The 453,764-nt window shown below is 67.6% G+C and carries 429 protein-coding genes, 9 tRNA genes, 1 pseudogene and 1 other annotated feature (2 of these 440 cut by a window edge); of the genes and pseudogenes, 222 read left to right on the forward strand and 217 right to left on the reverse strand.

Going from position 1 to position 453,764, the window contains the following annotated elements; translation table 11 throughout:
• A protein-coding gene (locus ACU5AX_RS01595) for a valine--tRNA ligase (RefSeq protein ID WP_446689395.1) crosses the window boundary here: on the forward strand, positions 1-1,540 show its 3' portion. Its footprint begins 1,130 nt before the window's first position; only the last 1,540 of its 2,670 coding nucleotides appear in the window; its start codon lies beyond the left edge, outside the window; its stop codon occupies positions 1,538-1,540.
• A gap of 4 nt (positions 1,541-1,544) precedes the next feature.
• Positions 1,545-2,981 carry an MATE family efflux transporter gene (locus ACU5AX_RS01600; RefSeq protein ID WP_446689396.1) on the forward strand — a complete coding sequence of 479 codons (1,437 nt, stop codon included), beginning with the start codon at positions 1,545-1,547 and terminating at the stop codon, positions 2,979-2,981.
• A 13-nt stretch (positions 2,982-2,994) separates the two neighbouring features.
• On the opposite strand, the gene ACU5AX_RS01605 is transcribed toward ACU5AX_RS01600, so the two are convergent.
• A complete protein-coding gene (locus ACU5AX_RS01605; RefSeq protein WP_446690438.1) occupies positions 2,995-3,879 on the reverse strand; it encodes a diacylglycerol/lipid kinase family protein in 885 nt (294 codons plus the stop codon).
• A 70-nt stretch (positions 3,880-3,949) separates the two neighbouring features.
• Between ACU5AX_RS01605 and hemB the strand changes: the two genes are divergently transcribed.
• Both hemB and ACU5AX_RS01615 read left to right on the forward strand, forming a co-directional pair.
• Positions 3,950-4,942, forward strand: coding sequence for a porphobilinogen synthase (hemB, locus tag ACU5AX_RS01610; RefSeq protein WP_446689397.1), 993 nt, complete (start codon positions 3,950-3,952; stop codon positions 4,940-4,942).
• A 42-nt stretch (positions 4,943-4,984) separates the two neighbouring features.
• Entirely contained in the window at positions 4,985-7,183 is a 2,199-nt protein-coding gene (locus ACU5AX_RS01615) for a spermidine synthase (RefSeq protein WP_446690439.1), read from the forward strand.
• On the opposite strand, the gene ACU5AX_RS01620 is transcribed toward ACU5AX_RS01615, so the two are convergent.
• Positions 7,180-7,677, reverse strand: a complete 498-nt coding sequence (locus ACU5AX_RS01620; RefSeq protein WP_446689398.1) for a hypothetical protein — start codon at positions 7,675-7,677, stop codon at positions 7,180-7,182. The genes ACU5AX_RS01615 and ACU5AX_RS01620 overlap by 4 nt on opposite strands.
• An 84-nt stretch (positions 7,678-7,761) precedes the next feature.
• On the opposite strand from ACU5AX_RS01620, the gene ACU5AX_RS01625 reads away from it, so the two are divergent.
• Positions 7,762-7,838, forward strand: a tRNA-Arg gene (locus ACU5AX_RS01625).
• Between the two features lie 134 nt (positions 7,839-7,972).
• Positions 7,973-8,941 carry a bile acid:sodium symporter family protein gene (locus ACU5AX_RS01630; protein WP_446689399.1) on the forward strand — a complete coding sequence of 323 codons (969 nt, stop codon included), beginning with the start codon at positions 7,973-7,975 and terminating at the stop codon, positions 8,939-8,941.
• On the opposite strand, the gene ACU5AX_RS01635 is transcribed toward ACU5AX_RS01630, so the two are convergent.
• The 10 genes from ACU5AX_RS01635 to ACU5AX_RS01680 all read right to left on the reverse strand — a co-directional run bounded on the left by ACU5AX_RS01635 (position 8,931) and on the right by ACU5AX_RS01680 (position 18,803).
• Positions 8,931-9,680 carry a 3'(2'),5'-bisphosphate nucleotidase CysQ gene (locus tag ACU5AX_RS01635; protein ID WP_446689400.1) on the reverse strand — a complete coding sequence of 250 codons (750 nt, stop codon included), beginning with the start codon at positions 9,678-9,680 and terminating at the stop codon, positions 8,931-8,933. The genes ACU5AX_RS01630 and ACU5AX_RS01635 overlap by 11 nt on opposite strands.
• Positions 9,662-11,575, reverse strand: coding sequence for a sulfate adenylyltransferase subunit CysN (cysN, locus tag ACU5AX_RS01640; protein ID WP_446689401.1), 1,914 nt, complete (start codon positions 11,573-11,575; stop codon positions 9,662-9,664). The genes ACU5AX_RS01635 and cysN overlap by 19 nt, the downstream gene beginning before the upstream one ends.
• Positions 11,575-12,474, reverse strand: a complete 900-nt coding sequence (gene cysD, locus ACU5AX_RS01645) for a sulfate adenylyltransferase subunit CysD (protein WP_446689402.1) — start codon at positions 12,472-12,474, stop codon at positions 11,575-11,577. Before cysD ends, cysN begins: the two co-directional genes overlap by 1 nt.
• Before the next feature lie 70 nt (positions 12,475-12,544).
• Positions 12,545-12,763 carry a hypothetical protein gene (locus ACU5AX_RS01650; RefSeq protein WP_198353026.1) on the reverse strand — a complete coding sequence of 73 codons (219 nt, stop codon included), beginning with the start codon at positions 12,761-12,763 and terminating at the stop codon, positions 12,545-12,547.
• Between the two features lie 53 nt (positions 12,764-12,816).
• Complete coding sequence (locus ACU5AX_RS01655; RefSeq protein ID WP_446690440.1) at positions 12,817-14,079, reverse strand: N-succinylarginine dihydrolase; 1,263 nt, start codon at positions 14,077-14,079, stop codon at positions 12,817-12,819.
• Between the two features lie 5 nt (positions 14,080-14,084).
• Positions 14,085-15,101, reverse strand: coding sequence for an arginine N-succinyltransferase (astA, locus tag ACU5AX_RS01660; protein ID WP_198353025.1), 1,017 nt, complete (start codon positions 15,099-15,101; stop codon positions 14,085-14,087).
• Positions 15,098-16,306: a hydrolase gene (locus ACU5AX_RS01665; protein ID WP_446689403.1), complete on the reverse strand. Its 1,209-nt coding sequence runs from the start codon at positions 16,304-16,306 to the stop codon at positions 15,098-15,100. Before ACU5AX_RS01665 ends, astA begins: the two co-directional genes overlap by 4 nt.
• A 63-nt stretch (positions 16,307-16,369) precedes the next feature.
• A complete protein-coding gene (locus tag ACU5AX_RS01670) occupies positions 16,370-17,287 on the reverse strand; it encodes a DUF481 domain-containing protein (RefSeq protein ID WP_446689404.1) in 918 nt (305 codons plus the stop codon).
• 38 nt (positions 17,288-17,325) lie between these two features.
• Positions 17,326-17,817, reverse strand: a complete 492-nt coding sequence (locus ACU5AX_RS01675; RefSeq protein ID WP_446689405.1) for an RNA pyrophosphohydrolase — start codon at positions 17,815-17,817, stop codon at positions 17,326-17,328.
• Positions 17,814-18,803 (reverse strand): alpha/beta hydrolase, encoded by a 990-nt coding sequence (locus tag ACU5AX_RS01680; protein ID WP_446689406.1) that lies wholly within the window; start codon positions 18,801-18,803, stop codon positions 17,814-17,816. Before ACU5AX_RS01680 ends, ACU5AX_RS01675 begins: the two co-directional genes overlap by 4 nt.
• Before the next feature lie 46 nt (positions 18,804-18,849).
• Between ACU5AX_RS01680 and ACU5AX_RS01685 the strand changes: the two genes are divergently transcribed.
• Positions 18,850-19,746, forward strand: a complete 897-nt coding sequence (locus tag ACU5AX_RS01685) for a histone deacetylase family protein (RefSeq protein ID WP_446689407.1) — start codon at positions 18,850-18,852, stop codon at positions 19,744-19,746.
• Between the two features lie 29 nt (positions 19,747-19,775).
• Positions 19,776-20,969 carry a class I SAM-dependent methyltransferase gene (locus ACU5AX_RS01690; RefSeq protein WP_446689408.1) on the forward strand — a complete coding sequence of 398 codons (1,194 nt, stop codon included), beginning with the start codon at positions 19,776-19,778 and terminating at the stop codon, positions 20,967-20,969.
• A 6-nt stretch (positions 20,970-20,975) separates the two neighbouring features.
• Here the strand turns inward: ACU5AX_RS01690 and ACU5AX_RS01695 are convergent, their stop codons facing one another.
• Positions 20,976-21,683, reverse strand: a complete 708-nt coding sequence (locus tag ACU5AX_RS01695; RefSeq protein ID WP_446689409.1) for an SDR family NAD(P)-dependent oxidoreductase — start codon at positions 21,681-21,683, stop codon at positions 20,976-20,978.
• A gap of 5 nt (positions 21,684-21,688) precedes the next feature.
• Positions 21,689-23,146 carry an amidophosphoribosyltransferase gene (gene purF / locus ACU5AX_RS01700; protein ID WP_446689410.1) on the reverse strand — a complete coding sequence of 486 codons (1,458 nt, stop codon included), beginning with the start codon at positions 23,144-23,146 and terminating at the stop codon, positions 21,689-21,691.
• A gap of 122 nt (positions 23,147-23,268) precedes the next feature.
• Between purF and ACU5AX_RS01705 the strand changes: the two genes are divergently transcribed.
• The 5 genes from ACU5AX_RS01705 (at position 23,269) to ACU5AX_RS01725 (ending at position 26,805) form a co-directional block, all read left to right on the forward strand.
• Entirely contained in the window at positions 23,269-23,520 is a 252-nt protein-coding gene (locus tag ACU5AX_RS01705) for a DUF7218 family protein (protein WP_446689411.1), read from the forward strand.
• Between the two features lie 165 nt (positions 23,521-23,685).
• Entirely contained in the window at positions 23,686-24,045 is a 360-nt protein-coding gene (gene hisI, locus ACU5AX_RS01710) for a phosphoribosyl-AMP cyclohydrolase (RefSeq protein WP_446689412.1), read from the forward strand.
• Complete coding sequence (locus ACU5AX_RS01715; RefSeq protein WP_446689413.1) at positions 24,042-24,536, forward strand: hypothetical protein; 495 nt, start codon at positions 24,042-24,044, stop codon at positions 24,534-24,536. The genes hisI and ACU5AX_RS01715 overlap by 4 nt, the downstream gene beginning before the upstream one ends.
• Before the next feature lie 32 nt (positions 24,537-24,568).
• On the forward strand, positions 24,569-24,988 hold the full coding sequence (locus ACU5AX_RS01720) for a MerR family transcriptional regulator (RefSeq protein ID WP_198353014.1): 420 nt from the start codon (positions 24,569-24,571) through the stop codon (positions 24,986-24,988).
• Between the two features lie 14 nt (positions 24,989-25,002).
• The gene (locus tag ACU5AX_RS01725; RefSeq protein ID WP_446689414.1) at positions 25,003-26,805 is read left to right on the forward strand and encodes an acyl-CoA dehydrogenase C-terminal domain-containing protein; all 1,803 of its coding nucleotides are present in this window, start codon (positions 25,003-25,005) and stop codon (positions 26,803-26,805) included.
• Positions 26,806-26,848: 43 nt separating this feature from the next.
• Here the strand turns inward: ACU5AX_RS01725 and ACU5AX_RS01730 are convergent, their stop codons facing one another.
• The 3 genes from ACU5AX_RS01730 to ACU5AX_RS01740 all read right to left on the reverse strand — a co-directional run bounded on the left by ACU5AX_RS01730 (position 26,849) and on the right by ACU5AX_RS01740 (position 30,434).
• Positions 26,849-28,111, reverse strand: coding sequence for a cell wall hydrolase (locus tag ACU5AX_RS01730; protein WP_446690441.1), 1,263 nt, complete (start codon positions 28,109-28,111; stop codon positions 26,849-26,851).
• 125 nt (positions 28,112-28,236) lie between these two features.
• Positions 28,237-29,157: a cysteine synthase A gene (gene cysK / locus ACU5AX_RS01735; protein WP_446689415.1), complete on the reverse strand. Its 921-nt coding sequence runs from the start codon at positions 29,155-29,157 to the stop codon at positions 28,237-28,239.
• A complete protein-coding gene (locus tag ACU5AX_RS01740) occupies positions 29,154-30,434 on the reverse strand; it encodes an MFS transporter (protein ID WP_446689416.1) in 1,281 nt (426 codons plus the stop codon). The genes cysK and ACU5AX_RS01740 overlap by 4 nt, the downstream gene beginning before the upstream one ends.
• A gap of 209 nt (positions 30,435-30,643) precedes the next feature.
• Here ACU5AX_RS01740 and pdhA point away from each other — a divergent pair, with 209 nt between their 5' ends.
• Complete coding sequence (pdhA, locus tag ACU5AX_RS01745) at positions 30,644-31,690, forward strand: pyruvate dehydrogenase (acetyl-transferring) E1 component subunit alpha (protein WP_446689417.1); 1,047 nt, start codon at positions 30,644-30,646, stop codon at positions 31,688-31,690.
• 1 nt (position 31,691) lies between these two features.
• Positions 31,692-33,128, forward strand: a complete 1,437-nt coding sequence (locus ACU5AX_RS01750) for a pyruvate dehydrogenase complex E1 component subunit beta (protein WP_446689418.1) — start codon at positions 31,692-31,694, stop codon at positions 33,126-33,128.
• A gap of 109 nt (positions 33,129-33,237) precedes the next feature.
• On the opposite strand, the gene ACU5AX_RS01755 is transcribed toward ACU5AX_RS01750, so the two are convergent.
• A complete protein-coding gene (locus tag ACU5AX_RS01755) occupies positions 33,238-33,705 on the reverse strand; it encodes an Lrp/AsnC family transcriptional regulator (RefSeq protein ID WP_198353008.1) in 468 nt (155 codons plus the stop codon).
• A gap of 184 nt (positions 33,706-33,889) precedes the next feature.
• On the opposite strand from ACU5AX_RS01755, the gene ACU5AX_RS01760 reads away from it, so the two are divergent.
• The 3 genes from ACU5AX_RS01760 to ACU5AX_RS01770 all read left to right on the forward strand — a co-directional run bounded on the left by ACU5AX_RS01760 (position 33,890) and on the right by ACU5AX_RS01770 (position 37,011).
• The gene (locus tag ACU5AX_RS01760; protein WP_446689419.1) at positions 33,890-35,644 is read left to right on the forward strand and encodes a sensor histidine kinase; all 1,755 of its coding nucleotides are present in this window, start codon (positions 33,890-33,892) and stop codon (positions 35,642-35,644) included.
• Positions 35,645-35,655: 11 nt separating this feature from the next.
• Positions 35,656-36,648, forward strand: a complete 993-nt coding sequence (locus tag ACU5AX_RS01765) for a polysaccharide deacetylase family protein (protein WP_446689420.1) — start codon at positions 35,656-35,658, stop codon at positions 36,646-36,648.
• Between the two features lie 126 nt (positions 36,649-36,774).
• Positions 36,775-37,011: a hypothetical protein gene (locus ACU5AX_RS01770; protein ID WP_198353007.1), complete on the forward strand. Its 237-nt coding sequence runs from the start codon at positions 36,775-36,777 to the stop codon at positions 37,009-37,011.
• Positions 37,012-37,116: 105 nt separating this feature from the next.
• Here the strand turns inward: ACU5AX_RS01770 and ACU5AX_RS01775 are convergent, their stop codons facing one another.
• The gene (locus tag ACU5AX_RS01775) at positions 37,117-38,133 is read right to left on the reverse strand and encodes an LLM class flavin-dependent oxidoreductase (protein ID WP_446689421.1); all 1,017 of its coding nucleotides are present in this window, start codon (positions 38,131-38,133) and stop codon (positions 37,117-37,119) included.
• Between the two features lie 27 nt (positions 38,134-38,160).
• Between ACU5AX_RS01775 and ACU5AX_RS01780 the strand changes: the two genes are divergently transcribed.
• Positions 38,161-38,367, forward strand: a complete 207-nt coding sequence (locus ACU5AX_RS01780) for a hypothetical protein (protein ID WP_446689422.1) — start codon at positions 38,161-38,163, stop codon at positions 38,365-38,367.
• Positions 38,368-38,647: 280 nt separating this feature from the next.
• Here the strand turns inward: ACU5AX_RS01780 and ACU5AX_RS01785 are convergent, their stop codons facing one another.
• Positions 38,648-39,319, reverse strand: coding sequence for an RBBP9/YdeN family alpha/beta hydrolase (locus tag ACU5AX_RS01785; RefSeq protein WP_446689423.1), 672 nt, complete (start codon positions 39,317-39,319; stop codon positions 38,648-38,650).
• 180 nt (positions 39,320-39,499) lie between these two features.
• On the opposite strand from ACU5AX_RS01785, the gene ACU5AX_RS01790 reads away from it, so the two are divergent.
• From ACU5AX_RS01790 to ACU5AX_RS01815, 6 genes are all read left to right on the forward strand, one after another.
• A complete protein-coding gene (locus ACU5AX_RS01790) occupies positions 39,500-40,252 on the forward strand; it encodes a TlyA family RNA methyltransferase (protein WP_446689424.1) in 753 nt (250 codons plus the stop codon).
• Positions 40,253-40,446: 194 nt separating this feature from the next.
• The gene (locus tag ACU5AX_RS01795; protein WP_446690442.1) at positions 40,447-40,965 is read left to right on the forward strand and encodes a TspO/MBR family protein; all 519 of its coding nucleotides are present in this window, start codon (positions 40,447-40,449) and stop codon (positions 40,963-40,965) included.
• A 32-nt stretch (positions 40,966-40,997) separates the two neighbouring features.
• The gene (locus ACU5AX_RS01800) at positions 40,998-41,273 is read left to right on the forward strand and encodes an accessory factor UbiK family protein (protein ID WP_446689425.1); all 276 of its coding nucleotides are present in this window, start codon (positions 40,998-41,000) and stop codon (positions 41,271-41,273) included.
• Positions 41,274-41,371: 98 nt separating this feature from the next.
• Complete coding sequence (locus ACU5AX_RS01805; protein ID WP_443024703.1) at positions 41,372-41,881, forward strand: type III secretion system chaperone family protein; 510 nt, start codon at positions 41,372-41,374, stop codon at positions 41,879-41,881.
• A complete protein-coding gene (locus tag ACU5AX_RS01810; RefSeq protein ID WP_446689426.1) occupies positions 41,878-42,693 on the forward strand; it encodes a pyrroline-5-carboxylate reductase family protein in 816 nt (271 codons plus the stop codon). Before ACU5AX_RS01805 ends, ACU5AX_RS01810 begins: the two co-directional genes overlap by 4 nt.
• Before the next feature lie 91 nt (positions 42,694-42,784).
• Positions 42,785-45,082 (forward strand): TonB-dependent receptor, encoded by a 2,298-nt coding sequence (locus tag ACU5AX_RS01815; protein WP_446689427.1) that lies wholly within the window; start codon positions 42,785-42,787, stop codon positions 45,080-45,082.
• Positions 45,083-45,107: 25 nt separating this feature from the next.
• On the opposite strand, the gene ACU5AX_RS01820 is transcribed toward ACU5AX_RS01815, so the two are convergent.
• The gene (locus ACU5AX_RS01820) at positions 45,108-45,599 is read right to left on the reverse strand and encodes a MarR family transcriptional regulator (protein ID WP_198352999.1); all 492 of its coding nucleotides are present in this window, start codon (positions 45,597-45,599) and stop codon (positions 45,108-45,110) included.
• A gap of 54 nt (positions 45,600-45,653) precedes the next feature.
• Here ACU5AX_RS01820 and ACU5AX_RS01825 point away from each other — a divergent pair, with 54 nt between their 5' ends.
• Together ACU5AX_RS01825 and ACU5AX_RS01830 are read left to right on the forward strand one after the other, a co-directional pair.
• Positions 45,654-46,754 carry a branched-chain amino acid aminotransferase gene (locus ACU5AX_RS01825; protein ID WP_446689428.1) on the forward strand — a complete coding sequence of 367 codons (1,101 nt, stop codon included), beginning with the start codon at positions 45,654-45,656 and terminating at the stop codon, positions 46,752-46,754.
• A 76-nt stretch (positions 46,755-46,830) separates the two neighbouring features.
• Positions 46,831-46,905: transfer RNA gene (locus ACU5AX_RS01830), tRNA-Gln, on the forward strand.
• A gap of 181 nt (positions 46,906-47,086) precedes the next feature.
• Here ACU5AX_RS01830 and ACU5AX_RS01835 read toward each other — a convergent pair.
• Positions 47,087-48,151, reverse strand: coding sequence for a serine hydrolase (locus ACU5AX_RS01835; RefSeq protein ID WP_446689429.1), 1,065 nt, complete (start codon positions 48,149-48,151; stop codon positions 47,087-47,089).
• Between the two features lie 101 nt (positions 48,152-48,252).
• Here ACU5AX_RS01835 and ACU5AX_RS01840 point away from each other — a divergent pair, with 101 nt between their 5' ends.
• Positions 48,253-50,520, forward strand: coding sequence for a TonB-dependent receptor (locus ACU5AX_RS01840; protein WP_446689430.1), 2,268 nt, complete (start codon positions 48,253-48,255; stop codon positions 50,518-50,520).
• A gap of 64 nt (positions 50,521-50,584) precedes the next feature.
• Positions 50,585-52,171: an AMP-binding protein gene (locus ACU5AX_RS01845; RefSeq protein WP_446689431.1), complete on the forward strand. Its 1,587-nt coding sequence runs from the start codon at positions 50,585-50,587 to the stop codon at positions 52,169-52,171.
• Positions 52,172-52,179: 8 nt separating this feature from the next.
• On the opposite strand, the gene ACU5AX_RS01850 is transcribed toward ACU5AX_RS01845, so the two are convergent.
• Both ACU5AX_RS01850 and ACU5AX_RS01855 read right to left on the reverse strand, forming a co-directional pair.
• Positions 52,180-53,805, reverse strand: coding sequence for a carboxylesterase/lipase family protein (locus tag ACU5AX_RS01850; RefSeq protein WP_446689432.1), 1,626 nt, complete (start codon positions 53,803-53,805; stop codon positions 52,180-52,182).
• Complete coding sequence (locus tag ACU5AX_RS01855; protein WP_446689433.1) at positions 53,802-55,109, reverse strand: spinster family MFS transporter; 1,308 nt, start codon at positions 55,107-55,109, stop codon at positions 53,802-53,804. The genes ACU5AX_RS01850 and ACU5AX_RS01855 overlap by 4 nt, the downstream gene beginning before the upstream one ends.
• 144 nt (positions 55,110-55,253) lie before the next feature.
• Here ACU5AX_RS01855 and ACU5AX_RS01860 point away from each other — a divergent pair, with 144 nt between their 5' ends.
• Together ACU5AX_RS01860 and ACU5AX_RS01865 are read left to right on the forward strand one after the other, a co-directional pair.
• Positions 55,254-55,937, forward strand: a complete 684-nt coding sequence (locus ACU5AX_RS01860) for a TetR/AcrR family transcriptional regulator (RefSeq protein ID WP_446689434.1) — start codon at positions 55,254-55,256, stop codon at positions 55,935-55,937.
• A 64-nt stretch (positions 55,938-56,001) separates the two neighbouring features.
• Positions 56,002-56,898 carry an SDR family NAD(P)-dependent oxidoreductase gene (locus ACU5AX_RS01865; protein WP_446690443.1) on the forward strand — a complete coding sequence of 299 codons (897 nt, stop codon included), beginning with the start codon at positions 56,002-56,004 and terminating at the stop codon, positions 56,896-56,898.
• Between the two features lie 50 nt (positions 56,899-56,948).
• On the opposite strand, the gene ACU5AX_RS01870 is transcribed toward ACU5AX_RS01865, so the two are convergent.
• From ACU5AX_RS01870 to ACU5AX_RS01880, 3 genes are all read right to left on the reverse strand, one after another.
• The gene (locus ACU5AX_RS01870; protein WP_198352995.1) at positions 56,949-57,203 is read right to left on the reverse strand and encodes a hypothetical protein; all 255 of its coding nucleotides are present in this window, start codon (positions 57,201-57,203) and stop codon (positions 56,949-56,951) included.
• 162 nt (positions 57,204-57,365) lie between these two features.
• The gene (locus ACU5AX_RS01875; RefSeq protein ID WP_446689435.1) at positions 57,366-57,503 is read right to left on the reverse strand and encodes a hypothetical protein; all 138 of its coding nucleotides are present in this window, start codon (positions 57,501-57,503) and stop codon (positions 57,366-57,368) included.
• A gap of 211 nt (positions 57,504-57,714) precedes the next feature.
• Positions 57,715-57,954: a hypothetical protein gene (locus tag ACU5AX_RS01880; protein ID WP_446689436.1), complete on the reverse strand. Its 240-nt coding sequence runs from the start codon at positions 57,952-57,954 to the stop codon at positions 57,715-57,717.
• 180 nt (positions 57,955-58,134) lie between these two features.
• Positions 58,135-58,190 (forward strand) — a sequence feature (sul1 is cis-regulatory element that is thought to sense ions involved in sulfur or methionine metabolism; They are found in Alphaproteobacteria).
• Positions 58,191-58,251: 61 nt separating this feature from the next.
• On the opposite strand from ACU5AX_RS01880, the gene ACU5AX_RS01885 reads away from it, so the two are divergent.
• Complete coding sequence (locus ACU5AX_RS01885; protein ID WP_446689437.1) at positions 58,252-59,730, forward strand: SulP family inorganic anion transporter; 1,479 nt, start codon at positions 58,252-58,254, stop codon at positions 59,728-59,730.
• A gap of 65 nt (positions 59,731-59,795) precedes the next feature.
• On the opposite strand, the gene ACU5AX_RS01890 is transcribed toward ACU5AX_RS01885, so the two are convergent.
• Entirely contained in the window at positions 59,796-60,632 is an 837-nt protein-coding gene (locus ACU5AX_RS01890; RefSeq protein ID WP_446689438.1) for a helix-turn-helix transcriptional regulator, read from the reverse strand.
• A gap of 96 nt (positions 60,633-60,728) precedes the next feature.
• Between ACU5AX_RS01890 and ACU5AX_RS01895 the strand changes: the two genes are divergently transcribed.
• From ACU5AX_RS01895 to ACU5AX_RS01910, 4 genes are all read left to right on the forward strand, one after another.
• The gene (locus ACU5AX_RS01895; RefSeq protein WP_446689439.1) at positions 60,729-61,631 is read left to right on the forward strand and encodes an SDR family oxidoreductase; all 903 of its coding nucleotides are present in this window, start codon (positions 60,729-60,731) and stop codon (positions 61,629-61,631) included.
• 166 nt (positions 61,632-61,797) lie between these two features.
• Positions 61,798-62,481 (forward strand): hypothetical protein, encoded by a 684-nt coding sequence (locus ACU5AX_RS01900; protein WP_446689440.1) that lies wholly within the window; start codon positions 61,798-61,800, stop codon positions 62,479-62,481.
• A gap of 138 nt (positions 62,482-62,619) precedes the next feature.
• Positions 62,620-62,916, forward strand: coding sequence for a hypothetical protein (locus tag ACU5AX_RS01905; RefSeq protein ID WP_232473835.1), 297 nt, complete (start codon positions 62,620-62,622; stop codon positions 62,914-62,916).
• Between the two features lie 84 nt (positions 62,917-63,000).
• Positions 63,001-63,681: a hypothetical protein gene (locus ACU5AX_RS01910; protein WP_446689441.1), complete on the forward strand. Its 681-nt coding sequence runs from the start codon at positions 63,001-63,003 to the stop codon at positions 63,679-63,681.
• Between the two features lie 226 nt (positions 63,682-63,907).
• Here ACU5AX_RS01910 and ACU5AX_RS01915 read toward each other — a convergent pair.
• From ACU5AX_RS01915 to ACU5AX_RS01930, 4 genes are all read right to left on the reverse strand, one after another.
• Positions 63,908-63,984: transfer RNA gene (locus ACU5AX_RS01915), tRNA-Pro, on the reverse strand.
• Between the two features lie 47 nt (positions 63,985-64,031).
• Positions 64,032-64,107: transfer RNA gene (locus ACU5AX_RS01920), tRNA-Ile, on the reverse strand.
• A gap of 129 nt (positions 64,108-64,236) precedes the next feature.
• On the reverse strand, positions 64,237-64,500 hold the full coding sequence (locus ACU5AX_RS01925) for a hypothetical protein (protein WP_198352986.1): 264 nt from the start codon (positions 64,498-64,500) through the stop codon (positions 64,237-64,239).
• Between the two features lie 180 nt (positions 64,501-64,680).
• A complete protein-coding gene (locus tag ACU5AX_RS01930) occupies positions 64,681-66,087 on the reverse strand; it encodes a M28 family peptidase (protein ID WP_446689442.1) in 1,407 nt (468 codons plus the stop codon).
• Between the two features lie 143 nt (positions 66,088-66,230).
• Between ACU5AX_RS01930 and ettA the strand changes: the two genes are divergently transcribed.
• Positions 66,231-67,910: an energy-dependent translational throttle protein EttA gene (gene ettA / locus ACU5AX_RS01935; RefSeq protein WP_446689443.1), complete on the forward strand. Its 1,680-nt coding sequence runs from the start codon at positions 66,231-66,233 to the stop codon at positions 67,908-67,910.
• On the forward strand, positions 67,910-68,365 hold the full coding sequence (locus ACU5AX_RS01940; RefSeq protein ID WP_446689444.1) for a ribose-phosphate pyrophosphokinase: 456 nt from the start codon (positions 67,910-67,912) through the stop codon (positions 68,363-68,365). The genes ettA and ACU5AX_RS01940 overlap by 1 nt, the downstream gene beginning before the upstream one ends.
• A 7-nt stretch (positions 68,366-68,372) precedes the next feature.
• Here ACU5AX_RS01940 and ACU5AX_RS01945 read toward each other — a convergent pair whose 3' ends face one another.
• The 4 genes from ACU5AX_RS01945 to ACU5AX_RS01960 form a co-directional block, all read right to left on the reverse strand.
• A complete protein-coding gene (locus tag ACU5AX_RS01945; RefSeq protein ID WP_198352983.1) occupies positions 68,373-69,146 on the reverse strand; it encodes an NYN domain-containing protein in 774 nt (257 codons plus the stop codon).
• Positions 69,147-69,259: 113 nt separating this feature from the next.
• Positions 69,260-72,133: a TonB-dependent receptor plug domain-containing protein gene (locus ACU5AX_RS01950; RefSeq protein WP_446689445.1), complete on the reverse strand. Its 2,874-nt coding sequence runs from the start codon at positions 72,131-72,133 to the stop codon at positions 69,260-69,262.
• A gap of 370 nt (positions 72,134-72,503) precedes the next feature.
• Positions 72,504-72,989: a transcription elongation factor GreB gene (gene greB, locus ACU5AX_RS01955; protein ID WP_446689446.1), complete on the reverse strand. Its 486-nt coding sequence runs from the start codon at positions 72,987-72,989 to the stop codon at positions 72,504-72,506.
• Positions 72,990-72,995: 6 nt separating this feature from the next.
• Positions 72,996-75,005 carry a lytic transglycosylase domain-containing protein gene (locus ACU5AX_RS01960; RefSeq protein WP_446689447.1) on the reverse strand — a complete coding sequence of 670 codons (2,010 nt, stop codon included), beginning with the start codon at positions 75,003-75,005 and terminating at the stop codon, positions 72,996-72,998.
• A gap of 145 nt (positions 75,006-75,150) precedes the next feature.
• On the opposite strand from ACU5AX_RS01960, the gene dapA reads away from it, so the two are divergent.
• The 13 genes from dapA (at position 75,151) to ACU5AX_RS02025 (ending at position 90,831) form a co-directional block, all read left to right on the forward strand.
• A complete protein-coding gene (gene dapA / locus ACU5AX_RS01965; RefSeq protein WP_446689448.1) occupies positions 75,151-76,035 on the forward strand; it encodes a 4-hydroxy-tetrahydrodipicolinate synthase in 885 nt (294 codons plus the stop codon).
• 49 nt (positions 76,036-76,084) lie between these two features.
• The gene (gene smpB / locus ACU5AX_RS01970; RefSeq protein WP_198352978.1) at positions 76,085-76,567 is read left to right on the forward strand and encodes an SsrA-binding protein SmpB; all 483 of its coding nucleotides are present in this window, start codon (positions 76,085-76,087) and stop codon (positions 76,565-76,567) included.
• A complete protein-coding gene (locus ACU5AX_RS01975; protein WP_446689449.1) occupies positions 76,567-77,142 on the forward strand; it encodes a DUF2062 domain-containing protein in 576 nt (191 codons plus the stop codon). Before smpB ends, ACU5AX_RS01975 begins: the two co-directional genes overlap by 1 nt.
• A 60-nt stretch (positions 77,143-77,202) precedes the next feature.
• A complete protein-coding gene (locus ACU5AX_RS01980) occupies positions 77,203-79,269 on the forward strand; it encodes a M13 family metallopeptidase (RefSeq protein ID WP_446689450.1) in 2,067 nt (688 codons plus the stop codon).
• A gap of 163 nt (positions 79,270-79,432) precedes the next feature.
• Positions 79,433-81,454, forward strand: coding sequence for a M13 family metallopeptidase (locus ACU5AX_RS01985; RefSeq protein WP_446689451.1), 2,022 nt, complete (start codon positions 79,433-79,435; stop codon positions 81,452-81,454).
• A gap of 92 nt (positions 81,455-81,546) precedes the next feature.
• Positions 81,547-83,928: a hybrid sensor histidine kinase/response regulator gene (locus ACU5AX_RS01990; RefSeq protein WP_446689452.1), complete on the forward strand. Its 2,382-nt coding sequence runs from the start codon at positions 81,547-81,549 to the stop codon at positions 83,926-83,928.
• Positions 83,929-83,986: 58 nt separating this feature from the next.
• Positions 83,987-84,337, forward strand: coding sequence for a response regulator (locus ACU5AX_RS01995; protein WP_198352973.1), 351 nt, complete (start codon positions 83,987-83,989; stop codon positions 84,335-84,337).
• An 82-nt stretch (positions 84,338-84,419) separates the two neighbouring features.
• Positions 84,420-85,187 (forward strand): SDR family oxidoreductase, encoded by a 768-nt coding sequence (locus ACU5AX_RS02000; RefSeq protein WP_446689453.1) that lies wholly within the window; start codon positions 84,420-84,422, stop codon positions 85,185-85,187.
• A 7-nt stretch (positions 85,188-85,194) separates the two neighbouring features.
• Positions 85,195-86,109 (forward strand): glycoside hydrolase family protein, encoded by a 915-nt coding sequence (locus ACU5AX_RS02005; RefSeq protein WP_446689454.1) that lies wholly within the window; start codon positions 85,195-85,197, stop codon positions 86,107-86,109.
• Positions 86,110-86,152: 43 nt separating this feature from the next.
• Positions 86,153-87,871 carry a dihydroxy-acid dehydratase gene (gene ilvD / locus ACU5AX_RS02010; protein WP_446689455.1) on the forward strand — a complete coding sequence of 573 codons (1,719 nt, stop codon included), beginning with the start codon at positions 86,153-86,155 and terminating at the stop codon, positions 87,869-87,871.
• Positions 87,858-88,259 carry a hypothetical protein gene (locus tag ACU5AX_RS02015; RefSeq protein ID WP_446689456.1) on the forward strand — a complete coding sequence of 134 codons (402 nt, stop codon included), beginning with the start codon at positions 87,858-87,860 and terminating at the stop codon, positions 88,257-88,259. The genes ilvD and ACU5AX_RS02015 overlap by 14 nt, the downstream gene beginning before the upstream one ends.
• A complete protein-coding gene (locus tag ACU5AX_RS02020) occupies positions 88,256-89,647 on the forward strand; it encodes an NAD(P)H-hydrate dehydratase (RefSeq protein WP_446689457.1) in 1,392 nt (463 codons plus the stop codon). The genes ACU5AX_RS02015 and ACU5AX_RS02020 overlap by 4 nt, the downstream gene beginning before the upstream one ends.
• Positions 89,644-90,831: a class I SAM-dependent RNA methyltransferase gene (locus ACU5AX_RS02025; RefSeq protein WP_446689458.1), complete on the forward strand. Its 1,188-nt coding sequence runs from the start codon at positions 89,644-89,646 to the stop codon at positions 90,829-90,831. Before ACU5AX_RS02020 ends, ACU5AX_RS02025 begins: the two co-directional genes overlap by 4 nt.
• Here ACU5AX_RS02025 and truA read toward each other — a convergent pair whose 3' ends face one another.
• Positions 90,832-91,575, reverse strand: a complete 744-nt coding sequence (gene truA, locus ACU5AX_RS02030) for a tRNA pseudouridine(38-40) synthase TruA (protein ID WP_446689459.1) — start codon at positions 91,573-91,575, stop codon at positions 90,832-90,834.
• Positions 91,572-92,483, reverse strand: a complete 912-nt coding sequence (fmt, locus tag ACU5AX_RS02035) for a methionyl-tRNA formyltransferase (RefSeq protein ID WP_446689460.1) — start codon at positions 92,481-92,483, stop codon at positions 91,572-91,574. The genes truA and fmt overlap by 4 nt, the downstream gene beginning before the upstream one ends.
• Before the next feature lie 53 nt (positions 92,484-92,536).
• On the opposite strand from fmt, the gene recR reads away from it, so the two are divergent.
• From recR to ACU5AX_RS02070, 7 genes are all read left to right on the forward strand, one after another.
• Positions 92,537-93,133, forward strand: a complete 597-nt coding sequence (gene recR / locus ACU5AX_RS02040; RefSeq protein ID WP_198352964.1) for a recombination mediator RecR — start codon at positions 92,537-92,539, stop codon at positions 93,131-93,133.
• 46 nt (positions 93,134-93,179) lie between these two features.
• On the forward strand, positions 93,180-93,704 hold the full coding sequence (gene def / locus ACU5AX_RS02045) for a peptide deformylase (RefSeq protein ID WP_446689461.1): 525 nt from the start codon (positions 93,180-93,182) through the stop codon (positions 93,702-93,704).
• A gap of 78 nt (positions 93,705-93,782) precedes the next feature.
• A complete protein-coding gene (locus ACU5AX_RS02050; RefSeq protein WP_446689462.1) occupies positions 93,783-94,127 on the forward strand; it encodes a hypothetical protein in 345 nt (114 codons plus the stop codon).
• Between the two features lie 20 nt (positions 94,128-94,147).
• Positions 94,148-94,897: a M48 family metallopeptidase gene (locus ACU5AX_RS02055; protein WP_446689463.1), complete on the forward strand. Its 750-nt coding sequence runs from the start codon at positions 94,148-94,150 to the stop codon at positions 94,895-94,897.
• A complete protein-coding gene (locus ACU5AX_RS02060) occupies positions 94,898-95,656 on the forward strand; it encodes a hypothetical protein (RefSeq protein WP_446689464.1) in 759 nt (252 codons plus the stop codon). It abuts the gene before it with no gap.
• 167 nt (positions 95,657-95,823) lie between these two features.
• On the forward strand, positions 95,824-97,266 hold the full coding sequence (locus ACU5AX_RS02065; protein ID WP_446689465.1) for a DNA recombination protein RmuC: 1,443 nt from the start codon (positions 95,824-95,826) through the stop codon (positions 97,264-97,266).
• 293 nt (positions 97,267-97,559) lie between these two features.
• Positions 97,560-97,775, forward strand: coding sequence for a hypothetical protein (locus tag ACU5AX_RS02070; RefSeq protein ID WP_446689466.1), 216 nt, complete (start codon positions 97,560-97,562; stop codon positions 97,773-97,775).
• Between the two features lie 3 nt (positions 97,776-97,778).
• Here ACU5AX_RS02070 and ACU5AX_RS02075 read toward each other — a convergent pair whose 3' ends face one another.
• Genes ACU5AX_RS02075 through ACU5AX_RS02105 form a run of 7 tightly spaced genes read right to left on the reverse strand, consistent with a single transcriptional unit; the run spans position 97,779 to position 102,933 of the window.
• Positions 97,779-98,579, reverse strand: coding sequence for a TrmH family RNA methyltransferase (locus tag ACU5AX_RS02075; RefSeq protein WP_446689467.1), 801 nt, complete (start codon positions 98,577-98,579; stop codon positions 97,779-97,781).
• Positions 98,580-98,616: 37 nt separating this feature from the next.
• Positions 98,617-98,889 (reverse strand): HPr family phosphocarrier protein, encoded by a 273-nt coding sequence (locus tag ACU5AX_RS02080; protein WP_198352958.1) that lies wholly within the window; start codon positions 98,887-98,889, stop codon positions 98,617-98,619.
• Positions 98,886-99,293 (reverse strand): PTS sugar transporter subunit IIA, encoded by a 408-nt coding sequence (locus ACU5AX_RS02085; RefSeq protein ID WP_198353416.1) that lies wholly within the window; start codon positions 99,291-99,293, stop codon positions 98,886-98,888. Before ACU5AX_RS02085 ends, ACU5AX_RS02080 begins: the two co-directional genes overlap by 4 nt.
• Positions 99,294-99,307: 14 nt before the next feature.
• Positions 99,308-100,222, reverse strand: coding sequence for an RNase adapter RapZ (gene rapZ, locus ACU5AX_RS02090; protein WP_446689468.1), 915 nt, complete (start codon positions 100,220-100,222; stop codon positions 99,308-99,310).
• Between the two features lie 10 nt (positions 100,223-100,232).
• Positions 100,233-100,667 (reverse strand): HPr kinase/phosphorylase, encoded by a 435-nt coding sequence (locus ACU5AX_RS02095; protein WP_446689469.1) that lies wholly within the window; start codon positions 100,665-100,667, stop codon positions 100,233-100,235.
• Positions 100,668-100,685: 18 nt separating this feature from the next.
• The gene (locus ACU5AX_RS02100; RefSeq protein WP_446689470.1) at positions 100,686-102,257 is read right to left on the reverse strand and encodes a sensor histidine kinase; all 1,572 of its coding nucleotides are present in this window, start codon (positions 102,255-102,257) and stop codon (positions 100,686-100,688) included.
• The gene (locus ACU5AX_RS02105; protein ID WP_198353415.1) at positions 102,226-102,933 is read right to left on the reverse strand and encodes a response regulator transcription factor; all 708 of its coding nucleotides are present in this window, start codon (positions 102,931-102,933) and stop codon (positions 102,226-102,228) included. The genes ACU5AX_RS02100 and ACU5AX_RS02105 overlap by 32 nt, the downstream gene beginning before the upstream one ends.
• 201 nt (positions 102,934-103,134) lie before the next feature.
• On the opposite strand from ACU5AX_RS02105, the gene ACU5AX_RS02110 reads away from it, so the two are divergent.
• Complete coding sequence (locus ACU5AX_RS02110) at positions 103,135-104,742, forward strand: phosphoenolpyruvate carboxykinase (RefSeq protein WP_446689471.1); 1,608 nt, start codon at positions 103,135-103,137, stop codon at positions 104,740-104,742.
• Between the two features lie 45 nt (positions 104,743-104,787).
• Here the strand turns inward: ACU5AX_RS02110 and ACU5AX_RS02115 are convergent, their stop codons facing one another.
• Genes ACU5AX_RS02115 through ACU5AX_RS02125 form a run of 3 tightly spaced genes read right to left on the reverse strand, consistent with a single transcriptional unit; the run spans position 104,788 to position 106,684 of the window.
• Positions 104,788-105,207 carry an acyl-CoA thioesterase gene (locus tag ACU5AX_RS02115; RefSeq protein WP_198352953.1) on the reverse strand — a complete coding sequence of 140 codons (420 nt, stop codon included), beginning with the start codon at positions 105,205-105,207 and terminating at the stop codon, positions 104,788-104,790.
• A gap of 59 nt (positions 105,208-105,266) precedes the next feature.
• Positions 105,267-105,719 carry an NfeD family protein gene (locus tag ACU5AX_RS02120; protein WP_446689472.1) on the reverse strand — a complete coding sequence of 151 codons (453 nt, stop codon included), beginning with the start codon at positions 105,717-105,719 and terminating at the stop codon, positions 105,267-105,269.
• Positions 105,716-106,684 carry an SPFH domain-containing protein gene (locus tag ACU5AX_RS02125; protein WP_446689473.1) on the reverse strand — a complete coding sequence of 323 codons (969 nt, stop codon included), beginning with the start codon at positions 106,682-106,684 and terminating at the stop codon, positions 105,716-105,718. Before ACU5AX_RS02125 ends, ACU5AX_RS02120 begins: the two co-directional genes overlap by 4 nt.
• Positions 106,685-106,769: 85 nt before the next feature.
• Here ACU5AX_RS02125 and ACU5AX_RS02130 point away from each other — a divergent pair, with 85 nt between their 5' ends.
• The 4 genes from ACU5AX_RS02130 to ACU5AX_RS02145 all read left to right on the forward strand — a co-directional run bounded on the left by ACU5AX_RS02130 (position 106,770) and on the right by ACU5AX_RS02145 (position 110,757).
• Positions 106,770-107,522: an ATP-grasp domain-containing protein gene (locus tag ACU5AX_RS02130; RefSeq protein ID WP_446689474.1), complete on the forward strand. Its 753-nt coding sequence runs from the start codon at positions 106,770-106,772 to the stop codon at positions 107,520-107,522.
• A gap of 62 nt (positions 107,523-107,584) precedes the next feature.
• Complete coding sequence (gene guaB / locus ACU5AX_RS02135) at positions 107,585-109,042, forward strand: IMP dehydrogenase (RefSeq protein WP_198352949.1); 1,458 nt, start codon at positions 107,585-107,587, stop codon at positions 109,040-109,042.
• A gap of 10 nt (positions 109,043-109,052) precedes the next feature.
• Complete coding sequence (locus tag ACU5AX_RS02140) at positions 109,053-110,225, forward strand: RsmB/NOP family class I SAM-dependent RNA methyltransferase (protein WP_446689475.1); 1,173 nt, start codon at positions 109,053-109,055, stop codon at positions 110,223-110,225.
• A gap of 31 nt (positions 110,226-110,256) precedes the next feature.
• Positions 110,257-110,757 (forward strand): tetratricopeptide repeat protein, encoded by a 501-nt coding sequence (locus ACU5AX_RS02145; protein ID WP_446689476.1) that lies wholly within the window; start codon positions 110,257-110,259, stop codon positions 110,755-110,757.
• A 29-nt stretch (positions 110,758-110,786) separates the two neighbouring features.
• Here ACU5AX_RS02145 and rsmA read toward each other — a convergent pair whose 3' ends face one another.
• The 4 genes from rsmA to ACU5AX_RS02165 form a co-directional block, all read right to left on the reverse strand.
• Complete coding sequence (rsmA, locus tag ACU5AX_RS02150; RefSeq protein WP_446690444.1) at positions 110,787-111,611, reverse strand: 16S rRNA (adenine(1518)-N(6)/adenine(1519)-N(6))-dimethyltransferase RsmA; 825 nt, start codon at positions 111,609-111,611, stop codon at positions 110,787-110,789.
• A 2-nt stretch (positions 111,612-111,613) separates the two neighbouring features.
• Positions 111,614-112,627: a 4-hydroxythreonine-4-phosphate dehydrogenase PdxA gene (gene pdxA, locus ACU5AX_RS02155; RefSeq protein WP_446689477.1), complete on the reverse strand. Its 1,014-nt coding sequence runs from the start codon at positions 112,625-112,627 to the stop codon at positions 111,614-111,616.
• A gap of 1 nt (position 112,628) precedes the next feature.
• A complete protein-coding gene (locus ACU5AX_RS02160; RefSeq protein ID WP_446690445.1) occupies positions 112,629-113,951 on the reverse strand; it encodes a peptidylprolyl isomerase in 1,323 nt (440 codons plus the stop codon).
• Positions 113,952-114,087: 136 nt separating this feature from the next.
• Positions 114,088-116,358: an LPS-assembly protein LptD gene (locus tag ACU5AX_RS02165; protein ID WP_446689478.1), complete on the reverse strand. Its 2,271-nt coding sequence runs from the start codon at positions 116,356-116,358 to the stop codon at positions 114,088-114,090.
• 160 nt (positions 116,359-116,518) lie between these two features.
• On the opposite strand from ACU5AX_RS02165, the gene ACU5AX_RS02170 reads away from it, so the two are divergent.
• From ACU5AX_RS02170 to ACU5AX_RS02185, 4 genes are all read left to right on the forward strand, one after another.
• Positions 116,519-117,979, forward strand: coding sequence for a leucyl aminopeptidase (locus tag ACU5AX_RS02170; protein ID WP_446689479.1), 1,461 nt, complete (start codon positions 116,519-116,521; stop codon positions 117,977-117,979).
• On the forward strand, positions 117,979-118,419 hold the full coding sequence (locus ACU5AX_RS02175) for a DNA polymerase III subunit chi (protein WP_446689480.1): 441 nt from the start codon (positions 117,979-117,981) through the stop codon (positions 118,417-118,419). The genes ACU5AX_RS02170 and ACU5AX_RS02175 overlap by 1 nt, the downstream gene beginning before the upstream one ends.
• Positions 118,420-118,502: 83 nt before the next feature.
• Positions 118,503-118,925 (forward strand): nucleoside-diphosphate kinase, encoded by a 423-nt coding sequence (ndk, locus tag ACU5AX_RS02180; protein ID WP_115381414.1) that lies wholly within the window; start codon positions 118,503-118,505, stop codon positions 118,923-118,925.
• Positions 118,925-119,446 (forward strand): GNAT family N-acetyltransferase, encoded by a 522-nt coding sequence (locus ACU5AX_RS02185; RefSeq protein ID WP_198352942.1) that lies wholly within the window; start codon positions 118,925-118,927, stop codon positions 119,444-119,446. Before ndk ends, ACU5AX_RS02185 begins: the two co-directional genes overlap by 1 nt.
• Here the strand turns inward: ACU5AX_RS02185 and ACU5AX_RS02190 are convergent.
• Genes ACU5AX_RS02190 through ACU5AX_RS02205 form a run of 4 tightly spaced genes read right to left on the reverse strand, consistent with a single transcriptional unit; the run spans position 119,443 to position 122,546 of the window.
• Positions 119,443-120,138 carry a hypothetical protein gene (locus tag ACU5AX_RS02190; RefSeq protein WP_446689481.1) on the reverse strand — a complete coding sequence of 232 codons (696 nt, stop codon included), beginning with the start codon at positions 120,136-120,138 and terminating at the stop codon, positions 119,443-119,445. The genes ACU5AX_RS02185 and ACU5AX_RS02190 overlap by 4 nt on opposite strands.
• Positions 120,139-120,184: 46 nt before the next feature.
• Positions 120,185-121,042 (reverse strand): S-formylglutathione hydrolase, encoded by an 858-nt coding sequence (fghA, locus tag ACU5AX_RS02195; protein WP_446690446.1) that lies wholly within the window; start codon positions 121,040-121,042, stop codon positions 120,185-120,187.
• Between the two features lie 2 nt (positions 121,043-121,044).
• Entirely contained in the window at positions 121,045-121,428 is a 384-nt protein-coding gene (locus tag ACU5AX_RS02200) for a VOC family protein (protein ID WP_446689482.1), read from the reverse strand.
• 11 nt (positions 121,429-121,439) lie between these two features.
• Entirely contained in the window at positions 121,440-122,546 is a 1,107-nt protein-coding gene (locus ACU5AX_RS02205) for an S-(hydroxymethyl)glutathione dehydrogenase/class III alcohol dehydrogenase (protein ID WP_446689483.1), read from the reverse strand.
• Positions 122,547-122,717: 171 nt separating this feature from the next.
• Between ACU5AX_RS02205 and ACU5AX_RS02210 the strand changes: the two genes are divergently transcribed.
• From ACU5AX_RS02210 to ACU5AX_RS02230, 5 genes are read left to right on the forward strand one after another with little or no spacing between them, the layout of a single operon-like run.
• Positions 122,718-123,845 carry an isovaleryl-CoA dehydrogenase gene (locus ACU5AX_RS02210; protein ID WP_446690447.1) on the forward strand — a complete coding sequence of 376 codons (1,128 nt, stop codon included), beginning with the start codon at positions 122,718-122,720 and terminating at the stop codon, positions 123,843-123,845.
• A gap of 10 nt (positions 123,846-123,855) precedes the next feature.
• The gene (locus ACU5AX_RS02215) at positions 123,856-125,445 is read left to right on the forward strand and encodes a carboxyl transferase domain-containing protein (protein ID WP_446689484.1); all 1,590 of its coding nucleotides are present in this window, start codon (positions 123,856-123,858) and stop codon (positions 125,443-125,445) included.
• A gap of 5 nt (positions 125,446-125,450) precedes the next feature.
• Positions 125,451-125,924, forward strand: coding sequence for a nuclear transport factor 2 family protein (locus tag ACU5AX_RS02220; protein ID WP_446689485.1), 474 nt, complete (start codon positions 125,451-125,453; stop codon positions 125,922-125,924).
• Positions 125,921-127,780: an acetyl/propionyl/methylcrotonyl-CoA carboxylase subunit alpha gene (locus ACU5AX_RS02225; RefSeq protein ID WP_446689486.1), complete on the forward strand. Its 1,860-nt coding sequence runs from the start codon at positions 125,921-125,923 to the stop codon at positions 127,778-127,780. The genes ACU5AX_RS02220 and ACU5AX_RS02225 overlap by 4 nt, the downstream gene beginning before the upstream one ends.
• Positions 127,780-128,229 carry a MaoC family dehydratase gene (locus ACU5AX_RS02230; protein ID WP_446689487.1) on the forward strand — a complete coding sequence of 150 codons (450 nt, stop codon included), beginning with the start codon at positions 127,780-127,782 and terminating at the stop codon, positions 128,227-128,229. Before ACU5AX_RS02225 ends, ACU5AX_RS02230 begins: the two co-directional genes overlap by 1 nt.
• On the opposite strand, the gene ACU5AX_RS02235 is transcribed toward ACU5AX_RS02230, so the two are convergent.
• From ACU5AX_RS02235 to purM, 4 genes are read right to left on the reverse strand one after another with little or no spacing between them, the layout of a single operon-like run.
• On the reverse strand, positions 128,230-128,808 hold the full coding sequence (locus tag ACU5AX_RS02235; protein ID WP_446689488.1) for a hypothetical protein: 579 nt from the start codon (positions 128,806-128,808) through the stop codon (positions 128,230-128,232).
• Positions 128,805-129,164 (reverse strand): MmcQ/YjbR family DNA-binding protein, encoded by a 360-nt coding sequence (locus ACU5AX_RS02240; protein ID WP_446689489.1) that lies wholly within the window; start codon positions 129,162-129,164, stop codon positions 128,805-128,807. Before ACU5AX_RS02240 ends, ACU5AX_RS02235 begins: the two co-directional genes overlap by 4 nt.
• Positions 129,161-129,706 carry a phosphoribosylglycinamide formyltransferase gene (gene purN, locus ACU5AX_RS02245; protein ID WP_446689490.1) on the reverse strand — a complete coding sequence of 182 codons (546 nt, stop codon included), beginning with the start codon at positions 129,704-129,706 and terminating at the stop codon, positions 129,161-129,163. Before purN ends, ACU5AX_RS02240 begins: the two co-directional genes overlap by 4 nt.
• 6 nt (positions 129,707-129,712) lie before the next feature.
• Positions 129,713-130,822 (reverse strand): phosphoribosylformylglycinamidine cyclo-ligase, encoded by a 1,110-nt coding sequence (purM, locus tag ACU5AX_RS02250; protein ID WP_446689491.1) that lies wholly within the window; start codon positions 130,820-130,822, stop codon positions 129,713-129,715.
• 62 nt (positions 130,823-130,884) lie between these two features.
• Between purM and ACU5AX_RS02255 the strand changes: the two genes are divergently transcribed.
• The 4 genes from ACU5AX_RS02255 to ACU5AX_RS02270 all read left to right on the forward strand — a co-directional run bounded on the left by ACU5AX_RS02255 (position 130,885) and on the right by ACU5AX_RS02270 (position 136,499).
• Positions 130,885-132,138 carry a heavy-metal-associated domain-containing protein gene (locus tag ACU5AX_RS02255; RefSeq protein WP_446689492.1) on the forward strand — a complete coding sequence of 418 codons (1,254 nt, stop codon included), beginning with the start codon at positions 130,885-130,887 and terminating at the stop codon, positions 132,136-132,138.
• A complete protein-coding gene (locus ACU5AX_RS02260) occupies positions 132,135-132,770 on the forward strand; it encodes an HdaA/DnaA family protein (RefSeq protein ID WP_446689493.1) in 636 nt (211 codons plus the stop codon). Before ACU5AX_RS02255 ends, ACU5AX_RS02260 begins: the two co-directional genes overlap by 4 nt.
• Positions 132,767-134,935: an RNA degradosome polyphosphate kinase gene (locus ACU5AX_RS02265; protein WP_198352928.1), complete on the forward strand. Its 2,169-nt coding sequence runs from the start codon at positions 132,767-132,769 to the stop codon at positions 134,933-134,935. Before ACU5AX_RS02260 ends, ACU5AX_RS02265 begins: the two co-directional genes overlap by 4 nt.
• A 97-nt stretch (positions 134,936-135,032) precedes the next feature.
• Positions 135,033-136,499, forward strand: coding sequence for a Ppx/GppA phosphatase family protein (locus ACU5AX_RS02270; RefSeq protein ID WP_446689494.1), 1,467 nt, complete (start codon positions 135,033-135,035; stop codon positions 136,497-136,499).
• Positions 136,500-136,524: 25 nt separating this feature from the next.
• Here the strand turns inward: ACU5AX_RS02270 and ACU5AX_RS02275 are convergent, their stop codons facing one another.
• Together ACU5AX_RS02275 and rnd are read right to left on the reverse strand one after the other, a co-directional pair.
• Positions 136,525-136,815 (reverse strand): I78 family peptidase inhibitor, encoded by a 291-nt coding sequence (locus ACU5AX_RS02275; protein WP_198352926.1) that lies wholly within the window; start codon positions 136,813-136,815, stop codon positions 136,525-136,527.
• Entirely contained in the window at positions 136,812-137,987 is a 1,176-nt protein-coding gene (gene rnd, locus ACU5AX_RS02280) for a ribonuclease D (RefSeq protein WP_198352925.1), read from the reverse strand. Before rnd ends, ACU5AX_RS02275 begins: the two co-directional genes overlap by 4 nt.
• A 122-nt stretch (positions 137,988-138,109) precedes the next feature.
• On the opposite strand from rnd, the gene aspS reads away from it, so the two are divergent.
• A complete protein-coding gene (aspS, locus tag ACU5AX_RS02285) occupies positions 138,110-139,930 on the forward strand; it encodes an aspartate--tRNA ligase (protein ID WP_446689495.1) in 1,821 nt (606 codons plus the stop codon).
• A gap of 57 nt (positions 139,931-139,987) precedes the next feature.
• On the opposite strand, the gene ACU5AX_RS02290 is transcribed toward aspS, so the two are convergent.
• Complete coding sequence (locus ACU5AX_RS02290; RefSeq protein WP_446689496.1) at positions 139,988-140,824, reverse strand: TIGR00266 family protein; 837 nt, start codon at positions 140,822-140,824, stop codon at positions 139,988-139,990.
• Between the two features lie 138 nt (positions 140,825-140,962).
• Here ACU5AX_RS02290 and ACU5AX_RS02295 point away from each other — a divergent pair, with 138 nt between their 5' ends.
• Both ACU5AX_RS02295 and ACU5AX_RS02300 read left to right on the forward strand, forming a co-directional pair.
• Positions 140,963-142,375 carry an APC family permease gene (locus ACU5AX_RS02295; RefSeq protein WP_446689497.1) on the forward strand — a complete coding sequence of 471 codons (1,413 nt, stop codon included), beginning with the start codon at positions 140,963-140,965 and terminating at the stop codon, positions 142,373-142,375.
• Complete coding sequence (locus ACU5AX_RS02300) at positions 142,353-143,123, forward strand: polyphosphate kinase 2 family protein (protein WP_446689498.1); 771 nt, start codon at positions 142,353-142,355, stop codon at positions 143,121-143,123. The genes ACU5AX_RS02295 and ACU5AX_RS02300 overlap by 23 nt, the downstream gene beginning before the upstream one ends.
• 68 nt (positions 143,124-143,191) lie before the next feature.
• On the opposite strand, the gene ACU5AX_RS02305 is transcribed toward ACU5AX_RS02300, so the two are convergent.
• Positions 143,192-143,821 carry a carbonic anhydrase gene (locus ACU5AX_RS02305; RefSeq protein ID WP_446689499.1) on the reverse strand — a complete coding sequence of 210 codons (630 nt, stop codon included), beginning with the start codon at positions 143,819-143,821 and terminating at the stop codon, positions 143,192-143,194.
• A gap of 119 nt (positions 143,822-143,940) precedes the next feature.
• Between ACU5AX_RS02305 and lipA the strand changes: the two genes are divergently transcribed.
• Both lipA and ACU5AX_RS02315 read left to right on the forward strand, forming a co-directional pair.
• Entirely contained in the window at positions 143,941-144,882 is a 942-nt protein-coding gene (gene lipA, locus ACU5AX_RS02310) for a lipoyl synthase (protein ID WP_446689500.1), read from the forward strand.
• Positions 144,869-145,327 carry a type II toxin-antitoxin system RatA family toxin gene (locus tag ACU5AX_RS02315; RefSeq protein WP_446689501.1) on the forward strand — a complete coding sequence of 153 codons (459 nt, stop codon included), beginning with the start codon at positions 144,869-144,871 and terminating at the stop codon, positions 145,325-145,327. Before lipA ends, ACU5AX_RS02315 begins: the two co-directional genes overlap by 14 nt.
• Here the strand turns inward: ACU5AX_RS02315 and ACU5AX_RS02320 are convergent.
• The 3 genes from ACU5AX_RS02320 to ACU5AX_RS02330 are packed head-to-tail and all read right to left on the reverse strand — an operon-like array spanning position 145,288 to position 147,442.
• Positions 145,288-145,791 carry a CinA family protein gene (locus tag ACU5AX_RS02320; protein ID WP_198352918.1) on the reverse strand — a complete coding sequence of 168 codons (504 nt, stop codon included), beginning with the start codon at positions 145,789-145,791 and terminating at the stop codon, positions 145,288-145,290. The genes ACU5AX_RS02315 and ACU5AX_RS02320 overlap by 40 nt on opposite strands.
• Entirely contained in the window at positions 145,788-146,309 is a 522-nt protein-coding gene (locus tag ACU5AX_RS02325; protein WP_446689502.1) for a hypothetical protein, read from the reverse strand. The genes ACU5AX_RS02320 and ACU5AX_RS02325 overlap by 4 nt, the downstream gene beginning before the upstream one ends.
• A complete protein-coding gene (locus tag ACU5AX_RS02330) occupies positions 146,306-147,442 on the reverse strand; it encodes a bifunctional 2-C-methyl-D-erythritol 4-phosphate cytidylyltransferase/2-C-methyl-D-erythritol 2,4-cyclodiphosphate synthase (RefSeq protein ID WP_446689503.1) in 1,137 nt (378 codons plus the stop codon). The genes ACU5AX_RS02325 and ACU5AX_RS02330 overlap by 4 nt, the downstream gene beginning before the upstream one ends.
• A gap of 68 nt (positions 147,443-147,510) precedes the next feature.
• On the opposite strand from ACU5AX_RS02330, the gene dusB reads away from it, so the two are divergent.
• From dusB to hflX, 7 genes are all read left to right on the forward strand, one after another.
• Positions 147,511-148,536, forward strand: a complete 1,026-nt coding sequence (gene dusB / locus ACU5AX_RS02335; protein WP_446689504.1) for a tRNA dihydrouridine synthase DusB — start codon at positions 147,511-147,513, stop codon at positions 148,534-148,536.
• Positions 148,537-148,542: 6 nt separating this feature from the next.
• Positions 148,543-149,583, forward strand: coding sequence for a two-component system sensor histidine kinase NtrB (locus ACU5AX_RS02340; RefSeq protein WP_198352914.1), 1,041 nt, complete (start codon positions 148,543-148,545; stop codon positions 149,581-149,583).
• Entirely contained in the window at positions 149,580-151,007 is a 1,428-nt protein-coding gene (gene ntrC, locus ACU5AX_RS02345; RefSeq protein WP_446689505.1) for a nitrogen regulation protein NR(I), read from the forward strand. The genes ACU5AX_RS02340 and ntrC overlap by 4 nt, the downstream gene beginning before the upstream one ends.
• Before the next feature lie 184 nt (positions 151,008-151,191).
• Positions 151,192-153,420 carry a sensor histidine kinase gene (locus tag ACU5AX_RS02350; protein ID WP_446689506.1) on the forward strand — a complete coding sequence of 743 codons (2,229 nt, stop codon included), beginning with the start codon at positions 151,192-151,194 and terminating at the stop codon, positions 153,418-153,420.
• A gap of 3 nt (positions 153,421-153,423) precedes the next feature.
• A complete protein-coding gene (gene ntrX, locus ACU5AX_RS02355; RefSeq protein WP_446689507.1) occupies positions 153,424-154,794 on the forward strand; it encodes a nitrogen assimilation response regulator NtrX in 1,371 nt (456 codons plus the stop codon).
• A gap of 125 nt (positions 154,795-154,919) precedes the next feature.
• Positions 154,920-155,405, forward strand: coding sequence for an RNA chaperone Hfq (gene hfq, locus ACU5AX_RS02360; protein WP_198352910.1), 486 nt, complete (start codon positions 154,920-154,922; stop codon positions 155,403-155,405).
• A gap of 4 nt (positions 155,406-155,409) precedes the next feature.
• Positions 155,410-156,699, forward strand: a complete 1,290-nt coding sequence (gene hflX, locus ACU5AX_RS02365) for a GTPase HflX (protein ID WP_446689508.1) — start codon at positions 155,410-155,412, stop codon at positions 156,697-156,699.
• On the opposite strand, the gene mazG is transcribed toward hflX, so the two are convergent.
• From mazG to ACU5AX_RS02405, 8 genes are all read right to left on the reverse strand, one after another.
• Positions 156,685-157,443 carry a nucleoside triphosphate pyrophosphohydrolase gene (gene mazG / locus ACU5AX_RS02370; RefSeq protein ID WP_446689509.1) on the reverse strand — a complete coding sequence of 253 codons (759 nt, stop codon included), beginning with the start codon at positions 157,441-157,443 and terminating at the stop codon, positions 156,685-156,687. The two genes, hflX and mazG, sit on opposite strands and share 15 nt — an antisense overlap.
• 57 nt (positions 157,444-157,500) lie before the next feature.
• Complete coding sequence (locus tag ACU5AX_RS02375; RefSeq protein ID WP_446689510.1) at positions 157,501-158,118, reverse strand: retropepsin-like aspartic protease family protein; 618 nt, start codon at positions 158,116-158,118, stop codon at positions 157,501-157,503.
• Complete coding sequence (locus ACU5AX_RS02380) at positions 158,115-158,879, reverse strand: MBL fold metallo-hydrolase (RefSeq protein ID WP_446689511.1); 765 nt, start codon at positions 158,877-158,879, stop codon at positions 158,115-158,117. Before ACU5AX_RS02380 ends, ACU5AX_RS02375 begins: the two co-directional genes overlap by 4 nt.
• The gene (locus tag ACU5AX_RS02385; protein ID WP_446689512.1) at positions 158,876-159,664 is read right to left on the reverse strand and encodes a TatD family hydrolase; all 789 of its coding nucleotides are present in this window, start codon (positions 159,662-159,664) and stop codon (positions 158,876-158,878) included. Before ACU5AX_RS02385 ends, ACU5AX_RS02380 begins: the two co-directional genes overlap by 4 nt.
• Entirely contained in the window at positions 159,664-161,220 is a 1,557-nt protein-coding gene (metG, locus tag ACU5AX_RS02390) for a methionine--tRNA ligase (RefSeq protein ID WP_446689513.1), read from the reverse strand. The genes ACU5AX_RS02385 and metG overlap by 1 nt, the downstream gene beginning before the upstream one ends.
• Before the next feature lie 264 nt (positions 161,221-161,484).
• Positions 161,485-162,468, reverse strand: a complete 984-nt coding sequence (locus ACU5AX_RS02395) for a DNA polymerase III delta subunit-related protein (RefSeq protein WP_446689514.1) — start codon at positions 162,466-162,468, stop codon at positions 161,485-161,487.
• A 5-nt stretch (positions 162,469-162,473) separates the two neighbouring features.
• Entirely contained in the window at positions 162,474-163,640 is a 1,167-nt protein-coding gene (locus ACU5AX_RS02400; RefSeq protein ID WP_198352902.1) for a D-alanyl-D-alanine carboxypeptidase family protein, read from the reverse strand.
• 64 nt (positions 163,641-163,704) lie between these two features.
• Positions 163,705-164,751 carry a lytic murein transglycosylase gene (locus ACU5AX_RS02405; protein WP_446689515.1) on the reverse strand — a complete coding sequence of 349 codons (1,047 nt, stop codon included), beginning with the start codon at positions 164,749-164,751 and terminating at the stop codon, positions 163,705-163,707.
• 106 nt (positions 164,752-164,857) lie between these two features.
• Here ACU5AX_RS02405 and ACU5AX_RS02410 point away from each other — a divergent pair.
• A tRNA-Ser gene (locus tag ACU5AX_RS02410) sits at positions 164,858-164,947 on the forward strand.
• 72 nt (positions 164,948-165,019) lie between these two features.
• Here ACU5AX_RS02410 and ACU5AX_RS02415 read toward each other — a convergent pair.
• From ACU5AX_RS02415 to rpsB, 14 genes are all read right to left on the reverse strand, one after another.
• The gene (locus ACU5AX_RS02415) at positions 165,020-165,331 is read right to left on the reverse strand and encodes a PilZ domain-containing protein (protein ID WP_446689516.1); all 312 of its coding nucleotides are present in this window, start codon (positions 165,329-165,331) and stop codon (positions 165,020-165,022) included.
• A gap of 52 nt (positions 165,332-165,383) precedes the next feature.
• Positions 165,384-165,617 (reverse strand): 50S ribosomal protein L31, encoded by a 234-nt coding sequence (gene rpmE, locus ACU5AX_RS02420; protein ID WP_198352898.1) that lies wholly within the window; start codon positions 165,615-165,617, stop codon positions 165,384-165,386.
• Between the two features lie 103 nt (positions 165,618-165,720).
• Entirely contained in the window at positions 165,721-166,173 is a 453-nt protein-coding gene (fabZ, locus tag ACU5AX_RS02425) for a 3-hydroxyacyl-ACP dehydratase FabZ (RefSeq protein WP_446690448.1), read from the reverse strand.
• A 47-nt stretch (positions 166,174-166,220) separates the two neighbouring features.
• Complete coding sequence (locus tag ACU5AX_RS02430; RefSeq protein WP_446689517.1) at positions 166,221-166,943, reverse strand: OmpH family outer membrane protein; 723 nt, start codon at positions 166,941-166,943, stop codon at positions 166,221-166,223.
• Entirely contained in the window at positions 166,943-169,678 is a 2,736-nt protein-coding gene (gene bamA / locus ACU5AX_RS02435; RefSeq protein WP_446689518.1) for an outer membrane protein assembly factor BamA, read from the reverse strand. The genes ACU5AX_RS02430 and bamA overlap by 1 nt, the downstream gene beginning before the upstream one ends.
• A gap of 69 nt (positions 169,679-169,747) precedes the next feature.
• Positions 169,748-170,881 carry an RIP metalloprotease RseP gene (rseP, locus tag ACU5AX_RS02440; RefSeq protein ID WP_446689519.1) on the reverse strand — a complete coding sequence of 378 codons (1,134 nt, stop codon included), beginning with the start codon at positions 170,879-170,881 and terminating at the stop codon, positions 169,748-169,750.
• Positions 170,878-172,053 (reverse strand): 1-deoxy-D-xylulose-5-phosphate reductoisomerase, encoded by a 1,176-nt coding sequence (locus tag ACU5AX_RS02445; protein ID WP_446689520.1) that lies wholly within the window; start codon positions 172,051-172,053, stop codon positions 170,878-170,880. The genes rseP and ACU5AX_RS02445 overlap by 4 nt, the downstream gene beginning before the upstream one ends.
• Positions 172,050-172,856 (reverse strand): phosphatidate cytidylyltransferase, encoded by an 807-nt coding sequence (locus ACU5AX_RS02450; protein WP_446689521.1) that lies wholly within the window; start codon positions 172,854-172,856, stop codon positions 172,050-172,052. The genes ACU5AX_RS02445 and ACU5AX_RS02450 overlap by 4 nt, the downstream gene beginning before the upstream one ends.
• Positions 172,853-173,590, reverse strand: coding sequence for an isoprenyl transferase (locus tag ACU5AX_RS02455; RefSeq protein WP_446689522.1), 738 nt, complete (start codon positions 173,588-173,590; stop codon positions 172,853-172,855). The genes ACU5AX_RS02450 and ACU5AX_RS02455 overlap by 4 nt, the downstream gene beginning before the upstream one ends.
• 73 nt (positions 173,591-173,663) lie before the next feature.
• A complete protein-coding gene (gene frr / locus ACU5AX_RS02460; RefSeq protein ID WP_446689523.1) occupies positions 173,664-174,221 on the reverse strand; it encodes a ribosome recycling factor in 558 nt (185 codons plus the stop codon).
• Positions 174,222-174,224: 3 nt separating this feature from the next.
• Positions 174,225-174,956: a UMP kinase gene (gene pyrH / locus ACU5AX_RS02465; RefSeq protein WP_198352890.1), complete on the reverse strand. Its 732-nt coding sequence runs from the start codon at positions 174,954-174,956 to the stop codon at positions 174,225-174,227.
• Between the two features lie 195 nt (positions 174,957-175,151).
• A complete protein-coding gene (locus ACU5AX_RS02470) occupies positions 175,152-177,488 on the reverse strand; it encodes a TonB-dependent receptor (RefSeq protein WP_446690449.1) in 2,337 nt (778 codons plus the stop codon).
• A gap of 228 nt (positions 177,489-177,716) precedes the next feature.
• Positions 177,717-178,652 carry a translation elongation factor Ts gene (gene tsf / locus ACU5AX_RS02475; RefSeq protein WP_446689524.1) on the reverse strand — a complete coding sequence of 312 codons (936 nt, stop codon included), beginning with the start codon at positions 178,650-178,652 and terminating at the stop codon, positions 177,717-177,719.
• 93 nt (positions 178,653-178,745) lie between these two features.
• Positions 178,746-179,570, reverse strand: a complete 825-nt coding sequence (gene rpsB, locus ACU5AX_RS02480; RefSeq protein ID WP_198352888.1) for a 30S ribosomal protein S2 — start codon at positions 179,568-179,570, stop codon at positions 178,746-178,748.
• A 327-nt stretch (positions 179,571-179,897) separates the two neighbouring features.
• Here rpsB and ACU5AX_RS02485 point away from each other — a divergent pair, with 327 nt between their 5' ends.
• Positions 179,898-180,125 carry a hypothetical protein gene (locus ACU5AX_RS02485; protein ID WP_446689525.1) on the forward strand — a complete coding sequence of 76 codons (228 nt, stop codon included), beginning with the start codon at positions 179,898-179,900 and terminating at the stop codon, positions 180,123-180,125.
• Here ACU5AX_RS02485 and ACU5AX_RS02490 read toward each other — a convergent pair.
• Entirely contained in the window at positions 180,064-180,894 is an 831-nt protein-coding gene (locus ACU5AX_RS02490; protein WP_446689526.1) for a CDP-alcohol phosphatidyltransferase family protein, read from the reverse strand. The two genes, ACU5AX_RS02485 and ACU5AX_RS02490, sit on opposite strands and share 62 nt — an antisense overlap.
• 41 nt (positions 180,895-180,935) lie before the next feature.
• Entirely contained in the window at positions 180,936-181,667 is a 732-nt protein-coding gene (locus ACU5AX_RS02495) for a phosphatidylserine decarboxylase (RefSeq protein WP_446689527.1), read from the reverse strand.
• Between the two features lie 150 nt (positions 181,668-181,817).
• Between ACU5AX_RS02495 and ACU5AX_RS02500 the strand changes: the two genes are divergently transcribed.
• On the forward strand, positions 181,818-183,038 hold the full coding sequence (locus ACU5AX_RS02500) for an NADP-dependent isocitrate dehydrogenase (RefSeq protein ID WP_198352885.1): 1,221 nt from the start codon (positions 181,818-181,820) through the stop codon (positions 183,036-183,038).
• A gap of 61 nt (positions 183,039-183,099) precedes the next feature.
• On the opposite strand, the gene ACU5AX_RS02505 is transcribed toward ACU5AX_RS02500, so the two are convergent.
• Entirely contained in the window at positions 183,100-183,606 is a 507-nt protein-coding gene (locus ACU5AX_RS02505; protein WP_446689528.1) for a hypothetical protein, read from the reverse strand.
• Positions 183,607-183,773: 167 nt separating this feature from the next.
• Here ACU5AX_RS02505 and ACU5AX_RS02510 point away from each other — a divergent pair, with 167 nt between their 5' ends.
• Positions 183,774-185,552: a cation:proton antiporter domain-containing protein gene (locus ACU5AX_RS02510; RefSeq protein ID WP_446689529.1), complete on the forward strand. Its 1,779-nt coding sequence runs from the start codon at positions 183,774-183,776 to the stop codon at positions 185,550-185,552.
• On the opposite strand, the gene ACU5AX_RS02515 is transcribed toward ACU5AX_RS02510, so the two are convergent.
• Entirely contained in the window at positions 185,543-185,977 is a 435-nt protein-coding gene (locus tag ACU5AX_RS02515; RefSeq protein ID WP_446689530.1) for a DUF488 domain-containing protein, read from the reverse strand. The two genes, ACU5AX_RS02510 and ACU5AX_RS02515, sit on opposite strands and share 10 nt — an antisense overlap.
• Before the next feature lie 74 nt (positions 185,978-186,051).
• On the opposite strand from ACU5AX_RS02515, the gene trmFO reads away from it, so the two are divergent.
• Positions 186,052-187,437: a methylenetetrahydrofolate--tRNA-(uracil(54)-C(5))-methyltransferase (FADH(2)-oxidizing) TrmFO gene (trmFO, locus tag ACU5AX_RS02520; RefSeq protein ID WP_446689531.1), complete on the forward strand. Its 1,386-nt coding sequence runs from the start codon at positions 186,052-186,054 to the stop codon at positions 187,435-187,437.
• On the opposite strand, the gene ACU5AX_RS02525 is transcribed toward trmFO, so the two are convergent.
• The 3 genes from ACU5AX_RS02525 to ACU5AX_RS02535 all read right to left on the reverse strand — a co-directional run bounded on the left by ACU5AX_RS02525 (position 187,355) and on the right by ACU5AX_RS02535 (position 190,051).
• Positions 187,355-187,786: an EF-hand domain-containing protein gene (locus tag ACU5AX_RS02525; RefSeq protein ID WP_446689532.1), complete on the reverse strand. Its 432-nt coding sequence runs from the start codon at positions 187,784-187,786 to the stop codon at positions 187,355-187,357. The two genes, trmFO and ACU5AX_RS02525, sit on opposite strands and share 83 nt — an antisense overlap.
• A 107-nt stretch (positions 187,787-187,893) precedes the next feature.
• The gene (locus ACU5AX_RS02530) at positions 187,894-188,547 is read right to left on the reverse strand and encodes a squalene/phytoene synthase family protein (protein ID WP_446689533.1); all 654 of its coding nucleotides are present in this window, start codon (positions 188,545-188,547) and stop codon (positions 187,894-187,896) included.
• A gap of 187 nt (positions 188,548-188,734) precedes the next feature.
• Positions 188,735-190,051: a hypothetical protein gene (locus ACU5AX_RS02535; protein ID WP_198352878.1), complete on the reverse strand. Its 1,317-nt coding sequence runs from the start codon at positions 190,049-190,051 to the stop codon at positions 188,735-188,737.
• Positions 190,052-190,221: 170 nt separating this feature from the next.
• Here ACU5AX_RS02535 and yaaA point away from each other — a divergent pair, with 170 nt between their 5' ends.
• The 6 genes from yaaA (at position 190,222) to ACU5AX_RS02565 (ending at position 196,063) form a co-directional block, all read left to right on the forward strand.
• Entirely contained in the window at positions 190,222-190,962 is a 741-nt protein-coding gene (gene yaaA, locus ACU5AX_RS02540) for a peroxide stress protein YaaA (protein WP_446689534.1), read from the forward strand.
• On the forward strand, positions 190,959-191,654 hold the full coding sequence (locus tag ACU5AX_RS02545; protein ID WP_446689535.1) for an SDR family NAD(P)-dependent oxidoreductase: 696 nt from the start codon (positions 190,959-190,961) through the stop codon (positions 191,652-191,654). The genes yaaA and ACU5AX_RS02545 overlap by 4 nt, the downstream gene beginning before the upstream one ends.
• A gap of 124 nt (positions 191,655-191,778) precedes the next feature.
• Positions 191,779-192,078 carry a hypothetical protein gene (locus tag ACU5AX_RS02550; RefSeq protein WP_446689536.1) on the forward strand — a complete coding sequence of 100 codons (300 nt, stop codon included), beginning with the start codon at positions 191,779-191,781 and terminating at the stop codon, positions 192,076-192,078.
• Between the two features lie 167 nt (positions 192,079-192,245).
• Positions 192,246-195,056, forward strand: a complete 2,811-nt coding sequence (gene gyrA, locus ACU5AX_RS02555) for a DNA gyrase subunit A (RefSeq protein WP_446689537.1) — start codon at positions 192,246-192,248, stop codon at positions 195,054-195,056.
• Positions 195,053-195,406: a DUF952 domain-containing protein gene (locus ACU5AX_RS02560; RefSeq protein ID WP_446689538.1), complete on the forward strand. Its 354-nt coding sequence runs from the start codon at positions 195,053-195,055 to the stop codon at positions 195,404-195,406. The genes gyrA and ACU5AX_RS02560 overlap by 4 nt, the downstream gene beginning before the upstream one ends.
• Before the next feature lie 102 nt (positions 195,407-195,508).
• A complete protein-coding gene (locus ACU5AX_RS02565; protein ID WP_446689539.1) occupies positions 195,509-196,063 on the forward strand; it encodes a hypothetical protein in 555 nt (184 codons plus the stop codon).
• 106 nt (positions 196,064-196,169) lie between these two features.
• Here ACU5AX_RS02565 and alaS read toward each other — a convergent pair whose 3' ends face one another.
• Complete coding sequence (gene alaS / locus ACU5AX_RS02570; RefSeq protein WP_446689540.1) at positions 196,170-198,815, reverse strand: alanine--tRNA ligase; 2,646 nt, start codon at positions 198,813-198,815, stop codon at positions 196,170-196,172.
• 50 nt (positions 198,816-198,865) lie between these two features.
• Positions 198,866-200,122 carry a M24 family metallopeptidase gene (locus tag ACU5AX_RS02575; protein WP_446689541.1) on the reverse strand — a complete coding sequence of 419 codons (1,257 nt, stop codon included), beginning with the start codon at positions 200,120-200,122 and terminating at the stop codon, positions 198,866-198,868.
• 75 nt (positions 200,123-200,197) lie between these two features.
• On the opposite strand from ACU5AX_RS02575, the gene ACU5AX_RS02580 reads away from it, so the two are divergent.
• Entirely contained in the window at positions 200,198-201,520 is a 1,323-nt protein-coding gene (locus ACU5AX_RS02580) for a dicarboxylate/amino acid:cation symporter (protein WP_446689542.1), read from the forward strand.
• On the opposite strand, the gene ACU5AX_RS02585 is transcribed toward ACU5AX_RS02580, so the two are convergent.
• The 6 genes from ACU5AX_RS02585 to ACU5AX_RS02610 form a co-directional block, all read right to left on the reverse strand.
• Positions 201,511-202,146: a glutathione S-transferase family protein gene (locus ACU5AX_RS02585; protein ID WP_446689543.1), complete on the reverse strand. Its 636-nt coding sequence runs from the start codon at positions 202,144-202,146 to the stop codon at positions 201,511-201,513. The genes ACU5AX_RS02580 and ACU5AX_RS02585 overlap by 10 nt on opposite strands.
• Positions 202,147-202,151: 5 nt before the next feature.
• Positions 202,152-202,973 carry a class I SAM-dependent methyltransferase gene (locus tag ACU5AX_RS02590; RefSeq protein ID WP_446689544.1) on the reverse strand — a complete coding sequence of 274 codons (822 nt, stop codon included), beginning with the start codon at positions 202,971-202,973 and terminating at the stop codon, positions 202,152-202,154.
• 423 nt (positions 202,974-203,396) lie between these two features.
• Positions 203,397-204,470 (reverse strand): recombinase RecA, encoded by a 1,074-nt coding sequence (gene recA / locus ACU5AX_RS02595; RefSeq protein WP_198352867.1) that lies wholly within the window; start codon positions 204,468-204,470, stop codon positions 203,397-203,399.
• Between the two features lie 144 nt (positions 204,471-204,614).
• Positions 204,615-205,439 carry a 4-(cytidine 5'-diphospho)-2-C-methyl-D-erythritol kinase gene (locus ACU5AX_RS02600; RefSeq protein ID WP_446689545.1) on the reverse strand — a complete coding sequence of 275 codons (825 nt, stop codon included), beginning with the start codon at positions 205,437-205,439 and terminating at the stop codon, positions 204,615-204,617.
• Positions 205,436-207,019 carry a tetratricopeptide repeat protein gene (locus tag ACU5AX_RS02605; RefSeq protein WP_446689546.1) on the reverse strand — a complete coding sequence of 528 codons (1,584 nt, stop codon included), beginning with the start codon at positions 207,017-207,019 and terminating at the stop codon, positions 205,436-205,438. Before ACU5AX_RS02605 ends, ACU5AX_RS02600 begins: the two co-directional genes overlap by 4 nt.
• A gap of 10 nt (positions 207,020-207,029) precedes the next feature.
• Complete coding sequence (locus ACU5AX_RS02610; RefSeq protein WP_446690450.1) at positions 207,030-208,685, reverse strand: electron transfer flavoprotein-ubiquinone oxidoreductase; 1,656 nt, start codon at positions 208,683-208,685, stop codon at positions 207,030-207,032.
• Positions 208,686-208,824: 139 nt separating this feature from the next.
• Between ACU5AX_RS02610 and ACU5AX_RS02615 the strand changes: the two genes are divergently transcribed.
• On the forward strand, positions 208,825-209,580 hold the full coding sequence (locus tag ACU5AX_RS02615) for a uracil-DNA glycosylase (protein WP_446689547.1): 756 nt from the start codon (positions 208,825-208,827) through the stop codon (positions 209,578-209,580).
• 20 nt (positions 209,581-209,600) lie between these two features.
• Positions 209,601-211,412 carry a lytic transglycosylase domain-containing protein gene (locus ACU5AX_RS02620; protein ID WP_446690451.1) on the forward strand — a complete coding sequence of 604 codons (1,812 nt, stop codon included), beginning with the start codon at positions 209,601-209,603 and terminating at the stop codon, positions 211,410-211,412.
• Positions 211,413-211,472: 60 nt separating this feature from the next.
• Here ACU5AX_RS02620 and ACU5AX_RS02625 read toward each other — a convergent pair whose 3' ends face one another.
• Positions 211,473-212,333, reverse strand: coding sequence for a protein-L-isoaspartate(D-aspartate) O-methyltransferase (locus tag ACU5AX_RS02625; protein WP_446689548.1), 861 nt, complete (start codon positions 212,331-212,333; stop codon positions 211,473-211,475).
• A gap of 278 nt (positions 212,334-212,611) precedes the next feature.
• On the opposite strand from ACU5AX_RS02625, the gene ACU5AX_RS02630 reads away from it, so the two are divergent.
• Complete coding sequence (locus ACU5AX_RS02630) at positions 212,612-214,213, forward strand: long-chain fatty acid--CoA ligase (protein ID WP_446689549.1); 1,602 nt, start codon at positions 212,612-212,614, stop codon at positions 214,211-214,213.
• Positions 214,214-214,256: 43 nt separating this feature from the next.
• Here ACU5AX_RS02630 and ACU5AX_RS02635 read toward each other — a convergent pair whose 3' ends face one another.
• The 4 genes from ACU5AX_RS02635 to ACU5AX_RS02650 all read right to left on the reverse strand — a co-directional run bounded on the left by ACU5AX_RS02635 (position 214,257) and on the right by ACU5AX_RS02650 (position 217,584).
• Positions 214,257-214,403, reverse strand: a complete 147-nt coding sequence (locus ACU5AX_RS02635; RefSeq protein ID WP_446689550.1) for a hypothetical protein — start codon at positions 214,401-214,403, stop codon at positions 214,257-214,259.
• A 73-nt stretch (positions 214,404-214,476) separates the two neighbouring features.
• On the reverse strand, positions 214,477-214,998 hold the full coding sequence (locus ACU5AX_RS02640) for a ferritin-like domain-containing protein (RefSeq protein ID WP_446689551.1): 522 nt from the start codon (positions 214,996-214,998) through the stop codon (positions 214,477-214,479).
• An 82-nt stretch (positions 214,999-215,080) separates the two neighbouring features.
• On the reverse strand, positions 215,081-216,472 hold the full coding sequence (locus ACU5AX_RS02645) for an ArnT family glycosyltransferase (RefSeq protein ID WP_446689552.1): 1,392 nt from the start codon (positions 216,470-216,472) through the stop codon (positions 215,081-215,083).
• A gap of 35 nt (positions 216,473-216,507) precedes the next feature.
• Complete coding sequence (locus tag ACU5AX_RS02650; protein WP_446689553.1) at positions 216,508-217,584, reverse strand: PA0069 family radical SAM protein; 1,077 nt, start codon at positions 217,582-217,584, stop codon at positions 216,508-216,510.
• Positions 217,585-217,639: 55 nt separating this feature from the next.
• Between ACU5AX_RS02650 and ACU5AX_RS02655 the strand changes: the two genes are divergently transcribed.
• Complete coding sequence (locus ACU5AX_RS02655) at positions 217,640-217,975, forward strand: VOC family protein (protein ID WP_446689554.1); 336 nt, start codon at positions 217,640-217,642, stop codon at positions 217,973-217,975.
• Positions 217,976-217,981: 6 nt separating this feature from the next.
• Here ACU5AX_RS02655 and moaB read toward each other — a convergent pair whose 3' ends face one another.
• Positions 217,982-218,509 (reverse strand): molybdenum cofactor biosynthesis protein B, encoded by a 528-nt coding sequence (moaB, locus tag ACU5AX_RS02660; RefSeq protein ID WP_198352857.1) that lies wholly within the window; start codon positions 218,507-218,509, stop codon positions 217,982-217,984.
• Positions 218,510-218,513: 4 nt separating this feature from the next.
• The gene (gene dnaE / locus ACU5AX_RS02665) at positions 218,514-222,116 is read right to left on the reverse strand and encodes a DNA polymerase III subunit alpha (RefSeq protein ID WP_446689555.1); all 3,603 of its coding nucleotides are present in this window, start codon (positions 222,114-222,116) and stop codon (positions 218,514-218,516) included.
• A gap of 94 nt (positions 222,117-222,210) precedes the next feature.
• Between dnaE and ACU5AX_RS02670 the strand changes: the two genes are divergently transcribed.
• A complete protein-coding gene (locus ACU5AX_RS02670; protein ID WP_446689556.1) occupies positions 222,211-222,792 on the forward strand; it encodes an HdeD family acid-resistance protein in 582 nt (193 codons plus the stop codon).
• A gap of 4 nt (positions 222,793-222,796) precedes the next feature.
• Here ACU5AX_RS02670 and ACU5AX_RS02675 read toward each other — a convergent pair whose 3' ends face one another.
• From ACU5AX_RS02675 to ACU5AX_RS02695, 5 genes are all read right to left on the reverse strand, one after another.
• Positions 222,797-223,276, reverse strand: coding sequence for a glutathione peroxidase (locus ACU5AX_RS02675; protein ID WP_446689557.1), 480 nt, complete (start codon positions 223,274-223,276; stop codon positions 222,797-222,799).
• Entirely contained in the window at positions 223,273-223,869 is a 597-nt protein-coding gene (locus tag ACU5AX_RS02680; protein ID WP_446689558.1) for a GNAT family N-acetyltransferase, read from the reverse strand. The genes ACU5AX_RS02675 and ACU5AX_RS02680 overlap by 4 nt, the downstream gene beginning before the upstream one ends.
• Positions 223,866-224,540, reverse strand: a complete 675-nt coding sequence (locus tag ACU5AX_RS02685) for an ABC transporter ATP-binding protein (RefSeq protein WP_198352852.1) — start codon at positions 224,538-224,540, stop codon at positions 223,866-223,868. Before ACU5AX_RS02685 ends, ACU5AX_RS02680 begins: the two co-directional genes overlap by 4 nt.
• Complete coding sequence (locus ACU5AX_RS02690) at positions 224,533-225,777, reverse strand: lipoprotein-releasing ABC transporter permease subunit (protein WP_198352851.1); 1,245 nt, start codon at positions 225,775-225,777, stop codon at positions 224,533-224,535. Before ACU5AX_RS02690 ends, ACU5AX_RS02685 begins: the two co-directional genes overlap by 8 nt.
• Positions 225,778-226,274: 497 nt before the next feature.
• Positions 226,275-228,740, reverse strand: a complete 2,466-nt coding sequence (locus ACU5AX_RS02695; RefSeq protein ID WP_446689559.1) for a TonB-dependent receptor — start codon at positions 228,738-228,740, stop codon at positions 226,275-226,277.
• Between the two features lie 231 nt (positions 228,741-228,971).
• On the opposite strand from ACU5AX_RS02695, the gene ACU5AX_RS02700 reads away from it, so the two are divergent.
• Positions 228,972-229,442 carry an Hsp20 family protein gene (locus tag ACU5AX_RS02700; protein WP_446689560.1) on the forward strand — a complete coding sequence of 157 codons (471 nt, stop codon included), beginning with the start codon at positions 228,972-228,974 and terminating at the stop codon, positions 229,440-229,442.
• 91 nt (positions 229,443-229,533) lie between these two features.
• On the opposite strand, the gene ACU5AX_RS02705 is transcribed toward ACU5AX_RS02700, so the two are convergent.
• The 3 genes from ACU5AX_RS02705 to secG all read right to left on the reverse strand — a co-directional run bounded on the left by ACU5AX_RS02705 (position 229,534) and on the right by secG (position 232,156).
• On the reverse strand, positions 229,534-229,977 hold the full coding sequence (locus ACU5AX_RS02705) for a hypothetical protein (protein WP_446689561.1): 444 nt from the start codon (positions 229,975-229,977) through the stop codon (positions 229,534-229,536).
• A gap of 71 nt (positions 229,978-230,048) precedes the next feature.
• Positions 230,049-231,683, reverse strand: a complete 1,635-nt coding sequence (gene pyrG, locus ACU5AX_RS02710; RefSeq protein WP_198352847.1) for a CTP synthase — start codon at positions 231,681-231,683, stop codon at positions 230,049-230,051.
• A gap of 89 nt (positions 231,684-231,772) precedes the next feature.
• On the reverse strand, positions 231,773-232,156 hold the full coding sequence (gene secG, locus ACU5AX_RS02715; protein WP_198352846.1) for a preprotein translocase subunit SecG: 384 nt from the start codon (positions 232,154-232,156) through the stop codon (positions 231,773-231,775).
• 315 nt (positions 232,157-232,471) lie between these two features.
• On the opposite strand from secG, the gene ACU5AX_RS02720 reads away from it, so the two are divergent.
• The 8 genes from ACU5AX_RS02720 (at position 232,472) to eda (ending at position 239,875) form a co-directional block, all read left to right on the forward strand.
• A complete protein-coding gene (locus ACU5AX_RS02720) occupies positions 232,472-232,807 on the forward strand; it encodes a MarR family transcriptional regulator (protein WP_446689562.1) in 336 nt (111 codons plus the stop codon).
• Between the two features lie 28 nt (positions 232,808-232,835).
• Entirely contained in the window at positions 232,836-233,114 is a 279-nt protein-coding gene (locus ACU5AX_RS02725; RefSeq protein ID WP_446689563.1) for an SH3 domain-containing protein, read from the forward strand.
• Complete coding sequence (gene argC / locus ACU5AX_RS02730) at positions 233,111-234,049, forward strand: N-acetyl-gamma-glutamyl-phosphate reductase (RefSeq protein WP_446689564.1); 939 nt, start codon at positions 233,111-233,113, stop codon at positions 234,047-234,049. Before ACU5AX_RS02725 ends, argC begins: the two co-directional genes overlap by 4 nt.
• A 4-nt stretch (positions 234,050-234,053) precedes the next feature.
• Positions 234,054-235,517, forward strand: a complete 1,464-nt coding sequence (gene zwf, locus ACU5AX_RS02735) for a glucose-6-phosphate dehydrogenase (RefSeq protein ID WP_446689565.1) — start codon at positions 234,054-234,056, stop codon at positions 235,515-235,517.
• Positions 235,518-235,644: 127 nt separating this feature from the next.
• Positions 235,645-236,349 (forward strand): 6-phosphogluconolactonase, encoded by a 705-nt coding sequence (gene pgl, locus ACU5AX_RS02740; RefSeq protein ID WP_198352842.1) that lies wholly within the window; start codon positions 235,645-235,647, stop codon positions 236,347-236,349.
• A 37-nt stretch (positions 236,350-236,386) separates the two neighbouring features.
• Positions 236,387-238,198 carry a phosphogluconate dehydratase gene (gene edd, locus ACU5AX_RS02745; protein ID WP_446689566.1) on the forward strand — a complete coding sequence of 604 codons (1,812 nt, stop codon included), beginning with the start codon at positions 236,387-236,389 and terminating at the stop codon, positions 238,196-238,198.
• A 90-nt stretch (positions 238,199-238,288) separates the two neighbouring features.
• Positions 238,289-239,260, forward strand: coding sequence for a glucokinase (gene glk, locus ACU5AX_RS02750; protein WP_446689567.1), 972 nt, complete (start codon positions 238,289-238,291; stop codon positions 239,258-239,260).
• Between the two features lie 9 nt (positions 239,261-239,269).
• Positions 239,270-239,875 carry a bifunctional 4-hydroxy-2-oxoglutarate aldolase/2-dehydro-3-deoxy-phosphogluconate aldolase gene (gene eda, locus ACU5AX_RS02755; protein WP_446689568.1) on the forward strand — a complete coding sequence of 202 codons (606 nt, stop codon included), beginning with the start codon at positions 239,270-239,272 and terminating at the stop codon, positions 239,873-239,875.
• A gap of 50 nt (positions 239,876-239,925) precedes the next feature.
• Here the strand turns inward: eda and ACU5AX_RS02760 are convergent, their stop codons facing one another.
• From ACU5AX_RS02760 to fabD, 7 genes are all read right to left on the reverse strand, one after another.
• Positions 239,926-240,417 (reverse strand): GNAT family N-acetyltransferase, encoded by a 492-nt coding sequence (locus tag ACU5AX_RS02760; protein WP_446690452.1) that lies wholly within the window; start codon positions 240,415-240,417, stop codon positions 239,926-239,928.
• A gap of 60 nt (positions 240,418-240,477) precedes the next feature.
• Entirely contained in the window at positions 240,478-241,446 is a 969-nt protein-coding gene (gene mltG, locus ACU5AX_RS02765; RefSeq protein WP_446689569.1) for an endolytic transglycosylase MltG, read from the reverse strand.
• 22 nt (positions 241,447-241,468) lie between these two features.
• Positions 241,469-242,725 (reverse strand): beta-ketoacyl-ACP synthase II, encoded by a 1,257-nt coding sequence (gene fabF, locus ACU5AX_RS02770; RefSeq protein ID WP_446689570.1) that lies wholly within the window; start codon positions 242,723-242,725, stop codon positions 241,469-241,471.
• Positions 242,726-242,894: 169 nt separating this feature from the next.
• A complete protein-coding gene (locus ACU5AX_RS02775) occupies positions 242,895-243,131 on the reverse strand; it encodes an acyl carrier protein (protein WP_019515010.1) in 237 nt (78 codons plus the stop codon).
• Between the two features lie 122 nt (positions 243,132-243,253).
• A complete protein-coding gene (fabG, locus tag ACU5AX_RS02780; protein WP_198352835.1) occupies positions 243,254-243,994 on the reverse strand; it encodes a 3-oxoacyl-[acyl-carrier-protein] reductase in 741 nt (246 codons plus the stop codon).
• On the reverse strand, positions 243,995-244,426 hold the full coding sequence (locus ACU5AX_RS02785) for a GxxExxY protein (protein WP_198352834.1): 432 nt from the start codon (positions 244,424-244,426) through the stop codon (positions 243,995-243,997).
• 34 nt (positions 244,427-244,460) lie between these two features.
• The gene (gene fabD / locus ACU5AX_RS02790; RefSeq protein ID WP_446689571.1) at positions 244,461-245,420 is read right to left on the reverse strand and encodes an ACP S-malonyltransferase; all 960 of its coding nucleotides are present in this window, start codon (positions 245,418-245,420) and stop codon (positions 244,461-244,463) included.
• A 196-nt stretch (positions 245,421-245,616) separates the two neighbouring features.
• Between fabD and ACU5AX_RS02795 the strand changes: the two genes are divergently transcribed.
• From ACU5AX_RS02795 to rplI, 4 genes are all read left to right on the forward strand, one after another.
• Positions 245,617-245,949 (forward strand): RcnB family protein, encoded by a 333-nt coding sequence (locus tag ACU5AX_RS02795; protein WP_446689572.1) that lies wholly within the window; start codon positions 245,617-245,619, stop codon positions 245,947-245,949.
• A gap of 151 nt (positions 245,950-246,100) precedes the next feature.
• On the forward strand, positions 246,101-246,523 hold the full coding sequence (rpsF, locus tag ACU5AX_RS02800) for a 30S ribosomal protein S6 (RefSeq protein ID WP_446689573.1): 423 nt from the start codon (positions 246,101-246,103) through the stop codon (positions 246,521-246,523).
• Positions 246,523-246,747 (forward strand): 30S ribosomal protein S18, encoded by a 225-nt coding sequence (gene rpsR / locus ACU5AX_RS02805; RefSeq protein WP_007403456.1) that lies wholly within the window; start codon positions 246,523-246,525, stop codon positions 246,745-246,747. Before rpsF ends, rpsR begins: the two co-directional genes overlap by 1 nt.
• An 11-nt stretch (positions 246,748-246,758) precedes the next feature.
• Complete coding sequence (gene rplI / locus ACU5AX_RS02810; protein ID WP_446689574.1) at positions 246,759-247,349, forward strand: 50S ribosomal protein L9; 591 nt, start codon at positions 246,759-246,761, stop codon at positions 247,347-247,349.
• A 396-nt stretch (positions 247,350-247,745) separates the two neighbouring features.
• Here rplI and ACU5AX_RS02815 read toward each other — a convergent pair whose 3' ends face one another.
• From ACU5AX_RS02815 to ACU5AX_RS02825, 3 genes are read right to left on the reverse strand one after another with little or no spacing between them, the layout of a single operon-like run.
• A complete protein-coding gene (locus ACU5AX_RS02815) occupies positions 247,746-249,290 on the reverse strand; it encodes an efflux transporter outer membrane subunit (RefSeq protein WP_446689575.1) in 1,545 nt (514 codons plus the stop codon).
• The gene (locus ACU5AX_RS02820) at positions 249,290-250,849 is read right to left on the reverse strand and encodes an MDR family MFS transporter (RefSeq protein WP_446689576.1); all 1,560 of its coding nucleotides are present in this window, start codon (positions 250,847-250,849) and stop codon (positions 249,290-249,292) included. Before ACU5AX_RS02820 ends, ACU5AX_RS02815 begins: the two co-directional genes overlap by 1 nt.
• A gap of 2 nt (positions 250,850-250,851) precedes the next feature.
• Positions 250,852-252,030, reverse strand: coding sequence for an HlyD family secretion protein (locus tag ACU5AX_RS02825; RefSeq protein WP_446689577.1), 1,179 nt, complete (start codon positions 252,028-252,030; stop codon positions 250,852-250,854).
• 235 nt (positions 252,031-252,265) lie between these two features.
• On the opposite strand from ACU5AX_RS02825, the gene ACU5AX_RS02830 reads away from it, so the two are divergent.
• Positions 252,266-252,808: a TetR/AcrR family transcriptional regulator gene (locus ACU5AX_RS02830; protein ID WP_446689578.1), complete on the forward strand. Its 543-nt coding sequence runs from the start codon at positions 252,266-252,268 to the stop codon at positions 252,806-252,808.
• Positions 252,809-252,910: 102 nt separating this feature from the next.
• On the opposite strand, the gene ACU5AX_RS02835 is transcribed toward ACU5AX_RS02830, so the two are convergent.
• On the reverse strand, positions 252,911-254,698 hold the full coding sequence (locus tag ACU5AX_RS02835; protein WP_446689579.1) for a two-component system sensor histidine kinase NtrB: 1,788 nt from the start codon (positions 254,696-254,698) through the stop codon (positions 252,911-252,913).
• Positions 254,699-254,774: 76 nt separating this feature from the next.
• Positions 254,775-256,598, reverse strand: coding sequence for a DNA mismatch repair endonuclease MutL (mutL, locus tag ACU5AX_RS02840; protein WP_446689580.1), 1,824 nt, complete (start codon positions 256,596-256,598; stop codon positions 254,775-254,777).
• Between the two features lie 134 nt (positions 256,599-256,732).
• On the opposite strand from mutL, the gene ACU5AX_RS02845 reads away from it, so the two are divergent.
• The 11 genes from ACU5AX_RS02845 (at position 256,733) to ACU5AX_RS02895 (ending at position 267,503) form a co-directional block, all read left to right on the forward strand.
• On the forward strand, positions 256,733-257,773 hold the full coding sequence (locus ACU5AX_RS02845; protein WP_198352824.1) for a rod shape-determining protein: 1,041 nt from the start codon (positions 256,733-256,735) through the stop codon (positions 257,771-257,773).
• 22 nt (positions 257,774-257,795) lie between these two features.
• A complete protein-coding gene (locus tag ACU5AX_RS02850; protein ID WP_446689581.1) occupies positions 257,796-258,710 on the forward strand; it encodes a rod shape-determining protein MreC in 915 nt (304 codons plus the stop codon).
• Positions 258,707-259,225: a rod shape-determining protein MreD gene (gene mreD, locus ACU5AX_RS02855; protein WP_446689582.1), complete on the forward strand. Its 519-nt coding sequence runs from the start codon at positions 258,707-258,709 to the stop codon at positions 259,223-259,225. Before ACU5AX_RS02850 ends, mreD begins: the two co-directional genes overlap by 4 nt.
• A 29-nt stretch (positions 259,226-259,254) precedes the next feature.
• Positions 259,255-261,306 (forward strand): penicillin-binding protein 2, encoded by a 2,052-nt coding sequence (gene mrdA / locus ACU5AX_RS02860; RefSeq protein WP_446690453.1) that lies wholly within the window; start codon positions 259,255-259,257, stop codon positions 261,304-261,306.
• A complete protein-coding gene (rodA, locus tag ACU5AX_RS02865; RefSeq protein WP_446689583.1) occupies positions 261,303-262,415 on the forward strand; it encodes a rod shape-determining protein RodA in 1,113 nt (370 codons plus the stop codon). The genes mrdA and rodA overlap by 4 nt, the downstream gene beginning before the upstream one ends.
• Positions 262,416-262,509: 94 nt before the next feature.
• Positions 262,510-262,585: transfer RNA gene (locus ACU5AX_RS02870), tRNA-Lys, on the forward strand.
• A gap of 102 nt (positions 262,586-262,687) precedes the next feature.
• Positions 262,688-263,050 carry a DUF6481 family protein gene (locus ACU5AX_RS02875; RefSeq protein WP_446689584.1) on the forward strand — a complete coding sequence of 121 codons (363 nt, stop codon included), beginning with the start codon at positions 262,688-262,690 and terminating at the stop codon, positions 263,048-263,050.
• Positions 263,047-263,760: a spermidine synthase gene (locus ACU5AX_RS02880; RefSeq protein ID WP_446689585.1), complete on the forward strand. Its 714-nt coding sequence runs from the start codon at positions 263,047-263,049 to the stop codon at positions 263,758-263,760. The genes ACU5AX_RS02875 and ACU5AX_RS02880 overlap by 4 nt, the downstream gene beginning before the upstream one ends.
• A 17-nt stretch (positions 263,761-263,777) precedes the next feature.
• Positions 263,778-263,853 (forward strand) — tRNA-Thr (locus tag ACU5AX_RS02885).
• Between the two features lie 168 nt (positions 263,854-264,021).
• Positions 264,022-265,281, forward strand: coding sequence for a DUF6538 domain-containing protein (locus ACU5AX_RS02890; protein WP_446689586.1), 1,260 nt, complete (start codon positions 264,022-264,024; stop codon positions 265,279-265,281).
• Positions 265,282-265,724: 443 nt separating this feature from the next.
• On the forward strand, positions 265,725-267,503 hold the full coding sequence (locus ACU5AX_RS02895; protein ID WP_446689587.1) for a hypothetical protein: 1,779 nt from the start codon (positions 265,725-265,727) through the stop codon (positions 267,501-267,503).
• Between the two features lie 568 nt (positions 267,504-268,071).
• Here the strand turns inward: ACU5AX_RS02895 and ACU5AX_RS02900 are convergent.
• The gene (locus ACU5AX_RS02900) at positions 268,072-269,034 is read right to left on the reverse strand and encodes a hypothetical protein (RefSeq protein WP_446689588.1); all 963 of its coding nucleotides are present in this window, start codon (positions 269,032-269,034) and stop codon (positions 268,072-268,074) included.
• 363 nt (positions 269,035-269,397) lie between these two features.
• Here ACU5AX_RS02900 and ACU5AX_RS02905 point away from each other — a divergent pair, with 363 nt between their 5' ends.
• From ACU5AX_RS02905 to ACU5AX_RS02915, 3 genes are all read left to right on the forward strand, one after another.
• Complete coding sequence (locus ACU5AX_RS02905) at positions 269,398-269,658, forward strand: hypothetical protein (protein WP_446689589.1); 261 nt, start codon at positions 269,398-269,400, stop codon at positions 269,656-269,658.
• Between the two features lie 295 nt (positions 269,659-269,953).
• Complete coding sequence (locus tag ACU5AX_RS02910) at positions 269,954-270,184, forward strand: hypothetical protein (RefSeq protein WP_446689590.1); 231 nt, start codon at positions 269,954-269,956, stop codon at positions 270,182-270,184.
• Between the two features lie 380 nt (positions 270,185-270,564).
• Positions 270,565-271,083, forward strand: a complete 519-nt coding sequence (locus ACU5AX_RS02915) for a hypothetical protein (RefSeq protein ID WP_446689591.1) — start codon at positions 270,565-270,567, stop codon at positions 271,081-271,083.
• Between the two features lie 202 nt (positions 271,084-271,285).
• On the opposite strand, the gene ACU5AX_RS02920 is transcribed toward ACU5AX_RS02915, so the two are convergent.
• The 3 genes from ACU5AX_RS02920 to ACU5AX_RS02930 all read right to left on the reverse strand — a co-directional run bounded on the left by ACU5AX_RS02920 (position 271,286) and on the right by ACU5AX_RS02930 (position 273,166).
• Positions 271,286-271,681: a thermonuclease family protein gene (locus tag ACU5AX_RS02920; protein WP_446689592.1), complete on the reverse strand. Its 396-nt coding sequence runs from the start codon at positions 271,679-271,681 to the stop codon at positions 271,286-271,288.
• A 155-nt stretch (positions 271,682-271,836) separates the two neighbouring features.
• On the reverse strand, positions 271,837-272,415 hold the full coding sequence (locus ACU5AX_RS02925) for a recombinase family protein (RefSeq protein ID WP_446689593.1): 579 nt from the start codon (positions 272,413-272,415) through the stop codon (positions 271,837-271,839).
• Between the two features lie 133 nt (positions 272,416-272,548).
• Positions 272,549-273,166 carry a hypothetical protein gene (locus ACU5AX_RS02930; RefSeq protein WP_446689594.1) on the reverse strand — a complete coding sequence of 206 codons (618 nt, stop codon included), beginning with the start codon at positions 273,164-273,166 and terminating at the stop codon, positions 272,549-272,551.
• Positions 273,167-273,980: 814 nt separating this feature from the next.
• Here ACU5AX_RS02930 and ACU5AX_RS02935 point away from each other — a divergent pair.
• The 15 genes from ACU5AX_RS02935 to ACU5AX_RS03005 all read left to right on the forward strand — a co-directional run bounded on the left by ACU5AX_RS02935 (position 273,981) and on the right by ACU5AX_RS03005 (position 286,825).
• Positions 273,981-275,069, forward strand: coding sequence for a hypothetical protein (locus ACU5AX_RS02935; protein ID WP_446689595.1), 1,089 nt, complete (start codon positions 273,981-273,983; stop codon positions 275,067-275,069).
• Positions 275,062-275,643 (forward strand): hypothetical protein, encoded by a 582-nt coding sequence (locus ACU5AX_RS02940; RefSeq protein WP_446689596.1) that lies wholly within the window; start codon positions 275,062-275,064, stop codon positions 275,641-275,643. The genes ACU5AX_RS02935 and ACU5AX_RS02940 overlap by 8 nt, the downstream gene beginning before the upstream one ends.
• 514 nt (positions 275,644-276,157) lie before the next feature.
• A complete protein-coding gene (locus tag ACU5AX_RS02945) occupies positions 276,158-276,493 on the forward strand; it encodes a VanZ family protein (protein WP_446689597.1) in 336 nt (111 codons plus the stop codon).
• Between the two features lie 43 nt (positions 276,494-276,536).
• Positions 276,537-277,247: an endonuclease/exonuclease/phosphatase family protein gene (locus ACU5AX_RS02950; RefSeq protein ID WP_446689598.1), complete on the forward strand. Its 711-nt coding sequence runs from the start codon at positions 276,537-276,539 to the stop codon at positions 277,245-277,247.
• A 25-nt stretch (positions 277,248-277,272) separates the two neighbouring features.
• Positions 277,273-279,558: a patatin-like protein gene (locus ACU5AX_RS02955; protein ID WP_446689599.1), complete on the forward strand. Its 2,286-nt coding sequence runs from the start codon at positions 277,273-277,275 to the stop codon at positions 279,556-279,558.
• Between the two features lie 89 nt (positions 279,559-279,647).
• The gene (locus ACU5AX_RS02960) at positions 279,648-279,992 is read left to right on the forward strand and encodes a lipopolysaccharide assembly protein LapA domain-containing protein (RefSeq protein WP_446689600.1); all 345 of its coding nucleotides are present in this window, start codon (positions 279,648-279,650) and stop codon (positions 279,990-279,992) included.
• Positions 279,989-280,660 (forward strand): orotidine-5'-phosphate decarboxylase, encoded by a 672-nt coding sequence (pyrF, locus tag ACU5AX_RS02965; RefSeq protein ID WP_446689601.1) that lies wholly within the window; start codon positions 279,989-279,991, stop codon positions 280,658-280,660. Before ACU5AX_RS02960 ends, pyrF begins: the two co-directional genes overlap by 4 nt.
• Complete coding sequence (locus ACU5AX_RS02970) at positions 280,657-281,076, forward strand: GFA family protein (protein WP_446689602.1); 420 nt, start codon at positions 280,657-280,659, stop codon at positions 281,074-281,076. Before pyrF ends, ACU5AX_RS02970 begins: the two co-directional genes overlap by 4 nt.
• 2 nt (positions 281,077-281,078) lie before the next feature.
• Entirely contained in the window at positions 281,079-281,438 is a 360-nt protein-coding gene (locus tag ACU5AX_RS02975; protein WP_446689603.1) for a VOC family protein, read from the forward strand.
• 31 nt (positions 281,439-281,469) lie between these two features.
• On the forward strand, positions 281,470-282,105 hold the full coding sequence (locus ACU5AX_RS02980) for a phosphoribosylanthranilate isomerase (RefSeq protein WP_446689604.1): 636 nt from the start codon (positions 281,470-281,472) through the stop codon (positions 282,103-282,105).
• On the forward strand, positions 282,102-283,334 hold the full coding sequence (gene trpB / locus ACU5AX_RS02985) for a tryptophan synthase subunit beta (RefSeq protein WP_446689605.1): 1,233 nt from the start codon (positions 282,102-282,104) through the stop codon (positions 283,332-283,334). Before ACU5AX_RS02980 ends, trpB begins: the two co-directional genes overlap by 4 nt.
• Positions 283,331-284,134 carry a tryptophan synthase subunit alpha gene (trpA, locus tag ACU5AX_RS02990; protein WP_446689606.1) on the forward strand — a complete coding sequence of 268 codons (804 nt, stop codon included), beginning with the start codon at positions 283,331-283,333 and terminating at the stop codon, positions 284,132-284,134. Before trpB ends, trpA begins: the two co-directional genes overlap by 4 nt.
• Positions 284,131-284,988 (forward strand): acetyl-CoA carboxylase, carboxyltransferase subunit beta, encoded by an 858-nt coding sequence (gene accD / locus ACU5AX_RS02995; protein WP_446689607.1) that lies wholly within the window; start codon positions 284,131-284,133, stop codon positions 284,986-284,988. Before trpA ends, accD begins: the two co-directional genes overlap by 4 nt.
• Positions 284,989-285,020: 32 nt before the next feature.
• Positions 285,021-286,328 carry a bifunctional folylpolyglutamate synthase/dihydrofolate synthase gene (locus ACU5AX_RS03000; protein ID WP_446689608.1) on the forward strand — a complete coding sequence of 436 codons (1,308 nt, stop codon included), beginning with the start codon at positions 285,021-285,023 and terminating at the stop codon, positions 286,326-286,328.
• A 68-nt stretch (positions 286,329-286,396) separates the two neighbouring features.
• Positions 286,397-286,825, forward strand: a complete 429-nt coding sequence (locus ACU5AX_RS03005) for a DUF6628 family protein (protein WP_198352807.1) — start codon at positions 286,397-286,399, stop codon at positions 286,823-286,825.
• On the opposite strand, the gene ACU5AX_RS03010 is transcribed toward ACU5AX_RS03005, so the two are convergent.
• Together ACU5AX_RS03010 and ACU5AX_RS03015 are read right to left on the reverse strand one after the other, a co-directional pair.
• Positions 286,822-288,156: an AmpG family muropeptide MFS transporter gene (locus ACU5AX_RS03010; protein WP_446689609.1), complete on the reverse strand. Its 1,335-nt coding sequence runs from the start codon at positions 288,154-288,156 to the stop codon at positions 286,822-286,824. The two genes, ACU5AX_RS03005 and ACU5AX_RS03010, sit on opposite strands and share 4 nt — an antisense overlap.
• A 78-nt stretch (positions 288,157-288,234) precedes the next feature.
• Positions 288,235-288,669, reverse strand: coding sequence for a response regulator (locus tag ACU5AX_RS03015; protein ID WP_446689610.1), 435 nt, complete (start codon positions 288,667-288,669; stop codon positions 288,235-288,237).
• A gap of 113 nt (positions 288,670-288,782) precedes the next feature.
• Here ACU5AX_RS03015 and ACU5AX_RS03020 point away from each other — a divergent pair, with 113 nt between their 5' ends.
• Both ACU5AX_RS03020 and rsmD read left to right on the forward strand, forming a co-directional pair.
• Positions 288,783-290,057 carry a pseudouridine synthase gene (locus tag ACU5AX_RS03020; RefSeq protein ID WP_446689611.1) on the forward strand — a complete coding sequence of 425 codons (1,275 nt, stop codon included), beginning with the start codon at positions 288,783-288,785 and terminating at the stop codon, positions 290,055-290,057.
• A complete protein-coding gene (gene rsmD, locus ACU5AX_RS03025; RefSeq protein ID WP_198352803.1) occupies positions 290,054-290,593 on the forward strand; it encodes a 16S rRNA (guanine(966)-N(2))-methyltransferase RsmD in 540 nt (179 codons plus the stop codon). Before ACU5AX_RS03020 ends, rsmD begins: the two co-directional genes overlap by 4 nt.
• Here the strand turns inward: rsmD and ACU5AX_RS03030 are convergent.
• Complete coding sequence (locus ACU5AX_RS03030; protein ID WP_446689612.1) at positions 290,568-291,860, reverse strand: MFS transporter; 1,293 nt, start codon at positions 291,858-291,860, stop codon at positions 290,568-290,570. The two genes, rsmD and ACU5AX_RS03030, sit on opposite strands and share 26 nt — an antisense overlap.
• A gap of 526 nt (positions 291,861-292,386) precedes the next feature.
• A complete protein-coding gene (locus tag ACU5AX_RS03035) occupies positions 292,387-292,734 on the reverse strand; it encodes a UrcA family protein (protein WP_446689613.1) in 348 nt (115 codons plus the stop codon).
• Positions 292,735-292,945: 211 nt separating this feature from the next.
• Here ACU5AX_RS03035 and ACU5AX_RS03040 point away from each other — a divergent pair, with 211 nt between their 5' ends.
• The 3 genes from ACU5AX_RS03040 (at position 292,946) to ACU5AX_RS03050 (ending at position 296,932) form a co-directional block, all read left to right on the forward strand.
• A complete protein-coding gene (locus tag ACU5AX_RS03040; protein WP_446689614.1) occupies positions 292,946-295,225 on the forward strand; it encodes an ATP-dependent helicase in 2,280 nt (759 codons plus the stop codon).
• A 346-nt stretch (positions 295,226-295,571) separates the two neighbouring features.
• The gene (locus ACU5AX_RS03045; RefSeq protein ID WP_446689615.1) at positions 295,572-296,207 is read left to right on the forward strand and encodes a PEPxxWA-CTERM sorting domain-containing protein; all 636 of its coding nucleotides are present in this window, start codon (positions 295,572-295,574) and stop codon (positions 296,205-296,207) included.
• A gap of 161 nt (positions 296,208-296,368) precedes the next feature.
• The gene (locus ACU5AX_RS03050) at positions 296,369-296,932 is read left to right on the forward strand and encodes a glycine zipper 2TM domain-containing protein (RefSeq protein WP_446689616.1); all 564 of its coding nucleotides are present in this window, start codon (positions 296,369-296,371) and stop codon (positions 296,930-296,932) included.
• A gap of 27 nt (positions 296,933-296,959) precedes the next feature.
• On the opposite strand, the gene ACU5AX_RS03055 is transcribed toward ACU5AX_RS03050, so the two are convergent.
• The gene (locus ACU5AX_RS03055; RefSeq protein ID WP_446689617.1) at positions 296,960-297,301 is read right to left on the reverse strand and encodes a hypothetical protein; all 342 of its coding nucleotides are present in this window, start codon (positions 297,299-297,301) and stop codon (positions 296,960-296,962) included.
• 92 nt (positions 297,302-297,393) lie between these two features.
• On the opposite strand from ACU5AX_RS03055, the gene ACU5AX_RS03060 reads away from it, so the two are divergent.
• A complete protein-coding gene (locus ACU5AX_RS03060; protein ID WP_446689618.1) occupies positions 297,394-297,891 on the forward strand; it encodes a DUF5872 domain-containing protein in 498 nt (165 codons plus the stop codon).
• Between the two features lie 92 nt (positions 297,892-297,983).
• Here ACU5AX_RS03060 and ACU5AX_RS03065 read toward each other — a convergent pair whose 3' ends face one another.
• On the reverse strand, positions 297,984-300,107 hold the full coding sequence (locus ACU5AX_RS03065) for a prolyl oligopeptidase family serine peptidase (protein WP_446689619.1): 2,124 nt from the start codon (positions 300,105-300,107) through the stop codon (positions 297,984-297,986).
• A gap of 28 nt (positions 300,108-300,135) precedes the next feature.
• Here ACU5AX_RS03065 and ACU5AX_RS03070 point away from each other — a divergent pair, with 28 nt between their 5' ends.
• On the forward strand, positions 300,136-301,572 hold the full coding sequence (locus ACU5AX_RS03070) for an MFS transporter (protein ID WP_446689620.1): 1,437 nt from the start codon (positions 300,136-300,138) through the stop codon (positions 301,570-301,572).
• Here the strand turns inward: ACU5AX_RS03070 and ACU5AX_RS03075 are convergent.
• From ACU5AX_RS03075 to ACU5AX_RS03085, 3 genes are all read right to left on the reverse strand, one after another.
• Entirely contained in the window at positions 301,569-302,576 is a 1,008-nt protein-coding gene (locus tag ACU5AX_RS03075) for a TonB-dependent siderophore receptor (RefSeq protein WP_446690454.1), read from the reverse strand. The two genes, ACU5AX_RS03070 and ACU5AX_RS03075, sit on opposite strands and share 4 nt — an antisense overlap.
• Before the next feature lie 24 nt (positions 302,577-302,600).
• Entirely contained in the window at positions 302,601-303,662 is a 1,062-nt protein-coding gene (locus ACU5AX_RS03080) for a TonB-dependent receptor plug domain-containing protein (protein WP_446689621.1), read from the reverse strand.
• A 450-nt stretch (positions 303,663-304,112) separates the two neighbouring features.
• Positions 304,113-305,837 carry a DUF885 domain-containing protein gene (locus ACU5AX_RS03085; RefSeq protein ID WP_446690455.1) on the reverse strand — a complete coding sequence of 575 codons (1,725 nt, stop codon included), beginning with the start codon at positions 305,835-305,837 and terminating at the stop codon, positions 304,113-304,115.
• A 167-nt stretch (positions 305,838-306,004) separates the two neighbouring features.
• Here ACU5AX_RS03085 and ACU5AX_RS03090 point away from each other — a divergent pair, with 167 nt between their 5' ends.
• Both ACU5AX_RS03090 and acs read left to right on the forward strand, forming a co-directional pair.
• Entirely contained in the window at positions 306,005-306,832 is an 828-nt protein-coding gene (locus ACU5AX_RS03090) for an alpha/beta fold hydrolase (RefSeq protein WP_446689622.1), read from the forward strand.
• 117 nt (positions 306,833-306,949) lie between these two features.
• Positions 306,950-308,884 (forward strand): acetate--CoA ligase, encoded by a 1,935-nt coding sequence (gene acs, locus ACU5AX_RS03095; RefSeq protein ID WP_446689623.1) that lies wholly within the window; start codon positions 306,950-306,952, stop codon positions 308,882-308,884.
• Positions 308,885-309,150: 266 nt separating this feature from the next.
• Here the strand turns inward: acs and uvsE are convergent, their stop codons facing one another.
• Positions 309,151-310,290: a UV DNA damage repair endonuclease UvsE gene (gene uvsE, locus ACU5AX_RS03100; RefSeq protein WP_446689624.1), complete on the reverse strand. Its 1,140-nt coding sequence runs from the start codon at positions 310,288-310,290 to the stop codon at positions 309,151-309,153.
• Positions 310,291-310,396: 106 nt separating this feature from the next.
• Between uvsE and ACU5AX_RS03105 the strand changes: the two genes are divergently transcribed.
• Both ACU5AX_RS03105 and ACU5AX_RS03110 read left to right on the forward strand, forming a co-directional pair.
• On the forward strand, positions 310,397-312,439 hold the full coding sequence (locus ACU5AX_RS03105) for a carbon starvation CstA family protein (RefSeq protein WP_446689625.1): 2,043 nt from the start codon (positions 310,397-310,399) through the stop codon (positions 312,437-312,439).
• Positions 312,436-312,618, forward strand: coding sequence for a YbdD/YjiX family protein (locus tag ACU5AX_RS03110; RefSeq protein ID WP_446689626.1), 183 nt, complete (start codon positions 312,436-312,438; stop codon positions 312,616-312,618). The genes ACU5AX_RS03105 and ACU5AX_RS03110 overlap by 4 nt, the downstream gene beginning before the upstream one ends.
• Positions 312,619-312,833: 215 nt before the next feature.
• On the opposite strand, the gene ACU5AX_RS03115 is transcribed toward ACU5AX_RS03110, so the two are convergent.
• Together ACU5AX_RS03115 and ACU5AX_RS03120 are read right to left on the reverse strand one after the other, a co-directional pair.
• Positions 312,834-313,247, reverse strand: a complete 414-nt coding sequence (locus ACU5AX_RS03115; RefSeq protein WP_443024696.1) for a MerR family transcriptional regulator — start codon at positions 313,245-313,247, stop codon at positions 312,834-312,836.
• 14 nt (positions 313,248-313,261) lie between these two features.
• Positions 313,262-314,956: a long-chain-fatty-acid--CoA ligase gene (locus ACU5AX_RS03120; protein WP_446689627.1), complete on the reverse strand. Its 1,695-nt coding sequence runs from the start codon at positions 314,954-314,956 to the stop codon at positions 313,262-313,264.
• A gap of 135 nt (positions 314,957-315,091) precedes the next feature.
• Between ACU5AX_RS03120 and ACU5AX_RS03125 the strand changes: the two genes are divergently transcribed.
• From ACU5AX_RS03125 to ACU5AX_RS03150, 6 genes are all read left to right on the forward strand, one after another.
• On the forward strand, positions 315,092-316,228 hold the full coding sequence (locus tag ACU5AX_RS03125) for a thiolase family protein (protein WP_446689628.1): 1,137 nt from the start codon (positions 315,092-315,094) through the stop codon (positions 316,226-316,228).
• Position 316,229: 1 nt separating this feature from the next.
• Positions 316,230-318,548 carry a 3-hydroxyacyl-CoA dehydrogenase/enoyl-CoA hydratase family protein gene (locus ACU5AX_RS03130; RefSeq protein WP_446689629.1) on the forward strand — a complete coding sequence of 773 codons (2,319 nt, stop codon included), beginning with the start codon at positions 316,230-316,232 and terminating at the stop codon, positions 318,546-318,548.
• Positions 318,549-318,676: 128 nt separating this feature from the next.
• Positions 318,677-320,473 carry an acyl-CoA dehydrogenase C-terminal domain-containing protein gene (locus ACU5AX_RS03135; RefSeq protein ID WP_446689630.1) on the forward strand — a complete coding sequence of 599 codons (1,797 nt, stop codon included), beginning with the start codon at positions 318,677-318,679 and terminating at the stop codon, positions 320,471-320,473.
• Between the two features lie 200 nt (positions 320,474-320,673).
• Positions 320,674-321,090 carry a DUF2147 domain-containing protein gene (locus ACU5AX_RS03140; protein ID WP_446689631.1) on the forward strand — a complete coding sequence of 139 codons (417 nt, stop codon included), beginning with the start codon at positions 320,674-320,676 and terminating at the stop codon, positions 321,088-321,090.
• A 35-nt stretch (positions 321,091-321,125) separates the two neighbouring features.
• Positions 321,126-322,445, forward strand: a complete 1,320-nt coding sequence (locus tag ACU5AX_RS03145; protein WP_446689632.1) for an OmpP1/FadL family transporter — start codon at positions 321,126-321,128, stop codon at positions 322,443-322,445.
• A gap of 336 nt (positions 322,446-322,781) precedes the next feature.
• On the forward strand, positions 322,782-324,323 hold the full coding sequence (locus tag ACU5AX_RS03150) for an MDR family MFS transporter (RefSeq protein ID WP_446690456.1): 1,542 nt from the start codon (positions 322,782-322,784) through the stop codon (positions 324,321-324,323).
• On the opposite strand, the gene ACU5AX_RS03155 is transcribed toward ACU5AX_RS03150, so the two are convergent.
• Positions 324,235-325,176: a LysR family transcriptional regulator gene (locus ACU5AX_RS03155; protein ID WP_446689633.1), complete on the reverse strand. Its 942-nt coding sequence runs from the start codon at positions 325,174-325,176 to the stop codon at positions 324,235-324,237. The two genes, ACU5AX_RS03150 and ACU5AX_RS03155, sit on opposite strands and share 89 nt — an antisense overlap.
• Before the next feature lie 104 nt (positions 325,177-325,280).
• Here ACU5AX_RS03155 and ACU5AX_RS03160 point away from each other — a divergent pair, with 104 nt between their 5' ends.
• From ACU5AX_RS03160 to ACU5AX_RS03175, 4 genes are all read left to right on the forward strand, one after another.
• Positions 325,281-327,377: a malate synthase G gene (locus ACU5AX_RS03160; RefSeq protein WP_446690457.1), complete on the forward strand. Its 2,097-nt coding sequence runs from the start codon at positions 325,281-325,283 to the stop codon at positions 327,375-327,377.
• Between the two features lie 30 nt (positions 327,378-327,407).
• Complete coding sequence (locus ACU5AX_RS03165) at positions 327,408-329,801, forward strand: DUF3772 domain-containing protein (protein WP_446689634.1); 2,394 nt, start codon at positions 327,408-327,410, stop codon at positions 329,799-329,801.
• A gap of 113 nt (positions 329,802-329,914) precedes the next feature.
• Positions 329,915-332,524 (forward strand): TonB-dependent receptor, encoded by a 2,610-nt coding sequence (locus tag ACU5AX_RS03170; protein ID WP_446689635.1) that lies wholly within the window; start codon positions 329,915-329,917, stop codon positions 332,522-332,524.
• 13 nt (positions 332,525-332,537) lie between these two features.
• Positions 332,538-333,758, forward strand: a complete 1,221-nt coding sequence (locus tag ACU5AX_RS03175; RefSeq protein ID WP_446689636.1) for a histidine-type phosphatase — start codon at positions 332,538-332,540, stop codon at positions 333,756-333,758.
• Between the two features lie 29 nt (positions 333,759-333,787).
• Here the strand turns inward: ACU5AX_RS03175 and ACU5AX_RS03180 are convergent, their stop codons facing one another.
• Both ACU5AX_RS03180 and ACU5AX_RS03185 read right to left on the reverse strand, forming a co-directional pair.
• Positions 333,788-334,315 (reverse strand): DUF2141 domain-containing protein, encoded by a 528-nt coding sequence (locus tag ACU5AX_RS03180; protein ID WP_198352777.1) that lies wholly within the window; start codon positions 334,313-334,315, stop codon positions 333,788-333,790.
• A 68-nt stretch (positions 334,316-334,383) separates the two neighbouring features.
• Complete coding sequence (locus ACU5AX_RS03185) at positions 334,384-335,871, reverse strand: ArnT family glycosyltransferase (RefSeq protein ID WP_446689637.1); 1,488 nt, start codon at positions 335,869-335,871, stop codon at positions 334,384-334,386.
• A gap of 211 nt (positions 335,872-336,082) precedes the next feature.
• Here ACU5AX_RS03185 and ACU5AX_RS03190 point away from each other — a divergent pair, with 211 nt between their 5' ends.
• The 8 genes from ACU5AX_RS03190 to ACU5AX_RS03225 all read left to right on the forward strand — a co-directional run bounded on the left by ACU5AX_RS03190 (position 336,083) and on the right by ACU5AX_RS03225 (position 345,910).
• The gene (locus ACU5AX_RS03190) at positions 336,083-336,955 is read left to right on the forward strand and encodes a glycosyltransferase family 2 protein (RefSeq protein WP_198352776.1); all 873 of its coding nucleotides are present in this window, start codon (positions 336,083-336,085) and stop codon (positions 336,953-336,955) included.
• Positions 336,930-337,733 carry a ChbG/HpnK family deacetylase gene (locus tag ACU5AX_RS03195; protein WP_446689638.1) on the forward strand — a complete coding sequence of 268 codons (804 nt, stop codon included), beginning with the start codon at positions 336,930-336,932 and terminating at the stop codon, positions 337,731-337,733. Before ACU5AX_RS03190 ends, ACU5AX_RS03195 begins: the two co-directional genes overlap by 26 nt.
• 39 nt (positions 337,734-337,772) lie before the next feature.
• On the forward strand, positions 337,773-338,330 hold the full coding sequence (locus tag ACU5AX_RS03200; RefSeq protein WP_446689639.1) for an RNA polymerase sigma factor: 558 nt from the start codon (positions 337,773-337,775) through the stop codon (positions 338,328-338,330).
• Positions 338,320-339,279: a FecR family protein gene (locus ACU5AX_RS03205; protein ID WP_446689640.1), complete on the forward strand. Its 960-nt coding sequence runs from the start codon at positions 338,320-338,322 to the stop codon at positions 339,277-339,279. Before ACU5AX_RS03200 ends, ACU5AX_RS03205 begins: the two co-directional genes overlap by 11 nt.
• A complete protein-coding gene (locus ACU5AX_RS03210; RefSeq protein WP_446689641.1) occupies positions 339,230-341,668 on the forward strand; it encodes a TonB-dependent receptor in 2,439 nt (812 codons plus the stop codon). The genes ACU5AX_RS03205 and ACU5AX_RS03210 overlap by 50 nt, the downstream gene beginning before the upstream one ends.
• 46 nt (positions 341,669-341,714) lie before the next feature.
• A complete protein-coding gene (gene rimO, locus ACU5AX_RS03215; RefSeq protein ID WP_446689642.1) occupies positions 341,715-343,043 on the forward strand; it encodes a 30S ribosomal protein S12 methylthiotransferase RimO in 1,329 nt (442 codons plus the stop codon).
• Positions 343,044-343,109: 66 nt separating this feature from the next.
• Positions 343,110-344,507, forward strand: coding sequence for a serine hydrolase domain-containing protein (locus ACU5AX_RS03220; protein WP_446689643.1), 1,398 nt, complete (start codon positions 343,110-343,112; stop codon positions 344,505-344,507).
• Positions 344,504-345,910: a leucyl aminopeptidase family protein gene (locus tag ACU5AX_RS03225; protein WP_446689644.1), complete on the forward strand. Its 1,407-nt coding sequence runs from the start codon at positions 344,504-344,506 to the stop codon at positions 345,908-345,910. Before ACU5AX_RS03220 ends, ACU5AX_RS03225 begins: the two co-directional genes overlap by 4 nt.
• Here the strand turns inward: ACU5AX_RS03225 and ACU5AX_RS03230 are convergent.
• Both ACU5AX_RS03230 and tpiA read right to left on the reverse strand, forming a co-directional pair.
• The gene (locus ACU5AX_RS03230) at positions 345,894-346,643 is read right to left on the reverse strand and encodes an energy transducer TonB (RefSeq protein WP_446689645.1); all 750 of its coding nucleotides are present in this window, start codon (positions 346,641-346,643) and stop codon (positions 345,894-345,896) included. The genes ACU5AX_RS03225 and ACU5AX_RS03230 overlap by 17 nt on opposite strands.
• Positions 346,644-346,692: 49 nt before the next feature.
• A complete protein-coding gene (tpiA, locus tag ACU5AX_RS03235) occupies positions 346,693-347,436 on the reverse strand; it encodes a triose-phosphate isomerase (RefSeq protein WP_443024714.1) in 744 nt (247 codons plus the stop codon).
• Between the two features lie 131 nt (positions 347,437-347,567).
• On the opposite strand from tpiA, the gene ACU5AX_RS03240 reads away from it, so the two are divergent.
• On the forward strand, positions 347,568-349,520 hold the full coding sequence (locus ACU5AX_RS03240) for a peptidylprolyl isomerase (RefSeq protein WP_446689646.1): 1,953 nt from the start codon (positions 347,568-347,570) through the stop codon (positions 349,518-349,520).
• A 1-nt stretch (position 349,521) separates the two neighbouring features.
• Positions 349,522-351,033 (forward strand): anthranilate synthase component I, encoded by a 1,512-nt coding sequence (trpE, locus tag ACU5AX_RS03245; RefSeq protein WP_446689647.1) that lies wholly within the window; start codon positions 349,522-349,524, stop codon positions 351,031-351,033.
• A gap of 31 nt (positions 351,034-351,064) precedes the next feature.
• Here the strand turns inward: trpE and ACU5AX_RS03250 are convergent, their stop codons facing one another.
• Entirely contained in the window at positions 351,065-351,493 is a 429-nt protein-coding gene (locus ACU5AX_RS03250; protein WP_446689648.1) for a hypothetical protein, read from the reverse strand.
• 145 nt (positions 351,494-351,638) lie between these two features.
• Here ACU5AX_RS03250 and ACU5AX_RS03255 point away from each other — a divergent pair, with 145 nt between their 5' ends.
• The 6 genes from ACU5AX_RS03255 to lexA are packed head-to-tail and all read left to right on the forward strand — an operon-like array spanning position 351,639 to position 356,381.
• A complete protein-coding gene (locus ACU5AX_RS03255; RefSeq protein ID WP_198353392.1) occupies positions 351,639-352,223 on the forward strand; it encodes an anthranilate synthase component II in 585 nt (194 codons plus the stop codon).
• Positions 352,220-353,215 (forward strand): anthranilate phosphoribosyltransferase, encoded by a 996-nt coding sequence (trpD, locus tag ACU5AX_RS03260; RefSeq protein WP_446689649.1) that lies wholly within the window; start codon positions 352,220-352,222, stop codon positions 353,213-353,215. Before ACU5AX_RS03255 ends, trpD begins: the two co-directional genes overlap by 4 nt.
• Positions 353,212-353,991, forward strand: coding sequence for an indole-3-glycerol phosphate synthase TrpC (gene trpC / locus ACU5AX_RS03265; protein ID WP_446689650.1), 780 nt, complete (start codon positions 353,212-353,214; stop codon positions 353,989-353,991). The genes trpD and trpC overlap by 4 nt, the downstream gene beginning before the upstream one ends.
• On the forward strand, positions 353,988-354,458 hold the full coding sequence (gene moaC / locus ACU5AX_RS03270) for a cyclic pyranopterin monophosphate synthase MoaC (protein ID WP_446689651.1): 471 nt from the start codon (positions 353,988-353,990) through the stop codon (positions 354,456-354,458). Before trpC ends, moaC begins: the two co-directional genes overlap by 4 nt.
• The gene (locus ACU5AX_RS03275; protein ID WP_446689652.1) at positions 354,455-355,633 is read left to right on the forward strand and encodes a molybdopterin molybdotransferase MoeA; all 1,179 of its coding nucleotides are present in this window, start codon (positions 354,455-354,457) and stop codon (positions 355,631-355,633) included. Before moaC ends, ACU5AX_RS03275 begins: the two co-directional genes overlap by 4 nt.
• Positions 355,634-355,691: 58 nt before the next feature.
• Positions 355,692-356,381 carry a transcriptional repressor LexA gene (gene lexA, locus ACU5AX_RS03280; protein ID WP_446689653.1) on the forward strand — a complete coding sequence of 230 codons (690 nt, stop codon included), beginning with the start codon at positions 355,692-355,694 and terminating at the stop codon, positions 356,379-356,381.
• Between the two features lie 284 nt (positions 356,382-356,665).
• On the opposite strand, the gene ACU5AX_RS03285 is transcribed toward lexA, so the two are convergent.
• Positions 356,666-358,933 carry a ComEC/Rec2 family competence protein gene (locus ACU5AX_RS03285; RefSeq protein ID WP_446689654.1) on the reverse strand — a complete coding sequence of 756 codons (2,268 nt, stop codon included), beginning with the start codon at positions 358,931-358,933 and terminating at the stop codon, positions 356,666-356,668.
• A 25-nt stretch (positions 358,934-358,958) separates the two neighbouring features.
• Between ACU5AX_RS03285 and gltX the strand changes: the two genes are divergently transcribed.
• Genes gltX through ACU5AX_RS03300 form a run of 3 tightly spaced genes read left to right on the forward strand, consistent with a single transcriptional unit; the run spans position 358,959 to position 361,899 of the window.
• The gene (gene gltX, locus ACU5AX_RS03290) at positions 358,959-360,392 is read left to right on the forward strand and encodes a glutamate--tRNA ligase (protein WP_446689655.1); all 1,434 of its coding nucleotides are present in this window, start codon (positions 358,959-358,961) and stop codon (positions 360,390-360,392) included.
• Positions 360,393-360,409: 17 nt separating this feature from the next.
• Complete coding sequence (locus ACU5AX_RS03295) at positions 360,410-361,693, forward strand: citrate synthase (RefSeq protein WP_446689656.1); 1,284 nt, start codon at positions 360,410-360,412, stop codon at positions 361,691-361,693.
• Positions 361,693-361,899 carry a hypothetical protein gene (locus tag ACU5AX_RS03300; protein ID WP_198352758.1) on the forward strand — a complete coding sequence of 69 codons (207 nt, stop codon included), beginning with the start codon at positions 361,693-361,695 and terminating at the stop codon, positions 361,897-361,899. The genes ACU5AX_RS03295 and ACU5AX_RS03300 overlap by 1 nt, the downstream gene beginning before the upstream one ends.
• Before the next feature lie 7 nt (positions 361,900-361,906).
• On the opposite strand, the gene ACU5AX_RS03305 is transcribed toward ACU5AX_RS03300, so the two are convergent.
• The 4 genes from ACU5AX_RS03305 to ACU5AX_RS03320 form a co-directional block, all read right to left on the reverse strand.
• Entirely contained in the window at positions 361,907-363,250 is a 1,344-nt protein-coding gene (locus tag ACU5AX_RS03305) for a sensor histidine kinase (protein ID WP_446689657.1), read from the reverse strand.
• A complete protein-coding gene (locus tag ACU5AX_RS03310; RefSeq protein ID WP_446689658.1) occupies positions 363,247-364,317 on the reverse strand; it encodes a hypothetical protein in 1,071 nt (356 codons plus the stop codon). The genes ACU5AX_RS03305 and ACU5AX_RS03310 overlap by 4 nt, the downstream gene beginning before the upstream one ends.
• A gap of 37 nt (positions 364,318-364,354) precedes the next feature.
• A complete protein-coding gene (locus tag ACU5AX_RS03315; protein ID WP_446689659.1) occupies positions 364,355-365,536 on the reverse strand; it encodes a glycosyltransferase family protein in 1,182 nt (393 codons plus the stop codon).
• Between the two features lie 63 nt (positions 365,537-365,599).
• Positions 365,600-365,890: an Hpt domain-containing protein gene (locus tag ACU5AX_RS03320; protein WP_198352755.1), complete on the reverse strand. Its 291-nt coding sequence runs from the start codon at positions 365,888-365,890 to the stop codon at positions 365,600-365,602.
• 100 nt (positions 365,891-365,990) lie between these two features.
• Here ACU5AX_RS03320 and ACU5AX_RS03325 point away from each other — a divergent pair, with 100 nt between their 5' ends.
• Positions 365,991-368,270 (forward strand): coiled-coil domain-containing protein, encoded by a 2,280-nt coding sequence (locus ACU5AX_RS03325; protein ID WP_446689660.1) that lies wholly within the window; start codon positions 365,991-365,993, stop codon positions 368,268-368,270.
• A gap of 51 nt (positions 368,271-368,321) precedes the next feature.
• Here ACU5AX_RS03325 and ACU5AX_RS03330 read toward each other — a convergent pair whose 3' ends face one another.
• The 32 genes from ACU5AX_RS03330 to gap all read right to left on the reverse strand — a co-directional run bounded on the left by ACU5AX_RS03330 (position 368,322) and on the right by gap (position 395,804).
• Positions 368,322-368,477: a hypothetical protein gene (locus tag ACU5AX_RS03330; protein ID WP_198353466.1), complete on the reverse strand. Its 156-nt coding sequence runs from the start codon at positions 368,475-368,477 to the stop codon at positions 368,322-368,324.
• Between the two features lie 94 nt (positions 368,478-368,571).
• Positions 368,572-368,859, reverse strand: a complete 288-nt coding sequence (locus ACU5AX_RS03335; protein WP_198352753.1) for a DUF1467 family protein — start codon at positions 368,857-368,859, stop codon at positions 368,572-368,574.
• A gap of 13 nt (positions 368,860-368,872) precedes the next feature.
• Entirely contained in the window at positions 368,873-370,513 is a 1,641-nt protein-coding gene (locus ACU5AX_RS03340; protein WP_446689661.1) for a ribonuclease J, read from the reverse strand.
• 55 nt (positions 370,514-370,568) lie between these two features.
• Positions 370,569-371,351, reverse strand: a complete 783-nt coding sequence (locus ACU5AX_RS03345) for a type III pantothenate kinase (RefSeq protein ID WP_446689662.1) — start codon at positions 371,349-371,351, stop codon at positions 370,569-370,571.
• Between the two features lie 47 nt (positions 371,352-371,398).
• Complete coding sequence (locus ACU5AX_RS03350) at positions 371,399-372,100, reverse strand: biotin--[acetyl-CoA-carboxylase] ligase (RefSeq protein ID WP_446690458.1); 702 nt, start codon at positions 372,098-372,100, stop codon at positions 371,399-371,401.
• Positions 372,097-373,542 (reverse strand): NADH-quinone oxidoreductase subunit NuoN, encoded by a 1,446-nt coding sequence (nuoN, locus tag ACU5AX_RS03355; RefSeq protein WP_446689663.1) that lies wholly within the window; start codon positions 373,540-373,542, stop codon positions 372,097-372,099. The genes ACU5AX_RS03350 and nuoN overlap by 4 nt, the downstream gene beginning before the upstream one ends.
• Positions 373,542-375,071, reverse strand: a complete 1,530-nt coding sequence (locus ACU5AX_RS03360) for an NADH-quinone oxidoreductase subunit M (RefSeq protein WP_446689664.1) — start codon at positions 375,069-375,071, stop codon at positions 373,542-373,544. Before ACU5AX_RS03360 ends, nuoN begins: the two co-directional genes overlap by 1 nt.
• A complete protein-coding gene (nuoL, locus tag ACU5AX_RS03365) occupies positions 375,068-377,251 on the reverse strand; it encodes an NADH-quinone oxidoreductase subunit L (RefSeq protein WP_446689665.1) in 2,184 nt (727 codons plus the stop codon). The genes ACU5AX_RS03360 and nuoL overlap by 4 nt, the downstream gene beginning before the upstream one ends.
• A gap of 7 nt (positions 377,252-377,258) precedes the next feature.
• Positions 377,259-377,567, reverse strand: coding sequence for an NADH-quinone oxidoreductase subunit NuoK (gene nuoK / locus ACU5AX_RS03370; protein ID WP_115380523.1), 309 nt, complete (start codon positions 377,565-377,567; stop codon positions 377,259-377,261).
• Positions 377,564-378,175: an NADH-quinone oxidoreductase subunit J gene (locus tag ACU5AX_RS03375; protein WP_198352747.1), complete on the reverse strand. Its 612-nt coding sequence runs from the start codon at positions 378,173-378,175 to the stop codon at positions 377,564-377,566. The genes nuoK and ACU5AX_RS03375 overlap by 4 nt, the downstream gene beginning before the upstream one ends.
• A 45-nt stretch (positions 378,176-378,220) precedes the next feature.
• Positions 378,221-378,706: an NADH-quinone oxidoreductase subunit NuoI gene (nuoI, locus tag ACU5AX_RS03380; protein WP_198352746.1), complete on the reverse strand. Its 486-nt coding sequence runs from the start codon at positions 378,704-378,706 to the stop codon at positions 378,221-378,223.
• A complete protein-coding gene (locus ACU5AX_RS03385) occupies positions 378,703-378,834 on the reverse strand; it encodes a hypothetical protein (protein WP_269769644.1) in 132 nt (43 codons plus the stop codon). Before ACU5AX_RS03385 ends, nuoI begins: the two co-directional genes overlap by 4 nt.
• On the reverse strand, positions 378,831-379,880 hold the full coding sequence (gene nuoH, locus ACU5AX_RS03390) for an NADH-quinone oxidoreductase subunit NuoH (protein WP_446689666.1): 1,050 nt from the start codon (positions 379,878-379,880) through the stop codon (positions 378,831-378,833). The genes ACU5AX_RS03385 and nuoH overlap by 4 nt, the downstream gene beginning before the upstream one ends.
• A 16-nt stretch (positions 379,881-379,896) precedes the next feature.
• Positions 379,897-380,040 carry a hypothetical protein gene (locus ACU5AX_RS03395; protein ID WP_446689667.1) on the reverse strand — a complete coding sequence of 48 codons (144 nt, stop codon included), beginning with the start codon at positions 380,038-380,040 and terminating at the stop codon, positions 379,897-379,899.
• 6 nt (positions 380,041-380,046) lie between these two features.
• Complete coding sequence (gene nuoG / locus ACU5AX_RS03400; protein WP_446689668.1) at positions 380,047-382,062, reverse strand: NADH-quinone oxidoreductase subunit NuoG; 2,016 nt, start codon at positions 382,060-382,062, stop codon at positions 380,047-380,049.
• Positions 382,062-382,289: a hypothetical protein gene (locus tag ACU5AX_RS03405; protein ID WP_446689669.1), complete on the reverse strand. Its 228-nt coding sequence runs from the start codon at positions 382,287-382,289 to the stop codon at positions 382,062-382,064. Before ACU5AX_RS03405 ends, nuoG begins: the two co-directional genes overlap by 1 nt.
• Positions 382,286-383,590, reverse strand: coding sequence for an NADH-quinone oxidoreductase subunit NuoF (gene nuoF / locus ACU5AX_RS03410; RefSeq protein ID WP_198353387.1), 1,305 nt, complete (start codon positions 383,588-383,590; stop codon positions 382,286-382,288). The genes ACU5AX_RS03405 and nuoF overlap by 4 nt, the downstream gene beginning before the upstream one ends.
• Positions 383,590-383,844, reverse strand: a complete 255-nt coding sequence (locus ACU5AX_RS03415; protein ID WP_446689670.1) for a hypothetical protein — start codon at positions 383,842-383,844, stop codon at positions 383,590-383,592. Before ACU5AX_RS03415 ends, nuoF begins: the two co-directional genes overlap by 1 nt.
• Entirely contained in the window at positions 383,841-384,509 is a 669-nt protein-coding gene (locus tag ACU5AX_RS03420; protein ID WP_446689671.1) for a complex I 24 kDa subunit family protein, read from the reverse strand. Before ACU5AX_RS03420 ends, ACU5AX_RS03415 begins: the two co-directional genes overlap by 4 nt.
• Positions 384,509-385,720 (reverse strand): NADH-quinone oxidoreductase subunit D, encoded by a 1,212-nt coding sequence (locus ACU5AX_RS03425; protein WP_198353386.1) that lies wholly within the window; start codon positions 385,718-385,720, stop codon positions 384,509-384,511. The genes ACU5AX_RS03420 and ACU5AX_RS03425 overlap by 1 nt, the downstream gene beginning before the upstream one ends.
• A 20-nt stretch (positions 385,721-385,740) precedes the next feature.
• Positions 385,741-386,595: an NADH-quinone oxidoreductase subunit C gene (locus ACU5AX_RS03430; RefSeq protein ID WP_446689672.1), complete on the reverse strand. Its 855-nt coding sequence runs from the start codon at positions 386,593-386,595 to the stop codon at positions 385,741-385,743.
• Positions 386,592-387,152: a NuoB/complex I 20 kDa subunit family protein gene (locus ACU5AX_RS03435; protein WP_198352737.1), complete on the reverse strand. Its 561-nt coding sequence runs from the start codon at positions 387,150-387,152 to the stop codon at positions 386,592-386,594. The genes ACU5AX_RS03430 and ACU5AX_RS03435 overlap by 4 nt, the downstream gene beginning before the upstream one ends.
• Positions 387,149-387,523 carry an NADH-quinone oxidoreductase subunit A gene (gene ndhC / locus ACU5AX_RS03440; protein ID WP_198352736.1) on the reverse strand — a complete coding sequence of 125 codons (375 nt, stop codon included), beginning with the start codon at positions 387,521-387,523 and terminating at the stop codon, positions 387,149-387,151. The genes ACU5AX_RS03435 and ndhC overlap by 4 nt, the downstream gene beginning before the upstream one ends.
• A 274-nt stretch (positions 387,524-387,797) precedes the next feature.
• Complete coding sequence (locus ACU5AX_RS03445; protein WP_446690459.1) at positions 387,798-388,610, reverse strand: inositol monophosphatase family protein; 813 nt, start codon at positions 388,608-388,610, stop codon at positions 387,798-387,800.
• A 267-nt stretch (positions 388,611-388,877) separates the two neighbouring features.
• Positions 388,878-389,441, reverse strand: coding sequence for an elongation factor P (gene efp, locus ACU5AX_RS03450; RefSeq protein WP_198352735.1), 564 nt, complete (start codon positions 389,439-389,441; stop codon positions 388,878-388,880).
• A 72-nt stretch (positions 389,442-389,513) separates the two neighbouring features.
• Positions 389,514-390,122 carry a M23 family metallopeptidase gene (locus ACU5AX_RS03455; RefSeq protein ID WP_446689673.1) on the reverse strand — a complete coding sequence of 203 codons (609 nt, stop codon included), beginning with the start codon at positions 390,120-390,122 and terminating at the stop codon, positions 389,514-389,516.
• A 4-nt stretch (positions 390,123-390,126) separates the two neighbouring features.
• On the reverse strand, positions 390,127-391,152 hold the full coding sequence (locus ACU5AX_RS03460) for a L,D-transpeptidase family protein (protein ID WP_446689674.1): 1,026 nt from the start codon (positions 391,150-391,152) through the stop codon (positions 390,127-390,129).
• 34 nt (positions 391,153-391,186) lie between these two features.
• On the reverse strand, positions 391,187-391,900 hold the full coding sequence (thiE, locus tag ACU5AX_RS03465) for a thiamine phosphate synthase (protein ID WP_446689675.1): 714 nt from the start codon (positions 391,898-391,900) through the stop codon (positions 391,187-391,189).
• Between the two features lie 134 nt (positions 391,901-392,034).
• The gene (locus ACU5AX_RS03470; RefSeq protein WP_446690460.1) at positions 392,035-392,940 is read right to left on the reverse strand and encodes a fructose bisphosphate aldolase; all 906 of its coding nucleotides are present in this window, start codon (positions 392,938-392,940) and stop codon (positions 392,035-392,037) included.
• A 71-nt stretch (positions 392,941-393,011) separates the two neighbouring features.
• Positions 393,012-394,205: a phosphoglycerate kinase gene (locus ACU5AX_RS03475; RefSeq protein ID WP_446689676.1), complete on the reverse strand. Its 1,194-nt coding sequence runs from the start codon at positions 394,203-394,205 to the stop codon at positions 393,012-393,014.
• A 3-nt stretch (positions 394,206-394,208) separates the two neighbouring features.
• On the reverse strand, positions 394,209-394,694 hold the full coding sequence (locus ACU5AX_RS03480) for an MOSC domain-containing protein (protein WP_446689677.1): 486 nt from the start codon (positions 394,692-394,694) through the stop codon (positions 394,209-394,211).
• Positions 394,695-394,793: 99 nt separating this feature from the next.
• Positions 394,794-395,804 carry a type I glyceraldehyde-3-phosphate dehydrogenase gene (gap, locus tag ACU5AX_RS03485; RefSeq protein WP_446689678.1) on the reverse strand — a complete coding sequence of 337 codons (1,011 nt, stop codon included), beginning with the start codon at positions 395,802-395,804 and terminating at the stop codon, positions 394,794-394,796.
• Positions 395,805-396,037: 233 nt separating this feature from the next.
• On the opposite strand from gap, the gene ACU5AX_RS03490 reads away from it, so the two are divergent.
• From ACU5AX_RS03490 to ACU5AX_RS03505, 4 genes are all read left to right on the forward strand, one after another.
• Positions 396,038-396,220 (forward strand): hypothetical protein, encoded by a 183-nt coding sequence (locus ACU5AX_RS03490; RefSeq protein WP_198352728.1) that lies wholly within the window; start codon positions 396,038-396,040, stop codon positions 396,218-396,220.
• Complete coding sequence (locus ACU5AX_RS03495) at positions 396,220-396,528, forward strand: cell division protein ZapA (protein ID WP_198352727.1); 309 nt, start codon at positions 396,220-396,222, stop codon at positions 396,526-396,528. Before ACU5AX_RS03490 ends, ACU5AX_RS03495 begins: the two co-directional genes overlap by 1 nt.
• Positions 396,529-396,714: 186 nt before the next feature.
• Complete coding sequence (locus tag ACU5AX_RS03500; protein ID WP_446689680.1) at positions 396,715-397,251, forward strand: 5-formyltetrahydrofolate cyclo-ligase; 537 nt, start codon at positions 396,715-396,717, stop codon at positions 397,249-397,251.
• Positions 397,248-397,454: a DUF2842 domain-containing protein gene (locus tag ACU5AX_RS03505; RefSeq protein ID WP_198352725.1), complete on the forward strand. Its 207-nt coding sequence runs from the start codon at positions 397,248-397,250 to the stop codon at positions 397,452-397,454. Before ACU5AX_RS03500 ends, ACU5AX_RS03505 begins: the two co-directional genes overlap by 4 nt.
• Before the next feature lie 242 nt (positions 397,455-397,696).
• On the opposite strand, the gene ACU5AX_RS03510 is transcribed toward ACU5AX_RS03505, so the two are convergent.
• From ACU5AX_RS03510 to ACU5AX_RS03520, 3 genes are all read right to left on the reverse strand, one after another.
• Positions 397,697-397,773 (reverse strand) — tRNA-Asp (locus ACU5AX_RS03510).
• Positions 397,774-397,837: 64 nt separating this feature from the next.
• Positions 397,838-397,914, reverse strand: a tRNA-Asp gene (locus tag ACU5AX_RS03515).
• Between the two features lie 53 nt (positions 397,915-397,967).
• Positions 397,968-399,188 (reverse strand): AI-2E family transporter, encoded by a 1,221-nt coding sequence (locus ACU5AX_RS03520; RefSeq protein ID WP_198352724.1) that lies wholly within the window; start codon positions 399,186-399,188, stop codon positions 397,968-397,970.
• Positions 399,189-399,391: 203 nt separating this feature from the next.
• Here ACU5AX_RS03520 and ACU5AX_RS03525 point away from each other — a divergent pair, with 203 nt between their 5' ends.
• From ACU5AX_RS03525 to ACU5AX_RS03545, 5 genes are all read left to right on the forward strand, one after another.
• Complete coding sequence (locus ACU5AX_RS03525) at positions 399,392-400,597, forward strand: serine hydrolase domain-containing protein (RefSeq protein ID WP_446689681.1); 1,206 nt, start codon at positions 399,392-399,394, stop codon at positions 400,595-400,597.
• 23 nt (positions 400,598-400,620) lie between these two features.
• Positions 400,621-402,633: a 3-hydroxyacyl-CoA dehydrogenase NAD-binding domain-containing protein gene (locus ACU5AX_RS03530; RefSeq protein WP_446689682.1), complete on the forward strand. Its 2,013-nt coding sequence runs from the start codon at positions 400,621-400,623 to the stop codon at positions 402,631-402,633.
• Between the two features lie 37 nt (positions 402,634-402,670).
• Positions 402,671-403,861 (forward strand): acyl-CoA dehydrogenase family protein, encoded by a 1,191-nt coding sequence (locus ACU5AX_RS03535; protein ID WP_446690461.1) that lies wholly within the window; start codon positions 402,671-402,673, stop codon positions 403,859-403,861.
• A 126-nt stretch (positions 403,862-403,987) separates the two neighbouring features.
• Positions 403,988-405,115, forward strand: a complete 1,128-nt coding sequence (locus tag ACU5AX_RS03540) for an acyl-CoA dehydrogenase family protein (RefSeq protein WP_446689683.1) — start codon at positions 403,988-403,990, stop codon at positions 405,113-405,115.
• The gene (locus tag ACU5AX_RS03545; protein WP_446689684.1) at positions 405,115-406,014 is read left to right on the forward strand and encodes an acyl-CoA thioesterase; all 900 of its coding nucleotides are present in this window, start codon (positions 405,115-405,117) and stop codon (positions 406,012-406,014) included. Before ACU5AX_RS03540 ends, ACU5AX_RS03545 begins: the two co-directional genes overlap by 1 nt.
• Before the next feature lie 6 nt (positions 406,015-406,020).
• Here the strand turns inward: ACU5AX_RS03545 and ACU5AX_RS03550 are convergent, their stop codons facing one another.
• The 6 genes from ACU5AX_RS03550 to ACU5AX_RS03575 all read right to left on the reverse strand — a co-directional run bounded on the left by ACU5AX_RS03550 (position 406,021) and on the right by ACU5AX_RS03575 (position 412,499).
• Complete coding sequence (locus ACU5AX_RS03550) at positions 406,021-407,148, reverse strand: TonB family protein (RefSeq protein ID WP_446689685.1); 1,128 nt, start codon at positions 407,146-407,148, stop codon at positions 406,021-406,023.
• A 36-nt stretch (positions 407,149-407,184) separates the two neighbouring features.
• Positions 407,185-407,985 (reverse strand): SDR family NAD(P)-dependent oxidoreductase, encoded by an 801-nt coding sequence (locus tag ACU5AX_RS03555; protein WP_446689686.1) that lies wholly within the window; start codon positions 407,983-407,985, stop codon positions 407,185-407,187.
• Positions 407,985-408,746 carry an SDR family oxidoreductase gene (locus ACU5AX_RS03560; RefSeq protein WP_446689687.1) on the reverse strand — a complete coding sequence of 254 codons (762 nt, stop codon included), beginning with the start codon at positions 408,744-408,746 and terminating at the stop codon, positions 407,985-407,987. The genes ACU5AX_RS03555 and ACU5AX_RS03560 overlap by 1 nt, the downstream gene beginning before the upstream one ends.
• A gap of 80 nt (positions 408,747-408,826) precedes the next feature.
• Entirely contained in the window at positions 408,827-409,879 is a 1,053-nt protein-coding gene (locus tag ACU5AX_RS03565) for a phosphotransferase family protein (protein WP_446689688.1), read from the reverse strand.
• A gap of 133 nt (positions 409,880-410,012) precedes the next feature.
• Positions 410,013-411,107, reverse strand: coding sequence for a Zn-dependent alcohol dehydrogenase (locus tag ACU5AX_RS03570; RefSeq protein WP_446689689.1), 1,095 nt, complete (start codon positions 411,105-411,107; stop codon positions 410,013-410,015).
• A 129-nt stretch (positions 411,108-411,236) separates the two neighbouring features.
• Positions 411,237-412,499 (reverse strand): acyl-CoA dehydrogenase family protein, encoded by a 1,263-nt coding sequence (locus ACU5AX_RS03575; RefSeq protein ID WP_446689690.1) that lies wholly within the window; start codon positions 412,497-412,499, stop codon positions 411,237-411,239.
• A 156-nt stretch (positions 412,500-412,655) separates the two neighbouring features.
• On the opposite strand from ACU5AX_RS03575, the gene ACU5AX_RS03580 reads away from it, so the two are divergent.
• The 9 genes from ACU5AX_RS03580 (at position 412,656) to ACU5AX_RS03620 (ending at position 421,372) form a co-directional block, all read left to right on the forward strand.
• Positions 412,656-413,921 (forward strand): TetR/AcrR family transcriptional regulator, encoded by a 1,266-nt coding sequence (locus ACU5AX_RS03580; RefSeq protein WP_446689691.1) that lies wholly within the window; start codon positions 412,656-412,658, stop codon positions 413,919-413,921.
• A gap of 143 nt (positions 413,922-414,064) precedes the next feature.
• Positions 414,065-414,586, forward strand: a complete 522-nt coding sequence (locus ACU5AX_RS03585) for a MarR family winged helix-turn-helix transcriptional regulator (RefSeq protein ID WP_198352713.1) — start codon at positions 414,065-414,067, stop codon at positions 414,584-414,586.
• Between the two features lie 82 nt (positions 414,587-414,668).
• Positions 414,669-415,895 (forward strand): MFS transporter, encoded by a 1,227-nt coding sequence (locus ACU5AX_RS03590; protein ID WP_446689692.1) that lies wholly within the window; start codon positions 414,669-414,671, stop codon positions 415,893-415,895.
• Positions 415,892-416,581: a glutathione S-transferase N-terminal domain-containing protein gene (locus ACU5AX_RS03595; RefSeq protein ID WP_446689693.1), complete on the forward strand. Its 690-nt coding sequence runs from the start codon at positions 415,892-415,894 to the stop codon at positions 416,579-416,581. The genes ACU5AX_RS03590 and ACU5AX_RS03595 overlap by 4 nt, the downstream gene beginning before the upstream one ends.
• Before the next feature lie 60 nt (positions 416,582-416,641).
• A complete protein-coding gene (locus tag ACU5AX_RS03600) occupies positions 416,642-417,412 on the forward strand; it encodes a thioesterase family protein (RefSeq protein WP_446689694.1) in 771 nt (256 codons plus the stop codon).
• A 117-nt stretch (positions 417,413-417,529) separates the two neighbouring features.
• Positions 417,530-418,051, forward strand: coding sequence for an EF-hand domain-containing protein (locus ACU5AX_RS03605; protein ID WP_446689695.1), 522 nt, complete (start codon positions 417,530-417,532; stop codon positions 418,049-418,051).
• 94 nt (positions 418,052-418,145) lie between these two features.
• A complete protein-coding gene (locus ACU5AX_RS03610; RefSeq protein ID WP_198353382.1) occupies positions 418,146-418,865 on the forward strand; it encodes a response regulator in 720 nt (239 codons plus the stop codon).
• Positions 418,862-420,235: a sensor histidine kinase gene (locus tag ACU5AX_RS03615; RefSeq protein ID WP_446689696.1), complete on the forward strand. Its 1,374-nt coding sequence runs from the start codon at positions 418,862-418,864 to the stop codon at positions 420,233-420,235. Before ACU5AX_RS03610 ends, ACU5AX_RS03615 begins: the two co-directional genes overlap by 4 nt.
• An 87-nt stretch (positions 420,236-420,322) precedes the next feature.
• Positions 420,323-421,372 carry a spore coat protein U domain-containing protein gene (locus ACU5AX_RS03620; RefSeq protein WP_446689697.1) on the forward strand — a complete coding sequence of 350 codons (1,050 nt, stop codon included), beginning with the start codon at positions 420,323-420,325 and terminating at the stop codon, positions 421,370-421,372.
• Between the two features lie 3 nt (positions 421,373-421,375).
• On the opposite strand, the gene ACU5AX_RS03625 is transcribed toward ACU5AX_RS03620, so the two are convergent.
• The 10 genes and pseudogenes from ACU5AX_RS03625 to ACU5AX_RS03670 all read right to left on the reverse strand — a co-directional run bounded on the left by ACU5AX_RS03625 (position 421,376) and on the right by ACU5AX_RS03670 (position 433,700).
• Positions 421,376-422,656, reverse strand: coding sequence for an MFS transporter (locus ACU5AX_RS03625; protein ID WP_446689698.1), 1,281 nt, complete (start codon positions 422,654-422,656; stop codon positions 421,376-421,378).
• A 47-nt stretch (positions 422,657-422,703) separates the two neighbouring features.
• Positions 422,704-424,998: a GH92 family glycosyl hydrolase gene (locus ACU5AX_RS03630; protein ID WP_446689699.1), complete on the reverse strand. Its 2,295-nt coding sequence runs from the start codon at positions 424,996-424,998 to the stop codon at positions 422,704-422,706.
• A 104-nt stretch (positions 424,999-425,102) separates the two neighbouring features.
• The gene (locus ACU5AX_RS03635) at positions 425,103-425,867 is read right to left on the reverse strand and encodes a Crp/Fnr family transcriptional regulator (RefSeq protein ID WP_198352706.1); all 765 of its coding nucleotides are present in this window, start codon (positions 425,865-425,867) and stop codon (positions 425,103-425,105) included.
• Positions 425,868-425,906: 39 nt separating this feature from the next.
• The gene (locus ACU5AX_RS03640) at positions 425,907-426,908 is read right to left on the reverse strand and encodes a UDP-glucuronic acid decarboxylase family protein (protein WP_446690462.1); all 1,002 of its coding nucleotides are present in this window, start codon (positions 426,906-426,908) and stop codon (positions 425,907-425,909) included.
• Between the two features lie 45 nt (positions 426,909-426,953).
• A pseudogene (locus ACU5AX_RS03645) lies at positions 426,954-427,964 on the reverse strand (CgeB family protein); the annotation flags it as partial.
• On the reverse strand, positions 427,961-429,043 hold the full coding sequence (locus ACU5AX_RS03650; RefSeq protein ID WP_446689700.1) for a CgeB family protein: 1,083 nt from the start codon (positions 429,041-429,043) through the stop codon (positions 427,961-427,963). The pseudogene ACU5AX_RS03645 and the gene ACU5AX_RS03650, both read right to left, overlap by 4 nt.
• Positions 429,040-430,149 (reverse strand): CgeB family protein, encoded by a 1,110-nt coding sequence (locus tag ACU5AX_RS03655; protein WP_446689701.1) that lies wholly within the window; start codon positions 430,147-430,149, stop codon positions 429,040-429,042. The genes ACU5AX_RS03650 and ACU5AX_RS03655 overlap by 4 nt, the downstream gene beginning before the upstream one ends.
• Complete coding sequence (locus tag ACU5AX_RS03660; protein ID WP_446689702.1) at positions 430,146-431,249, reverse strand: glycosyltransferase family 4 protein; 1,104 nt, start codon at positions 431,247-431,249, stop codon at positions 430,146-430,148. Before ACU5AX_RS03660 ends, ACU5AX_RS03655 begins: the two co-directional genes overlap by 4 nt.
• Positions 431,246-432,316 (reverse strand): SDR family NAD(P)-dependent oxidoreductase, encoded by a 1,071-nt coding sequence (locus tag ACU5AX_RS03665; RefSeq protein WP_446689703.1) that lies wholly within the window; start codon positions 432,314-432,316, stop codon positions 431,246-431,248. Before ACU5AX_RS03665 ends, ACU5AX_RS03660 begins: the two co-directional genes overlap by 4 nt.
• A gap of 268 nt (positions 432,317-432,584) precedes the next feature.
• Complete coding sequence (locus ACU5AX_RS03670; RefSeq protein ID WP_446689704.1) at positions 432,585-433,700, reverse strand: NAD-dependent epimerase/dehydratase family protein; 1,116 nt, start codon at positions 433,698-433,700, stop codon at positions 432,585-432,587.
• 202 nt (positions 433,701-433,902) lie between these two features.
• Here ACU5AX_RS03670 and ACU5AX_RS03675 point away from each other — a divergent pair, with 202 nt between their 5' ends.
• The 3 genes from ACU5AX_RS03675 to ACU5AX_RS03685 are packed head-to-tail and all read left to right on the forward strand — an operon-like array spanning position 433,903 to position 436,216.
• Complete coding sequence (locus ACU5AX_RS03675; protein WP_446689705.1) at positions 433,903-434,508, forward strand: histidine phosphatase family protein; 606 nt, start codon at positions 433,903-433,905, stop codon at positions 434,506-434,508.
• Positions 434,505-435,290, forward strand: coding sequence for a TIGR04290 family methyltransferase (locus ACU5AX_RS03680; protein ID WP_446689706.1), 786 nt, complete (start codon positions 434,505-434,507; stop codon positions 435,288-435,290). The genes ACU5AX_RS03675 and ACU5AX_RS03680 overlap by 4 nt, the downstream gene beginning before the upstream one ends.
• Positions 435,287-436,216, forward strand: a complete 930-nt coding sequence (locus ACU5AX_RS03685; RefSeq protein ID WP_446689707.1) for a glycoside hydrolase 5 family protein — start codon at positions 435,287-435,289, stop codon at positions 436,214-436,216. Before ACU5AX_RS03680 ends, ACU5AX_RS03685 begins: the two co-directional genes overlap by 4 nt.
• On the opposite strand, the gene ACU5AX_RS03690 is transcribed toward ACU5AX_RS03685, so the two are convergent.
• Positions 436,165-436,692 (reverse strand): DUF1003 domain-containing protein, encoded by a 528-nt coding sequence (locus ACU5AX_RS03690; protein ID WP_446689708.1) that lies wholly within the window; start codon positions 436,690-436,692, stop codon positions 436,165-436,167. The genes ACU5AX_RS03685 and ACU5AX_RS03690 overlap by 52 nt on opposite strands.
• Positions 436,693-436,787: 95 nt before the next feature.
• On the opposite strand from ACU5AX_RS03690, the gene ACU5AX_RS03695 reads away from it, so the two are divergent.
• Genes ACU5AX_RS03695 through ACU5AX_RS03705 form a run of 3 tightly spaced genes read left to right on the forward strand, consistent with a single transcriptional unit; the run spans position 436,788 to position 440,183 of the window.
• A complete protein-coding gene (locus ACU5AX_RS03695; RefSeq protein WP_446689709.1) occupies positions 436,788-437,705 on the forward strand; it encodes an MDR/zinc-dependent alcohol dehydrogenase-like family protein in 918 nt (305 codons plus the stop codon).
• A gap of 41 nt (positions 437,706-437,746) precedes the next feature.
• A complete protein-coding gene (locus ACU5AX_RS03700; protein ID WP_446689710.1) occupies positions 437,747-438,724 on the forward strand; it encodes a Gfo/Idh/MocA family protein in 978 nt (325 codons plus the stop codon).
• A gap of 16 nt (positions 438,725-438,740) precedes the next feature.
• Positions 438,741-440,183 carry a phospholipase D-like domain-containing protein gene (locus ACU5AX_RS03705; protein WP_446690463.1) on the forward strand — a complete coding sequence of 481 codons (1,443 nt, stop codon included), beginning with the start codon at positions 438,741-438,743 and terminating at the stop codon, positions 440,181-440,183.
• A 53-nt stretch (positions 440,184-440,236) separates the two neighbouring features.
• Here ACU5AX_RS03705 and ACU5AX_RS03710 read toward each other — a convergent pair whose 3' ends face one another.
• Both ACU5AX_RS03710 and eno read right to left on the reverse strand, forming a co-directional pair.
• On the reverse strand, positions 440,237-440,554 hold the full coding sequence (locus ACU5AX_RS03710) for an FtsB family cell division protein (protein WP_198352695.1): 318 nt from the start codon (positions 440,552-440,554) through the stop codon (positions 440,237-440,239).
• A 184-nt stretch (positions 440,555-440,738) separates the two neighbouring features.
• Positions 440,739-442,016 carry a phosphopyruvate hydratase gene (eno, locus tag ACU5AX_RS03715; protein ID WP_198352694.1) on the reverse strand — a complete coding sequence of 426 codons (1,278 nt, stop codon included), beginning with the start codon at positions 442,014-442,016 and terminating at the stop codon, positions 440,739-440,741.
• A gap of 139 nt (positions 442,017-442,155) precedes the next feature.
• Here eno and ACU5AX_RS03720 point away from each other — a divergent pair, with 139 nt between their 5' ends.
• The 5 genes from ACU5AX_RS03720 to ACU5AX_RS03740 all read left to right on the forward strand — a co-directional run bounded on the left by ACU5AX_RS03720 (position 442,156) and on the right by ACU5AX_RS03740 (position 444,045).
• Entirely contained in the window at positions 442,156-442,662 is a 507-nt protein-coding gene (locus tag ACU5AX_RS03720; protein WP_446689711.1) for a hypothetical protein, read from the forward strand.
• 29 nt (positions 442,663-442,691) lie between these two features.
• Entirely contained in the window at positions 442,692-443,018 is a 327-nt protein-coding gene (locus ACU5AX_RS03725; RefSeq protein ID WP_198352692.1) for a phage holin family protein, read from the forward strand.
• Positions 443,015-443,308: a DUF3618 domain-containing protein gene (locus tag ACU5AX_RS03730; RefSeq protein WP_446689712.1), complete on the forward strand. Its 294-nt coding sequence runs from the start codon at positions 443,015-443,017 to the stop codon at positions 443,306-443,308. The genes ACU5AX_RS03725 and ACU5AX_RS03730 overlap by 4 nt, the downstream gene beginning before the upstream one ends.
• Positions 443,309-443,339: 31 nt before the next feature.
• Positions 443,340-443,714, forward strand: coding sequence for a hypothetical protein (locus ACU5AX_RS03735; RefSeq protein WP_198352690.1), 375 nt, complete (start codon positions 443,340-443,342; stop codon positions 443,712-443,714).
• A gap of 103 nt (positions 443,715-443,817) precedes the next feature.
• A complete protein-coding gene (locus ACU5AX_RS03740; protein WP_198352689.1) occupies positions 443,818-444,045 on the forward strand; it encodes a DUF4170 domain-containing protein in 228 nt (75 codons plus the stop codon).
• 3 nt (positions 444,046-444,048) lie between these two features.
• On the opposite strand, the gene ACU5AX_RS03745 is transcribed toward ACU5AX_RS03740, so the two are convergent.
• The 5 genes from ACU5AX_RS03745 to carA all read right to left on the reverse strand — a co-directional run bounded on the left by ACU5AX_RS03745 (position 444,049) and on the right by carA (position 450,180).
• Positions 444,049-444,828, reverse strand: coding sequence for an APH(3') family aminoglycoside O-phosphotransferase (locus tag ACU5AX_RS03745; RefSeq protein WP_446689713.1), 780 nt, complete (start codon positions 444,826-444,828; stop codon positions 444,049-444,051).
• A gap of 19 nt (positions 444,829-444,847) precedes the next feature.
• Positions 444,848-445,324, reverse strand: coding sequence for a transcription elongation factor GreA (greA, locus tag ACU5AX_RS03750; protein WP_198352687.1), 477 nt, complete (start codon positions 445,322-445,324; stop codon positions 444,848-444,850).
• A gap of 82 nt (positions 445,325-445,406) precedes the next feature.
• Positions 445,407-448,730 (reverse strand): carbamoyl-phosphate synthase large subunit, encoded by a 3,324-nt coding sequence (carB, locus tag ACU5AX_RS03755; protein WP_446689714.1) that lies wholly within the window; start codon positions 448,728-448,730, stop codon positions 445,407-445,409.
• The gene (locus tag ACU5AX_RS03760) at positions 448,730-448,999 is read right to left on the reverse strand and encodes a hypothetical protein (protein ID WP_446689715.1); all 270 of its coding nucleotides are present in this window, start codon (positions 448,997-448,999) and stop codon (positions 448,730-448,732) included. Before ACU5AX_RS03760 ends, carB begins: the two co-directional genes overlap by 1 nt.
• Complete coding sequence (carA, locus tag ACU5AX_RS03765; RefSeq protein ID WP_446689716.1) at positions 448,996-450,180, reverse strand: glutamine-hydrolyzing carbamoyl-phosphate synthase small subunit; 1,185 nt, start codon at positions 450,178-450,180, stop codon at positions 448,996-448,998. The genes ACU5AX_RS03760 and carA overlap by 4 nt, the downstream gene beginning before the upstream one ends.
• Positions 450,181-450,326: 146 nt before the next feature.
• Here carA and ACU5AX_RS03770 point away from each other — a divergent pair, with 146 nt between their 5' ends.
• The 4 genes from ACU5AX_RS03770 to rpoD all read left to right on the forward strand — a co-directional run.
• Entirely contained in the window at positions 450,327-450,779 is a 453-nt protein-coding gene (locus ACU5AX_RS03770; RefSeq protein ID WP_446689717.1) for a GatB/YqeY domain-containing protein, read from the forward strand.
• A 201-nt stretch (positions 450,780-450,980) separates the two neighbouring features.
• Positions 450,981-451,238 (forward strand): endonuclease domain-containing protein, encoded by a 258-nt coding sequence (locus ACU5AX_RS03775; RefSeq protein WP_446689718.1) that lies wholly within the window; start codon positions 450,981-450,983, stop codon positions 451,236-451,238.
• Positions 451,239-451,437: 199 nt separating this feature from the next.
• On the forward strand, positions 451,438-453,318 hold the full coding sequence (gene dnaG, locus ACU5AX_RS03780; protein WP_446689719.1) for a DNA primase: 1,881 nt from the start codon (positions 451,438-451,440) through the stop codon (positions 453,316-453,318).
• Positions 453,318-453,764 carry the 5' end (the start) of an RNA polymerase sigma factor RpoD gene (gene rpoD / locus ACU5AX_RS03785; protein ID WP_198352680.1) on the forward strand. The gene runs 1,584 nt beyond the window's last position, so only the first 447 of its 2,031 coding nucleotides appear in the window; the start codon lies at positions 453,318-453,320; its stop codon lies beyond the right edge, outside the window. Before dnaG ends, rpoD begins: the two co-directional genes overlap by 1 nt.

Consider the following 453,764-nt stretch of genomic DNA (forward strand, 5'->3'; position numbering starts at 1 on the left):
GTATGTCGACGCCAAGACGCTGGCGCAGCCGGCGATCGAGGCGGTGCGGAGCGAGGCGATCAAGATCGTTCCCAAGACATGGGAGAAGACGTTCTTCAACTGGATGGAGAACATCCAGCCGTGGTGCGTGTCGCGGCAATTGTGGTGGGGGCATCAGATCCCTGCCTGGTTCGCCGACGATGGGCGGGTCTTCGTCGCGGAAACCGAGGCCGAGGCGCAGGGGCAAGCCGGCGCGGGTGTCGTGCTGACCCGTGATCCGGATGTGCTCGACACCTGGTTCTCGTCCGCGCTGTGGCCGTTCGCCACGCTGGGCTGGCCCGATGGCGATGACCGCACGCTGGGCGGCCGTTATCCCAATGACGTGCTCGTTTCCGGGTTCGACATCCTGTTCTTCTGGGATGCGCGGATGATGATGCAGGGGCTGCACTTCATGGGCGAGGTGCCGTTCAAGACGCTGTACCTGCATGGCCTCGTGCGCGCCGCAGATGGCGCCAAGATGTCGAAGTCGAAGGGCAATACCGTCGATCCGCTCGGGTTGATCGACCGGTACGGTGCCGACGCGCTGCGTTTCTTCATGGCGGCGATGGAAAGCCAGGGCCGCGACATCAAGATGGATGAGAAGCGGGTCGAAGGCTATCGCAACTTCGCGACCAAGCTGTGGAATGCGGCGCGCTTCGCGCAGGCGAACGGCATCGGCGGATCGACGACGATGGAGGCGCCGTCCGCGACGCTGGCGGTCAATCAGTGGATTGTCGCGGAGACGATCCGCACGGTGCAGGCGGTCGACCTCGCGCTCGCCGACTATCGCTTCGACGGCGCCGCCAACGCCATCTATCAATTCGTGTGGAGCCGCTTCTGCGATTGGTATCTCGAGCTGATCAAAGGGGCGATCGACGACGAGACCCGCGCGGTCGCCGGCTGGGTGTTGGACCAGATCCTGGTGATGCTCCATCCGTTCATGCCGTTCATCACCGAGGAATTGTGGCATGCGATGGCACCGGAGGGGACCCCGCGCGACCACGATCTGATCGTCGCGCGCTGGCCGATGGCGGACGCGCGCAGCCTCGATCCCGCCGCGGAGGCGGAGGTCGACTGGCTGATCCGTCTGGTCGGCGAGATTCGCGCCGCGCGGACCGAGCTCAACGTCCCGCCGGGCGCTCGACTGCCGCTTCATGTCCGCGGCGCCGGGGAGGGGACGGCGGCCCGGCTCGCGCGCCAGACGCCCGTGATCGCCCGTCTCGCGCGGGTCGATCTCTCCGCCGACGACGCGCCTTCGGGCGGAGCGGCACAGGTCGTCGTCGACGAGGCGACCTTCGTCTTGCCGCTGGACGGGGTAATCGATCTCGACGCCGAGCGCACGCGCCTGACCAAGGCGATCGCCGCGGCGGAGAAGGAGCGCGACGGGCTCGCCGGCCGGCTGAACAATCCGAGCTTCGTCGAGCGGGCCAAGCCGGAGGCGGTCGACAAGGCGCGCGTCGACCATGCTGACAAGAGTGCGGAGGCGGAGCGTTTGTCCGCCGCGCTGGCGCGGCTGGGCTGAGCGCGTGGCCGGGCGCCCGCCACGCGATCTGACCAGCGGGCCGATCGGGCGCACGCTGCTGCTCTTCGCCCTGCCGACGCTCGGCTCCAGCATCCTGCAGTCGGTCAACGGATCGATCAACGCGATTTGGATCGGCCAGTTGCTGGGTGAGCGGGCGCTGGCGGCGACCACCAATGCCAATCTGGTGCTGTTCCTGCTGGTGGCCGCGGTCTTCGGCTTCGGCATGGCGGCGACGATCCTGATCGGCCAAAACATGGGCCGGCGCGACATTGACGCGGTACGCCGCGTGTTCGGTGCGGCGCTGGGCCTGTTCGGCGTCGCCTCGCTCGCCGTGGTGGCGATCGGCATCGCTGCGGCGCCGGCGATCCTCCATGCGCTGGCGACCCCGGCGGAGGTCTTCCCGCTGGCGCGCGACTATCTGCAGATCATCTTCCTGTCGATGCCGATGGGGTTTTTGGCGACTTTGATCAGCATGGCGCTGCGCGGCACCGGTGATTCGGTGACGCCGCTGCGCTTCATGGCGCTGGGTTCGGTGATCGACGTCACGCTCAACCCCGTGCTCATCCGCGGGCTGGGGCCGATCCCGGCGCTTGGCATCGCCGGATCGGCGACCGCCACGGTGATCGGCAATGCGGTGGCGCTGATAGCCCTGCTCGCTTTCGTCTATCGCCGCGACCTGCCGATCCGACTGCGCGGTGCGGAGTGGCGCTATCTGCGCCCGACGGGCGCGGAACTGCGACCGATCGTCGCCAAGGGGATACCAATGGGCCTGCAGATGTTCGTCGCGACCGGATCGGCGCTGGCGATGATCGGTCTGGTCAACCGTCAGGGAACCACCACCACCGCGGCCTATGGCGCGGCGACGCAGCTATGGACATATATCCAGATGCCGGCGATGTCGATCGGGGCGGCGGTGAGCGCGATGGTTGCGCAGAATATCGGTGCCGGTCGCTGGGATCGCGTCGATCGCATCACCCGTTCGGGATTGCTGATGAACCTTGCCCTCACCGGCGGGCTGGTGGCGGTTGTCGCCGTACTCGACCGGCACGTGCTCTGGCTGTTCCTGGGTGACGTGCCGGCGGCGATCGGCATCGCCGGCAAGATCAACCTGATCGTCAGCTGGAGCTTCATCCTGTTCGGCGTCACCATGGTGCTGTCGGCGACGGTACGTGCCAATGGTGCGGTCGTCGCGCCGCTGGTCATCCTGGCGATCGCGCTATTCCCGGTGCGGATCGGCACCGCCTATGCGCTGCTGCCCGGCTGGGGGGCGGACGGCCTGTGGTGGAGTTTCCCGGCGGGGTCGATCGCCTCGATGGTGATGACGATCGCTTATTATCGTGCGGGCACGTGGCGGCGCGGCCGTCTGGTCAGCCGCGACGAGGCGCATGAGCAGACGCTGTCGCAGGGCGATCCGGCCGGCAAGCAGATGCCGGTCGGCTAGACCGCGGCCGCGCTTAGCTTTCCGCCGGCACCATCACCTCGATCACGCCCGCCGCGATCCGGGCGGTGACCGGCGTGTGGGCGAGTACCTCGCCGTCGATCGAGATCGGCAAGGGCGGCTCGGTCGCGACGCGCAGGCTCTTGCCGCGAAAGGTGACGGTGTCGTGGTGGCGCGCCGACGAGCCGACGAAACTCGCCGCCCAATTGCGCACCAAACGGCGCTTGTAGTGGCCGACGACCGCCTGGACGACGATCTCGCCCGAGTCGACCGCCGCATCGTCGACCAGCCAGGTGCCGCCATGATAGGGCCCATTCGACATCCGCACCTCGGTAACGCGCATCCGTTTCTCGCCCGAACCGTCGTCGACGATCAACGTGAACGGCTTGAAGCGCGCGAACTGATAGGCGGCCCAACCAAGATAGCCGACCCGTCCCAACACCTTCTTGAGGTTGTGCGGCACCGTCTCGGCGATCTGCGGGCTGATCCCCATCGCCGCGCAATTGGCGAAATAGTCGTTGTCGATCATGCCGAGATCGATCCGCTTGCGCCGGCCGGTGCGGATCGCCTCCACCGCTCCCGGCACGTCGAGCGGCAGACCCAACGTGCGCGCGAAACTGTTGGCGGTGCCGAGCGGCAACACGCCGAGCACGACGTCCTTGCCGACGAGCAGATCGACCAGCCCGCTGATCGTGCCGTCGCCGCCACCCAGGATGACGAGCTGCGGCTTCTTGGCCAAGGCCCGCGCGACCGTCGCCTCCAGATCGTCCGGATCCTCGACGGCATGGGCATCGACCGGGAAGGGCAGGCCGTCCATCGCCGCGCAGGCGCGGCGGAACAGCCTCTGTCCCTTGCGCGACTTGGCGTTGACGATCAGCGCGGCCGAGGTGAAGTCGGTCATGACACATCCAGTGGTTACGGTCGCGCAACGCTTGGCAAGCCGGTCGCGATCCATCATGGCAAGGAACGTCATGACCGCTGCCTATCCTGCGCTCCGCCTGCGTCGCACCCGCGCCTCCGCCTGGAGCCGCCGCCTCCACGCCGAACACGTCCTCACCCCGGCCGACCTGATCTGGCCGCTGTTCGTGACGGAGGGGCAGGGGGTCGAGCAACCGATCGACAGCCTGCCGGGTGTGTCGCGCTGGTCGGTTGACGGCATCGTCGCACGGGCACGCGAGGCGCGTGACCTCGGCATCCCCTGCGTCGCGTTATTCCCCTACACCGATGCCGCGCTGAAGACCGACGACGGGCGCGAGGCGCTCAATCCCGACAATCTCATGTGTCGCGCGACCCGCGCGATCAAGGATGCGGTGCCGGAGGTCGGCGTGCTGACCGACGTCGCGCTCGATCCCTATACGACCCATGGCCATGACGGGCTGGTCGACGCGGCCGGCTATGTCCGCAACGACGACACGGCCGCCATCCTCATCGAGCAGGCGCTCAATCAGGCACGCGCCGGCGCCGACATCGTCGCGCCGTCCGACATGATGGACGGCCGCATCGGCATGATCCGCACGGCGTTGGAAGGCGAGGGTGCCCACAACGTCCAGATCATGAGCTATGCCGCGAAATACGCCAGCGGCTTCTATGGCCCGTTCCGCGACGCGGTCGGCAGCCGCGGCCTGCTGAAGGGCGACAAGAAGACCTATCAGATGGATCACGCCAACGCCGAGGAGGCGCTGCGCGAGGTGGCGCTCGACCTGGCGGAGGGGGCCGACAGCGTCATGGTCAAGCCCGGCCTGCCCTATCTCGACATCATCGTCCGGGTGAAGCAGCGGTTCGAGGTGCCGGTCTTCGCCTATCAGGTGTCGGGCGAATATGCGATGCTGGAGGCCTCGGTCGCGGCCGGGGCGGGCGATCGCGACGCGCTGGTGCTGGAAACGCTGCTGGCCTTCAAGCGCGCAGGCTGTGCGGGCGTGCTGACCTATCATGCGGCGCATGCGGCGCGGCTGTTGCATGGCTGATCGACGCTGCGGTCCGGCGCAGCCGTGACCGAGATCAGGCCGATGGGGCGTGGCGGGCGGATGCTATTCGTCGCGACGATCCTGACCGGATCGTTCCTGCTGTTCCTGGTCCAGCCGCTTGTCGCGCGCATCGCATTGCCCCGGCTCGGCGGGGCGCCGGCGGTGTGGAATTCGGCGATGCTGGTCTATCAGACGCTGCTGCTGTGCGGCTATGCCTATGCCCATGCCCTGGCGAGGGTGCGGCCGTGGCTGCAGGCGGCGGTGCATCTTGCCGTCCTTGCGATCGGCGCGCTGTTCCTGCCGATCGGCCTGATCGCCGCCGGCCTGCCGGCCGGGGCCAGCCCGGCATGGTGGGTGCCGTGGTTGCTCGTCGTGTCGATCGGGCCCTTGTTCTTCGCCGTGTCGGCGCAGGCGCCGTTGATCCAACGCTGGTTCGGCCTCGCCAGCGGTGGCGACCCCTATGGCCTTTACGCCGCCTCCAATCTGGGTAGCTTCGCCGGGCTCGTCGCCTATCCGCTGCTGGTCGAGCCGTTGTTCGCGCTCCGGCTGCAGCGCTGGGGGTGGAGCTTCGGCTACCTGCTGCTGATCGCCCTGGTGCTGCTCTGCGCCTCGCGGCTGCCGCGCGCGGGCAGCGGCGAGCGCGCGCGGCCGACCAGCGCGCCCGCGAAACCTTGGCGGGTCGTGCACTGGATCGCGCTGGCGGCGGTGCCGTCCGGTCTCATGCTGGCGACGTCGACCTATGTCACCACCGACATCGTCGCCATGCCGCTGCTCTGGGTGTTGCCGCTCGGCCTGTACCTGCTGAGCTTCACGATCGCCTTTGCCGCACGGCGCGACACGGCCGACTTCCTGACCCGCGTCGCGCCGATCACCATCCTGCTGTTCGGCGGAGTGATCATCGGCGGCTTCAACACGCAGCCGTTCGCCAATCTCGGCGTCGCGCTGCTGCTGCTGTTCATGGCGGCGATGGCTTTGCATACCCAGCTCTACCGCCTGCGCCCGGCACCCGACCGGCTGACCGGCTTCTACCTGGCGATGGCGGTGGGCGGTGCCCTCGGCGGCGCATTCGCCGGCCTGGTGGCGCCGGCGGTGTTCGACTGGACGTATGAATATCCGCTGCTGATCCTCGCCGCCGGCGTACTGGTGCCGCAGGTCTATCTGACCGGCTGGCTGCGCGATCTCTGGTGGTCCGATGCCTCGCGGCGGATCGCCTGGATCATCGTCGCCGCAACCTGCGCCTTGCTCATCGCGGCGGCGGTGTTCGATCCATCCGGTCGCTTCGGCGAACGGCATCAAGGCCTTGCCTTCGTCTTCGTCGCGGTGATCGGCCTGGCGACGATCGGCCGGCGCCGCGCCTATGCGACGGTGCTGGTCAGCGCCCTGGTGCTGTTCGGGGGCTGGCGCGCCATCGAATTGTCGCTGGACCGCGGCGCGCGGACGCGGAGCTATTTCGGCGTCTACACGATCCGTGACGGGGACGGGCGCCGGGAGCTCGACCATGGCACCACCGTCCACGGCATCCAGCTGACCGGCAGTGCCGCCCGCGAGCGAATGCCGACGACCTATTATGTCGCCGGATCGGGCGTCGGGCAGGCGTTACAGGCCGTGCCGGCGCTCTACGGCGAATCGGCCCGCGTCGGCATCGTCGGGCTGGGGACGGGCACGCTCGCCTGTTACGCCCGACGCGGCCAGCGCTGGACCTTCTTCGAGATCGATCCGACGGTCGTGCGCATCGCCCGTGATTCGGGACGGTTCACCTATCTGCGACGCTGCACGCCCGACGCCACGATCACGCTCGGCGACGCGCGCGTCAGCCTGTCGCGATCGCCCGCTGACAGCCTTGACCTGCTCGCGCTCGATGCCTTTTCCTCGGACGCCATACCAATGCATTTGATGACCCGGGAGGCGTTCGCCACCTATGCCCGGGTATTGAGCGAGCGCGGGCTCCTCCTCGTCCACATCTCGAACCGCTTCCTCGACCTCGAGCCGGTCGTGGCCGCGGCGGCGCGGGCGGGTGGCTGGCATGCGGCGGAATATTATTTCCAGCCTTCGTCGCTCGATCCAGATGCCTCGCCCAGTCAATGGATCGCCTTGTCGCGCGATCGCGCTGCGCTGGACGCCGTAACCGGCGGCGACCCGGACTGGCGCGCGATCGTCGGACGGCCTGGCGTACCGGCCTGGACCGACGATTATTCGACGATCCTGCCGCTGCTGCGCCTGACGCCGGGACGTGCCGGCTAGGCCTTCGCCAAGCCGTCCTGCAGCCGGTCGATCGTTTTGCCTTGGCGATCAGCCTCCTCGGTGATGGCGTCGTGGAGCGCCTCCAGCGCCGGATAGGGAGGCTGCAGCTGAGCGGCGCGATCGCCGGCCCGCGTCTCGACGTCGGTCAGCAGCGCGCCGGTTTGCGCCCGCCAATCGTCGAGCTGAGCCAGCGCGGTCTGCGCCTCCAGCCAGGCGTCGCTGCCCGCTGCGGCTCCCTGCGCGCGGCTGGCGGCGGCCTCCGCGGTCCGGGCGTCGCCCGCGAAACCGTCGGCGAGCTTCGTCAGCTGGGCGCGCAGCGTGGCGATCTGGACGTCCAGCGCCGGGTCGGGCACCAGCTTGGGGGCGGTCCGCACCGGTTCGGCGAAGCCGACCCGCTCCACCGCACGCGGCGCCAGCGAGGGATAGACACGCGAATCATGTGTGCAGCCAGCCAAAGTGACGGGGACGAGAGCGAGCAGTGCGAGGGTTTTCATGGCCGCTGTAACTATGGGGCGAAGAAAAAGTGCGCAACGCACTTGCGCGCTCCGAAACGTCTGCTATCAGCGCGCCTCCGGTTGGCGCCCGTAGCTCAGCTGGATAGAGCATCAGACTACGAATCTGAGGGTCGGACGTTCGAATCGTTCCGGGCGCGCCAAAATCCCCCGCCAGGTCTATCGACCTGGTGGGGGTTTTGCATTCCGGCAGATGTGACATGCCGGCTGTCCGATCTGCAGCTCCTCTGAAGTAACATGCATTCGCCTAACGGGCGCAAGCGGCTAGACAGGCGCCATGTTGCGTCGCTTGCTGTCGTTCGTCGAACCGTTCATCCTGTTGCTGCTGGCCACCGTGCTGCTGGCCTCGCTATTGCCGCCGCGCGGCGCGATGGCGGGGATCGTCGCGACGGCGGCGGACGTTGGCATCGTGCTGCTGTTCTTCCTGCATGGCGCCAAATTATCGCGCGAGGCGATCTGGCAGGGCGCACGCAATTGGCGGCTGCACCTCACCGTGCTGCTGGTCACCTTCGCGCTCTTTCCGCTGCTTGGTCTCGCCTTGCGTCATGCGCCGGGGATTGATCCGACCGTCGGCATCGGCCTGCTCTTCCTGACCCTGCTGCCCTCGACGGTACAGTCGTCGATCGCCTTCACCGCCATCGCGCGCGGCAATGTCGCCGCCGCGGTGTGCAGCGCGTCTTTCTCCAATCTGATCGGTATTGTGGTGACGCCGGCACTTGTCGCCCTGCTGATCGGCGGAATCGGCGGACAGGGCAGCGGACTGTCGCTGTCCGCCGTCGGATCGATCGTGTTTCAGCTGCTCGTGCCGTTCGTCGCAGGACATCTGCTGCGGCCGTGGATCGGCGGTCTGGTGACGCGCTGGAAGGGGCTGCTCGGTATCGTCGACCGCGGTTCAATCCTGCTCGTCGTCTATTGCGCCTTTGGCGCGGCGGTCGTCGAGGGGCTGTGGCACAAGGTGTCGCCCGGCGACCTCGTGCTGATCGGCGGCCTGTGCATCCTGCTGCTGGCGGTCGTATTGAGCCTGACCTGGTTCGTCGGACGCCTGCTCGGCTTCAGTCGCGAAGATGCCATCGTGCTGCTCTTCTGCGGATCGAAGAAGAGCCTGGCGTCGGGCGTGCCGATGGCCGGCGTGCTGTTCGCCCCGGCGGAGGTGGGCGTCATCCTCCTGCCGGTCATGCTGTTCCACCAGATCCAGCTGATCGCCTGCGCGGTGATCGCGCGACGTTATGCCAAGGCTAGCGAATAGCCGCGACCGCAGCGAGCACCTGCTCGGCCAATTCGGGCCGGCAGATCAGCAGATCCGGCAGCAGGGGGTCCGCGCAATTATAGACCAGCGGGCTGCCGTCGATCCGCGATGCGTGCAGGCCGGCCGCCAGCGCCACCGCGGCCGGGGCGCAATTGTCCCACTCATATTGACCGCCGTCATGCAGGTAGATGTCGGCCCGCCCGTCGACCACCGCCATCGCCTTGACCCCGGCCGAGCCCATGCCGCGATGCGTCGCTTCCAGGGCCGCGCCGACCTGGTGGACAAGGCTGGAGGCGCGGGTGCGGCTGACCACCATGCGCGGCGGGGCACCGCAGGCGCTGGCCGCCTGCCGCGCCTGCGCCGTCGTATAGACCCGCCGCTGCGTCGGCACTGCGACGGCCCCGACAGCGGGACGGCCGTCGATGGCCAGGCCGACGTGCACCGCCCAATCGTCCAGCCCATCCGCATAGTCGCGCGTGCCGTCGAGCGGATCGACGATCCAGACCCGCCGTGCCGCGCAACGCGCCCCGTCGTCGAGTGATTCCTCGGACAGGATGAAGTCGTCCGGACGGGCGCGGCGCAGCCGGTCGAGGATCAGCCGATTCGCCTCGGCGTCGCCCGCGTCACCCAGCGCCTTGCCCGGCGCCCCGCCGCGCGCGCGGATGGCGAGCAACAAGTCGCCCGCTTCCTCCGCTACCGCCGCGGCGAGTTCGACATCGGTCACAGTTCGAAACTCCATATGCCCAGCACATGCTCGACGATCCGCTCGGCGGCAGCTTCGGCGCTTTCGTGGCGCGTGTCGATGCGGATATCGGGGCGCTCCGGAGGCTCGTAAGCGCTGGAGATGCCAGTGAAATGCGCGATCTGCCCGGCGCGCGCCTTGGCGTAGAGGCCCTTGACGTCGCGCGCCTCCGCGTCCTCCAGCGGCGTGTCGACGAAGATTTCGACGAACTCGCCGGCCGGTAGCAGCCCGCGGACCAGTTCGCGTTCGGCGCGGAACGGCGAGATGAAGGCGGTGAGCACGATCAGCCCCGCGTCGCACATCAGCTTTGCGACCTCGCCGACGCGGCGGATATTCTCGATCCGGTCGGCGTCGCTGAAGCCGAGGTCGCGATTGAGGCCGTGGCGGACGTTGTCGCCATCGAGCAGGAAGCTGTGTCGGCCGAGCGCGTGCAGCTTCTTTTCGACCAGATTGGCGATCGTCGACTTGCCAGAGCCGGACAGGCCGGTGAACCACAGCAGCCGGGGCGATTGGCCCTTCTGGCGGGCATGCGCCTCGCGACCGATCTCGATCGACTGCCAATGCACGTTCTGCGCGCGGCGCAGCGCATGAGAGATCATCCCGGCCGCTACCGTCGCATGGCTTTCCCGGTCGATCAGGATGAACCCGCCGAAGATCGGGCTTTCCGCATAAGGCGCGAAGGCGATGGCCGCGTCGGTATAGACCTCCGCGACGCCGATGTCGTTGAGGGTCAGCGTCTTGGCGGACAATTTCGCCTGGGTGTTGACGTCCACGACATGGTCGGGCGGCTGCACGGTGGCGCCGACGGTGCGGGTGCCGATCTTCAGCCAATAGCCGCGCCCCGGTACCAGCGGCGTGTCCGCCATCCAGACCAGCGTCGCCTGGAATTGGTTGGCGACCTGAGGCGCTTCAGCCGCTGCGGCAATGACGTCGCCGCGCGAGCAATCGACCTCGTCGCCGAGCACCAGCGTAACCGCTTCGCCTGCCGCGGCCGTGTCGCGATCGCCGTCGAAGGTGACGATCCGGGCGATGCTGGTCGTCCGGCCTGACGGCACGATCCGCACCGGGTCGCCGACCGCCACCCGCCCTTGCGCGACGGTGCCGGCGAAGCCGCGGAAGTCGAGGTCCGGCCGGTTGACCCATTGTACGGGCAGGCGGAACGGTCCCGCCGCAGCGCGATCGGTTTCGACCGGTACGGCTTCGAGATGCGGGAGCAGCGCAGGGCCACGATACCAGGGCATGGCGTTCGAGCGCGTCGTGACGTTGGCGCCGGTCAGGCCCGACAACGGAATCGCGGTGAAATCGGCGATGCCGATGTCCTGGGCGAAGGCGGCATAATCCGCGACGATCGCGTCGAAGCGCGCCTGATCGTGCCCGACCAGGTCCATCTTGTTCACCGCCAGCACGATGTTCCGGATGCCGATCAGATGCGCCAGGAAGCTGTGCCGACGCGTCTGGGTAAGCACGCCCTTGCGCGCATCGACCAGGATCACCGCCAGATCGGCGGTCGACGCGCCGGTGATCATGTTGCGGGTATATTGTTCGTGGCCGGGTGTGTCGGCGACGATGAACTTGCGCGTCTCGGTGGCGAAGAAGCGATAGGCGACGTCGATCGTGATGCCCTGCTCGCGCTCGGCGGCGAGGCCATCGACGAGCAGCGCGAAGTCGATGTTCTGCCCCTGCGTCCCAACGCGGCGGCTGTCCGCTTCCAGCGCGGCGAGCTGGTCCTCGAAAATCGTCTTCGAATCGTAGAGCAGCCGGCCGATCAGCGTCGACTTGCCGTCGTCGACCGAGCCGCAGGTGATGAAGCGCAGCATCGTCTTGGCGGCGTGGCGGTCGAGATAGGCGTGAATATCCGCGGCGATCAGCGCGTCGGGGGTATAAGCGGTCATCAGAAATAGCCCTCGCGCTTCTTCTTCTCCATGCTCGCCGCCTGGTCGTGGTCGATCGCCCGGCCCTGGCGTTCGGACGTGGTGGTCAGCAGCATCTCCTGGATGATCGCGGGCAAGGTCGCCGCCTCGCTCTCGACGGCGCCGGTCAGCGGATAGCAGCCGAGCGTCCGGAACCGGATCGACCGCTCGACCGGTTGTTCGCCGGGACGCAAGCGGAACCGATCGTCGTCGACCATCAGGATCAGCCCGTCGCGTTCGACGGTGGGTCGCGGCGCGGCCAGATAGAGCGGCACGATCTCGATGCCCTCACGCAGGATATATTGCCAGATGTCGAGCTCGGTCCAGTTGGACAGGGGAAAGACGCGGATGCTCTCGCCGCGGTGGATGCGCGCATTGTAGAGGTTCCACAACTCGGGCCGCTGCGCCTTGGGATCCCAGCCTTGGCTGACGGAGCGGAACGAGAAGATGCGCTCCTTGGCCCGGCTCTTCTCCTCGTCGCGGCGCGCGCCGCCGAAGGCGACGTCGAACCCGCCGGCTTTCAGCGCCTGCTTCAACCCCTCCGTCTTCCACAGATCGGTATGGCGGCTGCCATGATCGAAGGGGTTGATGCCGGCGGCGAGCGCTTCGGGATTGCGGTGGACGATCAATCGCATGCCGGCGGCTGCGGCGGCCTTGTCGCGAAGGTCGTACATCGCGCGGAACTTCCATGTCGTGTCGACATGGAGCAGCGGAAAGGGCGGCGTTGCCGGGTAGAAGGCCTTGCGCGCCAAATGCAGCATCACGGCCGAATCCTTGCCGACCGAATAGAGCATCACCGGGGCCTCGGCCTCGGCGACGACTTCCCGCAGGATATGGATGCTTTCGGCTTCCAGCCGGTCCAGATGCGTCACGCCACTCATCCGTGCCCAGATAAGCGGATGTCGCTGCAATGCGACAAACTTGTCCTGTTGGCGGCGAAAGCCGCACGCGTCATTCGTGCTGCCGTCGCTCCGCCACGTCGATCAGGATGCCACCGACCATGAACACGGAGATCGGGCAGACCGCGAACAGCAGCCATCCACCATAGCCGGGGTAGAGCTCGAGATAGTGCACTCCGCGTTCGACGGCGCCGAGCGCGAGAGCGTAGATGACGAGGAACGCCTCGAACTTGGTCTTGATGACGAACAGGCGACGGATACGGCTCCACATAACCGAATGTTAAGCACGAACGATGCCAACCGCGGAAAACCGGGCTTTGCGGGTTACCCGATTTGGTTACCTGTCAGGTAACCCGACAGGCCGAGAGCCGCCAGCAGCGCGTCGTGCGCGGTTTCGATCGCCGCGACCAGGGTCGGATCGCCGAGCATCCTGGGGTCGATCGTCTCCGGCCACCAGCGCTGCACCACCGCAGCAATTCGATCGAGCCGGGCTGGATCGACGAGAAAACGCGGATCGATCGTCGCCGGGTCGGCGACGACGCGCAGCCGCAGGCAGGCCGGGCCGCCGCCGTTCGCCATCGACTGTTTGACGTCCACCACCTCGACCCGGCGGATCGGTCCGTTGCCGCCGCGATGCCGTTCGAGCCAGCGCCACACCGCCGCATTGCCGCGCGCTTCCGCCGGCACGATCAGCGTCGGCCCATCCGCGGTGGTGACCAGTTGCGCGTTGAACAGATAGGAGGCGATCGCATCGGCCAGGCTGACTTCGGCCGTCGGCACTTCGACGATCTCCACCTCCGGCATCAGCCGGCGCAGTTCGGCATAGACGCCGTCGCGGTCCGCGAACGCCTGTTCGTGCGCCAGCAGGACGCGCTCGTTGGCGACCGCGACCACGTCGTTGTGGAAGGCGCCGGCTGCGATCGCCGCGGGGGATTGCTCGACGAACAGGGTCCGCGCGGGATCGAGCCCGTGCCGCCGTGCCACCGTCGCGCTTGCCTCGGGATGCTGGCGCGCGGGGAAGGGGCCTCCGGGCAACGTATAAACGAACACCTCGATTCCGGGCGCGCCATGCTCCGGACACAGCCGCATGTGATTGGCCGCGCCTTCATCGCCGAACGGCGCCGGCACCGGGCCGTGCACGGCGAAGGCGGGATCGGCAAAGGCGAGGCGAAGCTGCGCCAGCGTCTCCGGCCATTCGTGGCTGCGATGCGCCATGGTCATCAGATTGGCGACGCTAAGGTGGCAGCGACCGTCTGCGCAATCCATGGCGGGCGACACCGTCGCCGCATTCGCCGCCCACATTGCCGAGGCGGACATCGCCTGCGCCTGGAGCAAAGGTGACGCCGTGTCGTAGCTGGTCGCCAGCCGGGCGAGCCAGTCGCGATCCGGTCGCCGGTGCGGCAGCAGAATGCCCTGCGTCAGACCCAGCGCCAGATTGGCGCGCATCTTCGCCAGTCCCTCCAGCGCCGCCGCGCGGGGATGCGACAGCTGGCCGGCGTTGCTGGTCGCGGCGAGATTGCCCGCCGACAGGCCGGCGTAATTGTGGCTCGGCCCGACGATGCCATCGAAGTTGATCTCGGTCACCATGTCGATCACCAGCGCGGAACGTGGAGGACGAGGTCGTCTTCGCCGACGCCGAGCAGATCGGCGCAGTCGGCGGAGAGCACGATCCGCTCGCCCACTTCGCGGACGCAGCCGAAGGCGCAGCGGAAGTCGTCGAGCCGGCCGACTGCGACGAGCGATTCGATACCGCCTTCGCCGTCGATCGCGACGATCCGGCTCGCCCGTGCCTCGGCGATCGACCGGACGCGATCGGTGCGGGCGGTCATCGTCGGACCACCGTCGAAGATGTCGACGTAGTTCTCGAAATGGAACCCCTCGTTTTCCAGCATGCGCATCGCCGCCCGGCCGCTCGGATGCGGCAGGCCGATGGCGCCCCGCGCCGCCTCCGACAGCATCGCGGTGTAGATCGGATGCTTGGGCATCAGGTCGGCAATGAACTGGTGGCCGTTGACGGCATTGAATTGGTCGGCATCCTGGAAGTTCATGCCGAAGAAGCGGCCGGCCAGCCCGTCCCAGAAGGGCGATCCACCCGCCTCGTCGATGACGCCGCGCAGCTCGGCGAGGATGCGATCGGCGAACCGCTCGCGATGCGCCCGGATGAACAGATAGCGGCTGCGGGCGAGCAGCAGACCCAGGCCGCCGGCCCGCTCGCCGGGATGGAGGAACAGGCCGCCGACCTCGCACGATCCTTCCAGATCGGTGGTCAGCGTCAGCATCTCGGCCCGGAACGTGCGGCCGAGCTCGCGGCTGTGCTGAGTCAGCGTGCCGATGCGATAGCTGTAGAAGGGATGCTGTTGGCCGACCTGGGTGAAGATCTGGCTGGTGCCGCGCACCTCGCCGGTGGCGGCATTCTCCAGGATCAGCACGAACAATTCGTCGGACAGCGGCCCGCCATCGCTGGCGAACGCCTCTTCGCTGCGCTCGAGCTTGGCGCGCAGCGCCTTGCGGTCGGGCGGCAGGTTGGTGAAACCACCACCGGTCAGCTTCGCCATTTCATAGAGGTGCGACAGGTCACGCCCCGTGCCGGCGCGGATACGGAAGGTCATACATCATCCCCTGTCACGAGCCGCCCGATCGTCAGCACGGACAGCGCCGCCCGTTCGACCAGGCTGTCGACGATCAGAAATTCGTCTGGCGAATGGATCGCGCCGCCCCGCACGCCCATCGTGTCGACGACCGGCACGCCCCCAGCGGCGATGGTATTGCCGTCGCAGACGCCGCCCGTCGCCCGCCACCCGACGGTCAGCCCGAGGTCGCGTCCTGCCGCCGCGACCTGCGAGAAGAGCGTCTCGCTGGCCCCGGTCATCGGCTTGGGCGGCCGGTTGAAGCTGCCGTGGCGGGCGATGTGGACATCGTGCGCCGTGCGCACTGCCTCGATCGCCGCCGCGATCGCGGCATCGGCCCGCGCGATCGCCGCCGCATCGCGCGGCCGGAAATTGACCCGCAATACCGCCAGGTCAGGCACGACATTATTTGGTCCGCCGCCGTCAATCCTGGCCGGATTGACGCTCAGGCCGTCGCCCGTCGCTGCGGCGAGCCGTAGCGCGAGGTCCGCTGCCGCGACCAGCGCATTGCGGCCGTCCTCGGGGTTGCGACCGGCGTGGGCGCTGCGGCCGCGCACCACGATCGAGAAATTCCCGGTGCCGCCGCGCGCGCCCGCCAAGGTGCCGTCGGGCAAGGCGGGCTCGTAGGTCAGCCCTGCCAGCTTGCCGCGCGCGGCGGCGACCAGTAGCCCGGCCGAGGCGAGCGAGCCCGTCTCTTCGTCCGAATTGATCACCACCTCATAGCCCGATCGTGCGGCGAACGGCGTCGTCTCCACCGTCTGGAGCGCGGTGAGCATCACCGCCAGCCCGCCCTTCATGTCCGCGACGCCCGGCCCGTTGACGGTACCGTCGGCGCGCTCGGTCACCTGTTGAAAGGGGTGATCCGTCGCATAGACGGTGTCCATGTGGCCGGTGAACAGCAATTGCGCCGGCGCCTCCGGGCGGACGCGCAGGTGGAGATGACGACCATGCGCGATTGTCTCGACCTGCCCGGCGGCGGTGATCGCCTCGACCGGCGCGGGCTCGACCAACCGGCATTCGCCGGGCAATGCGCCGAATGCATCGGCAAGCACGTCCGCCATGCGGGCGAGCCCGTCGAGATTGCGCGTGCCGCTGTTGATCGCCGCCCAGCGTTGCGTCTGCGCGAGCATCGTCGCGCCATCCAGACCGTCGATGAGTGCACGTGCCGCGCTGGTTCTGCTCTCCATCGGCGGCTTGCTAGCCGACCCGGCGGCAGAAGGGAAATCGCGGTGTCCTTGCGAGCCTTCCGCTCAGAAGCTGTAGACCAGCGACGCGCGACTGGTGGTGTCGGTCGACACCGAGCCGACCGGCGGCTGGCTTTCGTACTGCACGTTGTAGGACAGGGCGGCCGACAGCGGGCCGATCAGTTTGGCGTTGAGCGCGGTGGTGCCGCTGACCGTCGAATTGAACCGTTCGACATAGGCGGCGGCATTCTGCGTCACCGACAGGCCGGGCAGCAACCGCCAGCTGAACGCCATCGTGCCGCGCGCGGCGAGACTGCTTTCGAGCAGGTCGTTGGTGAAATTGGTCCGCCGGAATGCCGGGCCCAATTCGACGTCGAGGCGGACGCGCGGCGTCTTCACCGCGCTGTAGCCGATGCCCGACGAAGCCGAATAGCGGTCGAAATAACCGAGGAAGCGATCGCTCTCATACTGGGCGGCACCGTAGACGTAGACACGGTCGTCGATCTTGTAGTTCGGTTCGTAGCTCGCGAGGTAATGTTCGCGGGTCGGAATGCCGGCATTCTCCTGATAGTCCGCCTGGACGTGGAATTTGTGCCGCCACTGCAGGCCTTCGCGCGTCAGGTCGAGGACCGCGCTGCCGCCCTTCGAATCGGTGTTGCCGGTGGTGATATAGCCGCCCAGCTCCGCGCGACCGGTCCATAGATCGAAGATGTTGGCCTGGCGGATCGTCGCGTTGCGCGCCGCGGCGCGTTCGTTGCGCCACTTCTGCGCGATCGCCAGCACCTGGTCGGCGCTCGCCGGATCGGCCAGCCGCGCATATTTGACGACGACCGACACGTCGCCATCGCTGCCGCTCTCGATTGCCGCGTCGAGCATCGCCTTGATCGGCCCTGGGATCGGCACCGCATTCTGATCGGCCGCCGGCGTGCCCTCGGCGTTGGCGAGGAGCAACGGAAGCAGGAACAGAGACATCGCACGGCGCATGATCGCGGGCTCTAGGCGACGCGATCCGGCAGGCAACGTTACCATCTTTCGCTTGCGGTGAGGTGAGGCCGGAATGCGGCGAGCACCGCCTCATAGAGCGCCGTCTTGAAGGGCACGATCATCGCCGGCAGATCCTGCGGATCGGCCCAGCGCCAGGCGCGGAATTCCTGGTGCTCGGTCGCGATGTCGATATCGCTGTCCTGGCCCAGGAAGCGGAACAGGAACCAGCGCTGCCGCTGCCCGCGCCATTGACCCTTCCACACCTTGCCGACGAGATCGTCGGGCAAGTCGTAGAACAGTTCGTCGGGCGCCTCGGCGATCAGCTGCACCTTATCCGGCGCGACGCCCGTCTCTTCGCCCAGTTCGCGGATCGCGGCGGTCAGCGCGTCCTCGCCGGCGTCGATCCCGCCTTGCGGCATCTGCCAGGCCTCCAGCGTCGAATCGATCCGCTGGCCGACGAAGACCCGCCCTTCGGCGTTGATCAGCATCACGCCAGCGCAGGGGCGATAGGGTAGATCGGCCTTGCTCATGCCGCCGCTCCGGCGGCCTGGCGTTGTACCCGCGCGGCTTCCGCCTCGACGATCGCCGGCTTCAGCGTTGCCAGATAGGCGGCGACGTCGCCTTGGCTCGACGGGATCGCCTTGCGCAGCGTCGCGAAGCCATGGATCGTCCCCACCGCCTCGCGGAAGACGACGGGCACGCCGGCCTGCGCCAATGCCGCGGCATAGGCGCGACCTTGGTCGCGGATCGGATCGAGGCTTGCGGTGACGATCACCGCCGGCGGCAGCCCGGCGACGTTGCCGAGCAGCGGCGATCCCCGTGGATGGGCGATATCCGCCTGATAGGCGTCGACGAACCACAGCATCGTGTCGCGGGTGAGCAGATAACCGTCGGCGAATTCCTCGAACGACGGATAGAGGCGCGACGTGTCGGCCGCGGGATAGATCGGTGCCTGCAGGATCACCGGCACCGTCGCGGGTCGATCGCGCAGATCCATCGCGGCAACGATCGTCAGCGTGCCTCCTGCGCTGTCGCCGGCAAGTACCAGTGCGGTGACACTGCGCCCAAGCGCAGCCGGGCTGCCGGCGACCCAGCGCGCCGCGGCCTCGCAATCGTCCGGCGCCGCGGGCCAGCGGTGTTCGGGCGCGAGTCGATAGTCCACCGAGATCACCGGCAGGTCGAGCACCCGCGCGATCTCCGCGCACAGGCTGGCGTGCGTATCGATGTTGCCGATGACGAAGCCGCCGCCGTGGAAGAACACCACCGCCGGCCCCGGCGCGCGGCTTTCGCGCGCGTCGAACAAGCGCGCGGGGATCGTGCCCGCGGGCCCCGGTATCGCGAGATCGCGCATCGTCGCCAGCTCGCCGACGGCCAAGTCGGCGACGTCCTTCATCGCGACGAACACCTGTCGCGCCGCCTCGGGGGTCATCTGGTGCGTGCGCGGGCCGGGAACGGAGGCGAGATAATCGAGAAAGGCGCGAACGTCGGGGCGGACGAACGGGGCGGGGTCGGTCATGCACGGGTCCCTTGGGCAGCCTGCGGTGGCGCCCTACCTAGGTGGCGTGATCGCCGTCGTCCATCATCCCGCCTATGTCGCGCCCGCCCCGGCGCGATCGACCTACCGCTGGAACAAGAACGGCCTGATCCGCGACCTGTTGCTGGACCAGGGACGGCGGATCGACTGGCACACGCCCGATCCGATGCCGACGCGCTGGCTGGAGGCGGTCCACGACCCGGATTATGTCGCGGAGGTGCTGGAGGCGCGGGTCCCGCCGCTCAAGACGCGGCGCATCGGCTTTCCGGTGACCCCCGAGGTGGCGGCACGCGCGCAGGCGGTTCCGGGCGGCACCTGGCTGGCGGCGCACCTGGCGCTGCGCCACGGCTTCGCAGCCAATACCGCCGGCGGCAGCCATCATGCGCTCGCCGGCACTGGGGCAGGCTATTGCGTGTTCAACGATCTGGCGGTGGCGGCGGTCCGGCTGGTCGAGGAGGGGACGGTCGACCGGCTCGCCGTCGTCGATTGCGATGTCCACCAGGGCGACGGCACGGCCGCCTTGCTGGCGGGCCATCCCGGCATCGTCACCTATTCGATCCACGCCGAAAAGAACTTCCCCGCCCGCAAGGCGCGATCGACGCGCGACGTGGCGCTCGCCGACGGGCTCGGGGACGAGGCCTATCTGACGACGCTGGAAGAGACGCTGACGCCCTTCCTCGCCGAGCACCGGCCGCAGCTGGTCCTCTATCAGGCGGGGGTCGATCCCTTCGCCGATGATCGGCTCGGCCGATTGTCGCTTAGCCTCGACGGCCTTGCCCGGCGGGAGCGGCTGGTCGCGCGGCTGTCGCAGGCGGCGGGGGCGCCGCTCGCGAGCACGGTCGGCGGCGGCTATGGCGACGATGCGCTGGCGATCGCCCGCCGCCACGTCGATGCCATCCTGACCCTGGGCGCCGCCTTCGCCTGACCGTCTTTCGCCCGACCCGATCCTCGGGCATGAGCGCGCGGATGACCGGCCTCCTGTCCCGCACGATCGCGCCTCCGTTCCACCGCCTGCTCGACCGGATCGACGCCGGGCTGGCGAGCGGCGGGATCGAGGCGCGCCTGCCCGATGGGACGCACCGGCTGCTCGGCGGCCGCGCCCCCGGTCCGGTGCCGATCGTCACCATCGTCCGCTGGCGTGCGCTGCTGCGGCTGGCGACGGAAGGGTCGGTCGGCTGGTATCGCGCCTGGGAGGCGGGCGAATGGTCGAGCCCCGACCCGGTGCCGCTGTTCGACCTGTTCATGCGCAACCGCACCTCGCTCGGCGGAACGGCGCGGGCCGGCGGCATTCCCAAGGCGGCGCTGCGCCATTGGCACCGCCTGCGTCGCAACGACCGCGGCGGGGCGCGGCGCAACATCGCCGACCATTACGATCTCGGCAACGACTTCTACCGGGAATGGCTCGATGCCAGCCTGACCTATTCGAGCGCGATCTACGACCGTGGCGACACGCTGGAAACGGCGCAGCAGCGCAAGCTCGACGCGATCCTCGCCCGCACCGCGACCCGTCCCGGCGAGACGATCCTGGAGATCGGCTGCGGCTGGGGTTCGTTCGCCGCCACCGCCGCGGCCGCGGGCCGCAAAGTCCATGGCCTGACCCTGTCGACCGAACAGAAGGCGGCGGTCGATGCGCGCGGGCTGCCCGGCGTCTCGGTGTCGCTGACCGACTATCGCGACGTCACCGGCAGCTATGACGCGGTCGCGAGCATCGAGATGGTCGAGGCGGTCGGCCAGGCCTATTGGCCCGCCTATGTCGACACGCTGGCCCGGGTGCTGAAGCCCGGTGGTCGCGTCGCGCTCCAGTACATCAGCATCGCCGACGACATCTTCGAACGCTATGCGAACGGCGTCGATTTCATCCAGCGCTATATCTTTCCGGGCGGCATGCTGCTGTCCGAAAGCCGCTTTCGCGCCCTATGCGAGGCGCGAGGCTTCGCCTGGACCGATCGTCACGGCTTCGGGCTCGACTATGCCCAGACGCTGCGCCACTGGCGCGAGCGTTTCGACAATGCCGACAAGGCCGGGCGCCTGCCGGCACGGCTCGACGCGCGCTTCCGCGACCTCTGGCGCTATTATCTGATGTATTGCGAGGGCGGCTTCCGCGGCGGCGGGATCGACGTCGCGCAGGTCACGCTGATCAAGGCCTAGGACCGGTCAGCCGACCCGTTCGACGTGGCCCGGATCGAAGCCGTCGATCGCCAGCGCCACGATCCGCGCCGCCACCACCTCGGGCGGCTTGACCGCCTGCGGGTCCTCGCCCGGATAGGCGCGGGCGCGCATCTTGGTCCGCGTCGCGCCGGGATCGACGATTGCGGTGCGGATGCGGCTGATCTCCGCGGTCTCGTCGCCATAGGCGCCGAGCAATGTCTCGAACGCCGCCTTGGACGCGCCATAGGCGCCCCAATAGGCGCGGGGCGTGCGGCCGACGCTCGACGTCAGGCCGATCACCCGCGCCCCCGCCGACCTGCGCAGCATCGGATCGAACGCCGCCAGCATCGCCGCCTGGGCGCTGACGTTGAGCGTCAGCACCTGCGCGAACTCCTTGGCGTCGATCGCCGGCACCGCCGACAGGCTGCCGAGCATCGCCGCATTGAGCACCAGCACGTCGAGCGCCTGCCAGCGCTCGCCGATCGCGGTCGCCAGCCGGGCGATCGCGTCGCTCTGCGTCAGGTCGAGCGGCGCGATCGTCGCCGAGCCGCCGGCCTGGAAGATCGTCTCCTCGACGGCTTCCAGATCCTTGGCGGTACGCGCGGTCAGCACGACATGCGCGCCCGCTTCCGCCAGCGCGATCGCGGTCGCGGCGCCGATCCCCCGGCTCGCGCCGGTCACCAGCGCGAGCTTGCCGTCCAATGCTTTCGTCATCGCGCTCAGTTCACCCGCTCGGCGAGCATCGCGAATTGGTCGACGGGACCGGTGTCGTCATGATCGGTGAGCGTCGTCGGATAGTCGCCCGTGAAGCAGGCGTCGCAATATTTCGGGCGGATGTCGGCACGCTGCGCCTCGCCCAGCGCCTTGTACAGCCCGTCGATCGACACGAAGGCCAGGCTGTCGGCGTGGATGAAATCGGTCATGCCACCGACGTCGAGCTTCGCCGCGAGCAGCTTCGCCCGCTCCGGCGTGTCGACGCCGTAGAAGCAGCTATGGCGCGTCGGCGGGCTGGCGATCCGCATGTGGATCTCCGCTGCGCCGGCATCGCGCATCATCTGCACGATCTTCAGGCTGGTCGTCCCGCGCACGATCGAATCGTCGATCAGGACGATGCGCTTGCCCTCGATCAGCGCGCGATTGGCATTGTGCTTCAGCTTGACGCCGAGATGGCGGACCTTGTCGCCGGGCTGGATGAAGGTGCGGCCGACGTAATGCGAGCGGATGATGCCGAGCTCGAACGGAATGCCCGATTGCTGCGCATAGCCGATCGCCGCCGGCACGCCCGAATCGGGCACCGGGATCACCAGGTCCGCCTCCACCGGGGCCTCGATCGCCAGCTGCGCACCGATCTCCTTGCGCACCGAATAGACCGACTGGTCGCCCGCGATCGAATCGGGGCGGCTGAAATAGACCCATTCGAAGATGCAGGGCCGCGGCGCCATCGGCGCGAACGGCTTGATCGAACGGATCTCGCTGCCCTGCACGATGACGAGTTCACCGGGTTCGACCTGCCGTTCGAAGGTCGCGCCGCAGACGTCGAGCGCCACCGTCTCCGACGCGAAGATGATCGCATCGTCCAATCGCCCCATCACCAGCGGCCGGATGCCGAGCGGATCACGGCAGGCGATCATCCCCTCGGGCGTCGTCACGATCAGCGAATAGGCGCCCTCGATCTGCTTCAGCGCGTCGATGAAGCGGTCGAGCAATGTACGATAGCTCGAGGTCGCGACCAGATGGATGATCGTCTCGGTATCGCTGGTCGATTGGAAGATCGAGCCACGGCGGACCAGCTCGCGACGCAGTTTCATCGCGTTGGAGATGTTGCCATTATGTGCGACCGCGAAGCCGCCGGTCGATAGATCGGCGTAGAGCGGCTGGACGTTGCGCAGCGCGGTCTCGCCCGTCGTCGAGTAGCGGACATGGCCGACCGCGATACTGCCCGGCAGCGCGCGGATCACGTCGTCGCGATCGAAATTGCCCGCCACATGCCCCATCGCACGATGCGTGTGGAACAGCGTGCCGTCGAAGCTGGTGATCCCCGCGGCCTCCTGGCCACGGTGCTGCAGCGCGTGCAGCCCGAGCGCGGCAAGCGCGGCGGCGCTGTCGCTGCCGGAAACACCGAAGATGCCGCATTCTTCACGCAGCTTGTCGTCGTCGAAGGGATGAGTGGTCAGCATGGCCCGGCCCGATGTCGTGCGAGCGGCCATATAGGCAGCCGAAACGCATTTGTCGCGTGTTTGTCACGCTTTTCGGACCGATCGTGGACGACTGGCGTTGAGCGGGCGCAAGGAGACCCGCGATGGCCAAGGATCACGGCAGCCAGATCAAGGACGATTCGCTCTACGAGGACCTGCGCAAACAGGGGAATTCTAAGGAGAAAGCCGCCCGCATCGCCAATGCTAAGGCGAACGGCTCGCTCGACCACCGATCGACGCACCTCGAAGACCGCAGCAAGGCCGATCTGATGAAGGAGGCGCGGGAGATCGGCATCGAGGGGCGATCGAAGATGGACAAGGCGGCGCTGGTCAAGGCGATCCGCGGGCATCGTTAGGAGCCTCTGCCACGTCCGTCCTGCCGGACGTGTTCCGGCATCCACGGTTCCGCGCACCTTATGGGTCGGGGCACGCGAAGCCGTGGCCCCGGGAACAGGTCCGGGGGGACGGTTGTAATGAGTCAGCCGCGTGACGCCGCACTCTGCACACGCTAATCCCGCGGCATGCCCGATCCGCGCGAAACCGAGCTTGTCCTCGATCCGAGATATGATGCCGCCGGCCTCGTCACCGCCGTGGTGGTCGACCGTGCCGGTGCCCCGCTGATGGTTGCCCATATGAATGCCGACGCGCTCGCGGCGACGCAGGCGAGCGGGGAGGCGACCTTCTGGTCGCGCAGCCGCGGCCGGCTGTGGCGAAAGGGCGAGACCTCGGGCAATGTCCTCCGCGTCGTCGAGATGCGCATCGATTGCGATCAGGACGCCATCTGGATCATCGCCGATCCGGCCGGTCCCGCCTGCCATACCGGCGCCGCCAGTTGCTTCTACCGGCGGATCGACGGCGATCGGCTAGTTCCCGTCGCATGAGGCGTCCGGCGCTCCTCGCCCTGTCGCTCCTCGTCGGCTGTCACCAGCGGGAGGCACCAACTGGTGGCGATACGGCCGGCGCGCGGCTGGAACGGGCGGCGACCGCCGCCGGTATCGTCGCCGATCCGGCTCGGATCAGTCTGGTCGGCGCCTGGGCGCGCGATACCGATCGGCTGTGCGTCGTCGGCGCTAATTCGGGCAGCCTGCGCGTCGGCGTCCTGGTCGACTATGGCGAAGGCCAGGGATGCGCCGCGTCGGGTATCGCCCGCCAGCGCGGCGAAACGCTGAGCGTTGGCTTTGGGGGCTGCCGCTTCGACGCCCGCTCCGACGGGGAGCGGATCGTCTTCCCCGCGACGCTGCCATCGGCCTGCGATTCGCTGTGCACCGGCCGCGCCAGCCTGTCGGCCCTGTCGGTCGACCGGATCAGCGCCGCCGCCTCCGAAGCCGCACAACTGCGTGCGACCAACGGACGGGCGCTCTGCGGCCGTTGACGTTGACGTAAAGGGAAGTTATTTGCCGTGGCATGGACTTGACGCCTGCCTATGCGCCGATCGCGCCGCGGGACGACCGCGACAGCTATACGATCTCCGATCTGTCGGACGAGTTCGGCGTCACCGCCCGCGCGCTGCGCTTTTATGAGGACGAGGGGCTGATCGCCCCCGAACGGCGCGGCACGCAACGCATCTATTCGCATCGCGATCGGGCGCGGCTCGCCTGGATCCTGCGCGGCAAACGCGTCGGCTTCAGCCTCGGCGAGATCCGCGAGATGATCGACCTGTACGACGTCGGCGACAATCGCCGCGCCCAGCGTCAGGCGACGATCGACCGCTGCCGCGGCCGCATCGCGCTGCTCGAACGGCAGAAGCAGGACATTGATGCCGCCATTGCCGAACTGACCGAATTCGTGACCGTCGTAGAAGCGGTCCACGCCCAGGACGCCTGAGAGGAAGCCCCGAAATGCCCCAGTACACGCCCCCCGTCCGCGACACCCGGTTCGTGCTCGAACACGTCGTCGGGCTGCAGAATTACGCCAATCTGCCCGGCTTTGATGCGGCCACGCCCGATGTCGTCGATGCGGTACTTGAAGAAGGTGGACGTTTCGTCGCCGAGGTGCTGTTCCCGCTCAACCAATCGGGTGACCAGGAAGGCTGCACGCGTCACGACGACGGCAGCGTCACCACGCCCGCCGGCTTCAAGGACGCCTACAAGCAATATGTCGAGAGCGGCTGGGCGACGCTCGGGAACATGCCCGAATATGGCGGGCAGGGGATGCCGCACGTCGTCTCGACGGCGTTCCAGGAATATATGATCTCGTCGAACATGGCCTTCGCCATGTATCCCGGCCTGACCCATGGTGCGATCGCTGCACTGCTCGCGCAGGGCTCCGACGAGCAGAAGGCGATGTACGTCCCCAAGATGGTGTCGGGCGAATGGGGCGGCACGATGAACCTGACGGAGCCGCAGTGCGGCACCGATCTCGGCCTGATCCGCACCAAGGCGGAGCCGCAGGCGGACGGCAGCTATGCGATCACCGGCACCAAGATCTTCATCTCGGCCGGCGAGCATGACCTGACCGACAACATCATTCATCTCGTGCTCGCCAAGACGCCGGGCGCGCCCGACAGTTCGAAGGGCATCAGCCTGTTCGTCGTGCCCAAGGTGCTGGTCAACGACGACGGCGCGCTCGGCGAGCGCAACGCGGTCACCTGCGGCTCGATCGAGCACAAGATGGGCATCCACGCCAATTCGACCTGCGTGATGAATTATGACGGCGCCAAGGGCTGGCTGGTCGGCGAGGAGATGAAGGGCCTCGCCGCGATGTTCATCATGATGAACGCCGCACGCCTCGGCGTCGGCCTGCAGGGTCTCGGCGTCGCGGAAGTCGCCTACCAGAATGCGGTGCAATATGCCGGCGACCGCCGCCAGGGCCGCGCGCTGACCGGCCCCAAGGAGCCGAACGAAAAGGCCGACACGCTGTTCGTCCACCCGGACGTGCGCCGCATGCTGATGGAGGCGAAGGCGTGGACGGAGGGGCTGCGCGCGCTCTGCCTGTGGGGCGCGCTCCAGGTCGACCTCGAACATCATGCCGCGACCGAGGAGGACCGCCAGCTGGCGGCCGACCTCGTCGGTCTGCTCACCCCGGTCATCAAGGGTGTCGGCACCGACAAGGCCTATGAGGTCGCGACCAACGCGCAGCAGGTCTATGGCGGCCACGGCTACATCCAGGAATGGGGGATGGAGCAATATGTCCGCGATGCCCGTATCGCGATGATCTACGAAGGCACTAACGGTGTCCAGGCGATGGACCTGGTCGGCCGCAAGCTCGCCCAGAAGGGCGGCCGCGCGGTGCAGGCCTTCTTCAAGATCGTCGGCGAGGAAGCGGCGGCGGCCAAGGGTGACGAGGCCACGGCGGTGATCGCCGAGGCGCTCGAGAAGGCGCTCGGCCAGCTGCAGGCGGCGACCATGTGGTTCATGGCCAATGGCATGAAGAACCCGGAGAATGTCGGTGCCGGCGCGGTGTCCTACATGCACCTGACCGGTATCGTCGCGGTCGGCCTGATGTGGCTGCGCATGGCCAGGGCGGCGGCGGCGGTGCAGGCGGCGGGCGAGGGCGACGCTTCGTTTCTCGACGCCAAGCTCGTCACCGCCCGCTTCTTCGCCGAGCGGATCATGCCCGATGCGGGTGCGCTGCGCCGCAAGATCGAAGGCGGTGCGGAGACGATCATGGCGCTGCCGCCGGAGATGTTCCGCGCGGCGTGACGGCGCGTCCTCCCCCGCACGGGCGTGCGGGGGAGGCGTGGCGTTACGGCGTACCGGCGGGCTTGGCGGGCGTGGCGGCGGCCGGCTCGCCCTTGCGACGCACGCCGCCCAGCTCCGTCGGTCCACGCGGATCCGTAGTGGGTTTCGGCGTTGCGACCGGCGTCGCGGTCGGCACGGCGGCGGGCGCGAGCAACACTTGCCGCTTCATGCACTGCGTCCGGTCGGGGCGCGGCAATTGCTCGCAATTCCAAAGGCTTTTTTCGACCCCGGCCGGGCGGTCGCGCAGATAGCTGAACGTCATCGCCGCCACCTGCTCCGATGAGAGCGGCAGGCTGGTCGGTACCTTCGCCGCGTCGAGCCAGGCGGAATATTTGCAGGTCGGCCGATCGCCACAGGTCTTGGCCGCGATCGCCGGAAAATCCTCCGCGAGCGTGGCGCGCGGCAACGCGACGAGAAAACTGTCCGCGGCCCCGCTCACCGGTGCCGGCGCCTCGCCGCTGCCGCCGGCGGTCGCCGCCTCGGCCAATGCCGCCTGCGCCTGCGCCAGGGCGGCGCCGGTCTTATGGGCATCGGACAGGGGCGCGAGCTGGTTTATCACCGGCTCACCGGCCCCCAGCCGCCGGTTGAAGGCGGGCGGCGTGCCCCACCAGCCGCTCCAGCGGAAGAACAAATGGCTGTGCACCGCGACGATCTTGTCGAGACTGGCCTGCCAATAGGGCACCACCCAGTCGGTATGGTAATGGGTGGCATAGCCGACCGGCCGATAGACCGCGCCCGACAGCGCCATCCGGGCGACCGCGCGGGCGCGCCGCCACGCCGCATCGCCGGGCGACCAGCGGGTCAGCGCACCGTCGCAGGCGAAGGTGAACTGACAGCCGGTGCGTCGCTCCTGTCCCTCGAACACGACACCGCAGACCGTCTTGGGAAAGGCCGGGTGGCGCAGGCGGTTGAGCACGACCTGGGCGACGGCGCGCTCGCCGACCGCATCGTCGCCCGCCTCGTAGAGGACGCCGGCGGCCAGACAGTCGGTCGCCCGGGCGAGATCGTCGCCGCTGCCGGCATAGCGGAACGGCCGCGCCGCCGGATTGGGCGCGGTGGAAAAGGGCACCGCGGCGTTGAAGGCGCGGGCCTCGTCCTGCGACAGATCGACCAGCCGCACCGGCTCGACCGGCGGCAGTTCGGCCGGCGGCACGACGCGGCGGGGCGGCAGCGCGATCCGCCGCACCGGCGTCGCCGGGATCGCCGGGGGATGCGTCACGACCCAGCCGGGCACGGCCAGCGCCACCGCCGCCGTCGCCGCGAGGATGATGGGGATCGTCGCGCCGCGCGACGGCCGCGCCGGTCGCCGGGCGCGACCGGCATCGGTCGGCTCTGCCAGGTCGCCGGGACGGTCTGCGCCGGCAGCAGCCCCCGGCTTGCGTAAGGATGCGCTCACTGTTCGGGCAGGAAGTCCGGCACGGAGAGGTAGCGCTCACCGGTATCGTAGTTGAAGCCGAGCACGCGCGCGCCGTCGGGCAGGTCGGGCAGCTTCTGCAGGATCGCCGCCAGCGTCGCGCCGGACGAGATGCCGACCAGCAGCCCCTCCTCGCGCGCCGAACGCCGCGCCATGTCCTTGGCGACCGCGGCATCGACCTCGATGACGCCGTCCAGCACCTCGGTATGCAGGTTCTTGGGGATGAAGCCCGCGCCGATTCCCTGGATCGGGTGCGGCCCCGGCTGGCCGCCGGCGATCACCGGAGAGGCGGCCGGCTCGACCGCAAACACCTTCATTTCCGGCCAATGCTGCTTCAACACCTGCGCGACGCCGGTGATATGGCCGCCGGTGCCGACCCCGGTGATCAGCACGTCGATCGGCGAATCGCGGAAGTCGTTGAGGATCTCCTGGGCCGTGGTGCGCACGTGCACGTCGACGTTGGCGGGATTCTCGAACTGCTGCGGCATCCAGGCGCCGGGCGTCTGCTCGACGATCTCGAGCGCCCGCTCGATGGCGCCCTTCATGCCCTTCTCGCGCGGGGTCAGGTCGAAGCTCGCGCCATAGGCCAGCATCAGCCGGCGCCGCTCCAGCGACATCGATTCGGGCATCACCAGCGTCAGCTTGTAGCCCTTCACCGCCGCGACCATCGCCAGGCCGACGCCGGTGTTGCCGCTGGTCGGTTCGACGATGGTGCCGCCCGGCTTCAGATCGCCCGACGCTTCCGCCGCCTCGATCATCGCCAGCGCGATGCGGTCCTTGATCGAGCCGCCGGGGTTCGACCGTTCGGACTTGATCCACACTTCGCTGTTCGGGAACAGGCGCTGGATCCGCACATGCGGCGTGTTGCCGATCGTTTCCAGGATCGTGTTGGCCTTCATGGCTTGGCTTCTCCGTGTTGGGGTTCGACCTGTAACATGTCGGGCGGATCGAAGGTCCGCGCCTGCCGTAGCTCGGGGAAAAGACGCGACCAGAGGAGCGTGACGACGATGGCCGCGCAGCCGCCGAACACCACCGCGCCGACCGGTCCGAGCAGCGACGCCATCAACCCGCTCTCCGCCTCACCGAGCTCGTTGGATGCCGAAATGGTGAGCTGCGACACCGCACTGACCCGGCCGCGCATGGCGTCCGGCGTATGCAGCTGGATCAGCGACTGGCGGACGTAGACCGATACCATGTCGGCGCCGCCCGCGACGATCAGCGCGACGAGGCTGAGCGGGAACCAGGTCGACAGGCCGAAGGTCAGCACCGCCAGCGCGAACACGATCACTGCGATCAGCATCTTGACCCCGACGTTCGACTTCATCGGCCGGAACGAGAACCAGATCGCGGTGCTCGCCGCCCCGATGCCCATGCCGGCGGCCAGCACGCCCAGCCCCTGCGATCCGACATGCAGGATATCGCGCGCATAGATCGGCAACAGCGCGGTCGCCCCGGCGAGCAGCACGACGAACAGGTCGAGCGTGATCGTCGCCAGCACCAGCCGGTTGTTGCGGACGTATTGGAAACCGTCGAGGATGCGGTGGATCGGCCGCCGATCCTTCTGCGCCGGCGGTTGCGGCACCTTGCCGATCAGGAAGATGGTGGTCAGCGCCAGCACGAACAGACCGGTGATGCTGGCATAGGCGACATCGGGGTGGATGGCGTAGAGCAGCCCGCCGACGCTGGGCCCGGCGATCGACCCGACCTGCCAGGCGATCGACGAGATGGCGATCGCGGTCGGCAGGCTTTCGCGCGGGACGAGATTGGGGGCAAGCGCCGAATAGGCCGGCCCGGTGAAGGCGCGCGCCACCCCGATCAGCACCGCGGCGGCGAACAGCGCCGGCAGGGTCAGCGAACCCGCCCAGGTCAGCACCCCCAGCATCGCCGCGACGGCAACGATCAAGGCGGTGGTCGCACGCACGATCCAGCGGCGATCGACGCTATCGGCGACCAGGCCGGTGACCGGCGTCAGCAGGAACAGCGGCACGAACTGCGCCGCGCCGATCATGCCGAGCAGGAACGCCGCCTGGCGGATGTCCATCGTCTGCCGGGCTAGGCCGTAGACCTGCCAGCCGATGACGATCGCCAGCGCGGTCTGCGCGATCGTGCCGGACAGGCGCGACAGCCAATAGGCGCGGAAGTTGGCGATGCGGAACGGGTGGGTGGGCTTGTCCATCTGCGATGCGGTTTGGCGCGGGCGAACGCAAAGGGCAACAAACTTGCGCTTTGCCGTCCCGCAGGTCCGGGTCGCCGAGCGACCGGGATCATGCCTCGCCGTCCCTCGGAAACGCTACGTCACAGCCATCTTGAGCCAGGGAATTGATGTTCCCGCAGAAGCCGGACTATAGGCGCTTCCACATTCCCCCAGGACCGTTGAGGTAATCCGTGGCCAAATCGCCTGCCGCTCGTCCCGCCGAACCGCCGCTCACCAACCGTGAGCGACCGGCCGAACCCAAGCCGTTCGAGGCGAACAAGGACCAGCTGCTCGACTTCTACAAGCAGATGCTGCTGATCCGCCGTTTCGAGGAAAAGGCGGGCCAGCTCTATGGCCTCGGCTTCATCGGCGGCTTCTGCCACCTCTACATCGGCCAGGAAGCGGTCGCCGTCGGCCTGCAGTCGGCGCTGAATGGCGACACCGACTCCGTGATCACCGGCTATCGCGACCATGGCCACATGCTCGCCTACGGCATCGATCCCAAGGTGATCATGGCCGAGCTGACCGGTCGTGCCGCCGGCATCAGCCGCGGCAAGGGCGGGTCGATGCACATGTTCTCGACCGAGCATAAGTTCTATGGCGGCCACGGCATCGTCGGCGCACAGGTCAGCCTCGGCACCGGCCTCGCCTTCAAGCACAAGTACAGCGGCGACGGCGGCGTCTGTCTCGCCTATTTCGGCGACGGCGCGGCCAACCAGGGCCAGGTCTACGAGAGCTTCAACATGGCGGAGCTCTGGAAGCTCCCGATCATCTTCGTGATCGAGAACAACCAATATGCCATGGGCACCAGCGTCAACCGCGCCTCGTCGGAAGACCAGCTCTACCGTCGCGGCGAGAGCTTCCGCATCCCCGGCATCCAGGTCGACGGCATGGACGTGCTCGCCTGCCGCGGCGCGGCCGAGGAGGCGCTCGCCTGGGTTCGTGCGGGCAAGGGCCCGGTCATCCTCGAGATGAAGACCTATCGCTACCGCGGCCATTCCATGTCCGACCCCGCCAAATATCGCAGCCGCGAGGAGGTGCAGGCGGTGCGCGACAAGTCCGACCCGATCGAGCACGTCAAGAAGCTGCTCCAAGGGCACGGCGTCGGCGAGGCCGACCTCAAGTCCATCGAACAGGAGATCCGCAAGGTCGTGAACGAAGCCGCCGATTTCGCCGAAAGCACCCCCGAGCCCGATGCGGGCGAGCTGTATACCGACGTGCTGGTGGAGAGCTACTGAGATGGCGATCGAGATCAAGATGCCCGCGCTGTCGCCGACCATGGAGGAAGGCACGCTGGCCAAGTGGCTCGTCAAGGAAGGCGACACGGTCAAGTCCGGCGACATCATGGCCGAGATCGAGACCGACAAGGCGACGATGGAGTTCGAGGCGGTCGACGAAGGCACGATCGGCAAGCTCGTCGTCGCGGAAGGCACCGACAATGTGAAGGTCGGCACGGTCATCGCGACCCTGCTCGCCGACGGCGAGAGCGCCGACGATGCCGCCGCCGCGCCCGCCGCCACCAAGGACGACGCGCCGCAGGGCGATGCCAAGGCCGACGAGACCAAGAAGCCCGACACGGTCGAGGATTCGGCCCATCCGGCGCAGGAAAAGGTCGAGACCGGCGCGCGCCAGCTGTTCGAAGCCGCCAAGCACGACGGCCGTCAGGATCCGTCGATCCCCGAAGGCACCGAGATGGTGAAGCTCACCGTCCGCGAGGCGCTGCGCGACGCCATGGCCGAGGAAATGCGCGCCGACGACCGCGTCTTCGTGATGGGTGAGGAAGTCGCGCAATATCAGGGTGCCTATAAGGTCACCCAGGGGCTGCTCGACGAGTTCGGCGACCGTCGCGTCATCGACACTCCGATCACCGAATATGGTTTCGCCGGCGTCGGCACGGGCGCGGCGATGGGCGGCCTGCGTCCGATCGTCGAGTTCATGACGTTCAACTTCGCCATGCAGGCGATCGACCACATCATCAACTCGGCGGCCAAGACCAACTACATGTCGGGCGGGCAGATGCGCTGCCCGATCGTGTTCCGCGGCCCGAACGGCGCGGCGAGCCGCGTCGGTGCGCAGCACTCGCAGAACTATGGTCCGTGGTATGCGAGCGTCCCCGGCCTGATCGTCATCGCGCCCTATGACGCGGCGGACGCCAAGGGCCTGCTCAAGGCGGCGATCCGGTCCGAAGACCCGGTCGTCTTCCTCGAGAACGAGCTGATGTACGGCCGTTCGTTCGAGGTGCCGAAGCTCGACGACTATGTCCTGCCGATCGGCAAGGCGCGGATCATGAAGCCGGGCAAGGACGTGACGCTGGTCAGCTATTCGATCGGCGTCGGCATCGCGCTGGAAGCCGCCGAGACGCTGGCGGGCGAGGGCGTGGATGCGGAGGTCATCGACCTGCGCACGCTGCGTCCGCTCGACAAGCAGACGGTGCTGAAGAGCCTGGCCAAGACCAACCGCCTCGTCGTCGTCGAGGAAGGCTGGCCGACCTGCTCGATCGCGTCGGAAGTGGCGGCGTTCGTGATGGAGGAAGGGTTCGACGACCTCGACGCGCCGGTGCTGCGCGTCACCGACGAGGACGTGCCGCTGCCTTACGCCGCCAATCTCGAGAAGCAGGCGCTGATCAACGCCGCCAAGGTCGTCGAGACGGTCAAGAAGGTGGTCTACAAGAAGTAAGGGGAGGGGGCTTCGGCCCCCCCCTCCAGCGCTGCTGCGCACGCAGGCGCCCAGGGTCAGGCGCGCTGTCGATCGCGGCTCCGGGTCGCTGCGTCCGCAGGAACCGGGTTCAGTCCGCGGAGACGGGAATTCCCGACACCGCCTTCGCGGTCCGGATCGTCAGCGACGTCTTCACGCTTGCGACATTCGGTGCCGGAGTCAGATGCGTGGTCAGGATTTCCTGGAAGCTCTTCAGATCGGCGGCGACGATCTTGAGAATGAAGTCGATCTCGCCGTTGAGCATATGGCATTCGCGAATCTCGGGAATGCCCGCGACATGCGCTTCGAACGCGGCGAGGTCATGCTCCGCCTGACTGCGCAGCGACACCATCGCGAACACGGTGATCGGGAAGCCCAGGCTGGCCGGGTCGAGATCGGCGTGATAGCCGCGGATGACGCCCGCTTCTTCCAATGCGCGAACCCGGCGCAGGCAGGGAGGGGCGGTCAGACCGACGCGCTCGGCGAGTTCGACATTGGTCATCCGGCCATCTGCTTGTAGATGGGCAAGGATCTGCCGATCGATCCGATCGAAGGACATTGCGCGCAACTCTCCCACAACTCGCCGAACGACGACGACGGCTCCCCTTAGACATAAGAAAATTGCGGTGCAACGCAATTGTCCCACATTGCGACGGGCGGCAAATCGCTGCTTGCGCGGTGATTCCGCTTCGCTAGGACAGGACGAATGACGCGTCCCGACGGACGGGGCGCAGGAGCCGTGCGTGCGTTTCGATGACAGCCTCAAGACCGTGCTCTCCGCCGATATGGAGAGTGGGTTCGGCGCGCGTTCGGCGTGGCGGCAGCTCGTCGACCTGATCGGTCGCGGCCGCGCCGCGCCCGATGAGGCCGCCCTGACGCGTCTGCGCGCCCTTCGCGACATTGTCCCGGTCGAGATCCGCGCCGCCAGCGGCCGGGCACTGGCCTTCGCGACGCCGCCGGCGCCGCTGGTCGCCTTGTTTGCCGAGGACGGCCTTGCCGTCGCCGCGCCGGTGCTGCGCACCGCACGGCTCGACGCGAGCGCGTGGCTGGATCTGTTGCCGAGGCTCAATCCGGAAGGGCGCGCGCTGCTTCGTCACCGTCGCGATCTGCCGCGCGAGGTGATCGATGGGCTCGCCGCCTATGAGGCGGTGGATTTCGTCCTCCCCGCCGCAGAAACGACGGCCACCGCGACGGAAAGCCAGCCAGCGGCAGAGGCTGAGCCCCTGCCCGACACAGTGCAGCCTCTGGCTGATTCGTCCGAACAGGACGTGCGTCCGGCACCGTCCGTCATCGATCTGGACGCGTTTCGTGACGCAGTGCCGGCACGCTCGCCGGCCCCGGCCCCGGCGCCGGCGACGGAGCCGTCCGCCCCCGATCTCAGCCCGGCCCCGCACGGCGGCTTCCGCATCGCCGATGTCGTCGCGCGCATCGATGCCTTTCAGCGCCAGCGCGACGAGGCGCCGATCGCCGAACCGGCCGCGGAGTTGGATGCTTTCCGGTTCGAGACCGACGCGCAGGGGCTGGTCGTCGCCATCGATGGCGGGGCGCGCGGGGCGCTGATCGGCGTATCGCTGGCGGTCGCGATGCGACAGGGGTCGGTGACGGTCGATACCGCGATCGTCGATGCCTTCCTGCGCCGACGGCGGTTCTCGGGCGCGCGGCTGGATATCGCCGGCCGGTCGGAGCTCGCCGGCGGGTGGCAGGTCGCTGGCCTGCCCCTGTTCGACAAGGCCGGCCGGTTTACCGGCTACCTCTGCACCACGCAGCGGCCGGCAGGCGGCGATCTGAACGAGGACGCCGAGCGCCGGCGTGGTTCGGAACTCCTCCGGCAGCTCGTCCATGAACTCCGCACGCCGACCAATGCGATCGCGGGCTTTGCCGAGCTGATCGAATCGCAATTGCTGGGTCCCGTTTCCGACGCCTATCGCGGCCATGCGTTGACCATCCAGGCGCAGGCCGCCCGGCTGATCGGCGCGATCGAAGATCTCGATACCGCCGCACGGATCGAGGGCGAGGCGTTGGAACTACACCCCGAACCGGTCCCGATCGAACCCCTGCTCGCGCGTGTCGCGCGCGACCTCACCGCATTTGCCGACGCTCACAACACCGCCTTCGACCTCCACCCGATGGGCGAACACGCCGCCTTGGCAGACAGCCGGGCCGTCGAGCGGCTGCTGTCGCGCATGTTGGCCGCCCTTGCCGGCGCCGCAGCCCCGGGTGAGCGGATCGACATCGCCGAAGCGCCGGCTGACGACGGCGAGGTCGCGATCTGCTTCGCGCGTCCGGCGGCACTCTCTGCAATCACTGACGACGATTCGCTGCTCAGCCTTGGTGACCACGACGGTGGAAGCGACGGGCCTTTGCTCGGCGCCTCCTTCGGGCTGCGGCTCGCCCGCGATCTCGCACGCGAACTTGGCGGCGGCCTGTCGGTCGGCAAGCATTTGCTCACCTTGCGCCTCCCCGCCGCCGTTCCTGCCCTCGTCGGCGCGCCGGCCTGATCGTCACGCCGGTGCCGCCTTTCCGTCCGTCGCCGCCCTCACCGGACGCGATCGTCGACTGGCCCGCCGATTTCGGCCGGCGCTACACGGTCTTCGTCGATGTCGAGGAGGAGTTTGACTGGACCGCACCGCTCAGTCGCGACCATCGCGCCGTCACGGCAATCGGCGCTCTTCCCGAGGCTTGCCGGCGCTTTCGCGACTGCGGCATCGGCCTGGCCTTCATGGTCGACTATCCGGTAACGGAGGACCCCGCTGCTTGCGACATCCTTTGTAAGGTGCTCGAAGAACCGCGAAACACGCTCGGCGCTCAACTTCACGCCTGGGTCAATCCGCCCTACTTTCCCGCATCGCCAGGTGACAGCTATGCGGGCAACCTGCCTATTGCGAACGAGGCGGCGAAGCTCGACGCGTTGACCGGGCGGCTTGAGCAGGCCTTCGGACGTCGGCCGCTCGTCTATCGTGCCGGACGTTATGGTCTCGGTCCCGCAACGATCGAATTGCTGGCGGAGCGGGGCTATCGCATCGACAGTTCGATGCGTGCGCGGTACGACTATACCGCCGACCTCGGGCCGGACTTCTCGCAAATCGGCAATGCCGCGTTCCGGACGGGAAGTTTGCTCGAACTGCCGCTCACCACGGTGTTCACGGGCGCATGGCGCCGGCACGGCGGATCCTTATTTCCCCTGACGGGTCGCCTACCTCCGGTACGCGGCGTGGTGGCGCGCGCGGGCCTTCTGCAACGGGTCGCACTGACCCCGGAGGATATGCCGATCGAAGCTGCACTAGAGGCGGTCGAGGTGGCAGCGGAGCGTGACGACTTGCGCCTGCTCACTTTCTCCTTCCATTCGCCGTCGCTGTGCCCCGGCCATACCCCCTATGTTCGCAATTCGACGGATCTGGCGGTTTTCTGGCGCTGGTGGAGCCGGATGTTCGAGCAACTGGACCGGTTCGGCTATGCTCCGGCGTCGCTCGACGAAATCCTCCACGCCACGGACAACATCTAGAAATATCTTCAATTTCTATCTTGAGTCGTCAGGCGAAAGCTTCATTCGACAGTATAGTGCAAAGAATCATTTTGCGATGCGGCAATAATCTGGCATGGGAAAGCCTCACCAGTGAAGGGGAGTTTTATGGTTTCGAAGGCTTTGATGGCGGTCGCGGTGGCCGCTCTCGCAGTGGCTCCGGCTGCCGCCGCTCCGGCGAACCCGGCCGCGAGCCTGTCGGTCGCCAAGTCGGTCCGCACCGGTTCGGCCTCGGCAAAGAAGAACGAACTGGCAGGCGGCGGCCTGATCGTGGCCGTGATCGCCGCTGCGGCGGTTGTTGCGGGCATCGTGATCATCGCTGACGACAACAGCAGCAGCAACTGAGATCGCCGCGGCGTAGCGGGGTTCCCAAGACGCACCGCGACGCCATCGTTGATCGCGCAAGGGGGGCTACGGCCCCCCTTGTTGTACCTGCAATCGGTGCTCGGTTCACCGCCAGCCCAGTGCCGGTGCGACGTGGCGCAGGATGCTTTCAATCACATGGGTGTTGTACGCCACGCCCAATTGATTGGGGACGGTGAGCAGTAGCGTGTCCGCTTCCGCGATCGCCTCGTCGGCACGGAGCTGCTCGATCAGCGTGTCGGGTTCCGCTGCATAGGACCGGCCGAACACGGCCCGCATCGAGTCGATCACGCCGATCTGATCGCCGCCCTGCTCGCGGCCGAAGTAGGCACGATCGCGGTCATCGACGATCGCGAAGATCGAGCGCGAGACGGAAACGCGCGGCGTTCGCGCATGACCGGCGGCGGCCCAGGCCTCACGATAGGCGCGGATCTGCTTGGCCTGCTGGACGTGGAACGGTTCGCCCGTCTCGTCGGCCTTCAGGGTCGAGCTTTGCAGGTTCATGCCCTGCTGTGCCGCCCAGATCGCCGTAGCGTTCGACGCCGATCCCCACCAGATCCGCTCCTTCAGTCCGGGTGCGTGCGGCTCCAGCCGCAACAGCCCCGGCGGATTGGGAAACATCGGGCGCGGATTGGGCCGTGCGAAGCCCTTGCCGGCAAGCAGCTGCAAGAACACTTCGGCATGGCGCCGACCCATATCGGCGTCGCTCTCACCATCCGCCGGCGCATAGCCGAAGTAGCGCCAGCCTTCGATCACTTGTTCGGGCGAGCCCCGGCTGATCCCCAGCTGCAGCCGTCCGTTGCTGATCAGGTCGGCCGCGCCCGCATCCTCCGCCATGTAGAAGGGGTTTTCGTAGCGCATGTCGATCACGCCGGTGCCGATCTCGATCTGCTGTGTCTTGGCGCCGACCGCGGCGAGCAGCGGGAAGGGCGAGGCGAGTTGCTGGGCGAAATGATGGACGCGGAAATAGGCACCATCGGCCCCGAGCTCCTCGGCCGCCACGGCCAGGTCGATCGACTGCAGCAGGACGTCCTGCGCGGAGCGGGTCGCCGAATGCGGGGTATCGGACCAGTGGCCGAACGACAGAAAGCCAATCTTCTTCATCTTCTCGCATAGCTCCATGCGAAGCGCGTGCCATCGCTCGCGTTGGTTGAGGAGCGATGTAGGCTTGCAGCTACGAGAAAGCAGTGGCGCGGTGGTAAACCCAGCGTTTCGCTGGGCGGTCGTCTGTCTGGGGAGGTGGGCAGCGACCGGGATGCGCTGCTTGGCATCGACGGCAAGGTGACTGCAAACCTCAATCAGTCAATGCTTTACTTGGTTAATGCAGTGATTTTCTAGACAGGGGAGGCATCCCCGAATTCATTTCGGAGTGATAAAGAGAAGATTGGCGCGAAGGTAGTGCTTTGCTGCTTTTCCTTGTCAGGGACGCCATTGATGCCGCCACCCCGGCCTCGGCGGGGTGGCGGGGCGAACTTCCATGTCGCACGACCCGTGAAACGAGCACGGCGTTCAATGCCCGCAGTGGGAAAAGCTCAGCCGCACGCATCCCGCCGAACCACGAGGACGCGGACTTGCCGCAGGGCGCCATCCTGTCGGACCGGGGGGCTTTCTGCGACGATCAACGCCCGAGATAATGCGCGTGTGCCGCGTCGGTGGCGTTGATCGCCAGGATCGAGCGCGCGTCGCCCGGTGAGCGGACATGGCCGCGGCCGTCGCTGCTCGCGGCGATGACGCGACCGAGCAATTCCTGCCCCTCCTGCCACCAACCGAGGCCGCTGGCGGCATTCAGATGCCCCTGGGAACCCGCATCGATGAAATGGCTGCCCCAATTGGCGGCAAGGCTGTGCGCGCGATCGATCGTGATCCACGGATCGTCGCGGGAGGCGACGAGGATCGAGGGAAAGGGCAAGGGCGTCCGGGGCGAGGGGGCGAAGCCCTTCAGCGCGTCCGGCGCGTCGGAACGATCGACATCCGCCGGCGCGACCAGCAATGCCCCGGCGACCGGCCAGCCATAAGGCTGGGGGCTCAGTTCCGCCCACCACGCCACCGCCAGGCAGCCGAGGCTGTGCGCGGCGAGGATCACCGGCGCCTCTGCGGCGCGGATCGCCTGGTCGAGCTTGGTCACCCAGGCGTTGCGATGCGGCGTGTTCCACATGCCGAGTTCGACACGCACCGTGTCCGGCCGCGCCTCTTCCCACAGGCTTTGCCAGTGCGAGGGGCCGGAGCCACCCAGGCCAGGCACGGTCAGGATCGTCGGACCGGCCGATTCGAACATCGCGAAACCCGTCATCTTGCATCTCCCTCAAGGAAGGGCGTGACGAACGCATACCGTGCAGGAGCGGCTTCGTTCGGCACGCCCCCCAAGACCGAAAGCTATACCCACTATTCCGATGGGCAATAGCGACTGCGCCGAAGCGATGGCGGCATGCGGCGGGTGGATCGGCGACGATGATGCCGCTATGCGCACGGCATGGCGAAGACCCGCGTGGACCAGATGCTCGTCGATCGCGGCCTCGCCGAATCGCGGTCGCGCGCCCAGGCGCTGATCATGGCCGGGCTGGTGTTCGCCGGCACGCGCAAGGTCGACAAGCCCGGTCAGACGCTGCCGGAGGATGCGGCAATCGAACTGCGTGGTCGCGATCACCCCTGGGTGTCGCGCGGCGGCATCAAGCTCGCCCATGGCCTCGACCATTTCGGCTGGGAGGTCGCCGGCGCGGTGGCGATCGACGTCGGCTCGTCGACCGGCGGCTTCACCGACGTGCTGCTGAGCCGCGGCGCGGCGCGCGTCTATGCGATCGACAGCGGCACCAATCAGCTCGCCTGGAAGCTGCGGCAGGACCCGCGCGTCATCGTCCACGAGCAGACCAGCGCCCGCATTCTGACCGCCGATCACATCCCGGAGCCGGTCGATCTGATCGTCTGCGACGCCAGCTTCATCGGCCTCGCAAAGGTGCTGGAACGCCCAATGCTGTTGGCCGCGACGGAGGCGCGGTTGCTGGCGCTGATCAAGCCGCAGTTCGAGGCGGGGCGTGACGAGGTCGGCAAGGGCGGGGTGGTGCGCGATCCGGCGGTGCATGCCCGAGTCTGCGACGCCGTCGTGGCATGGCTGACCGAGGCGGGCTGGACGGTGGCCGGCGTTACCCCCAGTCCGATCACCGGACCGGAGGGCAATGTGGAATTTCTGGTCGCGGCATCCCGTTTCGGACCGCAATCGGAACGATAATCGAACCGGACGCTTTACGAAGGCTGCGGGGCCGGGCAGAGCGCGATCTGTGCCATTCGGCATCGTGCGGTCGGGGTCCGTCGGCACCAACCAATCGACTGTGCCGTCCGGCACAAATCCAATCGGCTGTGCCGTCCGGCACAGGGGACAAGGAGTATCGGGTGAGCGTCGTCGCTTCCAAGGGTCAGTTGCGCATGTCGTTTCTGCGCTGGGCGGCGGTGAGCGTGCCGCTGATCCTGCTGCTCGGCTTCGCCTCGGGCCGGTCGGTGCCCGCCGGGGCTGAGAATGCCTGGTACGAAGCGCTGCGCAAGCCGGAGGTGACACCGCCCGGCTGGGTCTTTCCCGTTGCCTGGACGACGCTCTACGTGCTGCTCGGCGTCTCGCTGGCAATGATCCTCCATGCGCGCGGCGCGCGCGGGCGCGGCGTCGCGATCGGGCTGTTCGCGGCGCAGTTCCTGCTCAACCTCGCCTGGACGCCGCTGTTCTTCGGCATGCACCGGGTACACGCCGCGCTGATCGTCATCGTCGGGATGCTGATCCTGGGCGTTGCGACGACAATTGCCTTTTCCCGGATCCGGGTGGTCGCGGCGTGGCTGCTGGTGCCGTATCTGGTCTGGATCAGCTTTGCCGGCGTGCTGACCTGGCGGATCGGGCAGCTCAACCCGGACGCGGAAACCCTTGTGCCTGCGGCGCATACGTCCCAGATGCTCTGACGACACGACGACCCGTACCGGAAAGACCCAGCATGCAGACCGAAAACCGCCTGTTCGATGATTTCGTCAAGTTCGTGAACGGCGCCGCCGGCACGCTGGCGGGGGTCGGCCGCGAGGCGGAATCGAGCGCCCGCTCGCGCGCCCGCGAATGGATCGGCGGGCTGGACTTCGTCAGCCGCGACGAATTCGACGCCGTCAAGGCGATGGCGGTGGCGGCACGCGACGAGGCCGACGCGCTGCGCGCCCGGCTGGATGCGCTCGAGGCCAAGCAGGGGGGCGCATCGGCCGATCCGCTGCCGACCGCCTGACTTTTCCACAGCTTTATCCCCGACCTTGTCCGCACCCCCGCCGGGGTGGGTTGCCGCGGCCATTTTGCCGCGGCAGCGTGACCGTGCGATAAGGACGCATGGCCATGCTCGATCACCCCGACCACGACCAGGATGCCGCCGCCCCCATCGACATGCTGGAGGCCTATTATGCCGCGCATGGCTGGGACAATGAACGGCACGACGACGAGATCGTCGCGACGGTCAAGGGAAGCTGGACGACCTACGAGCTGCGCGCGCTCTGGCGCGAGGACGACAGCGTGCTGCAGTTCCTCGCCTTTCCCGACATCAAGGTCACCGACGATCGCCGCGGCGCGGTCTATGAGGCGATCGGCCTGGTCAACGAGCAATTGTGGATTGGCCATTTCGAATTGTGGTCGTCGTCGGGCGTGCTGCTCTACCGCCACGCGGCGATGATCGACGGCGAAGATGCGGGCACCATGTCGCTGGGCGCGACCGAACTGCTGGTCGAATCGGCGATCGAGGAGTGCGAGCGCTTCTACCCCGTGTTCCAATTCGTGCTGTGGGGCGGCAAGACGCCGAAGGAAGCGCTGGCCGCCGCGCTGATCGAGACGCAGGGCGAGGCATGAGCGGGCTGCCGCAAGGTCGGATGTTGCTCGTCGGTGCGGGCAATATGGGCGGCGCGATGTTGCGCGGCTGGATCGCGGCCGGGCTGGACCCGGCACAGGTCACCGTTGTCAGCCCGAGCGGCCGGCCGATGCCCGACGGCGTCCAGGTCGTGCCGGCGGTCCCCGCTGCCGGGGAAGGTGCGCCGTTCGACCTGATCATGCTCGGCTTCAAGCCGCAGCAGATCGGCGGGTTTCGCGGCGGTCCGCTGACGGCGCACCGTCCCCGCATCCTCGTCTCGATTCTCGCCGGGGTAGAAGAGGCGACGCTGGCCGCGGTGTGCCCGGCGGCCAACGTCGTCCGTGCGATGCCCAATCTGCCCGTGGCGATCCGGCAAGGCGTGGTTGCGCTGTACAGTTCCGCCGCCGACCCGGCGGCGCGATCCGATGTGCAGGCGCTGATGGCGACGCTCGGCCATGCCGAATGGATCGACGACGAAGCGCGATTTGATGACGTCACTGCGCTCGCCGGCTGCGGTCCCGGCTTCGTGTTCCGCTTCGCCGATGCGATGACGCAGGCGGGCACCGCGCTCGGCCTGCCGCAGGATCAGGCGGCCCGGCTGACGATCGCGACGCTGGCCGGCTCGGCGGCCATGGCGGCGGCCTCGTCCGACACGCCGCACGTCCTGGCCGACCGGGTCGCCAGCCCCGGCGGCTCGACCCGCGAAGGGCTCAACGTCCTCGATCGTCCCGATGGGCTGGTCGGCCTGCTGATCGAGACGTTGGCGGCCTCGGCGAAGCGCAATCGCGAGATGGCGGCGGCGGCACGAGACTAGATTATCGTCCCGTCCCAATAGCTCAGCGGTTTGATATTGAATCGCAATAGCGGCAATATTAGGCCCTCCCTTCGAACCAAGGGGGGACGCGATGACACCTATCTTTCGCCTGCTGCTCGCCAGCGCTGCCGTGACCATTGCCCCGCCGATGCCGGCCGTGGGACAGGAGCAGGCACCGTCGCCGCAGGAAGCCGCATCGTCGGACGATATCGTCGTCATCGGCGAGAAGTCGAACCGCCGTGTACAAGACACGCCGACCAGCGTGGCGATCACCACCCCCGATCGGATCCGGCAGGAGAATCTCCTGCAGATCCAGGATATCTACGACCGTACCGCCAATGTGGGGCAGACCTGGGGCGCGTCCGGCTTTTCGATCCGCGGGATCAGCAATCGCGGCATCGGCGCCGGGGGCGCGGCCGACACGACGACCGTCTATGTCGACGGCGCGCCGATCCCGGCGCAGGCGCTGTTCGGCGGGCCGACTGACCTGTGGGACACGGCCCAGGTCGAAATCCTGCGCGGGCCACAGTCGACCATCCAGGGGCTCAACGCGCTGGCGGGGGCGATCATCCTGACGACGCGCGACGCCTCAACCACCCAGACCAGCGCCGACGCGCGCGTCCTGTGGACCGATCATACGGCACGGACGCTGTCGGCGGCCGCCGGCGGACCGCTGATCCGCGATGAACTGGGCCTGCGCCTGTCGGCGGAGCGGCGTGCCGATCGCGGCATCGTCCGCAACCTGACCATCGACGATTTTGCCGACGCGCTGCGCTCGCTCGCCCTGCGCGCCAAGCTGCACTGGACCCCCGCCGCGCTGCCGGGGCTGGACGTCCAGGCGACGGCGAACCGGGTGCGGCGGGACGGCGGCTATATGTTCCAATATGTCGACGTCGACCAGCCGAACTATTTCGCCGATCGCCACGTCCGCGGCAATCAACCGGATCGCGGCTATGTCAGCAGCGACATCGTCGGGCTGACGATCAGCTATCCAATTGGCACCGGGCTGCACCTCAGCAGCACCACCTCGTTCAACCGGACCACGGCGATCATCGTCGCCGACGGTGACGGTACGCCGACCGACCGCCTGGTGTTCATGAACGACAACAGCTTCCGGACCTGGACGGAGGAATTGCGGCTCAACATTGACGGGCCGCGGCTGAGCGGGGTGCTCGGCGCCTGGGCCTATAGCCGCGCCGGCGGCCTCGTCGCCGACAGCCGCGTGGCGGTGCCGACGCCGGTCGGCACGATCGCCGGCCTGCTGCGGGCCGGAGGGTTTCCGATTACCACGGCCAGCCAGCTCGCCACGGCTTATGCCCGCGCGTTGCCGTGGATCCCGCTTCATTACACCGCGGACCAGCCCGAACGGGTGCGCAATGCGGCACTGTTTGGCGACCTGCGATTGCACCTGACCGATCGCCTGTCGCTGCTCGCCGGTCTGCGCTACGACCACGAAGACAATCGCTACGGGGCGCAGACCGATACCGCCTTCACCGGGCAGTTGCCCGATCCGTCGGCCTTCGCCGCGCCCGGCACGCCAGTCTATGTGGCGGTGGGCGCGATCAACCGCGGCGTGCTGGCGATCGTCGCCGATGCGGCGGCCGCCCCGGCAAGCCGGGCGCGCCGCTTCGACGCCTTCCTGCCGAAGGTCGGCGTCAGCATGGCGTGGTCGCCCGATCTCTCGACCGCCTTCACCGTCCAGCGCGCCTATCGGTCGGGAGGTTCGTCACAGAATCCGGCGCGGGCCACGCTCGTGCCCTATGAACCGGAATATAGCTGGAATTATGAAGCGTCCTTGCGCTCCCGCTGGTGGGGAGGGCGGCTGTCGCTCAACGCCAACGCTTTCTACGTCGATTGGCGCCAGCAGCAGGTGGTCGCCTATTTCGGGCGCAATGCCTATGACTATAATACGGTCAATGCGGCCGCGTCACACCTCTATGGCGGCGAGCTGGAGGTGCGGGCTCGGATCGACCGCCACCTTGACGCCTATGGGACCGCGGGCACGGTACATACCCGCTACGATTCCTTCACCCTGCCGACGGGCTCGACCAGCCAGGTCGAATTGGCGGGGAGCCAATTCCCCTATGCGGCGCCCCTGACGCTGGCCGGCGGGATCGATGGCCATGCCGGTCGCTGGCGCGCCAATGTCAACGGTAATTACCGCAGGCCGGTGTTCACCGACATCGGCACCGACCAGGGCCGATCACGCGTGCCGGGCCGGATCGTGGTCAACGCCCGGATCGGCTATGATACAGGGCGATGGACGGCCTTCACCTTCGCGCAGAATCTGCTCGATGCGCGCTATGTTCAATATCAAGCCTATGGCGTGCAGCGCGCGCTGCTCGGCGACCCACAGACCTTCGGCGCCGGATGGGAGCTGCATCTCTAGCGTCGGCCGGCAGCCCGGCCGGCGGTCAGTTGCGCAAGGCCTCGATATGGGCGCGCTCGGCGTCGGGGATCATGCCCTCGAGCACCGCCCAATAGCCCGACACGGCATCCTGGCCGGCCGATTGGTAGGCCGCGGACATGCGCGTGCGCACCGCCTCGAACAGCTCCGCCTCCATCCGCACGCCTTCCGCGGTCAATCGCAGCAGCCGCTGGCGCCGGTCGCGCTCGCCGGGGCGAGCCTCGACCAGCTTGCGGTCGTTGAGCTCGTTGAGTACGCGGCCAAGCGATTGTTTGGTGATCGCCAGCAGCGCCAGCAACTCGCTGACCGTCAGGTCGGGCTTGCGGGCGATGAAGTAGAGCGCACGGTGATGGGCCCGGCCCAGACCTTGCGCGGCGAGGCCCTGATCGACGGAGCGGGTAAGGTGACTGTGACCGAAATAGAGCAGTTCCATCCCGCGTCGGAGTTCGGACTCGCGGAGGAATTGGGCGGGGGCGGAGGAGAGAGCTGTGGCAGCCATGTTGACCGGTTTAGCCACCGCTCCTACCCGACTGCAACCCCGAAAGCCTGAAGGATGATGATGACAGCCGATCTTCCCGCCTTTCGTTTCGATCCCAGCCAGACCCCGGTCGCGGCCAATGAGCGGGCGGCGCGGCTCGTCGATCCCGGCTTCGGCCGCGTCTTCACCGACCATATGGCGCTGATCCGCTATACCGAGGGCAAAGGCTGGCACGACGCGCAGATCACCGCCCGCGCTCCGCTGACCGTCGACCCGTCGACCGCGGTTCTCCATTATGCCCAGGAGATTTTCGAGGGGCTGAAGGCCTATCGCCTCGACGACGGCGACATCGCGCTGTTCCGCGCCGATGCCAATGCCCGGCGCTTCCGCGATTCGGCGCGGCGGCTGGCGATGCCCGAACTGCCCGACGCGCTGTTTCTGGAAAGCTGCCGCCGGCTGGTCGCCACCGAGCGCGACTGGATCCCGTCGATCGACGGCGGCGCGCTCTACCTCCGGCCGTTCATGATCGCCAGCGAGGCGTTCCTCGGCGTCAAACCATCGGCCGAATATATCTACATGGTGATCGCCTCCTCGGTCGGTGCCTATTGGAAGGGCGGCGCCCGTGCGGTCTCCATCTGGGTCAGCCAGGAGTATAGCCGCGCCGCCCCCGGCGGCACCGGTGCCGCGAAATGCGGCGGCAATTATGCCGCCAGCCTCGCCGCCCAGTCCGAGGCGATCCGCCAGGGCTGCGACCAAGTCGTCTTCCTCGACGCAGTCGAGCGCCGCTGGATCGAGGAATTGGGCGGCATGAACATCTTCTTCGTGTTCGACGACGGCAGCCTGGTCACCCCGCCGCTGACCGGCACGATCCTGCCCGGCATCACGCGCGATTCGATCATCCGCATCGCCCGTGATCAGGGCATCACCGTGCGCGAGGAGCTGTACAGCCTCGACCAATGGCGCACCGATGCGGCGAGCGGCCGGCTGACCGAGGCCTTCGCTTGCGGTACCGCGGCGGTGGTGACGCCGATCGGCACCGTGGCGAGCCCGGAAGGGCGCTTCACAATCGGCTCGGGTGGCACCGGCCAGCTCACCCAGCGCGTGCTGGATTCGCTGACCGCGATCCAGCGCGGCCGGATCGCCGAACCGCACGGCTGGTTGCAGCGCCTCGACTGAGGCGCGGCGCGCGAAAAACGGTGGTCGGCGGGGCTTCCCAACGCCGCCGCGGCGGCTATAAGGCCGCCCTTCTTGCTGGGGCGTCGCCAAGCGGTAAGGCAACGGTTTTTGGTACCGTCATACGCAGGTTCGAATCCTGCCGCCCCAGCCAGTCTCCGAACACCATCATAGTCCGCGATGTGTGGGACCTGTTGCGGCGCTCGCGGCACGAACGTCAGCGCTGGCGCGACCATGCTGCACCCAAGTTCTTTCGGGGGAGACCGGCTCGCATCTGCGCAGGGTCCGGATCGAGGCCAAACTTGGACCGTATCGCGATCAGCTCGGCCCTTGCGCTATTTGAGGTGCATGAACAGCGTCAGGGCGTTGCGCTCGGCATCGGCGAAGCGGTCGTAGATCGCCCGCGCCACCTGGGCGATGCCGAGTTGGCGATCGCGGCCGCCCCTGGCAAAGACCGCCACGGCAAGCCGGCGACCGTCGGGCATGGTGATGAAGCCGACGTCGTTGGTGATGCCGTCGAGCGTGCCGGTCTTGTCCTCAACCCGCGTGCCTGCGGGCAGCAGCGCCCGGATCCGGCGTGTACCGGTCGCGCATCGGCCCATCAAATTGAACAGCAAGGCGCGGCTGTCGGCGGTGAGCAGCGATCCGTTGTTCAGTTTGTACAGCAGGGACACCATGGCGTTGGGCGTGGCCACGTCCTTGCTGTCTAGCAGGTGGCCGCGCTCGCGCAGCAACTGCGCGATACTGCGGTCGACGCGAATGCCGGCGATGCCATTGGCAGACAGCCATTGCTGGACCGCCGCCGGGCCACCCACCGTGGCGAGGAGCAGGTCGGCGGCGCGATTGTCGCTGTGGATGATCATCGCTTCGAGCAGCGTGGATGCAGACCGTCCGGCGACCATGTCGGTCAGGCGGCGGCGGCCATGATCGACATCGGCGAGGTAGACGCCGGCGATCGCGAGCTTGACCGTGCTCGCCATCGGATAGGCGATGTCGCCGTTGAGGGAGACGGCCGAGCCGTCGCGCAGGTCGAGCGCCGCGATGCCGTAATCGCTGGGATGGCCCGATACCAGGGACGCCAATGCGCGTTCGAGTCCGATCAGTTCGGGGGAACTCGCCATCGCGGGGGCCGGGGCCAGTGTCGCGGCGGCCAGGCAGCACAGAAGCAGGCGGGGGCGGAAGGGCAGGCGCATCGGTTGCTCTTGTGGGTGGTTCTTCGAGAACTGGCTACAAGAAAGATCATAGCGCAGGACACCGGCCTCTCCCACGCACCTGATCGCGAAAAATCGACGAGCTGAGCGCCGTATCGACAGCCCGTGGCGGCAGATCGGCGGCGACTGACGATCTTCTGACGAGCGAGCGGCCGCCTGAACCTTTCCCTCCGAAGTCCGGCCGCACAATTATACTCACTCACATGTGAATGAGATTGACAGCCTCGTCGCAAGGATGCCAACATTGCCGTCACGCGCCGAAGAGCGCGGCCCTTAGAGAGGAAGTTTCGATGCGCTCGTTGCTGCTGACAGTTTCGGTGATCGCGATGGCGATGCCGGCCGCCTCCTTCGCCCAGACCGCGCGCGACCATGCGTCGGAGACGACGGGGGAGGGATCGCAATCGTCGCAGAATCCCACCGACGCCGCCTCGCCGCAGGTCGCGCCGGGCGCGGTGGATACCAGCGACATCGTCGTCACGGCCGAACGCCGTTCGACCAGCCTGCAACGCACCGCTGTCGCCGCCTCGGTACTGACCGGCGAGGATCTGGTCAGGAAGAGCGTCAACACGGTCGAGCAATTGCAATTCTCGACGCCGTCGCTGACCGTCAACACCTCCGGTCAGGCGAACAGCTTCAACATCCGCGGCATCGGCAAATCGGAAATCTCGAGCTCGGTCGGCGTCGGCGTCGTCACCTATCGCGACGGCGTGCCGGTCTTCCCCGGCTATTTCCAGGGCGAGCCCTATTATGACATCCAGTCAGTCGAGGTGCTGCGCGGACCGCAGGGAACGTTCGCCGGCGGCAATGCGACCGGCGGTGCGGTGTTCATCACCGAGACCAACCCGACGTTCGATTCAGTCAAGGGCTTTGCCACGGCGCAGATCGGCAATTACAACCAGGTCAAGGCGCAGGGCGCGATCAACCTGCCGCTGAGCGACACGCTCGCCATCCGGCTGGCGACGAACCTGGAAAAGCGCGACAGCTTCTTCACCATCACCGGTCCCTGGACCGGCAATCCCGGCAACCTCAATTCGGTAAGCGGCCGGGCGAGCCTGCTGTGGCAGCCGGACAGCCATCTCAAGCTGCTGGTCAAGGGCGACTACAACCGCATCAACGTCGGCGGCTATCCGAACAGCCCGGCCTATTTCGGCACCGCCAATGCGCCGACGCTCAACACCAGCGATCCCTTCACGATCAGCAGCAACGCCTATCTGTCCGGCCAGGACGAATTCGGCCGCATCTCCGCCAACCTCAGCTACACGTTCGACAGCGGCCTGATGATCCGATCGATCAGCGCCTTCCAAAAGGGCACGCTGCAGGAGACGATCGACGCCGACGGCACCGCGGCCCGTAACGACACGTTCCAGGATTTCGCCAACGAGCACGTCTGGTCGCAAGAGGTCAACATCATCTCGCCGGACACCGGCCGCTTCACCTGGCTGGTCGGCGGCTTCTGGCAGTATGACAAATACGAATTCCCCGTCGGCAACGGCTATGTCTCCTTGTCGCCGACCGGGGTGGTCCGATCCCTGCGGATCGAGGGGACCAATCCGCACACCGCGCTCGCCGCCTTTGCGCAGGTCGGCTACAAGCTTACCGATGCCCTCCAGGTCACGCTCGGCGGGCGCTGGTCGCGCACCACCTCGCGCAACGACGTCAATTATCCGATCGAACTGTTCCTGGGCGCGCTGCCGACGTTCAAGACGACGTTGGTCCAGCATGACTTTGCCGCCAACAGCAACGTCGACGGCAAATTGTCGCTGAACTGGACGATCAACCCGGATCATTTCCTCTACGCCTTTGTCGCGACCGGCACCAAGGCAGGCGGGCTCAACGGTGCCAATCTATTCGGCACGACGCCGCGCGGCTTCGTGCCCGAAAAGGTCACCGACTATGAACTGGGTTGGAAGGGGACGCTGCTCAACGGTCATCTTCGCACGCAGCTGGGTGGCTATTACAACGTCTATCGCAAGTTCCAGGTGCTGATCGTCGATCCGGCCACGCCCAATTTCACCTCGATCTTCAACGTGCCGAACGTCACCAAGCTCTATGGCGTGGAGGCGTCGGCGCAGGGATCATTCGGCAATGTCCTGATGGATGTCTCGACATCGATCTCCAATTCGGAGCTGGGGCAGTTCTTTGCGCGAGATCCGCGCAAGGGCACGACCGGAGTCTGCGATCCGATCAACGGCCCCGCCAATGCCGCGGGCTGCATCAATCTCGGCGGCCGGCGCCAACCCTATGCGCCGCAATTCACGCTGAGCGCCGGTGCGCAATATGCCATCCCCGTCGCCGAAGGCCTGACGCTGACCCCTCGGGTCGATTATGCGCATATCTCGGCCGTCTGGGGCACGCTGTTCCAGGCAGCCGAGCTCGGCGATTATCTGAAAGCCCGCAACATCGTGAATGCGCAGGCGACGCTCGACAACGGCACCTGGTCGATCGCGGCGTTCAGCACCAATCTGACCGACCAGCATTATATCGGCTCGCTCAACGGCATCCGCCGGCTGGCGGCGCCGCCGCGGCAATATGGGCTGCGCGTCAGCACCAAATTCTAAAATCACCGGACGGGCGCGTCCGCGCGTCCCGCCCGTTCCGAGCATCCTTCCCGAAAGTCTCGTCATGCTCCCCGGATCGATGCAACCTTATGCACTGACCCTCGACAAGTTCATCGACCACGCCGCCAAATGGCATGGCGACACCGAGATCGTGACCGGCGGCCAGGGCGACAGCCAGCGCATCGGATATGCCGCATTGCGCGATCGCGCCAATCGGCTGTCGGGTGCGCTGATCGCGCTGGGCCTGGCGCGCGGCGATCATCTGGCGACGCTCGCCTGGAACAGCCAGGCCCATATCGAAATCTGGTATGGCGCGATGGGGATGGGCGTGGTCTGCCACACGCTCAACCCGCGTCTGGCGCCGGCGCATCTGGCCGCGATGATCGACCAGGCGCAGGACCGGGTGCTGGCGGTCAGCCCCGGTCTTGCCCCGCTGGTCGAGGATCTGCTCGCACGATGCCCGTCCATCGCGCACGTAATCCTGCTCGACGAAGGCGGGGCGCCGGCGGATCGGCCGGTGACGACGCGCGCGCGCATCTGGGATTGCGACGAGCTGCTTGCGCAGCACGGCGCGGCGGCCGCTTGGGGCGGGTTCGACGAGCACGCGCCCGCCGGCCTGTGCTTCACCTCCGGCACCACGGGTCGGCCCAAGGGCGTGACCTACACGCATCGATCCAACTATCTGCATACGCTGCACATGCTGTCGGCCGACGTGATCGGCGTGACGGCGCGCGACGCGGTGCTGGTCGCGGTGCCGATGTTCCATGCCAACGGCTGGGGCTTCGCCTTCGCCGGGCCCGCCGCCGGCGCGAAGCTGGTCCTGCCGGGCCGCCATCAGGACGGCGCCAGCCTGGCGCGGCTGATCGACGAGGAGGGCATCACGGTGGCGGCGGGGGTCGCGACCGTGTGGCTGGGGCTGGTCGATCACCTGGAGCAGACGGGCGGTACGACCCCATCGCTACAGCGCATCCTGCTCGGCGGATCGCCGGTGCCGCAAGCGCTGATGGACCGGCTCGAACAGCGGCTCGGCTGCGTCGTGCAGACCAGCTGGGGCATGACCGAATTGTCCCCGGTCGGCACCGTCACGCCCGCTAACGTGCCGTGCCGGGTCTCGGCCAAGTCGGGGCGCCCGCCGATGGGGGTCGATCTGCGCCTGACCGACGAGGCGGGACGGCCGCTGACCGAGCAGCGCGACGGCGAAGGACGGTTGTGGGTGCGCGGGGCGAGTGCGGTCGAACGCTATTTCGACCATATCGAGCCGGCGACCGATGCCGACGGCTGGTTCGACACCGGCGACCTCGCGCGGATCGACGCCGACGGCAATCTCAGCATCACCGGACGCGCCAAAGATTTGATCAAGTCGGGCGGCGAATGGATCAACCCCGGCGAGATCGAGGCGATCGTCGGTGCGCTACCCGATGTCGCATTGGTCGCCGTGGTCGGGCGGGCCCATCCCAAATGGGGCGAGCGCCCGGTGCTGGTGGTCGAACCGCGCCAGGGGGCGACGCTGTCGGACGACGCGCTGATCGACGCGTTGCGCGGGCGTATCGCGAGCTGGTGGCTGCCCGATGCGATCATCCGCGTTGCGGCCATGCCGCTCGCGCTGACGGGCAAGATCGACAAGATGCGGCTGCGCGCGGAGCATGGCTGACGCGCCGGTCAGTCGCAGCCCTTGACCGGCGGCAGCGGCGACAGCGGCGCGTAAAGGCCGACGTTCCAGTTCCACGGTACCGTTGCGGCGGCGCGGCGGCGGCAGACGACCTGCTCGTTGAGCGCGAACATGCCGGGCATCAGGTCGCGCGACGGCGTCGGCGTGGCGGCGAAATGCATATAGGCGCGTGTTCGGTCATAGGCGGGCCAGGCCGCGGCACGCGACGCGGTCGGATGGCCGTCTCGGACGAAGGACGCCCAATAATCGGTCATCGCCGAGGACAGCGACCGTTCCGCCTCGGTGTCGGGCACCCGCGGCCAGCGCGGCGGCGTTCGGTCGAACGTGCCGAAGACATAGGGCAGTTCGCTAGCGTGGAAGGCGTGCAGGCCGGCATCGTCCGCAGCGGGATAGCTGTGGTCGAACAGATAGAGATAGGCGCTTTGTCCCCGCGCCGACTGTGTCCTCGCCACCCGTTCCGCCGTCCAGCCGTACAGCGCGTCCCGCGTCGTGGCGAGGATGCTCTCCGGATAGGTCGTCGCCGGATAGAGGCGCAGGAACGGCGCGGCAAGATCGCCGTAGCGGGCGCGGATGTCGCGCTCGTAGCTCGCCGCGCCTTGCGGGGCTTTCGGCGCCAGCATGCGCAATGAACGGATTTCGCCCTGGTTGAAGCCGATCAACACGGGGACCGCAGCCTGCCGGCCGGCATCGAACGCCGCCACCATCTGCTCCGGCAGCAGCGTGCCGTCGACCACGCCGAAGGGGGCGAAGCCCAGCTTCGGTGCGCTGTCGGTCAGCGTCTGGGCATCCATCGCGCGCAGGGCGGTGATGTCGGCGGCGTGCAGGGCCGCGCCAAGCGCCGACCCCGCCGCTTCGGCCGCCGGCATGCCGAACGCAGGGGTCTTCAGCGCCGGCATGGAGATCATATAGGCGCTTTCGGCGATCGCCCTGGCGAACAAGCCATGCGCCGACGGCGCGCTCATCAGGTAGAGGACGCTGAGCCCGCCTGCCGACTCACCCGCAATCGTGACCTTGCGCGGGTCGCCCCCGAACGCCGCGATATTGCCTTGGACCCATTGCAGCGCTGCGATCTGGTCGAGCAGGCCGTAATTGCCCGATACCCGACCGGGCGTTTCCGCGCTCAATCCCGGATGGGCCAGCCAGCCGAGCACGCCGAGCCGATAGTTGATCGACACGACGACGATGCCGCGCGCGGCGAGGGCCGCGCCGTCGTACATCGGCTCTCGGCTCGATCCGCCGGCCAGGGCACCGCCGTGGATCCACACCATCACGGGCGCCCGCTTCGCTTTCGCCGGCATCCAGACGTTCAAGGTCAGGCAATCCTCGCTGACCGGCATGGCCGGCTCGGCATAGATGGTGGTGTTCTGCCCCTGGGTCTGCATGCAGGCGGCGCCGAATTGCGTGGCGCCGCGTGTGCCCGACCAGCGCGGCAGCGGTTGCGGCGCGCGCCAGCGCAAGGGACCGACCGGCGGCTTCGCATAGGGAATGCCCTTGAACACGGCGAGCGTGCCGTCGGCGACGCCCCGTACGGTGCCCGCGGGCGCGGCGATGCTTGGCGCGGTCTGCGCGGCGGCCGGCGCGGCGGCGAAGGCGGCGGCAAGCAGAACATTTTTCATGCGGCAAACTCCCGACGGCGCAGCGTGCGCGCCAGCGCCAGAAACAGCGCGATGGCGACGATGTAGAAGGGGGCGAGGGTGTAGAGCGACAGCTGCAGCGGATTGTCCGCGCCGGCCGCGGCGAACCGGTCGCTGGCTGCCCCCACCCAGGTGGGCCCGAGCCCGAGCCCGATGAAGTTCATCACCAGCAGCAAGAGCGCGCCGGCCAGCACGCGCTGGTTGGGCGCGGCTTCCTCCTGCACCAAAGTGACGGAGCAGGAGAGATAGAAATAGTTGAAGAACATCACGATGGTGAGCAGCGCCAAGGCGAGCGGCCAGCCCGGCGCCCAGACGAAGGCCACGTAGAATGGCAGGGCGATGGCCAGCGATGTCGCCGGGGCGATGGCGAAGACCCGGCGCGAGCGTTTCGAGAAACGGTCGATGATCCGGCCCGAGGCGATCATGCCGCCACCCATGCCGACGACGATCGCGACGGCATACCAGATGGCGATCTCCGACAGGGTCATACCCTTTTCGCGGATCAGGAAGAGCACCGCAAAATTGCCGAGGCCGTAGGTGACGAATTGCGTCGCACCGCTCCCGAGGGCGGCAAGCATCATCACCGGGCTGCGGAAGAAGGTGGCGAGCGTCTGCCAGAACGGCGCCTTGGCCTGGGCAGGGGCGGCGACCGGATCGGATGCGCCGCGCATCGGCTCCGGGACGATCCAGGGCAGCGCGAGGGCGGCGACGAGGCCGGCGAGACCGATCGCCACGAAGGCGTCGCGCCAGTCATAGGCGGCGGCGATCGAGGCGCCGAGCGCGATGCCGAGCGCCGCGCCGATCGGCGGGCCGAGATTGTAGATGCCGAAGGCGACCCCGCGCCGCCCCGGGGCGAAGGTGTCGGTGATCAAGGCGTAGGATGGCGGCACGCCGCCCGCCTCGCCGAAGCCGACCACCATCCGCGCCGCCACCAGCTGTGGGTAGGTGCGCGCCATGCCGCAGGCGATCGTCGCCGCGCTCCAGATCGCGCAGGCGCAGGTCAGGACACCGACCCGGCTGGTCCGGTCGGCCAGCCAGCTCACCGGAATGGCGATGAAGCAATAGAACATCGCGAAGTACAGGCCGCCGATCAGCCCCAGCTGGCCATCGCTGATGTGCAGGCTGTCCTGGATCGGCTTGGCAAGGATGCCGAGCAACTGCCGGTCGAGGAAGTTGAGCACGTAGACGAAGGTGAGCATCGCGAGCACGATCGCCGGACGACGTCGCGGCGCCGCTCCCGATGGTGCATGCGGCCGTCCCGTCGCCACGCTGCCTGCGAGTGCCATGTTCCTCTCCCGCCATGTCGCGTGGATTATGCCGGCAGGATGGGGCAGGGTCTTCGGAGTGTCAATGGACACTCACTCGCGTGAGAGTAAATTGTCGGTTGAAGCCTGCTTGACGCCGTCGGGTGAACGCCGGAGGGAAGGGGCGTGAGCCAGACCGAAAAACCCGCCCGCCGCTCTCGCAAGGCTGAACAGCGCGCCGAGACGATGGAGCAGATCTACGACGCGGCGGAGGAGCTGTTCTCGAAACACGGCCTCCACGGCGTCACGTTGAAGGACGTCGCCAAGCAGGTCGGTGTCCACCACACGCTCCTCAACTATTATTTCACCGACAAGAAGGCGCTGTTCGACGCCGTCTTTACGCGTCGCGCGGCGGTCACGGCGGACCGGCGGATGCAGGCGCTCGACGCCTATGCCGAAGCCAGCAACGGTCGACCGACCGTGGAGGGCGCGCTGCGGGCGTTCCTCGACACCGACCTCGACCTGTACATCGACGGCGGCGAAGGGTGGAAGAATTACGCCAAGCTCGGCGCGCAGGTTGCCAACACGCCCGAATGGGGGGCGGAGCTGATGGACGAGCATTTCGACCCCGTCGTGCTGCGGCTCATCGCCTTGCTCAAGCAGGCGATGCCCGACTGTCCGGAGGACCGGATCTTCTGGGGCTATCATTTCGTCACTGGCGCGCTGATGCTGACGCTCGCACGGACCGGTCGCATCGACAAATTGTCCGGCGGCTTGTGCCAGTCCGACGACTTCGCCGCGGTCAAGGAAGTGATGGCGACGTTCATGGCCGCCGGCTTCCAGGCGATCTGTTCGGGGCAATCGCGCTAGCGGCTTGCACTTGCCATCATGTTCGCTATCACCCGAGTGAACGTAATAATGGAGGAGCAGGATGATGGCACTAAACGGGCGGGTCGCGATCGTGACCGGAGCGGGCGGCGGCTTGGGGCGCGCCCATGCGCTCTACCTGGCCAGCAAGGGCGCGCAGCTGGTCGTCAACGACCTGTCCGAACAGGCGGCTGCCGCGGTGGTGGACGAGATCCGGGCGGGCGGCGGCACGGCGATCGCCGCGATCGGGTCGGTCACCGACGAGCAGGCGGTTGCCGCCATGGTCGACACGGCTCTCGCGCAATGGGGATCGGTCGACATTCTGATCAACAACGCCGGCATCCTGCGCGACAAGAGCTTCGTCAAGATGACGATGGCCGACTTCCAGACAGTGGTCGACGTTCACCTGATGGGGGCCGCGATCTGTACCAAGGCGGTGTGGGAATCGATGCGGAGCCGCCGCTACGGGCGGATCGTGATGACCACCTCCTCCTCAGGACTCTACGGCAATTTCGGCCAGGCGAACTACGGCGCCGCCAAGATGGCGCTGGTCGGTCTGATGCAGACGCTGAGCATCGAAGGCGAGAAACACGACATTCGCGTCAATTGCCTCGCTCCGACGGCCGCGACGCAGATGACCGAGGGGGTGCTCGATGGGGAAAGCCTGCGCATGCTGGCGCCCGACCGCGTATCGCCGGGACTGTTGCGGCTCGTCGGGGACAATGCACCGACGCGCACGATCCTGTGTGCCGGCGCCGGCCATTTTGCAGTGGCTGAGGTGACGCTGACGCAGGGTGCCTATGTTGGGCATGACGCCGATGCGGACGTTCAGGTGGTCCGGCACTGGCCGACGATCACCGAACGCGCTGGCGCCTTCGTTCCGCCCTATGGCTTCTTCCAGGCCGAGCGGGAAGTCGCCGCTGCCCAGCGCGATGCTGGGGCGGATGCGAGACTATCGGCCTGAGCGCCCGGCACGGCCGTCGGACTTCGGCCCGCAGGTCCGCGGCCGCTGCCTCAATGCTCGGTCAGTGCGACGACCTCGAAATCGAAGCGCTGCCAGCCGTATCTGCGGGCGGCCTGCTCGGTCAGCGCCCGTTTGCCTGCAGCCTCCTTCGCCGACACGGCATGGCCCCAGAACACCTCAGTCTTGCCGTTCTGAAGATAGGCGACGATCCGCCAATAATGGGTGAAGGGCGCGGCGGTCGGACCGATCGTCTTCACATAGCCGTCCGCCATCGTCGCGGTCAGATAGCGCTTCTTCCTCGCCATGGTCGCGCCATAGCGCGGCCCGGTCGGACGTGGGAGGGGTGACGGCAGGGTTTATTGCCCGGGCGTGCCAGGGGCGTGATCGAGAGAGAACGTCATGATTCCCTCCATGCGCGAGGTTTATGCCGCGTCACTTATGATGTCGCAGTGGGAGCGGCGCCTTGATTAGCGGCGCGCGCCCATGCCTCGGGCGGGGGCGAGGGCCAGCGCCCGGCCATCGCGTTGCGGGCCCATCCGCAGTTCGAACCCGATGACGAGGAGGTTCGCGGCGATGAAGGCGGACATGGTGAGGTAGAAGGCCATTGTTCGTCTCTCTGCGATGCCGATACTGCGGCGGTGACGATCAAGCGATGGCTTTGCAAAGGTTTACGCCGCGTGAGCGTAGCCGTTAGAAGCGCCAATCCTGCGATGGGCGGTGTCGTGCGTGCGGTGATCGGCGTTGTTCTGACCCGCCTATCATCAGCTGGCTGGGAACTGCCGCCCGCCGATGCCTAGCGGCGGGCGGCGATAATGCTTAGCGGCAGACGCGGATGCGACGATGATGGCGATAGAAGATGCGGCAGCGGTCGTGACGTCCGTAAGCGTAATGACGCCCACGGGGCCCGCGATGGCGATCGAAGCGGTCGGGACCGCGATCATCGCGGTGGTGGAACCGGTCGGGGCCCGGTTCATGGCGTTGCGCCTCCGCCGTGCCGGTGAAACCGAGGCTGGCGGCAAACATGCCCGCGGCTACGAAGAGCGTCTTGAGTGTCATGGATCCTCCTTTTGCGCCGCCCATTCGGCGCGCGAGGGACATACGCGAGGGAAACGGCAACGTTCCTGACCGAAGGCCGCGTCGCGATGGATCTGGCCCGAGCCGCGATCCGCCGAAGCCGCGACCGCGTCGCGTCACGGCTTGCGCCGGAGGCATTGCGGCGCTAGCGGACGGCAACCGCCTGGACCCGGTGAAACCCCGGGTGGCTATTCCGGCCGCCGATCCGCCGGACAACGCATCTGCATCCGATCGTCGAACGCCATAGCGCACACGGATGCCGTGATTGCGGACCCTGTCATGACCTTATCAATCTCGCACTATCGCGCCGAATGGTTTGCCGATCCCCGCGCCGCCCGGCGTGACGTCCTCGCCGGCATGGTCGGGACGTTCGCCCTGATCCCGGAAGTGATCGCCTTCTCCGTCGTCGCGGGCATCGATCCGGAGGTCGGCCTGTTCGCCTCCTTCGTGATCGGCATCGTCATCGCCGTCTTCGGTGGCCGGCCGGCGATGATCTCCGGTGCGGCCGGATCCGTCGCGCTGGTCGCCGCCGCGCTCGTCCATGCGCATGGCTTGCCCTATCTTCTGGCGGCCACGCTCCTCGCCGGGCTGTTCCAGATCGTCTTCGGCCTGTTGAAGCTCGACGTGCTGATGCGGTTCGTCTCGCGCTCGGTGCGCACCGGCTTCGTCAATGCATTGGCGATCCTGATCTTTTCCGCGCAGGTGCCGCAGATGCTGGGCGTGAGCTGGCACAGCTATGCGATGATCGGGCTCGGACTGGCGATCATCTATCTGCTTCCCAAGCTGACCGCGGCGATACCGTCGCCGCTGGTCTGCGTCGTGGTGCTGACCGTCGTCAGCATGCTGGTCCCCATGCCGTTGCGGCTGGTCGGTGATCTCGGCCGGCTGCCGAGCGCGCTGCCGTCGCTGCACCTATCGCAGATCCCATTCGATCTCGCGACGCTGCGGATCGTCGCGCCCTATGCGCTGGCGATGGCCGCGGTGGGATTGCTGGAGTCGATGATGACGGCACGTGTCGTCGACGATCTCACGGAAACCACCAGTTCGAAGGCGCGGGAATGTACCGGGCTGGGGCTCGCCAATGTCGCGGCGGGCCTGTTCGGCGGCATCGCCGGTTGCGGGATGATCGGCCAGACCGTCGGCAACGTCCGCTATGGCGGCCGGGGCCGGCTGTCGACATTGGTCGCCGGCGTGTTCCTGCTCATCGTGATGGTGCCGCTTCGCCCCTGGATCGCGCAGGTGCCGGTGGCGGCGCTGGTGGCGATCATGATCATGGTGTCGATCAGCACCTTTTCCTGGAATTCGCTGCGCGATCTCGCCCGCCATCCCAAGGTGTCGGGTGTGGTCATGCTTGCGACGGTCGCAGTGACGGTGGGGACGCACGATCTGTCGGCCGGGGTCGCGGTCGGCGTGCTGCTCAGCGGCGTGTTCTTCGCCTTCAAGGTGACCCGGATGATGCGGGTCACGATCGATTATGATGCGGCAAGCGTTACGCGGATCTACACCGTGTCGGGCCAGATCTTCTTCGCCAGCGCAGAGATTTTCGCCGACCATTTCGACCTGCGCGACTCGGCGCAGCGCGTCCGCATCGACCTGACCGACGCGCACCTGTGGGATATCACCGCCGTCGGCGCGCTCGAGGAGGTCGCATCGACGATGCGGCGCCACGGCATATCGGTCGAGATCGTCGGCTTGAACGCGGCGAGCGCCATACTGGTCGATCGCCACGCGCCTTTAATGCGTGAGAGGCCGGCGTGACCGGGCGGGCGGCGTCGCCCGTCACGTCCGATCCAATCGCGCGTGCCGAGGCTCGCCCGCGACGCTCATGACCCTTGGCGCCCGTCCAGCAACAGGCGCAGCCGCTCGGCATCCGCCGGCGTCGCGGGATTGTAGACGATCATGCCCAGTTCCGGTCGGCCCTCGACGGTGAAGGTGGAAAACTCCATCGCCAGCGGGCCGGTGGGATGGTGCAGGCGCTTGATACCCTCGTTATGCGCGACGACGTCGTTGTCGCGCCACAGCCGGTCGAAATCGGGACTGAGCGCGCTGAGCTCGGCGACCAGCGCGGCGGCGGCGGCGCTGCCGGCGGCGCCGGCGCGGGTCATGTCGGCGCGAAAGGCGGCGACGACGAAGCGGGCGATGCTGTCCCAATCGGCGTTGCGGGCGCGGAGCTGGGTGCTGCCGAACATCAGGCGGAGGATGTTGCGCCCGTCAGGCGGCAGTTTGGCATAGTCGGTGAGCAGCAGCGTCGCCGCGCGGTTCCACCCGACCACGTCCCACATCGCCGTCTTGATGATCGCAGGGCTGAGCGGCATGCTGTCGAGCACCCGTTGCAACCGCGGCGAGACGCCGTCGACCGGCTGGTATCGCGCCTCAGGCGGGCGGCCGAGACCGAGCATATAGAGATGCTCGCGCTCCGGCTCGGTCAGCATCAGCCCCTTGGCGATGCGGTCGAGCACATCGGCCGACGGTGCGCCGCCGCGGCCCTGTTCGAGCCAGGTATACCAGGTGGCGCTGATATTCGCGCGGCTTGCCACCTCCTCGCGGCGCAGGCCGGGCGTCCGGCGACGCCCGCTCGCGAAGCCGAACGCGGCGGGATCAAGACGGGTGCGACGATCGCGCAGATAGCTACCAAGCGGATTGGACGGTTCGCTGGCCATGATGATCCTGTTGGCTCTTATACTAGGATAAAGTCACTACTTTAACAGGTTTCAGACCGCTGCGACATGGTCTCTCGTCATTGAGGAGACTGATCCATGCGCGTGTTCCTGACCGGGGCGACCGGCTTCATCGGCTCGCACGTCATCCCCGAACTGCTCGCCTCCGGTCATAGGGTGCTCGGCCTGACCCGTTCGGACGCCGGCGCGCGTCAGCTCGAAGCGGCAGGGGTGGAGGTGCATCGCGGCAACCTTGATGAGCCCGCGACCCTCGCCAGCGGCGCGGCAGTGGCCGATGCGGTGATCCATTGTGCGTTCGACCACAATTTCGCGACCTTCGTCGACAATACCCGCAAGGACGAGCACAACATCGCCGCGATGGGCGAGGCCTTGGCCGGAACCCATAAGCCATTGCTGATCACGTCGGGGGTCGGGATCGGCACGCCATTGCGCGGCGGGCTGGCCAGCGAGGACGTGCTCAACCCCCGCCACCCCAATCCCCGTATCGCCACCGAACTCGCCGGCGCGGCGCTGACCGCGCGGCGCATCGACGTGCGCACGATCCGCCTGCCGCAGGTGCATGACACCACGAGGGCCGGCCTGATTACCCCGCTGATCGCCGAGGCCAAGCGTGCCGGCGCGATCGCCTATGTCGGCGCGGGAACATCGCGCTGGGCGGCGGCGCACGTCAGCGACGTCGCCAGGCTCTATCGTCTCGCGCTCGAACGGGGCGAGCCGGGCGCACGCTATCACGCCTCCGCCGAAGACGGCGTTGCCGCGCGCGCGATCGCCGAGGCGATCGGACAGGGGAGCGGGCTGCCGGTCCGTTCGATCTCCCCCGACGAGGTCGAGCGATATTTCGGTTGGATGGCCCCCTTCGCGGCGCTCGACATGATCGCGTCGAACGACTGGACGCGCGCGCGGTTGGGTTGGGAGCCGACCGGCCCCGACCTGCTCACCGATCTAGCGGCGATGGACTATGACGCCATAGCGCCGGCCTGACCGCGGCTGGTGGAGGGCGGGGCCCGCCGCCGGCGACTCCGCCCTCCATGCGCCGATCCGCAGGCCGCGGTCTGCTGACCGGCATACGGCGGATAAGGGGTTCGGGGGATCGCCTATCGATCTCGGCAACTGTATCGCCGCTGGCGATGTTCGCTGAGGAGATGAGATGATGGCCTTGCCGTGCCGGTCCGCTACACCTGCCGTTGGTCGGCCCCGGTCCTGGTGCGGGATCGCATCGCCGATCCGCCTTCGCGCCATCCTCGGCCAGGCGGCCTTGATCCTGTTGGCGGTGAAAGCCGGCCCCGCGCTCGCCGTATTGACGTCGCCGGACGCCTATGCGGTCCGAACTCTTGGCGACTGGACCCTGGCCCCGAGCAGCGATGCGCCCGGGTGCTTCATGACCCGCGACTACGCCGGCGCTGGCGGCACCACCTTGCTGTTCGGGCTGGACGCCGATGGGCAGAACCACCTGTCGGTGCTGAACGACAATTGGTCGATCAAACCCAAGGAGCGGCTGACGCTGGACTTTCGCCTGTCGAACGGCCGTTACCTCAAGCAGACCGCCATCGGCATGACGTCGGACCGGAAGCGGGGGTTCGTCACGCGCCTTCCGACCAAGTTTACGGCCGACCTGGCGACCTCCAAATTCCTGAACATCGACCGTGGCGACGTGCCGGTCGCCAGGCTCGCGCTCGACGGCAGCGCGCCGGCGATCGCGGAACTGAAGCGCTGCATCGCCGCCGTCTCGGCCCCGCCGGCTGCCGCAACGGCAAGCGGCAACGACGACCAGACGGTGCCGAAAGACCCGTTCTCGCGTGGGAGCAACAAGCGGTCTTATAAGTCACGCTAGCCGGATCGCAGTCAGGTGCCATTCACCTGTCGGCACCAAAACCCCCGCACCGAGCGCGCCCCCGGGGGAACCGAGGGCCGCTCTTTGGAATTGTTCCGTTTGATCAACAATGTGGGAGGACGCGTTATGTCGCCAGCAATGAAGAAACTGTCGCCGGTGGTCGGGATCATGATCGGTGCGGCGACCTTGGGTGGCTGCGCAACGAAATCCTACGTGCGCGAGCAGATCGCCCCCGTCAGTGCGCGAGTCGACACGCTCGAATCCCGCCTGCAGCAAACCGATGGCACCGCCCGCCAGGCGCTGGCGGAGGCGCAGGCCGCGTCCGCGCAGATCCAGGGCAACGGCCAGCGGCTGGAGCAGCTGAACGGCCGCGTCGATACGATCGACCAGCGGCTGCAGGCGCAGGAGCGCCGGCCGAAGCGCGCTCGCAACTAAGCCGACCCGCCGACCCTGTTCGGCTAAAACCTGCCAGCGTCGCCGCCATGCGACGCTGGCCTTTCGTGTAGAGCGCCCTTGCCGATGATCTCACTTCTTCTGGCGCTCGCCGGCTCGACGGCGATGGGCCCCGAGCGGAAACGCCCGGTCCCGCCGCCACCGGTCGAGCAAGCAGCGCCTTCGGTGATGCCCGCAGCGCTGGAGCTCTCCTCGGCCGCGATCCGGGTGGCGGACTGGGTGTCGGTTTCCGGCGACAACCGCGGTCTTCCATACGTGATCATCGACAAGACGAATGCGTCGATGGTGCTCTACGACGGCGCCGGCATGGAATTGGGCCGGGCGCCGGTGCTGATCGGCATCGCCGTCGGCGACGATGCGACGCCCGGCGTCGGCAGCAAGGACCTGTCGGAAATCGGCCCCGCGGAAAAGACGACGCCGGCGGGACGGTTTCTCGCGAAATTCGGCCCGGCCGCGGGACGCCAGCGGGTGCTGTGGGTGGATTATGCCACGTCGGTCGCGCTCCATCCGATCCCGACGCCAGGCAAGAAGAGCGAACATCGTCGCGAGCGCATGCTCTCGCCGACGCCGGACGACAACCGGATCACCTTCGGCTGCATCAACGTGCCGATCGCTTTCTACACGAAGAGCGTGAAGCCGTTGTTCGGGCGCAAGGGCGGCTATGTCTACATCCTGCCGGACACCAAGCCGCTGGAGACGGTCTTCCCGCGATTGATCGTCCAGGCGGCGATCAGCGGCACGAACTGACAGCCTTGCCGCAGGATCGCTGTCAGGAAGATCACGCGTCGTCCGAGCGACACCCAACGCTAGACCGGTTTTCCGGAACCGACCGGCAGCCCAATGCACCGATAGCGCCCGCCCAGCGCCGTCGCTAGCCATGCTGGCGTTCAGGAGGCTGCGGCTGCTCCCGTCCATACCGCCGGGCATCCGCTCCGCACGGCGAGGGCTTCGTCATGCGAATGACGCGATGGGATGGTCGGGGAGACAGGATTCGAACCTGCGACATCCTGCTCCCAAAGCAGGCGCGCTACCAGACTGCGCCACTCCCCGACGAGCGGCTTGCCGACTAGGCGCTCATTGCGCCCGGTGCAAGCATTTGGTGGGCCCGGCAGGACTCGAACCCGCAACCTAGCCGTTATGAGCGGCCAGCTCTAACCATTGAGCTACAGGCCCCACCATGGTTCCCCGCCTAGCGCAGCGCTGGGCAAAGAAAAAGGGCGCTTCCCTGCTGGAGGAAGGCGCCCTTGATCAAAGAAGGTGCAACGATGCACCGGCGCGCCGGGCGGACCCGACGCAGGCCGATTACATGTTGTCGGCCTTCGCGTCGGCCGCGTCGCGGACGTTGTCGGCAGCGGCGTTCATGTTGTCGGCCGCATTCTCGAGCACTGCCGAAGCCGTGGCGTTCGAGGTGTTGTCCGCGAGGGCGTCCATGTTGTCCGCCTGCATCTCCATGTTGTCGGCCAGCATGTCCGCGTTGTTCTCAACGGCGGCGGCTTCCGGCGACTTCGAGCACGCAGCGACGGACATCAGGCCGGCGGCAGCGAGAACGAAAGCGATCTTCTTCATTCGATAGCTCCCAAGCAATATACAGGTTCGCGGCCGGCCCGATTGCCGACGCGAGACGGCCCAAATACCGCACGACTCCCCGCGGTCAATCACCAAATTCATGTGACAGCAACCAATGCGGCCGATTTGAGGCAAGTCGTTACGCCGACGATGGTCCGTCACGGGTGCGCGATCAGTGGTTTAGCGGCGCGGCGTGACGCTGCCAATCTCCTCCGGCGCATTGGCGACGACCGCCAGCATCGTCGTCCACGCCGCGACGTTCTGCCGCAGCTGTTCGCGGTCGATCCGGTCCAGCACGTCGTCGGGCGTATGGTGCGTGTCGAAATAGCGGGTGCCGTCCTGGTTGAGGTCGATCGCCGCGACGCCGAGCGCCAGCGTCGGGCCGACGTCCGTGCCGTCGCCGCCGACGCCCGCGCCGCGGCTGATGCCGAGCGGCGCCAGCGCAGTCTGCAATCGGTCGGCGATCGGCTTGGCGCTGTCGGGCAGGTTGACCTCGAACCGCCAGACGCGGTCGGCGCCGAAGTCGCTTTCGCCGGCGGTGGCATGACGCTCGCTGCCATGTTTGCTGGCGTAATCCTTGCCGCCATAGCCGCCCGGCTCCTCCGCCCCGAACCACACGACGCGGATGGTGCGGCGCGGGCGTGGGCCGTCGAGCAGGCGCTTGGCGGCTGCGGTGGTGATCGCAACGCCGCTGGCATCGTCGATCGCACCGGTGCCAAGGTCCCAGCTGTCGAGGTGGCCGCCGATCAGCACCACGCCGGCCTTGGGATCGGTGCCCGGCACCTCGGCGATGACGTTGCCGGACGTGCCGGTGCCCGCGAAGCGCGGCGTCAGCACCAGCTTCAGCGTGATCGGCTTGCCGCGCTCCGCCATCCGCTCCAGCAGCTCGGCGTCGGGGACGGACAGGGCGGCCGCCGGGATCGGCGTTACGCCCTCGGGCCAGTTGGTCCCGCCGGTGTGCGGATTGCGATGGTGATCGGTGCCGACCGAGCGGATCACCGTCGCGATCGCCCCCTTGCTGGCCGCCAGCGCCGGACCGACGAAGCGGGCAGGGCCATAGGCGCCATAGCTCGACCCATCCTGCGTCGGCTCCATCGCGTTGCCGATATAGGCGATCTTGCCGGCCAGGCTGCCCGCCGGCGCGTTGGCGAGTTCGCCATAACTGCGGAACACCACGACCGGCGCGGTGATCCCGGCGGGTGGGGTCGCACCCGAATTGCCAAGCGCGACCAGCTTCAGCGTCTGCGGAAAGGGAGCGACCACTTCCGCCCGCTCCTCGCCGCGCAGCCATACCGGCATCTGATATTCCTCGACCCGCACGTTCTTGAAGCCGAGCGCCTTCAGCCGGATCACCGCCCAGTTGCGAGCGCGCGCCTCCGCCTCGGTGGCGGCGAGCCGCTGGCCCACCTCGGTGGTCAGCCCCTCGACGATGTCCCAGGCAACTTCGTCCTTGAGCGCGGCGTCGCGCAGCGCCGCCACCCTGGGATCGACCTTGGCGGGAACCGGTGGCGCCGCCCGCTGCGCGAGCGCCGCGGCGGGCAGGGCGGTGGCGGCGGCGAGCGCCAGGACGAGGGCGGCACGGCTCATGATGGTCCCCTGTGTTTCCAATTGGCTGCGGGGTGTGACGCGATGCGTGGCGGAGCACAAGCGCGGCATTTGCGTGACGCCCCGCCGCTCGCTACATGCGCTGGCAAAATCCCCCAGTCTTCTCGATCAGGAGCCGTCGGCACATGGCCGTCCAGTATACCTACGTCATGAAGGGTCTGACCAAGACCTTCCCGGGCGCCAACAAGCCCGTGCTCAACAACATCCACCTGCAGTTCCTGCCGTCCGCCAAGATTGCGATCATCGGTCCGAACGGTTCGGGCAAGTCGACGCTGATGAAGATCATGGGCGGCATCGATCAGGATTTCCAAGGCGAAGCCTGGGCCGCGGAGGGGGTGCGCGTCGGCTATCTGCCGCAGGAGCCGCAGCTCGATCCGGACAAGACGGTGATCGAGAACGTCCGGCTCGGCGCCGGCCCGATCGTCGAGAAGATCGACCGCTTCAACGCCATTTCGGCGGAGATGGGGGATCCCAAGGACGACACCAATTTTGACGCGCTGATGACCGAGATGGGCGATCTGCAGGCGGAGATCGATGCCGCCGACGGCTGGAGCCTCGATTCGCAGCTCGAACAGGCGATGGAAGCGCTGCGCTGCCCGCCGTCCGACTCGCCGGTCACCAACCTGTCCGGCGGTGAGCGTCGCCGCGTCGCGCTGTGCCGGCTGCTGCTGGAAAAGCCGGACATCCTGCTGCTCGACGAGCCGACCAACCACCTCGACGCCGAAAGCGTCGCCTGGCTGGAGAATTTCCTCAAGGAATATACCGGCAACGTCATCCTCGTCACCCACGACCGCTACTTCCTCGACAATGTCGTCAACTGGGTGCTCGAGCTCGATCGCGGCCGTTATTACACCTACGAAAGCAACTATTCGGGCTATCTTGAGAAGAAGGCGAAGCGCCTCGAGCAGGAAGAGCGCGAGGAGCAGGGCCGCCAGAAGGCGATCGCCGACGAACTCGCCTGGATGCGCCAGACTCCCAAGGCCCGCCAGACCAAGTCCAAGGCGCGTATCCGCGCGTTCGACGAGCTGATGGCGGCGCAGGAGAATCGTGCGGTCGGCAAGGCGCAGATCCTGATCCAGATCCCCGAGCGGCTCGGCGGCAAGGTGATCGAGGCCAAGGGCCTGACCAAGGCCTATGGCGACAAATTGCTGTTCGAGAATCTCGACTTCAGCCTACCACCGGGCGGCATCGTCGGCGTCATCGGCCCCAACGGCGCCGGCAAGTCGACCTTGTTCAAGCTGATCACCGGCCAGGACCAGCCTGATTCCGGCACGATCGAAGTCGGCTCGACCGTCCGCCTCGGCTATGTCGACCAGAGTCGTGACCATCTCGATCCGAACAAGAACGTCTGGGAAGAGATTTCCGACGGGCTCGACATCTTCCGCTTCGGCAAGCAGGAACTGGGCACGCGCGCCTATGTCGGCGCGTTCAACTTCAAGGGCCAGGACCAGCAGAAGAAGGTCGGCCAGCTGTCGGGCGGTGAGCGCAACCGCGTCCACATGGCCAAGATGCTGAAGGAGGGCGGCAACGTCCTGCTGCTCGACGAACCGACCAACGACCTCGACGTCGAGACGCTGCGCGCGCTCGAAGAGGCGCTGGAGACGTTCGCGGGCTGCGCCGTCGTCATCAGCCACGATCGCTTCTTCCTCGACCGCCTCTGCACCCACATCCTTGCCTTCGAGGGCGACAGCCATGTCGAATGGTTCGAGGGCAATTACGAGAGCTACGAAGAGGACAAGCGGCGCCGCATGGGCGATGCCGCCGACCGTCCGACGCGCCTCGCCTACAAGAAGCTGACCCGCTGATGGGGACGGGCCGGCCGCACGGGGATGACCTGGGCGGCTGGCTCGCTGCCAATGGGTTCGAACCCGCGCAGGGGCCGGGAACGATCGCCGACACGGCGCTGGTCCGGTCGCTGCTCGTCGCCGCCGCGCGCGACGGCCGGGCGTTGAGCTACAGCGAGTTGCTCCGGGCGCTGGGGCATCGCTTCACGCGACCGAAGATGCGGGCTCTGTGCAAGACGCTCGACGCGATCGACGCCGATGGCGCCACGCGCGGCGAGCCGGGGTTGGCGGTGCTGGTGGTGCGGGAGAGCGACGGGCTGCCGGGGCAGGGCTGGTGGATCGGAACGTCGGACCGCGGCTATACGGGTGCCTGGGAAGGGGCCGAGGCCGCCGCCCATATCGCGGCGCTGCAGAGTGCCGTATTCCGCTTCTGGGCGGCAGAGCACCCCGAACGCCATCGAGCGCCCGCCCGATAGCCTCCGCCTAGCGCACGCGCTTGACGAACATCCGTCCGTCCTCACGTCGCTCGGTCTGGAAATTCGGCACCGCCTGGATCAGGTCAGCCAACCGGCGATATCCGTAGTTGCGCACGTCGAAGCTGGAGCGATTGCCCGCCAGCTGGCCCATCGCCGACAGGCTGACATAGCCCTTCTCGTCGCGCTTCACCGACCCATAGACGTCGATCAGCAACGCGACCAGTTCCGGGTCGATCGGCTTCGGCTTGGCCGGCGGGGTGGCAGTGTTGGTCCCGATGGCCGCAGGCAGCGATTCGCCGATCGGCACGTCGACGTTGACCGGCTTGGCGGGCTGTACCGGGGTCATCAGCGCGTCGACGTCGATGAAGCGGGTGCAGGCCTGTTTGAACGCCTCTGGCGTCTTGGCACTGCCGAAGCCGTAGACCGGAATGCCGTCCTGGCGGATGCGCATCGCCAGCGGCATGAAGTCGCTGTCCGACGACATGATGCCGAAGCCCTGGATACGTCCGCGGAACAGCAGGTCCATGGCGTCGATCGTCATCTTCATGTCGGTGGCGTTCTTGCCCTTGGTCAGGTCGAATTGCTGCTGCGGCTCGATGCCATGCTTGACCGTCATGTCGCGCCAGCCCTTGAGCCCCGGCTTGGTCCAATTGCCGTAGACGCGCCGGACATTCACCGTGCCCAATTCGGCCAGCACGGTCAGTACCGGGTCGATGGCATGCCAGCTGGCGTTGTCGGCGTCGATCAGCAGGGCGATGTTGCGGGTGGGCGCGTCGGTCATCCGCGAGTGGTCGCGGGCGATCGCGGATCGGTCAACGAAAATCCACGTGGGCAAAAAGATGGGTGCGAGTGGCAGGGCCACCCGCACCCGAGCGAGGGACGCGAGAGACGGGCTTACAGGTGGATGTTCGCACCGAAGCGGAACGTCCGCCCGATCGCGCCGGCCTGCGTATAGGTGGGGTTGTAATTGACCGCGGCATAGTTGCCGGCGTTGAGCGGCGCCTTGGCATCGGTCAGGTTGATGACGTTCATGTAGAAGGTGAAGCGATCGTTGACCTTGACGCTGCCGGTCAGGTCGACGTCGATGAAGCGCCGGACATGGCAGTTGAAGTTCGGGTCGCTGCCCTGATACGTGCTGCTGTTGGCGCACGAGAAGTCGCCGAACTGGTCATAGCCGACCGCCTTGTAGCCCGAGACGTAATAGGCGGTCGCGGTGAGCGCATAGGCACCCGCCTCGATGCTGTTCTGCCAATTGCCGCGCCATTGCGGCGTGCCCGCGCCCGACGAGGTCACATAGGGCGACTGCGTCCCGACGAAGTCCGCATAGGGCTGGTCGGCGCTCGACTTGAACAGATAGTGGAGGATGTAGGTCGCTTCGGCCCGGCTGGTGAAGCGGATGTCGTCGCGCGGCTTCAGCGTGACTAGTGCGGAGGCGTCGATACCCGAGGTCTTCAGTGCCGCGGCATTGGCGAAGGGCGAATTGACGAAGAGCGCGCGCAGCGGGCCGTTCGGATAGGCCGGGTCGATCGAGTCCGGCGTCACCGAATAGCCGGCAGGCATCGTTCCGTTGCCGTAGAAGGCGGCGAGCGCTTGGTTCGACAGCGGCCCGCCGGTGATCACGTCGGTCTTCTTGATGTTGTAATAATCGACCGTGAAGCTCAGCCAGCGCTTCGGCTGCAACACGATGCCGCCGGTGAAGCTGGTCGACAGTTCGGGCTTGATGTTCGGATCGCCGACCGTCGCGAAGCCGATCGAATAGCTCTGGTTGTACGAGCTGCCGCCGGTGCAGCCGGTGCCGCTTGCCGGAACCGTCGCGCCATGCTGCAGCTGGATCGAGCAGGGTGCCTTCGCCGACGTGAAGCCGATCACCGAACCGCTCAGTTCGGCGAAGCTCGGGGCGCGGAAGCCCTTGGAGAAGGTGCCGCGGATCGCGAGCTGCTTGAACGGAGTGAACTTGGCGCCGATCTTCGGCGAGAATTTGTTGTAGCCCTCCTCATAATGATCGAAGCGGCCCGAACCGTTGATCTCGAGGCTGGTCAGCACCGGCGCATTGACCTCGAAATAGCCGGATTCGACCGTACGGTGACCCGTCGCCGAATATTGGTTGAGACCGATCGTCGCCAGGCTCGGATTCTGGTTGGGATCGTTCTGCGCCTCGTAGCGGAACGAACCGCCGACGCCGAGCTGCAGCGGACCGCCGGGCAGCTGGAACAGATCCTTGGTGATCACGCCCTGGATCATGTCGAGGTCGCTGGTCGCCTGGGTCCGCACCGCGGGCGCCAGGGCGCTGCGCACCGCCGCACTGTTCTGCGTCGGATCGACGAAATTGTAGCTGCCGGTGTTGATCGCGTTGGTCAGCGCGTTGAGGTTGAGATAGCCGTTCTGGGTGATGTCGAGCCACGAATGCGCGACCGTGCCCGACACCGAATAGGTCCAGCCGTCGCCGAACGCGCCGTCGATGCCGGCCGCGCCGCGGATGACGTGGTTCTTGTAATCCGACGAACCGACGATGTCGCCGAACAGATAGCGGATCGCCGCGACCTGGCCGCTGGCTGCGAAGGGATTGTTCGGATTGAGCTGGCCGTTGCTCAGCAGCACCGGCAGGACGATGTTCTGCGTATTGGTCGGGTTCACCGACCGGATGTTGGGCGGACCGCTGGGCGCGAACACCTCGTTTTGGAAATAGGAGGCCATCAGATAGGCCTGCGTCCGGTCGTTGACCTGAACGGTAGCGTGGCCGGTGACGCCGAAGCGGGTCTGCTCGGGCTGGATCAACCCGTAATCGGCGACGGTGTTCTGCGTGCAGCCGTTGCCCGCCGCGCCGCTGACCGGCGAGGTGGTGCCGGTGCAGCCATTGGGGTTGAGCACCTGCCACGGGCCGCTGACCGCGCCGGATCCCGACAGCAGATTGCCCGGCGTCTGCTGCGTCGAGGGTGCGACGATCGCGCTGGTCGTCGACCCCGGCACGACCGATCCGGCCTGGTTGTTGTCGCCGCCGATGCTGGAAAGATCGGCGGTGTTGAGCGGGAAGCCGCGGTTGCGCGCGTAGATCGCACCGTCATGCTGATATTCGCCGCTGACGTAGAAGTTGAAGCCCTTGTCCGACAGCTTGCCGGTGCCGAGCGTCAGCGTCGCGCGCTGCTCGCCACCGTCGCCGCGCTGGCTGACCCCCGCCTCGGCGGTGCCGTAGACGCCGGTGATCTCCTTCTTCATGATGATGTTGACGACGCCGCCAATCGCGTCCGCGCCATAGCTGGACGAGGCGCCGTCCTTCAGCACCTCGACCCGGTCGACGATCGCATCGGGAATGGTGTTGAGGTCGACGAACGAGCGCTGGCCGTCGTCCGCCAGCGGATAATTGGCGGTGCGCATGCCGTCGATCAGCGTCAGCGTGGAATTGACGGTCAGGCCGCGCAGCGACACGCCCGAGGAGCCAGCGCCGAAGCCGGCCGAGAAGGCGGTCGGGATCGAGCCGCTGCTGTCCGCCGAGATCGAGCGGATCGCGTCGGAGACGGTGGTGATGCCGGCCTTGGCGAGGCTGTCCGCGGTCAGCACGGTGACCGGCGACGGCGTCTCGCTGTCGGTACGGCGGAACAGCGTGCCGGTGACGACGATGTCGGGGCCGGTCGCAGCCGCCGGTGCGGTTGATTGGGCCGCGGGGTCGGTCTGGGCGGGAGCGGTGTCGGCACTCGCCGGGGCGGTCTGTGCCAGCGCCGGCGAGACGATGACCAGGCTGCCGATCAGCGCGGCGGGAGCGATCGCGGTCATCGCGGCTCCCCGAAGCAGCACGGCGCGAGATGGGGCGACACGGAACATTCTCTTACTCCTCCACACCATGGTGTCCGCCGTATCCCCGTCGCAGTGTCGCGATGCGGTGGCGGGCACCCTATGGATGTCGTGGTGGGAGCGGGCGGGCGGCCTGTAAACGGCCCGTGGGAGGCCGCTGGATGGATCGCGGAGGCCTGTGATGACTAGGTCACGGTATATGACGTATGTGTCACCCTACACATTCGGCAACATTGCGAAATAACAGTGATAAGGCACTGATTTTGTTGTCGGAAATACACTTCTTCGGACCCTGTAAGGGACCCGTCAGCATGTTTGTGTCACCTATATGTCATTCCCGCAAAACGTCGGTTCAGCGGCCCGGCGGATAGGCGATCGTGACGATCTCATACTCCTTCTCGCCGGCCGGCAGACTCACCCGGCGCAGATCGCCGACCGCCGCGCCGCGCAGCGCCCGCGCGAGGGGGGCGTTCCAGCCGATCCGCCCGGCGCCCGCCTCCGCCTCGTCGTCGCCGACCAGGGTCAGCACCCGCTCCTGATCGTCCTCGTCGGCGATCGTCACCGTCGCCCCGAACCACGCGCGGCTGCGATCCTGCTGCTGGGCGGGATCGACGACCTTGGCCGCCTTCATCCGCTTGGACAGCCAGCCGAGCCGTCGGTCGATCTCGCGCAGCCGCTTGCGGCCATAGATATAGTCGCCATTCTCCGACCGGTCGCCGTTGCCCGCGGCCCAGGCGATCGTCTCGACCAGCGCCGGCCGCTCGGTCGCGAACAAGTGCTCATATTCGGCACGCAGCGCGGCATAGCCGGCCGGCGTGATGTAATTGGGACGGTCCATCGCCGCTCAGCCCGGCCGGTTCTTGCCGAGATACCAGCTGAGGTTGGCGGGGCCGCGGCTCTTCGCCCGCGCCGGGTTGATCAGATCGTAGACGACGGCATTCTCGAGTACGCGCTGCACGTAGTTGCGTGTCTCCATATAGGGGATCGCCTCGATCCAATCGACCATGTCGACCGTGCCGGTGCGCGGATCGCCATTGGCGCGCAGCCACTTGTTCACGTTGCCACCGCCGGCGTTATAGGCGGCGATCGCCAGCGGATAGCTGCCGTACAGGTCGAAGATGCGCTGGAAATAGCTCGACCCCAGCATCATCGACAGGTTCGGATCCTCGGTCAGCGCCGAGGCGGTGTAGGTCAGCCCCATCTTGCCCGACTGCTCGCGCGCCGTCGCCGGCATCAGTTGCATCAGGCCGCGCGCGCCGGCATGGCTGACCGCGGTGCGATCGAACTGGCTTTCCTGCCGCGCGATCGCATGGATGATCGTCCACTTGTCCTCATAGCCGGCCGGCACCGCCACCGTCGGGAAGCCGGCGGCGGAATAGTCGGTCAGCCCGTTCTGCATCGCGCTGCGCCCGACCATCACGCCGAGATCGGGCCGGTTGATCTGTCGCGACAGTTCGGCGGCGAGCAGATGGTCGGTCTCGCTCTCGGCATCGGCGGCGATCTGGCGGACGAAAGCGGTCTGGTCCTGCCAGTCGCCGACCTGCCCGAGGAAGCGCACCGCGCGCACCGTCTCGCGCCCCGCGAAGGCCTGGCGCACGGCCGGGGCGATCAGCGGTGCGCCGATCGCCGGCGGCGCGACCAGCGGCCGCCCGGTCCGCTCCAGCGCCAGCTGGCCGTAGAATTGGTCCCGATACGAGGTCGCCTGCGCATAATAGCCGCTCGCCTGCGCGCTCAGGCCGGCCGCCTCCGCCGCGCGACCGGCCCAGTAGAAGCCCTTGGCACGGGTCTGCGGCGCCATGCTGCCGCGGCCATAGCGTTCGAACATCACCATCGCATCGGCCGGCCGGCCGAGCCGCTTCAGCGCGGTCTGCCCGGCGAGCCAGACCAGGCTGGTATAGTCGTCGCGCTCGCCATAGGGCTTCTTCGACACGTCGGTGCCGGCCGGATAGGCGTCGTCGACCTGGCGCGCGATGTCATAGGCGAGCTGATACTGGCCGTCGTTCGCCGCCTCGCGCGCGACGGTGAGCAGCACCTCATACCATTTCTCGACATTGCCCGGCCGCGCGTTCAGCGTCCGTGGCCGCGCCAGATAGCTGCGCACCGTCGGCGCCGCACCGCTGTTGCGCAGCCAGGTGGCGCGGTCGGCGATGAAGCCCGGATCGTTGCCGTAGAGATCGGCGGCGGTCATCGCGACCGTCGCCGCATCCGCCGCATTGGTGCGCAGCGACAGGCGCGCCGCGAACACCGGCCGCATCGTCGCACTGGTCCAGGCGAGCTGCCGCTGCGCGACGCCGGTCGCATTCTGCCACAACAAGGCGTCCATGCGCGCGTCGTGATCGTCCGCGGTCAGCGCATTGGCGAAATAGCTCTGCACGAACGTCTCGTCCGCCGCTGCCAGCGTACCGCGACGCCAGGCCGCCCGTGCCGCCGCCTGCGCTTCGCCGACGCGGCCAAGCGCCTGCAGCGCGCGTGCCTGCGCCACGAAGCCGGTCGCGGACTGGGGCGGGAAGCGGTTGAAATAGGCGACCACGCTGGTCGGCGATCCGCTTGCCGCCTGGCGCTCCGCCGCCCGCCGGTTCGCCGCCTCGCCCGGCCAGCCGGGATGGGCCATGACGAAGCCGGCATAGCTGTCGAACGGCAGCGAGTCCGTCTGCTGCAGCGCCTTCCACTGCGCGATCGTCGCGGCGATCGCCCCGTCCTGCGGCGTCTGGGGCGCCTGCGGCGACATGTTCGCCATCTGCGTCCGATAGCGATCGAGCTGATCGGTTTGCGACGGTGCGTCCTGCTGGGGCACGGCAGCGACGCCGGCGATGGCGGTGAGAAGGAGTCCGAGCGGAAGGCTGGGTGAATGCATGGCTATAAGATAGAGGATCGCGGCCAACCTGTCCTGAACAAAGGCCGACTTTTCGCCGATTCCGTTGGGCGATCCGCCGATTCACCCGATCGGTCGCCGCCGTCGCCCGCTTGACTCGCGCCCGGCGCAGTCGCACGGCGCCGGCATGTTTTCCGGATCCATTCCCGCGCTGGTCACGCCCTTCTCTGCCGAGGGCCGGTTCGACGAGGACGCCTATCGCGCGCTGATCGACTGGCAGATCGCGGAGGGCTCGTCCGCCTTGGTGCCGTGCGGCACGACGGGCGAGGCGGCGACGCTGACCGCCGACGAGCATTTCGCCATCGTCCGCATCTGCGTCGAGCAGGCGGCGGGCCGGGTGCCGGTGATCGCCGGGGCGGGCTCCAACGACACCGCGGTCGCCGCCGCCAATCTGCAGCGCGCACGCGACGCCGGGGCGGATGCGGCGCTGATGGTGCCGCCCTATTACAACCGGCCGAGCCAGGAGGGCATCTTCCGGCATTTCGCGCAGCTCGCCAAGGACGCGCCGCTGCCGATCGTCCTGTACAACGTGCCGGCGCGAACCGTCACCGACATCCAGCCGGCGACGCTCGCCCGCATCGTCAACACCTTCCCCGACGTCTTCGTCGCAGTGAAGGACGCGAGCGGCGCGATCGCCCGCGTCTCGCAGCACCGCGCCGCTTGCCCGGACACGTTCGTCCAGCTGTCGGGCAATGACGACATGGCGCTCGCCTTCAACGCCATGGGGGGCAGGGGCTGTATCTCGGTCAGCGCCAATGTCGCGCCCCGGCTGTGCGCCGAGTTCCAGGCGGCCTGCCAGGCCGGCGACTATGCCGCGGCACTCGCCCTGCAGGACCGGCTCTACCCGCTGCACGACGCGCTGTTCACCGACGCGTCGCCGGGCCCGGTCAAATATGCGATGACCCGCGTGCGACCCGGCTTCCCGGACGGCCTGCGCCTGCCGATGACATGGCCGTCCGATGCGTCGCGCGCGGCGGTCGATGCGGCGCTGGCGCACGCCGGCCTCGTTTGAACCGAAGGGCGCTTCCCCTCCGCGCGATTGAACCCTACATCGCATCGCAATGTCGCGTCCCAAGCCCGCCACCTTCGACAAGAAGAAGATCGTCGCCGAGAACCGCAAGGCCCGGTTCGAATATAGCATCGACACCGTCTACGAGGCGGGCATCGCGCTGACCGGCACCGAGGTGAAGTCGCTGCGCTTCGGCGAGGGGTCGATCGCCGAGAGCTATGCCGAGGTGCGCGACGGGCAGGTGTGGCTGGTCAATTCCAACGTGCCCGAATTCAGCCACGGCAACCGCTTCAACCATGAGGCGAAGCGGCCGCGCAAACTGCTGCTGCACGAGCGCGAGATCAACAAGCTGCACGGCGCCGTCGCGCGTGAGGGCATGACGCTGGTCCCGCTGTCGGTCTATTTCAACGGCCGCGGCCGCGCCAAGGTCGAGCTGGCGCTCGCCAAGGGCCGCAAGACGCACGACAAGCGCGAGGCGATCAAGGAACGCGACTGGAAGCGAGACGCGGCGCGCATCATGCGCGACCGCGGCTGATGCCCGCGGCCGGGGCGTCGGTCTGGCAGCGTCTGGCCGCCTGGGGCCACCGCAATCTCCCCACCCGCGAATCGATGGAATCGAGTTGGCTGCTGCGCCCGGTCGCGCATCGCGTCCTCGATCCCGGCCTGTGGCGCTTCACCCGCCGATCGGTGCCGCGCGGGGTCGCGCTCGGCGTCATCGCCGGCTTCCTGTTCCCGGTCGCGCAGATCGCCGTCGCGGCGCTGTTCGCCCTGCCGTTCCGGGCCAATGTGCCGGTGGCGGCGCTGACCACCTTCATCACCAACCCGTTCACGACGCCGTTCCTGTGGTATGTCGCCTATCGGATCGGCGCCTGGCTGCTGCGCAGCGAGGCGGCGACCATCGCCCAGCCGGTGACGGAGGCGGCGACCGGCTGGCTGCATTGGTTGACCAGCACCTTCCACTGGCTGTGGGCGCAGGGGCCGGCATTCGGCCTGGGCCTGCTCACCCTGACGGCGCTCTGCGCCCTGGCCGGCTACGCCGCCTCGGCGCTCGGCTGGCGGCTGTGGATTGCGCGTAAGTGGCGGCATCGACACGCAAAATCTGGCGATTGACGAGGCGTCTTAACCAGTTACAACACGCAGTATCCGATGTTACTTTCTCAAGGACCAACGATGCGCAAAACGGTTCTCGCCGCCTGTCTGCTTGCCTCCGCCGCCACCGGTGCCGTCTACGCCCAGACCGCCACGACCGGCGCGACCGCGACCGCGCCGGGCAAGCCGCAGCTCGGCGACTTCGGCGTCGACCTGAGCGCGATGGACAAGGCCGTGTTGCCGGGCAACGACTTCTATAATTACATCAACGGCGCCTGGATGAAGCGCACCGAAATCCCCGCCGACCGCGCCAGCTGGGGCGGCTTCGCGATCCTCGCCGACCTGTCGGAGAAGCGGACGCGTCAGGTGATCGAGGACGCCGCCGCGGCCCCGTCGAGCAACGGTGCGATGAGCATCAACGACAAGATCGGCGTCACCTACGCGACCTTCATGGATCAGGCCGCGATCGAAAAGGCGGGCGCAGCACCGCTGCAGCCGCGCCTCGCCAAGATCGCCGCGATCAACTCGCAGGCGGATCTCGCCAAGGCGTTCGCCGAGGCGACGATGCACGGCATCGACGTGCCGGTTGGCGCGGGTATCGAGCAGGACCTCAAGGACAATACCGTCTATGCAGTCTACATGAGCCAGGGCGGGCTGGGCCTGCCCGACAAGGACTATTACCTCAAGGACGATCCCAAGTTCGCCGAGGCGCGGACCAAGTACGTCACCTATATCGCCGACATGATGCGCCTCGCCGGCCAGCCCGACCCGCAGGGCTCGGCGCAGCGGATCTACGACCTCGAGAAGCAGATCGCCCAGGTCCATTGGGATCGCGCCGAACTGCGCCAGGTCGAAAAGGGCTACAATCCGATGCAGGTGGCGCAGCTCGCCACCGCCATGCCGGGCTTCGACTGGCAGGGCATGCTCGCCGCGCAGGGGCTGGGCAGCCAGACCCGCGTCATCGTCGGCCAGCCGTCGGCGCTGACCGGCACCGCCAAGATCATCGTCGCGACGCCGCTGCCGGTGTGGAAGGAATATCTGGCGTTCCACACCATCTCCAACGCCGCGCCGCTGCTGTCGTCGCCCTTCGTCAACACCCAGTTCGCCTTCTACGGCACCACGCTGAACGGCACGCCGCAGCTCAAGGACCGCTGGAAGCGCGGCGTCGCGCTGGTCAACGGCAGCCTCGGCGAGGCGGTCGGCCAGGTCTATGTCCAGAAGTATTTCCCGCCCGAGTCGAAGGCCAAAGCGGATGAGCTGGTCCGCAACCTGATCGCGGCGATGGACATTCGTCTGTCGAAGCTGGAATGGATGGCACCCGAGACCAAGGTCAAGGCGCGGGCGAAGCTCGCCGCCTTCACGCCGAAGATCGGTTATCCGAACAAGTGGCGCGACTATTCGACGCTGCAGGTCGTCAAGGGTGACGTGCTGGGCAATGCCGATCGCGTCGCCGAATTCGAATATCGGCGCCAGCTCAACAAGATCGGCAAGCCGGTCGACCGCAGCGAATGGTTCATGACGCCGCAGACGGTCAACGCCTATGCCAATCCGCTGATGAACGAGGTCGTGTTCCCGGCCGCGATCCTGCAGCCGCCGTTCTTCGACCCGAACGCCGATCCGGCGGTCAACTATGGCGCGATCGGCGCGGTGATCGGTCACGAGCTGAGCCACCATTTCGATGACCAGGGCCGCAAGTTCGACCCGAAGGGCAATTTCTCCGACTGGTGGACGCCGCAGGACGTCACCCGCTTCAATGCGCTGACCGACAAGGTCGTCGCGCAATATGGCGCCTACGAGCCGATCCCCGGCAGCCATGTCAACGGCAAGCTGACGCTCGGCGAGAACATGGCCGATCTCGCCGGCATCAACGTCGCCTATGACGCCTATCAGCTGTCGCTGAAGGGCAAGAAGGCACCGGTGATCGATGGCTACACCGGCGACCAGCGCTTCTTCATGGGCTTCGGCCAGGTCTGGCAGACCAAGGCGCGCGAGGCGTCGATCAAGAACCAGCTGACCACCGATCCGCATACCCCGGGCCAGTGGCGCGCCTATGTCGTGCGCAACCTCGATCCCTGGTACGGGGCGTTCAGCGTCAAGCCGGGTCAGACCTATTATCTGGCGCCGCAGGACCGTATCCACATCTGGTAAGCGGCGAGGGGGGCGCGCGGGAACCGCCGCCCCTCCGCCATCGGGCGGGCGGTGGCCACGCATCGCGCCGCAACACGGGCGCGCCACATCGGGCACATGCGTGACGGCGTCACGTCGAGCCGGGCCCGCCGATCCCGTAAACAGGACATTTGGGAGGATGAGAATGAGAACGTTGCTGATTGCCGGCCTGCTTGGCGCCACCGCCGTCGCCGGCGTCGTCCATGCACAGAATGCGGCCTCCACCGCCGCCACCGGCGCGCCGCAGATCGGCCGCTTCGGCTTCGACGAACAGGGCATGGACAAGTCGGTCGCCCCCGGTGACGATTTCTATGCCTTCGCCAACGGCACCTGGGCCAAGACCACCGCGATCCCGGCGGACAAGGCGAGCTTCGGCGCGTTCGACACGCTCGCCGACCTGTCGCGCGACCGCACCCGCGGCATTCTCGAGGCGGCGGCGAAGCAGAAGGGGTCGAAGATCGGCACCGCTTATGCGACCTATCTCGACACCCAGACGATCGATGCCAAGGGACTCGCGCCGGTCAAGCCGTGGCTCGACAAGATCAAGGCGTCCACCAAGGCCAATTACGCGTCACTGATCGCGGAGGCCGATCGCAACGGCGTTGGCGTGCCGTTCGGCGCGGGCGTCGGTCAGGACGACAAGGCGCCCGAGACCTATATCGTCGAGATGCGCCAGTCCGGGCTCGGCCTGCCCGATCGCGATTATTACCTCGAGGCGAAGAACGCCAAGGAGAAGGCGGCCTACGAGGCGCATATCGCCAAGATGTTCACCCTCGCCGGCGAGCCCAATGCCGCCGCGCGCGCCAAGGCGCTGGTCGATTTCGAGACCCAGATCGCCCAGGTGAGCTGGACGCGGATCGACAGCCGCGACGCCAACAAGACCTACAACAAGATGTCGGTGGCGCAGCTGGTGCAGAGCGCGCCCGGCTTCGACTTCGTCACCTATCTCAAGGGCATCGGTACGCCGGTCGACACGCTGATCGTGTCGCAGCCGAGCGCGATCACGGGCATCGCCCGGCTGGTCGCCGCGGCACCGATCCAGGTGCTGCAGGATCAGTTGCTGCTGCGCACGCTCGACGGCTATGCCAGCGTCCTGCCGAGCGCCTTCGACCAGGAGCAGTTCGCCTTCTACGGCACGACCTTGTCCGGCACGCCGCAGCAGGAGGACCGGTGGAAGCGGGCGGTCGGCTTTGCCAGCGGTGCGCTGTCGGACGACGTCAGCAAGCTCTATGTCGCGCGCTATTTCCCGCCGGAGACCAAGGCGGCGGCCGACCAGTTGGTGCGCAACGTGCTCGCCGCCATGGGCAAGCGCATCGACGCGCTGGAATGGATGGCGCCGGAAACCAAGGTCAAGGCGCATGCCAAGCTCGCCGCCTTCACCCCCAAGATCGGCTATCCGAGCCGCTGGCGCGACTATGGCGCGCTGAAGATGGTGTCCGGCGACGCCTTCGGCAACGCGCTGCGCGCCCGCCGGTGGAACCACGACTATAACGTCCAGCATCTCGGCAAGCCGCTGCAGCGCTGGGAATGGGGCATGACCCCGATGACGGTCAACGCTTATGCCAATTTCGGCATGGTCGAGATCGTCTTCCCCGCCGCGATCCTGCAGCCGCCGTTCTTCGATCCCAAGGCGGATCCGGCGGTCAATTACGGCGGTATCGGCGCCGTGATCGGCCACGAGCTCAGCCACCATTTCGACGACCAGGGTTCGAAATACGACGCCCACGGCCAGCTCACCGACTGGTGGACACCGCAGGACGTCGCCCGCTTCAAGGCGCTGACCCAGCAGCTCGTCGACCAGTATGACGCTTACGAGCCGCTGCCCGGCATGCACGTCAAGGGCGCGTTGACGCTCGGCGAGAATACCGCCGACCTCGCCGGCCTGTCGGTCGCCTATGACGCCTACAAGGCGTCGCTCGGCGGCAAGCCGGCACCGACGATCGACGGCTTCACCGGCGACCAGCGCTTCTATCTTGGCTGGGCACAGGTGTGGCGGCGCAACTATCGCGAGGCCAACCTCAAGCAGCGGCTGATGACCGATCCGCATTCGCCGTCCGAGCAGCGCGCCTGGGTCGTCCGCAACCTCGACCCCTGGTACGCCGCCTACAATCCGGCGCCGACCGGCAAGCTGGTCCTGCCGCCGGAAAAGCGCGTCCGTATCTGGTAACTCCGCCTTCCCCCTCCCGCGCATCGGGAGGGGGCGTCGCCGGGGCGCTATCCGCTTGACGGCGGTGGCTCCCCGGCCCGAAGAACGCGGCAATGGCCTCGCTTCCATTCCCTGCCGGTCCGTCCCCCGTTCGCGCGGCCGCCCTGGTCGCTGCCGGCACCGCGCTGGCGGCGGGCCTGGTCGTGTTCCTGCTGGTAGGCAGTGCCTGGATCGCCGCCGGCTTCCTCGCCGCCGCGCTCGCCGTCGCGGGCATCGCGATCGCCGTCCGCCTGCTCGCGCCGGTTGCTGCCGTCGAGGCGCGCAGCATCGACTGGGGCTTCACCCGCGCCATCGCCCAGGCGAGCGGCGACGCGATCGCGATCACCGACCGCGCCGGCCGCCTGGTCTGCGCCAACGACGCCTACGATCTGCTGTTCGCCGGTTTCCCGACCCCGCCCGGGCTGCCGCTCGATGATGATGGCGTCGCCCGGCTCAGCGAGGCCGGCCGTACCGCCTGGCGCGACGGGATGGGCGAAGTCGCCGGCCTCGGCACGCTCGGCCGTCGGCTGACTGCCCAGGTCACCCGGGCCGGTGAAGATGGCGACTTGCTGATCTGGCGGTTCGCCGTCGTCGAACAGCGCGATCTCGCCGCCTCGGCCGAGCAGTTTCTTGCCGGCCCGGCGGGCGATCGGCTCGGCGCCGCGGGCGTGATGGCGGCGTTGCTCGGCCCGGACGGCCGGGTCCGCGCCGCCAATCGCGTCCTCGCCTTGCGTGCGCTCGGCGCGCCGGGGCGGCTGGAGGGGCGCGACTTCGGCCGCCTGCTGATCACCGACAGCCGCCGCCTCGTCCGCTTCGAGCGGGAGGGCCTCGACGGCACGCCGCTCCGCGTCGTCCAGATCCCGTTCCTCGAGGGGCAGGACGCGCCCGTCCTCGTCATGCTGCTCGACGACGAGGACAGCGCCCCGGCGATCGGCGCCAGCGCCTCGGCGCACGTCCGCAGCCTGGTCAGCCTGATGCCGTTCGGCATGGCACTGGTCGACCGCGAGGGTCGCTTCCTGCAGATGAACGACGCCTTCGTCCGCGCCGGACAGGTCGACCCCCAGGCGCCGCCGCTCTATCCCGGCGACCTGGTGGTGCGCGAGGACAAGGCGGCGGTGGCGGATGCGATCCGGCGCTTCGCCAGCGGGGCGACCCATTCGTCCGACATGGCCGTCCGCCTGAAGGAACATCCCGAGGAGCCAGTGGTGCTGACCATCGCCGGCGCGCGCGGGCTGGGCGATGCCGCCGTGTTGCTCAGCCTCAAGGACAATAGCGAGGAAAGCCGGTTGAAGCGCGAGGTCGCGCAGGCGACCAAGATGCAGGCGGTGGGCCAGCTCGCCGGCGGCGTCGCGCACGATTTCAACAACATCCTGACCGCGATCATCGGTCATTGCGACCTGATGATGATGCGCCATTCGCCCGGCGACAGCGATTACGACGACATCCAGCAGATCCGCACCAATTCCAACCGTGCCGCCAGCCTGACCCGCCAGCTGCTCGCCTTCAGCCGGCAGCAGACGCTGCGCCCGCAGGTGTTGCAACTGCCCGATGTCGTCGCCGAGGTGTCGAGCCTGCTCAAGCGGCTGATGGGCGAGCAGATCCGCCTCGATGTCAGTCATGGCCGCGGCCTCGGTGCGGTGCGTGCCGATCCGGGACAGCTCGAGCAGGTCGTCGTCAACCTCGCGGTCAATGCCCGCGACGCGATGCTCGCCACCAATCCGCGCGGCGGCGGCACGCTGACCATCCAGACCAAGGCGGTCAGCGCCGCCGAGGTACGGGCGATGGCATCCGACATCCTGCCCGTCGCCGAATATACCGCGCTGATCGTCAGCGACACCGGCACCGGCATCCCGCCCGAGGTGCTGCCCAAGATCTTCGAGCCCTTCTTCACCACCAAGGAGGTGGGCAAGGGCACCGGCCTCGGCCTGTCGACCGTCTATGGCATCGTCAAACAATCGGGCGGCTGGATCTTCGCCGATTCCAAGCCGGGCGAGGGGGCGGTCTTCTCCATCTATCTGCCCGTCCACGCCGCCGGCACCGCGGCCCGGCCGCAGCCGCAGCGTCCCGCCCCCAAGCCGGTCGAGATGTGGGGCACCGGCACCATCCTGCTGGTCGAGGACGAGGACATGGTCCGCGCCGTCGCCGAACGCGCGCTGACGCGGCAGGGCTATACGGTGATGACCGCAGAGAATGGCGAGGCGGCGCTCGACCTGCTCGACCGCAACGGCCGGCCCGATCTGCTGATCAGCGACGTCGTCATGCCGACGATGGACGGGCCGACGATGGTCCGCCATGCGCGCGACCGCTACCCCGACCTGCCGATCATCTTCATGTCCGGCTATGCCGAGGAGCAATTGCGCAAATCGATCGACATCGACAATGTCGCCTTCCTGCCCAAGCCCTTCTCGGTGCAGCAACTGGCCGAGGCGGCGCGCGACGTTCTGGTCTCGACCTGACACGGCAGGCGCGAACAAGCTGTTGGCAAAGCGCGACGAGCCGCGATAAGGCGCGACCATGCCAGCGCCGACCCAAATCCTGATCGTCGAGGACGAGCCCCTGATCGCCATGATGCTCGAGGATTTCCTCGACGTGCTCGACAAACAGCATGCCGGTACCGTCGACTCCGTCGCCAGCGCACTGGCGCGGGTGCAGGACGGCGGCATCGACGCCGCGATCCTCGACGTCAATCTGCGCGGTGGCGAAAAGAGCACCCCGGTCGCCGAGGCACTGGCCGCCCAGAATATTCCGTTCGTCTTCGCGACCGGCGGCGGCGACGACAGCGTCGACGCGCAATTCCGGGACCGGCCGGTCCTCCAGAAGCCGTTCACCATGGACGGGGTGGCGAAGGCGCTCGACGGCCTCTGATTCATCGCGGCGACAGCCCTGCCGCCGCGGATCGTGACGCATCTGTCACGGAACTTGCGGCCGCGCGAAACGCTCGGTCGCCATGACCGAACAGCCCATAGCCATCGTCACCGGCGGTGAATCCGGAATCGGCGCGGCCTGCGTCCAGGCCTTGGCCGCGGCCGGCGCCCGCGTCGCCTTCACCTATTTCAAGGACAGATCGGCCGCCGACCAGGTCGCCGACCACGCGGGCGGTGCCGGCCACGCCCTTGCCGTGCAATGCGACGTCGGTGACGAGGCGGCGGTCGAGGCGCTGTTCGCGGAGACCGAGAAGGCGTTCGGGACCGCCAATTGGCTGGTCAATTCCGCCGGACTCAACATGAGCGGCGTCCGCCTCGTCGACATGGAGCTGGCGCAGTTCGATCGCGTCCTCCACGCCGATCTGGTCGGCCCGTTCCTCACCTGCCGCCGCTTCGCCCGCGCGCTGACCGGCGCCAAGCTGGGCGGGCGGATCGTCAACATCTCCTCGATCCACGAACGCGCGCCGCGTGCCGGCGGCGTCGATTATGACGCGGCCAAGGGTGGCTTGGCGCAGCTCACCGCGACGCTGGCGCTCGAACTCGCGCCGCAGCAGATCGCGGTGAACGGCGTCGCGCCCGGCATGATCCTGACGCCGATGAATGAAAAGGCGGTCGAAGACGTCGATTATCGCCGCAAGCTCGAAGCGAATATCCCATGGGGCCGAGCCGGTCGCCCGGACGAGGTCGCCGCCCTGGTCGCCTTCTTGCTGTCGCCGGCCGCCGATTACATCACCGGCACGACCGTGACGATCGACGGCGCCTTGGCGCAGGTCGTGGCACCGGGAGCCTGATTCGATCATGCCGACCTATGCCGTCGAACAGCTCGACGCCGTCACCATCGCGCCCGGTTCGCCGCTCGACGGCATGGACCTGATGAGCCCCTTTGTCTGGGCGGAGGGTGGCCGCTACCGCATCCTGGTGCGCGGCGTGCCCGATCCGCTCGGGCCGCACGATCCGACCGGGCTGATCGCCAGCGGCTGGAGCCACGATGGCCTGCACTTCACGCTCGACCAGACGATCGCGATCGGCCCCGGCAGCGATCCGGCGGACGCGGACGCCGGCGGTTGCGAGGACCCGACCGCCGTAACCGATGCAGACGGTCAGTATGTCGTCTATTACACCGGGGTCGACGCGGCTCGCGCGCAAGGCGTGATGATCGTCGCCACCGGCCCGTCGCTCGATCGGCTCACCAAGCAGCGCATCGTGCTCGCCGCCCCGCCCGGAGAGGGCAACATCAAGGAAGCGACCGTCGTGCAGACGCCGTCCGGCGACTGGCGCCTGTTCTACGAATATGCCGCTGCGGAAGAGGGCGGGGTCGGTGCCTCGCGGGTCGGCATCGCTGCGGCGAGCCGATTGCACGACCGCTGGCAGTCGCTCGCCGACCCGTTTCCGATCCGCGCCGGGGCTTGGGACAATTGGCATCTGTCGACCGGGCCGATCTGCCAATTGCCCGGCGCCGACCCGGTGATGTTCTACAATGGCGCGACGGTCGATGCGCGCTGGCGGATCGGCTGGATCAGCTTCTCGGCCGATTATACTGCGGTGACCGGCCGCGGCCTCGAACCCGTCATCCTGCCGCCGCCACCGGTCGATCGCAGTAAGACCGACATCGCCTTCGCCGCCTCGACGATCATCGAGGACGGGATGATCTCCCTCTATTATTCGCTGGAGGATCGGACGCTGCACCGCGCGCGTATCCGTTATTACGCGTAACAAGCTTGCGTTTGAGGCGGGTCTTGCGCAATAGGCCTGCGCCATGACCCGTTTCGACAAGTCCCGCCTGCCAAGCCGCCACGTGTCGGTTGGCCCCGAACGCGCACCGCATCGTTCCTATTACTACGCCATGGGCATCGACGAGGCGGACATCGCCAAGCCCTTCGTCGCGCTCGCCAGCGCCGGCAACAATTCGGCGCCGTGCAACACGACGCTCGACGCCCAGGCCGACGCGGCGCAGTCCGGTGTGGTGCAGGGCGGCGGCCTGCCGCGCCGCTTCAACACCATCACCGTCACCGATGGCATCGCCATGGGCCATCAGGGGATGAAGGCCAGCCTGGTCAGCCGCGAGGTGATCGCCGATTCGGTCGAACTCAGCGTCCGCGGCCATTGCTATGACGCGTTGGTCGGCTTCGCCGGCTGCGACAAGTCGCTGCCCGGCATGATGATGGCGATGCTGCGGCTCAACATCCCGTCGATCTTCGTCTACGGCGGCTCGATCCTGCCCGGCCGCTTCCAGAACCGCGACGTCACCGTCGTCGACGTCTTCGAGGTGGTCGGCAAATATGCCGCCGGCGCCTGTCCGTTGTCGGAGGTGCACGAACTCGAGAAGGTCGCCTGTCCCGGCCACGGCGCCTGCGGCGGCCAGTTCACCGCCAACACCATGGCCTGCGTCGGCGAGGCGATCGGGCTCAGCCTGCCGAACAGCAACATGACGCCGGCCCCCTATAGCAGCCGCGAACAGATCGCCGTCGCGGCCGGCGCGCAGGTGATGGAGCTGGTCGAGCGTCAGCTGCGCCCCCGCGACATCTGTACCCGCGCCGCCTTCGTCAACGCCGCGCGCGTCGTCGCCGCCACCGGCGGGTCGACCAACGCCGCGCTGCACCTGCCGGCGATGGCGAATGAGGCGGGCATCGACTTCGATCTGTTCGACGTCGCCGAGGCGTTCAAGTCGACTCCCTATATCGCCGACCTCAAGCCCGGCGGCCGCTATGTCGCCAAGGACATGTACGAGGCGGGCGGCGTCTACATGCTGATGAAGACGATGCTGGCGGGCGGTCTGCTCGACGGTGACTGTCTGACCGTCACCGGCAAGACGCTCGGCGAGAACATCGACCAGGTGACGTGGAATCCCGACCAGAAGGTGATCTACGACGTCAGGACGCCGATCACCCCGACCGGTGGCGTCGTCGGCCTGCGCGGCAGCCTCGCCCCGGACGGCGCGATCGTGAAGGTCGCCGGCATGCACCGCCTCCAGTTCGAAGGCCCTACGCGCTGCTTTGATCGCGAAGAGGACGCCTTCGCCGCGGTCGAGGCGCGTGAGATCCGCGAGGGCGAGGTGATCGTCATCCGTTACGAAGGACCGAAGGGCGGCCCCGGCATGCGCGAGATGCTGTCGACCACCGCCGCGCTCTACGGCCTCGGCATGGGTGAGAAGGTCGCGCTGATCACCGACGGCCGCTTCTCGGGCGGCACCCGCGGCTTCTGCATCGGCCACGTCGGTCCGGAGGCGGCGGAGGGTGGTCCGATCGCGCTGGTCGAGGATGGCGATACGATCCGCATCGATGCCGAGGCGGGGACGATCGATCTGCTCGTCGCCGACGACGTGCTCGCCGATCGCCGCGCGGCGTGGCGGCCGCGGATGAACGATTACCAGTCGGGCGCATTGTGGCGCTATGCCCAGAACGTCGGACCAGCCTGGCGCGGCGCCGTCACCCATCCGGGAGCGCGCGCCGAAACCCATGTCTTTGCGGACATCTGATGTCGTCGCGGCGGGCGGGCTGATCCTGCTCGCCGCCTGTTCGCGCGGCGACGACCGCACCGCCAATACCCAGGCGCTGGCCGGTTTCGAGGCACAGCAGCGCGCCGCGGCGGAGGATGACGGCCGCATCCTGTGCGCGCACGGCGATGCCGCATGGGCGCGCGCCTGTACCGTGGAGCAGACGCAGACGGCGGCGGGTTTGGTGCTGACCGTGCGCCATGCCGACGACGGGCGCTTCCATCGCCTGCTCGTGACCCGCGATGGCCGCGGCGTGGCGGCCGCTGACGGCGCGCAGCCGGCGGCCGTCCGTGTCGTCGACAGCGGTATCGAGGTGACGATCGCCGGCGACCGCTACCGCCTGCCCGCGACCGTGCGGGGCCGCTCGTGATCCCGATCGAAGGCTGGCCGATCCTTGCCACTGACGAAATGCGGGCGGTGGAGGCGCGCCTGTTCGCGGGCGGGGTCACGACCGACGCGCTGATGGCGAGGGCGGGGCAGGGGATCGCCCTGGCGGTGCATCGCTTCGCCACCGCGGCCGAGGTGCTAGTCCTCTGCGGCACCGGCAACAACGGCGGCGACGGCTATGTCGCCGCGGCCGCGCTGCGCCGCCTCGGGCACGCCGTTCGCGTCGCCGCTAGCGGCCAGCCGCGTACGGACGTCGCGACCCGCGCCCGCGCGCAGTGGCAGGGGCCGGTCGAACCGCTCGCGGATGCCGCACCGGCGCCGATCGTTGTCGACGCCATCGTCGGCATCGGCGCGACGCGGCCGCTGGCCGACGCGATCGATGCACCGCTCGCCCGCTTGCGTGCCGCGGCGAGGATGATGATCGCGGTCGATCTGCCCAGCGGGGTGACGACCGACACCGGCGAACTGCCGCCCTGGCTCGGCGATGCCGCGGTCGACCTGACGCTCGCTCTCGGTGCGGTGAAGCCCGCGCATGTCCTGCAACCCGGCGCACGCGGCTGCGGGACCGTCCGGCTGATCGACATCGGGCTCGCCATCGCGGAGCCGGCGGTGTCGGTCGCAGCCAAGCCGCACTTTCGCGACCCCGGCCCGGCCTCCCACAAATACAGCCGCGGTATGGTTGCGATCGTCACCGGCGGCATGGCCGGCGCCGCGCGGCTGGCGGGCGAGGCGGCATTGCGCGCCGGTGCCGGCTATGTCGCGCTCTATGGTGACGAGGGGCAGGGCGGCCCCGCCGCCATCGTCCATCGCCCCTTCGATCCCGCCGCGCTGCACGACCACCGGATCGGGGCCATCGTCATCGGCCCCGGCCTCGGTCGCGACGATGCCGCCAGGGCCAGGGTCGCCGCGGTGCTTTCCGACCACGATCACCCGCTGCTGGTCGACGGCGACGCGCTGCATCTCGTCACGCCCGCGGCGCTGCGGGCACACGGCGGCCGGATCGTGCTGACTCCGCACGCCGGCGAATTCGAGGCGCTGTTCGGCGACGGCGACGGCACAGCGATGGACCGCGCCCGCGACGCGGCGCGGCGATCCGGCGCGATCGTCGTGCTCAAGGGGCCGACGACCATCGTCGCGTCGGCCGAGCGTGCCGAATTGCTGCCCGGCGGTAATCCGTGGCTGTCGACGGCGGGGACCGGGGACGTTCTTGCCGGCGCGATCGCCGCGCAGCTCGCCCATCCGCACGCCGATCCCTTCGCAGCGGCGGTCGCCGGCGTCTGGCTGCACGCCCGCGCCGCGCGCCTGTCCGGGAAAAGCTTCATCGCCGATGACTTGGCAAGCGCGCTCACCGCCGCCAGAGCGGGCGCGTGACCGACACCGATACGATCCTGCGCGTCGCCGCCCGTGGCGACGGCATCACCGCCGACGGGCGCCATGCCGCCTTCGCCGCGCCCGGCGACCGCCTTGCCGCCGACGGCAGCGTCATCGCGGGGCCGCACCATCAGCAGCCGCCGTGCCGCCATTTTCCCGAATGCGGCGGCTGCCAGCTGCAGCATCTCGACGATGCCAGCTACGCGGCGTTCTGCACCGACCGCATCGTCTCGGCGCTCGACGCTCAGGGCCTTAACGCGCCGATGCGCGCGCCGGCATTGTCGCCGCCCAACACCCGACGACGCGCGACGCTGCACGCCGAGGCCAAGGGCGGGCGCGTGCTGATCGGCTTCACCGCCGCCAAGAGCCATGCGATCGTCGACATCGCCGAATGCCATATTCTCGCGCCCGAGCTGTTCGCGCTGGTCGCGCCGCTCCGCGGCATGCTGCAGCGGCTGAAACTGCGCCGCCGCGCTGACATCCACCTGACGCTCGCCGACCAGGGCGTCGACCTGCTCGTCACCGGCCTCAGCGCGGACGGGCTCGCCGCGGCCGAGGCGATCACCCGCTTCTGCGAGACGCATCGCATCGCCCGCTTCGCGCTCGACGATGGTCTCGGTCCCGAGACGCGCTGGGAGCCGCAGGGCGTGACGATCACGCTTGGCGGCGTGCCGGTGCCGCTGCCCCCCGCCGCCTTTCTGCAGGCGACGCGCGAGGGCGAGGCGACGCTGGTTGCTGCGATGCGCGAGGCGGTGGCGGGCGCGGCGACGGTCGCCGATCTGTTTGCCGGTCTCGGCACCTTCGCGCTTGCGCTGCCGGCCAAGGTCTATGCCGCCGAAGGGGCACGCGACGCCCTGTTCGCGCTCAAGGCGGCCGCCGGCCGCGCCCAGCGGCCCGTCTTCGCCGAGCATCGCGATCTCTACCGCCGCCCGCTCACCGTCGCGGAGCTCGACCGGTTCGAGGCGGTCGTCCTCGACCCGCCGCGCGCCGGCGCCCGCGACCAGGTCGAGGCGCTCGCCGCCTGCCAGGTGCCGGTGGTCGGCTATGTCTCGTGCAACCCGAGCAGCTTCGCGCGCGATGCCAAGGCAATGGTCGACAAGGGCTGGCGGCTCGACTGGGTCCAGCCGGTCGGCCAGTTCCGCTGGTCGACGCATGTCGAACTGGCGGCGCGCTTCGTGCGCTGATCAGTCGGGGTAGACGGCGGCCACGAAGAACAGCCCGTCAGGCGGCGCGTTGAGGCCGAGCCGCGCCCGGTCGCGCGCCGCCAGCGCGATGCCGACATCGTCGGGCGACCAGCGCCCCATGCCGACCAGGGCGAGGCAGCCGACCATCGAGCGCACCTGATGGTGCAGGAACGAGCGCGCCTCGGCGAACACCGTCACCCGCTCGCCCGCGCGCTGCACTTCGAGCCGGCCCAGCGTGCGCACCGGCGAATCCGCCTGGCAATGCGCCGAGCGGAAGGTGGTGAAGTCATGCCGGCCCACCAGTCGCCGCGCGCCGGCCTGCATTGCTGCCGCATCGAGCGGCTGCGGCACCTGCCACGCCAGTCCCGCCTCGACGGTCAGCGGCGCACGCCGGTTGACAATGCGATATTCGTAGGCGCGCCCCAGACAGGAGAAGCGCGCGTGCCAATCGTCGGCGACGACGTCGCAGGCGAGGATCGCCACCGGCGCCGGCCGCAGCAGCGCGTTCAGCGCCTCCATCAGCCGGAACGGCGCGATCGGCTTGGCGATGTCGACATGGGCGCGCATCCCCAGGCCGTGGACGCCCGCATCGGTCCGTCCGGCGCAATGCACCGCCGCCGCCTCGCCGGTAACCGCCAGCACCGCCCCCTCGATCGCGCCCTGCACGCTCGGACCGTGCGCCTGCCGTTGCCAGCCCATGAACGGCCGGCCATCATATTCGACGGTCAGCGCGAACCGCGTCAAAGCGCGGTGTCCGTCGGGATCGGGAAGCCGCGCAGCATCTCCTCGGCGCTGGTCACGCCGCGGCCGGCACGCTGCGCCAGCGTCGCACGCACCGCGCCGTCGCCGCAGGCGATGGTCAGCCGATCGTCGACCGTCTCGCCCGCGCCGCCCGGGAAGGTGAACGGCAGCACGTCGCAGGCGAGCAGCTTGATCCGCTCGCCACGCACCTCGAACCAGGCGCCGGGGGCGGGGTTCATCGCGCGCACCAGCCGCTCGACGGCGACCGCGCTCTGCGTGAAGTCGATCCGCGCCTCCGCCTTGTCGATCTTGGCGGCATAGGTGACGCCCTCGTCGCGCTGCGCGACCGCGGGATGCGCGTCGAGATCGCCGAGCACCTCGACCATCAATCGCGCGCCGAGTGCCGCCAGCTCGCCGGTCAGTTCGCCCGCGGTCTTGTGGTCCACCGCGACGTGGCCCTCGAGCCGCACCGGCCCGGTATCCAGCCCGGCCTCCATCTGCATGATGCCGACGCCGGTTTCCGTATCGCCCGCCAGGATCGCCCGCTGCACCGGCGCCGCTCCGCGCCAGCGCGGCAGCAGCGAGCCGTGGACGTTGAGACAGCCATGCTTCGGCACCGCCAGCACCGCCTTGGGCAGGATCAGGCCATAGGCCGCGACCACCGCCACGTCGGGCGCCAACGCCGCGAACGCCGCCTGCGCCTCGGCATCCTTCAACGAGACCGGCGTGCGCACCGGCACGCCCAGCGCCTCCGCCCGCTGCTGGACGGGGGAGGGGACGAGCTCGCGACCCCGTCGACCGCCGGGGCGCGGCGGCTGGCTGTAGGCGGCGACGATCTGATGCCCCGCGGCGACCAGCGCCTCCAGCGTCGGCACCGCGAATTCGGGAGTTCCCATGAAGACGATCCGCATCGCGCACCTTCAACGCGCTGGCGGCGGGCGGCGCAACCCCCTATCTGTTCCCCATGGCGTCTCCCGAAATCGAAGCGCTCACCCAGGCGCTGGCGCGTCTGCCCGGCCTTGGTCCCCGTTCGGCCCGGCGCGCCGTGCTGCATCTGCTCAAGAAGCGCGAGGCCGCGCTCGGTCCGCTGCGCGCCGCGCTCGAGGCGGTCGACGAGCGGCTGGAGACCTGCGCGACCTGCGGCAATGTCGACACCGCCAATCCTTGCGCGATCTGTGCCGACCCGCGCCGCGACCAGCGCTCGCTGTGCGTGGTCGAGGAGGTCGCCGATCTCTGGGCGCTGGAACGCTCGCGCCTATTTCCGGGCCGCTTCCACGTGCTCGGTGGCCGCCTGTCGGCACTGGAGGGTGTCCGGCCGGAGGATTTGGCGATCGACGCGCTGGTCCGCCGGATCGAGGCGGGCGGTATCGACGAGGTCGTGCTGGCGATGAATGCGACGCTCGAAGGACAGACCACCGCCCATTACCTGGCCGACCGGATCGAACGCTTCCCGGTCCGCGTCACCCAGCTCGCCCACGGCCTGCCGGTCGGCGGCGAACTCGACTATCTCGACGAGGGCACGCTGGCGCAGGCGCTGCGGGCCCGCCGCCCCGTGGCGTGATGCCGCCGGCTTGACGCCCCGCCCGCCGCGCCATAGCTGACCCGCCATGGCTGTCCTCCCCATCGTCGAAGTTCCCGATCCGCGCCTGCGCCTCGTCTCCAAGCCCGTCGCGGCGATCACCGACGAGACGCGCACCCTCGTCGCGGACATGATCGACACCATGTACGACGCACACGGCATCGGCCTCGCCGCCATCCAGGTCGGCGTCGACCAGCGCATCCTTGTCATCGACCTGCAGGAGGACGAGGACGAGGAGGGCAAGCCGATCCGCAAGCCGCATGCCTATATCAACCCGGAGATCCTCTCGCTGTCGGACGAGCTGTCGACCTACAACGAAGGCTGCCTGTCGATCCCGGAGCAATATGCCGAGGTCAAGCGCCCCGCCCGCTGCCGCGTGAAGTGGCAGGACGAAACCGGTGCGGCGCACGAGCAGGACCTCGACGGGCTGCTCGCCACCTGCATGCAGCATGAGATCGATCATCTGAACGGCGTGCTGTTCATCGACCATATCAGCCGCCTGAAGCGCGAGATGCTGATGAAGAAGCTCACCAAGGCGCGCCGCGCGGACTGAGGTTCCGCATCAAAACCGTTGCCTGCCCTTGACGGGTCGAAAGACCGCGCCACGATAATCCCCACATCGGGGGGTGGCATGAAGACGATCCGGGTTCAGGACACGCCGGCGGCGGCGTGGGGAAATGTCGTCGGCATTCCGCCGCACATGACCAATTTCGTCGCGCGTATCGAGCGGCAAGCGCAGATGGATCCTCGCGCCTACCGCCGACGCGTGGCGATCGCAGGATTGCTGGGCTATGTGGTGATCGGCGGCCTGGTGCTAATCGCGCTAGGGCTTGCCGCCGCGTGTGTTGGATTGATCATCTACGCACCGCAGGCGGTCGGTTTCGAGATCAAGCTCCTTTTGTGTTCGGCATGCTGGCCGTCGGGATCGTACGGGCACTATGGGTGCGAGAGGAACCGCCCGAGGGCCACGCGGTGAATCCTGCGCAAACACCTGCGTTGTTCGCGCTGGTCGAGGAGGTTCGAGGGACGACCGGCGGCCCGGTCGTTCACGAGATACGGATTATCGACCGCCTTAACGCAGCGATCATTCAGTCGCCCCGCTGCTTCGGCCTCGGTAACCGCAACACGCTGTTCATCGGCGCCCCTCTTCTACAGGCGACCGAGGTTGATGAATGCCGAGCCATCATCGCGCACGAGATGGGCCATTTCATTGGCGCCCACGGTCGCTCCGCCGGCTTCGTCTACCGGGTGCGACGGCGTTGGTCCCAGATTGCGGAGAGGCTGTCCGACGGCGTGTTCGCACGGCTGCTGAAACGGTTTTTCGATTGGTATGGCCCATGGTTCGCCTCCTACAGCTTCGTTCTCGCTCGACAGCAGGAGTATGAGGCCGACCGGATCGCAGCGATTGCCGAGGGTAAGGAGGTTGCGGCGCGCGCGTTGCTTCGGGTGACCTGCCAGCATGCGCGGCACGAACAGGTCTGGCGCGCTGTCTGGGAGCAGGCTCACCTCAGGGCTGATCCGCCGACTTCCCCGACAGCGATAAGCGGCTGCGCCATGGAAGGGCCTGACGATCAGGATCAGTTCGCAATCGATCGCGAACTCGAAAGCCTGCCCGGCCTCGGCGACACGCACCCGGGACTAGCCTCGCGACTGGCGGCCTTGGGTGTGGAGCCGTTCGTTCCGCCGCCGCTCGCAGGCGGCTCTGCATTCGACCTGCTGGGCGAAGCGCGAGTCGCCATCGCGTAGATGCTCGACGATGATTGGCATGCGGGTTGTTCCCCACACTGGGCGGAACGCTTTCGGGAGCGGCAGGACGCGATCAGTGAACGCGCCGCGTTGTCGGACTCGCTGGCCCGTGACGAGATTGACGATGACGGGCGCTTTCGACTGGCAGAACTGATCGAGCAAATCGATGGTCCCATTGCCGGCGCGACCGCATTCGACGACGTCGCCAAAGTCGTGGCCGATCCTGGTCCGGCTCTGTCGCGCCAGGGAATCGCTCTTCTCGATGCTGGGCAGGACGCCGGCTTGCCGCTGCTCGAGCATGCGGCTGAGCGGTTTCCCGGCGTTGCCGATCGCCTGTACGACCATATCATCGCCTATTTGGAGGGGGCAGGCCGGCGCGAGGAAGCCAGTCGCTATCGCGCGCTGCTTCGGCAGGCGCAGGACATTTCGGAGCAGCGCCGCATAGAGGCAGAAGGCATCGACGAGGCCGTTGAACTTCGGCCACTGACGGACGACGTGCATGCTGCCGCAGTGGCCTCCGTCGTGGGCGTTGACGGCGTCCGACGGCTTTACGTCGCATTGCGACACCTGCCCGTGGCAGGTACTGACCAACTGATCTGCGTCGTCCAGCCAGGCTCCGGGCGAAGCGGCCAGGAAGTCGTCGGCGACGTGCTGGCGCGACTGGCGCAAGTTTGCGACGTCTTGTGCATACAAGGTTCGCGCGACCGACGCTGGCTTGTCCGGCGACTCGAGGCGGTTGAGGGAGGCCGCCTCGTATGACGATCGGCATCGCTTCGCCCTACGCATACCAACTATTCCCTGTCCTACAGGCCTCGTTCGATCTATGTTCCTTGACGGGGCGGCGCGTGCGTCGTTCATGACTGTCGCAAGCAATGGTCGCACACCCCGACCGGGTGAGACCTTTAGGACTTTTCGAGGGGTAAGGCGTGGAGCAGATCATCATCGTCGCCATTCTGGCGCTTGCCGCGGGCCTTCTTGTCGGCTGGCTGGTCGCCGGGCGACGCGCCGCTGGCCTGGCGGCCGAACTGGCGGTGGCGCGCAGCAAGGTCGCCGATGCGGAACTGGTCCGCCAGGCGCGCGACGCGGTCGAGCGGGAACGCAACGAGGCGATGCGCGAGGCGGCATCGCTGCGCGCGCAGACCGACGAGCGCCTCGGGCTTGCCGATCGGCTGCAGCGCGAGCTCGCCACGGTGCGCGCCGATCGCGACGCCGCCCGCGCCGAGATCGCGGCCTTGCGCGCGCAGGGCGAGGCGTTCGAAGCGCGGTTGGTCGAATTGCGCGAGGCAAAGGACGTCATGGCGGCGCAGTTCGGCGAGGTCGCCAACCGCCTGCTGTCCGACGCGCAAAAGGCGTTCCTGGAGCGGGCCGAGGCGCGCTTCCGCCAATCGGAGGAAAGCGCCGGCCAGAACCTCAAGGCGCTGTTGCAGCCGGTCAACGAGCGACTGTCGCGCTACGAGGAGGGGGTCGCCAAGGTCGAGGCGGAGCGCCGCGACGCCTTCGGCGATCTCAAGGGGCAGATCGAGCAGATGCGCCTGGGTCAGGAGCGCGTCTCCGGCGAGGCGGCGAAGCTGGTCAATGCATTGCGCAACGCGCCCAAGGCGCGCGGTCGCTGGGGCGAGCAGCAATTACGCAACGTGCTGGAAAGCTGCGGTCTTTCCGAACACACCGATTTCGCGATGGAGGTCAGCGTCGCCGACGGCGAGGGCGGCCGGCTGCGCCCCGACGCCATCGTCCGCGTGCCGGGCGGCAAGTCGCTCATCATCGACGCCAAGGTGTCGCTCAACGCCTATCAGGACGCCTTCGGCGCGGTGGACGAGGCGGAGCGGCAGATCGGCCTCGCCGCCCACGCCCAGTCGATGCGCGTCCATGTCAACGGCCTCGGCAACAAGGCCTATTGGGCGCAATTCGACGACGCGCCCGAATATGTCATCATGTTCGTTCCCGGCGAGCATTTCCTCTCGGCGGCGCTCGAGCACGATCCGACCTTGTGGGACTTCGCCTTCGACAAGCGCGTCCTTCTTGCCACCCCGACCAATCTGATCGCCATCGCCCGCACGGTCTCGGCGGTGTGGCGGCAGGAGAAGCTGGCCAGCCAGGCGCGCGAGATCGGTACGCTCGGCAAGGAATTGTACCAGCGGCTGGCGGTGATGGGCGGCCATGTCGCGCGGCTCGGCAAGAACCTCGACACCGCGATGGGCGCGTACAACGCCTTTGTCGGCAGCCTCGAAAGCCAAGTGCTGACCAGTGCCAAGCGGTTCGAATCGCTCAACATCGACACCGGCGGCAAGGCGATCGACGCGCTGCCGGTCGGCGAACAGAATGCCCGGCCGCTGACCAAGCTGACGGCTGCGGTGCCCGAGGAGGTGTGAGGTGGCGCGCGGCCGGACCATGCGGTTGTCGCCATCTCGATGGCGCAGCAGCGGGATCGGGCGGCGTAGCGCCGGACTTCCCGTCGCCTCCACCCGTGCTGATGGCGTCGACCAATGTGGCGCTGATCGGCGTGACCCGTGGCGATGCCCGACGGCTGACCCGCGCGGCCGCCATAAACTTCGCTCAACGCGAAAAGGTCCCTGTGTCTCGGACATATTTTCGCGCTCCGGCGTTGGACCGTCGAAACTGTCAGTATTTCTGACGGTTCGCGAAGGAGAGCGATGTGGGCGGCATGTACCGGGGCACGCTGGTCATGGATCAGGACGGGGTGATGGATGGGATGGTGGCGGGCGACGTGATCGTCCGGCGCGGCTGCCGCGTGCGGATCGCCGGCATGGTCAGCGGCGATCTGCGCGTCGAGCAGGGTGCCGAGGCGCATGTCTCCGGCATGATCGCCGGTCGTATCCATCAGGATGGCGGCCGGATCCTGGTCTCCGGCCTCGTTTGAGCGTCACCCGCGCTGCTGCGCGAGCACCTCATAGGCCATCACCGCCGTCGCCACCGCCGCGTTCAGGCTGTCGGCCTTGCCGAGCATGGGAATCTTGACCAGCAGGTCGCAGGCGGCGGCATAGTCCGCCGGCATGCCTTGCGCCTCGTTGCCGGTGAGCAGGAAAGTGGGAGCGGCGTAGCGCGCCGCCCGGTAATCCTGGTCGGTGTCGAGGCTGAGGCCGACCAGTTGCCCCGGTCCCTGGCGCAGCCAGTCGAGGAAGGACTGCCAGTCGGTATGCACCACCGGTACCGTGAACAGCGCGCCCATGCTCGCCCGCACCGCCTCGACCGAGAAGGGGTCGACGCTCTCGCCGATCAGGATCAGCCCGCCCGCGCCCACCGCATCGCCGGTGCGCAGGATCGTACCGAGGTTGCCTGGATCGCGCAGCCGCTCGGCGACCAGCCAGATACCCGAACGGTCGCGCTCGAGGTCGCCCAGGCCGACGTCGAATTCGTCGAACACCCCGACGACCGCCTGTGGATTGTCCTTGCCGGACAGCTTGGACAGGATGTCGGGGGTGGTCTGGATCGACTCGCCGCCGGCCGCCTCGACCTCGACCGACAGGGCATGGACGAGCGGATGGCCGGCGCTCTGCCCGGCATAGAAGAGCAGTCGCGGGATACGCCCGGTTTCGCGCGCCTCGGTCAGGATGCGCAATCCCTCGGCGAGGAATTGGCGGGCGGCGCGGCGATGACGCTTGTCGCGCAGGTCGCGGACACGCTTGACGAGCGGATTGGAAAAGGCGGTGATCTCTCGCGGCATGGTGTCCCCTCCCGCATCCGCGGGCGGGTCTGCAAGCTCAATCTTCGCCGAACTTGGCTTCGACCAATTCGCACAGCGCTGACACCGCCTGATCGGCGCCGTCTCCCGCCGCGCTGATCGTGATCGTGTCGCCCATCGCCGCGCCCAGCATCATCAGGCCCATGATCGATGTGCCCGTGACGGCGCCGTCATCCTTGCGGACCTGCACTTCGCAGGGCTGCGTCGAAGCCAGCGTCACGAACTTGGCGCTGGCGCGCGCGTGGAGGCCGCGCTTGTTGGTGATCAGTACGGCCCGCTCCACCGCGCTCATGCGGCGGCCTCGCCGAGCACCTCGGAAGCGACCGAGATATATTTGCGCCCCGCCTCGCGCGCGGCGGCGACCGCCTCGACCACCTTCATCGAGCGACGCGCCGAGCCCAGGCGGATCAGCATCGGCAGGTTCATCCCCGCAATCACCTCCACCCGGCCTCGCTCCATCAGGGAGATGGCGAGGTTCGACGGCGTGCCACCGAACAGGTCGGTCAGCACGATCACGCCGCGACCGGCATCGACGGCGCCGATCGCCTCGGCGATGTCGGCCCGCCGCGTCTCCATGTCGTCGTCCGGACCGATCGAGATCGTCGCGATCCGCTCCTGCGGGCCGACGACATGGATCATCGCGGTCACGAACTCCTCGGCGAGCCGGCCGTGAGTCACCAGAACAAGGCCAATCATGTCAGACGTATTACTCATGCTGTGGCCGGCGGCCCCTCAAGCGAGTCCTGTGGCGCGGCGCCCAGGTCGCGATGCGCGATGGTGGGCGAAAAACCGTCTGCGCGCAACCGGCTTGCAAGTGTCGCGGCGACATGGACCGAGCGGTGTCTCCCTCCGGTACAGCCGATGGCGACCGTGACGTACGACTTGCCCTCGGCCCGGTAGCGCGGCAGCAGCAGCCGCAGCAGGCCGTGAATGCGGTCGACCGCCTCGGGATAGGCCGGGTCCGCGGCAACATAGGCGGCGACGTCGGCGTCGAGCCCGGTCCCCGGACGCAGCGCCGGCACCCAATGCGGATTGCGGAGGAAGCGCATGTCGAAAACCAGATCGGCGTTGCGGGGCAACCCGCGCGCGAAGCCGAACGAGAGGATCGACAGAACCGGCGCGTCGGTACCTGATCGCGCGAATGTCTCGCGAATTTGCTGCGCCAGGGCGTGCGAGGACAGGTTGGTGGTGTCGATCAGCCGGTTCGACCATTCCCGCAGCGGCGCCAGCAATTCCCGCTCGCGGGCGATGCCGTCGCTCGCCGGGCGATCTGGGGCGAGCGGGTGTCGCCGCCGGGTCTCGGAATAGCGCCGCTCGAGCTCACCCCCCGCGCAGTCGAGGAACAGCATGCCGATGTCGAGCCCGTGCTCGTCGCGCAGCACCCGGATTCGCTCGACGATCCGCTCGGGCGCAAAATCGCGGGTCCGCGATCCGATGCCGATCGCCAGCGGCTGCCCGGCGTCGCCCGCGCCTTCGGTCAGGGGCGATTCGAGCAGTCGGTTGAGCAGGGTGAGAGGCAGATTATCGACCACCTCCCAGCCGATATCCTCCAGCGTCTTCAGCACGGTCGACTTGCCCGCGCCCGACATGCCGGTGACGAGCAGGATATCCTTGCGGTCGCTCATCGGTCCGCCTTCATGCCGGTGTCGCCTCGGGCTGGCGCAGGGCCCATTCGATTTTGATCGGCGTGGACGGGAAGGCCGCATCGAAGGCCAGCTCGCGGACCGGCACCCCGGCGATGCGTCGCACGCGCCGCTCGGGCATGCGCACCGGCTCGTCGCCCAGCCGGACGATCAGCGCCACCGGCGCCTCCGCGACATTCGGCAGCGTCAGGATACCGACGCCGCGCACCTCGATCTGCCCACGGATCGTGTCCGGCGCGCGAGCGACCAGCATATCGCCGCGGCGCATCAGCACCGTATAATCGTCGCTGACCAGCGCCGCGCCTCGATCGATCAGGCGCAGGGCAAGGTCGGACTTGCCGACCCCCGAGGGCCCTTCCAGCACGACCGCGCGGCCGTCGATCGCGATCGTGGTCGCGTGCAAAGTTTCCGAGGAGAGCACCGCCATGGAGGGTATCGTTCGCCTTCAAATGCCTTCGGCGCACGGCAGTCGGACGACGAAGCGCGCGCCGCCCAGTCGATCCTCGCGCGATTCGACGGCGATCGTGCCCTGATGGCCTTCTACAATCGTTCGTGCAATGGCGAGGCCGAGGCCCGAGTGCTGGCCGAACGTCTCGCTCTCGGGCCGGATGGACTGGAAACGACGGAAGATCGCCTCGCGCGCTTCTTCGGGGACGCCGGGTCCCTCGTCCTCGACCTGCACGACCAGCATGTCGCCCTGTCGGCCGCCCCAGATCGCGACGATGCCGTCATCAGGCGAAAAGGACAGGGCATTGTCGATCAGATTGTCGAAGACCCGTTCCAAGCGCGCGCCTTCGCCCATCGTCACCATCGCACCGTCGCCGCGATCAAATACCAGCCGAATGTTGCGTTCGACGCCGCGGTCGTGACGTTGGGCGACCAGCGCCGTCAGCATCGCTGCGATGTCGACCGGCTCGAACTTGGCGCGACTGAGCTGCGCATCGAGGCGTGAGGCCTCGGAAATGTCGGTGATCAGCCGGTCGAGCCGGTGAACGTCATCGCGGACGATAGCCAGTAGACGGTCCTGCAGGTTCGGGTCCTTGACGTGGCCGAGGCCTTCGACGGCGGATCGCAGCGAGGCGAGGGGGTTCTTCAGCTCATGGGTGACATCGGCGGCAAACGCCTCGGTCGCGTCGATGCGGGCGCGCAGTGCCAGACTCATGTCGGACAGGGCGCGCGCCAGGCTGCCGATCTCGTCGCGCCGCGACGGCAGTCGCGGCACCACCACTTCGCGTGCCCGGCCGAGTCGCACCCGTACCGCCGCCCGCGCCAGCCGGCGCAGCGGCCGCACGATCGTCCGGGCCAGGAACAGCGACAGCAGTACCGACACCATCGTCACCGTGGCCAGTACCAGGCTGAGCCGGAACCGCTCGATCCGAACCGTCTGGGTGATGTCGCGTGCGTTGGTGGTGGTCATCACCACCTGTCCGCGTGGCAGCGGCGCAGCGGCGGTGATCACGGGCGTGCGGTCCGGCGCGCGCCAGACGGTGGTCGACACGACATTGCGAGCGGTCGCCGCGACGTCCGGCCATTGGCGCCCGTCCTTGCGTTCGCGGTAGAGCGGCGCGCGCGCCGCGCCGACGACGGTGTCGATGCCGGCGTCGAGAAAGCGCGCCACTGCCTGGTTCCAGGGCTGCTTGTCGGGATCGAGCAGCACGAAGTTGCGGACATCAAGGTCGCGTGTGTCGGCCACCGTATCGCCGTCGCCGTCGAACACTCGCACCCGGGCGCCGGTATCCTTCGCCAATCGCACCATCAGCGGATCGCGCTGCGCCGGCTCGACCATGGCCAGCGCTTCGGCAATCAGCTGTGCTTCGCGGCTCGCCTGTGCGACGCGACTGTCGACAATCCGGCTGCGGTAGGAGTCCAGATAGAAGAAGCCGCCAGCGAGCAGCAGCAGTGCCAGAATGTTGACCGCCAAGATGCGACGGGTGAGCGAAATGTCGCCCGACCAGCGAAGCGCGAGATCGCGACCTTCACCGCCCTCACTCTTCGGAGAATCGGTATCCGGCGCCATATAATGTCTCGATTGCGTCGAATTCCGGATCGACGCCGCGGAACTTGCGGCGCAGGCGCTTGATGTGGCTGTCGATGGTGCGGTCGTCGACATAGATGTCGTCGTGATAGGCCGCGTCCATCAGCTGGTTGCGCGTTTTGACGATGCCAGGGCGCTGTGCGAGCGTTTCGAGGATCAGGAATTCCGTAACGGTCAGGGTGACCGGCTCGCCGCCCCAGGTGGTGCGATGGCGCGCCGGGTCCATCGAAAGCCGGCCGCGCTCCAGCGGCGCCGCGGCACCCACCGGTTCTTGCCCGGCGGGAGTCGTGACGGCATCCGTGCGCCGGAGGATCGCGCGGATCCGGGCGATCAGCAGGCGCTGGCTGAACGGCTTGGCAATATAGTCGTCCGCGCCCATCGCCAGGCCCAGCGCCTCGTCCAGCTCATCGTCCTTGCTGGTTAGGAAAATCACCGGAATCTGGCTGCGTTCCCGCAACCGACGCAGCAGTTCCAGCCCGTCCATTCGCGGCATTTTGATGTCGAAGATCGCCAGATCCGGGGGATTGTCGGTCAGCGCCTTCAGCGCCGTCTCGCCATCCGAATAGACGCGCGTCAGGAACCCCTCCGCCTGCAACGCGATCGAGACCGAGGTCAGGATGTTGCGGTCGTCGTCGACCAGCGCGATCGTCGCCGTCATGCCAAGGGGGCCCTGCCGCTCATGATCGCCAGCGGTAGGCGAAAGCGTGGCCCGGCTCAACCACATCGCACATGACGTTACGGCAGCCATGGGTTTGACGACATCGCTTTTGCCGCCTAAGCGAGGGGCATAGCCGGCGCGGGTACTTTTCCTCCCCAGGACGCGCGCGTTGGCGGCTTTGTTGTGGGAGGATCTGTGTCTGTGAACGAGCGTATTCCGCATGCCGGCCTTGATCGCCAGGGGATCGAGACCCGGGCCGATCTTCATTGGAACATGGTCACCGCGCGACTGGTCGAGGCGGCGGTTGCCCGCAACGAAGGCAAGTTGAGCGCCGACGGGCCGCTGGTCGTCGAGACCGGCGCACATACCGGCCGGTCCGCCCAAGACAAGTTCATCGTCCGCGATAGCGAAACCGAGTCAACCGTCTGGTGGGGCAAGACCAACAAGGCGATGGCGCCCGAGGCCTTCGCCGCGCTCAAGGCCGACTTCCTCACCGCGCTGCGCGACAAGGAAAATCTGTTCGTTCAGGATCTCTACGGCGGTTCGCAGCCGGAACACCGCGTCCGCGTCCGGGTGATCAACGAACTCGCCTGGCACAATCTGTTCATCCGGACGATGTTGGTTCGCCCCGAGGAGCATGAGCTGAAGGGCTTCGAGCCCGAATACACGATCATCGACCTGCCCAGCTTCCGGGCCGATCCGGCGCGCCATGGCTGCCGCAGCGAGACGGTGATCGCGGTCAACTTCTCCGAGAAGCTGATCCTGATCGGCGGCACCCGCTATGCGGGCGAGATGAAGAAGTCGGTGTTCGGGATCCTCAACTATCTGTTGCCGACCAGCGGCGTGATGCCGATGCATTGTTCGGCCAATATGGGCGCGGACGGCTCTACCGCTGTGTTCTTCGGGCTGTCCGGGACCGGCAAGACCACGCTCTCGGCCGATCCGCAGCGGACGCTGATCGGTGACGACGAGCATGGCTGGTCGGACACCGCGGTCTTCAATTTCGAAGGCGGCTGCTATGCGAAGATGATCCGCCTCTCCCCGGAGGCAGAGCCGGAGATCTTTGCGACCACCAAGCGATTCGGCACCGTGCTCGAGAACGTGGTGATGGATCCGGTCACGCGCCAGCTCGACCTCGACGACAACAGCCTCGCGGAGAACAGCCGCGGCGCCTATCCGATCGACTTCATCCCCAATGCGTCGGACGAGAACATGGGCGGCGTGCCCAAGAACATCGTGATGCTGACCGCGGACGCCTACGGCATCCTGCCGCCGATCGCCAAGCTGACGCCCGACCAGGCGATGTACCATTTCCTGTCGGGCTATACGGCGCGCGTCGCCGGCACGGAGATCGGCGTTACCGAGCCGGACGCGACCTTCTCGACCTGTTTCGGCGCCCCGTTCATGCCGCGGCACCCGTCGGTCTACGGCAATCTGCTGAAGGAGCGGATTGCCAAGGGCGGGGTCGATTGCTGGCTGGTCAACACCGGCTGGACCGGCGGCCAATATGGCGTAGGCCACCGCATGCCGATCAAGGCGACGCGCGCGCTGTTCAACGCCGCCCTCGACGGCTCACTCAAGGACGCCGAGTTCCGCACCGATCCGAACTTCGGCTTCAAGGTGCCGGTCGCGGTGCCCGGCGTCGACGCGGCGATCCTCGACCCACGCGGCACCTGGACCGACAAGGCGGCCTATGACGCGGCCGCCGCCAAGCTGGTCGACCTGTTCGTCGAGAATTTCGCCCAGTTCGCTGAGCATGTCGACGATGGCGTGCGCCAGGCCGCACCGCGGACCACCGAAGCCGCCTGAAGCCTACCGCTGATCGTCACGCCGGCTCGACGGGCCGGGTGACGGTCAGCCGGCCGCGGCCGCGTCGGGATTGGTGAAGAAGCGATCGATCACCTCGCGCGCGAGGCGTGCGGGCCGCAGCGTTTCCGCATCGAGGCAGCACCAGCTCGACTTGACCTCGGCGAGCACGTCCTCGCCGCGGCGGATCACCGTCTCGTAGAAGGCCCGCGCGCCCTGAACCTTTTCGAGCAGCACCGTCGCGATGACGTCATCCCCCAGGAAGGTCGGCTTGCGATAGGTGATCTCATGTTTGAGCGCGACCCACAAATGGGTCGCCACCGCATCCGCCGGCGCAAGCTTTTGCCAATGGCTGACCACCGCCTCCTGCACCCATTTCAGGTAGCTGGCGTTGTTGACGTGACCCATGAAGTCGATGTCGGCGGGATCGACGCCGATCGGCACGTCGAAGGGGATGCTGTCGCTCACTGGTTCGTTATAGCAACGCAATCGCGGCTTGGCAGCGACAATCGGCCCGGCTGCCCCAATCAGTCGGCGATCCGCTCCACGATCACCACGCCGCCGTCCACCCGGGCGACGCGCAGCCGTTCACCTGCCGCCACAGCGACGCCACGCGCCGGCCAGCTCCCGTCGCCGATCCGGACCCGACCGCCGTCGCGATCGATCGCCGTCTCGGCCACGACGATCTGGCCGATGAGGCGCGCCGCACGATCGTTGAGCTGCGGATCGCTGGTCGCGACGGGATAGTCGCGGTACCATCGCCGCCCGATCAGCACCGACACGAAGCTCCACACCGCGAAGGCACCGATCTGCGCGGCGACCGGCAGGCCGGGCAGGGCGAACAGCGTCAGCCCGACCACCGCGGCGGCGACGGCGATGAACACCGCGAACACGCCGGGGATCAGCAGCTCCGCGATACCAAGCGCCAGGGCGACGATCAGCCACGCGCCTGCCGCCACGCCGATCGAGTCGAGGTTCACGGCTTGGGCAGCTCGAACGGCCCGCGGCGCGCCTCACCGGGCGCGGGGGAGGGCGTCGACTTGCCCAGCGCTTCCTTGGCGAGTTCGCCGATGCCGCCCAGCGTACCGATCAGATTGGTCGCCTCCACCGGGAACAGGATCGTCTTGGCATTGGGACTGGTGGCGAATTTACCGACCGCTTCGACATATTTCTGCGCGACGAAATAATTGATCGCCTGCGTCCCGCCGGTGGCGATCGCGTCGGACACGACCTGCGTCGCCTTGGCTTCGGCTTCGGCGGCGCGCTCGCGGGCCTCGGCGTCGCGATAGGCCGACTCGCGGCGACCCTCCGCCTCCAGAATGCGCGCCTGCTTCTGGCCCTCGGCACGCAGGATCTCCGACGCGCGCGTGCCCTCCGCCTCGAGGATGTTGGCGCGCTTCTCGCGTTCGGCCTTCATCTGGCGCCCCATCGCCGCGACGATATCGGCGGGGGGGCGGATGTCCTTGATCTCGACGCGGGTGATCTTCACGCCCCACGGCACCGTGGCATGATCGACCACGGACAGCAGCCGGGCGTTGATCTCGTCGCGCTTGGACAGCGTCTCGTCGAGGTCCATCGCGCCCATCACCGTGCGCAAATTGGTCGTCGTCAGCTGCAGCAGGGCGACATAAAGGTCCGACACCTCATAGGCCGCCTTGGGCGCGTCGAGCACTTGGAAGAAGACGACGCCGTCGGTCGAGACGATCGCATTGTCCTTGGTGATGATCTCCTGCCCCGGGATGTCGATCACCTGCTCCATCATGTTCACCTTGCGGCCGACACGATAGAAGAACGCCGGATAGAAGTTGAAGCCGGGGCTGGCGGTGCCGGTGTACCGGCCGAAATGCTCGATCGTGTACTGATAGCCCTGCCGCACGATCTTGATGCTGCTCATCAGGTAGAACAAGACCAGCGCCAAAGCGAACGCTGCGATGGTAATCCCCATGTCGGCCCTCCCGGGCGAGCCGACTCCGCGTCGGTGCCCCACACCGCTATAGCACTGCTCGCCGTCGCATCGTAAGCGTATCGACGTGATCAGGCGCATTCTCTTCGGCAATCATGCGACGCAGATGCCGGCGATCGCGCAGTATCTTGACCATCAGCGCTATGAGGCGAGCTTCGCACCCTTCGACGCGGTCGATCTGACTCGCTTCGACCTGGTCGTGCCGCTGCGCGTCGAACAGATCGCATCGGCGCGTCCCGCCGCGGCGCTTGGCCGGGCCACGCTGCCGGATGCGGATCTGGTCGCGCTGTGCGACGACAAGCTGGCCTTCAATCGCTGGCTGATCGGTAACGGCTTTGGCGACGCCGTTCCCGAGTTGCTCGGGCCGTCCCCGGACGTCTTTCCTTATATCCGCAAGACGCGGCAGGGCGATTTCGGCTTCGGCTGCCAAATGATTCAGGGTCCCGGCGAAGATGACGGCGCCGACACGCCCGACGTCTTCCGCCAGAGAGCAATCGTCGGGGCCGACGAATATGTCCTGCACCTGCTGCGGGTCGGCGGCCGAGTCCGCTTTCAGGTCGCCTATCGATACGACATGGGACAGCCGCTCGGTGTCCGCGGCCACGCCGATCGTCCGTCGGCGATCATGCCGACCGATCCGGGGCCGGTGCTCGACCGGTGCATCGCCATTCTCGATGCGCTCGGCTTCGAGGGAACCTGCTGCTTCAACTACAAGCTGGAGGAGGGGGCGTTGCGCATCCTCGAACTCAACCCGCGCTTCGGCGGCTCGCTGGTCGGCGTGGTCACCGACTATGTCGCGGCGCATTTGGCCGCCCTCTAGCTAAACCGGCGAACCGCGGTTACATGGCCCGCCACTTCTCCCCATCAGCGAGGAACGGCACCTTGGATATCCGGCTCGGGCTCACCTTCGACGACGTCCTGCTCGTCCCGCAGGAGTCGGACATTCTGCCGAGTAGCGCCGACACCCGGACACAGCTGACCCGCGGCATCGCGCTCAACATCCCGATCCTGTCCTCCGCGATGGACACGGTGACGGAGGCCGACATGGCGATCGTCATGGCGCAGTTGGGCGGCATGGGGGTGCTGCACCGTAACCTGACCGTCGAGGAACAGGTCGCCGCGGTGCGGCAGGTCAAGCGGTTCGAATCGGGCATGGTGGTCAACCCGATCACCATCGCGCCGACCGCGACCCTGGCCGAGGCGCAGGCGCTGATGGCCAGCCACCGGATCAGTGGCATCCCGGTCGTCGAGGCGGACGGCAAGCTGGTCGGCATTCTGACCAATCGCGACGTGCGCTTCGCCGGCAACCCCAAGCAGCCGGTCGCCGAACTGATGACGCGTGACAATCTCGCTACCGTCTCCACCGACGTCGGCCAGGAGGAAGCGCGCCGCCTGCTCCACCAACGCCGGATCGAAAAGCTGCTCGTGGTCGACCAGGCTTATCGCTGCGTCGGCCTGATCACCGTTAAGGACATCGAAAAGGCGGTTACCTATCCCGATGCGACCAAGGACGCCGCCGGTCGCCTGCGCGTCGCCGCCGCCACCACCGTTGGCGACAAGGGGTTCGAGCGGACCGAGGCGCTGGTCGACGCGGAATGCGACCTGATCGTCATCGATACCGCCCATGGCCACAATCGCGACGTCGCTCGCGCGGTCGAACGGGTGAAGGCGCTGAGCAATTCGGTTCAGGTCGTCGCCGGCAATGTTGCCACGGCCGCGGCGACGCGCGCCCTAGTCGATGCCGGCGCAGACGGCATCAAGATCGGCATCGGCCCGGGCTCGATCTGCACCACGCGCGTCGTCGCCGGCGTCGGCGTGCCGCAGCTGACCGCGGTGATGGATTGCGCCGAAGAAGCCGCCAAGTCGGGCGTGCCGGTGATCGCCGACGGCGGCCTGCGCACCTCGGGCGATCTCGCCAAGGCGCTCGCCGCCGGTGCGTCGACCTGCATGGTCGGCTCGCTGCTCGCCGGCACCGAGGAGGCGCCGGGCGAGACCTTCCTATACCAGGGGCGGGCCTATAAGTCGTATCGTGGCATGGGCTCGGTCGGGGCGATGGGCCGCGGCTCGGCCGACCGCTACTTCCAAGGCGACATCAAGGACCAGATGAAGCTGGTGCCGGAGGGCATTGAGGGCCAGGTCGCCTACAAGGGGCCGGCGCGCGACGTGATCCACCAGCTGGTCGGCGGCATCAAGGCGGCGATGGGCTATACTGGATCCGCGACGATCGCCGAGTTGAAGAACCGCGCGCAATTCGTGCAGATCACCGGCGCGGGCCTCAAGGAAAGCCACGTCCACGACGTAACGATCACGCGCGAGGCGCCGAACTACCCGACCCGATGAGCGAGGAGCGATGACGCCGGCGGCACGAACCCAGGCCGCGATCGACATCCTCGACGAGGTCATTGCCGCCGCGCGCGGCGGTGGCGCGGCGGCGGACGTGCTCGTCGCGCGTTACTTCGCGACGCGGCGCTATGCGGGATCGAAGGACCGGCGCGCCGTGCGCGACCTTGTCTATGCCGCCATCCGCCGTGCCGGGGAAGTGCCCGTGACCGGCCGGGCCGCGCTGGTCGGGCTTGCGCGTGAGGACGACGGGGTGGCGGCGACCTTCGACGGTTCCGCCCATGGTCCCGCCCCGATCGATCAAACCGAAGCCGCTGCCGGGGCGGGGGCGATGCCGGACTGGCTTTCCAATGCCCTATTGGCCTCCGGCCTCGCCGTCGCGGATCAGGCCGCGCTGGTGGCGCGCGCGCCGCTCGACATCCGCATCAACCGCCTGCGCGCCGATCCCGCCGCCCTTGCAACCGAGCTGGGCGGCGAACCGATCGCTGGTCTGCCCGACGCCCTGCGCCTCCCTGCAGGCACCAATGTCGAGCCGCTCGCCGGTTTGGTCGAGGTGCAGGACGCCGGCAGCCAGATTGTCACGCTCGCCGCGCGCGCCAAGCCCGGCCAACACATCGTCGACCTGTGCGCTGGCGGTGGCGGGAAGACGCTCGCGCTGGCTGCGGCCATGGACAATCGCGGAACCCTGCTCGCCACCGATATCGACCGGCCGCGCCTGTCGCGCCTGCCACCGCGGGCCGCCCGCGCCGGCGTGACGATCGTCGAACCGCGCCTGCTCGACGGCGGCCGCGAGGCGGCGGCGCTCGCGGATTGGGAGGAATATGCGGACACGGTGCTGATCGACGCACCCTGTTCCGGCACCGGCACCTGGCGTCGCAATCCGGAGGCGCGCTGGCGGCTGACGCCGGCACGGCTGGAGCGGTTTACGGCGCAGCAGCGCCATGTGCTGGCGCTCGGCGCCCCGCTCGTGCGACCTGGCGGTGCGTTGGTCTACATCGTCTGCTCCCTGCTCGATGCGGAAGGGGCGGAGCAGATCGACCGCTTCCTCGCCGATCGTCCCGGCTGGACCGCCGAGCCGCTGACGCTGCCCGCCGGTCGGCCGCGCGGAAGGGGATTACGACTCGACCCCGCGCATGACGGCACCGATGGGTTTTTTGTCGCGCGGCTGGCGCGGCCCTGCTAGCTTGAGCTTCGTGCCCTCGTCGGAGACCTTCATGCGCGTCACGTCCGTCGCCATCGCCGCCGCATTGACCCTGGTGTGCGTATCGACGTCCCTCAACGGCCAGCGTCCCGACGATCAGGTCGACGCCCGCTCGCTCCAGCTGCTCGCCCAGGGCAAGGCGGCCAAGGCCGCGGGCAACCTCGATGGTGCGACCGACCTGCTCGAAACCGCACTTGCGGTGGACCCGCGCAACCGCGAGGCGTTCGTCGTGCTGGCCGAGACCGCCGACGCGCGTGGCCTACCCGGCAAGGCGATCCGTCTCTACCGCGAGGCGCTGTCGCTCGAACCGAATGACGTTTCGGCGCTGCAGGGGCAGGGCGAGGCGCTGGTTGCCAAGGGCGCGGTGACGTTGGCCAAGGCCAATCTCGCCAAGATCCGCACGCTCTGCAAGACGTCCTGCCCGCAGGCGACGCAGCTCGCCGCCGTGATCGCCAAGGGACCGCCGATTACCACCGCCAGTGCCCAAACGAAGACGGCGACGGCGAAGGAATAGGCTTTACGCCGACACGGCGATTGGCGGTCTCACAGGGCACGGGCGATCGCCACGAAATCCTCGACGGTCAGCGTCTCGGCGCGGCGTGCCACATCGATCCCCGCCGCCTCGGCCGCCTCGATCGCGCCCGGCACGCCCTTCAGGCTCTGCCGCAGCATCTTGCGTCGCTGACCGAATGCCGCGGCGGTGACCCGCTCCAGCGTCGCGACCTCGACACCCGCCGGCGGCTCTGCGGGGGTGATGTGGACGACGGCAGACATCACCTTGGGCGGCGGCGTGAAGGCCGACCGGTGGACCGGCATGGCGATCCGCGCGTGACTGCGCCACTGGGCGAGCACGGCTAGGCGGCCATAAGCGTCGGAGTTCGGCGTAGCGACGATCCGCTCCGCGACCTCTTTCTGGAACATCAGCGTCAGCGATTGCCACCACGGCTGCCAAGGGCCGGTCAGCCAACCGACCAGCAGGGCCGTGCCGACGTTATAGGGCAGGTTGGAGACGATATGCGGCCGACCAGTGAAGAGCGACGGCGCGTCGATCGCCAGCGCATCGCCCTCGATCAGCCGTAGCCGCCCCGGATAGGCCGCGCCAAGTTCCTCCAGCGCGGGGATGCAGCGCCGATCGCGCTCGATCGCCGTGACCTGCGCACCGGCGGCGAGGAGCGCGCGGGTCAGGCCGCCGGGACCGGGCCCGACCTCCAGCACCTCGGCACCGCCGAGATCGTCGGGCACCGCGGCGATGCGCGCCAGTAATTGGCCATCGAACAGGAAATTCTGCCCCAGCGCCTTGCTCGCCGACAAACCATAGCGGGCGATCACCTCGCGCAGCGGCGGCAATGGGCCGCCGACCGGAACGATGCTCACGAAACCAGCGCGTCGGTACGCGCCTGCCGCTCCGCCATCTGCCCCGCCATGGCGATCGCCGCGATCATCGCACCGGGATGCGCGGTGTCGCGCCCGGCGAGGCCGAACGCCGTGCCGTGATCGGGCGAGGTGCGGACGATCGGCAGCCCCAGCGTGACATTGACGCCTTCGTCGAAGTGCAGCGTCTTGATCGGCACCAGCGCCTGATCGTGATAACCGCACATCACCGCGTCATAGCCGCTGCGGGCGCGGGCGTGGAACATCGTGTCCGCTGCGTAAGGGCCGGTTGCGGCAATCCCTTCGCGTTGCAGTTCGGCGATGGCGGGGGCGATCGTGTCGATCTCTTCCCGGCCGATCGCGCCGCTTTCGCCGGCATGCGGGTTGAGCCCGGCAAAGGCGAGGCGCGGCGCCTTGATCCCGAACCGCTCGATCAGCCCTTGCGCCGTGACCCGCGCCTTGGCCAGGATCAGGTTCACGGTCAGCGCGCGCGGCACGTCGGCGAAGGGGATGTGCGTGGTGATCGGCACGACGCGCAACGAGGGCCCCGCGAGCATCATCACCGCATCCTCGCCAGCGATACCGCAGCGTTCCGCGACGAATTCGGTTTGGCCGGGATGGTTGAAGCCGATGCCGTAGAGCTGCGCCTTCGACACCGGGCCAGTGACCAAGGCCCGGGTCGCCCCCGAGCGGGTCAGTGCCGTGGCCTGTTCGAGCGCCTGCAGTGCGCAGCGGGCGCCCGCTTCATCAGGCAATCCGGGTGTCACATCGCCTGCCTCGCAGACACTCAACACCGGCAATGCCCGATCGAATGTCGCTACAGCCTCGTCGAGATCGGCGACCGGCGCGACCGGCCCTTGCCAGACGCGGGCGAAAGCGCGTGGGTCGCCGATCGCCACGAACGGCGGCAGGCTGCGCAGTGCCCGGACGGCCCAGCTCTTGGCGATGATCTCCGGTCCGATCCCGGCGGGATCACCCATCGAAACGGCCAGCGGCGCCAGGGCCTTGCTCATGTCAGCGATACTCGATCACCGCATCGCGGCGGAGGTCGCGCAATTTGCTCTGCGCGCGCAGATTGACACGCTGCTGCTCGAGCTGACCCTGGATCTGATTGGCGCTCGGCTCCGCACCTTGCTGCGGGTCGTCGCGGCCGCAGATCACCAGCGAGCGCACGCCTTCCTCGGGCGAGCCGAACGGCGGTGTCGCCTGACCGACCTTAAGACTGAGCAGGATCTGTTGCAGGCGCGGGTCGGGGACGCTGCGCACCGGCACGGAATCGTTGTCGACGACTTCGGCGCCGACGCTCTGCGCCACCTTCTCGACGCTGCCGCAGCCCTGGATCGACTCCAGCGCCTTGGCGAACACGCCGGCCCGCGCCTGCGCCTGCGCCATCGTCGTGTTCGGCGGAAACTTGATCGTCAGCTGCTTCAGGCTGAGCCGCGCGTCACGCGGATCGGCGGCGCCGATCGTCCGCTTGTCGGTCAGATAGAGGATCGAGAAGCCGCCCGGCGTCGGGATAGGTCCAGCCACCTGACCGACCTGCATCGACTGTGCTGCCTCGGCCAGCGGCTGGGGCAGGGTGGCGAGACGGATCCAGCCGAGATCGCCGCCGACCGACTTGGTCGAGGCTTCGGAATAGCTGCGCGCATAGAATTCGAAGGGCTGCTGCCCCTTCTGCAATTCCTGGATAATCTGGCGGGCGTTGGCGGCGACCTGTTCGCGGTTACCGTCGTTGGCGCTCAGGTAGATTTCGTGGAGGTTGAATTCTTCCGTGCCTTTGGCGGCCTGGATCCGATCGATGATCGCCTTCACCTCTTCGTCGCCGACATTGACGAAGGGTTCCACGTTGCGCCGAAGGTAACGGTTCCAGGCGAGTTCGCCCTCGATCGCCTGACGCAGCGAGCGCTCCGAGGTGCCGGCTTTGCGCAGCGTCACGCGAAATTGTTCGGGTGTCTGGCCCGCGCGCTTGGCGACGCCCGCGACCGATTGATCGATCTCCGCGGGGGTGATGGTGATCTTGTTGGCCTTGGCTTCCTGCACCTCCAGCGTTTCATCGATCAGCTGGCGCAGGATCTGCAGCTTGATCTGATCCAGCTGATCCGCAGGCGGCTTGGCACCACCATTGGTCAGCAGCGTCAGCGCCAGCCGCTGATCGACGTCGGTCTGCGTGATCACCGTGTCGTTGACGACAGCGGTCGGCTTACGGATGTTCGGATCGAGCTTGCCGAAGATCTGCAGATTTTGCGGAATGTCGAGGTTGGTTTCCGGCACGCTCTGATCCGCGACGGTCTGCGCCACCGCGCCACCGGCGGTCGCCGCCAGCAAAGCCCAGCCCATGGCGCGGCCCAGACGGGCGATCGGTCGAACGGCGGTCGGTCGAAATGCGTGCGTCACGTCGTATCGTGTTCCCAAAATTGCGGCGCGGCGAGCGCGCAGTCAGCGTGCTGATGCCCCCGATCGGCTGAATGCCGGCTTAGCGACCGATGTTGGTCAACGCCAGCGTCAACAGGAAGGCGTTGCCGCCGCGGGCGTCACCCGTATCCTGATAGGTCCGCCGCCAGGTCACGCCGAGGCGGAGGCAATCGTCCTCATATTGCACGCCGAGCCGGTGGCGGACGGGCGAAAATCCGTCCGACAGCGAGAGCGGGTCTTCCGCCTTGTCGGTGAGGTCGATAACGGTCGAGCCGAACGCCGACCAGAAGCGCGAGAATTGCATGCGACCGCCGACCCGCAGTTCCTCGCGATCCTGCAAATCCTCGATGCTTGGAAAGATGTTGCGGTTGAGGCGCAAATAGCCGACCAGCAGATAGGTGCTGCGCGACCCGACGGTGGCGTCCACCTCGTTGCGGCGGACGGCGAAATCGCCCTTGTCGAGCCGATAGCGGTGGGTGATCGACACGAAGTCGTGGACGCGCAACTCGGTACGCCCGACGATGTCGGAGAAGCGGTCAGACAGGCCGGTGCCCTGCGGCAGGATCGTCGGCCGCTCCGACAGGCGATAGCTCTGCCCGATCACTGCGTTGAAGCTGACGCCGGGCAGGTCGACCGCCCATTCCGCGCCATAGGTCGCCCGGCTCGAATCCTCGAACCGGTCGTAGCCGGCGAAGCGGTTGAGCGCGAACAGGTTCGAATCCTCGAGATCGACCGAGCGTGCATCCTCGTTGGGAACTTCGAGATTGGCGATCTTGGGCGAGGCGACGATCTGCAACCGCGGCGTCAAACGCTGCGTACCGCCCATGAAATCGCCGACGAACGGCCATTTCACGTCGACCGCCAACGCCCCGATCGCGCGGCCGCGAAAGCCCTCCAGCCCCCGGTAGCTGGCCACCGCGGTACTGTCGACGTTCTGCGTATTGTAGACATCGGCGCGGGCGTAAGCGGTGAGAGTCACCTCCTGGCCCCAATTGGTCAGGCGGCGCAGGTCCCATTGCCCGGCTACGAAGGCGCGCTGCGTGTCCTGGCCCTCCGGCCGGGTCAGCGCCAGCGTATTGCCCTGGAGCTGTAGCTTGCCGCCGAACAGATCGAAGCGCTGCCGATAATCGATCTCGGGCAGCGCGATCGGCTGCGTGCCCTGTCGATCGTTCACGCGTAGCGTCTGCACATACCAGCCGGTGATCGCGAAATAGCTGTCCGCGTCGATATGCTCCAGGCTGGCGGTAGTGCGCAGCCGATCGTCGCGGGAAATCTCGTAGCGGCGCAAGAACGTGCGGTCAGTGGTCACGCGCAGCGATCCGCTCGCCGTCCAGTCGGGGCTCAGCTGATAGCGGGCGACGCCGTCGAGATAGCCGCGGAAGGCGCGCGTCGTGTCGGTGATGTTCACCGTCGTCAGATCGTCGCTGCGCCGGCTCTCCGTCGCATAGCCGGTCAGGCGGAATGCCCCCGTCTGGCCGAGCGCGTCATATTGCGCCTGCATCATCGGCAGCTCGCCGGAGAAGAGATGCGGCGTCAGCGTCAACCCCTTGTTGGGGGCGAGCTTGAAGAAATAGGGGACGACCAGCTCCAGTCCGTTCGACTGGTTGACCTGGACGTCGGGCATCAGCAGCCCGCTTTCGGACCCGCCGCCGACCGGCGTGGAGAAGCGCGGCAGCGGCAGCGCGGGCAGGCCGAACAGGTGGAACGAGCCGCCGCCGTAATAGAGGCGCTCGCGATCCGGTCGATAGGTGATGCGGACCGCCGTGATCTTCCACGACGGCTCCTTCGAACAGCCCGCCGAGGTTTCCACCGCGCAGGGCGTATAGGCGGCACTGTCCAGCTCGACGACGCCGTTCGCATCGCGCGTCCCGCGCTGCGCCGCGAGGCGGCCGCCGCGATTGAGCACGATCAGCATGTTGTCGACCACGCCGTCCTTGAGCGAATCGGTCAGCTCGATCGAATCGCCATAAGCGGTGTCGCCCTGTGGATTGGTGACGGCGATATTGCCGTTCGCCACGACCTTGCCGGTCTTGCGGTTCCACACGACCCGATCCGCGCGCAGGCGTTCCGTCTCACGGTACATGCGCACCTCGCCGACCGCCGTGACGACGTCGGCATCGCTGTCATATTCCAGCCGGTCGGCGCTGAAGCGGATCTGATCCTGCGCCGGCATCGCCGTCGGGTCCTGTGGGGCAGGGGAGGCTACGGCGAGCGCGGAATCGCTGCTCGGCGCCGGCGCCACCGGGCGCGCCCCGAGGTCCTGCGCCGCCGCGGGCCCGGCCAGGATTGCGAGCGGCAGGACGCAGCCGGCCAGAAGGTGGAGACGCAACACGACGATTCGAACTCACCCCTTTGGCGACCCCGGCACCGCCCTGATCGATGCCGCATGACCGCCGCCTATCGCATCACCCGCGCGACGCTGCAATCGTTGTGCTTGGCGTCGCCGAGTCCTAGATCATGGCCTCAACGCTATGATGCAGGAATAGGATCGCATGGACGTTCGCTTCGCTCCGGCTCTCTCCCTTGCCGCGACCCTCGTCGCGGTACCAGTCGCCAAGGGGGCGGGCACACCGGCGCTCGCCGGCGTCGATCCGGCACTGGTCGCGGCGGCGACGCGCGCGGCGCGCTTCGATGGCGAGGCAGGGGCAGTGGTCGAACTGTTCGCGGCGCAGGACGGCGGCGTCCGTCAGTGGCTGATCGTCGGCGTCGGCGAAGGCAAGCCGGCCGACTGGGCCAAGGCCGGCGGCGCGCTGACCGGCAAGCTGCTCACGTCCGGTGCAACCGAACTCGCCGTCGACGTCTCGGCTACAGGCGCCGAACCGGCTGCGATCGCCCGCCTCGCCGCGGCCGCCGCGCAGCGCGGCTGGCGGTACGATATCTATCGCACCAAGCTGACCGACAAGCAGAAGCCGACGCTGCAGGTGCTGACGATCGCCGGCGCCGCAACCGGCGTCGAGGAAGCTTGGCAGGCCGAGGCGGCGACCACCGCCGGTCTCGAACTGACCCGCACTTTGGTGACGCTGCCGCCCAACATCCTCTATCCCGAGACCTTCGTCGACCACGTCAGGGAGTCGGTAGACGGCCTCGGCCTGGAGATCGTCGTGCTCGACGAGGCGCAGATGCGCGAGCTCGGCATGGGGTCGCTGCTCGGCGTCAGCCAGGGTTCGGTGCGCGAGGCGCGGATGCTCGCGCTGAAGTGGAACGGCGGCGGCGACGGTGCACCGACGCTCGCCTTCGTCGGCAAGGGCGTGACCTTCGACACCGGCGGCATCTCGCTCAAGCCCGGGCCCGGGATGGAGGACATGAAGTGGGACATGGGCGGCGCCGGTGCCGTCGCCGGCGCGATGAAGACGCTGGCTGCGCGCAAGGCGAAGGCGAACGTCGTCGGCGTCATGGGCCTGGTCGAGAACATGCCCGACGGCAATGCGCAGCGTCCGGGTGACGTCGTGACGTCGATGTCGGGCCAGACGATAGAGGTGCTCAACACCGATGCGGAAGGACGGCTGGTGCTCGCCGATGCGATCACCTGGACGCAGGCGACGTTCCAGCCTGCGACGATCGTCGATCTCGCGACGCTGACCGGCGCGATGATCGTCAGCCTGGGCAACGAATATGGCGGCCTGTTCGCCAACGACGACGCGCTTGCCGATCAGCTGCTCGCCGCAGGGACCGAGACGGGCGACAAATTGTGGCGCTTTCCGATGTCCGACGCTTATGACAAGCTGCTCGACAGCCCGATCGCGGACATGAAGAACATCGGGCCGCGCGGCGCTGGCTCGATCACCGCAGCGCAGTTCATCAAGCGCTTCGTCGATCAGGGGGTGAAATGGGCGCACCTCGACATCGCCGGCATGGTCTGGTCCGACAAGCCCGGCGCCACGCACGACAAGGGCGCCACCGGCTATGGCGTCAAGCTGCTCGACCGCTTCGTCGCCGCGCATTTCGAGCGCTGATGCAGGTCGACTTCTACCATCTGACGGCGGCACCCATCGACCGGGTGCTGCCGCAGATCGCCGACAAGGTCGTGACGAGCGGCGCGCGGCTGCTGATCGTCGCGCAAAGCGAGGACCAGCGCGCGCACCTCGACCGGCTGCTGTGGACCTATCAGGCGGACAGTTTCCTCCCCCATGCGCGGGCGGGATCGGGCGACGATGCCGCCCAGCCGGTACTGATTGCGGCGGAGGCGGAGGCGGGCAACGGTGCGCGTCACATCGCGATTGTCGACGGACGCTGGCGTGACGAGGCACTCGGCTTCGACCGCGCCTTCCACATCTTCGGCGAGGACCAGATCGGCGCGGCGCGGGCGGCGTGGCGCGCGCTCGGCGATGCCGATGGGGTCGAACGTCGCTATTGGAAACAGTCCGATAGCGGCCGCTGGGAACAGGCCGCCTGAGCCGTGTTGCCAAGTGGGGGCGCGGCGACTAGGGCGGCGCCACTTTCCACCGACAGCCCAAGCACAGGAGCTCCGTGACCATCATGGCCGCGAACCGGACCTTTTCGATTATCAAGCCCGACGCCACCCGCCGCAACCTGACCGGTGCGGTCACCAAGATGTTGGAGGATGCCGGCCTGCGCGTCGTCGCGTCCAAGCGCATCCACATGACCCGCGAGCAGGCCGAGGGCTTCTACGCGGTCCACAAGGAGCGGCCCTTCTTCAACGACCTGGTCGAGTTCATGATCTCGGGTCCGGTGGTCGTGCAGGTGCTCGAGGGCGAGAACGCCATGCAGCGTAACCGCGACATCATGGGCGCGACCAACCCGGCGAACGCAGAGCCCGGCACGATCCGCAAGGAACTGGCCGAGTCGATCGAGGCGAACACCGTCCATGGCTCGGACTCGGACGAGAATGCCGAGATCGAGATTGCCTATTTCTTCAAGCCCGAAGAGATCGTCGGCTGATGACCGACTGGCGGCTGCGGCGTGCGTCGGTCGACGATGCACCCGCGGTCGCGCTGGTCGCGCAGGCCAGTTTCCTAGAGACTTTCGCGGGCGTGCTCGCCGGTCCCGATATCCTCGCGCATCTTGCCGCCAAGAGCAGCGTCGCGCGGTTCGCCGCCTGGGCCGCTGACCCGACGTTCGTGCTGACGCTGGCCGAGCATCCTGCCGGCCTCGCACCTGTCGGCTACACTTTGCTGACTCCGCCCGAAGATGTGGGGGAGACGCGCGCCGGCGACATCGAGCTGCGCCGCATCTATACCTTGTCCGCCACCCGCGGCACCGGCTTAGGTGCGATGCTGATGGCGCAGGCGATCGCCGATGCGCGGGCGCGTGGTGCGCGCCGGATGCTGCTCGGTGTCTTTGCCGGCAACAGCCGCGCCCGTGCCTTCTACGAGCGTCAGGGATTCGCCGTGGTGACCGAACGCGCGTTCACCGTCGGCGCAACCGCGTGCGACGATCGTGTCTACGCCCGCGATCTTTAGTCGCTGATCGTCCAGCCCTGGCGGGGGTCGCGCCCTCGAACCGACTGCTGTTCCTTGAGCGCCTGCTTGAACCGGTCCTGCGCGTCTGGCAGTCGCGCCGAGACCGGCATATGCATCGGCGGCTGCGGCGTCGGTGCGGGCGGTGCAAGCGGTGCGGCCGCAACGCGGGCGCTGCCGGGGTCCACTTTGCCAATGCCGAAGCCGCTAAGGAATACCGAGCGGCCGAAGCGGTCGACATGGTCGACGATGGCGACGCCCGGCTGACTACCGTCCGGGCCGCTCAAAATGCGCATCACCTCCGCCGCAGCGGCGGTGTAGCAGGCGTCCCGTCGGCGTCCCGCGCATTCGCTCGGCGGCGCCGAGACGTCGCTTGGCCGAGCAATAACGGTGGCGGCCTCGGTGCCGCCGCCGCGGCTTGCGCTGCCGCCGAGGAATTGCACGTAGTCATGGCCGCCCGCGCGGGCCATTTCGGCCGCGCGGTACATGGCGACGGACAGGGCATCCCCGCGGCGCATCACTGCATCGACCCGCCAGCTGCCGTCTTTTTGAAGGCGGACGTCGTAGCCCACCTTCATCCCGAGGCCCCACCATCCGTCGATCTTCTTCATCGGACCGTAATAGGGGGCATCGGCCGCGTATGCGGCGGCAGGCACGCTCGCCGCGAGCAGGAACAGGCATGCTTTGATCGTCACACGAGGTCTCCCGATTCTCGACCGTCGCAGCCGTATCAATGCGCGGTTAAGACCCGGTATGCAAACGCGCCGCGTGCCAGCGCAGGTGATCGGCCATGAAGGTCGATACGAAGAGATAGCTGTGGTCGTAGCCCGGCTGGATGCGCAGCGTGCAATCGATCCCCGCGCGCCGGCACGCATCGGCCAGCAGGTCGGGGCGCAATTGCTCGGCCAGGAACTGGTCGGCATCGCCCTGATCGACAAGCAGCTCCGAAATCCGGGCGCCGTCCTCGATCAACGCAATTGCGTCATGAGGCCGCCAGGCAGCCTGTTCGTCGCCAAGATACCCAGCTAGCGCCTTCCTGCCCCAAGGCACTTGCGATGGCGCGACAATCGGGGCGAAGGCCGATACCGCACGGAACCGCTCCGGAAAGGTCAGACCGATCGTCAGTGCGCCGTGACCGCCCATCGAATGGCCGAGGATCGACTGACGCGTAAGGTCTGCCGGGAATTCCGCACCGATCAGCGCGGGCAGTTCCTCGGTGACATAGCTCCACATGCGATAATGCGGCGCGAAAGGCGCTGCGGTGGCATCGACGTAGAAGCCGGCGCCGAGGCCAAAGTCATAGGCACCATCAGGATCGTCTGCGACGCCCTCACCACGCGGGCTGGTGTCCGGTGCGACGAAGATCAGACCCAGCTCGGCGCAGGCACGCCGATACTCGCCCTTGTCGGTGACGTTGGCGTGGGTGCAGGTCAGCCCGGACAGATACCAGACGACCGGCAGCGTCGCGCCCGGCGCGTGATCGGGCACGAAGACCGACAAGGTCATCGCGGTACCTGTCGCCGCGCTGGTATGACGGTAGACACCCTGCGTCCCCCCATGCGCCTTGGCCGTTGATACCGTCTCCACACCCAGGCCCATCGTCATGCGGCTGGCCGGTGCATGGCGCAGACCTTGTTGCCCGACGGATCGCGCAGATAGGCGAGATATAGCCGGCCGAACGGACTGTCGCGCCAGCCTGGCGGATCCTCGCACGGGGTACCGCCATGCGCCACGCCCGCCTCGTGCCAGGCGTCGATCGCTTCCGGATCTGCGGCGCGGAAGCCGATCGTCCCGCCGTTGGCGTGGCACGCCGGTGCCCCGTCGATCGGCGTGGTGAGCATGAAGAAGCTGCCGCCATGCATATAGGCCACGCGTCCTTTTGGATCGCGACGTCCCGAGGGAATGCCGATCGCGGTGAGGGCGGCATCGTAGAAGGCCTGCGATGCCGCGATGTCGTTGGCACCGACCATGACGTGGCTGAACATGTCCGTTCTCCTCAGTAGATGACGACGCTGCGGATGCTCTCGCCCGCATGCATCAGGTCGAAGCCGGTGTTGATCTCGTCCAGACTCAGCCGGTGGGTGATCATCGGGTCAATCTCGATCAGCCCGTTCATATACCAGTCGACGATCTTTGGCGTATCGGTGCGCCCGCGCGCGCCGCCGAAGGCCGTGCCCTTCCACGTCCGGCCGGTGACGAGCTGGAACGGCCGCGTCGCGATCTCCTTGCCCGCCTCGGCGACGCCGATGATGATCGATTCGCCCCAGCCGCGATGCGCGCTCTCCAGCGCCTGGCGCATCACCACGGTGTTGCCGGTGCAGTCGAACGTGTAATCGCCACCGCCGTCGGTCATCGCGATCAGACGCGGCACGATGTCTCCGATGTCGCGGGGATTGACGAAGTCGGTCATGCCGAAGCGGCGCCCCCATTCCTCGCGATCCGGATTGATGTCGACGCCGATGATGCGCAGCGCGCCGGCCAGCTTCGCGCCCTGGATGACGTTGAGGCCGATGCCACCCAGGCCGAAGACGATCACCGTCGCACCGGGCTCGACCTTGGCGGTGTTGACCACTGCGCCCACTCCGGTGGTCACGCCGCAGCCGATGTAGCAGCTGGTGTCGAACGGCGCGTCGTCGCGGATCTTCGCGACCGCGATCTCGGGCAGCACGGTGAAGTTCGAGAAGGTCGAGCAGCCCATATAGTGAAAGATCGGCTGGCCCTTGTAGCTGAAGCGGGTGGTGCCGTCCGGCATCAATCCCTTGCCCTGGGTCGCGCGGATCGCGGTGCAGAGATTGGTCTTCTGGCTGAGGCACGATTTACACTGGCGGCATTCGGGCGTGTAGAGCGGGATGACGTGATCGCCCGGCACGACGCTGGTCACCCCGGCGCCGACCTCGCGGACGATGCCGCAGCCTTCGTGACCGAGCACGCTCGGGAACAGGCCCTCGCTGTCGAGGCCGTCGAGCGTATAGGCGTCGGTGTGGCAGATGCCGGTCGCCATGATCTCGACCAGCACCTCGCCGGCCTTGGGGCCTTCGAGGTCGAGTTCGACGATCTCCAGCGGCTGTTTGGCCTCGAACGCGACGGCGGCGCGGGTCTTCATGGGCAATGGCTCCGATCGGTGACGGGCGAACCGGTATTCACTGCGCGCCTCGGCCGCAAGCATCCAGGGTTGATCGCTGACGCCGGCCTGCTAGTCGCATTTGCAACGATATGTGGAGAGGTGGCGGCTGTGACCCCCGATTTTGATTTCGCGCTCGGCGAGGCGGCGGAGATGATCCGCGACAGCACCCGGCGCTTCGCGACCGACCGGATCGCACCGCTGGCGGCGAAGATCGACGCCGACGACTGGTTCCCGCGTGACGAGCTGTGGCCCGCCATGGGGGGACTGGGCCTGCACGGCATCACCGTCGAGGAGGCCGACGGGGGTCTTGGCCTCGGCTATCTCGAACATGTCGTCGCGGTGGAGGAGGTTTCGCGCGCCTCGGGCTCGATCGGGCTCAGCTATGGCGCGCATTCGAACCTGTGCGTCAATCAGATCCGCCGCTGGGCCAATCCGGAGCAGAAGGCCAAATATCTGCCCAAGCTGATCTCCGGCGAGCATGTCGGCAGCCTGGCGATGTCAGAGGCGAACGCCGGCTCCGACGTCGTGTCGATGAAGCTGCGCGCGCGCGAAACGGATCGCGGCTACGTGCTCGACGGGACGAAATTCTGGATCACCAACGCGGCCTATGCGGACACGCTCGTCGTCTATGCCAAGACGGGCGAAGGCAGCCGCGGCATCACCGCCTTCCTGATCGAGAAGGACATGCCCGGCTTCTCGATCGGGCAGAAGATCGACAAGATGGGCATGCGCGGCTCGCCGACCGCGGAGCTGGTGTTCGACGAGTGCGAGGTACCGCGCGAGAACGTCATGGGCCCGCTGAACGGCGGGGTCGGGGTGCTGATGAGCGGCCTCGATTATGAGCGGGCGGTGCTTGCCGCGATCCAGCTCGGCATCATGCAGGCCTGCCTCGACGTCGTCATTCCCTATGTCCGCGAGCGAAAGCAGTTCGGCCACCCGATCGGCCAGTTCCAGCTGATGCAGGCGAAGGTCGCCGACATGTATGTCGCGCTCAATTCGGCGCGTGCTTATGTGTACGCGGTGGCGAAGAGCTGCGACGCGGGCAAGACGACCCGCTTCGACGCGGCCGGCGCGATTCTGCTGGCGAGCGAGAATGCGGTAAAGGTGGCGCTGGAGGCGATCCAGGCGCTGGGCGGTGCGGGCTATACCAAGGACTGGCCGGTCGAACGCTTCATGCGCGACGCCAAGCTGCTCGACATCGGGGCGGGGACCAACGAGATCCGCCGCATGCTGATCGGCCGCGAATTGATCGGCGCCGCCCCCAAGGTGGCGCAGTGAGGACGGCGACATGAACGCCCCGGTCATCCCGACCACCGCCGCCATCGATCCGGCGCTTGCTGCGCATAATCGTGCCCTGGCGGAACGGCTGCGGGCCGACGTCGCTCGGGCGGCACGCGGCGGCAGCGACGCGGCGCGCGAGCGGCACACCGGTCGCGGCAAATTGCTGCCCCGCGACCGGGTCGAACGGCTGCTCGATCCCGGCAGTCCTTTCCTGGAGATCGGCCAGCTCGCCGCCTACGACCTGTACGACGGGGAGGTGCCCGGCGCGGGCATGATCGCCGGCATCGGCCGCGTCTCGGGCCGGCAGGTGATGATCGTCTGCAACGACGCGACGGTGAAGGGCGGCACCTACTATCCGCTGACCGTCAAGAAGCATCTGCGCGCGCAGGAGATCGCGCAGGAGAATCGGCTGCCCTGCATCTACCTGGTCGACAGCGGCGGCGCCAATCTGCCGCATCAGGCGGAGGTGTTTCCCGACCGCGACCATTTCGGCCGCATCTTCTTCAACCAGGCGAATATGTCGGCGCTCGGCATCCCGCAGATCGCCTGCGTGATGGGCAGCTGTACCGCCGGCGGCGCCTATGTCCCGGCGATGTCCGACGAGACGGTGATCGTCGCCGGCGCCGGCACGATCTTCCTCGCCGGTCCGCCGCTGGTCAAGGCCGCGACGGGCGAGGTGATCAGCGCCGAGGAGCTGGGCGGCGCCGACACGCACGGCCGCCGCTCCGGCGTCGTCGATCACGTCGCCGAGAATGACGACCATGCGCTGACCATCGTCCGCGACATCGTCGCGACCCTGCCGCCCGCTCAGCCCGCCGCGGTCAATAGGGTCGCGCCACGCGATCCGCTGCATCCGGCCGAGGACCTCTATGGCCTGATTCCGCAAGACGTGCGCGCGCCCTATGACGTGCACGAGGTCATCGCCCGGCTGGTCGACGGCTCGGAATTCCATGAGTTCAAGTCGCTCTACGGCGCGTCCTTGGTCTGCGGCTTTGCCCATATCCACGGCATGCCGGTCGCGATCCTCGCCAACAACGGCGTGCTGTTCAGCGAAAGCGCGCAAAAGGGCGCGCATTTCATCGAGCTCGCCTGTCAACGCCGCGTGCCGTTGCTTTTCCTGCAGAACATCAGTGGCTTCATGGTCGGCGGCCGCTACGAGGCGGAAGGCATCGCCAAGCATGGCGCCAAGCTGGTCACCGCCGTCGCCACCGCCAGCGTGCCCAAGATCACCATCCTGATCGGCGGCAGCTTCGGCGCCGGCAACTACGGCATGTGCGGGCGCGCCTATGGCCCACGCTTCCTGTTCACCTGGCCCAACAGCCGGATCAGCGTGATGGGCGGCGAACAGGCGGCGAGCGTGCTCGCCACCGTCCATCGTGACGCGGAGCGGTGGACGCCGGAACAGGCCGATGCCTTCAAGGCGCCGATCCGCGCCCGCTACGAGGATGAAGGCAACCCCTGGCATGCCACCGCGCGACTGTGGGACGATGGCATCATCGATCCGGTCCAGACCCGTGACGTGCTCGGCCTCGCGCTCGACGCCTGTCTCGCTGCTCCCATAGCCGAAGCGCCGCGCTTCGGCGTGTTCCGGATGTGACCCCGATGATCCTCGCTCTCCTGCTCGCGCTTCAGGTTCAGGCGTCGGACAAGCTGCCGCCCGCCAATCCGCTGCCCTATGCCGACGCCGATGCGGCGAACGTGATGGCGCCGATCGACGCCATGTTCCGCGGCCTCGCTGCGCGCGACGGCGCGGCGATCCTGGCACAGGTCCGTCCCGATGGCGGTGCCACCGTCGTCGCCGAGCGGCCCGACGGCCGCCGCGAGGTCCGCCACACCAGTTGGGCGGAATTTGCCGCCGGCGTGAAGCCCGGCCCGGAACGCTATCAGGAACGGCTGACCGATCCCGCAGTCGAGGTCGACGGCGACATCGCCATGGTGTGGAGCCCCTACGTCTTCACCATCGACGGCAAGGTGCATCATTGCGGCACCGACCATTTCGACTTGGTCCGCGAGGACGGTCGCTGGCGCGTCCTCAACGTCACCTGGACGCAGCGCACCACCGGATGCCCGGCATGATCGAATCGTTGCTGATCGCCAACCGCGGCGAGATCGCCTGCCGCATCATCCGCACCGCGCGGCGGCTCGGCATCCGCACCGTTGCCGTCTATTCCGATGCCGATGCCGACGCGCTGCACGTCGGTGAGGCGGACGAGGCGGTGCATATCGGCCCCGCCGCGGCGCGCGAGAGCTATCTCGTCGGCGAACGGATCATCGCCGCGGCCCGGGATAGCGGCGCACAGGCGATCCACCCCGGCTACGGCTTCCTCAGCGAGAATGCCGATTTCGCCGAGGCGGTGATCGCCGCCGGCCTCGTCTGGGTCGGGGCGCCCCCCGCCAGCATCCGCGCGATGGGGCTGAAGGACGCAGCCAAGACGCGGATGATCGCCGCCGGCGTGCCCGTCACCCCTGGCTACCAGGGCGAGGACCAGCGTCCCGACCATCTGCAGGCGCAGGCCGCTGCGATCGGCTATCCCGTGCTGATCAAGGCGGTGGCGGGCGGCGGCGGCAAGGGCATGCGCCGCGTTGACGATGCCGCCGACTTCGCCGACGCGCTCGCCAGCTGCCGCCGCGAGGCGGCCTCCTCGTTCGGCGACGATCGCGTACTGATCGAGAAATACATCCTGTCGCCCCGCCATATCGAGGTGCAGGTGTTCGGCGACACGCGTGGTAACGTCGTCCATCTGTTCGAGCGCGACTGTTCGCTGCAGCGCCGCCACCAGAAGGTGATTGAAGAGGCGCCCGCGCCGGGTATGGACGCGGCGACGCGCGCCGCAGTCTGCGATGCGGCGGTGCGCGCGGCGCAGGCGGTCGACTATGTCGGCGCCGGCACGATCGAATTCATCGCCGATGCCAGCGATGGCCTGCACGCCGACCGGATCTGGTTCATGGAGATGAACACGCGGCTCCAAGTCGAGCATCCCGTCACCGAGGCGATCACCGGCCAGGATCTGGTCGAGTGGCAGCTACGCGTCGCGAGCGGCGAGCCGCTGCCGCTGCGCCAGGATCAGCTCGCCATTCACGGCCATGCGATCGAGGCGCGGCTATATGCGGAAGACCCGGCCAAGGGCTTCCTGCCGTCGATCGGCCGGCTCGATGCGTTCGACCTGGGCGATCCGGACGAGACGGGTGTGCGGGTCGACACCGGGGTGGAGCAGGGGGCTACGATCACGCCCTTTTACGACCCCATGATCGCCAAGCTGATCGCGCACGGCGAGACACGCGACGAGGCGCGAGAGACGCTGGCCGATGCGCTGGACGAAGCGGTGATCTGGCCGCTGCGCACCAACGCCGGTTTCCTGGTCGAGGCGCTCGACCATCCTGATTTCGTATCCGGCCATGTCGACACCGGGTTGATCGCGCGCGAGGGCGACGCCCTGCTGCCGCCGGCGCTGCCGAGCGAGGAAGCGTTGGTCGATGCCGCCGCCGCGCTTGCCGGCGATGCGGCCGGGGCCATTGGCGGCTTCCGGCTCAATGCCCCGTCGCGCCGGATCGCCCGCCTCGATGTCGGCGGCGAGCCGGTCGAGGTCGATTTCGTTCGCGCGACCGTCACCGGTACGCCCGGCCTGTCGCGCCTGCTGATCACCGAAGGCGGCCAGACCTGGCAGGTCATGCCGTGGCGCGCGACGGCGACCGCGGGCGGCGGCGCGGCGGATGGCGCGATCCTCGCGCCGATGCCGGGCCGCATCATTGCGGTCGATGTCACCGAGGGCGCCCGGGTCACCGCCGGCCAGAAACTGGTGACGCTGGAGGCGATGAAGATGGAACACAGCCTGACCGCGCCCTTCGACGGCACGGTCGCTGCGCTGGCCGCAACGGCAGGCGGGCAGGTGACCGAGGGGACCATGCTCGTCCGCATCGAAAGGGATTCGTGATGGCGGGTCGCTGCTATGACGAGTGGACGGTCGGCGACCGGGTCGTGCACGATATCCGCCGGACCGTGACGGAAACCGACAATCTGCTTTTTTCGACGATGACGCACAATCCGCAGCCGCTGCACCTCGATGCGGAGGCGGCGCGAGCCTCGGAATTTGGCCAGATCCTGGTCAACGGCACCTTCACCTTTGCGCTGATGGTCGGCCTGTCGGTGACGGATACGACGCTAGGCACGCTGGTCGCCAATCTCGGCTATGACAAATTGGAGATGCCAAAGCCGGTCTTCCTCGGCGACACGTTGCGCGCCGAGACGGAGGTGGTCGAACTGCGCGACAGCAAGAGCCGCCCGGATGCCGGTTTGGTCACGTTTCGCCACGTCATGCTCAACCAGCGTGACGAGACCGTCTGCCAATGCCTGCGAACCGCCATGCTGAAACGACGCGGCTGATCAGCGGGGCTTGGCCGCGTCCCAGGCACGCTCCAGCGCCGCGGCGTCGCCCCCGGTCTGGCGCAGGCGGAATCCTTCCAGTGTCAGCGCCCGTCCGAACAACCGGCGGCCGTGGGTCCGCCAGACGATGTCGTACAGGCCGCGTGCGCTGCGCGTCGCATCGCCATCCCAATAGCGGGTCGTGATCAGCACCGGCAGCCTGCCCGTGCGCGCATCGGGGCCGCCATCGGTGAGCTTGAGCAATGCCCGGTTGAACATCGACGCGTCGATCTCCGGCTCGACCGGCGCCTGCTTGCCGACGCCCAGCGCCTTGGGAAACAGGATCGTCGTGTCGGTGATGTCGTGGCGCGGATCCTTGAGCGTGATGGTGTCGCCATCGACGGTGCCGGTCAGCTCGACGCGCGCCTGAACCGCCGCGTCTTTCTGCGCCGTGGCGGCGCGTTCCGCCTGGTCGGCGCGCCGGTCCGAGACGTTGAGATAGAGCGTCAGCGCCGCGATCACGACGCCCGCGACCGCGACGACCTCGGCCAGCGTGATCCAGCGCCGGCGGGTGCGGGCTTGATCCGCCGTCTCCGTCATCGCCCGCCGGCCTCCAGCAACGCGGCCGGCGCGCTCAATTCCCAGCTGCGCGCGATCCGATCCTCGACCAGCGTCCAGTCCGCTTCGGCCGACAGATCGATGGCGACCCAATGTTCGGTGCCGAGACTGGACGGCGTGGCATAGGTGTCCGGCGCCGACGCAATCAGCTTCGCCTGCTCGTCTGGTCCACTCGTCCGCACGCCCACGGCGGTGCGGCCGTCGCCGTGATGGTCGTCACGGAATTGCGCGAACGGCTTGCCCGCGACGAAGAAGGTGGGCTGGCCATGGCTTTCCCGCTCTTCGCTGTCGGGCAGGACGAGCGCGATCGCGCGGATACGGTCGAGGGGACTGGTCATCGGCTGGCGAACTCCTTCAGCACCTGCGGGTACAGGCGGTGCTCGGCGTCCAGCACCCGCGCAGCGAGCGCGTCGGGCGTGTCACCGGGCAGCACCGGCACCTCAGCCTGTCCAAGCACTTCACCGGCATCCAGTTCCTCGGTGACGATATGAACCGAACAGCCGGCGACCGCATCGCCCGCCGCGATTGCCCGCGCGTGCGTGTCCAAGCCCTTGTATTTGGGCAGAAGAGACGGGTGGATGTTCACGATCCGGCCGCGCCACCTGGCGACGAAATCGTTCGACAGCAGACGCATATAGCCGGCCAGCGCGATCACCTCGACGCCCGCCTCTCGGAGCGCGGCGTCGATCGCCGCCTCATAGGCCGGTTTGCCGATGCCCTTCGGCGACAGGGCGAAGGCGGCGAGGCCACGTTCCCGCGCCCAGGCCAGGCCGGCCGCGTCCGGTTTGTCGGAGGCGACCAGCGCGACATCGATCCCCGCCTCGACCAGCGCCATCATGTTCGATCCCCGCCCGGAGATCAGGATGCCGACGCGTTTCATCGCCGTTCAGCCGTGGTTGTGCGTCGCGGTCCAGTCGGCCCGCGCCGACCAGCTCTCCGCCGGACCGCGGACCGTGCACCCGCGCGGCCCCGCCTCGATCCGGCCGATCCTATGGACCGTCTCCCCCGCCGCGCGCAGCGCCGCGGCGACGTCGTCGGCCGCTTCGGCGGCGACGACCACCGCCATGCCGATCCCGCAATTGAAGGTGCGCGCCATCTCCTCCGGCTCGATGCCGCCCTGCGCCTGCAGAAAGGCCATCAGCCGCGGCTGTTCCCAGGCACCGGCGTCGATCACCGCATGCGCACCCTCGGGCAGCACGCGCGGGATGTTCTCGAGCAGACCGCCGCCGGTGATATGCGCCAGACCCTTGATCCGGCCTTCGCGCACCAGCGGCAGCAGGCTGGCGACATAGATACGCGTCGGTGCCATCAGCGCGTCGATCAGCAGCCGGTCCGAATCGAACAGCGCCGGTCGGTCGAGCCGCCATCCCTTGTCCGCGGCGAGTCGGCGAACCAGCGAATAGCCGTTGGAATGGACACCGGTCGATGCGAGGCCGAGTACGACGTCGCCGGCGGCGATGGTCCGGCCGGTCAGCACCCGGTCGCGCTCGACCGCGCCGACGCAGAAACCGGCGAGGTCATAGTCGCCATCGGCGTACATGCCCGGCATCTCGGCCGTCTCGCCGCCGATCAGCGCGCAGCCAGCCTGACGGCAGCCCTCTGCGATCGACGCGACGACCCGCTCGGCGATGCCGTTGTCGAGCTTGCCGGTCGCGTAATAATCCAGGAAGAACAACGGCTCGGCGCCCTGGACGATCAGATCGTTGGCGCACATGGCGACCAGGTCGATGCCGACACCCTCGTGCCGGCCCGATTCGATTGCCAGCTTCAGCTTGGTGCCGACCCCGTCGTTGGCGGCGACCAGCAGGGGATCGGTAAAGCCCGCCGCCTTGAGGTCGAAGAAGCCGCCGAAGCCGCCCAGGTCGGCATCGGCGCCCGGTCGCCGCGTCGATCGGGCGAGGGGGCCGATGGCGCGGACCAGCGCATTGCCCGCGGCGATCGACACTCCGGCATCGGCATAGGTATAGGGCGCATTCGGTTCGGCTTCGGTGCTCATGGCGGCGACCTAGCCACATCGCGCTTGGATTTCCACGCCTGCTTCGCCAAAAGGCTGCCACGATGCGTCCGCGGTCCCTGTTCTCCCTTCTCGCCGGTGCGGCGCTGCTCGCCGGCGCCGCCGCGCTCGCCCAGATCGAGGGCAGCCGCGGCGTCGCGCCGATCGACACCTCAGGTAGCTATGAGGTCTCCGGCGTCACGGTCGACGTCGCCGCCAAGACCGCCGATCAGGCGCGGCTCGGCGGCTGGCGGCTCGCCCAGCGCAAGGCCTGGGTGCAATTGTCGCGGCGACTCGGCGGTGGCGGCGGCCTGGTCAGCGACGGCACGCTCGACGGCATGGTCTCGGGCATCGTCGTCGAGAACGAACAGATCGGCCCCAACCGCTACATCGCCCGTCTCGGCGTGTTGTTCGACCGGACCCGCGCCGCCGGGCTGCTCGGCATCAGCGCCTATGCCGACCGGTCGCGGCCGATGCTGGTGATGCCGCTGCTCGTCTCCGCCGGCACGGAGCTGATGTTCGAACAGCCCAGCCCGTGGCAGGCGGCTTGGGCACGGCTGCGCACCGGCAACAGCACGATCGATTATATCCGCCCGTCGGGCAGCGGCGCCGACGCCTTGTTGCTCAACGCCGGCCAGATCGGCCGGCCAGGACGCGGCTGGTGGCGCAATGTCCTCGACCAATATGGCGCGTCGGACGTGCTGATCCCGGTTGTGCGCCTCTATCGCAGCTATCCCGGCGGACCGATCATCGGCGTCTTCCAGGCGCGCCACGGTCCCGACAATCAGCTCGTCGGCAGCTTCACGCTGCGCGTCGGCAATGCCGCGGGGCTTCCGCAACTGCTCGACACCGGCGTCCAGCGGATGGACGCGCTCTACCAGCAGGCGCTGCGTGGCGGCGCACTGAACGTCGACGCCACTTTGTCGCCGCCGCCCGCGCCCGAACCGGTCGTCGAGCCGGCGGCCGACGACGAGGCGAGCGGCGAGACGCTGGCGGAGATCGTCGGCGACACCGGCAGCACTGCCAGCGCCGGCATTCCCGTCGTCGTCCAGGCGGATACCCCCAGCGCCACATCGGTTGCCAATATCGAGGGGCTGCTGCGCGGCATTCCCGGGGTCCGGGCCGCGACCACCACCAGCCTGGCGTTGGGCGGCGTTTCGCTGCTCCGCGTCAGCTACGACGGCGATCCCGCCTCGCTGCGCGCCGCCCTCGAGGTACGCGGCTATCAGGTCAGTGGATCGGGGCAGACGCTGCGCATCCGCCGCGCACCGCGGCTCGCGCCGCCCGAGCTACCGGCCGACACCCAGCCGGCCGGATGAGCCAGCTCGCGCTGCCGCTTGGCTGGCCGGCGGATCCCCGCGACGATGCCTTCCTCGTCACCCCGTCCAATGCGGGAGCGGCGCGCACGCTGGAGCATTGGGCGTCCTGGCCGGTGATGGCCGCGGTGCTGACCGGCCCGCGCAAGTCGGGGCGCAGCCTGCTCGCCCGCATCTTCGCGGCGAAGAGCGGCGGCACGATCATCGACGATGCGGAAAGCCTGCCGGAGACCCAGCTGTTCCACGCCTGGAACCGGGCGCAGGCGGAACGGCGGCCGCTGGTCATCGTCGCGGACGCGCTGCCGCCGGCCTGGGCGGTGCGGCTCCCCGATCTGCGGTCGCGCCTCGCCGCCAGTCCGCATGCCGCGATCGACATGCCCGACGACGCGCTCGTCCGCGAGCTGCTGGCGCACCTGTTCCACCGTCGCGGCCTCGATGCCCGGCCGGAGCTGGTCGACTGGCTGGCGACGCGGATCGAACGCAGTCACGTCGCGATCCAGCGCACCGTCGACGCGCTCGATCAGGCGGCGTTGGAGACGCGCCGGCGGCTGTCGATTCCGCTTGCCCGCAACGTGCTGTTTGCGGCGGGGATCGTCACGCAACCGCAATCGTTGGTCTCTAGCGACGAACCATGACCAGGCCTGCCCATCTCTCTCATCTGACCGACGCTGACGACGACCCCTTCGTGCCGGAGGTCAATGATCGCTATTTCAACCGCGAGCTGTCGTGGCTGGCGTTCAACCGTCGCGTTCTGGACGAAGCGTGCAATCCGGCGCATCCCCTGCTCGAGCGGCTGCGCTTCCTGTCGATCTCCGGCTCGAACCTCGACGAATTCTTCATGGTCCGCGTTGCCGGGCTGAAGGGCCAGCAGCTCAAGGACGTCGATCGCCGCTCCACCGACGGGCTGACGCCGGGGCAGCAGCTCGCCGCGATCACCGAAGAGGCGGACGCGCTGATGGCCGATCAGCAGCAGGTGTGGGGCGACCTGCGCACCCTGCTCGACGAAGCCAATCTGCACGTCCTGCGTCGCGACGAGGTCGACGCCGAAGCCGCCGCCTGGCTTGAGACGCATTTCCGCGAGCAAATCTTCCCGATCCTCACGCCGCAAGCGCTGGATCCCGCGCACCCGTTCCCCTTCATCCCCAACAAGGGGTTGTCGGTGATGTTCGACTTGGTCCGCCAGTCGGACGGCGAGCCGGTCCGCGAGCTGGTGATGATCCCCGCCTCCGCGCGCCGCTTCGTCCGCCTCCCCGGCGAGCCCGCCCGCTACGTGTCCATCGAGGCGATCCTCAAGCGGTTCGCGCCGCTCGTCTTTCCCGGCTATGCCGTGCACGGCGCCGCCGCCTTCCGCGTGCTGCGCGACAGCGACATCGAGATCGACGAGGAGGCGGAGGATCTCGTCCGCTACTTCGCCAACGCCATCAAGCGCCGCCGTCGCGGCCGCGTCATCCGGCTGGAGCTGGAGACGGGCATGCCCGACACGCTCGCCGCGGTGCTGCGCGCCGAATTGGGCGGCGACGCGATCGTCACCGAAAGCGGCAATCTGCTCGGCATCGGCGATCTCGACGCGGTGGTCGACGAGGATCGTCCCGACCTCAAGTTCCTGCCCTTCGTGCCGCGTTTTCCCGAACGCATCCGCGAATTCGGCGGCGACTGTTTCGCCGCGATCCGCGCGAAGGACATCATCGTCCATCACCCCTACGAAACGTTCGACGTCGTGCTCGCCTTCCTCAAACAGGCGGCGCAGGATCCGGACGTCATCGCGATCAAGCAGACGCTGTATCGCGCCGGCAAGCAATCGGCGGTGATCAACGCGCTGATCGCGGCGGCGGAGGCCGGCAAGTCGGTCACCGCCGTGGTCGAACTGCGCGCGCGCTTCGACGAGGAACAGAATATCCTGTGGGCCAGCGCGCTCGAACGCGCCGGGGTCCAGGTCGTCTACGGCTTCCTGGAATGGAAGACGCACGCCAAGGTGTCGATGATCGTCCGGCGCGAGAACGGCCAGTTCCGCACCTATTGCCACTTCGGCACCGGCAACTACCATCCGGTGACGGCGCGCATCTACACCGACCTCAGCTTCTTCACCGCCGATCCGCGGATCGGGCGCGATGCGGCACAAATGTTCAACTACGTCACCGGCTATGTCGAACCGACCGACATCGCCAAGCTCAGCCTCAGTCCACGCGACCTGCGCAAGGACCTGCTGGCGCTGATCGACGAGGAAATCGCCCATGCCCGCGCCGGCGGCTGCGGCATGGTATGGGCGAAGATGAACAGCCTGGTCGACCCGGCGATCATCGAGAAGCTATACGAGGCGAGCAATGCCGGCGTCGAGATCGAGCTGATCCTGCGCGGCATCTGCTGCCTGCGTCCCGGCGTGGCCGGCATGTCGGAAAACATCCGGGTGAAGTCGGTGGTCGGCCGCTTCCTCGAACACAGCCGCATCTTCTGCTTCGGCAATGGCGCGGCTTTGCCCAACGACAATGCGAAGGTGTTCATCTCGTCCGCCGACTGGATGCCGCGCAACCTCGACCGACGCGTCGAATATATGCTGCCGATCGAAAACCCGACCGTCCACGACCAGGTGCTCGACCAGGTCATGGTCGCCAACCTGCTCGACACCGAACAGAGCTGGGAGCTACAGCCCGACGGCCGCTATATCCGTGACGAGCCGGGGGAAAAGCCGTTCAACCTGCACCGCTATTTCATGACCAATCCGTCGCTGTCCGGCCGGGGCCAGGCGCTGGCGGAAAGCGACGCGGTGCCGACCCTGTCGCTGCGGCGGCGGCAACCGTCCTGATCGGTGCGGCGCGCGCCCGCAATTGCGTTGGTCGGGGCATGGGTGGCCCCGTGAGCGCCGCGCATCCCTCCGTCATCGCTAGTCAGATGGCAGCGTGATGGCGGTCTCCTACCCCCGCACCGCGATCATCGACATCGGCTCGAATTCGGTGCGCCTCGTCGTCTATCAAGGTCACCCGCGCGTTCCCGCCGCCCTATTCAACGAAAAGGTCATGGCCGGCCTCGGCCGCAGCCTGTCGGCGACCGGCGCGATCGATGCGGAATCGATGGCATTGGCGATCGGTGCCTTGGCGCGCTTCGCGGCCGTCGCGCGCGAGATGAAGGCGGAAGTACGCACCGTCGCCACCGCCGCGGTTCGCGACGCCAGCAACGGACGTGACTTCATCGCCGCCGCCGCCGATTTCGGCCTGTCGGTGGAACTGCTCAGCGGCGAGCAGGAGGCGACCGCCGCCGGCATGGGCGTGCTGTCCGCCATTCCCGACGCGGACGGCATCGTCGGCGATCTGGGCGGCGGCAGCCTCGAACTGGTCCGCGTTGTCGCCAATACGGTGACCGACCGGATTTCCTTTCCGCTCGGCGTGCTGCGCATCGCCGCGCTGCGCGCACAGCGCAGCGGCGCGTTCGACCGCCAGGTGTCGCGCATGATCCGCGATGCCGGCTGGACTGGGCGGGGCAGGGGTCTGCCGCTCTACATGGTCGGCGGCTCGTGGCGCGCGCTCGCCCGGCTCGACATGAGCCTGACGCACTATCCGCTGCCGATCATCCACGGCTATGCACTCGCGCCGCAGACCGTCGCTCGGCTTGGCCGCAGCATCGCCCATCTGCCGCGCCAGCGGTTGCGCGCGGTGCCGGGCATGTCGTCCGCCCGCGCCGCCGCGCTCGGCGATGCCACCGCCCTGCTCGGCATCGTCATGCGCGAACTCGGCAGCAGTGCCGGCGTCGCCTCGACCTTCGGCCTGCGTGAAGGCCTGCTCTATGCCGCACTTGACCCGGCGATCCGTGCTCTCGATCCGCTGATCGTCGGCGCGCGAGAGGAAGGACGGTTGCTCGGCCGATTTCCAGAACATGGCGACTTGCTCGACGGCTGGATCGCGCCCCTGTTCGCCGACGAGCCCGCGGCCTACGCCCGGATCCGCCACGCCGCCTGTCTGCTCGCCGACGTCGGCTGGCATGCCAATCCTGAATTCCGGGACGAGCGCGGCTTCGAGATCGCGCTGCACGGCAATTGGGTCGGGATCGACGCCGCGGAACGCGCGATGCTCGCGCAGGCGCTGCACTCCAGCCTCGGCGGTGTCACGACGCCGCACCCGCTGCTCGCCGCGCTGGCCAGTCCGGGACAGCTCGACGCCGCCATCCGCTGGGGTCTGGCGATCCGTCTCGGCCAGCGTTTCAGCGCGGGTCTCGCCGGACCGCTGCACCGCACCGCCCTGTCGATGACGGCCAAGGATGTGACGCTGGCGCTGAAGGCGGCGGATCGGCAATTATATGCGGAGACGGTCGCGCGCCGGCATGCCGCGCTCGCCTTGCTGCTCAAGCGCCGGCCGGTTGTCAGCTCCATCGGCTGACCCGTCCGGCGGCAGCGGCGGACGATCAGCCGCAGCGCAATCCGTCGATACGGCCGTCATCGCCCAGGTGGATGTTCAGCCGCTCGGTCCGGAAATCCATCGTCCCGCCGGCATCGGCGCGCAGGATTCGCGACACCGGCGCGTTGGCGTCCCGTTCCAGCCCGCGCCGCATCCGCTCGCGATACTTCATCCCGGCGTAGCGGATATGCATCTGCTGCGTCACCTTGCAGGGCCCCGTCGGCACCGGTTCCGGTACCGTCGCGCAGCCCTGGATCAGCAGAGCCCCCGCGATCGCCGCCACCGTCAGCTTGGTCATGCCGCCTCCTCGCCGCGCGTCATTTTCAGCTTGCCGCCCTGCACGGCGAAGCCGAGCCGCCCCTCGACCAGATCGAGCGCGTCGCGACCGAATTGATCATAGCGCCAACCCTGCAGCATGGGGAGGCCGGTGCGCACGCCGGCGGCGAGCATCTCCAGCTCGTCCGAACGCGCGAGCAGGCGCGAGGCCACGTCGATGTCGCGGGCGCGGATCTTCAGCAACAGCTTGAGCAGGTCCGCGACCAGTGCGCCGTCCTTACCCAGGCCGGGCTTGCGGTCGTCGCGCGGCGGCATCTCGTCCGCCGGCAGCGGCTCTGCCGCGTCGAGCGCCGCCATCAGCCGGCCGCCGATGTCGTTCGCTGCCCAGGTCGCCGACAGGCCGCGCACCTTGGCGAGATCGGCCTGGCGCCGCGGCGGGTGGCCGGCGAGGTCGCCCAGCGTCTCGTCCTTGACGATCCGGCCGCGCGGCAAGTCTTTGGCCTGCGCCTCCAGCTCGCGCCAGCGGGCCAGCGCCTTGAGGCGGCCGAGCACGTCCGCCTTGCGGCTCGACACGCGGACGCGCTTCCACGCGCCATCCGGGTCGTTGGCGTAATTGGCGGGATCGGCAAGCCGCTCCATTTCCTGATCCAGCCAGGCGCCGCGCCCCGTCTTGCGCAGCCGCTCCAGCATCTTGGGAAAGATGCGGGCGAGATGGGTGACGTCGCCGATCGCATATTCGATCTGCCGCGCGTCGAGCGGGCGCCGCGCCCAGTCGGTGAAGCGCGCGCCCTTGTCGACCTGGATGCCCAGCCAGCTGTCGACCAGATTGGAATAGCCGATCTGCTCGCCCTGGCCGAGCGCCATCGCCGCGACCTGCGTGTCGAACAGCGGGTGCGGCGTCTTGCCGGTCAGATTGTAGATGATCTCGATATCCTGGCCGCCGGCATGGAAGACCTTGAGCACGTCCTCATTGTCGGTCAGCAGCTGCAGCAGCGGCGTCAGGTCGAGCCCCGGCGCCATCGGATCGATCGCCGCTGCCTCGTTCACATCGGCGATCTGGATCAGGCAGAGTTCCGGATAATAGGTGCTCTCGCGCATGAACTCGGTGTCGACGGTGACGAAGTCGGCATCGGCGAGGCGGGTGCAGAGATTGGCGAGAGTCGCGCTGTCGGTAATCAACGGGTGGATGTGCATCCGACCGTCCATAGCCCGCGCGTGCGGGTTGACAAAGAGGGGATGGAAAGGGGAGGGCGCGGCCATCGATCAACCGCCGGGCCAGCTTGCCGGGCGGCGACGGACATTGTTGGAATTCTTTTATGCACGCCTATCGTACCCACACCTGCGCCGCGCTCAGTGCCTCGGCCGTCGGCGAGACCGTCCGCCTGTCGGGCTGGGTCCATCGCAAGCGCGACCATGGCGGCGTGCTGTTCGTCGATCTGCGCGATCATTACGGCATCACCCAGATCGTCGCCGACAGCGATTCGGCTGCGCTGCCGATCCTCGAGCAGGTGCGCGTCGAATCGGTGGTGACGATCGACGGGGTGGTGAAGGCGCGTTCGGCCGGCACGGTGAACCCCAATCTCGCCACCGGCGAAATCGAGGTCTTCGCGCGCGGCGCCACCGTGTTGTCGGCGGCGGACGAGCTGCCGATGCCGGTAGCGGGCGAGCAGGATTATCCCGAGGATATCCGCCTCCGCTACCGCTTCCTCGACCTGCGCCGCGAGACGCTGCACGCCAACATCGTCCGCCGGACCAAGGTGATCGCGGCGATGCGCCGCCGCATGGAGGATGCCGGCTTCATCGAATATTCGACGCCGATCCTGACCGCGTCGTCGCCGGAGGGCGCGCGCGACTTCCTGGTGCCGAGCCGCATCCATCCGGGCAAGTTCTACGCGCTGCCGCAGGCGCCGCAGCAGTATAAGCAGCTGCTGATGGTCGCCGGCTTCGACCGCTATTTCCAGATCGCGCCCTGCTTCCGCGACGAAGACCCGCGCGCCGACCGCCTGCCGGGCGAATTCTATCAGCTCGACCTCGAGATGAGCTTCGTCACGCAGGAGGAGGTGTGGGAGACGATGGAGCCGGTGATCGGCGGCATCTTCGAACAGTTCGCCGACGGCCGCAAAGTCACGCCGACCGGCGAGTTCCCGCGCATCCCCTATGACGAGGCGATGCTGAAGTACGGCAGCGACAAGCCCGACCTGCGCAATCCGCTGCTCATCACCGACGTGTCGGAGCATTTCACGCAAAGCGGCTTCGGCCTGTTCGAGAAGATCGTCGGTTCGGGCGGCGTCGTCCGCGCGATCCCGGCACCAGCCACCGCTGACAAGAGCCGCAAGTTCTTCGACGAGATGAACGAATGGGCGCGCGGCGAGGGGCATGCCGGCCTCGGCTACGTCACCCGCAAGGGCGGCGAGTTCGGCGGCCCGATCGCCAAGAACCACGGCACCGAGGGGATGGAGGCGCTCTACGCCGCGCTCGGCCTCGGGCCCGACGACGGCCTGTTCTTCGCGGCCGGCAAGGCGGAGGCGGCGGCCAAGCTTGCCGGCGCAGCGCGCACCCGCGTCGCCGACCAGCTCGGCCTGATCGAGCAGGGCGCGTTCCGGCTGTGCTGGATCGTCGACTTCCCCTTCTACGAATGGGACGAGGACGAGAAGAAGGTCGAGTTCGCCCACAACCCCTTCTCGATGCCGCAGGGCGGTATGGACGCGCTGAACGCGGGCGAGCCGCTCACGATCAAGGCGTTCCAGTACGACCTCGTCTGCAACGGCTATGAGATCGCTTCCGGCTCGATCCGCAACCAGTCGCCGGAGCTGATGGTCAAGGCGTTCGAGCTGGTGGGGCTGAGCAAGGCGGACGTCGAGGAGCGCTTCGGCGGCCTCTACCGCGCCTTCCAATATGGCGCGCCGCCGCACGGCGGCATGGCGGCCGGCGTCGACCGCATCGTCATGCTGATCTGCGGCGCGCAGAATCTGCGCGAGATCACGCTATTCCCGATGAACCAGCGCGCCGAGGACCTGCTGATGGGCGCGCCGAGCCCCGCGGCGCCGAAGCAGCTGCGCGAGCTGTCGATCCGCTCGGCGGTGCCGGTCGAGCCCACCGCGGGCGTCACCGCGACGGTGGCACCGAGCGCGGGGTAACCCCCTTCGTCATCCCCGCCTGCGCGGGGATGACGAATGATGATGGATGCTCCAGCCTCAGTCGTTCCCGCCGACCCAGTCGCCGAAGCCGCCGAGCACCGATCCTTCGCCGCGATTGCCGCCACGGCCGTTCGCCGCCGCCAGCATCCGCCCCGCCAGTCGCGAGAAGGGCAGCGACTGGATCCACACCTTGCCCGGCCCGCGCAGCCGCGCGAAGAACAATCCTTCGCCGCCGAACAGCGCGCTGCGCACCCCGCCGACGGTGACCAGGTCGAAGTCGATCGACGGCGTCATCGCCGCCAGACAGCCGGTGTCGACGTGCAATTCCTCGCCCGGCGCCAGTTCGCGCTCGACGACGGTGCCGCCCATCTGCACGAAGACCCAGCCGTCGCCGGTCAGCGACTGCATGATGAAGCCTTCGCCGCCGAACAGGCCGGTGAGCACTCGCCGCTGGAAATAGATGCCGAGCTGCACGCCGCGCGCCGCGGCGAGGAAGGCATCCTTCTGACAGATCAGCTGCCCGCCGACGTCGGACAGGCGGATCGGCAGGATCGAGCCCGGCGTCGGCGAGCCGAAGGCGACTCGCGCCTTGCCGCGCCCCTCATGCGTGAAGACGGTGGTGAACAGACTCTCGCCGGTGACCAGCCGCCGTCCGGCACCGAGCAACTTGCCCATGAAGCCGCCACCCTGGTCGCCGCTGCCGTCGCCGAACACGGTGGTCATCGCGACGGAGGCGTCCTTCCACACCATCGCGCCGGCCTCCGCCACCGCGCTTTCGCCGGGATCGAGCTCGATCTCGAGGAATTGCAACTCCTCGCCCTTGATCTCGAATTCGATGTCGTCGGCACCGCCGCCGCTGCCGCCGGCCTGCTGCCAAGGGGATTGAAAGGGCATGATCGTCTCCCACCACGTGTGGCAGCGCGATAGCACACCGGTTGCCGGCCCGGGAGGGGCGGGAAAGGCCAGCAACGCCATCTTTCTTCGCCACATTAACCATGCCACTAGACCCGCCGGGGTATGAGCCGGGGGACAATGCTGGACGATCAACCACTTGGCCGGCCGGTGCCGCCGCTCACCCGCAGCCTGGGCGTGATGGGCGTCTTGTTCCTGACCTTGTCGGTGGCAACTCCGGCCTCGTCGGTGTTCGTCATCGTACCGGGGATGCTGCAGGTCGCCGGGACCGGTGCGATCTGGGCGATGGTGCTCGCCGGCATCGTCTGCGTCGCCACTGCCTTCGTCTATGCCGAACTGTCCAGCGCCTGGCCCGCCGCCGGTGGCGAATATGTCGCGGTCGCGCAGACGCTGGGGCCGCTCGCCGGCTTCGTCATGCTCGGCGTCAATGTGTTCAACAATCTGTTCTTCCCGCCGGTCGCCGGACTTGGCATCAGTGCGGTGCTGTCGACCGTCTGGCCGGGGCTGCCGACCGTGCCGGTGGCGGTCGTCGTGGTCGCCGGTGCGACGCTGGTCGCGCTGCTCCAGATCCGGGTCAACGCCTGGGTCACGGGCCTCTTTTTGCTCGGCGAGATGCTGGCGCTGGCGGCGATCGTCGCGCTCGGCCTCGCCGATCGTGCCCGCCCGGTCGGCGCGATGCTGCTCCACCCCGTCATGCCGTCGGCGGCCGCGCTGGTCCCCGCCAGCCCGGCGGCGATCGGCCTCGCCACCTCGATCGCGATCTTCGCGCTCAACGGCTATGGTGCCGCGGTCTATTTTGCGGAGGAGATGCGCGAGCCGTCGCGGCTGATCGCGCGCGCGATCCTTGCCAGTCTCGTCCTCACCCTGGTGTTCGAGATCGCGCCGACCGTCGCATTGCTGGTCGGCGCGCCCGATCTGCACGGCGCGGTCACCGCCGACGATCCGTTCGGCCTGCTCGCCCGGATGCGCGGCGGTGGCTGGACGGCGGATGCGATCGCGATCGGCGTGGTCATCGCCATCGTCAACGCGATCATCGCCTGCATCCTCGCCTGCGCCCGCTTCTTCTACGGCACCGCCCGCGATGGCAGTTGGGGCCGACCGCTCGACCGGTGGATGGCGATGATCCATCCGCGCCTGGGTTCGCCCTGGGTCGGCACGCTGATCGTCGGCGGGGTCGGCGTCGCCTGCTGTTTCCTGCCGTTGACGCTGCTGCTGGTGCTCAGCGGCACCGGCCTCATCGCCATCTATGCCGGCATTGCCGTCGCCGCGCTGGTCGGCCGGCTCAATGGCGCTACCGCGCATGCCGCCTATCGCATGCCGCTCTTTCCGCTCGCGCCGGTCGCGACGCTGGTCGCGCTCGGCTACGTCACCTGGACGAGTTGGCTCGACCCCGCCGAGGGCCGGCCCGGCCTGATCATGACCGCACTGCAGATCGCCGCTTCCGCCGCCTATTACGTGCTGGTGCTGCGTCGCCGCGGCGACTGGCGCGTTCACGTGCCGGAGGTGACGGATGATCGACCTGAACGACTATGAGAGCGACCATCATTACAAGGGCAACTATGCCGACGATCTGAAGGTCCTACAGAAGCGGCTTGAGCATATTCTCATCGCCCATATCGTTCACGACCGCGCCGCGGTCGTTATGCTGGAAGGCTGGGACGCGGCGGGGAAGGGCGGCATCATCGAGCGTCTCACCCAGCGCTGGGACCAGCGGCGCTACGAAGTCTATCCGATCAGCGCGCCGACCGCGGAGGAAAAGGCGCACGACTTCCTCTGGCGGTTCCGTCAACGGCTGCCGCAGCCCGGCAATATCAGCGTCTTCGACCGCAGCTGGTATGGTCGCGTGCTCGTCGAGCGGGTCGAGGGCTATGCCAGCGAGGAGGAATGGCGCCGGGGCTACGAAGAGATCAATGCCTTCGAAGCCGAACTGATCGAAGGCGGCACGACGCTGGTCAAAGTGTTCGTCCACACCAGCCAGAAGGAACAGGACAAACGGCTCAAGGCGCGGCTGGAAGATCCGTGGAAGCGGTGGAAGACGGGCCTCGACGATTACCGCAACCGCGCCCGCCGGGCCGACTATCTGGCCGCGATGCACGACATGTTTGCCCGTACCGATACGGGCGGTGCACCCTGGACGTTGATCGCGGGCGACGACAAGAAATCCGCCCGCATCGCTGCGCTCACCGCCGTTGCCGACCAGCTCGAACGCCAAGTCGACATGACGCCGCCGCCGCTCGATCCGGAACTGGAGCGGATCGCCAGGGAAGCGCTGGCAGGCTGAGCATGCCCGCCGCCTGTCGCCCCGGCGGATCGGCCGGAGCGACGGGGGGAAGGGGAGGGGGCGACGGACTATGCCGCCGCGAACCGGCCCTCGTCATCCATCACGTGCAGCACGCCGTCGGCGATCGCGAAATAGGCGCCGCGCAGCGCCAATGTGCCGGCCTCCTCCCGCTCCTTGACGAAGGGGAAGGTGCGCAGATTGGCGAGGCTGACGCGCACCGCCTCATGCTCCATTGCCCTCTTTGCCTCGGGGCCGTCGCCGTGCTCGGCACGTACCTTCTCGCGTGCCTCGTCGAGCAGGCCGACCCATTGCGCGATGAAGCCGCCATCGCCCGGCGCATGGCCGTCGAACGCACCCGACAGCGACGCTGCACAGCCGCCGCACGAGGCATGGCCCATCACCACCACCTCCGGCACCTCGAGCTGCGTCACGGCGAACTCCAACGCCGCCGAGACGCCATGACGGCCGCCGCCGACCTCATAGGGCGGCACCAGATTGGCGACGTTGCGCACCACGAAGATCTCGCCCGGGGATACGTCGAAGATCTGGGCCGGATCGACCCGGCTGTCCGAGCAGGCAATCACCATCACCTTGGGGCTCTGGCCGTCCTTCAATTCGTCCCAGCGCTCGCGTTGCTGCGCCCAGCCGGTGTCGCGGAAACGGTGGTAGCCCTGGATCATGTCGGCAAAGTCGGTCACGCATCCCTCCTGAAGAAATATCGCGTCCGCTAACGCACTTCACGGCCTTTGCGGTCCCATAGCAACACTTCGTGGCACATCCGTTGTTTCGCCGGGCCACAGGCGCTATCTCGCGCGTCATGAACGAGATGACCCCGGTGGCCCGCCCGGAGCGGCAGCGCAAGCCCGACTGGATTCGCGTTAAGGCGCCGACCAGCGCCGGCTTTGCCGCGACGCGCGAGCTGATGCGCGCCAAGAGCCTGACGACGGTGTGCGAGGAAGCGGCCTGCCCGAACATCGGCGAATGCTGGTCGAAGAAACATGCTACCGTCATGATCCTCGGCGACACCTGCACGCGCGCCTGCGCCTTCTGCAACGTCAAGACCGGCATGCCGCGTGCGGTCGACCCGATGGAGCCGCAGAACGTGGCGGATGCGGCGGCGCAGATGGGCCTGGAGCATATCGTCGTCACCTCGGTCGATCGGGACGATCTGCCCGACGGCGGCGCCAAGCAGTTCGTCAAGGTGATCGAGGCGATCCGGCGGTCCAACCCGACGACGACGATCGAGATCCTGACCCCGGACTTCCGCAACAAGCACGAGGCCGCGGTCGAGGCGATCGTCGCCGCCCGGCCCGACGTCTACAACCACAATCTCGAAACCGTCCCAAGGCTCTATCCGACGATCCGGCCGGGCGCGCGTTATTACGCCTCGCTGCGCCTGCTGGAGAGCGTCAAGAAGCTCGATCCGTCGATCTTCACCAAGTCGGGCATCATGCTCGGCCTCGGCGAGGAGCGGCTCGAGGTGCATCAGGTGATGGACGACATGCGCTCGGCCGACATCGACTTCCTCACCATGGGCCAATATCTGCAGCCGACGCCGCGCCACGCCAAGGTCGCCGAATTCGTCAATCCGAAGGCGTTCGCCGCCTATGCCTCGATCGCGCGGGCGAAGGGCTTTCTGCTCGTCGCCTCGTCGCCGCTGACCCGGTCGAGCTATCATGCCGGCGACGATTTCGCCAAGATGCGGGCGGCGCGGGAGGCGAAGCTGGCGGGGGCGAAGCCGGTTCATGCCCAAGCATAGCGAGACGCGGCGGCTGCCGTACACGCCAGAACAGATGTTCGATCTGGTCGCCGACGTGCAGCGCTATCCGGAGTTCCTGCCCTGGGTCAGCGCGATGCGCGTCCGCCAGAACAGCGACACCGCGACGGTTGCCGACATGATCGTCGGCTTCAAGGGGCTGCGCGAGACGTTCACCTCGAAGGTCGAGAAGCAGCGGCCCGACCATATCCATGTCGAATATGTCGACGGGCCGCTGAAGTACCTCCACAACGACTGGCGCTTCCGGCCCGACGGGGCAGGGTGCGCGGTCGACTTCACCGTCGATTTCCAGTTCAAGAACCGGATGTTCGAGATGCTCGCCGGCCAGGTGTTCGGCATGGCGCTGCGCAAGATGATCGGCGCCTTCGAGGAACGCGCCGCCAAACTCTACGGCAGCAACAGCTCCAGCGCGACCAGCGCCGCCTGAAGGCGGATGCCGCCGCGGCCGAGGTCGCCGAACGCCTTCATGTCGGCATGCACGTCGGCTTGGTCCGCGCCCTTCTCGGCGCGGGCGAAGACGACGGTACCGACCGGCTTCTTGACCGATCCGCCGCCGGGGCCGGCGACCCCGGTGATCGCCACCGCGACATCGGCGCCGCTCTGCGTCAGCGCGCCCTGCGCCATCGCCCAGGCGGTCGCGATCGACACCGCGCCGAACGTGTCGAGCACATCGGCATTGACCTTGAGCAGCGCCTTCTTGGCGTCGTTCGAATAGGTGACGAAACCGGCGCCGAGCACGTCGGACGAGCCGGGGATCTCGGTGATCGCCGCCGCGACCAGGCCGCCGGTGCAGCTCTCCGCGACCGCAACGGTGCGCCCGGCGGCGCGATTCGCCTCGACCACGCGGGCGGCGGCGGCGACCAGCTCGGCGGGCAGGATCGTATCGGTCATCGCGCGCTCCCCGTGCACAGCGGCAGGTCGGGCACGGCGCTGTCCTTGCCCTTCGCCTTCTCGGCCTTGAGGTAGCCCAGCGTCGTCACGATCACGCCGGCGGTATTCTGCGGCGGCAGGGGGGCGAGCTGCGTCACGAACCGGTCGATCGTGCCGCAATCCGCCGGATTGATCCGCCCGACCAGCAGCGGGGCCAGCGCCGCGGTGAGCAGCGGCCGCGCGAATTCGGACTGCAGCAGCCCGTCGATCAGCGGATCGCTGAGCTTGACGATCGCGGCGCGCGCGGTCGGCCAGGCGCGCTCGGCGGCATCGCGATATTTGTCGATGAAGCCGCCGTCGGTCTGGCGCAGCAGGCTGGACGGCGGCAACCGTGTCGCACAGACGACGCCGGTCTGCTGGATGATCGTCGGCAGCGCGATGAGCGTGACCGCCTCCGCCTCGGGCGCGGTCAGGCAGCGGGTCTGCGCCTGCACCGGCGCGGCGAGCAGCACGGTCGACAGCAGGAGCGCGCGGATCATCGCGGCTGCTCCGGCAGGCTGATCGTCGCCACCGCCTGCGCGGCAATCCCTTCCTCGCGGCCGGTGAAGCCCAGCCGTTCGGTGGTCGTCGCCTTGACGCTGACCCGGCCTTCGGGAAGCGCCAGCAGTTCGGCGATCCGCGCCCGCATCGCCGGTCGGTGCGGGCCGATCTTGGGCGCCTCGCAGATCAGGGTCAGGTCGATGAAGTCGATGCGGCCGCCCTGTTCGGCGACCAGCCCTGCGGCATGGCGCAGGAACTGGCCCGATTCGGCGCCGCGCCACTGCGGGTCGCTCGGCGGGAAGTGCGTGCCGATGTCGCCCGCCGCGATCGTGCCGAGTAGCGCATCGGTGATCGCGTGCAGCGCGACGTCGGCGTCGCTGTGGCCGGACAGACCCTTGTCGTGCGGGATCAGCACGCCGCCCAGCCACAAGTCCTCGCCGGCCTCGAGCCGGTGGACGTCGAAGCCGGACGCGCTGCGCGTCTCAAAGGCGAGCCGCGTCTCGGCGGCGGCGAAATCCTGCGGGTGCGTGACCTTGTCGAGCATCGCATCGCCCTGCACCAGAACGACGCGTCCGCCAAGCCGCCGCACCATCTGGGCGTCGTCGGTCGCCTCCTCGTCGGCGGGCCAGCCGGCATGGGCGGCACGCAGCACCTCGGTGCGGAAGCCCTGCGGCGTCTGCACCCGGGCGAGGCCGTCGCGCGGCACCACCGCCCCGTCACGCACCAGCGTGTCCGCCACCGCCAGCACCGGATAGGCGCCCTCCGCCTCGTCCAGCGCCGCGATCACCCGGTCAATCACCGCCGCCGGCACGAACGGCCGCGCCGCATCGTGGACCAGCACGCGCGCGCCGTCGACCGCCGCCAGCCCGCGCGCCACCGACTCGCGCCGGCTCGCCCCGCCGGTCACCAGCCGCGCGCCGTCGCCCAGCGCCGCCCGTGCCTGCGCCTCCGCCCCGGCGCCGATCACCACCACCACCTCGTCGATGGCGGGATGGCGGGCGAACGCCTCATAGGCCCAGCGCAGCAGCGGCTTGCCGCCGAGCAGCACATATTGTTTCGGCACCGCGCCGCCCGCACGCGAGCCGGAGCCCGCCGCCACGATCAGCGCCGTTGTTCGCAATCGATCGGTCATGCGCCGCCCCTAGCCTTGCCAGCCGACGCCGGAAAGGGTAGGGAGCTGCCCGTTTTTCAGGCAGATCGATGCGACCCTTCGCCCCCATTCAGATCGGTCCCGTGCGGATCGACCAGCCCGTCGTGCTGGCGCCGATGACCGGCGTCACCGACATGCCGTTCCGCACCCTGGTGCGCCGCTACGGTTCCGGCCTCAACGTCACCGAGATGATCGCCAGCCAGGCGGCGATCCGCGAGACGCGCCAGTCGATCCAGAAGGCGGCGTGGCACCTGTCGGAAGAGCCGGTGTCGATGCAGCTCGTCGGCTGCACCCCCTATGAAATGGCGGAGGCGGCCAAGCTCGCCGAGGATCGCGGCGCCGCGATCATCGACATCAACATGGGCTGCCCGGTGCGCAAGGTCACCAACGGCGACGCCGGGTCGGCGCTGATGCGCGACCTGAAGCTCGCCGCGCAGCTGATCGACAGCGTCGTCAGGGCGGTTCGGGCGCCCGTCACGCTCAAGATGCGGATGGGCTGGTGCCACGACAGCCTCAACGCGCCCGAATTGTCGCGCATCGCGCAGGACCTTGGCGTCCAGCTGATCACGGTTCACGGCCGCACCCGCAACCAGATGTACAAGGGTCAGGCCGACTGGGGCTTCATCCGCCGCGTCAAGGATGCGGTCGATCTGCCGGTGATCGCCAACGGCGACATCTGTTCGATCGAGGATGCCGAGGCCGCGCTCGACCAGTCGGGCGCGGACGGCATCATGATCGGTCGCGGCGCCTACGGCCGGCCGTGGCTGCTCGGCCAGATGATGCACTGGTTCGCCACCGGCGAACGCCGTGCCGATCCGGATATGGACGAGCAATATCGCACGATCGCCGAACATTATGAGGCGATGCTCGACCATTATGGCACCCACACCGGGGTCAACATGGCGCGCAAGCACATCGGCTGGTACACCAAGGGGCTGAACGGATCGGCCGAGTTCCGCAACACGGTCAACCAGGAGCCGGACGCCAAAGTCGTGCAGCGCATGCTCGCCGACTTCTACGCGCCGTTCCGCGGCCAGCCGTCGCTGCGGACGACACCGCTGCCGCAGGCGGCCTGACGCACCTTGGCGGGGCGTCCCGGTTTCGCCGAACTGTTCGCGGCGCTGCCCGTGGCGGCGATCGCCGTCGATCCCGACGATCGCATCGCCCACGCCAACACCAATGCCGAAGGGCTGCTCAACCTGTCGGAACGGGTGATGCGCGGCCAGCCGCTCGCCGCCATCCTGCCGCCGCCGACCGAGGGCACGCCCAACGACGGCCATGGCGTCGCCGTCTATGACGTCGAGATCGCGACGCCGCGCGGCAAGATCCGCGTCGATTATGCCGCCGCCATGCTCGCCGATCATCCCGGCTGGCGTGTCGTCACGCTGCACGCCGCCGCCAGCACGCGCGGCCTCGGCCATTCCGCCGGCCGCGCCGCCAGCGCGCGCGCGGCGAGCGGCGCCGCCGCGATGCTGGCGCATGAGATCAAGAATCCCCTATCCGGCATCCGCGGTGCGGCGCAGCTGATCGGCGCGGGCGAGCTGACCAGCCTGATCGTTACGGAAGTCGACCGGATCGCCGCCTTGATCGACCGCATGCAGGATTTCAGCGACACCCGTCCGCTCGATCGTGCTGCCGAGAACATCTATCCGCTGATCGGCCACGCCCGGCGGCTGGCGCTCGCCGGCTTCGCCCGCGGCGTGACGATCGAGGAGCGGTTCGACCCCTCGTTGCCGCCGGCGCTGATCAACCGCGACGCGCTGCTCCAGATCCTGATCAACCTGCTCAAGAATGCCTATGAGGCCGCGCGCGCGGAACGCCAGCCGCGCCTGATCCTGACCACCGCCTATCGCCACGGCATGGCGGTCAGCGCCGCGCCGGGCCGGCCGCGCGTGCCGCTGCCGATCGAGATCTGCGTCATCGACAATGGCCCCGGCGCCCCCGCCGACATCGCCGAGCATCTGTTCGACCCCTTCGTCTCCGGTCGGCCGGAGGGGCAGGGGCTCGGCCTCGCCCTGGTCGACAAGCTGATGCGCGACATGGGCGGCATCGTCCAATATGCCCGCGAAGGAACCCCCGAGATGACGACGCTGCGCCTCCTGCTGCCCCGGGCGGCGTCATGAGCCGGATTCTCGTCGTCGACGATGATGCCGCGATCCGCACCGTCGTCGGCCAGGCGCTGCGCCGCGCCGGGCACGACGTGCAGGTCGCCGAGACGCTGGCGCAGCTCGACCGCATCCTCGCTACGCGCGTGCCCGACGTGTTGGTCACCGACGTCGTCCTGCCCGACGGCGACGGCATCGACCGGGTCAAGGAGATCGGCGCGCGACTGCCGCAGCTGCCGATCATCATCTTGTCGGCGCAGAACACGCTGACCACCGCGGTGCGCGCCAATGAGGTCGGCGCCTACGAATATCTTCCCAAGCCGTTCGACCTCGACGATCTGACCCGCGCCGTCGCCGCCGCCCTCGCACGCAGCGCCGCGCAGCCGCAGGCAGCGGCGGGGGAGGGGGCGGGGGAAGATCCGGCGCTGCCGCTGATCGGCCGCTCGCCGGCGATGCAGGACGTCTACCGCGTCATCGCCCGCGTCCTCTCCAACGATCTCACCGTCTTGATCTCCGGCGAATCGGGTACCGGCAAGGAACTGGTCGCGCGGGCGATCCACGATCTCGGCCACCGCCGTGCCGCGCCCTTCGTTGCGATCAACATGGCGGCGATTCCGCGCGAGCTGATCGAGGCGGAGCTGTTCGGCCACGAGCGCGGCGCCTTCACCGGCGCGGGCCAGCGCAACGCCGGCCGTTTCGAACAGGCGGCGGGCGGCACCCTGTTCCTTGACGAGATCGGCGACATGCCGATGGAGGCGCAGACCCGGCTGCTGCGCGTACTGCAATCGGGCGAGTTCACCACCGTCGGCGGCGCGCGACCGCTGCGTGCCGACGTCCGCGTCGTCGCCGCGACCAACCGCGATCTTGCCGCGCAGGTCGCCACCGGCCAGTTCCGCGAGGATTTGTTCTACCGCCTCAACGTCGTGCCCATCGTCCTTCCCGCGCTACGCGATCGGCGTCAGGACGTGGCGCTGCTCGCCCGCCACTTCCTTGACATGGCCGCCGCCCAGGGTCTGCCGCGCCGGCGGCTGAGCGACGAGGCGCTGGAGGCGCTGAGCGCCTATGACTGGCCGGGCAACGTCCGCGAGCTGGAGAATGTCATGCGCCGCATGGCGGTGCTGGCGCGCGACGAATTGATCGACGCGACGACGATCCGGGCGCTGCTCGGCGGGCCGGGCAGCGTGCCGGACACGGGCGGCGACGACATCGCCGCCGCCGTCCGCCATCTCGTCGAACGGATCGCGCGCGAGCGCCCCGGCGCGCTCGACGACGGCACCCTCTACGACCGCGTGATCGGCGAGGTCGAACGGCCGCTGATCGAGACGATGCTCGCCCGTCACGGCGGCAATCAGCTGCGCGCGGCGCGGGCGCTCGGCCTCAACCGCAACACGCTGCGCAAGCGCCTCGACACGCTGGGCATCACCACGCGCGGGGAGGAATAGCGACCCGCCAGTGCTGCCCGCTGACGGGGGCGATGCCGGGACCGCCGGTCGTGGTGTCCCTTCTTGCGATCGGGATGCTGCGATAGGCGGGTGACCGAGGCGTGTTCCGGCGCCGGACGGTCATCGAAAGCGGCAGCAAAGATTGTGGTTTCCGTGCAACAATCCACGTTGTAATGATGCACCGATGACTGCGTCGCCGACGCCTGCACTGCCCCACGCTTCCGATCACCGCTGGCTTCGGATCACGCCGGCTGTCGAGGTGCTGGTTCTCGGGATCGCCATTGCCGTTGCATTGGCGACCTATTTCGTCATCACGGGTACCAACACCCCACAGGTGCCTCTGTCGCCCCCGGTCATGGCACTGCTGCTGGTCGCCAATCTGGTGCCCGGCATTCTGCTGTTGATGCTGGCGGGGCGACGCATCGCCAGACGCCGTGCCGCCCAATCGCTCATCGGTGGCGAGGGACGACTGCACGTACGGCTCGTCGCCATCTTCTCTGCCGTGGCGGCGGTGCCCGCGTTGCTGGTGACGATCTTCGCCTCCCTGCTGTTTCAGTATGGCGTCGAGTTCTGGTCCTCGGACCGCGCGCGCGGCATGCTGGAAAACGCGACCTCGCTGCTGCGGATCAACTACAATCAAGAACTCGATCGCGTCAGCGACCAGACGCAGGCGATGACAAAGGATCTTCGCTACTATCTCACGAAGAACGACGTCGACAGTGAATATTTCGCGCAGGGCATCGTGTTTCAGGCCTTCAACAGAAACATGTCGGAAGCAGCCTTTTACCTGAAGGGCGATCCGATCCCGCAAGCCTATATCAACCCGTACAAGCGGCATTTGGAACGGATCATCACGCCCGAAATCGCGGCGAAGCTGAACGCGGGCGCCACGAAGGTCGTGATCGAACGCAAGGATCGCGTCGGCGTCATCGTTCCGATGGATTACGAGCAGGGTGCCTATCTCTACGCGGCGCGTGTCTTCGACCCGCAGACCGCGGCGCAGTGGCGGCGGGGCGAGCAGATTACCGCCGATTTCCGTGCCATGCAGTCGCGCTCCCGTACTTTGCAGCTGCGCTTCAATGCGGCGTTACTGGTGGTTTCGCTTCTCATCGTTGCCTTCGCGGTGTGGTTTGCCCTCAATGTGGCCGATCGGCTGGTGCGTCCGGTCAGCGAACTGGTCGGCGCGGCGCGGCGCGTCACCGAGGGTGATTTGAAGACCCGCGTCACCGCCCCGCGGACCCGCGACGAGATCGGCACGCTCGCCAATGCCTTTAATCAGATGACGGGGCGGCTCGAAGAGCAGAACACCGAATTGGTCACCGCCAACGAGCAGCTGCAGGCACGCCGGGCGCTGATCGAAGCGGTGATGGCTGGAGTTTCTGCCGGTGTGATCGCGACCGGTGTTGGCGGCGATATCCGCATCGCCAATCGCTCGGCGACGGGACTGCTCGGCGCGGACGAGGGCGAGGGGCTAGTCGGCCGGCGCCTGGCGGACGTCTCCGCCGAACTCGCCGATTTCGTCGCCTCGGGCGAGCGCGAGGCGATCGTCCAGGTCGCCCGTCCCGGCGAGCCGCGGACGCTCGCGGTGCGGATCGCGCGGACCGAGTCCGGCCCGATCCTCACCTTCGACGACATCACCCAGCAATTGCTCGACCAGCGCCGCGCCGCCTGGTCCGATGTCGCCCGTCGCATCGCGCACGAGATCAAGAATCCGCTGACCCCGATCCAGCTCGCCGCCGAACGGCTGCAACGCCGCTACGGCAGCAAGATCGATCCCGAGGACACGACCTTCGCGCGGCTGACCGACACGATCGTCCGCCAGGTCGGCGACTTGCGCCGCATGGTCGACGAATTCTCCTCCTTTGCGCGCATGCCCAAGCCGGTGTTCCGCGAGGAATCGATCGTCGACGTCGGTCGTCAGGCCCTGTTCCTGCACGAGGTCGCGCATCCGTCGATCCGCTTCACCTTCGATCATCCCGCCACCATGCCGACCCTGGTCTGCGATCGCCGCCAGTTGGGGCAGGCTTTCACGAATATCGTGAAGAACGCCGTCGAAGCCATTGAAAGTAAAGGTGAAGGTGGCGGATCGGTGATGATGCATATGCGTGAAGATCGAGAAGTTCTGGTGGTCGAGGTCGCCGATACCGGCATCGGCCTGCCGCCGGAACGCGACCGGATCGTCGAGCCTTATATGACGACCCGCGCCCGCGGCACCGGCCTCGGCCTCGCCATCGTCAAGAAGATCGTCGAGGAGCATCACGGCACCATGACCTTCGCCGACCGGGAAGGCGGCGGCACGGTGGTGCGGATGGCCTTCGACAGCGCCGCACTCGCCCGCCTCGACCAGGGCGCCGCCGCGCCCGAGCCGGCGGGGGAGGGCCGGCTCGCTGCCCTTACCTCCAATCGGACCTGAATCATGGCCCTCGACATCCTCGTCGTCGACGACGAACACGACATTCGCGAACTGGTCGCCGGCGTCCTCGAAGACGAAGGCTATGAGACGCGCGCCGCCGCCGACAGCGATGCGGCGCTGGAGGCGATCGCGACGCGGCGGCCGTCGCTGGTGCTGCTCGACGTCTGGCTGCAGGGCTCGCGGCTCGACGGTCTCGACCTGCTCGACGAGATCAAGCGCCGCGATCCGTCGATCCCGGTCCTCGTCATCTCCGGCCACGGCAATCTCGACACGGCCGTCTCCGCGATCCGTCGCGGCGCCTCCGACTTCATCGAAAAGCCGTTCGAGGCGGAGCGGCTGCTGCTGCTCGTCGCCCGTGCTACCGAGACCGAACGGCTGCGTCGCGAGGTCGCCTCGCTCCGCGCCAGCGCCGGGCGGGAGAACGACCTGACCGGCAGCTCCGGCGCGATCAACACGGTGCGCGCCACCTTGAAGCGCGTCGCCGCGACCGGCAGCCGCGTGCTCATCATGGGCCCCGCCGGCGTCGGCAAGGAGGTCGCCGCCCGGCTGCTCCACGGCTGGAGCAACCGCGCCCAGGCGCCGTTCGTCATCGTCAGCGCCGCCCGCATGACCCCGGAACGCGTCGAGGAAGAGCTGTTCGGCGTGGAGGAGGGGGGTGATCTCGTCCGCACCGGGCTGCTCGAACAGGCGCATGGCGGCACGCTGTTCCTCGACGAGATCGCCGACATGCCGGTCGCGACGCAGGCGCGCATCCTGCGGGTGCTGACCGACCAGAGCTTCAGCCGCATCGGCGGCACCCGCACCGTCAAGGTCGATGTCCGCGTCGTCACCGCCACCTCGCGGGATTTGACCGACGAGATCGCCGCCGGTCGCTTCCGCGAGGACCTTTACTACCGTCTCAACGTCGTCCCCGTCAGCATCCCGGCGCTTTCCGAACGGCGCGAAGACATACCGGCGCTGGTCGAGCATTTCATCGCCCACTATGCCAACGAACGCCGCGTGCCGACGCCGGAAATCGCGGCCGACGCCATGGTCGCACTGCAGTCCTACGACTGGCCCGGCAATGTCCGCCAGCTCCGCAACGTGGTCGAGCGGACGATCATTCTCGCCCCCGGCGATCGCATCGGCCGCATCGATCTCGACCTGCTGCCCGCTGAGGTGCTCGGCGAGCGGGGCGATATCGGCGGAGGCGGCGCGATCATGGGCGCCCCCTTGCGAGAAGCGCGGGAAACCTTCGAGCGCGAGTATCTGCGCGTCCAGATCCGCCGCTTCTCTGGAAACATCAGCCGCACGGCGAGCTTCATCGGCATGGAACGCTCCGCGCTCCACCGCAAGTTGAAGCTGCTCGGCATTACCGACATGCGCGACGATTGATCCGGGTGGACGTACGCGATCTGCGTCCATACATAACTGACTGGCGTCGTCGCTCGACGCCGATCCGACGCCGGGAAACGGCGCGATAGCGGGCAAACGGCTCGCCAAGAACGAAAGGCTTTTTCATGGCCGACAAGCAAGGTTCGCTGCAGGACCTATTTCTCAACGCCCTCCGCCGCTCGAAGACCCCGGTGACCATGTTCTTGGTCAAGGGCGTCAAATTGCAGGGCATTGTCACCTGGTTCGACAATTTTTCGGTGCTACTGCGCCGCGACGGCCAATCGCAGCTGATCTACAAGCATGCCATCTCGACCATCATGCCCTCTGGTCCGCTTGATATCGCCGCAATCGTCGACTCGGTCGGCGAGTCACAACGCAAGCAGCCGTTGCTGCAGGAGATCTTCCTGAACGCCGTCCGCAAGGCGGAGGATTCGGTGACGATGTTCCTGATCAACGGCGTCATGCTGCAGGGCCAGATCGCGGGCTTCGACCTGTTCTGCATGCTGCTGCAGCGCGAGGGCATGGCGCAGCTCGTCTACAAGCACGCCGTCTCGACGATCCAACCGTCGCGGCCGCTCAACCTTGCCGACGAAGGCGACGACGCAGAGTGACCGCGTGAGCACCGGCTTCAATCGTGACCGCGACGAGTTCGCCCGTGGGGGCAGGGCCATCGTTGTCCTGCCCGACCAGGGTGACGCGAGCCGCGACGCCGAGGCACGGCTGGACGAAACTGCCGGTCTGGCCGCCGCGATCGGGCTGGTCGTCACCGACCGGCTCGCCGTGCGCGTCCGTGCGCCGAAGCCGGCGACGCTGATCGGCAGCGGCCAGGTGGAGCAGATCGCCACGCACGTCCAGCAGGACGAGGCGGATCTCGTCATCTTCGACGCCAGCCTGACGCCCGTGCAGCAGCGCAATTTGGAGACCGGTCTCGGTGCCAAGGTCATCGACCGCACCGGCCTGATCCTGGAAATCTTCGGCGAACGTGCTGCAACTGCGGAAGGACGGTTGCAGGTCGAGCTCGCCCATCTCGACTATCAGGCGGGTCGGCTGGTCCGCAGCTGGACTCACCTGGAGCGGCAACGCGGCGGCTTCGGCTTTCTCGGCGGCCCGGGCGAGACGCAGATCGAGGCGGATCGACGACTTATCCGCGATCGCATGGCACGGCTCCGGCGGGAACTCGAGCAGGTGAGCCGGACGCGCGGCCTTCACCGCGATCGACGCCAGCGTGCGCCATGGCCGGTGATCGCGTTGGTCGGCTACACGAATGCGGGCAAGTCGACGCTGTTCAATCGCCTTACCGGCGCGCATGTCATGGCCGAGGACCTGCTGTTCGCGACGCTGGACCCGACGCTACGGCAAATCTCGCTTCCCGGTATCGACAAGGCGATCCTGTCGGACACGGTTGGCTTCGTGTCCGACCTGCCGACGCAGCTAGTCGCGGCCTTCAAGGCGACGTTGGAAGAAGTGGTATCCGCCGATCTGCTGATCCACGTTCGCGACATCGCGCATCCCGACAGCGAGGCCCAGCGCGCCGACGTCGAGGCGGTGCTGGCGGAGATCGGTGTCGGCGACGCGACGCCGCGGTTCGAAGCCTGGAACAAGCTCGACCTGCTAGACGGCGAGGCGCGGGAGGACATGCTTGCCGAAGCGGCGCGACGAGAGGACGTCGTTGCGATCTCGGCCCTGACCGGAGCAGGGGTAGATACGCTGATCACGGCCGTCGCCGCCAAGCTTACCGCCGGGCATCGCCGTTATTGGATCACCCTCGACGCGGCCGATGGCGCGGGCGCGGCTTGGCTGCACGCGCATGGCGAAGTCATCGGCCAGCAGAGCGAGGGGCTGCAGACGCAATATGAGGTGCGTCTGGCGGAACGCGATTACGAACGCTTCCTACAGCGGCATTGAGCCTTTCACCCGCTGCCACAGCGCCTCCTTGGCATCCAGGTCGAGCTGGGGGAAGGCCTCACCGGCTAAAGCCTCCATGGCCCGGAAACGGGCCTCGAACTTGGCATTGCCTCGGCGCAGCGCCGACTCCGGATCGACGCCCAGGTGCCGGGCCCAATTGACGACGGCGAAGAGAAGGTCGCCAATCTCTTCCTCGACGTGGTCAGGCGTAGTCGCGTCGGCGACCTCGGCCAGTTCCTCGGTGATCTTGGCGCGCGAGCCGTCGGCGTTCGGCCAGTCGAAGCCGACGCGGGCGGCGCGCTTCTGGAGCTTCTCGGCGCGAAGCAGGGCGGGAAGGCCAATCGCGACGCCGTCCAACGCGCTGGAGGCACCCTTGGCGGCCCGTTCCGCAGCCTTGAGCTCTTCCCAGCGGTGATGGCCGCCCTCGGTCTCGTCGCCGAAGATATGGGGGTGGCGCCGTTCCATCTTGGCGCTGATCGCATCGGCGACGTCGCCGAGATCGAAGGCGCCGCATTCTTCGGCAATGCGGCTGTGGAAGACGACCTGGAGCAGCAGGTCGCCGAGCTCGTCCATCAGATCGGCGACGTCGCCGCGGGCGATGGCATCGGCGACCTCATAGGCTTCCTCGACCGTATAGGGCGCAATGGTCGCCCAGGTCTGGGCGACATCCCATTCACAGCCATGCTGCGGATCGCGGAGGCGCGCCATGATGGCGACGAGACGGTCGATCTTCTCATTCTTCACGCACAGATACGCCGCAGCGCCCCCCTCTCGCTCAACCTGCGAGTTCGATAATATGTATTATGTTAAATCCTGCGGGTGATGCGGTTCGAGGATCAGTGTCCGACCCTCGACACGCCAGGATTTCAGCTTGGACAGGAAGTTCATGCCGAGCACGTCGGTATCGCCGAATGCGGGTGATACGACGACGCCCAGATCGCGCGCCGCGATGTCGCCCAGCCGCAGCTCCCCAACGGTTGCGGTCTTGGCGGTGATGCGGCCGTTGGCGGTGCTGAGCACCATCGGGAACATGCCGTCCTTCACCGCCAGACCGGCGGCGTCGGCGGTCGCGGTCGACAACGCGGTCACCGTCGCGCCGCTGTCGACCAGCATGCGCCGTTCGACCCCGTCGACGTTCACTCGCGCCCAGAAATGGCCGTCCGGGCTCATCCGGATGCGCGTTTCCTTGCCGACAACATTCTGGTCGTCGAGCTTCAAGAGCGCGGCGATGCGCTGGAGATACGGATCGAATTGCTCACGCTGGTTGACGACGACGAGCAGCAGCGCCGCGATGATCCCCCAGGACGCGAGCGAGAACAGCACGCGCAGGATCGGCACGCGGCGTGCGATCAGGGCAGAGATCGGCAGGATCAGGAGAAGCAGATACAGAGCGGCCTGACCGCCCAGATCCGGTGTCATAGATGAAATTCCAGCCCGTCGTAGCCCGGCTCCACGCCGGCGGGCAGCGTCGCGCGGAGCGTCGCATAGTCCATACTGTGATCCATATGTACGAAGGCTGACCGGCCGGGAGCGAGCGCCTCGATCCAGCCGAGCACCGTCGGTACATCGGGATGGGTCGGATGCGGCGCATAGCGCAGGGCGTCGACGATCCACACGTCGAGACCGGTGTAGAGCGTCCGCATCGCCGGCGTCAGTTCATGGAAATCCGTGGCATAACCGACGCTCTTGCCGCCCGCCGTGAAGCGGAGCCCGGCCGACAGGATATTGCCGTGCGGCTGGTCGACCACGTCGATCGTGATCCCGCCGACCTTCAGCCGATCGCGCAGCGGCTGACCGGCGACGGTCGACGGATAGCCGCGTCGACCGGCGAAGACATAGGTGAAGCGCGCCTGCAACGCCTCCAGCGTTCCCGGCCGGGCATAGCCGGCGACCGGATGGCCGAGCGCATGGAAGATCTGGCGGACGTCGTCGATGCCGTGGCAATGGTCGGCGTGATCGTGTGTCCACAGGATCGCGTCGACGGTGGCGACGTCGGCCGCGAGCAGCTGTTCGCGCAGATCGGGGCTGGTATCGACCAGCACCCTCACCCCGTCATGCTCGACCAGCAACGACGCACGGGTGCGGCGGTTGCGCGGCTCGGTCGGATCGCAGCTGCCCCAATCATTGCCGATCCGCGGCACGCCCGACGACGTGCCGGAGCCGAGGATACGAACCCTCATGTCCGCCCGGCTTGCCCGGCCTTGCCGAACAAGGTGAAGAAGTTGGCCGCCGTTCGTGCCGCCAGATCCTCGACCGTCTCGCCGCGCAGCTGCGCCAGGAAGGCCGCGGTGTCCGCGACGAAGGCCGGTTCGCCGGTCTTGCCGCGATGCGGCACCGGAGCGAGGAACGGCGCGTCGGTCTCGATCAGCAGCCGGTCCGCGGGCAGGCGTGCCGCCGTCTCCTGTAGGTCGCGCGCATTCTTGAAGGTGACGATCCCCGAGATCGAAATGTAGAGACCGAGCGCGAGCGCCGCGTCGGCGAAGGCGCCGCTGGCGGTGAAACAGTGGATGACACCGGGATAGACCCCCTGCTCCATCTCCTCGCCGAGGATCGCAAGCGTGTCCTCCTCGGCATCGCGGGTATGGACGATCAACGGCAGCCCGGTCTCGCGCGATGCGGCGATATGGGCGCGGAAGCTCGCCTGCTGACGGGCGCGGTCGGAATGATCGTAGAAATAGTCGAGACCGCTCTCGCCGATACCGATGACGCGGGGATGCTGCGCGCGGGCGACGAGCTTGGCGGTGTCGACATGCGGATGCTGGTCCGCCTCATGCGGGTGGATGCCGACCGAGGCCCAGACGTCCGCCTCGCGTTCCGCGGTGGCGACGATCTCGTCCCACTCCCGCTCGCGCGTCGCGATGTTGAGCATCGCGGAGACGCCGCGGGCCCGCGCGCGCGCCAGCACCGCCTGCTGCTCCTCGACCAGCCCCTTATAGTTGAGGTGGCAATGACTGTCGGCGAACATCAGGCGACCTCCGCCGCCGGCAATTCGAGCCGGGGGAAGACGGGCGATGGTGGCGCAATGACGAAGCCCGCCGCCTCCGCCCTCGCATACCAGCCATCGTCGTCGATCGCGGCATGGTCGCGCTCGGCCGCGCCGATTTGATCGAGCACCTTGGCCGCCGAGGCCGGCACCACGGGCAGGATGGCGATGGCGAGCATGCGGATCGCGCGCACCAAGGTGCGCAGCACGGCGTGCATCCGTTCGGGATCGGTCTTGCGGAGCGCCCAGGGCGCCTGCGCATCGATATATTGGTTGCAGGCGAAGACGCCGCGCATCCACGCCTCGATCCCCTGGCTCAGCATCAGATCGTCGAAGGCGGTGCGCAGGCCGGCGCAGGCGACGACCATTTCCTCGATCAGCATCGCATCCGCCGGATCGGCACGCCCTTCGCCGGGCAACGTACCGCCCAGGTTCTTGGCGATGAACGACAGCGTGCGCTGGGCGAGGTTGCCGAAGCTGTTGGCCAGTTCAGCATTGACGCGGGTGACGATCGCCTCCGCCGAATAGCTGCCGTCCTGGCCGAAGCTGACCTCGCGGAGCAGGAAATAGCGGACCGCATCGACGCCGAAGGCGTCGGTGAGTTCGTCGGGGCTGACGACGTTGCCGACCGACTTGGACATCTTCTCGCCGCGGTGGAGCACGAAGCCATGGGCGAAGACCTGACGCGGCAACGGCAATTGCGCCGCCATCAGGAAGGCCGGCCAATAGACGGTGTGAAAGCGGGTGATATCCTTACCGATCAGATGCAGATCGGCCGGCCAATAGCGCGCCATCATCGCCGCATCGTCGGGATAGCCGGCGCCGGTGAGGTAGTTGGTCAGCGCGTCGACCCAGACGTACATGACGTGGCCGGGGCTGTCGGGCACCGGCACGCCCCAGTCGAAGCTGGTCCGCGACACCGACAGGTCGGACAGCCCCCCTTCGACGAAGCGCAGCACTTCGTTGCGGCGCGCTTCCGGCCGGATGAAATCGGGGTTGGCGGCGTAGAAATCGAGCAGCGGCTGCTGGTATTTCGACAGGCGGAAGAACCAGGTCTCTTCCGCGGTCCATTCGACCGGCGTGCCCTGCGGCGACAGGCGCTGCCCCCCCTCCCCGTCGACCAGCTCCTTCTCGTCGTAAAAGGCTTCGTCGCGGACCGAATACCAGCCTTCGTAACGGTCGAGATACAGATTGCCATTGGCCTGCATCGCGCGCCAGATCGCCTGGCTGGCGGCATAATGATCCGGCTCGACGGTGCGGATGAAGCGATCGTAGCTGATATTGAGAGTGGCGGCCATGTCGCTGAAATAGGAGGACATCTGATCGGCGAACGCGCGCGTTTCCATGTTCCGGGCACGGGCGGTTTGGGCCATTTTGAGGCCATGTTCATCGGTGCCGGTCTGAAAGCGCACGTCGCGCCCCGCCTGACGCTGGAAGCGCGCAATCGCATCGGCGGCGATCATCTCATAGGCATGGCCGATGTGCGGGCGGCCGTTGGGATAATGGATCGCGGTGGTGATGTAATAGGGATCGGCCATGGCGCCGGGCTCTACGCGATCGACGGGACGAGGTGAAGCCTGCTCGCCAAGGGTGTGGGGTCGGCAGAGGCGGCCCATCCTCGGGGTCCCGGCAGCCGTCCCTGACGCATGCCGTCATCCCCGCGCAGGCGGGGATCCAGATACGCTGACCTTTCGTCCATTGACCGAAACGGCGGCGCGTCTGGATTCCCGCCTTCGCGGGAATGACGAAGAGGGTGTGCGGCCTGCGCATACGGCGCGCCGCGCCTCCGCCGGCATCATGGATCAGCGCAGCGTCGCCAGGATGCCGGCCATCTCATATACCGTCGCCTGGGGATCGAGCGACAGGCCGACCGCCGCGCCGGCGAGGTCGCGGGCGGCGGCCTGCGCGTCGAGCGCCGCCTTGAGACGCGGACCGGTGCGGCTGCGCGCCTCCCGCGCGATGAGCGCAGGCACGCGTTCGAGAAACAGTTCGTAGCGCAACGCGCTCGCCTTGCCGGCCAGCGTCTTGGCCAAGGCGGCGCGGCGGGCATTGCCGGGGTCGCCGTCGGTCGCGATCGCGGCGATCGCGGCGTCGAGGCCGGCGACATCGAGCCCGGCATAGCGGACCGCACGGCCGGGCGCCCCCTCCCCGCTGCGCACCAGCGTGGCGATCTCGTCCGCGTCGGCCTCGGGCAGCAGGGCGCCGAGCGCCTGCGTCATCTCCGCCTCGTCGAGCGGCGCGAAGCGCAGCAGGCGGCAGCGCGAGCGGATCGTCGGCAGCAGCCGGCCGGGGGCGTGGCTGACCAGCAGGAAGATCGTGCCGGCGGGCGGCTCCTCGAGGTTCTTGAGCAACGCATTGGCGCCGCCCCGCTCGAGGTCGTCGACCGCGTCGATGATCACGACGCGGCGCGGCCCCATTGCCGGCGTCGTCGCGAACATCGGCTGCAGGCTGCGCACCTGTGCGATGGTGATGCTGCGCGCGAGATCCTGGTCGGGCTTGTCCGCATCCTTGGGCAGACGGCGCAAGATGCGCAGGTCCGGGTGCGAACCAGCCTCGATCAGCGCCCGGGTCGGATGGTCGGCGGGGACGGCGAGACCGGGCGGCAGCGGGCGGGCCGCGCCCGCCTCCGCCAGCATGCGCAGGGCAGCAGCCTCGGCGAAGCGCGACTTGCCGACGCCCTCCGGCCCGGTGATCAGCCAGGCATGATGCAGCGACCCGCCATGGAGGGCGGCGAGGAAGGCGGCCTGTGCCGCGGCATTGCCGAACGGCGGCCCGCCCCCCGTCATCGCGTTCAGCCGAACAGCGAGGTCAGCCCCGCCCAGGCGCGGCCGAAGAAGCCGGCCTCGCCGACATCCTGTGCCGCGACCAGCGGCAGCCGCTGTTCGGGCATATCGGGCGAGGTGATGACGAGGTCGGCGATATGCTGACCCTGTTTGATCGGCGCGCGGATCGGACCTTCGTAGACGACCTTGGCGCTGAGTTGCGGCGCGGCGCCGGACGGCAGCGTCACGGTCAGCTGCTTGGGGGCGACTAGGCCAACCTTGCTGCTGCTGCCCATCTGCACCTCGGCGGTGCTGACTTCGCGGCCGGCGGCAACGACCGGCTTGGCCTGCCAGGCGCGGAAGCCCCAGTCCATGAAGCGCACCGACTCCTCGGCGCGGCCGCTGTAGGTCGGCAGGCCGGCGACGACCATGACGAGGCGGCGGCCATTCTGTTCGGCCGAGCCGGTGAAGCCATAGCCTGCCTCTTCGGTATGGCCGGTCTTCAGGCCGTCGGCACCGGCGACGCGGCCGAGCAACGGGTCGCGGTTCGCCTGGGTGATGTCCGCGCCCGCGCCCAGCGTCTTGCCCCAGGTGAAGTTCGGCAGCGAGTAGAAGCGCTTGTAGAGGTCCGGAAAGTCCTTGATCGTCGCCGCGGCGAGATGGGCGAGATCGCGCGCGGTGACATAGGTCGCCCCGCCGTCGGGCCAGCCGTTCGACGTGCCGAAGTGGCTGTTGGTCAGGCCGATGCGCTTGGCGGCATCGTTCATCCGGTCGGTGAAGCTCTGCTCGGTGCCGCTGATGCCCTCGGCCAGCACGACGCAGGCGTCGTTGCCGGACAGGGTGACGATACCCTTCAGCAGGTTCTCGACACTGACATTCTCGCCCGAGGAGAGGAACATGGTCGATCCGGCCTGCGGGCCGTGCCACTTCTGCCAGGTCTCCGGCCGGACCTGGAACGTCTGGTCGAGCTTCAGTTCGCCCTTCTTGATCAGGTCGAAGGCGACGTAGACGGTCATCATCTTCGCCATCGATGCCGGCGGCATGCGGCGATCGGCGTCGCGCTGGTAGAGGACCGCGCCCGACGACAGATCCTCCATATAGGCGATCGGCGCGGTGCCCTGGAACTGCGGCGCCGCGGCGATGGTCGGCGTGGCAAGCAGGGCGGCGAGCAACGGGGCGGCGATCAGCTTGTTCATGTCGGCGTCTAAGGCTTTCGAGGCAGGGAGAAAGGCGGCAGCATAGGGAGGTGACGGCGCGGCGTCATCCCTCCACGGCGTCGGCGAGCAGGCCGACCGACAGGGCGTAGAAGTTGGAGCAATTATAGTCGAGGATGACGCGATAATTGCCGGTCAGCAGATAGGCGGTGGCGTTCGGGCCGTCCGGCTCGATCAGCGTCGCCAGCACCGAATCGGCGGGCCAGCCCCTGCCCTGCGGCTGCACGCCGAGCGCGCGCCATTCGGCCATCGTCTTCCAGCCGCTATGTCGTTCGAACACGCGCGGGCAGCGCGGCGAGACGAGGCGGTTGGTCAACTGGCTGCGGTCGAAGCCGGCGGGAACGCGCACCGCGATCCCCCATGGCTGGCCCGGGCGCCAGCCGGCGTTGGCGAAATAATTGCCGATCGAGGCCAGCGTGTCCGCCGGGCTGTTCCAGATATCGACACGGCCGTCGCCGTCGCCATCGCGGCCAAGGCGCAGATAGACGGAGGGCAGGAATTGCGGATTGCCCGTCGCCCCCGCCCAGCTGCCGACCAGTTGCGCGCGCGGCACGCCACGGTCGAGCATCTTCAGCCCGGCAATGAACTCCCCGGCGAACAGGTCGCGGCGGCGCCCCTCGTAGGCAAGGCTGGCGAGGCTGCGCAGCAGATCGAAATTCCCGGTATAGGCCCCGTAATTGGTCTCATGGCCCCAGATCGCGACCATGATCGATTCCGGCACGCCGGTCTGCCGCTCGACCGCGGCGAGGCGGCCGCGCTGCGCCTGATAGGTCGCCCGGCCGCGCGCGATCCGTGCGGCGTCGACATGGCTGCGCTGATAGGGCGCGAAGGGCGGCGTCGCGGTGCTGCCAGGATTGCCCGGCTGGGCGCGATCGAGTTCGATCGTGCGGGTGCTGAGCGTCAGCGTCGGAAACACCGCCTCGACCGTCCGCGGCCTCACTCCGGCGGCCAGCGCCTGCGCGCGCAGCTGCGGCAGATAGGCCTGGAAGCCCGCCTCGTCCTGCGCCGCGACGGGCGTTGCCCCGCCGAGCGTCAGCGCCACCGCGGCGACGGTCGCGCCGCGCCGCCATCGTCCTGAGATCAGCCCCCACATGGCCAAGCAGGTGCCACAGGGGGCCGCCGCGGTGAACCCCGGATCGTCGCGCCCCTTGCACGCCATGCCGCGCTCGGACTATCGAGGCACCACGCCCCGCGCATGCGGAGAGGTGGCCGAGTGGTTTAAGGCAGCGGTCTTGAAAACCGTCGTGGGTTCGCGCCCACCGTGGGTTCGAATCCCACCCTCTCCGCCAGCGGGCGAGCCGACAACGACGGTCGGCTCCTCCTGGTCCGTCAGCCGGCCGCGGTCAGCCGGCTTTGCGGCCCTAGCGGTTGAGCGCCACCAGCTTGTCGAAGACGTTCATGTCGAGCGGATGGTGAAACTGACAGCCGGCGGTGAAGTCGTCCGCCCACATCACGTCGGCGGCGATCGAGCCCGCCTCTGGCAGGGTCAGCCAGATCGTCGTGCCCTTGGTCAGGGCCGAATAGGTGTGGAGCCGCGCACCGTGGATCGAGATGTCGACCACCTTGCAGAGGGTACGCGCGGCCTTGCCGATCTGCGCATCCAACGAAACCGGCGCGCGCGGGGCGCGGCGCCGGCCGTTGGATTCGGCAGATTCATATTCAGCCGCGAACATGATCCATCCGTTACGGCCGGATTGGTTGCGGCTGCGTTAACGAAACGTCGGCTCAGCCCTTGCGGAGCGTCAGACCACCGCCGAAACGCTTGTTGAAGCGCGCGACCTGGCCACCCGCGTCGAGCATCTGGCCGCGCCCGCCGGTCCAGGCCGGGTGCGCCAAGGGATCGATGTCGAGCTGCATCGTGTCGCCTTCCTTGCCCCAGGTGGAGCGGGTCTCGAACACGGTGCCGTCGGTCATCTGGACCTTGATCATGTGATAGTCGGGGTGGGTATCGGCCTTCATCGTCACGTTCCTTGTGGCGGCTGGTTCCGACCAGCCTGAAAGAGGAAGGCGGCGCCCGTAACCGGGACGCCGCCATTTGTCAAAAGTCGCAAAGGTCGCACGATCACGCCTTGGCAGGCGGATCGGCGATCATCGCGGTAAAGTTGGCTTCGGCAACGACTTGCCCGTCGATATTCGCAACCCCTGCGAACTTGCAGACGCTGGCGCGCTTCTGCACGAAACTCGCCTCCAGCCGGAGCAGCACGCCCGGCTCGACCGGCTTGCGGAATTTCGCACCGTCGATCGCCATGAAATAGACGAGCTTGCCCGAGCCGGCGAGGCCGAGGCTTTCCACCGCCAGGATGCCCGCCGCTTGGGCCAGCGCCTCGACGATCAGCACGCCCGGCATGATCGGGCGGCCGGGGAAATGGCCCTGGAAGAAGCCCTCGTTGATCGTCACCGCCTTGATCGCGGCGATCGACTCGTCGGGAACGAGTTCCACGACGCGGTCGACGAGCAGCATTGGATAACGGTGCGGCAGAGCCGCCATGACCTTGGTCACGTCGTAACCGGTCATGGCGCCTCTCGCCGCGTTGGTCGTGTCGTCGCTCACCGGGTCAGCGCTCAGCGGCCCTGCGGCGCTTTGCCGGTGGTCGCCGGCGCGGCGGCGGCACCGGCACCCGGCGCGGCCTGCGCCTGACGCTGCGCGTTGGCGGCGACGATCTGGCGATACTGCTGGAGCAGCTGCACTGTGTCCTGCTGCGGCTGCCAGTTGGCCGGCGGCGTGATCGTCACGGTCGGGGTCGAACGATCGATCTCCGCGATCACGTCGCGGGTCACGTCGGTCGCCGGCGGCGCATATTGGATCGCGTTCGGGGTGAGCACGATGCTGATCTTCTTGGCATTGACCACCGCGCGCAGTGCCGCGTCATACTTTTGCGAGATCTGCTCGATCGCATAGGCCTGGGCCAGCGTCGCCGGACGCTGCAGCGATTCGATCTGCGGCTCCGCCTTCTGCTGGGCGGCGCGGATCTGGTTGCCGATCGCGCTGTTCGGCGCCTGCGCGGCCTGCAGTTCGGCCTGACTGACCTGGCCGTCCTTGTTGGTGTCGAGCAACGTGCGCAGCTGGGTGTTGAGCGCGGTCTGCTGCGACGCCGCCTGGTCGAGCTGCGTCTTGTAGGTGGTCGCGATCTGCTGGTTGGCCGCGTCGAACGCCTTGGCGCTGAGGATCGCGGCGTCCGGCTGAACGGTGGCGATGCCCGCGGTCTGCGCGACCGCGCCGCCCGCGACGAGAGCAGCGGCCATGCCGGCCGCCGCGACGAGCGACGTCTTGGTGATAGTCTTCATTAGAACTGGGTCCCTACGTTGAAGGTGATGAGCTTGGGATCGTCGCCCTTCTGGGTCACGATCGCCTTGGCGAGATCGATGCGCAGCGGGCCGAACGGCGAATTCCAGTTGACGCCGACACCGACCGAGACGCGCGGCAGCGCGGTGCTGCCGTAATAGACTTCCTTAAACGGCGCGGTGGAGGTCTGGTACAGGCTGTTCGTCGAGGATCCCGAGCAGGCACCCCCGCCGGTCGACGAATAGCCGATCGCGCAGGTGGTCACCGCACCGGCATTGGTCGTGTCGGTCGACGAGACGATGTAGAGCTGGCGACCGGAGCTGTCCTTCACCGGCGTGCTGATCGGCAGCACCGTGACGTTGCCGTTGGAATCGGTGATCGTCGGGAAGGTCGCGGTCGGCAGCGGCCGGGTCAGGTTCCACAGGCTGCCCGCCTGGACGTAGATCGACGGCCGCAGGCCGAGCTCGCGCGCCCCGGCGCCGAGCGGCAGCTCCAGCTCCGCCCGCGCGAGGTAATAAGCGGTGCCGCCCAGCGCGTCGTCGACGATCTGGTCGCGGTCGGTGACCAGCACCTGCTTGCCGTTCGCATCCGTCGTGTACGGGATACGCTGCACGCGCGGGCCGACGCCGCGAATGTCGAAGCCGCGGAACTGCGGCTCGCCGAGATACCAGCGATCGGTGATGCGGACCTTGTCGATACCGGCGCCACGGCTGCCTTCGAGCGACTTGATATAGCCGCCCTCGCCCAGCACCGAGAAGACGAAGCCGCCACCCAGGCCCCAGAATTTCGATCCTTCGGCGCGGGTGCGGATATATTTCACGTCACCGCCGAGACCGGCGAAATCCTGGCTGAACGAGAAGCGCTGACCGGCGGTCGGCCGCAGGCGGCTGTTGAGGCTGTCGAAGATCAGCGAATAGCCGATCGACGAGGTCCAGCGGTTGCCGATCGCCTCGCACAGATAGCGGCCGGCCTTGAGCGGATCGCAGGCGCCGTCGGTGAAATAGGTCGCCTGATCGAGCCCGACTTCGTCGTAGGACAGGCCGTAGCGGCCGGCGAGCTGCCAATATTCGGTCAGCGGCACACCGGCACGAACCTGGAAGCCGGTCGACACCTGCGAATAGGTCGTCTGCCGCTGCGTGCCGATATAGTTGAAGGAATTGTAGTCGCGACGGAACACGTCGAACGCGACCGCGACGTTCTTGTCGAACAGATACGGCTCGGTGAAGCCGAGTTCGACCGACTTCGAATAGGTCGAATAGTTGACGCCGGCGCGCAATTCTTGGCCCTTGCCGCGGAAGTTGCGCTGCGTGATGTTCGCCTGGATGATGAACCGTTCGAGGCTCGAATAGCCGACGGACAGCTGCAGCTCGCCGGTCGACTTTTCCTCAAGGTTGGTTTCCAGGACGACGCGATCGGGGGCGGAACCGGGGTTCTGCTTGATCTCCATCTTGTCCTGGAAGAAGCCCAGCGAGTTGATGCGATCCTGCGACCGCTTGACCTGGAAGCTGTTGAAGGCATCGCCTTCGGCAAGCCGGATCTCGCGGCGGACGACCTTGTCCTGCGTCTGCGTGTTGCCGTTGATCTCCACCCGCTCGACATAGGTGCGCTGCGCCTGGCCGATGTGGAAGTTCAACCCCATCGTCAGCGTTTCGGGGTCGCGGTTATAGTCCGGCTCGACGTTGGTGAAGGCGTAGCCGAACAGGCCGGCCGCCTCGCTCAGCTGGTCGATCGAATCCTCGACCAGCTTCGCATTGTACCAATCGCCCTTCTTGACCGGCAGCGATGCGGCCAGCTTCTTGTTGTCGAAGTCGCGGATCTCGCTGTCGACGGTGACGTCGCCGAACTTGTAGCGCTTCCCCTCTTCGACGACGTAGGTGATGATGAAGTCGCGCTTGTCCGGCGTCAGCTCGGCGACCGCGCTGGTGACGCGGAAATCGGCATAGCCCTGGGTCAGGTAGAAGAGGCGCAGCTTCTGCTGGTCGGCGTTGAGCCGGTCCTGGTCGTAGCTGGTGTTGGACGACAGCAGGCGGAACCAGCGCGACTGCTTGGTGTACATCTCACCACGCAGCTTGTCGTCGCTGAACACCTCGTTGCCGATGATGTTGATCTGGCGGACCTTCGACTTCGGCCCCTCGGTGATTTCGAACACCACGTCGACGCGATTCTGGTCGAGGCTGACCATCTTCGGGCTGACCACCGCGGCGAACCGGCCCTGCCGGCGGTAGAGTTCAATGATCCGCGCGACGTCCTGGCGCACCGCGGTACGGGTGAAGATCTGACGCGGCGCGAGCTTGATCTCCTTGGTGATCTTGTCGCTCTTGAGCGCCTTGTTGCCTTCGAGAATGACGCGGTTGATGATCGGGTTCTCGCGCACCCGCAGCACGATGTCGCCGCTCTCGACGCCCGAGATCGAATAGTCGACGAACAGTTCCGACGCCTGCAGGTCCTTCAGCGCCTGGTCGAGCGACTCCGGCGTGTAGGGCGCGCCGACGCGCAGCTTGGTGTAGGACAGCACCGTCTCGGGCTCGATGCGCTGCGATCCCTCGACGCGCAGCGTCTTGATCACGCGCTGCGGTGCCGGCGTGGCCGCGGCCTGGCCGGCGGGCGCTGCCGCCGTCGTGCCCGGCGCCGGCGCAGCGGGATTGGCCGGTTTGGTCTGGGCCATCGCGGGCACGCCCGACAGCACGGTGCCGGCCAGCAGCAACGCGCCCGTCTGCGCGAATTTCGAACTCTTCATCGCGGTCACTCAACCCACCCCAAATACGTCAGGCGAAAAGGCCCGGGCGCCAGCCCTGCCCCAAGCGGTTCAGCCGATCAACCCGGCCAGCCGTTGCCAAAGGCCCACGGCGATCAAATCGTTGAAGGTCACGACCAGCATCAGCGCCAATACCATCGCCAGCCCGCCGCGGAACGCCCATTCCTGGACGCGCGGTTCGAGCGGGCGGCGGCGCACGGCCTCGATCGCATAAAAGAACAAATGGCCGCCATCGAGCATCGGAACTGGCAGCAGGTTGATGAACCCCAGATTGATCGACAGCATCGCGACCAGCCAGACGAAGGCCGACCAGCCGAGCGCCATTTGCTCGCCGGAGATCTTGGCGATGCGGATCGGGCCGCCGAGTTCGTCCATCGAGCGGCGACCGCTGATGATCTGGCCGAGCGTCTCGAGCGTGCCGCCGATGATGTCGACCGTCATCCGCACGCCGGCGACCGGCGCCTCCAGCAGACCGACGCGCGCCAGCACGGGATCGCCGCTGGCGATGCCGATCCGGCCGATGCGATATTCATTGCCGAAGCGATCGCGCTGATGAACCGTGCCGATGTCGAGCGGCCGCGTCACGACGCTGCCGGCGTGGTCCACCGACAGGTCGACATGCTGGCCCGGCCGGATCAGTGCGAAGCGCGCGACGTCGGAGAAGGTCGCCATCGCGCGGCCGTCGATCGCGACGATGCGATCACCGGGGACGAGGCCGGCCTTGGCGCCGGGGCCCGCCGCGACGACGCTGCCGACCACCGCCGGCGTGCGATCGACGCCATAGGCATAAGCGAAGCCGGCGAGGATGAGGACGGCGAGCACGAGATTCACCGCCGGTCCGGCGGCGACGATGACGGCGCGCTGCCACAAGGGCTTGGCCTGGAAGGTGCGGCGGCGTTCGTCGGCGGGCAGCGACAGCCAGGCGGCGTCGGGCTGGCTCGCCGGGTTCATGTCGCCGGCGAAGCGGACATAGCCGCCGAGCGGCAGCCAGCCGAACTTCCAGCGGGTGCCGCGCCGATCGGTGAAGCCCGCGACCTCGCGCCCGAAGCCGATCGAAAAGGCCTCCGCCTTTACGCCGAACAGCCGCCCGGCGAGATAATGGCCCATTTCGTGGATAAAGACGAGCGGACCGATCGCACACAGGAAAGCGACGGCGGTCAACAGGATACCCGGAGACTGGATCAAGCTACGCAACCCTCAACGCGCGAACCGTGCCCCTGTACCAGTTCTTCCGCCAATCGTCTCGCTTCGGCATCGACGGCAAGGACATCCTTGAGCGTACCGGGCGGCGGCGGATCGAACCGGTCGAGGGTATCGGCGACGATTGCGGCAATTTCGAGGAAGCCGATGCGGTTCGCCAGAAAGGCGGCGACCGCGATCTCATTGGCGGCGTTGAGGATCGCCGGCCGCGCGCCACCCGCGTCGAGCGCCTCGCGCGCCAGCCGCAAGGCCGGGAAACGCACCGCATCCGCCGCCTCGAAGTCGAGCCGGCCGATCTTGACGAGGTCGAGCGGCTCCATCGGCGTCGCCATCCGCTCCGGCCAGGCGAGCGTGTGGGCGATCGGCACGCGCATGTCGCTGGGGCCGAGCTGGGCGAGCATCGACCCGTCGACATAATCGACCATCGAATGAATCACCGACTGGCGGTGCAGCACGATCTCGATGCGGTCGGCGGGGATCGGGAACAGACGCGCCGCCTCGATCAGCTCCAGCCCCTTGTTCATCATCGTCGCGCTGTCGACGCTGATCTTCGCGCCCATCGACCAATTGGGGTGGGCGACCGCCTGTGCCGGGGTGACGGCGCGCATCCGCTCCGTCGACCAATCGCGGAACGGGCCGCCGCTCGCGGTCAGGATGATGCGGCGGACGCTCGCCGGGCGGGCGGCGTCGAGGCATTGGAAGATCGCATTATGCTCGCTGTCGGCGGGCAGCAGCGTGGCGCCGGTGCGGGCCGCGGCGGCGAGGATCACCTCCCCTGCCGAGACCAGCGGCTCCTTGTTGGCGAGGACGACGGTGCCGCCGCCTTCGATCGCCGCCATCACCGGGCCGAGCCCGGCGCAGCCGACGATCGCCCCCATGGTCCAGTCGGCGCCGCGCGCCGCATCGCACACCGCTTGCGCGCCGCCCGCCGCCGCGATGCCGGTGCCGGCGAGCGCATCGCGCAGGGCGGGCAGACAGCGTTCGTCGGCGACCACCGCCAGCTCGGCCCGGGTCCGCTGCGCCGCGGCGGCAAGGCCGTCGACGTCGCAATTCGCGGTGAGCGCGCGGACGCGGAAGCGATCGGGCTCGCGCTCGACCAGATCGAGGGTCGAGGTGCCGACCGAGCCGGTGGCGCCGAGGATGGAGACGGTCTTCATGCGGTGAGCAGCTGCGGCAGGATGACGAGCAGCGCGGCGACCGGGGCGACCGGCACGACGCCGTCGAGCCGGTCGAGAAAGCCGCCGTGGCCGGGGATCAGATCCCCCGAATCCTTGACGCCGGCCCGACGCTTGAGATGGCTTTCGTAGAGATCGCCGAGCTGCGCGAGTACGGCGAGCAATGGCGTCGCGAGCATCAGCCGCAGCGGCAGCCCACAGGCAAGGTGCATCGCCAGCGCGAGCAGGCTGGCCGCGACGATCCCGCCGATCAGCCCCGCCCAGGTCTTGTTCGGGCTGACGCGCGGCGCAAGCTTGGGACCGCCGATGCTGCGCCCGGCGAAATAGGCGCCGATGTCGGTCGCCCAGACCAAGACCAGCGCCCAAAGCGCATAGACGAGGCCATCGGGCTTCTGGTGGCGGATCAGCAGCAAGGCGAAGATCGGCAGGCCGACATAGAGCGTGCCGATGCCGAGCTGCGGCCGGCGGGTGACGATGGTGACGAAGAAGAACACGCCGGCGAGCAGGCCGAGCGCGAAGAAGTTCGGGCCGGCGGCGAGCGGACTCATGATCGCCAGCGCGGTGAATAGCGCGAATTGCGCCAGGCGCTTGTCGCGCGGGCCCGCGCCGTGCAGATCGCTCCACTCGGCCATCATGAACACGCCGGCGACGGCGGTGAGCAGCCACAGCGGAAAACCGCCGAGCACCAGCGCGACCAGCGCCAGCGCGATCAGGCCGAGCCCGGTGACGGTCCGGACGACGAGTTCGGAGGGCCGTCGCGGCGACGGCTGATCGGGCGAGGTCACAGGCCGCCGTAACGCCGCTGCCGCCGCCCGAAGGCCGCGACCGCCTCCGCCAGCGCATCGCCGTCGAAATCGGGCCACAGGGTGTCGACGAACAGCAATTCGGCATAGGCCGCCTGCCACAGCAGGAAATTCGACAGGCGCTGTTCGCCCGACGAGCGGATCACCAGGTCGAGCGGCGGCAGGTCGGCGGTGTCGAGTTCCGCTTCGATATCCGCCGCGGTGATTGCGGCCGCATCGATGTCGCCCGCCGCCGCGCGCGCGGCGAGCCGCTGCGTCGCGGCGACCAGTTCCGCCTGCGATCCGTAGTTGAGCGCGATCGCCAGGATCGGCCCGGTGTTGCCGGCGGTCCGCGCCACCGCATCGTCGACCAGCTCGACCAGATCGGGCGCGAAGCGGCGATAGTCACCGATGATGCGCAGCCGCACGTTCTCGGCGACGAGTTCGGCGAGGTCGGAGCGGATGAACAGCCGCAACAGGCCCATCAGCGCGCCGATCTCGTCCTCCGGCCGCCGCCAATTCTCCGACGAGAAGGCGTAGAGCGTCAGCGCCTCGATCCCCATCGCCCGCGCGGCGCGGGTGACGCGGCGCACCGCCTCGACCCCCGCCTTGTGGCCGGCGACACGGGGCAGCAGCCGCTGTTTCGCCCAACGGCCGTTGCCGTCCATGATGATCGCGACGTGGCGCGGAACAAGGCCGCTGTCGGGCACGGCCGACAGAAGGGGGGCGCTGCTCATGCCATCGCTCCGTAAGGAGCGACGGGCCGCTCATGCCCCCGGCATGAGCTAAACAGCTGACGCTGTTTGCCCGTCACTTGCCCAGGATTTCCTTTTCCTTCGCCGCCGCCGCCGCGTCGAGATCGGCGATGGTCGCGTCGGTCAGCTTCTGCACCTCGGTCTCGTGGCGCTTGCGCTCGTCCTCGCTGAACACGCCTTTCTTCTCGTCGGTCTTCAGGCTGTCCATGCCGTCGCGGCGGACGTTGCGCACCGCAATGCGCGCCTGCTCGGCATATTTGCCGGCCAGCTTGGCCAGCTCCTTGCGCCGCTCCTCGGTCAGGTCGGGGATCGGCAGGCGCAGCGTCTGACCGTCGTTGATCGGATTGAGGCCGAGCCCGGCCGAGCGGATCGCCTTCTCGACCGGCCCGACATTGCTCTTGTCCCAGACCTGCACCGACAGCATGCGCGGCTCCGGCGCCGACACGGTCGCGACCTGGTTGAGCGGCATGTGCGCCCCATAGACCTCGACGGTCACCGGATCGAGCAGCGAGGTCGAGGCGCGGCCCGTACGCAGGCCGCCGAGGTCGTGCTTGAGCGCTTCGACCGCACCGGCCATGCGGCGCTCGAGATCGGACTTGTCATAGGCTGGCATGGCTTACTCCGTTTCCTTCTGCACGACCGTCGACACACCCTCGCCGCGCAACACGGCGGAGAAATTGCCATGCTCGCGGATGTTGAAGACGACGATCGGAATATTCGAATCCCGGCACAGGGCAACGGCGCTGGCGTCCATTACCTTGAGATTGTCGGCCAGCACGGTGTCGTAGCTGACCGTCGCATAACGCTTTGCGCTGGCATCCTTCTTGGGATCGGCATTGTAGACGCCATCGACGCTGGTGCCCTTGAACAAGGCATCGCAGTTCATCTCTGCGGCGCGCAAGGCGGCGCCCGAATCGGTGGTGAAGAAGGGCGAGCCGACGCCGGCGGCGAAGATCACCACCCGTCCCTTTTCCAGGTGGCGCATGGCGCGACGACGAATGAACGGTTCGCACACCGATGCCATCGGGATCGCCGATTGAACGCGGGTCTCGACGCCGATCTGCTCCAGCGCATTCTGCACCGCCAGCGCGTTCATCACCGTCGCGAGCATGCCCATATAGTCACCGGTCGCGCGCTCCATGCCGCGCGCCGCGCCCGATATGCCGCGGAAGATGTTGCCGCCGCCGACCACGATGCACAGCTCGTACCCCTGCGCCTTCACGTCGGCGATCTCTTCGGCGACGCGGGCGGTGACGGTGGGATCGATCGACAGGCCGGAGCCGTCGCCCATCAGGACTTCGCCGGACAATTTCAACAAGATGCGTTTAAAGCGCGGCGCGGGGCTCATGAGGTCCTATTCGTCTATGGGGAGGCGGCGCGGACCTTAGGCGGAGAGGCGCGCGGGAGCAACCTCGGCTCGCCGTGCCTTGGTGAGGTTTCCGTGCAGATGCCGGGCGTTCGCCGCGAGCCCCGACCGGCGGCAAACGCCCTCCCCCCCTCCGGCGGCGGGAGGGGGATCGGGGCCTGGTGGCGGGCGCCGCGGTCAGAAGCCGCGGCGGATCGTCACGAAGAACTGGCGCGGCGCCCCGGCCAGCAGGGTCTGGTTGTCACCGCTCGCGGTGTAACCGTTCGAACCGATCGTCGAGATGTACTTCTTGTCGGTCAGGTTGGTGACGCTGCCCTCGATGGCGAAACCGTGGAACACGCCGCTGTCCTCGCCGAAGCGATAGCCGAGGCTGGCATCGACCAGCACCCGTCCGGCGACCGACTGATCGTTGAGATAGGTGAAGTAGCGCTTCGCCATATAGTCGACGCCGGCGCGGGCGAAAAAGCGGCTGTCGTCGTAGACCAGCTCGCCCTTCGCCATATGTTCCGGCGTGTCGACCACGGTCTTGCCCGCAGTCGCGGTCAGCACCTGTCCGGCGGCGTTCCGGACGTCGTCCTGATAGGTCGCCTTGTTGTAGCTGTAGCTGGCGAACACGGTCAGCGGCCGGACGATCCGGTAAAAGGCCGATACTTCGGCGCCGTAGCTTTCCACGCTGCCGGCATTGTTGAGCGTCGGCGGATTGCCCTGGATGCCCGAACCGTTGGCGAAGCTGAGCAGGCGATTGGCGAAATGGATGTAATATCCCGCCGCCGACAGTTGCAAGCCGCCGGTGCGCAGGCGGACACCGCCCTCGCCCGTCTTCGACGTCTCGGGCTTGAGCGTGTTGCGGATCGCGTTGAACCCGTCCTGCGTGGTCGCGAACGGCCCGGAGGTCGCCGACGAGACAAAGGCGCGCATATTCTCGGTATAGCTGGCGAACACTTCCGCGCCGTGGCCAAGGTCGAACACCGCGCCGACCTGCGGCAGGAACCAGTCTTCGGCCTTGATCTTGCCGTTGACCAGCGAGCCGGTGAGCAGATTGGCCTGATTGCGGACGCGCATGCCCTTCCAGCCGCCGTTCAGTGTCAGGGCGCCGAGCCGCAGCGTGTCGGCGACGAAATATTGCAGCGTCTCGGTGTCGTATTTGCCGTTCCACTGCGTGAAATAGGGATTGGACTGGAAGTCGCGGGCGTTACGATCCGCGCTCGTGTTGCTCATCCCATAGAACCGGCGTGCCTGGGTAAAGCTGTTGCTTTCGTACCAGCCCCCGACCTCTAGGCGGTTGGCGCCGGTGTCGAGCGCGAGGCGCGTGACGTTGCCGCCGCGGTCGATACCATATTCGGTGGTGCGAAAGCCGAGCGGCGAGGCATAGCCGTAGGCCGCGGCCGAGGCGAGCGGCAGTGGTTGGCCGTCACCGCCGAGCGCACCGGCCGGCGTCGGCGAATAGGGCGTGATCCACGATCCCTGGCCCTTGTTGTGATGGTAATAGGTGATGGAGACGATCGACAGCCGGTCGGTCAGTCGGCCGTCGAAGGTGACGCCACCCAGCCAATCCCGGCGCAGACCTGCGGCGTCATAATAGGCATCGTCGACGCTGCCGAAGCCGGTCGGGAGGGTATAGCCGGCGTCCGCCCACGGCGCGACGAAGCCGACGGTGACGCCGCCGTTCGCCTGACGATAGGCGGCGAGCGCCGCCTGGTTCTGGTAAACCCGCGCCAGTTGCAGCGCGAGCGGATAATTGTCGCTGATATTGTCGTCGTTGAGGCCGCGCCGGCTGATGATCGCGTAGCTCAGATCCTGATAGTCGTTCTCGCGACGATCCGAATAATCGACGAAGGCGGTGATGCTGCCGCGTGTCCCCAGATCCTCGACCAGCTTGGCGTTGACCTGATGCTGGCGCTGCGTGCCATATCCCTTCCACTTGTCGGTGGTGAGATAGCCATAGCTGACATAGCCCTTCAGCCCGCCGCCGAGATCGCCGGTGTCGAGCCGGGCGAAACCGCGCCAGGTATTGTCGCTGCCATAGGTGCCGGAGCCGACCAGATCGAACGTCTCCGACGGCTTGCGGGAAGTAAATTGGATCGTGCCGCCGAGGTTGCTGGTCGAGGCGGTGCCGAGCACCCCTGCCCCCTGCGCCACCGTGGTGCTGGCGAGGTTTTCCGAGATGACGGCGCGGCTGATGTGCAGGCCGTTGACGTTGCCGTAGCTCATGTCGCCGAGCGGCACGCCGTCAAGGGTGAAGCCGAGCTGGTTCTGGTTGAAGCCGCGCAGCGAGATGCGCGTCGACCATTCATAGGCGCCGAATGCATCCGCCGACTGGAAATTGACCCCGGGGAGCTTGGCGATCGCCTTCAGCGGCGAAGTGCCCGGCGTCAGCCGTTCGAGATCGATCGCGGTGACCGTCTGCACCTGACGGCTCTCGCCGAAGCCGAGCACGACGATGTCGCCGCTCTCTTGCGTCGCCGATTGATCCTGCGGTGCCGGGTCGGCCGCGGCGGGCAATTCCTGCGCCATGGCCGGCGCGACGAGGCCAATGGCGGCAACGGTGGTGAGCAACGCGATCCTGGTCAGCACTTCGATCGTCCCCCTTGAAGTCCGGCGTGGGCCTAGGGAGGGCGCAGGTCAGCGCGGTGACATGTTGGTTACCAAAAGGTTGCAGCAGGCGATTGCGTGGGTTTCGAAACGCAAAGGGCGCCATCCTCGCGGACGACGCCCCTTGCGCAATCGGTCGTGACGACCGGCTTACTGCTTCTGCGGCACGCCCGAGGCGGCGGCGACTTCGGCGGCGAAGTCGGACACTTCCTTCTCGATGCCCTCGCCGAGCTGGAAGCGGACATAGTCGACCAGCTTGATCTCGGCGCCGGCGTCCTTGCCCGCCTTGGCGACGACGTCGCTGATCTTGGTCTTGCCATCCATCACGAACAGCTGGCTGACCAGAGCATGCTCCTTGCGGTACTTGGCGATCGAACCTTCGACCATCTTGGCGATGATGTCCGCCGGCTTGCCGCTCTCGCCCGCCTTCTCGGCCGCGATCGCGCGCTCGCGCTCGATTTCCGCCTCGTCGAGGTCCTCCTCGTTCAGCGCCTTCGGGAAGGCGGCGGCGATGTGCATCGCCAGCTGCTTGCCGAGCGCCTGCAGCGTCTCGTCGTTCGCCTCCGATTCGAGCGCGACGAGCACGCCGATCTTGCCGAGGCCCGGCGACTGCTGGTTGTGGACGTAGGACACGACGGCGCCCTTCGTCACTTCGAGACGCTTGGCACGGCGCAGCGACTGGTTTTCGCCGATCGTCGCGACGTTGTTGGTCAGCACCTCGGCGACGGTCTTGCCCGACGGGGTCTTCTCGTCCTTCAGCGCCTCGACGTCGTCGCCGGTCGCCAGCGCGATCTGGGTGACCTCGCGGACGAACTGCTGGAACTGGTCGTTCTTGGCGACGAAGTCGGTTTCCGAATTGACCTCGACCACCGCACCCTTGGTGCCCGAGACGGCGACGCCGACCAGGCCCTCGGCGGCGGTACGGCTCGACTTCTTCTGCGCGGCCGCCAGACCCTTGGTGCGCAGCCAGTCCAGCGCGGCGTCCATGTCGCCGCCGGCCTCGTTGAGCGCCTTCTTGCAGTCCATCATGCCCGCGCCGCTCTTCTCGCGCAGGTCCTTGACCATCGCGGCGGTGATATCGGCCATTGTGCTATCCTCTAGTTTCGAATGTGGTTGCGGGCGGGGCGGAGCGCTCCGCGCCCTGCCCCGCCCGCATGAAAGTTCGATGACGTCGGTGGCTTATGCGTCGATCTGACGCTCGGCCTCCGCGCCAGCACCCTCGACGTTGGCGGCCGCCGGCTGCTCCGGCTCGACCGAGACGGCCTCCTCGACGGGAGCCTCCTCCATCGCACCAAGATCGACGCCGCGGCGCTGCTGCTGCTCGACGTTGCCGCGAGTCGCGGCGATCGCGATCGCCTCGCAATACAGGCGGATCGCGCGGCTCGCATCGTCGTTCGCCGGCACCGGGAAGGCGATGCCGTCGGGCGAGACGTTCGAATCGAGGATCGCGACGACCGGGATGCCGAGCGTGTTGGCTTCCTTGATCGCCAGCTCTTCCTTGTTGGCGTCGATCACGAACATCACGTCGGGGATGCCGCCCATGTCACGGATGCCGCCGAGCGACAGCTCGAGCTTGTCGCGCTCACGGGTGAGCTGCAGCACTTCCTTCTTGGTCAGGCCGTGCGTGTCGCCCGACAGCTGCTCCTCAAGGCTCTTGAGGCGCTTGATCGAATTGCTGATCGTCTTCCAGTTGGTGAGCATGCCGCCCAGCCAGCGGTGGTTGACGAAATGCTGGCCCGAACGACGCGCGGCCTCGGCGACCGGCTCCTGCGCCTGGCGCTTGGTGCCGACGAACAGCACCTTGCCGCCGGCGGCGACGGTCGACGACACGAATTCGAGCGCGCGCGCGAACAGCGGCACGGTCTGCGACAGGTCGATGATGTGGACGCCGTTGCGATCGCCGAACAGATACGGCTTCATCTTCGGGTTCCAGCGATGGGTCTGGTGGCCGAAGTGCGCGCCGGTTTCAATGAGCTGCTGCATGGTGACGACGGGAGCCGCCATAGGGATAGATCCTTCCGGTTAAGCCTCTGGGAAGCGGATGACGTGCGACCGATCAGGCCGACGCACCGGGCTATGTTGCTTCCCATGCGGGGTTGAGAGGGGCGCCCCTAGCGCAACGCGATACGGAACGCAACCACTTGACCGTGGAACGTACATGGAACATAGAGGGTCCATCAGGGGCACGGACGCTGGAACAGATCAAGACCGTTACGAAAGTCGCTGAAAAAGCGCGAAAAATTCCGAAGCGGGCGGAACCTGATGGTTAATCACCGGTTTAGCGGACTTATCCACAAGAAAGTTCGCGCCAGGGAGGCGAACATGGTTGCAATGGTCAGCATTATGATTTTCGTCGGTGCGTTTGCGGTTGCCGCCGGCGTGATCGTCGCGACGGTCGCGCCGCAATGGCGGCGGATCGTCCGCTTGATGGACGGCCATGTCGAGCCGGCGTTCATGCCGCTCGCCCAGCTCGCCACTGCCGAACGCCGTATCGCGGTCAGGCGCTGGGCGGCGACGCCGGTCCCCGCGGCCGTTCGCCGGTTGCGCGAAGTCGCTTGAACCGGGCATAGCCCATCACGCTGAACGGAATGCTGATCAGATAGCCGAGGCACAGCACGCAGAGTGTATGCCATGGCATCGACACCAGCGCGGCACCGAGCAGCACGACCCCCGCCAGCGCCTCGAATCGCACCGTCCGGCGCAACCGGAACGACGCCCAGGAGTAGGTCGCGACGCTGGATGCCATCAGCACGGCGATGAACGCGATCCATGGCGCCACCAGCCAGGGCGAGGCGAACAATGGTTCGTCGGTCCAGAACCAGAAATAGAGCGGCAGCATTGCCAGGGCAGCGCCTGCCGGTGCTGGCACGCCGGTGAGGAAGCCCGCCGATTTGTGCGGCTGTTCGTCGGCGTCGATCCGCGCGTTGAACCGCGCGAGACGCAAGGCGCAGAAAACCGCGAAGACGAGCGCGCAGATCCAGCCGAGCCGCGGCAAGGCGGCCAGCGACCAGAGATAGACGATTAGCGCCGGCGCCACGCCGAACGAGATGGCGTCAGACAGGGAATCGAGTTCGGCGCCGAAGCGGCTTTCGCCGCGCAGCAATCGCGCGATGCGACCGTCGATACCGTCGAGGACACCGGCGATCATGATCATCGTCACCGCACTCTGCCATTCGCCGCCGATCGCGAAACGAACGCCGCTCAGCCCCGAACACAAGGCAAGCGCGGTGACGGCATTGGGCGCGACGGCGCGCAACGGCAGCCCGCCGGCCGGACGACGCAGCGCCCGCAGCGGACGGCGCGGCCGCACCGGCGGAGCCGTCGGCATCGGATCGGGATCGATCGCCGGCAGCAAAGGATCGTCCGGCGTCACTGGCTGATGCCTGCAACCGGCACGCCGCCGACGCGACCGATCACCGTCTCGCCCGCGATCGAGCGCTGGCCGAGCACGACCTGCGGCACGATGTCGTCGGGCAGAAAGACGTCGACGCGGCTGCCGAAGCGGATCAGGCCGATCCGCTGGCCGGTCGCCACCATGTCGCCGGGCTTGACGAAGGGGACGATGCGGCGGGCGACGAGGCCGGCGATCTGGGTAAAGCCGATGCGACGGCCGTCGCGGCCCTGGACGACGATATGCTGGCGTTCATTCTCGTCCGAAGCCTTGTCGAGATCGGCGTTGAGGAACTTGCCGGAGATGTAGACGACCTGGCGGATCGTACCAGCGATCGGCGTGCGATTGATGTGGACATCGAACACCGACATGAAGATCGACACACGGGTCAATGGCGCATCGCCAAGCTCGCCGACCAGCTCGCGGGGCACCGGCACGCGCTGGATCATCGTCACCAGTCCGTCGGCAGGCGCGATGATCAGGCCCTCGCCGGTGGGCGTCGTGCGTACCGGATCGCGGAAGAAGGTCAGCACCCAGATGACGACCGCGAACAGCGGCCAGAACAGCACCTTGGTGACGATCGTCGCCAGCAAAGTGATGCCGAAGGCGATGGCGGCATATTTGTGCCCCTCCGGATGAACGGCGGGAAAGCGCCATTTGACGGTGGTCGTCGGCAGTGGCGTGTGGGGAGGCTTTTCGAGCGATGGCATAGATCGAGGGTGTAACCGTGACCTTCCGGCAACACAACGCCGGAGCCGCGCGGCGGCGCGCGATCCGCGGACCGGCCCGCATCGCAGGTTGATCCCCTGCCCGCTTCTGCCTAGACGAGCGGCAAATTCCCCTCCCATAGGATGCGAAACATGGCGAAGATCAAGGTGAACACGCCCGTCGTGGAGATCGACGGCGACGAGATGACGCGGATCATCTGGGAATGGATCCGCGAGCGCCTGATCAAGCCGTACCTCGACATCGAACTCGACTATTACGATCTCGGCATCGAGCATCGCGACGCCACCGAGGACAAGGTGACGGTCGACGCCGCCAAGGCGACGCAGAAATATGGTGTCGCGGTGAAGTGCGCGACGATCACCCCCGACGAGGCGCGGGTCGAGGAATTCGGCCTGAAGAAGATGTGGAAGTCGCCGAACGGCACGATCCGCAACATCCTGGGCGGCGTCGTGTTCCGCGAGCCGATCGTGATCAAGAACGTCCCCCGCCTGATCCCGGGCTGGACGCACCCGATCGTCGTCGGCCGCCACGCCTTCGGCGACCAGTATAAGGCGACCGACTTCCGCGTGCCGGGCCCGGGCAAGCTGCGCCTCGTCTTCGAGGGTGAGGACGGCACGCGGATCGACGAGGAGGTGTTCCAATTCCCCTCGTCGGGCGTCGCGATGGGCATGTACAATCTCGACGATTCGATCCGCGACTTCGCCCGCGCGTCGATGCACTATGGTCTCAACCTGAAGTGGCCGGTGTATCTGTCGACCAAGAACACGATCCTCAAGGCCTATGACGGCCGCTTCAAGGACCTGTTCGCCGAGGTGTTCGAGGCCGAGTTCAAGGACAAGTTCAAGGAAGCCGGCATCGTCTACGAGCATCGCCTGATCGACGACATGGTCGCATCGGCGCTGAAGTGGAACGGCGAGTTCGTCTGGGCCTGCAAGAACTATGACGGCGACGTCCAGTCGGACCAGGTCGCGCAGGGCTTCGGCAGCCTGGGCCTGATGACCTCGGTGCTGCTCACCCCGGACGGCAAGACGGTGGAGGCGGAAGCGGCGCACGGCACCGTCACCCGCCACTATCGCCAGCATCAGCAGGGTAAGGCGACGTCGACCAACCCGATCGCGTCGATCTTCGCCTGGACCGGCGGCTTGAAGTATCGCGGCAAGTTCGACAACACGCCCGACGTCGTCCGCTTCGCCGAGACGCTGGAACGCGTCTGCATCGAGTGCGTCGAGAATGGCCAGATGACCAAGGATCTCGCCATCCTGATCGGGCCGGACCAGCCGTGGATGACCACCGAGCAGTTCTTCGAGGCGGTGCGGTCGAACCTGGAAACCAAGATGGCCGCCTGGGCCTGATCGCCTTCACGCGAACCAACAAAAGACGGGGCGCGACCGCGAGGTCGCGCCCCTTTTCGTATCAGCGCTGACGCAGCTCGACGACCAGCCCCGCGTCACCGCGCACGACGGCGACGCCGCTCGGCGGCACGGCGATCGTCTGCCGCAACTCGACCGAGCGCGTCCCGCCGCAGACTTCGTCGCCGGACCGCACCCAGCGCACGGTCACCGCGATCCGCGACGCATTCGCGTCGTCAATAACTGGCGACAATTGGACGCTGATTTCGTTCTGGTCGTTGGACCACGGCCGGGGGCCGCATTGTTCGGGCAGCGGCTCCTGCACGCTCTGTCGCCAGACGCTGACGCCGCGACTGGCGACCCAGAGTGCACCGTCCCACAGCGGCAGATTGCCCGCCCTCACCACCACACCGATCCGGCTGCGCTTCGGTGCCGGCATCGTCGGCACTCCGTTGCGGTTCGATTGCCCCGGCGGGGGGCTGATCGGGGTCAGGTAGATCTGGGGCGGCGCCGGTGGCGCCGGCGGCGCCGCAATGACGGCGGCTTGCAGTGCGGTGAGCATGATGATCATCAGAAAATCTCCCCTTCGATCACGATGATGCCCCGCTAATCTTTGCCGCGATTGCAAGAAGAGCGGTTAATGGGCGGACGCGCGCAACACCGACAAAACATTGCCGGACGCGGCGCGCAGGCGATCAATGCCTGACAACCGACGCCCAACATGATTAAGGTCGCGGCATGGCAATTGGTCTCGACAATGAAGGTTTCTCGGACACGCTGGTGATCCTGGGCGCAGCGGGGTTGGTGATCCCCGCCTTTGCGCGCTTCAAAGTCAGCCCGGTGATCGGCTTCATCCTGGTCGGCATATTGGTCGGACCGGCGGGGCTCGGCAGCCTCGTGCCGCAAGCGCCGTGGCTTTATTATCTGACCATCTCCAACCCGGAATCGATCGAGCCGTTCGCCGAACTTGGCATCGTCATGCTGCTGTTCTCGATCGGGCTGGAATTGTCGTTCCGACGGCTCTGGTCGCTGCGGCGCCAGGTGTTCGGCACCGGTCCGGCGGAGCTGCTCGGCTCGGCGGCGCTGATCGGCGTCACGCTCCACCTGCTCGGCCAGCCCTGGGCGGGGGCGGCGGGGCTCGGCCTCGCGCTGGCACTGTCGTCGACCGCCTTGGTGCTGCCGCTGGTCGGCACGACCAGTCCGGTCGGGCGCGGCGCCTTCTCGATGCTGCTGTTCGAGGATCTGGCGCTGGTGCCGATCATCTTCGCATTGGGTGCCATGGCGCCGACCGCGAGCGAGGGCGGCTGGGTCGGCCTGGCGGGCGTGGCGCTGCGCGGCATGGGCACGGTGGCGGCTATCTACATCGGTGGCCGCATCTTCCTGCCCCGCCTGTTCGCGCAGGCGGCGCGGACCAAGAGCCCGGAACTGTTCCTCGCCGCCTCGCTGCTCGTCGTCATCGTCGCCAGCGTCGCGACCACCGCGGCCGGTCTGTCACCGATCGTGGGTGCGCTGCTCGCGGGGCTGCTGATCGCCGAGACCGAATATCACACCGAGGTCGAACTGGTGACCGCGCCGTTCAAGGGCCTGGCGCTCGGCGTGTTCCTGATCACCGTCGGCATGAGCCTCGATCTCAGGCTGATCCTCGCAAATTGGCCGGGGCTGCTCGCCGCGGTGGTCGGCGTGGTGCTGGTCAAGTCGGTGGTCACCTATCTGCTGCTGCGCGTCGCCCAGTCGCGCCGCGGTCTGGCGGCGGAAACCGGCCTGCTGATGGGCAGCCCGTCCGAAACCACGCTGATCGTGCTCGCCACCGCGACGCAGGCGCAGCTGATCACCGCCTCCACCGCCGCCTTTTGGCAGACGGTGACCGCGATCGGGCTGACGATCACGCCGTTGCTCGCGCGTGCCGGCCAGGTGATCTCGCGGCGGATCGACGCCCGCGCGCAGGACGCCCTGACGCCGGAGCCGGACGACACCGCCGCCGTGGTGATCGGCTTCGGCCGCGTCGGCCGGATGGTCGCGGACCTGCTGCGTGTGCACAAACAGCCGTTCATCGCGGTCGACGCCGACATCGACGCGGTCGGTGAGGCACGCGAGGCCGGCTATCCCGTGGTGTTCGGCGACGTCGCCCGCGGCGAGCTGATCGAGCGGCTGGGCATTGCGCGTGCGCGTGCGCTGATCCTGACCATGGACGATCCGGTGCTGACCGTGCGGCTGACCCGGCGGATCCGCGCGCTGGCGCCAGACCTGCCGATCATCGCCCGCGCGCGCGACCCGGACCATGCCGCCGAACTCTATCGTGCCGGCGTCACCGACGCAGTGCCGGAGACGCTGGAAAGCTCGCTGCAGCTTTCCGAGGCGGTGCTGGTCGATCTGGGCGTGGCGATGGGCCCGGTCATCGCCTCGATCCACGAGAAGCGCGACGAGCTGCGCCAGACGATCCGCCAGGCCGCGGCGCTCGACCGCGAACCGCGTATCCGCCGCGTCCGCCGGCTGAGCGAGGCGACGGGTCAGACGTAGAGGTCGACGACCTCCGCCCGCTCCGCCACCGCGGCGAGCAACAGGGTGCGGTGGCAATGGCCGGGCTCGCGTTCGTAGCAGAGCAAGGCGCTCGGCATCTCGCCGGCAAGGTCGAGCATCGCCGCGGCCGCCGCCTGCGCTTCGGGCAGGTCGAGCTGCTCGTCGTAGACCGCGCGCAGCGTCGCGACATCGCCCTTCTTGGCGGCATCCCGACCGCGCTTGGGCGTGCCGAGCGCCTTGAGGTGGACATAGTCGATCCCCGCCTCGCGCAGGCTGCCGGCGAGCGGCGTCTTGGAGAAGCCGGGGCGACGCGACGAGGGCAAGGCGCGGATATCGATGACGCGGCGCACGCCCGCGCGCGTCAGCGCGGCGAGGAAGTCGGCCATGGTCGCGCCTTCGTAGCCGATGGTGTAGATGGTCGTCATCGCGCCGATATAGGCACGACCGCGCCATGCCGCTAAGGCCCGCGCTTTCCTCTTACCTGCTCGGCACCACAGTCATGACCTCGCATCATATCCATATCGTCGGCGGCGGCCTCGCCGGATCCGAAGCCGCCTGGCAGCTCGCCGAGGCCGGCTTCCGCGTCAGGCTGTCGGAGATGCGCGGCGGCGGCGATGGGACGGCCGCGCATCAGACCGACAGTCTTGCCGAACTGGTCTGCTCGAACAGCTTCCGGTCGGACGATGCCGAGTCCAATGCGGTCGGCTTGCTGCATCAGGAGATGCGCGCGATGGGATCGCTGATCATGGCGCAGGCGGACAGGCATCGGGTGCCTGCCGGCTCAGCACTGGCGGTCGACCGGGAGGGGTATTCGGCGGGCGTCACCGCGGCGCTGGCGCAGCATCCCAATGTCACGTTGGTGCGCGAGCGCATCGACACCCTGCCGGAAGGCCCGGCGATCCTCGCCACCGGACCGCTCACCGCGCCGGCGCTGGCGGAGGCGATCGGCGGCGCGACCGGGACGGAGGCGCTCGCCTTCTTCGATGCGCTGGCGCCGATCGTCCATTTCGACACGATCGACATGGACATTGCATGGAAGGCGTCGCGCTGGGACAAGGGCGAGGCCGATTACATCAACTGCCCCATGGACAAGGACCAGTATCTCGCCTTCCACGCCGCGCTGCTGGCTGGCGAGAAGACCGAGTTCAAGGAGTGGGAGAAGGACACGCCCTATTTCGACGGCTGCATGCCGGTCGAGGTGATGGCGGAGCGCGGCGTCGACACGCTGCGCTACGGCCCGATGAAGCCGGTCGGCCTGGACAACCCCCGCACCGGCCGCTGGCCCTATGCGGTGGTGCAGCTGCGGCAGGACAATGCCCAAGGCACGCTGTGGAACATCGTCGGCTTCCAGACCAAGCTGAAACATGCCGAACAGGTGCGGCTGTTCCGCACCATACCGGGGCTGGAAAATGCCGAATTCGCCCGGCTGGGCGGGCTGCATCGCAACACCTTCATCCGCTCGCCGGACCTGCTCGATGCCACGCTCCGCCTGCGCAACCGCCCCAATTTACGCTTCGCCGGGCAGATCACCGGCTGCGAGGGCTATATCGAAAGTGCGGCGATCGGCCTGCTCGCCGGCCGCTTCGCCGCCGCCGAGCTGGCCGGCCAGGTGCTGGCGCCGCCGCCGGTGGAAACCGCCTTGGGCGCGCTGCTGCACCATATCACCGGCGGAGCGGAAGCCGCCACATATCAGCCGATGAACGTCAATTTCGGCCTGATGCCGCCGATCGAAGGGCGAACCAAGAAGGCCGACCGCAAGAAGATGTACACCGCGCGGGCGCAAACCGCCTTCCGCGGCTGGCTCAGCTGTCTTCCGTCTCGGCCGGCGCCGTCGACGGACGCTCCGCCGGCGGACATTTCGCGCGCGATGGCGACTTCCGCTTGACCGCGGTGGTGGCGAATTCCGTCGGGTCCATCGCACCCGAATGATCGCGATCGGCGGCGGCGAACTTGGTCGTCGCCTTGATCGCCCATTCGTCGAACGACAGCCGGCCATCGCCATTGGTATCGAGCTTGACAAAGGCCTTGCGGCGGCAGCGAGATATTCGTCGCGCGTCACCTTGCCGTCGCGATCCTTGTCGTAGCGGGCGAAGCGCTTCTCCTCGCGCGTCGCCGCCGTCGCCTCCGGCACGACACCCGCATCCTTCGCCGCCGCCGAAGTGGTCGCCTGCGCGGCCGCGGGCGCTGCGGGCAACAGCGGCTGCGGGGCACCGCCGCCATGCATCAACAGCCATGCCGCCACCGCCGCGGCAGCGATCGCCGCGCCCCCCGTCAGATATCGCCACATGATCCGCCCTCCGGTCGCGCCGAAATCTAGCGCGGCGGAGGCTGCGAGCAACGCCTATCGACCGGTCATCCGAAAGCGCACCACGATCAGCGACTTGGCTAGCGGCGACCGATCGCCGAGCGCGAGCCGGGCGAGCAAGGCGAGTATTCCGACCGCACGGGCAGCGTCCCACCGATTCGCGAAGGCCCGCTGGAGCAGATCGTCGGCATGGCGACGGATCTCCCCGGCCAGCGCGTCATCGCTGCTGTGCGACGCGAGATCGGCGAGTGCCCACCCCTGCCCGGCGGTACGCAACGTTTCGGCATCGGCCCCTAGGACACGGCCGGCCAGTGCGAACAAGGCACCGCCCCGCGCTGCCGCATAGGCGTCGAAGCCAGCCGGATCGTCGGGCATCGCCTCGAGCAGCATTTCCCACCCCTCGACCAGCATCGCGAGTTCGGCGCCCGTGACGCCATGCGGCAGGACCTCGGCGCCCAATGCCTGCAACAGCGGCTCGGCGGGAGGCGGAGCTTGGTCAAGCCGGGTGAGGGCATCGTGCCACCACGTCAGCCGCATCTGGCCGATCATCGGATCGCGCGCCGCCCGTACGATCGCGCCGAACCGCTGGTCGAGCGCGAGCAGCGCCGCCAACGCACCGCGATCGGCCGGCGCGGCGCTGGCGACGGCGATCTCGCGATCGGGGGTCAACTCCTCGACGATGCTGTCCATCAGACAGCCCTATCGCCACGCTAGCGGCGCGTCGTCCCCTTTCGTGCGAGGCCCCGTCAGCCATCACGTCCAGCCCTTGCTATCGACGAGTCGCTCAATCGGCCTCATCGCTGCGACCACGCCGCCCCCCCAAACGAAAAGGGCGGCCCCGCGGGACCGCCCTTTCCCCGTCGTACCGACCGATCGATCAGGCGGCCGGCGTCGCGGCCGTGCTGGTGCCGGTCTGCAGCCACGTCGTCCACAGGCCGGCGATGTCGGCGCGCGGCTGCGTGGTGATCGAGGCGAAGGTGGTCTGCGCCCCCGCCTTGTCGCCAGAGCGCGCTTGGGCGATGGCGAGGTGCGTGTTGACCTCGTCCTTGTCGACGCCGCCCTTGGTCAGCGCCTGGCGGTAGAGTTCGATCGCCTTGGCGTAATTGCCCTGGCCGAGATAGGCGTCGGCGGTCTGCGCGGACAGCTTGCCGTCCTTCGCGGCCGCGGCCTGCTTCTCGCTGCTGGCGAGCGAACCCTCGTTCTTGATCGCGGTGTTGGCATCGCCGAGCAGTCGCTTGGAGAAGGTGCTGGTTGCCGGGATCTTGCCCGACGCCATGCCTTCCTTCAGCACCGCCGCCGCCTCATAGGGGTTGCCGCGGTCGTAGACGGCCTGGGCATATTCCTCATAGGCCGCCTGGTCGACCAGCGAGTTGCTCGCGCGCATCAGGCGGAACAGGTCGATCTGCTGCAGCTTGTCGGTCTTGACCGGCGCATTCTGGGCGAAGGCGTACTGCAGGATCACGTCGCGCCACACCTTCGGCGTCGGATAGGCGACCAGATACTTTTTCATCCAGTCGATCGTCTGCGCCTTCATGCCCTTGCCGTTGGCGGTGGCGATGGCATAGCGATAATAGGCTTCCGGCGGGGTCTGGCCGGCGGCCTTCTGCGCGGTCACGACCTGATCGAGATCGGTGAGGCCGCCGGCGACGTCGCCGCTCTGCACCTTCAGCTTGGCGAGCTGGATGTCGAGATCGGGGCTGGTGAAGCCGGCCTGCTTCGCCTGGGTGAAATATTGCACCGCGACCTGCGACTGGCCGCTGTTCGCCGCCAGCGCGCCGCGACGGAACAGATACTTGCCGCGATCGGCGGCCGGCGTGCTCTTCGCCGCGATCAGCGCGTCGAGCGGCTTGGCGAGCACGGTCTCGTCGACCGGCGCCTTGGGATTGGCATCCTGTGCCGCGGCGAGCTTGCGGTTTTCGAGATCATAGCGCAGCGCGGCAGCGACATATTTGTCGTCGTCGGTGGTCGCGGCAGCCTCGATCTGCGCGACCAACGGCTCAGCGGCGGCGACGTTGTTCTGCGAGATCGCGGTCTGTGCCTGCGAGGCGACCGCGAGCACGGGCTTGCTCAGCTTGAAGCCGGGAGCCTGGGCCTGTTCCTTCTTGTCCTTGGCGACGGCGGGCGTCGCGAGGGCAAGGCCACTCACGCCGGTGGCCAGCGCGGCGGCCAGCGCCAGCTTCGAAAGGGTCTTCATGCGAACTCTCTCCGTTTAGGGCATGCCAAGTGAACGATTGGCAGGGCAACGTGCGGCGTTGCTGTAGAGGTCCCTGCCGAGCCGTTCAAGCGAGGCTAACCATCGCGCCCTTGCCGCCAGCCACTGAACGGCGATTGAACGGCATCGTCGCGCCGGCTACCGGCGGGGCCATGATTGCGCTGCTCTCCCCCGCCAAGACGTTGGATTACGAATCGCCGCTGCCGGCAGTCGCACCCAGCCGGCCACGCTTTGCTGACGAGGCGACGACGCTGGCCAAGGCGGCGTCGCACCTGACGCAGAAGAAGCTGCAGGAGCTGATGCACATCTCGCCCGCGCTGGCGAAGCTCAACGCTGACCGCTTCCGCGACTTCGCCGACGCGCCGGAGCGGCCCGCCCTGTTCGCCTTCGCCGGCGACGTCTACACCGGGCTGGAAGCGGCGACTCTGCCCGAGGAATCCTTGCCCTTCGCGCAGGACCATCTGCGTTTGCTGTCCGGCCTGTACGGTTTGCTGCGACCGCTGGATTTGATGCGCCCCTATCGCCTTGAGATGGGGACGCGCTGGGCGCCGCGGCGCAGCAAGCTGACCGACTGGTGGGGCGATCGTATCGCCGCCGCTCTGGTCGACGATCTGCGCGCGGAGGGTGGCGACACCATCCTCAACCTCGCCAGCCAGGAATATTTCGCCGCGGTCGCCGGCCGCCTGCCCAAGGACGTGCGCGTGATCGCCGTCGATTTTCGCGACGGCGACCGCTTCATCAGTTTCCACGCCAAAAAGGCGCGCGGGATGATGGCTCGCTGGATGGTGGAGCATCGCGTCACCGATCCGCAGGCGATGCAGGGGTTCGACAGCGACGGCTACGCCTTCGACGCAGCCGACAGCGACGGCGACAGCTGGACGTTTCGCCGGTGAGCGCCGCGGTGGTCATCGGCGCCTCAGGCGGGATCGGCCATGCACTCATCGCCGCCCTGCGCGAGGAGGAGACGTACGACGTCGTTCACGCCCTGTCGCGCAGTGGGCCCGGCGATGCCCAGATCAACATCGAGGACGAGGAAAGCATCGCCGCCGCCGCGGCGCGGATCGCCGCCGGTCCGGTACCGTCGCTGGTGATCGTCGCCAGCGGGCTGTTGCACGACGGAGAGCGAGGACCCGAGAAGACCTATCGCGACCTCGATCCGGCGTGGCTGATGCGGACGCTGGCGGTGAACGCGGTCGGCCCGGCGCTGGTCGCCAAACATCTGCTGCCGCTGATGCCGAAGCAGGGGCGCAGCATCTTCGCCATTCTGTCCGCCCGTGTCGGCAGCATCACCGACAACCGCCTCGGCGGCTGGTACGGCTATCGCATGGCCAAGGCGGCGGCCAATCAGCTGGTCCGAACGCTGGCGATCGAGGAGAAGCGGCGCAACGATCGGTCGATCGTCGTCGGCCTGCATCCCGGCACCGTCGATACCCGCCTATCGAAGCCGTTCCAGGCGAATGTGCGGCCCGGAACGCTGTTCACGCCCGATCGCGCTGCATCGCAACTGCTCGATGTCCTTGACGGACTGAAGGTGACGGATAGCGGACGGCTGTTCGACTATGAGGGCAAGGAAATCCAGCCCTGAAGGGGGTGGAAGCGAAGATGACACCAATGTCATCGGCCAGCCACGCTGCCGACAGATGGGCGCGCGCATCCTTGACTGACGACGTCCGTCGGACGGACGATCGGTGCATCGCAAGGAGAGAGCCATGACCAAGTCGCTTCCCGTCCTGATCTTGTCCACCGCCGCATTGCTGACCGCCGGCACCGCGTCGGCACAGGGCATGACCCCGACCCACAAGGCGCAGGCGAAGACCACCGTCGCCACCAAGACGACCACCACGACCCGTCCGTCCGCCGCTCCTGCCGCCAAGGCGACCAGCCGCGCGACGACGACCCGGCAGACCGCGGCCAATGGCCGGATGGTCACGACCAAGACCGCGACTGGCAAGACCGTGACCTACAATTGCAGCAAGGCCGGCAACGCCAACAAGAAGGCCTGCAGATAAGCATCTCGCCGTGCCGCGCGCCGCGGCGCGGCCGATCGTCCAGCGCGGCCGGGTTTCGGCCCAACCGCGCTGGCAGCGTCTCTCGCGGGCGCACGCGCGCGTGACATTCCGGCGACTCATGCCTAGATAGGGGTTCGTTACACCCCCATCTTCGGAAAGCATGATCCTTGGCCGACGAGACCGTCCTCGCCGAACCCCCCGCCCATCCCGAGGGCATCTCGACGATCTCGATCGTCGACGAAATGAAGTCGAGCTACCTCGACTATGCGATGAGCGTGATCGTCGCCCGCGCGCTGCCCGACGTGCGCGACGGGCTGAAGCCAGTGCATCGGCGCATCCTTTTCTCCGCGCAGGAAAGCGGGTTCTTCTTCAACCGGCCCTATCGCAAGTCGGCGCGCATCGTCGGCGACGTGATCGGTAAATATCACCCGCACGGCGACACCGCGATCTACGACGCTTTGGCCCGCATGACCCAGGATTGGTCGATGCGGCTGCCGCTGATCGACGGCCAGGGGAACTTCGGTTCGATGGACCCCGATCCGCCCGCCGCGATGCGCTACACCGAGGCGCGGCTGGCGCGGGCCGCCAACTATCTGATGGAGGATCTCGACAAGGATACCGTCGATTTCCAACCCAATTACGACGCCAGCGAGCGCGAGCCGCAGGTGCTGCCGGCGCGCTTCCCCAATTTGCTGGTCAACGGCGCCGGCGGCATCGCGGTCGGCATGGCGACCAACATCCCGCCGCACAATCTCGGCGAGGTGGTCGACGCCTGCCTGGCCTATATCGACAATGGCGCGATCACGATCGAGGAGCTGATGGAGATCGTGCCGGGGCCGGACTTCCCGACCGGTGCGATCATCCTCGGCCGCGCCGGCGCACGTTCCGCCTACAACACCGGCCGCGGCTCGATCATCGTGCGCTCGCGCCACGAGGTCGAGGAGGGTCGCGGCGACCGCCGGTCGATCGTGCTGACGGAAATCCCATTCCAGCAGGGTAAGAACGCGCTGGTCGAAAAGATCGCCGAAGCCGCCAAGGACAAAAGGATCGAGGGCGTCAGCGACATCCGCGACGAATCGAACCGCGAGGGCGTGCGGATCGTCATCGACCTGAAGCGCGATGCGACGCCGGACGTGGTGCTGAACCAGCTGTGGCGGCATACGCCCGCGCAGGGCTCCTTCCCCGCCAATATGCTCGCGATCCGCGGCGGCCGGCCGGAGACGCTAAACCTCAAGGACATCATCCAGTCCTTCGTCCAGTTCCGCGAGCAGGTGATCACCCGCCGCTCCAAGTTCGAGCTCGCCAAGGCGCGCGATCGGGCGCACATCTTGCTCGGCCTGGTGATCGCGGTGACCAACCTCGACGAGGTGGTGCGGATCATCCGCGGCTCGGCCAGCCCGGCGGAGGCGCGCGCGGCGCTGCTCGGCCGCGAGTGGCCGGTGGCGGAGATCGCGCCCTATCTGAAGCTAGTCGAGGCGGTCGATACCCAGGCGACCGGCGACACCTATCGCCTGACCGAGGTGCAGGTCCGCGCGATCCTCGACCTGCGGCTGCATCGCCTGACCGCGCTTGGCCGCGACGAGATCGGCGAGGAGCTGAAGGGCCTCGCCGATTCCATTGCCGAGCTGCTCGCCATCCTCGGCAGCCGCGCCAAGCTCTATGAAGTGATGCGCGAGGAATTGGTCGATGTCCGCGCCGCCTTCGCCACGCCGCGGCGTACCGAGATCGCCGCGGCAGCCGACGGTATCGATGACGAGGATCTGATCGAGCGTGAGGACATGGTCGTCACCGTCACGGTGCAGGGCTATATCAAGCGCACGCCGCTCGACACCTTCCGCGCCCAGAAGCGCGGCGGCAAGGGCCGCGCCGGCATGGCGACCAAGGACGAGGATGCGATCACCTCGCTGTTCGTCACCTCCACCCACACGCCGGTGCTGTTCTTCTCCAACCACGGCAAGGTCTATCGCAAGAAGGTCTGGCGCCTGCCCGAGGGTGGACCGGCGACGCGCGGCCGCCCGATGATCAACCTGCTGCCGCTCAGCCCCGGCGAGACGATCTCGACCGTGCTGCCGCTGCCCGAGGACGAGACGCGCTGGGGCGATCTGCACGTCATGTTCGCGACCGCCAACGGCACGGTGCGGCGCAACGCGATGGACGCCTTCGCCAACGTTCCGACCAACGGCAAGCTGGCGATGCGCTTCGACGAGGGATCGGACGACCGGCTGATCGGCGTCGCCCTCCTGACCGAGGACGACGACGTCCTGCTCGCCACCCGGGCTGGCAAGGCGATCCGCTTTGCGGCCACCGAGGTGCGCGAGTTCCAAAGCCGTACCTCGACGGGCGTGCGCGGCGTCAGCCTCGCCGAGGGCGACGAGGTCATCAGCCTGTCGATCCTGCGCGGTTTCGCGGCGACGACCGAAGAGCGCGACGCCTATCTCAAGGCGGCACCGTGGAAGGAAGGCGACCGTGAGATGTCGCTGCCGCCGGAGCGTATGGCGGAGTTCGAGGCGGCGGAGGAGTTCATCCTCACCGTCACCGCCAACGGCTACGGCAAGCGCACCTCCGCCTATGAATATCGCCGCACGGGTCGCGGCGGCCAGGGGATCACCAATATCGTTTCCGCCGGGCGCAACGGCCCGGTGGTGGCGAGCTTCCCGGCGCACAACGGCGAGCAGCTGATGCTGGTCACCGATCAGGCGAAGCTGATCCGCATGTCGGTCGGCGACGTGCGCGTCACCGGCCGCAACACGCAGGGCGTGACGCTGTTCAACGTCGCCAAAGACGAGCACGTCGTCTCCGCCGCGCGGATCGACGAGGAGGAAGAGCCGGAGAATGCCGCCGAGGCGCTGGTCGCGGAGGAGCGCGCCGATGCTCCCGCGGCGGACACCTCCGACGCGATCATGCTCGACGACGGCACGGGCCCGCAGACCATGGACGAGCGCGTCCACGAAACCGACGACGAGAGGGACGAGGCATGAGCGAGAAACCGCTGACCGCCTACAAGGTGCTGACCGCGGACGAGATGGCGACGTTGGAACGGGACGGGCGCTTCGCCGGCGCCCCGATCGACCTTGCCGACGGCTACATCCATCTGTCGACCGCCGCGCAGCTGACCGAAACGGTCGACAAGCATTTCGCCGGCCAGACCGACCTTTACGTCGCCGCCGTCGACCTGGACGCGCAGGACGATCCGGTGCGCTGGGAGACCTCGCGCGGCGGACAGCAGTTCCCGCACCTGTATGGCCCGCTGCTGCTCGAAACCATCGTCGCCTATTCGCCGCTGACGCGCGACGAAGACGGTCGCGTACGGCTGCCGATCACCGGCTGATCGCACCCGCCACTCCGTCCGCCGCAGAAAACGGGCGGAACCGCGATACGCACCCCATCGTTTCTCTGTCTCAACGACGCGAAACAATTGGGAGATATGTTGATGCGTACCTTGGCCCTGACGATCGGCACCCTGATGCTGGTGCCCGCCGCGGCTCAGGCCCAGCAGGCCGCGCCGCAGTCCACGGTCGAAGGCGGCGCGAGCGCAACCGCCGCGACCCCGACGGTCGGCGCCACCGTCTATGATTCCGCCGGCGTCGCGCTCGGCACCGTCGCGCAGGTGACGCCGCAGGCGATCATCCTCAACACCGGTTCGGCGCAAGTGCCGGTGCCGCCGACATCGATCGGCAAAACCGACAAGGGCTTTGCCATGGCGATGACCAAGGCCGACCTGGATGCCGCCGTCGCCTCGTCGCAGGCGCAGGCCAAGGCGGCGCTGAAGGCGAAGCTGGTCGCCGGCACGCCGGTCACCGGCCTGAACGGCGCGACGCTCGGCACGGTCAAGGCTGCGGACGAGCAATATGTGACGCTGACCACTGCCAAGGGCGATGTGAAGCTGCCGATCGCCGGCTTCAGCCTGAATGCCAGCGGCAATGTCGTGGCCGGCGTCACCGCCGACCAGCTGGCCGCGGCGACGGCGTCGGCGACCGCGAAGTAACCCTTGCCGGGCGCCCGCCCGGTCGACGAAATAGAAGCCCCCTTCCGATCCCATCGGCGGGGGGCTTTTCTTTACCTCCTAGCGGGGCCCAGGCCGAAGCGACGTCTTACCCCGCGAGGGCGGCGCGGATCGCGTCGAGCGCGTCCGCGGCCTTGTCGCCGTCCGGGCCGCCGCCCTGCGCCATATCAGGCCGACCACCACCGCCCTGCCCCCCTAGCGCCGCGACGGCCCGCCGCAGCAGGTCGACCGCATTGTGGCTGGCGACCAGATCCTCGGTCACGCCGACCGCCACCGAGGCGCGACCGTCGTTCACCGCGACCAGCGCCGCGACGCCCGATCCCAGCCGCTGCTTGGCGTCGTCCACCGCACCGCGCAGGCCCTTGGCCTCGAAGCCGTCCAGCACCTGACCGATGAACGCGACCTGGCCGATCTGCTCCGGCCCCGCCGCCTGGCCGCCGCCGCCGCCCATGGCCAGGGCCTTCTTCGCCTCGGCCAATTCGCGCTCGAGCCGGCGCCGCTCGTCGACCAGCGCGGCGACACGCGCGGGAACCTCGTCAGGCGTGGTCTTCAACGTCGCAGCCGCCTCGCGCAGCTTCTCGTCGCGACCGTTGAGATAGCTGCGCGCCGCCTCGCCGGTGAGCGCCTCGACGCGGCGCACGCCGGAGGAGACGGCACCCTCGCCGACGACCTTGAACAGGCCGATGTCGCCGAGCGCATCGACGTGCGTGCCACCGCACAGTTCGAGCGAATAGGTCTGGCCGCCATCGTCCGTGCCCATCGACACGACGCGGACCTCGTCGCCGTATTTCTCGCCGAACAGCGCCATCGCGCCCTCGGCGATCGCCTCGTCGGGCGTCATCAGGCGGGTGGTGACGCGGCCGTTGCCGCGGATCTGCGCATTGACCGCGGCTTCCGCGTCGGCCAACTCGTCCGCCGTCATCGCGATCGGATGCGATACGTCGAAGCGCAGCCGTTCGGGTGCGACCAGCGATCCCTTCTGCGCGACATGGCCGCCCAGACGTTGGCGGAGCGCCTCGTGCAACAAGTGGGTGGCGCTGTGATTGGCGCGGATCTGGCCGCGGCGCGCGACATCGATCTGCAGCTTCACCGCGTCGCCGACCTTGATCGTGCCAGCCTGCACCTCGGCATGATGGACGAACAGGCGGCCGAGCTGCTTCGACGTGTCGGTGACCAGCGCGCGCAGCCCGACGTCGCTGCTGATCAAGCCGGTGTCGCCGACCTGGCCGCCGCTTTCGGCGTAGAACGGCGTCTGGTTGACGATGATCGCGACGGTGTCGCCGGCGGTGGCGTGATCGACGCGCGCCCCATCCTTGACCAGCGCGAGCACCGCGCCCTCGCCCTGGTCGACGCTGTAGCCGATGAATTCGGTCGAGCCGCTTTCCTCGGCGATGTCGAACCACAGATCGTCCGATGCCTTGGCGCCGGATCCCTTCCACGCGGCGCGCGCGGCGCGCTTCTGTTCCGCCATCGCCGCGTCGAAGCCGGCGCGGTCGACGTGTAGGCCCTGGGTGCGCAGCGCATCCTCGGTCAGGTCGTAAGGGAAACCATAGGTGTCATAGAGCTTGAACGCGGTCTCGCCGGCCAGCGTCGCGCCATCGCTCATGCCCACGGTCGCCTCGTCGAGCAGCTTCAGCCCCTTGTCGAGCGTCTTGCGGAACTGCGTCTCCTCCTGGCGCAGCGTCGCTTCGATCAGCGGCTGGGCGCGGACGAGTTCCGGATAGGCGGCGCCCATTTCGGCGACCAGCGCCGGCACCAGCCGGTGCATCAACGGCTCCTTGGCGCCGAGCAGATGCGCGTGCCGCATCGCCCGCCGCATGATCCGGCGCAGCACATAGCCGCGGCCCTCGTTGGCCGGCAGCACGCCGTCGGCGACGAGGAAGCCGGACGAGCGCAGGTGATCGGCGATGACCCGGTGCGACGCTTTCTGCGCACCTTCGGCATGGGTCGCGGTCAGCGATTCCGATGCGGCGATCAGCGCCTTGAACGTGTCCGTGTCATAATTGTCGTGCACGCCCTGCAGCACCGCCGCGACGCGCTCCAGCCCCATGCCGGTGTCGATCGACTTCTTCGGCAATTCGCCGACGATCTCGTTGGCCTCCTGCTCATATTGCATGAAGACGAGGTTCCAGATCTCGACGAAGCGGTCGCCGTCCTCGTCCGGGCTGCCCGGCGGGCCGCCGGCGATATGCTCGCCATGATCATAGAAGATCTCCGAGCACGGACCGCACGGCCCGCTGTCGCCCATCGCCCAGAAATTGTCCTTGGTCGGGATGCGGATGATGCGATGATCGGGCAGGCCGGCGATCTTCTTCCACAGCTCGAACGCCTCGTCGTCGGTGTGGTAGACGGTCGCGGTCAGCTTGTCGGCGGGCAGCCCCCAGTCGCGGGTCAGCAGCGTCCAGGCGTGCAGGATTGCCTGTTCCTTGAAATAATCGCCGAACGAGAAATTGCCCAGCATCTCGAAGAAGGTGTGGTGGCGCGCGGTATAGCCGACATTGTCGAGGTCGTTGTGCTTGCCGCCGGCGCGCACGCACTTCTGCGACGAGGTGGCGGTCGAATAGGGCCGGCTCTCAAGCCCCGTGAAGACGTTCTTGAACGGGACCATGCCGGCGTTGACGAACATCAGCGTCGGGTCGTTCTGTGGCACCAGCGGCGCGGACGGCACGATCTGGTGCCCCGCCTTGCCGAAATAGTCGAGGAAGCCGCGGCGGATGTCGTTGGTCGAAGTCATAGGGGATGCGACTTAGGCGAGAGCGCGGCCCGCCTCAAGGCGACTCGTCGTCATACCGGTGCGTCGATCGACGTCGGCGGCGTCGAGAACCAGCGCGGCCCCTCCCCGGTCATGTGGAAACAATCCTCGAGCCGGACGCCGAACCGGCCGGGGAGGTAGAGACCCGGTTCGTCGGAGAAGCACATGCCGACGGCGAGCGGGGTCGTCTCGCCATGGACGAGGTTGACGGGCTCGTGCCCGTCCATGCCGATGCCATGGCCGGTGCGGTGCGACAGGCCCGGCAGGCGATAGCCCGGTCCGTAACCGGCGCGCTGGTAGAGCGCGCGGACGGCGTCGTCGACGCTGCCCGCCGGCGCGCCGAGGCGCGCCGCGGCGAGCGCGGTCTGCTGGCCGCGGGCGACGAGGTCCCAGACGTCGCGCTGCTCTTTGCTCGCGCGGCCCTGCGGCACCCAGGTGCGCGACACGTCGGACTGATAGCCCTGCACCGTACAGCCGCAGTCCATCAGCAGGATCTCGCCCGGCGTCAGCCGGTGCACCTCGCGGCTGCCGTGCGGCAGGGCGGCGGCGGGGCCGATCAGCGCCAGCGCGAATTCGGGATCGCCGCCCAGCTTACGGGTCGCCGCGTTCATCAGCGCGCCAATCTCGCCGCCGGTCATCCCGGGCTCGACGCGCGGATGCAGCCAGCGATAGGCGGCGATCGTGACGTCGGTGGCACGCTGCATCAGCGCGATCTCCGCCGGCGTCTTGATCATCCGGCAGCCGCGCACGACCGGATTGGCCGAGACCAGCCGCGCGTGGCCGAGCGCGCGGGCAAGCCCGTCGGACACGAAGTAGCGGACGCTCTCCTCGATACCGACGGGACGGCCGGCCAGATGGCGGTCGCGCAGGAAGCCGGCGACAATGCGCAACGGATCCTCGTCCTCCTGCCAGACGCGAACCTCGGCCGGCACCGCCAGCGTCTGGCGGACCGATGGCTCCTCGAAAAAGGGCGTGACGATGCACGGCTGCCCTTCGACCGGGATCACCGCCGCGGTCAGCCGCTCGCTGCGCCCCCAGCGCACGCCGGTGAAATAGATCAGGCTGGAACCCGGCTCGACCAGAATCGCGCCGATTCCCGCCGCCTTCATCAGCGCCTGCGCGCGCGCCAGCCGGTCGGCGCGTTCGGCCGGGCCGATCGGCACCGCATCGCCGGTGATGTCGCGCAGCGCCGACAGGTCCGGCTCGGCGGCGCGCAGGATGGCGGCGGAGGCGAGCGGCAGCAGCGTGGCGGCAGCAAGCAGCGAGCGGCGGGAGGGCGTGAAGGCCATGTTGCCAAAGCGATAGGGCGCTTGACCCGCGCGCCGCAATCCCCTCTCTGTCGCGCCGTTACCGGGGAGCATCGAATGGCCAAGCGGCTGACCTTCTATATCCTGATCGGCCTGGTGCTGGGCATCGTCGTCGGCCTGGTCCTCAACGGACTGCTCGACGACGGCACGCCGGCCGCCGCGGCGCGGCTGAAGAGCATCGCCGGCTATTTCACCATCGGCACCAGCGTCTTCCTGCGGCTGATCAAGATGATCATCGCGCCGCTGGTCTTCGCCACCCTCGTCTCCGGCATCGCGCAGATGGGCGACACCGCCGCCCTGGGCCGGGTCGGCGCGCGGGCGATCGGCTGGTTCATCGGCGCGAGCCTGGTCTCGCTGAGCCTCGGCCTGGTGCTGGTCAATCTGCTGCGCCCGGGCGTCGGCATCAACCTGCCGCTGCCGCCGGTCACCGCCGACGCCGGCGTGGCGACCGCGGCGTTCAGTCTCGATAAGTTCATCACCCATATCGTCCCCGCCTCGATGATCGAGGCGATGGCGACCAACGAGATCCTGCAGATCGTCGTCTTCTCGATCTTCGTCGGCGTCGCGATCACCGCGGTCGGCGAGAAGGGCCAGCCGCTGATCCGCGCGGTCGACGGGTTGGTCGCGGTGATGCTGCAGATCACCGACTATGTCATGCGCGTCGCGCCGTTCGCAGTGTTCTGCGCCGTCACCGCGACGCTCGCCGAGCGCGGCGCCGGGGTGATCGGACAGCTCGCCTATTTCATGGGCAGTTTCTACCTCGCGCTCCTCGTGCTGTGGGCGGTGCTGCTCGGCCTCGGCTTCCTGGTCATCGGCGGGCGGATCACAGACCTGGTCCGCTACATCCGCGAGCCGTTGCTGGTCGCCTTCACCACCGCCTCGTCGGAAGCCGCCTATCCGCGGATGCTGGAGGCGCTCGACCGGTTTGGGGTGCCGCCGCGCATCGCCAGCTTCGTGCTGCCGCTCGGCTATTCGTTCAACCTCGACGGCTCGATGATCTACATGACGTTCGCGTCGCTGTTCATCGCCCAGGCCTATGGCATCGCCATTCCGCTCGGCACGCAGATCGCCATGCTGCTGTTCCTGATGATCTCGTCCAAGGGCATCGCCGGCGTGCCGCGGGCCAGCCTGGTGGTGATCGCCGCAGTGCTGCCGGTGTTCGACATTCCGGAGGCCGGGCTGCTGCTGATCCTGGCGGTCGACCATTTCCTCGACATGGGCCGCACCGCGACCAATGTCGTCGGCAATGCGGTGGCGAGCGCGGTGGTGGCGAAATGGGAGGGCGGCTTCGATCCGCGCGAGCCGGTCGCGATCGAGCCGCCGCATGCCCCGTCGGGCGGCCCGGCGCCGCAGGCGCCGGACAGCCTCCGTCAGGCGTAGGCATAGGGCCCACCCTGCGCCAGCGCCGCCTGATAGGCGGGGCGGGCGTGGATCGTGTCGAGCCAGGCGATCGTGTGCGGGCGTGACGCGTCGAGCCCGGCGCGGCTGCGCGCCGCCTCGAGCGGAAAGCTCATCATCACGTCCGCCGCGGTCAGCGCGTCGCCGGCGAACCAGGGCCGCTGCGCCAGCTCCGATTCGACATAATCGAGGTGCACGTCGATCATCGGCTGGATGCGCTTTTGCGCCGCCTTGCCGAACAGCGGCACGCGGCCGAGCACCAGCTTGACCAGCAGCGGCGGCATCAGCGAGCCCTCGGCATAATGTAGCCAGAAGCGGTAGCGGAGCGCCGAGTCGCGGTGCGCCGGCGGCCCCAGGCGACCATCCGCCTTCTCGACCAGATATTCGACGATCGCGCCGGTCTCGGCGATCACCCGGCCGCCATCGGCATCGAGATCCTCGATCACCGGCGACTTGCCGAGCGGGTGGATGCGCTTCAGCTCCGGCGGGGCGAGCATCGTCTGCTTGTTCCGCTCGTAGCGCTTGACCTGATAGGGCAGGCCAAGCTCCTCCAGCATCCACAGCACCCGCTGCGACCGGCTGTTTGCGAGATGATGGACGATGATCATCGTGCTTACCCCCTTGCCCGCGCGGACCAGATCCAGGCCGCAGCGGGAAAATCGATCGTGGACCCATTTCGTTGCGCCGCCAAGCGATCGCGCAGTCGCGCCAGCATCGCCGCGCGATCGGCGGCGGCGGCATCGCGCAACAGGCGCGCCGCAGGGCCGATGCGGCCGAGGAAGGCAATGGCGTCGGCGACCGGATCGTCGCCTTCGCCGACGCGATAGGCGAAACCGACCTTGACCGGCTGCGCCGCCTGCCAGCCGGCCGCGGCCAGCCATGCCGCCACCCGATCGGGTTCGGCAAAAGCAAAGGGGCCGGGCGCATAGCCATCGGGTGGGGCGTCGGGCGGGCCGACAAGCAGCGACCAGGGATTGTCCGCCTGGGCCGCGAAGCAGCTGAACACCAAGGGGCCGCCGGGCGCCATCGTCCGATGCAGGTGCGCGAAGGCCGCCGCGGGATCGGCGAAGAACATGACGCCATGGCGGGACAGGACGAGATCGAGCGGCGCGGCCGCTTCCGCCGCCGACAGGGCGTCGCCGTGGTGGAAGCGGATATGGGGCAGCGCGGCGCATCGCTGACGCGCGACGGCGAGCAGAGGCCGGGACAGGTCGACGGCGGTGATCGCCGCGTCGGGGCGCGCGGTCGCAAGCGCCGCGGTGGTGGCGCCGGCACCGCAGCCGAGATCGAGCGCCGCGAACGCGCCCGGCGGCGCGGCGGCGAGGATCGCTGCATCGAGCCGCGGCGCCAGATCGGCGAAGGACCGGTCGGTGCGCCGCCACTCCTCCGCCCATATGTCTCCGACCCGCCCCGTCCAGTCGCCGCTCGCCGTCATTCCGTCCTCCGATGATCGTGTCGCTGCCAACCTCCGCCGCCAGCTGTCGGAAGGGCTATGCCGGGGCGCGCTTTCCGCGAGGAGGCCTCGGTCGCTGTAGGGGGATCTGTCCGTTGGAAGGTCTCAAAGGTCACACCCAGGCGTCCTCTCGCGAAAAGTCTCAAAGGTCGCACCCGGGCGCCCTCCCGCGGAAGGTCTCGAAAGTCGCACCGCGGCCGCCTCAAGGAAAGTCTCAAAGGTCGCACCGAAGCAGCCTCGCGCTGAAAGCCTCGAAGGTCGCACCGAAACGCCTCGCCAGAACGTCGCGTCGGAGCGCCCTGGCGTCATCGCTCTGCCAGCCGCGCGTCGGAGGCGGGGCGGCTGCAAACGAAAAGAGGCCCTTCGTCGCCGAAGAGCCCCTTTCCTTTCGCACGGCTGGTCGGATCACAGATCGTCGTCGGCATCCGGACCGGTCATCATCTCCTCGGCGACCTTGTCGGTGCGCTGGCGGATCGCCTTTTCGAGGCGGTCGGCCATTTCGGGATGTTCGCGCAGATAGTTCTTCGCATTCTCGCGGCCCTGGCCGATGCGGGTGCTGTCGTAGCTGAACCACGCGCCCGACTTTTCGACGAGACCCGCCTTGACGCCGAGGTCGAGGATCTCGCCGATCTTCGAGATGCCTTCGCCGTACATGATGTCGAATTCGACCTGCTTGAACGGCGGCGCGACCTTGTTCTTCACCACCTTGACGCGCGTGGCGTTGCCGACGATGTCCTCGCGATCCTTGATCTGGCCGGTGCGACGGATGTCGAGGCGGACGGAGGCGTAGAACTTCAGCGCGTTGCCGCCCGTCGTCGTCTCCGGATTGCCGTACATCACGCCGATCTTCATGCGCAGCTGGTTGATGAAGATCACCATGCAGCGCGAGCGGCTGATCGAGCCGGTCAGCTTGCGCAAGGACTGCGACATCAGCCGCGCCTGCAGGCCGACGTGGCTGTCGCCCATCTCGCCCTCGATCTCCGCGCGGGGCACCAGCGCCGCGACCGAATCGACGACCAGCACGTCGATGGCGTTGGAGCGCACCAAAGTATCGGTGATCTCGAGCGCCTGTTCGCCGGTATCCGGCTGCGACACGATCAGCTCGTCGATGTTGACGCCGAGCTTCTTGGCATAGACCGGGTCGAGCGCATGTTCGGCGTCGACGAAGGCCGCGGTGCCGCCGTTCTTCTGCGCCTCGGCGATGACGTGCAGCGCGAGCGTCGTCTTGCCCGAGCTTTCCGGCCCATAGACCTCGATGACGCGGCCGCGCGGCAGGCCGCCGACGCCGAGCGCGATGTCGAGACCCAGCGAGCCGGTCGAGATCGCCTCGACCTGCATCGCCTCCTTCTGGCCCAGCTTCATCGCCGAGCCCTTGCCGAAGGCGCGGTCGATCTGCGCGAGGGCGGCGTCGAGCGCCTTCTGACGGTCTGCGTTTGCGGTAGCCATACCGGAGTCGATCACTTTCAGATTGGCGGCCATAAGGATGTTCCCTTCGCTTAGGCGATGCGCGCGCGCGGGGCAACGCGGTTGACAGCCATGTACATCTTTTGTTCCGGTGGAACAAGAGGGGAACCGGATGTTCCTGGGCGAACGTAGGATTTTTTCCGCAACGCCGTGCGGCGGTCAGTCCAGCGTGGTCGCCAGTGCCCACCAGCCCCGCCCCCGGGCCGCTTCGGCCGCTGCGTCCCGCGCCGTCTCGCTCTCGAACAGCGCGAAGCAGGTGGCGCCCGAGCCGGACATGCGGGCGAGCGTCCCGCCGTCGGCGCGGTCGAGCAGCGCCCGCACCTCCGCGATGACGGGGGCGAGCGCGGTGGCGGGCGGCTCCAGGTCGTTGCGGCCGGCGTGGGCGGTGGCGAGCAGGTCCGCGCCGACCGCGAGCGGTCCGCGGTCGATGCCGTCCCAGCGGGCGAACACCGCCGCGGTCGATACGGCGACGCCGGGATTGACCAGCAGCAGCGGCGTGCCGGCGAGCCCGGCGACCGCGACCAGTGCCTCGCCCCGGCCGGTACCCAATGTCGTCCGCCCGTCGAGACAGGCGGGCACGTCGGCGCCGAGCGCCGCCGCGATGGCGAACAGCCGCGGGTCGTCGCTCGCCGTTCCCGCCAGCCGGGCGAGCGCGCGCAGCGTCGCCGCCGCGTCCGCCGAACCGCCGCCGATGCCGGAGGCGATCGGCAGATGCTTGTCGAGTGAGATCGCCACCGCTCCGCCGCCGAAGGTCGCGCGGAAGGCATCACGGGCCCGCAGCACGAGATTGTCGGGTGCCGGCTGCAAAGCCGCCGCAAACGGTCCGGTGATGGCGAAATCGTCCTCCGCCGCCGGCACGACGGTGATCGTGTCGCCGTCGCGGGCGAAGGCGAACAGCGTCTCGAGCTCGTGATAGCCGTCGGCGCGTCGGCGGCGGACGTGGAGGGCGAGGTTGATCTTCGCCGGTGCGGGCTCGACGATCATCGCCGCGGCAATCCATTGGCGATCTTGCCGGCGAGGCGCTGGCTGTCGCCGGCGTCGGCGACGACCTGCGCGGCCCGCCAGGCATAGCGCGCCTCGTAGCGGCGGCCGAGCGTCCAGAAGAGATCGCCGAGATGTTCGCCGATCTCGGCATTGTCGGGCTCGCCGATCGCCGCCGCCTCGACCAGCGGCAGGCCGCGGGCGGTCTGGCCGCCGAGGTGATAGACCCAGCCGAGCGAATCGGTGATCGACGTGTCGTCGGGCTTGAGCGCATGCGCGCGTTCGAGCATCCGCGTCGCAGCGGGCACGTCCTCGCCGTGCGCCGCCTTGGCATAGCCAAGATAGTTGAGCGCCAGCGGTTCCGCCGGCCCGAGCTGGACGGCGCGTTCCAGCGCCGGCCGCGCCCGCTTCCAGTCGCCGGCCTGATCGAGCGCGCCGCCATATTGCAGCCACAGCGTCCACTCACCGGTGCCACCGGCATCGAGCACGCGGCGGTACCAGGGTGCCGCCTCCGCATAGCGCGACGCGGCGACGAGCCGGTCGCCGTAACGCTGCCAGTCGCCGTCGGTGGACTCCGGTCGCTCGGCCTGGGTCTTGGCGAGGGCCAGCGCCTCCGCCTCGCGACCGGCACCGGCGAGCGCGGTGACGCGCGCCGCGGCGGCGGAGGACGCAAAGGGGCTGGTCGTCGGCACGGCGGCAAGCTGCGCCAGCGCGGCATCGGTCGCGCCGTCGGCGGCGAGCGCGCTGGCGAGCAACAGGCGCGCGCGGTCGTTGGCGGGATCGGCGATCAACGCGGTACGGGCGAGCGAGGTCGTCAGCGGCGACGCCCCCTGCCCGGCCAGGTCGCCGGCGATGCGGGCGAGCAGACGCGACACGCCGAAGCCGAGCGTCGGCCTGGCGGCGATGCCGGTGCGGAAGGCGGCGAGCACCGGATCGTCGCCGGCGATCAGGGTACGCGCCGGCTGCGCCTCGCCGCGGGCGAACAGCAATTGCGCCGCGGCGAGGCGCAAGTCGATCGGCGCGCCGGTCGCCTGCAGCGCCTGCACCGCGGCGAGGCCGTCGTCGGTCTTGCCGCGCGCGATCTGCAACAGCGCGCCCGTTTCGGCGGCGAGGCGTTCGGCGATCGGCTGCTTCAGCGCCGCTGCCGCGGCCAAGGCCGGCGCCGGGTCCTTGCCCTCGGCAAAGGCGATCCAGCCGCGCAGCGACGGGGTCAGCACGGCGAGCGGCGTACCGTCGAGGCCCGCGACCGCGGTGGCGGCGGCTGCGGTATCGCCGCGCGCCGCCGCTTCGGCGAGCGGCAGCAGGGCGAGGTCGCCGGGCGCCTGCGCACTGCCCTTCAACGTCGCGGCGGCGCGGTTGGCGAGCGACAGGTCGCCGGCGGCCAGCGCCTCGCGAAAGGCGCGCAGCGCGATGCCGGTGTCCGCCGGCGCCGCCGCGAGCGCCTGGCCATAGCCGGCGGCGGCGACATCGACCCGCCCGCCAGCATCGGCGGCGCGCGCGGTCATATAGGCGGACAGGCCCCGCCCGACGTCGCGGGTATCGGCAAGGGCCGGCTGCGCGACGATGCTCGCAACCGACGTCAACAACAGGAGCTTACATGTTGGGATAATTGGGGCCTCCACCGCCCTCCGGCACCACCCAATTGATATTCTGGGTCGGGTCCTTGATGTCGCACGTCTTGCAGTGGACGCAATTCTGGGCGTTGATCACGAACTTCGGATCGCCCTCCTCGACACCCACCACCTCGTAAACACCGGCCGGGCAATAGCGTTGCGCCGGTTCGTCGTACAGCGGCAGGTCGTAGCTGATCGGAACGTCCGGGTCCTTCAGCGTCAGATGGACCGGCTGGTCCTCCTCGTGATTGGTGTTGGACAGGAACACCGACGACAGCCGGTCGAAGGTCAGCACGCCGTCGGGCTTGGGATAGACCGGCGGCTTGACCATGTCCTTGCGCCACAGCGTCTCGTGATCGGGATGGTGACGCATGGTGAACGGCATGCGGATGCCGAAATGCTCCAGCCACATCGTCACGCCGGCAAGGCCAGAGCCGAGGAAGTCGCCGAACTTCTTGACCAGCGGCACGACGTTGCGGACGACCGACAGTTCCTTCTTCACCCACGAATGCTCGAACGCCTCCGGATAGGCGGCGAGTTCGTCGTGCTCGCGCTGCGACAGGATCGCGTCGACCGCGGCCTCGGCGGCCATCATGCCGCTCTTCATCGCGGTGTGCGTGCCCTTGATCCGCGGCACGTTGAGGAAGCCGGCGCTGTCGCCGATCAGCGCGCCGCCGGGGAAGACCAGCTTCGGGATCGACTGCAGCCCGCCGTCGCTGATCGCGCGTGCGCCGTAGGAGACGCGCTTGCCGCCCTTGAGCAGCGCCGCGACCTCCGGATGCGTCTTCCACTTCTGCATCTCCTGGAAGGGGGAGATGTATGGGTTGGAATAGTTGAGCCAGGTGACGAAGCCGAGGCTGACCTGGCCGTTCGCCTGATGGTAGATCCAGCCGCCGCCATTGGCGTCGTCGCCGAGCGGCCAGCCCTGGGTGTGGATGACGCGGCCGGGCTGGTGCAGCGCCGGATCGATGTCCCACAATTCCTTGACGCCGAGGCCGTAGACCTGCGGGTCGCTGTCGTGCGCAAGGTCGAAGGTGCGGATCACCTCCTTGGTCAGATGGCCGCGGCAGCCTTCGGCGAAGAAGGTGTATTTGGCGTGGAGTTCGAGACCGGGCTGATAGTCCGGCTTGTGCGTGCCGTCGCGGGCGACGCCCATGTCGCCGGTGGCGACGCCCATCACCCGGCCCTGGTGGTCGAACAGCACCTCCGCCGCGGCGAAGCCGGGGAAGATCTCGACGCCCAGCTCCTCCGCCTTGCCAGCCAGCCAGCGGCAGAGGTTACCGAGGCTGCCGGTATAGGTGCCCTTGTTGTGCAGAAAGGGCGGCGTCCACAGGTGCGGCAGCACCGTCTTCTTCTTCGCCGACAGCACCCAATGCAGGTTCTCGGTCACCGCCACCTCGGCGAGCGGGCAGCCGTCCTCGCGCCAGTTGGGCAGCAGCTCGTCGAGCGTGCGCGGGTCGATCACCGCACCCGACAGGATATGCGCCCCGACCTCCGAGCCCTTCTCCAGCACGCAGACGCTGAGGTCGGCACCCTGTTCGGCGGCGACCTGCTTGAAACGGATCGCGGCGGTCAGGCCGGCGGGGCCGGCGCCGACGATCACCACGTCATAGGGCATCGATTCGCGGTTCGACATCATCTCACTCCCGGGGCCGGCGGCTTTCCGTAACGACAACGATCGCTGACAGCGATCGGGCGCGGGCCGGCAACGTCTTGTCTCCCGAACGCGATCGGACAAGTTGACGAAAACGTCAACCGCGGGAACAAGGCCGCCCGTGGGGGCCGATCAGCATCTCGACTGGATGAGCGCAGCCGCGGCGACGCTGGACTGGTGGCAGGAGGCGGGCGTCGACGCGCTCGTCGACGAGGCACCGCGCGACTGGCTGCGCACGCCGATGCCCGAAGCGCCGGCCTTGCCGCGGCCCGCCCCGGCCGGCAGCGCGCCCGTCGCCGCCCCTGCCCCGCCGCCCGCCGCGACGATGCCCGACGCGCTCGACGCCTTCCTCGCCTGGCGGCTGGGCGAGGCGGTGCCGGAGGCACGCTGGCACGGCATTTCCGTAGCGTCGAGCGGCCCGGCCGATGCCGCACTGATGGTGCTGGTCGACTGCCCGGACAAGGACGACGGCGATGCCGGCACGCTGCTCAGCGGCGCCGCCGGCCGGCTGTTCGACCGGATGCTCGCGGCGATCGGCCAGTCGCGGGACACGGTACACCTCGCCGCGGTCTGCGCACGCCGGCCGACCGCGGGGCGGATGCCGCGCGACGTCGAGGACGAACTCGCCACGATCGCCCGCCACCACATCGCCCTGGTCGGCCCGAAGCGGCTGCTGTTGCTCGGCAATGCGGCGAGCCGTGCGATTCTGTCGGCCGAAATGCCCGGCAGCCGCGGGTCTTTACACCCGTTTAACCATACACGCGGCACGACCGAGGTGGTCGCCAGCTTTCACCCGCGCTTCCTGATCGAGAAGCCGGTGGCGAAGGCGGAGGCCTGGAAGGACCTGCAATTGCTGATCGGGGGATTGTCCGCGTGACCCGCAAGCTGGCGCTAGTGATGGCGATGTCGATGGTGCCGGTGGCGGCACAGGCGAAGGGTGCGGCCGAGGCCTCGCCCGCCGGCGACGCCCGCCTGGCGACCCCGATGCGCGGCGGCGAAGCCGTGCCCGCCCAGCTCGATGCGCAACAGCGCGAAGGCTATCGCGCCGTCTTCCAGGCGATCCGCGACGGCCGCTGGCAGGATGCGCAGCTCGGCCTGGACGCGATGAAGCCCGGCCCGCTGCACGCGATCGCACGCGCCGAACTCTATACCGCCAAGGGATCGCCCAAGGTCGAGCTGGAGCCGCTGGTCGCGCTGCTCAACGATGCGCCCGAATTGCCGGAGGCGGCCGATGTGGCGCGGCTGGCGCGGGCGCGCGGGGCGAGCGACCTGCCGCCGCTGCCGGTGGCGCAGCGGCTGATCTGGCAGGACGGTGCGCCGCGCCGGGTCCGCGCCAAGACGACCCGATCGGATGAGATCGCCGCCGCGCTGGCGACGCAGATGCAGCCCTTCGTCAAGGCGGACATGGGCCGCGAGGCGCAGGCGCTGCTCGAATCGACCGGCGGGCTGAGCCCCGAGGCACAGACCGAATGGCAGGCCAAGGTTGCCTGGATGTATTATCTGTCCGGCGACGACGTCAGCACGCGCGCCCTCGCCGCCAAGGCCGGCGACGGCGTCGGCGATTGGGCGGTGCAGGGCCGCTGGATGGGCGCACTCGCCGCCTGGCGGCAGAATGATTGCGCCGCGGCGGAAAGCGGCTTCGAGGGCGTCGCGGCGCGGGCGACCGACATCGACCTGCGCGCGGCGGCACTCTATTGGGCGGCGCGCGCCGACGTGGTCTGCGGCCGGCCGGACAAGGTGCAGCCGCGCCTGCAGTCGGCGGCACAATTTTCCGAAAGCTTCTATGGCCAGCTCGCCCGCCAGGCGCTGCTGATCCGCGACAAGGACAAGCCGGCCGGCGGCGTCGTCGCCGCCGACTGGGCGCGGCTGGAGAAGCGGCCCAATCTGCGCGTCGCGGCGGCGCTGGTCGAGATCGGCGAGACCGATCTTGCCGACGACGTCATCCGCCAGCAGGCGCGGATCGGCGCGCCCGAGGAATTTGGCAGCCTGGTCCGCGTCGCCGAGGCGCTGAGCCTGCCCGCGACGACGGTATGGCTGGCGCACAATTGCCCGCAGGGCGTCACCGCGACGGCCGAGGCGCGCTATCCGACGCCGAACTGGACGCCGGTCAGCGGATGGCGCGTCGACAAGGCGTTGGTCTATGCCCACACGCTCGAGGAGAGCGGCTTCCGCAGCCGGGTGACCAGCCCGGCGGGCGCCTATGGCCTGATGCAGATCATGCCGGCGGCGGCGACCGATTATTCGCGCGAACAGGGCGTGCCGCTCGACAAGGCGGCGCTCGCCAAGCCGGCGACCAACATGGACATCGGCCAGCGCCATTTGGAGCGGCTGCGCGACATGGCGGGCATCACCGGCGGTCTGCTGCCCAAGGTGATCGCCGCCTATAACGCCGGGCCGAAGCCGGTCGGCGAATGGAACGCCATCGTCCGCGACGGCGGCGATCCGCTGCTCTACATCGAGAGCATCCCCTATTGGGAGACGCGCGGCTACGTCACGACGGTGCTGCGCAATTATTGGATGTACGAGGCGCAGTCGGGCCGCAAGGCGCATGCCAGCCGATCGGCACTGGCGCAGGGGCTGTGGCCGCGCTTCCCGGGCCTGCCCGGTGCGGCGGCGGTGCGCATGGACGCCCGCCCGGCGACCACCGCGATCGCGATCAACGGCAGCGTCTCGCCCCGTTCGACCACGGTGACGACGGCAAAGGACTGATCGGGCCCCGGCATCGCGGTTCGCACCTGGCCGCCTCGCACAGGTGATCCAGCGCATCCGCTAGAGGATGCCGACGATCGGCGCCTTGAAGCACAAGGGGATGGTGCGGTCGAACAGGCCATGCCTGGCGAATGGTGCGACGCGGCCGCCGGTGAAGGGCACGAACAACGCCGGTCCGAGGACGCATCGATCCAGGCTTCCGTCGGCGCGTTTGGTCATGCGCAGCAATTGCGTGCTCATATCGGTCGCCCCAATCGGCATCACGATCCGGCCGCCGACCTTCAACTGCTCGATCAACGGCGGAGGCGGCGCCGTGGCGCTCGCGGCGACGATGATACCGTCGAACGGGCCGCGATCCGGCCAGCCTGCAAAGCCATCACCAGCGCGCACGACGACGTTCGAATAGCCCATGCGGTGCAGGCGTGCCGCGGCAGCCCGCGCCAGCGGCGCGACGATCTCGATCGACGATACCCGGGCCGCGACATGCGCGAGCACCGCGGCCTGGTAACCGGAACCGGTGCCGATATCGAGGACGTTGGCGCGACGATCGGCGGGCAGATCGAGCGCAGCCGTCATGACGGCGACCACATAGGGGTCGGAGATGGTCTGGCCGAAACCGATCTGCTGAGGAAGGTCGACGTAGGCGGCGGCGCGCCCTTCGACCGGGACGAATTCGTCGCGCGGGATGGTGCCGATGACCGACAGCGCACGATCGAGCGCTGGCGTATCGGCGATGGGGTCGCCATCGCGAACGCCTGCGCGGATCTCGGCCACCATCGCGGCGCGCCGTTCAGCCGGGGTAGCGGCGGCTTGCGCCTTGGCCAGCGTCGATAAAGCATCGGCGGCGCCGGTCTGTCGTTGCGCGCATGCGGTCGTCAGCAGCGCGACGGCGATGATGAGTAGGTTGAGGCGCATGGGCATTCGGCGCCGTTCGGACAGCCCCGGATCGGCCGCAACAAAACATTTGTTCATGGTCCGCCGTCGCCGGACATGCCCGAAGCGTGAAAAGGCCGATCGATGGCCGCGCGTCGCCCCGCCACGATCGTCGGGACTGCGCCCAACCTCCATCGGCGATCACAGCGATGCCGACCGGCGCTGCACGGCCGGGACCTCACACGGGCGGCTTGTCCGATTTCCTGCCGGCGGTATGGTTGCCTGAACGGTGCCGTTCGACGGTGTCGCGGTGAAGGAGTGGGATAATGCTGGGCGGGATGCAGGATTTCGAACTTCGGGTTCCCTCGCTTATCGACCACGCGGCGCGCGAACATCCGACACGGGCGATCGTCAGCCGCTGGGCCGACGGGCGCGAGACGCGCACCGACTGGGCCGGGATCGCGCACGATGCGCGGCGGCTGGCGCAGGCGCTGGAGCGGCTCGGCATCGCGCCGGGCGAACGCGTCGCGACGCTGGCGATGAACCATGCGCACCATCTCGCCGCTTGGTATGGCGTGATCGGCGTGGGCGGCGTGATCCACACGATCAATCCGCGGCTGTTCGATGATCAATTGGTCTATATCGCCAACCATGCCGCCGATCGCGTGCTGCTCTACGACCGCGCCTTCCAGCCGATCGTCGACCGGCTGCGGTCCCGCTGGACGACGATCGACCATTATGTCGTGATGGACGGCGACGGCGCCAACGGCTTCGAAGCGTTGCTGGCCGCGGAGGACGGCGACTACGCCTGGCGGACGGGGCCGGAGCGCGACCCGTGCATGCTCTGCTACACCAGCGGCACGACCGGCAATCCGAAGGGGGTGCTGTTCACGCATCGCTCCAGCATCCTCCACGCGCAACTCGTCGCCTCCCCCGCGGTGCTCGGCCTGACCGCCGGATCGGTGTTGTTGCCGGTGGTGCCGCTGTTCCACGCCGCAGCCTGGGGCACGCCGTTCGCGGCGCCGATCGCCGGCGCGACGCTGGTGATGTCCGCGGTCAACGACGCCGGCGTGCTGTGCGACCTGATGAACCGCGAGCGAGTGACGATCTCGTCGGGGGTGCCGACCGTCTGGCTGGCGATGTTCGCGCACATCGATGCCACCGGGCAGCGGCCCGAGCATCTGCGGCTGGCGACGATCGGCGGCTCGGCGGCACCGCGCGCGATGATCGCGCGGCTGATGGACATGGGGGTCGAGGTCAAGCATCTGTGGGGCATGACCGAGACCTCGCCGGTGGCGACGGTCGCCGCGCCGCCGCCGGGCTTCGCCGACTGGCCGCGGGAGGCGCAGCTCGACCTGCTCGTCCGCCAGGGTCAGGTCCCCTATGGGATCGAGCTGACGATCCGCGACGCCGACGACCGGCCGTTGCCGCGCGACGGCGTCAGCGCGGGGCGGCTGCATATCCGTGGGCCGTGGGTGATCCAGCGCTATTTCGGCGCCGAGCAGGATGCGGTGGATGCCGACGGCTGGTTCGACACCGGCGATGTCGCCATCCTTCATCCCGACGGTACGATGCAGATCACCGATCGGTCGAAGGACGTGATTAAGTCCGGTGGCGAATGGATCAGCTCGGTCGAGCTGGAGAATGCGGCGCTCGGCTGTCCCGGTGTCGCCGAGGCGGCGGCGATCGGTGTGCCGCATCCGAAATGGGACGAACGGCCGCTGCTGCTGGTCGTGCGCAAGCCCGAGGCGGCGGTCGACGCGGCAGCGATCCGCGCGCATCTCGCCGGTGCGGTGGCACGGTGGTGGCTGCCCGACGCGATCCTGTTCGTCGACGACCTGCCGCATACCGCGACGGGCAAGCTGCTCAAGACCGCCCTGCGCGACCGCTATCGGGATTTCCGGTTCGACGGCGCCACACCGGCGTGACCGGCGGCCGGGCGCTTGGCCCGACGGCGGTCAGCTGGCGACGTCAGCCCTCGTTGTCGTCGTTGTCGGGCGCATGATTGCCATAACCGGCACCGGATTCCGGTGTCTCGGCACGGTTGGCGTCGGTGCCCTCCGCGCCTTCGCGCTGGCGATCGGCGTCGTTCGGGGTCGGCTGTTCGGGATCGGTCATCGTATTGTCCTCCATCCGTGACAGAACCGTTCGGGCCGGCGAAGCGATCCCGATGCGTCTATCCGGCGGGCGATCAATGGCTCGCCGTCGCACCGGCGGCGCGCAGGTCGGCATATTTGCGGGTCAGATCCGGCAGGCTATCGAGCACCCAGGCGGCCATCCTTTGCTCCTCGCCGAGCGACTGTTCGAGCAGGCTACGCTGGCCGCCGAAGCCGCCGAGCTCGGCGAGCGTCAGCAGGCCGGTGTAACTGGCAATCTCGAAATGCTCGAAGGCATGGTTGGCGAAGCTGTTCTTGAGGATCTCGTCCGGGGCGAAGACGTGCGCCAGCGCGGCGAGATTGCCCGAGATGCTGAGGCCGAGATCCTTCAGCGCCGACGGCGTTTCGTCGAAGCCGCTCAGGATCTCGTCGATCCGGCTGATCTGCGTCTCCGTCTCGCCGCGGTGACGGCGCAGCTGCGCCTCGACTTCCGGATAATTGGCGAGATGGTCGAGCTGCCGGTCAATCAGCGCCAGCGCCTGATGCTCGACGCCATGGGCGTTCTTCAGGCCGGTGACGAACAGCGAGCGGACGACGTCGGTCGGTACGGTGGCCATGCGAGGGTCCTCCTTGGCTGGAAAGGGTCCCAGCTCAACGAGCCTTGCCTTGGGAGGATGCAGTAAAAGTGTTTAACCTCAATCAGTTGGTTCGAGCGTAGACGGCGTAGCCGAGCGTCGTGCCGACCCGGCGATAGTGGCTGCGGACCGCGGTGCGGACGAGCGCCACGGTGGCGGGATTGTCGCCGCTGCCGGAGCGGCGCGAAACGATCACCGGCGGGCGCGACGCCAGGATGCGCGCCACCTCCACCTGCGGATCGATGCCGATCGCGCCGCGCTCGCTGATGTTGCCGAGATGTTCGGAGAAGGGGTAACGGGTCGGCAGACACGATCCGCTTGCCGTGTAGAAGGCCGGCGGCCCGAGGAAGATGTAGGCGCAGCCCCGCCCCCGGTAACGGTCGATCAGCCGCGCGGACGCGACAACCGCACGCCGCGCCATCGCCGTCTCGCCGCGATGGGGATAGCCCGACAGCCACAGGAACCAGCCGGCGGGAATCGCGAGCAGCGCCGCCGGCGCCCAGGAGCGGCGTACCGCCAGCCCGGCGCCAAGCGCGATCGGCAGCATCAGCGGCATCGCATAATGGACCAGATAGGGCGGGATCGCGAGCCAGCCGAGCAGCGCCGCCGCCAGCCAGCCGGCCAGGAACGGGCGCATCGGCCCGGCGTGGCGCGCGATGCCGTATAGCGCCACCGCCAGCGGGATGGCGACGATCGCCGCGGTGTTGATCACCCGGCCGCCCACCGGGTCGCTCGGCGTGATGCCGCGCAGGAAGATCGAATCGACATTGGCGAACCACCAGGCCTGGCCGTGGCCGCAGACCGCATAGACGCCATAGGCCAACAGCGTCGGTGCCAGCGCCAGCGCGATCATCGCCGCCGCCTCGCCCGCCAGCGCAAGCAGCGCGCGCCCGCGTCGCCAATCGCCGAACAGGATGGCGGCGCCGAAGAAACAGCCCTCGAACACTACGGTCGGCTTGATCTGCAGCGCGACGCCGGCGAGCAGCATCGCCGCCGCCGTCCAACCGCGCCGCCCGCCGCTCGCCGCGCGCCACGCCGCCCAGGCCGCGGCGGCGACGAGCGGCTCGTAATAGACGGGCGCCTGCCCGCCGCGGCCACCGAGTGAGCCGATCCACAATATGTAGACCAACCCGCCGACCAGTCCGCACCAGGGCGATGCGATCCGCGTCAGCCACGTTGCGATCAGCATCGCCGTCCCGCCGACGCAGAGCAGCGCGAGCAGATGATAGGCGACGATCGGATCGCCACCGAAGGCCTGCGATCCGGCATAGATGAGGAACAGCCCGATCGGCTTGCGGTCCCAGATGTCGACATACGGCCAGGCGCCGTCCCACATGCGGCGGGCGACCAGCAGGTACATCTGCTCGTCATAGTCGATCAGCGGATTGCCGATGTCGGGCAGGCGCAGCGCCACCGCGGCGAGGCAGAGGATCAGCCAGGCGCGGCGCAGCGTCATCGCCCCGCCTCTAGCGCGGGATGGTTACCAGCGCGCTAAAACAATTCGCCCTGCGGCCCGGCGGGCGGCCGGAACAGGTCGCAGCGCAGCGTCACCCCGCGGTTGACGAGGCCATGGCGGCGGCAGGCGATGCGGAAGCGCGTCCGCATCAGTTCCGCCCACGGCCCCTGCCCCTGCATCCGGGTGAAGAAGCCGGGGTCGTTGTCGCGGCCGCCGCGCAGCGACTGGATCGTCGCCATCACCTTGCCGGCGCGATCGGGATAATGAGCGTCGAGCCAGGCGCGGAACAACGGCGCGACCTCGTGCGGCAGGCGGACGGGGATGAAGAAGCAGGCGCGTGCCCCCGCCCGCGCCGCCCGCTCGACCAGATGCTCCAGCTCGTGATCGGTGATCGCCGGGATCACCGGCGCGATCGAGACATAGGTCGGCACGCCGGCGTCGGCGAGCGTGCGCACTGCCGCCAGCCGCCGCTCCGGATGCGGCGCGCGCGGCTCGAGCGTGCGGGCGATGACCGGATCGAGCGAGGTGACCGACACCGCCACCGCCGCCAGCCCCTGCGCCGCCATCGGTGCGAGGATGTCGAGGTCGCGGACGACGCGATCCGATTTGGTGGTGATGGTCAACGGGTGGTGGGTGTCGCGCAACACCTCCAATATGCTGCGGGTGATCCGCCAGTCGCGCTCGATCGGCTGATAGGGATCGGTGTTAGTGCCGAGCGCCATCGGCCGCACCTCGTACTGGCGCTTGGCGAGCTCGGCGCGGAGCAAGGCCGGCGCATCGGGTTTGGCGAACAAGCGGCTTTCGAAGTCGAGCCCCGGCGACAGGTCATGGAAGGCGTGGCTCGGCCGCGCGAAGCAATAGATGCAGCCGTGTTCGCAGCCGCGATAGGGATTGATCGACCGGTCGAAACCGACGTCGGGGGAGGTGTTGCGCGCGATGATCGTGCGCGGATGCTCGACCGTCACCGACGTCGCCAGCGGCGGCGGCGCGCCGTCGATATCGGCGCGTGCATCCAGCCAGTCGCCATCCACCTCCGTCTGGGGCAGGTTGAAGCGCGTGCTTTCCCGGTTCCAGGTAGCGCCGCGCACCGGACGTGGCTTGCGTTCGGGCATCGCCGGAGCCTAAAAGAAACGTCAGAACATAGCAAGAACGTAAGCGAGTAGAGACGTGGCACGACTCAACTATTGCGAACTGCCGGTGGCGGACACCGGCCGCGCCAAGGCCTTCTATGGGGCGGCCTTCGGGTGGGAGATCATGGACTTCGGGCCGAGCTACGCTGCGACGACAAGCGGCGATACCGATCTCGGCTTCCAAGCGGACGAGGCCGAAAAGACCGCATCGGTGCTACCGGTGATCGCGGTCGACGATCTCAACGCCGCATTGGCGGCGGTGGAGAAGGCCGGTGGGCGGATCGCCAAGGCCATCTTCGCCTTCCCCGGCGGCCGGCGCTTCCACTTCTTCGATCCGGACGGGCACGAACTCGCCGTCGTCCAGAACGACTGACGCGCGCTACCGCTCGGTCAGCCGCGGCATCAGTTCGACGAAGTTGCACGGGCGGTGGCGGCTGTCGAGCTGGTCCTTGAGGATGCCGTCCCAGCCGTCCTTCACCGCCCCGGTGGAGCCGGGCAGCGCGAAGACATAGGTGCCGCGCGCGACGCAGGCGCAGGCGCGCGACTGGACGGTCGAGGTGCCGATCTTGGCATAGCTGAGCCAGCGGAACAGTTCGCCGAAGCCCGGGATCATCTTGTCCGCGACACGCTCGACTGCCTCGGGGGTGACGTCGCGGCCAGTGACGCCGGTGCCGCCGGTGGTGACGATACAGTCGACGGCGGGATCGTCGATCCAGCGGTCGAGCTGCGCCGCGATCGCATCGACGTCGTCGCGCAGGATCACCCGATCGGCGAGGACGTGCCCCGAGTCGGCGATCCGCGCCACCAATGTGTCGCCGGAGCGGTCGTCGGCGAGGCCGCGCGTGTCGGAGACGGTGAGCACCGCGATACGGACGGGCAGGAACGGCAGGGCGGCGTCGATCGGCATCGGATCAGCCCACCGAGCGCAGCTGCGAGGCGGCGCGGTCGAGCGCGACCTCGGTGATGCCGGGGATCGCCTCGATCGCGGCGACCAGTTCGAGGTCGAGCAGGAAGTCGCGGCCGAGCAGCAGCTTCGCCTCGCCGCCCTCCATCGGCAGCCGCACACGCACCTCGCCGCGCGCGCCGCGCTGCGGCCCGAGCAGTTCGGCGAGGCGGCCAAGCGCCGCCGCATCCGCGACGCGTGCCTCGATGATAAAGCGCGCGTGGGTCGCCAGGCTCTCGAACGGCTGGATGCGCTTCACCGAGACGCGCGGCGTCTCCTCGCCCGGCCGCCGGTCGAGCTCGACGGTGATCAGCCCGCAGCCGCCCTCGCGCGCCGCCTCTTCCAGATCGGCGGCGACGCCATCGTCGAAACAGGTCGCCATGAACTGGCCGCTCGCGTCGGACAGCGTCGCCATCATATAGCGCTTGCCGCGCGCCGAGGTGCGCCAGCGCGCCTCCTCGACCAGCACCGCCATGGTCGCGCCGGCGCGCGTGCCGTCCTCCGGAATGCGCAATTCGGTCAGCGCGACATATTGCCGGGCGCCATGCATCCGCGCGAGATGGGTGTGGCGGTCGACCGGATGCGCGGAGAAATAGAAGCCGAACGCCTCCTTCTCCTGCTCCATCGCCTGCGCCATCGACCAGCGCAGGTTCGCCTGCAGCTTGATCGTGTCGCCGGCGACGTGGTCAGCACCGAACAGGCCGCCCTGACCGCTGGTCCGCCCGGCATGCGTATGCGCGGCGAGGCCGAGGATGGTTTCCGCCACCGCATGGACCGCCGCGCGGTTCGGCTCGATCGAGTCGAAGGCGCCGGCGGCGGCGAGCGTTTCGAGCTGGCGCTTGTTGATCAGCCGCGGATCGACCCGCTCGGCGAGGTCGTCGAGGCTCTTGAACGGTCCTGCCGCTTCGCGTTCGGCGACGAGCTTTTCCATCGCGCCCTCGCCGACCGACTTGAGCGCACCGAGAGCATAGCGGACCGCAAGGCCCCGCTCCTCGCCCTCGCCGACCTCCTGCACGTCGAATTCCGCCTCGCTGGCGTTGATGTCCGGACCGACCACGGTGACGCCGAGGCGGCGCATGTCGTCGACGAAGATGCTCAGCTTGTCCGTCAAGGCCATGTCGTAGCACATCGACGCGGCGAAGAATTCGTGCGGGTGATGCGCCTTCAGCCAGGCGGTCTGATAGGCGAGCAGCGCATAAGCGGCGGCGTGGCTCTTGTTGAAGCCATAGCCGGCGAACTTGTCGATCAGGTCGAACAGCTGGTTGGCATAGTCCTTCTTGATGCCGTTATGCTTGGCGCAGCCCTCGACGAAGGTGGCGCGCTGGGCGTCCATCTCCGCCTTGATCTTCTTGCCCATCGCGCGGCGCAGCAGGTCGGCGCCGCCGAGGCTGTAGCCGGCGAGCACCTGCGCCGCCTGCATCACCTGTTCCTGATAGACGAAGATCCCGTAGGTCTCCTTCAGGATCGGCTCGAGCAAGGGATGCGGATAGGTCAGCTCTTCCGTGCCCTGCTTACGCCGGCCGAAGGACGGGATATTGTCCATCGGGCCGGGGCGGTAGAGCGAGACGAGCGCGACGATGTCGCCGAAATTGGTCGGGCGGACCGCCGACAGCGTGCGCCGCATGCCCTCCGATTCGAGCTGGAAGACGCCGACCGTGTCGCCCTTCTGCAGCAGCTTGTAGACGCCCTCGTCGTCCCAGGTCAGCGCGTCGAGGTCGACCGCGATGCCGCGCTTGGCGAGCAGCTGCACCGCCTTCTTGAGCACCGACAGCGTCTTGAGGCCGAGGAAGTCGAACTTCACCAGCCCCGCGCCCTCGACATATTTCATGTCGAACTGCGTCACCGGCATGTCGGAGCGCGGATCGCGATAGAGCGGCACCAGCTGCGCGAGCGGCCGGTCGCCGATCACAACGCCGGCGGCATGGGTCGACGAATGGCGCGGCAGCCCCTCCAGCTTGGTGGCGAGGTCGAGCAGGCGGCGGACCTGATTGTCGTTGGCATATTCCTTCGCCAGCTCGGGCACGCCGTTGAGCGCGCGCTTCAGGTCCCAGGGATCGGTCGGGTGGTTGGGGACGAGCTTGGCGAGCCGGTCGACCTGGCCGTAGCTCATCTGCAGCACACGGCCGGTGTCCTTGAGCACCGCGCGCGCCTTCAGCTTACCGAAGGTGATGATCTGCGCGACCTGGTCGCGGCCGTATTTCTCCTGCACGTAGCGGATCACCTCGCCACGCCGGGTTTCGCAAAAGTCGATGTCGAAGTCGGGCATCGACACGCGTTCCGGATTGAGGAAACGTTCGAACAGCAGGCCGAGCTTGATCGGATCGAGATCGGTGATGGTCAGCGCCCAGGCGACCGCGCTGCCCGCGCCCGAGCCGCGGCCCGGCCCCACGGGAATGTCGTGATCCTTCGCCCATTTGATGAAATCCGCGACGATCAGGAAATAGCCGGGGAAACCCATCTGGACGATGACGTCGATCTCGAAGTCGAGCCGCTCGAAATACTCCGGGAAGCGGCTGCGGAGATAGTCGGGGGTGACGTCGTCGACGGCGGCCGAGGTTGCGGGGCCGACCGGCTCGGCAGCCGCACTTTCCGCCACGGTACCGAGCGGCACCTCCGCCACCGCGACGCCGCGCTCGACCTCGACGATCCGGCGCAACCGCGCCTCCAGCCCGGCATGGGCATCGCGGCGCAGCATCATCGCCTCGCCCTCGCGGTCGCCGGCGAGGCTGGGCAGGATCGGCTTGCGCTTCGGCGCCGCCACCGCGCAGCGCTGCGCGACGAGCAAGGTATTGTCGATTGCCTCGGGCAGGTCGGCGAACAGCTCGCGCATCGCCGCCGCCGGCTTCAGCCAGGCGTCGGGCGAGGATTTCGGCCGGTCGTCGCTTTCGACATAGGTGGAATGGGCGATGCACAGCATCGCGTCATGCGCGTCGAGAAAGCCGCTGTCGGCGAAGCAGCAGGGATTGGTCGCGACCAGCGGCAGGTCGCGGGCATAGGCAAGGTCGATCAGTGCCTGCTCCGCCGCCTCTTCGACCGGGTCGCCGCGGCGGGCGAGCTCGATGAACAACCGATCGCCGAACAGCGCCTGCAGCCGGTCGCAATAGGCCTCCGCCCGCGCCGGCTGGTCCTCGGCGAACAGCCGCGCCAGCGTCCCCTCGCCCGCGGCGGTCAGCGCAACCAGCCCGTCGGTACGGCCGGTCAAAGCGGCGAAATCGACGTGCGCCGGCTGTTCGACCGGGCGGTCGAGATGCGCCAGGCTGACCAGGGCGCAGAGATTGTCGTAGCCGGTCGCATCCTGCGCATAGAGCGCCAGCCAGTCGAGCGGCGCGGCCACCCCCTCCGGCATGTCGGGCCGCGCGACGCACAGCATCGTGCCGATCACCGGCTGCACGCCGTCCTTCTTGGCCGCGTCGGAAAAGGCCATGGCGGCATAGAGGCCGTTGCGGTCGGTGAGGCCCGCGGCGGGGAATTGCAACGCCTTGGCCTGTTTGGCGATCGCCTTCGGCTCGATCGCGCCATCCAGCATCGTGTAGGACGAAAAGATACGGAGCGGCACGAACCCGGAATGCATCGCGCCCATGTAGCGGATGGGGGGCGATTCGAACAGGGACGGCGCGGAACCGGCGGTGGATAACTCCGTTGCGTCAGAAACGGAGGGATCGAACATGACCGACGCGCGCAGCTTCACCGACCCGCTCGCCACCGGCTCCGCCGGCGCTGGCTGGGGATGGATTCTCGCTTATGGTGTGGTGTCCGCTCTACTGGGCCTCGCCGCCTTCGCCTGGCCGTTCGCCGCGACGCTGGCGGCAACGCTGGTGATCGGCGCCTTCTTCATCGCGGCGGGCATCGTCTCGATCGGCGCCGGCATCTTCGGCAAGGGGCATGAAGGCCGCGGCTATGCGATCGGCTTCGGCCTGCTGTCGCTGATCGTCGGACTGCTGATGGCGTTCGAGCCGGCGACCGGCGCCTTCTCGCTGACGCTGATGGTCGCCATCTGGCTTGGGGTGCGCGGCGCGATGGAGATCGGGCTGGGCGCGCGCTTTCGCCGCGGGCGTGGGCTGATGATCGCGCTCGGCGTCATCAATATCCTGCTCGCCGTCTACGTGCTGATGACCTTGCCATGGTCGGCGCTGACGCTGCCCGGCTTCATTCTGGGCATCAGCTTCCTGTTCGGCGGCGTGACCTCGATCGCCGCGGCGCTGAACCACCGCAAGGGCGCACCCGCCTTCGCCACGCCGGCGGTGTGAGTCGCTAGAGCAGCGCCTCAATGTCCGCCGCCAGCGCCTCCGGCTTGGTAGTCGGGGCATAGCGGCGGACGACCTTGCCGGACCGGTTGACGAGGAACTTGGTGAAGTTCCACTTGATCGCTTGCGAGCCGAGCAGTCCCGGCGCCGCCGCCTTGAGCCGATCGAACAGCGGATCGGCGGCGGCGCCGTTGACGTCGATCTTGGCGAAGACCGGAAAGGTCACATCGTAGGTCAGCGAACAGAAGCTGGCGATCTCCGCCGCATCGCCCGGCTCCTGGCTGCCGAATTGGTTGCACGGGAAGGCGAGCACCGCGAAGCCGCGCTCGGCATAGCGGCGGTAGAGCGCCTCCAGGCCTTCATATTGCGGAGTAAAGCCGCATTGCGAGGCGGTGTTGACGATCAGCAGCACCTGCCCGGCCCACCGGTCGAGCGCCACTGGCGCGCCGTCGGCGCCGCGGATGGAAAGGTCGGTGATGGTCGTCATCCGTCGTGCCTCGCCAGCAAATATTGGAGGTTCGCTTTCACCCCCGGCCATTCACGGTCGAGGATCGAATAGACGATGGTGTCGCGCAGCCGCCCGTCCGCCATCTGCTGATGGCCACGCAGCACGCCGTCCTTCTTGGCGCCGAGCCGCTCGATCGCCCGCTGACTACGGAGATTGAGCGCGTCGGTGCGGATCTGGACGCACTGGCAGTCGAGCGTCTCGAAGGCGTGGCTCAGCAGCAGCCGCTTGGCCTCGGTATTGACGCCGGTGCGCTGCACCGCCTTGGCGTAGAAGGTACCGCCGATTTCCAGCCGGCGGTGGCTGGGGTTCATCCGCATCAGCCGGGTCGTGCCGACCAGCTGCCCGTCGGGCGTCTCCACCGCGAACAGGCGTGCGCGGCCATAATCCTGTTCCGCCGCCGCCGCCGCCCACCAGCGGTCCGGCGTCTTCATCATCGCGACGTTGGCGTAGAAGATGTCCCACAGGCCGCCGACGCGCGCGACCTCGACCAGCGCCGGCAAATCGGCCTCGACCAGCGGGCGCAGCGTGACATGGCGACCGACCAGGGTCGGCGTGTCACGCCAACCGGTCACGACAAGACGCCGTCGTGCAGGCGGACGACGCGATCCATCTTCTGCGCCAGCCGCTCGTTATGCGTCGCGATCAGCGCCGCCGAGCCCTCGCCGCGGACCAGCCGCAGGAATTCGGCGAGGACGACATCGGCAGTCGATTCGTCCAGATTGCCGGTCGGCTCGTCGGCCAGCACCAGCATCGGCCGATTGGCGAGCGCGCGGGCGACGGCGACGCGCTGCTGCTCGCCGCCCGACAGTTGGCTCGGCCGATGGGTCAGCCGGTGGCCGAGGCCGAGCGCGGTCAGAAGCCCGGCGGCGCGAGTCTCCGCCGCACTCCGCTCGGCCCCCTGGATCAGCTGCGGCAGCACGACATTCTCGGTGGCATTGAAGTCGGGCAGCAAATGGTGGAACTGATAGACGAAGCCCAAACGGTCGCGGCGCATCACGGTGCGGCCGTGCGCGTCGAGGCTCGCCGCCTCCTCGCCGCCGATGCGGATCGAGCCTTCGAACCCGCCCTCGAGCAGACCGACCGCCTGCAGCAGGGTGGACTTGCCCGATCCCGACGGCCCGACCAAAGCGACGATCTCGCCGGGGCCGACCGACAGCTCGACGCCGCGCAGCACATGGATCGTATGGCCGCCCTGGGTGAAGCTGCGCGTCAGGCCGCGGGTCTGGAGGACGGCGTCATTCATAGCGCAGCACCTGTACGGGGTCGGTGCTCGCCGCCTTCCACGCCGGATAGAGGGTGGCGAGGAAGCTGAAGCCGAGCGCCATCACGGTGATGACGACGATCTCGACCGGGTCGGGCTTGGACGGCAGTTCCGTCAGATAGCGGATTGACGGATCCCACAGATTCTGGCCGGTGACGAACTGGACGAAATTGACCACCGCTTGGCGGTAGAACAGGAACACCGCGCCGAGGATCAGGCCGGCGACCGTTCCGAGCGCGCCGATGATCGTGCCGACGGTGACGAAGATGCGCATCATCCCAGCCCGCGTCGCGCCCATGGTGCGCAGGATCGCGATGTCGCGCGTCTTCGCGCGGACCAGCATGATCAGGCTGGACAGGATGTTGAACACCGCGACCAGGATGATGATCGACAGCACGGTGAACATCGCGACGCGCTCGACCTCCAGCGCCTGAAACAGCTGCGCGTTCATCGACCGCCAGTCCTGAATGATCGCACCGGGTGGCAACTTGTCGGCGAGCGGCGCGAGGATCGGCCCGACCCGATCGGCATCGACGGTCTGCAATTCGATCATGCCGATCGCATCGCCCATCAGCAGCAGCGTCTGCGCATCCTGGATGGGCATCATCACGAACTGCTTGTCGTAATCGTACAGGCCGATCTCGAAGATCGCGCCGACCCGATAATTGACGATCCGCGGCACCGTTCCGAACGGCGTCGTCTGTCCCTGCGGATTGAACAGCTGGATTTCGCTGCCGACGGTCGCGCCCAGCGCCTCGGCGAGGCGGGAGCCGATCGCGATCCGCCCGCTTCCCGGCGTGACCGAGGCGAGCGAACCCATCACGATCTTCTTGCCGATCACGTCCTGCACGTCGTTCATCCGCACGCCGCGGACCAGCACCGCCTCGGCACGGCCGTTGTAGGTCGCGGCGAGCGGCTGTTCGATCAGCGGCACGGCGCTGGTCACGCCGGGGGTCGCGCGCGCCTGGCGGACGATGTCCTGCCAGTCCGGCAGGCGACCGCCGACGCTCTGGATCACGGCGTGGCCATTGAGCCCGACGATCTTGTCGAACAGCTCTGCCCGGAAACCGTTCATCACGCTCATCACGATGACGAGCGCGGCGACGCCGAGCATCACCGCGACGAGGCTGATCGAGGCGACGAGGAAGATGAACGCCTCGCCCTTGCCCGGCAGCAGGTAGCGACGGGCGATCATCCGTTCATAGCGCGAGAGGATCATGGCGCGAGCCTGTAAGCGGGCCCGGCGGTGCGCGCAACGAGATGTTGCGGAATCGTCACAGGGCAGGCGCAATCGTGATGCGGCCGTGACATAGCCGATGACAAACCCCGGCCCATGCCATAGCAGAAATTCATCTGAGACACAGGCAACGGCCGTGGTTCGGGGACGACATCGGGACGACGCAGCGAACACGCGCGATCGGCCTGACGACCAAGGGGGCTGACGAGTTTCTCGTCACGCAGGCGCCCGGATCGGCAACGGTCCGGGCGTTTGCCGTTGAAAGGCCGCCCTCCCCGCCGCGGCCGAGCCGGACAAAGGGCGGGAGCTTCCAAATCGCGCCCCTTGTCCGGCTGATCCGGATTAGCCGATCCATCCTGAACGATCGCCTAACGTGGCCCAGTCTTTGTATTTTCCAGCGGCATCGGCCGAGGCCAGAGATGGCGCCCCCCTCCCGGCCGCGGTCGGTATGGCGCGCCCGGCGATGCCTGTCGCTCTGCCTAGAAGGACTTCGACACGGTCACGCCATAAGTGCGCGGATCGCCCGGCTGGCCGACGATCAGCCCGGTGCTGCCCGACTGGGTCGACAGCAATTCGAAATAATGGTGGTCGAAGACGTTGCGCACCCAGGCGAAGACATTGGTGCCGTCCTGCCGATAGCCGAGCCGAACATTGGAGAGCGAATAGCCCTCGATCCAGGTATAGGCGGACGGCGACGGATTGGACGAGAAGCGCGAGCGATAGCTGCCGTCATAGCCGACATAGGCCTCGCCGCCGGCACTCGGCACCGGCAGGCTGTATTCGCCGCCGAACGAGAAAGCCCATTTCGAGATGCCGGGCAGCCGCTGGCCGGAGATGTCGCAATAGGCCGGGCTGCGGCCGCCGGGGGTGCCGGCCAGATCGGTGATGCCGCCGGGGGCCGTGGCGGTACCACCCGACAGTTCCGGCGGGCATGGCGCGTTGGTGAAGCGGACGTATCGGGCGTCGGTATAGGCGCCGCTGAGATAGAGGCTGAGGTGCCGGTCGGGACGGAAGCTGCTGTCGAACTCGACGCCGCGCGAGCGGACCTTGCCCGCATTGGCGAGATAGCCGCGGATCACGTTGATCGCATTGTTGTTCACCGTCGCCTGATAGTCGGCGACGTCGGTCCAGAAGCCGGCGAGGTTGAAGGTCAGGCGCCGGTCGAGGAACTGCGTCTTCAGGCCGATCTCGTAATTGTTGACCTTCTCCGGCTTGACCGTCTGCGTCGACAGGTCGACACCGGTGTTGGTGGCGTTGAGCGGCAGGCCGGACAGGTTGATGCCGCCCGATTTGAAGCTGCGCGCATAGGTCGCATAAGCGTGGATGTCCGGCGTCGCGTCGTAGGAGACGGTGATGTCGCCGGAGGTGTTCCAGGCGCTGAACCGCGGACTGTAGCGTTGCGGTGCGAGCGTGTTGATCTGGTTTTGGAAGGTTGTGCGCGCCGCCGCGGTCGGCTGGGCGGCGAGCAGGGCGGCGACATTGTCGGCGGTTGCGGTGAAGCGATATTGCGCATTGGCGATGCTGACCACGGACTCATAGAATCCGGACTTGCGGTCATAGTTGACGCGCAGGCCGGGCTGGACGTGAAATGCGTCGGTCAGCGCCCAGTTGAGCTTGGCAAAGACGGCGAAGCTGTCGTTGCTGAAGTCGATCGTGTTGGTCGAGGTCAGGCCGTTCAGCACATTGGGATTGTTCGCGTCCGAACCGGACAGCAGGAAGCGGCTCGCCGCCGATCCCTGCACCTGCGATCCCTGGGTGTGGATCGTCTGGTGGAACAGGAAAGCGCCGACCGTATAGTCGAGCCGGTTGCTGCCGTTCGAGGCGAGCCGGAATTCCTGCGACACCTGTTTCTGCTGCGACGGGTTCTGCGACACGGTGGTGATCGGCAGGCCGGTGAAGTCGCGATCGTTCTGCGGCTGCCAGTCCCAATAGCGCCAGGCGCTGACCGAGGTCAGCGTCGCCGGGCCGATATCCCAATTGGCGACCAGCGACGCGCCGCCGACCTCCTGCCGGGAATTGATGCCGGCATCGAGATCGGTGACCCGGTCAAAGGGATCGGTGCTCGGCGGCCGATAGTTGAGCGCCGCCGCCAGCGCGGCATATTGGCGGGCGAGCGGCCGCTGCGTTGTCCCGACGCGGGCGTAATATTGCACGCAGCACAGCGGGTTCTGGACGTTGAAGTCACCCGACAGTGTCAGGCTGAGCGCGCTGGTGGCCTGCCAGAGCAATTGGCCGCGCAGGCCGAGGTTGCGCTGGCGGTGCAGATCCTCTCCCGAACGGGTGTCGTAGATCGTCCCGCGGCGCGTCGTCGCAGAGGCCGACAGGCGCAGCGCGATATCGTCGGACAGCGGCCCGGACACCGATGCCTTGGCCTGGACGAAGCGGTAATTGCCGAGGCTGATTTCCGCCCGCCCCTCCGGCGTGAAGCTGGGCGCGCGAGTGGTGACGTTGAGCGCCCCGGCCGTGGTGTTCTTGCCGTATAGCGTCCCCTGTGGCCCGCGCAGCACCTCAACCCGCTCGACATCGACGAAGTCGAAGGTCGAGGCGCCGATCCGGCCGATATAGACGCCGTCGACATAGAAGCCGACGCCCTGTTCGATGCCGTCGTTGGTCAGGCCGAACGGTGCGCCGAGCCCGCGGATGTTGATCGCCGAATTGCGGGGGTTGCTGGAGTAGAATTGCAGGGCCGGCTGTTGCTGCTGCAGCCGGTTGACGTTGAACGCGCCGGTCTTGTCGATGTCCGCTCCGCCGATCACGGACATGGCGATCGGCACGCGCTGGACCGATTCGGAACGCCGCCGCGCGGTGACCAGAATGTCGCCCTGCTGCGAGCTGGCGTCCGCCGCCGCCGGTGCCGGCTGCCCCTCTGCCGGCCCATCCTGGATCGGCACGGCGGACGCGGCGGCGGTCTGACCCGCGAACAGGATTGCGAGCGTAAGCGACATGCAGGACCCCTTTATCGTTCGCCGGCAACGTCCACTGGTTGACTAGGCGATCAAAGAAGGACTTGCTTGTCCGGGACATAGCGCGGCTTGCCGGCCAGCGGCACCGGATCTCTTGTAAAGGGCCGAAGCCTTCCCAAATCTGGGTCGCACGGGGCCGATACGGACCGTGCAGAGGTGCCGCGCACGAGCGGGCGCCGAACACATCAACTCGCTTCTTTCGGAGGATTTGACATGCGACTCGACCTGACCCCCTATCGCCGCTCGACGATCGGTTTCGACCGGCTGTTCGATCTGCTCGAGGCCAATGCCCGCGGCAACGCGGCGGAGAATTATCCGCCTTTCAACCTCGAACGCATCGCTGACGACCGTTACCGCATCACGCTGGCGGTCGCCGGTTTCAGCTGCGACGAGATCGAGATCACCGCGCAGCAGAATCTGCTGCTCGTCGCCGGCAAGAAGGAAGACAAGGCGGCCAACGCCAACTTCCTGCACGTCGGCATCGCGAACCGCAGCTTCGAACGCCGCTTCGAACTCGCCGACTTCGTCTTCGTCGAGGATGCCCGTCTCAACGACGGTCTGCTCGTCATCGACCTGGTCCGCGAAGTGCCCGAGGCGATGAAGCCGAAGAGCATCGCGATCAAGACGGGCACGCCGCTCGCCGCCGTCGAGAACCAGACCGAGGCGACGCAGCAGGCCGCGTAACACGGATCGGCGTCTGTAGCTCCCTTTTCCAGACGTCGTGGGGCGTCCGGGCCGACGGGTCCGGGCGCCTTCTTGTGTGCAGCGACAAGGGTCAGCCGCGCACGAATGCGGGGGAGCGCGGGTCGAACCAGTCGCTCGCGTCGGGGCTGTAGAGGATGAGGATCGCCAGCCCCTCGATCATCAATTGCGCGATCGAGGCGACGATCATGACCGGAGCCGTCCCCTCCGGAGACACGACCCCGATCGCGCGCAGCAGCGCCACGCTGGTCGCCAGAGCCATGAACCAACGAAGCAGCAGCGTCCCCCGCGCTCCGACTGATCGCCGGAACACGACGAGGATGAACAAGGTGATCGCAAAGCCGATCCCTGCGACACGGATCCAAAAGATCCGACGCGCCAGCACCCGGGCGGCCTCTGGCGCCAGTGCGAAGCCGAAGGTCATCGAACGGCTCGCCGCGATGGCGAGCGCGACGCTCAGCAGACAGGATGCGGCGAACAGGAACGCGAACAGCTTCAGCGACAGCGGCCGTGCCACATGGGCCTCCGGGGACGAATGAGTCGTCCCCTTCCTATCGTTTCAGCGCTTAACGCTTTGCGACGTCGGCGTCAGACCAGGCGGCTCTGCTTCACCGCCGCGGCGATGAAACTGGCGAACAGCGGATGCGGGTCGAACGGCTTGCTCTTTAGCTCCGGATGGAACTGGACACCGACGAACCAGGGATGGTCCGGCCGCTCGACGATTTCCGGCAGTGTGCCGTCGGGCGACATGCCGCTGAACACCAACCCGCCCTTTTCGAGCGCGTCCTTGTAATGGGTGTTGACCTCGTAACGGTGGCGATGCCGCTCGTGGATCGTCGTGCCGCCATAGATCGAGGCGACCACCGAATTGCCGTCCAGCGCCGCCTCATAGGCGCCAAGCCGCATCGTGCCGCCAAGATCGCCCGACGCCTCCCGCTTCTCCAGCCCGTCGCGACCCATCCATTCGGTGATCAGACCGACCACCGGCTCCTCGGTCGGTCCGAACTCGGTCGACGAGGCCTGCTCGATCCCGGCGAGGTCGCGCGCGCCCTCGACACAAGCCATCTGCATGCCGAAGCAGATGCCGAAATAGGGGATCTCGCGCTCGCGGGCGAATTTGACCGACTTGATCTTGCCCTCCGCGCCGCGCTCGCCGAACGCGCCGGGGACGAGGATCGCGTCGCACGGCTCGAGCTGGCTGACGATCTCGCTGGAGTCGTTCTCGAACATTTCGGCGTCGATCCACCGGATGTTGACCTTCACCCGGTTGGCGATACCGCCATGGACGAGCGCCTCGTTGAGCGACTTGTACGCATCCTGCAGGCCGACATATTTGCCGACGACGCCGACCGTCACCTCGCCCTCGGGATTGGTCAGCCGGTCCATGATGTCGGTCCAGCGCGACAGATCGGGCGCCGAGGACGGCGTGATGCCGAAGGCGCGCAGCACCTCCGAATCGAGGCCCTCGCCGTGATATTGCAGCGGCACGCCGTAGATGCTCTTGGCATCCAGCGCCGGAATCACCGCGCTCTCGGGCACGTTGCAGAACAGCGCGATCTTGGCGCGCTCCGACGGCGGCAGCGGATGTTCGCAGCGGCAGACCAGCACGTCGGGCTGCACGCCCAACGCCGCCAGGTCACGCACCGAATGCTGCGTCGGCTTGGTCTTCAACTCGCCGGCGGCAGCGATATAGGGCACCAACGTCACGTGGATGCTGATCGCATTGCCGCGGCCGACCTCGTTCTTCAGCTGGCGAATCGCCTCGATGAACGGCAGCGATTCGATGTCGCCGACCGTGCCGCCGATCTCGCAGAGCACGAAGTCGAGGTCGTCCGTCTCGGCGCGGGCGAACGCCTTGATCGCGTCGGTGACGTGCGGGATGACCTGCACCGTCGCGCCGAGGTAATCGCCGCGCCGTTCGCGCTCGATGATCGACTTGTAGATCCGGCCCGAAGTGACATTGTCCGACTGGCGCGACGCGACGCCGGTGAACCGCTCGTAATGGCCGAGGTCGAGGTCGGTCTCCGCCCCGTCGTCGGTCACATAGACCTCGCCGTGCTGATACGGGCTCATCGTGCCCGGATCGACATTGAGATAGGGATCGAACTTGCGGATCCGGACGCGGTAGCCGCGTGCCTGGAGAAGAGCTGCAAGAGAGGCCGCCATGAGGCCCTTGCCGAGCGACGAGACCACGCCGCCGGTGATGAAGATATACCGCGCCATGGGAAGAACCGCCTAGCTTGGGTTGGGGGCAAACGACAAGAGCGCGCGCCGCGAGGACGCGCGTTTATGCGGCGAACCGCTGAACCGGATTAGCGGGCGAGTGGAACCGCGCCGTTGTCCGCCGGCGCCGTCGCGGGCGCTGCCGCGTTGCTCGGCGTCGCCGGCGCCGCATCGGCGGGCGTGTTGGGCACCGCATCCTGCTTCGGTGCCGGAACGGTCCGCGCCAACGAGGTATCGATCGTCTGCGTCTGCCGGCTCGCCGCGAGGAACGCCAGCGCGATCGACATGACGACGAACACCGTCGCCAAGATCGAGGTCAGGCGGGTCAGAAAGTCCGCCGCGCCGCGCGCCGACATCAGGCCCGACGGGCTGCCGCCCATGCCAAGGCCACCGCCCTCCGACCGCTGCATCAGGATCACCGTCACGAGTGCGGCGGCGATGATGGCATGGACGACGAGAAGGAAGGTGAACATCTAAGGTCCCGATTGTCGGTGAAGGCGCGCACATAGGCGAGGTGCGCCGGGGGATCAACCGCGCGTTCCGTCGCCGTGACACGGGCCGGGATCGCCCTCGCCGGATTAGTGTCGATTCGCGTCCCGGGCCAACCGCGCGGCCGCGCCAACCGCCGCTGCCGTCCGACCGGCCTGCAATCGCCGCCTTTTCGTTAATTTTTCGCGGAAACCTGCAGCGGGGCGCGGCGTTATGACCGCGAAACGACACCCGAAAATGGGTGCAGATACGGGTATTTGCACGTGGGAACAGCCGCCGCGCAATCACTGTCGACGTGGATGACCGCTCTGGTCGATTACGTCCGCTCGGGCGAGCCCGATCTGACCAACCGGCAGATGGCCTTGCTCATGCTCGTCTACCTCAATCCCGGCCCCCATACCGTCCGCGGTCTGGCGCGCGCCCTGAACGTCTCGAAGCCCGTCGTCACGCGCGCCTTGAACAGGTTGGGCGCACTCGGCTATCTGCGCCGGCAACGCGACGACAGCGACAAGCGCAACATCTTCGTCGCTCGCACATCCGAAGGGGCAGATTTTCTTGAAGAGTTCGGGCATTTCCTCGGCGAAGGCGACCCGCCAGCCCCCCACCGAGCCCCTCTCCGCGCCGCAATCGCGTAAGACGTTCGCACTGACGGGCCCGTCGGTCGTGCTCGATCCCCGCACGCATGCGGTGCGCGGCGACCTTGCCGACGTGCGCCTCGCCGAGCAGGTGTTCGCGCCGCATTACGCCGCGCCGATCCTGACGGTCGCGCGGCAGGCGACGTCGATTTTTGCCGATCGCAACCGCACCGCCCCGCTCGCCGAGCTGGCCGAGGGCGATCGGTTCGAGGTGCTCGAACTGGCCGGCGATCATGCCTGGGGCCGTGCGCCCGAGCGCGACGTCGTCGGCTATGTCGATCGCGTGGCGCTGGATGCCAGCGCATGAGCGTTATGGTCTTCATCGACGGCGCGGTCGGCACCACCGGGCTGGACATCCGTGACCGACTCGCCGGACGGCGGGACCTGTCCGTCGTCACCCTCGACGAGGCGCGGCGCAAGGACGCGGCGGCGCGCGCCGAGGCGCTGAACGATTGCGACATCGCGATCCTGTGCCTGCCCGACGACGCGGCACGCGAGGCGGTGGCGCTGATCCGCAACGATCGTACCCGCGTGATCGACGCCTCGACGGCGCATCGCGTCGCCGATGGCTGGACCTATGGTTTCGCCGAGTTGGAGCCCGATCAGGCGCAGCGCATCGCCGCCGCCCGCTTCGTCGCCAATCCCGGCTGCTATCCGACCGCCTTTCTGGCGCTCGTCCGCCCGCTCGTCCGCGCCGGGCTGATCCCGGCCGACTGGCCGCTGTCGTTCAACGCGGTGTCGGGCTATTCGGGCGGCGGCAAGGCGATGATCGCCGAATTCGAGGAGGGGGGCACCGACACCGCCTTCCGCATCTACGCGCTCGGCCTCGCCCACAAGCATCTGCCGGAGATGCGCGCGCGTGCCGGCCTGTCCTATCCGCCGATCTTCGCCCCGTCGGTTGCCCGCCTGCTTCGCGGCATGCTCGGCGAGGTGCCGCTGCCCCTGCTCCATCTGCCGGCGGCGCCGTCGCTGGCGGACGTCGAGGGTGCGCTGGTCGCGGCCTATGCCGGCTCGCCGCTGGTCCGCGTCGCCCGCGGTGATGCGCAGACGGTGACGATCGAGGAGCATAGCGGCACCGACGGGATGACGCTGCGCGTCTGCGGCAACGCCGACAGCGGCCAGGCGCGGCTGATCGCGACACTCGACAATCTCGGCAAGGGCGCCGGCGGCGCCGCCGTCCAGAATCTCAACATCATGGCCGGACTCGATCCGCTCGCCGGCCTGACCCTGACGAAGGAATAGCGACATGCCGCGCACGCCCGTGGGTAAGCTCCTGCTGTTCGGCGCGACCGGCGATCTCGCCCGGCGCATGCTGCTGCCCTCGCTCTATGGCCTGCATGCCGACGGGCTGCTGCCGGAGGGGCTGACGATCACCGGATCGGCGCGCGGCGACATGGACGACTCCGGCTATCGCGACGTCGTCAAGAAGGCGCTCGACGAGTTCCTGCCCGACGATCGCAAGGACGAGAGCGCGCTCGGCACCTTCATGGAGCGGATCCAGTTCCAGCCCGCCGACCTGTCGGATCCGAACAGCTTCCAGCCGCTCGCCGACAAGATCGGCGACATTTCGGGCGGCCTCGCTATCTATCTGTCGACCGCGCCGTCGCTGTTCGAATCGGCGGTCGAGGGGTTGGAGAAGGTCGGCCTGACCGGCCCGACCGTCCGCATCGCGCTGGAAAAGCCGCTCGGTTACGACCTCGCCTCGTCGATCGAGATCAACGACACCGTCGCGCGCGCCTTTCCGGAGGAGCGGACGTTCCGCATCGACCATTATCTGGGCAAGGAAACGGTCCAGAACATCCTGGCGCTACGTTTCGGCAATTCGATGTTCGAGCCGATCTGGAACGCGCAGGGGATCGACAACGTCCAGATCACCATCGCCGAAACCGTTGGGCTGGAGGATCGCGCCGGCTATTACGAGGGCGCGGGCGCGCTGCGCGACATGGTCGCCAACCACATGCTCCAGCTCGTCGCGCTGATCGCGATGGAGCCGCCAGCATTGTACGACGGCACCGCGATCCGCGACGAGAAGGCGAAGGTCTTCCGCTCGATGCGCCAGATCAAGCCGGAGGAGGTGCAGGCCTGCACCGTCACCGGCCAGTATGAAGAGGGCGCGGTCGGCGGCAAGGTCGTCAAGGGCTATGACGAAGAGCTCGGCTACGACAGCGACGTCGAGACCTTCGTCGCGATCAAGGCACATATCGATAACTGGCGCTGGCAGGGCGTGCCCTTCTACCTGCGCACCGGCAAAAGGATGGCGAAGCGCCGCAGCGAGATCGCGATCCAGTTCAAGCCGGTGCCGCATTCGATGTTCTCCGGCCGTGGCGGCCTGCTCCAGCCCAACACGATGGTGATCCGTCTGCAGCCGGAGGAATATGTCCAGCTGCTGGTGATGACCAAGGAACCGGGGCTCGACCGCGAGGGGATCAAGCTGCGCGAAGTGCCGCTCAATCTCAGCCTCGACGCCGAATTCTCCGGCAAGCGGCGGCGCATCGCCTACGAGCGATTGCTGCTCGACCTGATCGAGGGCGACCAGACGCTGTTCGTCCGCCGCGACGAGGTCGAGGCGCAATGGAAGTGGATCGACGCGATCCGCGCCGGCTGGGCGGCCAACCAGACCCGGCCGAAACATTATGCCGCGGGCACCTGGGGCCCGGCCGGCGCGATCGCGCTGACCGAGCGCGACGGCGTGACCTGGCAGGACGATTGACCTTTTACTGTCATTCCCGCGAAGGCGGGAATCCAGACGCGCAGGGCTGCGATAGAGCCGCGACGGCATAGTGTCTGGATCCCCGCCTCCGCGGGGATGACGGCAGTTTGAAGAGATTGGACGACGCATGACCGAAATCGAATGGTGGGAATACGACGACGCAGGCGAGCTCGCCGAGGCGATCGCCGGCGACATCCAGTTCGTCATCGAAAGCGCGCTGGATGCGCGCGGCTCCGCAGTCATCGCCCTCGCCGGCGGCAAGACGCCCTTCCCCGCCTATGAGAAGCTCGCCAAGGCGAAGCTCGACTGGAAGCGCGTGACGATCGTCCCCGGCGACGAGCGGATCGTGCCGCTCGGCGACCCGCTGTCCAACGTCACCCAGCTCGGCAAGCTGTTCATTCCCAAGGGCGCGCGTGTCATCCCGATCGTCCCCGCGGCGACCGAGGATTACAAGGCCGCGGGCCGCTCCGCCGATGCGCTGATGCAGGATCTGCACTGGCCGCTCGACCTCTGCCTGCTCGGCGTCGGCGGCGACGGCCATACCGCGTCGATCTTTCCCGGCCCCGATTTCGACGAGGCGCTCAACGGCCCCAAGGAACGACGCATGCTGGGCGTGATGCCCGATCCGCTGCCGCCGGAGGCGCCGGTGGCGCGCGTCACCCTGTCGCGCGCCGCGATCGCCAGCGCGCGCGCGCTGATGATCGCCGTGACGGGACAGGCGAAGCGCGAAGTGATTGAAAAGGCCATCGACCAGGGGCCGTCCTCGCCCTATCCCATCGGCCGGGTACTCGCCGACGTCGAGCTGCCCGTCGACATCCACTGGGCGCCCTGACCGGACGCCCCACCTCTACCGGACGGATTTCCTCCCCATGAATCCCGCCGTTTCCGCCGTTACCGACCGGATCATCGAACGATCCCGGCCGCGCCGCTCTGCCTATCTCGCGCTGATCGAGCGCGAGCGCGAGAATGGCGTTCGCCGCCCGCAGCTGGGCTGCGCCAATCTCGCCCATGCCTATGCCGGCACCGAGGAGGATCGCGACGCGATGCGCCACGGCCCCGGCATGAACATCGGCATCGTCACCGCCTACAACGACATGCTGTCGGCGCATGCGGTCTATTATCGCTACCCGGAACTGATGAAGGTGTGGGCGCGCGAGGTCGGCGCGACGGCGCAGGTCGCGGGCGGCGTGCCGGCGATGTGCGACGGCGTGACCCAGGGCTATGCCGGCATGGAGCTGTCGCTGTTCAGCCGCGACACGATCGCGCTCAGCACCGCGATCGCGCTCAGCCACGGCACGTTCGAGGGGGCGGCGCTGCTCGGCATCTGCGACAAGATCGTGCCCGGCCTGCTGATGGGCGCTCTGCGCTTCGGCCATCTGCCGATGGTGCTGATCCCGGGCGGCCCGATGCCCACCGGTATCGCCAACAAGGCGAAGGCGGCGGTGCGCGAACGCTATGCGGTCGGCGAGGCGACGCGCGACGAATTGCTCGATACCGAGATCCAGGCCTATCACGGCAAGGGCACCTGCACCTTCTACGGCACCGCCAACACCAATCAGATGATGATGGAGGTGATGGGCCTGCACATGCCCGGCGCCGCCTTCGTTCAGCCGCAGACCAAGCTTCGCCAGGAACTGACGCGGGCGGCGGTGCACCGGCTTGCCGGCCTCGGCTGGCGGGGCGACGATTACCGGCCGCTCGGCCATTGCGTCGACGAGCGTGCGGTCGTGAACGCTGCGGTCGGCCTGCTCGCCACCGGCGGCTCCACCAACCATCTGATGCATCTGCCGGCGATCGCGCGCGCGGCGGGGATCGTCATCGACTGGGAGGATTTCGATCGGCTCAGCCAGGCGGTGCCGCTGATCGCGCGCGTCTATCCGAACGGGTCGGCGGACGTGAACGGCTTCGAGGAAGCGGGCGGCATGCCGTTCGTGATCCGCGAATTGCTGTCGGCCGGGCTGCTGCACGGCGACATCCCGACGATCGGCGGCGGTGATCTCAGCGCCTATGCCGAAAAGCCGGTGATGCAGGACGACCGGCTCGCCTGGCAGCCGGTCGGCGACAGCGGCGACGAGACGATCCTACGCCCCGCCACCAACCCCTTCTCGCCCGATGGCGGCATGCGCATCCTCACCGGCAATATCGGCCGTGCCTGTATCAAGGTGTCGGCGGTCGACCGCGCGCGCTGGATCATCGAGGCGCCGGCGCGCGTTTTTACCGACCAGGCCGATGTGCTCTCCGCCTTCAAGGCAGGCGGGCTCGAGCGCGACGTCGTGGTCGTGGTTCGCTTCCAGGGTCCGCGCGCCAACGGCATGCCCGAACTGCACAAGCTGACCCCGCCGCTCGGCGTGCTGCAGAATCGTGGGTTCAAGGTCGCGCTGGTCACCGACGGTCGGATGTCCGGCGCCAGTGGTAAGGTGCCGTGCGCGATCCATTGCTCGCCCGAGGCGCTGGGCCAGGGCGCGATCGGTAAGATCCGCGACGGCGACCTGATCCGCCTCGATGCCGAAGCCGGGACGCTCGAGGCGTTGGTCGACGCGGAGGAATGGGACGAACGCCCCCTTGCCGAGGCGCCGCCGGCCGCCGAGGGCATGGGCCGCGAGCTGTTCGCGATGTTCCGCCAGCTGGCCGACGAGGCGGAGCAGGGCGCATCGCCGATGTTGGCCGCGGCGGGACTGTAACAAAAACGACCCATCACCCCGCTCTTCAGGCGGGCGGGAGACGCGGCGCGCCGGACGTCGAAGGGTCGGCAACGATAATCGGAGGGATGAATGCACGTCGTAGCGGTGGACATCGGGGGCACGCATGCCCGTTTCGCGATCGCGGAGGTCGAGGGCGGCCGCGTCGTCTCGCTCGGCGAGCCGATGACGCTGCGCACCGAAGACCATGCCAGCCTGCAGACGGCATGGCAGGCCTTCGCCGCGGCGCATGGCGGTGACCTGCCCAAGGCGGCGGCGATCTCCGTCGCCTCGCCGATCACCGGCGACGTGATCCGGCTGACCAACAATCCCTGGGTGATCCGCCCGTCGCTGATCCCGGAGCGGCTCGGCGCCGACATCTATACGGTGATCAACGATTTCGGCGCGGTCGGCCATGCCGTCGCGCAATTGCCGCAGCAGCATTTCGTCCACCTCTGCGGACCGGACACGCCGATCCCGACCGACGGCATCACCACCGTCTGTGGGCCCGGCACCGGACTCGGCGTCGCGCAGGTCTTCCAGACCGACAAGCGTTATTACGTTCTGCCGACCGAGGGCGGCCATATGGACTTTTCGCCGCTCGACGCGATCGAGGATGCGATCGTCCGCCGCCTGCGCCGCACCTTCACCCGCGTCTCGGCCGAGCGGATTTGTTCGGGCCCCGGCATCGTCGCGATCTACGAGACGCTGGCGGAGATGGAAGCGCGCCCCGTCCCCAGCCGCGACGACAAGACGATCTGGACCGAAGCCCTCGACGGCACCGATTCGATCGCGCTTGCCGCGCTCGATCGCTTCTGCCTGTCGCTCGGCGCGGTCGCCGGCGACCTGGCGCTGACCCACGGTGCCAAGGGCGTGGTGATCGCCGGCGGTCTCGGCCTGCGCATCAAGGACAAACTGATCCGCTCCGGCTTCGATCAGCGCTTCGTCGCCAAAGGCCGCTTCCAGTCGATGATGGCCGGCATTCCGGTGAAGCTCATCACCCATCCCCAGCCCGGCCTGTTCGGGGCCGCCGCCGCCTTCGCCCAGCAGCATACCGGCCAATAAGGACCCATCATGACCGACATCGCCACCATCATGCAGACCAGCGCCGTGATTCCGGTGCTGGTGATCGACGACGCCGCTACGGCCCGGCCCTTGGCCGAGGCTCTGGTCGCTGGCGGGCTGCGCGTGCTCGAGGTGACGTTGCGCACCGGCGCGGCGATGGAGGCGATCGCCGAGATGAAGCAGGTGCCGGGCGCGATCGTCGGCGCCGGCACGGTGGTCAACGAGGCGCAGGCGCGCGACGTGATCGACGCCGGGGTCGAATTCATCGTCTCGCCTGGCCTGACCGAGCGGCTCGCCAGGCCGATTCTCGACGCCGGCGTCGCCTATCTTCCCGGCACCGCGACGGCGGGCGACATCATGCGCGGCCTCGACCTCGGCCTCACCCACTTCAAGTTCTTCCCCGCCGAGACCAGCGGCGGCTTGAAGGCGCTGAAGGCGCTGGCCGCCCCCTTCTACCAATGCCGCTTCTGCCCGACCGGCGGCATCACCGAGGCGTCTGCGCCCGAGTGGCTGGCGTTCAAGCCCGTGCTCTGCGTCGGCGGCAGTTGGGTGACCGGCGGCACCATGGCGGAGGTGGAGGCCAAGTCCCGCGCGGCGAGCGCATTGCGCGGCTGAGGATCATAGCGGCGGGGTGCATCGCGAGATGCTTCCCGCCGGCCCGGCGGTCAGCGTTCGAGCGGCGCTGCAAGATCCTTGCGCATCCGGATCAGCGGAACGTCGACGTCACCGACCCGCGCCGTCACCTCTTCCAACGGCCGGTAACCGCATGCGGTGTACAGCAGCCGACCGCTCAGCGTGCTCATCAGCTCCGCCGCCCGAAAGCCGTCCGCCGCCGCGGCTGCCTCGCAAAAGGCGAGGATCGCGCGTCCGATCCCGCGCCGCGCATGGTCGGGGTGCGTGTACATCGCCCGGATGCGTGCCGGCTGCGTCGCGGGGTCGAGCACCGCCGGATCGCGCAGGTCGGTGCTGTGATCGCCGCCGTACAGCGTCGCGCGGCGGCTCCACCCGCCGCAGCCGATCGCCGCTCCCGCCTCTTCGACCACCGCATAGGTGCCATCGGCGATCAGCTGCGTGTCCAGCCCCATCACCTGTCGGCTGGCGACAACCTGTTCGGCTGACAGGAAACTCTGTTGCAGGCGATCGATCGACATCGCCATCACGACGCGCAGTGCATCGGTATGGGCTGGCGTCGCCCAGCGGATCGCGAAGGCCAACGCCTACATCTCCCCCCGCGCGCGACGGATGGCGTACCATTTCTGCACGTTGGCGTTGTGCTCGGCGAGCGTGTCGGCGAACACGTGGCCGCCGGTGCCGTCCGCGACGAAATACAGTGCCTTCGACTGCGCGGGATCGAGCACTGCGTCGATTGAAGCGCGCCCCGGATTGGCGATCGGCCCGACCGGCAAGCCAGTTTCCGCATAGGTGTTGTAGCCGTTCTTGGCGCGCAATTCGGACCGCAGGATGCGCCGGCCGAGCGGGCGCCCCTTGGTGATCGGATAGATCACCGTCGGATCGGCCTGCAGCGGCATGCCGGCCCTCAGGCGGTTGCCGTAGACGGCGGCGACCATCCGCCGCTCGGACGGCTTGCCCGTCTCCTTCTCGACGATCGAGGCGAGGATGACCGCCTGTTCGGGCGTCGACACCGCTATGCCCGGCTTGCGCTTCGCCCAGGCGGACTGGAGGTAGCTGCGCATCGCCGTCTGCATCCGGGTGACGACGGAGGCGCGCGTGTCGCCGCGCTGGAAGGCATAGCTGTCGGGCAGCACCGATCCTTCCGCCGGCACCGGTACCGGGCCGACCAGACCGTCGGCCTTCATCAGCGCGTCGTGGACGAGCACCGACGGATAGCCCTCCGGCACGACGACGAGCCGCTGCAGCACCTTGCCGCCCTGCAGCATCTTGAGGATGTCGGACTGGCTGGTGTGCGGCGGAATGCGATATTCGCCGGCCTTGATCGGCTCGCCCGAGCCGAACAGCCGCGCGAGCAGGCGGAAGCGGCCGGCCGAGGGGATCGCGCCTGCCTTCTCCAGCTCGCGGGCGGCGCCGGCGAGCGTGCTACCCTCCGCCACCTGCACCGTCAGCGTGCGCGGCGCCGGGCCGGTGCCGCCCCAGCCATGCACCACCCAAAAGGCGGCGACGATCGCCACCAGGGCGACCAGCAATCCGACACAGCCGACCTTGCGCACGTCCGTCTCCCCGCCGTGCGGATCAGATCGCCTTCATCACCAGCGACGCATTGGTGCCGCCGAAGCCGAAGGAGTTGTTCAGCACCGCCTTGACCTCGCGCTTCTTGGCGGTGTGCGGCACCAAGTCGACGCCCTCGGTGCCCTCGTCGGGATCGTCGAGGTTGAGCGTCGGCGGCACGATCTGGTCGCGCAGCGCGAGGATGCAGAAGATGCTCTCCACCGCGCCGGCGCCGCCGAGCAGATGGCCGATCGCCGACTTGGTGCTCGACATGGACGCCCCCGACAGGTCGTCACCGAATACCCGCTTCGCCGCGGCGAGTTCGATCGTGTCCGCCATGGTCGAGGTGCCATGGGCATTGATGTAATCGATGTCCGAAGGCTCCATCCCCGCCTTGCGCAGCGCCATGCGCATCGCATTCTCCGCGCCCTTGCCCTCCGGATGCGGCGCGGTGACGTGATAGGCATCGCCCGACAGGCCGTAGCCGACGACCTCGGCATAGATTTTGGCGCCGCGCGCCTTGGCGTGCTCATATTCCTCGAGCACGACGACGCCCGCGCCCTCGCCCATCACGAAGCCGTCGCGATTGCGGTCATAGGGTCGGCTCGCCTCGGTCGGGCGGTCGTTCATGCTCGTGTTGAGCGCCCGCGCCTGGGCGAAGCCGGCGACGCCGAGCGGGTTGATCGTGCTTTCCGCACCGCCCGCCAGCATGATGTCGGCATCGTCGTCGCGGATCATCCGGGCGGCATCGCCGATCGAATGCGCGCCGGTCGAGCAGGCGGTGACGACCGCGTGATTCGGCCCCATCAGCCCGTATCTGATGCTGACCTGACCGGAGATCAGATTGATCAACCGGCCATGGACGAAGTGCGGGCTGACCCGGCCGGGGCCGCGTTCGTGCAGATTGACCGATTCGATCTCGATGCCGGGCAGGCCGCCGATGCCCGAACCGATCGACACGCCGGCGCGCAGCTTCGTCGCTTCGTCCATCTCGGTCAGGCCGGCATCCTCCAGCGCCTGGCCGGCGGCGTCGATGCCGTAGACGATGAACGGATCGACCTGGCGCTGGATCTTGTGATCGACGCGCTTGTCGGGGTCGAAGCCATAGTCATGGTCCTTGGGCTTCACCTCGCACGCGATGGTGCATTTCTGCCCCTGGGTATCGAACCGCGTAATCGGGCCGGCGCCCGACTTACCCGCGATCAGATTGGCCCACGCGGTCTCCACGTCCGCACCCAGCGGAGTGACCAGACCGAGACCGGTGACGACGACGCGACGCATGCTCTTCTTCCTCTCAGGCGCCCTGCCGGTCGCGACCGGCATCCCCGCGCTGGGTGACCCCGCGACGATGCGGAGCGGCGACGACATTCAACGCAAAACGGCTCCCCGCCCTCGAGCCGGGGACGGGGAGCCGCTCAATTCCGGCCCGATGTCGACATCGGGCGAGGGCTTAGCCCTTGTGCTCGTCGATATAGGTGATCGCGTCCTTCACGGTCGTGATCTTCTCGGCGGCATCGTCCGGGATCTCGACCCCGAACTCTTCCTCGAACGCCATGACGAGCTCGACGATGTCGAGGCTGTCGGCACCGAGGTCGTCGATGAAGCTCGCATCCTCGGTCACCTTGTCGGCTTCGACGCCGAGATGCTCGACGACGATCTTCTTCACGCGGTCGGCGGTCTCGCTCATGTTCATATCCCTCTTCAGATTGGGGGGTTTTGTCAAAATTGCCCGCATGCCCGTAGAACGGGGCCGTGCGGCTGGCAAGCGTCTGTTAAGACTGGTCCGCGTTCGCCAGTCTTCTTAGCAACTTAGATCATCGCCATGCCGCCGTTGACGTGCAGCGTCTGGCCGGTGACATAGCCGGCTTCGCGGCTGGCGAGATAGACGACCGCGGCGGCGATGTCCTCGCCCGTGCCGAGGTCGCCCGCCGGGATGCGGCCGAGCAGCGCACTCTTCTGCGCCTCCGGCAGCACGTCGGTCATCGCCGAGCGGATGAAGCCCGGTGCGACGCAGTTGACGGTGATGTTACGGCTGGCGAGCTCCTGCGCCAGCGCCTTGGACATGCCGACCAGTCCGGCCTTAGAGGCGGCATAATTGGCCTGGCCCGGATTGCCGGTCTGACCGACGACGGAGGTGATCGACACGACGCGCCCGAAGCGCGCCTTCATCATCGGCTTGGCGGCAGCACGGATGAGGCGGAAGGCAGCCTCCAGATTGACTCGGATCACCTGATCCCATTCGTCATCCTTCATCCGCATCGCCAGATTGTCGCGCGTCACGCCCGCATTGTTGACGAGGATGTCGAGCTTGCCGCCGAGCGCCGCGAGCGCCTGCGGCACCAACGCGTCGACGGCGGCACCGTCCGACAGGTTGCATGGCACGGCGACGTGATCGCCGCCGAGCTCGGCCCGAAACGCCTCCAGCTTGTCGGCATTGCTCCCCGACACCGCCAGCCGCGCCCCCTGCGCCGCCAGACCCTTGGCAATCGCGGAGCCGATGCCCCCAGACGCACCGGTCACCAGTGCGGTCATTCCCGTCAGATCGAACATCTAGCCTCCAAAATTCTTGTTCACGCGGAGGCGCGGAGGCGCGGAGGAAGAAGAATAGTCGTTCACCACCCTCTTCACGCCCTCCTTCAGCGTTGCGCCTCCGAAGTTGATGAGCAGCCCTACGGGCTGATTCAATAATCTGAGATAGGTCAGCAGTTGCTTGGCATGAGCGGCAGTCAGCCGCTCAATCGATTTAACCTCGACGACAAGACGTGCGTCAACGAGGAGGTCGACCCGAAAGGCGCCAGCGAAGCGTTGGCCGTCGGAAACGATATCCACGGGACGCTGCCTGACGATATCATACCCCATTGCGGTGAGGCGCCGGGCAAGTACCGTTTCGTACACGCTTTCAAGCATACCCGGACCGAGCTCCCGGTGGAGACGAAGCGCCAGGTCAAGAACGTCGCCGCTGACGGCGTCGATATCCCTCACGTCTTCTCCGCGCCTCCGCGCCTCCGCGTGACCATCAAGCCTTCTTAAGCCAATCCTCCAGATCGTCCATCGTCACCACGCTGATCGCCTCGACGTCCGGCGCGATGCGCTTGACCATCGGGGCGAGTACCTTGCCGCCGAATTCGACGAACTGCGTGACGCCCGCGTCCGCCATCGCCAGCACCGACTCGCGCCAGCGGACCATACCGGTGACCTGCGCCACCAGCGATGCGCGTATCGCGCCGGGATCGGCGATCGGCGCGGCATCGACATTGGCATAGACCGGCACCAGCGGCGCGGCGATGCGCGCGTCGGCCAGCGCCGCATCCATTGCGTCGGCGGCCGGCTGCATGAGCGGGCAGTGGAAGGGCGCCGACACCGGCAGCAGCAGCGCGCGCTTGGCTCCCAGTTCCCTCGCCAGGGCGACGGCGCGCTCCACCGCGACCCGGTGGCCGGAGATGACGACCTGCGACGGGTCGTTGTCGTTGGCGACGGTACAGACCAGCTCCTCGCCACCCTCCGCAAGGATCGCGTCGACCGCAGCGCCCGCGATCGTCCGCGCCTTGTCGAGGTCGGCGCCGAGCAGCGCCGCCATCGCCCCCTCGCCCACCGGCACCGCCGCCTGCATCGCCTGGCCGCGACGCTTGAGCAGCCGCGCGGCGGTGGCGAGGTCGAACGCCTCGGCGGCGCAGAGCGCGCTATATTCGCCGAGCGAATGGCCGGCGACGAAATCCGCCTTGTCGGCCAGCCGGACGTTGCCCTCGCGCTCCAGCACGCGCAGCGTCGCCACGGCATTGGCCATGATCGCCGGTTGGGCGTTTTCGGTCAGGGTCAGCGCATCGGCCGGCCCTTCCGTCATCAACCGGAACAGATTCTGCCCCAGCGCCTCGTCGACTTCACCGAATACCTCGCGTGCGACCGGGCTGGCATCAGCCAGCGCCTTGCCCATGCCGACCGCCTGGCTACCCTGGCCGGGAAAGATGAACGCCCGCATGATGCCGCTCCTGTTCGAGTTATGGCAGGCGCCCCTAGGGCCGCTGCGGTCCTCGTGCAACCTGAACGAACCTTCTGGAGTTGCGACACCTTGCGACCGTTTTCGGGGTCGGGCGGGAGAGGTCTGCGACAACCGGGCCCCATCTTGTCACTCGACGCCGGATGACGGCGCCAGTTCGTAATGGGAGTACGACATCATGAAGAAGATCATCCTCTCCGCCATCGCCGCCACGCTGATCGCCGGCCCGCTCGCCGCCACCGCCGCGGAGGCCGCGCCGCAGCAGCGCCGCGAGGTTACCACCGTCCGCGAGCGTCCGAACGGCACCACCGTCGTGACCACGCGCACCTGGCGCACCGGCCAGCGGTTCGACCGCCGCTATGCGCCGAACTATCGCCGGATCAACGAATATCGCACCTATCGGCTGCGCGCGCCGCAGCGCGGCTTCTACTGGGCGCGGTCGGGCCGCGACGCGATCCTGGTCCGTCCGAACGGGACCATCGTCGAGGTGCGGCCCGGCCTCTTCCGCTAAGACGTGAGGCTTGCCTTTCCGGCCGGCCGAAGCTAAGGGCGGCCGGATGGAACGGGGCGGTGGGCATTGCCTGCCGCCCCGATTGCATGGACGACAGCCGGAGGGGCATCGCATGGGGCGGTGTCAGCGATCGGCCAACGAAGGACAAGGCATGGCTCTGTACGAGCACACGTTCCTTGCGCGCCAGGATCTGGCACAGGCGCAGGTGGACGCGCTGGCGGAAAACGCCACCAAGATCATCGAAGACAATGGCGGCAAGGTCGTCAAGACCGAGACCTGGGGCCTGCGCAGCCTCGCCTATCGGATCGCGAAGAACCGCAAGGCGCATTACGTCATGCTCGAGATCGACGCACCGGGTTCGGTCGTCGCCGAGCTGGAGCGCCAGACGCAGATCAACGAGGACGTGATCCGCTACATGACCGTCAAGGTTGACGAGCATGAGCAGGGCCCGACCGTGATGATGCGCAAGCAGGAGCGCGACCGCGAGCGTCGCAGCGACCGTGAGGGTGGCCGTGACGGCGCGCCGCGCGGCGACCGTGGCCCCCGTCGTGACCGTGAAGAGGAGGCCGCTTAATGGCTCGCCCGTTTTTCCGCCGCCGCAAGTCGTGCCCGTTCAGCGCCAAGGATGCGCCGCGGATCGACTATAAGGACGTCCGCCTGCTGCAGGGCTTCGTGTCCGAGCGTGGCAAGATCGTCCCGTCGCGCATCACCTCGGTGAGCGCCAAGAAGCAGCGCGAGCTCGCCCAGGCGATCAAGCGCGCCCGTCACCTGGGCCTGCTGCCCTACGTCGTGAAGTAAGGAGCGACCCCATGGACGTTATTCTGCTGGAGCGCGTCGAGAAGCTCGGCGCCATCGGCGACGTGGTCAAGGTGAAGGACGGCTTCGCCCGCAACTACCTGCTGCCCAACAAGAAGGCGCTGCGCGCCAACGAAGCCAACCGCAAGGTGTTCGAGGCGAACCGCGCCCGCATCGAGGCCGATAACGCGTCGCGCCGTTCGGACGCGGAGAAGGAAGCCGGCTCGTTCAAGGACGCGCAGGTCACCCTGATCCGTCAGGCGTCGAACACCGGCCAGCTGTACGGCTCGGTCGCGGTGCGCGATCTGGTCGAGGCGCTGGAAGCGGCCGGCCACAAGGTGACCAAGAGCCAGGTCGTGCTCGACAAGCCGATCAAGGCGATCGGCGTGTACGACGTGCGCGTCGCACTGCACCCCGAGGTGGCGGTGACCGTCAAGGTCAACGTCGCCCGTTCGCCCGAAGAGGCCGAGATGCAGGCGCAGGGCGTCGACGTCATGGCGCAGATGTTCGAGCGCGACGAGGCCGGCTTCACCGAGGATTACGATCCCAATGCCGAGCCGGGCGCGACCGCCGAGCTTCAACCGGAGGAACAGGCGCAGGGCTGATCGCCCACGCGCTGGCATCCGCCGCACGCAAAAGGGCCGTCCGATCCGTCATGGATCGGGCGGCCCTTTTGTCTCCATTGCACTCCGTTCAAACGGTCCCATCATCCCGGCTGCATCGGCGGCCGATAGCTTACCCGCTTACGGGCAGGACACGCAGGCGCTAACCACCGCGGCCAGAGGGATAAGGGCGAGAACGAGCGGCACGATCTGTTTCATGACATATTTCCGTTTCGATCACGCACTGAATGCGCGCCCCGCGAAAAGGTTTCCGCCTGGTGAATAGATGGTGGCCATTCGCCTTGTCGCAAGTGAGAAACGGGCTGTCTCTTACATTACCGTTTCAGTAATGCGTCCCGCGCAGCGTTGCGTCTAGGGCTGATGCCGGACGCTGCGTCGCTACGTGCTCGATGCGGCAGCGAGATCAGACCGAGCACCCAGACGCTTGATACCGCATACCGAGCGGAATCGATGCGCAACCTTGGCAGGCTCGCTCCACCCCAGCCCGAGCGCCTTCTGCACGGCGATATAGCTGTTGGTCAGCTGCGCCTTGCCCTGCGCGACGCCGATCGCCGCGGACAGCCGCTGGCGTTCGATATCGAGCTGGTCGATCACCGTGCTGGTGCCCGCCTGGACGCGCTGATCGTTGAGCCGGGCTGCCCGGGTCGCGGTGCTCTCCGCCTGGACCAGCTGACCCAGCTGCTGGCGGACATTGCCGAAGCGCGACAGCGACGTCTCGGCATCCTGCAGCGCCTCCAGCACGGTCTGGCGATATTGGGCCTCGGCGGCGTCGCGTTGCGCCTCCGACTGGCGGACATTCGCCCGGGCGCGGCCGAAGTCGAGGATCGACCAGCTCAGCATCGGCGTCAGCAGCGCGGTGAAATTGCCCGGGTCGACGACATCGCCGATGCTGGTGCCACCGAGCCCGAACAGACCCATGAACTTGAGCGATGGGAACAGCTTGGCGGTGTTGACGCCGATCTGCGCATTGCTCGCCGCCAATGCACGCTCGGCGGCGCGGACGTCGGGCCGGTGCGCGATCAGCGCGGCGGGATCGCCGATCGGAACCTCGCGCGGCGGCAGCGGAACCGGCGCCGGCACCGTCAGGGTCGCATCGAGCGCGCCGGGCGTTCGGCCGGTCAGCACCGCCAGCTGATCGCGAAATTGGTCGATCTGGGCGGCGAGCGGGATGTTCTGCGCGTCCGTGCTCTGCAATTGCTGTTCGAGCCGGTCGACCTGCAATTGCGAGGCGGTGCCGGCGGCGAAGCGCTGGCGGGTCAGGGCCAGCGCCTGCCGCTGCAGCGCCGTCGAGCGGGCATTGAGGCGCGCCCGCTCCTGCACGTCGCGCAACCCGACATAGGCCTGAGCGACCTGCGCCGACAGGCTGACCTGCGCGTCTGCGAGATCGGCATAACGCTGGCCGACGGTGGCGCGCACCTGCTCGACGCCGCGGCGGGTGCCGCCGAACAGGTCCGGCTCCCACGATGCCGTGCCGCCGAGATTGAAGAAGTCGAGCGACGACAGCGAGTCGCCATCGCTGCTGCCACCGCCCTGCCCGCTACCGCCGGACTGGCTGGTGCTCCCGCCGATACCGGTGCCGGGAAGCTGAGCATGCAGATAGGTCGCGCTGGCGCTGACGTTGGGCAAGGCGGCGGTCCGCTGCGCGCGCAGCTGCGCCTGTGCCGCGCGAATGCGCGCCTCGGCGGCGTCTATCGTTGGGCTGTGCGCCAGGGCATCGTCGACCAGCGCGGTCAGAGTCGGATCGCCCAGCGTCTCCCACCAGCGCGCCACGCCGGGCGCACGGCGGATCGCCGGATCGCTCGCCCGGACGAAGGTGCCGCGCGCCGCCGCGTCGGAGGCGACCGCAGGCGGCCCCTTGTAATCGGGCCCAACCATACAACCGGCGGCCAGGATCAACGGCAGCAGCGCAAGCGTCTGTCTCATCAGTGCATCGCCGCGGGTGCGGCGTCCTTCGGCAAGGGGCGGAGGAACAGGACCAGGGGCAGCACGACGAAGGTGCCGACCCCCATGATCCAGAAGATGTCGTTATAGGTCATGACCAGCGCCTGCCCCTGAATCTGCCGCTCGATCAGCGGGATGCCGGCCGGACCTCCCATGCCGCGAAGAGAGTCCTGCACGGCGACGCTGTTGGCGCTCAGCGTTTCCTCGATCCGGCGGGAATGGAACCACAGCCGCGTGTCCTGCAGGATCGATATGCCGGCGAGCGCGAGGCTGCCGCCGAGATTGCGGACGGCGTTGAACAGGCCGGAGGCATCGCCCGCATCCTGCGGCGGTACCGCGCGCACCACCGCCTGGCTGAGGAACAACATGCCCAGAATCTGCCCGACCCCGCGCAGCAGCTGCGACGCGGTGAAGTCGCTGCCGTCCGACGTGATCGTCAGATGGGCGTCCATCAGCGCGGCGCCGCCCATGATGACGAGGCCGGTGGCGACCGCGATGCGAATGTCGATCCGCTTGAGCAGGATCGGCACGATCGCCATCATGAACAGGCTGGGGATGCCCGACAGCAGCACGACCTTACCCGATTGCAACGCATTATAGTCGGCGATCGAGGCGAGGAACTGGGGAATGGCGTAGGAGGTGCCGTAGAGCACGATGCCGAGCACCACGCCCATCAGCGCGACCGCGCCGAACTGCCGGTCGAGCAGCAGCTTGAGCTTGATGACCGGCCGCTTGGCGGTGACTTGGCCGGCGAAGAGCAGGGCGAAGCCGACGAACGAGACCAGTGCCATCAGCCGGATCAGTCCGGACGAAAACCACTGCTCGCGCTGCCCTTCCTCGAGCAGCACGGTCAAGCCGCCGAGACCGAGGGCGAGGCCGGCGATACCCATCCAGTCCGCCTCACCGAGCAGGTCGAGCCGGCTCTTCTGGTGTGGCAGACCGACCAGCAACAGCGCGACCAGCAGCGCGCAGATCGGCAGGTTGATGAAGAAGCTGTAGTGCCAACTGATATTCTCGGTCAGCCAGCCGCCGATCAGCGGACCGATCACCGGGCCCATGATCGCGGTGACGCCGAAGGCGGCGATGCCGATCGGCTGCTGGCTGCGCGGCAGCCGCGTCGCGATGATCGTCTGCGCGGTCGGGATCATCGCCCCGCCGGTGAAGCCTTGACCAACGCGACCGATGATCATCGCGGTCAACGTGGTGGCGGTGCCGCAGATCACCGAAAAGCCGGTGAACAGACCCGCCGCGATCAGCAGGAAGGTGCGCAGGCCAAGCAGCCGCTCGAGCCAGGCCGCCATCGGGATGATGACGATCTCGGCGACGAGATAGGCGGTGGCGACCCAGGTGCCTTCCGTGCCGCTCGCGCCGATCTCGCCCTGGATCGTCGGCAAGGCCGAATTGACGATCGAGATGTCGAGCGTCGCCATCAGCGCGCCGAGCGTTCCGGCGGCGACCGCCAGCCAGGCGCCGAGGTCCGCCTTCTGTGCTCCGCCCGCCGGCTGGCTGCCGGCGCCGGAAGCGGCCGCCGCGCTCGCCATCGTCAGCGGCCCTGCTTGCCGAGCTGCTTCTGCTGCTCCTTGAGCCGGTCGAGGTCGCCCTTGGCGCCGATCGTGTCGACGGTGACGGTGACCGACAGGCCCGGCACGAGCAGCCGCCGCGCGGCCGGCGTCGCCTCGATGCCGATCCGCACCGGCACGCGCTGGACGATCTTGGTGAAATTGCCCGTCGCATTCTGTGGCGGAATTAGTGAAAATTGCGCACCGGTGCCCGGGGACACACTCTCCACCCAACCGCGCAACTCGGTGCCGTCGAGCGCGTCAACCTTGATCGTCGCCGGCTGGCCCGGCCTCATCAGCGCGAGCTGCGTCTCCTTGAAGTTCGCGGTGATGTAGAGCCGGTCGAGCGGCACCAGCGACATCAGCCGGGTACCGGCCTGGACGAATTGCCCGACCGTCACCGTCTTGTTGCCGACCCGGCCGTCGGCTGCGGCGCGGATGAGTGTCGCCCCGACGTTGACGTTCGCCGATTCGAGCTGCGCGCGTGCGGCCTCGGCCTGGGCGTCGCCCTGGCGGATCTGCGCACGGAAGGCGCCGATCCGGCGCTGCTGCATCGTCACCGCCGCCGCCTGCGCGCGCAGGTCCTCGGCCGACTGGCGCGCGGCAAGCTCGAGCTGGGCGAGCTGCTCGCGCGTTTCCGCCCCGGATGCGGCGAGCGGGCGATAGCGCGCGACCTCGGCAGCATCGTGCGCGGCCTTGATCCGGGCGGCGTCGAGTTGCGCTTGTGCTTGTGCGATGGTGGCATATTGCTCAGCGATTTGCGCGCGCGTCGCGTCGGATCCGGCATTGGCCTGGGCGATCTGCGCCTGCGCCTGTGCCGCCTGCGCGCGATAGTCGCGCGGATCGATGCGGACGAGCGGCTGGCCCGCTTTCACGTCCTGATTGTCACCGACCAGCACCTCGGCGACATAGCCATTGATCTTCGGCGCCACCGTGATCGCATCCGCCTGGATCGTCGCGTCATTGGTGTCCTGGAGGAACTTGCCACGGCTTTCGTAGCGCACGTACCAGAGGATGCCGAGCATCACCGCCACCACCAGAATGACGAGCAGGATCAACTTGGCCCGCGGGCTCAGCCGCTTAGCGGGCTTCGCATCCGTGTCGCCGTCGTCGGCATGCTGAGCCTCAGGATCCTGGGAACCGGTTTGGGACGAGTCGCTCATCGTGATGCCATCCGTGTCCATCGCGCGCGCCGGCGCCGCCTGATCTTCAGCCCACCGCGGATAAGCGGACGCCGTGTCCGCTATCGCAGGAACACCGCGCGCCGGCAAGGGTTCCGCACTGCAACATGATATCGCTCGCCCAGCTTGCTCTTGCATTTGCCACGATGCCGCTCATTCACGTCCGGGTGACATGTGACCGACCATGGGCGGAAATCTGGTGACGGATCGGGCACCCTTGCGTCGCGACGCCCAGGCGAGGCGCGAGGCCTTGCTGTCCGCCGCAGCCGACTGCTTTCGCGACGGCGGCTTCACCGTACCGCTCGAACAGATCGCGGAGCGCGCCGGCGTCGGCCGCGGCACCCTGTACCGCAATTTCGCCGACCGGTTCGCACTGGCGATCGCGATCTTCGAACGGGAGATCGATGCGGCCGAGGCGCATATCGACCCGACCGCACCGATCGGTGAGACCTTGCTGCTGCTCGTCCGCCAGGGCGCGCAGGCGAGTTCGCTGTTCCAGCGCATCGCGGTCGACATTCCGCTGACCGACGAGAATCGTGCTCGCTTCGAGGCGCTACGTCAGCGCATGGCGCGGCTGATGGAGCCGGTTGCGGCGCGTGGTCATGCAGACGGTTCGCTGCGCCAAGACGTCACCGCCGACGATCTGGTGCTGGCGATCCGCATGCTGAGCGGCCTGGTCAAACACCGCCTGCCCGACGACGAGATGGAGGTCACGCTGGGCGCGGCGCTGCCGCTGCTGCTGCGAGGGCTGCTCCCCTAGACGGTCTCAGACAAGGATCGCGCCAACCCGACGGACTGGACCCGCCGTACGACGTCGCGCTGTTGCGCGGACCGCCAGTGCCGAAACCCGCTTTGGCAGCGATTATTGCGGCAGGGATGGTTCCGCAGTCACGACGGATCGCGCGGGGTCCTCCGCGATCTGCAGGTAGATGATCACGGAGGTGCCGCGTCCCGGCTCGCTCTCCAGCCTGACGGTCCCGCCGAAACTCCGGGCGGTGTCCATCACCATGCTCAGTCCCAGCCCGGTCCCCTTACCGGATGCCTTGGTGGTGAAATAGGGCTCGAGCGCCTGGCGGAGCACCGCCGCCGGCATCCCCGGGCCGTTGTCTCTCACCGTGATCGTCGCATAGCGACCGGCCGGAAGGTCGAGCGGCGCGGCGTGGCTGGCAAGCATTGCTCCGCCGATAACCAGCTTGCAGCCATGAGGTCGCGCGTCGCGCGCATTGAGGCCGAGATTGAGCAGGCACGCCTGCAGCAGCCCATGGTCGGCAATCACGTCACAGCGACCCTCCATCGGCTGCACCGCGATCTCGACGCCCGGCAACGTGCTTTGCAGCAACGGCAGCGCATCATTCAGACAGATCTGGAGATCTATCGCGCTGGTCGGCACCTCCTGCTTACGAGCGAAGGTCAGCAGACGCCGGGTGATCGCCTCGCCCTGGCGGATCGCCTTGCTGCCCTGTTCGAGCACCCAGTCGACTTCGGCAGACGGATTGATCTTTGCCAGACGAAGGAAGCAGCCTCTCAGGCTGGTCAGCGTGTTGTTGAAATCATGCGCGACGCCGGCGGCCATATGCCCAAGCGCGCTGATCTTGTGCGATTGCTGGAGCGCCAGCGCGGTCTGTCGCTGCTCCGTGACATCGCGTGCCCGACACAGAATGGCCGTGACGCTGCCCCTTTCGTCCCGCAGGGGCATATAGATCGCGTCATAGACGACCGATTGCTCGCTGTAATCGAACGTCGGCTCATAGTGGACCGGCAGTCCGGTTTCGACGACGGACCTCAGCGCGGCTTCCATCTGCCCGCCGTTGCCCACGCCGAGCACTTCGACGGGGGTCAGACCATGGGCGGCCGCCATCGTCATGCCGATCATCTTCAATCCCGAGGGATTGATCATCTGATAGGTGAAGCGGCCATCGGCCTCGACCTTCAGTTGCACGAGGCAATCGGACGTCTCCTCGAACAGGACATCGAAGCGGCTCGGCCCACCGAAGAGGTCGGCGAGTTCGGCATCGCGATGCGCGCGGGCAAGGGCCAGCCGCTGCTCGCTCTCGGTCACGTCGCGGCTGGTGCCGATCATCCGCAACGGCGAACCGTCGAGACCACGGATCAGCCGTCCCCGCGAATGGATCCAGTGGACATCGACCTTGGCAGCCTCGTCGTCCCTCCAGAGAACGCGGAATTTCAGGTCGATCTCGCATCCCGAGGCGATGGTGTCGGCGATCGCTGCCTGTACCATGGCCTGATCGTCCTTGTGGATCGCTTCCAGCCAGCGCTCGTAGGTCAGCCCTTCACCCGGCACGGGCTGAATGCCGAAATGGGCATATTGCTTGGGTGACCAAGAGAAACGGTTGTCGACGATGTCCCAGTCCCAGGTCCCGACATCGGCCGCTTCGGTAAGTAGCTCGACGAGCCCCTGGCGACAGTCCGAGGGCAAATCCTCCAGCCGCGCATGCATGGTCCCAACTCCCCTGTGCCGGCCGCTTTGCTCCGTGCACCCGATTGATAATCCGAGAAAAAGGACGCCGCAAGATAGTACCGCATCGAGACTTATCCGCTTTTGGCTATGCCTTGTGGATCGGTGGATCGGTCGTCGCAAAAGCGACGAGGCCGTTAATTCATAGGGCGCCGAAACTTGCAGTCTCTGCACGCGACGAGGGACAGAGACGAAGCTGAGCCGCGGGCGAAATATCGCCCGAGCATAGGCATGGGCGAGCCCTGGCCGCTCACCGCCGTCCGAACAGTTTCTCGATGTCGCCGTGCGCGAGCTTCACCCAGGTCGGCCGGCCATGGTTGCACTGGCCCGAATGCGGCGTCGCCTCCATCTCGCGTAGCAGCGCGTTCATCTCCGCGACGGACAGGATACGCCCGGCGCGCACCGAGCCGTGGCACGCCATTGTCCCGGCGACGGCGTCGAGTCGCTCGCGCAGCGACAGCGCCTCGTCATAGGCGGCGAGCTCGTCGGCGAGGTCGGTGACGAGGCCGCGCGGATCGGCCTGGCCGAGCAGCGCCGGCGTCGCGCGGACCAGCATCGCAGTCGCGCCGAACCGTTCGAGGTCGAGGCCGAGGTCGGCGAGTTCCGCCGCCCGGCCCTCCAGCCGATCGCAGCCGGGCTCGTCGAGTTCGACCACCTCGGGGATCAGTAGCGCCTGGCTCGCCACGCGCCCGCCAGCCAGTGCGGCGCGCATCCGTTCCAGCACCAGCCGTTCGTGCGCGGCATGCTGGTCGACCAATACCAGGCCGTCCTCCGCCTCGGCGACGATATAGGTCTTGGCGACCTGCCCGCGTGCGACGCCGAGCGGATGCGCCCCGGTCTGCGGCGGCGGCGCCCAGGCCGGCTCCGCCCGCGCAGCCGGCGGTGGCGTGAGGAAGCTCGCGCGGCGGTCGTGGAGGCTGTGCGTGGCAGGCGCCGGCTCGCCATGGAGCGCGAGATAGGCGTTCGGACGTTCCGCACCCGGATGGTCACCGGCGGGCTGGTCCCATCCCGCTTGGGCGGGCGTACTACCGGTGACCGGCTCGGCCTGCCACATGGCCAGCGCGGCTTCGGCCGGGCGTTGAACGCTGCGGTGTCCTGCCGCGTCCAGCGCCCGCCGCAGTCCGGAGACGATCAGCCCGCGCACCAGCATCGGGTCGCGGAACCGCACCTCGGTCTTGGCGGGGTGGACGTTAACGTCGACCTGATCGGGCGGGACGTCGAGAAACAGCGCGACCACCGCATGCCGATCGCGCGGCAGCATCTCCGCATAGGCGCCGCGGATCGCGCCCATCAGCAGCCGGTCGCGCACCGGGCGGCCGTTGACGAAGAGATATTGGTGATCGGCAACGCCGCGATTGTAGGTCGGGATGCTCGCCACCCCGCCCAGCACATGCCCCTCGCGCTCCAGATCGATGGGCACCGCGTTGTCGGCGAGCGCGCGATCGGTCAGCGCCGCGACGCGGCCCGGCCGGTCCTCGCCCGCGTTCACCGCCAAGGCGCGGCGGCCGTCATGTTCGAGCGAAAAGGCGACATCGGGTCGCGCCATCGCGAGACGGCGCACGACGTCCAGGCAGGCGGCATATTCCGACCGCGCGCTGCGCAGAAACTTGCGGCGCGCCGGCACGCGGGCGAACAGCTCTTCGACCACGACGCGCGTTCCCGGCGGCAAGGCGGCGGGCCCCTCGCGGACCAGCGCGCCATTGTCGACCACCCGCGCCCACCCCTCCGCGCCCGGCATCCGGCTTTCCAGCGTCAGGCGTGCGACGCTGGCGATCGACGGCAGCGCTTCGCCACGAAAGCCCATCGTCGTGACGTTCTCGATCGCCTCGTCGGGCAGCTTGGAGGTTGCATGCCGTTCCAGCGCCAGCGCCATGTCGGCCGGGGCCATGCCGCAGCCGTCGTCCGCCACCTCTATCCGGGCGAGACCGCCGTCGCGCAGCACCACCGCGACTCGCGTCGCACCGGCATCGATGGCGTTCTCGACCAGCTCCTTCAACGCGCTGGCGGGCCTTTCCACCACTTCACCGGCGGCGATGCGATTGACGAGTTGTTCGGGCAGACGACGTATTGACACCGCGCAAGCTCTATACCAAGCGGCGGCATCCCGCGAGCCTGCCGCAACGACGTGACGGAACGAGCCCTGGCCGATACCGTGGCGTGGGGCAGCGCTGGCGGAGCCCTGGCACCGAAGACGGAACCTATCGCCCGATGGCCTTCCCCCGCTTGTTCAAATTCATGTCGCACGACATGGCGATCGACCTCGGCACCGCGAACACCGTGGTCTATGTCCGCGGTCGCGGCATCGTCCTCAACGAACCGTCCGTGGTGGCGGTCGAGACGATCAACGGCATCAAGAAGGTAAAGGCGGTCGGCGACGACGCCAAGCTGATGATGGGCAAGACCCCGGGCAACATCGAGGCGATCCGGCCGCTGCGCGATGGTGTCATCGCCGACATCGACGTCGCCGAGGAGATGATCAAGGCATTCATCCGCAAGGTCCACGGGCCGCGCAAGTTCGCGCGTTGGCCGGAAATCGTGATCTGCGTGCCATCGGGTTCGACCAAGGTCGAGCGTCGTGCGATCCGCGACGCGGCGTCGAACGCCGGCGCCAGCCAGGTCTATCTGATCGAGGAGCCGATGGCCGCGGCGATCGGCGCCGACATGCCGGTCACCGAGCCGATCGGTTCGATGGTGGTCGATATCGGCGGCGGCACAACGGAGGTCGCGGTGCTGTCGCTGCGCGGTCTCGCCTATACCACCAGCGTGCGGGTTGGCGGCGACAAGATGGACGAGGCGATCGTCAGTTACATCCGCCGCAACCACAATCTGCTGATCGGCGAAGCCACCGCCGAGCGGATCAAGCAGGAGGTCGGCATCGCCCGCCCGCCCGCCGACGGCATCGGCACCACGATCCACATCAAGGGTCGCGATCTGGTCAACGGCGTGCCGAAGGAAATCCAGATCAACCAGGGCCAGATCGCCGAGGCGCTGAGCGAGCCGGTCGCGACGATCGTCGAGGGCGTCCGCGTCGCGCTGGAAAACACCGCGCCGGAATTGGCGGCGGACATCGTCGACCAGGGCATCGTGCTGACCGGTGGCGGCGCGCTGCTGCAGGGGCTGGACGAGGTGCTACGCGACGAGACCGGCCTGCCGGTCACCGTCGCCGAGGACCCGTTGACCTGCGTCGCGCTCGGCACCGGTCGTGCGCTCGAGGATCCGATGTTCCGGGGCGTGCTCCAGAACGGTTAACCGCCAACGGGGGGAGCGGCGCATGGCGCCTGCCCGCGACCGTCGCACGGGGTTTTCGCGGCGGCGGCAATATTCGGCCTTTCTCGGCTACGTGCTCGCCGTCGCGGGCACGCTAGTCGGCATCGTGCTGCTCGTCGTGTCGAGCTTCAACCCGCCCGCCTTCGCCGCCTTGCGGATGACCGCGGCCAGCGTCGTCGCGCCGGTCGCCAGCGTTCTCGACAGCGCGACGCGCGCGGTGGCCAGCGTGCCGGCTGCAATCGGTACCTGGATCGACGTCCATGGCGAGAATGCCGCGCTGAAGGCGGAGGTGGTGCGCGACCGCGCGTTGCTCACCCGCGCCCGCATCCTCGCCTATGACAACCGCCGTCTGCGCGCCTTGCTGGCCGTCCGCGATCGTTCGCCGGCACCGGTGATCACCGCGCGCCTCGTCGCCTCGTCGGCGACGAGCGGGCGACGCTTCGCCTTGCTCAATGCCGGCCGGTTGCAGGATGTCCGACCGGGCATGCCGGTGCGCGGGCCACTCGGACTGGTCGGCCGGGTGCTGGAAAGCGGCCCGATTGCCGCCCGCGTCTTGCTGATCACCGATCCGGAAAGCCTGGTGCCCGTCCGCCGCACGCGCGACGGCCTGCCCGCGATCGCGGCCGGCCGCGGCGACGGACGCGTCGACATCCGTTCCGTCAATGCCACGAATGTGCGGTTCAGGCCGGGCGAGCTGTTCGTGACCACCGGCACCGGCGGCATCTATCCGCCCGGCATTCCGGTCGCCGTCATCCCCGCCACCGGGATCGACAATGTCGTCGCCATCCCCGTCGCCGCGCCGGATGCCGTCGATTTCGCTTTGGTCGAGCAGCCGTTCATGCCGATGCCGCCGCCGCGCCGCGCCGTCGCGCCGCCGCCCAATGCGGCCCCCCTGCCGGCGAGTTCGCCGGCGCCATGAACACGATCGACCACCAGCCGTTCCGCGCGCCGCTCCCCCCCGGTCGCACGCGCGCGGTGCCGTGGATCAGCGTGCTTGCCGCCTCGCTGGTCGGCGCCGTGCTGCCGGTGGTCGCCAGCCTCGCGCTGCTGCCGCCGCTCGGCCTGATCATGCTCCTGACCTGGCGGTTGCTCGCCCGCTTCGCCCTGCGCCCCTGGGCGGCGGCGCCGCTCGGCTTCGTCGACGATCTGGTCAGCGGCCAGCCGCTCGGCTCGGCCGTGCTGCTCTGGTCCGCCTGTTTCCTGGCCATCGACCTGATCGAGCAGCGGCTGGTGTTTCGCGACTTCTGGCAGGATTGGCTGATCGCCAGCGGCGCCCTCGCCTTCTGCCTGATCGCCGGGCGCTGGATCGCCCTGCCGTTCGGCGCGCGCGTGGATACCGTGCTAGTGGCGCAGATCGTGATCGCCGTGCTGCTCTTTCCCCTGTCCGCCCGGCTCGTCGCGTGGATCGACCGCAAGCGGGGAGTCGCCGCGTGAAGCGATCGAACCGCATCGTGACCGAGGCCATGCAGACCTACAGCTTCTCGCGCCGCGCCTGGCTGCTCGGCACGGCGCAGCTCGGCGTCGGCGCGCTGCTCGCCGGTCGCATGGGCTGGCTGGCGATCGCGCAGAACGAGAAATACAATGCGATGGCGGAAAGCAATCGCGTCAGCCTGACCAAGATCCCGCCGCGCCGCGGCTGGATCATCGACCGGCACGGCGCGCCGATCGCCAACAACCGCACCGACTTCCGCGTCGACATCATCCCCGACCGGCTCGAGGATCCCGACCGCACGCTCGGCCTCCTCGCCCGCATCCTGCAGCTGCCCCCCGAAGAGATTGAGCGGATCAAGCTCGACCTGAAGGGTGCGGCGGGCTTTCAGCCGGTACAGGTGGCGGAGAATATCGACTGGGAGCGCTTCGCCGCGGTGTCGCTGCGCCAGCCGGAGCTGCCGGGCGTCGAGCCGACCCGCGGCTTCGCCCGCCATTATCCCGGCGGCGCGGCCGTCGCGCATCTGACCGGCTATGTCGGCACGCCCACCGCCGAGCAATATAAGGCGACGCACGACCCCCTGCTCGTCACACCGGGCTTCAAGATCGGCAAGGACGGGCTCGAGAAGATGCTCGAGAGCCAGCTGCGCGGCGTCGCCGGCGCCAAGCGGCTGGAGGTCACCGCGCGCGGCAAGCTGGTCGCCGAACTCGCCACGCGGCCCGACGTGCCCGGCAAGACGCAGCGGCTGACCATCGACGCGGCGCTGCAGGATTATGCGGCGCGCCGGCTCGGCACCAATTCCGGGTCCGCCGTGGTGATGGACTGCAACACGGGCGAGATCCTCGCGATGGTCTCCGTGCCGGCCTACGACCCGAACAGCTTCTCCAACGGCATCAGCCATCTCGAATGGCAGATGCTGTCGGAGAACGACCATGTTCCGCTGATGAACAAGGTGACGCAGGGGCTGTATCCGCCGGGATCGACGGTGAAGCCGATGAACGGGCTGGCGCTGCTGCATTCGGGGGTCAAGGCGACCGATCGGGTGGTCTGCACCGGCGCGATGCGGGTCGGCACCGGCATCTTCCACTGCCACAAGAAGGGCGGCCATGGCGCGCTCGACCTCAAGGGGGCGATCGAGCAGAGCTGCGACATCTATTTCTACGAGATGATCCGGCGCCAGGGCTATGACGCGATCGCACCGGTCGCACGGACGATGGGGCTGGGCCAGAAATTCGACCTGCCGCTCGCCACCCAGCGCTACGGCACCGTCCCCGATTCGGCGTGGAAGCTGCGCAAATACAAGGATCGCTGGACTGTCGCCGACGGCCTCAACGCTTCGATCGGCCAGGGCTATGTGCTCGCCAATCCCTTGCAGCTGGCGGTGATGGCGTCGCGGCTCGCCTCCGGCCGGATGATCCAGCCCAGTCTGCTCGCCGACCATGTGCATCGCGATGCCGCGCCGCTGCCCTTCCCGGCCGAAGATCTCGCGGTCGTGCGCAATGCGATGTTCGGCGTGGTCAACAGCGGCGGCACCGGCGGCGCGGCGCGGATGTACGTTCCCGGCGTGGCGCTGGCGGCGAAGACCGGCACGGCACAGGTCCGCCGCATCACCATGGCGGAACGGCGGGCGGGCGTGCTGAAGAATGGGCAATTGCCGTTCAAGCTGCGCGACCACGCACTGCTGATCGCCTTTGCACCGGCCGACAATCCCAAATATGCGCTCGGCATCGCGCTCGAGCATAACGGCCATACCGTCCGCAACCTCGACGCGCCGCTGATCGGCCGCGACATCATGACCTATCTGTTCGACAAGCAGCGTGCGATGACCAGCCTGGCCGAGATGGAGCCCAGCTGGGGTGGCGACATCGCGACGCGGATGACCGCGGAAGCGGCGGCTTATCGCGCCGTCCATACCCCCGCCCCCGCGGTCCAAGCGACCAAGACGGACGCGGTCGTGCCAAGCGATTCGGCCGCAGTCGAGGCGGCGACCGACCTCGCCAACCAGACCCAGGCCGCGCTGGTCAACGAAAGCGCCGGCGACACCGTCGCGGAAAGCGGCTCGACCGAACGGAGCGACGACCAGTGAGCCGCGCCGGCATCGTTCCCGATCCGATCGCCCGCCTGCCGTGGAAGGTGATCCTGCTGGTCGTCGCGATCGGCACCTTCGGCCAGGTCGTGCTCTATTCCGCGGCGGGCGGCTCGCTGCGCCCCTGGGCCCTGTCGCAGGGCCTGCGCTTCTACGTCTTCGTCGCCGGTGCGATCGCTCTGTCCTATGTGCCGGAACGGGTCTGGCGATCGGGCGCCCTGCCCGCCTATGGCGGCCTCGTCGTGCTGCTCGTCTTCGTCGAGCTGCTCGGTGCGGTGCGGGGCGGCAGCCAGCGCTGGCTCGACCTCGGCTTCATCCGCCTGCAACCGTCCGAGCTGATGAAGCCGGCGATCGTGCTCGCCTGCGCACGCTTCTACGACATGCTGCCCGCCAACGAAACGCGGCGGTTCAGCGCGATCTGGCCCGCGGCGCTGCTGATCGGCCTGCCCGCCGCGCTGATCATGAAACAGCCCGACCTTGGCACCGCGCTGATGGTCTGCGCCGGCGGCGCGACGATCATGTTCCTTGCCGGTGTGCCGCTGCGGCTGTTCGTCGGCGGTGCGATGGCGGTGGCGGTGGCGGCGCCGCTCGCGGTCAATTTCCTGCTCCACGGCTATCAACGTAATCGCGTGCTGATCTTCCTCGATCCCGAAAGCGATCCGCTCGGCACCGGCTACCATATCAGCCAATCCAAGATCGCGATCGGCTCCGGCGGCCTGTGGGGCAAGGGCTTCCTGCAGGGTACGCAGAGCCATCTCGACTATCTGCCGGAGGGACAGACGGACTTCGTCTTCGCGACGATGGCGGAGGAATGGGGGCTGATCGGCGGCTGCCTGCTGATCCTCGCCTTCCTGCTCGTCATCTGCTGGGGCGTCAACGTCGGCCAGAATGCCGGCACCCGCTTCTCGCGGCTGACCGCTGCCGGCCTGGCGACGACGATCTTCTTCTACGTGGCGATCAACCTGGCGATGGTGATGGGGCTGGCGCCCGTCGTCGGCATCCCGCTGCCGCTGGTCAGCTTCGGCAGTTCGGCGCAAATGACGGTGCTGCTGTGCCTGGGCATCATGATGTCGATCGACCGGGAAAATCGGCGCCGCGTGCGCTGGTAGGCAAAAAAGGGGTTGCATCCCGCCGACACGATGGTAATTGCGCGCCTCCCGACGCGGTCGGCGCTTCACCAAGGCGCCGCGCATCACCGGTCACGGACGCATAGCTCAGTTGGTAGAGCAGCTGACTCTTAATCAGCGGGTCCTTGGTTCGAGCCCAAGTGCGTCCACCAGTTTCTCCGACGGCCTCGCAGCGATGCGAGGCCGTTGTGCATTGGGCCTTCCCGCATCGCCAGGCGTTGGGGCAAGGCGGCAACAGCGACGGAAAGGTCGATATGGCAGGATACAAGACACCCGACTTCTCGCAGCGCGCGTCCGCGTCGCGTGACGCCAAGGCCGCGGCGCTCGACAAATTGCGCAACAAGGCTGCTCCCGATCCGGAAGCGGTCGCCGCACGGGCCGCAGCCCGCGCCGCCAAGGAGGCCGCGGAGGCCGAGCGCCGTGCGGCCCACAAGGCCGCGATCGAGCAGAAGAAGGCGGCCAAGGAAGAGGCACGCGCCCGCGCCGCTGCCGAGGCAGCCGCCGCCGCCGAAGCCGCCGCCGCCGCCAAGCGGCCGCCGGTGGTGCCGACCGCGGCCGAGCTGAAGGCGGCGCGCGACGCGCGCTATGCCGCTCGCAAGGCGCGTCAGGGCAAGTGACCCCGCGCGAGCTGCTGGGCGTGGCCGACGTGCCCGGCGGCGAGCCGTTGCGCCTGTTCCGGCGCGGCGGCGACTTCATGATCGTGCTCGACCGCAACGATTTGATGAGCACGCGGATGAGCGGGTCCGAGGTCGCGCTCGGCACGATGACCTGCGACCGGCTCGCCGGCCGCCCTTCTCCCCATCTGCTCATCGGCGGCTATGGCATGGGCTTCACCCTGCGCGCGGTGCTCGGTCGGCTCGGGCCGCAGGCGCGGGTGACGGTCGCCGAGCTCGTCCCGGGCATCATCGAATGGGCGCGCGGGCCGATGGCGGCGCTGACCGACGGCTGCCTCGACGATCCGCGCGTGACCTTGGCGATCGGCGACGTCGGCGATGCGATCCGCGCGGCGCCCCGCGGCTATGATGCGATCCTGCTCGACGTCGACAACGGACCCGACGGCCTGACCCGCGCCGCCAACGACGGTTTATATGCCGCGCGTGGGCTCGACGAGGCCCGCATCGCGCTGCGCCCGGGCGGCGTGCTGGCGATCTGGTCGGCCGGCCCCGACCCCGTCTTCGCCAAGCGGCTGGCCCGCGCCGGCTTCACCGTCGACGAAGTCCGCGTCCGTGCCCGCGACGACGGCAAGGGCGGCGGCAAAGGCGCCACCCATGTCATCTGGTTCGCCGTCCCGCGGCGAACGACCCTCTGGACTAGCGCGCCGCCCTGACGCATGGGGGCGACGTCGCCGGGTTAGCTCAGCTGGTAGAGCAGCGGTTTTGTAAACCGAAGGTCGCGGGTTCGATCCCTGCACTCGGCACCAGTTTCTGACGGAAGGCCCTGCCCTGGTGATCGTCGCACGTATCGGTTTCTGGGCGGCGCTCGCATTCGCGCTGACGATGGCGTTCCTGCCCCATCCCCCATCGATCCCGACGAGGCTGTAAAATCGAGCTTAGCGCGACTGTCTGCTACAAACGTAGCGGAGCGACGGTTGACTACACACCTGTATCGCCGGGAAGGCGGCACCTACTATTTCCGTCGGGCTATCCCGGTAGCCTTGCGCCCGATGTTCGATGGTCGACGGGAATGGATCAAAACGTTGGGGACGAAGGATCGTAGAGAGGCTAAGCGCCTACTGCCCTCTTTCGTCGTGGCGTTCGATAACGCCATGGACACCGGAATAGGGTTCGACGCTGTAGAAAGCCCGAATAAGGCTCCTACAGCATCATCAGCCCTGCTGCCGAGCAATCCTGCTCTAGGGAAGAAATCGGCCCCAGCGGCCCTTAAAGTGCCCCTTATCGCCACGTTCGATGCTTACGCGGCAGAGCAAGGCCTCAAGCCTGCTACCGCAACAGAATGGCGATCGATCTTAAGAGCATTGGCGGCATTCGTCGGTCACGATGACGCTGCCCGCGTTACCGTGCAGGACGTAGACCGCTGGCGCGATTTCCTGCTTGTTGAGCCGGGGCGTGGCGGCAAGAGACGATCACCCGGAACTGTAAAAGGTAAATACCTCTGTGCGCTAAGGGCGACGCTCTCTTGGGCTGTCGAAAAGCGGCTCATAGCAGAAAATGTTGCACTTCATGTGAAAGTTCGAGTTCCAAGAAAGCAAAAATCGAGGGACCGTGACTTTACGCATGACGAAGCTCAAATAATATTAAAATCTTCTTGTCTCTCTTATCCACTTTGCAATCAGTTCGATCGCCTCGCAAGACGATGGATACCATGGCTTTGTGCATACACCGGTGCGCGAGTAAATGAAATAAGTCAGCTTAGAGGAAGCGACATACAACAATCAGATGGAATATGGATCATCCGCATCACCCCGGAGGCAGGAACCGTAAAAAATGGCGAAGCCCGAAATGTGCCGATCCATAGCCATCTAATTGAGCAAGGCTTTGTCCTGGTAGCTCATTTAGCCGGAGATATGCCCATCTTCTATGATGTTCGGAAAATAACCCGTCCCGGCATTTCGAACCGTTACTATAAGAAGGTTGGTGAGCGTTTGAGAGACTGGATACGTTTGGAGGTTGGTATAACCGATCCTAACGTGCAGCCGAACCATGGGTGGCGACACACCTTCAAGACGCGCGCTATCGATGCAGGAATACCCGAACGTGTTGCTGATGCCATTCAGGGACACGCACCGAGGTCCGTTGGTCAAAGCTACGGCGCCGTGTCCCTCCAAGCGAAGCGGAACGCCATTGAGGCTATGCCTCGCTTCACCTTTGTAAACGGTCCAAGAGGCTAAAGCACTAAACTATCTGATACCACCAATTTACATAACAAGCTGCCCGGAAGGTCGCGGGATAAGGAAGTAAGCTCCTATCATTCGTCGGAAGGGTGATACCCTGTGAGCCTCCACCTTCCCTACCGGCATTACCGGATATAGAGCCGTTCTAACTGACGCGTTTTAAGCAATGCGCCTTATGGAAACAGAAATGTGAATTACCGATAGTTTATTGTTGATCGAAACCGTAGGCAATTAACTTTGATACCAACCCTATTAATAAACATAGCATATAGTAAGATAAACATGTACTAAATGTTGAAAGGTACGCACAGAACAAGCTGTTTTCAAGCGAGCTAGGGCGGGCTATGCTCGCTCCTGCTCCGGTACTCAAGTTTAACCCCCTCTGAAAAAGCTATACAGAGAAAGCTAAACTTACCGGCGCTGTATGAAAGCATCTTTTAATGAATATTTTAAATATTAATGATTTTCTTGAAGCGAATAATGGTAACCCTGGTACGCATTCCATTTTTCAAGGGATTTTTAACGCAATGTTTTCCTCAATAGAGGGAAAAATTGCTCCCAAGTTCTACGTTTATCCTATTGATACCGGTCTTGGAAAATCTACTCTCATCAAATCTTTCCTTGCGGGATGGAAAGCCGCAGGCTTTGAACCAGAGGGAAGCGTACTTATCGCCCTCAACACCAAGGCGGAGATTGTGGAGTTCGCAACAGACTGTGGGCTAGATGTGACTGATTATGCGGCTCTTACAACAGACGAAGAAGTCAACATTATCGGCGCGGGGCATCATAGGGCAGCCAGTGTTCCGGTCCTATTTACGACGCAGGCCATGATCCGGCAGCGCCTAGCACAGAAGAAATTTGCACAAGCGGAAGAGTTCTTTTTTAAGGGTAGGCCTCGTTCGCTACGGATTTGGGACGAGCAAGCCTTGCGGGCAGAACCCGTTCACCTGCCGTTGGATACCATCGGCAAGCTCTATGAACCCGTTCGCCCTTATTTCCCGGAGTGGGTCGAAGAACTAGAGGCATTCGTGGCGGAGGTAAAGGGGGCTGCGCCGAATACTATAATTCGCGTCCCCAATAGCTTTGGATCGGGACTCCAGTTCAAGGGGGCGGAAGGCGGCGTGCCATCGCTGTCTTCATGGGCGACGGAATCCTTCAAGGCATTAAGGGCGGCCATGGGGCGGAAAGTACGCATCTGCGCCGGGAAGCTATACGGAATAACCCTTGTAGGTTCGGGACCGGCCTTGCCGGATGACCTTGCTCCCCTCTTCATCCTCGACGCATCGGCGCGGATCGGTGACTCGTATGCCTTATGGGGGGATAAAAGCCCGGTTCAGGTGATGCCGGCACTGACCCGTGATTATTCCAATTTGACAGTACGGCTTTGGAAAACGGCATGTGGAAACACGGTGCTGGAACAGCCAGAAAAGCGCGACCATCTGTTTCGCGGCATCGCCAAGGCTCTTGATCTTAACGCCGAACCGACCCTTGTCATTGGCAAGAAGGCGCGCTCAACTTTCGACATTCACAAGGGCTTGCAGGCGAGCGTTGCTAACCCCGACGACGTGTCATTCCTGCATTGGGGTCGGCATTACGGAACCAACGAATACCGGCAGGTGAAGCGAATGGTGGTCATAGGTGCGCATCAGGCGCGCGATACTATGAACCTTGCTATTTATGCCGCAGCATCAGGTATCGATGTGGACCAGTTAGCCGGCGACGAAGGGGTGGAATTATCGCGGCCACGGATGAAGCAAAATCTGTTGCAGGCATTTAGCCGGGGCCATCTGCGCGAGGGCACAAACGGGCAATGCGGCGAGTGCGTCGTCTACTTCGTGGCGCCGCCGTCCGTCAGTCCAGAGCAACTGGTCCGCGAAACTTTTCCCGGCTGTCAAATTGAAGAATGGCACCCATTTGATCCCGTGCTTGTCGGGCAGGCAAAGGCGGTGTTCGACGTGTTGAAGGCTTGGGTCGATCGTGAGGGCGCGCTGAATCCCTATCCGAAGATGATCGTCAGAACCGCAGTCGGGATAGAGTCGCCTTCGCGGTTCGGGCAGGTACTAGCTAACCCCAATCTGGTCACGGCCTTGGCTAAGATAGGGGTGACCATCGAACACAAGGCTTTTCGCAGGGCACCTGTTGCTGTGACTACCGCCGACGTAGTGGGAGCGAGAGCCAAATGGCTGATGCGGCATCACGGTTTGGCCAAGGCAGCCTAAAGCGGTTTGTGACGCACCATTCAGCGCCAAATGTCAGACCGGGGTAGTCCGGCAGCCAAATGGTGCGAAAGGCGCTGTATAATTCCTAAAATCGGCCTTGGACTCAGGACGTTTGGCGCAACGTCATGTGTGAGGATGACGATTATTTGTTGGTGGCACTGTGAATCGAAAGGAGCCTGCGTCGCCGGGATTTATTTGGACTTCACTTTTCCAGGGGTGAACTTCCGCGCAGTGGATGGTCCGCTTCGCTCCAAAAGCGATATTCCGCCAACGCACGATTGCGGGCACCCCTCTGTGCATAAGTCCAACGAACTAGCGATGGTCGTACGTGGGGGGGGGCTGCATACTTCTTAGCAAATTTCGATGACCACGATTAGCGATCGATCGCGTACCTCGACCCTCAGCGGACCCAAAGCTCGATCGATTCCATGCTCGAAGCGGTGGGCGTTCACCCGCAGCGAAGATTCAAGCCACCGAGTAAGCGCATCCTGCCAGCAAAGGCTGTCGAGCATTTTAGCCTCGCGCTAACTCTCGTCATCTCGCGACCATTAAATCGATAGACCCTAGCCTAGTGTCGCCCTTTGAGCTTGCTCGTTTGAAAAATGTTCAACACACCGGCGGCAATCGTGGACACCGCGATTGAGTCTAGCGAGTGCCCTTTACTATGAAGCTCTAGCCATCGCAGGCTAACTCGATCGTGCTTAGCCTTCAAATCAGCAACACTCCCACCAATCTCGTCGGTATTGCTAAAAGCGATGATAGTGGGCACTTCCGGAGCAAGATCGAGATAGTACGCCAAGCTATGGTCACTCGCTTCTCGCGAAAAAAAAGACGAGAAAAGTATATCGGAACGAATTTCAGCAAACCTTGACTCGAAATTATCAAATAAGGCCGGGGCATTTACCCTCATACGGCGAATAGGGGATCCAGTTTTTCGAACTTTGCTATCGAAATAGGCTTTTTCCGCATTGGGCGTGGCGACCATCGGAAGAATTAATGCGATGCCGTCGACGCTTTTCTGCGGTAAATGCAGCATCGCATCTAAAACGACGTGACTGGCCATACTTTCACCAAGCGCGACTATCGAGGGATCGCTATTAATTGCGCGCAAATCACGCACTAATTTGCAGAGCTGTCTAGATGCTAGGTCGAAATCTGCTTCGGGGAAACTGCTATGATGTTTAGTCCCGGAATAGCCGAGCCGAATCACAATTTGATTGTTACGCGCCAGCGCGATTGGAAGTAGATCATTGACGCCCGGCGATATGTCCTCGCCAGGACCTCCTATCATTTCAATGACAATGCCGCATGCAGCATTCATATCGACGCATGAAGATGGAAGATAAATCACAACGGGCAGATAGTTGTCGCCCAATCGTTTCCAAGATACGAAGACGGTTATGTTATATCCCGCCGACCAAATCCCGCATCTCCTCGCATTATCCTCCAAAAAAGCGGTCCCAGAGAGCAAGCTTGAGAAAAATCGTGATGCTTGATGACCGCATTTTTCAAGGGCGAAAAGGTTCGTCATCGACTCAGCCAATATAAGTTCAGAAACGCCAGGTGTCCTTGAACTTCGAGTATCCATGGGTCCTCGAGCGTCAGCAGCAACGGTAAGCGGAGGGGTGTCTATCTGCGGGTAATGCAAAATGGTGGCCATCGCGGCGACTGCGGAAATGGCCACTAATTTGATAAACATTTCGATTACTCTTTAATATTATTTGTCAGGCGATAGGTTTTCAGGTTTATCCGGTTCAGCAGTTGCAGGATTATAGTTGCTGATGTGCTGCGTTAGATGATAAGTGACATTTCCTTCAGTGCCGCTCACTGAGGGGGGGGCGCTAGCGGTATAGCTGACTTGATCGCTGCTCACGTCCATTGTGAAATACCAAGCTTGCTCCGTATCGCCGTTATGACTGACAAGGGCGATGCCGTCGCTGAAAAACTGAAAATTCCAGAAGCCACCCGGCTCGTCAGCTACCTGAAAGGTAACCTTTCGGCGGGTAATTCGCTTGCCGGGCGGACTGTCTGCAATGCAATAGGCATCAATAGAAAGTCGCTATCTAAGATGCTTGAAAAGAACGCCTTGCAGAACGCTCTGGCGAGAATCGGTGTGCATACAAACCATAAATGTTTTGAAAAGACTATTAAGTAAGGTGAGTTGTAAGTGTGAGCCTAGGGTAAAGCGTGAAACAAATTTAAGGGGCACTGGTAACGCGTCCTACCGATGCAGGTAGGACATCCACCTTTTGCTATTAGGTTAGATATCAAACAAGAACGCGGGGTTGTATATAATCTGGACATTTAGATGAACCATCTAAGTGCTGTCATGATAAGCATTGCGCGCGGCAGCGTTTTGCGGTAGCTAATAGATGCTCATTGCCTCAAATATCGGGTCAATCAGGACACCGAGCATGGGAAGGAGTGAATTTAGACGAAAGCAAAAATGAATGACCGCCTTAGAAGCGATTGCGGCTATGTGCCGCCAATGTAATTACGACGAGCTATCTGCCGGCACCTTCCTTGAGCAGACCGCGGCCTGCGCCTGCCCCAACTGCCCCCTTTATGGAAAGCGACCGCTGCCGAGAGGATACCGAAAGTTCGGCGCGATCGATCCCGAACAGGTTGCCGCCGTTCGAGCAAAGCTTGAACGAATCATGCAGGAACGAGCCTCACGCTAATCTCCTGCCCATTTTGCAGGAAAACATAGTTATCTGACGCGCTACAGCGCAGAAAAGGGGCCGCCGCATAGTGTGGCCCCGTTTCTTTATCTTCGCATTTCCCCGCGTCAGATAGCGGGGTTTTTGGCCTACAGCCGCTTTCTTCGTCAGCGGTCCAACCAGCGGCAGACACCCGCACCGCCCCCTGTCAGCAAACTCCGTCTACATCATCGTATCAGGCGGCCGCCATCACTGCGGCGGTTGGGCTGCAACCAACGTAAGGGCTTCCTCTGCGGGCGCCTGTAGCATTCTTGGTGATTATCGGAGTGAAGTATGCGGAATGAAGATCTTGTGTTCCCGCATCCTTCTAGCTAATCATTCAGCAAAATAAGGGGGGCTTTATGAGAAATTTAGTACTGACGATTGCACTGCTTGCAGTGCCTGCGCTCGCACAAGAGAATGTAGGGGCTTGGCAGTTTAAGTCAATTGTTGACCCAATGAGCGATGCGACACGCGGAATTGCTAACACCTCTCTCACCAACGATATAGTGATGATCGTCAAATGCGACAGCAACGGTGATAATCAACTTTACTTTTCTTTCCTTTCAAAAAAGTACCTTGGCGGTGTGAGTAGCAACAAACTTCGGACTTTTGCCTACCGCATTGACGGAACGCCCGTTCGCAATATGTCGGCTTTCCATGATGATCGGACCGCAAGCGTTATATCTGTGAAGCCCGACAATGATGGGGGTCGCTTTCTCAAAGAAGTTTCGGGTGCAACGAAGCTGACGTTACAGCTAAGCAGTTTCGACTACGAAACGACAACGGCAGTCATTGATGTGACTGGTGCAAAGCAGGCTTTTGCCAAAGTTGCAACGTCGTGCAAAGATAACTCGATGTTAGCATATCTAAATAGCTAATTTCCTAGGGGGCAGTTTGTCGCTTTAGTATATCTAGCAGATTTTTCACTTTTGACCGAGTCGAATAGCTCCGGCGGCGCGCTGCGGATCGCCGCCACCATCATTGAGACGATTACGATCGCAACGACGGTGGCGGTGTTCGTTTACTAATGCTGCTCGCTTTGTTGCGGCTGCGCCGCCAGTTTTCAGTTCGAGCTACGCGCTAGTCGGCAAGCCGAGCAGACTTGGGGCAAATGCGGGCAACTCGTCGCCCGTCGTCCCATTGCGTCTTGTAGATCGCCTGACCATGTCGAAGCTGCCAACATGACAGGTCCCCACGGTCACTAGACAAAAGGGCAAGGGTTCGCCCGTAGCGATCCTCGCCCACCCGGTTGACATGGATCGTCCCGACCATAGCAGCGGCTAAGGACGCTTTTGATGCATAGCCGTCACCCGGCGCGCAATTACGACCAGTTCGACAGTGGCCGGGCAACTCTGGTGCGTCGATCCCCAATAGGCGTATTCGCTCGCCGTCGCAGCGAATAGTATCTCCGTCGGTGACGATGCAGCCAGCGACAGCATCAAGATTGTCGCCGCTAGAACGGAACGAGCCAGGCAATGGCGCTATGCGAAGCGCGCCGCCACCAAGGGCAGCTACACCGAGTGCGGCGATCGGGAGTTAAATACGCTTCACAGCGGCGTATCGGCGCTTACGCCGGTAGACCTTCCCTTTCCCTATGGGGGTTACCGTGAATGACTTCCGGTAAGGAGCGGTCATGCTGCCGAACAATAGCGCTTGATGGTAGCGAGGGACAAACCAAAGTGCGCCGCCGTCTTAGCTATGCTAGCGCCGTTATCAGATCGCCAGGCCTGAACCGTCGCACGATCCCCTGCCATCGGCCTGCCTAGGCTTATTTTGCCCCTATGGGTCTTTCCTGTAGCTGCCAAAGCCGCCTTGGCAGCAGTGCGCCCAGCGTCACAACGCTCCTTAATTCGCTGGCGCTCCATTTCAGCGACCTGCGCTAGAACAGCAACGATCAACTCCCCGACGCCTTTAGCGATCGGTCCAAGGCCGCGAACGTCCACCGTCACGCCCTTATCGATTAGGCGGCGGATCGTTGCCTGAATATCGAGCGCGTCGCGGCCGAGCCGATCGATAGCGTAGATGTAAAGGGTATCGCCTTCACGGATATAGCCAAGCAGTTCGGCAAAGCCCTTGCGGTCAGCAGCTTGTACAGCACCGCTGACGCCTTCATCCGCAAATTCTCGATCGAACTGCCCACCTAAGGCCTGCCGCTGCGCCTCAATCGACTGCGCCGTATCGGATACACGGTAGTATGCAATGCGCGCCAAGCTAGCCTCCCGAGTCGCTCATAAGATAGGCTCTTTATATGCGCCTGGCGCATATCTGTGGAGTCCTATCTTCTAAGCCAAGCAACATGCGTCCGGACGGGTAGGCTCAAAGGCTACAAGTTGTGCGCCGGCATCAACTGATAGCAGGGCTTGTCGTAAGTCGGGTCAACCGCTCTCCGGTAAAGAAGCAGTGGGCACGGAATCCGTCCCGTACGCCAAAGCTATTTTCCGCCGAGAAGGTGGTGGCGAAATGAGCCTTAGCCTCGCCTAGATCGTCAAAGATATCCCCCCACTCGAATTTGACTGTATAAGGATGCGCAGTGGCCTGCTTAACGGCCTTACGGCACAAAAGCATCGCCTCTGCTTGATCGAGCGGGCTTCGCGTGGACAGTCGCGCCTTTTCGTCCAGGTCAGCTATGTTGACGGCGACAGAGTGGGGTTGTCCCTGCCGATCGCGACATTGCAACTGAAAGACCGGCTTGCTGCCGCTACCGCTTCCGGCCTCGCGAGAAAGCGTAGCCGGGTCCAGAGACACACATGCTGGATCAGATCGCAGCGCACTGTTCGCCGCCGCCACGATCTTCTGTCGATATTGGCGTGCCTCTGGGACTTTGCTCCAATCGAAATCGCGACGGCGAAGCTGGACTGGCTTCGGTGGCATAGCAGACGCATTACTACCCGCGTCCGCTTCGCCATCCGAGCAGGCAGCAAGAGCAACAAAGCTAATCATTATGAGAGTGATGTTGCGCATCGCAGAAGCCCCAAACAAGTCGGAGGCATAACCCGGCGGCGAGCCGGGCGTTAGGAACCCGGAGAAACCCCACGGGCGCACGTGCCTTTACCGTTACCGGTTGGACATACGCACATGCCACCCGGCCACATAAACGTGACCGGCTGATTTCTGTCGGAGGTTCCTACGCCTCACGGTCGGATTCTGCCGAGCCGCAGGGATGCAGATGCCAAGGGATTGCCAAGGGTGCAATGCCCCGCGCCGATGTATTGGTTAGGCCATCCCTGCCAGCGCGCATATCGGAACGGCACGGTGCTTTAAGCGGCCCGCAAACCGCGACGTAGTGCAAAGGACCGGATTGGTGCCAGCTGCCGTCACATACCGCGACGACTCTCAAACCGCCGACCAGCGAAGCTGCTTACTTAAGGCTTGAGTACCGTTCCGGGCACGACGGAGAGTCCGATACCAGGAATGTCGCTAGGCAGCTGCTCTTATTGCCCAACCTGCGACCTTCGCCGAATTCGGAGCATTTTATGCATAGCAAGGTTAGATAAAACGCTTAGTTTTCCTTTGACCGAAAGAATCGCTTCCTGGCCGCAACGTCAAGCCCCCCGCCACCCCATCGATTTGTACCTTTTCGAGCATAATTTTCATAGGACCAAAGCAGTGCGCTGCCGGTAAGAACACCAACAGATAAATTTGTTGTAAGATGCCGCGTGCACCTGCTAGCCCTTCGCGGCAAATTCGGGGGAAAGAAATGCACATCCCAGATTTCCGATTTATTGCTTCCGACGTATCTGTCTATTTATATTACGCTGGTCGTGATCGACGATACATGAAGGTTAGCCAACTAGAAAATGCAATCTTTTTAGACATTCCAGGCTTTTTGACGGATGAGAATACGTTTACGGATGACGCTAGCATCATCAGAAGCTTGAATAGATCGGCCGCAGTTCGACGCCATGCGAGACAGCCGCAGGATTATCCAGTAGCGCGTGGCCTGCCGTCATATTCGGAACGACCGCCATTGCTTGATGGAAAAATCGACAGGTCTTTCTCTGCCGATTTAGGGAACGTCCGCACGCTTTACGTTGAAGCAAAAGTTGGGGATGTTGTTATCATGACTCCCAGCAATCACTTCGATCATCTATTAATCGGGGAGATTACAAGTAGCTGGGATAAGGAACAAACATTATACTTATCTGATTACGTTGGTGAGCCGGTTCCTTACCGCTCCGTCAAATGGCTGTCACACAATCTTACGCGTCGCGATTTCCGTAATCGTGTAGCCAGACGAATGCAAAATCGGAAGGCGATAACTAGGTTCGACAGTGACCTCTACGACGATATTTTTCGTCTAGTGTATCAGCGCTACGTATGGGGTGGCATTTCTAAGATCGACGTCTTTGCTCCCGGATATTCATCGGCTGATCCCACTGTTACAATTGAATCATCATTCCTGATTAAATATGCAGTGGCTGCATATGCGGCGATCGAAAAGGGCGAATACGATGCGTTCAGCGCGCTGGCCATCGAAGAGGCCGCCGATCGATACTTTGACGCTGATCTTGTAATTCAAATCGCGCAGTCGTTTGGATCGCCCGGCGGCTATATAGCGAAACTCGTTGGCTCTGCTGCTGCGATTGTAGTCGGCATCTTTGTCGGAATGGCGCTAGCGGACGAGAGTAAAAGCCAGTCGCAAATCAGGGACGAGGCTGGCCAACAAATTGTTAAGTTGCAAAGCGATGCGCCAGCAGATGCGGGGGTTGATTGGGATGCTATCCATCGGTCCGTTACTGTCGGGCGAGTGGATGATCTTCGACACAAATACGGCAGAGCCGCTAAAGCAAAACTCGGCCTAACGTTGGAAGGTCACACTCCACCGCAAATCACCGCACTCGATCCTAGTCGTACCGGTGAGTAACGTTGGACTGGTGCTATATGCACTATTGGCGCTCGTTGTTATCGCTTTGCTCATATGGAAGGCCAATTATTTGAAATCTGCGCTCAAGTATGTTGCAAAGGATGAAATGCCAATATGGCTATCAGTGGCACTTGCTGTTTTTGCGGCAGTCGGCACGTATTACGTGGCGCCATTGGTAAATGAAAACTTCGAATTTCAAAAGAACCGCTCTGCCCATTTGCTATCCACCGTGGACGAACTCAACAAGGGCGTGGTGGACTTAGCCATTTCGGTGCGTAAATTCAACGACGCACTTTATGACGGTGGACTCAAGAAGAGCAGAAGAGGGGACGCTCTCGATAAAATTGCGGAGTTGCAATGGCGCTTGGTTGCAGCCGATGTAATCATAAGAAGAGTTTACCCGAGTGATACCTCCACTAAAGATTTTTCCCAGGCATTAGCAAACCTTCAAAATGTTATTATCGAAGCGAAAAAGCCATCTGATCAAGATAAAGTTGCAGATGCATATGTGCTGACATTAAAAAAGGCTCGTCATTGCATGGTGATACTGTACGATGCCGCTAGAATTAATTAGCGATGAAATTTAATAAACTGAATTTAGCGTCAATTACAATTTGATTGATCCGCAGATTTTCGTTCCTGCCTATGGCCGCAAATAGACATGAAGGACGAAGTCGCCTCGAATGCCTTGTGCAATTCCTGTGTAGTTGATCCGGAAAACGCGGGAAATTGCGTTTGTACAAGGGTACTACCTGCGAAGCAGATGAGGCCCTAAGCTGATGATTTCAGGTTGGAAAGGGAACTTCCATGATAGAATCTCCCTTCAACTTAAGATCGACTTGCTAGAGCGCCGGACGCTGCATCGCCCCACGGATGGCGTCGATTGAAAGGGGGACCCAGCTCCTATGAGCGACGCGACGGCGATTTGCGCATTAGGTTCGCCCCTTGCCGAGCGTTGACGGTCTGCTACAAAGCCAAAACCAAAATAAACAGACAGTCATAGCTAAGTCATTGTTTTACAGTTGTTTTTGGCATAGTTAGCCGATCCCTGCACTCGGCACCAGTTTCTGACGGAAGGCCCTGCCCTGGTGATCGTCGCACGTATCGGTTTCTGGGCGGCGCTCGCGTTCGCGCTGACGATGGCGTTCCTGCCCCATCCCCCATCGATCCCGACCGGCGACAAGGTGCAGCATATGGCGGCGTTCGGTACGCTCACCATCCTCGCCGTCGCGGGCTATCCCCACGCCGAGTTGTTGCGCATCGGCGAGCGGCTGTCCTTCGTCGGGGCGCTGATCGAGGTGGTGCAGGCGATCCCCGCACTACACCGCGACTGCGACATTCGCGACTGGCTGGCCGACACGGTGGTGATCGCCGGCGTGTTGATCGTCGTCCATGTCTGGCGCCGGCGGCATCGCGCCGCCTGATCGGCTGCAACCGCGCGCGCCTGCGGAGCGTTGCGCAGGTGCAATGGTTTCCCCGCTCCCGCTCAAGGTCGCCAGCTACAATATCCACAAGGGGATCGGTCTCGACCGTCGCCGCAATCCCGAACGGGTGCTGGAGGTGCTGCGCGAGATCGATGCCGACGTCATCGCCTTGCAGGAAGCGGACCGTCGGTTCGGCACGCGTGAATCGGTGCTACCGACCCATCTGATCGACGAGCACAGCGACTGGAAGCCGGTGCCGTTCGGCATGCGCGCGCTGTCGATGGGGTGGCACGGCAACGTCATCCTCGTCCGCAAGGATGCGCAGATCGTCGATCAGGAGCCGATCCACCTCCCCGCCCTGGAGCCGCGCGGCGCGGTCATGGCCGATGTGCGGACCCAGGCGGGCATGGTCCGCGTCGTCGGCATGCATCTCGATCTGTCGGGCCTGTGGCGGCGACGGCAGGCGGCGGCGATCATGACTCATGTCGACGCGTCGACACGTCGCTATCCGACGGTCCTGATGGGCGACCTCAACGAATGGACGAGTGCGTCGGGCTGTCTGCGCGATTTCTGCCGGGATTATCAGATGGCGCCGACCGGCCCCAGCTTCCATTCCCGCCGCCCGGTCGGCCGGCTCGACCGGATCATGGTGTCGCGGGAATGGGTGGTTGCCGAGTGCGGCGTGCATGCCAGCGCCGCGGCACGCAAGACGTCCGATCATCTGCCCATCTGGGCGACGCTGACCGCCGCATGACGCGCTGCGACCCGGATCGCCGCTGATGCGGGAGAAGGAACTGCGGCTCGCGCTCGTCTGCTACGGCGGGATCAGCTTGGCGGTCTACATGCATGGCATCACCAAGGAGGTGTGGCGCGTCGTCCGGGCCAGCCGCGCCTGCCACGACGGCACGCCGCCGGGCGACGGCAGCGAGGGCGTCTATGCCGCGCTGATCGCCGCGATCGAGGAGACCGCGGGCATGAAGCTGCGCGTTCTCGCCGACATCGTCGCCGGCGCGTCGGCGGGCGGCATCAACGGCATCTTCCTCGCGCAGGCGATCGCCACCGGGCAGAGCCTGGAGCCGCTGACCGACCTCTGGCTGCGGTCGGCCGATGTCGAGGCGCTGATCGACCCCGCCGCTGCCCCGGCCTCGCGCTTTTCGAAGATGTGGGCGCTGCCGCTGGCGTGGATGGCGGCGGGGCGCAGCGCTGACAAGGTGGCGGAGCTGGACGAGACGACCCGCGACGAGGTCCGCGCCAAATTGTCGCATTTCGTCCGCTCGCGCTGGTTCGAGCCGCCGTTCGGCGGCGCCATCTTCACCAATCTGCTGCTCGACGCCTTCGACGCCATGGCGGCGGGGCCAACGGGTCCGCGGCTGTTGCCGGAAGGGCAGCCGCTCGACCTGTTCGTCACCGTCACCGACTTCAGCGGCCATCCCGAGCGGTTGTCGCTCAATTCGCCGCCGGAGGTGCTGGAGACAGAGCATCGATTAGTAATCGGCTTCACCGACCACGGCGCCGCCGATCGTCCGCTCGCCGACGTGCCCGATCTTGCCTTCGCCGCGCGTGCCACGTCGAGCTTTCCCGGCGCCTTCCCGCCGTTCACCGTCGCCGAACTGGACCGCGTCCTCGTCGATCGCGGCGTCGACTGGCCGGGGCGCAGCGCCTTCCTGCGCCGCACCCTGCCCCGCCAGTTCGCCGTCAACCGGGCCGAGACCGCGGTGCTGATCGACGGTTCGGTGCTCGCCAATGCGCCGTTCCGGCCGGCGATCGACGCGCTCAAGGAACGGCCGGCGCGGCGCGAGGTCGACCGGCGCTTCGTCTACATCGACCCATCGCCAGGGATCAAAATCCGCCTCGGCTCGGCGGGCGGTGACCCGGGCTTCTTCCAGACGATCCTCGGCGCGCTGAGCGACTTGCCACGGCAGCAGCCGATCCGCGACAATCTCGACGCGATCGCCGCGCGGTCGGCGCGGATCGATCGGATGCGCGGCATCGTCACCGCGCTGCGCCCCGCCGTCGAGGCGGAGATCGAGGCGCTGTTCGGCCACACCTTCTTCCTCGACAGTCCGACGCCGGCGCGGCTGGTCGCTTGGCGGCGGCGGGCGCAGGCTGCGGCGGCGACGCGGGCGGGCTATGGCTATGCCGCCTACGGCCATCTCAAGCTCACCGGCGTGGTGGAGACGATTACCGCCCTGCTCTATCAGGTCGGCGGCGAGCCGGGACAGCAGCGCTGGCGCCGCATCCGCGCCAGTATCGAGGCGGCGATCGCCGCGCGCGGATTTGGCGCGGACGGCGAAGTGCCCACCTTCATCGGCAAGGAAAGCGCCGCTACGATCGACTTCCTGCGCACCTACGACATCGGCTTCCGCATCCGCCGCCTTCGCCTGATGGCGCGACGGCTGACCGAGGTCGAGGCGGGCACCGAGCTGGAGCCGATGCGCGATGCCATCTACGATTCGCTTGCGCTCTATCTCGAGGCGCAACGCGCCGACGATCATCCGCAGCTGCGCCAGATGGTGCGATCGCTCCGCGGCGACGCCGGCCCGCTCCTCGATGCACTCGCCGAGGCACTGGACCTCACGCGTCTGGATGCGGAAACCGATACCCGCCTTGCCACCGCGCTGGTCGCGCTCGACCGCACACCGCGCCGCGCGCTGCTGCTGACCTATCTCGGCTTCCCCTATTACGATACCGCGACGTTGCCGCTGTTGCAGGGCGAGGGGCTGGACGAATTCGACCCGATCAAGGTCGACCGCATCTCTCCCGACGATGCCACCGCGATCCGCGGCGGCGGCGCCGAGGCGACGCTGAAGGGCATCCAGTTCAACAGCTTCGGCGCCTTTTTCAGCCGCGCCTATCGCGAGAACGACTATCTGTGGGGCCGTCTGCACGGCGCGGAGCGGATGATCGACATCTGCGTCTCGACCCTGCCGCCGCAGGTCCGGATGCGCGCCGGCCGGGTCGCGGCGATCAAGCGCGACGTATTCCGCGCCATTCTCGACGAGGAGGCGCCGCGTCTGACCGCCATCCCCGGGCTGATCGCCAGCCTGCGCCGCGAGATAGGCTGACCCGGGCGGGTTGCCCCCGGTCCGCCATCGACGGGCTGGCCTTCCGCCCCCCGCCCGGCTAGCGTCACCGCCGCCCCTGGGAGTCCCGCATGCAGTTCCTCAAGATCCTGTTCTGGTTCCTGCTCGCCTTCGTGGCGGCGCTGTTCACCTCGACCAACTGGAACAATGTGCAGATCAATCTGTGGAGTGGGCTGATCGCCGACGTGAACCTGCCGCTGCTGCTGCTCGTCACCTTCCTGCTCGGCTTCCTGCCGACCTATCTGTATCTCGGCACGGTCCGCTGGCGGTTGCGCCAGCGCGTCGCCGCGGCCGAACGGATGCTCGCCGACGCTCGCGCGCTGCCGCCGGTGCCGACCTCGGCCTTGCCGATCGCCGCGGCCGGGGAGCCGATCGCTGCCGATGAGGCGGCCGCGGTCGAAGGACGCCTGCTGTGAGCCCGATCTACGTGGCAATCGACACGCCCGACCTCACCCGCGCCAAGGCGATCGCGACGCGTGTCCGCCACCATGTCGGCGGTATCAAGCTTGGGCTCGAATTCTTCTGTGCCCATGGCCAGCATGGCGTGCGCGAGATGGAGGCGCTCGGCCTGCCCGTCTTCCTCGACCTCAAGCTGCACGACATCCCCAATACCGTCGCCAAGGCGGTGCAGGCGCTTAGCCCGCTCGCCCCGGCGATCCTCACCGTCCATGCCGCCGGCGGCCGGGCGATGCTGGAGGACGCCAAGGCGGCGGCGCATCCGCAGACCAAGGTCGTCGCAGTCACCATGTTGACCAGCCTCGATACCGACGATCTCGCCGCGACCGGTATTGGCGGCAGTCCGCACGACCAGGTGCTGCGCCTCACCGAGCTCGCCCATGACGCGGGCGTCGATGGCATCGTCTGCTCGGGGGCGGAGGTCGCGGCGGCGCGCAAGGCATGGCCGAAAGGCTTTTTCGTCGTGCCCGGCGTCCGGCTCGCCGATGGCGTCGTCGGCGACCAGAAGCGCGTCGTCACGCCGCGTGCCGCGCTCGACGCCGGCGCCTCGGTGATCGTCGTCGGCCGCCCGATCACCCAGGCGGAGGATCCCGACTCGGCCGCACGTGCGATCGGCGCAACGCTGTGAACGACGCGCCGCTGCGCAGCGGCGGATGCCATTGCGGCGCGGTGCGGTTCACCGTGCGCCTGACCGGTGGGCTGGCGGCAGCGCGGCGCTGCGACTGTTCCTATTGCCGGATGCGCGGCGCAGTGGCGCTGACCGCCAAGGTCGGCGACCTCGCCATCACCGCCGGTCACGATCACCTGACCACCTACCGCTTCAACACGGGCACGGCGGAACATCATTTCTGCTCCACCTGCGGCATCTATACGCATCACCGCCGCCGCTCGAACGGCGACGAATTTGGCGTCAATGCCGCCTGCCTCGACGGCGTCAGTCCGTTCGATTTCCGCGAAATCCCGGTCAACGACGGCGTGCATCATTCGTCCGACGGCGGCGGCCATCGCGTCGCGGGAATCCTGCGTTATCGACCGACGGAGTGATCATGGCGTCGATCCGACCCTTCCTGCCATCGCGCGACTTCGCGCAATCGCGCGCTTTCTATGAAGCGATCGGCTTCACGCCGGGCTATGTCGACACCGAGCTGGCGATCTACGACCATGATGGCGCCGGCTTCCTGCTGCAGAACTACTTCCAGCAGGAATGGGCGGGCAATACGATGGTGCAACTGATCGTCCCCGATCTCGATCATTGGTGGCGGCGGACCGACGGGCTTGCCGAGCAATTCGGCGTCCGCGCGCCGATCGCACCAGAAATGAAGCCCTGGGGCCTACGGGTCGGCATGCTGTTCGACCCGGCCGGCGTGCTGTGGCACATCGTTGAGGAACCGCCAGTCGACGCTTGAATTCGCGGGGCGGTGGCGCGATGGCCGCACCATGCCCGTTGCCACCAAGATCTGCGGCCTGACCACCCCCGAGACGCTCGACGCGGCGCTCGGCGGGGGCGCCAGCCATGTCGGTTTCGTTTTCTTCCCCCCCTCGCCGCGCCATCTCGACTTCGCGCGCGCCACCGGCCTTGCCGCGCGCGTGCCCGACGGGGTCAGCCGCGTCGGGGTGTTCGTCGATCCTGACGACGGCCTGCTCGACCAGGCGATCGCCGCCGCGCGCCTGTCCGCCGTCCAGCTTCACAAGACCGCGCCCGATCGCGTCGCCGCGATCCGCGCACGCATCGGGCGCGAGACCTGGGCTGCGGTAGCAGTGAAGACCCGCGCCGATCTCGAGCAAGCGCGCCGCTTCTCCGGCGCCGCCGATCGCATCCTCTATGACGCCAAGACTCCGGACGGCGCGGCGCTGCCCGGCGGCATGGGGCTGCGCTTCGACTGGGCGCTGCTCGACGGCTTCCGCCATTCGCTGCCCTGGGCTTTGTCCGGCGGTCTCGACGCCGGCAATGTCGCGGACGCGATCCGCCGCACCGGGGCGCCGCTGGTCGACGTCTCCTCGGGCGTCGAGAGCGCAGCGGGGGTCAAGGATGTGGACAAGATCGCCGCCTTCCTTAAAGCGGCACGGCTATGAACGCCCCGAACAGCTTCCGTAATCAGCCAGACGACCGCGGCCATTTCGGCCAGTTCGGCGGCCGCTATGTCGCCGAGACGCTGATGCCGCTGATCCTTGACCTGGATCGCGAATATAAGCGTGCCAAGGCGGATCCCGCCTTCCAGGCCGAGTTCGACGACCTGCTCGAACATTATGTCGGCCGACCGAGTCCGCTCTATCATGCCGAGCGGCTGTCCGCCGCCCTGCGCGACGGCGCGCCCGAGGGGATGGGCGCGCAAGTCTGGTTCAAGCGCGACGAGCTCAACCACACCGGCGCGCACAAGATCAACAATTGCATCGGCCAGATCCTGCTCGCGATCCGCATGGGCAAGACCCGGATCATCGCGGAGACGGGTGCCGGGCAGCACGGCGTCGCCACCGCCGCAGTGTGCGCGCGCTTCGGCCTGCCCTGCGTCATCTACATGGGCGCCAAGGACGTCGAGCGGCAGCAGCCCAACGTCTTTCGGATGAAGCTGCTCGGCGCCGAGGTCCGCCCGGTGACCAGCGGCGCGGCGACGCTGTCGGACGCGATGAACGAGGGGCTGCGCGACTGGGTCGCCAACGTCCACGACACCTTCTACATCATCGGCACCGCCGCCGGGCCGCACCCCTATCCCGAGTTGGTCCGCGACTTCCAAAGCATCATCGGCCGTGAAGCGCGCGAACAGATGCTGGCGCGGACCGGCCGCCTGCCCGACCTGCTGGTCGCGGCGATCGGCGGCGGATCGAACGCGATCGGCCTGTTCCACCCCTTCCTCGACGACGCCGAAGTCGCGATGCTCGGCGTCGAGGCGGCGGGCCACGGCCTCGGCGGCAGCGAACATGCCGCCAGCCTGGCGGGTGGTTTCCCGGGCGTGCTGCATGGCAACAAGACCTATTTGCTGCAGGACGAGGACGGTCAGATCGCGGAGGGTCATTCGATCTCCGCCGGTCTCGACTATCCCGGCATCGGGCCGGAACATGCGTGGCTGCGCGATATCGGCCGCGTCGAATATGACAGCGCGACCGACGCCGAGGCGCTCGACGCCTTCCAGTTGCTCTGCCGTACCGAAGGCATCATCCCGGCGCTGGAGCCGAGCCACGCGATCGCGGCCGTCGCCCGCCGCGCGCGGACGATGCGCGCCGACCAGATCGTCCTCGCCAACCTTTGCGGCCGTGGCGACAAGGACATCTTCACCGTCGCCGCCGCGCTCGGGGTGGCGATATGAGCGCGCGCTTGGCGGCAGCCTTCGCCAAGGGGCGCCCGGCGCTGGTCACCTTCGTCACCGCGGGTGATCCGCATCCCGCGGCGACACCGGCGATCCTCGATGCGCTCGTCGCCGGCGGCGCCGATGTGATCGAGCTGGGCATGCCGTTCACCGATCCGATGGCTGACGGCCCGGCGATCCAGGCCGCCAACGTGCGCAGCCTCGCCGCCGGCACCCGCACCGCCGACATCCTTGCCATCGCCACGGATTTCCGCGCCCGGCACCCCGACGTGCCGCTGGTGCTGATGGGCTATGCCAATCCGATGCTGCGCCGCGGGTCTGGCTGGTTCGCCGCCGCCGCCGCCGAGGCCGGCGCCGACGGCGTGATCTGTGTCGACATCCCGCCGGAAGAGGATGATTCGCTCGGGCCGGATCTGCGCGCCCGAGGGATCGCATCGATCCGCCTCGCCACCCCGACGACCGATGCCGCCCGCCTGCCGCAGGTGCTGGATGGTGCCGGCGGATTCCTTTATTATGTCTCGGTCGCGGGCATCACCGGTTTGCAGCAGGCCGCACAGGCCTCGATCGACAGCGCCGTCGCCCGGCTGAAGGCGGCGACCGACCTGCCGGTCGCGGTCGGTTTCGGCGTCCGGACACCCGAACAGGCGGCGGCGATCGGCGCCGTTGCCGACGGCGTCGTCGTCGGCTCCGCGATCGTCGAGATCGTCGCAAAGCATGGCCAGGATGCGCCGGCCGCGGTCACCCCCTATATTCAATCCCTCGCGGCCGCCCTCGCGACCGCCCGAAAGGTCATGGCATGAGCTGGATCACCAGCGTCCGCAACGCACTGTCCCGCGTCACCACGCGCGAGACGTCGGAAGAGAATCTCTGGCACAAGTGCAAGGGCTGCGGCCAGATGGTCTTCTCCAAGGAATTGGAGGAGAATCTCTACGTCTGTCCGAAGTGCGACCATCACGAGCGCATCGGCCCCAAGCAGCGCTTCGCGCAGATTCTCGACGAGGGCAGCTGCGCCGAGATCGCCCCGCCCAAGGTGCCCGAGGACCCGCTGAAGTTCCGCGACTCCAAGCGCTACAGCGATCGGCTGAAGGCGGCGCGGACCAGTGCGCAGGAACAGGATGCGCTGATCAATGCGCGCGGCACGATCCATGGCCACCGCGTGGTGATGGGCGTACAGGACTTCGCCTTCATGGGCGGTTCGATGGGCTTGGCGGTCGGCGAGGCCTTCGTCCGCGGCGTCGAGGCGGCGATTGCCGATCAGGCGCCCTATTTGATCTTCACCGCCGCCGGCGGTGCGCGCATGCAGGAGGGTATCCTCAGCCTGATGCAGATGCCGCGCAGCACCGTCGCCATCCAGATGCTGCATGACGCGGGCTTGCCCTATATCGTCGTGCTGACCGATCCGACCACCGGCGGCGTCACCGCCAGCTATGCGATGCTGGGCGATGTTCAGATCGCCGAGCCGAATGCGCTGATCGGCTTCGCCGGCGCCCGCGTCATCGAAAGCACGATCCGCGAGAAGCTGCCCGAAGGCTTCCAGCGGGCCGAATATCTGCTCGACCACGGCATGCTCGACATGGTCGTGCACCGCCGCGACCTGCGCGAGCGGCTGGCGACAGTGATCGGCTACCTCCGGCCGACCGCCCAGGCGGCGTAACGGCGTTCCTGTCGGTTGCGGGAGGGGTGGCGATGCCCGATCACGCGATGTCTTCCGATCCCGCCGTCCAGGCGCAGCTCGACCGCCTCGCGGCGCTGTCGCCCGGTGCGGACGTGCTTGGGCTGGAACGGATCACGCGGCTGCTTGCTCGACTCGGCGATCCGCAGGATGCGATGCCGCCGGTCTTCCACGTCGCCGGCACCAACGGCAAGGGGTCGACCTGCGCCTTCCTGCGCGCGGCGATGGAGGCGGCGGGCCATCGCGTCCATGTCTTCACCAGCCCGCATCTGGTCCGCTTCAACGAACGGATCCGGATCGGCGGCCGGCTGGTCGACGACGCGACGCTCGCCGCGCTGCTCACCGAGGTCCTGGAACATGCCGACGGCATCGGCGCCAGCTTCTTCGAAGTCACCACTGCCGCCGCCTTTCTCGCCTTCGCCCGCGCCCCTGCAGCGGCAACGATCGTCGAGGTCGGGCTCGGCGGCCGGCTCGATGCAACCAACGTGATCCGCACGCCGGTGGTAACCGGCATCGCCGCGCTCGGCCTCGATCACGAAGCCTTTCTCGGCAACCAGCTCGCCGGAATCGCCGCGGAGAAGGCCGGGATCGCCAAGCCCGGCGTGCCGCTGGTGACGATGAATTACGCCCGCCCCGCCCGGGAGCGGGTCGAGGCGGCGGCGGCCGCGGTCGGCGCGCCGGTGATCGCGCGGCATCGGCAATGGTGGAGCGAGAGCGCACGGACGACGATCCGCTATCGCGACACCGGCTTCGCGCTCGTCGCACCACGGCCGCGATTGGTCGGGCCGCATCAGACCCGCAATTACGCCCTGGCGATCGCGATGCTGCGTCACCAGGGCGCCGTCACCGTGCCCGAAGCGGCGATGCGCGCCGCCGCCGACTGGGCGCAATGGCCGGCGCGGATGCAGCGCCTCGGCAACGGTCCGCTACACGCCCTGCTGACCCCCGCCAGCGAATTATGGCTGGACGGCGCGCATAATCCCTCCGCGGCGCAACCCGTTGCCCGGGCGCTCGACGGCATCGCGCGCGGCCGACCGGTGGTGCTGGTCGCCGGACTGCTGTCCAACAAGGATGCGGACGGCGTGCTGCGCCTGCTCGCGCCGCATGCCTCCCGCATGATCGCCGTGCCGGTGCCGGGGCACGACAGTCATCCACCCGCCCGCCTTTCGGCACACGCGGCCAGCCTGGGTCTGCCCGCTGATACCGCCGCCGATCTGCCCGCGGCACTCGGCATGATTCGCGACGATGCCGTGGTGCTGATCGCCGGGTCGCTGTACCTCGCCGGCATCGCGTTGCGCTTGAACGATGAAGCGCCGGACTGACGCTATCACTGCGATTGACTTGCAATAGCGGATCGCGGACGATGCGGCTCGCTCAGAGGAGTCGCAGAATGTCCGACGTCAGCACCACGCTCCATCCCTTGCCGCATACGCTGCCCGCCTGCCCGAACGCGCGGCTGGCGCTGTTTGCGATCCGAAGGATGGGTGCTCATGGCCTCGCCGATGCGCGCGCCGCCCATGCGCTGTTCAGTGCCTTCGGCGAGGCGTTTCAGCGCCCGTTGGTGCTGCTGCGCGCGCTGATGGCGGATCTTGCCGGCACGGCGGCGGACACGATCGCGATCGCGCCATGCTGCTGCGCCCGCATGACCGCCGCCGAACGCGCGCTGCTGACCATCGTCGCGCGGGTCGAGACGGGGTCCGAGGTCGCGCGCCTGCTGCTCGCCGACCTGCTCGCGATGCGGCGGGTCGATGGCGTCCTAGCCAGTGCCGCAGCGGTCGCCGCTAGCTTCGCCGACGAGGGTCGCCCGATCTGCGTCTAGGCGGCGGGCTCCCCCGCCCGCGCGTCGCCCGGCCCGTCGATGCCCGCGCTGCCGATCGATCGGTCGACCAGCCCCGTCCGGCTCATCCACCAGAACAGCAGTACGCCGGGCATCGCCAAGACGGCCGTCAGCAGGTAGAAATCGACATAGCCCAGCGCCTCGATCAGCGCGCCGGCGGTCGTTCCCGTGACGATCCGGCCGAGGATGCTCGCCGCGGCGGAGATCAGCGCGAATTGCGCCGCGGTGAAGCGCAGGTCGCACAGGGCCGAAAAATAGGCGATGACCACCACCCCGCCATAGCCGCTGGCGATATTTTCGAACCCGATCGCGCCGGCCATGCCGAGGTTCGAATGTCCCGCCGCGGCGAGCAAGGCGAAACTGAGGTTCGACACCGCCATCAGCACCAGTGCGATCAGCACCGACCGCTTCAGCCCGAGCCGGGCATAGAGCACGCCGCCGATGAAGATACCGATCAGATAGGCCAGGAAGCCGACGAAGACGTCGTAGAAGGCGATTTCGTCGCCGGTGAATTTGAGATCGTCGAACAGCAGGCGGAAGGTCAGATTCGCAAGCGTGTCACCGACCTTGTGGATCAAGATGAACGTGAGGACGAGGAACGCGCCGGGTCGCGTGAAGAACTGCACGAACGGCCCCCAGACGGCGCGCGCCGCCTCGCCGATCCCGCGCCGTGCGACGGGCTCGCGATACCGTTCCGGCTCACCGAAGCTGATACCGCAGAGCATCGCCGGCAGCGCGAAGATCGCACAGGCGATATAGGCCGCCGACCAGCCGAACCGTTCGGCGACGATCAGCGCCAGCGCACCGGCGCCGGCGGAGCCAATGCGCCAGCCATATTGGCTCATCCCCGAGCCGACGCCGAGTTGGCGCGGCTCCAGCATCTCGATACGATACGCGTCGATGACGATGTCGAAGGTCGCGCCGGCGGCGCCGACCAGGATCGCGGCAAGCGCCGTCGCGGCGATATCCTCCCGCGGATCGACCAGCGCGAGATGGACCACGGCGGCGATGACCAGGACACCGGCGACGAGCAGCCACGATACGCGCTGGCCCAGTCGGCCGATCACTGGCAGCCGGACGCCGTCGACCACCCAGGCCCACAGGAACTTGAGATTGTAGACCAGGAAGGCGAGGCTGAATGCCGTCACCGTCTTCTTGTCGATGCCGTCCTGCGCCAGCCGCGTCGTCAGCGTCGCGCCGATCATCGCATAGGGAAAGCCGGACGACAGACCCAGCGCCAGCGCGGCGATCGGCCCACGCTCCATGTACGGCCTGACGCCGTCCCACCATGTCCGCGACTGCAACTGATCCATTCAGGCACCACCCCGCCCCAAACCGGCCCCCGGCATAGAGCGGATGCCGCGACCAAGTCCATGTGGTGAATGGAGCGATCAGGCGTCCATGCCGACGAACAGGCGGAAGCCGTTGGGAAGCTTGCGCGGCTTGCGGCCGTCGAGATGGGTCTCGATCGCGGCGATCGCGCCGATCAGGTCGCGCTGTGCATAGGGTTTGGCGAGGCAGCCGGCAGCGAGCGTCGCCGCCTCCACCGGGCAATTGCCGGTGACGAACAGCACATGGACGTTATGCTCTGCCGCCGCCCGCGCGACGTCGAGGCCGGAGCCGTCCGCCAGGCTGACGTCGACCAAGACCAGATCGAGGGCCGTGCCCGAGGCGATCAGCTCGACCGCCTGCGCGACCCGGTCGACCGTCGCGACGATCTCATAGCCAGCGTCGGTAAGGAAATGCTCCGTGTCGAAGGCGACCAGCGGTTCATCCTCGACGACGAGCAGCCGCACGATCCGTCGCTTCTTCTTCCCGAACAACATCCACCCGCTCCGCGCGGCGTTCATTTCGTTACGCCTGCGCGACTTAACGCGCGTTGGCCGGTTCGGTCGCAAATATTTCGCAACATAAGTGGGATCGCGTTATGAGCCGCCGCATGGCCCCCACCTCCGGTTCGTCCCGCGGCGATCGCATCGCCAAGCTCCTCGCCCGTGCCGGCATTGCGTCGCGTCGCGAAGTCGAGCGCATGATCGCCGACGGGCGCGTCGCCCGCGACGGCGTGGTGATCGACACGCCGGCGACCGTGCTGACCTCGCTGAAGGGGATCACCGTCGACGGCAACCCGGTCGCGGCGCCGGAGCCGACCCGACTGTTCCTCTTCCACAAGCCCACCGGCCTGCTCGTCACCGAACGCGATTCGCGCGGACGGCCGACGATCTACGACCGCTTGCCGCACGACCTGCCGCGGCTGGTGCCGGTCGGCCGGCTCGACCTCAACACCGAAGGGCTGCTGCTGCTGACCACCGACGGCGGCTTCAAGCGTCAGCTCGAACTGCCGGCGACCGGGGTGGAGCGCACCTATCGCGTCCGTGCCTATGGCAACATCACTCAGGCACAGCTCGAGGATCTCGCCGACGGTATCGAGATCGAGGGGGTTCGCTATGGCTCGATCGACGCCAATATCGAGCGGCGGACCGGCGCCAACGTCTGGATCGAGATGACGCTGACCGAGGGCAAGAATCGCGAGGTGCGCCGCGTCCTCGAACACCTCGGCTTGCAGGTCGGCCGGCTGATCCGCATCCGCTACGGCCCCTTCGTGCTCGGCGACCTGCCGGTCGGCGAGGTCGGCGAGGTCAAGCAGCACGAATTGGTCGCCTTCCGCCGCACGCTGAAGGGCGGTGTGCCGGACGAATCGTTCGTGACGGTGACCGCGGAGCCGCGTCCCGGGTTTCGCAGCGCGCCGACCGTCGATCGTGCCGCCCGCAGCCGCGCCCGGTCCGACGGGGCGGCCCGACCGACAGCCGCGAGCGGGACGACCCGCCCGCAGCCGGCTCGCGCCGCATCCCCCCGCGACGGGCAGGCCGGCCGGACCCGTACCCAGGTGCCCCGCGACGGCTCGGAACGCCCGCGCTTTTCGCGCGCCAGTGGTGATGACCGTACTCGCCCGGCGGGAGCGAATGCGGCTTCCGAGCGGACGCGTCCGGCAAGGTCGGCTGCCGAGGGCGAGCGCAACCGCCCGGCACGAGCGGAGGTTGCGGGCGATTGCCGCGCGGCGCGGCCCGGCACCGGCGAGCAGCGTGGCCGACCATCGCGCCCGGGCGATGGCCCGCGGTCACCCCGCCCCGGCGGCAACCGTCCCCGTTCCGGCAGCCCCGGCAGCGGCAGCCCGTCCGGTGGCGGACCGCGCCGTCCGCGTGGAGGCAAGGCATGAGGGTGATCGCCGGCACCTGGCGCGGCCGTCCGCTGGTCGCACCGAAGGGTGACGCGACGCGCCCGACCGCCGATCGCACGCGCGAGGCCTTGTTCTCGATGCTGGCCAGCCGGCTCGGCAGCTTCGAAGGACTCGCCGTCGCGGATCTCTTCGCCGGCTCCGGCGCATTGGGTATCGAGGCGCTGTCGCGCGGCGCCGGATCGTGCCTGTTCGTCGAACAGGATCGCGCCGCGCTCGATGCGCTCAAGGCCAATCTCGCCAAGCTCGGCGCGCGTGGCGATGTCCGCGCGTCGTCGGTGATGGCACTCGGCCCGGCGCGAGCGCCGCTCGACCTGATCATGATGGACCCGCCTTATGGCACCGGAGCGGGCGCGGTCGCGCTCGACAAGCTGGCGCGGCTCGGCTGGGCCGGCCCGGCGACCTGGATCAGCGTCGAGACCGCCAAGGCCGAGGAAATCGCCGTGGCGGGCTTCACCATCGATGCGACCCGCGTCCACGGCAAGGCACGGCTCACCCTGTTGCGCGCGGAATCCTGACGCCACGCGGCAGCAGCGCCATGCCGGCGAGGCTGAGCAGGCCAGCTCCGACGAGATACAGTCCGATCCACCAAAGACCGTGCGTCGCCAGCATCTGTGCGGCGATCGGCGCCAGCGCGCCGCCGATGATCCCGCCCAGGTTGAAGGTCATCGACACGCCGGTGTAGCGCACCCCCGCCGGGAACAGCTCGGGCAGCCAGCCGCCGAGCGGTCCATAGGCGAAGCCCATCACGAACAGGGCAAAGGCCAGCCAGGCGAAGACGATCGCCAGGGAGCCCGCGCCGAGCATCGGCCCCATCAGCAGCCCCGCGACGATGCAGCCGCCGAAGCCGAGCATCAGCATCGGCCGCGCGCCATGGCGGTCGGCAAGCACGCTGGCGACGATCACCCCGCCGGCGAGGAACAGGATCGCGACCAATTCGCACGCCAGCAAGGCTTCCCGCCCATAGCGCAGCGTGGCGGTGCCGTAGCTCAAGGTGAAGGCGGTCGCGAGATAGAAGAGCGCGAAACAGGCGATCACGCCCCCCGTCCCCGCCACCAGCGCACGGCCGTGGCCGGACAGCAGCGTGGCGATCGGCACCTTCGGCAGAGCCTCCGCCTTGGCCGCCTCGACGAAGGCGGGCGTCTCGGTCAGCTTGAGGCGAACCCACAGGCCGAGCATCACCAGCACCGCGCTGACCAGGAAGGGCAGCCGCCAGCCCCAGCTTCGGAACGCCGCTTCGTCCAGCCCGAGGCCGATCAGCAGGAACAGTCCGTTTGCCATGATGAACCCGACCGGCGCGCCGAGCGGCGGGAACATCCCCCAGGTGTTGCGGCGATGCGGCGGAGCATTCTCGACGGCCAGCAGCGCCGCACCGCCCCATTCGCCACCCAGGCCCAGACCCTGGCCGAGGCGGAGCAGGCAAAGCAGCAAGGGCGCGAGCCAGCCCATCTGCGGAGCGATGCGCTCGATCTGAGCGTAGGTCGGCAGGAAGGCGATGGCGACGGTCGATCCGCCCATCAGCATCAGGCTGGCGACCAGCGTCGACTTGCGGCCGATGCGATCGCCGAAATGGCCGAATACCGCCGCCCCGATCGGCCGGGCGAAGAAGGCCACTGCGAAGGTCGCGAAGCTGAGCAACTGCCGCGCCGCCGGGCTTTCGCCGGGAAAGAACAGCGCCGGAAACACCAGTGCCGCTGCGGTCGCGTAGATATAGAAGTCGTAGAATTCGACCGCCGTGCCGACGAGGCTGGCGGTCAGGATGCGACGAGGAGACGGAGCCTGCATGCCACCCTGATAGGCCGCGTGCGACGCTTGGCAAAGCGGCGGCGTGGCAAGCCGCTCACGCCAGGAGCGGCGGGTCGGCGACCGAATGAATATTGCTCGTCGTCTGCGAGAGGCAACGGTCAGTATATCGCGAGACGCACCTTCGCTCGAGCTGCGGCGCCTAGACGTATGGTCATGGCGCGCCTTTCCAGCAGCGGACTATGCACAGTGGCAACGCCCTCGACCGCTCTCCCACGTGCGCGCCCCCAGCAGCGCTACATCAGCATTTACAATAATGCCTGCGGGAGGCCTTCGGAAACAGATGGGGAGATCTCACCGCCGTCATAACAAATCCGCCACCGGTCACGCCATGACATCTTCGCGCAACAATCGCTGCCTAGAGCGATCCTCGTCGCGGCCCTTCTTCCCCCTGTGGGTGCGACGTCCGGTCGCCTCCCTGTCGACCGGTCCTCCCTGAACTACGGGGCAGCCGATTACGGCTGCCCCGTAGTTCAGGGAGGACGATCGCCCGGCGGCGATTACCCCATCATCGGGCGCTGACGACCTCCGCCGACGAGGAAAGACTGGCGAGCCGCACCGCCTGGTGCCCGACCAGCGTCGCGACGGCCGTGTGGCCACTCTCGCGCATCTCGGCGCGGCAATGTTCGGCATCGCGCTGCGCCGCGACGTCGGCGCCATATGGCGCGCAGGCCCAGGCGGCGGCCCGCATGACCCGCGCGTCCAGTATCGCCCGATGTTTCGGGTTGTTGAGGTTCAGCCCCTTGGTCGAGACTCGTGCCGAAACGGTTTCCCGCTCGGGATCGGCAGCTACCGTGCCGATGCTCAGGCACGACAGAAGGAGCGACGCCGAAGCGACGCGGATCAGGCTCTTCATGGTGATACTCCTGCAATAGCTCGCGCCGTATCGGGTCGCACCCCGCGCCGCGTCTCTGCCGGACCGGCTGGTCGGGGCCGGCCTGCGCTCCGGCAAGGCGCCGATAGGCGCGATCCGTGTCGCCCAAGCGACGCATCGGCGACAGCTATGTTGCAGCGCACCATTGCGATGCGGCTTGCCTCCGCTTGCCGCGTTCCCTACCTGTTCGCCGGTGACCGATGCTGCGCAATCCCTGCAAGATCCGCCCTATCTCAAGGGCCTGAACCCGCCCCAGCGCGAGGCGGTGCTGACCACCGAGGGGCCCGTGCTGATGCTAGCCGGTGCCGGCACCGGCAAGACGGCGGCCTTGACCGCGCGGCTCGCCCACCTGCTGTGGACGCGCAAGGCCTATCCCTCTGAAATTCTCGCGGTCACCTTCACCAACAAGGCGGCGCGCGAGATGCGCGAGCGCGTCGGCCGGCTGGTCGGCGAAGCGGTGGAGGGCATGCCGTGGCTCGGCACCTTCCACGCGATCGGCGCCAAGATGCTGCGCCGCCATGCCGAACTGGTCGGTCTGCAGAGCAATTTCACCATCCTCGACACCGACGACCAGCTCCGGCTGCTCAAGCAGCTGATCGTCGCGGCCGATCTCGACGAGAAGCGTTTCCCCGCGCGCAGTCTCGCCGGACTGATCGACGACTGGAAGAACAAGGGGCTCGTCCCCGCCGATATCGGCGCCGCCGAGAGCGAGCGTTTCGCCAACGGCCGCGGCGGCGAGCTGTACGCGCAATATCAGCAGCGGCTGAAGGCGCTCAACGCCTGCGACTTCGGCGATCTGCTGCTGCACATGCTGACCATCCTGAAGACGCATGCCGACGTGCTGCGCCTGTATCAAGAGCGGTTCCGGTACATCATGGTCGACGAATATCAGGACACCAACGTCGTCCAGTATCTCTGGCTGCGACTGCTCGCTCAGGCGCGCAAGAATATCGCCTGCGTCGGCGACGACGACCAGTCGATCTATTCGTGGCGGGGTGCGCAGGTCGAGAACATCCTGCGGTTCGAACGCGATTTTCCCGGCGCGACGGTGATCAAGCTCGAACAGAATTACCGCTCGACCCCGCATATCCTCGGCGCCGCGTCCGGCGTGATCGCCAACAACGGCGGGCGATTGGGCAAGACGCTGTGGACGGAGCTGGACGTCGGCGAAAAGGTCCGCGTCATCGGCGTCTGGGACGGACCGGAGGAAGCACGCCGCGTCGGTGACGAAATCGAAACGGCGCGCCGCAACGGCGTCAGCCTCGACCGGATCGCCATTCTCGTCCGGGCCCAGCACCAGACGCGCGAGTTCGAGGACCGATTTATCGCGATCGGCCTGCCCTATCGAATCGTCGGCGGGTACCGCTTCTACGAACGCGCCGAAATCCGTGACGCGCTTGCCTATCTGCGCATCGTCAACCAGCCCGCCGACGACCTCGCCTTCGAACGGATCGTCAACGTTCCCAAACGCGGCCTCGGCGACAAGGCGCTGGCCAAGATCCACCAGCTCGCCCGAATCGAGGGGCTGCCGCTCACCGTCGCCTCGGCCCGCATCCTCGACACCGACGAGCTGACGCCACAGGCGCGCCGCGCGCTCGGCAATCTCGTTGGCGACGTCGCACGCTGGCGCGACATGGCGCGCGAGCTGCCGCATGCCGAACTGGCCCGCCAGTTGCTCGACGAGAGCGGCTATACCGCGATGTGGCAGGCGGAGAAGTCGGTCGAGGCCGCCGGGCGCCTGGAGAATCTGTCCGAACTCGTCCGCGCGATGGAGGAATATGAGTCGCTCGGCGCGTTCCTGGAGCACGTCAGCCTCGTCATGGACAATGAGGGCGGTGCCCAGGACCCGCAGGTGACGATCATGACGATCCACGCCGCCAAGGGGCTGGAGTTCGACACCGTCTTCCTGGTCGGCTGGGAAGAAGGCCTGTTCCCGTCGCAGCGCGCGCTCGACGAGGGCGGGACCAAAAGCCTCGAGGAGGAACGCCGCCTCGCCTATGTCGCGATCACACGAGCGCGGCGACTGGCGGTGATCATCCATGCCGCCAACCGCCGCATCTACGGCCAATGGACGTCGAGCATCCCCAGCCGCTTCGTCAACGAACTGCCCAACGAGCATATCGATGCCGAGACGACCATGTCCGGCGGCGAGAGCCTGTGGCGCGCCAACTGGTCCGAACGCGCCGATCCCTTTTCCGACGTCGCGCGCGGCACGGGGCGCGGCCCCGGCTGGCAACGCGCCGCCGGCAGCGGATCGAGCTTCACGACGCAGCCGACGCGGATCGTCGAGAGCCGCGCGAGCGCCGTTAGCCTCGGCAACAAGGGCCGCGACGATCTGTCACCGGGCCTGCGCGTCTTTCATCAGAAGTTCGGCTATGGCGCGATCGCGGAGATCGAAGGCAACAAGCTCGAGATCGACTTCGAGACCGCGGGTCGCAAGCGCGTCATGGACAGTTTCGTCACGCTGGCGTGAGCAGGTCATTGACGCATCCGGGAATCGTCGCGGATTTATCGGAACGAAGAGTGGTGATTGAGGCAGGCAAACAAGTCGGGCCTCTAAAGCCCGCGACCCGGTACCAAATTACTCATTTTGGCTGAAGCGTCTAACTGCCTAGTTTTTCTGCAACCCTTTGAGGACGCTTTCAAAACCGAGAAATTAAAGCATTGGGTACGGATATATTTCGGTGATTTCCTAGTGGAGACGGTCCTACTTTAATCCAATCTTTACGGATTTCATCCGCGAATGGTTCATATCCAGTATGTCCCCATTTATACATTTCCCTGGCGTCGCGTCGGGCGGCGTCGGATGGGGAACCAACATGAAGAAATATTTGCTCTTTTCCGCAACGGCTGCGGTAACGCTAGTGGCAGCGGCGCAACCGGCTTCAGCGGCGTCGATCATCGACCTGAAGACCGTCAAGCTGACCAACGACGGCTCGACCGGCTTCGGCAGCACCGAACTCGCCGACCTGCGCGCCGCTGCCGACAAGGCGGCCGGCGTGACGTCGCAGATCGATGTTCTGCCCGATATCTTCGGCGGCTCGATCGCCAATTGGACCGCCGAACTGTTTTCCGGAACGCTCAACGTCGCCACGACGGGCTTCTACGACTTCAACTTCACCCCGCTGAACAGCCCGATCGCCGGCTTCGTGAAGATCGACGGCACGATCATCGACCGCGTTACGCTGGGCAGCAACGGCAACGGCTCGAGCCTGAGCGGCTCGACCCTGAGCGCCGGCGCCCATGCGTTCGAGGCGTTCATCGTCAAGAAGGGCGGCAGCACCGGCAGCTTCACCGCCAACGCCAGCGGCACCAACGCGGCATCGCTGACCTTCTCGCCGCTCACCGGCGCGGTGCCGGAACCGGCGACCTGGGCGATGCTGATTATTGGCTTCGGCATGATCGGCGCGGCTGCGCGCTACCGCCGGGGCAGCACCCGCGTCGCGTTCGGCTGACCCGCGTCGGCACGGAAGCTTGGGGGCCGTCGCGGCGCAGCGGCGGCCCTTCGCGCTTCGGTGGTGTGCCGCAGGCGCGTCGTTCAGGAACCGCCAAGGCACGATCTGCGTAGATTGACCTTACGCCCGGTATGGCCGGATGTTTGAGGAGGATTACGCCGATGTTCGCCCGTTTGCTCGCCACCGCCGCCGCCGCGACCGTCCTCGCATCGGCGGCCGCGCCGGTCGCCGCCCAGAGCGGTGCCGACGATGCCCGCTTCGCCGCCGCACAGGCCCGCTTCGATGCCGAACTCGCGCGCTATCGGGCGGAATTCGATCGCTATCGCGCCGCCCGCGGCGGCGGCTACAGCTCGAACGCCGGCCCGGGCGGGTATCGCCAGGCGCCGGTGCCGGGCAGCTACGACCCGCGCTATGCCGACAATGGCGACGATGATCGTTACGAAAATGGCTACGATCCGGCCCGCTATTATCGCTCAGGCGCCAGCTACCGCGAACGCGTGCTGAGCCCGGACGAGCGCGTCTATGCGGGTAACGACGGCCGTTATTACTGCCGTCGCAGCGATGGCACGACCGGGTTGATCGTCGGCGGCGCCGCGGGCGGCCTGCTCGGCAACGTCATCGACGGCGGCCACAGCCGCATCGTCGGCACGCTGCTTGGCGGGGCCGCCGGCGCACTGGCCGGCAAGGCGATCGATCAGAACCAGTCGGACATCCGCTGCCGCTGATCGCCGACCGATGGCCGTCGGGTGTGTCTAGGCCCGCTCGACGGCGAGCAAGGTCAGGCCGGCATATTTCTCCTGCGCCGGATCGTAGAGCGTGCTCGGGAAGAATGGCCGATCCTCGACGATGGTCGGCGCGCCGAGGCCGTCGAGCTTGAACGTGCCCATCTTCTCCTCGCGCGGCGGCTTGCCGTCCCGCTCCAGCGTCACCGCGTCCAGATAGATTTCGCCATGGCGCGTGAACAGGATGTGCGGGGCGAGCAGCACCGCACCGCGATTGTAGGTGGCGGTGATCGCCCGCATCCGGACGATCGCTTCGAACAGGGTCGGCATCGGGCCGCTGGGGGTCGGCTCGCCTGCATGGGGCTCAGTCATCGGCATCGCTCTAGCCAAGGTCGCTGCAGTGCAGCAAGAACGCTTTACGCAACGCTGCGTTCAACGTTCGCAATCGGAGAAGGAACGCGACGATGAGCGATACGGCAGAAAAGACCGATCCCGCACTATGGGAGACGGTCAAGGCGGAGGTCACCGCCGGTGCTAAGGGCGGCCGTAAGGGCCAATGGTCGGCGCGCAAGGCGCAGATGGCGGTTGCCGAATACAAGAAGCGCGGCGGCGGCTACAAGGGCGGCAAGGACCCGCACAATTCGCTGCACGAATGGACCGAGGAGGATTGGGGCACCAAATCGGGCGCGGAGAGCGGCAAGACCGGCGAGCGCTATCTGCCGAAGAAGGCCCGCGAGGCGCTGAGCGACGAGGACTATGCCCGCACCACCGCCAAGAAGCGCGCCGACACCAGGAAGGGCAAGCAGTTCTCCGCCCAGCCCGACGACATCGCCGACAAGGCCCGCCCCTATCGCGACCACCGCAGCAAGTCTGACCTGTACGAAGAAGCGAGGAAGCGCGGCATCAAGGGCCGCTCGACGATGACCAAGGCGGACCTGGTCAAAGCGCTGGATCACGGGTGAGGTCCGGGCCGAACCCCACCCTCGCTGATAACTGACGGCGAGAACCGATGTCGTCAGCCGGGTTTGAGACGAGGTGACGAGAACCGCATTACCTATTTGGACGCCGTCTGTCCGCCATTGGCGGGACCGAGCAGCTTCTGCGCGAAATAGGTCATCTGCAGCGCCTGCAGCCGCGCGCCCTGCTCGATGTCCGCATCGCCCGAATGGCCGCCCGCCGTGTCCTCGTAGAACAGATAGGGCAGATGATATTCCTTCAGCCGTGCCGCGAACTTGCGGGCATGCTGCGGGCCGACCCGGTCGTCCTTGGTCGTCGTCCAGATATAGGGCTCGGGATAGGCGACGCCCTTCCTGATGTTCTGGTAGGGCGAGATGGTCTGCAGGAATGCCTTTTCCGCCGGCACCGAGACCGAACCATATTCGTCAACCCAGGATGCGCCCGCCGCAATCTGTTCGTAGCGGATCATGTCGAGCAACGGCACTTGGATCGTCACCGCTTTCCAGAGGTCGGGATGCTGGTTGAACTCGACGCCCATCAGCAGGCCGCCGTTCGATCCGCCATAGATGCCCAGCTTCTGCGCGCTGGTCAGGCGCCTTGCGAACAGATCCTTGGCGACGCTGGCGAAGTCGTCATAGATCACCTGCCGCTTGGTCTTGCGGCCGGCATCGTGCCACGCCGGGCCGAATTCGCCGCCGCCGCGGATGTTGGCGAGGACATAGGAGCCGCCCTGCTCCAGCCACAATTTGCCGGTGATCGCCGAATAGCTCGGCAGCATCGGCAGCTCGAATCCACCATAGGCGGTCATGATCGTCGGCGTGCTGCCGTCGAGGCGGATGCCCTGCTTGTGGACGATGAAATAGGGCACCTTGGTACCGTCGGTCGAGGTCGCCTCATGCTGTTCGACGACCAGCCCGGTGGCGTCGAACTTCGCCGGCAACGTCTTCACCGCCGCCCCTGCCCGCGCCGCCGCCGCATCGAGCGGCAGCAGGGTGGTTGGCGTCAGGAAGCCGGTGACCGTCACATAGGCATGGTCGCTCTTGTCGTCGGCGCTCGCTACGCCCAGCGACGCATTGTCGGGCAGGGTCACCGGCCGCGCCGTCCAGCCGCCCTCCCCCGGCGTATAGACCGCCGCCCGCCCGCGGACGTTGTCGTTGTAGATCAGCACCAGCCGATCCTTGGTCGTCACCACCTCGTCGACCGACTGGCGCGGATTGGGCGCGAACACCACCGTCGGGTTCAGCGTCCCCCTCTCGACATCGGCGAGCGGCACGGACGCGATCGCCCCGGCCGGCACCTTGCCCCACGGGTCGCTGGTGCGGAACAGCACCTGGCCTTGCACCATGCCTTCCGGGAAGGTGCGCGCCGGGATGTCGAGCTTGCGCGTCCCCGCCGGCGTCCAGACATAGGTTTCACCGCCGAAGAAGGTCGTGCGCCGCGTGATCGCCACCAGCCGATGACCCTGGCCGTCGGTGATCACCCCGGCATAGGTGCCGAGCTGGTCGCTCGGCTGGCCGCGATAGATTTCGGTCGCCGCGTCCAACGGCTGGCCGCGCTTCACCATCTTGACCACGAACGGATAGCTCGACGCGGTCATCGTCCCCGCGCCCCAATCGCGGCTGACCAGCAACGTATCCTTGTCGAGCCAGCTCGCGCCCTGCTTGGACTTGGGCAGGGCGAAGCCATTCGCGACGAACTGGCCGGTGGCCAGGTCGAACTCGCGATAGCTGATCGCGTCCTCGCCGCCCTCGGACAGCGCGACCAGGCACAGCCGCTCCTCAGGCTGCAGGCAGGTTGCGCCCTTCCACACCCACTTTTTTCCCTCCGCCTTCGACAGCGCATCGAGGTCGAGGACGGTCGTCCAATTTGGCTGCGGGCGGGCGTAATCGGCCTCGCTGGTCCAGCGCCAGATGCCCTGCGGATGATCGGCATCGCGCCAGAAATTGTAGATACGGCCGTACATCTGGCTCGGCATCGGGATCCGGTCCTTCGCCGCGGCGATCGCCAGCGCCTGTTGGTAGAAGGTCTGGTAGCGCGGATCGTGCTGCAGCCGGGGCAGCGTGCGGGCATTCTCCGCCTCCACCCAGGCGAGCGGCTTGGCGCCGTCCTTGTCCTCAAGCCAGATGTACGGATCGCTATCGTTCGTCATCGGTTTGCTCTGCGCGAGCGCGGGCGCCGCGGCAAGCATCGAGGTGGCGATCAGCAACGCGCGAAACAGCATGGAGTCCCTCCCAGGTCAGGCAGCCAGCTTGGCCGCGAACGGGCGTGAGCGCAATCCGCAGTCCGTCGCCGGAGACGGTCTGCCGCTGCCGCGGCGTTATCTGGCGATCGGTGCGATTTCCGCCGGAACCGCGTTGACGATCATCGACGGCGGCATCGCCACCGTCGCGCTGCCGACGATCGCGCGCGACCTGCACGTGTCGAGCAGTGCGGTGGTCGCGGTGGTCACCGTCTATCAGCTCATCCTCGCGATGATGATCCTGCCCTTTGCCGGCCTTGGCGACCGGTTCGGGCTGAAACGCACCTACCAGTTCGGCCAGATCGTCTTCACCGTCGCCACCTTGCTCTGCTTCTTTGCGCGAAGCCTACCGTTCCTGCTGGTCGTGCGGGCGGCGCAGGCGCTGGGCGCGGCGGCGGCGCTCAGCGTCTCGTCGGCGCTGATCCGGTCGATCTACCCGGCGAAGCAGCTCGGCCGCGGCCTCGGCATCAATTCTGTGGTGGTGTCGAGTTCGGCCGCACTGGCGCCGACGCTCGGCGGCCTGGTGCTGTCGATCGCGCCCTGGCCCTGGGTCTTCGCCAGCGCCGTGCCCTTCGCCATCCTCAGCCTCGCGCTCGGCCGGGCGCTGCCCGCGCCGCGGCTGCGCGACGAGCCGTTCGACGTGCTCGGCGCGGTCATGTGCGCCAGCATGATAGGCCTCGTCATCGGCGGCGCGGAAAGCGCCGTGCATGGCGACAGCCCGGTCGTTTCGGCGGCGATCGTTGCACTCGGCATCGGCATTGGCGCGATTTTTATCCGCCGCGAACGCGGTGAGGCCAAGCCGATCCTACCGATAGATCTGCTCGGCCGCCCGGTGATCGCACTGTCGGTGGTCGGCGCCTATACCGCCTTCACCGCCTCGATGACGCTGCTGCTGTCGACGCCCTTCCGGCTGCAACATGAATTCGGTTTCGCCGCGGCGGAGGTCGGCGCGATGATCGCGCCCTGGCCGCTGACCAACATGATCGTCGCGCCGCTCGCCGGCTGGCTTTCGGATCGCGTTCCGGCCGGCATCCTCGGCGGCATCGGCATGGCGGTGTCGATCATCGCGCTGGTGCTGATCGCCCTGCTCCCGGCGCATCCCGGCTATGTCGACATCGCGTGGCGGATGGCGCTGTGCGGCTCGGGCTTCGGCCTGTTCCTGCCGCCCAACGCCCGGCTGATCATCGGTTCCGCGCCGCGCGAGCGGGCCGCGGCGGCGGGCGGCCTGGTCGGCACCGTCCGCCTTGTCGGCCAAACCTCTGGCGCGACCCTGGTCGCCGCACTGCTGGCGCTCGGCATCGGCGGCGGCGCCACCCCGCCGCTGATCGCCGCCGGTCTCGCGCTCGTCGCCGGCCTGTGCAGCCTCGCCCGCCTCCGCCCCTCGATCCGCAATCCGCGCAGCGACGAGGCGGAGGACGAACAGCCCGGCACGCAGGTGTCGCGCTAGATCTTCACGCTGGCGCCGAGCAACACGGTGCGGGGCGGCTGGACGAAGACATAGCCGGAGGCGAGGAACCCCCAGCTCGCACGGTCGGAAAGGTTGTCGACCTCGGCGCGCAACGTCACCGGCGTGCCGTTCGGCTTCACCACATAGCTCACACGCGCGTTGACCAACGTCACCGACGGGACGCGGAAGCTGTTGACGTCATTGCCCCACAGGCTGCTGCTGTGCTGCGCCTCCAGCGTTGCCTTCAGGTCGGGCAGAGCCGATGGCTGCTCGCTCAGCTGTACCGTCTCCTTCAGGCCGGGCACGCCCTCGACCGACTTACCCTGTAACAGCGGGTCGGTGCGGCGATAGACGGCGCGCTCGACGGCGATGCTGTCCGCCAGCACCAGTCCGAGCGGCAGTGACACGCGCGCCTCCGCCTCTATCCCCTCGTAGCGTTGCTGCCCGTCGGAGACATAGACGCGTGCCGCATCGGCATATTGCGCCCCGCGATCGATCCGATACGCCGCGGCGGAGACGGACCAGCCCGCTCGATCGATCTTGATCCCGGCCTCGACCTGCTGCGACTTGACCGGCGGCAGGGTCTCGCGCGCATTGACATAGGTATCGGGCACGGTGATCCCGCTCTCCAGCGCCTGGACGTAGCTCAGGTACAGCGTCGCGTCCTGCCACGGGTGATAGAGCAGCGCGGCGACCGGCGTGACCGGAGTCTTGGCATAAGGCTTGTGGACCCCTTTCTTGCTGATCTGGTCCTCGGCGAAGCGGCTGGCGCGCAATCCGGCGATCAGCGACACCCGGCCGAGGGTCAGCGTGTCGCTGGCGAATAGTCCGCCCTGTGTTGAACGATAGTTGTGATAGACGCCGCCGGTAAACTCGGTCGGATAGGCGATCGGTACCACCGCCGCATAAAGGTTCTCCGTCCCGACCAGCGCGGAGACGCGGCTCAGCGGCAGATATTTGTTTAGCCGTTGCCAGTTGGTCCCTAGCGTCAGTTGATGGCGTATAGCGCCGGTCGCGAAATGCCCCTCCTAATAGAGCTGCACCTGATTGTAGCGCGACCACGATCGAGGATTGGTCGACAGGAGCGGCTGATAATCGCCCGCCGGATTGGTCAGCGACATCCATTCCGACTTGTAGGTCCGCCAATCCAAACTGTTGCTGTAGGCGGGGTGCGCCGTCCAACGGGGCGTCACCGCCCAACTGAGGCCGGTGCCGCCGTAGAAGGCGTGGCTGGTGAAGAAGAGGTCTGGATAAGCGGCCAGATTGGTCCGTCCGCTCACCGGTCGCGGCAGATGGTCGGCGCCATAGGCGTCGGGATCATTGATGAAGAAATCCTGCGTCCCGCCGCGGATGCGCCGATCCTGATAGATGAGGTCGCCGGTCCAGGTCAGCGCGTCGGTCAGCCGCGTGTCGAGGCCGAGCGAAGCCGAATAACGCTGGACATGCGAGCCGCTGTACGTCTCGCCGCGCTCATGCGTTGCATTGAGGCGATAGCCGAAGCCGCCGGCGATCGGGCCGCCGAGATCGACATGTTCCGATAGGATGGTGTCCGACGAGGAGCCGATATCCGCGCTGGCGAAGGCCGCTGGTGTCGACCGCTTGGTCCGATAGTCGATCAGCCCGCCCGGCGCGTTGAAGCCGTAGAGGAAGCCCGATGCCCCCTTCAACAGTCGTATGCTCTCGAAGGATTCGAGCGGCAGCTCGACCGTCGTCATGTAGAACGGGTCGCCGTTGATCCGATAGCCATTATAGTCGTCGAGTGGAATGCCGCGCACGGTCTGCGAATAGGCGTTGAACGTGTAGGTGTCGCCGTTGGCGACAACGGACACATCCTGCGCGAAGACGCGGGCAAGTGATTTGACCTGCCGCTCCGCCAACTCCTCGGCACCGACCACATGCACCGAAAACGGCGTGTCGAGGATCGACCGCGTGCCGAGCGCTCCGCCGTCCGCGGCCCGCCGCTCCGCCGCCGTGCTGACGACGATGTCGGTGCGGTCCTGGTCGACGGGGTCGCCGGTGGATTGCACCTGCGCGACGGCGGGCTGCGCCAGCGCCAGAGCGGGTAAGGCCAGCCAGCAAGGACGGGTCATAAACTTCTCCGATATCCGACTCTGTCAGTAGGGTATCGGTGGCCTATCTGCGACGCAGTCGTCATTTAGTCCGATAAAGACCTATCTTACATCTTGAGGCTTGGCTCCCCAGGCAGGAGATCGTCCGCGGTGTGCCCCGGCGCGGCGACAGGAGCGTGATGCCGCGGAACTACCGTTTTTGGATCTGTTAAGGCACAGGACGACAGCTCAGCACGAAGGCGTCGCGCCAAAATCGCTGCTTCCTCGAATGGCTGTCCTACAACGTTCCCCGCTGATAGATATAAGACGCCATCGCCGCGCCTGCTCTTTGAACCGTTGAGATCAACCATCGAATGCCGGTCACGCACAGGACCGCACAATCGCACGTTCAGGCGTCAATTCTGTCAAGACTCACCATCGCAAGGAGGGGGCCGCCAACGGTGTCGACCGCCGCACAGCCCCCTCGCCGGCTCAGAACACCGCCTTGGCGATCGGCTCACCCATCATCTGCTGGCGGACCAGCGGGATCGGCGGGCCGCCGTAGCTGAGGAACTGGTCGTGGAACGCCTTCCACGCCTTGCGGCCGCCGCGGCTGGCGGTCCAGTCGGCACGCAGCTTGCGGATCATCAACTTGCCCATCGTATAGTTGAGATAGGCGGGGTCGTAGGTGCCGCGTGCCGCCTGCTGCCGCGAATTGCCTTCGTCCTGATAGCATTGCTCGCGGAACATCTTGAGGCTCTGGTCCTGCGTCATGCCGCGCGCATGCAGCCCGATCGCCGACAGGAAGCGGCAGTCGCGCAGCAGCGCGTTGCTGATCTGCCCGACGTGCGTCTCGGCATCGCCGTTGTTCAGCCCCGCCTCCCACATCATCTCCTCGGCATAATGCGCCCAGCCCTCGGCGAAGGCATAGCCGACGAACAGCCGGCCGAAGAGCGACGGCGAGCGGTTGGCGTGGAGGAACTGGACGAAATGGCCCGGCATCACCTCATGCACCGAGGTGAACAGCAGGTCCGCCTTGCCCGGCACGAACGCGTCCTGCGTCTTCTTGTCCCACGCCGGATCGGGCGGCGAGATGTAGTAGACCGAGGGGATACCCTTATCGAACGGCCCCGGCGGATCGATATAGGCGCTGTTCTGCCGGTTGTAGGGCGGGCTTTCCTCGACCTTCGCCTCCTCCGTCCCCGGGATGGTAACGAGGTCGTTCTTGATGACGAAGGCGCGCAGCGTCGGAATTTGGCGCCGCGCCTCGGCCACCGGGCCGTCCGGCGCCTTGTTGGCGCCCATCTTGTCGATGCACTGGGGGATCGTCTGCCCGGGCGCAAATTGCGCACAGGCCGCGGCGAGCGCCTGCTGGTTGCGCTTCAGGTCGGCGCGCCCCGCCGCCTCCAGCGTTGCGAGCGGCGTGTCGACGCCCTCCGTCGCCGCAATCATGCGCTGGAAGCGATCGGCGCCGAGCGCGAAATTGCCGGTCGCGCTGCCCTTTTGGCTCGCCACCCAGCCGCCGAGATCGCGCATCGCCTTGCTGGCGTTGGCGGCGGCGACGTCGAGCTGCCCCTGCAGGTTCGCGTCCTTGACCCCGGCAAACGCCTTTTTCGCATCGCCGACGTAATAGTCGGCGAATCCGTTGAAGCCGGCGGTGCCATAATCGACGAAGGACCGCGGCATCGGCGTCTTCAGATTGGCGCGAATGTTGGCGACCGCATCGGGGACGCGGTTGAGGAAGGCGATCAGCGCCTTCATCCGCGTCGGCGCATCGGCATAGGGGCGCGCGATATAGACGTTGGGATCGAGCCCGCCGCCGACATAATAGGCCGGATTGGTATGCGGCTGGTCGGCATCCTCCAGCCAGAACAACTTGCCGCGCGCGACCTGCACCAGATAGTCGCGCTCGAACCGCTCTTCCGGTTTCAGATCGGCGTCGGCGAACCCCTTCGCCTTGTCGATCGCTTGATGCAGGAAGTCGCTCTGCCGCTTCAGCCCCGCGGCGCTCCAGTCGGGCAGCTGGCCGTCGAAATCGTGCCGGCCCTGATAGACGGCATTGGCCGGATCGAGCTTGAACCAGCCTTCGATGAAGCCGTCGCGGAACTGCGCCCAGCGGCTCTTCGCCATGCCGGCCGGCGCCGCCGTCGGCGCCGCTGCGGCGCTCTGATTGTTGTCCGCCTCATGCACGTTCACCTGACAGGCCGCCGTCGCCATCGCGAGCGCCGTCAGGGATGCCGCTACCCTCAACCGCATATCGTCTCCTGATTCGTATCGCGGCGGATGCTGGCACCGTTGGTACGGTTGCGCCAGCCCGGCGGCGGGAACGGCGGCGAGGACGGGCTCGTTGAAGCGGAGGGCGGTAAAGCCATGGAGAGATTGCAATGCCTTACGTCAAGACGCGCGACGGCACCGACATCTACGTCAAGGATTGGGGCGAGGGCCGCCCGGTCGTGCTGCTGCACGGCTGGCCGCTGTCCGCCGACAGCTGGGACCCGCAGATGATAGCGCTGGCCGACGCCGGCTTCCGCGCCATCGCCTATGACCGTCGCGGCTTCGGCCGTTCGGGCCAGCCGTGGAACGGCTATGACTATGATACGCTGACCGACGACCTCGCCGACGTGCTCGAGGCGACGGGCGCGACCGACGGCGTCACGTTGGTCGGCTTCTCGATGGGTGGCGGCGAGGTCGCCCGCTACATGAGCCGCCATGACGGCAAGGGCGTCGCCGCCGCCGGCCTGATCAGCTCCGTCGTGCCCTACATGCTGAAGACCGACGACAATCCGCACGGCACGCCGGAGGAAACGCTGCAAGGCATCGGCGACGGCATCAAGCAGGACCGCGCCCACTTCTTCCGCCACACCTTCTTCAAGCAGTTCTTCGGCGTCGGCTATATCAGCTCGCCGGTCAGCGACGAGGTGCTCGACTGGGCGACGGCGACCGCGATGATGGCGGGGCTGAAGCCAACTTTGGCCTGCGCGGAATCGTTCGGCCATACCGATTTCCGACCCGATCTCGCCGCCTTCCGGGTGCCGACGCTGATCATCCACGGCACCTCTGACCAGACGGTGCCGATCGACGCCGCCGGCCGGGCCGCGGCGGTTGGCATCGCGGACAGCCAGCTGGTCGAATATGACGGCGCCCCCCACGGCCTGTTCGCCACCGAGGGCGACCGGCTGACCAGCGATCTGCTGACCTTCCTGGGGCGCTGAACAACATACCGTCATCCCCGCTCAGGCGGGGATGACGAAGGCGGTGGTGACGTCTTGCCTGCTGCCCCAACCCGACTACAGTCCCGCCGCCCTGCCACCCGATCCCTGGAAGCGTCGATGACCGATCCCGAAATCTACCCGATCACCGGCGACTGGACGGACGCCAGCCTGACGCCCAAGCGCTACACCGACCTGTACGAAGCGGCGGCCAACGATCCGGGCGGCTTCTGGCTCGACCAGGCGAGCAAGCGGCTCGACTGGGTCACGGCGCCGACCATCGCCGGGGACTGGTCGTTCGCCAAGGCGGATTTCCACATCAAATGGTTCGAGGACGGCGTGCTCAACGTCGCGGCCAATTGCATCGACCGGCACCTCGCCAAGCATGGCGATACCGTCGCGATCATCTGGGAACCCGACGAACCGTCGGAAGAGCCGCGCTACATCACCTACAACCAGCTCCACCAGGAGGTCTGCCGTTTCGCCAACGTGCTGAAGGGGCAGGGCGTCGGCAAGGGCGACCGCGTCACCATCTACATGCCGATGATCCCGGAGGCGGCCTATGCGGTGCTCGCCTGCGCCCGGATCGGCGCGATCCATTCGGTGGTGTTCGGCGGCTTTTCCGCCGACGCGCTCGCCGGCCGGATCGAGGATTGCGGCTCGACCATCGTCGTCACCGCCGACGAGGGCCGCCGCGGCGGCAAGCGCATCAAGCTCAAGGCCTGCGTCGACGAAGCCGCGGCGCGCGCACCGACGCTGGAGCGCGTGATCGTCGTCAAGGCGACCGGCGCCGATGTGGCGATGACCGATCGCGACATCTGGTATCATGAGGCCGCCGCCGCGGTCGGCACCGATTGCCCGGCCGAGCCGATGGGCGCCGAGGATCCGCTGTTCATCCTCTATACCAGCGGCTCGACCGGCAAGCCGAAGGGCGTCCTCCACACCAGCGGCGGCTATTTGCTGTGGGCGAGCATCACGCACCAATGGTCGTTCGACTATAAGCCCGGCCAGGTCTTCTGGTGCGCCGCCGACATCGGCTGGGTCACCGGCCACACCTACATCCTCTACGGTCCGCTCGCCAATCGCGCGACGACGCTGATGTACGAAGGGCTGCCCAACTGGCCCGATGCCAGCCGCATCTGGCAAGTGGTCGACCGGCACAAGGTCCACGCGCTGTTCACCGCCCCCACCGCGTTGCGCGCGCTGATGAAGGAGGGCGACGATTTCGTGACGCGGACCGATCGCTCGAGCCTCAAGGTGCTCGGCTCGGTCGGCGAGCCGATCAATCCGGAGGCGTGGCGCTGGTATCACGACGTCGTCGGCGGCGGCCGCGCCCCGGTGGTCGACGCCTGGTGGCAGACGGAGACGGGCGGCATCATGATCGCCCCGCTGCCCGGCGCGATCCCGATGAAGCCGGGTTCCGCGTCCAAGCCACTGCCCGGCGTCACGCCGCAGCTGGTCGACGAGAAAGGCTCGCCGCTGGTCGGTCAGGCGGAGGGCAATCTCTGCATCATCCAGAGCTGGCCGGGCCAGATGCGCACCGTCTGGGGCGACCACGATCGCTTCTTCCAGACCTATTTCACCACCTACGAGGGGAAGTATTTCACCGGCGATGGCTGCCGCCGCGACTCGGACGGCTATTACTGGATCACCGGCCGCGTCGACGACGTCATCAACGTCTCGGGCCACCGGATGGGTACTGCCGAGGTCGAGAGCGCGCTGGTGCTGCACGAGGCGGTCGCGGAGGCCGCAGTCGTCGGCATGCCGCATGACGTCAAGGGTCAGGGCATCTACGCCTATGTCACGCTCAACAGCGGGCAGCAGCCGACGGACGATTTGCGCGACACGCTGAAGCAATGGGTCCGCCGCGAGATCGGCCCGATCGCCACGCCCGACAAGCTACAATTCGCCCCCGCCCTGCCCAAGACGCGCTCGGGCAAGATCATGCGCCGCATCCTTCGCAAGATTGCGGAAGGCGATACGGGCAGCCTCGGCGACACCTCGACGCTGGCCGATCCGGCGGTGGTCGACGATCTGGTGGCGAACCGCATCTGACCTACTCTCTACCGCTGGCGAAGGGGTCGGGGTCGGCCCCCAAGCCCGCTGATGCCCCGTCGTCATTTCCGCGAAGGCGGGAATCCAGAGACGCTGACGTAGCGGCCGACCGAGTAACCGGCATGTCTGGATCCCCGCCTACGCGGGGATGACGATCGGGCCGCCCTTGGCGAAGTTTCGACGCTGGCATTGACGGCCAGGATCGATGATCTGGCGGCGAACCGGACCGACCGCTCACCTGCTCTTCGGTCAAACCCGAGGCGCAGTCATCGCGCGCCCTCGTCGACGTCCGCCTCCTCCTCCGCGCCGACGCCGTCGTCGAGCGCCGCCTCGTCGCAGGCAAGATCCTCGGCATCCTCTGCGAAGATGCCGAACCGCGCCGCGACGTCGGGCGCGTAGCGCAGCAGATCGGGCCGCAGCTTCAGCAAGCTCAGATCCTTGGCCTTGCCCTCCATCATCACGTCGAACACCAGCCCTTCGGCATCGCGCATGAAGCGGGCGAATTCGAACGGGTTGGTGAAGTCGGCATGGCCCGTCCACACCGGCGGGCGCAGCACGGTCTTGATCCGCGCATTGTCCTTCACCGGTGCCTTGGTCACCTCGCCCTTGCGGACCGCCATGCCGGTCGCGCGCTGCTGTGCGGTGATCTTCTGCTTCACCTCGCGCATTTCGGTACGCGGGCTGGAGAAGTGGATTTTCGGTCGGACGCCCTCGGGCCAGCTCGCCATGAACCGCTCCAGCGTATCGCGCATCTCCAGTCGCTCCGCGTTGAGGCACCAGAAATGCTGGTAATCGAAGATCAGGCGAACACCGGTCCGCTCGTAAATCCAGAGCACGTCCGCGGCGGAGAAACGCAGATCGTCATTCTCCAGCACCAGCCGCCGCCGGACATGATCGGGGCATTGCTCCCAGCCCGCGATCCAGCGCGCCCGGCTCGCCTCGCGATCGTCGTAGACGCCGCCGACATGGGTGACGACCACCGCCTCGTCGTCGAGCTCCATCCGCTCGAGCATTTCCGACTGGCTGGCGAGGTCCCAGATGCTCTTCTTGGTCAGCGCCGCATCGGGGCTGTTGAGCAGGACATATTGCGACGGGTGAAACGACAGCCGGATGTCGAGCGCCCTCGCCTTGGCGCCGAATGCCTTCAGCTCCGCGTCGCTCTCCGCGACCATGTCATGGAACTGCGGCAGGTCGGGATGCGTCGCATAGGGTGCGAGGTCCGACGACAGCCGGTACATGTGCAGATCCTCGGCGGCGAGATAGTCGAGGATGCGGTCGACCTCCTCCAGCGACGCCTTGAGGTGCGGCCCCTTCTGCCAGCGGCGGGTGTCGTTGCTCTTGAAGTCGGGCCGGCCCATCACCTTGACGGGAAAGCCGAGCCGCAATGGGCGATCGGGATCGGTCATCAGAGGCAAACGAGCGTTGCCGCAAGCGGTTGCGCACCATGATTGCGCCGCCTACCCGTCGCCCCGGACGTGTTCCGGCATGACGGACGCAGAGGAAGGAGACGCCATGACGATCGCGAACAGGCTCGGCTGGATCGCTGTCGCGCTACTCGGCGCCGGCGCGCTCGGCCTCGTCGCGCTGGGCCGCGGCGAGAGCGTCAACGCGCTGTGGATCGTCGTCGCAGCGGTCTGCGTCTATCTGGTCGCCTACCGCTTCTATTCGCTCTACCTTGCGAAGGTGGTCGTCGGGCTCGATCCGGCGCGGCCGACGCCCGCGGCGCGCCACCCGGACGGACTCGACTTCGTGCCGACCGACCGCCGCGTGCTGTTCGGCCATCATTTCGCCGCCATCGCCGGCGCCGGGCCGTTGGTCGGCCCCGTCCTCGCCGCGCAGATGGGCTATCTGCCGGGCATGCTGTGGATCCTCGCCGGCGTCGTGCTTGCCGGCGCGGTGCAGGACTTCATGGTGCTGTTCATCTCGATGCGCCGCGACGGTCGCTCGCTGGGCGAGCTGATCCGCATGGAGATGGGCGCGGTGCCCGGCACCGTCGCGCTGGTCGGCGCCTTCGCGATCATGGTCATCATCCTCGCCGTACTCGCCTTGATCGTCGTGCGCGCGCTGGCCAACAGTCCCTGGGGCCTGTTCACCGTCGCCGCGACCATCCCGCTCGCGCTGCTGATGGGCATCTACACGCGCTGGATCCGGCCGGGACGGATCGGCGAGGTGTCGCTGCTCGGCCTTGTCGGGCTGATCCTCGCCATCGTCTACGGCCGCGATGTCGCCGCCTCCGCCAGCCTCGCGCCGCTCTTCACCTACACGCCGGTACAGCTCTGCTGGATCCTGATCGGCTATGGCGCGATCGCCTCGCTGCTCCCCGTCTGGCTGCTGCTCGCACCGCGCGATTATCTGTCGACCTTTCTCAAGATCGGCGCGATCGCGGCGCTGGCGGTCGGCATCGTCGTGGTGATGCCCGACATGCGCATGCCGGCGCTGACCCGCTTCGTCGACGGCAGCGGCCCGGTCTGGTCGGGATCGCTCTTCCCCTTCCTGTTCATCACCATCGCTTGCGGTGCGGTTTCCGGCTTCCACGCGCTGATCGCCAGCGGCACCACACCCAAGCTGATCGCCAGCGAAGGCGATGCGCGCTTCATCGGCTATGGCGCGATGCTGATGGAAAGCTTCGTCGCGATCATGGCGCTGATCGGCGCGTCGATCATCGATCCGGGCGTCTATTTCGCGATGAACAGCCCCGCGGCGGTGGTCGGTACCGACGCCGCCAGCGCCGCCGCTGCGGTAACGGCGATGGGCTTCCCGATCGACGCCGCCGCCCTCGCGCAGACCGCGCGCGACGTCGGCGAGACGACGATCATCAGCCGTGCCGGCGGCGCCCCGACGCTGGCGGTCGGCATGGCGCACATTTTCAGCCGGATCATCGGAGGCCGCGAGATGATGGCCTTCTGGTACCATTTCGCGATCCTGTTCGAGGCGCTGTTCATCCTGACCGCGGTCGATGCCGGCACCCGCGCCGGGCGGTTCATGCTGCAGGATCTGATCGGCCTCGCCGTCCCGTCCTTCTGCAACGCGACCTCGTTCGTGCCCGGCCTCGTCGGCACCGGCCTGTGCGTCGCCGCCTGGGGCTTCTTCCTCTACCAGGGCGTCACCGACCCGCTCGGCGGGGTGAACACCTTGTGGCCGCTGTTCGGCATCTCCAACCAGATGCTCGCAGCGGTCGCGCTGCTGCTCGCCACCGTCGTGCTGTTCCGGATGAAGCGCGAGCGCTACGCCTGGGTGACGCTGCTGCCGACCGCCTGGCTGATCGCCTGCACGGTCAGCGCCGGGCTGCTCAAGCTGCTGTCGTCCGACCCGCGCGTCGGCTTCCTCGCGCATGCACGCCGCTTCGCCGATGCGCTGGCGCGCGGCGAAACGCTTGCGCCCGCCAAATCGCTCGCCGAAATGCGCCGCATCGTATTCAACGACCGCGTCGATGCCGCTCTGTGCGCGCTGTTCCTTGCCGTGGTGGCGACGATCATCGTCTACGCCATCCGCACCTGCCTCGCGGCGCGGCGGATGCCGATGCCGAGCGTTACCGAGATTCCGGCGGCGGCATGAGCATCTGGTCGCTCGTCATCGACACCGCCCGTGCGATGGTCGGTCAGCCGTCCTACCGCGCCTATGTCGACCATATGGCCGCGCATCATCCCGACGCGCCGGTGATGACCGAGGCGCAATTCTTCCGCGACCGGCAGCAGGCGCGCTACGGCGGCCGCGGCGGCGGGCGGTGCTGCTAAGCGATCAGCCGATCGCGAGCAGCGCCGCGCAACAGAGCACGACCGCGGTGCCGCTCATCCAGCACAAAGACCGGAAGCTGCACGCGCACACATGGGGATCCATCCATTCCATGGCACCTCTCCATCCCGTTCTGCGACGGTATGGAGCGGAGCCTATCATGACCGGACCGGCACAAAAAGACAGGGATGCCGACTGATTGCCGTGCGTGCGGCCTTCAGCCGTTCGCCGCCTGCGCCTCCGGTTCGTGCGCGCGCACCTGGGCGAGCGCCACCGCCTCCATCTTCGCAAGTTCGCTCAGCGTCGTGTCGAGCGCCTGACGCTGCTGTTCCAGTTCCTCGATCCGCTCGCGGCAACGCCCGGCGAGCGCGCGCATCTGCTCGAGATGCTGCGGATCGGCGTCGTACAGGTCGAGAAATTCCTCGATGTCCTTGAGCGAGAAGCCAAGCCGCTTGCCGCGCAGGATCAGCTGCATCCGCGCGATCTCGCGCCGACGGTAGACGCGCGTCGTGCCGATTCGGCACGGCTCGATCAGCCCGCGATCCTCGTAGAAGCGCAACGTGCGGGGCGTGATGCCCAGCCGATCGGCGACCTCCTGTATCCCCTGAAGTTCGGAACCCTCCTCCATCATCCCTCCGTTACGGCTTATCGCGCCGCTTTTTGCAATTCCTCTTCGACCAGCTCCTTCTTGGACAGCTTGCCGATCAACGTCTTGGGCAAAGTCTCGCGTATCTCGACCTCGCGGGGAAGCTCGATCTTACTCACCTTATCGCGCAGGAAGTCGCGTAGCTCGACGGCCGTCACCGCCCCGGCTTCGGACAAGGTAACGAACGCCTTCGGGCTCTGACCGCGATGCGCGTCGGGTACGCCGATCACCACCGCCTCGGCGACGGCGGGATGTTCGTACAGCGCTTCCTCGATGACGCGCGGATAGACGTTGTAGCCGCCGCACAGGATCATGTCCTTGATCCGGTCGACGATGAACAGATAGCCGTCCGCGTCGAGATAGCCGACGTCGCCGGTGCGCAGCGCGCCGTCGGCGAACGCACCCTCGGTTTCCGCCGGCTTGTGCCAATAGCCGCTCATCACCTGCGGCCCGCGCGCACAGATCTCGCCCTTCTCGCCTTGCGGCATGATCCGCGCCGGGTCCTCGCGATCACGGATCTCGATCGTCGTGCCCGGAAAGGGCAGCCCCGCCGAGCCTTCCTTGTTGACCCCGGCAAAGGGGTTGCAGGTGATGATCGGCGACGCCTCCGACAGGCCATAGCCCTCGACCAGCTTGGCGCGGGTGCGCTGTTCGAACAGGTGGCGGACCTCGATCGGCAAGGGCGCGCCGCCGGAGATGCAGACCTTGATCGTCGACAGGTCCGGCACCTTGTCGTCGCCAAGGTTGGCGAGCGCATTGTAGATCGTCGGCACCGCCGGGAAATAGGTCGGCCGCGTCCGCTTCAACGTGGCGAGCAGCTGCTTCATTTCGAAGCGCGGCAAGAGGATCATTTCCGCCCCGACCAACGTCGAGAAGGTCAGCACGTTGGTCAGCGCGAAGACGTGGAACAGTGGCAGCACGCCGAGCACGCGGTCCTGGTCCGCCGTCTCGCCGCCGACATGGACCAGCATCGCATCGGTATTGGCGACGATATTGGCATGGCTCAGCATCGCCGCCTTGGGCAGGCCGGTGGTGCCGCCGGTATATTGCAGCACCGCGGTCTCATGGGGATCGACGGTGACCGCGGCGGGCGCCCCGCCCTTGGCGATCAGGTCGGCGAAATAGAGATGCGATGCGCTGCGTGGCGCTCGGCCGATCTCCTTGCGCTTGAACAGCCGGTACAAGACCTTCTTCACCGGCGGCAGCGCGTCGGCGATCGGGCAGGTGACGACGTGGCGGATGCCGGTCTCCCCCGCCACCTTCAGCACCCGCGCCTGGATCTCGACGAGGTCGCAGGTGACGATCACCTCCGCCCCCGAATCGTGGATCAGATGCGTCAGCTCGCGCTCGACGTAGAGCGGGTTGACGTTGACGACGATCCCGCCCGCCTTCAGCGTCGCGAAGAACAGGATCGGATAATAGGGCGTATTGGGCAGGCACAGCGCGACCCGCGTGCCCTTGATCACGCCGAGCGCCTGTAGCCCGGCCGCGGCCCGATCCACCTGCGCCGCCAGCGCGCCCCAGGTCGTCGTCGCGCCGAGGAAATCGATCGCCACCCGCGCCGGAAAGCGCCCGGCCGACTGGTCGAGCAACGCGCCCAGCACGCGGGGTCGCTCGATCAGCGGTGCGCCATTCATCACGGCCAGCGCGCGGTGCGCAGGGTCCGCGACGGCATCGCTCGGCATCCCGGTCATGTCTGTCCTCTCGCTTATCGAGCCGGTCGACGCAGCTTGTCGATCCGCCCCACTTGACGTAATGGGAAGCTATCGCACCTATACGGTACTTCGCAAGGCCGACGCAGCACGATTGCTGTATTTCGAGAGGATCCCATGACCAACGTCGTCATCGCCGGTTACGCCCGCTCGCCCTTTCACCTCGCCGGCAAAGGGGCACTCGCCCGCGTCCGGCCGGACGATCTCGCCGCACAGACGATCCGCGGCCTGATCGAGAAGACCGGCGTCGACCCGTCCGCGATCGAGGACATCATCCTCGGCTGCGCTTTCCCGGAGGGCGAACAGGGCCTCAACGTCGCTCGGATGATCGGGTTGCTCGCCGACCTGCCGCTGTCGGTCGGCGGCATGACGGTGAACCGCTTCTGCGGATCGTCGATGAGCGCGATCCATATCGCGGTCGGCCAGATCCAGATCGGCGCCGGAGAGGCGTTCATCTGCGCCGGCCTTGAATCGATGAGCCGGGTGCCGATGGGCGGCTACAACCCCCTGCCCAACCCTGCGCTCGCGAAGAAGAACGCCGGCGCCTATATGGGCATGGGCGACACGGCGGAAAACGTCGCGCAAAAGTATCAGATCACCCGCGCCGAGCAGGACGCCTTTGCGGTGAAGAGCCAGCACAAGGCCGCCGCCGCGCGCGCCGACGGTCGTCTCGCCGACGAGATCGTGCCGATCCAGACCAAGGCCGGCGTGGTCAGCGAGGATGGCACGATCCGCCCCGACACCAATGTCGAGGCGCTCGCCGGCCTCAAGCCCGCCTTCAGCCAGGACGGTTCGGTGACCGCCGGCACCTCGTCGCCGCTGACCGACGGCGCCTCGGCGGTGCTCGTCACCTCGGAGGAGTTCGCCAACACGCACGGCCTCAAGATTCTCGCCCGCATCAAGTCGGTCGGCGTGTCGGGCATCGAGCCGGAGACGATGGGACTCGGCCCGATCAGCGCCTCGCAAAAGGCGCTGGAGCGCGCCGGACTGTCGGTGGCCGATCTCGACGTGGTCGAGATCAACGAGGCCTTCGCCAGCCAGGCGATCGCCTGCATCCGCGACCTCGGCCTCAAGGACGAGACGATCAACAAGGACGGCGGCGCGATCGCCATCGGCCATCCGCTCGGCGCCACGGGCGCGCGCATCGTCGGCAAGGCGGCGGCGCTGTTGGAGCGCGAGGGCGGGAAATATGCCCTCGCCACCCAGTGCATCGGCGGTGGCCAGGGCATCGCCACGGTTCTGGAGCGCGCGTGACATGAGCGACACCATCAAGAAGGTATGCGTGATCGGCGCCGGCGTGATGGGCGCCGGCATCGCCGCGCAGATCGCCAACGCCGGTATCCCGGTGCTGTTGCTCGACATCGTTCCCAAGGACGGCGACGACCGCGACGCGGTCGCCAAAGGCGCGGTCGCCAAGATGCTCAAGACCGACCCCGCCCCCTTCATGTCGAAGGCGGCGGCGAAGCTGGTCGAGACCGGCAATATCGACGACCATCTGCCCCGCGTCGCCGAATGCGACTGGATCGTCGAGGCGATCGTCGAGCGGCTCGACATCAAGCAGGCACTCTATGCCAAGCTCGAACAGCTCAAGCGTCCCGGCACTGCGGTCAGCTCGAACACCTCGACCATTCCGCTTGGGGCTTTGGTCGAAGGGCGGTCGGACCAGTTCAAGGCGGACTTCCTGATCACCCACTTCTTCAATCCGCCGCGCTATATGCGGTTGATCGAGATCGTGCGCGGCGAGCACACCGACCCCGCGGTCGCGGAAAAGGTCGAGGATTTCGTCGACCGCTTCATGGGCAAGCGCATCGTCCGCGCCAAGGACACGCCGGGCTTCATCGCCAACCGCATCGGCACGTATTGGCTCGCCGTCGCGATCAACGCGGCGATGGACCAGGGGCTGACGGTCGAGGAGGCGGACCAGATCGGCGGCCGGCCGATGGGCGTGCCGAAGACCGGCATCTTCGCGCTCGTCGACCTCGTCGGTGTCGATCTGATGCCGCTGCTGTCGAAAAGCCTGTCGTCGACCCTGCCGGCGGGCGACCCCTATTTCGACACCGTCCGGCCGATGCCGCTGGTCGACAAGATGATTGCGGAGGGCTTCACCGGCCGCAAGGGCAAGGGCGGCTTCTACCGTTTCGACAAGGCGACCAAGACCAAGTTCGCGCTCGACCTCGCCACCGGCGACTATCGCCCGGAAGCAAAGCCCGAGAAGCTGCCGTCGGCGGCGGAGAAGGATCTGTCCACACTGATCGCGCTGCCCGGCAAGGCCGGCACCTATGCCTGGGAAATCCTCGGCAAGGTGCTGAGCTATGCCGCGTCGCTGGTCGGCGAGGCGGCGGACGACGTGGTCGCGATCGATGACGCGATGAAGCTCGGCTACAATTGGAAATTCGGGCCGTTCGAGCTGATCGACCGGCTCGGGCCGGGCGCGCTCGCTGACCGCCTGCGGGCGGAGGGCCGCGCCGTGCCGCCGATCCTGGAAACGGCAGGCACGCGGCCCTTCTACCGGGTCGAGAACGGCACGCGCCAGTTCCTCGGCGCGGACGGCGCCTATCATGACGTCGTGCGCGGCGATGGCGTGCTGCTGCTCGAGGACATCAAGCTGCGCAGCGAGCCGCTGCTCAGGAACGGTTCGGCGGCACTGTGGGACGTTGGCGACGGCGTCGCTGCGCTCGAGTTCACCACCAAGATGAACGCGCTCGACGAACAGATCATGCAGCTGATCCAGAAGGCGATTCCCTTGGTGAAGGCGCAGTTCAAGGCGCTGGTCATCTACAATGAGGGGTCGAACTTCTCGGCCGGTGCCAACCTCGGCCTCGCCATGTTCGCGGTCAACATCGCCGCCTGGGGCGAGGTGGAAAAGCTGATCGCCGCCGGGCAGGCCGCGCTCAAGGCGCTGAAATACGCGCCCTTCCCTGTCGTCGCCGCGCCCGCGGGCATGGCGCTGGGCGGCGGCTGCGAGGTCGTGCTCCACGCCGATGCGGTGCAGGCGCATGCCGAAAGCTATATCGGCCTGGTCGAATGCGGCGTCGGCCTGCTGCCCGGCTGGGGCGGCAACGGCGAACTGCTCGACCGGATGGCGAAGGCGCCGATGATGCCGAAGGGCCCGATGCCCGCCGTCGCCAAGGCGTTCGAGACGATCTCGACGGCGCAGGTGTCGAAATCTGCCGCACTGGCCAAGGAAATGATGTTCCTGCGCCCGACCGACGGCCTCACGATGAACCGCGACCGCCTGCTCGCCGATGCCAAGGCCAGGGCGCTGTCGATGGTCGACGGCTATGTCGCGCCGGAAAAACCGACCTTCCGCCTGCCCGGCGAAAGCGGCCGCGTCGGCATCGCGGGCGTCGTCGACGGCTTCCGCAAGAAGGGCATGGCCACGCCCTACGACGCCGTGGTGTCGGACCGGTTGGCGACCGTGCTGACCGGCGGCGATGCCGATCTGGTCGACACGGTGACCGAGGACCAGCTGCTCAAGCTGGAGCGGCAGGCGTTCATGGCCAGCGTCAAGGACGGCCGCACCCAGGCACGGGTCGAGCATATGCTCGAGACCGGCAAGCCGCTGCGCAACTGATAGGATCAAACCGTCATGCCGGACTTGTTCCGGCATCCACGTCTCCGTGAACGCCACGCATGTGTGGTGCACGGACGAGTGGACCCCGGAACAAGTCCGGGGTGACGGGAGGAAGAGGACCAGGACCCATGCAAGTCTACACCGCCCCGTTGCGCGACATGCGCTTCGTGCTGCACGAGCTGTTCGCCGACGATCAGTTCGCCAATCTGCCCGCCCATGCGGACTTCACCCCCGACCTGCTCGACGCGGTGCTGGAGGAAGGCGCACGCATGGCGCAGGAGGTCTTGCTGCCGCTCAACGCCAGTGGCGACCTCGAAGGGTGCCGGCTGGAAAACGGCGTCGTCCGCACGCCCGCCGGCTTCAAGGCGGCCTATGATCAGTTTCGCGAGGGCGGCTGGGCGGCGCTCGCCTCGGCGCCCGAATGGGGCGGCCAGGGCCTGCCGGAAAGCCTCAACAAGCTGGTCGAGGAGATGATCTGTTCGGCCAATCTGTCGTTCAGCCTCTATCCCGGCCTGACCCACGGCGCGACCACCGCGATCGAGGGCCATGCGTCCGAGGATCTGAAGCGGGCCTATCTGCCCAAGATGGTCAGCGGCGAATGGTCGGGGACGATGTGCCTGACCGAATCGCATTGCGGCACCGATCTCGGCTTGCTCCGCACCAAGGCGGTGCCGCAGGACGACGGCAGCTACAAGGTGAGCGGCGCGAAGATCTTCATCTCGTCGGGCGACCACGACCTGACCGACAACGTCGTCCACCTCGTCCTAGGCCGCCTGCCCGACGCACCCGCCGGCGTGCGTGGCATCAGCCTGTTCCTGGTGCCGAAATATCTGCCCGACGCCGCCGGCAATGCGGCCACCGCCAACGGTGTCAGCGTCGCCGGCATCGAGCACAAGATGGGCCTCAAGGCGTCCGCCACCTGCCAGATGGTGTTCGAGGATTCGACCGGCTGGCTGGTCGGCGAACCCGGCAAGGGCCTCGCCGCCATGTTCACGATGATGAACACCGAGCGCGTCTCCGTCGGCATCCAGGGGCTCGGCATCAACGAGATCGCCTACCAGTCGGCAGTCGCCTACGCCAAGGACCGGTTGCAGGGTCGCAGCCTCGCCGGCCCGGCGCGCCCGGACCTGCCCGCCGACCCGATCATCGTCCACCCCGACGTGCGCCGCAGCCTGATGACGATGCGCGCCTATGCGGAAGGGTGCCGCATGCTCGGCCAATGGGCCGCCCGCGCGCTCGATGCGGAAAAGCACGCCGCCGATCCCGAGCTGCGCCAGCGCGCCGCCGATTTCGTCGCGCTCGTCACCCCCGTGGTCAAGGCGCTGTTCACCGACCTCGCCTTCGACGCGGCGAACCATGGCGTCCAGATCCACGGCGGCCACGGCTATATCCGCGAGACCGGCGTCGAGCAGTTCGTCCGCGATGCGCGCATCTGCCAGATCTATGAAGGCACCAACGGCGTCCAGGCACTCGACCTCGTCGGACGCAAGATGCCCGCGCACATGGGCCGCCAGCTCCGCCCCTTCTTCCACGCCGTGTCCAATCTGTGCGAACAGATGGCGGGCGTGCCCGACAAGGCGCTCGCCGGCATGACCGCCGGCCTGCAGCAGGCGTTCGGCGCGTTGCAACTGTCGACCGCGACGATCGCGCAAAAGGGCATGAAGGACCCCGAGGAGGCCGGCGCCGCCGCCACGGACTATTTGCGCCTGATGGGCCTGGTCGGTATCGGCCATTGCTTCCTCAAGGCGGCGAAGATCGCCACCGACCGCCTCGCCGAGGGCAGCGACGATGCCGCCTTTTATCGGGCCAAGCTCGCCACCGCCGGCTTCTTCTTCGACCGCATCCTGCCGCAGGCGACCGCGGCCTTTCTCGCGATCAAGACCGGCAAACGTTCGACCATGGCTCTGGAACTGGAGGCATTCTGACGGTTTTGCAGGGTTGACAGCGCCGCCACCGCGACTAGGCCGGCCGGTGACTGCCGTATAGGGCAGCCGGCTCGCCATTAGGTCGCTCGACTGACCTGGCGTGCCGGTAAGACGATCGCAAGCATGCGGCGTCCAGGACCAAGGTCACTGTTCGCCCCCGCGGCTGTTAGCGGGGGCAATGTCCGGAGAGGAGTTTCATCATGTCCCTGCTTCTGCTTGGCGCCTTGCTCGCCGCCGCCCCGGTCGCCGCCCCGTCTGCGGATTCCGCGATCGGCACCTGGAAGACCGAGACGCGCGGCGGCGTGGTCGAGATCCAGCGCTGCGGTCCGTCGATCTGCGGCCGCCTCGTCACCTCCGAACTGCTGCGCACCCAGCCGGACCTCAAGGACACCAAGAATTCCGACCCCAAGCTGCGCAACCGCCCGCTCAAGGGGCTGCTGCTGCTCAGCGGCTTCAAGGCCGACGGCGACGCGTGGACCGGCGGTTCGATCTACAAGGCCGACGAGGGCAAGACCTACAAGGCCACCGTCACCCCGATCGACGCCAACACGCTCAAGGTGCGCGGCTGCATCTTCGTCCCGCTCTGCAAGACGCAGACCTGGACGCGCCTGCGCTGATCCCTCTTTTTCGATGACAACTAAAGGGTATTACCATGTCTCTGCGTAACAAGGTCGCGCTGACCGCCACCGCTTTGCTCGCCTCGGCCGGCTGGAGCGCCGCCGCGCACGCCCAGGCCTTCTACCTTCAGGAACAGTCCGCCCGCGGCGCCGGTCGCGCCTTCTCGGGCGAGGGTGCCGATACCGGCGCGCAGTCGCTGTGGTGGAATCCGGCGTCGATCGCCGGTATCGACCGCGCCGAAGCGGCGATCCAGGCCGCGGTGATCCTGCCCAAGGGCCGGGTCAACAACAACGGCACGGTGATCTGCCGCCCGGCGGGGGTGAGCTGCGCCAATCCGGCCAATTACCGCCCGGTCGGCGGCGACCAGAGCGCCAAGGATCCGATCAACAACGGCGTGCTGCCGTCGGGCGCGGTCGCGGTGCCGTTCGGCGACAAGGTCGCGGTCGGCCTCGCCGTTACCTCGCCCTATAGCTTCACCACCGATTACGCGCCGACCAGCTGGACCCGCTACAGCGCGCTGCGCACCAAGCTGCAGACGATCGACCTGCAGCCGAGCCTGGCGATCGCGCCGACCGACTGGCTGCGCATCGGCGGCGGCGTCAATGTCGAGCACGTCTATGCCAGCCTCGGCAACGCGCTGCCTAACCTGACCTCGACGACCGACGGGCGCCAGAAGCTGGAAGGCGACGGCTGGGATCTCGGCTGGTCGGCTGGCATGCAGATGCACAACAGCTGGGCGACGATCGGCGTCAGCTACAAGTCCCGGATCAAGCACACGCTGACCGGTGATCTGACGATCAGCGGCCTGGTCGGCCCGCTCGCCGGCCAGAATGCGACGCTCTCCGACCTGAAGGCGACCTTCTACACGCCGGCGCAGACGATCGTCTCGGGTCGCTTCAAGCTCGCCTCGCCGCTGACCTTCAATGCCCAGATCGTGCGCTATAACTGGAGCAAGTTCGACGCGATCCGCCTCGGCTCGCCGCTCAACGTCGCGCTGCCGGAGAATTATCGCGACAGCTGGAGCCAGGCCGGTGGCTTCGACTACGAAGTCTCGCCCGCACTGACCCTGCGCGCCGGCGTGCAGCATGCCAACACGCCGACCCAGAACGGTCTGCGCGACGCGCGCGTGCCGGACGCGGACCGCTGGAACTACGGCGCCGGCGGCACCTTCCAGCTGACCCCGCGGATCGGCATCGACTTCGCCGGCAATTACGTCGACTTCAAGGATGCGACGATCGACCGCGTGACGGCGGCCTATGCCGGCACCGCTGCGCAGACCCCGGTGCTGACCAACGGCACGCTGACCAACGCCCATGCCTTGGTCTTCTCGCTCGGCGCTCACGTCGGCTTCTAAGCACTGAAGGCTCCCCCGGCGGGAGGGGCCTGACACCAAATCCTCCCCGCCCGCGGGGAGGTGGCAGCGCATCGGCGCTGACGGAGGGGGCTTTCCACACGGCGCAACGCGTGCGGACGGCCCCCTCCACCGCCTTCGGCTTGTCTCCCTCCCCGTGCTGTGGAGGATTCCTGCCACCCCCTCGATAAGTCACCCAACCTCCCCTATATCCCCGTCACCGCCGCGACAGACGACGCAACCTCCCGGGAGAGCCGGCCGTTCGGGCTCCGCCACCGTCAGGGATATTTCCGTCCGTTGCAGTTCCATCTCCCCAGCGCCCTCGATCCCCGCCAGTATCTGCGCCCGCGCCGGCGCGGCATCGCCTCCGTTAACGCGGAGGTGCGCGACGGCATCGTGCCTGCCGGCAACGCCATCGCCCAGACGCGCGACGAGGACGACGGCGTCGTCCCGATCCGCAACTACCGCACGGTCGCGCTGATCATCGCGACGGCGATGTTCATGGAGAATCTCGACGCCACCGTGCTCGCCACCGCCCTGCCGACGATGGCCCGCGACTTCGGCGTGCGCGCGCCGGAGATGAGCATCGCGCTCACCTCCTATCTGCTCGCGCTCGCCATGTTTATCCCCGCCTCCGGGACGATGGCTGACCGGTTCGGCGCGCGCACCGTGTTCCGCGCCGCGATCGGCCTGTTCGTCGCCGGCTCGCTGGCTTGCGGCCTTGCCCCGAGTCTGCCGCTGATGGCGGTGGCCCGCTTCGCGCAGGGGATCGGCGGCGCGATGATGATGCCGGTCGGCCGGCTCGTGCTGCTCCGCTCCGTCGCCAAGCGCGACATGGTGTCGGCGATGTCGTGGCTGATCATGCCGGCGCTGATCGGCCCGATCGTCGGCCCGCCGCTCGGCGGCTTCATCGTTACCTATCTCGACTGGCGCTGGATCTTCTGGCTCAACCTGCCGATCGGCATCGCCGGCATCTGGCTGGTCGGGCGGTTCATCGCCGACATCCGCGAGGATCATCCCCATCCCTTCGATCCGGCCGGCTTTGTCCTGTCCGGCATCGCGCTCGGCTGCCTGCTGATGGGGTTCGAGATGGCGAGCCGCAGCGGCGAGGGCCGGCTCGCCGCGACCTTGATCGCCGGTGGGGCGATCGCCGGTGCGCTCTACCTGCGCCACGCCAAGCGCGCCGCCCACCCGATCCTCGACGTCGCGCTGATGCGCGTGCCGACCTTCCGCCTGTCGGTGATCGGCGGCTCGCTGACCCGCATCACCCAGGGCGCACAGCCCTTCCTGTTGCCGCTGATGATGCAGCTCGCCTTCGGCCTGTCGGCGGCGCAGAGCGGCGCGATGACCGTCGCCGGCGCGATCGGCTCGTTCGGCATGAAGGGTGTCGCCCGCCGCATCCTTGCCCGCTTCGGCTTCCGCAACAGCCTGATCGTCATGGGCGTGCTCGGCACGCTCGCCTATGCCACCTGCGGCCTGTTCCGCAGCGACTGGCCGCTGTGGGCGGTGTTCGCCGTGCTGGTCGTCTCCGGCTTCCTGATGTCGTTTCAGTTCACCGCCTACAATACGATCGCCTATGACGAGATCGACAAGGCGCGGATGAGCGCGGCGACCAGTTTCTATTCGACCTTCCAGCAGCTGATGCTGTCGCTCGGCATCTGCGCCGGCGCCACGGCGCTGCACGCGTCGATGGCGTGGAGCGGCCGGTTGCGCCCTGCCTTCCCCGATTTCTCCGTCGCCTTCTGGACGGTGACCGCGATCTCGCTGTGCGCGGTGCTGGTCAACGCCCGGTTCAAGCGGGATGCGGGGGCGGAGCTGACCGGTCAGGCACCGCCGCCGGTGGCAAAGTCCAGCCGTCGGGATCGATCCGCGACTGCATGAAGTCGACGAACGCCGCCACCGCCGGCCGCACCCGCGGCGCCGGCAGGTGGACGGCATGGACCGCCGAATCGGTCGTCCCCTCCCACGGCGCCAGCACCCGCACCAGCCGCCCCTCCGCCAGCAGGTCGCCGACGTCCCAGATCGATCGCAGTGCGATGCCCGCACCGTCCAATGCCAGTTCGCGCACCATCTCGCTCGAATTGGTCGCCACCGCGCTCGGCCGGTCGATCGTCGCCGCCGTACCGGGCGCGACCAGCCGCCACGGCATCTGCCCGTCCGCCGCCAGCAGGCGGTGCGCGGCGAGTGCATCGATCGACGTCGGCACACCCCGTTCGGCAAGATAGCGCGGCCCCGCGCACAGCACGCGCCGGCTCGTCGCCAGCCGATGGCCGACCAGCGGCGGCCTGACCGACGGCGCGATCCGTATCGCCACGTCCACCCCCGCCGACGCCAGATCGACGAAGCCGTCGTCCAGATCGATGCGCAGCGCCACCGCCGGATAGGCGCGCAGGAACGAGCCGAGATGCGGTGCGAGATGCAACCGCCCGAACGACGTCGGCGCACTCACCGTCAGCCGGCCGGCGGGTGCCGCTGTTTCCCCCGCGATCCGCGCCTCCGCCTCGCGCACCGCGGCGCGCACCGGATTCAAATCGTCGCGAAACTGCGCCCCCGCTGGGGTCAACACCAGCCGCCGCGTCGTCCGGTGCACAAGCCGCACGCCCAGCCGCTGCTCCAGCCGCGCCAGCCGTTTCGACGCCATCGCCGGCGAGATGCCGATCGCCCGCGCCGCCGCCGACAGGCTGCCCGCCTCGGCGACCAACGCGAAGAGATCATAGTCGGGATCGAGCGGCATTCTTTCCTCTATGGAACAGGAGCTTCAACATCTTTGCCCCTACCGCACAAGTCGCCGCGACACTATGCTCGCCGTCGCTGAACGAGGGAGGTTCCATGTTGTCGATGGTCGCGCGCGCCGGGCTGCAGGTCGATCCCGGCCTCGTCGCCTTTGTCGAATCGGAGGCGCTGCCCGGCAGCGGTGTCGCACCCGGCACCTTCTGGGACGGCCTCGCCGACCTGTTCGCGCGCTTCACGCCCGACAATCGCGCGCTGCTCGCCGAGCGCGACCGGCTGCAGGCCGCGATCGATGCGCGCTATCGATCCGGCGCCAGCGCCGACGAAGGCTTCCTGCGCGAAATCGGCTATTGCCGGCCCGAACCCGACCCCTTCACGATCGATCCGCAGGGTGTCGATGCCGAGGTCGCCGCGATCGCCGGACCGCAGCTGGTCGTGCCGATCCTCAATGCCCGCTTCCTGCTCAATGCCGCCAATGCTCGCTGGGGCAGCCTCTACGACGCGCTCTACGGCAGCGACGCAATCCCCGGCGCCGCGGCCGGCGGCGGCTACGACCCCGTCCGCGGCGCGGCGGTGATCGCATGGGCCAAGGCGTTCCTCGACGAGGCGCTGCCGCTCGCCGACGGCTCTTGGGCGACGCTGATCGGCGAGCCGATCCTCGCCGACCCGACCGCCTTCGTCGCACGCAGCGACAAGGGCCTGCTGTTCCGCCACCACGGCCTGCATATCGAGGTGGTGATCGACCGCGACCATCCGATCGGTCGGGATGATCCCGCCGGCATCGCCGACGTCGTGCTGGAAAGCGCGGTGACGACGATCTGCGACCTCGAGGATTCGGTCGCGGCCATCGACGGACCGGACAAGGTGTCCGCTTACGCCAATTGGCTCGGCCTGATGCGCGGCGATCTGTGCGCGAACTTCGAGAAGAATGGCCGCAGCCTCACGCGCCGACTCGCCGAAGACCGGACCTATACCGCGCTCGACGGGACGCCGCTGACCCTGCCCGGCCGCAGCCTGCTGTTCGTCCGCAACGTCGGCCATCTGATGACCACCCCCGCCGTCCGCCTCGCCGACGGTTCGGAAGCACCGGAGGGCATCCTCGACGCCGCCGTCACCAGCCTGATCGCGCTCCACGATCTCCGCGGCCCCCGCCGCAACAGTCGCGCCGGCTCGATCTATATCGTCAAGCCGAAGATGCATGGCCCGGAGGAGGCGGCATTCACCGACCGGCTGTTCGACGCGGTCGAGGACCTGCTCGGCCTCGCCCGCCACACGATCAAGGTCGGCCTCATGGACGAGGAGCGCCGCACCAGCGCCAACCTGGCCGCCTGTATCGCCGCGCTGCGCCACCGCATCGTCTTCATCAACACCGGCTTTCTCGACCGCACCGGCGATGAGATCCACACCGCCATGCACGCCGGCCCGGTGATCCCCAAGGCGGCGATGAAGACCAGCGCCTGGATCGCTGCTTACGAGGATCGCAACGTCCAGATCGGCCTTGCCTGCGGGTTCGGCGGCCGCGGCCAGATCGGCAAGGGCATGTGGGCCGCGCCCGACCGCATGGCGGACATGCTCGCCCAGAAAGGCGCCCACCCGCAGAGCGGAGCGACCACCGCCTGGGTCCCTTCGCCCACCGCCGCGACGCTGCACGCCACCCATTACCACCGGACCGATGTGGCAGACCGCCAGCGCGCTTGCACCGCGGAAGCCATTGCCCCCCTCGACGCGCTGCTGACCCCGCCGCTCGCCACCGGCCGCAACTGGTCGCGCGAGGAGGTCGAACGCGAATTGGACAATAATGCCCAGGGTATCCTCGGCTATGTCGTCCGCTGGATCGACCAAGGGATCGGCTGCTCCAAGGTGCCCGACATCCATGACGTCGGCCTGATGGAAGACCGTGCCACCTTGCGCATCGCCTCACAGCATATCGCCAACTGGGTGCTCCACGGCGTCGCCAGCATCGCCGATGTCGAGGCGGCGCTGGGCCGCATGGCAGCTAAGGTCGATGCCCAGAACGCCGGCGATCCGCTCTACCGGCCGATGGCACCGGATCCGGACGGCAGCATCGCCTTCCAGGCCGCCCGCGCGCTGGTGTTCGAGGGCGTCGACCAGCCGAATGGCTATACCGAACCGCTGCTCCACCGCTTCCGGGCGCAGCGCAAGGCGGCGGATGCGCCGCGGCAGGCCGATCCGCTCTTGCCCTGACCGCCCGTGTCGCGGCAAGCAGTCGCCGCCATGCCGCGTCTGCCGTTTCCGATCGCTTCGCGCCTGATCGCGCTGCTGCTGCTCTGCATGCCGGCGCTCGCCACGGCGCAGGTGCCGACCCCCGCCGACCTGACCCGCCAGATCGCCGCGGCGGGCGACGACGTCCATGCCGTCGACCGGGCGCTCGATTCACGGGTCGATCCGGCCGATGTCCGCGCGCTGCGCGACCGCGCCAGCGGCGCCCAGCAGAATGCGCAAAGCGCCGCCGACCAACTCGACGAGCAACGCGCCCTGCTCGACGCCCGTATCGCCCAGCTCGGCCCTGCCCCCGCCGCCGGCGGCGAGGCGCCCGACATCCACAGCCAGCGGCTGCGCCTGACCCAGCAGCGCAGCGTGCTCGACGCCGCGGTCAAGCGCGGCCATCTGCTCGCCGTCGAGGCGCAGCAGTTGCTCGCCGAGATGGATCGCAGCCAGGCGGAGGAGCTCAGCGAGCGCTTCACCGCCAAGGCCCCCTCGCCCGTCTCGCCGGACTTCTGGCGCCAGATCATCGTCAATCTGCCGCGCGACCTGCGCCGCATCGAGCTGTTTCTGTCGCAGGGTTCGCTGCAGGTCCGGGCGCAATGGCGCGGCGGCCTGCCCTGGCATGCCCTCGCCGGTGCGCTGCTCGCGCTGGTGCTGCTCTTCCCCGCACGGCTCGCGGCCCGCGCGGCGGTGCAGCGGATGCTGATCGAGGATGCCCCCGGCCGGCGCGTCCGCCGCTCCGCCAATGCGATGCTGCGGGTGCTGATCGGTACTTTGTTCCCGACACTCGCCGCCGCCGCCTTCGTCCAGGGATTGCGCTGGTCCGGCCTGTTGCCGCAGCGCTGGAGCGGCCTGCTCGACGCCCTGGTCGGCGCGACCGGATTCACCGGCTTTACGATGGCGATCTTCGGCGCCTGGCTGATGCGCGGCCAGCCGTCGTGGCGAATCGCCCCGCTCGACGACGACACCGCCAACGGTCTGCGACCGCTGACCCGCCTGCTCGCGCTGGTCGCCTTCGTCAGCCTGATGCTGCAGGCGTTCAACACCGCAGTCGGCGCCAGCGGTGCGGCGCAGATCGCCGCCCAGGCGGGCGAGGCGCTGATCCACCTGCTACTGATCGTCGCGACCCTGCTGGTCGTCGCCCGGCTGCGCGCCCGCCGCGCCGGCACGCCGGGCCAGGGCAGCACCGGCACCCGCGCCGGCCTGGCCGCAGCGACGCTCTTCGCCTGGATCGTGGTCGCCGTCGCGCTGGCGGCGCTGCTGCTCGGCTACATCAGTCTCAGCCTGCTGATGGCGCAGATGATCGCCTGGGCGGCGGTGCTGGGCTGTAGCGTCTATCTTTTGATGGCCGCGGTCGACGACCTGTCCACCAGCCTGTTCCGCCGTGACAGTCCGCTCGGCACCACCCTTGTCGCCGGCCTCGGCATACGCGGCAGCGCGGTGGACCAGTTCGGCGTGCTGCTGTCGGGTGTGCTGCGGTTGGTCATCGCGATATTGGCGATCGGCATGCTGCTGACCCCGTTCGGGGCCGGGGCCGGCCTGTCGGCGATCTTCGGCCGCATCGGCGTGTTGGCGCAAGGCGTCCAGGTTGGCGGGGTCGCGATATCGCCCTGGGCGATCCTGCGCGGGCTGGCGGTGATGTTCGTCGGCCTGGCACTGGTGCGCGCCTTCATGGGGTGGCTCGAAGGCCGCTACCTGCCGACCACCGATCTCGACGGTTCGGGCCGCAACTCGGTGAGCCTGATCGCCCGCTACGTCGGTGTCGCGCTGGCGGTGATCTGGGCCCTCGCCTCGCTCGGCATCGGGGTGGAACGGATCGCGCTGCTGCTCTCGGCCCTGTCGGTCGGCATCGGTTTCGGCCTGCAAGCGATCACACAGAATTTCGTGTCCGGCCTAATCCTGCTCGCCGAACGGCCAATCAAGATCGGCGACCTCGTCCGCGTCGGCACCGACGAGGGCGACGTCAAGCGGATCAGCGTCCGCTCGACCGAGATCGAGCTGGCCGACCATTCGACGCTGATCGTCCCCAATTCCGAACTGATCACCAAGTCGGTGCTCAACAAGACGCTGAGCAACGCGCTCGGCCGCATCCAGCTGCAATTCTCCGTGCCGCTCGGCACCGATGCCGATGCGGTGCGCACGCTGGTGCTGCAGACCTTCGCCGCCGAGCCGGCGGTGCTCGACGCGCCTGCCCCTGCCGCCTTTGTCGACGGCATCGCCAACGACCGTATCCTTTTCAATTGTTTCGCACACGTCGCCAGCGCCCGCGCCGCCTATCCCACCCGCAGCGCGATCCTGCTCACCCTGCTGCGCGTCTTCCGCGAACGCGGCATCGACATCGGCACCGTGCCCCAGAAGCTGGAGATCGTCGGCGGCACTGCGGAGATTCAATCGCCGGCCTAAGGCCGTGACCGCGCGACCACGTCACAAATAGGTAATCGTTACTTCACCAAATTGTCCTGCTTCCTTCGTAGCGCGCGGCATCGGCCGCCGCGGTGCGGCCCTGGGGGAAGATCATGACACTTCATCGGTTGCTCGCCGGCGCCTCCGCGCTTGGCATGTTCGTTGCCACCGCCGCCGCCGCGCAGGAGGCGCCCGCCGCCAGCAACACCGCCTCGTCGCAGGAAGCGGCGCAAACAGACGTGCAGACCGATGCCGACATCGTCGTCGTCGGCACGGCGCAGGGCGAGAAGAAGGCGATCGAAGCCAAGCGGCAAGCTGACAATGTCGTCGAGGCCCTCTATGCCAACGACGTCGGCAAGTTACCCGACCAGAATGTCGCGGAGGCGGTGCGCCGCCTGCCCGGTCTGTCGGTCGCCAATGATCAGGGCGAGGGCCGCTACGTCATCATCCGCGGCGTTAATCCGAACCTCGTCAACGTCGTGCTCAACGGCCTGACGCTGCCCGCCCCCGAACCCGACGGGCGGCAGGTCAAGCTCGACGACATCCCTTCGGCGCTAATCAATTCGGTGATCGTCACCAAGTCGCTCACCCCCGACCAGGACGCCAATGCGATCGGCGGCGAGGTCAACATCCGCACGCTCACCGCCTTCGACCGCAAGGCACCGCTGTTCGCCGACGCGCGGGTGCAATACGGCTCGTTCCACCTCAACGGCGAGCATCCGTACGAGGGCGACGTCCAGGTCGGGGGCCGCTTCGGCCGCGACGAGCAGTTCGGCGCAGTGCTATCGGTCAATTATTCGCGTCGGCCGGTCGAATCAGAGAATTTCCAGGGGTCGACCAACTGGCGATCGGTAACGACGGCCGCCGGATCGACGGTGCCGAGCGTGCTGCTGCCCGACCAGGCGGGCCTGCGCGACTATAATCTCGTGCGGACGCGCAAGGGCGTGGTGCTCAATCTCGACTGGCACGCTACCGATGCGGTGAAGCTGTTCCTGCGCGGCACGCTATCGCGCTTCGACGACAACGAAACGCGCGACCAGTTCATCATCGACAACGAATCGGCCGTCACCGCGAACAGCGCGACGACGGGCACGTTCCGCGGCCGCGGCAGCGAGCGCGTGCGACGCCGGCAGGAGGTGGACAACACCAAGTCAGTGCAGGCCGGCGGCAACTTCCGCTTCGGCGACGCCGCACTCGACATCGCGGGCGCCTGGACGCGCGCACAGAAGCGCGATCCGCTGCGCTCCGAATACAATTTCCGGACGGGCGGCAGTGCGCTCACCGTCAATTATGACGTGTCGGACACGCCCTACAACTTCATCCCGACGGTGCAGCCCAACGCCAATCAGACCGCCTACGGCCTCAACAGTGTCAACTACGACTATCGCAACGCGGTCGAGACCTTGTGGCAAGGCCGTGCCGACCTCACCCTGCCATTGTCCGTCGGCAGCGATAGCGCGATCAAGCTGGGCGTCAAATATCTCGACCGCCACAAGACCAACGATCGCGATTACCTGACCTATGGGCTGACCAGCGGGCGCACCTTCACGCTCGCCAACGTCTCCTACCTCGGCGATACGAGCTTCTACGATCGCTACACTTTCCCGGTTCGCGTCGGCTATGACACGGCACAGGCCTATGTCGCGGCGAACCCCGGCGTCATCACCGCAAATATCGCATCCAGCCGCGCCAACAGCCTTGCCAACGATTATGACGTGCATGAGCAGATCTGGGCCGGCTATGCGATGGCGACCGCGCATCTCGGCCCGGTGACGCTCGTGCCGGGCGTGCGCGTCGAGCACACGCAGGACCGCACCAAGGGCAAGCTGATCACGGCCAACACGGCGCTCAACAGCGATTACAATGCGTTCGGGTCGAAGAATTACACCAATTGGTTTCCGGGCCTGAACGCCAAATGGGAGGTGACGGACGGGCTGATCGTCCGCGCCGCGGCGACCACGTCGCTCGGCCGGCCGAATTATCCCGACCTGGCGCCCTATGCGCTGATCGACCAGACAACGTCGCCCAATACGGTGACGCTCGGCAATCCCAGTTTAAAGCCGTACAAGGCGGTCAATCTCGACAGCGCGATTGAATATTACCTGCCGGGTCAGGGCCTCATCTCGCTCGGCTATTTCTACAAGCATATCGATGATCCGATCTACACAGGCTCGACGCTCAATGTGAACGGCACCTATGCCGGCCAGGCACTGACCGGCGTGACGGTGACGCAGGCGACCAACGTCGACAGCGCGGTGCTGCAGGGTTTTGAGGCGAACCTGCAGGTCCGCTTCACGTTCCTGCCCGGCGCGCTCGATGGCTTCGGCATCGCCGCCAATTATGCGCACATCACCGGCCACGGCGAGGGCAATATTCCCGGTGGCCGCAGCGGGCGCTTCCCGCTGTTCCTCCAGTCACGCGACGTCGGCACGGCGCAGGTCTTCTTCGAGAAATACGGCGTCGCGATCCGCGCCGCCTATTCGTTCCGCTCGAAATATCTCGACACGCTCGGCACGACGGCGGCCACCGACCAATATACCGACACCAACGGCCAACTGGATGCCAACGTCAGCTACGAGGTGACGCCGCAGCTGACCTTCTTCGGCCAGGCGCTCAATGTCACCGATGCGCCGTGGCGGCGGTTCATCGGCACCAAGCCGCTGTTGGTCGAGCGCGAACGCTACGGCTACAGCTTCCGCTGGGGCGCGCAGCTGCACTTCTAGGAGAGCGTTGGCGATGACGAAGACGATTTTTCTGGCAGGCGCCCTACTCGCGGCGACGCCGACACTGGCGCGTGAGCCGGCGGTACCGGCCGGATTGCAAGTCGATCGCGTCGTGATGCTGATGCGACACGGCGTCCGGCCGCCGACCAAGGCACCGCCCATGCCCGCCGGCACCGCGATCGAGCGCTGGCCGGACTGGCCGGTCGCCCCGGGCTATTTGACGCCGCACGGTGCTGCGGCGATACGGCGCGTCGGCGGTTACGATCGCACCGCCTGGACGGCGCTCGGACTGCTCGCGCGCTCCGGCTGTCCCAAGGTGCGGATCGTCGCCGACAGCGACCAACGCACGATCGAGACGGCACGTCACTATGCCGCCGCGCTCGTGCCCGGCTGTACCATCACCACGGAGCATCGCCCTCAGGACGTGGCGGACCCGATCTTCTCGCCGATCGACGAGCGGGCGACCACGTTCGACGCAGAGGCCGCGCGCAAGGCGGTGCTCGCCGCGGCGGGGCCCGGCGGGATTGCGGCGGAAGAGCGCCGTCTCGCCCCGTTGATCGAACGGCTCGACACGATCCTGTGCCAGCGGGCCAAGCCGGACTGCGGCGTCGCCGCCAGCGGACCATCCGACCTGGCGCCCGCACGACCGGGCAAGCGCCCGAAACTGACCGGTACGCTCGACCGCGCCTCGACCGCAGCGCAGATCCTGCTGCTCGAATATGCCGAGGACAAGTCGATGCCGCAGGTCGGCTGGGGTCGCGCCACGGCGGGGGACATCGCGTCGCTCTCCGAATTCCACGCGGTCGAATTCCGGCTGCTGGCGCGGCCCAGCTATGTCGCCCGCGCCAATCTTGCGCTGATCGCCCCGCTGATCGCCGACGCGATCACCAAACCCGACGGTGCGGTCATCACGATGTTGTCGGGGCATGACACGAATGTCGCCAGCCTCGGTGGCCTGCTCGATCTCCACTGGCAGGTGCCTGGTTTGGCCGCGGACGATCCCAGCCCGGGCGGTGCCATCGTGTTCGAGCGGCTCACCGACCGGTCGGGAAAGCACTATGTCCGCGCCCTCTATCGATCGCAGACGGTGGATCAGATCCGCGACCTGACCGCGCTGACGGGCAAGGCGTCACCCTATGTCGCCGTGCTGCCGATCGCCGGGTGCAGCGCCCGCGGCATCAACGGCCTGTGCAGCGCCGCGCAATTCGCCACCGCGCTGGCGGTGCAGCGCTGACGGGGTTGGGGCGGTCGGCCGCCCACTTCTCAGAGCGGTTTGAAGCCGCCGATGCCGCGCAGATACTGGACCCGGATGGTCGTGACGGTGACCCCGTCGCCGGCATCAACCAGAGCCTGTGAAAAGGGCGGTCGCGAGCGGCCGATCGTCCCATTGCCCGGCAGGCCGACGCCGTCGTTCCAGATGGAGAATTTGTCTTTGCCCGTCCGGTTGTGCCGCAGCAGCAGCGCATAGCGCCCGGCGCGCGGCAGTTGGACGCACATCGCGAACGGGCCGGTGCTCGGCGGGGTCGCGCGCGTCCGCCGGAACGTCTTGCCCGACGCGGCGAGTTCGGTGTCGTCCTTGAGGAAATCGGCCTCGTTGGCGGGATAGAGTTCGAGCCACATTTGGCCGCGACGATCCTTCAGTCCTTCGACATTGACCTGCACCGCGGGGCCGTGGCCGGTGCGGCAGATGGCGGCATCGTCGCCGACCGGCTGCCCCGCCGTCGGCTCAACGGCGACTAGCGCGGTGAACAGGAGCGAGGCGGCGAAGCTGAGGCTGAAGGTCGGGGTCACGACAAGGCTCCGAAGGCGGCTGCGATCCTATCATAGACGACGCCGTCCGGTGCGACCCGCAACACGGTTCACCGCACCGCAAGCCGATCCCGGCGCACATAGGCCAGCAGATGGCCGTCCTCGCGCGGCGCCTGCAACACGAGGCGATAGTCTGCCCGCAGGGCCGCCGCGACCTGCCGCTCGCTGTCCGCGTTCCACGGCGCGAAGGGTTCGTCCATCGTGACGATCACCGGCGGGCGGCGGGCGAGGATGCGTCCGACCTCCGCCGCTTCGTCGATCCCCGTGGCGCCGCGCTCGGGCTCGTAGGCGAGGGTCGACGGAAAGGCATAGGGCGTCGGCGTGCAGGCGTCGGCGAGCAGATACAGCACCGAATCGCCGGCGAAGACGAAGGGACAGCCGTCCCCATCATAACGGCGCATGACCTGCGCCACCGCCCGAGCCGATTGCGCGTCGGTCGGCACGAATGCCACCCTGGCGACGAACAGGATCAGGCCGTAGGCGAGCAGCGCGACGATCGCACCGCGATGCCGGCCGAGCACCGGTGCCGCGACCATCGCCAGCGGGATCATCAACGGCAGCGCATAATGATCGAAGAAGGCGCCGATCATGGCGAAGGCGACCAGCGCCGCCGCCAGCCAGCCGAAGGCGATCAGCGTTGCGTCGGTCCGCGGGCGCCGGCGCCAGGCGACGATCGCGCACAGGAGGAAGGGAAGCAGCTGCGCGCCCGTCCCGGCGAGGCGCGCGGCGATCTTGGCGGCGGGATAGCCCCGCCGCAGCGCGATCGAGGCGAAGTTGGAGAACCAGAAGGCGGCGAACACCTCCGGGCCGCGCCAATAATAAGCGAGGATGACGAGCAGGGTCGGCATCAGACCCAGTGCCGCCCAGAGCAAGGCCGCCCCAACGACCTGGAGCAGCGATCCACCGGCACGCCGGCCATACCAGAGATGGACGAGACCGAAGAACGCCCCCTCGACCACCGGCGTATATTTGGTCTGGATCGCCAGCCCAGCGAGCAGGCATGCAGCGGAACCGTTGACGACGATCGCGCCGACCCGCGCGCGCCGCGCCAGATCGGGCAGCCGCAGCGTCAGCACCGCCGCGGCCGCGGTGAACAGATTGTAGAAGACCGGCGACTGACCGCCCCGCCCGCTGAGCAGCGACAGCCAGAGGATGTAGGCGACCCCCGCCGCCAGCGCGCCCGCCGGCGTCGCGCCGAGACGCCGCCCGCCGGCCGTCACCAACCAGGCCGTGGCTGCCGCGAACAGCGTCGCGACCAGTTGATAGACCAGGATCGGATCGCCCGGGATCAGCCGGATGCCGGCGAAGATCAGAAACAGGCCGACCGGCTTGCGATCCCATAGGTCGATATAGGGCACGGCGCCCTGCAGCATCCGGCTACCGACCAGCAGATAATATTGCTCGTCGACGTGAATCACCGGATTGCCAAAGTCCCGACAGCGGATCGCGACGGCGGCGGCGAGCAGCCACAGGAAAACGATCGCGCCGCCCGATCGGGGGGGCGCGGCAGCGGGCGCAGAAGAAGGGACAGCCGTCATGGCCGCCCGGTAGCGTAGCAGCGGGCGGCGGTCATGGGCGATCTCACCTGTCTTCGTCCGATTGTCGCCGCCTAACCCTCGGAAAGGATTTTTTAATCTGAAGCGCTGCGGGAACTGTGGATCGGCATCGTCTTGATCACGGGCGAGATAGCGGATGTCGCTCGGACCGTGGGGACGGTCCGGTTGAGCGAGCCGCCAGCGGGAACGTGGCATGTACTTGAATTTCGATCAGGATGTCGGTCTTGCCAGCGAAGGCTGGGTCCGTCGGGCGACACCCGCCTGGACCGTCCTGATCCCCTTCTTCAACGAAGCCGCCTTGCTGGCCGACACGATCGCCAGCATCGCCGCACAGACCGTGCCGCTGACGCTGATCCTGGTCGACAACGGCTCGACCGACGGCAGCGCCGATGTCGCCCGTGCCGCGATCGACCGCCACGGCCTCGACGCGATCGTCGTCACCGAACGCCGGGCCGGCAAGGTCGCCGCGCTGCGCACCGGCCTCGGCTGGGTCCGTACCCGCTTCGTCGCCACATGCGACGCCGACACGCTCTACCCGCCGCATTATCTCGCGGAGGCCGAGCGGCTGCTGCGACGTGACGGATGCGTCGTCGCCGGCGCCTATTTCGTGGCGCCCGGTGCCGATCAGGCCGCACTGGATGCCGAGGCGCGCAAGATTCTCTCGGCCGCCCGCGCGCTGCCGCGGCAGTGCCATGCCGGTGGTGCTGGCCAGGCATTTGATGTCGCCGCACTGCGCGCCGCGGGCGGCTTCGACCCGGACATCTGGCCGTTCATCCTCGAAGATCACGAGGTAATCCACCGCACGATGACGCAGGGCGGGATGCTCTATTCGCGTGACCTGTGGTGCATGCCATCGCCCCGCGAACGCGATCGCGAATCGATCCGCTGGACGCTCTTCGAACGCTTGGTCTATTCCGCCACGGCGCCGTGGGCAGGCAGCTGGTTTTTCTACAATTTCCTCGCCACACGGTTGCAGCGCCGACGCCTGTTGAGCAACAAGATCCGCGAGCGCGCCTATCACGATCTGGAAGGCCCGGCCTTTGCCACGACTCATCCTGTGTGCTGACGATTTCGCCTTCTCGCGGGGCACCAGCGAGACGATCGTCCAGCTTCTCGCCGCAGGCAAGCTGAACGCCACCAGCTGCATGACCGTGATGCCGGGCTGGGCGGAGGATGCCGAGCTGCTGCGCGATCTGCCGCCGCACGCCGAAGTCGGACTGCACCTGACGCTGACCGGCGAGACGCCGTTGACCGCGATGCCCGAAACCGCACCGGACGGCGTGCTGCCGGAAATCGATCCGCTGTGCCGGCTGGCAGCGCGTCATCTCGTCGCCTTGGACGAGATCGCGCGCGAGGTGCGGGCACAGTTTGATGCGTTCATCGGCGTGCTGGGCCGCCCGCCGGCCTTCGTCGACGGCCATCAGCATAGCCATGCGCTGACCGGCATCCGCGACGTGGTGCTTGCCGAAACCGCCCGCCGCGCGCCCGAAGCATGGGTGCGCGATTGTACCGACACGTTGCCCGCGATGCTGGCGCGTCCCTTTCCGGGAAAGGCGATCGGCAGCGCCTACCATTGCCGAGGGCTGCGGCGCGACGCCGCCCGTCATCGTCTGCGCTGCAACCGCGGCTTTGCCGGCCATTATGATTTCGCCAGCAATTACAGTGTGATGCTGCCAAAATTCCTGCGCCGGCCGGGCGACATGCATCTCGTCATGTGCCACCCCGGCGCGGGCCGGCGCAATGGCGACGCGATCGCGGATGCGCGCCCGCGCGAGGCAGCGGCCTTGCAAGCCGCGTCGATCGCCGACATGGCTGCTGTGCAGGGGCTCAGCTATCCGGCCTGATCCCCGCGGGGCGCGACGCGAGCGGGAGCAGGATAGACTTTGTCGGACAATGGGCTTCGCGGGATCTTCCTCACGCAACGGCCGATGCTGTTGCGGATGCTGACCGCACGGCTCGCCAGTCGGGACGATGCGGAAGACGTGCTGCAGGACATGTGGCTGCGCCTCGACCGGCTGGCCGGCGAGCCGGTCGCACAACCCGCCGCCTTCCTCTACCGTATCGCCGCCAATCTCGCCACCGACCGCCGCATTGCCAGCGGCCGGCGCACCGCCCGCGACGCCGCCTGGCTGGAGACGCAGCCGGCGGCCGACGAACTGCCGGACATGGAGCGGCAGCTGGTCGCGCGCAGCCAGTGGCGCGTCGTCGAGGCGGCGATCGCGGACATGCCCGAACGCATGGCGACCGCCCTGCGCATGTTCCGCATCGAGGGCCAACCTCAGCGCGCCATCGCCGAGACGCTGGAGATCAGCGTCAGTGGCGTCGAGAAGCTGCTGCAGCGCGCCTATCGAATTATTCACGACCGCCTGCAGCAAGTCGATGAGGATCATCCGGGACCGCGTCGTCTAGGAAGTGGAAAGGGCGTGGATCGTGCAGATTGACCGCGAGACGATGATCGACACGGCGATCCACTGGCATCTGCGCCAGGCGGAGATGACCGACGCCGAGTGGGAGGAATTCACCCTCTGGCTTGAGGCGGATGCGGCGCATGCCGAGGCGTTCGACCAGGTCGCGTCGCTCGACGCGCTGATCGACGTCGACCGGTTTCCGCCGCCGCAGGATCTGCGCGCGGCGAACGACGATATGCCCATTGTCGCCCCTCGGCGGCGATGGGGCTGGATCGCGGGCGGCGGCGCAGCGGTCGCCGCGACGCTGGCCGTCCTCGCCACCAATTTCGCCGGCACCACGGCAGATTCCAGCTATGTCGTTGCCACCAAGGCGGGTGAGCGGCGCACCGTCGCGCTGGCCGACGGCAGCTGGATCGAGATGAGCGGCGGCAGCCGCCTGCGTCTCGACCATGGCGACACCCGCATGGCCTCGCTGGAGGCGGGCGAGGTGACGCTGCATGTGCGTCACGATGCCGAGGCGCCGTTCACGCTTCAGGCCGGCGACCTCGCCGTGCGCGACCTCGGCACCGTGTTCAACGTCGCGCGGACCGGCGAACGGACCGATGTCGCGGTGGCCGAGGGATCGGTAATGCTTGCCCCGACGGATGCCCGCGTCGTTCTGGCCGCCGGTGACGCGGCCAGCGTCGCCAGCGGGCAGATCGCGCGGAGCAAGGTGTCGCCGGCCTCAGTTGGCGACTGGCGCACGGGCCGCCTCAGCTTCGATGCGGTGCCGCTGCGCCGTGTCGCCGAACGGCTGGCGCGTCTGTACGGTTTCCGGCTGTCGCTGGCCGCGGACTTGTCCGAAAGGCCCTTTACGGGCATGATCGCGATGACGGGGATTGCCGATCGGGACGTTCCGCATCTGGCCGATCTGATCGGGGCGACGTGGCGGCGTGACGGCGACACATGGATATTGGCTGGCGAGGCGGTTTCCGCCCGCTGAGCTGCGCCGTCGTCGCCCCGGCGGCGTCCGTACCGTCACATTCCCCATATTGGCCGGCCTACTGACTGTCGCCGCGCCAGTGATTGCCGCGGCACCGCGCGACGTGCCGGTCGCCATTCCCGCCACCACGCTTGATCGCGCGCTGACGGCGCTGGCGGTGGCGAGCGGGGTCGAAATCATCAGCACCGAACCGGGGCTGCACGCGATCCGGACGCGTGCGCTCAGCGGCCCGATGCCGCTGCGCCGGGCGCTGGCGGCGATGCTGACCGGCACCGTGTTCAAGGCGGAGCCGACGCGCGGTGGCGGCTTCCGCATCGTGCGTCGCCGCACGCCGCAGATGGTGGCGCGGCGCCAGGCGGCGCGTGCCGCCTATCACCCGCAGCCGACCGATGCCGCCGGCCACGACATCGTCGTCACCGCCAGCAAACAGCCGGTGCCGCTGCTGCGCTATCCCGGCAGCCTGACGCTCGCCCTCGGCGGGCCGACCCTGCCCAATGGCGGGGTCGGCGAGGTCACCGATCTGTCGCGCACCATGCCGGTGATCCAGAGCACGCAGCTCGGCCCGGGCCGCAACAAGCTGTTCATCCGCGGCATCGCCGACAGCAGCTTCGCGGGCACGACGCAATCGACCGCCAGCGTGTATCTGGACGATGTCCAGCTCAACGCGTCCGGGGCCGATCCCGGCTTGCGCCTCTACGACATCGCCAGCGTTGAGGTGATGGAGGGGCCGCAGGGCACGCTGTACGGCGCCGGTGCGATTGGCGGCGTCGTGCGGTTGACCACCAACGCACCCGACCTGCGTCGCGCTGGCGGGATGGTGGCGGCCGGGCTGGTCGCGACGGCGCACGGTATGCCCGGCGCCGATCTGGCGGCGATGCTCAACGTTCCGGTGACGGACACGCTCGGCCTGCGCGCGGTCAGCTATGTCGCGCGGGACGGCGGCTATATCGACGATCCCCGGCGCCGCCTCGCCGACACCAACGCGGTCCGTACCGACGGCGGCCGGTTGGCCGGACGCTGGCAGCCGGGTGGTGGCTGGCGGATCGATGCCAGCGGCGCGATCCAGACGATTCATGCCCGCGACGGCCAATATGCCGAGCCCGCCTTCGGTCCGCTCGCGCATGCCGCCCTCGTCGCGCAGCCGTTCGACAGCCAGTTTCTGTTCGGACGGCTGGTGGCGACCCACGATTGGGAGAGCGGCCTGGCGCTGTTCGTCTCCGCCGGTGCGGCCCGGCTGACGACGGCGGACACGTTCGACGCGACCGCGCCCTCCCCGCGTGCACCGCCGACCCTCTATCATGCCCAGAATGCCAAGACTTTGCTGTCGCAGGAGGCCCGCCTGTCGCGCGCGCTGCCGGACGGGCGCCAGTGGCTGGTCGGCTACACGCTGATCAGCGACAAGTCGATCCTCAGCCGTTCGGTCGAGGCGCAGGGCCGCGAGGCGGACATCGTCGGCGTCAGCAACGTCACCCGACAGGCGTCGGTGTTCGGCGAGGCGACCCTCCCCGTCACGCCGGCGCTGGCCCTTACCACCGGCCTGCGCTGGACCGCGGCGCGGGTCGATGGCGAACCCTCGAGCACACCGCGCGGCGGCAGCTTCATCCGCGGCCGGTCGACCCTGCGCTTCGATCCGACCGTCGCCCTCTCCTACCGGCTGGCTTCGCGTCTGGCCGCCTTTGCGCGCTTCCAGACCGGCTTCCGCACCGGCGGCCTTGCCGTGGCGCAGGGGATCGGCCGGGTAGCGAACTACAAACCCGATTCAATCGTCACCGGCGAGTTGGGCTTGCGCCGCCTGCGCAGCGGCACCACCGGCCTGGCCCTGTCGACGAGTGTCTCGACCGCCTTCTGGCGCGACATCCAGGCCGATCTGATCAACCGGCGCGGCGCGCCCTACACCAGCAACATCGGCAACGCCGTGATCCATACGGTGGAGGGCACCGCCGACTGGGTGCCGATCGCCGGCCTGTCGCTGACCGGCGCGTTGCTCTACACCGAAAACCGGGTGTCCGGCGAGATCGCGGATCAATCCCGCCTCGCCAATCGCCGCCTGCCCGACACGCCGCCGCTCGCCGGCAATGCCGCCATCGCCTATGCCTGGAACCGGGATGCGGTGTGGCGGCCGCGGATCGGCGCGACCGCCGCTTATGTTGGCCGATCGGTGCTGGGCACGGGCGACCTGCTCGACGTCAGTCAGGGCCGCTATTGGAGCCTCGGCGTCTCCGCCGGCCTGCGCTGGCGCAATCTCGATACGACCCTTGGCGTCGACAATCTGACCGACACGGCGACCAGCCGCTTCGCCTACGGCAACCCCTTCCGGCTGGCGATGCGTGACCAGACGACGCCGCCGCGTCCACTCAACGTCCGGCTCGGCATCACCGCCAGCTGGTGAGCATCTGGAAAAGTCTGCGCGCTTCGACTATGTGCGCGGGCCTCCCATGGCAACGAAACTTCCTCTCCCGCCGCGGGTCGGCATGGTGTCGCTCGGCTGTCCGAAGAATCTGGTCGACAGCGAACGCATCCTGACCCAGCTCCGCTCTGACGGCTATCAGATGTCCGCCGACTATGCCGGTGCCGACGTCGTGCTGGTCAACACCTGCGGCTTCCTCGATTCCGCCAAGGAAGAGAGCCTGGAGGCGATCGGCGAAGCGATTAAGGAAAACGGCCGCGTCATCGTCACCGGCTGCATGGGCAAGGAAGCCGAGGCGATCCGCGCCCGCTTCCCCGACGTGCTCGCCGTCACCGGCGCGCATCAATATGAGCAGGTGGTCGAGGCGGTGCATGCCGCGGCGCCGGCCAATCTGTCGCCCTACCTCGACCTGATCCCCGACGCCGGCCTGAAGCTGACGCCGCGGCACTACAGCTATCTGAAGATTTCGGAGGGCTGCAATCACCGCTGCTCCTTCTGCATCATCCCGAGCCTGCGCGGCGACCTCGTCAGCCGCCGCCCCGACGCGATCCTGCGCGAAGCGGAGAAACTGGTCGCCGCCGGCACGCGCGAGCTGCTGGTGATCAGCCAGGACACCAGCGCCTATGGCATCGACATCCGTAAGGAGCCGCGGCTGTGGCAGGGCCGCGAAGTCGTGCCGCACATGACCGATCTGGCGCGCGAACTGGGCCGGATCGCACCATGGGTGCGGCTGCACTACGTCTACCCCTATCCGCATGTCGACCAGGTCATTCCGCTGATGGCGGAGGGGCTGGTGCTCCCCTATCTCGACATTCCGTTCCAGCATGCTGCGCCGTCGGTGCTCAAGCGCATGAAGCGCCCGGGCAACGACGCCAAGGTGCTGCAGCGCATCCATCAATGGCGCGAAATCTGCCCGGATATCGCGATCCGCTCGACCTTCGTCGTCGGCTTTCCCGGCGAGACGGAGGAGGATTTCGACTATCTGCTCGACTGGCTCGACGAAGCGCAGCTCGACCGCGTCGGTGCCTTTCGTTTCGAACCGGTCGAGGGTGCGGCGGCCAACGCTTTGCCCGATCCGGTGCCGGAAGAGGTCAAGGAAGAACGCTACGCCCGGATCATGGAAAAGACCGCGGCGATCTCGGCCGCCAAGCTGCAGGCGAAGATCGGTCGCACGCTGCCCGTGATCATCGACGAGGTCGGCGACGAGGGCGCGACGGGCCGCAGCCAGGCGGATGCGCCGGAGATTGACGGCCAAGTCTTCCTGCGCGATGCCGCTCATCTCGCGGCCGGCGATATCGTGCCGGTGGTGATCGAGGATGCGGACGAGCACGACCTGTACGGCGTACCCGCCACCTGACACGCGGGACTTACGGTTAACAAAGTCGCCATTGCGCGCACGGCCGCTTTCTGGTTCCGTGCCGCGATGTTTCGTAGCCTGATCGTCGCCGCCCTCGTCGCAGCGCCCGCCCCCGCCCTCGCGCAAGCGCTCACCCCCGACGAAAGCGCGAAGATCGAGAAGATTGTTTCCGACACGCTGCGCGACACGGGCGTGCCCTCGGCCTCGGTCGCCGTGGTGCGCGACGGCCGCATCGTGCTGGCCAAGGCCTATGGCAAGCAATCGGAGACGGCTAGGACCGCCGATTCGAAGGCAATGTATCAGATCGCCTCCATCTCCAAGCAATTCACCGCCGCGGCGATCCTGTTGCTGGAGGACGAGGGCAAGCTCAAGCTCGACGACCCGGTCAGCAAATACGTCTCCGGCGTGACCGAGGGCGATCGGATCACCATCCGCCAGTTGCTCAGCCACACATCCGGCCTGCGCGACTATTGGCCGCAGGATTATAGCTTCAAGGCGATGGCGACGCCGGTCACACCGCGCGAGATCGTCCGGCGCTGGGGATCGGAGCGGCTCGACTTCCAGCCCGGCGCGCAGTGGCAATATTCCAATACTGGCTATGTCGTCGCCGGCATGATCGTTGAGAAGGTGTCGGGCCAGCCGCTGCTGGCGTTCCTGCAGCAGCACGTCTTCGTGCCGCTCGGCATCCGCGCGATCGATCAGGACAAGGCGGTCGGGCCGGGCTTCCCCCAGGGGTACAAGCGTTATGCGCTCGGCCCGGTCCGTGTCGAGACTCCCGCCGCGCCCGGCTGGCTCTATGCCGCCGGTGAGCTGGCGATGAGCGCCGAGGATCTGGCGAAATGGGACGTCGCGCGGATCAACCGCTCGCTGTTGCCGGCTGACGACTGGCAGGCGCAGGAAACGGAGGTCAAGCTGAACGACGGCTCCGGCACCGGTTACGGCCTGGGTGTCGACGTCGGCGTGCGCGACGGCCGGCCGATCGTCGAGCACGGCGGCGAGGCGGTCGGCTTCCTGTCGGAGAACATCGTCTATCCGAAGGATCGCGCGGCCATCGTCGTGCTGACCAACGCCTGGTTCGCCGACGCCCAATCCCGCATCGCCAACGGCATCGCCAAGGTTGTGCTGCCCGCCCCCGCCGCCGCCATTCCCGGCGATGCCGAGGCGCTGACGCAGGCGCGCAAAGTGTTTGACCAGCTGCGCGGCGGCACGCTCGATCGCGCACTGCTGACCGAAGACGCCAATTTCTATTTCACCCCGGCGGCGCAAGCGGATTACCGCACCAGCCTGACACCGCTCGGCGAGCCGACCGGCTTCACCCAGGTGGGCCGCGCGCGACTGCGTGGCGGCTTCGTCTATCGCGGCTTCCGCGTCACCTATCCCGACCGCACCTTGTCGATCGCGACCTTCGCGCTGCCCGGCGTCGGCCAGCCGTTCGAACAGTTTCTGGTGAGCCCTGCACAATGATCGATTTTGCGCCGCTGCTGCAGCCGGATCGCGGCCAGACCGCGCGGGCGATCCATGTCGTCCACCCCGATGCCTATGCCGATTGGCTGTCCCACCAGCCGGTCCGGGTCCGCACCGCGGTGGCGGCGCACGGCCTGACCGGCAAGGCCGGCGACCGGGCGGTGCTGCCCGGCGAGGCGGCGGACGAGTGGGCGATGCTGCTCGTCTGCAACGAAGCCCTTGATTCACCCTGGCGGATCGCATCGCTGGCGTCGACGCTGCCGGCGGGGATCTATCGGCTGGCGACCGGCGAGATCGGCGCGGCGGGGCTCGGCTGGCTGCTCGCTCAGCATCGCTTCGACCGCTACCACAGCGGCGCGTCGGAGGCCGGCGCCCGCGTCCTGCTGACCACCGAAGCGGCGGCGATCGACGAGACGGTGCGCCTCGCCACGGCGACCGCGACCGTCCGCGACCTGGTCAACACCGGCGCCTCCGATCTCGGCCCGGCGGAACTCGAAGCCACGGTCGAGGCATTGGGGCGCGAACACCACGGCCGGGTCACGGTGACGCGCGGCGACGCGTTGGCGACCGGCTATCCGATGATTTACGCCGTCGGTCAGGCCGCAGTCAAGGAGCGCGCCCCCCGGCTGATCGAACTGGAATGGGGCGATGCCGGCCATCCGCGAGTGGCGATCGTCGGCAAGGGCGTGGTGTTCGATACCGGGGGGCTCGACCTCAAGCCGTCGGCCGGCATGCGGCTGATGAAGAAGGACATGGGCGGCGCCGCTCATGCGATCGCACTGGCCGGGCTGGTGATGGCGGCGCGGCTGCCGGTGCGGTTGCACCTGCTGATTCCGACGGTCGAGAATGCGGTGGCAGGCAATGCCTTCCGCCCCGGCGATGTGCTGCGCAGCCGGGCCGGACTGACGGTGGAGAACACCAATACCGACGCCGAGGGCCGGCTGATCCTGGGCGACGCGCTGACCCGCGCGGGCGAGGAAAAGCCGGAACTGATCCTCGACTTCGCGACGCTGACCGGCGCGGCGCGCGTCGCGCTCGGCCCCGACCTGCCGCCCCTCTTCACCGACGATGCCGCGCTGGCGGGCGAGCTCCTCGCGGCGGGGGAATTGCTCGACGACCCACTGTGGCGCCTGCCGCTTTGGGACGGCTATGACGAGATGCTGAAGTCGGACATCGCCGATCTGGTCAACGCGCCCGACGGCGGCTTTGCCGGGGCGATCACGGCCGCGCTGTTCCTGCGGCGTTTCGTGCCGAAGGGCGTCGCCTGGGCGCATATGGATGTCTTCGCCTGGCGCCCGGTGGGCAAGCCCGGCCGGCCGAAGGGCGGCGACGCCTTCGCGCTGCGCGCCTGCTACCAGTTGCTCAAGAACCGCTACGGCCGCGCCCTTATCGCCGGGCGTTGAGCTCGTCGTCGCCGGGGATGTCCCATTCCTGGTCGCGCAGCACCGTCGACGGCACCGCTCGGCCATCGGCATCGCGCCACGGCCGGTAGCGGAAGCGCGTCTCGACGGCGCGGCAGGTGATCGCGTCGATCTCCGCGCTGCCGCTGCTGCCGAGGACGCGGCAGCCGGTGGCGCGGCCGTCGACACCGACACGGTAGCGCATGCGCACGACGCCGTGGAAGCCCTGCTCCAGCGCCCATGCCGGCACGTCCCGGCCCTTGACGTCGCCGCGGATCAACACCGGCGTCCGTTCCCAGCCGCTGCCGTCGCCATCGCCGTCGCCGCCTGCGCCATTGCCGTTGCCGATGCCGCCCGCCCCGGTGCCCGGACCGGGCCGGTCGGACGCACCGGACGTCGCCTGCGCGCCGATATTGGGCAATGGCGCGACGATGATCGGCGGCGGCACGGTGGCAATGATCGGTACGGGCGCGGTCACTTCCGTTGCCTTGGAACGCAGGTTCGGCGGTGATGCCTTGCCGCTCGGCCGGTTGACCTTGCGCGGCGGCGGCACGATCCGCGGGGGCGGCGGCGGATCGGGCAGTACGGCGAAGGTCGCCAGCCCATCCTGCACGACCGCCGGCAGAGAGGACGCGCCGAGCCCGCGGAGCAAGGCGAAGCCGAGCGCACCGACCACCAGGGCGGTCAGCGCCGCCGCACCCGCGCGTTCCCTAAAGCGTTGTTCCGGCACCACCATCGCGACGAGATGATGACGCCGACCGCCTTTCGCAACGCTGACCGGCCGGTCAGACGGCGGCGGCCGCGCGAATGATCGGCACGAACTTCGCGGCGGTCAGGCTGGCACCACCCACCAGCGCCCCGTCGACGTCGGGACAGGCCAAGATCGCGCCGGCATTGTCGCCCGTCACCGAACCGCCGTAGAGGATGCGGATGCCGTCGGCGGCGTCGCCGACCAGCATGCGCAGCTTGGCGCGAGCGATGGCGTGGATCGCCGCAATCTCGTCCAGCGTCGGGGTACGGCCGGTGCCGATCGCCCAGCGCGGCTCATAGGCGAGCGTGAACCAGCTGCCGTCCGCATGATCGGGCACCGACTTCTCGATCTGCGCCTGCACCACGCGTTCGGCGCGATCGGCGTTGCGCTCCGCCTCCGTCTCGCCGCAGCAGGAGATGACCTGCAGTCCCTGCCGCCGCGCCGCCGCCGCCTTGGCCCAGGCATCGTGGCTGGTCTCGCCCTGATCGGCGCGGCGTTCGGAATGGCCGACGATCGTGAAGCGGGCGCCCGCCTCCTGCACCATCGCGGCGGAGACGCAGCCAGTATGGGCGCCATTCTCCGCCTCGTGCACATCCTCGGCACCGATCGCCAGCCCCGGCACGCGCTGCGCCGCCGGGGCGATCAGGGTGAAGGGAACCGCGACCGCGACATCGACCGTCGCCGCCTCGCCCGCGGCAGCGGCGATCGCGTCGAGCTCGCCGAGGCTGGCCAGCGACCCGTTCATCTTCCAATTGCCCGCCACCAGCTTGCGCCGCATCGTCATCGGATCCCCCTGTCTGTTCTGTCGCTATCGTTATGTCGGCCGGCGATGGCGCGCCGCGCGCTTGATGGCAAGCCGTCGTCCCCCTAAAGCCGTCTCACTTCTGTCCAGGGACGATCGGCCACTTCATGCTCAGCTTCTTTCGCCGGATCATCAATTCCAAGGCCGGCGTCATCGTCACCTTCATCGTGCTCGGCATCATCGCGCTCGCCTTCGCGGCCGGCGACGTCACCGGGCTGCGCACGGGCGGCGGCGGGCTGACCGGCAATACCGTGGTCAAGGTCGGTGGCCAGAGCGTCACCACCGCCGACCTCGAAAGCCGGATGCAGAGCGAGCTGGAAGGGGCCCGCCAGCAGCAGCCGACGATCACCATGCCGTCCTTCCTGGCCCAGGGCGGGCTGGAGGGCGTGCTCGACCGCCTGGTCAACACGCTTGCGCTCGAGGAATTCGGCCACAAGCAGGGCATGGTCATCTCGAAGCGCGCGGTCGACGGCCAGATCGCCAGCATCCCCGGCCTGCGCGGGCCGAACGGCCAGTTCGATCCCGCCATCTACCAGCAATTGCTGTCGCAGCGTCGCCTGACCGATGCTCAGGTGCGGACCGACATCGCCCGCGACCTGATGTCGCAGCAGTTGATCCTGCCGACGCAGGGCGCAACCCAGCTGCCCCAGCAAGTCGCGCTGCAATATGCCTCGATCCTGCTGGAGAAGCGCGAGGGGCAGATCGGCTTCATTCCCGCCGCCGCCATGGCGACCGGCGCCGCCCCGACCGATGCCGAGATCCAGGCGGCCTATCGTCGCAACATCGCGCGCTACACCGTGCCGGAACGGCGCGTCGTCCGCTACGCCCGCGTCGACGCCGATACCGTCAAGAGCCGTAGCACGCCGAGCGATCAGGAGATCGCCCAAGCCTATGCACAGCAGCGGCCCCGTTTCGCCGCGACCGAAAAGCGTGACGTGACGCAGGTCGTGGTCCTCGATCAGGCCGGCGCCAATGCTCTGGCGGCCAAGGTGAAGGCCGGAACGCCGCTCGCCGATGCCGCACGCGCCGCCGGCCTCGAACCGCTGACGCAGACTGGCCTGACCAAGGACGCCTATACGAGCGCGTCCGGTGCAGCCGCAGCCACGTCGGTCTTCGGCGCCGTCAAGGGCGCAGTCGTCGGGCCGGTGCGTGGCACGCTCGGCTGGATCGTCGCGCGCGTCGACAACGTCGTGCAGGTGCCCGGCAAGACGCTGGAGCAGGCCAAGCCCGAAATCGTCGCCGAACTAACCAAGCAGAAGCTGCAGCAGGCGCTCGGCGCGGCGCATGACGCGCTCGACGACGCGCTCGCCAAGAATGCGACCTTCGACGAGGCGGTGGCCGACCAGAAGCTTGCGGCACAGCAGACGCCGGCGCTGCTCGCCAACGGCACCGACCCCGACTCCCCCGCGACGCCGGCCAATCCGGCTTTGGCACCGATCGTCGCCGCCGCCTTCCAGATGCAGGATGGCGATCCCGCGCAGCTCGTGCCGGTCGGCCAGGATGGCAGCTTCGCCGTCGTCGCGCTCAGCCGCGTCGTCGGCGCGTCGCCGCGTCCGCTCGCGCAGGTGCGCGACGCGGTTGTCGCCGACATCCGCGCCGACCAGGCCCGCGCCGCCGCACGCACGGTCGCCGCCGACGTCCTCGCCAAGGTCAATCGCGGCACGCCGCTCAATCAGGCGCTGGCCGGGACCGGACGGACGCTGCCGCCGAGCCAGCCGATCACCGCGAGCCGCGGCCAGCTCGCGTCCAATCCACGCGGGGCGCAGCCGGGCCTCGTGCTGCTGTTCAGCATGGTGCAGGGCACTGCCAAGCTGCTCGAGGCGCCGAATCGTGCCGGCTGGCTGGTCGTCAAGCTTGACCGCATCACGCCCGGCGACGCCAAGGGCAACACGCAACTGATCCAGGGCACGCGCCAGGAGCTCGGTCGGATCGTCGGCCGTGAATATGTCGATGAATTCGCCCGCGCGGTGCGTAAGGAGGTCGGCGTCAAGACCGACACCGGCGCGCTGGCCCGCGTCCGCAGCGCGCTGACCGGCGCGGGTCAGGGCGCCGGCAACTGACGTGAGCGAGCAGACGGCCGCCATCGCCGCCGCGCGGGCCGCGCTCGACGCCGGCCGCCCTGGCTTCGTCTGGCGCCGCCGCGTCGCCGACACCGAGACGCCGGTGGCCGCCGCGCTGCGCCTGATCGAACCGGGGCGCGGCGACTATCTGCTTGAATCGGTCGAGGGCGGCGCGACGCGCGGCCGCTATAGCCTGATCGGTCTGGCGCCCGATCTCGTGTTCCGCGCGTACGGTGACGCGGCCGAGGTCAATCGCGACTGGGCGACCGATCGCACGGCCTTCGAGCCCTCGGCGTCTACGACGCTGGCGGCGCTCCGCGCGCTGATCGAAGAATGCCGCGGCGAGGTCCCGGCCGGACTGCCGCCGGCGCTCGCCTGTCTGGTCGGCTATTTCGGCTACGAGACGATCGGCCTGGTCGAGCGGCTGCCGCAACCGGCGGCCGATCCGCTCGGCCTGCCCGACATGCTGTTCGTGCGGCCGACGATTATCCTCGTCTTCGACCGTCTGGCCGATACGCTCTTCCTCGTCGCACCCGTGTGGCCGGGTCAGGGTGACAGCGAGGCGATGATCGCAGCGGCGCAGGACAGGCTCGACGATATCGAGGCAAGCCTGGCCCATACGCCCCTGCCCGCGCCGGTCCGCGACGAGCTTCCCGAACCGGCCTATACGCCGGCGATTCCGCCCACCCAATACAAACAGATGGTATTGCGGGCGCAGAACTATATCCGTGCCGGCGACATCTTTCAGGTCGTGCTGGCGCAGCGCTTCTCCGCCCCTTTCGAATTACCACCGTTCGAATTGTACCGCAGTCTGCGGCGGATCAATCCGTCGCCCTTTCTCTACCATCTCGACCTGCCCGGCTTTGCCCTGATCGGCTCCAGCCCCGAAATTCTCGTCCGCGTCCGCGACGGCGAGGTGACGATCCGTCCGATCGCCGGCACCCGTCCACGCGGCCGCACCGGCGCGGAGGACGAGGCGAACCGCCAGAGCCTGCTCGCCGATCCGAAGGAACGCGCCGAGCATCTCATGCTGCTCGACCTCGGCCGCAACGATGTCGGCCGCAGCGCGGCGCCGGGCACCGTCCAGGTGACGGCGAGTTACGGCATCGAATTGTACAGCCATGTCATGCACATCGTCTCGAATGTCGTCGGCCGGCTGCATCCGGACCGCGATTCGATCGACGCGCTGTTCGCGGGCTTTCCGGCCGGCACCGTATCGGGTGCACCGAAGGTCCGCGCCTGCCAGATCATCGCCGAGCTCGAGCCCGAACGGCGCGGCGCCTATGCCGGGGGCGTCGGCTATTTTTCACCCGATGGGTCGATGGACTCCTGCATCGTGCTGCGCACGGCGGTGGTAAAGGACGGCATGATTCACGCTCAGGCCGGCGCCGGCATCGTCGCGGACAGCGTGCCCGAATCGGAGCAGCGCGAATGCGAGGCCAAGGCGGGCGCGATCCTCGCCGCCGCCCGCGAGGCGGTCCGCCGCGCAGGCGAAAGCGGCTTCGGGCAGTGACGGACCGAGGCGGTCCGGCTGAGCCGTCCGATCAGGGCGCCACTTCGCCCGCGCGCCGTGCTTTTTCCTCCGCCAGCCACTGACGGTTGGTCGCGAGCGCACAGCCGCTCTGGCCGCCGGTGCCGACGACCGAGCAGGTGTCGGGCAGGCCCCCGGCGACGCGACTCACCTGATCCATCGTCTGGGTGCGATTGACCCAGCTCTGATTCTGCGCGGGGATCGGTCCGCTGTCGCGGAATTCCTTGGGAATGCGATAGGGCTGGTCGAGCGTCGAGCAGACGACGATTTCTGTGCTGCTGCTGCGCGGGCAGCGCTCGCCCTGGCGCAGCGTCACGCTGCGCACGCGCTGCGGCGGCTGGCCGCTTTCGGCCTGCTCCGCGGAGCCAGGGGAACTGGCAGTCTGGGCGTCCGCGACGGCGGGCATGGCGATCAGCGCGGCGATCAGCAACGGGCGGAACATCAATCGTCTCCTTTGCGCAAACCAACGTCCGGCACGGCTGTTAGGCTCCCGGCGCGCCACGCTTCCTTACGAGGGCGCAGATTGCCGCAGGATTGCCGCGATGCAACACCGTTGCACCGGGCGAGGCATCGGCTATGGCGGGGCGATGATCCTCGTCGTCGACAATTACGACAGCTTTACCTGGAACCTCGTCCATTATCTGATGGAGTTGGGCGCCGAGGTCGAGGTGGTGCGCAACGATGCCATGTCCGCCGGCCAGGCCTTGAGCTCGGGTGCGCAGGCCTTCCTGATCTCGCCGGGACCATGCACGCCGAACGAGGCCGGCGTCAGCCTCGACCTCGTCGCTGCCTGCGCGGAGGCGAAGAGGCCGCTGCTCGGCGTATGCCTAGGCCATCAGGCGATCGGCCAGCATTTCGGCGGCCGCGTCGAGCGAGGCGGCCTGATGCACGGCAAGACGTCGCCCGTGCTGCATGACGGCACGGGCCTGTTCGAGGGACTACCCTCGCCCTTCACTGCGACGCGTTATCACAGCCTGATCGTCAACGACGTGGCCGCGCCCCTGGTCGTCAACGCCCGTGCCGACGACGGCCATGTGATGGGCTTCCGCCATGAAGAGCTGCCGATCCATGGGGTCCAGTTTCATCCGGAAAGCATCGCCACCGAACATGGCCATGCGATGCTCGCCAATTTCCTGAAGAGCGCCGGCATCGCGACCAAGGCGACGGCGTGACCACCGTCGCACCGTTGCCCGATCCGTCGACGCCGCTGTCGCGCGAAAGCGCGCGTCAGGCGTTCGGCGATATCCTCGACGGCCATGCCGATGACGAGGCGATCGGCACCTTCCTGCTCGCCCTGTCCGATCGCGAGGAGACCAGTCTCGAAATCGCCGAGGCGGCACGCGCGCTGCGCGCCCGGATGATCCCGATCGCTGCTCCCGCCGGCGCGATCGACGTCTGCGGCACCGGCGGCGACGGCCACCACACGCTCAACGTCTCCACCGCGGTCGCACTGGTCGTGGCGGCGTGCGGTGTGCCGGTCGCCAAACATGGCAACCGCGCCGCCTCCTCCAAGGCAGGGGCGGCCGACACGCTCGAGGCTTTGGGCCTCGACCTCGACGTCGCCGGCGCAAGCGCGGAGGGCAGCCTCGCCGACCTCGGCATCGCCTTCTTGTTTGCCGCCAACCACCACCCGGCGATGAAGCGGATTGCGCCGATCCGGCGGCGGATCGGCAAACGGACGATCTTCAATCTGATGGGTCCGCTCGCCAATCCGGCCCGCGTCACCCGCCAGCTGCTCGGCATCGCGCGGCCCGATTATGCCGGCTTGTATGCAGAGGCGCTCGACCAGCTCGGCACCGAGGCGGCGGCGGTGATCGCCGGCGAGGAGGGGCTGGACGAATTGTCGACCGCAGGCCCTAGCCTCGCCGTCTCGATCGGCACCGCGAAACTGCCGCAGCGCATCGTGCCCGAAGACGCCGATCTGCCGCGCCACCCGCTCGCGGCGCTGCGTGGCGGCGACCCCAGCTACAATGCCGCCGCGTTGCGCCGCCTGCTCGACGGCGAGGCGGGGGCCTATCGCGACGCGGTGCTGCTTAACGCCGCCGCGGCGCTGATCGTCGCCGGGCATAGCGACGATCTTGCCACAGGTGCGCGCGCAGCCGCCCAAGTTCTTGACGACGGCGGCGCTTCGGCGCTGCTCGACCGCTGGATCGCCTACCGATGACCACCATCCTGTCCCGCATCATCGAAACCAAGCGCGCCGAAGTCGCCGCGCGCAAGGCGACGATCAGCCTCGCCGATCTGGAAGCCCGGATCGCCGCCGTGTCGCGCCCGCGCGGCTTCCGCGCCGCGCTCAACGCCACGCCCGGCCATGCCCTGATTACCGAGATCAAGAAGGCCAGTCCGTCGAAGGGACTGATCCGTGCCGATTTCGATCCCGCCGCCCATGCCCGCGCCTATGCGGCCGGCGGTGCGGCCTGCCTGTCCGTGCTGACCGACGAGCAATGGTTCCAGGGATGCGACGACGATCTGATCGCGGCGCGTGCCGCCTGCGACCTGCCGGTGATCCGCAAGGACTTCATGGTCGACCCGTGGCAGGCGACCGAATCGCGCTCGATCGGCGCCGATGCGATCCTGATCATCGTCTCCGCCCTCGACGACACGCAGATGGCCGAGATCGAGGCGAGCGCGATGGACTGCGGCATGGACGTGCTTGTCGAGGTCCATGACGAGGCGGAGTTCGATCGCGCGCTGAAGCTGAAATCGCGGCTGATCGGCGTCAACAACCGCAACCTGCACGACTTTACCGTCGACTTCACGCGGACCTTCGCGCTGGTCGATCGCGCGCCCAAGGATTGCACCTTCGTCGCAGAGAGCGGCCTGTCGGGCCGTGCCGATCTCGACGCGCTGGCGGCGCATGGCGTGCATTGCTTCCTGATCGGCGAATCGCTGATGCGGCAGGACGATCTGACCGCCGCGGTGCAGGCGCTGGTGGCGTGAGTCGCCTCACCCACCTCGACGCGAGCGGCGCCGCGCATATGGTCGATGTCGGCGGCAAGACGCCGACCCAGCGTGAGGCGACCGCCAGCGGCCGCATCCGGATCGCGGCCGACGCACTCGCCGCGATTCGTGACGGGCTGGCCAAGAAGGGCGACGTGATCGCCGTCGCGCGCATCGCCGGCATCATGGCGGCGAAGAAGACCGCGGAGCTGATCCCGCTCTGCCACCCCCTGCCCCTTACCAAGGTCACGCTCGATCTGGAGATTGGCGACGACGGCATCACCGCCACCGCGAGCGCCGCGACCGACGGCAAGACCGGGGTCGAGATGGAGGCGCTGACCGCCGTGTCGACGGCATTGCTCACCGTCTATGACATGGCCAAGGCGATGGATCGCGGCATGACGATCGAGAATATCCGCCTGCTCGCCAAATCGGGCGGTGCCTCGCGCGACTGGCACGCCGCATGAGCCTGTTGCCGATCGCGGAGGCGCAGACGCGGCTGTTCGCTTTGGCTGCGCCGGTCGCGACCGAAATGGTCGGCTTGGCCGCGGCACATGGCCGCTGGGCGGCGGACGATATCCTGGCACGGCGGACGCAACCGGCAAGCGACCTGTCGGCGATGGACGGCTATGCGATTCGCCATGCCGACCTTCCCGGCCCTTGGACGCTGATCGGCGAGAGCGCCGCCGGGCGCCCGTTCGCCGCATCCGTCGCACCCGGCGAGACGGTGCGTATCTTCACGGGCGCGACCATGCCGGCCGGTGCCGATACGGTGATGGTGCAGGAGGAGGTCGCGGCCGATGGCGTGTCGGTCCGACTGACCGGCGAAGGCCCCGGCACCTTGGGCCGCAACGTCCGGCGCCGCGGCCTCGACTTCGACGCGGGCGACGTGCTGATTCCCGCCGGCGAGCGGATCACCCCCGCCCGTCTCGCCGTCGCGGCGACCGGCGGTCTCGGCACGATCCCCGTCCGCCGCCGCATCCGCGTCGCGCTTTGCGCCACCGGTGACGAACTGGTCGAGCCAGGCAGCGCCGGTTGTGACGCCCTGCCGGAGTCCAACCGCGCGATGCTGGCGGCGATGCTCGCCGACCTGCCGATCGACCTCGTCGACCTCGGCATCCTGCCCGACGATCTCGTCACCTTGCGCGATGCCTTCGCCGGCGTCGACGCCGACCTGATCGTCACCACCGGCGGCGCGTCGGTCGGCGACCACGACCTCGTCCGGCCGGCGCTGGAGGCCGCCGGCGGCGCGATCGATTTCTGGCGCATCGCGTTACGGCCGGGCAAGCCGATGATGGCCGGCCGGATCGGCGCGGCGCTGGTGCTCGGCCTGCCGGGCAATCCGGTCTCGGCCTTTGTCACCGCGACGCTGTTCGTGCGGCCGGTGATCGCGCATCTCGCCGGCGCCCGGAACCCGCTGCCGCGCACGACCAGCACGATCCTTGGCGAAAGTCTGCCGGCGAACGGCGGCCGCACCGACTATCTGCGCGCCGAACTTCGCGAAGGCCGCGCATATGCGTCGACCATACAGGACAGTTCGATGCTGTTGACGCTTGCGCGGTCGCATTGCTTGATCGTCCGCCCCGCCGGCGCCCCGGCCGCGCAGACGGGCGACTCGGCAGAAATCCTCATGATCGCTTGACGAGCGCCGGTCCGTTCCCTAGAAGTTCCGCGTCTGTTCTGACGGGAAGGACCGCCCAATGCTCACGCGCAAGCAGCACGAGCTCGTCTGCTTCATCAACGATCGGCTGGAGGAAACCGGCGTTTCCCCGTCGTTCGAGGAAATGAAGGAAGCGCTCGACCTCAAGTCCAAATCCGGTGTGCACCGGTTGATCAGCGCGCTGGAAGAACGACATTTCATCCGCCGTCTGCCCAATCGGGCGCGGGCGCTGGAGGTGCTCCGCATGCCGGAGCGGCCCGAGCGCAAGGCAGCGCCTGCGGCGGCCGCATCCGTGCCTGCCCCTGCGGCACGCGGCAACGTGCGCCCGGCGCCGCAGCCGGCCAACGACGTGGTCGAGATCCCGCTGCATGGCCGGATCGCGGCCGGCGTGCCGATCGAGGCGTTCGAGGGCAGTTCGATGCTCGCGGTACCCGCCGCGCTGCTCGGCTCAGGCGAGCATTACGCGCTCGAAGTGTCCGGCGATTCCATGGTCGAGGCGGGCATCCTCGACGGCGACTATGCGCTGATCCGCCGGACCGAAACCGCTCGCGATGGCGAGATCGTCGTCGCGCTGATCGAGGAGAGCGAGGCGACGCTCAAATACTTCCGCCGGGAAGGTGCGATGATCCGCCTCGATCCGGCCAATCGGGCGTACGAACCGCAGCGTTACACGCCGGACATCGTGCGCGTGCAGGGCAAGCTGTCGGGCATCCTGCGGCGTTACGATTGAAGTTGCTGCGTCAGTTCGCGAGGCAGTGACAAGCACGACACCGGAATGTCCCGGTTTGGGACAGACGCTAGGGCGCATTCCCCGCCATTGGTGGCGCTTGCTTCGGTCGTACGATGCCACCGATCGACCGCCGATGCGCTTTGCAGTCGCCGACGCGGCGTCCGGGTCGGTCCCCGCCTGTGACGTGGGGGCACCCCAGATCCGCAGGTGAGCGGTCGCGTAGCGAGGCCAGGCCGCGGCATGGGCTTCCAGCGTTCGTCGTTGACCTCTCGGGTCTCGGCTCGTCAGCGTGACGCGTTTGTCGGCGGCGACGTCTTGTCATGGCGATAGGTCACGCGGGATCGGCAGCCGCCACCGTGACATTGCGTCACGATGTTCCGGCCGCGCCAGCCGTCCGGTCGATACAGCACCGCTGCGGCCGGGCGTGCGACGGGCGGATGCAGCCAAGGGTGTGCGTCGCCGGATTGGCGCACGGTGACGATCCGACGCGTAGCGAGGGTCACCGCCACCCCACCCGTTTCCGCCAGCACCGGCGCGTCGAGCTTCAGCCAGCGGGGCGTGCAGCCACGCGGCAGCCGCCGTTCGCTGATCACGATATCCGCCTGCCGACATGCCGCGATCAGCGTCGGCCAGGGCAGCGGATAGGGGCTCCGTGTCGCCAGCACCCGCCATCGGCGCCCGCCGCGGTCCAACGCGATGACGCAGGCATCGCGCGTGCAGTGCGCCGCGGTGCTGTCCGCGAGGAAGGCCGGCTCTCCATCGACACCGCCCGTCTCGCTCAACATCGCCCGTGTGTAATCGCCGGCGCGGTCGCGCAGGATCGACAGGCCGTCACGGGTGCGCGCCGCCAGATGCCGGCCATCGCCTGTTACCAGCAGATCGGGCGGCGGGCTGATCAGGATCCAGCCGCAACCCAGGACGAGCGGCAGCACACCCAACCAGCGCGGCGGCGTCCGCCACAAAGCAAGCCACAGCCCGCCGAGCACGCACACGGCGAAGGCGCCGGTCGGCACCGTCGCGATTGCGGTGGCGGAGCCCGGCAGCGCCGCGACGCGATGGGCCAGCCAGAGCAGGAAGCGGAGCGACCCATCGGCGAGCCGCCACACGGGTCCGCCGAGCCCGACGAGATCGCAGAGCAGCGCCAGCGCCTCCAGCGGCATGACGACGAAGGTGGTCAGCGGGATGGCGACGAGATTGGCGATGGCGCCGTACAGGCCGGCCTTGTGGAAATGGTAGACCGCGATCGGCAGCAACGCCGCCTCGACGACGAAGCCGGTCAGCAGCAACGAGGCGGGCGAGCGGACCAGCTGGCGCCAGCGCGGCTCGTCGCGCGCTAGAAAGGCGGCGGCGATGCGCGGATGCGCGTGCAGCGCGACGATCGCGCCGATCGCGGCAAAGGACAGCTGGAAACTCGGTCCGACCAGCGCCTCCGGCCAGATCAGCAGGACCACGCCGGCGCCGGCCGCGACCAGGCGCAGCGTCATCGCTTGCCGGCCCAGAGCGAGCGCGCCGATCACGAGCAGCGACGCGACGCAGGACCGGATCGTCGGCACCTGGCTGCCGGTCAGCAGGGTATAGCCGATCGCCGCCGCGGCGCCTGCCGCTGCGGCAACCAGCGGCAGGCGGACGCGCAACGCCAGCCACGACCAGAGCGCGAGCAGCCGCATCACCAGCAGCATCGTCGCGGCCACCGCCGCGGTGATGTGCAGGCCGCTGACCGACAGCAGATGCGCCAGCCCCGCTCGCCGCATGGCATCGGAATCATCTTGCGTGATCGCACCCTCGTCACCGGTCGCCAGTGCCGCGGCGATGCCGCCGCGGCTGCCCTCCAGCCGATCGGTGATGTGCCGGGTGAGCATCGCCCGCCACGACCCGCCGTCGCCGCCGCCGCGCTGCGCGACCGGCCCGAATGCCCGGCCGGTGCCGCCGATGCCGGCGAACCAGGCGACCCGCGCGAAATCATAGGCGCCGGGCACGGCGGCAGCGGGCGGCGGCATCAACCGCGCGGTCAGCGTCACCGTCGCGCCGGCCGCTCCGCCCTGTGGCAGCGCGGCCGCATCGACATTGACCCGCAGTCGCTTCGGCAGGCCGCTCATCGCAAAGGGTGCGACGGTCAGCCGGACGAGGCCCCGCGCCGGCAGCGGCTCGACCTGTTCGATCGTCCCGGTCACGCGCACCACCGCCGGCCGCGCGAGGACGGGCGCGGCGACCCGCTCGGCCCGCCACCAGGCAAGGCCGAGGCCGAGCATGGCCACCGCCGCGCCGATGCCGATCGCCCGGCTCGCCCGATCGCCGCGGCCCGCGGTGAGCGCCGCCAGCGCGATGGCGGCAAGCGCGCTAAGGGTGGCGAGCCAGTGCCGCGGGTCGGGCAGGACGAACCAGGCGGCGATGCCGCCGCCGAGCGCGACCGGCAGCCATAGGGGCAATTGGTCGCGTTCTGCCTCCAGCCACCGCTCGATCCGCGGGCCTATCGCCGCGTCGGCGACGGGTGGCGGGATTTGAAGGCGCGGAAGGCGCGTGCTAGGGGCCGCCCCGGCTGTGACAGCCATCATCTCGAACCGTAAGGAGCAGGCGCGGTTGGGCGCATCATCGGATCACGACGCGAACGGCATTTCCGAAGCGACGGGCAAGGCCGTCGTCACCCGTTTCGCGCCCTCGCCGACCGGCTATCTGCACCTGGGCGGCGCGCGCACCGCGCTGTTCAACTGGCTGTTCGCACGCCATCACGGCGGCACCTTCCTGCTGCGCATCGAGGATACCGACCGCGTCCGTTCGACCCAGCCGGCGATCGACGCGATTCTCGCTGGTCTGACCTGGCTCGGCATCGACTGGGACGGCGACGCCGTCTTTCAATTCGCGCGGGCGGATCGCCATGCCGAGGTGGCGCATCAGATGGTGGCGAGCGGCAATGCCTATCGCTGCTACATGACGCAGGCGGAGATCGCCGCGCAGCGCGAGGCGGCGCAGGCCGAGAAGCGGCCGCTGCGCATCCGCTCGCCATGGCGCGACCGGACCGATTATCCGGAGGGCGAGCCCTATGTGGTCCGGCTGCGTGCCCCGCGCGAGGGCGCGACTACGATCGACGATCGCGTCCAGGGATCGGTGACGGTGCAGAACGCCGAGCTCGACGATCTCATCCTCCTGCGTTCGGATGGTACACCGACTTATATGCTGGCCGTGGTCGTCGACGATCATGACATGGGCGTGACGCACGTCATCCGCGGCGACGATCACCTCAACAACGCCTTCCGTCAGCTGCCGATTTATCGCGCGATGGGCTGGCCGGAGCCGGTCTACGCCCACATTCCGCTGATCCACGGCACCGACGGCGCCAAGCTGTCGAAGCGGCACGGTGCGGTCGGCATCGAGGCCTATCGCGACGAGCTGGGCATCCTGCCCGAGGCGTTCGACAATTATCTGCTGCGCCTGGGCTGGGGACATGGCGACGACGAGATCATCAGCCGCGAACAGGCGGTGGCCTGGTTCGACCTTGATGGCGTCGGCAAGAGCCCGTCCCGCTTCGACCTCAAGAAGCTCGAGAACCTCAACGGCCATTATATCCGGGCGGCCGACGATGCGCGGCTCGCCGCTTTGGTCGCCGGCATCGGGGGCTATGGCGAGGCGGCGGTCCCGCTGCTGACGCAGGCGATGCCGTTCCTGAAGGCACGGGCCGCCAATGTCAACGAACTGGCGGAGGGTGCACGGTTCCTCTTCGCGCACCGACCGCTCGACCTGGATCAGGCCGCGGCGGACCTGCTCGGCGGTACCGCGCCGCAACTGCTTGCGCAGCTGCACACGGCGCTTGACGCAGTGCAGCAGTGGGATCAGGACACGACCGAAGCAGCGGTACGGCAGGTGGCGGACGGCCAGGGCGTCAAGCTCGGCCAGGTCGCCCAGCCGCTCCGCGCCGCTCTCACCGGGCGTAAAACCTCGCCCGGCATCTTCGACGTGCTCGCGCTTCTCGGCAAGGAGGAAAGCCTCGGCCGGATCGCGGACCGGATGACAGTCTGATTAGGAAGGACACTGACATGACCGACAACGCGACAGTCGCCCTGGAGGGCAAGCAGTTCGAATACCCGGTCATGTCGGGTTCGGTCGGCCCGGACGTGGTCGACATCCGCAAATTCTATGCGCAGACCGGCGCCTTCACCTATGATCCCGGCTTCACCTCGACCGCGTCGTGCCGCTCGGCGCTGACCTATATCGACGGCGACGAGGGCGTACTGCTGCACCGCGGCTATCCGATCGGCGAGCTGGCCGAGCAGTCGAGCTTCATGGAGGTAGCCTATCTGCTGCTCAACGGCGAGCTGCCGTCGGGCGAGGAACTCGACACCTTCACCGGCACGATCACCCGCCACACGATGGTGCACGAGCAGCTGGCTGCCTTCTTCCGCGGCTTCCGTCGCGACGCGCATCCGATGGCGATCATGTGCGGCGTGGTCGGTGCGCTGTCGGCCTTCTACCATGATTCGACCGACATCCACGATCCGGTGCAGCGCACCATCGCCTCGCATCGGCTGATCGCGAAGATCCCGACGATCGCTGCGATGGCGCACAAGTACAGCGTCGGCCAGCCGTTCCTCTATCCGGACAATGCGCTGAGCTACACCGGCAACTTCCTGCGCATGACGTTCGGCGTGCCGGCCGAGCCCTATGAGGTGAATCCGGCGGTCGAGAAGGCGATGGACCGGATCTTCATCCTCCATGCCGATCACGAGCAGAACGCCTCGACCTCGACCGTGCGCCTTGCCGGTTCGTCGGGCGCCAATCCGTTCGCGTGCATCGCGGCGGGCATCGCCTGCCTGTGGGGCCCGGCGCATGGCGGCGCCAACGAGGCGGCGCTCAACATGCTGCGCGAGATCGGCACGCCGGAGCGCATCCCCGAGTTCATCGCCCGCGCCAAGGACAAGAACGATCCGTTCCGCCTGATGGGCTTCGGTCACCGCGTCTACAAGAACTATGATCCGCGCGCGACCGTGATGCAGAAGACCGTGCGCGAGGTGTTCGACGCGCTCAAGGTCAACGACCCGCTGTTCGAGACCGCGCTGCGGCTCGAGGAACTGGCGCTCAGCGACGATTATTTCATCGAGAAGAAGCTGTTCCCGAACGTCGACTTCTACTCGGGCGTGATCCTGTCGGCGATCGGCTTCCCGACGGAGATGTTCACCGTGCTGTTCGCCCTCGCCCGCACCGTCGGCTGGGTGGCGCAGTGGAACGAGATGATCACCGATCCGGATCAGAAGATCGGCCGCCCGCGCCAACTCTACACCGGCCCGACGCAGCGCAGCTACGTCCCGCTGGCGCAGCGCTGATGCGCCGTCTCCGGCCGATCCTGGTGGCGGTGGGCGTGCTGCTGGCGCTCACCGGTGCGCTGTGGATCGGCCAGGGACTGGGGTACATCCACTGGCCGCAGTCGAGCTTCATGCTCGACCAGCGGATCTGGGCCGACCGTGGCAGCGCCGTCACGGTCCTAGGCTTGTTACTGATCCTGGTCGCCCGCCGCCTGCCGCGGCGCTGAACGGCGATCAGGCCGGCAGGGTCAGGGTGAAGGTCGCACCCTCGCCCGGCGCGCTCGCCACCGTCAGGTCGCCGCCCATCGCCCGCGCCAGCCGCCGCGCGATATAGAGGCCGAGGCCGTTGCCGCCCGGCTCGCTGGGGTCGACCCGCTCGAACTTCTCGAAGATGCGCGCCTGATCGTCGCGCGCGATGCCCTTGCCCTGATCCGCGACCACCGCTTCGGCCATTGTGCCGACCCGCGCGGCGGTGACCGTGACGACGCCGCCCGGCGGCGAATAGCGGACGGCATTGCCGATCAGATTGACCAGGATCTGCAAGGCACGGCGAAAATCGCCCAGCGCCGGCACCGACGCCTCCGCCAGCGGCCGGGCAATCGCGACATCGGCATTGGCGGCCTTGACCGACAGCAGCCCCGCGGCGCGACGCGCGACGTCGGCCATGTCGATCGGCTCCGCGGTGAGCGCGAAATCCGGCCGCTCGACTGCGGCGAGATCGACCAGATCGTCGACCAGGCCGAGCAGATGCCGGCCGGCATTGGCGATGTCCGAGGCATAATCGGCATAGTCCGCCTGGATCGGGCCTTCCGCCTGCGCATGGATCGTGTCGGCATGGGCGATGATCTTCGCCAGCGGGCTGCGCAACGCGCGGTCGAGGCCGCGGGTGAAGCCGGGCGTCAAGGACGGGCGCGCTGCCGTCGGTGCGGCGATAACGGGGCGCGCCACGCCGATCAGCCCGGCCATGCCGCCGGCGGCGTCCCGGCGTATGGTGGCGCTGAGCAGCATCGCGACATCGCCCTGGCGCAGCCGGGCCGGCTGCACCCCGTCCCAGCGGCGGCGGGCGACCGCATCGAGAATCGGCATCGCGCCGTCGCGATCCGCGTCGAGCGCGAACATCGCGGTCAGCGGCTGTCCGAGCAAGGCCTGCGGGTCGACGCCGTAGCGGGCAGCGCCGTCATGCCCGACGAAGGTGAGGTGCAGGCCGCCGTCGGTTTCCCAGGCGAGATCATCGGCGCCGGCCACGGGCACCGCCTCCGCCGACGCCAGGATGGCCCCGGGGCGCTCCTGCCAGCCGGTGGTGACGAGGCGCAACTGGTCGACCGTCGGCTCGGCCCGGACCGAGAGGACCAAATCGGCGTCCGGATCGGCGACGGTGACCTGCCGCGTCACCGGCACGCCGAGCCGCTGCGCCAGCCATGCCACCGCCGCGATCGGGGCGATGGCGAGCGGCATGCCGATCTCGCCCCCCGCCGCCGCGTTCAGCGTCAGCAGCGCCGGATCGGCGGCGAGCAGCCGGCCGTCGCGGTCGAGCGTACCCTGAACGACGATCGGGTCGCGCATGGTACCCGGTCTCATCGCGCGCCCTCCCGCGCCAGGGCATCGATCGCCACGCGCAATTCGGCATGCAACGTCAGCGGCGCCAGCGCGGCGCGGGCGCTATCCACCGGTATGGCGACGATCGCGTCGAGCGCATCCGCGAACGCCTCGATGTCGCGGCGAGGATCGGCATCCGCCAGCGCCAGCGCGATGCGGGCGATCGTCGCCCGATCGAGATCGATCGCGCGCAGCGCCAGCCACAGACGATCCCCCTCCGGTTCTACCACGATCTGCCGCGTGGCGACGGAATCGAGCCGGGTCGCGCGGGCGAGCACGGCGATGAAGAGCAGCAGCCGCCGATCGCCGAGCGCATCGACCAGCAAGGGGCCAAGTTCGTCGGGCCGCGCGTCGATCGCCATCGCCAGCCGCATCGCCGCCGCTTCCGGCCGCTGCGTCTCGTCATGCGCCGCGAGATTGCGCTGCGCGGCCTCGACCACCGCCTGATCGAGGGCAGCATCGTCCGCTTGTGCCTCGCGCACTGCGGCAGCGACCCACCAGACCAGTTGCCGATGCAGCACCGCCGGCAGTGTGCCGTGCAGCACCCGCTCCTGCTCGACCGCCGCACGCCGCTGCGCCTCGGCGGCCAGTAGCGCGCGGGCGGCGGTCGCGACGACGCCATCGTCGACCTGGGCAAGACGGATCAGCAGACTCGGCTGATCCGGCCCACCGACCTGGGGCACCAGCGCCTCGGCGATCTGATCGCAGCGCACCTGGCCGAGCAATTCATCGATCAGCGCACGGTCGCGCAATAAGCCGGCACGCGACAGGCGGCGCAGCACATCCGTCGCCGCCGGCATCGTCGCACCGCGCGGGGCCAGCAGCCGCGCCGCATGGTGGCGGATGTCCGTCTCGATCGCCCGGACCGCACCGGCCAGCGTCTGGCCGAGCGCCAGCCGCGTCCGCTCGTCGAGCCTGGCGTCGCCGGGCAGGAAGAAATCGACGATCGTCGCGCCCAGCCGCCCGTCCGCCTGCGCCGCCAGGCGGCGCGCGGCAGCAAGGCGCGCATCCGGCGTGGGGCTGTGCGGGGGATCCGGCTCGACCGTCATGGTTCTGGCGCCTAGCCGCTATGTCGTTAAGAGCGAGCTAAGGCTGGCGCCGCAGGCGTTCGATCGCGGCCGCCGCGGTGGCGCCGGCATAGAGCGTCGCCGCGGTGAGGCCCAATGTCGGCGCGGCGACGATCGCCCCGGCCAGCAACACGACCAGATAGGCGGGCGCGCTGCCCCACCAGCTCGGCCGCGTCGCGGGGCCGATCGCGCGCTCGCCGAGCGCCGCGACGAGCAGCAGCGCAAAAGCCAGGGCCAGCGTCGCGCCCTCCGCGCTGCGCCGCATCTCGGCATCGCCGTAGAGCAGCGCGGTCAGTGCCGGCAGCACGAGCGCCGCCGCGGCCAGACCGCGCGCCATGCTGGCGTCGTCGCGCAGATCGGCGAGCACGCGCGCCAGTGCCACGCCGATCCCGCCGAGCACAGCGAGACCCAGGCCGATGACCGGATGGCCGAACCAGATCGACGCCAGCGCGATCAGGCCGAATGCGCCACCCCCGGCGGCAACACCCAAGGCCGGGATGCTGCGCGGCACCAGCACGGGAATCAGCGCACGGGCGATCGGGGCGACGACGAAGCGGTCGAACCAACCGCTGCGCCCCGCCACCATCGCCGACAGGACCGCACGCCCCCGCGCCTCCAGTGCCGCGCCGCCATGACCGATCGCATGACCGGCGCGCATCGCGGGCTGCGGCAGCAGCAGGTTGACCGCCCCCGCCTGCGCCGCCAGCCGGACCAGCGTCGACGGCACGTCATAGTCGCGCGGCAAGGCAGCGAGTTCGGCGACGCGCCGAGCCTCCAGCCGCGCGATGCCCGCCCAGACCATGCCGCCGCCGACGCGTTCATAGCCCGGCGGCGCCGCATCCTCCGGCACGACGAGCAGCGCGTCGCTGCCCGGCTGGGCGAAGGCGCCGATCATCTCCTCGGTGGTCGTCAGGCCGTCGGCAAGCATCACGACATGCGCCAGGGGATGTAGCTTCTCGGCGGCTTCGGCGGCGGTGCGGACGGTGTCGACCGCGATCCCGCGGCGACCGATGCGGTTTATCGCGCCGAGCAGTTCCGGGGTCAGACGGGCAACGACGATGACCAGTTGCGACGCACCCGCGGCGACGAGCAACCGCGCCTGATATTCGATCAGCGTCACCCCGCCGAACGGCAGGGTCGCCGTCAGCATCGTCGGCCGGTCGTCCGCATCGTGCAGGGCAAAGAGAAGGCCGGCGAGCATCCGGCCGCTGTTATGCGCTGGCGTTCCCGCTGGCTAGGGTCGTGCGCGTGCTTTTTGCTGCGATCAGAGGCGCGCGACGGTGCGCTTCAGCTTGGCCAGCGTCGGCGCATCGTGCGGCAGGGTCGCCGCCCGGTTGGCCATCGCCATCAGGCGCACCGCGCCGAAGCTCGCCGCCAGACCGGTCAAACGCGCCGCGGCATCGCGCCATTCGGCATCGCTCTGTGCCTGCTCCAGCGCCTGGACCGCACTGTCGGCGCTTTCGACGAAGGCGACGCGCAGTTCCGCGATCAGCGCGGGCGCATCGCCCACCGCCGCGGTGAGGGTCGCATCGATCGCTCCGGGGTCATAGGCCATAAACCGATCCTAGCGGGGCACCGCTTAACGCTTCGTTGCGGTTTCGCTTTGTCGACGGCGCAAAGCTGGCTAAGTTCCCCGCCACTATCAGGGGGTGTTCATGATCGTCGACTTGCGGGCGAAGGCCGGCAGCACCAACCGCTATGACGAGGGCGCCGCCATGGCTCATGATACGCTCGACCTGTCCGACAATGCCGCTTGGACATTGCCGGTCGGGGCGGAGCCGACCCCACGACGCTGGATTCTGCCCGCCGGTGCGACCGTGGTCAGCCTGGTGTGGCTCGGTGCGATGCTGTGGCTGGTCCGCGACGATCTTGGCCTTTTGCAGCCGGTGGCGCTGGTCCAGTTGATCGCCGCACTGGCCAGCGTGCCGGCGCTGATCGGCATCGTCTGCCTGCTCGCGCTGCGCACCAGCCGCGCCGAGGCGCGCCGGTTCGGCGACACCGCCCGGGCGATGCGAGCGGAGGCGGAAAGCCTGGAGCGCACGGTGGGCGTGCTGTCGCGCTCGCTCGACGTCAATCGTCAGATGCTCGCCGAACAGATCACCACGCTGAGCGCGATGGGCGATGCCGCCACCCAACGGCTGGCCGCCATCGGGCGGGGCATTGGCGATGAGATCCAGCAGGCGGAAGCGCATGCCCGCTCCCTATCCGACGCGGCGACGACGACGCAGGCGAACGTCGGCGTGCTGCTCGCCTCCCTGCCCCGCGCCCAGTCGGAAATCCTGGAGGCCGGGCGCCTGCTCGAAGCGAGCGGCCTGACCGCCGGTGCGCATGCCGCCGCGCTGGAAGGCCATCTTGCCGCGCTGGTCGATCGCGGGCGTGAAGCCGATCTGATCGCCGGCGGCGCGGCACAGCGGCTCGCCGCGCATCTCGCCCGGATGGAGGCGACCAGCGAGACCGCGGGCGCCCGCCTCGAGGCGGTGACGAGTGAAATGTCGGGCGAAGTCGACGCCCTGCTCGGGCGCACCGCCGACGCGGTCGACGAGGCGCGCAAGGGCATCGCCGCGCAGGGCGAGGCGATGCTGGCGATGCTCCACGCCAATCAGGCCGCGCTCGACCGCGCCGCGCGCGACAGCGCCGATGCGCTCGGCGAGCGGATCGCGGCGGTCGAGGAGGTGATCGACCGCGTCGTCGCGCGGCTCGACCAGCATCGTACCGCCAGCGACGACATGCTCGTGGTCATCGACGCGGAGGTCGATCGCATCGAGCAGCGGCTGGACGCGCTGCACGGCCAGGGGGTCGAGCGGACGCAGATGCTCGCCGCCTCGATCAGCGCGCTGGGCGGATCGGCGGACGCGATGACCGAGGCGCTGCGCACCGGCGAGGCGATGGCGACCAAGACCATCGGCACCACCGAATCGCTGCTGATTGCGCTGGACGCCGCGGCGCGCGAAATCGACGAAACCCTGCCAGAGGCGCTGACCCGGCTCGACGGCAAGATCACCGCCAGCAAGCAGGTCGTCGTCGCCGCCAAGCCGGAACTGCTTGCGCTCGTCACCGCCGCGGAAAGCACGCATGACGCGATCGAGGCGATCGCCGGCGTCATCGCCGATCAGCGCCGCACGCTGGACCAGCTGTCGCAGGGGCTGTTGCAGACGCTTAACGAAGGCCGCGACAAGGCCGACGCGCTCGGCACGATGGTCGACGAGACGATCGAGCGGACGCACCGTTTCGCGGAAGAAGCGGCGCCGCGGCTGGTCGATGCCCTGTTGCGGGTGCGCGACACGGCGGCGACCGCGGCGGACCGCGCGCGCGATACGCTCGCCTCCGTCATCCCCGAGGCGGCCGAGGCGCTCGAACAGGCCAGCGCCGACGCGATGCGCCGCGCCACCAGCGACACCGTGGAGCGGCAGGTGCGTGCGATCGCCGACGCCACCGACAGCGCGGTCGATGCCGCGACCCGCGCCACCGAACGGCTTGCCGCGCAGGTGCAGACGATCCTCGACAGCACCGCGCTGGTCGAGACGCGGATCGAAGACGCACGCCAGGACCGCGAGGAGGCCGAGCGCAACAGCTTCGCGCGGCGCGCCTCGCTGCTGATCGAGTCGCTCAATTCGGCGGCGATCGACGTGACCAAGGCGTTCGCACCCGATGTCAGCGACAGTGCCTGGGCCGCCTATCTGAAGGGCGATCGCGGCGTGTTCACCCGCCGCGCCGTGCGCATCCTCGAACCCGGCGACGCGCGCGAGATCGCGCGCCTCTACGACGACGATGCCAGCTTCCGCGAGGCGGTGAACCGGTACATCCATGATTTCGAAAGCATGCTGCGCACGATCCTGACGCAGCGCGACGGGTCGCCGCTCGGCGTCACGCTGCTGTCGTCGGACATGGGCAAGCTGTATGTCGCCCTCGCCCAGGCGATCGAGCGGTTGCGCTGACCGGGCCGCCCCGGGCCAGGCCGGGGTTCGGGCAATCAGCCGCCAGCAAAATCAGAACAGCGGCGGCAGCCCGTGGCAATGCGGCTGCCGCTCCAGCTCGTCGATCGCGGTGGCGATCTGCGCCGCGATCAGCGCCATGCCGGCATCGTCCATCAACCCCAGCGCGCGGTGGAGCAGGTCGAGCGTGTTGAGGCAGGTCTGGTTCACGGCGAGCGATACTCCGAACGGTGGCTGCCGCTAGCGCCGGGACGGCGCGGCCGGCAAGCGCCAATCCGGAAAATATCCGTTGCCGAATAAGTGGTTAAGCGGCGTTGAGGTAGACCTCGTCGGGATTGAACAGGTCGAGCATCCGCGGCGTGATCCAGCCGAATTCGTAATTGGCGACGAACAGCAGGAACAGGATCGTCGCGACGATCGTCACCCGGACGACCAGCCGGCCGAGGTGGAATTCATGCGGCGCGCTTTCCGCCTGGCCGGGGACGTGCTCGCCCCCCGCCTCTCGTGTCGTCCGCACGCCCCAGGGCAGCACCAGGAAGACGGAGAACGCCCAGAACAGGACGTAGATCGCGAGCATCGACGTCCAGCGCACGGCGTTCCTCCGGTCAGGCCTGGACGATCAGCACGTCGACGATCGGCTTCTTGCCGGTCCAGCGCGTCGCGACGCGGCGTACCGCCAGGCGGATGTCCTCGCGCCGCTTCTCGATCTCGCGCTTGCCGCCGTTCAGCGCTTCCTCCGCAGCGGCCGCCGCATCCTCGACAAACGCGACGCGGTCCTCCTCGACCGGCACGCCCTGCACGCGTACCTGCGGCCGGCCGATGCCGCGGCCCTGGCGATCGATCGCGACGGCGACGGAAATCTGGCCGTTGATCGCCAGCTTGCGCCGCTCGTTGATCGTCGATCCGTCGGCGGGCAGGATCACGTCGCCGTCGAGCACCAGGCGCCCGACGCCGGCATGGCCAAGCTTCTGCGGCGCGCCGGGAAGCAGGCGGACGATGTCGCCGTCGCTCTGCACGATCGCTTGGCTGACGCCCTGCGACTGCGCGTAGCGGGCATGCTCCATCATGTGGCGCATCTCGCCATGGACCGGCACCAACGTCGTCGGGCGGATCCAGCCGTACATCTGCGCCAGTTCCGGGCGCCCCGGGTGACCGGAGACGTGGACATGCGCCTGCCGCTCGGTGACCATCCGCACGCCCTTGGCGGCGAGCGTGTTCTGGATCTTGCCGATCGCGATCTCGTTGCCGGGGATCTGCTTGGACGAGAAGATGACGGTGTCGCCCTCGTCGAGCTTGATCGTGTGGCTACCGTCGGCGACGCGGGCCAGCGCCGCGCGCGGCTCGCCCTGCCCGCCGGTGGCGACGATCAGCACCTTGTTCTTGGGCAGGCGCATCGCCGTCTCGGGATCGACCGTCTCGGGGAAATCCTTCAGATAGCCGCAGGCGCGCGCGACCTTCAAAATCCGGTCGAGCGAGCGGCCGGTGACGCACAATTTGCGCCCCGTCTCGCGCGCCACCTCGCCCAGCGTGTGCAGGCGCGCGGCGTTGGAGGCGAAGGTGGTGACCAGCACGCGGCCGGGCGCCTTGGCGATCGTTTCCGCCAGCCCGCGGCGCACCGACGATTCCGAGCCGGAGGCGGTGTCATTGAACACGTTGGTCGAATCGCACACCAGCACGTCGACGCCCTCGTCGCCGATCGCGCGCAGCGCCTCGCCGCTGGTCGGCCGGCCGATCACCGGATTGGGATCGAGCTTCCAGTCGCCGGTGTGGAAGACGCGGCCGGCCGCCGTCTCGATCACCAGCGCGTTGGGCTCGGGAATCGAGTGCGACAGCTCGACGAAGCGGACGTTGAAGGGGCCGATCTGCTCCGACCCGCCCGGCTGCACCATGCGCAGCTTGACGCGATTGGCATTGCCCTCCTCTTCCAGCTTGCCGCGGATCAGCCCGGCGGTGAACGGCGTCGCATAGAGCGGCACGCCGAGATCCTCGGCCAGATAGGGCAAGGCGCCGATATGGTCCTCGTGCCCGTGGGTCAGCACGATGCCGACCAGATCGTCGAGGCGGTCCTCGATGAAGGCGAGGTCGGGCAGCACGATGTCGATGCCGGGATAGGCGGCATCGGCGAAGGTCACGCCGCAATCGACCATCAGCCACTTGCCGGCATGGCCGTAGAGGTTGACGTTCATGCCGATTTCGCCCGAGCCGCCGAGCGCGCAGAAGAGCAATTCGTTATTCTTGGGGGTCATCAATGTCTTTCGGTGAATTTCTGGGCGCCCGCCAGGCCAGAACGGCGCGAGCGCGTCAGGATGGGATATGGGCTCTTTCAGCCATGATCGCCAGCCCTTGTATCGTCAGGTCCGGCTCGACCACATCGAATGCCTCGGTATGCCGTTCGAACAGCACGGCGAGGCCGCCGGTGGCGATCACCTTAACCGGCCGGCCAACCTCCGCCTTCAGTCGGGCGACCAATCCCTCGATCATCGCGATATAGCCCCAGAAGATGCCGATGTGCATCTGGCTGACGGTGTTGCGGCCGATCACGCTGGTCGACGCCGGCGCCTCGATCGCGATGCGTGGCAGCTTGGCGGCGGCGCTGACCAGCGCGTCGAGCGACAGGTTGATTCCCGGCGCGATGATCCCGCCCTTGTAGGCGCCGCGATAGTCGCTGACGTCGAACGTCGTCGCCGTACCGAAATCGATGACGATCAGGTCGCCGTCATGCAGCTCATGCGCCGCGATGGTATTGACCGCACGATCCGCGCCAAGATTCTGCGGTTCGTCGACGTCCAGGGCGATGCCCCATTCGACCGGCGCACGACCAGCGATCAACGCCTCCGTCCGGAAATATTTGCTGCTCAGCACCTGGAGATTGTGCAGCGCGCGCGGCACGACGGTGGCGACGATTACCTGCGTCACATCCTCGCGCGCGAAGCCTTCGAGCGCCAGCAACTGGCTGAGCCAGACGGCATATTCGTCGGCAGTGCGGCGCGGATCGGTGGCGATCCGCCAGCGGCCGCGGATCGCCCGCCCCTCGACCAGGGCAAAGACGACATTGGTGTTACCGGCATCGATCGCGAGCAGCATCGCTCCGCCTCATCCCCTTATGCGCGGCCGCTGCCGCCAGATTATCGTTACAGCAGAAACACGTCGCCCGCGTGCATGACACGCCGTTCGCCGTCGGCCAAGCGCACCACCAGGGCGCCATCGGCGTCGAGGCCGTCGAAGATCCCGGCGACCGCCCCGCCATCCGGCAGCCGGACGTTGAGCGCGGTGCCGACCGGATGCGCGGCGGCGAGCCAGGCGCGGCGGATCGCGTCGATCCCCTCGCCCCGCCACCGTTGGAGCCAGCGCGCCACCGCCTCGGCGAGTTCCTCGATTAGCGATGCCGCATCCAGCGGCGCGCCCTCCGCCGCGAGGCTGGTGGTGCGGCGGTCGGGAAGATCGGGGTGGTGGGCGACGTTGACGCCGATGCCGATCACCACCGCATCGCCGCTCCGTTCCAGCAGGATGCCGGACAGTTTGGCGCCGTCGACCAACACGTCGTTGGGCCATTTCAGCATCGCCCGGCCGGGCAGATGACGCGCGAGCACCGCGTGCAACGCCACTGCAGCGACCAGCGCCAGCGATGGCGCCGGCGGGTCGCCAGGGCGCAGCCGCACCAAGGTGCTGGCGTAGAGATTGCCGGGGGGCGATTGCCACGCCCTGCCCTGCCGCCCACGGCCCGCGGTCTGCAGCTCGGCGCGGAGCCACTCTCCCTCGCGCGCGCCCAGCGACGCGAGGTGGAGCAGGTCGGCGTTGGTCGACCCCGTCTCGACGACGGTGCGGATCGTCAGAACAGCGCCTGCGCGGCGACGGTGGTCCAGGCGGTCAGCGGCGCGATCAACAGATAGCCGAGCGGCGAAATGAACGCCGCGGTGACGACGATCAGGCCGCCCTCCAGCTTGCTGTCGCTCGGCCCGAACGCCGGCGCCGGTTCGTCGAAGTACATCGTCTTGACGACGCGCAGATAGTAATAGGCGCCGATCACCGAGGCGACGTAACCGATCACCGCCAGCGGGAAGAGCCCCGCCGCGATCGCCGCGTCGAACACCGCGAACTTGGCATAGAAGCCGAACAGCGGCGGAATGCCCGCAAGGCTGAGCATGAACATCATCAGCGCGAAGGCGAGGCCAGGGCGGGTCCGTGACAGGCCGCTGAGCGACGCGATGCTCTCGACCGGCTGACCGTCGGCATCGCGCATTTGCAGCACGATCAGGAACGAGCCCAGCGTCATCACGACATAGATGGTGAGGTACACCAGCACCGCCGAAACGCCGGTCGGTGTCCCGGCCGCAAGGCCGATCAGCGCGAAGCCGACGTTGTTGATCGACGAATAGGCGAGCAGCCGCTTGATGTTGGTCTGCCCCACCGCCGCAACCGCGCCGAGAATGATGGAGGCGAGCGCCGCGAAAATCACGATCTGGCGCCACTGGTCGGTGGCCGGGCCCATCGCCTCGACCGCGACGCGCACGGCGAGACCGAGCGCCGCCACCTTGGGCGCCGAGGCGAAGAAGGCGGTGACCGGGGTCGGCGCGCCCTCATAGACGTCCGGCGTCCACATGTGGAACGGCACGGCCGACATCTTGAACGCCAGGCCGGCGAAGACGAACACCAGGCCGAAGATCAGGCCCAGCGAGCGCGGGCCGGCATAGGCCTGGGCGATGCCGTCGAACAGCGTCGTACCGGCGAAGCCGTAGACCAGGCTGATGCCGTAGAGCAGGATGCCGCTCGCCAGCGCGCCGAGCACGAAATACTTCAGGCCCGCCTCGGCCGAGCGCGAGTCGCGGCGCATGAAGCTGGCGAGCACATAGGCCGCGAGGCTCTGCAGCTCGAGGCCGACATAGAGGGTCAGCAGGTCGGCCGCCGATACCATCATGCCCATGCCCGCGGCGGAGAGCAGGATCAGCACCGGATATTCCGGGCGCAGATCGTCGCCGCTGGTGCGCTGGAAGAAGCCCGGCGCCATCAAAATGGCGATGGCGGCGGCCGGGAACATCAGCAGCTTGGCGAAGCCGGCGAAGGCATCGGCGCGGTAGAGGCCGTCGAACGCGACCCCGCCACCCGAGGCGGGACCGGCGACCGCGACGCAGGCACCGGCGAGGATCGCCACCGCGGCCCAGGAGATGGCGCGGGTCGAACCCTGGCCACCCCAGGCGGCGACGAGCATCAGGACGATGGCGCCGATCCCGAGGATCACCTCGGGCAGCGTCATGGCGAGATTGGCGGCGTAATCCATCAGTGCGCGCCCTCGGCTGCAACATGAACAGGCGCGGCAGCTTTGCCGGCGGTGGGTTGGGAGTCGCTCGGCGGCGCCGCGCGGTCGATGCGGGCGAGCAGCACCCCGACGTCCTTGCGCATCGGCGCCATGAAGCTTTCCGGATAGACACCCATCCAGAGTGCGACCGCGGCGACCGGCGCGAGCAGCCAGAGCTCACGCCCCGACAGGTCCTGCATCTCGCGAACGTCTTCCGACTTGATCTCGCCGAACACGACGCGGCGGTACAAATAGAGCATGTAGGCCGCGCCGAGGATGATGCCGGTGGTGCAGACCAAAGCCGTCCAGGTCGAGATCTGATACGTGCCCATCAGGCTGAGGAATTCGGCGACGAAGCCGCTGGTCCCCGGCAGGCCGATCGACGCCATGGTGAAGAACAGGAAGAACAGGGCATAGCGCGGCATGTTGATCGCCAGGCCGCCGTAGCGCGCGATCTCGCGGGTGTGCAGCCGGTCATAGATGACGCCGACGCACAGGAACAGCGCGCCCGACACCAGCCCGTGGCTGAGCATCATGATCATCGCGCCCTCGATCCCCTGCCGGTTGAAGGCATAGAGGCCGATGGTCACGATCGCCATGTGCGCCACGGAGCTATAGGCGATCAGCTTCTTCATGTCCGACTGCACCAGCGCGACGAGGCTGGTGTAGACGACCGCGATCCCCGACAGCAGGAAGATTAGCCAGGCGAGCTGGCCGGACGCCTCCGGGAACATCGGCAGGCTGAAGCGCAGGAAGCCGTAGCCGCCGAGCTTGAGCAGCACGCCCGCCAGGATCACCGAACCCGCGGTCGGTGCCTGCACGTGCGCATCGGGCAGCCAGGTATGCACCGGCCACATCGGCATCTTCACCGCGAAGGAGGCGAAGAAGGCGAGCCATAGCCAGGTCTGGACATGCACCGGGAAGTCGTACGCCATCAGCTCGGGGATGCGCGTCGTCCCCGCCGCGCGCGCCATGTACAGCATCGCGATGAACATCACGACCGAACCGAGCAAAGTGTACAGGAAGAATTTGTACGACGCGTAGATGCGGTTCACCCCGCCCCAGATGCCGATGATCAGGAACATCGGGATCAGGCCGGCTTCGAAGAAGATGTAGAACAGGAACAGGTCCTGCGCCGCGAAGGTGCCGATCATCAGCACCTCGGTGAACAGGAACGCCGCCATATATTCCGGCACGCGATTGGTTACCGAACGCCAGCTTGCGCCGATGCAGATCGGCATCAGGAAGACGCTGAGCATGATCAGCAGCAACGCGAAGCCGTCGATGCCGAGCGCCCAGGCGAAGCGACCGAACACCGGCTGGTACTCGACGAACTGCCACTGCGCGCCGCCGATGTCGTAGCTGCTCCACAACAGCACGCCGAGCGCGAAGTTGATCAGGGTCGCGAGCAGCGCCGTCATCCGCGCGCCCTGCGGGCTGAGGAACAGGCAGGCGATGGCGGCGATCGCCGGGACCGCCAGCATCAGCGAGAGGATGGGAAAGCCGCTCATTTCGCGATCGCCCAGGTAACGGCCGCGGTCAGCCCGATCAGCATGACGAAGGCATAGGTATAGACATATCCGTTCTGAAGCCGGCCGGCGATCCGGCTGGAGAGCTGCACCGCCCAGGCCGAGCCGTTCGGCCCGAACCGGTCGATCGTCTTCTCGTCGCCGCGGTGCCACAGCAAGCGGCCGATCGCGAAGGCGGGGCGGACGAAGAGCAGGTTATACAGCTCGTCGAAATAATATTTGTGGAGCAGGAAGCGGTAGAGGATCCGGAACTGGTCCGACACCGCCTTGGGGAAGCTCGGCGCCTTGAGATAGGCATACCAGGCGGTCACCAGCCCGAGCAGCATCGCGATCGTCGCCGACAGCTTGATGAGGGTCGGCACGCCGTGCATCGCATGCATCAGATGCTCGCGGAACGCGATGTCACCCTTCCAGAAGCTCTCGCCCGCGCTCGGCTCGATGAAGAAGCCGTGGAACACGAAGCCGGCTGCGATCGCGCCGATCGACAGGACGATCAGCGGGATCAGCATGACCAGCGGGCTCTCGTGCGGATGATAGCCGCCGGTGCCGGCAGGCAAATCCTGCTGCGCCGGGCCATGTTCTGACGGCCGGTCGCCAGAGTCCTCGGCCTGCGCCGGGTTGGCGTGCGCCTCGCTCGGGTGATGCGAGTCATGGCCATGCGCATCGTGCGCGTGATCGGCGTGGCCGTGCGCGTGCCCATTCGCATGATCGTCATGGCCGTGGCCATGCGCGTCATGCCCATGCTCGTCATGCAGCGCGTGCTGGATATGCTCCGACGCGGCCCAGCGCGGCGTGCCCCAGAAGGTCAGGAACATCAGCCGCCACGAATAGAAGCTGGTGATCGCCGCGACGAGCACGCCGACGAACCACACGCCCGGCTCGCCCGCCGCCCAGCTCGCCTCGATGATCGCGTCCTTGGAATGGAAGCCGGCGAAGCCGAACGCCAGCGGATTGCCGAACAGTGCCGGCAGGCCGACGCCGGTGATCGCCAGCGTCCCCATCATCATGCCCCAGAAGGTCAGCGGGATGCTTTTGCGCAGGCCGCCGTAATAGCGCATGTCCTGCTCGTGGTGCATCGCATGGATCACCGAGCCCGCACCGAGGAACAGCAACGCCTTGAAGAAGGCGTGGGTGAACAGGTGGAACATCGCCGCGCCATAGGCGCCGACGCCGGCGGCGAAGAACATGTAGCCGAGCTGCGAACAGGTCGAATAGGCGATGACGCGCTTGATGTCGGTCTGCACCATGCCGACCGTCGCGGCGAACAGGCAGGTCGCGGCGCCGATGAAGGTGACGAAATGCAGCGCGGTCGGCGACATCTCGAACATCGGCGACAGGCGGCACACCATGAACACGCCCGCGGTGACCATCGTCGCCGCATGGATCAGCGCCGACACCGGGGTCGGGCCCTCCATCGCGTCCGGCAGCCAGGTGTGCAGGCCGAGCTGCGCCGACTTGCCCATCGCGCCGACGAACAGCAGCAGACACAGCACCGTCATCGTATCGGCGCGGAAGCCGAGGAAGCCGATCGTCGAGCCCGCCATGTTGGGCGCGGCGGCGAGGATCGCCGGGATCGACACGGTGCCGAACACCAGGAAGGTGCCGAAGATGCCGAGCATGAAGCCGAGGTCGCCGACGCGATTGACGACAAACGCCTTGATCGCCGCGGCATTGGCGCTCGGCTTGCGGAACCAGAAGCCGATGAGGAGGTAGCTGGCGAGGCCGACGCCTTCCCAGCCGAAGAACATCTGCACCAAAGTGTCCGCGGTGACCAGCATCAGCATCGCGAAGGTGAACAGTGACAGATAGGCGAAGAAGCGCGGCTGGTCCGGATCCTCGCTCATATAGCCCCAGCTATAGAGGTGAACGAGCGCCGACACGGTGGTGATCACGACCAACATGATCGCGGTCAGCTGATCGACGCGCAGCGACCAGGCGACGTTCATGTCGCCGCTGGCGATCCATTCGAACACCGGCACCACCGTCGCGGTGTTGGCGCCGGACAGGAAGCCGAGGAAGATCGGCCAGCTGAGCAGGCACGAGGCGAACAGCGCGCCGGTGGTCACCAACTTGGCGGGACCGAAGCCGATCGCCTTGTTGCCGAGCCCGGCGACTGCCGCTGCGAGCAGCGGCAGGAATACAATGAACAGGATAGACGTCACCTGCCGATCACCCCTTCATCCGGTTGACGTCGTCGACCGCGATCGTGCCGCGGCCACGGAAATAGATCACCAGGATCGCCAGCCCGATCGCGGCCTCGCCGGCGGCGACGGTCAGCACGAACATCGCGAACACCTGCCCGACCAGATCGTGCAGGAAGGCGGAGAAGGCGACGAGATTGATGTTCACCGCCAGCAGGATCAGCTCGATCGCCATCAGGATGACGATCAGGTTCTTGCGGTTCAGGAAGATGCCCAGCACCCCCATGGTGAACAGGATCGCCGCGACGACCAGGTAATGGATAAGACCGATGGTCACAGCTGGACCCCCTCGCCGACCGGCGGCTGGACGTTGCGCGTCGCGTCTTCGGGACGGCGGGCGATCTGGCGGAAGGGCGATTGCGCCCGTACCCCGCCGCGCTGGCGATGGGTCAGCACGATCGCGCCGATCATCGCGACGAGCAGCACGAATCCTGCCCCTTCGAACACGAACAGATAGCGCGTGTAGAGCAGATTACCGATCGCCTGGATGTTGGGCACCGTCCCGTCGATCGGGGCGATACGTTGCGACAGCTTGACGCCGCCCGCGCTCCACGCGCCGACCGCGATGATGATCTCCGCCGCCAGGCCGACCGCCAGCGCCAGGCCGAGCGGCAGATAGCGCGCGAAGCCGGCGCGCATCTGCGCCACCTCGATGTCGAGCATCATCACGACGAACAGGAACAGCACCGCGACCGCGCCGACATAGACGATGACGAGCAGCATCGCGATGAATTCCGCCCCGACGAGGATCATCAGACCCGCGGCGTTGAAGAAGGCGAGGATCAGCCACATCACCGAATGGACCGGGTTGCGCGACGAGATGGTCATCGCACCCGAGCCGATCACGATGATGGCGAACAGGTAGAAGGCAAGAGCCTGGATCACGATTCGGTCGGCCCCCTTAAGCCCGGATAATCGACGCGGCGCGCATTAACGGTACGGCGCATCGGCGGCAAGGTTCGCCGCGATCGCCCGCTCCCAACGGTCGCCGTTGTCGAGCAGCTTGGCCTTGTCGTAGATCAGCTCCTCGCGCGTCTCGGTCGAGAATTCGAGGTTCGGGCCCTCGACGATCGCATCGACCGGGCAGGCTTCCTGGCACAGGCCGCAATAGATGCACTTGGTCATGTCGATGTCGTAGCGCGTCGTGCGGCGGCTGCCGTCGTCGCGCGGCTCGGCCTCGATCGTGATCGCCTGCGCCGGGCACACCGCCTCGCACAGCTTGCACGCGATGCAGCGTTCCTCGCCGTTCGGATAGCGGCGCAACGCATGTTCACCGCGGAAGCGCGGGCTGACCGGATTCCGCTCGAAGGGATAGTTGATCGTCGCCTTGGGCTTGAAGAAATACTTCAGCGTGAGGGCATGCGCCTTCACGAACTCCCAAAGCGTGAACGATTTGACGATCTGTGCGACGCTCACGATCCAAACCCCATAACCCGGTCGATGGCCACGACCGTCAATCCGATGATCACGCCGCCCAAGGCGCGGCGCTTGACTGCCGCGGGGTCGAGCCCCGCCCGCAGGATGAAGGCATTCACCCGGTTCACGCCGGCACGCGCATCCACATCAGCACGCCCGATACCAGGAACACCCAGAACAGCGACAGCGGCAGGAAGATCTTCCAGCCCAGCCGCATCAGCTGGTCATAGCGGTAGCGCGGCACCGTCGCCTTCACCCAGCTGAAGATGAAGAAGAAGATCAGGATCTTGATCAGCAGGTTGATGACGCCCGGCACCCAGGTGAACGGCGCGAAGTTGAAAAACGGCAGCCAGCCGCCCCAGAACAGGGTGGCGTTGAGCGCGCACATCAGCAGCACGTTGGCATATTCGCCGAGCCAGAAGAGCGCGAAGCTCATCGAGCTATATTCGGTCTGATAGCCGGCGACGAGCTCGCTCTCCGCCTCGGTCAGGTCGAACGGCGCACGGCCGGTCTCCGCCATGCCGGAGATCAGGAACACCACCGACATCGGGAACAGCAAAGGATTGAGCACGAAGCCGTTGATCGGCAGGCCGTACAGATTCTGCTGCGCCATCACGATCGACGACAGGTTGAAGCTGCCCGCCCACATCACGACGGTGATCAGGACGAAACCGATCGCGACTTCGTAGCTGACCATCTGCGCCGCGGCCCGCAGCGCGGAATAGAAGGGATATTTCGAGTTGGACGCCCAACCCGAGATGATGATGCCATAGACGCCGAGCGACGAGGCGGCGAGCACGTAGAGCAGGCCGACGTTGATGTCGGACACCACCACCCCTGCCCCGAACGGCACCACCGCCCAGACGATCAACGCGACGGTGAAGGTGATGATCGGCGCCAGCAGGAACAGGCCGCGGTTTGCCGCCGACGGGATGATCGTTTCCTGCAGGAAGACCTTGAGGCCGTCGGCGAACGACTGGAGCAAGCCGAATGGCCCGACGACGTTCGGGCCGCGGCGCAGCGCCATCGCCGCCCAGATCTTGCGATCGGCATAGATGATCATCGCCACCGCCAGCATCAGCGGCAGCGCAATGACCAGGATGCCGACCACGGTCGCGACGAACCACGCCCAGCCATAGGGCATGCCGACGGTAGTGTTGAAAAAATTGGTCATCGACCGACCGCCCCGCTCACGACATCAGAAACCAAACGATCAGCCCGACAAAGGCTGCAAGTACTGCTAGCCACGTCCGCCAATACCACCGGGGCGAATCCCGGTCCGGTAGAGCAGCCTCCGACATGGCTTCGGCAATATCCACCAGCAGATCGTGCATCGATCGTCACTCCGCCGCCTCCGCGAACGCTTCACCATGGACCAGTTCGGCCGAGCAGCGCTGCATCGTCGGGCTGGCGCGGCAGATCGCGTTGGTGAGATAGAAGTCCTTGATCGGATAGCCGGCGAGATCGCCCTGCCCGGTCGCGTCGAGCGCCGGCGGGTTCCATTCGAACGTCGCCAGACCGGGATGACGCAGCGCCGGCACCTCGGTCGCCATCGCCTCGCGCAGCCCGGCCAGGCTGTCGAAGGGCAAGGTCGCCCCCAGCACTTCCGACAGGGCGCGGAAGATGGTCCAATCCTCGCGCGCGTCGCCCGGCGCGAACACCGCACGCTCGCCACGCTGCACGCGCCCTTCGGTATTGACCCAGGTGCCCGATTTCTCGGCATAGGTCGAACCCGGCAGGATCACGTCGGCATGATGCGCGCCGGCATCGCCGTGATGGCCGACATAGACCTTGAAGCCACCGAACTTGGTGAAGTCGACCTCGTCGGCGCCGAGGAAGAAGGTGACGCCCGCATCCGCGACATCGGCGATGCCGCCCTGCTGCGCATAGCCGAGCATCAAGCCGCCCATCCGGCTCGCGGCCATATGGACGACGTTGAAGCCGTTCCAGGCACTGCCGTTTTCGAGCGTACGGACGAGGTTGTACTGCTTGGCGAACGCCAGTGCCGCACCATGGCCGCCCTTCAGCGCGCCGCCACCGACGATCACCATCGGGGCCTTGGCGTCGGTGAACGCCTTCGCCGCGGCCTCGGGTAGGCCGCCGAGCAGCGACAGATCCGTGCCGAGCCACTCGGCCTTGTACGTCAGTTCCGTCTCGGGGCCGATCGCGAAGACCTTGGCGCCCTTCTTGATCGCCTTGCGGATCCGCGTGTTGATCAGCGGCGCTTCCCAGCGGAGATTGGTGCCGACCAGCAGGATAACGTCCGCCTGCTCCACGCCCGCGATCGTCGTGTTGAAATTGACCGCCGCCAGGCTGGACACATCATAATCCATGCCCGTCTGCCGGCCTTCCAGCTTGGTCGAGCCGAGCTTGGCGAGCAGCGCCTTGGCGGCATACATCGTCTCGCAATCGACCAGGTCGCCGGCCACCGCCGCGACGTTCGATCCGGCTGCTCCGACGCGCTCCTTGATGACTGCGAACGCCTCGTCCCAGCTGACCGGCGCGAGCTTGCCGTCGCGCCGCACATAGGGGCGATCGAGCCGGCGGCGGATCAGCCCGTCGACGTGATGGCGCGTCTTGTCGTGCGCCCATTCCTCGTTGACGTTCTCGTTGATGCGCGGGACGCAGCGCAGCACTTGCCGGCCGCGGCTGTCGAGGCGGATGTTGGTGCCGACCGCATCCTGCACGTCGATGGTCAGCGTCTTGCGCAGCTCCCAGGGCCGCGCCTCATAGGCATAGGGCTTGCTGGTCAGCGCCCCGACCGGGCACAGGTCGACGACGTTGCCGCTCAGCTCGCTGGTCACCGCCTGTTCGAGATAGGAGGTGATCTGCATGTCCTCGCCGCGGTAGATCGCGCCGATCTCCTCGACGCCGGCAACCTCCTCGGCGAAACGCACGCAGCGGGTGCACTGGATGCAACGGGTCATGATCGTCTTGACGATCGGACCCATATACTTCTCGGTCACCGCGCGCTTGTTCTCGGTATAGCGGCTATGGCCCTTGCCATAGGCCATCGACTGATCCTGCAGATCGCATTCGCCGCCCTGATCGCAGATCGGGCAGTCGAGCGGATGGTTGATCAGCAGGAATTCCATCACGCCTTCGCGCGCGTTCTTCACCATCGGCGTGGTGGTGAACACTTCCTGATTGTCGGCGGCGGGCAGCGCGCACGACGCCTGCGGCTTCGGCGGCCCGGGCTTCACCTCGACCAGGCACATGCGGCAGTTGCCGGCGATCGACAGCCGCTCGTGATAGCAGAAGCGCGGGATTTCCTTGCCCGCGGCTTCGCATGCCTGGAGGACCGTCGCGCCCTGCGGCACCTCGACCTCGATCCCGTCTACCTTCAGCTTGGGCATTATGCTTCTTCCGTCAGGTCGAGCCGGCGCTCGATCCGATCCAATCGGTGATTGATCGCCGTCACATCAGCCTGCAGGCCGAATAGCGACGTCGTCATTCCACGAACGTAGTCTTCCAGCGCGGAGATGCGCACCGCTTGCGACGCAACGTCGCGCTTCACGGACGCGAGGTCACCCTGCATCCGCTTGAGGATTTCCAAGATCAGGTTGCCCTGCTCGTCGCTCACTCCGCCGCCTCCTGCATCGGGGCGAGCGTGCCGCCGTTGCGTTCGTTGATCCGGCGCTCGATCTCGGGCCGGAAGTGGCGGATCAGACCCTGGATCGGCCACGCCGCGGCATCGCCGAGCGCACAGATGGTGTGACCCTCGACCTGCTTGGTGACCTGCTGCAGCGTGTCGATCTCGCTGATGTCGGCGTCGCCGGTGCGCAGCCGCTCCATCACGCGCCACATCCAGCCCGTGCCCTCGCGGCACGGCGTGCACTGGCCGCAGCTCTCGTGCTTGTAGAAATAGCTGATCCGGCTGATCGCGCGGACGATATCGGTCGACTTGTCCATCACGATCACCGCCGCGGTGCCGAGGCCCGAGCCGACCGCCTTGAGGCCGTCAAAGTCCATCGGCGCGTCGATGATGTCCTTGGCGGGCACCAGCGGCACCGACGATCCGCCCGGGATCACCGCGAGCAGATTGTCCCAGCCGCCGCGGATGCCGCCGCAATGCGTCTCGATCAGCTCGCGGAAGCTGATGCCCATCGCATCCTCGACCACGCAGGGCTTGTTTACATGCCCGCTGATCTGGAAGAGCTTGGTGCCCTTGTTGTTCTCGCGCCCGAAGGAGGAGAACCACGCGGCGCCGCGGCGCAGGATGGTCGGCGCGACGGCGATGCTCTCGACGTTGTTGACCGTCGTCGGGCAGCCATACAGGCCCGCCCCCGCCGGGAACGGCGGCTTGAGGCGCGGCTGGCCCTTCTTGCCCTCCAGGCTCTCCAGCATCGCGGTCTCTTCGCCGCAGATATAGGCGCCGGCACCACGGTGGACGAAGACGTCGAAGTCATAGCCGGAGCCGCAGGCATTCTTGCCGATCAGGCCGGCGTCATAAGCCTCGGCGACCGCCGCGAACAACGTCTCGGCCTCGCGGATATATTCGCCGCGGATGTAGATATAGGCGGCGCGCGCGCGCATCGCGAAGCCGGCGATCAGCGCGCCCTCGATCAGCTTGTGCGGATCGTGGCGGATGATCTCGCGGTCCTTGCACGACCCCGGCTCGGATTCGTCGGCGTTGATCACCAGGAAGTTCGGCCGGTCGGGCTTCGGCTCCTTGGGCATAAACGACCATTTGGTCCCGGTCGGAAAGCCCGCGCCGCCGCGGCCGCGCAAACCCGACGCCTTGATGACGTCGATGATCGCGTCCTGGCCGATGGCCATCAGCGCCTTGGTATTGTCCCAGTCGCCACGTTTCTGCGCTGCCTGAAGGTTCCAGGGTTGGAACCCGTAGACGTTGGTGAAGATGCGATCCTTGTCAGCAAGCATCAACGTGCCTCCAGCCCGGCGACGCGACGATCCATCGCAACCATGTTGGCACGGAAATTATCCATACTTTCGTGCACGCTCGCCATATGCGCGACCAGGCCCTGTTCAAGGTGAGTAGAGGCGGTAAGCCGGCGTTCGATCTGGGCGAGACGTTCATCCACGCGATCGAACCGCTCCACCATCGTGTCGAAGCGCGCGTTCATCCGCTTGAACTGCTCGGCGATGAAGCTGATCGTGTTGTCTGCCTCGCTCATGCCCACTCCCCGCGGTAGTCATGATTGTCCCCGACCATTGCCGTCAGCGTCGTCGGGCCGCCTTCGGGGCAGCTCGTCTGGCGGCCGATCGTCGACCCGGTCTTCGGCTGCTCGCCCTTGGCCAGCGCCTCCAGCACCGCGATCGTGCGATCGTAGTCGAGATCCTCGTAATTGTCGTCGTTGATCTGCACCATCGGCGCATTGGCGCAGGTGCCCAGGCACTCGACCTCGGTCAGCGTGAACAGGCCGTCGGGCGTCGTCTTGCCTTTGATCAGCCCCTTGTTCTTGCACGCCGCGAGCACGTCGTCGGAGCCGCGCAGCATGCACGGCGTCGTGCCGCAGACCTGCACGTAATAACGACCGACCGGCGCGAGGTTGAACATCGTGTAGAAGGTCGCGACCTCGAACACCCGCATGTACGGCACGCCGATCTGACGCGCGACGAACTCGATCACCGGCACGGGCAGCCAGCCCTGCGTCTGCGTCTCGGCGCCGACCTGACGCTGGGCGAGGTCGAGGAACGGGATCGACGCCGATTGCTCGCGCCCCGCCGGATAGCGGGCGAGGATTGCGTTCGCCTTTTTCTGGTTTTCTTCGGTCCACGCGAAACCGCCCCAGCGTGCGCGGGTCTCGGCCTCGTCGGGGATCTGCGGTGCTTCAGCCATCAGCGGTCACATTCACCAAAAACGATGTCCATCGCGCCCAGGATCGCGGTCGTGTCGGCCAGCATGTGGCCCTTGGACATGAAGTCCATCGCCTGCAGATGGCTGAACGCGGTTGGGCGGATCTTGCAGCGGTAGGGCTTGTTCGACCCGTCGGAGACGAGGAACACGCCGAACTCGCCCTTCGGGCTCTCGGTCGCGACATACACTTCGCCCGCGGGCACGTGATAGCCCTCGGTGTAGAGCTTGAAGTGATGGATCAGCGCTTCCATCGAGCGCTTCATCTCGGCGCGCTTGGGCGGCACCACCTTGCGGTCGGTCGAGGCGATCGGCCCCTCCGGCATCTCGGCCAGGCATTGCTTCATGATCCGCGCCGACTGGCGGACCTCCTCGACGCGCACCATGAAGCGATCGTAGCAATCGCCCTTGGTGCCGACGGGGATGTCGAAGTCCATACGGTCGTAGACGTCATAGGGCTGCGACTTGCGCAGGTCCCAGGGAATGCCCGCCGCCCGGATCATCGGGCCGGAGAAGCCCCAGGCGATCGCGTCCTCGCGGCTGACCGTCGCGATGTCGACGTTGCGCTGCTTGAAGATGCGATTGTCGGCGACCAGGCTGATCGCATCCTCGAACAGACGCGGCAGGCGCGTGTCGAGCCAGTCGGCGATGTCGGTCAGCAGCTTCAGCGGCACGTCCTGATGGACGCCGCCGGGACGCATGTAATTGTGATGCATGCGTGCGCCCGAGGCACGCTCGAAGAAATTGTAGCAATCCTCGCGAATCTCGAACAGCCACAGGTTCGGCGTCATCGCGCCGACGTCCATCACGTGCGAACCGAGGTTCAGCATGTGGTTCGAGATGCGGGTCAGTTCGGCGAAGAACACGCGGAGGTATTGCGCGCGCAGCGGCACCTCGAGATCGAGCAGCTTCTCGATTGCGAGGACGAACGTGTGCTCCATGCACATCGGCGAGCAATAATCGAGGCGATCGAAATAGGGGATCGCCTGCGCATAGGTCTTGTATTCGATCAGCTTCTCGGTGCCGCGATGCAGCAGACCGACGTGCGGGTCGACCCGCTCGATGATCTCGCCGTCGAGCTCCATGACGAGGCGCAGCACGCCGTGCGCCGCGGGATGCTGCGGGCCGAAGTTGATCGTATAGTTCTGGATGGTGACGTCGCCGGTCGTCGGATCGGCGGCGTCCTCGACACCCATCAGCTCGCTGACATAGTCGCTCACTGGTTCTGTCCTTCACCCTTGGTCGGCACCACGTCCGACTCCTGCGGCTTGCTCTCGGCCTTGTTGCCGCCATGCGCCTCGCCCGCGCCGGTCTTGCCGGTGTCGGTCGTGGTCGTCTTGGCATAGGGCTCGCTGCCCGCCTTCGGCGCCTCGGTCGGCGTCCTGGTGGCGTCAGCCTTCTGGATCTCATCCGCCTTCAGCGGCGTCGGCGCGCCCTTGGCCTCCGGCAGCATGCCCTTCTCGTCGCCGGGAAGGACATATTCCGCGCCCTCCCACGGGCTCTGGAAGTCGAAGTTGCGGAAGTCCTGCGCGAGGCTCACCGGCTGGTAGACGACGCGCTTCTCCTCCTCCGAATAGCGCATCTCGACGAACCCGGTCATCGGGAAGTCCTTGCGCAGCGGATGGCCGCGGAAGCCATAGTCGGTCAGGATGCGGCGCAGGTCGGCGTTGCCGCTGAACAGCACGCCGTACAGGTCGTAGATCTCGCGCTCGAGCCAGCCGGCGACCGGCCAGATCCCCGTCACCGACGGCACCGGCTTCACGTCGTCGGTCGAGACATGGACGTGCAGGCGATGGTTGCGGGTCAGCGACAACAGGCAGTAGACGACCTCGAACCGCTCGGGGCGTTCCGGATAATCGACGCCGGCGATCTCCATAAGCTGCTGATATTCGAGGCCCGGCGTGTCGCGCAGCGCGGTCAGCGCGCGGACGATGTCCTCGCGCGCGACGTACAGCTTGACCTCGCCGACCTCCGCCACCGCATGGCTCAGCGCGGCGCCGAGCGTCGCCTGCGCCAGCTCGATCGTCGCATCGTTGAGATGCGCGGCATAAGCGGGTGCGGGCGCCCTCACCGTTCGATGCTCCCGGCGCGACGGATCTTCCGCTGCAGCTGCATGATGCCGTACAGCAACGCCTCCGCGGTCGGCGGGCAGCCGGGCACGTAGATGTCGACCGGCACGACGCGGTCGCAGCCGCGCACCACCGAATAGCTGTAATGGTAATAGCCGCCGCCATTGGCGCAGCTGCCCATCGAGATGACGTATTTGGGCTCCGACATCTGATCGTAGACCTTGCGGAGCGCCGGCGCCATCTTGTTGCACAACGTGCCGGCGACGATCATCACGTCCGACTGGCGCGGCGACGCGCGCGGCGCGGCGCCGAACCGCTCCAGATCATAGCGCGGCATGTTGACGTGGATCATCTCGACCGCGCAGCAGGCGAGGCCGAAGGTCATCCACCACAGCGAGCCGGTGCGGGCCCACTGGAACAGCTCCTCGGTCGAGGTGACCAGAAAGCCCTTGTCGGTCAGCTCACCGTTCAGGCTGTCGAAAAAGCCCTGGTCGGGCGGCACCAGCGACGAGGCGCCGGCCGCGCGATTGAGCTCAACGGGTCCGGATGTGGGGGTCATTCCCAATCCAACGCTCCCTTCTTCCAGGCGTATACGAGTCCCAGCGCCAGCTCGCCGATGAAGATCATCATGGAGATCCACGCGGTCCAGCCGAGCGTAAAAACGCTGACTGCCCAAGGATATAGGAAGGCTGCTTCGAGATCGAAGATGATGAACAGAATGGCGATCAGATAAAATCGCACGTCGAACTGGCTGCGCGGATCCTCAAAGGCGGGGAAGCCGCACTCATATTCGCTGAGCTTCTGCTCGTTCGGCTTGTGCGCGCCGGTCAGCCGGGCGACCGCCATGGGCAGGAACACGAAGGCGCTCGACAGCGCGAGCGCGATGCCCAGGAAGATGAGGATCGGAAGATATTGCGACAGGTCGACCAAGAGGCTTCTCGCACGTGCGAAGTGGATGGCGCCGCTTTAGGCCCGTGGCCGGGACCGGGCAAGGCCATGGGGGTGTGAGAATGAATCGCAGGAGGCGATGATACGACATCCACCCTCACCCATCCGCGATACGACATCCACCCTCACCCATCCGCGATACGACATCCACCCTCACCCATCCGCGCCCACGGCGATCCCTCCCTCTCCCGCCGGGAGAGGGAAGAGGCGGCGCAGCCGACGACAGGGTGAGGGTAAGTGCGAGACGCCGGTTGGTTTAGCGCAGCGCGCCCGCCACCAATTTGTGCAGCTTGCTGTGCAGGCCGTCGTTGGCGGCGAGGAACTCGTTGCGCTCCATCGCCCGATCGGCACCGCGGAAGTCGGTGACATAGCCGCCCGCTTCCTTGACCAGCAGCAGGCCCGCCGCCGTGTCCCAGGGCTTCAGCCCCGATTCCCAATAGCCGTCGAACCGCCCCGCCGCGACCCAGGCGAGATCGAGCGCCGCCGATCCGAACCGGCGGATGCCCGCGACTTCCGGCGCGATCGCCCCGAAGATCCTGCTCCACTCGGCGAAATTGCCGTGGCCCAGGAACGGGATGCCGGTGGCGATCAGCGCCTCCGACAGGTCGCGCCGCGCCGAGACGCGCAGCCGCTGGTCGGTGTGCCAGGCGCCGCGGCCCTTTTCCGCCCAGAAGCTCTCGTCGGTGATCGGCTGGTAGACCAGCGCCGTGGTCACCTCGCGCATGCCGTTGGGCAGCGGCTCCTCGACCGCGATCGAGATGGCGAAATGGGGGATGCCGTGCAGGAAGTTGCTGGTGCCGTCGAGCGGGTCGATGATGAAGCGCGGCTTGTTGGGGTCGCCCGCGACCTCGCCGCCCTCCTCCATCAGAAAGCCCCAGTCCGGCCGCGCCCGCTGCAACTCCTCGAACAACGTCTGCTCGGCGCGCTTGTCGGCGATCGAGACGAAGTCCGCCGGCCCCTTGCGGCTGACCTGTAGATGCTGGACCTCGTTGAAGTCGCGCCGCAGCCGCGGCCCCGCCTTGCGGGCGGCACGTTCGATGACGGTGAAGAGACCGGAATGGGAGGGCATGGTGCTTTCCATATCCCCTCTCCTGTCAGGAGAGAGTGACGGGGTCGGGCATGCCACCGGCATGCCCTGGATGACACGGGGTGTGAACCACCCCGCAGCTGGGCCCGCCGCCGTCAGGCGGTGGGAGGGTGAGGACGGGATGGGCCACTGCCGTCACCCGACCTCGCGACGCTCGGCCACCAGTTTCAGGTAAACGGTGCCCCGCACCGTTTAGATCATGCCTGGGGCATGATCGACCTGAAACTCCTGGAGGGAGAGGGTTCAGGCTCAGTCCGCGCGGCGGACATATTCCTGGTTGTAGACGTCGACGACGATGCGCGTACCGCTGGCGATATGAGGCGGCACCATGATGCGCACGCCATTGTCGAGGATCGCGGGCTTGTAGCTGGACGAGGCGGTCTGCCCCTTCACCACCGCGTCCGCCTCGACGATCGTCGCCTCGATCGTGTCGGGCAGCTGGACGCTGATCGCTTCCTCGTCATACATTTCCATGACCACGTCCATGCCGTCCTGCAGGAAGGCGGCGGCGTCGCCGAGCAGGTCGCGCGGCAGCGTCACCTGGTCGTAGGTGTCCTTGTCCATGAAGACCAGGCCGTCGCCCTCGGCGAACAGGAACTGGAAGTCCTTGGTGTCGAGGCGGACGCGCTCGACCGTCTCGGCGGAGCGGAAGCGGACGTTGTTCTTGCGGCCGTCGCGCAGGTTCTTCAGCTCGACCTGCATGTAGGCGCCGCCCTTGCCGGGCTGGGTGTGCTGAATCTTGACCGCGCGCCAGATGCCGCCTTCATATTCGATGATATTGCCGGGACGGATGTCCACGCCGCTGATCTTCATGATCTGAACCTACTGGAAAGAGCGAGTGGGCGCGACGTTCCCGTCGGGGTCGCACCCGGAAGGCGGCAGCCTTTACCGCGCGGCCGCCTTTCCGGCAAGCATCGGGTAGGGATCGACATCTTGGCCCTGCCACCAGCCTTCGCCCGGTGCCATCCGCTGCACGCCGAAATGCAGATGGTAATTGCCCGCGCCCGCATCGCCCGTGTCGCCGACGAAGCCGATCGTCTGCCCGGCGCGCACCGCCTGCCCCTCGGCAAGACCGGGCGCATAGCCGGCGAGGTGGGCATAATAATGGACCCAGCGCGGATCAGCGGTGCGGACGTAGATGGTCGTGCCGCCGCGGGTGGACTGGAACAGCTTCTCGACCCGCCCGTCTGCCGCGGCGAGCACCGGCGTGCCGGAGGCGGCGGGAATGTCCAGACCGTGATGTCCGCGCGCCCCGCCTTCTCGCGCATCGCCCCAGCTGTCGTACAAGGCCGCCCGCCGTACCCCCGCGACCGGGATTCGCCAGCTCCCGCCGTTTGCCGCGCCCTGTCGACGCGGCAACAGCCGCTCGATCTTCGTCGTCAGCGTGCGGACGACCGGCGCCCCCTCCTCCGCCGTGCCGAAGCGGGTGGTCGCGACGAAGGCCGCCGCGACGAGCACGATCAGTGCGAGGATCGCCCAGAACAGTCGCGGCATGCGATCAGGCCTGGAACACCGCCTTGGTGCCCGGCTTGATCATCTGCGCCAGCCGCGCCGCATCCCAATTGGTCAGGCGGATACAGCCGTGGCTTTCGGTCCGGCCGATCAGTTCGGGATTGGGCGTGCCGTGGATGCCGTAATGCTCCTTCGACAGGTCGAGCCAGACGACGCCGACCGGGCCGTTCGGACCGGCGGGCAGCATCTCCTTCTTGTCGCCCTTCTTGGCGTCCCAGAACAGCGCGGGATTGTAGTGGAACTTGGGATTATAGTCGGCGCCGTAGATCTTCCAGGTGCCGAGCGGAAGCGGGTCGTGGCTCGACCCCATGGTCGCGCTGAATTGCGCGATCAATTTGTCCTGCGCGTCGAGCACGCGCAGCACGCCGTCCGACTTGTCGACGACAACGTGATCGGCGACCGGCTGGTTGGCATCGACGTTGAGCATGTTGAGCGTCGCGCGCCAGTGATCGGGCAGCTTGGGATCATAGTTGCGCGACGCGGGCAGATCGTTGGGGACGACGATCGCATCGCCGACCTTCAGCCGCGTATCGGGCGAATTCAGCGCGATCAGCGTGGCCTTGGTGGTGTGGAACATCTCCGCCAGCTTTTCCATCGGATCGGCGTAGCCGAGCGTCGGCAGCTCGGCCTGCTTGGCGTAATCCTTGGGCAGCGGGCCGACGAACGGCCCCGCCAGCGCCTCCTGCGTCAGCACGAAGCGCGCGGTCGGGCGCTTGGCGCGATAGGGATAGAGCGCCTGCAACGTGCGCTGGTCGGGCTTGCCGGTGATCGGCAACCCCTTCGCCTCCTGGAAGCCCTTCAGCGCCGCGGTCAGCGACTGGCCGCCCTTGCCGTCGAGCACACCGGGCCCGAAGCCGAGCGAGTCGAGGATCACCTGGACGTGCAGGATCGACCGGTCGATCGTCGTCGGCTTGGCGGCGGATGCCGGCGCCGCCGGCGCCTGCCCCCGCCCTTCGGTGGCACCGGCGAGCGCGACCAGAGCGGCCGCGGCGGCAAAGGAACGCTTGAACATGCAACCTCCCACATGGATGTGGAAGGGAAACGGCTCAGCGACCCGTTGTTTCCCGGCCGGAATGATCCGCCAGCACTGCGGCAAAGGCCTGCACCGCCGCCGCCTCGTCGCCGTTCCACACCGCGCCGGACACCGCCAGAAAGTCCGCGCCGGCGCGGATCAGCGGCGCGGCATTGGCCGGCGTGATGCCGCCGATCGCCACGCAGGGCAGCTCGAACAGCGCCGACCACCAGGACAGGATCACCGGCTCGGGATGATGCTCGACCTGCTTGGTCGTGGTCGGGTAGAAGCTGCCGAAGGCGACATAATCGGCGCCCGCCTCGCCCGCCTCCATCGCCAGATGGCGACTGTCGTGGCAGGTCACGCCGATCTGCACCGCCGGACCGAGCAGGCTGCGCGCTTCGCGCGCGTCGCCATCGCCCTGGCCGAGGTGGACGCCATCCGCGCCGATCCTTTTGGCCAGGCTGACGCTGTCGTTGACGATGAAGGCGACGTCGCGATCGGCGCAGATCCGCTGCAGCGGCTCGGCCAGGCGCGCGGCGCTATGCTGGTCGATGTCCTTGACGCGGAACTGGAAGGCGGCGACCGGCCCGACGTCGAGCGCCCGCGCCAGCCGGTCCGGGAACGCCCCGCCGACGTCGAGCGGCGAGATCAGGTACAATTGGCAGTCGGGCCGCGACTGGTCGCGCTGGAAGGCGGCGGCGAAATCGGGATCGAGCGGGCCGAGCGGGTCTTCGTCGAGGGTCATGCGCGCGCTGTATCGCGCGATCGGTCATGACGATAGTCATCCTCACCCTATCGGTCGCTGTGCGACCTCTTCCCTCTCCCGGTGGGAGAGGGAGGGAGGCGGGAAGCGCCGGAAGGATGAGGGTGAGACGGCCGTTACGCCGCCTCGGCGACCTTGTGCGTCGACGCCTGGTAGATTTCGTCGATCGCCTCGCCCAGCGCCTGATCGAACTCGGCATCGCTCATGCCGGCGCGCAGATCCTCCAGCAGGGCGCGGCTGAAGCTCGCGATCATGCCGGGGTTCTTGGCCAGTTCGCGGCAGGCGTCGGTGCGGCTGTAGCCCCCCGACAGCGCGACGACGCGCAGCACCTTGGGATGGGCGATCAGCGCGTCATAGCTGCCAGGCTTTGCCGGCAGCGACAGCTTGAGCATCACCGTCTTGCCCGCGTCGAGCGCATCCAGCGCCTTGAGCAGTTCGTCGGTGAGGATCGCGTCCGCCTCGGCACGCTCGGCGCTCTTGATGTTCACCTCGGGCTCGATGATCGGCATCAGGCCGCAGGCGATCACCTCTTCGGCGACCTCGAACTGCTGGCGCACCACCGCCGCGATCCCCTCGCGATTGGCGAGATTGACCACCGACCGCTCCTTGGTGCCGAACACGCCGAGCGCGCGCGCCCGGCCGAGCAGGTCGGCGAGGCCGGGGATCGGCTTCATCAGCTGGACGCCGTTCGCCTCGTCCTCCAGACCCTTGTCGATCTTCAGGAACGGCACGACGCCGCGGTCGTGCAGCGCGGCCGGCACCGGCTTGCCGTTCGCCTCGCCATCCATCGTCCGCTCGAACAGGATCGCGCCGATCACCTTATTGCCGGTGAAGGCGGGCGAGGTGATGATGCGGACGCGCATCTGGTGGATCAGGTCGAACATCTCGGCGTCGTTCGACCAGGCGCCGTCCTCGATGCCATAGCCCTTCAGCGCCTTGGGGGTGGACCCGCCCGATTGGTCGAGCGCGGCGATGAAGCCGTCGCCCTTGCCCATTTTCGCGGTCATCGCGGCGGTGTCCATCATCCCCATTCTCCTTTATGCATACGTATGCGTCGCCGTCGTGCGTTAGCCGCGCCGCGGCGGCGCGGCAATCACCGCGTCAGCGCCGCGACGCCGGGCAATTCCTTGCCCTCCATCCACTCCAGGAACGCCCCGCCGGCGGTCGACACGAAGGAGAAATCACCTGCGACGCCCGCCTGATTGAGCGCCGCGACGGTATCGCCGCCGCCCGCCACCGACACCAATGTCCCTTCCTGGGTCAGCGCCGCCGCGGTCCGCGCCAGGCTGACCGTGGCGACGTCGAACGGCGGCGTCTCGAATGCGCCGAGCGGACCGTTCCACACCAGCGTGCGGCAGTTCTTCAGCACGTCGCCCAGCGCCTCGACCGCGCTCGGCCCGACGTCGAGGATCATCTCGTCCGCGGCGACCTCATGCACGTTGACGGTGCGCACCGGCGGGTTCGCCCGGAATTCGGTCGCCACCACGACGTCATAGGGCAGATGGACGGTGCAGTTCGCCGCGTCGGCGGCATCGAGGATCGCCTCGGCCGTGCCGGTCAGATCATGCTCGCACAGCGACTTGCCGACGTTCACGCCGCGCGCGGCGAGGAAGGTGTTGGCCATGCCGCCGCCGATGATCAGATGGTCGACCTTGCCGACCAGATGCTTGAGCACGTCGAGCTTGGTCGACACCTTCGCCCCGCCGACCACCGCGGCGACGGGATGTTCGGGCTTGCCCAGCGCCGTCTCCAGCGCGTCGAGCTCCGCCTCCATCGCCCGCCCCGCAAAGGCCGGCAGCACCCGCGCCAGCCCCTCGGTCGAGGCATGGGCACGGTGCGCGGCGGAAAAGGCATCGTTGACGTAGAGATCGCCGATCGCGGCGAAGGTCTGCACCGTCTCCGCGTCGTTCTTCTCCTCGCCGGCGAAGAAGCGCGTGTTCTCCAGCACCGCAATGTCGCCCGGCTGCATCTGCGCGACGGCATCCGCCGCCCCGTCCCAATCGACGAAGCGCACCGGCCGGCCGAGCACCTGCGCATAGGGTTTGGTGATCATCGCCAGCGACATGTCGGGATGACGCTGGCCCTTGGGGCGGCCGAAATGCGCCAGAACCAGCACGATCGCGCCGCGATCCGCCAGCTCGGTCACCGTCGCCAGCGTCGCGCGCAGACGCGTATCGTCGGTCACCTGCCCGTCCGCCATCGGCACGTTCAGATCCTCGCGCACCAGCACGCGCTTGCCTGTGACATCACCGATATCATCGAGCGTTTTGAATGGCTTGCTCGTCATGTCTTACAGTCCTTGCGAAGGATCGAGAATATGGATGGGATCGCCGACCGCAATCCGTCCGCCGCGCCTGACGCGCGAACAGGCGCCGCCCCGCCAGTCGGGGGTCAGCGCCGCCTTCAGGCCGGTGGCGATCGTCTCCATGCGGCTGCATGGGTCGCATTCAACGGTGATTTCCAGCACGACCTCGGCGCCGATGCCGATCAACGTTCCGGCCGTCTGCGGCAGGTCGAGATGCTCGACGAGCAAATTGGCGCGCCGTTCCTGCCACGGGATCGCATGGTCCAGCTCGGCCATCGCCGCCGCCCAGTCGCCCGCCTCCATCAGCGTCACCTGACGCCGGCCGCGCCCGCCGGGCTTGACCGCACCGCGGAAATCGCCGTGCAGGCCGCCGTCGACGGTGACGTCGACATGATCGACCAATTCCATCGGCGCCTTGGGAAAGGCATGGCGGGCGATCCCGGCGAGCACGCCCACGGGCTCCTCCGTCATGGCGAGGAGCGAAGCGACGCGGCAATCCAGGGCGTCGCGCGCGGCGCCCTGGATCGCTTCGCTAGGCCCGCCATGACGATGTCATGCATGGCGGCGTCTTTACAGGAACTTGGCCATCGCGGTCGCGGTGTCGACCATGCGGTTGGAGAAGCCCCATTCATTGTCGTACCAGCTGACCACGCGGACCAGCTTGCCGTCGATCACCGCCGTCTCCAGGCTGTCGACGGTCGACGACTGCGGCGAATGCATCAGGTCGATCGAGACCAGCGGCTCGTCCGAATAGACCAGCACCCCCTTCAGCGGGCCGTCCTCGGCCGCGGCCTTGAGCAGCGCGTTGACCTCGTCCTTCGTGACGTCGCGCGCCGGGGTGAAGGTCAGGTCGACCAGGCTGACGTCGGGCACCGGCACGCGGATCGCCGATCCGTCCAGCTTGCCCTTCAGCTCCGGCAGCACCTCGCCGACCGCGCGCGCGGCGCCGGTCGTCGTCGGGATCATGCTCATCGCCGCGGCGCGCGCCCGGCGCAGGTCCGGGTGGATCTGGTCGAGGATCTTCTGGTCGTTGGTATAGGCATGGACCGTGGTCATCAGGCCGCGCTCGATGCCGATCGCATCGTTCAGCACCTTGGCGACCGGCGCCAGGCAGTTGGTGGTGCACGACGCGTTGGAGACGATCGTGTGATCGCCGGTCAGCTTGTCGTGGTTGACGCCATAGACGACGGTCAGGTCGACGTTCTTGCCCGGCGCGGAGATCAGCACCTTCTTGGCGCCGGCGTCGAGGTGCTTCTGGCACGACGCGCGATCGGTGAAGAAGCCGGTGCATTCCAGCACCAGGTCGACGCCCAGTTCGGCGTGCGGCAGGTTGGCGGGATCGCGCTCGGCGGTGACGCGGATGCGCTTGCCGTCGATCACCAGATCATTGCCCTCGGCGGTGACGGTGCCCGGATATTTGCCGTGGACGCTGTCGCGGCTGAACAGCCAGGCGTTCGACTTGGCATCGGCCAGGTCGTTGATCGCGACCAGTTCCAGCTCATCGCCGCCGCGCTCGATCATCGCGCGCGCGACCAGGCGGCCGATCCGTCCGAAGCCGTTGATCGCAACCTTCACCGTCATCCTGATTCTCCTCGTGGGAATGCAGCGCGATGCCGGAACAACCGGCCGCACCGGACGCGCCCGCCTTTGGGGGGGGCGGGGTGTCGCTGTCAACCGGCGTGCGGCGGCGGCAGACGTCCCGCGGCGGATCGACGCCACGGACGGCGCCGGTCTTCGCGCGAATCGAACCGCCTGCCTCCGCCGGACGGTTTGCCCGCTTGCCGCCGCGGCCGCGCGCGCCTACCTCGCCGGCAATGCCCGATGCCCCCACCGCCGTCGATCGGATCGACACCGCCATCGCCCGCATCGAGGCGGCGATCGCCGCGCGCGCCCAGGCCGGCGACGCGCTCGCCCGCCGCCATGCCGCACTCAAGGCGCGCATGGCGGAAGCGGTCAGTGCGCTCGACGAGGTGATCGCGCGGGGCAACGCCGGCTGATGGCACAGGTCACGCTGGATATCGGCGGCCGTCAGCATACCGTCGCCTGCCGCGACGGCGGCGAGCCGCGGCTGGAGATGCTCGGACGGATGATCGCCGAGCGGTGGCCGGCCGGGCTGCGCGCCGCCGGCAACATTCCGGGCGAGCGGGCGATGCTGTTCGTCGCATTGATGCTGGCCGATGCGCTCGACGAGAGCGAGAACCGCGCGCCGGAAGGATCCGCCGTCAGCGAGGCGACGCTGGCGCGAATCGCTGATCGCCTCGAAAGTCTGGCTGATGCCCTTGAGCATACGCCTCCGAACGCCTAAATCGGTCGGTGGCGGGTACTGCCCGGCACGAGCCTCGATCATCCCTGAGGCTATTCTTCATCCAAGGGGGCTGTCCCTGCCCAGGCCCTGGCCTGACGTACATGGTCCCCACCTGACGTATTGGGCGTCAGTGGATATTCCGGCAAACGACCACGGCGGTCCCGCCACCCGCCCGGTGTTCCAATCATGACCGACAAGCGCATCCTGCGCGGTCATCTACGCGCTGCCCGCGACGCCTTCGCGCGCGTCGGTGCGGTGACACCCTCCTCCGTTTTCCTCGACCGGCTCGCGCCGGATGTAGTGGTTGCCGCCTACATGCCGCTCGGCAGCGAGGCGGATCCCGCCCCCCTCGCCCGCGCCGCCGTCGCCGCGGGCTGCGTGCTCGCCCTGCCACACGTGGTCGATCGCGCCACACCCGTCCGCTTTCTCACATGGTCGCCGGGCGCGCCCCTCGCCGTCGGTCCGTTCGGCCTGCGCCAACCCGCGGCAACGTCGCCGGACGTCGCCCCCGACATCATCCTGACGCCGCTGGTCGGCTTCGACCGGCGCGGCAACCGGCTCGGCCAGGGTGCCGGCCATTACGATCGCGCCTTTGCGGCCTACCCGGATGCGTGGCGGATCGGCGTCGCCTGGTCGATGCAGGAGACGGACGGGCTGGTGCCCGATCCCTGGGACGTGCCACTCCACGCCATCGTCACCGAATCGGAATGGATCGTCCCATGACCCCGACCTGGCGCAAGCCCGCCGGCATGTTCGCCATCCTCGCGCTGATCGCGCTCTGGTGCATTCTCGTCACCAGCCTGTCGGGCATGGTCGGCGGCTGGCCCTGGTGGCTGCAGGCGCTCTTCTATCTGGTGACGGGGATCGTCTGGATCGCGCCGCTCAAGCCGCTGCTGCTGTGGATGGAAACCGGCCGCTGGCGATGACGCTGTCCTACAGGCGATTGGGACGGTAGGATCGCCCGTCTTTCTCACCCCGTCGGGGAAGCGGATTTATCAGATGCCGGGCGCCGCAGCACGGCTGCGGGCATTGCCGTCCCTACCGCTCCGCGTGCGACTTTTGAGACTTTCCACGACGCCGCGCGGATGCGACCGTTGCGACGTTCCGTAACGCGTCGTCGGCGCGACCTTTGCGACGTTTCGATCGGGAACGCTTCCATGACGAAGCGTGGCGCGAGTGACGGGGCTCGAACCCGCGACCTCCGGCGTGACAGGCCGGCGCTCTAACCAACTGAGCTACACCCGCGTGACGGCACGCGGCGCTTTGGCGCACTGCATTTCGCGGCTGATCCGGCCATCCGCAAAGGGAATGGCGCGAGTGACGGGGCTCGAACCCGCGACCTCCGGCGTGACAGGCCGGCGCTCTAACCAACTGAGCTACACCCGCTTGGAAGCGTTGAGGCGCGCCGACTAGGCGAACCCCATCGGGGTGTCAACGGCCTATTCTTCGCCGGCCTCGTTTCGCCGGCGCCGCGCGCGCTCCTGCTGCACCAGCGTGCCGTGCTCGAACAGGAAACCGGCGATGTCGGGCTTGCCCGCCGCGCCCAGCACGGTCTGGATGATGATCAGCAGCGGCACCGCCAGCAGCGCCCCCGCCGTGCCCCAGACCCAGCCCCAGAAGCTCAGCGAGATGAGGATCATCAGCGGGCTGATCGTCAGCCGGTGCCCGACGATCAGCGGGGTGATCGCATTCGCCTCGACCAGGTGGCAGCCGATCATCACCGCGGGCGGCAGCATCGCCACCCAGATGTCGCTGAACACCATCATCCCGCCGACCGCGAGCAGCACCATCGCGATCACCGGCCCGAAATAGGGGATGTAGTTGAGCAGCGTCACGATGCCGCCCCACATCAGGGGCGACGGCATGCCGATGAAGTAGAGCGCGCCGGCGACGACGAGGCCCAGGGTGATGTTGATCGCCGTGATCGTGCCGAGATAGGCCGACACGTCATCCACCACGTCCTGGATCACGCGCGCCGTCGCCATCGCGCCGTCGAAGCTGGTCCGGCCGGTGATCGTCCGCCGCCGCATCCGCGTCCAGCCGGACAGGAAGAAGAAGACGATCAGCACGCCGAACAGGAACTGGACGATGACCGTCGGCGCCGAGGTCGCCGCCAGTTCGAGGATCGAGCTGGGCGGCGACACCGCGGCGGTCTGCGCCTGGCGCGGCGGGCTGGACGCGATCTGCCGGAACATCCTGTTCACCGACTTCTCGAGCGTCGAATAGAGGTCGAGCAGCGGCGACAGATTGTGCTGGATGCGGCTGATCCGGCTTGGCAGCAGCTGGAAGAAGTCGGTCGCCGGCACGACGATCGCCGCGATCGCGATATTGGCGACGACCAGGAAGACGAACAGGCAGATCAAGGCGGCAAGCGCCGACGGCAGGCCGCGCCGCTCCAGCCATTCGAGCACCGGCACCAGCGCGATCGCGATGACCAGCGAGGCGGTCAGCGGCAGGAAGAATTCGGCGCCCGATTTCAGTGCGAACGGCGTGCCGACGGCAAGGCCGATGCCGGCGATCAGCGTCAATGCGGCGAGCAACCGGTCGCGCCGCTGCGCGATCCGCCCAATTTCGTCCGCCCCCGGCACCAGCGGCGCGCCCAGCGCCACTTCGTCTTGCGCGGAAAGGGGAGCGGCGGGCGCTACGGGATCGTCGATCATCACCTTTCGTCTTAGCGCATTTTCGGGGGACGGAAGCGCTCTTCTTCAGCCTGCGCCGCATTCGTACGGAAGAGCCGATATCCTTGCTGCGGCAGATTGCCGCAAAATGCTACTTTCGATGGAAGGTTACTGTTGATTTCCCCCACCCAACCGTGGTTAGACGCTCGAATTCGAAGTTGAGGTATGGGATGAGGAGAGATCGCATGGACGGCCGGGGCTTCGATTCCGCGCGGCTGGCGGCGATCGACGCCTTCATCGCCGAACGCTATCTCGACAGCGGCCGCCTGCCGCACGCACAGCTGCTGATCGCCCGCGACGGCGAGATCGTGCATTTCTCGCATCAGGGCGCAGCCCGCGACGGCGGCACGACCGTCGACGAAGGGTCGCTGTTCCGCATCGCCTCGATGACCAAGCCGATCACCTCGGTCGCCTTCATGATGCTGGTCGAACAGGGGAAGGTCGCACTCGACACGCCGGTCCATCACGTCCTGCCGGAATTCCGAGACACCGGCGTCTATAACGGTGGCGGTGCCGGCGTGCCCTTCGCCACCCGGCCCGTCGCCGAGCCGATGCGGATGCTCGACCTGCTCCGCCACACCGCCGGCTTCACCTACGGCTTCCAGAACCGCTCGAACGTCGACGCCGCCTATCGCGAGTCGCGGTTGGAGAGCTGGCACGGCAACCACGACCTCGACGGCTTCGTCGCCGCGCTCGGCGGATTGCCGCTCGAATTCGCGCCGGGCGAGGGCTGGAACTACTCGGTGGCGACCGACGTGCTCGGCGCCGTGATCGAGCGCCTGTCCGGCGAGACGCTCGACCGCTTCTTCGAAACGCGGATCTTCGCGCCGCTCGGCATGCACGACACCTTCTTCCAGGTGCCGGCGGACGAGCTCGACCGGCTGACCGACTGCTGGGCGGTCGGCCCGGACGGAAATCGCATCCTCTACGACCGCGGCGCGGCGAGCGCGTGGAGCAAGCGCCCGCGCTTGCTGTCGGGCGGTGGCGGGCTGGTATCGACCGCGCTCGACTATCATCGCTTCTGCCGGATGTGCGAGGCGGGCGGCACGCTCGACGGCGCGCGCATTCTCGGCCGCAAGACGCTGGAGCTGATGCGGATGAACCATCTCCCCGGCGGTCGCGATCTCGCCAGCCTGTCACGCTCGCTGTTCAGCGAGACCTACAATGCCGGCGTCGGCTTCGGGCTTGGCTTCGCGGTGACGCAGGACGTCGCCAAGACGATGATCCCCGGATCGCCGGGCGAATATTATTGGGGCGGCATGTTCTCGACCGCCTTCTTCATCGATCCGGTCGAGCGGCTGCACCTGATCTTCATGACTCAGCTCAGCCCCTCGAGCCTATACCCGATCCGCCGCGAGCTGAAGACGATGCTCTACGCTTCGCTCGACTGATCCCTGACCACAGGAGCCATTTCATGACCTCGCCGATCCGCACCGAACGCCATGACGACGTGCTCGTCATCATCTCCGACAATCCGCCGGTCAACGCGCTCGGCGCCGCGGTCCGCCAGGGTCTGGAGGCGGCGATCAAGGAGGGCGAGGCGGACGATTCGATCGCCGCGATGGTGATCCGCTGCGACGGCCGCACCTTCTTCGCCGGTGCCGATATCACCGAATTCGGCAAGCCGCCGGTCGAGCCGATGCTGCCCGGCGTCGTCGACATGATCGAGGCAAGCACCAAGCCCGTCGTCGCCGCGATCCACGGCACCGCGCTCGGCGGCGGCTGCGAGGTCGCGCTCGGCTGCCACTACCGGGTCGCCGTGCCGTCGGCGAAGCTCGGCACACCCGAGGTGAAGCTCGGTCTGCTGCCCGGCGCGGGCGGCACCCAGCGGCTGCCGCGGCTCGCCGGCGTTCGGCTGGCGCTGGAGATGACCGCCAAGGGCGACCCGATCTCCGCCAAGCGCGCGCAGGAGGCGGGCCTGATCGACCGGATCGTCGGCGAGGACAGCCTCGCCGCCGACGTCATCGCCTTCGCCGGCGAGGTCAAGGCGAAGCGGCCGATCCCGCGCGCGTCCGAGCGCGAGGTGCAGCCCGATCCCGAGGCGGTTGCCGCCTTCCAGAAGGACAACGCCCGCCGCTTCCGCGGCTTCGACGCGCCGGCTGCCAACATCGCCTGCGTCGTCAAGGCCACCGAAGTGCCGTTCGAACAGGGCATCGCCTTCGAACGGCAGGAGTTCATGCGCTTGATGATGGGCAACCAGTCGGCGGCCCAGCGCCACATCTTCTTCGCCGAACGCCAAGCGGCGAAGATCGACGACGTGCCAGCCGACACGCCGCTGCGCCCGATCGCGCGCGTCGGCGTGATCGGCGCCGGCACGATGGGTGGCGGCATCGCCATGAACTTCCTGTCGGCGGGCATCCCGGTGACGATCGTCGAGATGGCGCAGGAGGCGCTCGACCGCGGCGCCGGTGTGATCCGCAAGAATTACGAAGCGACCGCCGCCAAGGGACGGATGAAGCCGGAACAGGTCGACGCCGCGATGGCGGCACTGACCCCGACGCTCGACTTCAACGCACTCGCCGAGTGCGACCTTGTGATCGAGGCGGTGTACGAGAATATGGACGTGAAGAAGGAGATCTTCACGCGGCTGGACGGCATCGCCAAGCCGGGCGCGATCATCGCCAGCAACACCTCCTATCTCGATATCGATGAGATCGCCGCCTGCACGAAGCGGCCCGAGGACGTGCTCGGCATGCACTTCTTCTCGCCCGCCAATGTGATGAAGCTGCTCGAGGTGGTGCGCGGTGCCAAGACCGCGCCCGACGTGCTCGCCACCGTCATGGCGCTCGCCAAGAAAATCCGGAAGGTCGCCGTGGTCGCCGGCGTCACCTATGGCTTCATCGGCAACCGCATGCTGATGCCGCGGCAGGTCGAGGCCAACAAGCTGCTGCTCGAAGGCGCGACGCCCGAACAGATCGACCGCGTCCACGTCGCCTTCGGCATGCCGATGGGGCCGTTCCAGATGGCCGACCTCGCCGGCGTCGACATCGGCTGGCACCGCGACCCGAACCGAATCGAGAACGTCCGCGACGCGCTGGCTGCCGAGGGCCGCTGGGGTCAGAAGAAGCAGGCCGGCTTCTACGACTATGACGAGAAGCGCAATCCGACCCCCTCGCCCCGCGTCGCCGAGATCATCCAGGAATGGCGCGACAAGACCGGCACGCCGCAGCATGAGGTGACCGACGAGGAGATCGTCGAGCGCACGCTCTACCCGATGGTCAACGAGGGCGCGCTGATCCTGGAGGAGGGTAAGGCGCAGCGGGCGTCGGACGTCGACGTCGTCTGGATCTACGGCTACGGCTGGCCGGTGTACCGCGGCGGCCCGATGTTCTGGGCGAAGATCGAGGGTTACGACAAGGTCGTCGCCGGACTGGAAAAGCACGGCTTCCCTGTTGCGCAGAGCCTGAAAAGCGGCAGCATCAAGTAAGCATCGCGTTCGCGCTAGCGATCCGCAGGGAGAGGACATCATGACCGACCTCGATACCTTCCGCACCGAGACCCGCGCCTGGCTGGCGAACAATTGCCCGCCGGAGATGCGCGAACCGGTGCGCTCCGACACGGACGTCTGCTGGGGCGGCCGACGCTATGACCCCGCTGCCAACCCGCCGCAGGCGCGCTGGCTGAAGGCGATGGCGGAGCGCGGCTGGACCGTGCCCGACTGGCCCAAGGATTATGGCGGCGGCGGCCTGTCCGCGGCGGAGACCAAGGTGTTGCGCGAGGAGATGGCGGCGATCCGCGCGCGCAACCCGCTCAACTCGTTCGGCATCTCGATGCTCGGGCCGGCGCTGCTCAAATATGGCACCGAGGAACAGAAGCTGGAGCATCTGCCCAAGATTGCGCGCGGCGAGATCCGTTGGTGCCAGGGCTATTCCGAACCCAATGCCGGCAGCGATCTCGCCGGTCTCGCCACCAGCGCGGAGGATGGCGGCGACCATTACATCGTCAACGGCCAGAAGGTGTGGACCAGCTACGCCGACAAGGCCGACTGGATCTTCTGCCTGGTGCGCACCAGCAAAGAATCGAAGCAGGGCGGGATCAGCTTCGTGCTGTTCGACATGGAGACGCCGGGCGTCTCGACCAAGCCGATCCTGCTGATCAGCGGCTATTCGCCGTTCTGCGAGACCTTCATGGACAATGTGAAGGTGCCCAAGGCCAATCGCATCCACAACGAGAACAAGGGCTGGGACGTCGCCAAATATCTGCTCGGCCACGAACGCGAGATGATCAGCGGCATGGGTCTCGGCGGCGGCGGGCGCAACCCGCTGGTCGAAGGCGCGATCGCGACGATCGGCCTCGACCATGACGGCCGCCTTGCCGACCCGGTGCTGCGTTCGCAGATCGCGCTGTTCGAGGTGCGCGCCAAGGCGTTCGCGGCGATGAGCGAGCGGTTCATTGACGAGCTCAAGGCCGGCCTCGCCCATCCTGCCCAGCCAAGCATGATGAAGTACGTCGGCACCGAGCTGAACAAGGATCGCCACGAGCTGATGATGGCGGCCGGCGGTTCGGACGCGCTGGAATGGGAGAGCGAGCGCTCGCGCACCGGCGCGATGCCGCGCGCCTGGCTGCGCACCAAGGCCAATTCGATCGAGGGCGGGACCAGCGAGATCCAGCTCAACATCATTGCCAAGCGTATCCTCGAGCTGCCGGGCGCTTGAACGGACATCCCTCTCCCACCGGGAGAGGGGGGGAGCCGCGCAGCGGCGGAAGGGTGAGGGCAACAGGGACAGCTACCCTGCCCCCACCCAACCCTCTCCCAAAGGGAGAGGGCTAAGGAGACAACCATGCCTCTCTACCTCAACGACGAACAGACGATGCTCCGCGACACCGCCAAGGACTTCGTCGCCGAACATGCGCCCGTGGCGCACCTGCGTGGCCTGCGCGACGCCAACGACCCGACCGGCTTCTCGCGCGACCTGTGGAAGCAGTTCGCCGAAATGGGCTTCACCGGCATCCTGATCGACGAGGCGCACGGCGGCCTCGGCCTCGGTCATGTCGAGGCGGGCGTGGTGCTGGAGGAGATCGGCCGCAACCTCTCCCCCTCGCCTTTCCTGTCGACCGCGGTGGCGGCGGTGGCGGCCTTGCAGGGCAGCGCCCAGGCGGGCGAATGGCTGCCGCGAATCGCGGCCGGAGACGCGATCGCGGCGCTGGCGATCGACGAGGGGCCGAAGCATCGCGACCGGATCACGATGACCGCAGAGCGCGCTGGCAACGGCTTCCGCCTGACCGGTTCGAAGCAATTCGTCACCCACGGCCATGTCGCCGACCTGCTGATCGTCGCCGCCCGTACCGCCGGCGGCGCGGACGATCAGGACGGCGTCACCCTGTTCGCGGTGCCCCGCGACGCGGTGGGGCTGACCGCGACGCCGGAGCGGCTCGCCGATGCCAGCCTCGCAGCGCGCATGACCTTCGAGGGGGTCGAGGTCGATGCCGATGCGGTGATCGGCGAGGTCGACGCCGGACGCGATCCGCTCGGCCGCCTGCTCCGCGCTGGCCGGACCGGCGCCGCGGCGGAACTGGTCGGCGTCGGCGGCGGCGCGATGGACATGACGGTCACCTACCTCAAGGAGCGCAAGCAGTTCGGCACGACGATCGGCAGCTTCCAGGCGCTGCAGCATCGCGCCGCGCATCTGTACAGCGAGATGGAGGTGGCCCGCGCTGCCGTGCTGAAGGCACAGCAGCTGCTCGACGCGGGCAGCGATCGCGCCGATGAGGCGGTGTCGGTGGCCAAGGCGATGACCGGCATGGCGACGACGCTGTCGGTGCAGGAAGCCATTCAGATGCATGGTGGCATCGGCATGACGGACGAGTATGACGTCGGCTTCTACATGAAGCGGGCGCGGGTGCTCGCGGAGATGTTCGGCGACGTCGGCTTCCACGCCGACCGACTGGCGAGGAATGCGGGATATTGATGGACGAAACGGCCCTCCCACCACAGAAGTCGCCGGAGGAATTGGCGGCGATGCTGGTGACGCTGCTCGATGTCGAGGAGATCGACACCGACCTGTACCGCGGCGCGCGCCAGCCCGGCGGGCGCGGCCGGGTGTTCGGCGGGCAGGTGATCGCCCAGGCGCTGCAGGCGGCGCAGCGGTCGGTGGTCGGCAAGGAGGCGCATTCGCTCCACGCCTATTTCATGCGGCCGGGTGACGAGGATTTCCCGATCATCTTCCGCGTGATCCGCGATTTCGAGGGGCGCAGCTTCGCGACCCGACGCGTCGTTGCCCTGCAGAAGGGCCAGCCGATTCTCAATCTCGCCGCCTCCTTCCAATTGCCGGAGGACGGCTTCCACCATCAGAACGCGATGCCTAACGTGCCGCCGCCGGAGGAATTGAAGTCCGAGCGTGAGTTGCGGCTGGCGGTGGCGGATCAGGTGCCGGAGAAGATCCGCGCCTTCTTCCTGCGGCGGCAGAATGCGATCGAGATGCGGCCGCTCTATCCGCGCAGCTGGTTCCAGCCGGTCAAGCGCGAGCCGACCAACGCCGCCTGGTTCCGCGTCGCCGCGCCGATCGGCGACGACCCGCAGCTGCACCGTGCCGCGCTCGCCTATGCGTCGGACATGGCGCTGATGGCGACGGCGATGATGCCGCACGGCGTCAACTGGCTGATGCCGGAGATGCAATGCGCCAGCCTCGACCACGCGCTGTGGCTGCACGAGCCGTTCCGCGCCGACGACTGGCTGCTCTACACCACCGACAGCCCCTGGGCGGGCCACGCCCGCGGCATGAACCGCGGCAGCGTCTTCACCCGCGACGGTCGGCTGGTGGCGAGCGTCGCGCAGGAAGGGCTGATGCGGCAGCGCGTCCGCGACTGAGGCCGCTCAGTCGGGCGGGGGCAGCGGCGTCGGCGTTGGATCCAGACGCTCCGGCGCACCCGGTTTGGACATGACATAGCGGACACGATCGACACAGCCGATATAGCCGGCCTGCGACGGAGGCAGCGATGCGTTGCGGATCATCGCCATCGCCGCATCGCCGAACTCCCCGGTCGGCTCGGCCGAGAGCACGTGGACGTTGCCGGTCTCGCCCCAGGGGGCGACATCGTAAGCGATCATCGCCCATCCCTCGATGCTGCGCCGTCGATAGGGCCCCGGATAGGTGAGTTGCGGTGCGCGTACCCAGCCATGCTTGGATGGGCAGGTCGCACCCGCCGGGCGGACCGCCTCTTCTTCGGGCGGGATCGGCGCGGGCAGCGTCGCCGGCGCCTTGAAATAAGGGAACAGGCAGCCGGTCCGCGCGCCGGCGACGAACCGGCTGCGCTGCACCGCCTGTCGCGCGGCGGCGTCGAGCGCCGGCTGGCTGCTGCCCGTGACGGTGCGGACCGCGACCGGCTTGCCGTTGCGGTCGATGTCGAAGCCGACCATCGACCAGGCAAGCGCGCCGCGCTGCTCCGGCAATTTGGCGAAATCCGGGTAAGCGCGCAGCAGCACGTCCGGCGTCGGATCGTAGCAGGTCGCACCTGCCGGCCGGATGCGGCGCCAGACCGCCTCGGTCGGCGTTGCACTGGGGAAGACCGAATAGGCGCGGACATCGTCGACCGGCGCCGCCGACAGGCGGCTGCGGCTGTCGGTGAACGTCACCGTGCAGCGTTCTCGCGCCGCGCCCGCGGCGAAGCGCGATGCCGCAAAGGCGGGCATGACGTCCTGCGCATCGGCGACATAGCCTGTGCTCTCGCGGCGGATCGACAGCGGTCGGCCCTGGTCATCGATGCGAAACGTGAGCGTCAGCGTACGCTGCAGGCCGGTGCTGCCCGCCCAGGTCAGGGTGCGGCCGGGATCGACCGGCTGAGTCATCGCCGCGGTCGCCATGCTGCCGCCCGCCGCCGCGCACAGCACGGGGCTGCGGGTCCAGCGGACCAGATATTGCTGCGGCAGATCGACGGCGATCATCGCGGGCGGCGGCACCTGCGCGGCGGCCAGGGCGATAGCGGATGAGGCCAGGGCGATCATCTGGCCATCTTGATCCGCTCCTGTGACGGCTGCAAGTCAGACCGCCGTCTTGCCGTATTCCTGGCGGGTGACGGGGTGGCTGGACGACAGGCCGCCGTCGACGACGAGGGCATGGCCGTTGACGTAGCTCGCCGCGTCGGAGGCGAGGAAGGCGATCGCCTCCGCCAGCTCCTCCGGCCGGGCACCGCGCTGCAGGGGGTTGAGCCGGCCGAGCCGGTCCGCCTTCCCCGCCTCGCGGGCATAATCGAAGGTCGGCTGGGTCATGCCGGTCTCGGTCAGGCCGGGGCAGACGGCGTTGACCCGCACGTTGCTGCCCGACAGCTGCTGCGCGGCGACCTGCGCCAGGTTGATGACGCCAGCCTTGGACGCCGAATAGGCAGGCGAGCCGGCGCCGGAGCGCAGGCCGGCGACGCTGGCGGTCAGCACGATCGCGCCGCCGCCCCGTGCCGCGATGCGGGGGGCGGCGTGCTTCACGGCAAGGAAGGGGCCGATCAGATTGACCCGCAGCACCTCGCTGATCAGCGCCACGTCTGTGTCGAACAGATTGGCGAGACCGCCGGAGATGCCGGCATTGGCGACCATCACGTCGAGCCCGCCGAACCGGTCGCAGGCGAGTGCCACGATGCGCTCGACATCCGGTTCCGCACCCGCGTCGCCCCGAACCGCGAGCGCCGAACCGCCGGCATCGGCGATCAGTGCCGCCGTCTCGTCCGCCCCGTCGCTGAGGTCGGCGACGACGACACGCGCGCCCTCGGCGGCGAACAAGCGGGCGGCGGCGCGACCGATGCCGGAGCCGGCGCCGGTGACGATCACCGACTTGCCGTCGAAGCGCGCCATCAGATCGTCACCCCGCCGTCGACGACCAGCGCCTGGCCGGTCATGTAGCGGCTGGCGTCGGCGGCGAGGTAGACGATCGTCCCGGCGATATCGACCGGCTCGCCAAGCCGGCGCAGCGGCGTGTGGCGACTCGACCGCTCCTCCGCCTGCGGCGTGTCCCACAGGGCGCGGGCGAAGTCGGTCTTGATCAGGCCGGGCGCGACGCAATTCACCCGGACGTTGTCGGGGCCGTATTCGACCGCATAGTTGCGGGCGAGTTGGAAGTCGGCGGCCTTGGAGACATTGTAGGCGCCGATCACGTCCGAGCCGCGCAGGCCGCCGACCGACGAGACGATGATGATCGAACCGTCACGGCGCTCGCGCATCTCCGGCGCGACCATCTGGATCAGCCAGTGGTTGGACAGGATGTTGTTGTCGAGGATCTTGCGGAACTGGTCGTCGGCGATGCCGGCAAGCGGGCCGTAATAGGGGTTGGAAGCGGCGTTGCAGACCAGCACGTCGATCCGGCCCCATGCGGCGCGGGTCTGCTCGACCAGCGCTTGCAACGCCGCCTTGTCGGAGATGCTGGCGGCGATCGCCAGCGCGCGGCCGGGGCCGACCTCCGCCTCGATCTCGGCGGCGACCGCCTCGCAGGCGTCCTGCTTGCGGCTGGAGATGACCACCCTGGCGCCGTGGCGGGCCAGTTCGATGGCGCTGGCCTTGCCGATGCCGCGGCTGGAGCCGGTGACGATAGCGACCTTGCCGGTCAGGTCGAACAACATGCGGACAGTCTCCCGAAAGGTCTCAAAAGTCGCGCTCAGAACGCATTTTCATAGCTGAGATTATGTCTCAGATATGACTTCTAAGCTCCTGCCAGTTGGGCAAAGTGCCAGGATGCGGCCGCGAGACGGTAGACCTGCGCCGCGGAGCGCTCCGCCTGGGCGCTGGACGCGGTGCCGTCGACGATGCGCTTCTTGATACCCTGGACGATGCCGGTGAGGCGGAACAGATTATACGCGAAATACCAGTTGAGGTCGGGCACGCCGTCGCGGCCCGTGGCGGCGCAATAGCGTTCGACGATCGCCTCGATCGGCGGGATGCCGGTCGCCGGCCCGGTCATGCCCTTGACCCCGGAGCGCCCCTCTGGCTCGGTGACCCAGCTCATCAGGAAGTAGGAGAAATCGGCGAGCGGATCGCCGAGCGTCGACAATTCCCAGTCGAGCACCGCCCGCACGCGCGGCTCGGCGGCGTCGAAGATCATATTGTCGATGCGATAGTCGCCGTGGACGATCGAGGTGCGCGTCTGTTCGGGCACGGTGCGCGGTAGCCAGTCGATCAGCCGGTCGACGTCGGGCATCACCTCCGTCTCGCTGGCGCGATACTGGCGCGTCCAGCGTTCGACCTGACGCGCGAAATAATTGCCGGGTTTGCCGTAATCGCCGAGACCAGCGGCCTGATAATCGGTGCTATGGAGCGCCGCCAGCGTGTCGACCATCGCATGGTAGAGGGCGGTGCGCTGCTCGGGCGCGTAGCCGGGCAAGGTGCCGTCCCACAGGTTGCGGCCGTCGACCATCGCCATGACGTAGAAGACCGCGCCGATGATGCCCTCGTCCTCGCACAAGCCGTAGGGGCGCGCGACCGGAAAGCCGGTCGGATGGAGGCCGGCGATCAGCCGATATTCGCGGTCGACCGCATGGGCGGAGGGCAGCAGCGGCCCGAACGGCTTGCGGCGCAGGACACAGGCGCCCGACGGGCTGTCGAGCCGGTAGGTGGGGTTGGACTGGCCGCCGGCGAATTTCGCGTAGCTGAGCGGGCCGCGGAAGCCGGCGACGTTCGCCGTCATCCAGTCGGCGAGCCGGTCGAGGTCGAGGCGGTCCTTGTCCGCGACGGGGATGGTCTGGGGGGCGTCGGTCATGGGCTTTCCGAAGTTCGTCATTCCCGCGATGGCGGGAATCGAGAAACGCTGAGGTTGCTAGTTCTCGTTGGGATTGCGCGTCTGGATCCCCGCCTTCGCGGGGATGACGGAAGAGAGGCGGGCAGGCCGCGTATCATTCGAACACGATCACGCTGCGCGTGGTGTCGCCGCGGCGCAGTTCGTCGAAGGCGTGGTTGATCCGGTCCAGCGGCATCCGGTCGGCGATGATCGTGTCGAGGTCGAGCAAACCGCGCTGGTAGAAGTCGACCAGCCGCGGGATGTCGACCGGAAAGCGGTTGTAGCCCATGAAACCACCCTGCAGCGTCTTGCCCGACAACAGGTCGAGCGCCGACAGGCCGACGCTCTCGTTAGGCGGCAGCATGCCGAGGATCGTCGCGGTCCCGCCGCGGCGCAGCACCTTGACCGCGGTCGCCGCCGATTGCGGCCGACCGACCGCCTCGATCGCATGGTGCACGCCGCCGCGGGTGATCGCCACCACCTCGTCGGCGGCGGTGTCGCTGGCGGCGTCGATCGTGTGGGTGGCGCCCAGTTTCTCGGCGAGGCCGCGCTTCTCGGCGACGGGATCGAGCGCGATGATCTTGCCCGCACCGGCGATCCGCGCGGCGTTGACCGCGGCGAGCCCGATCCCGCCGCAACCGACGACGCAGACCGTCTCGCCCGGCGTAACGTCGGCAGCGTTGAACACCGCCCCTGCCCCGGTCGTCACCGCACAGCCGATCAGCGCGGCCCGATCGAGCGGCATGTCGCGGTCGATCGCGACGCAGGCATGGTCGTGGACCAGCATCATCTCCGCATAAGCGGACAGGTTGAGCATCTGCGCGATGGGACGCCCATTCGGCCCCACGCCGAGCCTGAGCCGCGGCGGCGCCGAGCGCGGGCGACGGATGCTGCTGTCGACGCACAGGAACATCCGCCCCGAGACACAGAATTCGCAATGCCCGCAGAAGGCGGAGAGGCAGGTGACGACATGGTCGCCGACCTTGACCGTGCGCACCTCCTCGCCGACCGCCTCGACGATCCCCGCCGCCTCATGGCCCGGGATTGTTGGCAGCGGATGCGGATAGACCCCGTCGACGAAATGCAGGTCGGACCGGCAGACGCCGACGGCGGCGACGCGGATCAACACTTCGTGCGGACCGGGCGCGTCGATGGTGACATCCTCGATCACCAGCGGCGTCTTGGCTTCGTAGAGGACGGCGGCTTTCATGTCAGATATCCCCCTGCGTCATCCCGGCGAACGCCGGGACCCATGGATGCGATCGGCGACTGATCCGCGCCACATCGATGGCAGTGTGTCCATGGGTCCCGGCATTCGCCGGGATGACGAAGAGAGAACTCACCGTCCCGGCCGCTCCAGCGCGATATCGGCATATTTTCCGAATTCGGCGCGGGCGATGGCGCGGTTGTGGACCTCGTCGGGGCCGTCGGCGAAGCGCAGGGTCCGCATCGCCGCCCAGGCGTGCGCGAGTTCGAAATCGCCCGACACGCCGGCGCCGCCATGCGCCTGGATCGCGTCGTCGAGGATCTGCAGCGCCATGTTCGGCGCCTGTACCTTGATCATCGCGATCTCGAGCTGCGCGGCCTTGTTGCCCGCCTTGTCCATCATGTCGGCGGCCTTGAGGCACAGCAGCCGGGTCATCTCGATATCGATGCGCGCGCGTGCGATCCGCTGCTCCCAGACCGATTGGTCGGCGATCCTCTTGCCGAAGGCGACGCGGGTGAGCAGCCGCTTCGCCATCGCCTCGATCGCCGTCTCCGCCACGCCGATCGTGCGCATGCAATGATGGATGCGGCCGGGGCCAAGGCGCCCCTGCGCGATCTCGAACCCGCGCCCCTCGCCGAGTAGCATGTTGGACGCCGGCACGCGGACGTTGTCGAGCCGCACCTGGCCGTGGCCGTGCGGTGCGTGGTCATAGCCATAGACGGTGAGCATCCGCTCGATCGTCACGCCCGGCGCGTCCATCGGCACCAGGATCATGCTCTGCTGGGCGTGGCGCTTCGCCTCGGGATCGGTCTTGCCCATGACGATCGCGACGCGGCAGCGCGGATCGCCGACCCCGCTCGACCACCATTTGGTGCCGGAAATGACGTAATCGTCGCCGTCGCGGACCATCCGCGTCTCGATATTGGTCGCGTCCGACGAGGCGACCGCCGGCTCGGTCATCAGAAAGGCGGAGCGGATGTCGCCGTGCATCAGCGGCGCCAGCCATTCGTCCTTCTGCGCGCGCGTGCCGTAGCGGAGCAGCACTTCCATGTTGCCCGTGTCGGGCGCCGAGCAGTTGAAGCATTCCGACGCCCAGCCGACCTTGCCCATCTCCTCCGCGCACAGCGCATATTCGAGATTGCTGAGCTGCGTGCCCTCGAATTCGAACGTGTCGTCGACCGGCGGCCGGCCGGAATGCGGCGGCATGAAGAAATTCCACAGCCCCGCCGCCTTGGCGCGCGCCTTCACCTCCTCGATGACCGGGATCACCTTCCAGCGTTCGCCGTCATGCTCCTGCGCATCGTATTCGGCCTGGCGCGGGCGGATCTCGGCATCGATGAAGGCACGTACCCGGTCGCGGAACACGGTCTCGCGCGCACTCAGGGTGAAGTCCATACAGGCTCCTCTCGAAGGGCGTTCTACGCCATACCCTTTTTTCGGTAAAGCATCGGCAGCGGCAGGCAAGAGCCAATCTGCCCTGCGTTCCGCAGGGTGAAGGCAAACGATCAAAAAATGCTGTTTCTTCGAAAGCGCGATTGATACAAGGGCGTGATGAACCAGGCGGGGACGGCGGCCGATGCGGCCGCAGCGACGATCGGCGGCGACGAGGAACACGGCACGAAGCGATTCCGCGCCAAGCGCGACGCGATCCTGGCCGCCGCTGCGGAAGCGATCAACGAACAAAGCGCCAAGGGCATGACCTTCGCCGACGTCGCCCGCCGCGTCGGCCTGAACACGACCAGCGTCACTTATTATTTCAAGCGCAAGGAGGATCTGGCCGCCGCCGCCTTCGAGCATACGCTCGATCAGTTGCTGGCGATGCTCGACACTGCCGCGGCGGAGCCGGACGCCGAGGCGCGCGTCCGCCGCTTCCTGGCGCTCAACATGGCGCGGCTGGCACGGGTGCAGCGCGGCGAGGACCGCGCCATGGCGGTGCTGTCCGACCTGCGCGCGACGGAGGAGCCGAACCGCAGCCGGCTGATGACCGGCTGGCGCGAGGTGTTCCGACGGACCCGCGCGCTCTGGGACCCGGCGCCGAGCCGCGTGCACACCGACCTGCACGGCGCACGGGCACATGTGCTGCTCGAGAACATCTTTTGGCTGCCGGCCTGGCTGACCCGCTACGAACCCGACCAATACGACCGGGTCGAGACGCGGCTGATGGACGTGTTCGCGCACGGCATCGCCGGCGCGCGGTCGCTCTGGTCGCCGCAGCCGATCGACCTCGAACATGCCGAGACCGAGCCAGGGCGTGCCGCCTTTTTGCTGGCGGCGACGCGGCTGATCAACCAACTCGGCTATCGCGGCGCCTCCGTGCAGCGGATCGCCGCGGAGCTCAACGTCACCAAGGGCAGCTTCTACCATCATCTCGACGCCAAGGACGATCTGGTCACCGCTTGCTATCAACGCAGCTTCGACACGATCTCCGACTGTCAGCGGCTCGCCGACGCGCACGGCGGCAGCCAGTGGCAGCGGTTGGTCAGCGTCATCGCCACTCTGCTCGACGTGCAGTTCGCCGAGCGCGCGCCGCTGCTGCGCACCACTGCGCTGAGCGGACTGCCGGCCGACGTGCGCACCGCGATGGTCGATCGGTCCAACCGGATCGCGCGCCGCTTCGCCGGTACGATGATGGACGGCATCGCCGAAGGATCGATCCGCGCGGTCGACGCACTGATCGCGGCGCAGGCGCTGATGGCGCTGCAGAATGCGGCCTTCGACATGCGCAAATGGGCGGGCACGATGCCGCGCGAGCGGGCCATCGCCATCTACGCCTCGACCCTGCTGTTCGGCATGTTCGACGACCGGGCGATCGGCTGAACCGGACGCCGCCGCGGTATACCGTGTCCCGTTCGGTCGAATTTTTTACAGGATAGGGTGCGGATGTTGTCCTTCGGCATCGTCTCCACGGCAAGGGACGGGAACATCACCGGGCCCGTCTAGCTTCAGCCGAGAAGGGATCGATGGCCGAACCGATCAAGCCCCCCGCCGCCCAGTTCCTCCGCGACGACGTGATCCGCGGTGGCATGGACCTGTTGCTGTTTGCGCACAAATCGCACCTGCGCCACGCCGATGGCGAACTCGGCGCGCTGGGCCTGGGGCGGGCGCATCACCGCTGTCTCTATTTCATCGGCCGACGCCCCGACCTGTCGGTCGGCGAATTGCTGTCGCTGCTCGGCGTCACCAAACAGTCTTTGGGCCGGGTGCTCGGCGCCTTGGTCGAGCGCGAACTGGTCGCGCAGCGGACCGGCGACACCGATCGTCGCCAGCGGCTGCTGCGCCTGACCCCTGCGGGCGAGGCGCTGGAGCAGCGGCTGTTCAGCGGGTTGCACGGCAACATGAGCCGCGCCTATGCCGCCTCCGGCGAGGATGCGGTCACCGGCTATTGGACGATGATGCAGAATCTGATGAGCGACGAGGCGCAGCGCCAATTCGCCGACTTCCATGCTGCGCCGGTGCGCGGCCGCGAGGCCATGGCGCAATAGCCGCCGCCCCGTGCACGGCACGGGGCGATCGCCTTTCTCCCGCAACCCCGCTACACCGCGGCAGGGTTCCGGGGGGAGTCGCATGAGGTTCGAACATCGCGCGGTGCCGATCGTGCTGGCGGCAGTGGTCATCGACGTGATCGGCTTCGGCATCGTCATGCCGGTGCTGCCGGCGCTGATCACCCATATGGGGCATGTCGACCTGGCGCGGGCGACGCGGGTGTCGGGCTGGCTGCTTGCGGTGTTCGCCTTTACCCAATTCTTTGCCGGACCCGTGCTCGGACAGCTCGGCGACCGGTTCGGCCGACGGCCGGTGCTGATCGCGTCGATGGCGGCGTTCAGCCTCGACTATCTACTGATGGCGGCGGCGCCGACGCTCGCCTGGCTGTTCGTCGGCCGCGCCATCGCGGGGATCGCCGGCGCCACCTATGGCCCGGCCGGCGCGGTGATCGCCGACACGACGCCGCCGGACAAGCGCGGCGCGACCTTCGGCCTGCTCGGCGCGGCGTTCGGCATCGGCTTCATCCTCGGCCCGGCGCTCGGCGGGATCGCCGCTGCGCTCGGCACGCGCGCGCCCTTCGTCGTCGCCGCCGCTTTGTCCGCGCTCAACGCGCTGGCGATGGCGGCACTGCTGCCCGAGACGCTGGATCGCGACGCACGGCGGCCGTTCCGGCTGCGCGATGCGCATGTTGTCGGTGCATTCAAACCCTTGTTCGCGGCGGGTAATGCGACGCCGCTGCTGGTCGCCTGGTTTCTGTGGCAATTGGGCGGCGCGGTCTATCCGGCGACCTGGGCGTTCTGGGCGGCGATCCGCTTCGGCTGGGACGCGACCGCGATCGGCTGGAGCCTCGCCTGGGTCGGGCTGCTCAGCGTCGTCGTGCAGGTCGGCCTGACGCAGCGGGTGCTGGCGCGCTTCGGCGAGCGCAACGCGGCGATCGTCGGCCTCGGCTGCGCGACGGTGACGTTGGTCGCCTATGCCTTCACCACCCACGGCTGGCAGGTCTATGCCTTCTTCCTGGTCGGCTGCCTCGGCGCCTTCGCTTATCCGGCGCTCAACGCGATCCTGTCGCGGATGGTCGATGCGACGCGGCAGGGCGCGCTGCAGGGCGGGATCGGCAGCATGAACGCGCTCGCCGCGATCCTCGGACCGCTGATCGCGGCGCAGAGCCTGGGCATCGGCGCAGGCCACGGGTTCGACGGCGCGGCCTTTCTGGTCGGCGCGGTCTTGATCGGCGGCGCGGCGGGGATCATCTGGGCGGGCACGCCGCGGATACCCCCCGCCCCCGCCGGCGAGGAGGCACAGCGATGATCGACCTGCACTATTGGCCGACGCCCAACGGGCACAAGATCACGATGATGCTGGAGGAATGCGGCCTCGATTATCGCATCGTGCCGGTCGACATCAGCAAGGGCGAGCAATTCGCCCCCGACTTCCTGACGATCGCGCCGAACAACCGCATGCCGGCGATCGTCGACACCGCGCCGGCGGACGGCGGCGACCCGGTGTCGGTGTTCGAGTCGGGCGCCATCCTGCTTTATCTCGCCGAGAAGACGGGGCGGTTCGGCGGCGATACGCTGCGCGCCCGCGTCACGACGACGCAATGGCTGATGTGGCAGATGGGCGGGCTCGGCCCGATGCTCGGCCAGAACCACCATTTCAACCGCTACGCGCCCGAGAAGGTGCCCTATGCGATCGACCGCTACGTCCGCGAGACCGCGCGGCTGTACGGCGTGCTCGACCGCCAGCTGGCCGGGCGCGAGTTCATCGCCGGCGCCTATTCGATCGCCGACATGGCCTGCTATCCGTGGATCGTGCCACATGCGCTGCAGCAGCAGGATCTGGCGGACTTCCCCAACGTTGCCCGCTGGTTCGCCGCGGTGGCGGCGCGACCGGCGACCGTCGCCGCCTATGCCAGGGGCGCCGAGCTCAGCCGTCCGGATGCGCCGATCAGCGACGAGACGCGGCGCATCCTGTTCGGTCAGGGCAGCCGCTGACCGGCGGGCGGCGCGAAACGATGGTGGCATCGCGGTAGCGACGCGCCTAGCCTGGTGACGATGACCGCACTGAAGACGATCCTCGACACGCTCACGCCGCACGGCGGCGGCTGGCACACCGACATTCCCGCCGACTGGCTGCAGGGTCGAACCGCTTATGGCGGCCTGTCGGCGGCCCTGGCGTTGCATGCCGCGCAAGCGAGCGACAGCGACCTGCCGCCGCTACGATCGGCGCTGGTCGCCTTCGTCGGGCCGCTGAGCGGCCGCGTCAGCGTCCGCGCCGAACGGTTGCGACGCGGGCGCAACGCCGCCTATGTGCAGGCGGACGTGATCGGCGAGGCGGGACTGGGGCTGCGCGCGACCTTCGTGTTCATGGCGCCGGTCGCGTCCACCGTCGATCATCGCATCGACCGCGGCAGCGCCGAGACACCACCCACCGCGGACGCCGCCGTCTACCGCGGCCATCCCGCGGTGACCTTCAGCCGCAACTTCGAGATGGTCGATGCCACCATTGCGCCCGACGCCGGCTGGCGGCGCTGGGTACGGCTTGCCGAGCGCGACGGTCTGGATCCGGCGGTCGAGCTGATCGCGGTCGCCGACTGCCTCCCCCCCGCCGCGCTGCGGCTGGTCGGCGGCCCCGCGCCGGTCAGTTCGATGACGTGGCAGCTCAACCTGCTCGGCCCGCCGGCGCCGACGCGCGACGGCTGGTGGCTGCTCGACAGCGACACCGACTATGCCCATCAGGGCAATTCGAGCCAGCGCATGACCGTCCGCAACGCCGAGGGAACGGTCGTCGCCGAACAGATGCAGAGCGTCGCCCTGTTCGGCTGATCCGCCGCTACAAATTGCGACACTTGGCAGGGGCAACGACATACGATTGCGACATGGCACCGCCAGAAGGGCAAGGCTGAGGCGGGGATCGGCCCCGCCACCCGGAGACGTGATCCGATGCGATTGCCCCTGCTGACCCTTGCCCTCGCGGCGAGCGGCCTCGCCGCCGCCGCCCAGGCGCAGACCGCCACCCCGTCAGCCCCGCCGCCGCCCGGCAACCCGATGATGCGCGCCGACGCCAATCACGACGGCGTCATCACCCGCGACGAGGCCACGGCCGAGGCGGGCGCGCGCTTCGACGCGATGGACGCCAATCACGACGGCACGCTGTCGCCCGACGAGCGCCAGGCCTATCGCGCCACGATGCGGGCGCGGCGGATGGGCGCTGCCCCCGCGGATGCCAAGGCGCCGCCGCCGCCCCCGGCGGGCGGCTATGCCGGCCGCGACGGCGACGTGTCGGTGACGCGCGCCGACTATGTCGCGCGCGCCGCGACGCGCTTCGACCGGATGGACGCCAATCACGACGGCAAGATCGACGCGACCGAAATGGCGCAGATGCGCGGCTTCGGCGGCCGTCGCGGCGGCGGCAGCATGCCTGGCGGCGATACCCCGCCCCCGCCGCCGCCGTCCGACCAGTAACCACCGGACGATCAGCGTTGCACCGGCCGGGCCCGCGACCGTCGCGGTGCCCGGCCGGGTTGCAGGGACGGGCACGATGACTATGGCCGACGAGATGGGAGACACGCCGCACCTGCTGCTCGTCGACGACGAGCGTTCGATCCGCGAGCCGCTGGCACAATATCTCACCCGCCAGGGCTTTCGCGTCACCCAGGCCGCCGACGCGGAAAGCGCGCGCACGCGCCTTGCCGCCTACGCCATCGATCTGGTCATCCTCGACATCATGATGCCGGGCGAGGACGGCCTGTCGCTGTGCCGCCATATCGCCGCGACCAGTGACACGCCGGTGATCCTGCTGACCGCCAAGGCGGAGGAAACCGACCGGATCGTCGGACTGGAAATGGGCGCCGACGATTATGTCGTGAAGCCATTCTCGCCGCGCGAGCTGGCGACCCGCGTCAAGGTGGTGCTGCGCCGCCTGACCGCGGGCGGGGCACGTCAGCATGCGCCGGAAAGCGGCTCCTACGCCTTCGCCGGCTGGGTGCTGAAGACCGGCGAGCGCACGCTCGTCGATCGCGAGGGAGTGTCGGTGCCGCTGTCGACCGGCGAATACAATCTGCTGCTCGCGCTCGTCACCCGGCCGCGGCAGGTCCTCACCCGCGACCAGCTGCTCGACCTGACCCAGGGCCGCGAGGCGGCGGCGTTCGACCGCGCGGTCGACAATCAGGTCAGCCGCCTGCGCCGCAAGATCGAGGCGGACGCCAAGGCGCCGGAGATCATCAAGACGGTGTGGGGCGGCGGCTATACGCTGGCGGCGGAGGTGACGCGGCTGTGACGCGGCGATGGCGCCCGCGCACGCTGGCCGGGCAGATCGCCCTGCTCGTCGCCATCGGCCTGTTCGTCGCGCAGGCGATCAACTTCGGCCTGCTGCTGCGCGAACGGCGCAATTTCCGGCTGGAGCAGACCACCGGCCCGGTCGTCGCCCGGCTGATCGATGCGTCCGAGCGCGCCGCGCGCCCGCGCCCCGACCGGGAGCGCGAGCAACGCGGGCGAGTGCGGCGCTATCCCGCCAATCCGATCCCCGTCACCGCGCCGCGGCTCACCGAGGTCGAGGACGCGCTGCGGTCGACGCTGGCGGAGACCGGCATGCGGCCGGGGCGGATCGTCACCGGCCTGCTGCCGATCGATCCCGCCGACCCGCTGTTGCGCCGGATGCCGCCCAAGCGCGCCGAGCGGATCGTCGCCCGCGGCGCCGAGTTGCGGATCGCGGTCGAACAGCCGGGACGCGGCTGGTGGGTGCTGAGCACCTTCTGGCTGAGCGACGATCGCGATCTGGTCTGGCGGCTAGTCGGCGAGACGGCGGTACTCTACCTGCTCGTGCTGGTGCCGGTGCTGCTCGCCGGGCGGCGGCTGTCGCGCCCCTTGCGCGACCTGACCCGGGCGGCGGAGCGGTTCGGGCCGGGCGACGGCGCCGAGGAGGTGCCGGAAAGCGGGCCGGGCGACGTGCGTCAGCTGATCGCGGCGTTCAACGCGCTGCGGCTGCGCGTCACCGCGATGCTCGAGGAAAAGGATCGGATGCTCGGTGCGATCGGCCACGATCTGCGCACGCCGCTCGCCGCGCTGCGCGTCCGTATCGAATCGGTCGAGGACGAGGGCGACCGCACGCGCATGGCGGCGACGATCGAGGAGATGAACCGCACGCTGGACGACATCCTGTCGCTGGCGCGGATGGGCCGGCCGAGCGAGGCGCCGACCGAGGTCGACCTGGCGGCGCTGGTCGATGCCGTGGTCGAGGATTTCCGCGACCTCGGCCAAGACGTCGCCTTCGAGGAGGTCGAGCGGCTGCGCATGCGGCTGCGCCCGGCGCTGATGCGGCGCGCGGTGCGCAACCTGATCGAGAATGCGGTCAAGTATGGCGGCGGCGCGGAGGTGCGGCTGGCCGTCGCGCCGCATGGCGTCGACATCGAGGTGGCGGATCGCGGACCCGGTATTCCGGAGGAGCGGCTGGAGGACGTGTTCGATCCGTTCACCCGCCTTGAAAGCTCGCGCAACCGCGACACCGGCGGCATCGGTCTCGGCCTGGCGCTGGCGCGCTCGATCGTGCGCGAGGCGGGCGGCGACATCCGGCTGCGCAATCGCGCGGGTGGCGGCCTGTGCGCGGTGATCGCGCTGCCCCGCGGTGCGCGGTCGATCGCACCCGTTTAGCGGCGCGATCGCACCCGTTACGGGTCCGTAATCGGCCGTTTACCGAAGCGGGCGGACACACGGGCATCCATGCTGCCCGAAGGTCCGATGAATCCCTTGCTGCCGCTCCGTCGCCTGATCCTCGGCGTGATCGCCATGCTGTGCGCCGCGATCGTCGCGTCGCCCGCCGCCGCCGCGGGCTGTACCGTCAGCACGTCGCTCGCGCCGGCGATCGGCCCCTATTCACCGGCGGCAATCAAGGCGGCGGCAGTGCCGGCGCAGAAGACGCGCGCCGGCCTGACCTGCGATACGTCGATCATCGTGCTGCTCGGCGGCAATTACATCCGCGGCACGCTGAACACGACCAACGGGCTGAAGCTGACGCGCAGCGGCGGCGGCACCATCGGCTACACGACCTCTGCCGACGCCAACGGCACCTACCCCTTCACGCCGGGCGTGCCGCTCGACTTCATGCAGAACAATCTGCTCAACGTGCTCGGCCTGCTCGGCGGCAGCACGGCCGACCTGCCGCTCTATCTGAAACTGACCGGCGGCACGACGCCGGCGGCGGGCACCTATACCGACCGGATTACGATCGACTGGAGCTGGTATATCTGCCCGGTCTATGCCGCGGGCGTGTGCGCCGGCACACCGAATGCCGGCACCGGCCGCTCGACGATCGACGTGACGCTGACCGTCGCGGCGCAGAATGCGACCATGACGATGACGACCGTGACCAGCTGGGACCCGGTCAACGGCACCAGCAATCCGCGCGACCTGCCGGGGGCGCGACGCCGCGTGTCGGTGGCGATGAGCAATCCCGACATCGTGCCGCTTGACGCCGGCACCATCGGGCTGGTGCTGCCGACGCCGACGCGGGCGGTGGTGGCCTTGGACGGCGACGGCACCGCGTCGTCGACGGTGGTCGGGCTGACCGATGGCTCGCCCGCCTCCGGCGTCACGTTGCGCTATGGCGGGCCGGGCGACACCACCGACGACGTCGACTTTTCGGCGGATGGCGGCGCGACCTGGACCTATGTGCCGGTGGCGGGCAACATCGCCAGCGAGGCGGCGGTGACGCATGTGCGGCTGCGCCCGCGCGGCGCGATGGCGAAGCAATCCTCCTTCACCGTCTCGCTGCCCTATCTGCTGCGCTGAGCCTCAATCCTCCAGGATCGCGCTGTGCCGGCGGGTGTCGCGCATCCGCCAATAGGTGATCAGCGACACGCCGATCATCGCCGTGACATACCAGTAGAAGGCGCGTTCCACGCCGGCCTGCTTGAGCCAAAGCGCGACATATTCGGCCGTGCCGCCGAATGCGGTGTTGGCGAGGGCATAGGGCAGCGCGACGCCGAGCGCGCGGATATGGGCGGGGAACAGCTCCGCCTTCACCACCGCATTGATCGCGGTATAGCCGCTGACGATGACCAGAGCGATCATCACCAGCGCGAAGGCGGCGATGGGGCTGTGGACACGCTCCAGGGCGGAGAAGATCGGTACGGTCGCAATGAGGCCGAGCACGCCGAAGCCGATCATCAGCGGCCGCCGGCCGATCCGGTCCGACAAGACGCCCGCGACCGGCTGCAGCGCGGCATAGAGCGCCAGCGCGGCGGTCATGATCCAGGTCGCGGTCTCGCGCGAGAAGCCGGTCGTGTTGACCAGGAACTTCTGCATGTAGGTCGTATAGGCGTAGAAGGCGAGCGTGCCTCCGGCGGTGAGCAGGATCACCGTCGCCGCCTGACGCGGGTGGCGGCTGAACAACAGCCAGCCGCTCGACCGCGGCTGGTCGCGGGCGTTTTCGAACGCCTGCGTCTCGGCGAGGCCGCGGCGGATGCGAAAGACGACGATGGCGAGCAGCCCGCCGAGCGCGAAGGGGATGCGCCATCCCCAGGATTCCAGCTGCGCCTCGCTCAGCACCGCCTGCAACAGCAACAGGGTGAACAGCGCGAGCAACTGCCCCGCGATCAGCGTGACGTACTGGAAGGAGGAGAAGAAGCCCCGCCGCTCGCGCCCCGCCATCTCCGACAGATAAACCGCGCTGGCGCCATATTCGCCACCGACGCTCAACCCCTGCATCAGCCGGGCGACGACGAGCAGCGCCGGCGCGCCCCAGCGGATCGACTCGTAGGATGGCGACACCGCGATCAGGAAGGCGCCGGCGCACATCAGCACCACCGACAGCGTCAGCCCCGCCTTGCGGCCGTAGCGGTCGGCGTAGATGCCCATGATCCACGCGCCGACCGGCCGCATCACGAACCCCACCGCGAAGATCGCGGCGGTGTTGAGCAATTGCGCGGTCGGATTGCCCTTCGGGAAGAAGTGCGGCGCGAAATAGAGGCCGAAGGCGGAATAGACATACCAGTCGAACCATTCGACGAGGTTGCCGGCCGAGCCGCCGAGGATCGAACGAAGACGATGGTTGGGGGTGGCCGGTGCGGTCATCGCGCCAGCATAGCCATGCTGGCCGGGGCGTCACCCCCGGCCGGCGATCAGAAGGGCGTCATCGAATAGGGCCGCGCCGTCTTGGCACTACCCCAGCTCTGGTTCGGCGTCGCCTGCATGGTGAAGCGCAATTCGCCGCCCGCCATGATCTGCTCGTGCGTGATGTAGCTGTGCGTCAGCGGCGTGCCGTCGAGCGTGACCTGGCCGACATAGCGGTTGGCGTCGCTCAGTCCGTCGGCGCGGATCGTGAACGTGCGGCCATTGGGCAGCGTCAGCACCGCACGGCGGACGAAGGGCCGGCCGATGACATATTGGTTGGTGCCCGGCGTCACCGGATAGAAGCCGAGCGCGGTGAACACCAGCCAGGCGGACATCTGGCCGAGGTCGTCATTGCCCGACAGGCCGTCGGGGGTCGGCTTGTACTGGCTGGCGACGATCTGCGCGAGCCGCTCCTGCGTCCGCCACGGCTGGCCGGCGAGGACGTAGAGATAGGCGACGTGGTGGCTCGGCTCGTTGCCGTGGATATACTGGCCGATCAGCCCGGCGATGTCCTCGGCATGGCTGTAGTCGAGCTTGCTGTTGTCATAGTCGAACATCGCATCGAGCTTGGCGACCACCTTGCGGTCGCCGCCGAGCAGGCGGAACAGCCCGCCCTGATCCTGGGGCATAAACCAGCTGTACTGCCAGGCATTGCCCTCGGTGTAATCGGAGCCATAGTTGATCGCGGTCGGATCGAAGGGGGTCCGAAAACTGCCGTCGCTCTTGCGGGCGCGCAGGAAGCCGGTCTTGGCGTCGAAGCTGTTGCGCCAATTGCCGGCCCGCTTCTCGAACGTGGCGGCAACGTCGTTGCGGCCCATGGCGCGGGCCATGCGGGCGATGGTCCAGTCGTCATAGGCATATTCGACCGTCTTCGACGCGGCCTCCGGCTCCCTGTCGATCGGCACATAGCCGCGCTTCATATATTCGCCGAGGCCGCCGTAGGGCGCGTAGGTGGCGCTGGCGACCATCGCGTCGAGGGCCGCCTTGGCGTCGAAGCCGCCGATGCCCTTCAGATAGGCGTCGGCGATCACCGGCACGGCGTGGTAGCCGATCATCGTCCAGGTCTCGCGCCCGGCGAACTGCCAGACCGGCAGGATGCCGTCGGGGCTGTAGCGGCGGCTGTCGATCAGCGAGCGGACCACGTCGGTGGTGGTTTGCGCCGGCTGGATCAGCGTTAGCAGTGGATGTTCCGCCCGGAACGTGTCCCACAGCGAGAAGGTCGAGCGGACGGTGTAACCGTCGGCGCGATGCACCTGGTCGTCGGGCCCACGGAAGCGGCCGTCGGCATCGCTCCATACGCTGGGGGCGAGCAGGCTGTGATAGAGGGCGGTGTAGACGCTGGTGCGGATCGGCGTATCGGCATCGATCTGCACCGCGCCGAGCGCCTTGCCCCATGCCGCCCTGGTGCTGGCGAGGACGGCGTCGAAGTCGCCGGGTTCGGCGTCGAGATTGGCGACCGCCCCGTCCTCATCGACGCCGGACAGGCCGACGCGCACCTCCAGCGTCTGCAGCTTGCCGAAATCGAGCCGCGCCTCCAGTTGCCGGCCGAGCTTCTCGGCCAGCGCGTCACCGCCGCGACCGGGACCGGCGAAGCCCTTGTAGGGGACATTGGCGTCGCGATCGACAAAGGCGTGATCCTTGAGCGGCGCGGAAAAGCGCATCGCGAAGAACAATTTGCGCCCCGGCGCCCAGCCGCGCGTCTCGCGGAAGCCGGTCAGCGTGCCGTCGGGACGGAGGTGCAAGCCCGACCACAGGATCTTGCCCGGATAATTGTACAGCGACGTGCGCAGGTCGAGGACCAGATGCGCTTCCTGTCCGCCGAAGCGATAGCGATGCACGCCGACGCGGGTGCCTGCGGTCAGCTCGGCGCGGATATGCCGGTCGTCCAGCGTCACCGCATAATAGCCCGGCGTCGCGCTCTCCCGCGCATGGCTGAAGCGCGAACGGTAGCCGGACAGCGGCACCTTGGGATCGCCGGGATCCATCGGCACCGTGTCGCCGCCGACCGGCATCACCAGCACGTCGCCGAGATCGGAATGGCCGGCGCCGGAGAAGTGCGTGTGACTGAACCCCTGGATCGTCGGGTCCTCGTAGCGATAGCCGGCCGCATGGCCGTAACATTGCCGGATTTCGCAGCCGGTGTCCGTGTCCGGGCTGAGCTGCACCATGCCGAACGGCGCGGTGGCGCCGGGAAAGGTATGCCCCTCCCCGCCCGTGCCGATGAACGGGTCGGCGGCGGGCGGCGCGATCTGGGCGCCGAGCGGTGCAGCGATCAAGGCGGCGGAAGCTAAGAGGAAGCGCATCAAGGGGTTAGAGCATTTCACCCGGCGGGAGGAAAGGCCCCGGCGGATCGGCATTGCCGCGATGCGGGCGGATCGGGGCGCGGAAACCGTCCAGCCGACCGGTTCTACAGCCCCTTCCAGGCCGCCCAGTCGCAATAGAGATAGTCGGGTTCGAATTCGGCAACGGCGGCGAGCCGTTTCTGGTCGAGTATCGTGACCTCGCCCGAGCGGAAGTTCATCAGCCCGTCCTCGCGCAGCGTCCGCAGAGTCCGGTTGACGTGGACGCCGGTCAGCCCGCAGGCCTCCGCCAATTCTGGCTGGGTCAGGGCCAGTGTGAAGCGGCCGTCATGGGCCAGGCCGACGGCTTCCATCCGCGCGTTCAGTTCGCAGAAGAAATGCGCCAACCGCCCCTCGGCGCCGAGCCGGCCGAGCCGGAAGATCCATTCGCGATGCATCGCGGCATCGATCAGCGTCGCGAACCACAGGAAACGACCGAGCCGCGGATGCTCCTCGGTGATCCGGGTCAGTTGATCGTGTTCGAAGATCGCGACGCGGACCGGGCCGAGCGTCGCGATGTCATGGTCGAGCCGGCCGGTCGGAAAGCCGTGCAGGTCGACGAAGTCGCCCGGCACGTGGACGGACACGATCTGTCGATAGCCTTCGCGATCGTCCATGTAGCGGCTGACGAACCCGTCGACCAGGAACATGCTGTGATGAATCGGCTGGCCGCGGCGGACGAGCTGATGCCGGCCGGGGTAGGTCTTCACCTCCGACGCCGCATCTTCCAGCACGCGCCGCTCCTCCGCCGACATCCGCGCCCGGCCGCGCCGCAGCAGGAAACGGCCGGTCAGCGGATGGGTGGCGAGATCGTCTTCCGGATCATCCCTCATGCGCGGCTCAACCGGTGCGCGCGCGTAACGTTCCCCGGCTCATTCGGCGGCGCATGACAAGACGGCCGGCTCGCCCGGCGCGGCGAGTTCGTCGGCGAACCAGGCGCAGGTGCGCGACAGCCCCTCGGCGAGCCCGACGCGGGGCTGCCAGCCGAGCACCGCCTGCGCACGGCCGATGTCCGGGCGGCGGCGCCGCGGGTCGTCGATGGGCAGCGGCAGGCGCGTGACCGGCGCCTGCGCCCCGGTGATCGCGCGCACCTGGTCGAGCAGTTCGTTGATCGTCAGTTCGTTCGGATTGCCGAGGTTGATCGGCTCCGCCCCGTCGATCTCGCTGTCCATCAGCGCGATCAGGCCGGCGACCAGATCGGAGACGTAGCAGAAGCTGCGCGTCTGCGAGCCGTCGCCGTAGATGGTGATCGGCTCGCCCGATAGGGCCTGGCAGATCAGGTTGGAGACGACGCGGCCGTCGTCGGGGTTCATGTTCGGGCCGTAGGTGTTGAAGATGCGCGCGACGCGCACCTCCGCCCGGCGCAGGCGCGCGAAATCGAAGGACAGGGCCTCCGCCGCGCGCTTGCCCTCGTCGTAACAGGCGCGCGGGCCGGTGCAGTTGACGGAGCCGCGATAATCCTCGCGCTGCGGATGATGTTCGGGGTCGCCATAGACCTCGCTGGTCGAGGCGAGCAGGAAGCGGGCGCCCTGCGTCTCGGCGAGCCGCAGCAGCCGGTCGGTGCCGACGACGCTGGTCAGCATCGCATGCTCCGGATCGGCCTGATATTGCGGCGGCGAGGCGGCGCAGGCGAGATTGTAGATGCGGTCGAACCGCTGGCCGGTGACGTGGTCGGGCAGCGGATCGATCACGTCCGCCTCGACGAAGCTGAAGTTCGGATGCCCCTGCAGATCGCGGAGATTGGATGGCCGGGCGGTCTGCAGATTGTCAAGGCAGACGACCTGCTCGCCGCGGTCGAGCAAGGCGCGGCACAGATGCGAGCCGATGAAGCCCGCACCGCCGGCGACGAGCGAGCGGATGGTCCGGTGGGTCATGCTCATTCCCCGGCCAGCGTCGGTCAGATGGCGTTCGAGTTCGGCGGCGCGGGTGTCTGCACCGTGGGCGGCGAGCACGTGCACGCGGGCGGCGCGACCCATGGCGCGGGCGTCGCGGTCGAGCGCAGCGATCACCTCGGCGGTGGTGTCCGCCAGGATGATCTCGCGATCGGGGGCGAACAGCTGGTCCAGCCCGTCCCAGCGGTCGGAGATGATCGGCGTCCCGCAGGCCGCCGCCTCGAACAGCCGGACCGAGGGCGACCAGCCGGCGGCGATCATGTCGGCACGGGTGACGTTGAGCGTGAAGCGGCTGGCCGAATAGAAGGCCGCATGGTCCGCCGGTGGCAGATGCTCGATCCGTTCGACATTGGCCGGCCAGTCGATCGCGGCCGGATATTGCGGGCCGGCGACCGCGAAGCGCCGCTCCGGGCGGGCGCGCGCGACGTCGATGAGCAGCCGGGTCAGCGTCGGCTGGCGGTCGTCGCTATAGGTGCCGAGATAGCTGAGATCCCAGCGCACCGGCACGTCGAGCGGGCGATAGGCATCTGTGTCGACCGAGCAATAGAGCGCCCGCGCCATCGGGCTGCCGAAGTCGCGCTCCAGTCGGCGCAGCGTCGGGCCGCCAGTGAAGGACAGATAGAGATCGAAATGGGGAATCACCGCCGGCGACAGATATTCGAAGTCGCCGCGGCCGAGCTTGGCGAGCGTGACCGGCGTATCGATGTCGTAGAAAGCGGTCACGCCGCGCGCGACCCGCTGGACATGGTGGGCGACCGCGACACCCTCCGGCACATAGGAGCCAACGATCACCGCATCGGCACCGGCGATCTCCGTATCGAAGCGCGAGAGGTCGGCGACACTGTCATAATAGGCCAGACGGCAGAAGCCGGGGTCCGGCAGGTCGCGATGCTCGCCGGCATACCAGGGCATTTCCCGCTCGAGGAACAGCACGTCGTGACCGCGCGCCGCGAAGGCGCGGAGCAGCGCGCGATAGGTGGTGGCATGGCCGTTGCCCCAGGACGAGGCGAGGCTGAGGCCGAGGACGACGAGCTTCATGCCGCCACCGCCAGGTGCAGCCGGCGGAGCAACGCGTCGACCTCCGCCCCGCGCAGATCGTAGGTATGGTCGCGCAACACCCGGGCGAGCGCCGCCTGGCCGATCGCCGCCGCCCGCTCCGGCGTCAGGGTGGCGAGATGCTCCGCGACGTCCTGGCCGTCACGGGCGACCAGCACCTCCGCATCGGGTTGCAGGAACTGTTCGATACCCTCCCACGCGTCGGTGATCAGACAGGCGGCGGCGCCCGCCGCCTCGAACACGCGGGTCGCCGGCGAGAAGCCGACATGCGCCATGCTGTCGCGCGCGACGTTGAGCACCGCACGCGGGGTGCAGTTGAAGGCGTTGTGCTCGGCGGTATAGACATGGCCGCGATGGCGGACGTTGCCGGGCATCGCCTTGCTCTCCCAGCCGTTGCCGCCGATCAGAAAGTGCTGTTCCGGCAACAGCGCCGCCGGTTTGAGGAAGAATTCCTCCACCCGCGATTCCCGATCCGGCAGGCGGTTGCCAAGGAAGGCGAGATCGCAGGCGAAGCGTTCGTCATGCCGCACAGGATGGTGCGTCTCCGGATCGAGCGCGTTGTAGACCGGCACGCATTGCGCCGCACCGAAGCCGCGATAGGCGTCGACCACCGGCGGGCCGCCGCCATAGGTCAGCACCATGTCGAGGTCGGGCAGCGCGCGCCGTACCGGATGGCTGGCGTCGGCGCGCATCTCGTCCAGCGTCGCGGCGGCGTCGACGTCCCAGAAGATCCTGATCGCATCGGCACGGGCATGGCGGACGATGCCCTCGAGCAACTCGGCGTCGAAGACACCGACGCCATTCGCCTTGATCACGACGTCGGCGGTGGCCGCCTCGGCCAGCACGTCATTCAGCGCGTCGACCGTCGCCGGGTAGACGACCGACTTCGCATAGGGCGGCGCCTCGATGTCGCGATGCTGCTGCCGGTCGAAGGCATCGGGCTCGTAGAAGGTGATGTCGTGGCCGCGTGCGTGCAGCGCCTTGAGGATGCCGCGATAGTAAGTCGCGGCGCCATTCCAGTAGGAGGAAACGAGGCTGGAGCCGTAGAAGGCGATTTTCATGCGGCGTCCTTCGCGGGAATGTCGTGGAGGCGGTCGACGATCGCGAACAACTCGTCGACGCGATGCGCACAGGTATGACGGGCGCGGATCGTCGCGAGCCCGGCGGCGACGAGCGCGTCGCGGCGGTCCGGATCGTCACGGATGACGCCCAGCGCGCTGGTCATGTCCTCGCCCGAGCGGACCATCAGAAAATCCTCGCCGACGCGGAACAGCCCTTCGCTATCGTCCCACGGCGCGGAGACGAGCGGAATGCCGCAGGCGAGCGCCTCGAAGACGCGGATCGTTGGAATGCCGGGCAGGATCGTCGCATAATAGCGGCGCGGCACGTGAACGGTCGCCAGCGCCCGCGCGAACAGCGACGGCGCCGCCGCATTGGGCGCCCAGCCGTGATAGCGCGCGCCATATCGGGCCAGCGTCGCCTTGGCCTCCGCCGGATAGCGGACGCCATAGATGTCGAGCCCCAGTCCCGCGGCGCGGGCGGGCTCGAACAGGAAGCGCTCCAGCTCCTCCGTACGCTCGCCATCGCCCCAGTTGCCGACCCAGACCAGCCCTTCGCGCGGCCCCTCGACGGCGGGCGGGTGGAAGCGGCGGATGTCGGCGGCCTCGTGCCAAGTCCAGACACGCGCCCCCCAGCCCCATTGCCGATAGACGGCGCTCAGCGTCTCGCCGAAGGCCAGCACGCCGTCATAGCCCGACAAATCATAGGCGCGCATCTGGTCGGGCTCGCTGACCGCGCGATGGTGGGTGTCGTGGAACAGCAGGGCCCAGCGTGCGCCGCGCTGGCGCAGGCGGCCGAGATCGGCGACCAGCCGGTGCGCGTTCCATTCGTGAACGAGGACGAGGTCGGCGCCGTCGACCATCTCCTCGACGTCGGCGTCGTCCGGATAGCTGACCGAGCCGAGCTCCGGATAGGCGGCGCGATAGGCGGCGAGGCCATCGGCACCATGGTCGGCATAGAGGTTGGTCAGGCTCCAGCTGTTCTCCGGCGCGAAGACGCGGACGTCGTGGCCGCGCGCGATCAGCTCGCTGAGCACGCCGCGCAGGAAATGGGCGTTGCCGTGGTTCCAGCAGGAGGCGAGGCTGTGGGTGAAATAGACGATCCTCATGCAGCGACCTTGCTGGCGGGGGGACGCGCGGCGAGCACGTCGCGGTAGAGCGCGAGCATCGCCGCCGCGCTGGCGGCTGGGGTGTAGCGGCCGGCGCGGCTGCGGGCGGCCTCACCCAGGGCGTGGCGACGCGAGGGATCGAGGATCAGCCCCTCGATCGCCGTGCACCAGCCGTCCTCGCCGATCGGGACGAACAGCGCCGCACCGCCCCACAATTCGCGGAAGGTCGGATTGTCGGCGAGGACCAGGGCGCAACCCGCCTGCGCCGCCTCCAGCACCGCGAGGCCGAAGGGTTCGAAGCTGGCGGCGGAGACGAACACCGGCCGCTTGGCGAGATGGCCGGCGATCTGGTCGGCGGAAAGCTGGCCGAGTTCGCGCAGATGAGTCAGCCGGATCGTCTCGCCATGTGGCCCGCGCGCTGCGCCGGCGGCGAGGAACGGGATCGGCAGCCGCGCCGCGGCCCGGTCGAGCAGGGCTGCATTCTTGACGCCGTCCCACAGTCGCCCGACCGTCAGCGCGACGTCCGCGATCGGCTCGGCCGGGTCGAAGGCGCGCAGGGGGGTGCGGCCGTTGTGGATCGCCAGCGGCGCCTCGGCGAGGCCATAGTGGCGGCGCACGATCGCGGCATAAGCGGCACTGGGGGCGACGACGCGTTCGACGTTGCGCAGCGCCGCCGCGGTCAGCGCGCTGTGCCAGCGATAGTCCCGCGCCAATGGCGTGCCGGGGCGGGCGGCTTCCCACCAGGTGGCGACACAGCCATGGGTGACGGCGATGGTCGGCACCGGCATCGGCCCGGCGGCGGCAAGCGTCGGCATGTTGAGCTGGATCAGATCGACCGACAGTTCGGACGCGAGTTCGGCGATCGCCCGGCCCGCGGCCAGGACGGGCGCAGCATCCGCGCACAGCCAGTCGAGCGGCAGATCGGTCTCGATCAGGGTGCAGGACGGGGTGGCGGCGAACATCGCGCGCTGGTCCGCGCTCGGCGGCGGCCCGACGCTGGCGACGACGACCTCGACACCGGCGGCGCGCAGGCCGCGCGCCAGCTCGACGCTATACTCCCAGACGCCGCCGACGGCATCGGTGGTGACGAGAACCTTCATTCCGCCGCCAATTCGGGTGCGCGCGCGCCGATCGGATGGTTGAGCCCGCGCTCCACGGCCAGCCAGCGGGCGAGATTGGCGACGCCCTCGCGCCACGGCAGCTTCGCCGACAGGCCAAGTGCGGCATCGGCGGCGCGGGTGTCGGCGACGAAGTAACGCTGGTCGCCCGCCCGCCAGTCGGCGAAGGAGACGTCGATCTCGCGCCCGATCAGATCGCCGATTTGGGCGAGCAACGTCCGCAGCGAAATGGCGTTGGTCGGCCCGCCGCCGAGGTTGAAGGCGCGCCCGCGCACCGCATCGATGCGGCGCCAGGCGTTCAGATACGCCTCCACCGCGTTCGACACGTCGAGGATGTCGCGGACCTGGCAGCCGTCGCCGTATAGCGCGATCGGCTGGCCCTCGAGCGCGCGAATCAGGAAATGGGCGACCCAGCCCTGATCCTCGGTGCCCATCTGCCGCTGGCCGTAGATGCAGCTCATCCGCAGCACCGCGGCCGGGATGCCGTAGCTGCGCGCGTAATCGAGGACATATTGGTCGGCGGCGCCCTTCGACACGCCATAAGGGGTGTGGAAGTCGAGCGGGCGCCCCTCCCCGATGCCATGTGCGCGCACTGCCGCGTCGACGGGGACATAGGTGTCGCCGTCGCGGGCGAAGTCGAGGTCGGCGAGATCGCCATAGACCTTGTTGGTCGAGGCGAAGACCAACGGCGTCGGCGTGCCCTTGCGGCGCAGCGCCTCGAGCAGGTTGAAGGTGCCGAGGACGTTGATCTCCAGATCGTCGCGCGGATCGTCGAGGCTGGTGGTCACCGCGACCTGCGCCGCCATGTGGAACACCGCCTGCGCCTCCGCCACCGCGCCGGCAAGCGTGTCGGCGTCGCGGATGTCGGCGCGGATGGCGGTGATCCGCGCGCCGTGGCGGTCCTGCAGCCAGGCGAGGTTGCGCTCGACGCCCGGTCGCGACAGCCGGTCGTAGATCAGCACGTCATGGCCTTCGCTCGCGAGACGGTCGGCAATGTTGCTGCCGATGAAGCCCGCGCCACCGGTGACGAGGACGGGGGCGCCGGTCATGCTTGCCCGCCTTTTTGTCCGTCATTCCCGCGAAGACGGGTATCTAGAGACGCCGCCGTTGCGCCACGTGCGGAAACCTGCGCGGCTGGATCCCCGCCTCCGCGGGGAAGACGGACAATAGAAAAGCGCACGGCTGCCCTCCCCTCGTCATCCCGGCGGAAGCCGGGACCCCTGGATACGCAACGACCGTGGTGGCGCGATCCATCGGCGGCACCCTGTCCATGGGCCCCGGCGTGCGCCGGGATGACGGATGAGGCAACGGCACCCCTCACGCCACCAGCCCCCGCTTCTCCAGTTCGGCCCGCGCCTGCGCGACATTATCTTCTGCGGTCTGTGCACCGACCCACTCGGCTAGTTCGGCAAGGCCCGCGATGAAATCCGCCTCGGCGCGGAAGCCCAGGCGCTCGGCAGCGCGGGTGGTGTCGCAGAAGCAATGGCGGATGTCGCCGATCCGCGCCTTGCCGACGATCTCCGGCCGGATATCGTTCTTGCCCATCGCCTGGGCCAGCGCCTGCGCCACCTCCGTCACCGACCGGTCGTGACCCGAACCGATGTTGAACGTCTCCCCCGCCGCTTCCGGCAGCACCAGCGCGTCGGCGAAGGCGCGCGCGACGTCGCTGACATGGACGAAGTCGCGACGCTGCTCGCCGTCCTCGAAGATCATCGGTTGCTGGCCGTTGAGCAGGCGCGAGGCGAAGATCGCGAGCACGCCGGTATAGGGGTTCGACAGCGCCTGCCCCGGCCCGTAGACGTTGAACAGCCGCAGGCACACGCCCTCGATGCCATAGGGCTTAGCCATGATGTGGGTGGTGCGCTCCTGCACATATTTGTTGAGCGCGTAGATCGAGGCGAGATTGGGCCGCTTCCATTCGGGCGTCGCCACCGGAGTCAGCATCCGGCCATCGGCGTCGACCGGATCCCAATTCGCCATGCCGTCGCGCACCGCGCCACGTTCGACATCCTCGCGCATCGCGCCATCGGCGTCGCGATACAGGCCTTCGCCGTAGATCGACATGGACGAAGCGGTGACCACGCGCCGCACGGGGCGATCGATCAGCCGCTCGAACAGCACGGCCGTACCGACGTCGTTGGTCGAGGTATAGCGCTCCACCTCGTACATCGACTGGCCGACGCCGACCTCCGCGGCGAGGTGGATGACGCTGTCGACACCCTCGAGCGCCCGGGCCACGGCATCGCCGTCGCGGACATCGCCGCGGATTAGCTCCACCGCGTCGGACAGCAAGGGCGGGCGGTCGACATGGCCGTGCACCTGCGGGATCAGGCTGTCGAGCACGCGGACGCGGTTGCCGCGGCGGAGCAGTTCCTCACCGACGAAGCGACCGATGAAACCGGCGCCGCCGGTGATCAGCACCGTTTCGGTCATTGCGCCGACCGACTGATCGACATCAAAGACAATAGGGAAACGATTGTGTCTGATCGGGTCATCGGTCGCCAATCCCCTCGCTGCGAACAATTGCTACGGAGGCGGAACGAAGGTTCTTCTTCTTTGTTCCTAGTCGCTTAGACCACAATCCTCATAACCGATGTTAAGACCGCATCGAGTCGGGGCAGCTTAAAGGACCCTAGTGACCGCGACGTTCCTCCTGATCCGGCACGCCGCGCACATCCATCTTGACCAGCGCCTTTCCGGTCGAATGGAGCATGTGCCGCTGAGCGAAGCCGGCCGTGTCCAGGCCGAGGCGCTTGCCGCCGCCTTAGCAGGCGAGCGGATCGACCGGATCGAGTGCAGCCCGCTGGAACGGGCGCGCGAGACCGCCGCCGCGATCGCCACGGCTCATGGCCTGCCCGCGCCGACGCCCGTCGAGGCGCTCGTCGAGATCGACATGGGCGATTGGACCGGGGCGACCTTCGACAGCCTGCACGGCGATCCGGCATGGCACCGCTGGAACGCGGAGCGCGGCACCGCCCGCATCCCCGGCGGCGAGACGATGGCGGAAGCGCAGGCCCGTATCGTCGGTCACTTGTCGGCGCTCGCCGCGTCGGAGGCGGACGGCGCCGTCGTCGCGCTGGTCAGCCATTCCGACATGATCCGTGGTGCGGTCGCTTACGCGCTGGGCCTGCCGCTCGAGCGGCTGCTGCGCTTCGACATCGGGCCGGCGTCGGTCAGCCGCATGGTGATCGGCGACTGGGGAGCGAAACTCCACAGCCTTAACGAAAGGATGGTGGCATGACGCCCGATACGCTGCGCGCGGAGGTCGATCGGCTGGGCTCCTGGTTCCACAATATCGATCTTGGCCATGGCATCCATACTGCGCCCGACCATTTCCTCGGCGACTATCCACGCTTCAAATTCGCGCGCTTCGCCGATGCCTTGCCCGCCGACCTGACCGGCAAGAGCGTGCTCGACATCGGCTGCAACGCCGGCTTCTATTCGATCGAGATGAAGCGGCGCGGCGCGGCGCGCGTGCTCGGCATCGACAGCGACGACCGCTATCTGGCGCAGGCGCGGCTGGCGACGGAGGCGCTGGGCTTCGGCGACGTCGAGCTGCGCAAACTGTCGGTCTATGACGTCGGTGCGCTGGGCGAGCGGTTCGACCTCGTCATCTTCATGGGCGTGCTCTACCATTTGCGCCATCCGCTGCTGGCGCTCGACCTCATCCGCGAACATGTCGCCGGCGATCTGATGCTTTTTCAGACGATGCAGCAGGGCTCCCGCGACATCTATCCGGTGCCGGAGGATCATCCGTTCCACCTGCCCGGCACGCATGAGCCGCCCGCCTTCTTCGACGAGCCGGGCTATCCGAAGATGCATTTCATCGAGCGCGAGTTCGCGCACGACTGGACCAATTGGTGGGCGCCCAATGCGGCCTGCAGCGCAGCGATGCTGCGCGCGGCCGGCTTCACGATCCTGGGCCAGCCGGAGGCGGAGGTCTATCTCTGCCGCACCGCACCGGTGCCTTACGCCGAATACGGGCCGATGGCCGTCTATCCGCAGCAGGGGGGGCAAGCATGATCGAAGCGGCAATGATCTGGAACGAGCCGAACAACAAATCGCACTGGGATCCGTTCGTCGACCCAGATTGGTCGAAGTTCGCCGACACGGTGATCCGCGCGGGCGCCGCAATCCGCGAGATGAACCCTGCGGTGACGCGCGTGCTCGGCGGGATGAGCCCGATCGATCCCAGCTGGGTCGAGCGGATGCGCGGCCACGGTGCGCTCGATGCGGTCGATGTCGTCGCGGTGCACGGCTTCCCCCTCGACTGGAATCTCTGGCCGATCCACGCCTGGCCCGACAAGATCGCCGAGATCGAGGCGGTCTGCCCCGACAAACCGATCTGGGCGACCGAGGTGGGCGTCGGCAGCTTCGGCGCCGAGGAGGTGCAGGTGTTCGGCTTCACCAAGACCGCCGAACTGCTGCTCGACCGGGTGCCGCGGGTGTTCTGGTATTCGCTATACGACCTGCCGCACGCTTGGGGAGCGACGACGCGCCACCGCGAGGCGGAGGGGTCGAGCTACTACCGGCATTTCTACATGGGCCTGATCCGCGAGGACGGCACGCCTAAGCCCGCGCTAGACGACTATGCGAAGGTCGCCGATCGCATGGGCCTGATGCAGTGGTTCCATTACCAGGACCCGCGGCTGGACGAAGCGGTCGCGTGGATGAAGCGGCTCGGCACCCGGCGGCTGCGCACCGGCCTCAGCTGGGCGGACAGTTTCCGGCCCGACGCGATCGACTGGTTCGACCAGCAGATGGAGGCGCTCGCCGATTTCGACGTCACCGTCACTTTCTGCTTCACGCCCGAACATCTCGGCATCGAACCGCATCATACCAGCGCCGCCAAGGACCCGCAGGCGTTCGCGGACTTCTGCGCCTGGATGATCGACCGCTATGCGCCGGCGCGATCCACCGTACTGCCCGCTGCCGTCGCGGCGGAATGAGCGTCGATCACGTCGAGCACCTGCTCGGGCGCGACATCGCGCTGGATTTCGTGAAAGGCCGGATCGTCGACCGCGACGCCGACCCGCTCGGCGATCCGCGCGACCAGCGTCGCCAGCCGGGTCAGCTCATGCTCGGCGAGCAGGTTGATGTGCAGGTCGAGGTCTGCGCGGCGATCGGCGATCGCGGCCATGCGGTTCTGGCTGATCAGCACGAAGGTCGACAGGAAGATCGCTTCCACCGACGCCTCCGATGCCAAAATGACGAAGGTGGGATCGAAGCGCGGCACGCCGGGCAGCCAGCCGAGATTGGCGACGATCCACAGGCCGTAGACGATCAGATGCAGCAATACGAAGGTCATCGACCCGGTGAAGCGCGTAATCCGGTCAGCCAATCGCGCCGACCAGGGCGCCGCGGCCCTGTCACGCGCCGCGCGATCGGTCAGGCGGGCGATGTTGCCCTGCAGGGTCGAGGTCATGCCGGCATCGCTCATGGAGAGACAAATTGCCCGATAATCAATTGGATGCACCCATGATAAGGAGTTCGATACTGGCCGCGCCGGGCCGGATCGAGATGGCCGACGCCCCCCTGCCGCAACCGGCGCCCGGCGAGGTCCGGCTCAAGCTGGAGGGGTGCGGCGTGTGCGCCTCGAACCTGGAACCCTGGGCGGGGCTGCCGTGGATGACCTATCCGGGCGAGCCGGGGGGTCTCGGCCACGAAGGCTGGGGCCGGGTCGATGCGCTCGGCGACGGCGTCACCGATCTGGCGGTGGGCGACCGGGTCGCCGCTCTCTCCTACCGCAGCTTCGCCGATTACGACGTGGCGCGGGCGGATATGGTCGCCAAATTGCCGGCGAGCCTGGACGGCCAGCCCTTCCCCGGCGAACCGCTCGGCTGCGCGTTCAACATCTTCCGCCGTAGCGACATCCAGCCCGGGCAGACGGTGGCGATCATCGGCATCGGCTTCCTGGGCGCGGTGCTGACCAGGCTGGCGAGCGATGCGGGCGCGCGGGTGATCGCCATTTCGCGTCGGCAGGAAAGCCTCGACCTCGCGGCCCATTATGGCGCCGCCGAAACCATCACGATGGACGATCACTGGGCGATCATCGAACGGGTCAAGGCGCTGACCGGCGATGCTTTGTGCGAGCGGGTGATCGAGGCGGTCGGCAAGCCATGGCCGCTCGACCTCGCCACCGCGCTGATCGGCTTCGGCGGCCGGCTGGTGGTGGCGGGCTATCACCAGGACGGGCCGCGTCAGATCAACATGCAGGAATGGAACTGGAAGGGGATCGACGTGATCAATGCTCACGAGCGCGATCCCGCGGTGCAGATGCGCGGCCTGACCGAGGCGATCGAGGCGGTGGCGAGCGGGCGTTTCGACCCGAAGCCGCTTTATACCCACCGCTATCCGCTGGAACGACTGGGCGATGCGCTGGATGCGACGCGCGACAAGCCGGGCGGCTTCGTCAAGGCGCTGGTGATGATGGAGTGAAGCTCCCCGCTTGCGGGAGGGAATTACTTGGAGGACTGCATTTGACCAAGCCACGCGTGGGATTTCTGGGAACCGGCTGGATCGGGCGGCATCGCATGGCGGCGATGGTCGCGACCGGCGCGATCGAGGCGGTCGCGATCTGCGATCCGTCGGAGGAATGCCGCGCCGAAGCCGCCACGGACGCGCCGCACGCGGCGGTGGTTGCCGATCTGGACGACATGCTCGCGCTGGACCTGGACGGCGTGGTGATCGCGACGCCCAGTGCGCTGCACGCGGCGCAGGCAATCCGTGCGCTCGACGCCGGCGTCGCGGTGTTCTGCCAGAAGCCGCTCGGTCGCAGCGCGGCGGAGACGCAGGCTGTGATTGACGCCGCCCGTGCCGCCGACCGGTTGCTTGGCGTCGACCTGTCCTACCGCCATACCGCGGCGATGGCGGCGATCGCGCCGCTGGTCCGGAGCGGCGACCTGGGCGAGGTGTTCGCGATCGACCTGACCTTCCACAATGCCTATGGCCCTGGAAAGCCGTGGTTCTTCGATCCCGAACGGTCCGGGGGCGGCTGCGTCATCGATCTCGGCATCCATCTCGTCGACCTGGCCCTGTGGACGCTCGGCTTTCCGGCCGTCGACGACGTGTCGGCCGCGCTCTTCGCCAAGGGCCGACCGCTGTGCCCCGGCGAGGTCGAGGACTATGCGAGCGCCCGCTTCCGCGCCGGCGGCGCCGAGGTGCGGCTCGCCTGTTCCTGGCATCTGCACGCCGGACGCGATGCGGTGATCGAGGCGAGCTTCTACGGCACCAAGGGCGGCGCGGCGTTGCGCAACGTCGGCGGTTCCTTCTACGACTTCACCGCGGAGGCTTTCGCCGGTACGCAGGCCCGCACGCTGACCGCGCCACCCGACGATTGGGGCGCACGGTCGGCGGCGGCCTGGTCGGCGACGCTCGCCACCGATCCGCGTTTCGACCCCGCGGCCGAGGATTTCGTACAGAGCGCCGCGGTGCTCGATCGGATCTACGGCCGCTGACCACTGAAGGACCATGATGCTCGATCCCGGCCGCAACGTCTGGCGCATTGAACGGGCGGACAAGTTCGCCGTGGTCGTCGACGCCGACCGCTATTTCGCCGTCGCGCGCGAAGCGTTCCTGCAGGCCGAGCAGCGGATCATGCTGATCGGCTGGGATTTCGATGCACGCATCCGACTGGCGGGCAGCGGCCAGACGCTGGAGGGGCCGGAGGTGATCGGCAAGTTCCTCTATTGGCTGGTCGAGCGCAATCCGAAGCTCGAGCTCTATCTGCTGCGCTGGGACATGGGCGCTCTCAAGGGATTGTTCCGTGGCACGACGATCTTCACCGTGCTCAAATGGATGCGCCACCCGCGTATCCATGTGAAGTTGGACGGCCATCACCCGACCGGATCGTCCCACCACCAGAAGATCGTCGCGATCGACGATTGCCTCGCCTTCTGCGGCGGGATCGACATGACCGCGGAACGCTGGGACACGCGCGCGCACCGCGACGACGATCCCGGCCGGCGGCTGCCCTCGGGCAAGATCTACAAGCCATGGCACGATGCGACCACCGCGATCACGGGGCCGGCGGCGGTCGCGCTCGGCGAGCTGGCACGCACCCGCTGGCAGGTGGCGACGGGCGTGACGCTGGCGCCGATCACCGGCAGCCATGCCTGCTGGCCCAAGTCGCTCGACGCGCATTTCGAGGACGTGACGATCGGCATTGCGCGGTCGAAGCCGGAGATGCCGGGCGAGCCGGCGATCACCGAGGTCGAAGCACTGTTCCTCGACCAGATCCGCAACGCGCAGCGGCATATCTATTGTGAAAGCCAGTATTTCGCCTCGCGCCGAATCGCTGAGGCGATCGCCGCGCGGCTCGACGAGCCGGACGGCCCCGAGGTGGTGATCGTCAACCCGGATTCGGCGCAAGGCTGGCTGGAGCCGCTGGCGATGGATACCGCGCGTGCCCGCCTCGTCGAGGCGCTGCATCGCCACGACCGCCACGGACGGCTGCGGCTCTACCACCCCTTCACCCGCGGCGGCGCGCCGATCTACTGCCACGCCAAGATCACGGTGATCGACGACCGGCAGCTGCGCATCGGCTCTGCCAATATCAACAACCGCTCCCTGCGTCTCGATACCGAATGCGACGTCGTGCTCGACGCGACGGACCAGCGGCCGGAGCTACGCGCGACGATCGCCGCGGTGAGAGACGATCTGATCGCCGAGCATCTCGACGTTCCGGCCGAGCGGGTGACGCAGGTGATGGCGGAGACGGGATCGCTGATCGCGACGATCGAGCGACTGTGCGGGCCGGGACGATCGCTTCGGCCGTATCAAGTGCCGGACCTGCCGGCGGTGGAGAAATGGCTAGCGGACAACGAGGTCCTCGACCCGGAGGGTCCGTCGGAGATGTTCGAACCGCTGGTCAAGCGCGGGCTGTTCCGTGGACGGTTGCGGCTCGGCCGTTCCTGACGAGGCCGCCACGCTCCTGCGCGCGCAGGAGCATGGCGCGGCGGTGCCGAGGCCTATCGCAACGGGACGATCACCTCATCTGGATGCGCGACGTTGAGTTCCTTGCGCACCATCTCGTCGACCATGTCGGGATTGGCGTGATCCGGATCGAGCAGCGCGACGCGGTTCTTCAGCACGGTACGCCGCTGGTCGAGCGCGGCATATTGCTTCTCGCGCTTCGCCAGCTGCCGCTTGTAGTCGCCATAGGCGAGCATCCCGTTCGGCCCGAGCACCGCATAGGCGCCGAAGAAGGCGAGGATGGTGAAGCCGAGCGCCGGCAGCGCGGCGCGGCGCATCGTCTTGCGGAAGGAGGAAGGTTTTGCGCGCGCCATGGTCATCATCCTGATTCGCTGCGAGTCTCAGGTCAAGCGCAGAACGAAGGACGGGCGTTTCTTTTCCCCCCGGTGAAGAGGATGGCAGCGAAACGGATGAGGGGGCTCTCGGCGACGTCCGCCGCTCACAGCCCCCTCCGTCACCCTATCACGCCGCCACCGCCCCGGGCCGGGGAGGTGCGGGTTAGCCGCGAAGGACGCTGCGGCCGGCGTAGCGGGCGACCGATCCGAGCTCTTCCTCGATGCGGATCAGCTGGTTGTACTTGGCGAGCCGGTCCGACCGCGCGAGCGAGCCGGTCTTGATCTGGCCGCAGTTGGTGGCGACTGCGAGATCGGCGATCGTCGCGTCCTCGGTCTCGCCAGACCGATGGCTCATCACCGCGGTATAGCGCGCCCGCTGCGCCATGTTCACCGCCTCCAGCGTCTCGGTCAGCGTGCCGATCTGGTTGACCTTGACCAGCAGCGAGTTGGCATAGCCACCCTCTATGCCGCGCTTCAGCCGCTTCGGATTGGTGACGAACAGATCGTCGCCGACCAGCTGCACGGTGTCGCCGACGAGGTCGGTAAGCGCCTTCCAGCCCTCCCAATCGTCTTCGCTCATCCCGTCCTCGATCGAGAAGATCGGGTAGCGGCGGGTCAGGTCGGCGAGATATTCGGCCATCGCGCCGCTCTCCAGCACCTTGCCCTCGCCGGAGATGTTGTAGCGGCCGTCCTTGTAGAATTCGGTCGCGGCGCAATCGAGCGCCAGCATCACGTCGTCGCCCGGCGTGTAGCCCGCCTTCTCAATGCTCTGCATGATGAAGCCGAGCGCTTCCTCGGTGCTGGCGATGTTGGGGGCAAAGCCGCCCTCGTCGCCGACGCCGGTGGCGAGCCCCTTGTCGTGCAGCGCCTTCTTGAGCGTATGGAAGATTTCCGAACCGCAGCGCACCGCCTCGACGATGCTGTCCGCGCCGACCGGCACGATCATGAATTCCTGGAAATCGATCGGATTGTCGGCATGTTCGCCGCCGTTGATGATGTTCATCATCGGCACCGGCAGCACATGCGCCGACACCCCGCCGACATATTTGTACAGCGGCAGCCCGCGTGCATCCGCCGCCGCCTTGGCCGCGGCCAGGCTGACGCCGAGAATCGCATTGGCGCCGAGCCGCCCCTTGTTCTCCGTGCCGTCCAGCGCGATCATCTTGGCGTCGAGCTCGGCCTGATCCTCGGCGTCATAGCCGACCAGGGCCTCGGCGATCTCGTCGTTGACCGCGTCGACCGCACCATCGACGCCCTTGCCGCCCCAGCGGCCCTTGTCGCCGTCGCGCCGCTCGACCGCCTCATGCGCACCGGTCGAGGCGCCCGACGGCACCGCGGCCCGGCCGAAGCTGCCGTCCTCCAGCAGCACGTCCACCTCGACGGTGGGGTTGCCGCGGCTGTCGAGGATCTGCCGGCCGTGGATGTCGATGATTGCGGTCACGTAACGATGCTCCTACCTTTGGGGCGAGGTACGGGCCGGCCTCTACCCCGGCGGCTGCACAGCGGCAATCTCCTTGGCGATCAGGGAACCGCCGTCTGGCGGGACGGGTTGAGGCGGTCGAACAGAGAAAGGGATCGTCATGTCCGACACCGACGCACTGCCGATGACCGACGGCGACATCACGCCGCCCGCGACGACCGGCTTCACCCCCGCCGCCCCCTTGAAGGACAGCGGCGTCGAGTTCGATCCGGCCGGCGCGCAGAGCCGCACCGATCAGGCCAAGCAGACGATCAAGGATCAGGCCGGCAAGATCGGCGGCCAGGCGAGCGACCGCATCCGCACGCTGGCCGACAGCGGCAAGGAAAAGGCGGGCGGCGCGCTCGACCAATTGTCGCAGATGATCGGCGATGCCGCTGGCCAGGTCGATGAGAAGCTCGGCGCGCAATATGGCGACTATGCCCGTCAGGCGGCCGGGGCCGTGTCGCGCCTGTCCGATCAGGTCAAGGGCAAGGATGTCGACGACCTGCTCGAGGACGTGCGCGGCTTCGTGCGGCAGAGCCCCGGGATCGCGATCGGCGTCGCGGCGGCACTCGGTTTCGCGGCGGCGCGGCTGATCCAGTCCGGCATCGACGATCAGCGGGCCTGATACACTTGGCACAGGGGGCGGAACAGCCGATGGTGCAGGATGAAGGCATCGCCGAGCTCGTCAGCCAGCTGGTCGACGACGCGCGTGGACTGGCGGGCGCGGAAATCGCCCTGGTCAAGGCGCGCGTCGGCGAACGGGTCGCCGCCTATCGCAGTGCGGTCATCCTGTTCGTCATCGCCGGCGTGCTCGCGCTTGCCGCGCTGGTGGCCCTGCTCGTCGGGCTGATCATGAGCCTGGCGACGCTGATCGGCCCGGGACTTGCGACCGCGGCGGTGACCGTGACCGTGTTCGTGATCGCCGCCGTGCTGGGGCTGATCGGGAAGAGCCGGCTGTCGCCTGCCGGAGCGGTGAAATGAGCGCGCCGCTGGAGCCGTCCGCCCGTCTCGTCGCGGCCGAGGTCGAAGCGGCGGCGGCGCGCGCCCGTTTCAACGGCACCCTGTCACGCCTGCAGGTCAAGCTCGACCCCCGCACCCTCACCCGCCAAGCGGCGCGCGAAGTCGTCGACAAGGGTGGCGCAGCCGCAGTCGCGGGGATCGAAACGGCGCGGCGCAATCCCGGCGCGGTCGCCGGCGCGACCGCCGTCGCCGGGCTGTTCCTCGCCCGCCATCGCATCGCCAAGCTGTTCGGCCGTGGCAACAAAGACTGACATCATGCGGATACTCTAGGAAGGATCGACAATGGCAGACATCCACAACACGGCGGCGAGCGCCCACGCCAAGGCCGATGACGCCGCCCACCGCGCCGCGGCGGCGGTCGAGTCCAACCCGCTCGGCATCCTGTTCGGCGGCTTGGCGATCGGTGCGATCGCCGGCACGCTGATCCCGCGCTCGGCTAAGGAGAAGGAGCTGCTGGCGCCGGTCGGACGGACGCTGGCCGAGCGCACCCGCTCCGCTGTCAAGGCCGCGCGCGAGGCCGGCTATGGCGAGCTCGATCAGCGCGGGCTGACCAAGGACGCGGCACGCGATCAGGTCAAATCTTTGTTCCAGAACATCGTCCAGGCAGCGCAGAGCGCCGGCAGCGCAGCGGCACGCTCCGCGACCAACAAGGGCTGATCGGCCAGGGGGCGCGGCGGTCGATCGGCATCGCCGCCCCCTTCAATATTGCGCTGCAACAGGCTAGAGGGCGGGCCCTCCCCTTTCCAGCCAGGATCGATTCATGAGCAAGCTTCACCTCGTCTTCGGCGGCCGCGTCACCGATCCGCGCACGCTGGACTTCGCCGATCCGTCGGCGCTCGAGGTGGTCGGCATCTTCCCGGATTATGCCAGCGCCGAGAAGGCGTGGCGCGCCGCCGCGCAGCGGACGGTCGACGATGCGGAGATGAAGTTCGTGGTGGTCCACCTCCACCGGCTGCTCGAGCCGGATCTCGTCGCGCCCAACGCGTAAGGGTCAGAACAGCTCGTCGAGGCAGCGGTGAAAATCCAGCCGCTGGTGGTCGGGCGTATCGATGCCATAGGCGGTCAGAAAGCGCTGGGCGACGTCGGGCCCGAACGCCCGCAGATTCTGCCACAGGATCGCCACGTCCTGATACGGATCGGCGACTCCCAGCCGCCCCACGTCGATGCAGCCGGTGACCTGTCCCTGCGCATCGACCAGCACGTTCCCCAGCGAAAAGTCACCATGGGTGACGACGCCGGTGCGGACGCAGGGGCGCAGCGCGACGAGACTCTCCCATACCTGTTCCGCCGACCAGCCGGCATGGTCGTCATCGAAATCGTCAACGTCGACCGATCCTGCGTCGATCAAGCGACGGGCGTGCGCCATCCGCACGTCCGCCCCGGCGTCGAAGGGACAATCGCTGACGGGCAGGCTATGAAGCCGGCGCAGGAAGCGTGCGAAGGCATCGACGACCATCGGCAGGCTCGCCGTATCGCTCTCGACCCACTCATCGCCCGTCCGCCCCGCCACTGCCCCGGTCAGCAGCCAGGCGGCATCTGACGTCCGCGTAAAGTAACGCGGCTCGGCACACGGCAGCCGTCCCGTCAGCCAGAACAGCCGATGGGCCTCGTCGGCAATGTCGTCTGCGACCGTGCCGGTTCCGTGTTTCAGATACCGCACGCCCTCGTCAGGGTGCGACAGGCGCACGACGCTGGCGCCCGCCTCGCCGACGAGGACGGGCTCGCGATCCCACGCATCCACCAGCGCGTCGAGCGGCTCGGGCAAGGACATTCCAGCCTTGCCCGGTCGGTCAGATGAATTCGACCTTCGACACCAGATAATAGCGGTCGCCGGCGGGCACCGACACCTCCACCTCGTCCTCGACCTTGCGGCCGATCAGGGCGCGGCCGAGCGGCGAATTGTAGCTGATCCGGCCGGTCTTGGCGTCCGCCTCGGTCTGGCCGACGATCTGGTAGCGGACGGGCTTGTCGTCCTCGTCCATCAGCGTCACCGTCGCGCCGAACACGATCTTGTCGCCCGACAGATCCTTGGGATCGATGATCTGGGCGCGGCTCAGCTTGTCCTCGATGTCGGCGATCGATGCCTCGATCTGGCCCTGACGTTCCTTGGCGGCGTGATATTCCGCGTTTTCCGACAGGTCGCCGTGCGCGCGCGCTTCCTCGATCGCGTCGACGATCAGGGGACGTTCCTCTTTCAGACGCTTCAGGTCCTGGGTGAGCTTGTCATAGCCCTCCTGGAGCATCGGCATCTTTTCGACGGTCGCCATATCTTCGTGTCCCCAATTCACTTCGCCCCCGCGCGGGCCTTGTCGCCGGCCCGCCCGCACATCACGCCATTATGTCGGAGGATCAATCGTGCGACTGCGAATAGTAGGATTGCAGCGGCCGTACTTCAAGGGAGCCGGTGCCGATCGCCTTCGCCACCTGGACGCTGGCCGGCGCGGTGGTGAAATAGGGGATCTTCTGGCCCAGCGCCGCCTGGCGGATGGGCTTGGAATCCTTGAGCGACTGCCAGCCTTCCGTGGTGTTGAAGATCAGCGTCACCTCGCCGTCCATGATCCGGTCGAGGATGTGCGGCCGCCCCTGCGCGACCTTGTTGACCTTCTCCACCTCGATCCCGGCGCGGGTCAGGTAATCGGCGGTCCCGCCGGTCGCGAGGATGTGGAAACCGCGCGCGACGAGGTCCCGCACCGCCGGGACGATATGCGGCTTGTCGGTGTCCTTGACGCTGACGAAGGCGGTGCCGCCGGTCGGCAGCACGGTGCCGGCGCCGAGCTGCGACTTCATGAAGGCGGTGGTGAAGTCCGGGTCGATGCCCATCACCTCGCCCGTCGACTTCATTTCCGGTGACAGCACCGGGTCGATGCCGGGGAAGCGATTGAAGGGGAAGACCGCTTCCTTGACCGCATAATGTTTGATGTGGCGATCGATCGTCGGCAGGTCGCGCAGCTTCTCGCCCGCCATGACGCGGCTGGCGATCTTGGCGATGGGCATGCCGATCGCCTTGGCGACGAAGGGCACGGTGCGCGACGCGCGCGGATTGACCTCGATCAGATAGACGACACCATCCTTGACCGCGAATTGGATGTTCATCAGCCCCTTGACGCTCAACGCCCGCGCCAGCGCCTCCGTCTGCCGCTCGATCTCGGCGATCACTTCGGGCGGCAGGCTATAGGGCGGGATCGAGCAGGCGCTGTCGCCCGAATGGACCCCCGCCTCCTCGATATGCTGCAGCACGCCCGCCACGACGACGTCGTCGCCGTCGCAGATCGCATCGACGTCGACCTCGATCGCGTCGCGCAGATATTGGTCGATCAGCACCGGGCTGTCGCCCGACACCTGCACCGCGGTCTGAATGTAATCGTCGAGCTGCTGGATCGAATCGACGATCTCCATCGCCCGGCCGCCGAGCACGTAGCTCGGCCGCATCAGCACCGGGAAGCCGATCCGCTCCGCCGCCGCCACCGCCTCGTCGCGGCTGCGCGCCAGACCGTTGGCCGGCTGCTTGAGGCCGAGTTTGTTGACCAGCGCCGCGAACCGTTCCCGGTCTTCAGCGAGGTCGATCGCGTCGGGCGAGGTGCCCAGGATCGGGATGCCCGCCTTCTCCAGCGCGCGCGCCAGGTTGAGCGGGGTCTGGCCGCCGAATTGGACGATCACGCCGACCAGCTCACCGCGCGACTGCTCGACGTGTAGGATCTCCAGCACGTCCTCGGCGGTCAGCGGCTCGAAATACAGCCGGTCGGACGTGTCGTAATCGGTGCTCACCGTTTCTGGATTGCAGTTGATCATGATCGTCTCGAAGCCGGCATCGGCCAGCGCGAAACAGGCATGGCAGCAGCAATAGTCGAACTCGATCCCCTGCCCGATCCGGTTCGGACCGCCGCCCAGGATGACGATCTTGCGGCGATCGGACGGCTGGCTCTCGTCCTCGGGCTCGCCGAAGCTCGGCGCCTCATAGGTCGAATACATATACGGCGTCTTGGCATCGAACTCCGCCGCGCAGGTGTCGATGCGCTTGAATACCGGCCGCACGCCCAGCTTGTGACGATGCTCGCGCACCTCCTCTTCGGTGACGCCGCCGGTCATCGCCCTGACCGCCTCGTGGATCAGGCCGCCGCCGCGTGCGATACCGCGCTGCATGCCGCGCAGATTCGCCGATTGCAGCGCCAGCCAGGCGAGCCGCTTGTCGGAAAAGCCCATCGCCTTCAGCCGGCGCATACCGGCCGCATCGATCGGCAGGCCGTTCCGGCACACCTCGGTCTCCGCCGCGACGATCTCCGCGAGCCGCTCGACGAACCAGGGATCGAACTTGGCGATCGCGTTGACCTCGGCGACGGTGAAGCCTTCGCGCAGCGCCTGCGCCGCGACGAGCAGGCGGTCGGGGCTCGCCACCGCCAGCGCCGCCTCGATCTCCTCGCGCGGGGCGCCCGCCAGCCGCTCGACGCGGTTGAAGCCGGATAGGCCGGTTTCGAGGCCACGCAGCGCTTTCTGCAGGCTCTCATGGATGTTGCGGCCGATCGCCATCACCTCGCCGACCGACTTCATCGCGGTGCCGAGCACTGCTTCGGCGCCCTTGAACTTCTCGAAGGCGAAGCGGGGGATCTTGGTGACGACGTAATCGATCGTCGGCTCGAACGACGCCGGGGTGGCGCCGGTGATGTCGTTCTCGATCTCGTCGAGCGTATAGCCGACCGCCAGCTTGGCCGCGACCTTGGCGATCGGGAAGCCGGTCGCCTTGGACGCCAGCGCCGACGAACGCGACACGCGCGGGTTCATCTCGATGACGATCAGGCGGCCGTCCTTCGGATTGACCGCGAACTGGACGTTCGACCCGCCGGTCTCGACGCCGATCTCGCGCAGCACCGCGATGCTGGCGTTGCGCATGATCTGATATTCCTTGTCGGTCAGCGTCAGCGCCGGCGCGACGGTGATCGAATCGCCCGTATGGACGCCCATCGGGTCGATATTCTCGATCGAGCAGATGATGATGGCGTTGTCGGCGCGATCGCGCACGACCTCCATCTCATATTCCTTCCAGCCGAGCAGCGATTCCTCGATCAGCACCTCGGTGGTCGGGCTCGCGTCGAGACCCTTGCGGACCATGTCGACGAATTCGGACCGGTTGTAGACGACGCCGCCGCCGGTGCCGCCGAGCGTGAAGCTGGGGCGAATGATCGCCGGCAGGCCGACATGGTCGAGGCCGACCAAAGCCTCCTCGACGGTATGGGCGATGTGGCTGCGGGCGCTTTCCAGACCGATCTTGGTCATCGCGTCCTTGAACTTCAGCCGGTCCTCGGCCTTGTCGATCGCCTCTGCATCGGCGCCGATCATCGTCACGCCGAACTTCTCCAGCGTGCCGTCGTGGAACAGCGCCAGCGCGGTGTTCAGCGCGGTCTGCCCGCCCATCGTCGGCAGGATCGCGTCGGGGCGCTCCTTCTCGATGATCTTGGCGACCACCGCGGGGGTGATCGGCTCGACATAGGTCGCGTCGGCGCCCTCCGGATCGGTCATGATCGTCGCCGGATTGCTGTTGACGAGGACGATGCGATAGCCCTCCTCGCGCAGCGCCTTGATCGCCTGCGTGCCCGAATAGTCGAACTCGCACGCCTGCCCGATGACGATCGGCCCCGCGCCGATCACGAGGATGGAGGAGATGTCGGTGCGTTTTGGCATTAGTTGTTACCCGAAGCTTGCGCGCGGCCGACGAGGGCGGCGTTATTCATCTGGATGGCGGCACTCATCTTTTTGAGGACGCACTCGATCTTGACGGGGTCGGCATCCGGATTGCCCCGAAAGACGATCTGGCGACCTCTCAGCGTGAGCCAGGCGCGCGGCGCGTGGCATCGATCGGCGATGGCGTTCAGACTGGGCGGGGTCACCTTGTGCCGCAACGAATTAGGTTGCGTCGCGACCTGCATGGCAAGTGCGAGCAACAGGCTCATTGCCGCAATGCTCCTACGAACCGCTCGAACAGGTACAGGCTGTCCTGCGGTCCCGGGCTCGCTTCCGGGTGATACTGCACGCTGAACGCCGGCCGGTCGGTCAGCTCCAGCCCCGCATTCGACCCGTCGAACAGCGACACATGCGTCTCGCGCGCATTCGCCGGCAGCGAGTCCCGCTCGACCGCAAAGCCGTGGTTCATGCTGGTGATCTCGACCGCGCCGTCGGACAGGCGCTTGACCGGATGGTTGGCGCCACGGTGGCCCTGGAACATCTTGGTGGTGCGCGCACCGACCGCGAGGCCGAGGAGCTGGTGGCCGAGGCAGATGCCGAACAGCGGCTTACCCGTATCGAGCAGCTGGCGGATCACCGGCACCGCATAGTCGCCGGTCGCGGCGGGGTCGCCGGGGCCGTTCGACAGAAACACGCCGTCCGGTTTCTGCGCCATTACCTCATCGAACGTCGCGGTCGCGGGCAATACCGTGACCTTCGCTCCCGCCTGGACGAGATTGCGGAAGATGTTGTGCTTGCTACCGTAATCGATCGCGACGACGTGCGGGCGGTCGCCCTCGCCGGCCCCGTCATAGCCGAAGCCGAGCCGCCACAGGCCGCCCTCGCGGCTCTCGCCCCAGGCGTAATGCGTCTCGGTCGACACTTCCTTGGCGAGGTCCATGCCCTCCAGCCCCGGCCAGGCCCGCGCCATGGCGAGCAGCGCATCGAGGTCGAACTCGCCCGACGGGCTATGCGCGATCACGCCGTTCGGCGCGCCGCCGGCGCGGATGCGACGGGTCAGCGCCCGCGTGTCGATGCCGGCGAGGCCGATGCGCGCGTGGCGCTTCATCCAGCCGTCGAGCCGCTCGACCGCGCGGAAGTTCGACGGCGCGGTCACGTCCTCGCGGACGATCATGCCGAGCGCGTGCGGCGCGTCCGCCTCGATATCGTCGGGATTGGCGCCGACGTTGCCGATATGCGGAAAGGTGAAGGTGATGATCTGTCCGGCGAAGGACGGATCGGTCATGATCTCCTGATATCCGGTCATCGCGGTGTGGAAGCACACCTCGCCGACCGCCTGCCCTTCCGCGCCGAACCCGCGACCCCAGGCCACCTCGCCATTGGCGAGGACCAGAACCCCGGTCGCCCCTTCGGGCTTTGCGGGCATGACGATGGGCGTGGCGTCGGCCATGATGCGGCGGGCACTCCTTGAGGGTCGAACAACGATGTCGCTAAGCCGCGCCCGCTAGACCCCGTATACCGCGCCGTCAACCGGGTGACGCGCCGCGCGTTCCCGGCTAAGGCTCGCCCTTTCCCCTTTGACGAAGAGCTTGTCCCATGATCCGCGACGACATCAAGGCCGCCCAGATCGCCGCCATGAAGGCCGGCGACAAGGATGCGCGCGCCGCGATCAGCCTGATCCAGGCCGCGATCAAGAACCGCGACATCGAGGTGCGCACGCAAGGTCCGGTGGCGGACGACGACGCGCTGGTGGTCGAGGTGCTGCAGAAGATGGTCAAGCAGCGCCGCGAATCGATCGCCATGTACGAAAGCGGCGGCCGCCAGGAGCTGGCCGAGGCGGAGAAGGCCGAGGTCGCGGTGATCGAGCGATTCCTGCCGGCCCAAATGAGCGACGACGAGACACGCGCCGCGATCGAGACGATCAAGGCCGATCTTGGCGCCAGCGGCATGAAGGACATGGGCCGGGTGATGGCCGAGCTGAAGGCTCGGCACGCGGCCAACCTCGACATGAGCAAGGCGAGCGGGCTGGTAAAGGCGGCGCTGTCGTAGAGGGGGCTTGCTGCCCTCTTGCGAGAGGGCGCCCAATTTACTCCCCTCCCGCTTGCGGGAGGGGCTGGGGGAGGGCAGACACGGCATATGGAGCAGCCCACCAAAGCTCGCGAACTCCGCCTGAGCGCCACAGACGCGGAGCGCCGGCTGTGACAGCACATCTCCAACCGTCAGGTAGCCGGCGTTCGCTTCAACCGCCAAGTGCCGATCGGCCCGTTTATCTGCGACTTTGTCGCCCGATCGGCGAAGCTCGTGATCGAAGTCGACGGTGGTCAGCACGCTTGGCAAGAGCGGCGTGACGCTGATCGCACGCGCTATCTCGAGGGCTTGGGGTTCACTGTGCTGCGGTTCTGGAACAATGACGTGCTCGAGCGCACCGAAGGCGTCGTGCAGGCGATCGAGACCGCGCTGTCGCAACTGCCCTCCCCCAGCCCCTCCCGCGAGCGGGAGGGGAGTTAGAAGGCTGTCCTACAGGCACGAATACGCGTAAGCCTCGCATGATGGATGCCGCTCTGCCTTTCAATCCTGTCTCACGGACCGGCGGCGCCCACCAACCCCGACAATTCCCCGTTCAGGCGTCAAAAGTGTCAAGATTCGCGTATTCCGCCGCAAGGCGATTGTTTCTCCACGCCTCCCACGCCATGATAGAATCGCCCGCATGAGCCTGTCGCCCGCCTTCCTCGACGAACTGCGCGCGCGGACGTCGCTGTCGGCGCTGGTCGGCAAGACGGTGAAGCTGCACAAGGCCGGTCGCGAGCACAAGGGCTGCTGCCCCTTCCACAACGAGAAGACGCCCAGCTTCTACGTCAACGACGACAAGGGCTTCTACCATTGCTTCGGCTGTTCGGCGCATGGCGATGCGATCCGCTGGATGACCGACCAGCGCGGCCTGCCGTTCATCGATGCGGTCAAGGAACTGGCGCAGGCGGCGGGCATGGAGATGCCCGCGCAGGATCGCCGCGCCGCGCAAAAGGCGGAGCGTGCCAAGGGCCTGCACGATGCGATGGCCGATGCCGCCGCCTGGTTCACCGAACAGCTGGGTGGCCTCGGCGGTGCGGACGCACGCGGCGTGCTGGCGAAGCGCGGCGTGTCCGCGGACACCGCGCGCGCCTTCGGCCTCGGCTTCGCGCCGGACAGCCGTGGCAAGTTGAAGACGGCGCTGAAGGATTATGGCGATCCCGCCCTGATCGAATGCGGGCTGCTGATCCAGGTCGAGGGCAAGGAGCCCTATGACCGGTTCCGCGGGCGGCTGATGATCCCGATCCGCGATGCCCGCGGGCGGACGATCGCCTTCGGTGGCCGGGTGATCGGTGACGGCGAGCCCAAATATCTCAACTCCCCCGACACGCCGCTGTTCGACAAGGGCCGCACGCTCTACAATCTCGATCGCGCCGCGCCCGCCGCGCGCAAGGCGAACCGCCTCCTCGTCGTCGAAGGCTATATGGACGTCATCGCCCTCGCCCAGGCGGGCATCGGCGAGGTGGTGGCGCCGCTCGGCACCGCGCTGACCGAGCATCAGCTCGAACGACTGTGGCGGATGGTCGACGTGCCGATCCTGTGCTTCGACGGCGACTCTGCGGGGCAGAAGGCGGCGTTGCGGGCGGCGGCCCGCGCGCTGCCTCTGCTCGCACCGGGACGCAGCCTGCGCTTCGTGACGCTGCCTCAGGGCCAGGACCCGGATGATCTGGTCAAGGCGGGCGGATCGGGCGCGATGGAGACACTGCTCGCCGACACCCAGCCGCTGGTCGATCGATTGTGGCAGAGCGAATTGGCCGCCGAGCCGCTCGACACGCCGGAACAGCGCGCCGGCTTCAAGCAGCGGCTTCACGATCTCGCCGCGACGATCCAGCATCAGGGCGTCCGGATTGAATATGAGAGCGAGTTCAAGCGGCGCTTCTACGAGCATTTCAAGCCGCAGCCGCGCGCCTTCGTGCCGGGCGACCAGCGCGCGCGCGGCAAGCGCGACGCCAAGGGCAATTGGAAACAGCCCCCTGCCCCCGTCACCGAGGACGCCAAGGCGGTTCGCGCGGCCGGGATCGATCGCGTGCTCGCCAAGGCGGTGCTCGCCGGGCTGATCCGCCACCCCGTTGAGATCGCGCGGCACATGGAGGTGCTGGGCAGCCTGCGCATGGCCGATGGCGCGCTCGGCCGGCTGTTCGAGGCGGTGGTCGACGTCGCGCTGGAGGATCGGGCGCTTGATAGCGCGGGATTGCGCACCATATTGGCGGGCAGCGGTTTCGATTCAGTCGCTAGCGACCTGCTGAGAGCCGATACGATGCCCTATTCGTTCACGCAGAATGGCGGAGACCCGGCGCGTGCCCGCGCCGACCTGGACGAGGCGATCGCCATTTTGGTGGCGCAGCCAGAGGTCGAGCAGGCATTGGGCGAAGCGACCGCGGCGATGCAGCGGCACTTCACCGACGAAGCGTTCGGACGGCAAGTGGCATTGGTGAAAGAGAAACAGGCGTTGGAGCTTCGGCTTGCAAATCTGGTGCAGTCGAACGAAGACGCCCGAGCATTTGGGTCCGAGGACAATTGATGGCGAAGGCGAACATGGCGGCGGAAGCACCCGACACGGCTGACACGGGCGACGCGCCGCTGATCGACCTCAACGATGCGTCGGTCAAGAAGCTGATCGCGCGCGCCAAGAAGCGCGGCTACATCACCTACGACCAGCTCAACGAGGCGATCCCCCAGGGCGAGATGTCGAGCGACCAGCTCGAGGACATCATGGCCGCGCTCAACGAGATGGGCGTCAACATCGTCGAGAACGAGGAACAGGGCGAGGACGGCGAATCCGAAGAGGATTCGGCGGACGAGGCCGAGACTGCCGAGGCCGATGCCGACAGCGCCGGCGGTTCCGCGCCCGAGACCAAGAAGAAGGAAACGGTCGACCGCACCGACGACCCGGTGCGCATGTACCTGCGCGAGATGGGTGCGGTCGAGCTGCTGAGCCGCGAGGGCGAGATCGCCATCGCCAAGCGG

The sequence above is a fragment of the Sphingomonas benefaciens genome, assembly GCF_052907485.1.

Bases quoted from the DNA above. Each gene is read 5' to 3' on its own strand.
- ACU5AX_RS01605 (WP_446690438.1), bottom strand. From the start codon at position 3,879: ATGACCGACTTCACCTCGGCCGCGCTGATCGTCAACGCCAAGTCGCGC.
- hemB (WP_446689397.1), top strand. From the start codon at position 3,950: ATGACCGCTGCCTATCCTGCGCTCCGCCTGCGTCGCACCCGCGCCTCC.
- ACU5AX_RS01615 (WP_446690439.1), top strand. From the start codon at position 4,985: ATGGGGCGTGGCGGGCGGATGCTATTCGTCGCGACGATCCTGACCGGA.
- ACU5AX_RS01620 (WP_446689398.1), bottom strand. From the start codon at position 7,677: ATGAAAACCCTCGCACTGCTCGCTCTCGTCCCCGTCACTTTGGCTGGC.
- ACU5AX_RS01630 (WP_446689399.1), top strand. From the start codon at position 7,973: ATGTTGCGTCGCTTGCTGTCGTTCGTCGAACCGTTCATCCTGTTGCTG.
- ACU5AX_RS01635 (WP_446689400.1), bottom strand. From the start codon at position 9,680: ATGGAGTTTCGAACTGTGACCGATGTCGAACTCGCCGCGGCGGTAGCG.
- cysN (WP_446689401.1), bottom strand. From the start codon at position 11,575: ATGACCGCTTATACCCCCGACGCGCTGATCGCCGCGGATATTCACGCC.
- cysD (WP_446689402.1), bottom strand. From the start codon at position 12,474: ATGAGTGGCGTGACGCATCTGGACCGGCTGGAAGCCGAAAGCATCCAT.
- ACU5AX_RS01650 (WP_198353026.1), bottom strand. From the start codon at position 12,763: ATGTGGAGCCGTATCCGTCGCCTGTTCGTCATCAAGACCAAGTTCGAG.
- ACU5AX_RS01655 (WP_446690440.1), bottom strand. From the start codon at position 14,079: ATGGTGACCGAGATCAACTTCGATGGCATCGTCGGGCCGAGCCACAAT.
- astA (WP_198353025.1), bottom strand. From the start codon at position 15,101: ATGACCTTCCGTATCCGCGCCGGCACGGGGCGTGACCTGTCGCACCTC.
- ACU5AX_RS01665 (WP_446689403.1), bottom strand. From the start codon at position 16,306: ATGGAGAGCAGAACCAGCGCGGCACGTGCACTCATCGACGGTCTGGAT.
- ACU5AX_RS01670 (WP_446689404.1), bottom strand. From the start codon at position 17,287: ATGCGCCGTGCGATGTCTCTGTTCCTGCTTCCGTTGCTCCTCGCCAAC.
- ACU5AX_RS01675 (WP_446689405.1), bottom strand. From the start codon at position 17,817: ATGAGCAAGGCCGATCTACCCTATCGCCCCTGCGCTGGCGTGATGCTG.
- ACU5AX_RS01680 (WP_446689406.1), bottom strand. From the start codon at position 18,803: ATGACCGACCCCGCCCCGTTCGTCCGCCCCGACGTTCGCGCCTTTCTC.
- ACU5AX_RS01690 (WP_446689408.1), top strand. From the start codon at position 19,776: ATGAGCGCGCGGATGACCGGCCTCCTGTCCCGCACGATCGCGCCTCCG.
- ACU5AX_RS01695 (WP_446689409.1), bottom strand. From the start codon at position 21,683: ATGACGAAAGCATTGGACGGCAAGCTCGCGCTGGTGACCGGCGCGAGC.
- purF (WP_446689410.1), bottom strand. From the start codon at position 23,146: ATGCTGACCACTCATCCCTTCGACGACGACAAGCTGCGTGAAGAATGC.
- ACU5AX_RS01705 (WP_446689411.1), top strand. From the start codon at position 23,269: ATGGCCAAGGATCACGGCAGCCAGATCAAGGACGATTCGCTCTACGAG.
- hisI (WP_446689412.1), top strand. From the start codon at position 23,686: ATGCCCGATCCGCGCGAAACCGAGCTTGTCCTCGATCCGAGATATGAT.
- ACU5AX_RS01715 (WP_446689413.1), top strand. From the start codon at position 24,042: ATGAGGCGTCCGGCGCTCCTCGCCCTGTCGCTCCTCGTCGGCTGTCAC.
- ACU5AX_RS01720 (WP_198353014.1), top strand. From the start codon at position 24,569: ATGGACTTGACGCCTGCCTATGCGCCGATCGCGCCGCGGGACGACCGC.
- ACU5AX_RS01725 (WP_446689414.1), top strand. From the start codon at position 25,003: ATGCCCCAGTACACGCCCCCCGTCCGCGACACCCGGTTCGTGCTCGAA.
- cysK (WP_446689415.1), bottom strand. From the start codon at position 29,157: ATGAAGGCCAACACGATCCTGGAAACGATCGGCAACACGCCGCATGTG.
- ACU5AX_RS01740 (WP_446689416.1), bottom strand. From the start codon at position 30,434: ATGGACAAGCCCACCCACCCGTTCCGCATCGCCAACTTCCGCGCCTAT.
- ACU5AX_RS01750 (WP_446689418.1), top strand. From the start codon at position 31,692: ATGGCGATCGAGATCAAGATGCCCGCGCTGTCGCCGACCATGGAGGAA.
- ACU5AX_RS01755 (WP_198353008.1), bottom strand. From the start codon at position 33,705: ATGTCCTTCGATCGGATCGATCGGCAGATCCTTGCCCATCTACAAGCA.
- ACU5AX_RS01770 (WP_198353007.1), top strand. From the start codon at position 36,775: ATGGTTTCGAAGGCTTTGATGGCGGTCGCGGTGGCCGCTCTCGCAGTG.
- ACU5AX_RS01775 (WP_446689421.1), bottom strand. From the start codon at position 38,133: ATGAAGAAGATTGGCTTTCTGTCGTTCGGCCACTGGTCCGATACCCCG.
- ACU5AX_RS01785 (WP_446689423.1), bottom strand. From the start codon at position 39,319: ATGACGGGTTTCGCGATGTTCGAATCGGCCGGTCCGACGATCCTGACC.
- ACU5AX_RS01790 (WP_446689424.1), top strand. From the start codon at position 39,500: ATGGCGAAGACCCGCGTGGACCAGATGCTCGTCGATCGCGGCCTCGCC.
- ACU5AX_RS01795 (WP_446690442.1), top strand. From the start codon at position 40,447: ATGTCGTTTCTGCGCTGGGCGGCGGTGAGCGTGCCGCTGATCCTGCTG.
- ACU5AX_RS01800 (WP_446689425.1), top strand. From the start codon at position 40,998: ATGCAGACCGAAAACCGCCTGTTCGATGATTTCGTCAAGTTCGTGAAC.
- ACU5AX_RS01805 (WP_443024703.1), top strand. From the start codon at position 41,372: ATGGCCATGCTCGATCACCCCGACCACGACCAGGATGCCGCCGCCCCC.
- ACU5AX_RS01810 (WP_446689426.1), top strand. From the start codon at position 41,878: ATGAGCGGGCTGCCGCAAGGTCGGATGTTGCTCGTCGGTGCGGGCAAT.
- ACU5AX_RS01815 (WP_446689427.1), top strand. From the start codon at position 42,785: ATGACACCTATCTTTCGCCTGCTGCTCGCCAGCGCTGCCGTGACCATT.
- ACU5AX_RS01820 (WP_198352999.1), bottom strand. From the start codon at position 45,599: ATGGCTGCCACAGCTCTCTCCTCCGCCCCCGCCCAATTCCTCCGCGAG.
- ACU5AX_RS01825 (WP_446689428.1), top strand. From the start codon at position 45,654: ATGATGATGACAGCCGATCTTCCCGCCTTTCGTTTCGATCCCAGCCAG.
- ACU5AX_RS01840 (WP_446689430.1), top strand. From the start codon at position 48,253: ATGCGCTCGTTGCTGCTGACAGTTTCGGTGATCGCGATGGCGATGCCG.
- ACU5AX_RS01845 (WP_446689431.1), top strand. From the start codon at position 50,585: ATGCTCCCCGGATCGATGCAACCTTATGCACTGACCCTCGACAAGTTC.
- ACU5AX_RS01850 (WP_446689432.1), bottom strand. From the start codon at position 53,805: ATGAAAAATGTTCTGCTTGCCGCCGCCTTCGCCGCCGCGCCGGCCGCC.
- ACU5AX_RS01855 (WP_446689433.1), bottom strand. From the start codon at position 55,109: ATGGCACTCGCAGGCAGCGTGGCGACGGGACGGCCGCATGCACCATCG.
- ACU5AX_RS01865 (WP_446690443.1), top strand. From the start codon at position 56,002: ATGGCACTAAACGGGCGGGTCGCGATCGTGACCGGAGCGGGCGGCGGC.
- ACU5AX_RS01870 (WP_198352995.1), bottom strand. From the start codon at position 57,203: ATGGCGAGGAAGAAGCGCTATCTGACCGCGACGATGGCGGACGGCTAT.
- ACU5AX_RS01875 (WP_446689435.1), bottom strand. From the start codon at position 57,503: ATGGCCTTCTACCTCACCATGTCCGCCTTCATCGCCGCGAACCTCCTC.
- ACU5AX_RS01880 (WP_446689436.1), bottom strand. From the start codon at position 57,954: ATGACACTCAAGACGCTCTTCGTAGCCGCGGGCATGTTTGCCGCCAGC.
- ACU5AX_RS01885 (WP_446689437.1), top strand. From the start codon at position 58,252: ATGACCTTATCAATCTCGCACTATCGCGCCGAATGGTTTGCCGATCCC.
- ACU5AX_RS01890 (WP_446689438.1), bottom strand. From the start codon at position 60,632: ATGGCCAGCGAACCGTCCAATCCGCTTGGTAGCTATCTGCGCGATCGT.
- ACU5AX_RS01895 (WP_446689439.1), top strand. From the start codon at position 60,729: ATGCGCGTGTTCCTGACCGGGGCGACCGGCTTCATCGGCTCGCACGTC.
- ACU5AX_RS01900 (WP_446689440.1), top strand. From the start codon at position 61,798: ATGATGGCCTTGCCGTGCCGGTCCGCTACACCTGCCGTTGGTCGGCCC.
- ACU5AX_RS01905 (WP_232473835.1), top strand. From the start codon at position 62,620: ATGAAGAAACTGTCGCCGGTGGTCGGGATCATGATCGGTGCGGCGACC.
- ACU5AX_RS01910 (WP_446689441.1), top strand. From the start codon at position 63,001: ATGATCTCACTTCTTCTGGCGCTCGCCGGCTCGACGGCGATGGGCCCC.
- ACU5AX_RS01925 (WP_198352986.1), bottom strand. From the start codon at position 64,500: ATGAAGAAGATCGCTTTCGTTCTCGCTGCCGCCGGCCTGATGTCCGTC.
- ACU5AX_RS01930 (WP_446689442.1), bottom strand. From the start codon at position 66,087: ATGAGCCGTGCCGCCCTCGTCCTGGCGCTCGCCGCCGCCACCGCCCTG.
- ettA (WP_446689443.1), top strand. From the start codon at position 66,231: ATGGCCGTCCAGTATACCTACGTCATGAAGGGTCTGACCAAGACCTTC.
- ACU5AX_RS01940 (WP_446689444.1), top strand. From the start codon at position 67,910: ATGGGGACGGGCCGGCCGCACGGGGATGACCTGGGCGGCTGGCTCGCT.
- ACU5AX_RS01945 (WP_198352983.1), bottom strand. From the start codon at position 69,146: ATGACCGACGCGCCCACCCGCAACATCGCCCTGCTGATCGACGCCGAC.
- ACU5AX_RS01950 (WP_446689445.1), bottom strand. From the start codon at position 72,133: ATGACCGCGATCGCTCCCGCCGCGCTGATCGGCAGCCTGGTCATCGTC.
- greB (WP_446689446.1), bottom strand. From the start codon at position 72,989: ATGGACCGTCCCAATTACATCACGCCGGCCGGCTATGCCGCGCTGCGT.
- ACU5AX_RS01960 (WP_446689447.1), bottom strand. From the start codon at position 75,005: ATGCATTCACCCAGCCTTCCGCTCGGACTCCTTCTCACCGCCATCGCC.
- dapA (WP_446689448.1), top strand. From the start codon at position 75,151: ATGTTTTCCGGATCCATTCCCGCGCTGGTCACGCCCTTCTCTGCCGAG.
- smpB (WP_198352978.1), top strand. From the start codon at position 76,085: ATGTCGCGTCCCAAGCCCGCCACCTTCGACAAGAAGAAGATCGTCGCC.
- ACU5AX_RS01975 (WP_446689449.1), top strand. From the start codon at position 76,567: ATGCCCGCGGCCGGGGCGTCGGTCTGGCAGCGTCTGGCCGCCTGGGGC.
- ACU5AX_RS01980 (WP_446689450.1), top strand. From the start codon at position 77,203: ATGCGCAAAACGGTTCTCGCCGCCTGTCTGCTTGCCTCCGCCGCCACC.
- ACU5AX_RS01985 (WP_446689451.1), top strand. From the start codon at position 79,433: ATGAGAACGTTGCTGATTGCCGGCCTGCTTGGCGCCACCGCCGTCGCC.
- ACU5AX_RS01990 (WP_446689452.1), top strand. From the start codon at position 81,547: ATGGCCTCGCTTCCATTCCCTGCCGGTCCGTCCCCCGTTCGCGCGGCC.
- ACU5AX_RS01995 (WP_198352973.1), top strand. From the start codon at position 83,987: ATGCCAGCGCCGACCCAAATCCTGATCGTCGAGGACGAGCCCCTGATC.
- ACU5AX_RS02000 (WP_446689453.1), top strand. From the start codon at position 84,420: ATGACCGAACAGCCCATAGCCATCGTCACCGGCGGTGAATCCGGAATC.
- ACU5AX_RS02005 (WP_446689454.1), top strand. From the start codon at position 85,195: ATGCCGACCTATGCCGTCGAACAGCTCGACGCCGTCACCATCGCGCCC.
- ilvD (WP_446689455.1), top strand. From the start codon at position 86,153: ATGACCCGTTTCGACAAGTCCCGCCTGCCAAGCCGCCACGTGTCGGTT.
- fmt (WP_446689460.1), bottom strand. From the start codon at position 92,483: ATGCGGATCGTCTTCATGGGAACTCCCGAATTCGCGGTGCCGACGCTG.
- recR (WP_198352964.1), top strand. From the start codon at position 92,537: ATGGCGTCTCCCGAAATCGAAGCGCTCACCCAGGCGCTGGCGCGTCTG.
- def (WP_446689461.1), top strand. From the start codon at position 93,180: ATGGCTGTCCTCCCCATCGTCGAAGTTCCCGATCCGCGCCTGCGCCTC.
- ACU5AX_RS02050 (WP_446689462.1), top strand. From the start codon at position 93,783: ATGAAGACGATCCGGGTTCAGGACACGCCGGCGGCGGCGTGGGGAAAT.
- ACU5AX_RS02060 (WP_446689464.1), top strand. From the start codon at position 94,898: ATGCTCGACGATGATTGGCATGCGGGTTGTTCCCCACACTGGGCGGAA.
- ACU5AX_RS02070 (WP_446689466.1), top strand. From the start codon at position 97,560: ATGTACCGGGGCACGCTGGTCATGGATCAGGACGGGGTGATGGATGGG.
- ACU5AX_RS02075 (WP_446689467.1), bottom strand. From the start codon at position 98,579: ATGCCGCGAGAGATCACCGCCTTTTCCAATCCGCTCGTCAAGCGTGTC.
- ACU5AX_RS02080 (WP_198352958.1), bottom strand. From the start codon at position 98,889: ATGAGCGCGGTGGAGCGGGCCGTACTGATCACCAACAAGCGCGGCCTC.
- ACU5AX_RS02085 (WP_198353416.1), bottom strand. From the start codon at position 99,293: ATGATTGGCCTTGTTCTGGTGACTCACGGCCGGCTCGCCGAGGAGTTC.
- rapZ (WP_446689468.1), bottom strand. From the start codon at position 100,222: ATGAGCGACCGCAAGGATATCCTGCTCGTCACCGGCATGTCGGGCGCG.
- ACU5AX_RS02095 (WP_446689469.1), bottom strand. From the start codon at position 100,667: ATGGCGGTGCTCTCCTCGGAAACTTTGCACGCGACCACGATCGCGATC.
- ACU5AX_RS02100 (WP_446689470.1), bottom strand. From the start codon at position 102,257: ATGGCGCCGGATACCGATTCTCCGAAGAGTGAGGGCGGTGAAGGTCGC.
- ACU5AX_RS02105 (WP_198353415.1), bottom strand. From the start codon at position 102,933: ATGACGGCGACGATCGCGCTGGTCGACGACGACCGCAACATCCTGACC.
- ACU5AX_RS02125 (WP_446689473.1), bottom strand. From the start codon at position 106,684: ATGGGGATTACCATCGCAGCGTTCGCTTTGGCGCTGGTCTTGTTCTAC.
- ACU5AX_RS02140 (WP_446689475.1), top strand. From the start codon at position 109,053: ATGACGCCGGCGGCACGAACCCAGGCCGCGATCGACATCCTCGACGAG.
- ACU5AX_RS02145 (WP_446689476.1), top strand. From the start codon at position 110,257: ATGCGCGTCACGTCCGTCGCCATCGCCGCCGCATTGACCCTGGTGTGC.
- pdxA (WP_446689477.1), bottom strand. From the start codon at position 112,627: ATGAGCAAGGCCCTGGCGCCGCTGGCCGTTTCGATGGGTGATCCCGCC.
- ACU5AX_RS02160 (WP_446690445.1), bottom strand. From the start codon at position 113,951: ATGGGCTGGGCTTTGCTGGCGGCGACCGCCGGTGGCGCGGTGGCGCAG.
- ACU5AX_RS02170 (WP_446689479.1), top strand. From the start codon at position 116,519: ATGGACGTTCGCTTCGCTCCGGCTCTCTCCCTTGCCGCGACCCTCGTC.
- ACU5AX_RS02175 (WP_446689480.1), top strand. From the start codon at position 117,979: ATGCAGGTCGACTTCTACCATCTGACGGCGGCACCCATCGACCGGGTG.
- ndk (WP_115381414.1), top strand. From the start codon at position 118,503: ATGGCCGCGAACCGGACCTTTTCGATTATCAAGCCCGACGCCACCCGC.
- ACU5AX_RS02185 (WP_198352942.1), top strand. From the start codon at position 118,925: ATGACCGACTGGCGGCTGCGGCGTGCGTCGGTCGACGATGCACCCGCG.
- fghA (WP_446690446.1), bottom strand. From the start codon at position 121,042: ATGGGCCTGGGTGTGGAGACGGTATCAACGGCCAAGGCGCATGGGGGG.
- ACU5AX_RS02200 (WP_446689482.1), bottom strand. From the start codon at position 121,428: ATGTTCAGCCACGTCATGGTCGGTGCCAACGACATCGCGGCATCGCAG.
- ACU5AX_RS02205 (WP_446689483.1), bottom strand. From the start codon at position 122,546: ATGAAGACCCGCGCCGCCGTCGCGTTCGAGGCCAAACAGCCGCTGGAG.
- ACU5AX_RS02210 (WP_446690447.1), top strand. From the start codon at position 122,718: ATGATCCGCGACAGCACCCGGCGCTTCGCGACCGACCGGATCGCACCG.
- ACU5AX_RS02215 (WP_446689484.1), top strand. From the start codon at position 123,856: ATGAACGCCCCGGTCATCCCGACCACCGCCGCCATCGATCCGGCGCTT.
- ACU5AX_RS02220 (WP_446689485.1), top strand. From the start codon at position 125,451: ATGATCCTCGCTCTCCTGCTCGCGCTTCAGGTTCAGGCGTCGGACAAG.
- ACU5AX_RS02225 (WP_446689486.1), top strand. From the start codon at position 125,921: ATGATCGAATCGTTGCTGATCGCCAACCGCGGCGAGATCGCCTGCCGC.
- ACU5AX_RS02230 (WP_446689487.1), top strand. From the start codon at position 127,780: ATGGCGGGTCGCTGCTATGACGAGTGGACGGTCGGCGACCGGGTCGTG.
- ACU5AX_RS02235 (WP_446689488.1), bottom strand. From the start codon at position 128,808: ATGACGGAGACGGCGGATCAAGCCCGCACCCGCCGGCGCTGGATCACG.
- ACU5AX_RS02240 (WP_446689489.1), bottom strand. From the start codon at position 129,164: ATGACCAGTCCCCTCGACCGTATCCGCGCGATCGCGCTCGTCCTGCCC.
- purN (WP_446689490.1), bottom strand. From the start codon at position 129,706: ATGAAACGCGTCGGCATCCTGATCTCCGGGCGGGGATCGAACATGATG.
- purM (WP_446689491.1), bottom strand. From the start codon at position 130,822: ATGAGCACCGAAGCCGAACCGAATGCGCCCTATACCTATGCCGATGCC.
- ACU5AX_RS02255 (WP_446689492.1), top strand. From the start codon at position 130,885: ATGCGTCCGCGGTCCCTGTTCTCCCTTCTCGCCGGTGCGGCGCTGCTC.
- ACU5AX_RS02260 (WP_446689493.1), top strand. From the start codon at position 132,135: ATGAGCCAGCTCGCGCTGCCGCTTGGCTGGCCGGCGGATCCCCGCGAC.
- ACU5AX_RS02265 (WP_198352928.1), top strand. From the start codon at position 132,767: ATGACCAGGCCTGCCCATCTCTCTCATCTGACCGACGCTGACGACGAC.
- ACU5AX_RS02270 (WP_446689494.1), top strand. From the start codon at position 135,033: ATGGCGGTCTCCTACCCCCGCACCGCGATCATCGACATCGGCTCGAAT.
- ACU5AX_RS02275 (WP_198352926.1), bottom strand. From the start codon at position 136,815: ATGACCAAGCTGACGGTGGCGGCGATCGCGGGGGCTCTGCTGATCCAG.
- rnd (WP_198352925.1), bottom strand. From the start codon at position 137,987: ATGCACATCCACCCGTTGATTACCGACAGCGCGACTCTCGCCAATCTC.
- aspS (WP_446689495.1), top strand. From the start codon at position 138,110: ATGCACGCCTATCGTACCCACACCTGCGCCGCGCTCAGTGCCTCGGCC.
- ACU5AX_RS02290 (WP_446689496.1), bottom strand. From the start codon at position 140,824: ATGCCCTTTCAATCCCCTTGGCAGCAGGCCGGCGGCAGCGGCGGCGGT.
- ACU5AX_RS02295 (WP_446689497.1), top strand. From the start codon at position 140,963: ATGCTGGACGATCAACCACTTGGCCGGCCGGTGCCGCCGCTCACCCGC.
- ACU5AX_RS02300 (WP_446689498.1), top strand. From the start codon at position 142,353: ATGATCGACCTGAACGACTATGAGAGCGACCATCATTACAAGGGCAAC.
- lipA (WP_446689500.1), top strand. From the start codon at position 143,941: ATGAACGAGATGACCCCGGTGGCCCGCCCGGAGCGGCAGCGCAAGCCC.
- ACU5AX_RS02315 (WP_446689501.1), top strand. From the start codon at position 144,869: ATGCCCAAGCATAGCGAGACGCGGCGGCTGCCGTACACGCCAGAACAG.
- ACU5AX_RS02320 (WP_198352918.1), bottom strand. From the start codon at position 145,791: ATGACCGATACGATCCTGCCCGCCGAGCTGGTCGCCGCCGCCGCCCGC.
- ACU5AX_RS02325 (WP_446689502.1), bottom strand. From the start codon at position 146,309: ATGATCCGCGCGCTCCTGCTGTCGACCGTGCTGCTCGCCGCGCCGGTG.
- ACU5AX_RS02330 (WP_446689503.1), bottom strand. From the start codon at position 147,442: ATGACCGATCGATTGCGAACAACGGCGCTGATCGTGGCGGCGGGCTCC.
- dusB (WP_446689504.1), top strand. From the start codon at position 147,511: ATGCGACCCTTCGCCCCCATTCAGATCGGTCCCGTGCGGATCGACCAG.
- ntrC (WP_446689505.1), top strand. From the start codon at position 149,580: ATGAGCCGGATTCTCGTCGTCGACGATGATGCCGCGATCCGCACCGTC.
- ACU5AX_RS02350 (WP_446689506.1), top strand. From the start codon at position 151,192: ATGACTGCGTCGCCGACGCCTGCACTGCCCCACGCTTCCGATCACCGC.
- ntrX (WP_446689507.1), top strand. From the start codon at position 153,424: ATGGCCCTCGACATCCTCGTCGTCGACGACGAACACGACATTCGCGAA.
- hfq (WP_198352910.1), top strand. From the start codon at position 154,920: ATGGCCGACAAGCAAGGTTCGCTGCAGGACCTATTTCTCAACGCCCTC.
- ACU5AX_RS02375 (WP_446689510.1), bottom strand. From the start codon at position 158,118: ATGACACCGGATCTGGGCGGTCAGGCCGCTCTGTATCTGCTTCTCCTG.
- ACU5AX_RS02380 (WP_446689511.1), bottom strand. From the start codon at position 158,879: ATGAGGGTTCGTATCCTCGGCTCCGGCACGTCGTCGGGCGTGCCGCGG.
- ACU5AX_RS02385 (WP_446689512.1), bottom strand. From the start codon at position 159,664: ATGTTCGCCGACAGTCATTGCCACCTCAACTATAAGGGGCTGGTCGAG.
- metG (WP_446689513.1), bottom strand. From the start codon at position 161,220: ATGGCCGATCCCTATTACATCACCACCGCGATCCATTATCCCAACGGC.
- ACU5AX_RS02395 (WP_446689514.1), bottom strand. From the start codon at position 162,468: ATGACGGGGGGCGGGCCGCCGTTCGGCAATGCCGCGGCACAGGCCGCC.
- ACU5AX_RS02400 (WP_198352902.1), bottom strand. From the start codon at position 163,640: ATGAACAAGCTGATCGCCGCCCCGTTGCTCGCCGCCCTGCTTGCCACG.
- ACU5AX_RS02405 (WP_446689515.1), bottom strand. From the start codon at position 164,751: ATGTGGGGGCTGATCTCAGGACGATGGCGGCGCGGCGCGACCGTCGCC.
- ACU5AX_RS02415 (WP_446689516.1), bottom strand. From the start codon at position 165,331: ATGTTCGCGGCTGAATATGAATCTGCCGAATCCAACGGCCGGCGCCGC.
- rpmE (WP_198352898.1), bottom strand. From the start codon at position 165,617: ATGAAGGCCGATACCCACCCCGACTATCACATGATCAAGGTCCAGATG.
- fabZ (WP_446690448.1), bottom strand. From the start codon at position 166,173: ATGACCGGTTACGACGTGACCAAGGTCATGGCGGCTCTGCCGCACCGT.
- ACU5AX_RS02430 (WP_446689517.1), bottom strand. From the start codon at position 166,943: ATGAAGACTATCACCAAGACGTCGCTCGTCGCGGCGGCCGGCATGGCC.
- bamA (WP_446689518.1), bottom strand. From the start codon at position 169,678: ATGAAGAGTTCGAAATTCGCGCAGACGGGCGCGTTGCTGCTGGCCGGC.
- ACU5AX_RS02445 (WP_446689520.1), bottom strand. From the start codon at position 172,053: ATGAAGACCGTCTCCATCCTCGGCGCCACCGGCTCGGTCGGCACCTCG.
- ACU5AX_RS02455 (WP_446689522.1), bottom strand. From the start codon at position 173,590: ATGAGCAGCGCCCCCCTTCTGTCGGCCGTGCCCGACAGCGGCCTTGTT.
- frr (WP_446689523.1), bottom strand. From the start codon at position 174,221: ATGCCAGCCTATGACAAGTCCGATCTCGAGCGCCGCATGGCCGGTGCG.
- pyrH (WP_198352890.1), bottom strand. From the start codon at position 174,956: ATGAGCCCCGCGCCGCGCTTTAAACGCATCTTGTTGAAATTGTCCGGC.
- ACU5AX_RS02470 (WP_446690449.1), bottom strand. From the start codon at position 177,488: ATGGCGCAGGAATTGCCCGCCGCGGCCGACCCGGCACCGCAGGATCAA.
- tsf (WP_446689524.1), bottom strand. From the start codon at position 178,652: ATGGCCGATATCACCGCCGCGATGGTCAAGGACCTGCGCGAGAAGAGC.
- rpsB (WP_198352888.1), bottom strand. From the start codon at position 179,570: ATGGCGGCTCCCGTCGTCACCATGCAGCAGCTCATTGAAACCGGCGCG.
- ACU5AX_RS02485 (WP_446689525.1), top strand. From the start codon at position 179,898: ATGGTCAGCATTATGATTTTCGTCGGTGCGTTTGCGGTTGCCGCCGGC.
- ACU5AX_RS02490 (WP_446689526.1), bottom strand. From the start codon at position 180,894: ATGCCGACGGCTCCGCCGGTGCGGCCGCGCCGTCCGCTGCGGGCGCTG.
- ACU5AX_RS02495 (WP_446689527.1), bottom strand. From the start codon at position 181,667: ATGCCATCGCTCGAAAAGCCTCCCCACACGCCACTGCCGACGACCACC.
- ACU5AX_RS02500 (WP_198352885.1), top strand. From the start codon at position 181,818: ATGGCGAAGATCAAGGTGAACACGCCCGTCGTGGAGATCGACGGCGAC.
- ACU5AX_RS02505 (WP_446689528.1), bottom strand. From the start codon at position 183,606: ATGATCATCATGCTCACCGCACTGCAAGCCGCCGTCATTGCGGCGCCG.
- ACU5AX_RS02510 (WP_446689529.1), top strand. From the start codon at position 183,774: ATGGCAATTGGTCTCGACAATGAAGGTTTCTCGGACACGCTGGTGATC.
- ACU5AX_RS02515 (WP_446689530.1), bottom strand. From the start codon at position 185,977: ATGACGACCATCTACACCATCGGCTACGAAGGCGCGACCATGGCCGAC.
- trmFO (WP_446689531.1), top strand. From the start codon at position 186,052: ATGACCTCGCATCATATCCATATCGTCGGCGGCGGCCTCGCCGGATCC.
- ACU5AX_RS02525 (WP_446689532.1), bottom strand. From the start codon at position 187,786: ATGGCTGTTGATGCATGGCGGCGGTGCCCCGCAGCCGCTGTTGCCCGC.
- ACU5AX_RS02530 (WP_446689533.1), bottom strand. From the start codon at position 188,547: ATGGACAGCATCGTCGAGGAGTTGACCCCCGATCGCGAGATCGCCGTC.
- ACU5AX_RS02535 (WP_198352878.1), bottom strand. From the start codon at position 190,051: ATGAAGACCCTTTCGAAGCTGGCGCTGGCCGCCGCGCTGGCCACCGGC.
- yaaA (WP_446689534.1), top strand. From the start codon at position 190,222: ATGATTGCGCTGCTCTCCCCCGCCAAGACGTTGGATTACGAATCGCCG.
- ACU5AX_RS02550 (WP_446689536.1), top strand. From the start codon at position 191,779: ATGACCAAGTCGCTTCCCGTCCTGATCTTGTCCACCGCCGCATTGCTG.
- ACU5AX_RS02560 (WP_446689538.1), top strand. From the start codon at position 195,053: ATGAGCGAGAAACCGCTGACCGCCTACAAGGTGCTGACCGCGGACGAG.
- ACU5AX_RS02565 (WP_446689539.1), top strand. From the start codon at position 195,509: ATGCGTACCTTGGCCCTGACGATCGGCACCCTGATGCTGGTGCCCGCC.
- alaS (WP_446689540.1), bottom strand. From the start codon at position 198,815: ATGACTTCGACCAACGACATCCGCCGCGGCTTCCTCGACTATTTCGGC.
- ACU5AX_RS02575 (WP_446689541.1), bottom strand. From the start codon at position 200,122: ATGGCCTTCACGCCCTCCCGCCGCTCGCTGCTTGCTGCCGCCACGCTG.
- ACU5AX_RS02580 (WP_446689542.1), top strand. From the start codon at position 200,198: ATGGCCAAGCGGCTGACCTTCTATATCCTGATCGGCCTGGTGCTGGGC.
- ACU5AX_RS02585 (WP_446689543.1), bottom strand. From the start codon at position 202,146: ATGATCATCGTCCATCATCTCGCAAACAGCCGGTCGCAGCGGGTGCTG.
- ACU5AX_RS02590 (WP_446689544.1), bottom strand. From the start codon at position 202,973: ATGACGGCGAGCGGCGACTGGACGGGGCGGGTCGGAGACATATGGGCG.
- recA (WP_198352867.1), bottom strand. From the start codon at position 204,470: ATGGCCGCCAATCTGAAAGTGATCGACTCCGGTATGGCTACCGCAAAC.
- ACU5AX_RS02600 (WP_446689545.1), bottom strand. From the start codon at position 205,439: ATGATCGTCGAGCCCGCACCGGCGAAGATCAACCTCGCCCTCCACGTC.
- ACU5AX_RS02610 (WP_446690450.1), bottom strand. From the start codon at position 208,685: ATGTCGAACCGCGAATCGATGCCCTATGACGTGGTGATCGTCGGCGCC.
- ACU5AX_RS02620 (WP_446690451.1), top strand. From the start codon at position 209,601: ATGGCGATGTCGATGGTGCCGGTGGCGGCACAGGCGAAGGGTGCGGCC.
- ACU5AX_RS02625 (WP_446689548.1), bottom strand. From the start codon at position 212,333: ATGCCCATGCGCCTCAACCTACTCATCATCGCCGTCGCGCTGCTGACG.
- ACU5AX_RS02630 (WP_446689549.1), top strand. From the start codon at position 212,612: ATGCTGGGCGGGATGCAGGATTTCGAACTTCGGGTTCCCTCGCTTATC.
- ACU5AX_RS02635 (WP_446689550.1), bottom strand. From the start codon at position 214,403: ATGACCGATCCCGAACAGCCGACCCCGAACGACGCCGATCGCCAGCGC.
- ACU5AX_RS02640 (WP_446689551.1), bottom strand. From the start codon at position 214,998: ATGGCCACCGTACCGACCGACGTCGTCCGCTCGCTGTTCGTCACCGGC.
- ACU5AX_RS02645 (WP_446689552.1), bottom strand. From the start codon at position 216,472: ATGACGCTGCGCCGCGCCTGGCTGATCCTCTGCCTCGCCGCGGTGGCG.
- ACU5AX_RS02650 (WP_446689553.1), bottom strand. From the start codon at position 217,584: ATGCCCGAACGCAAGCCACGTCCGGTGCGCGGCGCTACCTGGAACCGG.
- moaB (WP_198352857.1), bottom strand. From the start codon at position 218,509: ATGCCGATCGACGCCGCCCTGCCGTTCCTGCCCGTCCGTATCGCGGTG.
- dnaE (WP_446689555.1), bottom strand. From the start codon at position 222,116: ATGCATTCCGGGTTCGTGCCGCTCCGTATCTTTTCGTCCTACACGATG.
- ACU5AX_RS02670 (WP_446689556.1), top strand. From the start codon at position 222,211: ATGACCGACGCGCGCAGCTTCACCGACCCGCTCGCCACCGGCTCCGCC.
- ACU5AX_RS02675 (WP_446689557.1), bottom strand. From the start codon at position 223,276: ATGACGACCATCACCGACCTTTCCATCCGCGGCGCCGACGGCGCGCCA.
- ACU5AX_RS02685 (WP_198352852.1), bottom strand. From the start codon at position 224,540: ATGAATGACGCCGTCCTCCAGACCCGCGGCCTGACGCGCAGCTTCACC.
- ACU5AX_RS02690 (WP_198352851.1), bottom strand. From the start codon at position 225,777: ATGATCCTCTCGCGCTATGAACGGATGATCGCCCGTCGCTACCTGCTG.
- ACU5AX_RS02695 (WP_446689559.1), bottom strand. From the start codon at position 228,740: ATGTCGCTTACGCTCGCAATCCTGTTCGCGGGTCAGACCGCCGCCGCG.
- ACU5AX_RS02700 (WP_446689560.1), top strand. From the start codon at position 228,972: ATGCGACTCGACCTGACCCCCTATCGCCGCTCGACGATCGGTTTCGAC.
- pyrG (WP_198352847.1), bottom strand. From the start codon at position 231,683: ATGGCGCGGTATATCTTCATCACCGGCGGCGTGGTCTCGTCGCTCGGC.
- secG (WP_198352846.1), bottom strand. From the start codon at position 232,156: ATGTTCACCTTCCTTCTCGTCGTCCATGCCATCATCGCCGCCGCACTC.
- ACU5AX_RS02720 (WP_446689562.1), top strand. From the start codon at position 232,472: ATGACCGCTCTGGTCGATTACGTCCGCTCGGGCGAGCCCGATCTGACC.
- argC (WP_446689564.1), top strand. From the start codon at position 233,111: ATGAGCGTTATGGTCTTCATCGACGGCGCGGTCGGCACCACCGGGCTG.
- zwf (WP_446689565.1), top strand. From the start codon at position 234,054: ATGCCGCGCACGCCCGTGGGTAAGCTCCTGCTGTTCGGCGCGACCGGC.
- pgl (WP_198352842.1), top strand. From the start codon at position 235,645: ATGACCGAAATCGAATGGTGGGAATACGACGACGCAGGCGAGCTCGCC.
- edd (WP_446689566.1), top strand. From the start codon at position 236,387: ATGAATCCCGCCGTTTCCGCCGTTACCGACCGGATCATCGAACGATCC.
- glk (WP_446689567.1), top strand. From the start codon at position 238,289: ATGCACGTCGTAGCGGTGGACATCGGGGGCACGCATGCCCGTTTCGCG.
- eda (WP_446689568.1), top strand. From the start codon at position 239,270: ATGACCGACATCGCCACCATCATGCAGACCAGCGCCGTGATTCCGGTG.
- ACU5AX_RS02760 (WP_446690452.1), bottom strand. From the start codon at position 240,417: ATGGCGATGTCGATCGATCGCCTGCAACAGAGTTTCCTGTCAGCCGAA.
- fabF (WP_446689570.1), bottom strand. From the start codon at position 242,725: ATGCGTCGCGTCGTCGTCACCGGTCTCGGTCTGGTCACTCCGCTGGGT.
- ACU5AX_RS02775 (WP_019515010.1), bottom strand. From the start codon at position 243,131: ATGAGCGAGACCGCCGACCGCGTGAAGAAGATCGTCGTCGAGCATCTC.
- fabG (WP_198352835.1), bottom strand. From the start codon at position 243,994: ATGTTCGATCTGACGGGAATGACCGCACTGGTGACCGGTGCGTCTGGG.
- fabD (WP_446689571.1), bottom strand. From the start codon at position 245,420: ATGCGGGCGTTCATCTTTCCCGGCCAGGGTAGCCAGGCGGTCGGCATG.
- ACU5AX_RS02795 (WP_446689572.1), top strand. From the start codon at position 245,617: ATGAAGAAGATCATCCTCTCCGCCATCGCCGCCACGCTGATCGCCGGC.
- rpsF (WP_446689573.1), top strand. From the start codon at position 246,101: ATGGCTCTGTACGAGCACACGTTCCTTGCGCGCCAGGATCTGGCACAG.
- rpsR (WP_007403456.1), top strand. From the start codon at position 246,523: ATGGCTCGCCCGTTTTTCCGCCGCCGCAAGTCGTGCCCGTTCAGCGCC.
- rplI (WP_446689574.1), top strand. From the start codon at position 246,759: ATGGACGTTATTCTGCTGGAGCGCGTCGAGAAGCTCGGCGCCATCGGC.
- ACU5AX_RS02815 (WP_446689575.1), bottom strand. From the start codon at position 249,290: ATGAGACAGACGCTTGCGCTGCTGCCGTTGATCCTGGCCGCCGGTTGT.
- ACU5AX_RS02820 (WP_446689576.1), bottom strand. From the start codon at position 250,849: ATGGCGAGCGCGGCGGCCGCTTCCGGCGCCGGCAGCCAGCCGGCGGGC.
- ACU5AX_RS02825 (WP_446689577.1), bottom strand. From the start codon at position 252,030: ATGAGCGACTCGTCCCAAACCGGTTCCCAGGATCCTGAGGCTCAGCAT.
- ACU5AX_RS02845 (WP_198352824.1), top strand. From the start codon at position 256,733: ATGGCCTTCCCCCGCTTGTTCAAATTCATGTCGCACGACATGGCGATC.
- ACU5AX_RS02850 (WP_446689581.1), top strand. From the start codon at position 257,796: ATGGCGCCTGCCCGCGACCGTCGCACGGGGTTTTCGCGGCGGCGGCAA.
- mreD (WP_446689582.1), top strand. From the start codon at position 258,707: ATGAACACGATCGACCACCAGCCGTTCCGCGCGCCGCTCCCCCCCGGT.
- mrdA (WP_446690453.1), top strand. From the start codon at position 259,255: ATGCAGACCTACAGCTTCTCGCGCCGCGCCTGGCTGCTCGGCACGGCG.
- ACU5AX_RS02875 (WP_446689584.1), top strand. From the start codon at position 262,688: ATGGCAGGATACAAGACACCCGACTTCTCGCAGCGCGCGTCCGCGTCG.
- ACU5AX_RS02895 (WP_446689587.1), top strand. From the start codon at position 265,725: ATGAATATTTTAAATATTAATGATTTTCTTGAAGCGAATAATGGTAAC.
- ACU5AX_RS02900 (WP_446689588.1), bottom strand. From the start codon at position 269,034: ATGACGAACCTTTTCGCCCTTGAAAAATGCGGTCATCAAGCATCACGA.
- ACU5AX_RS02910 (WP_446689590.1), top strand. From the start codon at position 269,954: ATGACCGCCTTAGAAGCGATTGCGGCTATGTGCCGCCAATGTAATTAC.
- ACU5AX_RS02915 (WP_446689591.1), top strand. From the start codon at position 270,565: ATGAGAAATTTAGTACTGACGATTGCACTGCTTGCAGTGCCTGCGCTC.
- ACU5AX_RS02930 (WP_446689594.1), bottom strand. From the start codon at position 273,166: ATGCGCAACATCACTCTCATAATGATTAGCTTTGTTGCTCTTGCTGCC.
- ACU5AX_RS02935 (WP_446689595.1), top strand. From the start codon at position 273,981: ATGAAGGTTAGCCAACTAGAAAATGCAATCTTTTTAGACATTCCAGGC.
- ACU5AX_RS02950 (WP_446689598.1), top strand. From the start codon at position 276,537: ATGGTTTCCCCGCTCCCGCTCAAGGTCGCCAGCTACAATATCCACAAG.
- ACU5AX_RS02955 (WP_446689599.1), top strand. From the start codon at position 277,273: ATGCGGGAGAAGGAACTGCGGCTCGCGCTCGTCTGCTACGGCGGGATC.
- ACU5AX_RS02960 (WP_446689600.1), top strand. From the start codon at position 279,648: ATGCAGTTCCTCAAGATCCTGTTCTGGTTCCTGCTCGCCTTCGTGGCG.
- ACU5AX_RS02975 (WP_446689603.1), top strand. From the start codon at position 281,079: ATGGCGTCGATCCGACCCTTCCTGCCATCGCGCGACTTCGCGCAATCG.
- ACU5AX_RS02980 (WP_446689604.1), top strand. From the start codon at position 281,470: ATGCCCGTTGCCACCAAGATCTGCGGCCTGACCACCCCCGAGACGCTC.
- trpB (WP_446689605.1), top strand. From the start codon at position 282,102: ATGAACGCCCCGAACAGCTTCCGTAATCAGCCAGACGACCGCGGCCAT.
- trpA (WP_446689606.1), top strand. From the start codon at position 283,331: ATGAGCGCGCGCTTGGCGGCAGCCTTCGCCAAGGGGCGCCCGGCGCTG.
- accD (WP_446689607.1), top strand. From the start codon at position 284,131: ATGAGCTGGATCACCAGCGTCCGCAACGCACTGTCCCGCGTCACCACG.
- ACU5AX_RS03000 (WP_446689608.1), top strand. From the start codon at position 285,021: ATGCCCGATCACGCGATGTCTTCCGATCCCGCCGTCCAGGCGCAGCTC.
- ACU5AX_RS03005 (WP_198352807.1), top strand. From the start codon at position 286,397: ATGTCCGACGTCAGCACCACGCTCCATCCCTTGCCGCATACGCTGCCC.
- ACU5AX_RS03010 (WP_446689609.1), bottom strand. From the start codon at position 288,156: ATGGATCAGTTGCAGTCGCGGACATGGTGGGACGGCGTCAGGCCGTAC.
- ACU5AX_RS03015 (WP_446689610.1), bottom strand. From the start codon at position 288,669: ATGTTGTTCGGGAAGAAGAAGCGACGGATCGTGCGGCTGCTCGTCGTC.
- ACU5AX_RS03020 (WP_446689611.1), top strand. From the start codon at position 288,783: ATGGCCCCCACCTCCGGTTCGTCCCGCGGCGATCGCATCGCCAAGCTC.
- rsmD (WP_198352803.1), top strand. From the start codon at position 290,054: ATGAGGGTGATCGCCGGCACCTGGCGCGGCCGTCCGCTGGTCGCACCG.
- ACU5AX_RS03030 (WP_446689612.1), bottom strand. From the start codon at position 291,860: ATGCAGGCTCCGTCTCCTCGTCGCATCCTGACCGCCAGCCTCGTCGGC.
- ACU5AX_RS03035 (WP_446689613.1), bottom strand. From the start codon at position 292,734: ATGAAGAGCCTGATCCGCGTCGCTTCGGCGTCGCTCCTTCTGTCGTGC.
- ACU5AX_RS03045 (WP_446689615.1), top strand. From the start codon at position 295,572: ATGAAGAAATATTTGCTCTTTTCCGCAACGGCTGCGGTAACGCTAGTG.
- ACU5AX_RS03050 (WP_446689616.1), top strand. From the start codon at position 296,369: ATGTTCGCCCGTTTGCTCGCCACCGCCGCCGCCGCGACCGTCCTCGCA.
- ACU5AX_RS03055 (WP_446689617.1), bottom strand. From the start codon at position 297,301: ATGACTGAGCCCCATGCAGGCGAGCCGACCCCCAGCGGCCCGATGCCG.
- ACU5AX_RS03060 (WP_446689618.1), top strand. From the start codon at position 297,394: ATGAGCGATACGGCAGAAAAGACCGATCCCGCACTATGGGAGACGGTC.
- ACU5AX_RS03065 (WP_446689619.1), bottom strand. From the start codon at position 300,107: ATGCTGTTTCGCGCGTTGCTGATCGCCACCTCGATGCTTGCCGCGGCG.
- ACU5AX_RS03080 (WP_446689621.1), bottom strand. From the start codon at position 303,662: ATGACCCGTCCTTGCTGGCTGGCCTTACCCGCTCTGGCGCTGGCGCAG.
- ACU5AX_RS03085 (WP_446690455.1), bottom strand. From the start codon at position 305,837: ATGGCGACGGCGGCCTGTCAGGTGAACGTGCATGAGGCGGACAACAAT.
- ACU5AX_RS03090 (WP_446689622.1), top strand. From the start codon at position 306,005: ATGCCTTACGTCAAGACGCGCGACGGCACCGACATCTACGTCAAGGAT.
- acs (WP_446689623.1), top strand. From the start codon at position 306,950: ATGACCGATCCCGAAATCTACCCGATCACCGGCGACTGGACGGACGCC.
- uvsE (WP_446689624.1), bottom strand. From the start codon at position 310,290: ATGACCGATCCCGATCGCCCATTGCGGCTCGGCTTTCCCGTCAAGGTG.
- ACU5AX_RS03105 (WP_446689625.1), top strand. From the start codon at position 310,397: ATGACGATCGCGAACAGGCTCGGCTGGATCGCTGTCGCGCTACTCGGC.
- ACU5AX_RS03110 (WP_446689626.1), top strand. From the start codon at position 312,436: ATGAGCATCTGGTCGCTCGTCATCGACACCGCCCGTGCGATGGTCGGT.
- ACU5AX_RS03115 (WP_443024696.1), bottom strand. From the start codon at position 313,247: ATGATGGAGGAGGGTTCCGAACTTCAGGGGATACAGGAGGTCGCCGAT.
- ACU5AX_RS03120 (WP_446689627.1), bottom strand. From the start codon at position 314,956: ATGACCGGGATGCCGAGCGATGCCGTCGCGGACCCTGCGCACCGCGCG.
- ACU5AX_RS03125 (WP_446689628.1), top strand. From the start codon at position 315,092: ATGACCAACGTCGTCATCGCCGGTTACGCCCGCTCGCCCTTTCACCTC.
- ACU5AX_RS03130 (WP_446689629.1), top strand. From the start codon at position 316,230: ATGAGCGACACCATCAAGAAGGTATGCGTGATCGGCGCCGGCGTGATG.
- ACU5AX_RS03135 (WP_446689630.1), top strand. From the start codon at position 318,677: ATGCAAGTCTACACCGCCCCGTTGCGCGACATGCGCTTCGTGCTGCAC.
- ACU5AX_RS03140 (WP_446689631.1), top strand. From the start codon at position 320,674: ATGTCCCTGCTTCTGCTTGGCGCCTTGCTCGCCGCCGCCCCGGTCGCC.
- ACU5AX_RS03145 (WP_446689632.1), top strand. From the start codon at position 321,126: ATGTCTCTGCGTAACAAGGTCGCGCTGACCGCCACCGCTTTGCTCGCC.
- ACU5AX_RS03155 (WP_446689633.1), bottom strand. From the start codon at position 325,176: ATGCCGCTCGATCCCGACTATGATCTCTTCGCGTTGGTCGCCGAGGCG.
- ACU5AX_RS03160 (WP_446690457.1), top strand. From the start codon at position 325,281: ATGGTCGCGCGCGCCGGGCTGCAGGTCGATCCCGGCCTCGTCGCCTTT.
- ACU5AX_RS03165 (WP_446689634.1), top strand. From the start codon at position 327,408: ATGCCGCGTCTGCCGTTTCCGATCGCTTCGCGCCTGATCGCGCTGCTG.
- ACU5AX_RS03170 (WP_446689635.1), top strand. From the start codon at position 329,915: ATGACACTTCATCGGTTGCTCGCCGGCGCCTCCGCGCTTGGCATGTTC.
- ACU5AX_RS03175 (WP_446689636.1), top strand. From the start codon at position 332,538: ATGACGAAGACGATTTTTCTGGCAGGCGCCCTACTCGCGGCGACGCCG.
- ACU5AX_RS03185 (WP_446689637.1), bottom strand. From the start codon at position 335,871: ATGACGGCTGTCCCTTCTTCTGCGCCCGCTGCCGCGCCCCCCCGATCG.
- ACU5AX_RS03190 (WP_198352776.1), top strand. From the start codon at position 336,083: ATGTACTTGAATTTCGATCAGGATGTCGGTCTTGCCAGCGAAGGCTGG.
- rimO (WP_446689642.1), top strand. From the start codon at position 341,715: ATGGCAACGAAACTTCCTCTCCCGCCGCGGGTCGGCATGGTGTCGCTC.
- ACU5AX_RS03220 (WP_446689643.1), top strand. From the start codon at position 343,110: ATGTTTCGTAGCCTGATCGTCGCCGCCCTCGTCGCAGCGCCCGCCCCC.
- ACU5AX_RS03225 (WP_446689644.1), top strand. From the start codon at position 344,504: ATGATCGATTTTGCGCCGCTGCTGCAGCCGGATCGCGGCCAGACCGCG.
- ACU5AX_RS03230 (WP_446689645.1), bottom strand. From the start codon at position 346,643: ATGGTGGTGCCGGAACAACGCTTTAGGGAACGCGCGGGTGCGGCGGCG.
- tpiA (WP_443024714.1), bottom strand. From the start codon at position 347,436: ATGCGGCGCAAGCTGGTGGCGGGCAATTGGAAGATGAACGGGTCGCTG.
- ACU5AX_RS03240 (WP_446689646.1), top strand. From the start codon at position 347,568: ATGCTCAGCTTCTTTCGCCGGATCATCAATTCCAAGGCCGGCGTCATC.
- ACU5AX_RS03250 (WP_446689648.1), bottom strand. From the start codon at position 351,493: ATGTTCCGCCCGTTGCTGATCGCCGCGCTGATCGCCATGCCCGCCGTC.
- ACU5AX_RS03255 (WP_198353392.1), top strand. From the start codon at position 351,639: ATGATCCTCGTCGTCGACAATTACGACAGCTTTACCTGGAACCTCGTC.
- trpC (WP_446689650.1), top strand. From the start codon at position 353,212: ATGACCACCATCCTGTCCCGCATCATCGAAACCAAGCGCGCCGAAGTC.
- ACU5AX_RS03275 (WP_446689652.1), top strand. From the start codon at position 354,455: ATGAGCCTGTTGCCGATCGCGGAGGCGCAGACGCGGCTGTTCGCTTTG.
- lexA (WP_446689653.1), top strand. From the start codon at position 355,692: ATGCTCACGCGCAAGCAGCACGAGCTCGTCTGCTTCATCAACGATCGG.
- ACU5AX_RS03285 (WP_446689654.1), bottom strand. From the start codon at position 358,933: ATGATGGCTGTCACAGCCGGGGCGGCCCCTAGCACGCGCCTTCCGCGC.
- ACU5AX_RS03295 (WP_446689656.1), top strand. From the start codon at position 360,410: ATGACCGACAACGCGACAGTCGCCCTGGAGGGCAAGCAGTTCGAATAC.
- ACU5AX_RS03300 (WP_198352758.1), top strand. From the start codon at position 361,693: ATGCGCCGTCTCCGGCCGATCCTGGTGGCGGTGGGCGTGCTGCTGGCG.
- ACU5AX_RS03305 (WP_446689657.1), bottom strand. From the start codon at position 363,250: ATGAGACCGGGTACCATGCGCGACCCGATCGTCGTTCAGGGTACGCTC.
- ACU5AX_RS03310 (WP_446689658.1), bottom strand. From the start codon at position 364,317: ATGACGGTCGAGCCGGATCCCCCGCACAGCCCCACGCCGGATGCGCGC.
- ACU5AX_RS03315 (WP_446689659.1), bottom strand. From the start codon at position 365,536: ATGCTCGCCGGCCTTCTCTTTGCCCTGCACGATGCGGACGACCGGCCG.
- ACU5AX_RS03320 (WP_198352755.1), bottom strand. From the start codon at position 365,890: ATGGCCTATGACCCCGGAGCGATCGATGCGACCCTCACCGCGGCGGTG.
- ACU5AX_RS03325 (WP_446689660.1), top strand. From the start codon at position 365,991: ATGATCGTCGACTTGCGGGCGAAGGCCGGCAGCACCAACCGCTATGAC.
- ACU5AX_RS03340 (WP_446689661.1), bottom strand. From the start codon at position 370,513: ATGACCCCCAAGAATAACGAATTGCTCTTCTGCGCGCTCGGCGGCTCG.
- ACU5AX_RS03345 (WP_446689662.1), bottom strand. From the start codon at position 371,351: ATGCTGCTCGCGATCGATGCCGGTAACACCAATGTCGTCTTTGCCCTG.
- nuoN (WP_446689663.1), bottom strand. From the start codon at position 373,542: ATGGATTACGCCGCCAATCTCGCCATGACGCTGCCCGAGGTGATCCTC.
- ACU5AX_RS03360 (WP_446689664.1), bottom strand. From the start codon at position 375,071: ATGAGCGGCTTTCCCATCCTCTCGCTGATGCTGGCGGTCCCGGCGATC.
- nuoH (WP_446689666.1), bottom strand. From the start codon at position 379,880: ATGACCAATTTTTTCAACACTACCGTCGGCATGCCCTATGGCTGGGCG.
- ACU5AX_RS03395 (WP_446689667.1), bottom strand. From the start codon at position 380,040: ATGCACGATCTGCTGGTGGATATTGCCGAAGCCATGTCGGAGGCTGCT.
- nuoG (WP_446689668.1), bottom strand. From the start codon at position 382,062: ATGCCCAAGCTGAAGGTAGACGGGATCGAGGTCGAGGTGCCGCAGGGC.
- nuoF (WP_198353387.1), bottom strand. From the start codon at position 383,590: ATGCTTGCTGACAAGGATCGCATCTTCACCAACGTCTACGGGTTCCAA.
- ACU5AX_RS03415 (WP_446689670.1), bottom strand. From the start codon at position 383,844: ATGAGCGAGGCAGACAACACGATCAGCTTCATCGCCGAGCAGTTCAAG.
- ACU5AX_RS03420 (WP_446689671.1), bottom strand. From the start codon at position 384,509: ATGGCTGAAGCACCGCAGATCCCCGACGAGGCCGAGACCCGCGCACGC.
- ACU5AX_RS03425 (WP_198353386.1), bottom strand. From the start codon at position 385,720: ATGGGTGTCGAGGACGCCGCCGATCCGACGACCGGCGACGTCACCATC.
- ACU5AX_RS03435 (WP_198352737.1), bottom strand. From the start codon at position 387,152: ATGACCCCCACATCCGGACCCGTTGAGCTCAATCGCGCGGCCGGCGCC.
- ACU5AX_RS03445 (WP_446690459.1), bottom strand. From the start codon at position 388,610: ATGCCCTCCCATTCCGGTCTCTTCACCGTCATCGAACGTGCCGCCCGC.
- efp (WP_198352735.1), bottom strand. From the start codon at position 389,441: ATGAAGATCAGCGGCGTGGACATCCGTCCCGGCAATATCATCGAATAT.
- ACU5AX_RS03455 (WP_446689673.1), bottom strand. From the start codon at position 390,122: ATGCCGCGACTGTTCTGGGCGATCCTCGCACTGATCGTGCTCGTCGCG.
- ACU5AX_RS03460 (WP_446689674.1), bottom strand. From the start codon at position 391,152: ATGTTCAAGCGTTCCTTTGCCGCCGCGGCCGCTCTGGTCGCGCTCGCC.
- thiE (WP_446689675.1), bottom strand. From the start codon at position 391,900: ATGACCCTCGACGAAGACCCGCTCGGCCCGCTCGATCCCGATTTCGCC.
- ACU5AX_RS03470 (WP_446690460.1), bottom strand. From the start codon at position 392,940: ATGGACACCGCCGCGATGACCGCGAAAATGGGCAAGGGCGACGGCTTC.
- ACU5AX_RS03475 (WP_446689676.1), bottom strand. From the start codon at position 394,205: ATGACGAGCAAGCCATTCAAAACGCTCGATGATATCGGTGATGTCACA.
- ACU5AX_RS03480 (WP_446689677.1), bottom strand. From the start codon at position 394,694: ATGACGGAGGAGCCCGTGGGCGTGCTCGCCGGGATCGCCCGCCATGCC.
- gap (WP_446689678.1), bottom strand. From the start codon at position 395,804: ATGACGGTGAAGGTTGCGATCAACGGCTTCGGACGGATCGGCCGCCTG.
- ACU5AX_RS03490 (WP_198352728.1), top strand. From the start codon at position 396,038: ATGCCCGATGCCCCCACCGCCGTCGATCGGATCGACACCGCCATCGCC.
- ACU5AX_RS03495 (WP_198352727.1), top strand. From the start codon at position 396,220: ATGGCACAGGTCACGCTGGATATCGGCGGCCGTCAGCATACCGTCGCC.
- ACU5AX_RS03500 (WP_446689680.1), top strand. From the start codon at position 396,715: ATGACCGACAAGCGCATCCTGCGCGGTCATCTACGCGCTGCCCGCGAC.
- ACU5AX_RS03505 (WP_198352725.1), top strand. From the start codon at position 397,248: ATGACCCCGACCTGGCGCAAGCCCGCCGGCATGTTCGCCATCCTCGCG.
- ACU5AX_RS03520 (WP_198352724.1), bottom strand. From the start codon at position 399,188: ATGATCGACGATCCCGTAGCGCCCGCCGCTCCCCTTTCCGCGCAAGAC.
- ACU5AX_RS03525 (WP_446689681.1), top strand. From the start codon at position 399,392: ATGGACGGCCGGGGCTTCGATTCCGCGCGGCTGGCGGCGATCGACGCC.
- ACU5AX_RS03530 (WP_446689682.1), top strand. From the start codon at position 400,621: ATGACCTCGCCGATCCGCACCGAACGCCATGACGACGTGCTCGTCATC.
- ACU5AX_RS03540 (WP_446689683.1), top strand. From the start codon at position 403,988: ATGCCTCTCTACCTCAACGACGAACAGACGATGCTCCGCGACACCGCC.
- ACU5AX_RS03545 (WP_446689684.1), top strand. From the start codon at position 405,115: ATGGACGAAACGGCCCTCCCACCACAGAAGTCGCCGGAGGAATTGGCG.
- ACU5AX_RS03550 (WP_446689685.1), bottom strand. From the start codon at position 407,148: ATGATCGCCCTGGCCTCATCCGCTATCGCCCTGGCCGCCGCGCAGGTG.
- ACU5AX_RS03555 (WP_446689686.1), bottom strand. From the start codon at position 407,985: ATGGCGCGCTTCGACGGCAAGTCGGTGATCGTCACCGGCGCCGGCTCC.
- ACU5AX_RS03560 (WP_446689687.1), bottom strand. From the start codon at position 408,746: ATGTTGTTCGACCTGACCGGCAAGGTCGCTATCGTCACCGGCTCCAGC.
- ACU5AX_RS03565 (WP_446689688.1), bottom strand. From the start codon at position 409,879: ATGACCGACGCCCCCCAGACCATCCCCGTCGCGGACAAGGACCGCCTC.
- ACU5AX_RS03570 (WP_446689689.1), bottom strand. From the start codon at position 411,107: ATGAAAGCCGCCGTCCTCTACGAAGCCAAGACGCCGCTGGTGATCGAG.
- ACU5AX_RS03575 (WP_446689690.1), bottom strand. From the start codon at position 412,499: ATGGACTTCACCCTGAGTGCGCGCGAGACCGTGTTCCGCGACCGGGTA.
- ACU5AX_RS03580 (WP_446689691.1), top strand. From the start codon at position 412,656: ATGAACCAGGCGGGGACGGCGGCCGATGCGGCCGCAGCGACGATCGGC.
- ACU5AX_RS03585 (WP_198352713.1), top strand. From the start codon at position 414,065: ATGGCCGAACCGATCAAGCCCCCCGCCGCCCAGTTCCTCCGCGACGAC.
- ACU5AX_RS03590 (WP_446689692.1), top strand. From the start codon at position 414,669: ATGAGGTTCGAACATCGCGCGGTGCCGATCGTGCTGGCGGCAGTGGTC.
- ACU5AX_RS03595 (WP_446689693.1), top strand. From the start codon at position 415,892: ATGATCGACCTGCACTATTGGCCGACGCCCAACGGGCACAAGATCACG.
- ACU5AX_RS03600 (WP_446689694.1), top strand. From the start codon at position 416,642: ATGACCGCACTGAAGACGATCCTCGACACGCTCACGCCGCACGGCGGC.
- ACU5AX_RS03605 (WP_446689695.1), top strand. From the start codon at position 417,530: ATGCGATTGCCCCTGCTGACCCTTGCCCTCGCGGCGAGCGGCCTCGCC.
- ACU5AX_RS03610 (WP_198353382.1), top strand. From the start codon at position 418,146: ATGGGAGACACGCCGCACCTGCTGCTCGTCGACGACGAGCGTTCGATC.
- ACU5AX_RS03620 (WP_446689697.1), top strand. From the start codon at position 420,323: ATGAATCCCTTGCTGCCGCTCCGTCGCCTGATCCTCGGCGTGATCGCC.
- ACU5AX_RS03625 (WP_446689698.1), bottom strand. From the start codon at position 422,656: ATGACCGCACCGGCCACCCCCAACCATCGTCTTCGTTCGATCCTCGGC.
- ACU5AX_RS03630 (WP_446689699.1), bottom strand. From the start codon at position 424,998: ATGCGCTTCCTCTTAGCTTCCGCCGCCTTGATCGCTGCACCGCTCGGC.
- ACU5AX_RS03635 (WP_198352706.1), bottom strand. From the start codon at position 425,867: ATGAGGGATGATCCGGAAGACGATCTCGCCACCCATCCGCTGACCGGC.
- ACU5AX_RS03640 (WP_446690462.1), bottom strand. From the start codon at position 426,908: ATGACCCACCGGACCATCCGCTCGCTCGTCGCCGGCGGTGCGGGCTTC.
- ACU5AX_RS03650 (WP_446689700.1), bottom strand. From the start codon at position 429,043: ATGAAAATCGCCTTCTACGGCTCCAGCCTCGTTTCCTCCTACTGGAAT.
- ACU5AX_RS03655 (WP_446689701.1), bottom strand. From the start codon at position 430,149: ATGAGGATCGTCTATTTCACCCACAGCCTCGCCTCCTGCTGGAACCAC.
- ACU5AX_RS03660 (WP_446689702.1), bottom strand. From the start codon at position 431,249: ATGAAGGTTCTCGTCACCACCGATGCCGTCGGCGGCGTCTGGGAGTAT.
- ACU5AX_RS03665 (WP_446689703.1), bottom strand. From the start codon at position 432,316: ATGACCGGCGCCCCCGTCCTCGTCACCGGTGGCGCGGGCTTCATCGGC.
- ACU5AX_RS03670 (WP_446689704.1), bottom strand. From the start codon at position 433,700: ATGACCGAAACGGTGCTGATCACCGGCGGCGCCGGTTTCATCGGTCGC.
- ACU5AX_RS03680 (WP_446689706.1), top strand. From the start codon at position 434,505: ATGACGCCCGATACGCTGCGCGCGGAGGTCGATCGGCTGGGCTCCTGG.
- ACU5AX_RS03685 (WP_446689707.1), top strand. From the start codon at position 435,287: ATGATCGAAGCGGCAATGATCTGGAACGAGCCGAACAACAAATCGCAC.
- ACU5AX_RS03690 (WP_446689708.1), bottom strand. From the start codon at position 436,692: ATGACCTCGACCCTGCAGGGCAACATCGCCCGCCTGACCGATCGCGCG.
- ACU5AX_RS03695 (WP_446689709.1), top strand. From the start codon at position 436,788: ATGGCCGACGCCCCCCTGCCGCAACCGGCGCCCGGCGAGGTCCGGCTC.
- ACU5AX_RS03705 (WP_446690463.1), top strand. From the start codon at position 438,741: ATGCTCGATCCCGGCCGCAACGTCTGGCGCATTGAACGGGCGGACAAG.
- ACU5AX_RS03710 (WP_198352695.1), bottom strand. From the start codon at position 440,554: ATGGCGCGCGCAAAACCTTCCTCCTTCCGCAAGACGATGCGCCGCGCC.
- ACU5AX_RS03720 (WP_446689711.1), top strand. From the start codon at position 442,156: ATGTCCGACACCGACGCACTGCCGATGACCGACGGCGACATCACGCCG.
- ACU5AX_RS03725 (WP_198352692.1), top strand. From the start codon at position 442,692: ATGGTGCAGGATGAAGGCATCGCCGAGCTCGTCAGCCAGCTGGTCGAC.
- ACU5AX_RS03730 (WP_446689712.1), top strand. From the start codon at position 443,015: ATGAGCGCGCCGCTGGAGCCGTCCGCCCGTCTCGTCGCGGCCGAGGTC.
- ACU5AX_RS03735 (WP_198352690.1), top strand. From the start codon at position 443,340: ATGGCAGACATCCACAACACGGCGGCGAGCGCCCACGCCAAGGCCGAT.
- ACU5AX_RS03740 (WP_198352689.1), top strand. From the start codon at position 443,818: ATGAGCAAGCTTCACCTCGTCTTCGGCGGCCGCGTCACCGATCCGCGC.
- ACU5AX_RS03745 (WP_446689713.1), bottom strand. From the start codon at position 444,828: ATGTCCTTGCCCGAGCCGCTCGACGCGCTGGTGGATGCGTGGGATCGC.
- greA (WP_198352687.1), bottom strand. From the start codon at position 445,324: ATGGCGACCGTCGAAAAGATGCCGATGCTCCAGGAGGGCTATGACAAG.
- carB (WP_446689714.1), bottom strand. From the start codon at position 448,730: ATGCCAAAACGCACCGACATCTCCTCCATCCTCGTGATCGGCGCGGGG.
- ACU5AX_RS03760 (WP_446689715.1), bottom strand. From the start codon at position 448,999: ATGAGCCTGTTGCTCGCACTTGCCATGCAGGTCGCGACGCAACCTAAT.
- carA (WP_446689716.1), bottom strand. From the start codon at position 450,180: ATGGCCGACGCCACGCCCATCGTCATGCCCGCAAAGCCCGAAGGGGCG.
- ACU5AX_RS03770 (WP_446689717.1), top strand. From the start codon at position 450,327: ATGATCCGCGACGACATCAAGGCCGCCCAGATCGCCGCCATGAAGGCC.
- dnaG (WP_446689719.1), top strand. From the start codon at position 451,438: ATGAGCCTGTCGCCCGCCTTCCTCGACGAACTGCGCGCGCGGACGTCG.